The organism is Pedobacter sp., from assembly GCF_039594775.1.
In the GTDB taxonomy this organism is placed as follows: Bacteria; Bacteroidota; Bacteroidia; order Sphingobacteriales; family Sphingobacteriaceae; genus Pedobacter.
On the sequence record NZ_JBCNMT010000002.1, the window covers coordinates 1 to 461373 of the forward strand.

Below are 461373 nucleotides of genomic sequence, written 5' to 3' on the forward strand. Positions count from 1 at the left end.
CGCTAGATGCCTTTAGTGAAGTGTCAGAAAAGCTGAAACGTGGTTATTATCAAGAGAATAGGTTCTCTTCGCCAGAATAAAATAGAAACTCAAAAAGCCTCAGGAAAACCGAGGCTTTTTTTATGAAGCTTTGATTTACAGTGAATTGCTGTTCATAAGTGTCGGTTTTGTGGAAAAAAAACGCACAAACCCTCATTTTTTCTTTTGACAAAAGTTTTTTTATTAAAATAAACCTCTTACATTAGTAATAGAGTATTAATCAAAACCTTAAAAACTAATAGGAGTATTTTAAAAATGAAAAAATTTGCTGAAGTAAAGGCACTAGTAGCAGCTTTAGAAGCTGATGTGGACAAATTTTACAACAAGTCAAACAGCGCAGCTGGAACACGTGTACGTAAAGGTATGCAGGATTTGAAAAACTTAGCTCAAAGCATCCGCTTAGAAGTGCAAGAAACTAAAAACAAAGCTTAATTTTAAACGCATTGTTAAAGAAAAAGCGCCCCTGACCAAGGCGCTTTTTTCTTTTCTAGCTATTTTATATCGGTGTTGCCGTCATTTCGAATGTTAGTACAAGCCTCGTAGGTTTCAAAAACTAATGAGGCTTAATTATATGCAGTTAACCATCATTTCCAACGCAAGTGAGAAATCTCGCGGGATGCTGCTGCGAAATTAAATCTGGCCGTAACATTATTTCCCAAGTCGCTAGATTTCTCCTATCGTCGAAATGACGAGAGGGCAAAGAAAAAGCCCCAATTGCAAATCAATCAGGGCTTTTCTATTTGGTGATGGCTTAATTTCTAGGCCAACTGTTTCAATTGTTCAGCAATGGCAGCATTTAAGCTCGCGGTAGCTTTAACCAATGGTAAACGAACATCGTCACCACAAATGCCAAGTTGTTTCAAAGCAGATTTTACACCTACTGGATTACCCTCTGCAAAGCACAATCTTGTAAATTCAAGCAGGCTTAAGTGTGCTGGTGTCGCTTTTGCGAATTCGCCATTTAAGCACAATCTGATCATATCAGAGAATTGCTTAGGCAAAGCGTTACCAATTACCGAAATTACACCAACGGCGCCAATAGACATCATTGGTAGCGCTACAGGGTCATCGCCAGAGATCAACATAAAATCTGAAGGTTTATCTCTCATAATTTGGTTAAATTGGTCAAATGAACCTGCCGCGTCTTTAATACCGATAAGGTTTTTAAAGTCGTGTGCTAATCTGCAGGTTGTTTCTGGCAACATGTTAGAACCGGTTCTGCCTGGTACATTATAAAGCAAGATTGGTAATGTACTTGTTTCGCTTAGGTATTTGTAATGTTGGTAAATACCTTCCTGATTAGGTTTATTGTAATAAGGACTTACAGATAGGATTGCACTATAGCCATTGCTTTCAAAAGTCCTAATTTCTTCGGCAACGCCCAAAGTGTCATTGCCACCAATACCAGCTACTAAAGGCAAGCGGCCATTGTTAATTTCAGCGGTAAACTCCCACACCTTCTTCTTCTCGTCCTTGCTTAATGTGGCAGTTTCGCCAGTTGTACCTAAAGACACGAGATAATCTGTACCTCCATTAACCAAGTGATTGATCAGGCGCTCTAAGCCCTGATAATCTACCGAGCCATCGGTGTTGAACGGTGTGATCATTGCTACACCTGTTCCGTGAAATTTGTTCATTATATATTATTAATTATTGAATTATTGAATGATAGAATTTTGAATGGGCTATACTCATTATTAATTATTTACTCATTCAAAACTCACTCATTCAAAATTAAGTTTCTCAACCAATCATTTCTTCCAGTTCATCCTCGCTAATCATCTTAATGTTCAGCTTGGTGGCTTTCTCCAATTTAGATGGTCCCATATTATCACCGGCCACTAAAAAGTCGAGTTTTGCGGAGATACTGCTTAAAATTTTACCTCCATTTTCTTCGATCAAATTCTTCAGTTCGTCTCTGCTGTATTTCTCGAAAACACCCGAAATTACAAATGTTTTTCCATTTAATTTGTCGCTTTGGGGCTTATTTGAACTTTCTTTGACTTCAAAGCATAAACCCGCATCTTTCAATTCGTTTATCTGCGCAACGTTGCTGTTTTTTGCGAAATATTCGTTAATGCTATCCGCAATACGTACACCAATTTCATCTATAGCGGTAAGTTCTTCTAGAGATGCGGCTGCTAGGTTGTCGATATTCTTTACGCCCTTGGCTAGTTTTTTAGCAACCGTTTCACCAACGTATCTGATGCCCAAACCAAACAGCACTTTTTCAAAAGGCATTTGCTTTGATTGTTCGATGCCTTTCAGCATGTTTTCTATGGATTTTTCTCCGAAACGTTCGATGGCTTTCAGCTCGTCAGCCTTTTCGCTTAGCTTGTATAGATCGCTAATGTGTCTAACCAATCCACGTTTGTAAAAGGTTTCGATGGTTTCATCACCTAAGCCGTCAATATTCATCGCTTTGCGACCAATAAAATGCTGTATTTTCCCAACAATCTGTGGGCCGCAGCCATCTTCGTTAGTGCAATAATAAGCGGCTTCACCTTCTTTTCTAATAAGTGGCGTACCGCATTCAGGGCAATTTTCAATAAAATGGATAGCTTTTGTGCCTGGCTTGCGTAAATCGAGGTTTACCTTAATGATTTTCGGAATGATTTCGCCTCCTTTTTCAACCAAAACGGTATCGCCTTCATGCAGATCTAAACGTGTAATTTCATCAGCATTGTGGAGCGTTGCTCTTTTTACCGTAGTACCTGCCAACACAACTGGTTTTAGATTGGCTACCGGGGTAACGGCGCCAGTTCGTCCTACCTGATAAGTTACTTTTTCCAACACTGTTTGTACTTCGGCAGCTTTGTACTTATACGAAATCGCCCAACGAGGTGATTTGGCCGTGAAGCCTAATTCCTGTTGTTGGCCATAGTTATTCACTTTAATTACAATCCCGTCAATATCATAGCTTAACTTAAAGCGTGCTTCGTCCCAATGATGGATAAAATCTAAAACCTCTTCGATATTCCCAGCTAATTTGGTGTGCTCGCATACATGAAAGCCCCATTGTTTTACTGCCTCTAAGCTTTCCCAGTGGGTTTTAAAAATTTGTTTATCCGTATAAAGTCCATAAAGAAAACAATCTAGCGGACGTTTTTTTACTTCTTTGGAGTCCTGCATTTTCACAGTTCCTGCGGCAAAGTTGCGTGGGTTGGCGTAGGGAACTTCACCCAGTTCTTCGCGTTCCTTGTTCAAACGTTCAAAAGCTGCTCGGTGCATAAATACTTCGCCTCTGATCTCAAAGGTTTCGGGAATGTTTTCACCCTTAACTTTGTGGGGGATAGAATGGATGGTTTTAATGTTGGCCGTCACTTCATCGCCCTGTGTGCCATCTCCTCTGGTTACGGCACGTACCAATACTCCATGCTCGTAGGTAAGGCTCATGGAAAGACCATCAAATTTGAGCTCGCACACATACTCAAAATCATCACCAATGGCTTTGCGTACGCGTTCGTCAAAATCTCTCAGGTCTTGCTCGTTATAGGTATTGCCCAATGATAACATGGGCCATTTGTGCCTTACCGTGTTGAAGGTTTTGGTAATATCGCCCCCCACTTTTTGCGTAGGTGAGTTGGGATCTGCATACTCTGGATACTCTTGCTCCAATTTGGCCAGTTCTTCCAATTTCTTGTCAAACTCGTAATCGGCTATGGTTGGCATGGCCAAAACATAATAGTTGTAGGTATGTTGGTTGAGCTCATTGACCAGCGCATCCATTTTATCTTTTATCGCAAACATTGACATAGCACGAAGATAAGAAAAAGGGGTTTAGGGTTGAAAGAAGATTTATGCTTGTGATCTATTTCTCCTGAAATGAATTGTACAGATTTTGGCATAAAATGTACAACGTACTTGAAGGTGCTTAAGTTATTTTTGTGTTCAAAATAGATAAACGATGGACGGTATATCACGCAAAAATTTTATCAAGAATTCTGCTTTTGCAGTAGCTGGTTTAGTATTGGCTCCTGAAATAGCTGGTGCTCACGACCAACAGCAAAGAGTAACGACTTCTGTAGATGGAAAGCTGACGCTTAAGAATGTTCGTTTGGAAACCGGTTTTGCATACGATGAACAGGGAGAGGTAGCTGCTACTAAAACAGATTTGTTTTGCATAGAGATTGATAAAGGTAAAATTGTGAAGGTCGGTACTAACCAGCCCAATTTAAAAAATGCCATTGATGCCAAGGGGTATTTGATGCTGCCCTCTTTTAAGGATATGCACATTCATTTGGATAAAACTTTTTATGGTGACCATTGGCAGGCCGTTAAAAGAAGAACGGGCGGTGTAAAGGGCATGATTGCGCTGGAGCAGCAAATGCTGCCCGAAATGTTGAAAAATTCTACCCATAAGGCCGAAAAGTTGATAGAACTATTGCAATCTAAAGGTACTTCATTTGCCCGTAGCCATGTCAATATTGAACCAACTTCTAAGTTGGAATCCTTGAAAAACCTTCAAATTGCCTTAGAACATAAAAAGAAAGAGTTCGGAGCCGAATTGGTAGCATTTCCACAACATGGCGTATTTTATACCGATTCTGTCCCTTATTTAAAAGAAGCAGCTAAAACAGCTATTGATTTCATTGGTGGGCTTGATCCATTTAATGTGGATGGGGCTATTGAAAAAACCATGGACTTTACGGTACAATTGGCTTTGGACCATCAAAAGGGTATTGATATCCATTTGCATGAGACTGGCGATTCGGGCGTGCAAACCATCGAATATTTGATCAAGAAAGTGAACGAAAATCCTGCTTTAAAGGGAAAGACTTATTTAAGCCATTGCTTTGCTTTAGGGAGGGTGAATAAAACTAAGCAGGAGGAACTTGCTGAGAAGCTTGCTGAAGCGAAGATAGGAGTGGTTTCAACCATTCCATTTGGAAGTTTGGTAATGCCTATTCCAACTTTAATGAAATATAAGGTAGAGGTGTTGACGGGCAACGACAGTATTGTAGACCATTGGAATACCTTTGGGACAGGTAGCGTACTACAAAAGGCAAATTTAGCTGCTCAGTTATATGGCTATTCTACCGAGTTTCAATTATCGAGAATGTTGGGATTGGCCACCGCCAACGTATTGCCGCTAACGGATAAGGGCGAGCAGCAATGGCCAAAGGTAGGGGACAAGGCAAATTTGGCCTTTCTTGATGCGAGCTGTTCAGCGGAAGCTGTTTCAAGGATTTCGGACGTAAAGTCCCTGATTTACGAAGGAAATAAGGTGTTTTAAAAATAAGCACGATGAAAATGATGTTAATCCTGTTGTCGTACAGTTTGCTTGGTCCATGTCAGCAAACCAATCACTTGAATCTTAAAAAAGAGATAATGAAGCAAGATATCATTGAGTTAGTGGAGCGTAACGATTTAGCGGGGGTAAAGAATGCTTTGCAAAAAGGAGCTAAGGTGAATGCGCAGGATAATAATAAACGAAGTTTGTTATTGATCGCTACGGTAAATCAGCAATTGGAGATGGCCCAACTATTGGTTGCTCATGGTGCCGATGTGAATATGCAAGCAGATAATTTGGATAGCCCTTTTTTATATGCAGGTGCCAGTGGACAAACTGCTTTGGTTAAATTATACCTGGCAAGCGGTGCTCGTTTTGACGTTTTTAATCGATACCATGGTTCCGCACTTATTCCGGCCTGCGAGCGTGGGCATGTAGACATTGTAAAGATTTTGGTAGATACGAAAGATTTTCCTGTAGACCATATTAACCGTTTAGGATGGACCGGGTTATTAGAAGCTGTGATTTTAGGCGATGGCAGTAAAAAGTATCAACAAATTGTACAAATCTTAAAAGAGGGTGGCGCTAATTTGCGCATAGCGGATAAAGATGGCATTACGCCTCTGCAACATGCCAAAAACCGTGGGTATCAGGAAATCGTTCGACTGCTGGAGTAAGTAAGGAATATATTAGATTGGTTTTCGGTTTTTGTTATATTTAGCAAAAAACCGAACACTCATGGGGCAGAAATCTGATCACTTTCCTTTGCTGAATATCCAAGAATTCAGTACGCATTCCGATCAAACTCGTGACCTGTTGTTTCATGAGTTGCGGGGAAAGAACTACATCGCTAAACCACATAAACACGATTTCTTTATCATCATTTTGTTTGAGACGGGAAAGGGCGAGCACGCTATTGATTTTAAGAGTTATGAAATTAAGGACCAGCAAGTACATTTGGTTTTCCCAAATCAAGTGCATCAATGGGATATTAAGGAGGGTACTATAGGCTATCAGTTGATGATCAGTAGAAAGTGGTTTGAAATATTTTGGTCGTCCTTACAATATTCTACGTCATACTACCAAAGTCATCCGGTGCTTGAGGTTCCCGAAACTATTTTTGAAGCACTTTTGCTTGAGTTTAAATCTATCCAGGCTGAACTGAAGGAAACGAACAACGTTTTTTGGGAGCTTGTTCAGGCAAGGAGCAAGGTCATTGGCCTGTTGGTTAGCAAAGTGATTGATGCTAATTATAGGGATGTAGAAAAATTTCACTCCAATGCCGTTATCGCTAATTTCTTGAAATTGGTAGAAGAACATTTTAAGCAACAACGCTCCGTTTCTTTTTATGCTGATCAACTTCATATTTCGGCAAATTATTTGAATGTGGTTTGCCAAAAAAGCTTGAATACTACAGCTTCCTCTTTAATTAAGGATAGGATTTTATTGGAGGCAAAGCGATTGCTCAAAGTTTCGGAAATGTCGGTAAAAGATATTGTTTACGACCTAAATTTTTATGATCACGCCAGTTTTACCAAGTTTTTTAAGGCGCTAACTGAAATGACACCTTCTGAATTTAGGGAGGATCACTAGTTGGAAATTGGTGCTTTCATGATACCGCTTTTTCGTCTCATTATCCTTTCCTAAGTAGCTGCAGCAAGGTTTTTTATGCAGTTGTTTAAAACTTATCTCTTTTAAATGGGCATCAAATCTTATATTTACGCATCCCAAAAACTTTTTTAGCACATGAGTGAAGAACTGGACGACCTAAATGAGACCAATTTGCCCGAAGAGCAGGAACATAAACATGCCGTGATTCCTATCAATGGTTTATATGAAAATTGGTTTCTGGACTATGCCTCGTATGTAATTTTGGATAGGGCGGTACCGCACATCAATGATGGCTTTAAGCCTGTACAGCGCCGCATCATGCACTCGCTAAAGGAGATGGACGATGGGCGTTTTAACAAAGCGGCCAACGTAATTGGTAATACCATGAAGTACCACCCGCATGGGGATGCCTCTATTGGGGATGCGATGGTGCAGATTGGCCAGAAGGATTTGCTGATTGATTGCCAAGGTAACTGGGGCGATCCTATTACTGGCGATAGTGCTGCTGCGCCTCGTTACATTGAGGCTCGCTTATCGAAATTTGCCAACGATGTGGTTTTTAATCCTGATACTACGGTTTGGCAATTAAGTTATGATGGCCGTAACAATGAGCCGCTTACCTTACCTGTAAAATTCCCCTTGTTATTGGCGCAAGGTGCCGAGGGGATTGCGGTAGGTTTGGCTACCAAAATCATGCCTCACAACTTCAATGAGCTATTGGATGCGTCGATAGAGATTTTGAGGGGCAATAGAAGTAACATCCTGCCCGATTTCTTTACTGGTGGTATGGCCGATTTTTCTAATTACAACGAAGGTCAGCGTGGAGGCAAAATTAGGGTACGTGCTAAAATTACCGAACGTGATAAAAAGACCTTGGTGATTACCGAAATTCCTTATAGCACCACCACTGGATCGTTAATCGATAGCGTACTAGCGGCCAACGATAAGGGTAAGATCAAGATCAAGAAAATTGAGGACAACACGGCGGCCAATGTAGAGATTGTAGTGCATTTGGCTCCAGGGATTTCGCCTGATGTGACCATTGATGCGCTATATGCTTTCACTAATTGTGAGGTTTCCATATCGCCAAATACCTGTGTAATCAAGGATGATAAGCCCCATTTTTTAAGCGTTAATGATATCCTAGAGCAGAATACGAAGTTCACCAAAGCTTTGTTGAAACAGGAGTTGGAAATTCGTTTGCACGAGCTACAAGAACGTGTATTTTTCAGCTCTTTACTGAAAATCTTTATCCAAGAGGGGATGTACAAAAATCCAGATTACGAAAATTCTGGAGATTTTGATACAGTAGTGGAGGTTTTGCATCGTTTGTTTGAGCCATTTAAGGCTTCTCTATATCGCGAAATTCAACCTGAGGACTTTAAAAAGCTGATCGATAAGCCGATGAGCAGCATTACCCGTTTTGATGTGAAGAAGGCGGATGAAATGATGAAGGCTTTAGAAGATGAGATGAAGGTGGTGCGTGGCCATTTACGTCATTTAACTGATTATACCATTGCTTGGTTTGAGAAGATCAAAGCTAAATATGGCAAAGGTCGTGAACGTAAAACCGAAATTAGACTGTTTGACAGAGTAGAGGCGGCGAAGGTTGCTTTGGCCAATGTGAAACTTTACATGAACCGCGAAGACGGTTTTATTGGTACCGGTCTGAGAAAGGACGAATATATTGGCGATTGTTCGGATATTGATGAAATCATTGTATTCCGTGAAGATGGTCGCTTTATAGTCACCAAGGTAGCTGATAAAACTTTTGTAGGTAAGCATATTATCCATGCCCAAGTGTTTAAAAAGGGGGATGAGCGCACGGTTTACAATATGATCTATAAGGATGGCGGAAGCGGTATTAGTTATATCAAGCGTTTCTCTGTAGTTGGTGTAACCCGCGATAAGGAATATGATCTAACTAAAGGTACCAAAGGCTCAAAAGTGCTATACTTTACGGCCAATCCTAATGGTGAGGCCGAAATTGTGAGCGTACAATTAAAACCGCACTCTAAGTTAAAAAAACTAGCCATTGATATTGATTTTGCTAATATTGCCATTAAGGGACGTGGGTCAATGGGTAATATTGTAGTGAAATTCCCTATCAAAAAAGTATTGTTAAAATCTAAGGGAGTTTCTACACTGTCGGGCATTAAAATATGGTATGATGATATCTTGAAACGTTTGAACGTTGATGGCAGAGGGAGGTACCTGGGTGAGTTTGATGGAGATGATAAGATTTTACAGGTATACAGTAATGGGACTTATGAGCTGAGCACCTTTGAACTGAATAATCACTTTGACGAAGGCATTGTGCTGATGCAGAAATTTAATGCCGAACATGTTTATGGTGTAGTACATTATGATGGCAAGGCCAAAAATTATTTCGTAAAACGATTTGTTTTTGATGTGCAGCCCATAGGTAAGGTGGTAAGCTTTATCAGTGAGGAAAATGGTTCGAAAATGGTTTTCATTACCGGTAAAACTGATGCCAGGCTAACTGTTGATGTGGAAAAGGGTAAAACCAAAACGCCAGAAACGCTTGAACTTGAATTGGCCGGCTTAATTGACGTTAAAGGCTGGAAAGCTAATGGAAATAGGCTAACACCACATACGGTTAAGAATATTACTTTGGTTGATGCAGAATTGGAAATAGGGATAGACCATTTGGAAGATTCGCATTTTGAAGTGGTTGAAGTGCATACTGATCCAAACAAAGAAGGTGAGGAAACTGAAGAAGGTACTGAAGGAACAGTTAATGAAATTCAGGTAGAAGAAGTAAGCCCTGAGCCTAATGAAGACAACCCTACTTTTGAATCCAAAGAACAGCAGTCTAATGAGGAACCCAAAAAACCAAAGCCAACGTTTAAATCGGCGGCTAAACCTTTGGTTGTAGATGAACCTGCAAAGGAACCGAAACCAGAAGCCGCAGCTGCTGAAGGAACAGAGCCTCCGGTACAGAAAAAGAAAATATCATTTGAGATTACCAATCCAGGTGATATTAAAATAGATGATAAAGGACAGGGTTCTTTGTTTTAGATTACTTATTGGACAGACTTACGAAGTTTCTAAAACTTCGTAAGTCACCTATTTCTTAGTTTGTCAGTCTGAGCTTGTCGAAGAGTATTTTGATAAACGTGATTAATTGAAAGTACTTTTGATAGAAATGAAAAAAATAGTTTTTGTAGTGTTGTTTTCCCTGATTAGTTTCAGCTTGTATGCTCAAAATGAGAAAGTGGACAGCGTCTTAAGAAAATGGGTAGCTTGTTTCAATAAACAAGATTATCAAAAAGCATATGATTTGTATGCACCATTCTATAGGGATAAAGTTCGTTTAGATATTTTTACAAAAAATATGAAAATGGTTTATGGCATGATGATGGGGGAAATTAGAGAGATTAAATTCATATCCTTTAATGGTCAATACTATAAATTCATACTGTTCGCCAAATCTAATCAAATAGAGGCTGACGTTACATTAGTTGTTGATAGTGAATATAAATTTAGATATTTTAATTTCGATGGTATTGGAGGACGTGGAAATCCCCCTCCTGTTGCAGGAAATTTAAGAACTACAGGTAGTTAGAGCTTTATTCCTAGATAGACTTACGAAGTTTTTAAAACTTCGTAAGTCTCCTGACCAAATTCCAGTTCAATTTTGGCTAATCAGCCTGATCCAGTCGAATACATTTAAATGCATTTAATAAGTTTAGCGAATATCTTTCGAAACTTCATAAGTCTCCAATAGCATATTTTTATATCTTTGCCTTACTCAAAGGGGTGCTTGCTCATTAACTCAATAATAGCAGGCTGAGATTATACCCAGTTTTTGAAGTCAGAGTTGAGCATTTAAAGGCAGCACTGCTGTAATGTTAACTTTTAACTTCAAAAACGCACCTGATGCGGGTAATGCCGACGTAGGGAAAGGAAAAGAGGTTAAGCCGTTTACTGTTTCGCCCTGAAAACAGTTTTCAATGATTTTTTAATTGCCTCTGGCAAAATGTATTGAGAATGGAAATTCAGGAAATGCTCCGTTTGTTTGTGGAGCAAGTAAAGGCAACTACCTATCTGGAATGGTTTGCCGTTGGTTTTGGGGTTACAGAAGTATTACTGGCCAAGCGAAATAACATTTGGTTATATCCCGCCGGCATTATCGGTATACTATTATCACTTTATTTGAAGCTAAATGCCAGATTGTATGCCGAAAGCTTGTTGAGCATGTACTATTTGGTGATGAGCATTTACGGCTGGGTCATTTGGTCGAAACGTTTGGCCAAAAAGGAAGCAGTAACTGTAAGTTGGACTACTAAACAGGAATTGCAGATTGCTTTTGCTATTGCTATAGGAGGATATTTTGTACTGTATTTTGCTTTGGTTAATTTCACCAATTCTGATGTCCCTATTTTAGATGCCTTTGTTTCCTCAACTGCTTGGGCGGGCATGTGGCTCTTGGCCCGTCGTAAAATAGAAAACTGGATTTTTTTGAATGTGTCGAACATAGTAGCCATTCCACTGATGTGGCATAAAAACTTTGTGATGTTTGCACTACTCACGTTATTCCTATTCATCGTTGCCATATTTGGCTATTTCGATTGGAAGAAAATCTACAAAAAGCAATTATTAAGTAAAAAGTAAAAAGTAAAAAGTAAAAAGTAAAAAGTAACGCTCGTATACGCTTATCCCAAAACAACTAAAAAACAAATCACCTAAACAACAGCAAATGGAACAATTCACACAGACTTGGCAGGAAGCCATTTTAGCATTAGCTCCGCAATCGGAAGCACTTGGAGAACTGCATCCAGATATTTTGGAGATTGCTTATGAGCAGGAGTGGTTTAAGCTTTACGTACCCCAAGCATATGGAGGACCAGGTAAAAAACTTCCAGAAATTTTAAGAATAGAAGAGGATTTGGCCTATGTGGATGGGAGTACGGCATGGACCGTAACCTTATGTAGTGGTGCTGCTTGGTTTGCCGGTTTTTTAGACCCCACTTTGGCTGCAGAGATTTTTACCAATCGAAAGGTTTGTTTTGCGGGTAGTGGAGCAGTGGGAGGCACCGCACAAAAAGCAAATGGAGGTTACCGCATCAATGGGCATTGGAAATATGCAAGCGGGGCTTTACATGCCACTATTTTTACGGCTAATTGCCTATTGCAGGATGAGCAGGGGAACGATTTGTTTGATGAAGACGAAAATCCGATCATTAAGTCGTTTATTTTGAAAAGAGATGAAGTAGAGATTTTGTCAGGTTGGTCTTATTTTGGTTTGGTAGCCACAGGAAGCCATGCTTTCGATGTCCATGATATAGAGGTTCCCGCCAATCGTTCGTTTAAGATCAATACCGAAATAAAAGTGGCCGATGAAGGTTTCAATTACCCTTTCCTGCAACTGGCTGAAACTACATTGGCAGTGAACAGTTTGGGGATGGCCCGTAGGTTTGTTGACTTGGTGGGGGATAGCTTCTTCAATCGTTCAGGCTTTAAGCGGTACAGTCCGGAGCAGGTCACTTATTTTGAACAGGAATTAGCAAAAGGGAAACATACATTATCTACCATTAGAGAGCATTTTTATGAAGCGTTTGACGTTTCGTGGCATCAATTGCTTAACGAAGGTAAGATAGCCGAAGAGGTGTTAAAAGAAGTAAGTAGGTTAAGTAGAGAGCTTGCCCATCAATCGAGAATTGTGGTAGATGCCCTTTATCCGTATGCTGGTTTAGAGGCGGCCAAAAGAGAAACAGAATTGAATAGGGTTTGGCGAGATTTGCATACCGCAAGCCAACACGCTTTGTTGACTTTTTAATTTTTATCATGCTTCTCATCTCGGACGCAATGGGCATAATGTTCCTAACGTCATTCCCGCGTAGGCGGGAATCTTAAATGGGATTAGGTATTTGTCTTAAATGAACCACATAGGCACATCGTGAACTAAACAACATTAGCAAAAGGGGATTCTTCTTTAAAAGTTATCCACTATAACTGGTGAAATATGTCTATGTGTCTATCTGGTTATATTTTTAATCAAATGAACGAGATAGGCTAGAATCTTAAAGTAAATTCAGGTATTAAGGAGATTTCTCATTCGTTTTACTTCATTCGAAATGACAGTAAGGGGAAAAAAAGAAAGGGTGTCCAAAAAGAAGTTCCATTACACCATTAACCAAATGGCGACAAACTCCTTTTCGACACCCTAACCCAATAGGCCATCCGTCCTACTGATATTGTATGTAGATTGGTCGCGGTTTTAATTTCACAAGTTCTTCTGGAGTCATCAACCTGTGAGGAGCCTTTTTCAAGTCGTTTTTATAGAATAATTTGAAGCCTGTAAACTGTACGGGTTCACTGTAAATAAAATGACGGTAAGTACCTAGTTTTAGATCAGGCTCACCCCATCCGTCCATGTGCATTACCACTTGTACTTCTGGACGTAGCTTGATGTTCTGTGAGTTAGTCACCATTTTTTTGGTAAAGCGGTGTACTATAAAAACCTTAGGAGGCAAGTTGTGTTTCTTTACCAAGTCAGCTAAATAGCCGGAAGCGTAATTGATTTCACTGGCATCATAGGTGCCGATTTTTCTACCTGGTAAAACACCTCCTTTCATTGAGAATTCAGGGTCAATTCCCAAATGCACGTTAGGCATCATCAAGTATTTTTCCAATAATGGCAATTCAGTCTGAATAGTGCTTAGTGCCACTTGAATATCCAAGAATACAATCATGTTTTTACGCATCTTAGCAATAGCCAATACCGAGTCGATATGCTTAAATGGCATACGGTTTCTGTATTTGCCATCTTTACCTGGATCACCAGCAGCAACTACCGCTATGTAGTGTAAAGCAGGCTGTACAGGTGTGCTAGGATCAGCTTTTTCCCATTTTGCCACTTCTTTATCTAGCATGCTCAACATGGTTTTAGGTTCGTATTCCCCTAAAGCCCCCATTTTTTTAGAATAAAGGTTGCCATAATAAGCTACGATACGTTTAAACGGTAAAATAGCACCATCCAATGGAATGGGGTGGTTTTTCACCGGCCATTTACCAGTAGTATCACCATTGGCATTGGTTTTTACCAGTTCATTATATTTAGCAGTATCTACAGGAGTACGTAAATTTGTTTCCTCTTCCACGGCTACGCCAGCAGAGTCGGTTTTTTTAGCCGTTTGTTTCCCGTTTTTATCCTTCGCGTCAGAAGTACAGTAGGCAAATGTACAGATGGTAGCCCCTGCTACCAAGATCAAGCTTGCGATCTTCGTGATTCTCATCCTTAATAATTTTTTCAATTTGGTAACGCTATTATGTTGTTAAACTGTCCTTCTAGAAGGTTTATCTTCTTAGCAATGTCGCAAACATAATGGTCATACAATTCTGTTAGATTTTTCCAATATGCCAAAAGTACATCATTTATTACAAGTAGTTGGTCTAACTTATCAACATGTGTACTAATTAAATAATCTCCCTAAAATAGATGTTTTTCAGTGAATTAAAATAGGCAGTTCAAAAAACTTTTATAATTATTTGTATTTAGTCTAAATAAATAATTAATATTGCGCAGTTATTTATAATTATTCTAAATAGTCGGTGAAAAATACTCTACTTCTAGTCGTTACTTTCGTTTTAAGTCTAAACTTTGCTTTTGCGCAAGAGCAAACAGTAAAATTGCGTGGCAAAATTTTAACAGCTGATGGGCAGCCCGCTTGGGGATTGGGGTTGTTTATAAAAAACACAAAAAACATTGCTTATACTAATAGAGAAGGTGATTTTAGCATTTGGGTTCCCGCAGGCAGCGTGGTGCTGGTAATCAAATCAGGTGTTTCTCATCAAGAGCAAGAGTTTACTATAGAAGCAACTTCCGATAAAGTTTTAGCCCCTATCACAATCAAGGAAAAATCTTATGAGCTAAGTGAAGTAATTGTTACTGGTCAGTATGAGCCGCAGTCGATGAAAAATGCGGTTTATAAAGTGCGGACAATTAGCGAAGAGAAAATCAAGCTCCGTGCGGCCACCAATATCCAACAGCTTTTAAATACAGAATTTGGTTTCCGTTTTAGCAATGACCTCACCTTGGGTGTTTCTAATGTGGAAATGATGGGGATGTCGGGCCGTAATGTGAAAATATTATTGGATGGTGTGCCTTTGGTTGATCGTTCGGATTTAAAAGAATCACTTAATCAAATTGATATTAATACGGTAGAGCGAATTGAAATTGTAGAAGGTCCAATGTCTGTGGTATATGGTACCGATGCATTAGCAGGGGTAATCAATATCATCACTAAAGGAAAGAACGGGGCCAGATTTGGAGTGTCTGCTCGTATACAAGAAGAAACTGCTGGCGATGAATATGAAGCGTTAAATGGAAAAGGTAGCCACAACAAAAACATCGGTGTCAACTGGCGAAATAATGGTTGGAGTGCCATGGCTGGTTTCTCTAATAACACCTTCGGGGGATGGAATGTGCCCGCTAAAACGTCAACCCGTGATGAGGTGAATGCCACACAATTCTGGAAACCTAAAGATCAATATTTGGCAAATGCTCGTGTAGGTTATGCTGATGCCAAATTTAACATTTGGTACCGTGCCGATTTTGTAAATGAAGACATCACTTCGAGAGGAGGGATTAATCCCAACTATACCGTAGTGACCCAAACCTATGCCACCGATAGGCTTAACAATCAGTTACATGCCAATTGGAATTTTAATGAGAAGCTGAGTTTAACCATGGTTGGAGGTTATACCAACTTACAGCGCAAGACCAAAACCACTCAATACAATTTTGCTACGGGTGCCGAAAGCTTAACTACTGGTGCCGGCGAACAGGACGTGGCCAAATTCAATGCTACTTTGTTTAGGTCCACCCTGCAATACCGACTTTCAGGCTTCATTGCCCTACAACCAGGAATAGAGATCAATAGAGAAGGTGCATCGGGACAACGAATTAAAGGCGATCCTGTAATTAACGACTACGCTTTCTTTGCTTCGGCAGAAATTAAACCTTTGAGGATATTGAAACTTCGCCCAGCGGTAAGGTTGATTAAAAACTCGGTATACGATGCTCCAGCGGCAGTTCCATCTTTAAATGCCATGCTAAATTTAACCCAGCAACTTGATTTGAGGCTTGGATATGGACGTGGTTTCAGAGCGCCTGCTTTGCGAGAACTGTATTTCGACTTTTTTGATGCCAGCCACTCTATAATGGGTAATGAAAACTTAAAGGCTGAAAAATCAAACAGCTTTGATGCTTCACTAACTTGGAACGCACTTCGCAATAATCGCTTGCAGCTGATCACAACATTAGCAGGTTTTTACAACCACTTTTATGATAGAATAGAATACGGACAATATGAAAATGACCCTACGGTAACTACCTTGATCAACATCAGTAAATATAAAACCACTGGCTTTTCTATCGACAACACCTTTAAATATGAAGACCTCCAGTTAAACTTTGGCCTCTCTTATATTGGCAGGTATAATGAATTAACCCAAGGAAGTTTTAAAAGTGAAGTCCCCCAATTTTCATGGACACCTGAATTTTTCAGTAACGTCATCTACACACTACCTAAAATTAAGGGAGCTGTTAGTTTAGCCTTTAAGCATACAGGTAGCCGCCCAAGCTATCAAATTAACAGCGCTAACCCTAACGAGGTGAGGTTAGCCAAGGTGGGCAGTTTCACTTGGACAGATCTAATGATCAATAAAACCATTAATAAGTATTTAATGCTGAATGCCGGGGTTAAAAACCTATTTGATATCACTACGCTAACCAATACTGCTACAGCAAGTGGCGGAGCACACAGTTCGGGTGGTGGAGTTGTACCTTATAGTTATGGCCGCTCCTATGTGTTGGGCTTAGCTTTTAACTGGAACAAATATTAACGTGTAAATAACTAATAACTAAATAAATTATCACAGTAATGAATAAGATTAATTTAATGATGGCCGTAGCTCTTTTAGCATTCACCTTTACGGCTTGTAAGAAAGATGATAAAGAACCGGAGATTGCTGTCCCTGTTTCTGATGGAAGTACGATGACTTTAAATGGTTTGATCTCGAATGAAACCGGAAGCGCAGCTGGAAATAGTGTTTACATAGATTTCAGCGCTGACAAACAAACCTCTGCTTCTAGGGCTTCTTGGACTTTAGGATTTAACGGGGGAACGGATTTTAAAGTAGTTTTAAACGCTCATAATGGCGTTTCGGCGAAAGTCATCAACAAAACCGATTTAAATACCGTTACTTCTGCTGATTTAGTTCAGGCTGATTTGGTGGTAGGTTTGGGAAATGCAGCAGAAGCTGAATTTTTAAAAGTAGATGATCCAAGACAAAATAATGCACTGGTTAAAACAGTAATAAGCACTATTTCGGCTACTGATAGCGAGAATAAGGTGTATTTAATTAACCCAGCAGGCGGAAGCCACACAGCAGTATTCAGCCCTGATAATGTTTATAAAGTTAGAATCCTTAGAAAAGGGACTGGTTATACACTTCAGTATGCGAAGTTAAGCGCTACTACTTTCAGTTCTTTAGATATTGCGAAGGATTCTAAATTTAACTACTCTTTTGTATCTCTGGCAGACAACAAAGCAGTAAGTGTTGAGCCAGAAAAAGCAAATTGGGATATCGTTTGGACTTGGTCGTTATACTATGGTGGTACTGCTCCAAGTCAATATTTGTACGGCTTCTCTGATCTAGTTTTCACGAATACTTTAGGAGGCGCTACATCGGCAGAAGTATCAGTTGCTACAAAATCTTACGCTGATTTCTCCGCATCTGATTTAACTAATGTGACTTTCTCTTCAAAAAGTAATTTGATTGGCGAAAATTGGAGGGTGACTACTGGGACAGGTATTAAAACAGCTGTGTTTTATTTAGTTAAAGATGCCGTAGGGAACGTTTACAAATTGAAGTTTGTAAGCATGGGAGTTGGCTCTGATGGCGGTACTCGTGGTAAACCGGTTATCGAGTATAAGCTAGTTAAAAAAGCTTAAGGTTAGTATCAATTATTAATAGTTTGTTTTGTTTAGGGAAGGCCTCCATGGATGTGGAGGCTTCTCTTGTTCTAAGTGTTTTTATAAAATGCCGTAATTTTCGCTTCAAAGGAAGAAGCTAGCACTACTCATATCCACCTTTGGAGGGGGAAGGGGGAGGTTAGGTTGACTACTAATAACCAAATAACTCCTATATTATCTAGAGATTCCTCCTATCGTCGGAATGACAAATATGTTTGTTTAGTGCACGCTGTTTTCAATTCAAATAGAAAGGTTGGCACTATTTATATCCCGTTAGGGGGGCAGGGGGGTAATTAACCAGTTAAACAAATAACCAATTAACCTCTATGTTATGAATCAGTCCTAAACTTTCCAAATACACCCAAAGGCAATTTAATACCAGAAGTAGCTTGTAAAAACAGCTCTCCGCATTCTAAGTTCTTTACTTGTGGGAATGAAGTTTTAATCAAGTTCTCTACAATTACCGAAGAAAAACCTAACGAATAGGTGTTCAAGATCAAGAAATGCTCCTGTGGATCTAAAAGCTGTACCACATCTTGCATCATTTCTTGGATATGGTCTTCTAGTTTCCATTTTTCGCCATTTGGCCCATGACCATAAGCGGGAGGATCTAAAATGATACCGTTGTATTTTTTACCACGCTTAAGTTCGCGTTTTACAAATTTCAAAGCATCTTCTACTACCCAACGTACATCTTTAAGTTTAGAAAGTTCTTGGTTTTCTGCAGCCCATGTTACTACTTGTCTAATCGAATCCACGTGGGTCGTATCGGCACCTGCCGCTTTGGCCACTAAAGATGCCGCACCAGTGTAGGCAAATAGATTAAGTACTTTGGGGCTAGGCGTTTTAAACCTCTTGATAGAAGAAGAAATATAGTCCCAGTTTACCGCTTGCTCAGGAAAAACGCCCACATGCTTAAAAGATGTTAGTCCTAAGCGCAGATTAATACTGATTTCATCGTTCTGATAATTCACGTTCCAGCGGTCGGGAGCACTTTTTTGATGTTTCACCCAATCTCCACTCGTGGCAGAGCGGCCTCTAAAGGTGATATGTGCTCTTTTTTTCCATTCCTCTGGGGATAATACTTTTTTCCAAACTGCTTGAGGTTCAGGTCTTGAAAGTACAAGATTGCCAAAGCGTTCTAATTTCTCGAAATCGCCACAGTCAATCAGTTCATAATCTTTCCAGTGGGTAGGGTTAAGCAGTTGTATCATGTAATGGAATGGTTTTAAAGAAGTAATTATTACCCCATAAATATGCCGTTAGCTAGTCTCCAATTTCAGGGATTAGCTTAGTTTTCTATCAGTTCTTATTTACGTTCGAAATGATGACAGCAGGCAAAGATAAGAATTTTAAAATTTGTCTTTAGCGGCCTTCATGAAACGGCTGGCAAATACAAAGTCGTTCAGTTCTGGGATATCGGTTTTGGCAATTTCCTTGTTAGAGCCTTCCCAAAACTTTTTGCCTTGGTGTAGGAACATGATATAATCGCCAATGCCCATTACTGAGTTCATATCGTGGGTAACTACTACAGTTGTGGTGTTATACTCTTCGGTAATCTCCTTGATCAGCTCATCAATTACAATGGAAGTCTTGGGATCTAAACCAGAGTTTGGCTCATCGCAAAAAAGATATTTTGGGTTCATGGCAATCGCACGGGCAATACCCACACGCTTTTTCATTCCTCCCGAAAGCTCGGCTGGGAAAAGTTTGTTCTTGCCTTCCAGGTTAACCCTGTCTAAACAAAAATTAACACGGTCAAGCTTTTCGCTTCTAGATTGATCGGTGAACATGTTCAAAGGAAACATGATGTTTTCCTCTACCGTCATCGAATCAAAAAGAGCAGAACCTTGAAACAGCATTCCAATTTCTTTTCTAATCTCAATGCGCTCTTCGGTATTTAACTGGGTAAAATCCCTACCATCATAAGTAACACTGCCTTGCTCGGGATGGTGCAAACCAATCATACACTTAAGTAGGGTGGTTTTTCCAGAACCGGATCCGCCAATGATCAAGTTGGTGATGCCTGGTTCAAACTTGCCCGAAATACCTTTTAAAACTTCGTTCTCGCCAAACGATTTATGGATGTCTTTAATCTCAATCATAACATTAAACCAGTTACAAGGTAGTCACACGCTAAAATACTGATACAGCTTACCACAACCGCTCTGGTACTGGCTTGTGCTACTTCCAAAGCACCTCCTTTTACGTAAAAACCTTCGTAGGCAGGCACAGAGGTAATGATAAATCCAAAAACAAAAGCTTTAACCAAAGCTACCGCGATGGTAAATGGATTAAAATCAGTAGTAATCCCTTGGATATATTCTGTAGGAGAAACTGCACCAGATAAAGTACCGCCTAAATATCCACCAGTGATACTCAAAACCATAGAAATGATTACCAACATAGGCACCATGGTAATCCCTGCTAAAATTTTAGGAAGGATCAGATATCCAGGAGCATTGATCCCCATAATTTCAAGGGCATCAATTTGTTCAGTTACTCTCATGGTGCCAATTTCCGAAGAAATAGCAGAACCAATTTTGCCCGCCAAAACAATAGCACTAATGGTTGGGCTAAGCTCCAAGATGGTAGAGTCGCGGTTTACAGAACCAATAATGGTTTTGGGAATAAAATCGCTCACCAACTGGAAAGCAATCTGTAAAGTCATTACTGCTCCAATAAAAGTAGAAATGATGGCAATTAGTCCAAGGGAGCCTACGCCAATGAAGTCCATCTGTTGAAAGATGGCTTTCATGTATATTTTCCATTTTTCAGGTCTCTTAAAAGCGGCTTTCAGCAGTAGTATATATCGGCCAAAATTGGTAAAATTCATCTAATAAACAATTTGCTTAAGTTAACTCAATATTATACAAAGAAACAACAAAAATGTTCTGGCAGGACTTATTTATTGAAAAAATATTCTCGATTGAAATATTATTGCCTTTTTTGCAAGTATTAAAATAGAATGAGATGAAAGCAATTGTAACTGGCGCAACCAAAGGGATAGGCAAAGCTATTGCTCTTGAATTGGCACAAAGTGGCTACGATATTATTACCTGTGCTCGTAACAGCGAAGATTTGCAAGAGCTATCAAATGAATTGAACAAATTTGGCGTTGAGGTGTTGGCCATCAAGACTGATATGGCCAAAAAGGAAGAAGTATTTCATTTTATAGAAAAGGCTCTGATTTTTGCGCCTCAGGTACATGTTTTGGTGAACAATGTTGGCATATTTAAGCCAGGAAATTTATTAGACGAAGCCGATGAAATTTTTGAACTGCAGCAAAATGTTAATTTGAATGCAGCTTACTATTTAGGTAAATATATTGGTGTACAGATGCGTAGCCAAAAATTTGGACACATTTTCAATATCTGCTCGGTAGCCAGCAAAATGCCTGTAGAAAATGCAGGTAGCTACAGTGTAACAAAAGCAGCGATGCTCAGTCTTAATCATGTATTGCGAAGCGAATTAGCACCGCATCACGTAAAAGTAACGGCAATAGTGCCAGGCTCAACCTACACGGCATCGTGGGAAGGAACAACGCTAGACCAAAGCAAATTTGTGCAGCCCGAGGATGTAGCCAAAGCCATTGCTGCCATTTTAAAATTGAGTGATGGTGCAAACGTAGATGAACTGGTGCTAAAACCTTTGAATTTTTAGAAAGGAGAACAAAAAATGGAAAAGAAACTATATAGAAACGAACATGATAAAGCGGTCGCTGGTGTCGCATCTGGATTGGCAGATTACTTGCAGATAGACGTAACCATTGTAAGGTTGTTGTTTGTACTCACCACCATATTTTTGGCGGGCAGTGGTATATTGGCCTATATTGTTTTGTGGATTGTGGCGCCGGTAAATAACGATCCCGCAGTTAAATTTAAACAGTTTAAGGATTTTTATAAGTATAATCCACAAGGCGGTTCAGTGTTTAGTTCGCCGGAAGCTTTTGCGGATACCCAACAAGAAGCTGCGCAAACCAAATGGAATACCCAAAATGCTGATGCCTTCACTAAATTTGATACACCACAAAAAATGAAAGGTAATGATACTGGCAAAACAGTGGTAGGTCTAATTTTATTAGTCCTGGGTGTTTACTTTTTATTGAGGCAGTTTGGCCTGATGCCGCACTGGTTCAATATCTTCCATATTTATAAGCTTTGGCCTTTGGCAATTGTAGCACTGGGGATCAGTCTTATCTTTAGAAACCAACGTAAAAACGAATGGGAAAACTTTAAGAAAAGTACCGAAGAAGCTCAGCGTAAAAATGAGCAACAACCAGCTGTAACACCACAAACTGATACTACAGAAGAAAATAATCCAACCAATACCCAAGAATAACTGTTTGGGTAATTACCTTAAAACCAACTGAAATGAAATACGAAAGAATAATATGGGGAGTGATACTGCTTTTTGTAGGTGGTGTGCTGCTACTGGAAAACCTAAATGTAATTGAATTTTACTGGAGAAATGTATGGGGCTTTTGGCCAATATTCCTGATCATAGGAGGTGTTAATATGCTTTTGAACAGGAATGGTTCTCAAACAGGTAGCATTGTTTCTTTAGCAATCCTCATTATAACTTTGGCCTTCTTGTTTGTTAGAGGACAGGAAAGACCTCATGGGCGTACTTGGTTAAACTTGTGGAAAGACAAAGATGTAGAGGCCAACATAGATTGGGATGATAACGATACAAGTGAGACTAATTACGAAGGGATGAAATTCTCCGAGTTTTTTAATCCGGCAGATTCTAGCAAAAAAACAGTATTGAACCTATCTGGAGGGGGCACTTCATTTAAATTAGATGAAGCTACCGATAGCTTGTTCGAAGCTAGCGTAAACAAAAAAAGAGGTAATTTCTCGTTAACCAAAACCACTACCGATAGCACCAATACCTTGACGTTTAAAATGAACGATAAGCGAAGAGGTAGAGATAGAAATAACTGGTCATTCAATACTGGTGGTAACGAAGTGAATGTGCGCCTAAATACGCAGCCAACTTGGACCATGAACCTGTCAATGGGTGCAGGAGAAATAGATTTTGATCTAACCAAGTACAAAGTAAGAGCCGTGAATTTTGATGGTGGCGCAGCCGATGTAAAAATCAAAATAGGCGATTTGGTTCCTATTGCCGATGTGCATGTGAAAACTGGTGTAGCCAATGTTGAAATTAAAGTGCCACATGGCTCGGGATGCAGAATAAAGGCCCATACCGGTTTGGCATCAAAAGATTTTAAAGGTTTTATTAAAAAAGACGACGGATCCTACGAGACACCTAATTATCAAACTTCCAAAAATAAAGTGTTCATCTTTCTTGATGGCGGTTTGAGCAACTTTGAAGTAGATACTTATTAAGTTAAAAGTTAAAATTGAAAAGTAAAAATGCCTGCAATGATGATTATCGTTGCAGGCATTTTAATTTGTTGATTGTCTTTTCTGAAATTGATTTTTTAAGATAGAGATATCACACTTTGCTGTTTTTAATTTTTAATTTTGAATTAAACTTATCCCTTCACATTGTACACCATTGTTGTAAACGGTAAACCACAAGGCCCATATACCTTGGAAGAATTAAAGCAGTTAAAGCTGTCACCAAGTACTTTTATAAGGAAACCAGGAATGGACGACTATAAAGAAGCCCATGAACTGTTGGAACTTCGAGAGCTATTTGGTTTTGCTGTGCCAAAATTTATGCCGCAGTATTTCGCTTCTTTCGATCAACGTCTCATGGCATGGGCTATCGATTATTTTCTAATCACCCTTATCTATGCCGTTTTGGTGTTCGCTGGTTTTCTCCTGATGAAAGATCAACAAGATCGAATAATACTTTTAATCATTGGTGTAGTACTCATCCCGCTTACTAAATTTGTATACAACGTATTTGCTGATGCCTCCAAAGCTCAGGGCACAATAGGCAAAAAGTTAATGGACATTAAAGTGACAGATAACTATGCTGCTAGAATTAGCGTTGGCGTTTCGTTGCTTCGTAATGCAGCTAAAATCTTATCAACCCTTACCCTAGGCTTTGGTTACATTTATTCCTTTGTTGATAAAAAACGCCGTTGTTTCCATGACATCGTAGCCGAAACGCTGGTCATCAAAGATAGATTGGTTTAGTGATAGAATTTTGAATGAGTGAATGGCAATAGCCCAATTGATAACTTTCCAACGCTTGTCGTTTTTTGGTAGGTTGTTTTGAGTTTTAACTTACAACCCATAACTTTTAACAATCCAACAATATAGCAATCCAACATTTCACCTATCTTTGTAGGCCATGCAAAAAGAAGCGATTATGTTAGCCGGTGGTTACTGCAATAGATTAACCCAATATTCGAGATTTATTACTCGCGAAGTACAAATAGGGGATACGCCAATGGGTGCCCATCATCCTATTCGCATTCAGTCCATGACCACTACCGACACCATGGATACTTTGGGTACGGTGGAGCAAACCATCAGAATGGTGGAAAGCGGTTGTGAGTATGTACGTATCACTGCCCCTAGCATTAAGGAAGCCGAAAACTTGGCCAATATCAAGAAGGAACTGCGTTTGCGTGGTTACAATGTTCCTTTGGTGGCCGATATACATTTTACACCTAACGCTGCCGAGCTTGCCGCACGTATTGTAGAAAAAGTACGGGTAAACCCAGGCAATTATGCTGATAAAAAGAAATTCGAAAATATAGAATATACCGATGCTGCCTATCAGGCAGAGCTAAGCCGTATTTACGATAAGTTTTCGCCACTGGTGAAAATTTGCAAAGAATATGGAACGGCCATGCGAATTGGTACCAATCATGGTTCCCTTTCAGACAGAATCATGAGCCGTTACGGTGATACGCCACATGGAATGGTCGAATCGGCAATGGAATTTATCCGCATTTGCGAAGATTTGAACTATTACAATTTGGTCATTTCTATGAAATCGAGCAATACACAGGTAATGGTACAGGCTTACCGTTTATTGGTGCAAACCATGGTTGCTGAAGGAATGAACTATCCGTTACACTTGGGGGTTACTGAGGCTGGTGACGGCGAAGATGGTCGAATCAAATCGGCAGTGGGCATTGGTACTTTACTGGCCGATGGTTTGGGAGATACCATCAGGGTTTCCTTGACAGAAGACCCTGAATTTGAAGCGCCAGTGGCTAGAGCATTAGCGAATAGATACCTCCCCCGCCTCCTGAAGGAGGAGCTTCCTGCTAATTCCCCCTTGAGGGGGCTAGGGGGCTACAGCCCTTTCCAACATAAGCGTAGATTGACCGATGAAGTAGAAAACCTTGGAGGACATCAAGTGCCTAGGGTAGTCATCAATCTAGAAAATGAAAATCTTAAAGATCCTGCCATTCTTAATGCCGTAGGATTCAATTATTCGGCCTTGCTGGATAAATATAACCTGACTGACCAAGCTTGCGACATGGTTTATCTAGGTAATCAATTGCCTTCGTTCTCTTTTCCCGGAGGTTTAAAACAACTGTACAACTATTCTACTTGGTTACAGCTTGCAGATAAGCAAAATTGTCATCCTTTGTTTAGCTTAACAGAATATCTTGATGCCGAGCAAAAAGATGTCAAATTGAATTTTGTTGAAGTTTTGGCAGAAGAATTGGTAGTAGAGCAATTAAAAGGCTTACAGCAAGTAGTGTTAGTTTTAACTACCAAAGCCGATAATGCAATGCAAACCATTCGCCAAGCTTTCGTACAATTACTAGCGGCTAATTTAAAACTTCCGGTAATTATCGAAAGGAATTTTGATGGGCTAAACCTAGAAGATTTTCAATTGTACAGTGCTACAGATTTAGGTGGTTTACTGATTGATGGATTTGGCGATGGTATTTGGATTAACGCCAAGGATATTCCCTTGTCCGTCATTAATTCAACTTCATTTGGGATTTTACAAGCTACTCGTACCCGTATCTCTAAAACAGAATACATCTCGTGTCCAAGCTGCGGCAGAACTTTGTTTGATTTGCAAGAAACTACACAGGCCATAAGAGCCAGAACATCGCACCTTAAAGGCGTAAAAATTGGAATTATGGGCTGTATTGTAAATGGACCAGGTGAAATGGCCGATGCCGATTATGGTTACGTAGGTGCTGGGGCAGATAGAATTACGCTTTACCGTGGACAAGAAGTAGTAAAGAAAAATGTGAAAACTGCTGATGCCATCGATGAACTGATTGGGATTATTCGTGAGGACGGTAATTGGATAGAGAAAGAATAAAAAGAGGATGCTACCATTAAGTGTTGATTTGGTATTTTTAACGCTTAGCTAAACCATATTATTCCCAGTCGAAGAGTTTAGGTGGTTGGTTCAAAGCATCCCCTCTTATATCATTACGTTGTTTATAGGCTCAACGCTACCAAGTTATATTGATTAATTTTGGTGTTTTTATCTGCCAGTTGAACTAATATTTCGTTTAATTTCTTTTTGGTCCTTTCTCTGCGTACGTTTAATCTCTTGCCTTCCACTACTTCTTCGTAAATCAACTCCTGTTTGGCGTTGTAAAACTTAACCGTAGATTTTTTAGGGGTTTTCACATTGCTTTCAATAACCCAGCTGGCAAAATCGACCTTCTGCGCAGGGGATAAATTCTGTGCATATGCTGCAGTGGCAAACAGCCAGAACAACATACTAAATGTTAAAAATTTCATGTGTATTTCTGTTTATAACCACCAAATTAATAGCCTTTGCATTACGAATGGATAATGGCAGCTATAAAGAGTGTATAGTGCTATCAATAACCATAACATCAAGGCTAAGACTACTTGTCGCCAGTACTTTATAGGTGGGCTGGGGGTAAGATGTCGTTCGTCAGTAGAACCCGGTTGTTTGTCCTTTTTACAGTTAAAAACAGCATAGGAAATGTATTTTTGATGATGCAAATTATACAAGCTTATCAGGAACACAACAGCAAAGGAGCAAGACTCCTATTGCATATCTGTTTTTGGTGCATGATATGGGGCATTACCGCCTTTGTGTATGGATATGAGAAGCAGAGTGTCTACATGGCCATGCTTAACAACCTGATGCTTTTGCCCGTACATATGATTTATTTCTATACGGTGGCCTATATCATTATTCCCAAATATTTGCTAAAGCGGAGATATTTTGAGTTTGTATTCGTACTTCTTGTGTTTGTATTTATTATGCCAGGCGTTACCAGAGCCTTTGATATCTTTTTGGTAGAGCCACAACTTGATGCCTATTTAAAAAGCCAAGGATATCACAACTGGGAAAAGGTTAAAGGAACTAAATGGGAACGTTTTACCAATGTGGTCTATTACCTCAATGCATTTAAAGGTGCAAATCTGGTCGTGTGGCTTGCTGTGGCCATCAAGTTTTTCTTGTTTTGGTATCGTAGGCATCGTGCCGCGCTACAGGCTGAGCTACATTTGCTAAAAGCGCAAATTCATCCGCATTTTCTTTTCAATACCCTCAATAACCTTTATGCCCTTACGCTAAATAATTCCCCAAAATCTCCCGAAATAGTAATGGGTTTATCGGAAATATTGAGGTACATGCTGTATGATTGCAATGTAGACTGTGTGCCCTTAAAGAAAGATGTAGAAATGCTGGATAGCTTTATCACTTTGGAGCGTATCCGTTATGAGGACCGTTTAGATTTCCATTTTATTAAAGAGGGAAATCTGGAAGATTATCAGATTGCTCCGTTGCTATTATTACCCTTGGTGGAAAATGCCTTTAAGCATGGTGCCGGAGAAAAGGTTGGCCAAGCTTGGATCAATATCGAATTGGTGGTACAACGAGGGATGTTGAAATTTAAGATCAATAACAGCAAAGCTGATGTAGCCATAGAAAAAAAGCAGGGGAATATAGGTTTGGAGAATGTGAAAAAGCGCTTGGAAATGATTTATCCCAATGCCTATGAATTGAAAATATTTAATGAGGAAGATGTTTTTGCTGTAATTCTGAAAATCGATTTGAGTCAAAGAATAAGTTTATAAAGGCGATGAAAATAAAAACCATTATAGTTGACGACGAGCCACACGCTATTGAAGTGATTGTTAAATATCTGGAGAACTTTCCCGAGATAGATGTGGTGACCACTTGTAGCGATGGAATTAGCGCATTTCATACCTTACAACAAAAAAATATCGACTTGATGTTTCTTGATGTGCAAATGCCCGGTATTACAGGGGTAGAACTATTGAAGAGTCTCAAAAACCCACCAAAAGTGATTTTTACTACCGCCCATAGTGAATATGCAGTGGAAGGTTTTGAGTTGGATGCCATTGATTATTTGTTAAAACCCGTGTCCTTTTACCGGTTTTTGAAGGCAATGGATAAAATTTTTGTTAAACTGGGAGATAATAAGCTAAAGACTGTGATATCTGAGACCAGTTCATCAACGGAACTGAACAAATTCCTTTATCTTAAAGTGGAAAGAAAAACAGTGAAAGTGAATGTGAAGGATATTTACTGGATTGAGAGCATTAAAGATTATGTGAAGGTTATATTGGCGGATAAAGTACTGGTGAGCAAACAAAAAATATCACTTTTAGAAGAGTTGCTGCCCGAAGAGCAATTTTGTAGAATACATAAATCTTTTATCATTAGTACGCAGAAAGTTGAAAGCTACTATACTTATGCTGTGGAGATTTTAGGAAAAGAACTACCCATTGGCAGAAACTATAAACAGCAAGCACTTAAGTGTTTGCAGGCCGTTTAAATGCCCCAAGCGCTGATCACCACATTCCTACTACCGCCATGATTGCGGTGCTCGCAAAGGTAAATGCCCTGCCACGTTCCCAAGTTTAAATATCCGTTGGTAATGGGGATTAAAACCGACGCACCCATTAGCGAAGATTTGATGTGAGCAGGCATGTCATCGTCCCCTTCATAATCATGTAGATAATCGGGGTCGCCCTCAGGAACGGTTTTGTTCATCCAGGTTTCAAAATCAGCCCTCACTGTTGGATCGGCATTTTCGTTAATGGTTAGGGAAGCCGAAGTATGTTGTATGAATACCTGTAGCATGCCAGTCTTAATATTTCTTAATTCGGGAATAGCTTGTAATACTTCGTCTGTTACCAAATGAAAACCTCTACTACGAGCCCTTAATCGTATCGATTTCTGTAAAAAATGCATAAGTTAAATTTAGTGCATACAGCCAATGTATAATTTAGAATGAAGTTTGAAGGCCTTGGGTGCTACCTGTTTAACAGCAGCGAGGGCACTGTCAGCTTCTAAATCGGTGGCATAAATACCAGCAATGATTCCGATAGTTTTAGGTTTTGAAGCAGACTGATATTGGTTCATGTATTCTAAACTCAATGTTTGCGACAATTCTCTTCTTGGAAAATAAGCACCGGCGTACACTTCATCCTCATCATTTTCAGGAAGCACAATGAGGTCTTTTTTCGCATTGTAGTACCTGCCCATAGAGTCTATTGCCATCCTCAATTTGTCTTTCAGCGAGAACATTTTTTGATTTAATAGATTGTAGCTGTTATTCGTATCAATAACGATCACCTGATAATTCGCATATGATTCTTCCTCATTAAAATTTAAGGAAGTATCGGCAATGGCTTTTTTAGCGGAAGTGTCAGTAGCCAAAGTAGTAACAGTGGTGCTGTCTTTTATTCCCTGTTGACCATCAGATCGCCCGCAGGAAGAGCAAAAAATGCCTAGCAAGAGGGCGATGAAATAGTATTTTCTCATTTGAAAATTATAATGATAGGCTATTTAAAAACTTCAAGCTCTTTTCACAAACTTCGAATAATTGCGGTGGTAGGGTTTCTCCTGGATAGGGGTGCAAAGCCCCATAAACGTGGTTGGCGCCTTCAATTTTCGCTAGCCTACTCGCAAGATTGGCGTTGGCCAATTTCTCTGCGGTAGCAAAAGGAACATTAACGTCATCATCACCCTGTACAATGAGCCATGGGACATTGATTTGTTTGGCAGCAGCTAAAATGTCCAGTTTATCCTTATTGTCTTCAAAATCTTCTAATAAAGTGACGTTTAAAGGCATTTTTTCTTTGGTGCGTGCATTTACCACTTCTATCTTGCCTTCTGCCTTCCATTCTTTTTCCTGCTCCTTTTTCCATAGACTGCTAAAATCGGCAATAGCACTCCAGGTAATTAGCCCCTTTACATAAGGGTTGGTAGCAGCTTGTAGTATGCTCAATCCGCCACCACGACTATGTCCAATCAAATATACCTCGTTAACCCCTAAATATTTCACCGCATGGTTGATCACAATATCCACATCTAATAGTTCCTTGCTGAAAGTATTGGATGCAAAAGCATCCAAATCAGTTACGTCATTTGGCTTTTCTGCGGTAACACCACTATGGGAAAGATTAAATTTGAGGTAGCGATAGCCATTTTGTACAAAGAAACGTGCTGTTAAATGATGCGCACCCCAATCCTTAAACCCCTTAAAGCCATGTATAAAAATAATAAGCGGAGTATTGGTGTTGTTCTCGTCGTAGGTTAAGTCTCCAAATATAGGTTTGTCATTAGCTCCTATGAGCGAAAAAAGTTCATTACGCATAGTGTAAGGTTTTAATGCATTCCAAATATTGAGTTTCTATCTTATAATAACAAAATAAATGGCGGTTTAGATTGTTTTTGTCTTGTTTTTTCACTCTTTTTAGGTGTGTGATTTTGGATTTAATTAATTTAAAACCGTTCTAAATTAGCCTAAATTACAGCATAATGACAGATAAGCCCAATTGCGTTGCTACTTTTGTTGCGCTAAAATAACTAGGGCTAACCATTTTGGAGTATTTAAAGATCATTGCATTTACACATAAGCAAATTGACCTAAAGTCATTAGGGAAATTAGTTATCTGTGAGCAAACGTTGGACGATAGGTTGAGGAATATCCAGTCTGAGCTGAATATCAAGGAGATATTTTATGTAGGTACCTGTAATCGTGTAGAGTTTGTTTTTACCGCCGCCGCCGAGTTAGACACATCTTTTATCTCTAAATTTTTGCATGTATTGGATATGGGGCTTCCTGAAGAATACATGGAAAACTTCATCAATAATGTTTCTACTTACGAAAAGGAAGAAGCATTTAACCATTTACTTCGCACTTCATGTTCTTTAGAAAGTTTAGTAGTTGGTGAAAAAGAAATTTTAGCACAAGTACGCAAAGCCTATGAAGCTTGTCAAAAAGCAGGTTTTACCGGCGATTATATGCGCATGATTATGAACCGTGTAGTGAAAACTGCCAAAGAGGTTTATACACATACCAACATTTCAAGAAATCCAGTTTCAGTAGTCTCTCTAGCTTATAGAAAACTTCGTGAACTTAACATGTGCGGTAACTCTCGCTTGCTGATCATTGGAGCAGGTGAGACCAACAACAATATTGCCCAATATTTAAAAAAGCATAAATATTCCAATTTCTCTGTTTTCAACAGAACTTTAGAGAAAGCAGAAGCGTTGGCTAATGAATTAAACGGTAAAGCTTATCCTATTAGTGAACTGTCGAATTATAAAGAAGGTTTTGATGTGATCATTACCTGCACAGGTGCAACAGAGCCAATACTTACTACCGAGATTTATAGCAGTTTGCTGAACGGCGAAACAGGGAAAAAGGTAATTGTAGACTTAGCCATTCCAAATGATACGGCTTTAGACGTACGCGAGAACTTTCCAATCCACTATATTGAAGTGGAGTCCCTTAAAGAAGTTGCTCGTAAAAACATCCAAGAACGTTACGACGAGTTGGTAAATGCCGAGCATATTATTGAAGAGAATATTAGGGAATTTGAAGCAGTGCTACGTCAACGCCGTGTTGAATTGGCAATGAGCGAAGTTCCAAAGAAAATCAAAGAAATCAAAGAAAAAGCTGTAAACACGGTGTTTGCAGATGAAATTAATTCTCTTGACGACGAAGCGAAAGCCATTTTAGAGCAGGTGATTAGCTACATGGAGAAGAAATATATTAGCGTACCAATGGTAATGGCTAAAGAAATTCTGGTTAAGAATAGTTAAGTTTTAAGTAATAGGTATTAAGTTATAAGTATTAGCTAGTGCTAAACCTTAACGATGATACGGCGTGACATTTGAACTTTACAACATTTCAACCCTCCAACAATACAATCAATTTTCTTATTTTAGCGCAAAATCTTAATACAAAGTGAAGAAAGTAATTATCGGAACACGCGGTAGTGATTTGGCTCTTTGGCAAGCCAACTATACCAAAGACAGATTAGCCAGTATTGGCATTGAGGCAGAACTGAAAATTATTAAAACGCAGGGCGATAAAATCCTCAATCTAAGGCTAGACAAGTTAGAAGGTAAAGGCTTTTTCACCAAGGAGTTGGAAGAAGAGTTGATGAATGGCACTATTGATATTGCCGTGCACTCTCATAAAGATCTGCCAACCACCAACCCTCCAGGATTAATTATTGCCGCTGTACCTGAAAGAGAAGATCCAGCGGAGTTGCTTTTGATCTTGAAAGACTGTGTGGATGTAAGCCATAAACTTTCGTTGAAGAAAGGCGCAATGGTGGGTACTTCATCCAATCGTCGTAAAGCACAACTTTTAGCTTTAAGGCCCGATTTGAACATCGAAGATTTGCGAGGTAATGTTCCAACCCGTATCCAAAAATTGCGTGACGAAGATTACGATGCCATTGTGTTGGCAAGAGCTGGTGTGAGCCGTTTACAGTTAGATTTGAGCGAATTTCATGTAGAAGTAATCGATCCTACTGAGATTGTTCCGGCTCCAGCGCAAGGTGCATTAGCAATCCAAATTAGAGAAAATGATACGGAGCTTTTCAACGAGCTTCAAAAAATAAACGATGCCGCAACGGTAGAAGAGATTGCTGTTGAGCGCAAAGTGTTGAACCTTTTCGAAGGTGGTTGCCACATGCCTTTGGGCTGTTTCTGCAGAAAGGAAGATGGCGAGTTTGAGGTGTGGACCTCAAAAGCGGAGACCGATGAAGACTTTCCAGATCGGTTGTTTCTGAGGGCTGCTTCCACTGAAGGTTTAGCGGAGCAAATTGTAGCAAAATATGCTAAGGATAGAAAGATGCCTGCAAAAGTTTTCATCTCCAGGGAAGTTGGCGAGAATAGTTATTTTCGTAAGGCATTAGAAAAACAAAACATCGAAATAGACGGTCGTTCATTGATCCGTACTTTCCCAATTGTAAATGTATTAGACGATTTCTTCCTTAAAAATGCCGATTGGGTATTTTTTAGCAGCAGAAATGGTGTAGAATATTTCTTTAAATTAAATCCAGTATTACCTAAAAAAGTAAAATTTGGGGTAGTAGGCCGTGGTTCAGAAGATTCGTTGCGTAAATTTGGCCATTTGGCTGATTTTGTAGGTGAAGGAGGAGAGATTGAGGAAGTTGCGCAAGATTTTGCTAGGGTAGCGGATGGACAAACAGTGGTTTTTCCTCGTGCGCAAGATTCACTGTTAACCATGCAAAAGTTTTTAACGCCTGAAACCAAGGTGATAGACCTCCCTATTTACGAAACGGTGATGGAAGAAAATGTGGATGGCTCATCGGCAGAAGTGCTGATTTTTACCAGCCCAAGTAATGTGGATGCTTATTTCGTTGAAAACCTTTTGGAACCAGAGCAAAAAGTAATTGCCATTGGAAACTCTACTGGTAAAAAATTCGAGGAGATGGGCGTAAAATATGCATTGCCTTATTCGCCAGACGAAATTGGTTTAGCTGAAGCCGTTTTTGGTATCGAGGTGAAATAATCTTTCTTCTTGTCATCCTGAGCTTGTCGAAGGATCTTTTAAGCAAGAAACTGAAATGTTAAACTAACGTAAAGACTTTACATATGACAGAAACATAAGAATATAATGTTTCTGTCTTTGCATTTTTGTACTATCAAAATCTAAAGACCTCGTAGGTTTTCAAAACCTGCGAGGTCTGCGAAAAAATACTAATATCTCTAATATGCATAGACCACGTAGGCTAAGGAAAAATCCCATTGTAAGAGAAATGGTGGCCGAAACTAAGCTGTCGAAAGACATGTTTGTTTATCCTTATTTCGTAGTTCCAGGAAATAACGTAACCCACGCCATTGATGCCATGCCGGGCATCAGCCATTTTTCTACCGATACTTTATTGAAGGACGTAGAGAAAGGACTGAAGCTAGGTGTTAACAAAATCATGTTGTTTGGTGTTGGCGATGAAAAAAGCGAAGATGCAAAATCGGCTTACGACGCCAATTCTTTAGTGCCAGTAACGGTAAGGGAACTTAAAAAACAGTTTGGTGACGATTTGTATGTGGTTACTGATGTTTGTGTATGTTCGTACACCAATCATGGCCACTGTGGCATTATGCATAACGATTATGTGCAAAATGATGCTACTGTAGAGTTAATTGCTAAAATGGCCTTAAATCACTCGGAAGCTGGTGCAGACATGCTTGCACCATCAGATATGATGGATGGTAGGGTGGCAGCCATTCGTGAAAAATTAGATGGTGCCGGTTTTGAGAACGTAGCGGTAATGAGCCATGCCACCAAGTTTGCTTCAGCTTATTATGGCCCATTTAGAGAAGCGGCTGATTGTGCGCCAAACAAAGGTGACAGAAAAGCCTACCAAATGGATTTCCGCAACCCAGTTGAAGCACTAAGAGAAGCTTTGTTAGACGAAGCTGAAGGTGCCGATGTGCTGATGGTGAAACCAGGTTTGGCTTATTTGGATGTGATTGCCAAGCTTAAACAAAATACCAAATTGCCTATTGCGGTGTATAACGTTTCAGGTGAATACTCGATGATTAAAGCCGCTGCGGAAAAAGGCTGGATAGATGAACAAAGAATAGTGATGGAAACGATGTATGCCTTTGCCAGAGCAGGAGCAAGCATCATTACCACTTACCACATTAGAGATATTGTAGAGAATAAATGGCTTTAGAGTGTAAGGTAATAGGCTTAAGGCGTAAGGTTTTGCGCTAAAAACCCTAATCCCCATACCCTAATCCCTAACCCCTAATAACAAAAATGCAAGATATATCAAGAGCCAAATCGGCAGAACTATACGAGAAATCGAAAACTTATTTTCCAGGTGGGGTAAACTCGCCAGTAAGGGCTTTCAAATCAGTTTATGGTACACCATTGTTTATCCAAAAAGGTGACGGTCCTTACATTTGGGATGCAGATGGCAATCAATTTATTGATTTTTGTGCAAGCTGGGGGCCTTTGATTTTGGGTCACAACAACGCCAAGATTAGAGAGAAAGTAACTGAGGTAATGCAGAATGGGGTGAGCTTCGGGGCACCAACTGCTTTGGAAAACGAGTTGGCTGAATTAATCATCAAGAATAATCGTTTTGTAGAGAAAATCCGTTTTACAAGTTCTGGAACAGAAGCAGTAATGTCGGCCATTCGTTTGGCTAGAGGTTATACCGGCAGAAACAAAATTATCAAATTTGAAGGTTGCTACCATGGCCACAGCGATTCGCTTTTGGTGAAAGCAGGCTCAGGTTTGGTAACTTTTGGAGAAACGTCTTCGGCTGGGGTACCAAAGGCATTTGCTGATGAAACCATTGTGATTGGTTTGAATGATAAGCAAGCAGTAACCGAAGCTTTTGCTCAGTTTAAAGATGATGTGGCTGCGGTAATTATTGAAGGTATTCCGGCAAATAATGGCTTGTTGCTTCAAGATAAAGATTACGTTCAGTTCTTAAGTGAAACTTGTACAGCTAATGGCGCTTTATTGATTTTTGATGAGGTAATTACTGGTTTTAGGGTTGGTTTTGAAGGTGCTGCGGCTTATTACGGCATTAAGCCTGATATTGTAACTTATGGAAAAATCATCGGTGGTGGTTTACCAGTGGGCATGTACGGTGCTTCGAACGAAATTATGGCACACATTTCTCCTGACGGTGGTGTTTACCAAGCAGGTACATTGTCTGGAAATCCGGTAGCAATGGCGGCGGGTATTGCAGCATTAAGCATATTAAGCCAGCCTAGTTTTTATGAAGAGCTGAACGCCAAAGCACAAGCTTTTGTGAATGATTTAAAAGCTCACATTGCTGAAAAAGGTTACGAATTGAAAATTTTCACTGTCGGCTCAATTTTCTGGTTCGCTTTTACGGACAAAGACATTAAAACTGCGGATGATATTGACCCAACAAGTATGGAAAAATTCAAAATCATGCACCGCGAGTTATTGAACCGTGGCATATACTTTGGCCCATCAGGTTATGAAGTTGGCTTTGTAAGTGCAGCACACACGCAAGTTGAGTTAGAAAAAGCGAAGCAAGCGATTTTTGAAGCTTTGGAAGTTGTTTTTGCAAAATAGGATTAAGGATAGAGGAGCAAGGAGTAAAGAACCTTTTACCCGCCAGTTCGTCATTCCCGTGAAGGCGGGAATCATAAAGCGATCGTTCTTTTTATGTGTTGTAGGATTGCTTCGCAAAGCTCGCAATGACGTTCATCGCAGGATGTCCCCCTTTGTAGGGGGGTGGGGGAGGGTTTAAGTTATTGCACTGGCAAATGTTAACCAAACCCGATAGAAGTGTAAATACTTTTTGTAGGCGCCATCCTTTAATAGTGTGTCACCGTGAGTTTATCGAGGTGTTGCGTAATATAAAACAGATCCTTCGACAAGCTCAGGATGACAGTGAGGCAAAAAGATGGTAACGAAAAGCGGGACTATTGGAACCGAAGAATTACAAAAACCTGCTTTTCAAATAATAATAATTAAATTTAAGACCTAAGTTACGGGTTATTGGTATGAAAAAATCCATTATCATATTTTACATTTTGTTGTTCTACGCATTGGGGCAACTCATCAGTTGGGGCATGTTGGTGGTTAAAATTGACCCTAGCCGTATGCCGATGATTATGGGCGAGGGAGCTGTTTTCCTGTTTTTGCTGGGGATTGGTGCTTATTTTATCCATGCTTCCATCAAAAAGGAAGACAAGCTGCATGAGAATCAACAGAACTTTCTACTTTCAGTTACCCACGAACTTAAATCGCCACTAGCAGCAATTAAACTTTCACTACAAACCATTGTACGCAGAGAACTGGATAAAGAACAGCGTACGGTGTTGATCAAAAACTCGCTGAAGGATGTAGAGCGTTTGGATGATTTGGTGGAGAACATGTTGTTGGCTACTAAAATTGAAAGCAAGACCTATTCTTTCCCTAAAGAAAAGTTTGACTTTTCCGATTTGGTGACAAGAATTACGGATAGACTGCAAGTGCATTCCTGTGGTTGTGAACAAATTATTTCTACGGATATACAAGAGGGAGTAGAGATTGAAGGCGATCAATTTGCCCTGTCGTCGGTAGTGAACAACTTGGTAGAAAACGCCGTAAAATATTCAGGGCCTTGTGCCGAAATTACAGTTAAATTGTGCCAAAATGACGGAAAGCCGAAATTAGTGGTTTCAGATAAGGGATTGGGCATTCCAGACAGCGAAAAGATGCATATTTTTGATAAATTTTACCGTGTGGGCGACGAAAATGTGCGTAAAAGTAAGGGGACAGGACTTGGCTTATTTATTGTTAAGGAAGTATTACAAAACCACGACGCTGATATCAGCGTTAAAGATAACGTACCTCACGGTGCAATTTTTGAAGTAACATTTAACTAATATGTCACAAAAATTAAGAGTATTACTGGTTGAAGACGAAGATCACTTGTTGGATGCCATCAAATTAAACCTCGAACTTGAAGGTTATAAAGTTCACGCTGTAAAAGACGGCAAAACTGCATTAAAAGTATTTAAAGAAGAACGCTTTAACTTGGTTGTTCTGGACGTGATGCTTCCTGAAATGGACGGTTTCCAGGTTTGTGAAACCATACGTTTAGAAAATACTGAAGTGCCAATTCTTTTCTTAACCGCTAAAAATACTAGCGAAGATAGGGTAATGGGCCTTAAAAAAGGAGCTGATGATTATTTGGTGAAACCCTTTAATTTGGAGGAGCTGATTTTACGTGTAGGAATTTTAGTGAAGCGCAGCTTGAAATCAGATGATCTAAAAGAGCTCAACTCTTATAAAATTGGTGATAAAACCATTTACTTTAACTCTTTCGAATTAAAGCAAGACGATGGAACAATTGTTCCCTTAACCAAAAAGGAAACCATGTTGTTGAAGCTTTTGATTGAGCGTAAAAATGAGGCGGTTTCTCGTGAACAGATTTTGGAAACGGTATGGAATTATGATGTTTACCCTTCAACAAGGACTATTGATAACTTCATTCTTACCTTCCGTAAGTATTTTGAACCAGATCAAAAAAATCCAATGTATTTCCATTCGATCAGAGGGGTGGGATATAAGTTTACCGATACGCACTAATGTATAATAAACTAGGTAGGTATGTGCTGATGGGCATTTTCGTGCTCTCGGCATTAGTAAGTATCAATTATCATCAGTATCAGCTGGCCGCAATTTCGGGCCTGCTTTTCTGTTTTATACTTTGGAGTCATTTTAAGCATAGTTCCGTACTTTTGGCTTCTAAACATTTCAAAAATTCGGATTATGATCGAGCTGAGAAAATTTTGGATGAAGTAGGAAATCCTGATCGCTTGGCTAAAAACAGGAGAGGATTTTATGAATTTATGCGTGCCAACATTGCACTGAAACGTGAGGATTTTGAAAAGGCGGAATTTCACTTCCAGGTAGCAAGCCGTTTTCCTTTGGGAGGTAAAAATGATAAGGCTTACGTTTTAATTCATTTGGCTAACTTAGCGCTCCGAAAAAAGGATGGAGAGAGGGCTTTAGCTTACGTTGAAAAGGCGAAAGAGTTGGCTATTTCTTCAAGAGCTATAGAGATTATTACAAATATTGAGAAAGAGGCCAAGAAACTGGCAAATTAAAAAACATGGAGAACAATTTATTTTTAGACGCAGCATTTTCGAAACAAACAGAACGACCACCCGTTTGGATGATGAGACAGGCCGGCCGTTTTATGCCACAATACTGGGAAATCAAAAACAAATACTCTTTTCTGGAGATGTGTAAAACCCCAGAAATTGCAGCAGATGTAACCATGTTACCAGTTGATTTGTTGGGAATTGATGCAGCCATTTTGTTCTCAGATATTTTGGTAACAGGCGAAGCCATGGGCGGCGATTTGAGTTTTACCCAAGGTGTTGGTCCCAAGTTTGCCAATCCGGTACGTAATGAGGCAGATATTGATGCCTTGGCTACTGATTGCTTGGATAAATTGCAATATGTTGCTGATGCAATCAAAGTAATACAGCAACGTTTAAATGGCAGCATTCCTTTAATTGGTTTTGCTGGTGCTCCTTTTACGGTAATGAGTTATTTGGTAGAAGGTGGTTCTTCTAAAGATTTTAAGTTAACCAAATTGTTGATTCATAACCGTCCTGATCTAGCACATAAGCTTTTAGCTAAAATTGCAAAGGTAACTATCGATTATTTGAACTTGCAGATTGAGGCTGGTGTAAATGCCCTTCAATTGTTTGATAGTTGGGCTTTGGCATTGTCGTGGAATGATTATCAAGAGTTTTCTCACCAATATAACGCACAAATTATTGCGGGCTTAAACAGAACTAACATCCCGGTAATTTCTTTCTGTAAGGGAAGTTCGGTATTTGCGCCGATTATGGCCGAGGCTAAACCTGATGTGGTTTCTATTGACTGGAATGCCGATTTGCTGAACATTAAAAAAGCATTGCCTGCTGGTATTGCCGTTCAGGGTAATTTAGATCCTCATATTTTATATGCGGATCAACCAGTAATTAAAGCGCAAATACATAAATTGTTTGAGCGTATGCGTGGCGAGAATGGTTTCATTTTTAATCTGGGTCATGGCATTATGCCCGATATTCCTTTCGATAATGTAAAATACGCTATCGAAGTAGTGAAAGAGTTTAAGTATTAATAACTTTAATCCCCGAATGGGGATTTTTTATGGCAGAGTATTATCAATATTTCAAAGCAGTTCACATCGTATTCGTCATTAGTTGGATGGCCGGACTGTTCTATCTACTAAGTTTATTTATTTATCATACGGAAGCGAACGCTAAGGTTGAACCTGAAAAAACCGTACTGAAAAAGCAGTTTACAAAGATGGAAGCCACACTTTGGAAGATCATTTGTCAACCTGCGATGCTGATTGCCTTAATAGCCGGCTTATGCATGCTCCATATCAACAGTGGCTTATTGCAAATGGACTGGATGTGGGTAAAACTAGCCTTTGTAGTTGGTCTACTCATTTATCATTTTATTTGCGGTAGAATCATCGTTGGTTTAAGAAATGACCATTATCGTTGGACGAGTTTCCAATTGCGTTTGTGGCGTGAATTGGCTACTATTTTTATGATTGCCATTGTATTTGTGGTAATCTTGAAAAGTGCGTTGGATTGGGTTTACGGCTTAGTTGGAATCATGGGTATTGCGCTCATCATCATGATTGCCGTGAAGCTATATAAAAGATACAGAGAGAAAAAAGGAGAAACAGAATAAATTAGTTTATCCTTTTTTCAGTTAGACTAGCTTCTTATTGCGTAGCTGATAATGTTTAAGATAATCCCAACGCCAAAACCAATTAAAGCTAAATTACATGCTGATTTAGCCGCAACTGGTTCATTTTCTTTTTTTGTGAAGTAAATAATGGCTCCAGCCAAGGGAATACAAAATGAAAGTATTTTTAAACCAGTACTTAAATCTTCATCTGATTGGTTTGGAAATTGGTTTGGGAACTGTTTGTCGTCCCATTGATTGAATTCTGACATGTTCTCGTTTTTAGATGGTTAAGAAAAATGATTACTATAATGAGTGATAAATGAATTTGCTAAATTCGACAATGTAATAAGCAATAAAGTCACTGATACCGGCTAAGCCGAGTCCTGCTAAAATACCCGTAAAAAACCTAAGCGGGTTGTTGCTTTCTCTTTTACAATATGCTTGGGTTAATCCATCAATAGTTGTAGGTGCAATTGCCAATAGTGAATACCAAATGTTTAATTTGAAAAAAAAGATAATGGGTATGAAAATAGCGTACCCAAGGTAAATACCAGTACATCTTGCGCATAAAGGAAACTGCTTTCCTTTGAAAAAAAAAGACCTTTCGGGCAGTCGATGGCAGTCTACAAATTGTATCTTTGTCATAATTATTACTATCAATAATAAGTAAAAAAAATAAATTATCGTTTAATTTTCAGTTGTTTATTGATGAAAATCGGTTAAAAGCTTTTGAAATTTAGAGTATACGGATTTGTTTTTAAACGATGATTTTTAAATTGAAAATAAATGAAATTTGCTTTTAAGAAAGTAAGCATCTGTTTTGTATTTGCTGCAGTTCTTTTATTGGCTTTAGTGCATTCGGCTCAGGCCCAATTAAATAACAATTACCTTTATAACCGTATTCGTCCAACCGATAGTTTAACTAACGAGCTGCACCTTAATTTCTATAACTTCAACTATGTTAGAAATTACGAATATTCGAATAAATTTCATGATGGTTATACGCTTTATGGCACGCAGCTAGAGCCCCAATTGGTGTACTATGCAAATCCTAATTTGGCCATTACTGCCGGAGCTTATTTAAGAAAGGATTTTGGAAACGAAAGAGGGTTGGTTGATGCAAAACCGTTGTTCAGTGTAAAGTATAGCAAAAAAGATTTAACCTTGATTTTTGGTAGTCTTGAAGGAAATATCCAACATAACTACATTGAGCCGTTATATAACTTTGAGCGCAAAATTACCAAGCCGATCGAATATGGAACACAGTTATTGGTAGACAAGGAGAAGTTTAGCTTAGATGCTTGGATTGCTTGGCAGAAGATGATTTACCCGGGCGATGCAGCTAAGGAGGAAATTGTTGGGGGCTTTACTACCGAAATTGCCTTGATCAAAAGCGAGGATTGGAAGCTGACTATTCCAGCACAGTCGCTGTTTTACCATGCTGGCGGACAAATAGACGTTTTAAAAGAAATTCCCATCACTACTTTATTTAATGGTGCTACTGGATTTACGTTGAGCAAAAATATAGGTTACCATGTAAAGCAAATATATACGCAAAACTATTTAGCCGCTTATAAAGATTTTTCACCTACCAAAGTGAGGGCTTATCAAGGTGGTTTTGGTTTGTGGTTAAATGCAGGAATTGATACGCGTTGGGGTAATTTGGTGGCATCTTACTGGAAAGGAAATAAGTTCATCAGCATTAAAGGAATGCCTTTATATCAATCCGTATCTGAAACGATGAATGATATGGGTTATACGCAAAACCACCGAAATATTTTGATGTTGAGGTATATCTATCAAAAAGAACTGCTTCCAAACCTATACCTTGATGTGCGTTTCGAGCCTCATTTTGATTTAGACCGAGCTGATAAAAAGCTACAATTTAACCATTCGTTTTTCCTGACCTATAAAGAGAGCTTCAAGTTATTCAAAGTGAAGAAATAGTGTTAAAAAGAGTGTTCTGCTAATAACTTATCAGTAATTAGTTTTATTGAAAACTGATGCTGAACTAAATTCAGCATGACGGAGTGTTGATTTAGCGTCACCCTGAATTTATTTCAGGGTCAGCCATATAATAATCTAGCTCAGCTTTAAAGCTTTTCTACGCCAATTTTTTCTGCTAAGCTATTCAAGTCGTTCACCACTACATCAATTAATGGGATGCCCGCAATTTTGCGCTCGTTCTCAAACTGATATTCTGGCTCGCCAGGTATAATCACTTTTTTGTTTTCATCAATGGTTTTAGCGCCCTTAAATCGTTCGATCCAATTGTCTAAATGATTCTTGAAGTCTTGAGCAGGTCGGAAGCCATCTACACGCATAGCGCCTAAGAAATGTCCAATTCCTTCGCCTACGGGGTTTGGATCAGGTTCTAAGAAAGCCACAAACGGTGGAACCCAAGGACCATAATTAGCCCCAGAAAGCACTGCCGAAAGAATATCTACGGTAGCGCCCAAGCCGTAACCTTTATGGCTGCCATGGTCTTTATCGCTACCTAGCGGAAGTAATGAGCCACCTGCTTTTAATTCATTTGGATTGACGGATTGATGCCCATCTTTATCCTGTACCCATCCATCTGGAATATTGGTGTTGGCACGTTGGGCAATTTCTAATTTTCCGTTAGCAGCAGCAGCGGTAGCCATATCTACCACTACCGCGGGATATTTACCTGCCGGAAAAGCATAACACATGGGATTGGTGCCCAGCAAACGTTCATTGGCATAAGTAGGAGCAACCAAAGGACTGGCGTTGGTCATGCTTATGCCAATCATATCTTTTTCTACTGCCATTAATGCATGATAGCCAGCAATGCCAAAGTGATTGGAGTTTTTTACCGAAACCCATCCACTACCATACTTTTCCGCTTTTTCAATCGCTACCTTCATCGCAAATGGCGCAACTACTAAGCCTAAACCTGCATCGCCATCTACCGTGGCGGTAGTTGGTGTTTCGTGCACAACCTTGATATTTGGTGTAGCGTTAATTCTATTCTTCTCCCAAAGGCGATAATAGCCACTTAAACGAGCTACACCGTGCGAATCGATTCCCCTTAGATCAGAACGAACTAAAACATCGGTTGCTAAATTGGCGTGTTCATCAGAACAGCCCATTTTTTTAAATACGGCAAAAGTGAAGGTTCGTAATTTTTCTTCGGTGAAAGTGAGGAAATTCATATTTGTAGTGAACAGATATTAGGAGTTAGGAACTAGTTATCGTGATAAATTGACTCATTCAGTCATTCAAAATTCACTCATTTCTATGGAAGGATCAACGTGAAATCTCCACCTAATGGGTCAAAATTTTCAATTAAGGTTGCAATAAAATCGTCTCCGTAATTTACATACATGGGAGCAAGGTTGAGTACTCTTTCTTGCAAGGTGCCATTGGGAAACAATCGTTTTTTAAGGTTGTCTATCTGTGTGATGGACACTTCGTGATTTCTTTTTTCGGCCTTGAAAAATTTCTTTTCTAGCTTATCTAGAAGCTTTTCTGTTTTAGTAAGTACAGCATCTGCGGATACTTCTAAAGTCTTGTCAATTTTGAATGCGTTTAGCTTAATTTTGTCAAATACCGCTATGATATTAGCCTTTTCATCGCTTAGGCTCATGTTGGCATTGCTATTAGTCTTGATCCATTTTTCCTGCAGTACCTGGGTAGACAAGAAAAGGTCTTCAAACTTAAAACCAAGCTTATTGAGATTATCAAAACTTCTTTGATCTATTACCAAGGCTGAGTTCCTTAATAAAAGCACAGGGAAATTAACCTTGTAAAAATCGAAATTAGCCTTTAATTGCATCCAATAGGAAACTTCGGCACCACCACCAATATAGGCAATGTTGGGCAGTATGACCTCTTGGTAGAGCGGCCTCATAATTACATTTGGACTAAACCTTTCTGGATGTTGGCTAACCTCTTCAATAAGTTCTTCTTCTGTAAACTTAATATCGGTGTGGTTAACAATATAGGTTTCATCTTCTTTAATAATACGTTCCCTAAGGTTATCCTTTAGGTAAAAGAAGTTGATGTCTCGGCCATTAACTTGGGTTTTATAGCCTTGTTCTTCCAGCAATCGACTAGTTTCCTCGGTCAGCCTGGCACTGTTTTGCTGGGTGATGTCCCGTTGAATGATATTTGCGAATTGTGCTTTCAGTTGCGCATCATCTGCATTTATGATCACCAACCCATATTGCTCAAACAGGCTATTGACCAACACCCTGGTTGCATCTGCCAAGCTATCATTTTCCAGATAAGCTCGCTCCACCAGTTTGGCCAGTTTTTTCCCATTTTTACTAATACCCAAATAACCTTTGTAGGCTTGCACAGCGGCGGCCACGGTTTTGGTACTTAATCTTCCGGTAGCTCCATTAGTTTGTTGTATCCAGCTAATATTTTTCTCGTCTACACTTACATGGTTAATTTCTTCGAAATCATGGTCTTCGGTAGCCATCCAATAAATGGGTACAAAGTTTTTCTCTGGGTAGGCAATTTTAAGTTCTAGCGCCAGATTGATGGTGGTCACAATTTTATAAATGAAATAAAGCGGACCAGTGAAAAGGTTAAGCTGATGACCAGTAGTTACCGTATAAGTATCTTGATTTAATAAGAGCTGGATATTGTGGCTAACTGCTTTATTAACCTTAATATGTTGATACTGTTGTTGTAGTACTTCAACTAAAACTTTTCTATCTCCAGTAAACTGATGGTTGGCAATGGCCTTTTTCAGTCCATCAATGTCTGGTCTGTAGCTATAGAAAGATTTTAGGAACTCCACATCATTAACATAGTCTAAAACTAGGTTTGAAAAGGAGTGTGTATCTTGATAAGAAATATATTTAGCCTTCACATTTCGAAATTAAATTAAATTTTGAAACAAGTGTAGCTGATGGGATTATTTTACACGGGATTAATAAATATAAAGACCTCGTAGGTTTTTAAAACCTACGAGGTCTGCTAATAAATTTTATATAGCTTTTTAGATCTCTTCATTTCGTTACTCTTCAGTCGAAATGACCAAGAACCTGAGTACTATTTTACAATCTGCCCGTATAAGTCGAAATCTTCAGCTCTATCTACTTTTACATTTACAAAGCTGCCAATAGCAGCATATCCTGAATTGGCATCAATCAACACTTCGTTATCCACTTCTGGAGAGTCAAATTCAGTTCGGCCAATAAAGAAATCGCCTTCTTTCCTATCTACCAAAACTTTGTAGGTGTTGCCTACTTTTTCTTGGTTAATTTCATATGAAATCCCCTGTTGTAATTCCATAATAGCATCTACTCGTTCTTGTTTAACTTCCTCAGGAACATCGTCTACCAAATCATAAGCATGGGTTTTTTCCTCATGCGAATAGGTGAAACAGCCTAAACGGTCGAAACGAGTTTCTTCAACCCACTGATACATTTCTTCGAAATCACGTTCAGTTTCACCTGGGTAACCACAAATTAAGGTGGTTCGCATAGCGATGTTCGGCACTTTAGCTCTGATTTCGTTCACAATGTCGATGGTTTTTTGCTTCGTGATTCCGCGGCGCATCGATTTAAGCATATTATCGGTAATATGCTGTAGTGGCATATCCAAGTACTTGCAAATATTCTCACGTTCGTTCATGGCATCCAAAATTTCCATTGGAAAACCGGAAGGATAAGCATATTGTAGCCTGATCCACTCAATGCCATTTACATCTGATAATCGACGTAAAAGTTCATCTAAGTTTCTCTTGCCATAAAGATCTAAACCATAGTAGGTGAGGTCTTGCGCAATAAGGATCAATTCTTTGGTGCCGTTAGCCGCAAGTATTTTTGCTTCGTTTACCAGTTCACTCATATCCCTAGAAACGTGTTTGCCACGCATTAATGGAATAGCGCAAAAAGAGCAAGGACGATTACAACCTTCCGCAATTTTGAAATAGGCAAAATGTGACGGAGTTGTTAGTAGACGTTCACCAATCAATTCATGTTTATAATTAGCACCTAAAGTATGTAATATATTCTGAAGGTCATTGGTGCCAAAATAGGCATCAACATTAGTAATTTCGGCTTCTAAATCTGGTTTGTAGCGTTCAGAAAGGCAACCAGTAACAATTACTTTGCCTACTTTGCCTTCATCTTTAAGTTGGCTATATTGTAAAATGGTATCGATAGATTCCTGCTTGGCATTATCAATGAAACCACAGGTATTAATAACTACAATATCATCTTTTCCTAATTTGCTCGCTTCATGCTCAACATTCAAATTGTTGCCTTTCAATTGTCCCATTAACACTTCGCTATCGTAAGTATTTTTAGAACAACCTAAGGTAATCACGTTGATTTTTGGTTGAGCCGTTTTTGTAGTTGTTTTGTTTTTTGTAATCATTTTTCTTTGAAGTGATTTCGCTGATTTTCTTCCTTCGGTATGATAACACAGATGATGTGATTACACCGGTTTTACTTTTTAGTTATACTGATAGGCGTTTGATTTCGCAGCTAGTATTTCCAAAGTTAATCAATAATCCAGTTTTAATTTTGCTGGCTCTTAGGTAGGAGATTAGTTGGTTTTGAAATAACTTAGGTTGATAGCCTGTTACAGATTTTAGTTCGACAATTACTTTGTTTTCTACTAATAAATCACACCTGAATTTACCAATAATGATATTTTCAAATTTGACTATGAACTCTTTCTCTGTCTCAAATAGTATTCCTTTTTGTTGTAATTTTATTTTTAGTGCATTAACGTAGATTTTTTCAAGAAATCCAGGGCCAAGTGTATTATGAACTTCAAAACAGCAACCTATTATTTTTCGAGTAAGCTCGTCATAGGTTGTTAAATCTTCAGTTTCCATTATTACATCTTTGTAATCCTAAAATCTGTGTAATCAACCACTTTAGTGCATCTTTATATTTATTTAAACAACGAGTTCACAAATTCTTTCTTGTCGAACAACTGTAAATCGTCCATCTTTTCACCTACGCCAATATATTTAACCGGAATCTTAAACTGATCTGAAATGCCAATAACTACACCGCCTTTGGCAGTGCCGTCAAGTTTGGTAATGGCCAAAGCATTTACATCAGTAGCTTCGGTAAATTGTTTGCACTGTTCAAAGGCATTTTGTCCAGTAGATCCATCCAGTACCAGTAAAATCTCATGTGGCGCATTTGGAATAACTTTTTGCATCACATTTTTGATTTTGCCCAACTCGTTCATCAAGCCTACCTTGTTATGTAAACGACCTGCGGTATCAATAATAACTACATCTTCTTTATTGGCAACTGCCGATTGTAATGTGTCAAAAGCAACCGAAGCAGGGTCAGAGCCCATGGCTTGTGCCACTACACGTACACCTACACGTTCGCCCCAAAGTTTAATTTGGTCAACTGCGGCAGCACGGAAAGTATCGGCAGCACCAAGTACTACATTTAGGTTTTCTTTTTTCAGCTTATGAGCAAGTTTGCCAATGGTAGTGGTTTTGCCTACACCATTTACACCAACCACCATAATTACATAAGGCTTGTGGTCGCCATATTCAAAATTCCTAAAGTCGTTACTGTTATTTTCGGCTAATAATAATTGAATTTCATCTCTCAGCAAACCGTTTAGTTCAGCGGTAGATAGGTACTTATCTTTAGCAACGCGAGCTTGAATTCTATCGATGATTTTTAGCGTAGTACTAACACCAACGTCAGAAGTTACCAAAACTTCCTCTAGGTTGTCTAGCACGTCATCGTCAACGGTAGACTTTCCGGCAACGGCCTTGGTAAGCTTACTAAAAAAACCTTCCTTAGTTTTTTCCAGTCCTTTATCTAACGCTTCCTGAGCTTCAGGTGCGGTCTCTTTCTTTTTGAAAAAATCGAATAAACCCATAATTGATAAAATAAAAAAGCCATTCCGTTGGTACGGAACGGCTCTTAAGCTATTCTTAAAATATTGTTATTTGCTGTTACCAGCAATAGCATCTTTAACGTGATCATTGTGAACAATTGCTTCTTTGAATGAATAAGCACCAGTTTTTGGAGACTTAACCATTGTGATCACTTTTGAATATTCTTTACCTGTACCTGTTTTAAGGGTTGCAACTACTTTCTTTGCCATGTTTTTAAAATTTAATGATTGAGTGAGTGAATTACGAATGACTGAATTTGATTCTGTAATTCAATCATTTACTCCTTCAAAATTATTTAATCTCCTTGTGTACGGTTACTTTCTTTAAAACCGGGTTGTATTTTTTCAACTCTAAACGCTCAGTAGTGTTTTTACGGTTTTTAGTAGAGATATATCTAGACATACCAGGCATACCACTTGTTTTATGCTCTGTGCACTCTAAAATAACTTGAACTCTGTTACCTTTTTTTGCCATTTCTTTATCTATTTATACCGAAATCGGTAAATGTTATTACAAATATCCTTTTTTCATGAAACGATTAATCGCCTCAGAAACACCAATTTTATTGATGGTTTTAATAGCTGAAGTAGATACTTTTAGTGTTATCCAACGATCTTCTTCAGGGATATAAAATTTCTGAAGTTGTAGGTTAGGATAAAACTTGCGCTTAGTTTTAACGTTTGAGTGAGAAACGTTATGTCCTTTCATCGCGGTTTTTCCTGTTAAATCACAAACTCTTGACATGACTTTATTTTGTTATTTGTTATTCGTCGCTTAATTCTTTTTAAGAGCCTGCAAATATCAGAATAATTTTTCTAACCATCAAGTATGCTGTGAAAATATTTTAAAGATATTTTCTGTGTGCTAAGCAAATGCTAAACTGCTAAAGGTTAATGCACATCAAGAAGGAATTGAAAATTTTCCTAAAAGCCTATTTTATTTGAAAAATACTCAGGTCTGGGTATTTCAAACTGTGGTTAGCTAAAGTAGATTTGTGGTTGGTTTGGCCAGAAGCACTTATCAAAGAAATAAAACTAAGTTACTAGCTCTAACTTTAGCCTTTGCCATTTTCCTTAGCAAAGGCTTTTTATTTTGCTCCATTAGCAATTGGGAAAATTTTAATAAATCCCGTAATTTGTTAATATGCTGTTTGTAAAATTGAGACGATTTTGATGTTTTTATAGTATATAATTACTTATTTTAGCATCCAAACAATCCACAACCTATTATAAATATACTATGCAGATCAAATCTTTGGAGCAGTATGAAGAAAGCTACAAAAAAAGTGTTGAAAACCCGGAGCAGTTTTGGGGAGAAGTAGCACAAAATTTCCAATGGCGAAAACCTTGGTACAAAGTTCTTTCATGGAATTTTGAAGAACCAAATATCAAATGGTTCGAAGGCGCCAAACTTAATATCACTGAAAATTGTTTAGACAGGCATTTGGAACATAATGCAGATAAGCCTGCAATTATATGGGAGCCTAATGATCCTGAACAAGATAGTGTAACCTTAACTTATAAGATGTTGCACGAAGCCGTTTGTCGTTTTGCGAATGTGTTGAAAAGAAATGGTGCGCAAAAAGGCGATCGTATTTGTATATACATGCCAATGGTACCTGAATTGGCTATTGCGGTATTGGCTTGTGCCCGTATTGGAGCTGTACATTCTGTAGTATTTGGTGGTTTTTCGGCCAAATCAATTGCAGATAGAATTAATGATGCGAAATGTAAATTGGTAATTACGGCAGATGGTGTTTATCGTGGAGCGAAACCTATTCCATTAAAAGATGTAATCGACGATGCCTTAATTGGCTGTCCTACGGTAGAAAAAGTAATTGTACTTACCCACGTTAGAACGCCTGTAAGTATGTTGAAAGGTAGAGACGTATGGTGGGAAGATGAGGTGAAGCACGTAAATGCCGTTTGCGAAGCTGAGGAAATGGATGCGGAAGATTTGCTATTCATTTTATATACTTCAGGTTCTACAGGTAAACCTAAGGGTGTGGTACATACCTGCGGTGGTTATATGGTTTATGCGGGTTATACCTTTAGTAATGTATTCAATTACCAACCTGATGAAGTTTATTTCTGTACGGCAGATATTGGTTGGATTACTGGGCACTCGTATATTGTTTATGGGCCGCTTTCGCAGGGAGCCACTTCACTGATTTTTGAAGGCGTACCAACCTATCCAACTCCTTCTCGTTTCTGGGATATTGTGGAGAAGCACAAAGTAAATATTCTTTACACCGCGCCAACTGCAATCAGATCATTGATGAGCTTTGGAGATGAGCCGTTAAAAGGAAAAGATTTAAGTACCTTGAGAGTGTTAGGGTCGGTAGGTGAGCCTATTAATGAAGAGGCTTGGCATTGGTTTGATGAAAAAATTGGCCATGGTAAAGCCCCAATTGTGGATACTTGGTGGCAAACCGAAACTGGAGGGATTATGATTTCGCCAATTGCCAATGTTACCAAAACCAAACCTAGCTACGCAACCTTACCTTTGCCGGGTATACAACCTATATTGGTTGACGAAAATGGTACCGAAATAGAAGGAAACGATGTAAGTGGTAACCTATGTATTAAGTTCCCATGGCCGGGTATGTTACGTACCACCTATGGTGATCATGAGCGTTGTCGCCAAACTTATTTCTCTACTTATCCAGGTTTGTATTTTACTGGTGATGGCTGTTTGAGAGATGAGGATGGCTACTATAGAATTACAGGTAGAGTTGATGATGTGTTGAACGTATCTGGTCACAGAATTGGCACTGCCGAAGTGGAAAATGCAATTAACATGCACGCAGGCGTAGTTGAAAGTGCTGTAGTGGGTTATCCTCACGATGTGAAAGGACAGGGGATTTATGCATTTATCATTTATCCAAACCACCATCAAGATGCCGAATTGACCAAAAAGGATATTCTGCAAACAGTTACAAGGGTAATCGGTGCAATTGCCAAACCAGATAAGATCTTATTTGTATCTGGCTTGCCTAAAACCAGATCTGGTAAAATTATGCGTAGGATTTTGAGAAAGATTGCTGAAGGTGAAACTTCAAATTTGGGAGATACTTCGACCTTGTTAGATCCAGCGGTGGTTGATGAAATTATAGCAGCTTCTAAAAAGTAAGAAATTACTAATTATACGAAAGGAAGGACAGGTTTAATTAGCCTGTCCTTTATTTTTTACCTCAAATTTCTTTTCCGAGTAAACTACATCGCCATCCGTTATTCCTTGTACAATAATCTTGAACATGCCAGTAATATCACTGGTGTAAAAGCTTAGTTCCGTTTCCTTGTCGTTTTTTAAAATAGTACCGTAATTCCAATAAATAGTAGAAAAAAATGCAGGCTCTAAAGGATCTTTATAGTCATCTAAATAGAATTCTTTGTAATAACTGATACCTGAAAACTGCATATAAGATTTGTCCTTCTTGTCATAAGTTATACAGCCTTTGTATGGAAATCTCGTGGAGCCACCGTAAATTCTGCCTGGTATGGGCTGGGTGTTTTCTATATCATTTACGTGATTTTTACAATTTAAGATATTGTATTTGCAGACATAATCTCCACATTCATTGGCTCCGAAGCTACCTTTTGAATAGTTAAAGTCATTATCTTTTCTACTGGTAATGGTTACTTCCTTTAGCCTGATTGCTTTTTCATTACTTTTAAGCGTCATATCGGCATTGTTGGTTAGCACTAATGGAAGGACATCTTCATAAGACATTTCGGTTTTGGCTAGCTCTCTACTGGTTTTTTCAAACGAATCCTTAATGTTGAGATTAAAACTATCTTTATTTGAGGCATTAACGAACAGATACATTTTTTTGCCATATTCGGAAATAAACTCCGGATGGTGTAGATTGAAATCACCTTGGGGTGAAGTATCAAACGTTCTGACTTGGCTATCACCAAAAATGGCCAAGGTTATTGGTTTGGTAATTTGCTTAGTGCCCTTTTTGATCTCTCCCACAATTAACAGGCTATCCGCTCTTTTTATAGTGTCGATAGTGTTGATCTCTAACATTTGCTGCCAAGTATATCTTCTCCACCCTTTTACTAATAAAATTTGTTCGAGGTAATTTTTGTCTTTATAGCCACTACCGGTAGTGCTAGCGGGTGCATTTGCAAGTTCATTTTTGATATAGGAATAAGTTTCAATGTCGTTGCTGTTTTTTAATGAAACCCTATTCTCTTGCACTACGGCTACTGATACCACCGCATTAGATTTTAACTGGTTAGGGGTTAGCTTCAGGGTTACTTTTTCTCGTTGAAGATAGACAGGGTTATCGGTTTCAACTTTGATGGTCTCTTTGTTGTCGTAATGTGCAAAGAAAATTTGTTCGGCTAATGGTCTGTCTAAACTGTCGGTGATGGTAACCGTTTGTATTCCTTTTGGAATATCGTTTAATGGGATTTTTACACGTCTTATTGGACCTTCCATATCTAATGGATAGTCAACAAAGCATTGGTTGAAATTATGTACTCGGATGAATACTTTATGATTGCCGGTATTTCTTAAGAACAATTGCAAAGTATCTTTAGGTAGTACATTAGCGATATTTAGCACCAAGCCCTTTTTAAGCGCCTTGGGTAAACTATAGATGCTATCGATAATATCCTCATGTGCTAGTTTCACGGTATAAACTGCATTTTCCTCAGGAGATAATTGGAACTTTCCAATGCCATAGCTGCTGGTTTCAATAGTGTCAATAACCTCGTCGTTTTTATACAGGAAGGCTTTTATGGCAATCGGTTTTTTTTGTGGATTGGTTACTTCCCAGCCTATGTTGGAAGCAAGGTTGTTAACAAGGTGGCCACCCATAGGAAAGAATTTCACTATTGCCTTTGTTTTATTGGGTGGTAAATTCAAGCTTAAAAAGCTGCTGTCTTTTAAATACTTCAATTTAACATAAATATTAGGGTCAATACTGCTTTCTTGTTTAGGAATAGAAAGTAGTAATTGACCTGAAGCATCAGTTTTTACTGTTTTTTGCTCCTTGCCGTACCTGTAGCTTATGGTAGTAGGTTTGGGTAAAAACTTATTGTCATTTGAAGTAACTGAGATTAATAATTTATGGTCTTTAGCGGTGTTGTTTGGTTTTTCAAGAAAAGCGATGCTCCCTTTAAAAGGGAGATCGATATTGGTTTTGATAGTGATGTGTTGTTTAAAAGTGAGTTCAGGCTTTCCGTTAATAAGCTTGTCGGTATATGCCAAAAAATGGTAATTGCCCGTTACGATAGAATCGGGCAGCGTCATGTTTCCAAAAGCAAGCCCATTTTCTATTAAAAACTTGTCTAGCTTTACTAACGAGGTATCCATATCTCTAATGAGTGCAACGGCTAAAATTTTATGAGCCTTTCGGTTAAACTTTCCGGTTTTTAATAAATATGCGGTAAAATAGGCAGTTTCATTATTGGAATAGATATTCTTGTCAAAATGAACGAAAAGAGCCGTAGTTGGATTTGCCATTCTGTTAAGTGCTAATTTTTGGGATATATCTTTTTGACTATAACTATTGGTCGAAAAGAATAGCAATATGTTAAGAATGAGAAAAATGCGCATTTATAAATTTAGGCAATGCAATTGAAATTGTAATGAGTCCCTCCAAATTAATTAACCATAGGAAGACCTAGTTTTATCAAACATAGTTGACGTTTACTTGTTATTTCTTTAATTGAATGAGTATTTAACTTAAAATTTTAAATTATGGACAAGTTGGAATTAAAAGGGAAATGGAACGAACTTAAAGGGAAAATTAAGCAAGCATATGGAGACTTAACTGACGATGATTTGAAATACGAAGAAGGAAAAGACGACGAAATGTTAGGTAAATTACAACAGAAAACAGGAAAAGGCAGAGACGAATTAGTGAAATGGATCAAGTCCTTATAGTAATCATATCTCATAAAAAAAGCCCCAAATTTTGGGGCTTTTTTTATGAGATATTTTGATTAGTAACCGAAAATCTCTTCTAGGGTTAAAGTTTTAACACTGCCAAATTTAGCCATGTCCTCTTGTTTAACTCTTTTGTCGGAAGCAACAATTAAATAGCTATAAGGCTTGTTCGCTATTTTTTGTTGATGAAATGCATTGATGGTTTCAAAAGTGATCGGTTTGATCTCTTTGTATCTATCAATTCTCGAATCGTAGCTATAACCTAATTTTTTGTCGGCAAAGTAACGACCAAAAATCGCATCCTTCAAGATCCTGTCCGATTCGTAGGTGCTCAACAAGTTCGCTTTAGCGCCATCAAATGTTTTTTCGCTTTTCGGCAATACATTCAATAGTTCGTTCATTCCTGCTACAGCATCATTCATTTTATCAGCTTGGCTACCTACGTAGGCAATCATGCTGTATTCTTTATCCGCTCTGTCAGGAGAAATATAGCTTGCATAAGTTGAATAGGCCAAAGCTTTAGATTCTCTAATGGTTTGGAAAACTACTGAACCCATACCGCCACCAAAATAGTTGTTGAATACCTCGATGGTTGCACCATCAGCTTTGTTATATAAGCCGGTATTTCTTAACCAACGAATTTCAGATTGAACCATGTCATAGTTGGCAAAATAAACCTTGTTCGAATCTTGAACGGTATAAGTATAAACTTTAGCAGGAGCTGCAGGAGTGAATTCTTTTGGCAACGCATGCGCTTTTTGAATATCAGCAGTAAACGCCGCTAGATCTTTAGGACCATAATAGGTGACCACATGCTCATAGTTGTTCAAATTTTTCAGCAAATAAATCAAATCATCAGCTTTGATGTTTTTCACTTCGTCATTGGTTAAAACATTGTTGAAAGGATTTAACTTGCCATATTGTGCATACGAAGTAAGACCATTCATGATGGCTCCTTTGTTCAACTTAGCGTTTTCTCTTGATTTAAGAATGCTGTTTTTCAGTTCTCCCAAAGCTTTATCATTAGCTTTTACATTGGCAAAAATGTGCTCAACCAACGCAACGGCCTTGCCGAAGTTCTCTTGTAGGCCAGTAACGCTGATGGTAGTGGTTTCGGCACCTACGTTTAAGCTGTAAGAACAAGCAATGTTGTAAAACTCCTTGCTCAATTCTTCTGCGCTGTATTTATCTGTGCCAAGGTAAGGCAAGTAAGTAGCAGCATATTGCAATAATTTGTAGTTGTTGCTTCCCAGGTTAAAGCGATAGGTCATTCTAAAAATAGAATTCTCGGTGTTTTTAATGGTCATTACTTCAGCGATGCCCGATTTTCCAAAAGTGATGTCTTTTTGGTAATCTAAAAATTTAGGGGCAATAGGTTTTGACGGGCTAGCCAATAAATCCTTAACAAATGGAGAAGTTAAACCAGCATTCGCATTGATAGGTGTAATGGCAGGTTTTTCAACTTTAATGGTGTTTTTGTCTTCGCCTTTGTGTTTGTAGCCAATTACGTAATTATCTTTAAAAAAGGTATTAGCAAAGGCTACTACCTGTGCTTTGGTAATTTTGGAAATATCATTGATTTCGTTTAAATCTCTGTCCCAACCTGTACCTCTATTCATGATAAATACGGTTGAAAGGCTTTCGGCTCTGTTGCCATTGCTATCAAAAGCCTGTAAGAAGCTTAGTTTTCTGTTGGCAACAATCGCTTTTAACAATTCATCCTCAAATTTTCCATCTTTTAGCAATTGGATCTGCTCCAATAATAATTTAGCTACATCATCCAAGCTTTGGCCTTGCTTAGGCTGTGCCGATAAATTGAACACGCCGTAATCTTTCATTTGCTGATAGGTAGCATTGGCTCTTAATACCTTTTGCTGTTTATTCAAGTTAATGTCGAACAAGCCTGCTTTTCCGTTAGTTAAAATACTACGGATCAACGAAAGCATTAAGCTCTCTTTGCTGTTCTCGGCATAACCACGGTAGTAGATTTCCAATGCTTCGGCACTTGGACCATAAACATCAACTTTTTGGATTTTGGTCAATGGTTTTTCTGGCGCTGGATTGTAAAGTGATAATGGTTTAGGCACCATGTAGCTGAAAGCTTTATCTACTTTTTTGATCATTTCATCAGGGTTTAGGTCACCTGCTAAAATAAGGGCCATGTTATTAGGTACATAGTACTTGTTGTAGTAGTTTCTAATTTCTACCAGCGAAGGGTTTTTAAGGTGTTCAATGGTACCGATAGTGGTTTGTTGGCCGTAGTTATGCGTAGGGAACAATTTGTCCATCATGGCCTCGTCAATCTTCCAGCTGTCGTTATCCAAGCCCCTGTTTTTCTCTTCGTAAACAGCTTCCAACTCGGTATGGAAAATACGGAAAATAGGTTTGCGGAAACGTTCAGCTTGGATTGCCAAAAACTTATCTACGGCGTTTGAAGGAAAATCTTCGTTGTAAACAGTTTCCTCGTACCAAGTGTGCGCATTGGTTGAATTACCACCAATTCCCTGCATCATTTTATCATACTCGTTAGCAATAGAGAAGTTGGAAGCTTCGCCAGATACTTTGTCGATTTCCTTGTAAATTTCTTTACGTTGTGCAGGATCTGTTGTTTTGTTGTACTTTTCATAAAGTGCGTCAATTTTGTCTAACAATGGCTTTTCCTTAGCCCAGTTAGCAGTACCAAATTTGTCGGTTCCTTTAAACAAAAGGTGCTCTAAGTAGTGGGCCAAACCCGTAGCGTTTTTTGGGTCGGTGTTACTACCTGCTCTAACGCTCATGCGGTATTCAATCTTAGGCTCCTTGTAGTTTGGAGAAAGAATAACCGTTAAGCCATTTTTTAAGGTGTAAAAGCGAGTTTTAGAAGGGTCATTGGTTACATATTTGTAGGTGTAACCTCCTGCTGTGGCCGTTTTCCACTGATAGGTGGCATTTTGGGCCACTAAGTTTGAACCTGCAAAAAGTAGGCAAACAGCTAGTAGTATTTTTTTCATATTGAAATAAGTTATCATTCAAATATACAAAGACAATTATATTAATGAGATGTTGCACCACAAAAAACAGGAGTACTCTAAATAGTTATATTTTATGGATGGAAGATGTGTAAAGGGCTATTGGTATATTTTCTGTATTTTTGATGCGACAAGCCCCAACATAATAAACACATGAAAGCAAAACCTTCTATATTGGTTGTTAACGACGATGGTATTACCGCTACAGGTATTAAGGCTCTTATTGAAGTCATGAGTGAAATAGGGAATGTTACGGTAGTAGCCCCTGATGGACCTCAGTCGGGAATGGGCCATGCCATTACCATCGGCAAGCCTTTGCGTTTTGATAAGGTAGATCTATATCCTCCTATTGAGATGTACAAATGCTCAGGTACCCCTGTGGATTGTGTAAAACTGGCCGTAAACAAGGTTTTTAAAGGGAAAAAGCCTGATTTGTGTGTTTCTGGGATTAACCATGGACTGAACAATTCCATTAATGTGATTTACTCCGGAACAATGTCGGCAGCAGTAGAAGGCGCTATCGAAAAAATACCTTCTATTGGTTTTTCTTTAGACGATTTTGCGCAGGATGCTGATTTCTCACATTGCAAAAAATACATTAAGCAAATTACCGAACAAGTATTGGCTAATGGTTTGCCAGAAGGTACATTGCTAAATGTAAATTTCCCTAAAGGAGATGCGATTAAAGGCATCAAAATTTGCAGACAGGCCAATGCCAAATGGGCCGAAGATTTTGAGGAACGCCAGGATCCTTACCGCAGACCTTACTACTGGTTAACGGGAGTTTTCGAAAACTACGACAAAGGCGAGGATACCGATGTTTGGGCCTTGGATCATGGCTATGCTTCGGTGGTGCCCGTTCAATTTGATTTAACAGCACACCATGCCATTCAGTTTTTGAACACTTGGGATTTTAATGGTAACGGGGTTAAACCTAAACAGTCGCACAGCGCTGATGGCGTAAACCTGGGTTAAGATGGCTAAAATCTTTTCGTCCATTAAAAATCATGTACTGGTAGGACTGGGCATAGGCCTGCTTAGTCCGGGAATTTTGGCCGGTATAGCTTGGTACCTCATGAACCATACTACTGTATTTAAAAAGGCCGATTTATTGCTCATTGGTTGTGTAGCGGTAAATTTGCTATGGATGAACTTTTTCTTTAAAGTCAATAAAGAAAATGCCGGAAGAGGGGTGGTAAGCGCTACTTTTATATGTGCCTTTGTGTTCTTCTTTTACAAAATAATGCAGGAAGTATAATTAGGTTAATCGTTGAATTGTTTAGATATGGTTAATTGTTAACTAGTCACAAACTCCTAGTCCTTAACCACTAATACCTAGTCCCTAAAAAATGAAATACTACTTAATAGCAGGTGAAGCTTCGGGCGATTTGCATGGAGCAAATTTAATGAAAGCATTAAAGGCCGAAGATTCCCAGGCGGAGTTTAGATATTTTGGTGGTGATAAAATGCAGGCAGAAGGAGGCAATTTGGTGAAACATTATGCTGATATGGCCTTTATGGGTTTCACCGAAGTGCTATTGAACTTGCGCACCATCCTTAAAAACATGAAAGCTTGTAAGGCCGATGTGTTGGCTTACCAGCCTGACGTTTTGGTATTGATTGACTTTCCGGGCTTCAACCTAAAGATCGCGGAGTTTGCGAAACAGCATGGTATTAAGGTTTGCTACTATATTTCGCCAAAGGTTTGGGCCTGGAACCAAAAACGGGTGCTCAAAATCAAACGCATCGTAGATTACATGTTCTGTATCTTACCATTCGAAGTAGATTTTTATAAAGAATGGGGAATGAAGGTAGATTATGTGGGCAATCCTTTGTTGGATGAAATTTCACAGTTTGTACCTAATGATGATTTTAGAGCAGAACACCAACTAGGCGACCAACCTATTGTTGCCCTTTTGCCAGGTAGCCGTAAGCAGGAAATAGAAAGATTGTTGCCCGTTATGCTTAGCGTGGTAGATCAATTTAAGAACTATCAGTTTGTAATTGCCGCTGCGCCTACCTTTAGTGCCGCCTATTACCAACAGTTTATAGGCAATAGCAAAGTAACTTTGGTGTTTAGCCAAACTTACCATTTGCTACATCATGCCCACGCAGCAATAGTAGCCTCGGGTACAGCTACCTTGGAAACCGCTTTATTTAATGTGCCGCAAGTAGTGGTGTATAAAGGGGGAGCTATTTCCATTGCCATTGCAAGGTTGTTGGTTAAAATCCGTTTCATTTCCTTAGTGAATTTAATCGTGGATAGAAAGATTGTGACGGAGCTGATCCAAGAAGAATGCAATCCACAGAAAGTTGCTTCAGAACTTTCGCAGATTGTTGAAGGAAAAGGAAGGGAACAAATGCTGGAAGGCTATGTCCATTTACACCAATTGATGGGCGAGGCAGGAGCATCTGAAAAAGTGGCAAAGTTGATTGTCGGTTATTTAAGATAGTTAAAATACCTACTTCTAGGTATTGCTATACTTAGGTGCTAGCAATACATTTGGGAAAATTTAGGTTAAGTCAATAAGATTTTGCTTGTCTGATCTCCGCTTAACTATGTTATTGTGTTGGGGAGGACTGGATAGTCTTCCCTTTTTTCATTTTATACTTGCATAATAATTTAAAATATTTACTTTTGCCACCGTATCTGGGGGATTAGCTCATTTGGCTAGAGCGCTTGCCTGGCAGGCAAGAGGTGGCCGGTTCGAATCCGGCATTCTCCACATCGGAAAAAGCCTTTAAACGTGTGTTTAGAGGCTTTTCTGCGTTTTGAGGTTTTCTTGTTCTCTTAGAGAAGAGCAGCTTTTAAACCACCTTGTTAGTACACTGTTGGTACAACTTAGCATCACACGGGCACAACTCACAAGTTATGGTTTACTTTAAAGTGTTACTTAATAGCAAAATCTGTCTAACCGCCTTAAGTAAACGATATTGATTAAATCTTGGATGAAGTTTAATGCTTCTTATCTGTATCTTAGCACTTAAAATTAAGTTGGCAAATGAGAATACGCTCTTATAGTATACTATCCTTCAGCTGCTGCTTGCTGATGCTACTTGGATGTGCAAAGAAGCAGGTTGAATTAAAAGGTTGGTGGGTTATAGACAGAATGTATAATGAAAGCGGTGAAGTGTTTGTAAGAAGTCAGACAGCTAAAATTATCATGCAGCCCATTGGTTACGAGGGCAAACATACGGTTGAGTTTGTTTCTAATTATACTATACACGTGCCAGGTATATACTCAAAGGACGTGCCTTTTAAATGGGATGTAATAAAGGATAGCCTAATCTTAACAGCGGACACTAACTTGATTTTGAAAGAATACAGTCTGGATACTCTACCTGTGTTTGATGCTAACAAGAGAAAAATGTTGAGGAAAGCTAATTACTTAAAGCTAAGGGAGGTTGATACTTTGAAGCATCTGTTCAACACTATTGATTTTTATCAAGGCAAATACAGTATCACCTCGTTTGAAGATGGTCTTGACTTGGTTTCAAAGGACAAAGGTATAAAACTACTGAACGTGGATGTACTGACTAGACGTAGGCTTGATGAGATAATGCCTCGATAGCAATCCAAAAATCTGTCTCACCCCCTTAAGTAAACGATATTGATTAAATCTTGGATGAACTATAACAAATCATCTTATGCTTGAAGCTACTGTATTAATAATATTGGTTGCCTTAGGAGCTGTACTTTACTTTGTAGCATGTAAGCAATCCAAGAGTTCAACAACTTTGGTATCACGAGCTGAGCATCAAGATATACATGTTCATGTGACTTATGAAGGCGTTGAACGCATTGACTTGATGTCTGACTGGCAGGATAAGGTCTCTGTTCGCTTAGGAGAAGTATCCTTAATTGAAAAGGGAGCTGATGATAGAGCTGTTAGTGAGGTATGGTTGTCAACTATTCAGTTCGCACGTATCGTAGACTTTTATCTTGATACCTACAAGGAGCTTAATCCAGAAGATTTGATATATAGGTATCACAATAAACACTATATAGGAAGTGACGAGGAATGGGTTGAACACGTTGAGGAAAGAATTGAAAGGGCTATACAGTTCTTGAACCAGTTAGAAAACATTGACAAAGAGTTTAGTGACCTACAAGACGTTAAGAAAGAGTACGAGGTAGTGAAAAATTTCATTAGACATCTACTAGCTAGAGGGAATCAACTGTATTTTAAAGCAGATAGTTACTAATCTATTAATTAATACACTCCTCAAAAATATAAGCTTGTCTCCCCAACACGCTTAAAGAAGTTCCGCCATAAACCCACAACTCCTACGCTCTAGTCCATTTATTGTGTTGCCTCTTTGCTTAGTTGGTTAGAAAGCTTGCTAAGTATATTTTTTCTGTTGCCTAGACTTATTCGTGCGCTGAAACCGTTTAGCTAAAATAATGTGAGGAATCGATACCCTAAAAAATCAGAATTAGCATTGGATCATCAATCATCCTGTTTGCGTGCCTAACTGTTATATCTAAATTGATCTGATAGTTGGCCTCATCGTTCCAAACGCATTTTTGACAATTTGCCGAAAGCAGTTTGTTGTTTATTTCAGCTTCTTGATTTGCTTATTGGTAAATGTAACAACTGCATTCAAATATTTTTGAATGGTGATCAGTTCTGTTGGCGTGAAGTCGTCATATAGATTTTCCAGATCTTCCTGCATGGATTTAAACGAGGGGCCTATGCGTTTGAATGCCTCTTCGCGGTCGAGAACAACTATTACCTTCCTTCTGTCGTCGGCACTACGCTCGCGTTTAACTAACTTGCTTTTTTCCAGTCTGTCGATCATCGCCGTAACTGCCCCCGTAGTGATTCCGCTCAGATCGGCCAGTTGTCCTGCGGTCATAGCGCCATGCTGTAAAAGCAGGTCAATGTATTTATGGTCTGTACCGGTAAGGCCTGCCTTTTCTGCAATTGCTTGATGCATAAGTACTGTACCTGTCGAGAATTCCCTTGTCAACAAGTTTATATCTGCTAGAAGTATACTTTTTTCAGACTTTTCTTTGGTGTTCATAAAAAAACAATTTATCTTTATGATAAAGATACTTAATGATAAAAATAATTTACTTTACGGTAAAGATATTAAGAATACCTTGCTTAAAAAGCTAAAACCATAAAATGAATAAGATGACTGATAAAACTTTACGAGCAGATCGATGGCTGTATATGGCAACTGCACTGTATTTTGTGATGAACGGTGCACAACTGTGGGAGACTTCGATCATGGTTCCTGCATGGACGGCCGGGCCGCCTGCTTCTTTATTCTTTTTCAAAACTGCTTATGGACTTGATTTCAAGCTTTTCTGGATCGTTGTCCATTCCGTACACGAAGTTTTCCTATTGCTCGCTCTTCTTTTTAACTGGCATATTAGGCAAAGGCGCAACATCATGATAGGGCTGCTTGTTATACACGTTGCACTAAGGATATGGACCTTGCAGTATTTTGCTCCCACATTGATGCAGTTTATGGCAATGGATGTCAAGCCTGTTGTTGACCCCAGCCTACTAGAGCGGGCCACTATATGGAAACACCTCAATTATCTGCGGGTAGGGCTTTATATCCTGGTCAATTTAGGCTATGTGTTCATCTTTAGGCTTAAAAGAAACCATATCATTCAAAACTAATATGATGAACAACAGAAAAATATTGGTTGTAGGCAGCGGGATTGCCGGACCTGCTCTTGCTATAAAACTGATTGAACAGGGCGCTGATGTTAAGATGATAGAGGCCCGTAGCGAGGCGGAAATGAACGAAGGCTTATTCTTCGGTGTATCGCCCAATGGACTGAATATCCTTTCGGACCTTATTGATATTTCCCGACTTTATGAAGAGTATGTTCCGGGAACATTACGTTTTTATAATGCAAAAGGGCATCGCATTGCCGAACTTGATGCAGGTTACCAAAAGCAGATTTATGGTAGCAGCAGCATCCAGATCAAGAGATCGGCAATTACCAATCTGCTGCGGGAAAAGTTAACCAGTTTAGGATGCCAGATAGAGTACGATTGTAAATTGCAGTCTATTGAATATTTAGGAACGGGAATAGATGTACACACCAGTAAAGGTAAATTGGCCGATTATGATTTATTGATAGGAGCCGATGGTATCCATTCAAGGTGCAGGAGATTGATATTTCCTGACGCACCAAAGCCCATCTATACAAAAATGCTTTCCACAGGAGCCGTTATAGAGATTCCGGGCTGGGAAGAACCTTCGGAGGCTGTGGAAATGACCTTTGGCGCACAGGCATTCTTTGGCTATTCTACTACAAATACCGGGAAGGTGTGGTGGTTCAACAATTATGACTGGGAGCAGGAACCAAACGGTACCCAGCTTAAATTGTTGCAACAAAATATAAAAAAGGAACTGCTGGAACTCCATCAAAACGACCACCACAAAATCAATAGGATTATTGCCGCTAGTAATGATTTGTTTGCCTATCCAATTTATGATATGCCTGCGCTGAAAAAATGGTATACAGCAAAAGTGTGTCTGATTGGTGATGCTGCGCATGCAATATCGCCACATACTGGGCAGGGGGCTTCGCTGGCGCTGGAAGACAGCGCAGTCTTGGCAAAATGTCTGGTCAAATACGCCGATCCCGAGTTTGCTTTTTCCCGTTTCCAACAGTTAAGGTCTGCTCGGGTAACCAAGGTTATTGCACAGGCTAGAAAAATAGGCAAGGCCAAATCGAGGCCAAATCCTATAGCTCACTTTTTTAGGGATATGTTGTTGAAATATTTTATCAACATGGAAAAGAAAAAAATGGATTGGGTATATGGATATGATGTAGATGAGTTAGAAATATGACTTATTCAATTTAAACTTAAATATGTTGGCGGCAAGCTTACAATGAAACATAACCAGTCTTGCATATCCTATACGGGTGAATTGTTTTTTTGCTACTTTGTTATTTGAGTTTTCGTAGTTTATTTTTTCTGGTATTTGTTAGATGGTTCTGCATTAATAGGGGCAATTTTGAAAGATTTTTCAACAAAATGTCCGAAGTTCGTCAGTTGCCACCAACCAAACAATCCTATGGCAATTCCAAGGTATAGTACAGTGCATCTTCGGTGTTGCCGTCGAGCCAATTGACGGTTTCACGGTGTGTATAGCGGAAGCCATATCGCTGATTGGCCGCTTTGGAAATGCTGTTACTTTCGCGGTGGCTTATAGATAATTGCTTTACCTGCTGCTGATATGCCCAGTCCATCCTTATTTTATAAAGAAGCGCGGATAGGCCCAGCCCCCTATAGTCCTTTTTGATGTACGATTGCCCCAGGTAGGCTTCCTCCTCGTTGATGAGCAGGATACTTGTCATCCCTATAGGTTTGTCATGTTCGAAAAGACAAAAAATGGCCCTGGGAAACTTTATCCGCTCCTGCCATTGCTCATCTGTGAGATCGGCTTCTGCAGGGACGCTGCATCGGAACATTGCCGGTTCTTCATTTATTGCTTCCAAACGCATCGATTTATAAATCTGGGCTTCGCTTTCACTGAGCTGACGGATTTTGTACTTGTCTTTTTCAATCTGATGGTGTAGGTTATTCATGTTTCATATATTCTTGGACCTCGGGATGCTGCAATTGTAAAGGTTTGATTTAGAGATAACAACCCTCGTTGCGAAATTGCCGGACTGGGGCATGGAAAGCGCCAGAAAAGTTGCCTGCTTGCATCCTGGCAATAGTTAATTAGATTGGGGAAGATCGCAGTATATTCTGCTAATCATAGCAAATCACTGAATTTAATTCAAAAACCATACACAACGAATGTCCCATTGCCTCATTAGTTGGCTTTTCTTTGAGCACACACTATGCTATTCAATTCCATATTTTAGTTTTATTTCTTTCCTTTTCGCTTCATCCGCCATCTTAAAACTAAAATCGCTGCTTTGGGAACCAAAAATCTGATAACCATATTTCAGTCCATAATACCGATCAATCAGCATCTTGAATGGTGCTGCGCTAAGTTCTTTCTCTTTCACGGCAATTTGAACAATAGGTAAATATTGCTCCATCATTTCAACATTTGAATGCTGAATAACTGCCCACATTACACTTTCAAATTTTTCGCCAACCAAACTTTTACCTATATATGTTTTGTACTTTTCATGCAACATATTTATAACTTTTTGATTCTGGATGTCCAGTTCTTTTTGTTTGGTCTGAAAGTCTTTGGTATCTCTATATTTTCGGTCATCAATATCAACTTGGTAGATTTGTTGAACTAAGTTATAGTCCAGATTATTTGCGAGGGAATATTCTTTAGCATCAAATTTCTTTTCTGTTGAAATTGATTTGCATTCTTCCAGCTTTTTATCATACTCTGCTCTGACAACATCAAACTTAGGGTTCTTTTTTAAAGAATTTTCAAATGCAATACAATACTCGCAACTGCCATTGGCATTTTTGAACTTTTCGAATGCAATTTTTATATTTTCATTGCTTTCTTGTAGTTTGAGGAAAGCGGATAACACATTGAAATAATCTGCAAGATTAAAATTTTCAGGACGATTCTTGGTTGCTGTTTTTGTTTCACTTAAAATCATCATTCCGTAATCAAAATCTTTTTTGGAAGCATTTGAGTTCTGTTCAGGTTTATAAGCGAGCACCTGACTTTCAAAATTATTGTAGTCGAACCTAACTGAATTTTGAGCCTTACAATAGAGCGTACATACTGTTAATAGAAGAAATATGTTATTTTTCATTTCAATTGTTCCAAATCGTATTCGATTACCTTATTACTTTTAATTTTGTTCGTTATAGCATAATAAAAAATGCTTTTTTGACATGTTGCAATAACAGAAATACAATATACTAAAAAGTATATGTATCATCGTTAAGTGGAAGAAATTTATACATCAATTGATCATTGATTAAATTACAAATGTGTTGTGCTTTGAATTTCGCCAGTGATTACAGAGCAGTTTTTTTAGCGGGAGTTAGTATTTATTCCAACATCGTCCGTAAAACCCACCCGCACCAGCTCAAGTCAATTCCCAAATGAAACGTAACAGTGTAAATCTTAGGACTTGAAGGTTGTTTTTGGACTGTCCATTTCAATTTTGAAAGATTTCCGGTAAAACTAATCAAATATGGAATTCTTATTGAATACTTTCCAAAAGCTTGCTCTTAGCCTAATGTATAAAACCCAATGTCAATTTCCTTTATAAAAATGCCAATCTGCATAATACTTGATGCCGTATCTTTAACTTATGGAAAGTCTTGGTCAGATAAATAGGGCAAGGAAAATGAATAAAGCATTAAGTCTTCTATTCCTATTCATGCAGCTTGTGGTTTGCCCAGTTTTGGCTAAGCCCATAAGCTCAAATACTTCTATTACCTTTGGATTTCACAGCCCACATATTGTACAGATTGGCACCAGCCAATTGATTCTGGTGAGCGGGAGCACCTATCGGTTTACCGTAGACACACCTGAAGACAAAGGCTTGGTGAGCACCCAGCCCACGGTGGATGAAATCATCACAGAAATTACATCTGCCGACGGTTCTGCACAGCAATATCAAATTAAGGACAGTAGCGGTGCATTGAAAAGCTCGGGAACCCTTACCGAAGGAGATTGGCTATTGGTTACCGCACAAGATGGAAAAACAGTTAGGAAATACACCATTGCCTTCAAAAAAATGGCGCTTGGTGGCAAGCTGAGCTTGCTTCAAAACCAACTCACTAAAAACACCAATACCACTCTCATCCTAAGCTATATCGCCGGACAAAGAAGCCCCAATGCAAGTGTGCAATTGTTTTTGCCTTTGGGCGTCGAGCCTACGCTGAGTAACACCAGCGTCAATATCATTGGAAGAGGCTTTGTGAAACTGAGCGATTTAGGTGCGCAGTCCATGGGTAGGGTGGGCGCTAACTATTCTTACACTAAGGTTGGTAACGTCGCTATCGCCAAATCGGCCAACGGAACCAGTGTCATTGTCTTTAAAAACTTGGATTTTAGACCAGCCAATGGAGCAGATTTGGTGCTTAAAATCAGTGGTGTTCGTTTAAAAAACATTGGAAACCATATCTTCAAGGCCATTTGCACCAGCTCATCACCAGAGGTATTAAGTAGTGCCGGTACCGGAAATGAAACCACCGCGTTAAAAGTAACCCAAACCATCTCCGATTTCGAACGTGTGGTTAGCCGTAGCCTCTCCCATGAAGAACCCCCCTATACATCGGTCAGCTTTAAATGGCCTATGCTTAGCAAGGTTAAAGCTGTTCAATTGGAACAATCGCTAGACAAAGGCAAAACCTGGTCAGTTGTTCTTGCTGCAATTGACGTGAAGAATGGCATGGCCAAAATCTCTAACCTTAAACCTAATCTGTTACATAGCTTTAGGCTTTGGGTAAAAGACGGCGAGCAAAAAGGCTATTCCAATCAGGTTCAGTTTTACAGCGGCAAAATGGACATCAAGAAGTTCGGTGTAAATGCAGATGACCAAATAGACGATACTCCAAAAATTAATGAAGCCATTGCCTACCTGAACAAAATTGGTGGTGGTACCCTATATTTTGGAAAGGGAACCTACTTGGTTAAAACGGTACAGCTGCAAAGCAATGTTTATTTATACGTGGATAAGGAAGCGACTATTAAGGCCATTAAAGGAGCCGATGCGCCCGAGCAAACTTGGTTTAGCGATAAGCAATACCGTTCGGGACTATCGCCCACGGCCATTGGTCCTTATGCCGATCCTGAAAATTACCTCACCAAACAAGACGTAGGCCATCACTATTTTAGAAATACCATGTTTTTTGGCGAACGTTTAGACAATATCAAAATTATTGGAAACGGTAGGATTACCGGTGATGGCAATTTGGTAACCAGCGACAATGTGATGAACAATGCGGTAGATAATAGGGCAGATAAAATGTTTACGCTAAAACTTTGTACCAATATCGAAATCGGAGGCATTGCCAATGCTGGCGACTTGTGGTATGATCCTGCAAAAGATGAACCTTACTACATGGACAAAAATGGCAGCAAAGATTTCGATACCGAAAATATGCTCAACATAGATAGGGCCGGACATTTTGTGCTATTGGCTACAGGCAGCGATTCGATCAATGTGCATAACACCTATTTTGGCAAAAATAGCACGACTAACGTACGCGATATTTACGACTTTATGGCTTGCAATGAGGTAAGGGTAGCCAATATTTATTGCAAAGTAAGTTCAGACGACATTGTAAAGATTGGTTCCGATTGTTCCTTAGGTTTTACCAGACCTGCACGCAACTACAAAGTACGCAACATCATAGGCGATACCAATTGCAACCTGTTTCAAATTGGTTCAGAAACTGCGGATGATGTGATGGATGTCTGTGTAGATAACATCTATGTATTGGGCGCCAACAAAGCTGGCTTTTCTATCTCTACCAATGATGGGGGACATATCAAAAATATCCATCTCAATTGCGGAGAAACAGGCAGTTTACATTCAAGATCTAAAATGTTGCGCAGCACCACGCCATTCTTTATCTCTATTTCCAACAGGGGCAGGATATTGGGTGCAGCTGTGGGCAAATATAATTTTACCGATAACGGTGAAAAACATAGTGAACTATTGGTTAAAAATATCAATATTGGCGTGGTCGAAAATATTATCATCAATGGCGTAGATATTACCGAAGTTTACGGAGGTAGTTCTTATGTCGATGCCAGCAAGCGCTGGAAAGGCTATAACGGAACACAGCGCAGAGCAAGTCCAATCATTGCAGGGTATCAACTTCCTGATAATGAAAATGTAGAAGGTGGATTAGATTTTAAATTGCCTAATGGTCAACATACGGGCTACATCAAAAACGTATCTTTTACCGATGTACATGTATTGGTAAAAGGAGGCCATGCTTTAGCCGATACGGCGCAGATTCCACCAGAGCTAGGGGTAGGACAGTATAACGTTTCTAACCTCAAAGTGCAGCCCGCTTATGGTTTATGGGCCCGTCATGTAAAAAATTTAACCGTTAAGCGAAGTTCTTTCAATTACGAAAAAAGAGATAGCCGCTATGTTATCTATTTAGATGATGTAATTGGTGCGAAATTTTCGGAGCTCAAAATGGTAAAACCTATAGATAACCCCGCCGTAATCGGCAAAAAAAGAACATCGCAAATTACCATCGACCATATAATTTACGACGACGATGTACAGGGGAGAAATCCCAAACCATTGTTAAAACTCAATTAAAATCCATTAATTAATCAAGTATTAAAGCCTAAATGAAACCTATTTTTCGCTATCCATCCGCTTTATCACTCGCTCTCTTATTTGCTGTGTCTGTAGGCCACGCCCAAAACAATAAAATCTATCATAAAGGTTGGATAGATTTTAACAAAAATGGAAAGATGGATGTATTTGAAGATCCGTCAAAACCGATAGAAAGTAGGGTTAATGACCTGCTGAGCCAAATGAATTTGGATGAGAAAACCTGCCAAACCGCTACGCTTTATGGTTATGGTAGGGTATTGAAAGACGAAATGCCAACAGCCGAATGGAAAACAAAAATCTGGAAAGACGGCATTGCCAATATAGACGAACAACTGAACAGCCTGCCTTACAATAAAAAGGCGGCCACCCAATACTCCTTTCCTTTTAGCAAGCATGCCAATGCCATTAATACCGTACAAAAATGGTTTATAGAAGAAACCCGACTAGGTATTCCGGTCGATTTTAGCAACGAGGGCATTCACGGACTTTGCCATGATAGGGCTACACCTTTTCCAGCGCCTATTAACATTGGCAGTACTTGGAACAAAGACCTGGTATTTAGAGCCGGAAGTACTGTAGGTAGGGAAGCAAAAGCTTTGGGCTATACCAATGTGTATGCACCAATTCTGGATGTGGCCAGAGATCAGCGCTGGGGAAGGGTGGTCGAATGTTATGGAGAAGATCCTTATCTAATTGCCGAATTAGGCAAGCAAATGACCTTGGGAATCCAAGATCAAGGTGTAGCCGCTACGCTAAAACATTATGCCGTGTACAGCGTGCCCAAAGGTGGTCGCGATGGCAATGCCCGTACCGATCCACATGTGGCACCTAGAGAATTGCACGAAATGTTCCTTTATCCTTTCAAAAGGGTAATACAAGAAGCCAAGCCGATGGGTATCATGAGCAGTTATAACGATTGGGATGGCGAGCCCGTAACCGGAAGCTATTATTTCTTAACCGAACTCTTGCGTAAGCAATATGGTTTTGATGGTTATGTGGTTTCAGATAGCGAAGCTGTAGAGTTTATTTCGAGCAAGCACCATGTGGCCGATGATTATAAAGGAGCCGTAAAACAGGCTATTGAAGCAGGATTAAACGTACGTACCCATTTTACCATGCCCGAGGTTTTCATTTTACCTTTACGCGAATTGGTCAAAGAAGGCTCGGTGTCAATGAAAACACTTGACGAGCGGGTAGCTGATGTATTGCGGGTGAAATTTAGACTAGGTTTATTCGATAGCCCTTATGTAAAAGAACCGAATGTTGCCGATCAAAAGGTGCATACCAAGGTAGATGAAGAATTAGCTTTGCAGCTCAATCGCGAGTCGGTGGTATTATTGAAAAATGAAAAGAACTTGTTGCCACTTAACGTAAACCAATACAAAAACATACTGGTTACAGGTCCTTTGGCAATCGAAACAAAATATACCACAAGCAGATACGGCCCTTCTAACAATCCAATTGTTTCTATTTTGGATGGAATCAAGGCTTTCGCAAGTAAATCCTCAACCGTAAGCTATAGCAAAGGCTGTGAAGTAACCGATGCCAAATGGCCCGAAAGCGAAATTATGCCAGTAACCCTAACGGCTCAAGAACAGGCACAAATTAACGAAGCGGTTGCTGCGGCCAGTAAAGCCGATGTGATCATTGCCGTAGTGGGAGAAACCGATGATTTGGTGGGCGAAAGTAAAACTAGAACAGGCTTAAACTTACCAGGACTGCAGTCGCAACTGTTACAGGCCCTATATGCTACCGGAAAATCTGTAGTGATGGTGATGGTAAACGGACGTCCGCTCACCATCAATTGGGAAAACAAGTATCTCCCAGCAATTCTTCAAGCCGGATTTCTCGGACCTTCAGCAGGTAAAGTAGTGGCCGAAACGCTTTTTGGAGAAAATAATCCAGGAGGTAAGCTTACCATGACCTATCCAAAGTCCATTGGTCAAATTGAGTATAATTTTCCTTTTAAACCTGCATCGCAAGCCGGACAAAGTAAAAACGAAGATCCAAACGGCTATGGCAAAACCATGGTGTTGGGTTCGCTTTACCCTTTTGGCTTTGGATTGAGCTATACTACTTTCGAGTTCAGCAATCTTAAATTAAGTGCGCAGGAAATTCGATCGCAAGGAGAAATAGAAGTAACGGTAGACCTTAAAAATACCGGAAGCCGCAAAGGTGACGAAGTAGTACAACTTTATTTAAAAGATGTGGTCAGTAGTGTAACTACTTACGAAACTGTTTTGAGAGGTTTTGAAAGGGTAAGTTTAGCTCCTGGTGAAACCAAGACCGTTAAATTTACACTTACACCCGATGATTTGATGCTACTGGACAAAAATATGAAATGGACGGTAGAACCGGGCAAGTTCCAGGTGTTGATTGGCAACTCTTCCGAATCAATTAAACTTAAACAGGAATTCACGGTGACCAATTAAATAACCGCATGAAAAAATTAAGTGTCTTATTGTTTTGTCTCGTTGTCTTCTATGGGGCAAAAGCAGCAGATTTTGAGGTTACCCAATACGGTGCAGTGGGCGATGGCCTTACCTTGAATTCGAAGGCCATTCAAAAAGCCATTGATGCCTGTCACCAAAGTGGAGGCGGTAGGGTAATGATTCCTGCAGGTAAATTTTTATCTGGCACTATTGCTCTCAAAGACAATGTAACCCTCTATTTGCAGAAGAATGCCATTTTATTGGGGAGCATTGATCTAAAAGACTATCAAAACCTTGATCCCTTTACCGAAGGCTTGGGCATTGATGTAGGTTGGGCATTGTTAGTGGCTGTTGATGCCAAAAATATAGGCATTGAGGGAGAAGGAACCATAGATGGGCAAGGTTCGGCCATTAAGGCAAAACATATTTTAACAGATAACCGTCCTGAAGGAGAACGTTGGGGTTTGCGGCCTTTTTTGGTGCGTATTGTGCGTTGCACGGGAGTAAGCGTTCGCGGGGTAAGCCTTAAGTATGCGGGTGCTTGGACTTCACACTATTTTCAGAGCAGACAAATTTTGATCGAAAATGTAAAAATCAATAGTATAGGAGTAGCCCATAACGATGGAATTGGTATTGATGGCTGTCAGCAAGTGCGCATTAAAGATTGCGATGTGATCAGTGGCGACGATGCCCTGGTGTTTAAAACTACTTCGAGACTGATGGCCTGTAAGGATATAGAGGTAAGTGGACTAAGGCTAAAAAGCAATCAGGCAGGTATTAAAATAGGCACGGAGTCCATCGCCGACTTTGAAAACATCAAAATTACCAACTGCCATATTTACGACACCAAAAATGGGGGTATCAAATTGTTAACCGTTGATGGAGCCCACATTAAAAATGTGACCATTACCGATATTACCATGGATGAAGTAAGAACCCCCATGTTGTTTAGGTTGGGTTCGAGGCTAAATGTATTCCGCAAAAAAACAGAAACCAAAAAAACAACAGGAACATTTGAAAATGTGACAATTAGAAATGTAAAAGCCAAGGCAGCTGATAACGCACAATTGACACCGCCTTCGGGTATTCTCATTACAGGTGTCCCTGGCCACGACATTACCAATTTAACTTTAGAAAATATAGAGATTAGCCTGGCTGGAGGTGGTACCGTCGAAGATGCTCGTAAAGTGGTGCCAGAGGCGATAGATCAATATCCAGAAGTAAAAACCTTTGGCCCAAAAATTCCAGCTTACGGAATTTGGGCTCGCCACGTAAAAGGCCTTAAGCTCATCAACGTAAAGTTTAACTTGGCTAATAATGATGTACGTCCGGCATTGCTTTGCGAAGATGGCAAAGCGCTAACGGTAAGCAATTGGAATTTGCCCGCAACCACAACAGCCGAAGCCATTATCCGCTTAGAAAATGTGCTTGGTGCAAACATTAGTAAAGTAAGTGTAAAAGGAGAGGCGCAGGCACTGGTAAGGATAGAAGGAGCAAACAGCAAAGGCATTAAGGTAGCTAACAATCATGCACCATCCATTAAAAAGCAGGTGGAGTTTGCTGCCAATGCCCAACAGAACTACTGAACACTTATTTTTTGGTCACCCTTACTGCTTTAACCTGAGCTGGTGTAATTACAGTGGCCTTGTTTCCGAAACTATTTCGTACAAAGCTTAGTACGTCCGCTACCTCTTGGTCGCTAAGATGCCCCAGTGCGGGCATGGGATTGGCATAAGTATCGCCGTCAATCTCTATCTCCTCATTTAGTCCTTTTAAAAGGATGTTGATCAATCTTTTCGGGTCGCCCAACACATAATCGGTTTTAATAAGGGGCGGGTTCAGCCCCATCACACCACCACCATCTGCCTGATGGCAAACCAAACAGTGTTTTTTATACAGCAATTTACCATTCGCCAATGAAGGTTCAGTTTTAGCGGTGGCCTTGATTGGTGCTATTTTTTTGGTCTGTGCATTTAAATTGGTCAACAAGCCAATCGTTAAAAAAGCAATGCAAGCTATTTTTTGTTTCATGGAAGCTTATTTTTTTGAAGAATATCCAATTCTATAAACGGTACCTTTTACATCATCGGTTACAAATAAAGAACCATCGGGAGCCTGTGCCAAACCGCAAGGTCTGTGTTGGGCTTCTCGAGGAACCATTACCGCATCTAAGCCAGAAAAGCCATCGGCAAATACTTCCCACTTGCCACTTGGTTTTCCATTAGCAAAAGGAACAAAAACCACAAAATAGCCAGCCTGTTTTTCGGGTGCCCTGTTCCACGAGCCATGAAAGGCAATAAAGGCCCCGTTTTTATATCTGGCTGGAAACATGTTGCCCGTATAAAACAACAGGGCATTTGGCGCCATGTGGGCAGGGAAGTCGGCAATAGGGTCGATATATGCTGAACTGCCTTCTTTTTTGCCATCGCCGCCATACTCTGGGGCCAATATTTTTTTCTTTAGCGCCGAATCATAATAGATATAAGGCCAGCCCGCATTGTCGCCCTTTTTAACCATATACATTACTTCGGCAGGTGTTTCGGCCGATTGTTTTTCGTTAAAAAGCTTTGGCCATGATGAATTTAGGTTGTCCCTTCCGTGCTGCATCACATAAAGCGTGTTGTTTTGGGTATTCCAATCCAAGCCCATCACGTTTCTGATTCCTGTGGCATACCTCGTTCCGTTGTGGTATGACTGGTTGAGTTGGTCGGCCTTAAACTGCCATATGCCCCCAGCCGAATCTAAAATTGGACAGCCCGCTTTGCCTTTCGACTCTAGTCCACGGTCGTTTTCTTGACACGAATTAGTAGGTGCGCCAATATTTACATAAATGTTGTTTTCATTGTCCAGCACAATAGATTTGGTTTGGTGCTGTTTACCAGCCAATAATCCGGTAATAATTTTTTCGGGATTAGCCGGGTCGATCACCTGCTCTTGGTCATTTAGTTGATAGCGAAACACCTCTTTATCAGAAGAAGCGTACAGATAGCCATTTTTAATGGTAATGCCAGTTCCGCCGTAATTGCCAAAAGAAGTCTGCACCTCGTATTTACCATCCTTATCCTTGTCTTGCAAAAACAAAATGCCCTTTCCATTTACCACTCTCATTAGCTTGATGTAAACGCTGCCATCTTTGGTAAGCACAATATGTCTGGCCTTGCCTATGTTATCAATGACCTTGCTGGCTCCAAAACCAGCGGGAAGTTTGAGCCCGGCATGATCAGCATCCCCTTTAAAAGGAGTGATTTCGGCATTGTGCTTGTATATAAAAGCACATAAAGAGCCCACTAGTAAAAAACAGGTAACGGATAACGGAATGATTATTTTCTTCCTCATTTGATTAATTTAATAGCTATTTATTATACCTCCATTTTGCTTCAGCATTTGATGGAAATAAAGTGTATTTCAAAGCTAGCCGATGAAGGAAAACATCATTAACGGTTTTTGGCATTTTATACAATAATATTGGCATCTCAATAATCAAAAGCTAATGATCAATGTTTAATTATCAATAAACAATGTTCAATGAACAATAACTCGACAATTAAACTATTGAGCAATTAAACAATCCCTAATGAACCAATGAACCAATGAACCAATGAACCAATGAACCAATGAACCAATGAACCAATGAACCAATGAACCAATTTTTATTTTTTCTTCCGAGCTTGTAGCTGTGCCAGATATAAAGAATTAGGGTTGATACCTGCTTGGTTATGGTTTTCCCAAACGCCATCAGGTCTGCCCTTAAATCTACCTTCATATTTTACACCTTGAGTGCCAAAACTATAATTCTGACCGTTTGCCCAAGGGCTTTGCACTGATGCCCGCTTTACCTTGCAATTCCATAAAACCTGAGTTACGCCAGCCCAACCATGTCCGCTGCCCCAGTTGCCCCTGTCTTGTACATTGATCTCGCCATCAGTTTGAATATTATCGTATAAAGTACCTACTGCCCAGCGGTGGTGCGGACCAATATCGGCGTGTGTCCTTAAAGCCTTGCACTGATAAAAAACATTGGGCCCCAAGGTTCTTGCCCCTGTCACATAATCATGTCTTGCATCGGTCGATTCTAAATTCATAAACAAATTCAGTTGTCCATCATTGTTAAACGAATATCTCCTGCCTCCTGTAATCACTGATTTGGCATCCAAGCACTTCGAATCTTTAACGGTAATTTGTTTGGAGCTTGGCTTAATGCTAACGGCAGCATATCCAAAATACTTGGTGGTAATATTTCTGGCCCAGCCATTTTCAACCTTGTTAAATTCTACGGCAATCCAGCCATGATCTTCATCGGTATCGTTAGCATATTCAGATTCGAGGTACATATTTTCTATACCTACCTCGTTTATCCGTCCATCAAAGGAAGCTTTGTAAACTTCGGCACCGCCATATTTTTGCTCCATTTCTATCACCATCGGGTTGTCGAGGGTAATTTTGTTGCCCTCAATCTTTACAACCCGTCTTTCAAATTCTAAGTTATATTCTTTGGCCTGCCATTGTTTGGTGCCCTCCCGAGCTTCAATTTGATCCATTTTAAGGTCTTTGATCCATTGGTCGGTACCTGGCCTATAAACCACAATGTTATCGCCTGCTTTAAAGTTGCTGGCGTTGGTTAAGGTAAGCGAAAAAGTGCCTACGGGTACAAATTGATCCTTCACTTGTGTTCTGGTACCTTTGATTTCTTTCAAAGCACCTTCACCACTAAAAACAATGAGCGATCGTTGTCCCTTGCCAGTGGCAACCAGTTTGGTGGCATTTTCACCTTCGCCCCTTAATACAATACCGCTTTTATTGATGTGCAGTGTGCCGGCTATTTTATAAATTCCTTTTTTTAAGAGAATGGCACCCCTAAAGCCATCCTTGTTTACGGGTAATTGCGCTACTTCGTTGATGGCGTTTTGTAAAAGCTCCTGACTATCTGCACCTTCATTGGCATTGACGGTTTTAACCACCGCAACAGTTGGAATGGCCTGATTGCCCTGATGATAGCCCACATGGCTAAAATCGGGTATGGTATTTCCCTTATCATCAGGCATATACTTTATAGTACCATCGGGGTTAACCTTGATATATTTAGACACTTCCAGTGTTTTGATGATCGTTTTGAACGATACCAGAAAAAAAAGAGCTGTGCTCAATAATAATATTCTCTTTGTCATAACCTCATTAACTAAAATTAAATATAGCTGGAATGTGGTTATGAATGTTTGCCATAGATTGGCAATAATGTAAGCGATTTTGTCATTTATTGTCTAAAAATTACTTCGCTCTAGTTGATGCAACGAAAGTGGAGACTATCTAAGCTCCTTCAACCCTCAAAGCTCCTTATGCTTTTGGCCCCATTTTTCAAGCAGTTTAATGACAGGGCCTAGGTCGTAGCCAATTTCGGTAAGTTCGTATTCTACACGGGGAGGCACTTCCGCATACACGGTACGTTTAAGAATCTTGTTTTCTTCCAACTTGCGCAGCTGTAAGGTAAGCATGCGTTCGGTAATGGTAGGTATTAACTTTTTCAGCTCGCCAAATCTAAGCTTGCCGTTTAGTAGCCATGAGCAGATGACCAATCCCCACTGCCCGCCAATAATGTTAGCGGCATAAACCTCGGAACATTCCTCCATTAAGGCCTGTTTATTGGCAAAATTGGTAGAGCTTTCTTTGATTTTAGACATTACTTACATTTTTTATAGTACCCTACATTGGGATGCTAAGCTACCAAAATAACCCTGAGCTCTTTAGTTTTGTCCTGTAAAACAATGGTAAAGAAAAGATGAAAACATTAGTGATCGTAACCCATCCTGATATTGACACTTCGGTAGTAAACAAAAGATGGATAGAAGAACTGAACAAATACCCCGATTTATATACGGTACACCAGCTGCATAAAGCGTATCCCGATGAAGTGATAGACGTGCAGGCCGAGCAAAAATTGATAGAGCAACACGATCGTGTAGTATTTCAGTTCCCTTTTTATTGGTTCAGTTGCCCTGGGTTATTAAAGAAATGGTTGGATGTCGTGGTGCTCCATGGCTGGGCCTATGGAAGCAAAAGTGGCTACAAAATGGCCAACAAGAGAATTGCTTTAGCGCTTTCTGTTGGGGTAGATGAACAAGACTACCAGCCTGGACAGCGATATAAATATACCATGGAGGAACTGCTAAGACCTTTTGAGCTGAGCTTTGAATACGTTAAGGCAGATTACAGACCTTTCTTTGCCTATTACGGAATGGAGTTTAACACTTCCGCAGAATGGGTAGAAAAAAGTGTGCCTTTATATATGGACTTTTTAAAGTCGCTCTAAAACTTTCGCAAACAGCTCAATTACTGGGCTGTTTGTTCAACCGGTTGGAGCAGTTCAGGCTTCATTTTACTCGGTAAGTAATGCTGGATATAGAACTGTTTCTTGAAATCCTTATACTGTTTCACCGCACCCAAAGTATGCATGATTTTGATGTAATACCAAGCCAAATCAATTTGATGGGGTTTAAAGCCGCTCCTTGCGCTTTTAGGATATAAATGATGATTGTTGTGCCACTCGCCCGCCACAATGCCTGGCCATAGCTGGTTAATGGAATTGTCTTTCAGGTTATAATCTGTACCAACTCTCTTTTTATCGTCGCCCTTTCCGTGTCCTTCATAATTGAAAGTACGTACGCCAATGCCCCAAAAACCTGCGGCACCAAATAGGGTGCAGGCCAGTGCATGTCCGCCAATGAGATAAAAAGCCGTGTACCAAAATGCCCAGTTTAAGATCCATGAAAGAATGGCCGATTTAGGGTTAACATAAGACCCCCATTTAAGGTATTGCTTATAAGTATTTGAAGTAACGCCAGTATGCTCCATCAGTTGTTGAACGCGGGTAAATTCGGCTTCACTAAGGTCTTTGGCAATAGGCTGGTGATTAACATCAGCCAAGAAGCAATATAAAAAGCCCGCTTGCGCATTGTAAGGATCTCCTGGTTTATCTGAAAGAGAGTGGTGAACGTGATGGGAAATCACATAAATCTCCTCTGGAATAACGTTGATGGTTAAGTTTTGGGTAAAAAACCGCCAGTATTTGTTACGGAAAGTATAAGCGCCATGGGTACAATAACGATGATGCCAAATGGTGCCATGTGTACCCATAATGATCATGCTGTAAATAAAGGCCGCTAAAATGGTCCACCATTCTAAAAAGTAAATGATAAAGATAAAGAAGAAAGGAATTAAGCATAAGATTTTAACCCAGCTTAAAAGAGGCAACCAATTTTTCTTGTCCTTAAAGATGTTTAATCTGCTAAAAAACTCCTTGAAAATTTGTTTAGTGCTAGGGGTGATCAAATGACCATTATGATCCTTCCAGCCGTACGCTGGCGGCTGTAGAATTCTTTCAAAGAAATGCATGAGCTGAATAGTTGTTTTAGTTTACAAATTCCTTCAAAGAATTTGGGCGTAAGGTATCATAATTTTTTAAGGAATAATGAATTTATTTCCAGTGCTTTAAAAATAATGTTTGTTAAGCTGGTTTTGATATGGGGAGATGAAGAAATACCAATGAACAAATCATCAATTAAACAATTACTGAGCTCAGACAATTGTTCGCCGCCGAAGTGTTGGTACAGGTTACGGTCAAGATGACGGACTTAGGAAAGAGATAAACCAATTAAGTAATGGGCCAAGCATTGGGTGATTATCAAAGGAATAAATATCTTTACAACAGCTAACCACTTCCTGTTGATATCTAGATTTACCATATTTGCCCTTTTTGGATGGCTGTTTTGTGTCTTTACCAATGTAAATGCACAACAGGAACCCATTAAATTTAACCACCTGTCGTTTAAAGAAGGTTTGGCACAAAGCCCTATTGCTACTATAGTAAAAGATAGCAAAGGTTTCATTTGGCTGGGCAGTTGGAAAGGTCTCACCCGATATGATGGCTACACTTTCCGTACATTTAAGCATGATAACCATCAACCCAAAAGCATTAGTAACAATAGGGTCAACGCCATTGTAGAAAATAAAGATGGCCAACTTTGGATCGCTACCTCTAATGGATTGAACATTTACAACCCTGCTACCGAAGTATTTAAGCGAGTAGATATTAGGGATGTAAAAGGCGGTAGGAATTACATTTCTTCCGTTTTAATTGATAGTTACCATAATGCTTGGGTGGCTACTTTTGATGGTGTTAAACAGGTAGATACCCAAAAATGGGTGTTGAAGGAGCAGGTTGGACTTAAAGACACCACTGCTACCAGTTTGTACAGTGCCGTTACCTTTATCCTTTTTCAAGATAAGGCCAAAAGAATTTGGGTAGGCTCTAAAAATGGCGTAAAGGTTTTTGATCCTAGCACAAGAAGATTACTTGCCTTGCCTAAGGGCATTGCCAATTCCAAGGAGTTAATGGCCGCTAAGATCATTGTCATTAAGCAGGATTTATCGGGCAACCTATGGTTTGGTTCTGAAACAGCAGGTTTATTTAAATACGAGCCTAAAACAGATCAATTGCGTATTTTTAAGCATGAGGAAAGTGATAGTAAAAGCATTCTTTCCAATTGGATCAGGGACATTTATGTGTATGATCAGCAAGAAATTTGGATAGGTACCCGCAATGGATTGAGCATTTTCCATACCCAAACACAAAAATTCAGCAATCATACGCATAGTGCGTTGAACCCAAATAGTTTGAGCGATAATACCATTTGGAGTTTTATGCACGACAATGCCTCAGGCATTTGGATTGGCACCTTTGCAGGCGGCTTAAACGTATATTATCCTTCCAATTCCAATTTTGATAATATTGGCGAACGTATTGGGGAAAGAATGGGCCTATCGCACTTGGTGGTGAACGCCATCTCTGAAGACAAAAATGGCGGCTTATGGGTTGGCACCTATGGTGGCGGAATTAATTACCTCAACAGAAATACCGGAGCCTATCGTTACTATGATATTAGAAACGACCAAAAGCAAACCCGTAATGGCGTAAAATCATTGGCAGAAGATGCCGATGGAAACTTATGGGTAGGTACTTTGGATGGTTTGTGCCATTTTAATAAGGAAACCAAAAAGATCCGTTTCTTTAAATTTGCAGTTACTCAAGGGAAGTTTAGCGAGAACCTGATCAACTCCATTATTCCAGAGCAAGAAGGCGTTTGGGTAGGTACCAACGGTGGCGGTTTACGTTATTTACGTCCTGATGGTTCATACCGTACTTTTGTACACTCACCAAAAGATAAGGCAAGCATTAGCGATAACTTTGTGGTGGCTTTAATTAACGATAACCAGAACAATCTTTACATTGGTACACAAAACGGGCTTAACTATTACGACAGGAAAACGAATAGCTTTAAGCGTTTTGTGAAGCGTAACCAGCCCAACACGCTAAGCAATAACAGCATCATTACCTTATTTAAGGATTCGAAGAATAGGATATGGATAGGCACCGATGGCGGAGGACTGAATTACTATAACCCTGCTACCCAAAAGTTTTATGCACTTAATGAGCAGGAAAGCCTTACCGATGAGGTGGTACATGCCATTGTAGAAGATCAGCAAGGAAATATTTGGGTAAGTACCGATAATGGCTTGTACCAGCTTCGTTTTAAAAACTTTCAACTTCCATTTAATGCCAAAAATGTTGAGGTTACACATTACAATGCCGATGATGGCTTGGCAAGCAACCAATTTCAAACCAATGCAGGTTTAAGATTAAGGAGCGGCGAAATACTTTTTGGTGGAATCAATGGATTGACTTCTTTTTTCCCAAATAGGCTGATTAAAAACAAGATCAAACCTCAGGTAGCTTTTACAGATTTTTTGGTGAGGAATAAACCCGTGTTAATTGACTCGGCAGATTCTCCTTTGGAAAAATCGATTACCTTTTCTGATCATATTGAACTAAAATATGACGAAGGGTATATCACCATCAAATTCGCGGCTTTAAATTTTATCAATCCCGAAAAAAACCAATATGCTTACAAAATGGAAGGCATAAGGGGTGATGATTGGCATTACTCAGGCACACAGCGTGAGGCTAATTATACTAATTTGAGCCCTGGCAAATACACTTTCAAAGTAATGGCCGCTAATAATGATGGTTTGTGGAATACTGAACCGATTACGTTGGCCATTACCGTTTTACCGCCTTGGTGGCAAACCTGGTGGGCATTTTTGATTTACGGTGGTATCCTTTATTATATTGTCGCCACCATTTATCAATTCCAAAAAAACCGTGCGAAGCTTAAAAGAGAGTTGTATTTAGAGCATTTGGAAAAAGAGCGACAAGAGGAACTGCACCAAATGAAGATTGATTTCTTTACCAATATTTCGCACGAAATTAGAACGCCTTTGACCTTGATATTAGGCCCATTGGAAAAAATGCTGAGGGGTTCAACACTAAATGCGACCTTACACAAGCAACTGACACAGGTGCAGCATAACGCCAGCAGGTTAATGCGATTGGTTACCGAATTAATGGATTTTAGAAAGGCGGAAAGTGGCCACATGAAATTGTCGTTTTCGGCCTGCAATATCGTACAGTTTGTAGAGGAAATTTATCTTTCGTTCCAAAGTTTAGCGCAGGATAAGCAGATTGACTATCAATTTGAAAGCAACGTAGAAAAGTTAGAGGTGTTTTTTGATAAGGATCATTTGGAAAAGGTGGTATTTAACTTGCTTTCTAATGCCTTTAAGTTTACACCGGAAAAAGGAAAAATTGTAGTCGCTATTGAACAACTTGGAGAAAAGGCAGTGTTAAAGGTAACAGATAATGGCAAGGGGATTTCTGGAAAGAACATCGATCAACTATTCACAAAATTCTTTCAGGTGTATAATGAAGAGGTTTCTAACAGTGGTTATGGTATTGGACTGGCCCTCTCTAAAAATATTGTGGAACTGCACCAAGGGACCATTGAAGTGAGCAGCGATATCACTAATGAGGCCAATCGAAAAACAACTTTTACGGTAACCTTACCCCTGGGAAATGCTCATCTGGATCAGCAGGCCATTATTCCAGAGTATATGAACAGTGACAATCCTGTTCACTACTATTTGCAATCGGCAGCCAACGAAGTGATTGCTCCACCACCATTGGAGATAGGAGAGCAAGCTTATACCTTATTGATCATTGAAGATAACTTAGAGCTGCGGAACTTTATAAAAGAATCGTTTCAACAACAATATCGCATATTAGAAGCCACTAATGGGGTGGAAGGATTGGAAATAGCTATAGCGCAACTCCCTGATTTGGTCATTAGTGATGTGATGATGCCAGAGATGGACGGACTGGAACTTTGCCGTCATATTAAAACCGATGAAAGGATTAACCATATACCCGTAATTTTGCTCACTGCTCGTGCCGCTTACATCCATCAAATTAATGGCTACGAAAAAGGTGCCGATGCGTACATCACCAAGCCGTTTAGCATTCAAATTTTAGCACTGAATGTAAAGAACATCTTAGCTACAAAAGAGGCTACCCGTCAAAAGTTTGTAAGGGATATTTTGCTAAACCCAGCACCTGTTCAGATTGAAACTGCCGACGATAAGTTTTTAGTGAAGCTGATGAAGATCATCGAAGACAATCTGGATAATACCGACTTTGATGTAACGGCCTTAACCCAAGCAATTGGCATGAGCAAAACGGTACTTTACAAAAAGGTACAGGCCATTACTAATTTATCCGTAGCAGATTTAATAAAAACCGTGCGTTTAAAACAAGCAGCTTATTTGTTGGAGAAAAATCAGATGAGCATTTCGGATATTGCTTTTGCGGTAGGTTTTAATGATCGTAAGTATTTTAGCAAGGAGTTTAAAAAGCAGTATGAAATGTCTCCTTCGGAGTATATAGTAGCTAAGCAGATCTTTAATTAGTGGCTAGTAATTAGTTACTAGTGGTTAGTGGCAAGTGGTTAGGAATAATTTTTTGTTCATTGGTTCAATCGTTCATTAGTTCAATCGTTAAACTTCTGTCGTATCGAATCTCTTAATCATCCAAGAGTGTAAGCGAAGGATCTATGAGCTTATCCATACTCTTTAAATTATCTAACTAGCACATCATCGCATTGTTTTGTCCTACATTATCACATTTCATTAACCATTAACAATCCATCATTAACCATTATTAAAACCAATTTTACCCCTAAATAAGGAAGATTTTACCCTCTATAATTCCATTTGTTCAAACATCTTTGCTATAACCAAATATTGTATGATGATACCACTACTGAACCAAATGCGGGGTAAACTACCTAACCCTATCCTATATTCGCCAGCGAATCATTTATCATTGCCCTCTTCAGGTCCATTTATCAACTACTGCAAGTTATTTGCGGCGGTTACTATATTATAATAATCAACCAATATTAACCCAATTGAATGATACTACTTTACCAGAGTTTTAGTTTTTATTCGAAACGTTCCCTTAGTCAAATAGCTAGCTATGCTAAAAAAGCATTGTTGTTATTTCTATTGTTAACGTTTAGCTGCTTGCTTTATGCCCAAAGCCGAACCATTACTGGAGTTGTTAAAGATAACCAGGGCTTGCCTATTCCTGGTGCTTCCATTAAACTTAAAATAGGTGGTACCACTGCCGTGAGTGATGCCGATGGTAAATATGCCATCTCGATACCTTCAACATCTGTGATTTTGGTTTATAGCTTTATTGGCTTTGTAACACAGGAAATTACGGTGCCATCGGGCAGCAACGTACAAAATGTATCTTTAAAAGAAGACAATACCAATTTGAACGAGGTGGTGGTAGTGGGCTATGGCACACAAAAGAAATCGACCTTAACTGGGGCCATCAGTACCATTAGTAGCAAAGAAATTCTGCAATCGCCAACTTCCAATGTTACCAATAGTTTAATAGGCAGAACGCCAGGTTTAGGTGCCGTGCAGCGTAGCGGTCAGCCTGGATCGAACAGTTCGGTCATCAATATCAGGGGCTTGGCCACCTACAACGGTTCGGGTGCAATTGTAGTAGTCGATGGCATAGAACGACCAGACTTTGGCGATATTGATCCAAACGAAATAGAAACCATCAACGTACTTAAAGACGCTTCATCTACCGCAACTTTTGGGATCAGAGGCGCTAATGGAGTAATCATTGTAACTACCAAATCAGGGAAAGAAGGTAAACCAAAAATTAGCTATAGTGGTAATGCCAGTATTCAAAGCTATACAGGTATTCCAAAAGCATTGGATGCCTATACCAACGCCTACTTAATTAACGAAGCCAACAGGAATGATGGTTTTGAAAGCGTGACCTGGAGCGATGCCGCATTGCAAAAGTTCAAAGACGGTTCAGACCCAATTGGCTATCCAAACATCAACTGGTTTGATTATGTTACCCGAAAATCTTATCCGCAAACCCAACACAACGTGAACGTAAGTGGGGGTACCAAGATCATCAAATATTTTGCTTCGGTAGGCTATCTTTTTGAAGATGGTATTTTCAAGGAATTCGATTCTCCGTACCAAATCAATTCGGTACCCAATTACAATCGTTACAACTTCAGATCCAACTTGGATATTAAACTTACCCAAAATTTAGAGGTGGGCATTAAGTTAGGTGGTCGTTTGCAAAAACGCTACCAACCTAGTGGTTTACGTTCTGGATCAGGCTCTTTTTCTTACGATAACGTAGAAGCCATGATTTCCCGCATTTTGCAGGTGCCAGCTTTCGCGTACCCGGTAACCCTGCCCGATGGACGCTTGGCGCAAAACCCAAGTGTAGGAACCAATATTTGGAATCCGCTTGGGGTGCTAACCCGCTGGGGAACTCGTTACGACGACTTCAATAACGTACAAAGTACCTTTAATCTTAATTATAATTTGGGCAAATTCGTAAAGGGACTATCCTTTAAAGCTAACTTGGGCTACGATTCCTATTTCGAAAACACCACCCGTCGTAATGCCAGTTGGGCAGCTTATGTCATTGATAGAGACACTAAGGAAGTGACCATTGCTGGGGATCGGCCACGTGACGAACCTTTAAGTGGCCTCATTAGCGACAATGGTGGTACCATTCATACCAATTTACAAGCGGGTTTTAACTATAACAGAAGTTTTGCCAAACATAACTTCACGGGTTTGATTTTAGGTACTCGCCAATTGATCAATGTGCAAGGGTCTACTGCTACCACCGCACCGCCTAGGGCTTCGCAAGGTGTGGTTACCCGCATTACCTACAATTATTCAGATAAATACTACGCAGAGTTTAACGCCGCTTACAATGGTTCAGAGAACTTTCCGGTAGGTTTAAAATATGGTTTCTTCCCTGCAGTTTCAGCTGGTTGGACCGCCAGTAATGAAGCGTTCTTAAAAGACGTGAAGTGGCTTAATTATTTGAAAGTCAGAGGAAGCTATGGTTTAGTAGGTAGTGATGAAATTGGACAACGTTTTCTTTACATCACCAGTTATTTGCGCAACGCTGCAGGTTTTACCGCTTCAACACCTGCTTATAGCCGTCCGGGAATGCCTGTACATTTTGGCGATCCAACCAGTGTGGTCACCTATCCGGTGGTTTATTTGCCTAACAGTAGCATCGGTAACCCAGAAATTACCTGGGAAACAGGTTTAAAAAGAAACATTGGGGTAGAAAGTAAGTTCTTCAAAAACTCCCTGTCGGTAAATATCGACTTGTTTGATGAAACCCGTAAGGATATTTTAACGTCAAGAAACTCTGGATTGACCAGTTTAGGACAAGGTTATCCAGCACTTAACGTAGGTGAAGTGTACAATAAAGGTTACGAGGTAGAGGTAGATTTTAACAAACAAAAAGGCGATTTAATTTACGGCGTGAATGCACAAGTTTCCTTTGCCCGTAATAAAATCAACAGTAGGGACGAACCTATCGGTGCCCCATCTTATCAAAAACAGGAAGGTAAAAGAGTAGGACAGTTCTTTGGTTACGTAACCAATGGTTTTTATACTTCGCAACAAGATATTGACAGTTACGTACCCAATGAGTTGGGAAAACCAATCCCAGGTGATTTAAAATATGTCGATATCAATGGCGATGGCCGTATCAATAGCGACGACAGAACCGCCATTGGTTATTCGAGGGTACCTGAATATATTTTCAGTATCTCTCCACGAGTTTCTTATAAAGGGTTCTCCATCTCCTTAATGTTCCAAGGCGTTACCAATGTAAGCTCCGATGTAATTTTAACGGAGCAGAACAATGGGCAGCAGATGTACGAGTTCATGTTGAATCGTTGGACACCACAAACAGCCGCAACCGCTACTTGGCCAGCACTGCACTCCAGGGGCAACACTTTTATCAGCTATCAACTGAACGATTTCATTTTGCAGGATGCTTCCTACATCAAACTACGTAATGCCGAAATTTCTTACACTTTACCAGCTAAATGGTTGCAGCCACTCAAAATACAATCGTTGCGAATCTTTTTAACAGGACAAAACTTGGCGACTTGGACCCGCTTCAAAATGTACTTAGACCCTGAAAATATCAATACCAGCAATGCTGATTTTTCAAAGCAATCTATCTATCCCACTTCAAGGATCTACAACCTAGGTGTAAACATTCAATTATGACATGAACATGAGAAACATATATACCATTATTTTCCTTTTTGTTGCTCTTGTAATTAGCTCATGTAAAAAGGATTTCCTAGATCGCACGCCTTCGGCAGATTTAGATGAAGAAAAAGTATTTAAAGATCCAGCATTGGCCATTGCCTACGCAGATAACGCCTATAACCATTTAATAGATGACTATGCTAGGTTTAATGCCCACCGTGGAACTACTGCTCAAGCTTCTGATGAGGCTGTTTCGGGCAATACCGATGTTTCGGTACGTACCTTAAACCAAGGTTTGTTCCACGATCATTATGAACGTGGCGGAGCACAGCTGAATGATATTGGCGACATTTGGGACCGATCGTATGCAGGTATTAGGATTGCTAACGTGACGCTTTCGAAAATGAGTACTATCCCTTGGACAGATTCTCAAATACAAGCTAAAACCCCGCAGAGAATTACAGGAGAAATGTATTTCATCAGAGCGTTTTTGTATTTCGAACTCATCAAACGTTTTGGTGGTGTACCCATCTACGACAAACCAGCCAGCATTTTTGATAACATCGATATCCCGAGAAACAGCTACCAAGAATGCGTAGACTTGATCATGTCTGATCTTGACAAAGCTGTACAGGTAGATGCTTTGCCAGATGATTACAATGCTTCTAATTATGGCAGAGCGACCAGAGGTGCAGCCATGGCTTTAAGAGCAAGGGTATTGTTGTACGCGGCTAGTCCATTAAATAACCCAACCAACGATTTAACTAAATGGGCCAATGCCGCTGCGGCAGCAAAAGCCGTCATTGATATGAACAAATATTCGTTGCAGGCCACCTATAACGATATCATGAATATGTCGACCTCACCAGAATATATCATGATCAAAATACGTCCACCACGTGTGATAGATGGTTTCTTATTAGATTTTGTGATGTCACCTGGATCAGGTGGTGCCCAAGGTTCTATGAATCCTACCCAAAACCACGTGGATATGTATGAAGCCGTTAAAACAGATGGTACTGGCGCTATTGTGAGTAGTGCGCCAATTACCACTTCGGGCTCAGGATATGATGCACAAAAACCTTACGAAAATCGTGATCCACGTTTTTATGCAAATATTTTATACAACAATGTATCATGGCAAGGCCGTAACATGGGGATGTGGTCGCAATATAACGCGGCTAGTAATACCTATACCTATGGCGCCGATTTTCGCCCTAACAATATCATTTACTCGGCAACCCGTTACTACTGCCGTAAAATGTGGCCTGAGGTGTACGTAAGAAATGCCACTCAAAGAGCACTGTTCAATTTCGTGTTCTTTAGATATGCAGAGGTGTTGCTTAATTATGCCGAAGCCGTTAACGAAAGTGGCGACAATGCGGCTAACAAAGAAGAAGCTCGCAAATACGTAAACGAAGTACGTAGTAGGGTAGGCATGCCAAATTTGGCCCTTACTTTAACCCAAGCGCAATTAAGAGAGGCTATTGTGAGGGAAAGAGCGGTAGAGTTGGCCTTTGAAGATTTCAGGTGGTACGATTTGATCCGTTGGAAAAAAGCCAAGGAGGTATTGAACCAACCGATGAAGGGCATTGACGTAGTACGTAACGCTAACGGAAGCTTTACCTACAATATAATTACGCTACCCAACATTTACCAAAAGAAATTTGACGACCATATGTATTTATACCCAATTCCAAGAAGAGAAGTATTTAAAAGCAATGGAATTTTAAAGCAAAATCAGGGATGGTAATGCAGAGAATTGAAAAATATAATCCGTTTACGACAGAAAATATGATAAAATTTTTAACCAAATATCTTTTACTTTCCCTGTTGAGCATTGCCGCCATGCCTTACGCTTGGGCCCAAACTGAACAGATTGCCGTAAAAGGTAAGGTAGTAGACCAAACTGGTGCGCCTATAGCGGGGGTGGTCATTATAGTACAAGAAAAAACAAGCGGAGTAACCAGTGATGCCGAAGGTAAATTTTCGATAGAAGCCAGTTCTAACGACCGTATCGTTTTTAAAATGGACGGTTACAACACGGCTTTCATACCTGCTTATGAAGTATCAGAAACCAAACCTATTAAACTCCAAAAATCTCAAATAGAAGCTGGCGATGACGATAACGTATACATCCCTTTTGGGGTAAGAAAAAAACGCGAAGTAACGGCAACTATTACTACCGTGAACAATCAGGAACTGCCGCAAATACCACTTTCAACCTTGAACAACGTATTAACAGGTCGTTTATCAGGCTTACACATTCAGCAAACAGGTAACCGTCCAGGTACCGATGATGCTAGTTTCCTGATCAGGGGTAGGTCGTCTTATAACAGTGGACAATCGCCATTGGTATTGGTAGATGGGGTAGCGCGTGATTTTGTAGACATGGATTTGAACGAGATTGAGAGCATTAGTGTATTGAAAGATGCTGCTTCCCTTTCATGGTATGGCATGTATGGTGCAAATGGCGTGATTTACGTCACCACCAAAAGAGGTAGTGCAAGTTCAACCAAAGTTACCTTTGATGCGCAGGGAGGTGTACAAACGCCAACTTACCTCATCAATCCGCTAAATGCCTATGCTTATGCTTATTTGTATAATGAAGCCCGTCAAAATGATGGACAAGCACCGCAATACAATCAACAGAGTTTAATTGGGTATTATACCAAATCGGACAAATATCTATATCCCGATGTGGATTATCCCTCGGAGTTTCTGAAAAAAGCTTCGCCAGTGCAACGCTACGTAGCAACGGTAAGTGGTGGTAATGCCTTTGCAAGGTATTTCACTTCGGTAAGTTTTTACGATCAGGATGGTTTGTACAAGGGTGGAGAAACCCCTAATTTTAATTCGAATACCAATTTCAGAAGATATAATTTCCGCACCAATCTAGATTTACACCTGAATAAAAACCTAGATGTGACTTTAGATGTTGGTGGTCGTGTTTCTAACTTACGTTACCCACGTGATGGCAATTCGGCTTTTTTAACTGCGATATTCAATACCCCTGCCAATGCGTTTCCATTGCTTAACCCAAATGGTTCTTATGGTGGTAGCTCTTTATTCCGTACCAATCCTTTGGGTATGTTGCAGGCCAGAGGTAACATTACCGACGTTTACCGTACTTTATTGGCAACCATGACCGCACGTCAAAAGTTAGATGCGATATTACCGGGCTTATCATTTAATGTGGCATATACCTACGATATGACAGGTTTATATACCTATGGCTTTACCCAAAACCACATTGTTTACGAGTGGCAAGGCGGAAACAGCTATCAAGGATATGGCACAGAAAGCCCGTTGAATTATGCCTCGAGTACCTTTAGCGCCAATTTGCGTAACAACGAATTTTGGGGCGGTTTTGATTACGATAACAGTTTTGGTAACCACAGCTTTAAGTTTTCTACTCGTTTTCAAAGAGCCGTTTCGGCTTCGGCTACCCGTTTGGATGATAAAAAGGAAGGAATTTCCAACCGTTTATCTTATGGCTATAAACAACGATACTTTGCAGATGCCATCGCCACTTATTCGGGCTCACAGAACTTTATGCCCGGCAAACGTTTTGGTTGGTTCCCAGCCATTGCCGCAGGTTGGATCGTTTCAGAGGAAAACTTCCTGAAAGGCAATAAAATTGTAGATTATCTGAAGTTACGTGGCTCATACGGTATTGTAGGTAACGAGGCCATTGGTGCTTCGCGACGTTTCGCTTTTAACGACTACTTTACCAGAGGTGGTTCACAATATTTCTTTGGAACAGGTTACAGCGCCGTAGCCAATACCGACCAGTTAGATTTGGCTAACCCAAACCTTACTTGGGAAAAAGCCATTAAATCAAGCGTAGGTTTTGATGCACAGTTCCTAAAGCAAGCGCTAGGCTTAAGCGTGGATCTATTTAAGGAGCATCGCAAAAATCTATTGACGGCTGATTTAGCCCCATCTATTATTGGGCAGCCATTGGTAAACATTAATGCCGGCGAAGCGCAATACAAAGGAGTTGAAGCCAATTTGAATTACAACAAAACCATTAACCAATTTACATTTGGTGTACATGGAAATTACACTTATGCCAAGAGCAAAATTTTAAAATTAAACGAGGAAGCGGGTATTCCTGCCTATCAGCGACAAGTAGGTTATCCTATTGGCGGTGTGGTAAATGGCACAGGTACCGTCAGAAGATTTTTGATTTCGCAAGGCTTGTTCCAATCAGAAGAAGAAATTGCGGCAGCACCAGTACAACGTTTTTCAGGAAATGTGAAGCCTGGAGATATCCGTTACAAGGATATTAATGGAGATGGTGTGATTGATAATTTAGATTTTGTAAGTACCAATTACTCCGATATTCCAACCTCATATTTTGGTTTCGGTGGATCAGTGAAGTACAAAAACTTCGATGTGAACTTTTTATTCCATGGGGTAGCTGGCAGAACCATCCAGATCAATACTTTGGTGAATGCGGGCACGTCAAATACAGGCTACATTAATCAGTTTAGTGCCTACCGATGGACGCAGGCTACTGCACAAGAAGCGCTTTACCCACGTTTAACCATTAATGATCGTGTAAACAATACCCAAAACTCTGATTTTTGGTTGCGCAGCGGCGATTTCATTCGATTAAAGCATGTAGAATTAGGCTATTCACTATCTGCCAATGCGCTAAAAAAACTGAAAATTTCGCAATGCAGATTTTATGTGACTGGGTTTAACCTGCTCACATTCGATAAGCTCAACGGATTCCCAATAGATCCAGAAATGCCTGATGCAGGTTACAATTCATCTTACCCAGCCTTGGCAACTTTTGCTCTAGGTTTAAACCTAAAATTTTAAGCACATGGCCATAAACTATACACATATCCTTAAAAAATACAAAAGCTTATCTTCAAAAGCTTTGATGATTGCTGTGCTAGCCATGAGTTTCTCCGCCTGTAAAAAAGATTATTTACAAGATGGAAGCATTACCGACGGCTCAATTACAGGTGAGCAAGTGTGGGGCAACGATGCCTATGCTAGAGGTGTGCTCAACAGTGCTTATTTCAACATCCCCGAAGGATTTAGTATTGATGGCAACGGCGGAATGTTGGCCTCAGGTACTGATGAAGCAGTTAACTCTGGCGTAAATGCGAACTTGAGCATCTTTAACAACGGCACTTGGGGGCCATTACGTACCGTTGACGATGAATACAGCAACCTTTATGAAGGTTTAAGAAAGGTAAATCTATTTTTAGAAAACTTGCCTAAAAGCGAAATCATTCCAACGGACGGTTTGAGTGTGCAAGACGACAAAAGCAGGTTAGAAGGCCAAGCCTATTTCCTGAGAGCGTTATTTCATTTTGAGTTGATGAAGCGTTATGGTGCCATTACTTTAGCCACCAGAGTGTTTAGCAGAGAAGAAAACTTGAATTTGCCCAAAAACACTTACAAACAATGTTTAGATCAAATTATTTCCGATTGCGATAAAGCCATTACCACCAAACTGCCTTTGTTTACCAGAGAAACGGCAACTACCGCTAACCCTTATCCTTGGCGTACGGGCGATTACGGACGTGCCACTAAGACAGCGGCCATGGGTTTAAAATCAAGGCTATTGCTATATGCGGCTAGCCCATTGTTTGCTACGCAAAGTGGCGTGACTTGGCAACAAGCGGCCGATGCGGCAAAAGCCATTATCGATTTGAATGTACATAGCTTACGCACCAACTACACCAACGTGTTCAATTTTGGTGCAGACCCTTATAACAATGAAGTGCTATTTGCTACCCGAGCGCAAAACCGTAACGATATTGAGCAACAACAGGCACCTATTAGTTATGATGGCGCCACAGGTCGAACCAATCCCACACAAGAAATGATCGATGCCTTTGAAACCACCAATGGCAAGTTGGTAACCGATCCTACCAATACTTTGTATAGTGCAAATAATCCTTATGCAAACAGAGATCCTCGATTGGCTTTAACCGTTAACTATAACGGTAGGGTCTTTAAAGGTAAAGCTGTCCAAGCTTATGTAGGCGGTGCCGATGGTTTGAACCGAAACATTAACGCTACCAAAACAGGTTATTACATGCGCAAATTTCTAAGTGAGTCTGCTACTTGGAACCAACAGTCGAACACTTTGGCTCGTAGACCTTGGGTAGTGATGCGTTATGCCGAGATCCTGTTAAATTATGCAGAAGCCCTTAATGAAGCACAAGGGATAACCGCTGTGACCGAAGTGTTAAAGCATGTAAATTCAGTACGGGCCCGTACAGGTGTAGCCATGCCTGCTTTGCAAACCACCAATCCAACAGGTAACGGCTATGTGGCTCCAACTAAGGAAGCCATTCGTGAGCGTATCCAAAACGAAAGACGTGTTGAACTTTGTTTTGAAGGCCATCGTTTTTACGATGTAAGAAGATGGAAGCTTGGTGAAACCTTTTTAAATAAACCCATTACCGGCATGCGTATCACCATTGATGGTTCAGGTACCACCACCTACACTCGTTTCGAAGTAGAAAAGCGTTACTTCCAAGAAAAAAACTATTTATACCCGTTTTCACAAAATACCATTAACCGTCAACCAGCACTGATCCAAAACACTGGCTATTAAAATTTAATTATGATTAAGCGTACACCATACTTATTATTCCTATTACTTTCCGTTACATTTTTATCGGCCAATGCCCAGTTGGTGCAAAATATTTTTGGCCGCAAACATTTGAGCTTAAATGGCAGATGGAACTATATCATCGACCCTTATGAAATGGGTTATTACGATTACAGACACGAGCCATTTGACCAATCAAAATCTGGAAAAGGCGGTTTTTATGATGATCGGAAACAGGTTAACAAATCCGAACTGATCGAATATAATTTTGATTTATCGCCAACCTTAAAGGTACCTGGCGATTGGAATTCGCAAGTAGAAAAACTGGAGCTTTATGAAGGAACCATTTGGTTAAGGAACAAGTTCCTAGCTAATCCACAGGCAGGGAAAAAATACATCCTTTACTTTGGTGCGGTAAATTACGAAGCCCACGTTTACCTAAACGGCAAAAAGCTAGGCACGCATAAAGGCGGTTTTACCCCATTTCAGTTTGAAGTAAGTGATAAACTGAAACAAGGCGAAAACTTTGTGGTAGTAAAAGTGGATAACACCCGCAAGCAGGACGAAATTCCAACCGTAAATACCGATTGGTGGAACTACGGTGGCATTACCCGTGATGTGCTTTTGGCAGAATTACCTGGCAATTACATCCAAGATTATAAAATTCAACTGGCCCGTTCAAATGCCAAGCAAATTGAAGGTTTTGTAAAATTGAGCGAAGCCTCGGCAGGACAATCGGTAGAAGTAAGCATTCCAGAAGCTGGCTTGAAAACTACGGTAAAGACTGATGCCAGCGGCGTAGCCAAAGTAAGTATCCCAGTAAAAAAATTAAACCTGTGGAGTCCCGAAAATCCAAAACTATATGAAGTGCTGATCAGTTCAGCGACCGATAAAGTAGCCGAAAAAATTGGCTTCAGAACCATCGAAACCCGTGGACAAGATATTTTGTTGAATGGCAAATCAATTTTCTTACGTGGAATATCTATGCACGATGAAAATCCATTGGCACAAGGAAGGTTGCGCGGACAGGGTGATATGCGAATGATGTTGCAATGGGCAAAGGAGCTTAACTGTAACTATGTGAGGTTGGCACATTATCCGCATAACGAAGAAATGAACCGTTTGGCCGACGAAATGGGACTATTGGTTTGGGCTGAGGTACCTGTGTATTGGACCATCTCTTGGGAAAATCAGGACACTTATAACAATGCACAACAACAATTAACCGATTTAATTGAACGCGACAAAAACAGAGCTGCGGTAATTATTTGGTCGATAGGTAACGAAACACCATTGAGCGAACCACGCTTTAAGTTCATGAGCAAACTGGCCGATAAAGTACGTGAATTGGACAACACACGTTTGGTAGGCGCAGCATTGGAAGTACACCGCAAAGGTTACGACGTGATTGTAGACGATCCATTGGGAGAAAAATTAGACTTGGTGAGTTTCAATCAATATGGCGGTTGGTACTGGGAGTTACCAAAAGAATTACCAAAGTATAAGTTCAAAATCAAGTACAACAAACCCGTAATCATTACCGAAGTAGGAGGAGACGCCTTGGCAGGATACCATGGTGATGAAGATACCCGTTGGACCGAAGAGTTTCAGGAATCATTGTACAAATATCAAATTCCTTTTATGAATACCATGAGTGGTTTACGCGGCATGACCCCTTGGATTTTAACCGATTTCCGTTCCCCTCGCAGACAACATCCTTTCTTCCAGGATTTCTGGAATAGAAAAGGTTTGATTTCTGAAACTGGAAAGAAAAAGAAAGCATTTTGGGTACTGAAAGAATTTTATGATCAAACGGAAGCAAAATATAAATAAAGCAATTACAGAGACTAAGATCAGATGTTGACAGTCATCATCTAAGTCTTAATCCTAAACACTAAAAAAAGATGAAAATGCATAGCATATTATTATTGGCACTCGGAATCATTTTCGGAGGTTGCTTAAAAGGACAGGACGACCCTGTATTTCCATCGCCAGAATTGACCATCCCTATTGATGAAAGCGTGACCCTACAAAAAGCATTGCCTTTTAAGTTTGGTGCAGCAGTAAACAATAGTTTGCTACGATCAAAAGCAGCCTACCGCGACGTAGTGATCAAGGAATTTAATAGCCTTACGGCAGAAAATGCCATGAAGTTTGCCCAACTACATCCTTCAGAAAATACCTACACCTGGACAGAGGCAGACTATTTGGTTGATTTTGCACAACAAAACGGTAAGCGAGTTCATGGTCATACGCTGATCTGGTACAAAAACCCACCAAATTGGGTGTTGAATTATCAAGGTGATGCTGCGGCTTGGGATAAATTATTGAAGGACCATATCCAAACCGTAGTAACACGTTATAAAGGCAAGGTAACTTCATGGGATGTAGTCAATGAAGCTGTAGCGGAAAATGGTACGTTGAGAGATTGCATTTGGTTGCAAAAATTAGGCCCTGAATATATTGATAAAAGCTTTATCTACGCCCACCAAGCTGATCCAGATGCCTTGTTGTTCTATAACGATTATGGTCATGAATTTGGACCAACCAAACGTACGGCGATCTTAAATCTTGTGGCTGGCTTGCAACAAAAAGGAGTGCCCATTCACGGGATTGGTATGCAAATGCACACCCGTTATACGCAATCAAATGCCAACATTGCTGCAGCTATTAATACCGCCGCCGCTACAGGTTTAAAAGTGCATATCGCGGAGTTGGATATTGCCATGAATCCCGATAACATTCAAGATTTAACTTATAGCGCAGGTTTGGCCGAGCAGCAAAAAGCGAAATACGAATACATTGTACGTACCTACAATGCCATCCCTAAAAACCAACAATTTGGTATTACCACGTGGAATGTTGGTGATGCTGATACCTGGATAAGGGGGGAGTACAACCGACCTGATTGGCCACTGCCTTTTGATGATAATTACAAAAGAAAAGCAGCTTATCAGGGAATTTTGGATGGCGTAAAGTAAAAACAAATATGAAGAAAACCATACTCTTAATCATAGGTGCTTTGGCCATCATCAGTACAGCCTTTGCACAATTTACTTCCGATAACATTGTGGTTTATCGTTTTGGTGATGGTAGCCCCTTGGTAAACGGTGGTAAGGTTCCGGTATTTATTGATGAATATAACCCGTCAACAGGAGAAAAAGTGCGTACCATTGTGGTTCCAAGAACGGCTAACGGAAGCAATTATGGCTTAGAAGGTTTGGGCTTGACCGCTGGAGGAGCTTATGAAACAGAAGGTTTTCCAACCTTATCTCGCGATGGTGAAATCCTATCTATCATTGGTCGCCATCCTAGCATAGCCAATAACTTTGTTATAGCTACTATTAACGGTGCGGGCACCATCAATGCCAATACCCTTGTTGTAGATGATATTGGCGCACCACGTTCGGCAGTAGCCGAAGGCACAGCTATTTACTATAATGGTTATCAAAATGGGGTGTGGTATAAAACCCTGGGTACTACCAATGCTGGGGTAAGAGTTTCGGCAGGGCAGGCTGCGCCTAGAGTACTGTCTATCGGTGAAACCATTTTTGGAACCAATGATGGGCTACGCCTATTTGCACCCATAGGTGGTAGTTCACAACCAGTGTTAGCTAATGTCTCACCGTTGCCTACAAGTTCGGTCAATTTTGCCACTACGCCCAATTTTCCTTCTACCGCTAGACCATTCAATGTACATCATGCCGTGGCCATTAAAGCTTACGGACGTACCATCGTCTATCTTATTGATGATGGAAATGCCACAAGTACAGCGCCCGTTATCAGAAAATACCGTACCAATGCAGGTGGTACCGATTGGCTATCCTTAGGAAGTGTAAATGTGCCAGCCAATACCAAAAACTTAGCGGCAAAATTTGACGCCAACGGGGTGAAGCTTTATTTTACCACCTTGGGAACGCCAGGTACGCAAAATTCGCAATTGTACTTGCTTAATGATGATTTTAACGACAATAATGACGATACCAAACAATTAACGGGAACACCAACACTTATTGCTACAGCGCCAGCGAATACTTCTTTTAGGGGAGTAACCTTGGTGCCAGGTTATCGCAAAGCACCATCAGCATTAGAAGCCAATGTGATTTCTTTAACAGAAGTAAGGTTAAAGTGGGTTGACAATTCTACCACCGAAAGTGGTTATGAAATTGAGCGTTCAACCGATGGGACTAATTTCAGTTTGTTAACTACCACTGCGGCAAATGCCATTCAATATGTCGATAATACCATTACGGCAGGCTCAACTTATTATTATCGAGTTCGAGGCGTTGAAGGAAGTACCCGTACCATTTATACCAATCCTGCCAAGGCCGAACTTGGCGCAGGAATGATTACTGATCTTAACTTGAATAGTGCTACGGTGTATGAAAATCAAGACCCAGGAACATTGGTGGGAACCCTTTCGGTACTGCCAGCCAATACTACAAATGTGGTTTACACCTTGGTGGCTGGAAACGGAGATGCTGATAATGCTAAATTCATGATTGCGGGAGATAAGCTGCAAAACAGTGTTAAACTGGATTATGAGACACAGTCAACTTATCAAGTTAGGGTAAGGGCAACTTCGCCTTCAAATTTTATTTATGAAGAAACTTTCACCGTTACCGTTAATGATGTAAATGAAGCACCAACGATGGCTGCCATTGGCGATAAGTTTATTTGTGTCAGCGCTGATGAACATGTGATTTCATTAACAGGAATTACTCCAGGTCCGGAGACGGCTCAAACCTTAACAGCGGCTATAAGTTCAAACCAAGCAGCATTTTTTCAAAGCTTACAAATTAACCTATTGGCTGGAGGAAATGCAGAAATTCGCTATCGTTTAAATGCTAATGCTATTGGAGAACCTCAAATTACTGTGACCTTGAAAGATAACGGTGGTACCGCTAATGGAGGGGTTGATACTTATACCGAGACCTTTAAATTGAAGATTTACGAATATCCAACGGCGGCCATCAGCTCAGATAAAGGCGCTAGTGTGGATAAAGGGACTACCGTTAGACTTACCGCAACAGGTGGCAGCATTTATCAATGGGAAAGTAATGGTAGCATTATTGGCGTAACCAATACGGCAAGCATTACGGTAAGACCGCAAGTGAACACCATTTACAAAGTAACCGTACAAAATGAAGGTGCTTGTGCCAGCGTAGCTGAATTTACTTTAAATGTGAATGACAATTACAACATCGTTACCGCGGCTAATCTGGTTTCGCCAAATGGCGATGGGGTAAACGATTTCTGGCTCATCAAAAACATTGACATGTATCCAGAAAGTGTGGTGAAAGTATTTGATAAAACAGGCCGAGTAATCTTCACCAAAAAGGGCTACCAAAATGATTGGGACGGCAAGGTGGCAGGATCATCCTTAAAGGAAGATACCTATTACTATATCATTGATTTTGGTGCTGGATTGCCTAAAAAGAAAGGTGCGCTAACCATGATGAACAATTAATCCCAATAAGTAAAAAGGTAAAAGTCAGAAAGAAAAAAAGCTAAGCCCATTGATTAGAAAGGGAGGATTTAGCAAAAATTAAAATTACTCGAATGAAAGTAAAAATGAATATCAAATACCTGTTTGTACTCTTCGGGCTGGTCAATCTCAATACTGCCTTCGCTCAACTCAGTCCAATGGGAAATATGTATTTCTACAACCAGTACTTGGGCAATCCAGCCATGGCGGGAGCTGCCGAGAAAGTGAACCTCAACCTTTTGTTCCGTAAGCAATTTAACGAAGTGCCCAATGCACCAATCTATCAAATGTTTACGGGCGAATTTGCTTATACAGATCGAGCTGCGGTGGGTTTAAATGTCGATCTTTCCAAAAGTGGTTTGATCAATTATACCCGCATCATGGGAACCTACGCTTACCATTTGCCTGTAAGTGAGGCAGGAAAGTTGCACTTCGGATTGTCCATTGGCGTAGCCAGAGAATCAATCAATAGGAACGATATCACTGCAGAAAATTATGATCCCGTAGTGAACCGTTTCAATGACAGAGGTTACAGGCTGGATGGTGATTTTGGAGTTGCCTTTACAGATGAAAAACTGAATGTGCAAGCAACGTGGCTTAATTTACATAACCAACTAAATACCGATCCCAACTTTGTGGCAGGCATTAACTACGCTACCTTTTTCACCGCAGTTTCCTATAAAATTCCAGCGGGTAAAGATTTTACAGTAGAACCTAAAATGGTTTATCGTGGAATTAAGGGCATGGATAATATTGTAGAAGGTGGACTGGGTTTGTCTTACCAACAGAAGTTCAATCTCTTTGGGTTGTATCACAGTACTAATAATGCTACCGTAGGCTTAGGTTTCAAATATGATCAATTTAATATCAGCGGGATATACAGCATCGGCCCATCGGCCATCCGCTCGTTCACGGGCGGCGATTTTGAAATAGGCCTCGGTTGGACATTAAAAACGAAAACTAAATAATGGCTAATAGCAAAACCAACTAACCCCTAGCTACTAATACCTAGTTCCTAATTAGCCAATGAGATAATTAACAAACAGCACTAACCAACACATTATCAAATCATCGAATTAACCAATTAAATCAACTAACTCCTAACTACTAACCCCTAGTTCCTAATTAAAAAACCAACGAATAGCGTATGAAAAGAAAACTACTTACTATTATTTTCGCAGCCTTTAGCACTTTAAGTGCTTGGGCCCAATTTGCGGCAGGCAATTTAGCGGTTTACCGCTATGGCGACGGAACTGCCATGGCCAGTGGTAATCGTGCAGCCGTTTTCGTGGATGAGTACACTCCTTCTGGCACTTTTGTGAGGACCTATACCATTCCAAGAACTGCGGCGGGAGGTAACTACGGCTTTGAAGGCTTGGGATTAACAGCGTCCAATTCATTTGAAAACGAAGGTTATCCCGTACTTTCCAAAGATGGTACCACCATGTCAATCATAGGTTACAACCCGGCGCAAACAGGTGAGTTTGTGATCGGTACATTGAATGCTGCAGGAACTTGGACTGCAAATACCTTAGTGATAGACGCTATTGGTACGCCACGTTCGGCAGTGGTAGAAGGAACCGCCGTTTATTTTAATGGCTTTCAAAACGGTGTGAGGTATAAAACATTGGGTACCACAGGAGCTTCTACCCGAGTATCTACAGGTTTAGATGCGCCGCGTGTATTGACCATTGCCGATACTTATTTTTCAGCCTCCAACAATGGCCTTAAGCTATTTGCCCCAAATGCATTAACCAGTATTCCCAATTCACCGCTGCCTACCACTTCGGTAACTTTTGCCACTACGCCGAATATTCCCGGAGCCGCACCATTGACAAAAGCGCATCAAGTAGCGGCCATCAAAACGGCCAATAACAGAACCCTTGTTTATGTAATTGATGACGCCGACGGCGCACCTACTTTAAAGAAATATAGGTCTAATGCTGCCGGCACAGATTGGGTGTCGTTCGGAAGCATTGCCGTTCCTGCCAATACCAGAAGCATTACTGCGGTTTACAGCAGCACCACAGGCGTGAAATTATACCTAACCAGTTATGGAACCGTAGGTGGAAATAATTCGAAGTTATATACCTATAGCGATAATTTCACATTAGCCACCGAAGGTAGTGTAGCTGCAATTTCAGGAAGTTTAACAGAACTGGCTACGGCACCAGCCAACACTACTTTTCGTGGTGTAACCATGGCTCCAGGAACTAATGTGCTTCCAGTAATATTAACCGCATTTAATGCTAACGAAAAAAATGGTTACATCCGTTTAAACTGGACGACCACTAGCGAAATCAATGCATCGCATTACAATATTTTGCGCTCATCAACTGCAAATAACTTTCAAAAAATAGATCAAGTAGGAGCAAAAGGAGCATCTAATTATAGTTTTGTTGATGAAAAGCCACTACCAGGTATTAACTATTATCAGTTAGAGCAAGTTGATTTTAATGGTGACAAAGTACATTTTGGACCAGTAAGTGCGGCCATCCCCGTGCCTAAAACAAATTTTGATATCTCGAAATATGGAGACAACATCGAATTACATATCTATGCTGTTAAAGCACAAAATGGTAAAATAGAACTGGCCGATGTGAATGGTAAAATTGCTTACAGCCAATCCACATCTTTAGAAAAAGGCTACAATAAAATTGTAGTTCCCGCGGGCAAATTGTCCAAAGGTTTAGCCATCATTAGTTTAAATACAACAGAAGGTAAATTGGCTAAAAAGACTGTTTTGTAATTTCTTTGACTGCCATTAACACTTTTTACACGCTACGTTCCAGACGCTCTCAACACGCTCTATGCGCTCTTAAGTTTTCGGAAGGCTATCCAATAAGTTGGAAATTATTTTTTGGATAGCCTTCTATTTACTTAGTCAACCTTAACCAAATATAAATCATGAACAAAGTAACTATCACCGTACTGGTGCTGGGCAGCATGCTTAGTGCCTGTAAAAAACAAGAGAAAGCATTGGAAACAGTCAATCTATCTCCCGAAAAAACAATGGCAATAAGTGCTGCTACGGTAAGTACCATATTGCAGGAGGTAAATCCCGACATTATCGTTGGAGCGGCTGTAAACTCTAATAAGTTTGGCGTGACGGCCTATAAAGATTTGGCGAAAGAGCAATACAATAGTATTACTGCGGAGAATGATATGAAGATGAATAGCCTAAACCCTTCAAAATTTGTATGGGATTTTGGCATACAAGGAAATGGCATAGAAGAGAAGAACGAAAAGATACCCAACTTGGCAAAAGACCACGGCGAAAAGCGGATACATGGCCATGCTTTGGTTTGGCATAGGGCATTGCCACAATGGGTAACCAATGTAGAGAGCAACACACCCGTAGCGGCAAGGGCTGATACCCTTAATGCCATTATGAAACGACATATAGATAAAACAGTAGGTTTTTACAGTCAATATTATAAAGGTGGAAGCCCATTGCTGCCCCTGTTGAAATCATGGGATGTAGTGAATGAAGCTTATTATGATGATGGAACCCTGAGAGGGAACTTAAATTTAGATAGCCAAGGCAATGATATTGGCAGTATTTGGAAAAGATATATGGGCGAAATTTATATCGAGAAAGCATTTAGATATGCCAGATTAGCGGCAAGAGCCAATCAAAACTGGAAATTGAAATTGTTTTACAATGATTACGGCCATGAGTATTCCACTGCCAAGCTAAACGCGATTTACAATAAAGTGATGGAGTTAAAGCCTATGACCGAGGGGGGCGACCCCATCATTAATGGAGTAGGCTTGCAAATGCACATCAGATATAATACCCCTTTAACGAGTATAAGAGCTGCCATACAGAAAATGAAAGAAACAGGCTTGTTGGTACATATCGCTGAACTTGATATTTCCCTTTTGGGGCCTAACGAAACTTCAGTGCCGGCAGCAGATTTGACCAATCGCAGAAACCTACAAAAATCATTGTATTATAATGTGGCCAAAGCCTATCAGGAAATTGTACCTGTAAACCAAAGATGGGGCATTACCCTATGGAACATTGGCGATGCCGATTCAGCCTGGGGATTGAATGCCGAAGCCACTTTATTTGACACTACTTACCAAAAGAAACAAAATTTTTGGAACTTTAGAGACGGACTTAATTTGCAGTTAACACCATAAAACTTAAAACAACAAATGAACAAATTTTTAAGCCTTACCCTTTTATTGAGTGCAACAGTAGCCACTCAAACATTTGCACAGCGAAAAACCATCGAGCAAAGGGTCGACTCGGTCATGAAATTGATGACCCTCACCGAAAAAATCGGACAATTGAACCAATACTCAGGAAGAGAAGTAACTGGGCCAGCCAGCGATAGGAAAAATTATTTGCTGAACGATATCAAAAGCGGCATGGTAGGGTCCATGTTAAATGTAAAGGGAGTAAAGGACACGAAGGAGATACAAGCGATCGCCTTACAATCTCGCTTAAAAATTCCTTTGTTATTCAGTTTAGACGTGATACATGGCTATAAAACCGTATTTCCAATTCCATTGGCTGAGTCTGCTTCGTGGGACTTGAGTATTATCAGAAGATCAGCAGAAGTAGCCGCAGAAGAGTCGGCTGCTTCGGGTATTCATTGGACCTTTGCGCCAATGGTGGATATTGCTCGTGATCCGCGTTGGGGAAGGGTAATGGAAGGTGCTGGTGAAGATCCTTATTTAGGTTCGCAGATTGCCAAAGCAAGGGTGCTTGGTTTTCAGGGCGAGAAATTAGGAGCATTAGATAGAATTATGGCCTGTGCCAAACATTTCGCTGCTTATGGTGCTTCAATGGCTGGAAGAGATTATAATCCGGTGGACTTAAGCAAGCAACAATTGCACGAAATCTATTTACCTCCATTTAAAGCAGCGGCTGACGCTGGAGTAGCTACTTTTATGAACTCTTTCAATACGTTAAATGGAATTCCAGCCACCGGAAATGCTTATTTACAACGCGACATCCTTAAAGGAAGCTGGAATTACAAAGGATTTGTCGTAAGCGATTGGGGTTCTATTGGCGAGATGATTCCTTGGGGTTTTGCTAAAAACTTAAACGAAGCGTCTGAAAAAGCTATTGTAGCGGGTAGCGATATGGATATGGAAAGCGAAGCCTACAAAAAAGAATTGGAGAAGCTGGTGAAAAGTGGTAAAGTAGCGGAGAAATACATTGACGATGCGGTAAAAAGAATTTTATACAAAAAGTTTGAATTAGGTTTGTTTGACAATCCTTATCGTTTCTCTGATGAAAAGAGAGAGCAAAAGGTAATGAATGATCCTAAATACAAAGCCGTTGCATTGGCCGCAGCACAAAAGTCAATTGTATTGTTAAAGAACAATAATAACACCTTGCCACTGAGCAAATCCATTAAGAACTTAGCCCTAATTGGTCCTTTGGTAAATGCTAAAAGAGATCAGGCTGGAAACTGGACGGTATATATTGATACGGCAAATATCGTGAGTGTTCACGAAGGCGTTCAACAGAAAATAAAAAGTGCGAAGCTTACCTACGCACAAGGCACAACAGTTAAAGATACTTTAACCAATGGGTTTGCGGAGGCCGTAAACACTGCCAAAAATGCGGATGCCGTAGTGATGGTTCTTGGTGAAACTTGGGATTTTAGTGGAGAAGCAAAATCTCGTAGTGATATTTCTTTGCCAGGTAAGCAAGAGGAATTGTTTAAAGCCGTTAAAGCTACTGGAAAGCCTGTAATTGTGGTGTTAATGGCGGGCCGTCCCTTAGTATTTAATACCATTGCAGCACAAGCCGATGCAGTGGTATACGCTTGGCTTTTGGGAGATCAGGGAGGTAATGCCATTGCCGATGTATTGTTTGGAGACTACAATCCTTCAGGTAAATTGCCGATCAGCTTTCCAAGAAATGTAGGACAGATTCCTATTTTCTATAACCATTACAATACCGGTCGTCCAGTAACCAAATCGGGTGATATTCGTTATAAATCTGCTTATATTGATGTATCAAATGATCCCCAATTTGCCTTTGGTCATGGGTTGAGCTACACTACATTTAGTTATAGCAATTTGAAATTATCTAGTATCACCATTAACCAAAAGGAAAGCGTAAAAGTTAGTTTCACCTTAACCAATACAGGTAAGGTAGAAGGGGAGGAAGTAGCGCAACTTTATATCCAAGATACCTTTGCTTCAGTAGTGAGACCCGTGAAAGAATTGAGGGATTTTGCAAAAGTGAAGCTAAAACCAGGAGAAAGCAAAGAAATCAGTTTTGAACTGAGTCCAGAGAAATTAGCTTTTTATCAGGAAGAAAAAGGCTGGATCACCGAACCTGGAGAATTTAAGGTGATGGTAGGTGCAGCCTCAAATGATATCAAGCTGAAATCTTCTTTTGAACTGAAATAAGCTTTTTCGCTTTAGACTTACGAAGTTTCGAAAACTTCGTAAGTCTTATTAACCGTATACAGTTCGTTCTTTTTAGCGTCATCTCAACAACAGCATAGCTAGGAGAGATCTAACGACTAGTAACATAAAATCAACGACCGATGACTGACATTCCACCTAAATGTTTTTCGTAATTTGGTGCCAACTAAATCATGGTTATGAACAAAACAAACATCCCCAAATTTAGGTTGATCGGTATCAGTTTAGGCCGCAAAACCTACAACGCCAACGGTCAGTCAGGTATTGATTGTGGCCAACTATGGCAAACCTTTGAACAAGAAAAAATCTTCAATCAAATCAATGACAAAATAGCCGACGATTGTTATGCGGTTTACTATGATTATGACGGCGACCATACTCAACCTTTCGCTTATTTTATTGGCTGTAAAGTAAGTGCTGATGCCGTAGTTCCAGAAGGTTTGGAGGCATTACAAATCCCTGAACAGGAATATGTGCATTATGTAGCCAAAGGTAAAATGCCCGATTGCGTAGCCAATGTTTGGCGGGAAATTTGGCAAACCGATTACCCAAGAAACTACCAATACGATTTTGAGATCTACAGTGCTAAAAGTTTCGATTGGAATAATGCCGAAGTAGATGTATTCATAGGAGCTTAGTTCATATTTTTAAGCAAAACAAAAAGGGATGAAGTTTTGGCTCCATCCCTTTTTTATTTACGTTTTACAGAACTAGTATCTGTAAGCTTCAGGTTTGTAAGGACCTTCTACCGAAACGCCAATATATTCTGCTTGGTGTTGATCAAGAACATCTAATTCAACGCCAATTTTTTCTAAGTGTAAACGAGCCACTTTCTCATCCAAATGCTTAGGCAATACATAAACTTTGTTTTCATACTGACCTGAGTTAGTCCAAAGTTCCAATTGAGCCAAAGTTTGGTTAGTGAATGAATTACTCATTACAAAGCTTGGGTGACCAGTAGCACAACCTAAGTTTACCAAACGACCTTCAGCCAATACAATTACATCTTTACCATCAATAGTATATTTATCTACCTGAGGTTTGATTTCTACTTTAGTGTGGCCATAGTTTTTGTTTAACCAAGCCATATCAATTTCGTTATCGAAGTGACCGATGTTACAAACAATCGCTTTATCTTTTAATGATTTGAAGTGCTCGCCACGAACGATATCGCAGTTACCAGTAGTGGTTACTACAATGTCTGCTTCTTTAACTGCGTTAGCGAATTTTTTCACTTCGTAACCTTCCATTGCTGCTTGTAAAGCACAAATTGGGTCAATTTCAGTTACAATTACACGTACGCCTTGTGAACTTAATGAAGCGGCCGAACCTTTACCTACGTCGCCATAACCAGCAACTACAGCAACTTTACCAGCCATCATGACGTCAGTAGCACGACGGATTGCATCTACTAATGATTCACGACATCCGTATTTGTTATCGAATTTAGATTTGGTAACTGAATCGTTAACGTTAATTGCAGGTAAGTGCAAAGTACCGTTTTTCATACGCTCGTATAAACGGTGAACGCCGGTAGTCGTTTCTTCCGATAAACCTTTAATGCCAGCAATTAACTCTGGATATTTGTCAAATACCATGTTGGTCAAATCGCCACCGTCGTCTAAAATCATATTTAACGGTTGACGCTCTGGACCAAAGTGTAAGGTTTGCTCAATACACCAGTCAAATTCTTCTTCGTTTAAGCCTTTCCAAGCATATACCTGAATACCAGCAGCAGCAATAGCAGCAGCAGCGTGATCTTGTGTTGAGAAGATGTTACATGAAGACCAAGTAACCTCAGCGCCAAGTTCCACTAAAGTTTCAATTAAAACTGCAGTTTGGATGGTCATGTGTAAACATCCTGCAATTCTAGCGCCTTTTAGGGGTTTTGTCGGACCAAATTCTTTTCTTAATGACATTAAGCCTGGCATTTCAGCCTCTGCCAATTCAATCTCTTTGCGGCCCCATTCCGCCAGTGAAATGTCCTTAACTTTATAAGGTACATAAGTTGTCTCTACTGATGACATGTTTATTGTTTTTTAATTGTTTGAAAATTAATTTTTTAAGTGGATTTTGAAAGTTGTTTGCCCACTATTTGCCCGAAATCATATTCTTGTAGCCGTTTCGGAGATGCAAAATTACGTAATAGTTTGACCAATATCAAAAGCTTAGTATTTAAGAGTTTCATTACTTCTTAACACTATGCCCTTAGCCACTACTTATAAAAATATTTATATGAGGTATTTCTTATTTCTTCAAAAGAAGTTATAGTCTTAATGATATCGTTATCTATTTCATCATAATCCTCATTAGATGGCTCGTATTCTATAAAAAAAACAAATAATTAGGTTTTATATATAGCTCTTCATAAGCCTTTAATAAGCGATTCCCATCGATAATGAAGTAGTAGTTGTGGTGAAAATAAACTCCACGACCATTCCTGATAAATTAGTATACCTGCGATATAATTGATAATTTACACCGTTTCCTTTTTACTAATTGTTATGGTTTCTATCCTTATTCGTTCATTTATCATTTTGTTTTGCTGTTTATACAGTATGACGCTTAAAGCGCAAGATAAAGCCGCAAAAAGACCACTTCAGTTAGATTCTTTTGCCAACCATAAAGCAAAACAGCTTATTTATCTGCAGTTAAGTAAAGGTGTATTTGAAACTGGGGAAGATTTATGGTTCAAAGCCTACCATATGGATTCTAGGTCCTTCGAGCCCTCAATTTTGGATACCACCATGTACCTGCAGCTCCGCCAAGAGCACACCCGTAAGCTGATTGCTCAAGAAAAATTTTTGATTAAAAATGGTTTTTCCGACGGGCATCTACAGCTCCCAGATACAATTCCACCTGGTAACTATATCCTTATGGCCTTTTCCCGTAGCGCCATTTTAAATGATAGTACGGAGTACAAAAGTTTGCGGAGACTCAAAATCATGAAGCGTATTCAAAGCCAACTTCAGGTAGAGGTTTCTAATCAGATCACAGGTATAGCTCCATCAGAAGAGGTTATTGTTAATGTGAGGGCAATGATGCAAAAAGTGCCTGTAAAAAATGCTAAAGTAGCCATCAGTAAATTTGTGGCTGGCACATTAACAACTCAGCTTACCGCTAGCACAAATGCGAACGGCCAGGCTACCTTAAAATTTAAATTGCAAGAGGCTGATGAAAACGTGTGGTTTGATATTCAGACCAGTTATCAGCAGGAAGTTGTCAATAATCAGTTGCGCCTTCCAATTGGCAAAGCTGAAACGATATCCCTTAACTTTTTTCCGGAAGGTGGGCATTTGGTAGCTGGAGAACATAATGAAGTTGCTTTTATGGCTAGACAAGACGGGAAGCCCAGGGAAGTTGTTGCTCAGTTATTGGAAAATGGAAAGCCAGTGGCAACGCTGAAAAGTGTACATGATGGGATGGGAAAATTCAGTATAATACCTAAAAAAGGTGCACAATATATTGTGAAGATAAACGGTCAGGATAATTCATATAAGCTTCCGCTAATTGAGCAAAGTGGCACTGTATTGAGAATGATCAGACAAACAGATAGGAATATTTCTTTTCTGCTTACTCGAAATAATACTGACTCGAATAAACAAGTGTTTATATCCACCCAGGTGAGAGGAATGACATTCGCCGTTTATAAAGCGCAACTTTTAAAAGATTCACTCTCTTTTAATCTGCCAAAAGAAAAGCTGCCGCAGGGCATTATCGAACTTACGGTGTACAACGCCGACACTATACCAATTGTAGAACGGCTGATTTATCTGGATCGTGGTGAAAAAATTTCGATTAATGCTAATTTTTCTCAGCCAGAGTATAAAAAGAAAGACAAAGTTGTTTTGAGCCTTGTTGCTAAAAATGAAAAAGGAGAGCCCGTAATTGGGCATTTCGGAATAAGTGTATATGATGCGCTCTACCAAAACAATCTTGATCATTCGAATATCGCCGCTCACGCACAGCTCACTAGCCAGATTAGAGGATCGGTCACAAATCCCGAATATTACTTCGATGAGTCCAACAAAGAAAGAGCATTTTTTTTAGATTTATTGTTGATGACGCAGGGCTGGAGAAAATACCAATGGGGCGGTGATGAGCTGCTTAATTCCAAGGCTGGTGAAAATTTTATAGACAATCATGTTCGGGGAAAAATAACAAGCAGAACTAGCATTCCAGAAGCTCTGCTCGCATTCACGCCTGATAGATATGGTTTAAATCCAATTGAAGTTGCCAAAAATGGTAGCTTCAGTATATCAAAGGAACAAATGGCGTTGTCATCTCAGGGCTATATTTATGTGAAGCCGCTTGGAACAGAAGAGGTTATCAAAAATGCCACAATTTCGATTTCAGATGCTTTTGATAAGATCAATGAGTCCCTGAACCGCAAAAAAATCATTTCCGCGACTTTTGTAGACTCCGAAAAAAAAGATACCCTAACGTCACTTCCGAAATTGCCTGGTGTGGTTTCGCTGGAGCAAGTGAATATTACGGCAAAAGCAATACAAACTAGGATTTATAGAGACAAGTACATGGCAAAGCTAGATAGCAACGCCAGATTTTCTGGTAATTTTGATTATGTTGGGAAATGTGGTTGGCTAAACTGCGGCTCATGTGGTTCTGGAACTAAGCCTGTTGAGGGTGTTTCGTACAGCCGCTACAAAGACGGAAGGGTTCCCACGCATGGTAGTTTCAGTTATAATGATGTATTGAAAACACCCTATGAATATCCGAACTATACCGATGAACAGTTGCTGAAATTATTCAATATACATCGGGTTCAGTCTTTTGCAAAGAACAAAGTGTTTTACGCACCTGATTATGAGCAACACCCAGAAGAAAAAAACCTAGCTGATTACCGGAATACCCTGATTTGGAATCCATCGGTCATTACAAATGAGAAAGGAGAAGCTAGTATTTCCTTCTATTGTTCAGACATCACCGGAAAGTTTATCGCAAACCTTGAAGGAATCGATTCTGCAGGAAGGCTGGGGCAGGCAAAACTTCTTTTTTTTGTAAAAGAAGATAAATAAAAACAAAAAAGCGTAGCCCCGATTATCCGCTACGCTTTTAAGGAGATTTTTACAACTCCCTTATCCAAATATTTCTAAAGCTAATAGGTTCACTTGGATCCCCATGGTCTTGTAACTTGATAGGACAGGCACCATGTGCCTTTTTATAGGAGGGTGCGCCAATGTATTGTGTAGGGCCTGTAAGCGTGATGTTGTTTTGCACTAACACGCCATTAAAAAATACCGTTACTCTTGCTGGTGTGTTTAATGAGCCATTGGCATTGAAAGTAGGAGCGGTCCAAATCACATCATAAGTTTGCCATTCACCTGGTTTTTTATTGGCATTAGCCAAAGGCACAAACTGTTTGTAAATACTGCCCGCTTGTCCGTTTACGTAGGTATCATTATTGTAGTTGTCCAAAATTTGTAATTCGTAACCATCATCGCCGCCGCCGGTAGAAGCTAAAAATAAACCACTATTGCCTCTTCCTTGACCTTTGCCTGTAATGTTGGCAGGAATCTTCCATTCCAAGTGCAATTGGTAGTTTAAAAACGACTTTTTGGTTTGGATATTACCAGTGCCTTTTTTGACGGTAAATGCACCATCGGCAACGGTCCATTGTGCAGGCTTACTATTATCTTTTACAGAAACCCATTGATCTAAGTTTTTGCCATCAAAAAGGATGAGGGCATCAGAAGGGGCATCAGCAAAATGGGCCCCTGTGCTTACCTTTGGGGGTACGGGTTTATAAACTTCGGTATCTTCTGGTTTTTGAGCATTGGCATTAAACGCTAAAAAAGATAATGCTAGTAAGATTAAACGTTTCATTATTTCAAATATTTAATAGAAAAACAATCCAATAATTAATAAACAGCATAGGTATAATTAGAAGGCAATTTAATATTTTAGCAGTTAAATGAAAGGAGCATCAGTCGTATTTTTTTTATTGCTTATTAGCGAGGGTAGCGGCTTGGTCCATTGGCTTGAAAAGCATTTATTATCCTGCCCCTTTAAAACATGGACTGGAATAGATTGCCCTGGCTGCGGTCTTCAAAGGTCGTTGGTAGCCTTGCTAAAAGGTGATTTTTTGGCATCTTTTAAGTTTTATCCTGCTACCCTGCCCATTTTGGGACTATTCATTTTAACCATTCTTCATCTTAAATTTGATTTTAAAAACGGTGCATTCCTCATCAAACTGATGTATATCTTTGCTGCCGTAATTATTGTAATGAATTATATATATAAGATTTATCACCAACAATTATTCTAAAACTATGTCAGAGGAACAAGAGGGGCAAGTGCCAAACAACCAAGAAAATACACCAAATCCACAGTGGCAGCCAAACTCTGGTGGCTACAAAAACATTAATCAACCCAATCCGAATGATTCTTTTCCTCCATATGGTGGAGGTTTTGGCGGTATGCAAATGGCCCTGCCAAATGCAACGCTTGTTTTGGTGCTAGGAATCTTATCTATTGTAACCTGTTGCTGTTTTTATGGTTTAATAGGGTTGGCACTTGGTATAGTTGCCTTGATTTTGAGCAGAAAGGATAGGACAAATTATTTCGCCAATATGAACTATTACACGGTAAGTTCCTATAAGAACTTAAGTGCAGGTCGTGTTTGTGCTATTATCGGTTTAATTTTAAGTGCTATTACGGTGTTCGTATGTATTGTATTTGCCATTTTCTATGGTTTTAATACCCTTACCGATCAAGAAGCATTGAAAGAGGTATTGAGAGAATTACAATAGAGATTGGCGATGAAAAATGATGGTTATGCAGAATGGTATAACATCATCTGAATGTTAAACTTAAATGCCAAGTAGCCAAAGTCATATAATGATAGACAAAATCACTATTTTTGTAGCCATATTTAAAAAATAGTTATGTATCCAGAATATTTAGTAGAACCAATGCGTGCCGAATTAACGAACGTTGGTTTTGATGAGTTGAAAACTCCTGAAGAGGTTGATGCTGCAATTAAGAGCGAAGGAACTGTGTTTGTAGTGGTGAACTCTGTTTGTGGCTGTGCAGCTGCCAATGCTCGTCCTGCGGCTAAATTAGCTGCTGCCAATGCAAAACATCCAAACAAATTGGTAACTGTTTTTGCAGGTATGGAAAAAGATGCGGTAGACAGAGCAAGATCATATATGATGCCTTTCCCTCCATCTTCGCCATCAATGGCTTTGTTTAAAGATGGCAAATTGGTGCACATTATTGAGCGTCATCAAATTGAAGGCAGACCAGCACAAATGATCGCCGAAAACTTAATTGGTGCATTTGAGCAATACTGTTAGTTCATAGATAAAAAATAAGGGAGCAAAAATTAGAGGTCACTCTTTAATCTTTGCTCCTTTTTATTTGCTTGCATTTTTAGTTTTAAGCTTTATGCTCGTAACTCTTTCGCTCTTAGTCCTTATTCTTTGCTCCTTATTCTTTGCTCCTTACTCCTAATTCCTGGCTCTTAAAAATCTTTATTAAGTAGTTTTTCCAATTCGCCGAAGGAAACATTCATACGTACACGACCCTGTTTCGCATAGGCAATTTCTCCAGTTTCTTCTGATATGATGACGGCAACAGCATCAGTAGATTCGGAAACGCCAATCCCAGCCCTGTGTCTCAATCCAAATTGCGCTGGAAGTTTGTTGTTATCTGTAAGTGGTAATATGCAACTGGCACTTTTGATTTTGTTTTCAGAGATTACTACAGCACCATCATGCAAAGGGCTGTGCTTTTGAAAGATGCTTTCCAACAAGCGCTTAGATATTTTACTGTCGATGATTTCGCAACTATTGGTAAAAAATTCGTCATCATAATATTTCACAAATACGATCAGGGCTCCTGTGCGGGATTTCTTCATGCTTTTGCAGGCGTCAATAATAGGTTTTATCCTTAACAGGTTATTTTGTTCGATATTTTTACTGCCAAATAAATACCCCCACCAAGCTTTGTTTTTTTGCAGAAAGGTAGTTTTGCCAATATGTAGTAAAAACCGCCTGATCTCGGGCTGGAAAATAATCACCAGTGCCAAAATACCAACACTCATAAACTTGTTGATAATGGCTTCCAGCAACTCCATGTGTAAGCCTTTTACAATATAGTACACCAGCACGATGATGATCATGCCCAATACCAGGTTTACGGCTAAGGTGTTTCGGATAAGGCTGTAGATATAGTAGATCAAAACTGCTACCAATATCACATCGATAGCGTCAATCCAGGTAATTTTAAGGAAATCAAAGTCGAGGTTTTTCATTATTGTACAAGATAAGTATTTTTTAGGTGTTAGGCACCAGTGGCTAGGTACTAGTTGAAAAAGCTAGTGAATAATGAACCAGTGAACTAATAAACCGATGAACTAATTCTACTAACCAACTCCACACATTCCACAGCTTCTTTTACATCATGCACCCTTAAAATATTAGCGCCTTTAAGCAAAGCTGTGGTGTTGAGCACTGTAGTGCCATTTAAGGCCTCTTCTGTTTTAATGCCAAGTGCTTTGGTGATCATCGACTTTCTAGAAAAACCCACCAACAAGGGCAATTCGAAGAAATTGAGCAGTTCCATTTCTTTCAACAGTTGGTAGTTGTGGTCTAAAGTTTTAGCAAAACCAAATCCTGGGTCAAGAATAATGTCTTTCACGCCAAGGTTTTGCAATGTTTTGATCTTCTCGTTGAAATAGACGAAAACTTCCTTGGTTATATTTTCGTAAGTAGGGCTATCCTGCATGTTTTGCGGAGTGCCTTTCATGTGCATCATGATGTAGGGCACTTGCAGTTTGGCTACGGTTTCGAACATTTTTTCGTCGAGGTTGCCAGCGGCAATATCATTGACCAAGTGGGCGCCAGCATGAATACTTTCTTCCGCTACTTTTGCCCTAAAAGTATCCACAGACAAAAGCACTTCTGGAAACGATTCGTTAATGGCTTTGATGGTTGGTACCATGCGTTGCAATTCTTCCTCTTCGCTTACTTCTGCTGCGCCTGGTCGTGAAGAATAAGCCCCTAGATCTATGAACTTTGCACCAGCTTTTACAAAATGTTCAACCCTGCCCAATGCATCGTCAATACTCTTTGCACGACTGTTCTGGTAAAACGAATCGGGAGTGAGGTTAAGGATTGCCATGACCGAAGGCTGGCTGATGTCAACAACTTTGCCTTTGCAGTTTAGCGTTTGTTTTCGGTTTAAAAATGTATCTTTAGCCATCAGTTAACAAAAAACAAAAATAGCCGTTTTATTGGCTAAACTTTAAATATTTTAATTGTTTTGGCATCAAATACTTCTTTAGAATTCGATCAGGTGATTGCGGTTTGCAGATCGTTATTTATTAAAAAAACCAAAGATTATGGTACTGCTTGGCGTATTCTGCGTCCTGCTTCTATTACCGATCAGATATTTATCAAGGCGCAAAGGATCAGAACGCTAGAAGAAAAAAAGGTTTCTAAAGTAGGAGAGGATATTTCTTCGGAATATATTGGAATCATCAATTATTGCGTCATGGCCATCTTACAATTGGAACTTGGAGAAAACGAACCCAATGAGTTAGGCGTAGAGGTTGTGGAAGCTTATTATGACGAACGTGTAAAAGAAACAAAGGATTTGATGTTTGATAAAAACCACGATTACGGCGAAGCTTGGCGTGATATGCGCATCAGCTCATTAACAGATCTGATTTTGATGAAAATCTTAAGAGTGAAGCAAATTGAGGATAACGATGGGCAAACACTGGCTTCTGAAGGAATCAAAGCCAACTATCAGGATATGTTGAACTATGCTGTATTTGCATTGATTAAATTGGGGGTGGCTTAGAAAGTTGAAAGTAAAAAGTTAAAAGTTGAAAGACGAGCGTTCAAATTCTTCAGTAAAAAAGGCAAATGTTTTGCTAAAGCAAGAGATTGATGAATTTGGATTTTCAATGGTGAATAACATCTATACCGAGGAAGAAATCAAACAAATCCTGACTGTAATTGAGGCCGCCAATAGCGATAAGGCTACTTTTAGAAAATCAGAAGATTTATTTGCCATTAGACAGTTTTTGAGAGAGCTTCCAGAAATTAGGGCTATTATTTTTAACGATAAATTAAAACAAATTCTTAACGGCGTTTTTGGAGATAGATACTTCGTCGTAAAAAGCATTTATTTTGATAAGCCCGAAAAGTCTAATTGGTATGTAGCCTATCACCAAGATTTGACGATTTCGGTAGACCAAAAAGTTACGCTTGAAGGTTTTGGCCCATGGACAGTGAAACAAAACCAGTTTGCAGTACAGCCCCCAATTGATATTTTAGAAAGAAATTTTACCCTTAGAGTTCATTTAGATGATACCAATGGTGGTAATGGAGCCTTAAAAGTTATTCCTATATCTCATTTGAAAGGAATTTATAGACCCGAAACCATCAATTGGGAAAGGGAACAAGAGGTTGTTTGTGAAGTGGGTAAAGGAGGAGTGATGTTCATGAAGCCCTTGTTGTTGCACAGTTCAAGTCGTACAACTAATGGCCAAAAAAGAAGGGTTATACATATAGAGTTTTCTGATGTTGAACTGCCAAACAGTTTACAATGGTCGGAGAGGTTAAATTAACGATTTAGATATGAAAAAAGCACTTTTCAATTTTTCGAAATGGTTTGTGGGGATCTTGTTTATTTTTTCGGGATTAATAAAAGCCAATGACCCTATTGGCTTTGGTTATAAACTACAAGAGTATTTTTCTGTTTTCCATATGAGTTTTCTCGACGGTTGGGCAACAGGCATTGCTATCTTGTTGTGTGTATTGGAAATCGTGTTTGGTGCATTGTTGTTGTTGGGAATTTTCAGAAATTTTGTGGTAAAAGGTTTGTTGGGCACCATTATATTTTTCACTTTCCTCACTTTTGTTTCAGCTGCTTTTAAAGTGGTTACTTCTTGTGGTTGTTTTGGTGATGCCATTCCGCTAACCCCTTGGCAATCGTTCAGTAAAGATATAGTTCTATTGTTGCTGATCATTTACTTGTACATCAAAAAAGATTGGATTAAACCCGTTACAGAAAAACCAGGTTTGCAAAGTGCGCTGTTTGCTGCGGTTTTTACTGCTTCACTGTTATTCGGAACTTTTACCTATAACTATCTGCCAATCATTGATTTTCTTCCTTATAAAGTAGGTTCAAATATTCCGGAGAATATGAAAATCCCTGAGGGCGCACCTGTGGATGAGTACTTGATCATGTACGATCTAAAAAACAAAAAAACTGGTGAAACCAAGACCATGAGCGACAAGGAGTACATGGGCAAAGAGGTTTGGAAAGATGACAATTGGGAGGTAACAGGCTCTCCATCGCGTAAGCTGATTAAAAAGGGCTACGACGTGAAAATTAAAGACCTGCTCATTACCGATGCTTCGGGAACCGATTATACCAAAGAAATTGTAGAAAATCCGTATTACAGTTTGGTAGTAGTGGCCTATAACTTGAATGAAACTAGTGAAAATGCTATCGCTAACATTAACGCTTTGGCTTTAAATGCTGCCGAGCAGTTTAATATCAGGACTGTATTACTTACTTCTAGCTCGGCACGTGATGCAGAGAAGTTTAGTAAGCGTATGAAATTATTTATGGAGGCCTTTTATGCAGATGGTGTGCCGTTGAAAAGTATGGTGAGGGCAAACCCTGGAGTATTGTTGCTTAAAAATGGAACCATTGTCAACAAATGGCATTATCATTCGTTACCTTCGTTTGATCAGTTAACCGAAAAATATTTCAGTAAATAATGGGCATTTACGCAATTAGAAAGCTATTATACGGATTGGCAGTTATGGCCGGTGTAGTTGCCGTGGTGTTTGTATTATTCAATATACTGCCTGGTGATCCTGCTCGTATGACCATGGGACAACGTTCGGACGTGCAATCACTGGAAGCAGTGCGTAAAGAGTTTGGCTTAGATAAATCAAAACCTGAACAGTTTTTTCTGTATGTAAATGATTTGTCGCCTATCAGCATTCATCCTTACAATGCAGAGAGCCAAGAGAAATATCATTACCTCAAGTTATTTAAAATAGGGGATAATGCCTTGGTACTAAAGAAGCCGTATTTGCGCAGGTCTTACCAAACTAAAAGAGATGTGACGACCATTCTGTCGGAAACGGTACCCAATACTTTTGTATTGGCGCTAACGGCCATGATATTTGCGACCGTTATTGGCGTATTTTTAGGCGTGCTGTCGGCGGTATATAAAGGTACTTGGATAGATAAGGCAGCTAATATGTTCGCTATTTTGGGTATTTCGGCGCCAGCTTTCTTTGCGGGAATTATTATTGCTTGGTTGTTTGGTTTTGTATTGTCAGACTATACAGGACTAAACATGAGCGGTAGTTTATATAGCTATGATCCTTTTAAAGGTGAGGTAATTACATTGAGGAACCTATGGTTGCCCATGATTACCTTAGGCCTTAGGCCTTTGGCCATTATTGTGCAGCTTACCCGTAGCGCCATGTTGGATGTACTTTCGCAAGATTATATCCGCACGGCTAGGGCAAAAGGGCTTTCTCGTAAAACGATTATCTATAAACATGCTTTAAAAAATGCTTTAAACCCGGTAATTACTGCTATTTCAGGTTGGTTTGCTTCACTGTTAGCAGGATCGTTTTTTGTAGAATATATTTTTGGTTATAACGGTTTGGGTCGTACCACGGTGTATGCCTTGGAAATGTCCGATTTTCCTGTAGTTATGGGGTCTATCTTATTTATTGCCTTTGTTTTTGTGGTGGTCAATATTTTGGTTGATTTGTTGTATGCCTGGATTGATCCGAGAGTGAAATTAGCCTAACCAATGGATATTAAGGAGTTTATTAAGTATACCAAAAAGGCCGACGAAATCATGATTGAGGCTTTGGCCAATACAGGTTTTTCTATTCCTGAAGCGAATACTTTGCTGAGTCATGTATTGAGTGCACAGCACATTTGGGTAAAACGAATGTTGAATGAGCAGCCTGAATACGCGGTTTGGGAAGTATTGCCTCCCGAGAAATTTGAATCTATTTATGTTTACAATTTAGCTTTGCTTGAAAATATTGCTGAAACAAAATCTCTGGATGAAGTGATTAACTATTCCAATTCGGCGGGTAACGTGTTTAGCAGCACGGTTGGTGAAATTTTAATGCATGTTTGTAATCATGGCACTTACCATCGAGGGCAATTGGCCAAAATGTTAAAGCAGGCAGGTTTTGCCGTACCACTTACGGATTATATTATGTTAAAGCGGCAGGGATTGATATAAATAGACTGGTTAATCGATGAAAAGGTTAATTGTTTAATCGTTGATTTTTAAATTGCATAGGTATAGCTTGTCTTCTTGTAAACCACTAACCAATTAACCAAATTATATGCATGTCTACTCTTTTGAAAAATTAGAAACTTGGCAAAAAGCCAGAATATTTAGAAAGGAAATTTATCTTTTAACCAAGAAATTTCCTAAAGAAGAACTATTTGGTTTAATTAGCCAGATAAAACGCTCGGCGAGCAGTATAGGAGATTGTCTTGCTGAAGGTTCAGCGAGAATTACTTCTAAAGACAAAGCTCATTTTGTAACGATGTCTTATGCAAGTGCAATTGAAACGGTCAATCATCTCGTAGGTGCATTCGATTTAGAATTCATTACTGAAGAAGAGTACGAATATTTCAGAGTAAAGCTGGATGAAATAGCAAACAAGTTGAATGCTTTAAGAAATTCAATACTCAAAAATAAATAGACAATTCGAGAGAGTTTAGTTAACGGTTGAATTCTTAAATTGCACCTGTTAACTTACGGTTATTTTAATGGACGGTAAAGCTAACAGTTAACCGGTTATACAATTAACCAATTAAACTATTTAACCTTAAAATGAAAATATTTTTAGTGGGATTTATGGGCTGCGGTAAAAGTACCAAAGCAAAACAGTTAGCTAATTTATTGGATTGCCCTGTAATTGATATTGATGCCGTAATTGTGGAGCAAAAACAAATGAGTATTGCCGACTATTTTGCGGTCAATGGCGAAGCTGCTTTTCGTCAGTTGGAGAATGAAATGCTCAAATCTTTCGATTATCCTGATACTTGTGTGGTGGCTACAGGTGGAGGCTTGCCTTGTTATTTTGATAACATGGAATGGATGAACCAAAATGGCATTACTGTTTATTTGGAGATGACACCTCCGCAACTGGTGTCGCGTTTACACAATAGAGAAAAGCGTCCTTTGTTGAAAGGAATGGACGATGAGCAATTACTAACTTTCATAATCGGTAAACTGGAGGAAAGAAATGTTTTTTATCGTCAAGCCAAGCTTATCATTAATGCTTTTGATTTAGACCCTAAGGAATTATTAGAAGAAATCAAAGCGCTTAGTTAGCCACTATAGTATTTGCCGTATATATCCTTCGACTACTTGACCCAATTATTCGGGAAGCTTAGGAAAGTATGCGAATAGCGTTTGTAGGATTACAGACCATCAGGCTTTAAATCCTTTTTAGAAATGCCGTTAAAACCTACTACCGAATCAGGAAGTAATGAAAGTCCAATTTGCTTCCCTGTGCTTGGGACATAGGTTTTGTAATTAAATGTTTTCGGGTCATTTACCGGAACTTCAATAATAGTGTAAGCTCTTGTAGCCGGACGATCATGGTCCAATAATGGCCTAGGGCCTTCGCCAATGCAACCAGCATTAAGTAAGCGTAATTGTTGCTGGCTGGCAGGATAGTAAGCATGTTGGTGACCACTGATATATAAATCGATACCGTTTTTCTTAAAGAAACTGGCCGTATTTTCGTTATCAGCTAATACTTCACCTGCTTTATTTTTACTGGCTACAATAGCATACAAAGGCAAATGACCCAGTAGCACCCGTAGCTTTGCTTTCTTTGCTACTTTTGATTGTAATTGCTTTTCCATCCAATCAAATACTTCTTGGTCTACTTTAGCCGCTGCGGCATCCCAACTGATAAAGAAAATGCCATTCTGCTGATAACTAAAATAAAAAGGGAAGTGGCTATCGTCTACATATTTTAGCCCTAAATCGATACGTTTGGTGTTCCAAAATTCCTGAGCTGCTTGCCTATCCTGCTGGAAGCTGGGAGAAGCATCGTGATTACCTACGGTAAAGCCAAAAGGGACTTTTAATTGTTGGATTGGCTTAAGCACATTGCTGTCAAAACTACTCCACATGTTTTGAAGTTGTGTTTGGCTGAGTGAAGCTTTTTGGCCCGCAACCATATCGCCACCGCATAAAATGATATCAGGCTTGATGCTGTCGAGCGCTTTTAAGGTAGCAGCCACATCCGGATGATACACCGTAGAACCATAGCCAGAGTTTAAATCGCTGATTACCGCTATCTTAATGGTTTTTGGCTTTGGTTCTATTTGCCATGATGAACAGGTTAAACCAAATAGTAAAAGGGTAAGGATATAGCGATATTTCATTTAGCTAAGATAGAAAAAGGAGTTTATAGCTGGCCTTAAAATCATAAACCCAATGGCAATGCCTGCGGTAGCAGGGAAATACTTTTTGTTGTTACTTCCTTCGCTTTTAGGTGTCACGCTGAGTTTATCGAAGCGTTTTGCGGTGGAATAAATCCTTCGACAAGCTCAGGATGACAAGGTTAAACAAAGAGATGGTAGTGGAAAGTGAGGCTTAAGCAAGCGATAGTGTTGGGAGTAGCTTTTCCCTTTATTAAGGCGAGGAATCCCTCGTAACCTCGGAATGACAAGGTTTGAAAAAAAAGGCCAGCATAAAGCCAGCCTTTTCTAGGTTATTGTGTGTGGAGTATTAATGTGCATCTACAGGCATGCTTACGTTCTTTTTAAATTTCTGTAAGAATAAAAGCGGTATTGAACATAACATTACGCCGCCAGCTACCCAATATGCATCGCTATAGGTAAGCAGTAGGGTTTGTTTAGTGACAGCGCCTTCTATGGCTTTCATTGCCATCAGTTTGGCATCTAAAAATGCCGCACCTTTTGCCATGAAATTGTGGATAAGGCCATTTAAACGCTCGGTAAATGCTGGATTGTTTTCGTTGATATTTACTAAAAGATTGTTTCGGTGGAAACCTTGTCTTACGTGGATCAATGTAGTAAGAGCGGCGATACCAAAGGAACCTCCCAATTGTCGCATCATGTTGTTCAAACCAGAACCTTGGCCTATTTCTGCACCTTTAAGGTCTTGGATGGCCAAAGTAGTTAATGGAACAAACAATAAAGCCATTCCAAATCCCCTGATTACCAATGGCCAGAAAAACTGCTCGGTTCCTGACGAAAGAGTTGATTTGCTGAGCATGTGACAGAAGATGAAAAATAAGATCATCCCTCCAGTAGCCATAAATTGGGCGGGTACGCCTTTTTTAAGCATAATCCCGATAAAAGGCATCATGGCAATGGTACAAAGACCACCCGCAATAAATAGTTCACCTGTTTGCAGCGGCGAGAAGCCCAACAGATTTTGACAAAAAATTGGGAATACGAACACGGAACCATATAATCCAAAGCCTAGCACAAAGGAAGTAATCATCCCAATGGAGAAGCTTCGGTGCCTCATGATTTTGAAATTCACAATAGGGTGGTCGGTGCTTAGTTCACGCCAAATGAAGAAGAGAATACCAAAAACGGAAGTAATGGCAAGTGCTGTGATGTAAGGGGTAGCAAACCAGTCTTCACTTTCCCCTTTTTCTAATACGGTTTGTAAACTGCCAATGGCCACGGCCAACAGCACAATTCCCCACCAATCGATAGGTGCTCCCTTACCGTCCTTGGGTGTTTCTCGGACAAACATATACGCACAATAGGCCGCCAAAATACCTACGGGAATGTTCACGTAAAATATCCAAGGCCATGTAGTAATTTCTAAGATGTAACCACCAATGGTTGGTCCTACGGTTGGTCCTACTACGGCTCCCAAGCCAAATAGGGCGGTAGCAATACCCACGTCTTCACGTGGCCAGGTTTCAATAAGGATGGCTTGGGCAGTTGAAATTAAGCCCCCACCAGCTAGCCCCTGTAAAATACGGAAGCCCACCAATTCCCATAAATTATCGGCATTACCGCATAAAAAAGAGGCAATGGTAAAAAGGATGATGGAAAAAAGAAAGTAATTTTTTCGGCCAAACCTGCTGCCTAACCAGCCAGACATGGGTAGTACAATTACGTTGGCTACGGCGTAGCCGGTAGATAACCAGGCCACGTCTTCGAGCGTGGCGCCAAGGTTACCTTGTATTTGGGGCAATGCCACGTTTACGATGGTGGTATCTATCAGCTCTAATAGCGCAGCTGTGATTACCGTAAACGTGATGATCCATTTTTTTAAACCTACTTCGGCCATTATTTAGTACTTAGATATGAGTATTTAGATTTAAGATTAGGTTCTAACTGCGTGATTAAACAGTTTGTTAGAATTACTAGTCTAGACCTGTAACTTAAAACTTATAACCTACAACTCGTTATATAGCAACAGATACTTTTACGCTCATGCCCGGGCGTAATTTTTCTAAAATTGCCTTGTCTTTGTTAGTGATTTTGATTTTTACCGGGACACGCTGCACTACTTTCACAAAGTTTCCCGTTGCATTATCTGGAGGCAACAATGAGCCTTTAGCACCTGTGATAGGAGAGAAGTTGTAAACCTCACCTTCAATTTCTTGGTCAGGGTAAGCATCAACATCAATCTTCACTTTTTGGCCCGAGTGGATTTTTTCCAATTGAGTTTCTTTAAAATTGGCAGTTATGTAAATGCTGTTCTCGTTAACTATAGAAAATAGGGATTGACCTGCTTGTACCAATTGGCCCTTCTGTACATTTTTCTTTGAAACGATGCCTGTTGCAGGAGCTTTAATTTGAGTGTATGAAAGTTGAAGTTTAGCAAAATCAACATCTGCTTGACGTTGGGTAACTCCCGAATTGCTTACACTTAATTGTGATTGTGTAGTACCTACTTGTTTAACTGCGGCATTGTATTGATCAACAGCAGCATCGTAGGTAGCTTGTGCAGTTTCTTTTTGTGCTTTGGCCTGGTCAAATGCTTGCTTGGTAATAGAACCGTCTTTCACTAAGTTTTCGTATCTATCATAATCTTTCTTGGCAAGCTCTAGTTTTACTTTTGCGGCTTCTATGTTAGCTTTTGCAGTGCTAGTGTTGGCAGCTGTGGCTGCAATTTGTGCCTGTGAAACACCTACATTAGCATTTGCACCTACTTGTCCAGCTTGTGCTTGTTCCAACTTAATTTTATAGTCGCTGTCATCAAGGGTTACCAACACTTGGTCTTGCTTTACCTGAGTGTTTTCTTCAAAGTTGATGTCTTTTACGTAACCGCTTACTCTTGCGATTACGGGGCTAATGTCGCCGTCAATTTGGGCATCGTCGGTATCAACGTGTTTGCTGTAGTAGCTGTATTGGGTAAAGCCAAATACGGCACCAACGATAATCAGTACGCCAAGTATAATGGGAATTACTTTATTTTTCTTTTTTGCTGGCTTTGTCATGGTCATGCTTAGTTATATTGTGATATTCTTCCTGTGGATTTTAATAAGGTGTAATAAGCTAATTTGGCATCGGCTTTTGCCAATTCCAAGTTGATTTTAGCTTGATAAAGCAATGTTTCTGCATCAATTCTATCAATGGCAGAAGCAATGTTGTTTTGATATTTTGATTCTAACAACCTGTCGTTTTCATTAGCTTGGGCAATAGAAGTTTCCAGAACAGCAATTTTTTGTACCGCTAACTGATAGTTTTGGTAATTTCTGTTCAATTCTGTTTTAACGTTGTCGGTCAAAATATCCTTTTGGGTGTCTATTTCCAATTGCTGTACTTTAGCTTCGGCCACTTTGTTTTTATTGGTCCATATCGAAGCAATGTTCCAGCTAATATTGGCACCTAATGTAATAGGCATCAAATATTGTTGGCTGCTTGGGAAGAAATTGCCGCTAGGATTAACATAATAAAGATTAGCACCCAAACCTACGGTTGGCAACATGTTGGCTTTAATAGATTTGATATTGTAATCGGCTACTTTGTGCTGCAAACCTAATTGTTGCAATTCCTGTCTGTTGGCCATAGCTGCACTAAGGTAATTAGAAAGTGAGTTCAATTGAGGTAGAGTATCGTCAGCGCCCTTAATTTCAATGTCGGTGTTTTCAGGTAGGCCCAACAAAATGTCGAGGTTATAGTTCACGATTTTTCTGTTGTTCTCAATCTCCATTTCCGTTAACGAAATATTTGCTTGCTGTAGCTGGAATCTTAATACATCATTTTTGGTGACCAAACCCTGATCATAAAAGCGCTGTGCTTGTTTCAATTGTTTGGCTATAGCTGTAAGATTTTGTGCCACTACTTTTTTGCTTTGTAGCAATTTATAAAGCGAAAAGTACCCGTTAACTACGGCATAGCTTACTTCTTCTTTGTTCTTATCTGCATCAAGCACCGCCAATTCTTTTAAAAGCTTGGTCGATTCTTGAGCGTATTTTAATTTGCCTCCGCCGTACACTAATTCCTGCACAGCCGCGGTACCTACAAAAGCGTCAGCTCTGTTAGGTAAATGGATAGGATTGCCCTCGCCAATTTTTAAGGTATTGGTTGGGATTTCGGCGTGGTTGTACATGAAGCTGACCGTTGCGGTTGGTAAAGCGTTGTCTTTTACCGTAGCCAATTTAGCTACTGCTTCGTCTATTTTTTGTTGTGATAGTTTCAGGTTTTTACTGTTGGCAATACCTAAATCCACCGCTTCCTGTAAACTTAATTGCTTGGTAGTTTGGGCCTGAAGGATGAAGGGCATTGATAAACCTATCAAAAGCAATTTGACTTTTGTTGATATCATTTTTTGGGTGTTAAGTGCGTAAGGATCATTTCTTGTAGGTGATCAATCAGTCTGGTTTTGATGATTTCCCTATCTTTTTCGTTTTCTAGGTCGTAGTTACTGTCGGGAGCGATTTTGTTTGGAGAGGTAGTGACCATTGATATGGTTCCCATGACGCTTACAATGGTCATTCTGATGTCTACAGGTCTGAAATCTCCAGCATCAATACCTTCTTTGATGATATCTTCAATCACAAGAAGATTTTGCCCCATGGCGGCCTTAATTTGGTCGAATACTTCGGGACGCAATGAAAGTGAAAGCTCACGATGCATCATTTTATGGAAGTTGGCATTGTTCAATATGCGACTGGCATATTTGTCAATTACCTTCAACAATTTTTCTTTTGCAGGAATATTTTCTTCTTTGATTTGATTGAGCTGAGATTTGAAACTCATCACTCTATCTTCCATAATTTCCTGAAAAACTCCCATTTTGCTTCCAAAATAATAGTTGATCATGGCCATATTTGCACCTGATTCGGCAGCGATTTGACGGGTAGAAGTTCCTTCGAAACCGTACTCACAAAAAAGCTTTTCAGCAGCTACAAGAATATCAGTCTTTTTATCGGTCTTTTCCATCTTTATTTTTTTGACGACACAAAATTAATCAAACGATTGATTAAATCAATAGTAGAAATAATTTGTTTGACAAAAAGATGATAAAGGTTTATATAATTTCTGGCTTGCTTAGGTCGCTCGACATGGTATATAAATGGAAAATATAACCACATAACCACATAGAGGTATTGTTTTTTAGCGATTTATGTAGTGCGAAGCCTTTTGTTCTGTTAAGAGGAGAGTATAAGTTACGACATCTTTTAGCACTATATGGATTTACTATGTGCCTATGTGTTTGATTTGAGAAACTCTCTAAAGACGCTAGAAGTGGTTACATTACTCCCAAACGCCGTTTTTTTCAGTAAGGATAACAGGTTTCCCATCAGTAACCATAATGGTATGCTCATGTTGAGCCATATAACCACCTTTATTACCTACCATTGTCCAGCCGTCGCCCAAGGTTTCAGCGTAGGTTGAATCTGTGGAAATGAAAGTTTCGATAGCGACCACGGAATTCTTTTTAAACCTGGTTTGGTTAAATCTATCTCTATAATTGGCTACTTCGTGTGGTTCTTCGTGCAAGCTGCGACCAACGCCATGTCCAGTAAGATTTTTAATCACCTTGTATCCACGTTTTTTAGCTTCTGTTTCTATCAAATGTCCGATGTCAGAAATTTTAACGCCGCCTTTGATATTGGCAATGGCTTTTTGAAGGATTTCTTTGGAAGCTGAAACCAATTTATGGTGGCCATGGATGTCGTTGCCTAGCACAAAAGAACAACCATTGTCCGACCAAAAGCCATCTAGTTCAGCAGATACGTCGATATTGATTAAATCTCCTTCCTGCAATATCCTTTGTTCAGAAGGAATGCCGTGGCAAAACTCATTATTAACGCTAATGCAGGTAAAACCTGGGAAACCGTAAGTAAGGTAAGGAGCAGATTTTGCGCCAAGTTCAGATAAAAGTTGAGCGCCAAAGTTATCCAGTTCCTTTGTGCTCATGCCTACTTTTGCATGATCTTTCATGGCTTTTAGCGTAAGCGCTACCGCTTCGCTGGCTTTCTGTATTCCTTGTAATTCGGTTTCGTTGGTAATCGACATCGGCTTTTATGGATTAGATTTCGGTGGCGAAGTTACGAAAAAGGAGACCGTTTTTAAGAGCGCATCGTTTTACTTGACACTGAAATGTCTGTTATCTTGTTTAAGATGAATTGCTTGTCTATTGGTGAATGGGCACAACCTAAGGCTTCACGATAACAGTTTTCTGCTGCCGAATATCGGTGTAGTAGGCTGTTTAAATGAGCTTTGGCTAGGTAAAAGAAAAGCTGATGCTCAGGATTCGAGGTTTTGCCCAAGGTATGGAGTTGTTCCAATAAATCCTTAGAAGGAGAAAGGTAGCTCAAGGCGATGATTTTATTTAACGATAGGATGGTAGATGGACCTTCCAATATTTCGATTTGCTCATATAGATAAATGATTTTTTGCCAATCAGTAGCTTTAAAATTAGCGGCGCAGCAATGTATGGAGGCGATGATGGCTTCTAAATGATATTTACTTAGCTGTTGACTGTTTTTGGAAAGATGGAGATGATACATCCCTTCTCTAATTAAAGCAGGGTCCCATAGCGAACGGTCTTGCTGTTCCAGCGATATCCAAAAATTTTCAGTGGAAATACGGGCCGAAAATCTGGCGGCATTAAAAAACATCAAAGCCAGCAATGCATTGATAGTGGTATCATTTGGTCGTAATTGCAAAAGGAGCTTAGCCAGTCGCATGGCTTCATAGCACAAGTCTATGTTTAAACCCTCCTTTGCCCTAGTGGTTTTGTAGCCCTCGTTAAACATCAGGTATAAAACAAGGTGCAATTGGTTCAGGTTCGTGTTCAGGTACTTTTCTGGAAGTTCATCAAAATTAAACTTAGTACTTTGCAGCAATTGTTTGGTTCTGAAAATATGCTTTTTCGCTGCCTCGTTAGTCATCAATAAAGCATTGCCAATTTCGGGTACACCAAAACCTGATAAAGTATAAAGTGTGAAAATGATTTGGCTCTTTAACGGTAGTTTTAATTCGCAAATCCTTAATAGTAATTGCAATTGACTATCAACGATTTGTTTTTCATCGGGGGAAAAGTCATAACCCTCGTGAATGGGAATGTTGAGGTTGTTGGCTATATTTTCACGCTTGATAAGATTAATCAATTTGTTTTTGGTGGTCTTAAGCAACCAAGCTTCGGGCGCATCTGGTAGGCCTTTGTAACGCCAATGTTTTAGGGCAGCCTCAAAGCTCTCCTGAACGGCATCCATGATGTTTTCCAACTGACCTACACCATAATACCTAGTTAAAATAGCAACCATCTTTCCCGAATAGGCTCGGAAAAGATGCGCTGTTTTTTGGAAAATTTCGTTATTCGCCTGATTGTTCATCCTGAGCCATTACTTCACGCAATTCTATCATGGCTCCAAGCTCAAGCGAAGGACAGCCTTTTGCAATTGAGGTTGCTTCTTCTAAGGAATTAGCCAACAGAAAATAGTAGCCGCTAATACATTCTTTGCTTTCGATGTAAGGACCGTCGGTAATAATTTTATCTTTTCCTTTAATATGTACGCCATTGGCTTCAAGTGGGTTGCCATCTTTGAAATGACCTTTAGCAATGAGCGTTTCTACCCAAGCCATGTGCTTTTCAATGTCGGCTTGCATTTCTTCTATCGAAAGTTGTCCGTAATTGGCATCTTCTCTGATTAATAATAGGAATTCTTTCATGATGTTGTTTTTGTTAAGTTATTAAAATGCTTTTATCAAAGACAACCCAGGCCAATAAAAAGGGACAAATCTTAAAAAGAAAATTTCAGTTTAAGGATGTAGCCTAGCATATAGCCATTCCCCAAAAGCATATCCATTTTGATAAATAGCAATAATAATAATCACAATAATGATGGGAAAAGCAATTTTGAACCACTTAGATTTTAATAATTCTTCCTTGTTCATGGTTTAGTTTTTTGGTTTTTAGTTAGAACGATTTCTTGTATGAAATGTTACATTTCACTTACCAATTAGAGTGATTTTAATGTATAAATAACACTAAGCTGTTATATAATTCGCTGGTTTATTTTATCTTTAGGCGATTTTATCAAACCAGTCCTTTTTTGGACATTTTTATTTCAAAACTTTCTTAAAAAATAAAAACACATGTCAAACTCATCAAAAATTATCTATACCAAAACAGACGAGGCTCCATTGTTAGCTACTTACTCCTTATTGCCCATTGTACAAGCTTTTACAGCTTCGGCGGGTATCGAAGTAGAAACAAGGGACATCTCTTTGGCGGGAAGGATTTTAGCAAACTTTCCAGAGTTTTTAAAGGATGACCAAAAAATTGGAGATGCATTGACAGAACTAGGCCAGTTAGCGAACACGCCAGAGGCCAATATCATCAAGCTACCTAATATTTCCGCTTCTATTCCTCAGTTAAAAGCCGCTATAGCTGAATTGCAATCTCAAGGTTTTGCATTGCCTAACTATCCAGAAGACGCACAAACCGAAGAAGAAAAAGCCATCAAAGCGAAATATGCAAAAGTACTTGGTTCGGCGGTAAATCCAGTGTTACGTGAAGGAAACTCTGACCGTAGAGCACCAAAAGCGGTGAAGAATTATGCGAAGGCAAATCCTCATTCAATGGGAGCTTGGTCTGCAGATTCTAAAACTAGCGTAGCAAGCATGAGCGAGGGTGATTTTTATGGCTCGGAAAAATCGACAACTGTAGAGAACGATACACAATTTAAAATTGAATTTGTTGGTACTGATGGTGCTGTTACCGAGCTTAAAGGATTGGCTAATTTAAAAGCAGGTGAGGTGATTGATAGTTCCGTTTTAAACCTTGCTAAATTAAAGGCATTTGTCGCCGAAGCGATTAAAGAAGCAAAAGCGACTGGCGTTTTACTTTCGGCACACTTAAAAGCAACCATGATGAAGGTTTCAGACCCTATCATTTTTGGTGCGATTGTAGAAGTTTATTTTGCTGATGTTTTTGAGAAATATGCAGAATTGTTTAAAACCCTAGGAGTTGATACTCGTAATGGTTTAGGCGATGTTTATGCGAAAATTGCCGGCCAACCACAAGAAGCTGAAGTAAAGGCTGCAATTGATGCGGCAATTGCCAACGGACCAGCTTTAGCGATGGTAAATTCTGATAAGGGAATTACCAACTTGCACGTTCCTTCTGATGTGATCGTAGATGCTTCAATGCCTGCAATGATCCGTACTTCGGGTCAAATGTGGAACAAAGATGGCAAACCCCAAGATACCTTGGCCTTAATTCCAGATAGAAACTACGCCGGTGTTTATACCGCTACTATTGAAGACTGTAAGCAACATGGTGCTTTCGATCCTACAACAATGGGTTCGGTACCAAACGTAGGCTTAATGGCGCAAAAAGCAGAGGAGTATGGCTCACACGATAAAACTTTCCAAGCTTCGGCAAATGGTACTATCCGTGTAACTGATGCTTCTGGAAACGTATTCTTTGAACAGCCCGTAGAAAAAGGAGATATTTTCCGTATGTGCCAAACCAAAGATGCACCTATCCAAGATTGGGTTAAATTAGCGGTTAACAGAGCTCGTTTATCAAACACACCAGCAGTTTTCTGGTTAGATGAAAACAGAGCGCACGATAGAGAAATCATCAAAAAAGTAAACAAATATTTGCCAAATTTTGATACCAATGGATTAGATCTTCGTATTCTTTCTCCAATTGAAGCCACTAAATTTACTTTAGCGCGTATCCGTAAAGGCGAAGACACAATTTCGGTAACTGGTAACGTACTACGTGATTATTTAACGGATTTATTTCCGATTTTAGAGCTAGGTACTTCCGCAAAAATGTTGTCGATTGTGCCTTTAATGAACGGCGGTGGTTTATTTGAAACTGGTGCTGGTGGTTCTGCTCCTAAACACGTTGAGCAATTCGTAACCGAAGGTTATTTACGTTGGGATTCATTAGGCGAGTTCTTGGCTTTACAAGCTTCTTTAGAGCACTTAGCCCAAACGCAAAACAACGCTAAGGCACAAGTATTGGCTGATGCTTTAGATGAAGCTAATGCTAAATTCTTAGCTACTGATAAATCTCCAGGTAGAAAATTAGGAACTATTGATAACCGTGGATCTCATTTCTATTTAGCACTATATTGGGCTGAGGCTTTGGCCGCGCAAACTAAAGATGCTGAATTGAAGGCTAAGTTTGAACCATTGGCAAAAGCTTTGGCAGAAAACGAAGCTAAGATTTCTGAGGAGCTAATTGCAGCACAGGGAACAGCACAGAATATTGGCGGCTACTACAACCCTAACGATGAGTTGGCTGGAAAGGCAATGCGCCCAAGTGCTACTTTGAACAACGCTTTGGCTAGTTTATAGTTAGTATTTAGAGATATTAATATTTAAAATCCCTCGGTAATTTACCGAGGGATTTTTTTATTCCAGAGCTCGTGTATTTTGTACGAATTATTTCGTATATTGTAGGGTGAAAATAATGTAAATGAAAAAACTATTGATTTTTTGGCTGTTCCTATCTGCCAGTTTAAATTCTTTTGGACAAAGAAGCGATCATTTAATGAACAGCAAGCTTGACTCTGCAGTGGATAAGCTGATGGAAAAATATATGAAGAGCGGTAAACGAGTAGCGGTATCTGTTGGTATAAGTTATAACGGAAGAAAGGCAATTTATAATTATGGCGAAATTTATCCCGGTGCAGCAATACTTCCAACTGAAAAATCTAATTATGAAATAGGGTCCATTACAAAGACGTTTACAGGCTTATTGGTAGCTCACGCTATCAATGAGGGGAAAATTAGCCTTAACGATGATGTTAGAAAATTTCTGCCCGCAAACCTCAATAGTTTACAATATCCAAATGGTCAATCGGTGAAAATTGCCTATCTATTGGCACATACGGCACGTTTTCCTAATAGTTTCAATCATACTTTAACAGGCGGCACTCAAAAGGAGAACTTCCTAAAATTCTTAAAAGAAACTAAGCTAGATTCCTTGAAGTCTTTTAAATATGAATATTCTAATGTTGGATATCAGTTGTTGGGGCTCATTTTGGAACGGGTGTATCAAAAATCTTATGATGAATTAATTGAAAAGTATATTACTGGACCCCTTGGAATGAAGCATACAAAAACGATTTACAATGCCAACGAAAAGCCCTTACTATTACAGGGATATGATAAGGAGGGAAAGGAGGCTAATCCCACAGTTGCTGATTTGCCAGCTGCAGGAGGTTTGCGATCAACGGTACAAGATATGTTGAAGTATTTGGACTATCAAAGTAAGGAAAGTGATGCTGCGGTGAAATTAACTCATCGCATTATTGTTGGAGATGTAGATAAAGAAGCATACGGTTTTCAGTGGGCTATTGGTAAAACCTGGAACTGGAACCTGTATTTAAGAATCGATGGAGGTACAAATGGCTTCAGAAGCTTTTGTGTAATGTATCCGATGGACCAGATTAACATTGTGTTGCTTTCCAACCAAAAGGATGAAACTGCTGGACTTGAGCTTTATAAGGTAGCTACGGGTATTTATACTGCGATAAAGCCTTTATCGAAGCGACGGTAGTATTTGGCACCACGCTTTCTCCGTCATCTCGACGACCGAAGGAGGAGAGATCTAACGATGGCAACATGGGATTTGCCTGATCTGCTTTTTATGATGATAGATTTCTCTTCGTCGTGCCTCCTTATCGAAATGACGACATGGGCAATGTTTTTAGTACTCCCCGTCATTTCGACGACTGCAGGAGGAGAAATATAGCGCTAAGTTTTACTCAGTTGTAGCATAATGCTAGATTTAACTTCGTTGATTTTCAATTCTCCTATCATCGAGATGACGGGAGGTATTTAACTCTCCGCTAATTCCTTAACCTTTTCCAAAGCCTTGGGCCACATCTCTTCAAAGTCAGACTTATATTCATCAGCGATATCCATCTCAATACTCAATAGTGACTTCCCATCTTCCTTGGTGCTTATTTTATAGTTTTCAAAAGCATTGCCCCATTTTTTTACCTCTTCGCTATCATAATCTTCTACACCATCTTTATAAAATCCCAAATGCTGAATAGAAATAAATTCATTGGGAATGTGGTCGGCTATCTTCGAGACCATTCCTTCATCTTTTGCACCTAAGAACAGCGCTTTGCTTCCTTTTTTCCAATCGGTCACTACTCTAGAGCCTTCAGCAAAAACAGCTGTCCAAAGCGGGTAGGTAGTTTCTCCCAAAAGAATTTTCCATACTTTTTCCTTAGGAGCATCAATTTCAATTTTAAAATAAATTCGTTCCATCGCTTTTTGATTTTTATTGAGAGAATTTACTGAAATCCATGAACAATACATTCCATTTGTGACCATCAAGGTCGGTAAAACCGCCACCATACATCCAACCATCTCTTTCTCCACCTGTCGCAAACACATTTCCGCCAGCCTCTTCTGCCTTTTTGAGAATATTATCTACATCTTCCTTATTCTCGGCATCGATAGAAATCAAACATTCGGTAGCGTTGGTTAAATCTGCAATTTGAAAAGGAGTAAAGCTATTGAAAACAGCTTCGGTAAAGAAATTAACAATAAAATCCTTTTGGCCTATCTTAAATGAAGCCATCGAATCGCTTTTAGGAGCATGTTCGTTTAGTTTAAAACCAATTTTGGTGAAAAATGAAGTGGTTTGCGGAATGTCCTTAACAGGTAAGTTAAGCCAAATTTCTTTTGTCATGGTCTGATTATTTAAGTGATAACCAAATTTCGCCAAAATTGTTGGTTTGCAAGGGGTTAAATATGACAACAAAAGGGCTCATTAAAGACAATATCCAAAATAAGCAGAATAATGTTCATAAAATTTGTTGATTATAAATGTTAAAAGTAAAGTAAGTCTTGTTTCGTACGAAAGTTATCCTACCTTTGTGTTATGGAAGAGAAGAAACCTATTAATTCAATCCCAGAACCTACCAGAGCTGAATTGGAAATATTGCAGGTGTTGTGGGAGTTTGGCCCTAGTACGGTACGTTTTGTAAACGATGAACTGAACAAACAGAGAGAAGTAAACTATACTTCTACTTTAAAGCAAATGCAAATTATGGCCGAAAAAGGCATACTTAATCGCGACGCTAGCCAAATGAAACATGTTTACATGCCAGTGCAAGCCGAATTAAAAACAAAAGGACAGTTGTTAGATAGATTTGTAGATACGCTTTATAGAGGCTCTGCTGCTAACTTAGTAATGCAGTTGCTGGATAATAAAAAAACATCGAAAGAAGAGTTGGAGGAAATTAAACGGTTGCTAGATGAACTTGAGAAATAGATAAAACCAATAAAAAAAGAACCACAGCTATGAAACTTAAATGGGTTAACTTTCTGCCACCTGACTTGATGGAAGCATTGTTCGGTACATTGCTCAATTCTTTATGGATAGGCTTAGTAACAGCTTTGTTTGCCGCATTATTTATTGTAGGGACTAAAAATAGTCGGCCAGTTTTGAGGTACAATTTGCTGGTAGCTTTACTAAGCGTGTTTTCTTTAAGCATGATTTTGGTTTTTGTACAAACCTTAAATAAGGTAAATATCATAACCAGTCTTTTCGGTTTTAATCAGTCGCAGCAGAACGCAATTTTTAAGTTCCAGCTGGATATTTTTGCTGCCTTTGATCAGTTTTTTGAAATTTTGAAGCATTATGCAGGTCCAATGATTTTGATTTGGCTCCTCATCATACTTTTTAAATCGATACAGTTGTTGGTTGGATTGCATGGTGTAAGCTATCTAAAAAGGACTAAAAACTATACGGCAGGCAATTATTGGGAGCAAAAAGTTGCTACGCTTGCCCGCCAGCTGAATATTAACCAAAGCATCGCTATCTTTCAATCAGGCTTGGCTAAAATTCCGATGGTGATTGGCCATTTCAAACCTGTGATTCTAATGCCTATCGGTTTGTTAAACCATTTAAGCTTAAACGAAGTAGAGGCCATTTTAAGTCATGAACTGGCACATATTAAACGCAGAGATTATCTGGTGAACATCCTTCAAAATATTATAGAAGTATTGTTTTTCTTTAATCCTGCAGTTTTATGGTTGTCCAAAATTATTAGAGAAGAGCGTGAAAACTGTTGTGATGATTTGGCTATTGCTTGTACAAATGATAAAAATGGTTATCTAAAAGCATTGGTTTCTTGTCAGGAATTCAGTCTGAACTCAACAGGTTTTGCCATGTCGATGGCTAATGAAAAAGGTCAATTGATTGCTCGCATTAGAAGAATTGCTTTTAATAACAGAACTACATTATCTGGTTTCGAGAAAGCTACTCTGTCCATTTCCTTATGCTTTTTTGTTGCACTAGGTGCAGCTTTTAAAATGGGCCAATCGTCGATTCAACATTCTTCATTGCAAAAAGAAATGAGCTACATTAATGGGTTAAACCATCAATTTAGAGAAGCAAAGCCAATCAATCAGCCAGTGCGTCATGAAAACTGCGACCCAGTTGGACCTTCTGCAATAAACTTAGGAGAAGCGGAAGCAGATGATGTTCCAGAATTAGCCGCCATAGTAGAAGTTGAACCCATTGCAGATTTGCCGCAAGATAAACCAGAAGAGCCTGTTATTCCAGTGAAGCCAGTTGCGCCAGTAAGAAATACGATATCTGTTAATCAGCCTATCTCCAATGTAATAAGTGTACCTGTGGGTGTTACCACCACTACAACGACCACTACCAGCACGGTTAAAGTTGATGGCAAAGTAGTAGTGCATATTGTACACGACGGTAATGATGCCAGTCAGGAGATACAAGACCAAATGATACAGGATAACCTAGTAGTTAAGGGCAAAAAAGTGAACTATACGCTTACTGATAATGAGATGTTGGTGAACGGGATTGCGCAGGATGCCAGTATACATCAAAAATATAGAGATAAATACATTAAGCGACCAGATATAGAGTATCGGATTAGTCGCTAAACACAAATAAACCTAAACCACTTTTAATGAAACTTCAACTTAAGGTTATTTTAACCTATGGGCTACTTATTGCCTCCATTTTTGCCTACGCGCAACAAAATGTGACGACGGTAATTAGCGGAAAAATTACGGATAGCAGTTTAAAACCCGTTGATTTAGCCACCGTAGCCCTATTCTCTCTTAAAGATAAAGACAGCGTACTCGTGAAAACTTCTTTCACGGAAGCAGATGGTAAATTTTCTTTTGATAAAATCCCAACAGGCAACTATCAAATTAGGGTGATGTTGGTAGGGTATGCTAATTTTAGAAGTCAGCCAATTGTGGTTGACGCAAGTCGTAACCTGATTGAACTTGGAGAGCTTAAGTTGGTAGCAGTTACCAAAACTTTAAAAGAGGTGAATGTGGTGGCAAAGAAACCTTTTGTAGAAAAAAAGATTGACAGGACGGTAGTAAATGTTGACGCTTTGATTTCCAATGCGGGAACTTCTGCCCTTGATGTTTTGGAAAAATCGCCAGGAGTAAGTGTTGACCAAAATGGGAGCATTAGCTTGAAAGGGAAACCAGGGGTGGTGATATTTATTGATGACAAGCCTAGTTTTTTATCAGGGGAAGAATTGGAGAGTTACCTGCGTTCCTTGCCATCATCTATGGTAGATCAAATAGAATTGATGACCAATCCACCCGCAAAATACGATGCTGCGGGGAATGCAGGAGTGATTAATATTAAAACTAAAAAGGATAAAGCAGTTGGCTTTAACGGTGCGGTAAATCTAAGTTTAACCCGTGGTAAAAAAACGCGATCAAATGATAGTTTCAACTTTAATTACCGAAAAAATAAGTGGAACGTTTTTGGAAATTTTGGCTACAACCTCAATAACAGTTTTACTGATTTAGATTTGAATAGAAGGTACAAAAAACCTGATGGCAGTACAGATTATTTTTTTAATCAAAATTCCTACTTTCAGCGACATGCCAATACTTTTAATGGACAAACAGGGGTCGACTATTACCAGTCTGAAAACACTACTTGGGGAATTTTATTGAGAGGTAATCTTAGAAATGCAAACAATGTAAACGACAATACCAGCAACCTCTTTAATCCGGCAATGGTAAAAGATTCTAGTATTGTTGCTAAAAACATGGACGATATTTCTTTTAAAAATGGTGGTGTTAATGCCAACTATCGTCATAAATTTGGTAAAACAGGTAAAGAAATCACTGCCGATGCAGATTACATTAATTACAACACCCGAACAGACCAGCACTATTTTAATGATACGTATTTAGGAAACGGCACCTTAAAATCACAAGATTTGTTGGAGGGGCAACTGCCAGCAAGAATAAACATTTACAGTTTCAAATCCGACTATTCGCAACCTTTGATGGGAACTTGGAAAATGGATGCAGGGGTAAAAACCAGTTATATTAAGACCAATAACATCGCTAGCTATTTTTATACTGCAAACAGCGTGACCACTCCTGATTACGATAAGAGCAATCATTTTGTATACAGTGAAAACATTAGCGCAGCTTATTTGAATTTGAGTAAAGAAGGCAGACGTTTTTCTTTGCAGGCAGGTTTAAGGCTCGAAAACACTATCTCTAAAGGTCACCAATTGGGCAACATCATGAAATCTGATTCGAGCTTTAGGAGAAATTATATTAATGCATTCCCAACTTTATATTTCTCTTATAAATTAGACACTACTTCTACCCATGAACTGGGTTTGAATTATGGAAGAAGGATAGATAGACCTGTTTATCAGGATTTGAATCCCTTCTATTCTCCATTGGATAAATTTACTTACTATGTAGGCAATCCATATTTAAGACCATCATTTACCCAATCTATAGAGCTTTCACATACCTATAAAAACAAAATTACTACAGCTTTAAGCTATAGCCACAGCAAAGACCAAGTAAATGAAACCATCGAAATCGTGAATGGAACTTATTTCAGCAGACCAGCAAACATTGGCAAACAGGAGGTGTATAATGCCTCTATCAATGCCAACCTTGATTTGACCAAATGGTTAGGCTTTAATTGGTTTGGACAATACACTTACATCCACTCGCAAAGTAATTTCTATACAGGCTTTTTGAATACCAAAGGCGGCTTTTTTTCGAGTAATGGAAACCTACAATTGAAACTTGATAAAGGCTGGAGTGGGGAGGTAAACTATCGATACCAAACTAAGCTGAGAAATGTACAGTTCGAAATAGGTAAGGTGTATGACATTGGCCTTGCTTTGCAGAAGAAGTTGAGCACAGCTAGTACTTTAAGAGTAAGCGCTACCGATATTTTCCAAACCAGAGCCATTAATGGGATTATCAACAACCTTAACTTAACCGAAGCCAATTGGCGAAACAGAGGTGACTTTACCTCGGTAATGCTTAGCTATAGTTACAGATTTGGAAAAGCAATCAGCAATTTACGTAGACATAATGCAGATGGAGCGCAGAGCGAACAAAATAGGGTTCGTAATTAAAATTGATAGATAGCTAGTAGCTTGTTTTTCTTGTCTTAGCACTTTATTATCAATATCTTCGTTTAAAGTTCGCCCATAGGATGAAGAAGAATTATCTGCTCGTTTTAGTGCTGGTTATCCTGTTTGCTTTTAGGCAGGATAACGGCCAGCTGCCTTTCAATAAATCAAAGTTTAAACTACCTGCGGGAGTTACTGAAAAGGATTACTTGCCCAATACTTTGGTCATTAAATTCAAAGCGGGTGCTAAACGCAATGCTACCACACAAAGTGCCGAAAAGCAGTTAAGTGCTCAAGGTATTTCGTTGACGATGTTTGAACCGATATTCAATGAAAGCTCAAATGTTGAACAACGTTCAGTAAGTAGTGAAACAGATTTTCATGCTGAAAGCTATTTTCGTGCAAAATATACAGGAACCGCTAATATTGAAAGTGTCATCAATACTTTACTGCAAGATGAGAGCATTGCCTATGCAGAGCCTAGTTATATCCACACTACTTGGTATACGCCTAACGATGCTTCTTATGGGACGCAATTTTATTTGCCACAGGTAAAAGCTCCCCAAGCGTGGGATGTATTAAAAAGTGCTTCAAACATAATTATTGGGATTGTAGATTCTGGTTCTGAAGTGACACATTCAGATTTAGCTGGAAATATCTACTTGAATACAGCAGACCCCGTAAATGGAATTGACGATGATGGTGATGGTTACATCGATAACTATTATGGCTGGGATTTGTGCGGCCAATCGGCCAGTACCATGATTCCCGATAATGATCCTAACGTAAAAAGTGCTGCTGCCGATCATGGCGTGCATGTGAGCGGGATTGCTTCAGCTGTATCAGGTAATGGTTTAGGCGTAGCAAGTATTGCTTATAATGCAAAACTTTTAATTGTGAAAGCAGGTGCGGATGATAACCCAACTTCAATTTATAAAGGTTATGACGGTATCAAGTACGCAGCCGATAAAGGAGCACAAATCATCAACTGCTCATGGGGTGGTGTAGGTGGCGGTCAATTTGGACAGGAGATAGTGAATTATGCCATTAGTAAAGGTTGTTTGGTGGTTGCTGCTGCAGGTAACTCAGGTAACGATATCCCCGTTTATCCAGCGGCATTTGAGGGCGTACTTGCAGTAGCCAATCTCGACCAAAATGATGTGAAGGCGGGTACTTCTAATTTTGGAACCTACGTAGATATTTCGGCTCCTGGAACGGGCATCTATAATACCATTTATGGAAATGCCTATGGTTATAAATCGGGAACTTCTATGGCAGCTCCTTTGGTTTCTAGCGCCGCAGCATTGCTCAAAGCAAAATATCCAGCTTATTCGGGCTTACAAATAGGCGAGTTATTGCGTACCACGGCTGATCCAGTAGATAGTAAAAATCCTACTTATGCTAACTTACTGGGCAAAGGACGGCTAAATATCTATCGGGCATTAACTGAGGCAGGCGCATCTGTTCGTTACCAACAGCTAACCATTAGTGACCAAAGCTTGGGAAACAGAGCACCTGGAACAGAAATAACCTTGCAGTTTGCGCTTAAAAACTTTTTAACGCCTGTGAACGGATTGAGCGTAAACGTGACAAGTAGCAGCCCTTTTGTACAAGTGGTAAATTCAACCATTAATGCTGGAAATTTCAATAGTCTAGAGACCAAAACCGGCTTAACTCCAGTTAAAGTAAAAGTATTAGCTACTGCACCAGAAAACCATAAGGTCATTTTTACCCTTAATTATTCGGGAAATGCAGGTGCATATACTGACGTGGAAAGCTTTGAGACCATTGTAGCACTCGATTATTTGAATGTAGCCGTAAATCAAATTAGTACCACGTTTACCTCCAACGGTAGGGTAGGTTATAGCAAAGCCAATGCTACGGCGGGTTTGGGTTTTATTTATAAAGATGAAAATATGCTTTATGAAGCGGCTTTGCTCATCGCCAAATCAGAAACGCAGGTGATGAATAATGCTCGTACAGATAGCTACTATAGTGAAGATTTTAGAAAGCAACAAATAGCAGGTATAGTGGCTAATACAACTGCTCCATTTGAAGGAACCAGTATTTTTACTGATGCTGGAGCAGCTAATCCCATTGGCTTAAAAGTGTTTTCTAGAGCATGGGCATTTAACACCATTACCGATAATAAGTATGTGCTGGTAGAATACGAAATTGTAAATACCAGCAATGGTGATTTGGAGAACATTTACACAGGTTTGTTTACCGACTGGGATTTAGACGAATCATCTGCTAATGCTACAGAATATGATGGACCAAACAAAACCGCTTATGTTTACGCGAAGAAAAATGCCTCTTATCCTTATGCTGGAATACGTTTGTTGAACCATTCGGCAGCACCAGCCTATTATCCACTATCCTATCAATTGCCTAATAGTTTTCTCTCCGATAATGTATTTAATACTTCAGAGAAATATAAAACCTTAACTTCCGGAATACAGGCTGTGGGTTTAGGTTACAATACAGCTAATGGTTATGATGTGATGTTTACCGTGGGAAGTGGACCTTATAAAATTCCTAAAAATCAATCGATAAGACTAGCTTATGCTTTTTTAGCAGGCGATAATAAAAGTGAATTGATGACTGTTGGCGATGCAGCACAAGTTAAATATACAGAAGTGAGCAAGAAGCCAATCAGTGTAGCTCCTACTGAATATGCTTTGGGACAGAACTATCCCAACGAAGGCAAAGCGTTCACTTATATTCCAGTAAACTTACCTGAAAAAACAAAAGTTGATTTGACCATTTATGATGTGATGGGCAGAAAAATAAGAAAAGTGACTGAAGGAACCATCGAAGCAGGCAGTTATCAGTTTTATGTTGATTTGAGCACTTTTGCTAGTGGGGTTTACACGTATAAATTAAACACGCCCAATTATAAGCAAGCCAAAAAAATGATTGTAGCGAAATAGCATGAGTTCGAGATGAGCTTGTGATTTTTCATTATATCCAGCTCTGGCAAAGGCTATTCGTTCTACTAAAACGGAACATGTTTGGTATACACTCTTATGTGCCTATGTGGTGGTATTTTTTTACCAGTAAAAGTTTCCAAAATGAACCACATAGGCGTATAGTAAACTCAATGGTATTAAAAATACCCTAATCGTAGTTAGCCGTGGATTTTTATTTATTTGTTTCTAAGGTTTCAAAGGATTTTCTTAATCCGAGCTCAGCGAGTTAAGGAATAACCCAAAAAGGAGTAATTGTTACCCCAGAGTATTGAAACAAGCTCTACAACGGGGTTCGTAGCTGTCTTTTTCGCCCAAAAGCACTCTTGCTTCGCTGGCTGCCGTACGGTAGGAGTAAACCGCTGGGCTACCACATTGCATGCATACCGCATTTACTTTGGTCACATGTTCTGCAATGGCCATAAGTGCTGGCATAGGACCAAAAGGTTTGCCTAAAAAATCCATATCTAAACCTGCAATTACCACCCTGATGCCTTTTTTAGCAAGAGCATTGCATACTTCTGGAAGCTCTTCATCAAAAAACTGAGCCTCATCAATACCTACTACTTGGGTATTGGCGCCTAGCAATAAAATAGCGGAAGAACTGTCTACAGGAGTAGATTGGATAGAATTCAAATCATGAGATACCACAGCGGTATCATCATATCGAGTATCGGTTTTAGGTTTAAAAATTTCTACGTTTAACTTAGCGATTTGGGCTCTTTTCAATCTTCTGATCAATTCTTCAGTCTTGCCAGAAAACATGGAACCGCAAATTACTTCAATACTCCCACTAAATTCTCCCCGTCTAAAATTTTGCTCGCTAAATAACATTGTAAAGGTATTTTTAGCCAAATATAAAAGATTTTTATAGTATTTTTGGTTATCAGTTATTAACATAAAACGCCAAAACTTTCGTTACAATATTATGATGAAACAAGAAGCTCTTTTCAGGAAACTAGGGAACATACTTAACGAATTGAACGACCAATATCAGTTTTTGTCTCAAAACCCTGAGCAATTGAGCGAACTGGAGCTGGAACTGTTTTTAGCAAACGCAAATTTCTTGGCAGACCATATCCAAATCATCAAAAAATTAAACCTGCCTTTTCAGGCTCCTTTAGCACTTACAACACCCGAAGCACAAGAAGAACCAACCATTGACGAAGAGATTGTTGATGAACTAAAAGATGTACAGCAGGTTGAAGCCATTACTTTTGGCAATGCTGAAGAAAAAGTTGAGCCCTCATTCAAGCAAGAGCCAATAGCGGAGGAGCCATCAAGCATTGTAGAAGAGAATAAAGAAGTGCCGAAGGTAGTGGAGGAAGTAGAGGTACCTCAAGTAATAGAAGAAAAGATTGAAGAAATAGCTCCTTTGGTAGAACATGAAAAAGAACTATTCAGATTAGAAGAAGAGCCTACCAAAACCTTCGAGTTTATATTAAATAGCGAAAGCTACACCGAAGAGGACAAATTTGATTTTGAGGAGAAAGCAGCCAATCAGTTGTTCGATAGGCCTTTGAGCAAAGAGGAAGAATTGATCTTAGAGCAGAAAAAGAAGGTAAAAGAAAATCTGGTTCGTAATCCTGAAGATTTGGAGGAAGATGAGATTGGACCAGAGCCTTTTTTGGTGCATAAAGAAGAAGAGCAACATGAGCTACCGAAGGCTATTGATAAGCCGATAATAGAGGAAGTGCTACCTGTGATAGAAACAATTAGTAAAGTGACTGTTGAAACCACAACCGTAGAAATTGAAACGGAATATAAACCTACGCTGAATGATATTCTAGCTGGGAAGAACAACGGCACAAGGTTAAACGAGACTTCTGGAAATAACATCACCGATTTAAAAGCAGCCATTAATCTTAACGATAAACTATTGTATATCAAAGATCTTTTTAACGGCTATAACTTGGCCTACGCCGAAGCAATAGATATTGCCAACAAAATGCCAAATTTTGATGCTGCGGATAATTTCTTCCAAAAGAACTACGCGGTAAAAAACAACTGGGCCGATAAACAAGCTACCGTAGATAAATTCTACCTGTTGTTAAATAGAAGGTTTAAAGACTAGGGACTTAGGTATTAGGAACTTGGGATTAGGTATTAGTGTGGAATTAGATGTCATTTTAATCCTTATGTACTAGTTTTTAAGTGTTAAATCGCTAGTAAAATACTAACCACTAACCACTAACTACTAGCCACTATCTACTAATCACTAGTTCCTAGCCACTAAATAAATCCCATCCTGTTCGAATCCAGTTTCAGGAAGATAAAAAGTAATATCGTAAAACTCCACAATGAGGAACCACCATAACTAATAAATGGTAACGGAATACCAATTACGGGCATAATTCCAATGGTCATCCCGATATTGATAAAAACGTGGAAAAATAAGATACAGGCGATGCTATAGCCATACACTCGCGAAAAAACAGAGCGCTGCCGTTCGGCCATGTTCACAATGCGTAGCAATAAAAAAGAGTAGAGCCCAATCACTACAAAGCAGCCTATAAAACCCCATTCTTCTCCTATCGTTGAAAAAATAAAATCGGTACTTTGCGCAGGTACGTAGCCATATTTGGTTTGTGTACCCTCTAAATATCCTCTGCCGGTAAGTTGTCCAGCGCCTATTGCAATTTTAGATTGGATTACGTTGTAGCCTGCTCCCCGGTTATCAGTCGTCAATCCTAAAATCAATTCTATACGGGTACGTTGGTGAGGTTTTAATACGTTTTCGAACAAATATTTGGCTACAAATAAATAACAAATTGCAATTAACGTGATGATACCAATGTTAATTACTTTTTGCATTCTTTTTCTTGCATTATAAGCAAATAGTCCTCCAATAATTAAAATAGAAATAATGAGTAAAGAAGGGGACACAAATAAATTAAGGATGAACAGTAATACAGCACCCCAAAAGATAATTAGCAAATTGCCAGGTAAACCCTCCCTGTAAAGTGGAAACATGAAAGAAAGGAATACCAACATAGAACCCGCGTCAGGTTGCAACATGATCAACGTCATGGGAAGTACAATAATAGCAGCGCAAATTAAAATGGGCTTTAACGAGTTTAATTTTACGTTAAAGGAGCTGATATACCTAGCCAATAAAAGAGCTGTCCCAAATTTGGCAAATTCAGATGGCTGTAACCTAAAAGAACCGATAGGAATCCAGGCTTGGTTTCCACCTACATTTCTGCCGACTACTAAAACCGCTAATAGCAATATAATGGTTGCTCCATAAACAATAGGCGCAAACACGCTAAAAAACTTTGACTCGAACAATAAGATGGATAACCCCAAAACCAAAGCAGAAATGATAAAAATCAACTGTTTTCCATATTCAGTAGAAAAACTAAATGCTTCCGCCTTATCAGGGTCATACCTTACTGAAAATATATTGACGAAGCCAATGGTACATAAGGCCATGTAAATCAATATGGTGATCCAATCAACATTAAAGAAAAATCTGCTATTCTGTTGTTGCATTGTTTTTAGGTGCTATGGCTACTTTGTTGAATTGGTGATTTGCTGCGGTCGGTTTTAATGGTGTTGTTTTTTTCGCGGTGTCTATTTTGCTGGTATCTGCTTTAAGTTTCTGTTTAGGTAATTTATCTTTTAAAACAGGAAGCAAATTGGCCGTTTTATATTGGTCAATGGTAGCGCCGTTAATTCTTCTGCCTTTTAAACTATCCGTTAAGTATTTTTCTGTAATGAAACTCGCTATTGGCGCAGCGTAAGCACCACCGTAGCCACCATTTTCTACAATTACCGCGATGGCAATTTTAGGATTGTCACGAGGAGCAAAACCGATAAACACCGAGTGGTTTTTACCATGAACGTTTTGTACGGTTCCTGTTTTACCGCACATCAAAATATTTGGAATACGTGACTCTGTCGCTGTTCCAATGGAACTGTTCACGGCATCCTGCATCCCATCAATCACGGGTTCGAAATGCTTGGCGTCAATGCCTACATAATGCTTCTCTTTATATTTTGGGTCAATGTGTTTATCATTGCCAACTCCTTTTACCAAGTGGGGCTTAACATAATAGCCCCTGTTGGCTATAATGGCCATAATATTGGCCATTTGTAACGGTGTGGTGGTCACCTCTCCCTGACCAATGGCAACCGATAGGATAGTAGTATAACCCCAATATTTACTATAGCGTTTGGTATAATCTTCGGCCCTAAATAATTTATAGGCACTTTCACCAGGGAAATCAATTCCTAACGTGTCTCCAATGCCAAATTTTCGTACTTTTTCTTGCCATTCATCATAAGCCTTATGCTGATTTTTTCCTCCTTTTTTCAGCATCATTTTAGCAAAAATGCTATAGAAATAGGTGTTGCAAGAACGGGCAATGCCTCGGCGAAGTGCAATATTGCCATCCACATGTTCACACTTAAATTTGCGGTTACCTGCCCAATAATAACCAGGGCAGTTAAAAGTAGAATTTTCATCTACTACGCCATCTTGTAGTGCAATAAGAGCATCTAAAGGTTTAAATGCCGAACCAGGAGAATATCTTCCTTTCAGCGGACGAATAAACAAAGGACGGTAGGGGTTCGAAAAAATCTTCATGTAATTGTTCCCGGTTTCACGACCAACCATCAAGTTTGGGTCGTAGCCTGGGCTACTTACGAAGGCTAATATTTCGCCGGTAGAAGGCTCAATGGCAACAATACTTCCTACTTTGGTCGTTAAAAGCTGTTCGCCTAATTTTTGTATTTCAACATCAATGGTAGTGGTGAGCTGCTCGCCAGCAATGGCTAAAGAATCAAATTTTCCATCGGCATAACTTCCCTGTGCTACATTGTAGGCATTATAGAGCATGTTTTTTACACCTTTAGTACCCCTTAGCTCAACCTCGTATTGTTTCTCTAAACCAGATTTTCCAATATAATCGCCAGGTTTATAATAGCCTTGATACTTTTCTATTTCTCTTTGGTTGGCTTCCCTAATATAGCCTAGTAACTGCCCGCCTATGCTATCAGGGTAATAACGAATAGTCCTTTTCTGAACATCAAACCCTTTATAATTTGCCATGCGCTCTTGCAGGGTGGCATAAGTTTGTATAGAAAGTAGCTTTTGAAAAATAGACGCTTGATATTTAGATTGTACAACGGCCTTATGAAACTTCTTTCGGAAATCTTCCATCGTAATCCCAATGATATTGCAGAGAGAAAGCGTATCAAAAGGTTTTACTTCGTTGGGTGTAACCATTAAATCGTAGGTAGGTTGGTTTTGCGCCAATACTTTACCTTTGCGGTCGGTAATAACACCACGGGCAGGATAAATGAATTTTTTACGTAATGCGTTGTTGTTGGCATCTAGAAAATATTTGTCGCTGACTACCTGTATATAAAAGAGCCTACCTAGCAAGATAAGCGCAACCAGTACAAATAAGCCCTGCACAATATATTTCCTATTAAACAATTGGTCCATTAAGCCGATTTTCTATTATGGAAGATAAACTCAACCAGTAACACGGTAAACAGTGTAAATACCACGCTCAATAAAGTTCTTCCTAAAGTATAAGTTAGTGAGGTAAATTTAAAAGCTTCCAGGAAAAACAATACGACATGATGAGCAAAAATACACAATACCGCATACAAAGAAAACCACCTAAAGCCCATATTTCCTAAAGAAGGCTCAGGTTCATCGATAGAATCTCTGTTTAAACTCACAGAAATGAAGAGGATTCTTACAAAGGCCAAAGCAATACAAGCACTTGTATGTACACCTAACGTATCATAAAAAGAATCAAGAGTTAGGCCTGTAAGAAAAGCAATGGTATATAATAAAAGGTTTGGAATGTGAAAAGGCAATACCAAAATGAACAAAACATAAATAAAAGGCGTAGATAGATTATAAAATGCCATGTTACGCAACAGGAAAATCTGTATGAATAACAGCACCACCCATCTAAATATATTAACTAATATAACTCTACCGTTCATTTTTTACCTCTGGTTGTAAAGCTTTTACTTCCTCTGCAAATTTATCCTTAACCACGTAAACAAATTGCAGCGTACTAAAATTATTAAACAATGTAATTTCCAAGGTCATAAAGCTATCGCCCGTGCTCACATTGGTGTTGGTTACTTTCCCAACTTCTATCCCTCTCGGGAAACCACCAGAGCCTGAGGTAATGATTGTATCACCAATTTTTACCTTATAATGGTTGGGAATTTCTTTTACGTAGGCCTTGCGATAATCGAAGTTATTGTCACCCCAAACTAAACTGCCAAAAGCATTATCCTTTTTGAGCACCACACTAATTGCTGTCTCTTGGTTAAGCAACGGACGTATCGTAGCAAAGTTTTCGGATACATTTTGCACGAAACCAACCACACCTTTCCCTGGCGAAATTACAGCCATATCTTTCGCAATCCCATCCTTAGTTCCTTTGTTAATGGTAATGACGTTGTTCGTCAGTGTTACTGAATTTTTAAATACTTTGGCCGCAATAAGCGTATATTGTTGATGGTTAACACTGTCTTTTACTCTAGTGATTTGTGTGCTATCTATATTGGCAATACCAAGCAATTGCGTTTTTAAAGCGGCATTTTCGGCGGCTAAACTATCATTCACTTGTACCAGGTTTAAATAACGCTTAATTACATTAAGCCTCTTATAGGCAGTGCCAACAATTTCATTGGTAGAACTAAAAGTAACGCTGCGCTGATAGGAATTATTCCTAATCGTTAAGATGATCCCAACGGCAAAAAAGATAATAAAGAAGAAAAATGCGTTATATCTGCTAAGAAAAATCCAAAGGTTACGCATTTAGGTATTAGGTTATAAGTAATACGTTGTAAGTTACAAGACTTAAACTTATAACTTACAACCCTTAACTCGATTTATTGCATTAAAAATTTAAAATTACCAATGTTTTTCAGTGCTATGCCAGTACCACGTACTACTGCACGTAACGGGTCTTCAGCAACATGTACAGGCAATTTGGTTTTAGCGGCTACACGTTTATCTAAACCACGTAACAATGCCCCACCACCGGTAAGGTAAATACCCGTTTGGTAAATATCTGCCGAAAGCTCAGGAGGTGTAATCTCCAATGCTTTCAAAATAGCTTCCTCAATTTTCGAGATTGATTTATCTAAACAGTGTGCAATTTCAGTGTACGAAACCGTAATTTGTTTAGGTACACCCGTCATCAAATCACGACCTTGTACTGCAAAATCAGAAGGAGGATCGCTCAATTCAGGTAATGCCGCACCAACCTCAATTTTGATTTTCTCTGCCGTACGGTCGCCAATCATAATGTTATGCTGACGACGAATATAGTTCACAATATCCGAGTCAAAGTTATCACCCGCCACACGGATAGATTGGTCACATACAATACCCGACAAGGCAATTACCGCAATTTCGGTAGTACCACCACCAATATCAATGATCATGTTGCCCATCGGCTCTTCCACGTCAATACCAATACCTACAGCGGCAGCCATCGGTTCATGGATTAAGTAAACTTCTTTAGCGCCAGCAATCTCAGCGCTGTCCCTAACCGCACGTTTCTCTACTTCGGTAATGCCCGATGGAATACAGATCACCATTCTTAATGAAGGAAACATCCATCCTTTACCGCCATTCAGCATACGGATCATACCTTTAATCATGGCTTCAGCAGCGTTAAAATCTGCAATTACACCATCTTTTAAAGGTCTTACGGTTCTAATGTTATCGTGGGTTTTACCTTCCATTTGCATCGCTTGGCGACCAATGGCGATAATTTTATTGGTTTGTCTATCAAAAGCTACAATCGATGGTTCATCAACTACTACTTTATCGTTATGTATAATAAGGGTGTTCGCGGTGCCAAGGTCAATGGCAACTTCCTGCGTAAACCAATTAAATAATCCCATGTATGAGGTATGTTATTGTATTTAAAAACAAATATGTCTAATATCCTAAATGTAAAATTAGACAAAATATTATATTAAGTTTCTTTTTTCTGTCCGAAAATCAAAACCAGTGGTACTTTTCAAAGGTAGTCCCGCTTTGCGCTCTAATATTTTGCCAAACCTCGCAGGTTTTAAAAACCCGCGAGGTTTATGAAGCAAAAGTATTCCGCTTCAATCGGGTTTATTTAACCTCAGTTGTTACTAAAAACTCGCAACCTTTTTAAGTAGCTTAAAGATTGCTTCGTCGTGCCTACTCGCAATGATGAGAAAGGCATGCCTCTTTCTGCCTGTCGCTATCTCAACCCAAAAGAAAGAGAAAAAAAACTTAAAAACTGAAGTTTGTCTTTGCTCTTTATTCCTTGCTCCTTAAGCTTCCCGACTTTCAGTCTATTTTAACTTTCCGACTTTCTAGTGCTTAAAGTGTCTCACTCCAGTAGTTACCATGGCAATGCCTTTTTCATTAGCTTTCGCTACAGAATCCGCATCTTTAATAGACCCTCCAGGTTGCAAAACAGCAGCAATGCCAGCATCGGCAGCAATCTCTACACAATCAGGGAAAGGGAAAAAAGCATCTGAAGCCATCGCAGCACCTTTTACGCTAAAACCAAAAGAATTCGCTTTTTCAATCGCTTGTCTCAAGGCATCAACTCTGCTTGTTTGGCCAACACCGCTTGCAATTAAAACATCATCCTTCACCAAAACAATGGTATTTGATTTAGTATGTTTAACAATCTTGTTGGCAAAGTATAAATCTTTTAATTCTTGAGCAGTCGGTGCTTTTTCAGTTACCGTAGTCATTTGCTCAGGACCTTCAATAATTAGATCTTTGTCCTGCTCAATTACACCATTCAATAAAGTTTTGAATTGTTTTTTGTTCAGCTCCACATAATTGCGTTTCAAGATCACGCGGTTTTTCTTGGCCTTAAACAAATCTACGGCAGCCTGCTCATAGCTAGGAGCAATTAATACCTCAAAAAATAAGTTGTTGATTTCTTCCGCGGTAGCCAAATCAATTTCTCTGTTGGCAATCAAAACACCACCAAAAGCCGAAACTGGGTCGCAAGCTAAAGCATCAACCCAAGCTTGCTTAATGTTGCTTCTCGAAGCTACGCCACAAGCATTAGTGTGTTTCAAAATCGCAAAAGTAGGTTCCTCAAACTCATCAATTAAGCTTACCGCTGCATCAACGTCAACCAAGTTGTTGTAGCTTAGTTCTTTACCATTAAGCTTGGTGAACATTTCATTCAAATCACCATAAAACACACCTGCCTGATGAGGGTTTTCACCATAACGCAAAGTTTGTGCATTCGCAATACTTTGCTTAAATACGTTTAATGGCTCTTCGTTATTGAAATAGTTGAATATGGCGGTATCATAGTGCGAAGAGGTATGGAATGCTTTTTTAGCGAAAGCTTTACGTTGGGCTAAAGTAGTAGCACCATCTTGCTCTTCTAATTGTGTTAATAAAGTCGAGTAATCATCTTTTGAAGCAATAATAACTACATCGTTAAAGTTCTTAGCAGCAGCTCTAATTAATGAAATACCGCCAATATCTATCTTCTCGATGATTTCTTCGTCGGTGCCGCCATTTTTAACAGTTTCCTCAAAAGGATAAAGATCTACGATTACCAAGTCGATTTCTGGAATTTCGTATTGCGCAATTTGCTCTTGATCGCCAGCTAAATTTCTACGGTTTAAAATGCCGCCAAATACTTTTGGATGCAAAGTTTTTACTCGGCCACCTAAAATAGAAGGGTAGCTAGTTAGGTCTTCCACTGCGGTAACAGGCACATTTAAGTCTTTAATAAACTGTTCGGTTCCACCGGTAGAAAATAAGGTTACACCTTGTTTGCCTAGGTACTCAACTAATGGCGCTAAACCATCTTTGTAATAAACTGAAATTAAGGCGTTTTTGATCTTTACTGATTGGCTCATTTTGAGGGTATTGTTTTGAGCCGCAAAGGTATGAAAATGAGACGATTTTTAGAGGAGGTTTTTTAAATAAAATTAGAGTTTATGCAAACTGGTTATTTGGATTTTTGGATGGTTGGTTTTTTGGAAGTTACAAGGGCTGAAAGTTTTGAGCCCACCAGTCGGAAAAGTTGGCACTTAAAAAGGTTAATCGCAACTTAACTATCGAAAACTGTGAACTGAAAACTGCCAACTAGTTACTATTTCTTTATCTTCCTGATCAGGGTTTCTACAATGCGGGGATAGTGAAGGTGTTCTAGTTGCTGCCCTTTAAATTTGATCATTTCAAGGTTGTCATCCTTTTCAATGCGATATTTAGCCTGATAAATAAACTCACCTTCATCATAGTGTTCATTTACATAGTGAATGGTAATGCCACCTTCGGTTTCATTGGCTGCCATTACTGCTTGGTGAACACGGTCGCCATACATTCCTTTTCCGCCAAATTTAGGCAATAGGGCAGGGTGTATGTTAATAATTCTACCAGGGTATTCTTTCAATAGATTTTGAGGGATAAGCCATAAAAAGCCCGCTAGTACAATAAGGTCTATATCCAGATTTTTTAATAAGTCAACCACTTCGTCGGTATGGTAAAACTCATTTCTGTCGAATATATGAGAGGGTATTTCAAAGCTGTCGGCCCGTTGCAGTACATATGATTCTGGGTTGTTGGTCAATATGAGGGCAACTTCTGCCTCTGTACTACGTTTAAAATGCTCCATGATTTTTTGAGCATTTGATCCTGATCCTGAAGCAAAAATGGCGATACGTTTCTTCACTAATTCTATGGTTTTTTTCAAAAATAATACTTTGAGGCTTTTTGCACTAATTTTGTGCCAAAAAACTAAATTTATTCTCAAAATACTGCAAATATGCAAAAGTTTCAAACTCAATGGCTTCTTGTTGAAATTGTGATGTGAAAATATTTTTTCAAAACCATTTTGTATTTAAGAATAATACCTCTATATTTGCAGTCCGAAAATAAAACAGAGAAGAAATAAAAGGCTAAACAATGGCAAATCATAAATCGGCATTAAAAAGAATTAGAGCAAACGCTGCAAAACGTTTACGTAACAGATATCAGGCTAAAACTACACGTACTTTTATCAAAAGATTGCGTGCTGCTGAAGATAAAAAAACAGGATTAGAGTTACTTCCTAAAGTAATCTCAATGTTAGATCGTTTAGCCAAAAAGAACGTAATCCACAAAAATAAAGCTTCTAACAATAAAGCAAAATTAACCAAGTTCGTTAACAACTTGAAATAGTCGCTTTTTTAAACGATATTAGAAACGGTATCATCGAAAGATGATGCCGTTTTTCTGTTTTAAAAAAAATGCGATGAAAAAAATAATGCTCTTTCTGGCTGTTTCTCTGATAAGCAACCTTGTTTTTGCTCAGGCAAAGTTTGAAATATCTGGTAAGTATAAAACACCAGTAAACGGAATGTTGAAGGTGTTTTATGAAGATAAGTTGGTAGATTCTCTTTTTGTGGTAGATGGAAAGTTTAAATACACAGGTAAAGCAGAATTCCCAATGGCTGTTAATCTTTGGGTAGATTTTAAAAACCTATCTAAAGATGTTGTAGTTCCTTCTTTTACAGTGTATGTAGGCGAAAAGCCAACTATTTTAGAGCTGGATACGGTGACAAATAAAAGTTTTCGCACATTTTTGTTGACAAAAGTGAATTTTCTTCAAAGAAATGCTTTTCAAGGAGAGTTTGATAAATTAAAAGACGAAATGAAAGGCTTGGTTTCTTCAAAAGAAGAAGGAAAAAAGAAAGGGCAAGAGATAGTACTTTCTTTTGTGGAAAAAAGTCGTTCTGATATAGAAAAAAGTATCCTGCTCAGCTGGTATAAAAATTTCATAGCTAAAGATAAGTTGAAAGCGTTCTATGAAAATTTTAGCGAAGAAGTAAAAAACACATCTTATGGTATCAGCGTCAAAAATGCGGCACTTACTAAATATAAACTAAAAATCGGCGAATTACTGCCATCATTTTCGCAAAAAGACCCTGACGGTAAGATGCTGAATATTGCTGATTTGAAAGGAAAATATGTATTGGTAGATTTTTGGGCTTCATGGTGCGTTCCTTGCAGAGAAGAAAATCCCAATTTGCTGAAAGCTTATAAGAAATTTAAGGATAAAAACTTCGAAATTTTAGGTGTTTCGTTAGATACTAAGAAAGATGCTTGGCTAGGAGCCATATCCGCAGATGGTTTAACATGGAAGCAGGTTTCAGATTTGAAGGGTTGGGAAAATGAAGTTGCAAGTATGTTTAGTATTCTGTCGGTTCCCGCAAGTGTGCTAATCGATAAAGAAGGAAGGATAATTGCGCTGAACCTCAGGGGCGAAGCGCTAGATAAAAAGCTTACTGAAATCTTACTCTAAATAATTTCTACATCTATGTCCAACTATGAAAACAAACTCGGCATTAAAGCCTGGGCCGAAGCCGACCGTCCGAGAGAAAAACTATTGCAACAAGGTAGGCGACAGCTCACCGATGCAGAACTGATTGCCATTTTAATAGGTTCGGGCAACAAAAACGAAACTGCCGTTGACCTTAGCAAACGCATTTTGGCATCCTGTCAAAATGACCTCGACAAGCTTTCACAATTGGGAGTGAAGGAGCTTTCAAGGTTTAAAGGTATAGGTGAAGCAAAAGCCATTGCTATTGTGGCAGCTTTGGAACTTGGCCGACGAAGAAATGGTGCCAATGCTACCGAAATACAGAAAATCTTGTCATCTGTTGATGCCTTTAATGTCGTTAAAACCGATTTGGCAGATTTGCCTCACGAGGAGTTTTGGTTGTTGCTGTTAAACCGTGCTAATGTAATGGTCGGGAAACATTTTATGAGCAAGGGAGGGCAAGCAGGTACCGTTATAGATCCAAAAATGGTTTTTAAAATTGCGATAGAACAAGGGGCCGCATCAATGGTTTTAGTACATAATCATCCTTCGGGAAATTTAAAGCCAAGTAGTGCCGATATAAATATTACCAAGAAACTTGTGGAATTGGGCACACTCATGGAAATTCGCATTTATGATCATATCATTGTATGCAACAACCGTTTCCTAAGCCTTGCTGACGAAGGATATATTTAAGGAAGAAAATAGGACTTGAACTTTTTAATGTTGGCTTAACTTAATATAGATTTTGAATTTTTACATTTGGAAGTAAATCTGAAACAGAAATGAAACGAATTGTAATTGTTCTATTACTAGCACTGATAAGTGTCCAATTAAATGCACAAAAAAATACTGCCTTAAATGTGATGACCTATAATATTAGGTATAGTACCGAAAAAGATGGTGTTAACGCTTGGAGCAAAAGAAAGGATAATGTGAAAGCATTGGTAAAGTTTCATGAGGTAGATATCCTTTGCGCTCAGGAAGCCCTAGCTGAACAATATGATGCCATTTTAGAAAATTCTAATTTTGAAGTCGTAGGTGCAGGTCGAGATGATGGCCAACGTAAGGGCGAATTTTCACCCATCTTCTATAACAAAAATAGGTTCACCAAAAAAGATGGTGGAGTATTTTGGCTGTCGACCACGCCAAATGTGCCAAGCAAAGGATGGGATGCCATGTTTAACCGCGTATGTACTTGGGTACGTTTGTACGATAAATTCAATAAAAAGGAGTTCTTGGTTTTTAATACCCACTATGATCATGTTGGGGTGCAGGCAAGAATAGAATCGGCTAAATTGATTAAACAAAAAATACAGGAAATAGCCCCAAAGCTACCAGTGGTTTATACCGGAGATTTGAATGTGACACCTGAAACCGATGCCATCACGACAATTAAGTCGTTTTTAAGCGATAGTAAAGAAGTAAGTATAGAGCCGCCTTATGGTCCAGAAGGAACTTTCAACGGTTTCAAATTTGATAGCCCTTTGAAAGATAGAATTGATTATATCTTTATCAATAAAGGATTTAAAGTGCAGAAATATGGCGTCATTACCGATAGTAAAGACCAGCGCTATTTTTCAGATCACTTGCCTGTTTTTGCAAAGTTAGAATTTCAATAATTTGACGTTTCCTGTTCAATTTGAATTTGCTGGCCAGTATTATCACTGGCATTTTTTGTTAGAAACTCTTGCTTTTATAGTAGGGGTGAGATTGTATTATTTTCTGCGTAAAGGAGCCAATGATCCAATTTCTGATGAGAATAGGCTTTGGATAATGCTCGGAGCAATGCTTGGGGCGTTAGTAGGCTCTAGGATTTTTGCTGTTCTAGAGGATGTGGCCAATTTGGACCAGCTTAATTTTTTGATGTTATACGCCAGCAAAACCATTGCGGGTGGTTTATTGGGGGGCTTGTTTGGTGTTGAGCTTGTAAAGAAGATTATTGGCGTGAATGTAGCCTCTGGCGATATTTATGTACTGCCCATTCTGGTGGCTTTAATTATTGGAAGGTTTGGTTGTTTTTTAATGGGAGTGGCTGAACCTACTTTTGGAAAAGCTACTGATTTTATTTTCGGTATGGATTTAGGTGATGGTAAGATGCGACATCCTGTAATGCTTTATGAGATTTTTTTCGCCATTTGCTTGATTGTTTTTTTTCAATCTATACGTCTAAAGAATTTGCCCAATGGGGATAGGTTCAAGCTTTTTATGCTTTTGTATTTTCTTTACCGGTTTTTAATTGAGTTCCTTAAACCTTATCAGTCGCTATTTTTGAACTTAAGTAGTATTCATTGGGCGGCTTTAATTATATTTATTTATTACTATAAGTTTTTGTGGAGGTTGATCTCCTATTTATTTCCATCTGCTGGTAAGGCCAATAGTTTATGAAGACTAGAGATTATATTTATTACGATTATACGAAAAGCTTATGTCCTGAGTGTTTAACGCTTTGCGATGCGAAAATTGTGTTTCAAGATGCTAAAGTTTTCATGTTGAAACGCTGTAATGCGCATGGTGAAAGCAAGGTGATGATTGCTGATGATGTAGAGTATTATAAACAAATCCGGAACTACAATAAGCAGTCGGAGATGCCGCTGAAGTTCAATACAAAAGTTCATTATGGTTGTCCCTATGATTGTGGTTTGTGTACAGATCATGAGCAGCACTCATGTTTAACGGTTGTAGAAGTTACCGACAGATGCAATTTGAGCTGTCCAACATGTTATGCCATGTCTTCGCCAAATTATGGAAGGCATCGTACACTAGAAGAAATAGAGAAAATGTTGGATACCGTTGTGGCAAATGAAGGCGAACCTGATGTAGTTCAGCTATCAGGTGGCGAGCCAACGGTTCATCCTGATTTTTTTGCCATATTGGATTTGGCGAAGAAAAAACCAATTAAGCATTTGATGGTCAATACAAATGGCATCCGTATTGCCAAAGATGTGGCATTTGTGGAAAAGTTGGCGTCGTATATGCCTGATTTTGAAATTTACCTGCAGTTTGACAGTTTCAGTGCCGACGTGCTTGAAAAACTGCGGGGAGAAGACTTGACCGAAATAAGGAAGAAAGCCATTGAAAACTTAAATCGTTTTAATTTATCCACTACTTTGGTGGTTACTTTGCAAAAAGGGTTAAACGATCATGAAATAGGAGATATCATCACATATGCTTTGAAGCAGAAATGTGTAAGAGGAGTAACCTTTCAGCCTACCCAAGTAGCTGGCAGGAATGATAATTATAATGATCAAAGTGGAAGAATAACGCTCACAGAAGTTCGCCGTAAAATTTATGAACAATCTATTTTTACGCCTCAAGATTTAATTCCTGTGCCTTGTAATCCAGATGCGTTGTGTATGGCCTACGCCCTAAAAGTAGATGATGAAGTAATTCCAATGACTAATTTGATCAACCCAGAAGATTTACTGAATAACTCTAAAAACACAATTGTTTTTGAACATGATGAGCGATTGAAACAGCATATGCTTAATTTGTTCAGTACAGGAGTTTCCGTAGATTGCGCTGAAGGTACTTTTGGAGAGTTAATGTGTTGTTTGCCTAGAGTACAGTCTGACGGGTTGAAATATGATAATTTATTTCGGATCATCATTATGAACTTTATGGATCCTTTGGATTTTGACGTGCGTGCTGTTAAAAAATCCTGCGTGCACATTGTGAGCGATAAAATGAAAATGATACCTTTTGAGACCATGAATATTTTCTATCGTGATCATAAAATTGATCAAATAAGGAAAAACATGATGCCGATTAGCTAATTTTAAATATGGAAATAGTTTTTGTATCAATATTATATTGGATTGCCGTTGCCATAATGTTTTTGGTGGGCTTGGGGCAGTTGATTTTTGCGAAAAGAACCGAGCAAAATAAAACTCCTGGCTTAAAGCTATTAATCATTACTGTTATTATGGTGGTAATAGGAGGCGGAGCATGCCTCATGTTATTAAGCGGCTTGAGCATACATTAATTTTTCTTTGTCAAACTCTTTTGCTCACTTTCTGCTTTCGGCATTAAATAATATCTTTGCACTTTAAATCGTATAGCGCATAGATATTGTTGCAATACGCCCTACTCAATACTCAAAATGAAAATATCATATAGCTGGCTTAAACAACTTATTAAAACTGATAAAACCCCTCAGGAAATTTCTTTGATTCTTACCAATATAGGTTTGGAGGTAGAAAGCCTTGAGAAAGTGCAAACCATTCCTGGTGGTTTGGAAGGTTTGGTGATTGGATATGTTGAAGAGCGCATGCAGCACCCTAATGCAGATCGATTAAGTGTAACCAAAGTAAACGTAGGTGGACCAGAACCGCTACAAATTGTTTGTGGTGCACCCAACGTAGCGGCTGGACAAAAAGTGGTGGTGGCTACCGTGGGTACTACCGTACATCCAAACGAGGGCGAACCTTTTAAAATCAATAAGTCAAAAATTAGGGGTGAAGTATCTGAAGGGATGATTTGTGCCGAAGATGAAATTGGTTTGGGTGGTTCACATGCAGGAATCATGGTATTGGCAGAAGATGCACCGGTTGGTCTTGAGGCAAAAAAATACTTTAACGTTGACGACGACTATCTATTTGAAATTGGTTTAACACCAAACCGTGCCGATGCAGCATCTCATTTAGGGGTAGCTAGAGATTTGGCCGCTTATTTACGTACTGGCTACGAGCTGCCAAATGTTGACGCTTTTGCGGTTGAAAATGAAAACCTGATTATTGACGTTAAGGTAGAAGCTACTGATGCCTGCCCACGTTATAGCAGTGTAAGCATTAGCGGAGTAACCGTAAAGCCATCTCCAGATTGGTTAAAAGATAAGTTGAAAGTGATTGGCCTACGTCCAATTAATAATATTGTGGATGCTACCAATTATGTATTGCATGAATTGGGGCAGCCTTTACATGCTTTTGATGCCGACCAGATTGCAGGCAAAAAAATCATCGTAAAAAAATGCGAAGAAGGTACACCATTTGTCACTCTAGATAATGTAGAGCGTAAACTTTCTGCAGAAGACCTCATGATTTGCGATGCCGAAAAACCTTTGTGTATCGCTGGGGTTTTTGGCGGAATCGAATCAGGTGTAACGGAGCAAACCACTAATATCTTTTTAGAAAGTGCTTACTTTAATTCGGTTTCGGTACGTAAAACATCAAAAAGACATGCATTAAAAACAGATGCCTCCTTCCGTTTTGAAAGAGGGACCGATCCAGAAATGACGGTCTTTGCACTTAAACGTGCCGCATTGTTGATCAAAGAAATTGCTGGTGGACAAATTTCGTCGCCTATTTCAGATCTATATCCGGTAAAGGCCAATCCATTTGAAGTAGCGATTCAATACCAAAATGTAATTGATTTAATAGGTCAGGATATCCCAACGGTAGAAATTAAAGAAATTATTACCGCTTTAGGTATCACCATCGCTACCGAAACTGCTGAAGGCTTAGATTTGCGAGTGCCAGCCTATAAGGTAGATGTAACCCGTGAATGCGACATTACCGAGGAGGTACTACGTATTTATGGTTACAATAACATTCATATCCCTGCTAAAGTAAATGCTTCATTGGCTTACACAGCCAAACCTAACAAGGAGAATGTACAAAACTTGGTGGCTGATATGCTTACCGCGAATGGCTTTATCGAAATTTGGTGTAATTCCCTAACTCGTTTAGCCAATTCTAAAAACGAGGCAGAAGCCGTGCAGATCTTAAATCCGTTAAGCTCTGACTTAAATGCCATGCGCCAAAGCCTGTTACAACCTGCTTTGGAAAGCGTAGCCTATAATGTTAATCGCAAAAATGCAGATATTAAGTTTTATGAATTTGGTAAAACCTATCATCTCATTAATGAAAAATATGTAGAGCGTCCACGTTTATTGCTAGTGGTAAGCGGCGCCAAACAAGGTGAGCAATGGAACCAGCAATCAACACCATCTAACTTTTATAACCTAAAAGCGGCGGTAGATGCTATCATAATCCGTTTAGGTTTGGCTAACTATCAAACAGATGAAATTAGCGACGAAAACTTTGCTTATGGCCTTAAATACTTCAGAGGCGATAAAACCTTGGTAAGTTTTGGTGCGGTAACCAATGCCGATAAAAAGAAAGCTGATTTGAGCAAAGATATTTTCTACGCTGATTTTGACTGGGCTTTTGTATTGGATGCCTTGAAGAAAAACAAGATCATCAATAAGGAAGTGCCAAAATATCCTGCAGTTAGAAGAGACTTATCTCTATTGGTAGATCAGGACATTACCTTTGACCAATTGAAAACGATTGCTTTTAAGGCCGAACGTAAATTGGTTAAAAATGTACAGGTATTTGATGTTTACCAAGGAGATAAACTGCCTGAAGGAAAGAAATCATATGCCTTGAATTTCACCCTGCAGGATGAGGAGCAAACTTTAACCGATAAGCAAATCGATGCAATTATGCAAAAGATTATTGCTAACTTAGCCCAAACTGCCAACGCAGAGATAAGATAAAATAGGTTAAAAGTAGAAAGTGAAAAGATTGGATTGATGTTCTTAAAATTATTCATTCATTCAATATTTTTTCATTCAAAAATAAAATTTAAATGGCTGCTGTAGTAGATCAACTCAATAGTGTACTGCAAAAAACAGATAGATTGATTGCACTCTGTCAAGCTTTACAAGAGGAAAATGAACTCTTAAAAGCAGAAAATAAGCAGCAAAAACAAGCACTGGATGTGGCTAAAAACACGCATTTGGAGCTTGATGAAAAGATAAGAGTGCTCAAATTAGCGAAGAGTATTGAAGGAACAAGTGAAAAGACACTTGATATAAAGCAAAAAATTAACGAATTTGTGCGTGAAATTGATAAGTGTGTGGTATTGCTTAAGAAATAAGCATACAGATTAATTGAAACAAAGCTAAAAATGGGAGAAATCTCGATTAAAATAACTATCGCCGACCGTATTTACCCGCTAAAGGTAAGCATGGAAGAAGAGGAAATTGTGAGACGAGCGGCAAAGATTATCAATGAACGTATAAAAGACTATCAGGAAAATTATGCGGTTAGAGATAAACAAGACTTGTTATCAATGGCAGTTTTGCACTATGCCACGGCAGTTCTAAAAGCCGAGCATAAAGTTCAAAGTCAGGATACGAGCGTAGCCGATAAGGTGGAAGAGTTAGATAGTTTATTGAACGGATTTTTCGCTAAATAAAAAGTTCTTTATAAACCTCTGGGCGTTGTTCTGGGGTTCACTATAGCTATAATTTGGCCGTGGCTAAATTTTTATGTTTCATTAATTTGCACCAACAATGGACGAATGAACATAATAATTTAGCTGCGGCTTTTTTTTTTACGAAGAATATCGGTGGTATTAAAGCCATCACCAACAAACAACAAACGTGGGAATTGTTTTGAAGACAGTTCCTTAAAAACAACAAGGGAACAATGGAACCATCAGTTATGATAGCTCCATTCCCATTAAAAACATCAAAATAACAATGGAAATATTAGGAATAGTAGGATGCATACTGGCCAGCTTAATTGTAGGAGTGGTCATTGGCAGATACCTGCTGCGTAACCTCTTAAAGCAGCAGGAAGTAGCGGCTCAATCAAAGGCAAAGAAAATATTGAAAGATGCCGAGAACAATGCCGAGATTTTAAAGAAGAACAAGTTATTAGAAGCGAAGGAGAAATTTCTACAGTTAAAAAGCGAACACGAACAACAAGTACAAAGCCGTAATAGCGAAGTAGCACAGCGTGAAAATTCTATAAAACAAAAAGAACAATCGCTTAATCAGCGAATGGAAAATGTAAACAGAAAAGAACAAGAGCTAGATAAACAAAAAGACAACTTCGAAAAACAAACTGCTCTTGCCATTAAAAAGCAAGAGGAGGTTGATGTACTGAAAAACCAACATGTGCAACAATTGGAAACCATAGCAGGTTTGAGTGCTGAAGAAGCTAAAAACCAATTGGTAGAAAACATGAAGTCGGAAGCTCGTTCACAAGCCCTAATGCAGGTGAAGGATATTGTCGACGAAGCAAAGCTTACCGCAAGTAAAGAAGCTAAAAAAGTAGTTATTCAAACTATACAACGTACCGCCGCCGAAGCTGCGATTGAAAACTCCGTATCTATTTTTCATATTGATAACGATGAAATCAAAGGTCGTGTAATTGGTAGAGAAGGACGTAACATCCGTGCTTTAGAGGCTGCAACGGGTATCGAAATCATTGTTGATGATACCCCTGAGGCTATCATCCTTTCGGGTTTTGATCCAGTAAGAAGAGAGATTGCCCGTTTGGCTTTGCACCGTTTGGTAACAGATGGTCGTATTCACCCAGCCCGTATCGAAGAAATTGTTGCGAAAACCAAAAAACAAATTGAAGACGAAATCATCGAGATTGGTGAACGTACTGTAATTGATTTGGGAATCCACGGTTTACACCCTGAACTGATCAGAATGGTGGGCCGTATGCGCTACCGTTCGTCATACGGACAAAACCTTTTACAGCACTCTCGTGAGGTAGCTAATTTCTGTGCTACCATGGCCGCCGAACTGGGCTTAAACGCTAAGTTGGCAAAACGTGCTGGACTTTTACACGATATTGGTAAAGTGCCTGATGATAATCCAGAATTGCCACACGCAATCTTGGGGATGCAATTGGCAGAAAAATATAAAGAGCATCCAGAAGTGTGTAACGCTATTGGCGCCCATCACGACGAAATTGAGATGACTTCAATGATTTCTCCAATCATCCAAGCTTGTGACTCTATTTCAGGTGCCCGTCCAGGTGCCCGTCGTGAAGTTGTAGAAAGCTATATTAAACGTTTAAAGGAATTGGAAGAATTGGCTATGTCTTATCCAGGTGTAGAAAAAACTTTCGCTATTCAAGCAGGTAGGGAACTACGTGTAGTGGTAGAAAGTGAAAGAGTAAGCGACCAACAAGCTGAATTACTAGCGGCAGATATTTCTAACCGTATCCAAACCGAAATGACCTACCCAGGTCAAATTAAGGTAACGGTAATTAGAGAAACCCGTTCGGTAGCCTTTGCGAAGTAAGTTAATGATTGCGCCGATTTCAGGATTACACTGATTTAGGGATTGCATAAATAGCACCGTCATTTCGACAGCCGGCTCCGATTATTCGGAGACAAAGGAGGGGAAATCCAACAAATTGTTAGATTTCTCACATACGTTCGAAATGACGGTTTCTTTTTTTTCTTATTTTTATCATTCTAAAATAACCGGATATGAATAAAGCCGCACAAGCCCCAGCAAAAAAGCCAGTAGACATTTTATTTGATAAATATGCCGAAAGCCACCAAAATGGAACCAACAAACTCATTCATTGGATTTGTGTGCCCCTAATTGTATTTAGCTTACTGGGCTTGGTTTGGTTAATTCCATTTCCGCAATTATCTTTTTTGGGTCAATACCAAACCTTCTTTAACTGGGCATCGTTTTTAATTGCCTTTGCCATGTACTATTATTTTACACTGTCGCCAACCTTGTTCTTTATGATGATTTGGATCATTGCAGGCATGAGCTATGGAATTGTACAGATAGAAATGTGGGAGAAATACCATAATGGCCCAGCGGCTTGGATCATCTTTTTGGCCATTTTTGTGCTGGCTTGGGTAGGACAGTTCATTGGTCATAAAATAGAAGGCAAAAAGCCTTCATTTTTAGAAGATGTTAAGTTTTTGTTAATTGGCCCAATTTGGTTATTGCACTTTATATGCAAAAAAATCGGCTTAAAATATTAATACAAAAGCGATACTGAGGCGCTTTAACAATTTGTTAACCCAGTGGTAAACAAATGGTAATTTCAAGCTAACACGAAGCTAACATTGTGGTAATAGTTTTGCCCTAATTAAAAATAAGGCAAATTGAAATCACAATTAACTCTAAAGAAAGCACTACTAACCATCATGTTTGCGTTAGCTAGTGTGTTTGTTTTCGCTCAGGGAACAGGAAAAATTTCAGGAACTGTAACAGATAAAAAAACTGGAGAAACGCTGATTGGTGTTTCTGTTAAGCTTGCAGGTACAACTAGAGGGGTAGGCACTGATGTAGATGGTAAGTACCTATTAGGTGGTCTTGCAGAAGGAAAATATACCATCGAAGTTTCTTATGTAAGCTATGCCACTAAAAAAATTACTGATGTAGAAGTAAAAGCGGGTGCGGTTACTACATTAAATGTCGTAATGGAAGAGGCTTCTTCACAAACTTTGAAACAGGTAGTAATTACCGGCAATTATAAAAAGGAGTCGATCAATGCACTATATGCTCAGCAAAAGAATAGCGCATTGATTTCTGATGGTATCTCTTCTGATATGATCAAGAGAAGCCCAGATAGAAGCACAGGAGATGTTTTAAAGAGAGTTAGTGGAACAACAATTCAAGATAACAAATTTGTGGTTGTTCGTGGTTTGGCTGATCGTTATAACAATGCGAGTTTGGATAACACTAGTTTGCCAAGTACAGAACCTAATAAAAAGGCATTTTCTTTCGATATCGTTCCATCTAGCTTAGTAGATAACATTGTTGTTAATAAAACGGCAACTCCAGATTTAGCTGCGGATTTCGCTGGTGGTTCTATCAAAATTATCACAAAAGATATTCCTGATCAAAATTTCATGGAAATAAGCCTTGGAACAGGTTATAATAGTTTATCTACCTTTAAGGATTTTTTTAATGGTCCGCGTTACACCGAAAATTATTTTGGTTTCGACACTAAAAGAGATTTACCTTCGTCATCTACTTTTCCTAGAAACACTGCAGCTACGGAAGCCCTTAGAGGTAATCAACAAGCGATGATTGCGGCAGTAAATCAGATGCCAAAGGTTTGGAAGATTGGACAACATGATGCTCCATTAACCCAGAATCATCAGTTTACATTAGGTAGGGTAAAGAACTTCAAAGATCAGTCAAAATTTGGTGCGATAATATCTTTAACTTATCGCAACGCTGAGCAAACTAGACCAGTTGTTGATAGAGAATATTATACATATGACTATGCAGATAGAGTAAATACTTTCTCTTCAAACATAGGCGCTATGGCGAACTTTGCTTATGTGAAAGGTAATAACAAAATCAGTTTCAAAAATCTTTATAATAGGATTTTGGATGATAGGTTTGTTTATCGTGAAGGAACCGACGTAGGTAGATCTAGTGATATTAAGTATTATGCGTTTGATATCGTTCAAAAAGGTGTATTGAAATCTTCATTAGATGGAGATCATAAAATATCGGCAAATAACAAATTGAACTGGAATTTATCTTATGCCAATATCATCAATAGTCAACCTGATCAACGTAAAATAGGTTACTTAAGAAATGTGGGCTTAAGAAATACCAACAGTCCATTTTTAGCAGTGAACACTGCTCTTACCAAGGAAAATAATCGCTTGTTCTCTGATATGGACGAAACACTTATTGGTGGTACGGTAAATGATCAACAAACTGTGAAATTATTTGGCAAGAATGCTAATCTGAAATTTGGAGTAGGTTCTAACTACCGTCAACGTAATTTTGCTGCTCGTTTAATGGGTTTAACGCTTAAACAAGCAGATCAAGATATTCAATCTCGACCAATAGAGACGCTATATTCAACGAGCTTAATCAACCAAGGTTTGTATGAACTTTCGGAAATAACAGCAAATTCAGATAAGTACGATGCTAACTCGTTAACTAACTTCGGTTATGTGATGTTAGATCAACCTATTACGGATAAATTGAGAGCCGTTTACGGAGTAAGGGCCGAGAAATTCAATTTAAATTTGAATTCTCGTGGTAATGATGGGTCGCCAGTTAAGGTTAAAAAAGATTATCTAGATTTTCTTCCTTCAGTAAACTTAACTTATGCCTTAACAGAAAAAGCAAACTTAAGAGCATCATATTATCGCACACTGGCCAGACCTGAATTTAGGGAATTGGCGCCGTTTGATTATTATGATTATGAGTTATTAGGTAATGTTTCTGGTAACCCATCTTTAGAGAGAACATTAATAGATAATGCAGACATTAGATATGAAATTTATCCTGGTGCAGGAGAGATATTTTCAGTTTCTGCATTCTACAAGAAATTTGAAAATGCCATTGAGCCAAATATCTACGATCAAAACTCTACTCCGGCATTCTCTTTCTTTAATGTGCCAAAAGCTACAAACTATGGTGTGGAAATTGAATTCCGTCATTCGTTGAGAATTTTGGGAGAGAGTGATTTCCTTAAAAACTTAATGTTTTATGCGAATGGTACACTTGTAAAATCGAAAATCACCAATCCAACAGATCAAAATTTCATCACCAAAGAAAGACCGATGGTTGGACAAGCACCTTATTCAGTAAATGCAGGTTTGCAGTACAATGCTTTGGATAACAACTTAAATCTAAGCTTGCTTTACAATAGAATTGGCAGAAGAATAGCGAATGCTGGAGGTCAACGTTTTGACAATGTTTGGGAGGCACCTAGAAATGTAGTGGATTTCCAAGCTAACTATAGTTTCTATAAAAAGAAAGCTCAAATTAAATTGAATGTTAACGACATCATGAATAATCCTGCGGTATTCTATTTTGATAATAATAAAGACAAAAAATATAGCCCAGCAAATGTAATTGTTGATCCGGTAAGTGGTGCAGTTACTAAAGATGAGTTGCTTTCGAGATATAAATTGGGTACAAATGTTTCATTGTCATTGTCTTACAGGTTTTAGGTTAACGATAATTTAATCTTTGGTTTATAATCAGTTAAATACAAAATACTTTTTTTGATAAATAAAATTTTAAAACAAAAATGAAAAAACAAATAACTCTTTTTTGTCTTGCCTTGGCGACGTTTGTGGTAGGATGTTCTAAAAACAATGATGATGTGGTTGAACCACCTCAGTCTGGAACTTCGGTTGAAGTTAAAGGTGATATCAGTACAAACACTACTTGGACTGCTGACAAAATCTACCAATTAAAAGGTTTTGTTTATGTTACCGAAGGAGCAACGCTAACTATTCAACCAGGTACTATCATTAAAGGTGATAAATCTACAAAAGCTACTTTAATTGTTACAAGAGGAGCAAAAATTAATGCTACAGGTACAGCAGATAAGCCAATTGTTTTTACCTCAGGTGTAGCGGCAGGTGGTCGTAGAGAAGGTGATTGGGGTGGTTTGATTATTTTAGGTAAAGCGCCACACAATAAAGGTGTAAATAATACAATTGAAGGTGGTTTAACCCCAACAGTTGCTGGTCAAGAAGCTAAATATATCCAATTTGGTGGTACCGACGCTGCTGACAACTCAGGTGTTTTAAAATACGTTCGTGTAGAATATGCTGGTATTCCTTTTTCAGTGGATAACGAAATCAACGGGATCACATTTGGTGCTGTAGGTTCTGGTACTACTATTGATTATGTTCAAGTTTATCGTTCAGGTGATGATGCTTTTGAATGGTTTGGCGGTACAGTAAATGCAAAACACTTAATTGCAACTGGCACTTGGGATGATGATTTTGATACAGATAATGGTTTCTCTGGTAAAATCCAGTTTGCTTTGGCTCAACGTTATCCTTTGGTAGCTGACCAATCAGGTTCAAATGGTTTCGAATCGGATAATGATCCAGATGGAACTGCTGCAACTCCTCAAACTTCAGCAACTTTCTCTAACGTAACTATTGTTGGTCCTTTAGCAGCAGCTAACACTAAAATCAATGGTTTTTATCAACATGCTGCTCAAATCAGAAGAAATTCATCAATCAGTACTTTTAACTCGATTTTTACAGGTTTCCCTGATGGAATTTACATTGATGATACTAAAGTTTCTGTAGCTAAAGCAACAACTTTGAACTATACAGCTGGAAGATTGTCATTCGAAAACAACTTGGTTTATGGAATTACTGGCCAAGATATTAAGGGAACAAACAAAGCTGATATCGAAACTGGTTTGAGAGCAACAAATACTTTCTTAGCTGGTACTTGGGGTGATGCTTTATTGAATGCTCCATTCAAATATTCTTCAGATATTGCCGCTGGAACATCTGCAGGTACTCCTGATTTTACTTATAAAGCTGGTTCTCCAGCAGCAACAGGTGCATTGTTTACCAATGCAAAAGTAGCTGATGCTTTCTTTGATAAAGTAACTTACAGAGGTGCTTTTGGTACAGAGAACTGGGCAGCTGGTTGGGCTCATTTTGATCCTCAAAATTTACCTTACACCACTCCAGGTGCTGTAAAATAATCATTGATAATAATTTTATAGAGAGCCATCCCTTAATTAGGATGGCTTTTTCTTTTTATGGTGTTTTAATCTTAATAGATTTAACGTAAGCTTAATATACTCCTTTTAGCGAAGTAGTTAGAGTTTCCGCATTGGTTTAAACTAAATTGATGAATATGAAAGTCCAAAAACGATGCTAAAAGCATTAAGCTTAATAACCTGTCTATTATTGTTATTTTCATCTTGTAAAAAGAAAAATGAGCCAAATCCAATAATTGACTCTTTTTTGCCAATGCAGGTAGGTAATTACTGCGGAACCGCTAATCGCCAAGATAACTAAACAGAAATACAAGAAGAGGTACCACACCGTCATCTCGACGTCCGAAGAAGAAGAGATTTAACGAGATATTTTTCTCTTTGATTGGGTGATAAGGCTAATCAAAGGTTTTAGAGCTTGGTATGGAAACACCCCGTCCTTTGGGCACTCCTCTAAAAGAGGGGAATTTCTTAACTGGTGGTAACATACATTAAAATAACAAAGAGTAATTACAACTTAACGAATGCGAGGCTGGTAAGCATACACCACCTCATATTTCTGCTTTTTCAGATTGTCGGCAATTTCGCCAACCTTTAAATTCTTCTTTTGGGGAGTAGGCTCGCACACACTATAGACCTTTCCTTTATAATAAATAGCTTCGCCAACTGGCTTGTCAAAAGCTACGGCCATGGTAATGTGCGTAGGGTAAAGCATAGCAATCATAGGGAGGTTGTAAATCTCTTTTACCAGAAAGAAGAACAATGCCGCACGATCATCGCAGTCACTTTGGTCATTTAAAAGCGTTTGTTCGGGCGAAAATCTTTTTTCCTTACCCAGTAAAGCCTCATCATCCTCATATAAAAAAGCATAGCGGGTAAATTGCATTAAATAGTCAACCCCCTTTTTGGTCGACATTTTCTTCACGTTTTCCTTCAATATAGGAATTAACGATTGATAGGTTTCCCTACTTAGCGGGATATTAAAATAAGTTTCAAAATCAACCACTGGGTAGTTGGCAAAAATACGCGACACCTCGGTGTTAACCTTTACATTAAAATGGTAGGCCTTATGCTTATAATTAAAGGCAATTTGCTTTTCTTGGTAATCTTCAGGTTTAAAATCAGGCATTTTAGTTACCTTATAGCTAAAATCATTTTTGGCTTCGGGAATGTCTATTTTAACAGGGATATAAGTATCAGCTTTTTTAAATAGTTTTTGGTAATCATGATAGTTAAGGCACATGTATTTATTTCCATCTATCATAAAATAAGGAATGTCCGAAATATCCTCGTCGCACTTCACATAAAAAATAATCTGGTTGTCGCCGATTGCAATCCTGGCATCGTAACCAGATTTTACCATCAGGTACCATTTATATAAGGTATAGCTATGGTAGTTTTTGGCTTTTGGGCTTAGCTGCTCGGCAGTCTTTCTGATCAGTTGGTAATACAACCAATCATTGAGTTGGTGTTGCTTACGATAGTTTTGTAGTGCCGCAATCAAATCACTGTTATGCGCACTTTCCAATTGTTGGTAATACTGTTTGATATGGTTGGCCGAAAGTTCGCCCGAGAAGTTGCGTTGAAGTAGAGTATCGACACTAAAATTAAAAGTACCTTCATAAAAATCAAAACTATACAGCTGCCCCTTCACGCTAGTGACGGTACCTATATTGAGCAGCAAAGCTGACAAATAAAGCAGGCTGTATTTTTTGAGATGGTACATTTGTTAACATTGGCTTAACAATAAATTTAAACAATATTAACACGATAATCATAATAGTTTTTGGGAAAAAAGATGGTTTTTACCCGAATTTGATTTTTTCTGTTAAGTCAATATAAAATAACCTAGGTTTTAAAAAGACTTAACATAGCAATCCTCCGTTGGTGACGTTTATTTTATCCTTATCTTATGGTTGGTGTGATCACCAATCGCCTGTTCGAGGCATTACAAAAACGGTTGCATTTCGGTTTCAATTTGCTTGCGCAGATCCATTAACTTAATGGCATATTGTTCCATCTGTTTTTCGTCTTCGGTTGCCGCATTAAATTTAGGCACTTTTACGGGCGCCCCTTCATCATCAACAGCTACAAATACGATGATACAATGCGTTTTCTTTTCAAATTCTTGCCGTTTTATGTTTCTAGAAAATACGTTGATGGCAATATGCATACTGGTTGATCCCGTATAAATAACCTGCGCTTCCACCTTTACAATATGTCCTATCTTAATAGGCGAGTAAAATCTGATGCCGCCTACATATACCGTTACGCAATAATTGGAACTCCAAGAGCTAGCACAGGCATATCCAGCTTGGTCAATCCATTTCATTACACTGCCACCATGTACATTGCCGCCATAATTTACATCGGCAGGCTCAGAAATAAACTGAAAGGTTGTTTTGTGATTCATCATATAAAGATGGCTATTTCATCACACTTATCCTATAATATACGAACTAGTTACTGATGTTTTCCTGTTGTGGTTGGACATGATCAACAAACTTTTCTTTATTAAGTGAATATAAAATAACCTTGTTTTTACAAGGACTTAACATAGCCGCCCTACATTTGTGACGTTAAATATTTGGTTAGTATTTATCATACAGTTTAGGTTAGTTGATCGCAAAAAGCCCCGATGGATGTCGAGGCTTTTGCTATTTATACACAACCCCTAAAAGGGAGTTGTAGGATAATAAGTCCCCTTTTAGGGGATTTAGGGGTTAAAAGTTCTTTCCAATCTTTTCCAGCATTTCTGCAGGGATCTTTTGGGTGTCTACTACAAGGAAACCATCCAAACAATCCGAAAATTTAGGGTCAATATTAAAACAGATGATTTTGGCATTTAAGTTCATGTACTGGCGCAACAGCACCGGAATTTTGATATGACTGCTTTCGATATCACCAATTAAACTGTCCAGATCCTTTAGACTTTCACTTTGTTCAATCAAAAGGTCAGTATTGATAGGAGTAAGGTCAGCTTTGAACTTATTTCTAGGCTTTACATAATGGGCCATTTCGTAATCAAAATGGTTTTTGGTAATGAAATCAACAATCAGCGATTTACTGAACTTAGAAAAATTGTTGCTGATACTTACCGGACCAAACATATATCGGTACTGCGGATTTAAAATCAAATATTTCAGAATGCCTTTCCATAGCAAAAACAAGGGTAGAGGTTTTTGCTGATACTCTTTTCTGATCCACGAACGGCCCAATTCAATACCTTGTCTTAATACAGGGTAAAAAGGTTCCTTGATCTTAAAGAGCTCTGAAATATAGAAACCACGTTTGCCCATGGTGTTCAAAATCTCATCGCCTTTGCCAATACGATAAGCACCTACAATCATTTGCGCTTCTTTGTCCCAAATGAAAAGGTGGTTATAGTAAATATCGTAATTGTCGAGGTCAATTTTCTTGTTGGTGCCTTCGCCCACCTCCCTAAAGGTAATTTCGCGTAAACGGCCAATTTCTCTTAAAATGTTAGGGATACTAGTGGTAGGTACAATATATACCTCGTAGTTTTTTTCTTCCCAAACTCGATATTCGGTTAAGGTTTCCACCTCCTTTACCATTAGGTCTTTCTCGGTTTCCTCTACAATCTCGGCTGGTTTTTTCTTGATCTTAAATAGGTTGATAGGATTGAAAAGCTTTCTTTCCTGTTCAATGCTGGTACCTAGGGCGTAAGTTCTAGCCCTTAAAAAGTCCAATAGCTTATTGGTGTCTCTGTTGTAAGAGATATCTTCGATTTTAATAGGTTTACCAATTCTTACCTGAATTTTAAGACCTTGCTTGTTCAAAAACTCAGAAGGCAATTTGGCGGTTCTTAGAGTAGGGTGAATAAAACTAAGGATGTTGAACAAAATACCATTGTTGCCATGGAAATAAATGGGCACAACAGGTAGTTTCGATTTAGCCACCAGTTTGCCCACTACAGGGTGCCAAAGCCTATCGGTAATTTCCTGTTTCTCCAGGTTAAAGGTCGACACCTCGCCGGCAGGGAAAATACCAATAGGAGTACCGCTCTGTAAAAGATCGAAAGTGCTTTTTAGTCCGCTGATGCTAGAAGAGTGCTGCACATTCTCAAAAGGGTTAACCGCCACAAAAAACTCGCTCAGGTTAGGGATTTTTTTGAGGATGAAGTTCACCATTACCTTGGCCTCGGGCCTAACGGTGCAAAGTAGCTTTACCAAGGCTAGGCCCTCAACGCCACCATAAGGGTGGTTGGCAATGGCTATAAAGCCTCCGGTTTTAGGGATATTTTTGAGGTCATCCTCATCAAAGTCAATAGAAACGCCAATGGTTTCCAATATCTTGTCTACAAATTCTAAGCCTTCAAAATGTTGGTTTTTAGAAAAAACTTTGTTAATGTCGTTAAGTTTCATCACTTCCATTAACAGTGCCGCAAGCCCGGGAACACCTAACTTATCAATCTTTGTTGCTTGCGCAAATTCTTTAGTAGTAATAATCTTCATGTATAGATAATGAGGATAAAGTATAAAGCAATGTCAAAAATAAGATTTATATTTAGCTTAAACACCTAAACTATGAAAACATCTTGATTTTCCTTCATTTCTTTGAGCTCATACGAAATCTGGATGCCTTTCATCAACGTTAAATATAATTAATAAACGATGAAAAAATGGCTGATTAATCACTATGGATTTAGTAAACGAAACCTGAATGGTTTGTTTGTACTATTGCTGCTGATATTGGTGGCAACGCTTGCGCCTTCTATTTATAGGCTTTATTTTTTGAAGCCAGCTAGCATTGATCCAAATGAAGCACTAGCCTTACAGCAATTGGAAATGGTAGACCGCTATGCAAAACGTTATGATAAAAATACTCGTAACGAAATTGAAGACACTTCCGATCAACTTCCGGTATATTATGAAACCTTCGATCCAAATTTGGTTGATGAAAAAAAGTGGCAGCAATTTGGACTTTCCTATAAGCAAGCCATGGCCATCGTTAATTATGTAAAAAAAGGAGGGAGGTTCTATAAACCTGAAGATTTAAAAAAGATGTACACTATTTCTCCTGAGAAATATGAAGCATTGTTACCCTATGTAGTACTTTCGGAAAGTAAGCCTTTTGAAAAGAAAACAATGCCTATTTATACTAAAAAGGAACTTGTGATGGTAGAAATAAATACGGCAGATACTTTAGAGTTGGATAAAATTAGGGGAGTGGGAATAGCCTTTGCCAAAAGAATTATAAGATATAGAGAACGCTTGGGAGGTTTTTATAGCAAAGAGCAACTTTTTGAAGTATTTGGTATTGATACTCCAAAATTCGATGAAATAAAAGATCAAATTAAAATAGATGTAGGAGCTATACGTAAGCTAAACATTAATACCGTGGAATTTGAAGATTTTAAAAGGTATCCCTATCTCAGCTTTAAACAAATGAATGCAATAATACAATATAGAAAGCAGCATGGGCCTTATAAAAGCATTGCTGATTTAAATAAAGTACTCATCTTAAGGCCTGAAACCATAGAAAAAATGGCCCCTTATCTGAGTTTTTAATATTTTAGATAGATGAAAACTTAGTGTCTCTATTTTTTTAATTTTGACCTTTAACCCACAACATAACATTCCACTTTCAAAATGATACAAGACCAAATCAAACAAGTCATTAGAGATGTTCCTGATTTCCCAAAACCGGGAATTATTTTTAAAGACATTACACCTATTCTAAAAAATCCAGCTTTGTGCCATGAAATTACCAAAGCGTTGGCGCAACAACTAGTTAATTTGCAAATAGATGTGGTGGCAGGAATAGAAAGTAGGGGTTTTTTATTTGGTTTGGCATTGGCCCAACAGTTAGGAGTACCCTTTGTACCTATTAGAAAAGCAGGAAAACTGCCTTATAAAACTATCCAGCAATCTTACGACTTAGAATACGGCAGTGCTACGCTCGAAGTTCATGAGGATGCTTTTGGGTTGGACCAAAAAGTACTGATTCATGATGACTTATTGGCTACCGGGGGAACTGTAGTAGCTGCATCGGCATTGGTGCAAAAATTGGGTGCCCAAGTAGCGGGTTATTCTTTTCTCATTAACCTGGATTTTCTGAACGGAAAAGAACGATTGAAAACGTTCAGTGAGCATATTTTCTCCCTAGCAGATTATTAAAATTGTTGGTTAGTTTTTTGGATGATTGGTTTTTTAGTGGGGGAGCTTGCTTAGCCGTTCTGTTATGCATTTTGTCATCCTGAGTGCAACGAAGGATCTCAAGTATATGATAAGATTCCTCCATATGCTAGGAATGACAGCGAGTATCATACAAACAGCTAAAGCGTGGCCAAAACTTAAACACTTTAAAAAAACTCAAAAAAACTTTCCGTCAATAATAATGGCGATTTCTTAAGCCGATGCTATCGCTTGCTAAGTAATTGAACCACATACCAAATCATTCTATCAGAAAGTAGTGGAAAAGACTTTGAAAGTATAATTTAATTTGTTTAACATTGCTCTCAACCAAATATAAATTTAATTAAAACTGTTTAAATGCTCGAAGCTACAGTAGCTGGTGTTTAAACAGTTTTTTGTTTTAAAATCTATCGAATATGGACATAGGAATCAGTTTCAATGAAACCGAAAACAGGGCTATGGTTAAAAGCATGGTGCGTGACTTTGCAGAAAAGAACATTCGCAAACATGTAATGGAATGGGACGAAGCTCAGCATTTTCCCCTTGACCTATTTAAAGAACTTGGTCAAATAGGCTTAATGGGTGTTTTAGTGCCCGAAGAATATGGAGGCTCGGGTTTTGGTTACCAAGAATATGTAGATGCTATTGTAGAGGTAGCCAAAGTATGTGGATCTATCGGTCTATCGGTTGCGGCACATAATTCATTGTGTACAGGGCATATCATGGCATTTGGCAACGAAGAGCAAAAAACAAAGTGGTTGCCTAAACTGGCTACTGCGGAGTGGATAGGTGCTTGGGGGCTAACGGAGGCCAATACAGGTTCTGATGCCCTACGCATGCGCACTACCGCAGTGTTGGATGGCGAGGAATATGTAATCAACGGTTCGAAAAACTGGATTACTCACGGAAAAACTGGGGACATTGCCGTAGTGATGGTGCGTACAGGAGAAACAGGCAGTTCTAAAGGTATTTCGGCCATTGTGGTTGAAAGAGGTACGCCAGGCTTTAGTGCAGGGAAAAAAGAGAATAAATTGGGAATGCGTGCATCGGAAACTACTGAAATGATTTTCGAAAACTGCCGTGTACCTAAAGAAAACTTGCTAGGTATAGAGGGCGAAGGATTTAAGCAGGCCATGAAAGTATTGGATGGTGGACGTATTTCCATTGCAGCCCTAAGTTTAGGGATTGCCAAGGGAGCTTACGAAGCCGCTTTAGCTTATTCAAAAGAAAGACAACAATTTGGTCAAAGCATATCGAGCTTTCAAGCCATTAGCTTTAAGTTAGCAGATATGGCTACCGAAATTGATGCTGCAGAATTGCTGATTCGCCAAGCCGCAGATTTAAAAAACCGTCATTTGCCAATGACAAAAGAATCAGCCATGGCCAAATACTTTGCCTCAGAAGTAGCTGTAAAATGTGCTACCGAAGCCGTACAGATTTTTGGCGGCTACGGCTACACGAAAGATTTCCCCGTAGAGAAATTCTATCGGGATAGTAAGCTTTGCACCATTGGTGAAGGAACTTCAGAAATACAGAAAATAGTTATCGCTAGAGAAATCTTGAAATAAGAATTAATCATCTACCTACAAAGTAAAAATTAACAAAACCGTAGCCAAAAGCTGCGGTTTTTTGTTTTATCCACAGATGCACAGATCTTTATTGGGCGTTTAGATAAAAACAATACCTGTTCATTTGTGGCTAATTTTTAAACCGATAAATATTTTTTCAAAAACATAGGTAACAAAAAATAAAGCTAGTTGATATGCTTATGAAAGGCGGCAGCAGAAAAGCCATAAACAGAGTAAGCATTATATTAAAACTAGCATCATGAAAAATTTAACCTTAATCACTTTAGTATTCGTAAGCATTCTTTTTGGCTGCAAAAAAGACAAAACAAATGACGACACCACGCTTACCCTTGCTGAATTTAATAGCAAGTTTACCGTGCCTACCCAAAAGTTCAACGGAACAGGCGGCGCAGCATTTAGCATTACAGGGGCAAAAGGAATGAAATTTGATTTCCCCACCAATGCCTTTATAGATAATAACGGAAACCCAGTAGCTGGAAACGTAGTGGTAAGCTTAAAAGAAGTGCTAAGCAAAAAAGATATTGTCCTATCGGGAAAAGCAACCCAGTCAAATGGACAATTATTGATCACAGGAGGGGAGTTCCAAATATTGGCCAGTCAAAACGGACAGGCGTTGAGGCTAAACCCAGCGGTTGCCGTAAATGTAAAAGTACCTACCAAGTTGAACACCGATCCAATGGATTTATTTGTATGGGCACCAGTAGGAGTTTCGGATAGTACTTGGGTACTAGATCAAAAAGCTAGGGTAGTTTCTAGTACAGATTTTTACCAATTTAATTTGCCAAATTTTGGCTGGGTTAACTGCGATTATTTTTATACCAACCCTAACCCAAAAACAACCATTACCGCAAGCCCGGTATACGCGGGTGCAGTACCTAGCATTAAAGATCAAAGAGCGTACATGGTTTTCGATGATTTAAAAACTGTAGCAGGTTTGCCGTTTGTATTGTCTATCAATAAACACCGCTCTTACGAAAATTCTATGCCTATTGGTCTGAAAGGTAAACTTATTATCCTTTCTACCGACGTAAATAATGTCGTTTATTTTGGCCATGCCAATTTTACGGTAAGTGCAAATCTAAATCTTGATGTAGCTGTTGCGCCAGCAACAGCAGCACAGATAGACGCGGTATTAAACACCCTCAATTAAGATAAAGCAAATACCTGTTTTTTTTGGAGGGTTCAAAAGGATGCTTTTAGAAGCATCCTTTTTATCTTTTTTAAATTAAAAGATAAAAAACTTTCTCATATCCAATAAAATATCTACATTTGCGTCCCCAAGTAAAAAGACTGGGATTAAAAAAACGAGAGGAGGTATTTTCAACGTTATGATTATTATAAACATTAAAGATGGTGAGTCGTTAGATAAAGCGTTAAAACGTTTTAAGAAGAAATTTGAAAAAACTGGTGTGTTGAGAGAGCTACGTAGCCGTCAAGCATACGAGAAAAAATCTGTAACTCGCCGTACTGAAATCAAAAAAGCAAGATATATCCAAGGCTTGAATCAAGAAGGAACATTATAGTTCTAGTCTGGAATACAGATATATAAATGCCTCCAAGTTTTTGGGGGCATTTTTTTTGTCAAAAAAACTTGTTTGATGTTGTTTTTTTCCTAAATTCACTCGTCAACCAATCTGCAAATGTAATATGTCAATCAACGATTTTCTAACCTATTTACAGTATGAAAAGCGTTATTCGCCACACACCTTACAGTCCTATCGTACGGATTTGTTGCAATATGAAGATTTTCTAAAAGAAGAATCGATTGGCCAATTGACAAAAGCCAATAGTTTAAATATTAAGAATTTCATGGTGGCTCAACTTGAAAAAGGATTGGCCGAAAGTGCTGTCAATAGAAAACTGTCGTCTCTAAAAAGTTTTTATAAGTTTTTACATAGGGAAGGAGTGATCAATGATAATCCTACCCGATTGGTGAAGACCTTAAAGACACCTAAAAAACTTCCTGTTTTTATTGAAGATGTGAAAATGGATGAGGTATTAGATCGTGAAGAGAGCTTCGATGATTCCTTTTCCGGAAAGCGAAACAAGGTGGTGGTAGAAATTCTGTTTGGCACTGGGATGCGTTTGGGAGAACTGATTAATCTTAAGGATGAGGACGTAAATACCTACGAATCGAGCATTAAAGTGTTGGGTAAAAGAAGTAAGGAAAGAATCATTCCTTTGCATCGACCACTGATGAAAGAGGTGGCAGATTTTATCACCTTAAAAGCATTGCAAAATTTTGACAACAAAAGCCCCTATCTAATCGTTACCAATAGTGGTGGCCAAGCTTACCCACAGCTTATCTATCGTATTGTGAATAGTTGTTTGAAATTAGTATCAACACAAGATAAAAAAAGCCCTCACGTATTGAGGCATTCATTTGCAAGCAGTCTGTTAAATCGTGGCGCCGACTTAAATGCAATTAAGGAATTGCTTGGGCACGCCAGCTTAGCTGCAACGCAGGTGTATACACACAATTCAGTTGAAAGATTAAAGTCCATTTATAAACAGGCCCATCCTAGGGCGTAAAAAAGGAGGAAAAATGAAAATCAGAGTGCAGTCTATCCATTTTAATGCAGACAAGAAGCTATTGGAGTTTATTCAGAAAAAAGTAGATAAATTGGATCAATTTTTTGATCAGATCATAAGTGGTGAAGTATATCTAAAATTAGAGAATGTGGAAGACGAGGCCAATAAAATAAGCGAAATAAAACTTATTGTGCCTGGGGGGACAATGTTTGCTAAAGAACAATGCAAAACATTTGAAGAAGCAACGGATCTCGCAATCGAATCATTAAAAAAACAGATTACTAAGCATAAAGACAAAACCCGAGCAAAATTAAGTGAACATAAAACAATTTTGGCTAACGGAGAAGTGGCTGATTATTAGAACTATATTTTGCAATAATATAATTGTAGGAAATTGGCGGGCATTCCCCGCCAATTTTTTTTGAAAAAATATTTGCAGCTAACAATAATGCGTGTATATTTGCATTCCATTTCGGAAACGGGGTAGCAGCCTCAGGAGAAATGTTAGTTCTGTGAGAGATTAAAAAAAAATAAAAAAATGTGAATGCATTTAGGTAAGAATACAAATTTTTATATATTTGCGCCACATTAAAAAAAAAAGATAAAAGCCTCCTTAGCTCAGCTGGTAGAGCAACTGACTTGTAATCAGTAGGTCATTGGTTCGATTCCGATAGGAGGCTCTTTTTTATTTCAGGATGTCAATTTTGGAGTAAAAGGGGGGAGATACCAGAGTGGCCAAATGGGACAGACTGTAACTCTGTTGTCGCAAGACTTCGAAGGTTCGAATCCTTCTCTCCCCACCAATTGATTTTAGATTGAAAGATTGACGATTTTAGATTAAATCGTAACTCGTAAATTTTTCAATTGTAAATCAGAAAGCGGAAGTAGCTCAGTTGGTAGAGCGATAGCCTTCCAAGCTATAGGTCGCGAGTTCGAACCTCGTCTTCCGCTCTTGGGAGTTCATTAGTATAAACATGGCCAATGAACTAATGAGCTGAAAGTTAAAAAGCCGAAGTAGCTCAGCGGTAGAGCACTTCCTTGGTAAGGAAGAGGTCGTGGGTTCAAGTCCCATCTTTGGCTCAAAAACAACTAAATAACTTTGTTTAGTCTGTTGAAAATACAGAAGGAACAGGGTTTTTTGTATTGAAATTGTATCAAAGCAATAATTAAATAAAAAATTTTAACCTACTAATAAGTATAAAAAAATGGCAAAAGAAAAGTTTGACCGCAGTAAGCCGCACTTAAACATCGGTACAATCGGTCACGTTGACCACGGTAAAACAACTTTGACAGCAGCAATCACTAAAGTGTTAGCTGATGCAGGTTTATCTGAGGCACGTTCATTCGATTCAATTGACTCTGCTCCAGAGGAAAAAGAAAGAGGTATCACTATCAACACTGCACACGTTGAGTATTCAACAGCTAACCGTCACTATGCACACGTTGACTGTCCAGGTCACGCGGATTACGTGAAAAACATGGTTACTGGTGCTGCTCAAATGGACGGTGCTATCATCGTAGTAGCTGCAACTGATGGTCCTATGCCTCAAACTCGTGAGCACATTCTTTTGGCTCGTCAAGTAGGTGTACCTGCGCTTGTAGTATTCATGAACAAAGTTGACATGGTTGACGACCCTGAGTTGTTAGAGCTTGTTGAAATGGAAGTTCGCGAATTATTATCATTCTATGAGTTCCCAGGTGATGACATTCCAGTTATCCAAGGTTCTGCTCTAGGTGGTTTGAACGGCGATCCTAAATGGGTAGCTAAAATCATGGAGTTAATGGAAGCTGTAGATAACTACATCCCAATTCCTCCACGTTTGACGGACCTTCCTTTCTTGATGCCTGTTGAAGACGTATTCTCAATCACTGGTCGTGGTACTGTTGCTACTGGTCGTATTGAGCGTGGTGTAATCAACTCTGGTGATCCAGTTGAGATCCTAGGTATGGGTGCTGAGAACTTGAAATCAACCGTAACTGGTGTTGAGATGTTCCGTAAAATCTTAGATTATGGTGAAGCTGGTGATAACGTAGGTTTGTTGTTACGTGGTATTGAGAAAACTGATATCCGTCGTGGTATGGTAATCTGTAAACCAGGTTCAGTAACTCCTCACACTGATTTCAAAGCAGAGGTTTACGTATTGTCAAAAGCAGAAGGTGGTCGTCACACTCCATTCTTCAACAAATACCGTCCTCAGTTCTATTTCCGTACTACAGACGTAACTGGTGAAATTTCATTAGCTGAAGGTACTGAAATGGTTATGCCAGGTGATAACGTTACCATCACTGTTAAGTTGATCAACGCTATCGCAATGGAAAAAGGTCTACGTTTCGCTATCCGTGAAGGTGGTAGAACAGTAGGTGCTGGTCAGGTAACTGAAATCTTAGCTTAATTATTAAGCACAATATAGAAAAGAGCTAGTTTAGGCTAGCTCTTTTCCATCCACGGGAATAGTTCAATGGTAGAATAGAGGTCTCCAAAACCTTTGATCAGGGTTCGAATCCTTGTTCCCGTGCTAAATAATGATTGAGAATTTGAATGAGTGAATGATTGAATTTGGAAGAAAACTTTCAGATATTATCATTCACTCATTTAGTCATTCACACCTTCAACAAAATTAAAATATGGCTAAGTTAGTTCAGTTTATAAAAGAATCGTACGAAGAAATGACCCAAAAGGTAACTTGGCCTACTTGGGGTGATTTGCAAAATTCGGCAGTGTTGGTGCTTGTAGCATCTGCAATTATTTCCCTAGTGATTTTAGCTATGGATAAAGGAGCTAATTTTGTTCTTGAAACTTTTTACAATTCACTTTAAAATTAGATTATTAGATGAACGATCAGCTAAAATGGTACGTTGTTAGGGCGGTAAGTGGTAAAGAGAAGAAAGTAAAACAGTATATCGATTCTGAGATTAGCCGTTTAGGAGTTTCTCATCTAGTTCCGCAAGTACTTATCCCTACGGAAAAGTACTATCAAATGAAAGATGGTAAAAAGATTGCCAAAGAGCGTAACTATTACCCAGGCTATGTTTTGATGGAAGCGGCTTTGGACGGTGAGTTGGAACATATCATTAAAGGAATCAATAGTGTAATTGGATTTTTAGGTGATAAAGCTGGTAATCCAATTCCAATGAGACAGGCAGAAGTTAACCGTATTTTAGGTAAGGTTGATGAGATGAGTCAACAAAGCGAAACTATGAATGTTGCTTACTACGTTGGTGAAAATGTAAAAGTAATGGATGGTCCTTTTAATGGATTTACAGGTGTGATAGAGGAAGTAAATGAAGAGAAGAAAAAACTAAAAGTAATGGTTAAAATCTTCGGACGTAAAACACCTCTTGAACTTAACTACATGCAAGTAGAAAAAGAATAATAAAAAATTTTATAAAAGTATTGTAGGACTGCAAGATAATTTATATCTTTGCAGTCCTTTTTGCGTTATAATACATTCAAAGGGGTCTTAAATGTTACATTGCTTCCAAAATTTAACATTGAGTTTTAATTAAACAAAAACAAAAAATGGCAAAAGAAGTCAGTGCGATGATCAAATTACAGATCAAGGGCGGAGCTGCAAACCCATCGCCACCGGTAGGACCTGCATTAGGTGCTAAAGGTGTGAACATCATGGAGTTTTGTAAACAATTCAATGCTCGTACCCAAGATAAGCCAGGTAAAGTTTTACCAGTTGTAATTACTGTATATGCTGACAAGTCTTTCGATTTCATCATCAAAACCCCTCCGGTTGCTATCCAATTATTGGATGCTACTAAATTACAGAGTGGTTCTGCTGAGCCTAACCGTAAAAAAGTTGGATCGGTGACTTGGGATCAAGTTAAGGCAATTGCTGAAGATAAAATGCCTGATTTAAACGCATTTACTATCGAATCAGCAATGAGTATGGTTGCTGGTACAGCACGTAGTATGGGTATCACTGTTTCAGGTGATGCGCCTTTTAACTAATTATTTAACATTAACAGTTTACACTAGTGGCTAAGTTAACAAAAAATCAAAAAATAGCACACGCTAAACTAGAAGCCGGTAAGTCTTATTCCTTAAAAGAAGCATCTGCTTTGGTTAAAGAGATTACTACTACTAAGTTCGATGCATCGGTTGATATCGATGTAGCGTTAGGAGTAGATCCTCGTAAAGCCAATCAAATGGTTCGTGGTATAGCTACTTTACCTCACGGTACCGGTAAAACTGTTCGCGTTTTAGCTTTGGTAACTCCTGATAAGGAAGAAGAAGCTAAGGCAGCAGGAGCAGATTTCGTAGGTTTAGACGAATATGTTGCTAAAATTGAAGGTGGTTGGACAGATGTAGACATTATTATCACTACGCCTGCGTGTATGGCAAAAGTTGGTAAGTTGGGCCGTGTTTTAGGTCCACGTAACTTAATGCCAAACCCGAAATCAGGTACAGTAACTAACGAAGTTGGTAAAGCTGTAACTGATGTAAAAGGTGGTAAGATCGATTTTAAAGTTGACAAAACTGGTATCATTCACGCTTCAATCGGTAAAGTATCATTCTCTCCGGAGAAACTATACGAGAACGCGTTAGAAGTACTTCAAACGATCTCAAAATTAAAACCTTCTGCAGCAAAAGGAACTTATTTCAAAAGCATTCACGTGTCTTCTACAATGAGTCCTGGAATTTCAGTGGAAACTAAATCAGTAGCGGGGATCTAATTATGAACAGAGAAGAAAAACAAGAAGTAGTTTTAGCACTACAGGAGAAAATGCAAGAGTATGGTAATTTCTACATTGCCGATACTTCTAGCCTATCTGTTGAAAAAGTAAATAGCATCCGTCGCAAGTGTTTTGAGAGTGGTATCGAAATGAAGGTTGCTAAAAATACCTTGATTAAAAAAGCAATCGAGGGACTAGAAGGCGATTCATCAGATATCTTCCCAGCATTAAAAGGCCAATCGGCTTTATTGTTTTCTAAAGTAGGTAATGCTCCAGCTAAGCTGATCAAAGCCCTAAGAAAAAATAAAGAAGAGAAACCAGTGCTGAAAGCAGCGTATGTAGACACAGCAATCTTCGTTGGCGATAACCAATTAGATGCACTAGTAAGCCTTAAATCAAGAGAAGAGCTTATTGGCGAAATCATTGGTCTATTACAATCACCAGCTAAAAATGTTGTTTCTGCTCTACAATCAGGCGGAGGTAAAATTGCAGGTATTGTTAAAACATTACAAGAAAGAGGTTAACGAACACCTTATAAGTTCGTATTTAAACAAACAACAATTTTGTAAAATTTTTTAAAATCTTAATAAAATGGCAGATTTAAAAGCGTTTGCTGAGCAATTAGTAAACTTAACAGTTAAAGAAGTTAATGAGTTAGCTCAAATCTTAAAAGACGAGTATGGTATCGAGCCTGCTGCTGCTGCAGTAGCTGTTGCTGCTCCTGCTGCTGGTGGCGATGCTCCTGCAGCTGAAGAGAAAACATCTTTTGATGTAATCTTGAAAGATGCTGGTGGTCAAAAATTAGCAGTTGTAAAATTAGTTAAAGACTTAACTGGTTTAGGTTTGAAAGAAGCTAAAGATCTAGTTGACGGTGCACCTAAAGAATTAAAAGCTGGTGTTGCTAAAGACGAAGCAGAAGCTCTTAAAAAACAATTAGAAGAAGCTGGAGCTGTAGTTGAGATTAAGTAATCACTTAATTTTAACAAAACTCAAAAGAAAAGACTCCGACTGTAAAGTTGGAGTCTATTCCCGTTTATAAACATTTCATTTTGTTTGGTTTATGAAATGTTCTCTTTTTAAAACCAAAAAATAGTTTATTCTTAAACTAAATTAAATTTAGTCCCTTGGCAAATAAAGTCGACCAAAGAGTAAATTTTGCACGTAGTAAGCACATTATCGATTATCCAGATTTTCTGGATGTGCAGTTGCAATCATTTAGAGAATTTTTTCAGATCGAAACTACATCAGACAACCGTCATACTGAAGGTTTGTTTAAAGTGTTTGCTGAAAACTTCCCAATCACAGATTCTAGAAACATCTTTGTTTTAGAATTTCTAGATTATTTTATTGACCCACCTCGTTATGACATCGCTGAATGTATTGACCGTGGGCTAACTTACAGCGTTCCATTGAAAGCTAAATTGAAGCTTTCTTGTAACGATGCTGAGCACGAAGATTTTGAAACCATTATACAAGACGTATACCTTGGAACCATTCCTTATATGACTCCAAAAGGTACGTTTGTAATTAACGGTGCAGAGCGTGTAATTGTATCACAGTTACACAGGTCTCCAGGTGTGTTCTTTGGCCAAAGCCGCCACACTAATGGTACCAAGTTATATTCTGCCCGTGTAATTCCGTTTAAAGGTTCTTGGATCGAGTTTGCTACAGACGTTAATAACGTGATGTATGCTTACATCGATCGTAAAAAGAAATTCCCTGTAACTACGTTGTTGCGTGCTATTGGTTACGATTCTGATAAAGATATCTTAGAGCTTTTCGATTTAGCTGATGAAGTAAAAGTTAGCAAATCAGGTTTAAAGAAATATATCGGACGTAAACTTGCTGCAAGGGTACTTAGAAAATGGGTAGAGGATTTTGTGGATGAGGATACCGGTGAGGTAGTTTCTATTGACCGTAATGAGGTTATCTTAGACAGGGATACCATTTTAGAAGACGAGCATATTGATTTAATCATCGATGCTGGTGTTAAAACTATCATCTTGTCTAAAGATGACGGGGCATCACAAGCTGATTATACCATTATATATAATACTTTACAAAAAGATACTTCAAACTCTGAAAAAGAGGCTGTGGAGAACATCTATCGTGCTTTGCGTAACGCAGAACCACCTGATGAGGAGACAGCAAGAGGTATCATTGAGCGTTTGTTCTTCTCGGATAAACGTTACGACTTAGGTGATGTAGGTAGATACCGTATCAACCGTAAGTTGAAAATGGATACTCCTGATGATGTGAAGGTATTAACGAAAGCGGATATTATCGCGATTGTTAAATACTTGATCAAATTGATCAACTCAAAAGAAGAGGTGGATGATATCGATCACTTGTCAAACCGTCGTGTACGTACGGTAGGCGAGCAGTTGTACGCACAATTTGGTGTAGGTTTAGCTCGTATGGCTAGAACTATCCGTGAGCGTATGAATATCCGCGATAACGAGGTGTTTACCCCAACAGATTTGATCAATGCTCGTACATTGTCATCTGTAATCAACTCTTTCTTTGGTACCAACCAGCTATCACAGTTCATGGACCAAACCAACCCATTGGCGGAAATTACGCACAAGCGTCGTCTTTCGGCTTTAGGTCCAGGTGGTTTATCTCGTGAGCGTGCAGGTTTCGAGGTTCGTGACGTTCACTATACGCACTACGGTCGTTTGTGTACTATCGAAACTCCAGAGGGTCCAAACATCGGTTTGATTTCATCACTTTGTGTTCACGCAAAAATCAACAGCCTAGGCTTTATCGAAACTCCTTACAAAAAGGTAGTAGATGGTAAAGTTTCTGTGAATGAAGATGTAATCTACTTATCGGCAGAAGATGAGGATGGTAAAACTATCGCTCAAGCTAATGCTCAGTATGATGATAAAGGTAATTTCGCTACACCACGTGTTAAAGCACGTTACGAAGGTGACTTCCCGATTATCGAGCCTGAGAAATTAGACTTGATGGATATTGCACCTAACCAAATTACGTCTATCGCGGCTTCATTAATTCCTTTCTTGGAGCATGATGATGCGAACAGGGCGTTGATGGGATCGAACATGCAACGTCAGGCCGTACCATTGTTACGTCCTGAAGCCCCAATTGTAGGTACTGGTTTGGAAGGTCGCGTTGCTCGTGACTCAAGAACTTTGATCAATGCAGAAGGTGCTGGTGTGGTTGAGTATGTTGATGCTAACGAAATTGTGATCAAATATGAAAGAAACGATGACGATCGTTTAGTTTCTTTCGAAGGAGATAGCAAAACCTATAAATTAACCAAGTTTAAGAAAACCAACCAAAATACTTGTATCAACTTGAAACCAATCGTTAAGAAAGGTCAAAAAGTAACTAAAGGACAAGTACTTTGCGAAGGTTATGCAACTCAAGATGGTGAGTTGGCATTAGGAAGAAACTTAAAAGTAGCTTTCATGCCTTGGCAAGGATATAACTTTGAGGATGCTATCGTAATCAACGAGCGTATTGTTAGAGAAGATATCTTTACTTCGTTACACATCGAAGAGTTTGAACTTGAGGTACGTGATACTAAACGTGGTGAAGAGGAGTTAACTCCAGATATCCCGAACGTTTCCGAAGAGGCTACTAAAGACCTTGATGAAAACGGTATCATCCGTATTGGAGCTGAAGTTAAAGAAGGTGATATCCTTATTGGTAAAATTACACCAAAAGGAGAGTCGGATCCTTCACCAGAAGAGAAATTATTACGTGCCATCTTTGGTGACAAAGCTGGTGATGTTAAGGATGCTTCGTTAAAAACTCCTCCATCAATCAAAGGTGTAGTTATTGATACTAAACTATTCTCAAGAGCTAAGAAAACTTCTAAAGCAGAAGAGAAATCAGCAATCGAGAAATTAGACAAGAGATACAACCTTGCTATGGAGAACTTGAAAAACGAATTGGTTGACAAGTTATTCCAAATTGTGAATGGTAAAACTTCACAAGGCGTATTTAACGTATACAGAGAGCTTTTGATTGCTAAAGGCGCTAAGTTTACGCAAAAAATGTTGATGGACTTAGAATATGCTCATATCAATCCATACAAATGGACTACTGACGATGATAAAAACGAGCAAATTAAAATGTTGTTGCACAACTATGGTATCCGTGTAAACGAAGAACTAGGTGCTTACAAACGTGATAAATTTGCAATCAGCGTTGGTGATGAGCTTCCATCAGGAATTGTTCAGATGGCTAAGGTTTATGTAGCTAAAAAACGTAAACTAAAAGTAGGTGATAAGATGGCGGGTCGTCACGGTAACAAAGGTATTGTAGCACGTATTGTACGTGATGAAGATATGCCTTTCTTAAATGACGGAACTCCAGTTGATATCGTGTTGAACCCTCTAGGTGTACCTTCACGTATGAACTTGGGTCAGATCTATGAAACCGTATTGGCTTGGGCTGGTAAAGAATTGGGTGTTAAATTTGCTACTCCAATTTTTGACGGTGCTAAGAGCGATGAGGTGGAAGATTGGATTGCTAAAGCAGGTTTGCCAGCTTCTGGTAGAACTTACTTAAACAATGGTTTAACAGGTGAGAAATTTGACCAACCAACTACAGTAGGTATTATCTACATGCTGAAATTAGGTCACATGGTTGATGATAAGATGCACGCCCGTTCAATTGGACCATACTCATTAATTACACAACAACCATTGGGTGGTAAAGCTCAGTTTGGTGGTCAACGTTTTGGTGAGATGGAGGTTTGGGCATTAGAGGCATTCGGTGCTGCTAATATCCTTCAAGAGATCTTAACCGTTAAGTCGGATGATGTTATTGGAAGAGCTAAAACCTACGAAGCCATTGTTAAAGGCGAAAACCTACCAACTCCAGGCGTACCAGAATCGTTCAATGTATTGGTACACGAGCTACGCGGCTTAGGTTTAGATATTACGTTAGACTAATAGAATGAAAGAATGAGTGAATGAGTGAATGGCGTCTGTTATTTACTCATTCAATCACTCAATCCTTCAATCATTAAAGAAAGAAATATGTCTTACAAAAAGGATAATAAATTAAAAAGTAACTTCACTTCCATTACCATTAGCTTGGCTTCTCCGGAGAATATCTTGGAGCGTTCAAGTGGTGAAGTTTTAAAGCCAGAAACCATTAACTATCGTACTTACAAACCAGAACGTGATGGTTTGTTCTGCGAGCGTATTTTTGGCCCGGTAAAAGATTACGAATGTCATTGCGGTAAATACAAACGTATCCGTTACAAAGGGATTGTTTGCGACCGTTGTGGTGTTGAGGTAACTGAAAAGAAAGTGCGTAGAGAGCGTATGGGACACATTAATTTGGTAGTTCCTGTAGCGCATATCTGGTATTTCCGTTCTTTGCCTAACAAAATCGGTTATCTTTTAGGTTTGCCAACCAAAAAATTAGACTTGATCATTTACTACGAGCGTTATGTAGTAATCCAAGCAGGTTTAATGGCTGAGCAAGGTATCCAATTCATGGATTTCTTAACTGAAGAAGAGTACCTTGATATTTTAGATAAATTACCTAAAGAGAACCAATATTTAGACGATAAAGATCCTAATAAATTTGTAGCCAAAATGGGTGCAGAAGCGTTAGAAGATTTATTGAAACGTATTGATTTAGATAGCTTATCTTATAACTTACGTCACCAAGCAGCTAACGAAACTTCTCAACAACGTAAAAACGAAGCGTTAAAACGTCTTCAAGTAGTTGAGGCTTTCCGTAGCTCAAGAGAGAATATCGAGAATAACCCAGAGTGGATGATCATCAAAATCGTTCCAGTTATTCCACCAGAGTTACGTCCATTAGTTCCATTGGAAGGTGGTCGTTTCGCAACTTCAGATTTGAACGATTTATATCGTCGTGTGATTATCCGTAACAACCGTTTAAAACGTTTGATCGAGATCAAAGCACCAGAGGTTATTTTACGTAACGAAAAACGTATGTTGCAGGAAGCTGTTGACTCGTTGTTCGATAACTCACGTAAAGTAAACGCTGTTAAAACTGAAGGTAACCGTGCCTTGAAATCACTTTCAGATATCTTGAAAGGTAAACAAGGTCGTTTCCGTCAAAACTTATTAGGTAAACGTGTGGATTATTCTGCTCGTTCGGTAATTGTTGTAGGTCCAAACCTTAAATTACATGAATGCGGTTTACCAAAAGATATGGCTGCCGAGCTTTACAAACCGTTCATTATTCGTAAGATGATTGAAAGAGGTGTTGTTAAGACCGTAAAATCAGCTAAGAAAATTGTTGATAGAAAAGACCCTCTAGTTTGGGATATCCTTGAAAACGTGTTGAAAGGACATCCAGTGTTGCTAAACCGTGCACCTACACTTCACCGTTTAGGTATCCAGGCTTTCCAACCTAAATTAGTAGAAGGTAAAGCTATCCAATTACACCCATTAGTGTGTACCGCGTTCAACGCCGACTTTGACGGTGACCAGATGGCAGTTCACTTACCATTAGGTAATGCTGCAATTTTGGAAGCCCAAGTATTGATGTTGGCAGCGCACAATATCCTTAACCCTGCTAACGGTACACCTATTACAGTACCTTCTCAAGACATGGTTTTGGGTCTTTATTATATTACTAAAGGCCGTAGAACCGATGATAAGAGAGTAGTAAAAGGTCAGGATATGAATTTCTACTCTGCGGAGGAGGTAATTATTGCCTATAACGAAAAGAGAGTAGATCTACACGCTTGGATCAAAGTTAAAGCTAACGTTAAAGAAGCAGATGGTTCTATTGTAAACAAGTTAATTGAAACTACAGTAGGTCGTGTGTTATTTAACCAAATGGTACCGGAAGAAGTTGGTTACATCAACGAACTATTGACCAAAAAATCTTTAAGAGATATTATTGGTGAAGTAGTGAAAATGACCGGTATGGCTCGTTCGGCTAAATTCTTGGATGATATCAAAGAATTAGGTTTCCAAAGTGCATTCCGTGGTGGTTTATCGTTCAACTTACAAGATGTAAATATTCCGGTAGAGAAACACACTTTATTGGAACAAGCTGCCAACGAGGTTGAGGAGGTAAGAAACAACTATAACATGGGTTTCATTACCAACAACGAACGTTACAACCAAATCATCGATATCTGGACTCGTATCAACAACCGTTTAACTACGTTTGTAATGAATCAGTTATCATCAGATAATCAAGGTTTCAACTCTGTTTACATGATGCTTGACTCAGGAGCCCGTGGTTCTAAAGAGCAGATTCGTCAGTTGGCGGGTATGAGGGGCTTGATGGCTAAACCTCAAAAATCAGGTTCTGGTGGTGAGATTATCGAAAACCCAATTTTATCGAACTTTAAAGAAGGTTTATCTGTATTAGAGTACTTTATCTCTACTCACGGTGCCCGTAAAGGTTTGGCGGATACGGCGTTAAAAACAGCAGATGCGGGTTACTTAACTCGTCGTTTGCATGACGTAGCGCAAGATATGATTGTTAATGATGTAGACTGTGGTACTTTAAGAGGTATGTACACTACAGCATTGAAAGATAACGAAGACATTGTTGAGCCTTTATATGAGCGTATTTTGGGACGTACTTCATTACATGATGTGTACAACCCATTAAACGGTGAATTATTGGTAGGTGCAGGTCAAGATATTGACGAAGATGTTGCTAAGGCAATCGAAGAATCTCCGTTAGAAGGTATCGAGATCCGTTCTGTATTAACTTGTGAAAACAAACGTGGTGTTTGTGCATTGTGTTACGGACGTAACTTAGCGTCAGGTAAACGTGTTCAAAGAGGCGAGGCTGTAGGTGTAATTGCCGCACAATCAATCGGTGAGCCGGGTACACAGTTGACACTTCGTACTTTCCACGTGGGTGGTACGGCATCTAACATTGCCAACGAATCTCAAATCAACGCTAAGTTTGATGGTATAATTGAATTCGAAAACTTACGTACGGTACAAACTACTACTGAAGATGGTGTAATTGATATCGTTTTAGGTCGTTCAGGTGAATTCAGAATTATTGAGCCAGGAACTAACAAGGTAATCGTAAACAACAATATTCCTTATGGTGCATTCTTGTATGTAAAAGAAGGTGATAAAGTTGCTAAAGGTGATAAGATTGTTTCTTGGGATCCATATAACGCGGTTATCATTTCAGAATTTGCGGGTAAAATCGAATTCGACGCTATTGTTGAAGGTGTAACTTTCCGTGAAGAATCTGATGAGCAAACTGGTCACCGTGAAAAAGTAATTATCGATACCCGTGATAAAACCAAAAACCCTTCTATCAAGGTGTTGGACAAAAAGGGCGAGTTGATCAGAACTTACAACATTCCGGTAGGAGCACACATTGCGGTTGATGAAGGTGATGCTGTACAAAGTGGTCAGGTATTGGTTAAGATTCCTCGTGCTACAGGTAAAACCCGAGATATTACGGGTGGTTTACCTCGTGTAACTGAGTTATTCGAGGCTCGTAACCCTTCAAATCCGGCAGTTGTTACTGAAATTGATGGTGTGGTAACTTTAGGTGGTATCAAACGTGGTAACCGTGAGATGACTATCGAGTCTAGAGATGGTGAGGTTAAGAAATACCTAGTGCCATTATCTAAACACATCTTGGTACAGGATAATGACTTCGTGAAAGCAGGTATGCCATTGTCAGATGGTTCTATCTCTCCAGCGGATATCTTGGCAATCAAAGGCCCAGCAGCTGTACAGGAATACTTAGTAAATGGTATCCAAGAGGTTTACCGTTTACAAGGGGTGAAAATCAACGATAAGCACTTTGAAGTAATTGTACACCAAATGATGCAGAAGGTACATATCGAAGATCCTGGAGATACCCGTTTCCTTGAAAATGACTCTGTTGACCGTTGGGACTTTATGGATGAGAATGACGAAATCTTCGATAAAAAAGTTGTTGTTGAAGCAGGTGATTCGACTACTGTAAAACCTGGTCAGATTATTTCTTTACGTAAATTAAGAGATGAGAATTCTCAATTGAAACGTCAAGATTTGGCTCAAATTGAAGTAAGGGATGCTAAGCCAGCTACTGCTAGTTCAGTACTACAAGGTATCACTCGTGCTTCATTAGGTACTAAGTCGTTCATTTCTGCGGCATCATTCCAGGAAACTACAAAAGTGTTGAACGAAGCTGCTATTGCAGGTAAGAAAGACAAAATGTTAGGCTTGAAAGAAAACGTAATTGTTGGTCACTTGATTCCTTCAGGTACTGGCGTACGTGGCTACGAGCGTATCATTGTAGGTTCTCAAGAAGAGTACGACAAGCTATTGGCTTCAAAACAAGAAGAAGTAGAGGCTTAATAGAAGCAATTCTAAAAAGCAATACCGATATAAATCCCTAGCGTTTTCGCTAGGGATTTTTTTATGGAGGTAAATATTCATTTGTAAATGCTGCATGAACTTAAAGGGTTTACTTGTTGAGATACTTCCGAAGTCTCTATGTTAGCCCGTACTTTGCTATATACATTGTTTAGTTGACCAAACTTAATGCTAATAAGAGATGTAAATGACAGAAACATTTTTGAAGAAGCTTAGCACTTTTAAATTAAAGTATTAGCTTTGTTTATATGGAACAGCAGAACGAAAATCAATTAAATATAGAATTGTCCGAAGAGATAGCCGAGGGTATTTTTTCAAATTTGGCCATTATTACGCATTCGAACACCGAGTTTGTACTAGATTTTATAAGGGTAATGCCAGGGATTCCGAAAGCAAAGGTAAAATCGAGGATAATTTTAACGCCAGAGCATGCCAAGCGCTTAATGCATGCCATGCAAGACAATATTGAAAAGTTTGAAGCGGCACACGGGCGTATTAAAACGCAAGACGAAACTCCATTCCCAATGGGATTTGGAGGGCCAACTGCCCAAGCTTAAAAAGAATAGCCGCTTGCACTAGTAAGTGGCTTTTTTATGGAATATGATGAAGCAAAAAGAGAAAGTATATTTAGGCTTGCTAATGGTAACCGCTTGGTTTACCCTTATCTTTCAATTTTATTTGCATATTAATAGTGGAGTGGCTGCTAGCAGCGAATTACTGGTCAGGTTTTTTAGCTACTTTACCATTGACAGTAATTTGTTGGTGGCTTTATGTTCAACAGCAATACTGCTAATGCCCCAAACTGCTTTCGGTAGGTTCTTTAAAAAGCCAAGTGTGGTCACAGCTATTACAATTTATATTACCGTAGTTGCATTGGTTTACAACACTGTTTTAAGGTTTTTATGGATGTTAAGTGGTTGGGCAATTGTACTAAACGAGTTGCTTCATGTAATTGTTCCCATTCTATTTCTGATCTATTGGATTTATTTTGTGCCCAAACATCAATTGAAATGGGCAAACGTTTGGGGATGGTTGGTTTTTCCCTTGATCTATATTTCTTTTGTGCTTATTAGAGGTTCTTACGTCAATTTTTATCCTTACCCATTTTTAAACGTTACGGAACTAGGATTACAACAGGTTATTTTGAACTGTATATTCATTACGTTGTTATTCGTCATCCTATTTCTTGCCTTTATAGCCATTGGTAAACGTCAGGCCAAAAAGCTTCCTCTTTAGAGCTAATTTTAGGTTATTTGTCAAAACTACTTGATATTATGCTTGTTTTAGTTTTTAACTGTTATTTTTGAACTTTATGGATACTCAAAAGCGAGATATTTTTGATAGCGTAGCACAACGCTTAAAACTTGAGGGTTTTAACATTGCAAATGTAGACGATACCAGACCTTGGGGCGGTTTTTTTGTAATAGATGAGGCACAGGCACAGCAGTTTGCCGATACTTATTTTGATGGACTAGATGTAGACACGTTAAAGATAGGTGGAAAGTTAAGCCCAAAAATTTTAATTGTGGCTCCAAATTCGAGATTGTCGTGGCAATACCATCATCGCAGGGCCGAAATTTGGCAAGTGGTTACTGGTACTGTTGGCATTAAAACCAGCGAAACCGATGAAGAGGGTGAGTTAAAGGCCTATTCGCCCAACCAGCAAATTAAATTGCACCAAGGTGAGCGTCATCGTTTGATTGGCTTAGATGATTGGGGTGTGGTGGCCGAAATATGGCAACACACTGATGTTAGCAACCCTTCGGACGAAGATGATATTGTACGTGTCCAGGACGATTTCGGGAGATAATCCTGTCCATTATTAATTAAATTAAATTTTATGGCAAGCTGTACCATTCTTGCCCCTTTGTATGATTATTTTATATTTCTTTCTGGCTCATTGGTTCTTATCATTGTTTAGCCAAACCTTTTTTCTACACCGCTATTCATCGCATAAAATGTTTAAGATGAATAAATATTGGGAACGTTTTTTTTACCTACTGTTGCTTATTTCACAAGGTTCTTCTTTCTTAAATCCTAGAGCTTATGCCATTTTGCACCGTATGCATCATGCTTATAGCGATACGGAGAAAGATCCGCATTCGCCACATTTTTTTAAGGACGTTTTTGGAATGATGGTCGCTACTAAAAATATGTATTTAGCTTACCTATTGCATAAAATAGAACCTGAGCCAGCTTTTAGGGGTAATTATCCGGAATGGCCTATTATTGATAGGATAGGAGATTCATGGTTGTGGCGTATTGTCTGCGGCTTATTCTACATTTGGTTTTATGTAACTTTTGCTACCTCATGGTGGATGTTCTTACTATTGCCTATCCATTTTTTAATGGGACCAATTCACGGCGCTATTGTAAATTGGTGCGGACATAAATATGGTTATTCTAACCATGATAATGATGACCATAGCAAAAATTCTTTGCCTTGGGATTTTCTATTGATGGGAGAGTTGTTTCAGAACAATCATCACAAAAGGCCAAATTCGCCGAATTTTGCTACCCGTTGGTGGGAATTTGATCCAACCTACCCTATGATGAAAGTTATGCACTGGTTGCGTATCATTAAATTAAGAAAAGTTTAGCACCTAATTTTGATTGTCGTGATAAGATTGATATTACCAATCGCCATCCTATTATTTTCAATGGCTAATGTTAATGCTCAAGATACCTTAAAGAATTTTTTTGATGGCCCTTATCTGCTTTATAAAGGTGACGAGCTTTTGGTGAAGGAGGTTGTTCATGCTCAACATAAAGTATCGGCGACTGAAAAATCCTATAAACTATCGGAAAAACAAAAACTGGTTCTAAAGGTGAAGTTTTCTAATGCTATGGAAAAAGATTTTGAGGTAAAGTTAAAATCTTCTATAGTGCAGGAGCCGAGTGTATGGGCACAGCCTGATAAGCTATTGTTCTTGTCGGATATTGAGGGTGAGTTTGATGCTTTAAGAAACCTGTTATTGGCCAACAAAGTTATCAATAAAAAATATGAATGGATTTTTGGTAAAGGGCATTTGGTCATTTGTGGTGACTTATTCGATAGGGGAAAGGATGTGCCTGCTACTTTATGGTTACTGTATAAATTGGAGGAGGCAGCTAAAGTAAAAGGGGGCTATGTACACACCATATTAGGGAATCATGATATTATGAACTTAGCAGGTAACCTTAAATATTTAGACAAAAAGTATTTGGCTGCTGCCGAAGCTATGGGCCAGTCATACATGAATCTTTACGATGAAAATACGGAATTGGGTAGATGGTTAAGAAGTAAGAACCTGATCGAAAAAATTGGTGATAACTTATGTTTACATGGTGGTGTTTCCCCAGAAATTAACGATTTAAAGTTAACGGTAGAACAAATCAATGCTATCTCAAAACCTTATATTGGTTGGAAAGACTTGAAGAATACGGTTAAGGATGATAAAATCCTTAAGATTTTTAGCAGTACGGAAGGCTTGTTTTGGTTTAGAGGTTATTTTAAAAAACCAGCGCTTGAAGAAGCTGTTGTAGATCAAACATTGACCCAATATCAGGTAAAACAAATTATTGTTGGCCATACCATCATCGAATCAAACGTAGGGTTTTATTACGGGGGCAAGGTACTGGGTGTTGATGTTAACCAGCACGAAGGTCATCATGAAGGTGCTTTGTTTGAAAAAGGAAACTGGCACAAAATAGACTTAACGGGTAATAAAAAGCCTATTAAAGTTAATTAATAGGCTTTTTTAAATTATCTTCTGCTCTTGTGGAACTTTTTCTTCTTGTTATGAGCACCCTCTTTATTCCCTTTAGAATCTTTTTGAGGTTTTCGCTGTACTTCCTTACCTGCTAACATGCTTTTCCAGCTTAGAGGATAAGGATGATTTTCTACAATGGGAATTACCTTTTTAATCAGTTTATGGATGGAAATCAGGTATTCATTTTCTTCTGCATCAACAAACGAAATGGCATTTCCATTGGCACCGGCTCTACCTGTACGACCAATTCGGTGGACGTAGGTTTCGGGTACGTTAGGTAGGTCATAGTTGAAAACGTATGTTAAATCATCAATATCAATTCCTCTGGCGGCGATATCCGTGGCTACCAATACTCTTAAAGTTCTGTCTTTAAACTCCGTTAAGGCACGCTGTCTGGCCCCTTGAGATTTGTCTCCGTGAATGGCGGCCGCTTTAATACCGTCTTTGATCAAGTCTCTCGCAATTCTGTCTGCTCCGTGCTTGGTACGCGTAAAAATCAAGGTATGGTTTATTTTAAGCTCATCGAGCAAGTGTTTTAAAAGTTTCCTTTTATCAGGCTTGTCTACAAAATAAACCGATTGGTTAATGGTATCAGCCGTAGAAGAAACAGGGGTAACCTCTACCGTTACGGGGTCTTTTAAAATGGTGTTGGCCAACTTCTCGATTTCGGGTGGCATCGTAGCGGAGAAAAATAGGGTTTGTCTTTTTTGCGGCAATTTGCTTACTATCTTTTTAACATCGTTAATAAAGCCCATGTCCAACATACGGTCGGCTTCATCCAATACAAAAATCTCTAGTTCACTTAGGTTGACATGGCCCTGTGCCATTAAATCCAATAGTCTTCCAGGGGTAGCTACCAAAACATCCACACCTTTTCTTAGTGCATCTACTTGTGGTTGCTGCCCTACACCTCCAAAAATCACGGCGTTTTTAACGGGAAGGTTCTTGCCATAAACGCTAAAACTCTCCTGTATTTGAATAGCTAATTCTCTGGTGGGTGTTAAAACCAAAGCCTTAATGGCTTTTTTGTTGGTCTTCAAGTGCCTCATGTGCAAAATCTGCAACATGGGAATGGCAAAGGCGGCCGTTTTTCCGGTACCTGTTTGTGCACAGCCTAGTAAATCCTTTAGTTTTAAGATACTAGGAATAGCTTTTTGCTGTATGGGGGTCGGGTTTTGATATCCCTCGGACTCAACAGCTTTTAATATAGGCTCAATAAGCCTTAATTGTGAAAACAACATCTTTTTTATAGTAAAAATTTTAATAGTAAAAAGTAAAACGACCTTAAGAAAGTTCGTCTACTTATCGAAGAAGCTAGAACAATCATTTGTTGAAGGACTAACTTTCGAGTTGCTTTAAATGATTAAAGAAATTCAGCTTCGAGCGGCAAAGATAGCGAAATTTTTGGTTGTAGTTGTTTTTTAGGTTTTTTGGAAAGGTTTGGCAATGTTTTCTGGCATTTGTAACCCCACTTTTTGTTTTAACTTTTGTGCTGTCATTCCGAGGAATGAGGAATCTATCTCTCCAATGCTATGTCATAAGAGATTCTTCGCTACGCTCAGGATGACAGACAAACTTAAAAAGTAATTCCCTGCCTATCGCAGGCAGGGAATTCAATCGGGTTTAATTAACAAAAGCATTTAGGTTTTGTATAACGCTAAACTTTCTCAAAAGCCTGTTCGAAATCGTTAATCAAATACTCAGGTTCTTCCAAGCCTACATAAATCCTAATTAAGATGTGCCTTGGATTATTAACATCGAAGTTGGATTTACTAATACCAGCACAAGCAGGAATGATCAAGCTTTCGTAACCACCCCATGATACTGCCATTAAGATGTGTTTTAGGCTATTGCAAAAGATTTCTATCTTTTCTAAACTAGGGTTTTTAAGGGTAATGCTAAACAGACCACCGCAGGCTTTCATTTGCTTTTTGGCCAAATCAAGCTGTTTGCTGTTTTTACTGAATGGGTGTAGCACGCTTTCAACTTTGGGATTTTGTTCCAAGTACTCAATGACCTTATTGGCGTTTGCCGTAATTTTTTCTAGACGGATAGGCAAGGTGCGTAAACTGCGTAATAATAACCAAGCATTTTGAGGCGCTAAAGAAGCCCCAATATTCATATATTCTTTCTCGAAAATTCGTTTGATCAATTCCTGTTTGCCCGTAACCACACCAGCCATCACATCGCTATGGCCGGCCAAGTATTTAGTAGCTGATTGTGCTACCAAGTCAATTCCGTAGGCAATAGGTTGTTGGTAAAGTGGTGAGCAGTAGCTGTTGTCTATCATGGTGATAATTCCCTTGGCTTTTGCTAAGCTAGCAATAGCTTCCAAATCTTGTACATCAAAACTGAAAGTATTGGGCGATTCTAGATAAATCAGTTTGGTATGTGGCGTGATGGCCGCTTCAATTGCTGAGGTATCGCTTCCATCAACAAAAGTGGTTTTTACTCCAAATTTTGGGAGAAAGTCGTTGAATAATTTAATAGTCCAACTATAAGGATTTTCTACACATATTACTTCATCGCCGCTACTTAGCAGAGCCAAAACAGGAACGGTTACTGCAGCAATGCCACTGCCAAAAACTAAGGCATCTTCTGCACCGTCTAACGCGGCAAGTTTCTTTCTTAAAATATCAATGGTTGGATTAAAGCCTCTTGAGTAAAGATTACCTTGATACTCATCTGCCAGAGCATTCCTAAAGTCATCAACGGTGTTGAACTTGAAATTGCTGGTTTGGATAATGGGCGGTGCAATGGCATTGAAATAATCCCCTCTTTCCTCGCCAAGCTCATTTAAAATGTACGAAATATCCACCTTGCTAAGTTAAAAGTTGAAAGTAAAAAGTGAAAACAGCGTTACGCAGGTTTACTTTTATTAATTAATTTATTGATGAAATAAATGGCTACAAATCCCAAGAAAATGTAAATACCATTTAATGCGGCTTCCGAGTCGTCATTGTAAATGCTGATGGCTACAAACAAATATGCCGCGATAAAAATGATAGGCATTAAGGGATAAAACTTCATGGTGTAAATCGTGTTCTTATCCAGATGCGCTGTTTTTTTACGTAGATAGAAAATTGTGGCGGCCGAGAATATCATGCCTGCACCATCCATGAAGATGGTATAATTTAAAATTTTGTCGAAAGTTTTAGCGTAAAATAGGGTAATGATGGATAGGATGGTAAACACGGTAAGGCTAACCACCATGACATCATTTTTCTTGGTTTTTTTAGTGAAAATTTGAGGCAATGCTTTTTCTTCACCCATGGCATACATGGCTCTTGGGTTGCTCAATAGGTTAACGTTTACATAGCCCAATACGGAAAGAAATATCAGTACCGAAAGAATGGTAAAACCTGTTGGACCAAAAATCTGTCCTGCAAGAATTGCTGCAATACTTTGTGCCGATTTTAACTGCTCGAAACCAATTACTTTTACATAGGCATAATTAATAGCCATGTAGAGGGTAATGATAATGCCCAAACCAACCAAGATAGAACGCGGAATTACCTTTTTGGCTTCTTTCGCTTCGCCACCAAAGTTGATGGTTTGCTGATAGCCTCCAAAACTAAAGGATACGGCAATTAAACAAATCCCCAGTGCTTTCCCATAATCGCTCCAAGTTGCCGGCAATCCATCTGCAGTATTAAAAACGGAAGGTAGTTGCTGGGTTTGTCCACCGAAGAAAATGGCACAAATTAAAGTAATTACCATCACCAATTTAATCATGGTGAGTACATTCTGTGTTCTGGAGCTGGTTCTTAATCCCAATAGATTGATGGTGTAAAAGATGATGATGCTCACTAATCCAATAAGAATGCGATGATCATTGGTTTGCATCTCCACGGGGAAAAGTGCCTTATTCAAATATTCTGCACCAATTAGGGAAACTCCAGCAACCGAGGCCGCATTGCTCACTACAATAATACAGTTGATGGCAAAGGCTATAGAAGGGTGGTAGCATACGGAAAAAATCTTATAATAACCTCCGGTAACCGGGTAACGGGAACCAATTTCGGCATAGGTTAATGCGCCGCAAAGGGCTACAAAACCGCCTATGATCCAAGCTAGAAAAAAGAGTTCTGGGATTTGGGCTTTGGCGGCAACATTTACGGGAGTTCTAAAAATACCCATCCCTATCACTAGGCTTACCACAATCATGGAAAGGTCGAAAAGCGAAAGTTGTTTTTTCTCTGGGTTCATTGAAATAGTTTAGTTTGTTGGTTTAGTTTGTAGTGCTAGGCCTTCGTTGTTTCGTCATCCCGAACTCGTTTCAGGATCTGTTTTAGCTGACGTTGAAATAAATTTGCTTCACAGCTACTTCGTGGTCAGTATGACGGGTTTATAGGCAAGCTATTTACGAAGCACAATTTAACAATAAAATACCGCTCAGCAATTCCGTCATCAAAAAAATACCAAATGGTCAGTGGATTGTTCAAATGTGGAAATCTAGCCGATAAAAACGGCTGAAATTGATTAAATTTGTATGGCTTATTTTATTTTCGAAGCAATCCACACGTAAAACACAGTATTATGGCAGAACCTATCTATAACGAAGACAGTATTAAGTCCTTAGATTGGCAAGAGCACATCCGCAGACGTCCAGGTATGTATATTGGTAAGCTGGGCGATGGTTCCGCACAGGATGATGGTATTTATGTTTTGTTAAAGGAAATCATTGATAATTCTATTGATGAATTTATGATGGGGGCCGGAAAAACCATTGACATTAGTTTGCATGAGCACAAGGTAATCATCAGGGATTACGGCCGAGGTATTCCTTTGGGTAAAGTAATTGACTGTGTTTCTAAAATGAATACCGGGGGTAAGTATGATAGCAGTGCTTTCCAAAAATCGGTAGGGATGAACGGGGTAGGGACCAAAGCGGTAAACGCACTTTCTACTATTTTTGTGGTGCAAAGTTACCGTGATGGTAAAACTAAACGTGTGGAGTTTAGTAAAGGCTTGGTGACACTTGAGCATCCAGAAGTTGAAACTACACAACGTAATGGTACTTCCATTACTTTTCACCCTGATGAAACTATTTTTAGAAACTACCGTTATATTCCCGATTTTGTAGAAACCATGATTTGGAACTACGTTTTCCTGAATACGGGGTTGACCATTAATTTCAATAACCAAAAATATTTCTCGGAAAGAGGTCTATACGATTTGCTTTCGAGGGAAAACAAGCCGGAAGAAATTCGTTATCCAATTATCCATCTGAAAGGACATGATATTGAGGTAGCGATGACTCACGGTCAGCAATATGGCGAAGACTACCATTCGTTTGTAAACGGACAGTACACCACTCAAGGTGGTACGCACCAAGCGGCATTTAGAGAGGCGGTAGTAAAAACCATAAGGGAGTATTACAACAAAGATTATGATGCTTCAGATATTAGAGCGTCTATTATTGCTGCCATAGCGATTAGAGTTCAGGAACCTGTTTTCGAATCACAAACTAAAACCAAACTAGGTTCTGAAAGAATAGCACCTGAGGGGCAAACGGTACGTACTTTTATTAACGATTTCCTGAAAAAGGAATTGGATGATTACCTGCACAAACATAAAGATGTAGCAGATGCCATAGAAACCCGAATTAAACAATCGGAGCGCGAGCGTAAGGATATTGCAGGCATAAAAAAATTGGCGAATGATAGGGCAAAAAAGGCTTCTCTACACAATAAAAAGCTAAGGGATTGTAAGGCGCATTTTAATAGTAACCACGAGCGTAGGTATGAAACTACCTTATTCATTACAGAGGGCGATTCGGCTTCAGGTTCTATCACCAAATCAAGAGATGTAGAAACGCAGGCTGTTTTTAGTTTGAAAGGTAAGCCTTTAAACTGCTATGAATTGACCAAAAAGGTGGTTTATGAAAACGAAGAGTTTAACCTGTTGCAGCATGCTTTGAATATTGAAGATGGCTTGGAAGGTTTGCACTATAACAACATTGTAATTGCTACAGACGCCGATGTAGATGGAATGCACATTCGTTTGTTGATGATGACTTTCTTCCTGCAGTTTTTCCCTGATTTGGTAAAGGCTGGGCACGTTTATATTCTACAAACACCACTTTTTAGGGTAAGAAATAAAAAGGAAACTATTTATTGTTATAGTGATGAAGAGCGTAAAAATGCCATCGCAAAATTAGGTGGTAAACCGGAAATTACACGCTTTAAAGGTTTAGGAGAAATTTCTCCTGACGAATTTGGCCTGTTTATTGGAAAAGATATTCGTTTAGATCCTGTAATTCTGAAAGAACAGACCATTAAGAGCTTATTGGAATATTATATGGGGAAAAATACTCCCGATAGGCAACAACATATCATTAAAAATCTACGTATTGAAAAAGATGAGGTAGACGCCGAAGAAAAAGAGATAGAAGATTTAGAGGTTGCATAATGGCGTAATCTCATTATTTATAGTGAATTATGGCTTTGTTTGGAGTTGCTAAGATGTCCTGCTTTAAAATATATAAAGCAGAAATCTTAAGGGCATGATATTTGACCCTATGTTGCACTTTAGACGATCCGCATTAACGCAACGTATGACCATTAACACCAAAAAAAGTGCTTCTCGATATGGGCTAATTGTAATTCTACTACTAGCACTTTTTATCTCGGCAATTTTCTTTTATACGCGCAATAATCGTATTAATTTACTTTCCGAAAATGTAAACCAGCTTAATAGTATCGAAAGTGATTATTCTCAATTAGATACCTGTGTTTTACTTTTGTATAAGGCTGATAACAATTGTAGGTTGTTTGAAGCCACGGGTAATAGTGTCTACATGAAGCAGTTTTCAAATGAAATTGGTCGTGTTTCCAAAATTTTAGATACCCTTCAACTTCGCGAAAATACTAAAGCCTATTCCAGAAATGTAAAGGGCTTGGTTGAACAGAAAAAGGCGAAAGTACAGATCTATTTAAAACTTAAGCAGCTTACTGATAGTTTGTTCATGATCAATGCCAATATTGATACGCTGAAACAACGAACCTTTACGAAAGGGATGGAAATTAAGCAGGGAAGGTTTAAAACGATGGTGATTATTGATACCATAAAACCTAAAGTGGAGGTAAAGGAAAAAGGTTTGTTTGGTAGAATTGCGGATGCTTTTTCGAGAAAAAAAGGGAAGGTGGATACCAGCGCAGTTTTGGTGAAAAAGGAAATCACTTTAGATACTTCTTTGTCGAGTAGGAACTACAACAAAATGCAGATCAAGAATATCAATACCTATTTCAGAAATCTGTATGCGGCAAATAGAATATTGAAAGATAATGAAATAGGCATTTTACGTATCAATTCCCGCATCATTAACGAGATAGTCTTCCTCCTACAAAATTTTAAGACCTCGGAAATTGCCTATACTTCACAAACCAAAAAGAGTATCCAATATGATTTGGATAACACTTTTAAGAGCATTGATAACATTTATTTTGTAATATTTGGATTGTTGTTAACGCTGGTAGCAATCATTTTGTTCAACCTATGGAAGATTTACCGTAATGAAGGGCAATTGATTGATTACGGGCATAGGGTTTCGCAATATGCACAATCTAAAAGCAGGTTTTTGGCCAACATGAGCCATGAGATTCGTACGCCACTTAATTCAGTGATTGGTTTTTCTGAGCAATTGAGTCAAGACAATCTTTCTTCACAGCAAAAAGAACAGGTAGAAGCCATTAAAACATCTTCGGAGCTGTTGCTAGATCTGGTAAACGATATTTTGGATTTTTCTAAATACGAGGTAGGTAAGATTAATTTTGATAAGGTAGCATTTGCTCCTGCTGATGCTATTAATGAGGTATTCAATAGTATTGCCATACAAGCTTCCAGAAAAGGACTTAAGCTAGAGAAGCAGATTTCTTTTAATGAGGGATTAACCATTACAGGTGATTCTCTGCGGCTGAAGCAAGTAATCATGAACTTGTTGAGCAATGCTATTAAATTTACTGATAAAGGCTCTGTAACGCTTAAGGCAGATATGGTAGCGGTATCTAAAAAGGTGGGAACTTTGAAAATACAGGTCATTGATACCGGTGTGGGAATTGAAGATAAGGATGCCGCCGTTATTTTCGATGAATTTTCACAGGTGAACTATTCCACCACAAAAAATACCCAAAAGGGTACAGGGTTAGGCTTGGCCATTTGTAAGCGCATTGTGGAGTTGCAGAAGGGTAAAATAGGCTTGATCAGCGTGATGGGTAAAGGCTCGAACTTTACATTTGAAATTCCATATGAGCTTTGTGACGATGTTGCCAATAAACAGAAGAGTTTGGCTATTACTGATGTTGGACATTTAGTGGGAAAGAGAATTTTGTTGGTTGATGATAATAAAATGAACGTATTGTTAGCGCAAACGGTAATTAAAAAATACAGTGTAATTACGGATACTGCTTATGATGGTTCGGAGGCACATCAACTTTTTATCAAAAATAAATACGATTTAGTACTTACGGATGTACAGATGCCAATTATGGGCGGGGTGGAGCTTACTCGTATGATTAGGGCAGATAAGGATAAAGCAAAGGCTAAAGTCCCAGTACTTGGGGTTACGGCCAATGTGTTGGAGGAGGACAGGGATAGATACCTTGCTGCGGGCATGAATGATTTGGTACTGAAACCTTATTCGGAAAAAGAGCTGATTGGCAAAATAGCCAGTTATATTACAACGTAGTTTAATGCGGGTATAAAATACCCGGCCAGTCGTATGCCCCATCTAAAAAAGGGAAGGTTGGGGATGATTTATACTTACTCTTCTTGATTAGCTTTTACGGTATCTTCCGGGTGCTGTGGAGGTAACTTGTCTACTTCTTTTTCTACCACAATGGTTTTTAAATGCACGGCATATTTAGAAGGAGTAATTTTGGTGTCAAACTTCTCTGCATAGGCTTGGGTAAACTCTGCACCAAAATATAAGATAATGGCCGTGTAGTAAATCCAAACTAAGATTACAATAATGGAACTGGCTGCACCAAAGGCTGAACCTGGGTTTCCTTTCTCGATGTAAATACCAATAATGTATTTACCTAAACTGAAAAGTAGGGCTGTAAATAATGCACCAACCAACGCTGGTCTCCATTTTAAATTTACATCGGGTAATACCTTGAAAATAATGGCAAAAATGGTAGTTACCACAGCTAGGGTTAAGGCATTGGTTACAATAAGCATTAACCATCCAGATACTTCTTCGATGCCAATTTTGGCCGCGTAACTATCAAGCTTTCCTCCAATACCTACTACCACACTATTTACCACTAATGATACCAGCAATAAAAAACCCAATGAGGCAATTAAAGAGAAAGACAACAAACGGTTGGTGATTAACTTTTTCCAGCCTTTTTTAGGAACAGCTTTTACTTTCCAAATTAAGTTAATGCTATCTTGTATTTCAATGAAAATGGCAGTAGAGCCAATAATTAAGGTGGTAATACCAATGACCAAGCCTATGGTGCTTCGTCCGGATAGGTTGGCATTGTTTACAAAAGTTCTTAGCTGATTGGCTGCACTATTGCCAATCAGTTCGCTAATTTCTCCAAATAACTTAGTGTTGGGGTCCATGTTGTCTCCCAAAAAGATAGATGCAGAAGAAATTACAATAATGATCAAAGGGGTGAGCGAAAAGATGGTATAGTAAGCCAAGGCGGCACTAAGCTTCATCACGCGGTCTTCCATAAAACCTTTACCTGCCGCAATAAATAAATGGTAGGTATTTACAAATAATGATTTTATCTTTCTAGGAATTCTTTTCATGTTATTAAAACGGATATCCGATGCCAATGTTTAAAACTAGATTATCTCTTCTCCAGCCTTTGCTGCCAAAATCTATTTCGTCTATTACCCAACGTTGTCCTTTAGGTAAAAATGGTTTGCGAATAGGGAAGGCACCATCTAGGCGGATGACAAATATAGTAGCATCAATTCTTAAACCTACACCTGTGCCTACCGCGAGTTCATCAAACGAATTTTTGAGTTTGAAAGCGGAACCTGGCCTATTTGGATCGCCTTTGCGTAACCAAATATTTCCTGCATCCACAAAAGCAGCGCCATGAAGAATACTGACTATTTTAAATCTTAATTCCGAATTGAGCATCATTTTTACATCACCGCCTTGATCGGCAAAGCCCGTATTGTTGTTTTGTACTTGAAAGGTTCCAGGGCCTAGTGATCTGGCTCTAAATGCTCTAATGTCGTTAGTACCACCTGCAAAAAACTGACGGACGAATGGCAGTGAACTGCTACCGCCGTAGGCATAACCATAGCCAAAGTTTAATCGGTTGGCCCAAATCACCCCTGGGTTGATCTTATAATAACTCCTTAAATCGGTTTCTACCCTTACAAACTGGGATAATGTAGTATTGAAGACCCTACGGTCACCATTTGGACCTTTACCTGCAAAAAGCCCCCAAACATTTCCGCTGGTTTCCAAGCCTCCAAAGAAATATAAGTTATGGCGACGTTTTTCCTGCATTTGGTTGGTGTAGGTAAAGTTATAATTACTACCAATGATGAACTGGTTTTCTAAAGTATACTGCAAGCCTGGGTTTTGCTTAATAAGGGTTTTATAAGCTTCGGAAGTGGTATCCTTATTTGAAGTCACTAGGTTAACCGAGGCTGGGAAAAAATTATGCTCTTTAAACTGGTTTTCTTTCCAATTGTAACCATACTGTGCTTTAAAAGAGTTCAATTTGTAAACGGTATCTCTACTTAATAACTGATAGCCAAGTGATACAATGGTTTTTGGCGTAAATGCATTAGTGCTTCTTGGTTTATAGAAAGGAACAATAAAACGAGGAAGTGTAAGTTTAACCTCACCTGTAAGCGAGTAGGAGTTAATGCCCTTAGCTTGTCCGCTGTACTGGGTTTCGAAGCCACCGCTGGCACTTACATCCAATTGTTCGGCTCCCCTAAAGATATTACGAGTAGTTTGGGTGATTTTCAGCTCTGAGCCAATAAAGTTGTTGGATTTTTGAGTACCTGTGACCGAAAGGGTCAGCGAGTTTTTCCGTAATGGTGTTAGATAGATATTTAGATCCAGTTGGTTGTTCTTAAAACTGTCAATAGGTAAAAATTCCGCTCTTACGTCTTGAAAAGCACCTAAGTTCACCATTCTATTTAAGGATTGGTTATGGTCTTTACGGTTATATCTTTCTCCTTTTTTAAAGAAGACCAACCTATCAAAAACTCTAGGCCTGTAAGTGTTTCGATTGTCGTAGATATTGAAATCATTGTACTTTAACGGTTCCAGCCTCCTTAAAACGCTATCTCTTCGTAAACTATAACTGGGGTAAATGTTAATATTTCTCACGGTGTAGGGCTTCAACGCCGCATCTGGAGCGATGGTTTTAATGCGTACATTCACATTTACCAAATGGTTGCCGATGGTACTGTCCACTTGTAAGATCAAATGTTCGGGGCTGAAATAAAAATAACCACTTTCCTTAAGGTCGTTATCAATTCGCATCCGTTCATTTTTATAGGTTTCCAAATCATAAAAATCGCCACGTTTCAATAGGGTTTTATCCTTGTTTTTGTTAATGATATGGGTCAAATCGCCAGTATCGGGAGGGAAAGTAATTTCATTGATTTTGTAACGAGTGCCTGTTAAAGCGGTGTAAATGGCTTTCCCACGTCTTCTTTTGATAACAGTGTCGCCAGTAACTTCGGCCTGCAGGTAACCTTGGCTAATAAGAAAGCTCTTCAATACATCACTGTTGTATTTTAGCTTTACCTCACTCATTAATACTGGCGGTTCGCCTACTTTGGTACGTAGCCAATTTCTAAAACCTTTTGGTTTTTTAGGTTCTCCGGCAAGATTGTAGATGTATAGTTTAGGCTTTAATCCTAAAATAGATTTGTTTGGACGTGGGCGTGTTTTATCTTCGAGGGTATTTTTTACCTGTTTTTCATTGGCTATTTTGGAGGATGAATCGGGATTGATTTTTACTTCGGCCCCGGTATAGAGGTTTTGTCCAGGTTTTAGAAATCTGGTATTGCTGCAATTGGCTAGCAGAAAACAAGCCAATATGAAAGCACTTATTTTAATTAGCCTTTTCATTTTTTGGTTTTTGTTCTGCTTCATTTCTACTTCTGTTTCTACGTTTTTGGAATATTTCTCTAAATCTGTTATAATCTACCACTAGTGTAAAGCCTAAGCCAGTTTCTACAATTTGTCCTTCAATTACACTTTCGGTTTGGTTGCGTCGATAAGCTCTTAAACGGTAACGACCGTCTCTAGATAGGGCATATTCTACATTTACATTTCCGGCAATATTGGCTGCGCTTTGATTGGCGTTTTGTGGGCCTTCTAGCGCAAATGAACTTCCTACGGTAACCGTTAATCTATCGTTCAATAATTTCTTAGATAGTCCTATTTCTAAATCGGTTCTTTGTTCCATGCTACCGGTTGAATAATCCTCAGAAGAATTGATCCCAAAATTTACATCGACCCCCTGTATTAAATCTGAAGCAAGGTTGTTCAATTGTTCTGTCAATAACTTACTTACGCTGGAGCGGGCTAGGGTAGATATGCCACCACCGCCACCTGCCAAGCTTTGAAAAGGGTTATTGGCAATAAATCTTTCTAAGGCCAATAAGGCGAAAACTTGTTTGTTCAGTTCGTTCTCATCACGGTTTACACTTTGCAATTTGGTATAGGCCAAGCTTCCAATTTCGGTACCACGTTCGTTTTCTGGTAAATCAATTTTAAAGGAAATAATTGGCTTTAAGAGCTCACCCTTCATATATAAATAAACCTGAAATGGCAGCTTGGTTTTAGCCTGTACCAACTCAGGCTGATTAAGCAGGTCGATAGGTGCTGCATTTACCTCGTAAAGTGCTGTTAAGTTGATATTGGCTTCGGTAGGCTCGCCTGTCCAAATCATGGTACTGCCTTTAACCAATTTGAAAGGTTTTTTGCCTAATGGTCCTACCGAAAGACTATAGGAGCCGTCTACAATTTCATAGCGCCCCGTCATACTAATTTTGCCGCTAGGATCCATGGTCGCATTCAGGTCGGCATTTCCTCTAACGGTTAGCATGTCGCCATTGGCTGGATCCACTACTACATTTAATTCGGCTTCGGGGTTAATGTTAATGTCGGCCACTAAATTGATTCCCTTAATTGGCGACTTGCTAACGCTGTCGGCTTTTAAGTCTTTTTGTCCATTAAAAGGAGGGGCATCGGCATCAATAAATTGTACAATGCCTTCCTGATCAATTACTGAAGGGTCGTTAACGGGCATGGCATAATAGAACTTGGTGCCTTTTTCAACGGTAATGTTCATGTTCACATTAGGTTGGTTCATATCGCCACGTACACGGATATTACTGCTCAAGAATACCGTTCCGTAAATCATATCATTATCCTGAGCGGTTGAGCTAATTGCTCTAAAGTTATCTGTTTTGATATCTAAGCCAAAGCGTACATTGCTGAAATCGCTGGTGTACACCATTCCGTTAACGGTAGCTTTTTTGCCTAAAGAATCAATCAGGGTGAAATTATTGAAACGGACGCCCTCGTTGTTGAAAGCAACTTCTTGATTTGGCATGGTGAAATAGGCGTTAATGTAAGCCACTCTAAAGCCAGCATCATTAAATTTTAATGAACCTAAAATTTGTGGTTTACTTAATTCACCTTTTATGGCAAACTGACCAGTAATGGTTCCTTTACCTTGCTTAATTTGCCCAAGGCTTACGCTTTCTATTTGTCGCAAATCAATTTTGCCGATGTCGATATTCAGATCTAAATTACTTTGGGGAGCGGTGTAATAAAATCCTTTGGCCGAAAGTTCATGTACTCCTTTTAAACTCACGTCAACCTCAAAAGCATTTTCAGTATTGTTGTTAACGATGGCTTTTAAATCGCCCAATTCATCTTTTTGGTAACGTAGTTTCGAAATGGTTAAATTGGCTTCGAACTTAGGGTTTGAAACCAAGTCTTTCACATCTACCGTTCCATTGATGGCTCCACCAACCAAAGTAGTATCGGTTTCGGCGAATTTGGTAAGGGTTTCAATTTGGAAGTCTTTAAATTCTACCTTTAATGGCGAATTGGGAGTGTCGGAGGTACTGTTGATGCTCAACAATTGCGAACCCTGACTGATATTGAACTGATGTGCCAAAATTCCTGATTCGCCAAATTGGATATAGTTTTCTGGTGCTACCGTCCATTTTTCGTAGTCCAATAATAACTTATTAGGGTCTAAATTGAAACGGAAATCTTTGTTGATGGATTGGAAAATACCAGCAATTACATATTTATCCTTACGCTGCCTGTCTCGTAAAAAGACATTTAAATCCAATTTATTATCTGCTGCGGAACCAGAGACTTCGGTATTGAATAAAGCAATAGATGGATTGGTAATGCTGTTGACAAATAAGCGGTAGTTAAGCTTTTCACCATCATTTCCTATATTCAACTTAATGCTATCTAAGTTGATTTTGTTGTAGGTGATTTTCGGGAATACCGCATTCATTAACAAACTATCTTTTTCGGTATCAATTAAACCATTGATTTTGGAAGGGGCAAAGGTGGTGAGCGATGGTACGAAATCTTGTAGAAATTTAGGATTATAGATGTTTGCCGTAAAACGAATGCGCTGCGGCGGAACCTTAGTAACTTCTCCAAACTCATAATATTTGTTAATTTGGTTGATGATCGCACTCCCTACCTTACTCAGCTGATATTTTCCATCGATGGTTGCACTGATCAGCTCTGATTTCAGCACCAATTTATTTTCTGTGGCGGTTGAAACGGCATTTAACTGAACGGTATCTACATTAAACTTTTTACCTTCTTTTACCAACTGCAGACCGGTAGCAAACACGTTGCCGTTCAAGTAGTCCACATCTGCGGTTTTAATATCGGCTTTAATGTTTCCCGCAAATCTAAATTCGGTTTTACTAAAATTTAGTTTTTGTAAATCAACTTGTTTTATAGCCACATTTGCTTTAACTGCGGGATATTTGCCTGCTAAATTGGCATTAGCGCTTAATTCCACATTTACGTTGCTATCGGGCATGTTACCTTTAATAGCTACATTTTGATTGGCATAATTGCCTGACAGTTTCAAATTGCGATAGTTGTACTTGTTGTAATAGGCACTTAGTACGGTGGCATTAAATTGGGCATTGATCTTTTTAGGGTCTAAGCCAGTGCCTACTACAGCGGCTTTAGCTGAAACCCTGCCCAAGGTAGGTTCTTGCTTCAACAATCGGCCTACGTTGAAGTTGTTCAAACTTACATCGGCCTTGTATTTTTCTTTGCCTTTTGGCCCCTTCATGGTTGCGGCTAAAATGGCCCCGCCCATATCTGATCTTACATTCAGATTGGTTTTAAAGTCAGTCATGGAGCCGTTAAATTTGCCGTTGGCATCAATTACGTTGGGAAGTTGAATGCTTGGTGGCAAAGATTTTTTAGGCACAATGGCTAAAATATCGCCTTTGCTGATATGCACTTTTTTAATGTTCAAGTCAAGATAGGCCTTATTAATATCGGTTACATTGTCGGCCTTTCCGTTCACTTCTATTTGGGTATTACTTAAACCGCTAATCTGTAGCTGTGGAATATTCAGTTTGTTTAAATATCCATTCACTTTAGCATTTACCTTAATTTTCTGATTGGTATATTGTTGTGGTAGGGCGTCGCTAAAAAAGGTCGCATCCTTTAATCCAATGGTGGTATTTTTGATGTCGATTTTTAGCTTTACACGTTCGGGATTTTTGGTCAGATCATCCAAAGAAGTAAAACTAAGGTCTGTCGCATTTTCGATACTGGTATTTGGTGTTTTCAGTACAAAATTATCCAGCTTGATTTGCTTATCGTTATATATGGCATCACCTCTTAAAGCACTTAGTACAAAGCCACTTTTATCATTTAACGAGCCATTTTTGACCTTAGCAGTAATCCCCTTGCTGCTATAATTCACCTCTTCAGCACCTAAGTTGAGACCTTTAATGTTCAGATGATTAAAGTCAATACCTTTCTTAAGCGGTTTGGCTCCTAAATTATCGAACTGCAATTGGTTATTGATGAGGTTGATTTTTTTGATAGCCAGTGCCAAAGTAGATTCTTCGGCCACAACCGTATCTTTAACTTTACTTAAATCGTTACTGGGAGCTGGTTTAAACGCAAATTTAACGAAGGAATTAGCGAGCTCGGCATTGTCGGCAAGGTAATGGCCATTGTTTAAATCGACCTTTAAATTATCAAAAGCAAGTTTGTTGACATTTGCCACGGCATTGGTGGTGGTCAACTGGTCATCGTAATTAACTTTTACATTGTTGAATTCGAACTTTTGAACTTCAATGGTTGGCAACTTGCCTTGTTCTTTTTGGGCACTATCAACACTGTTGGTGATATGCTGTACCAACTGGGTTAAAGGTTTTTGCTGTAGGTAAACCAAAGAAGTATTGTCTACCGTGAAATTTTTGATAATGTATTTTTGATTGGCTAAATCAAAATCCTTGATTTTCGTTTCAAGTTTACCGAGATAGAATTTTACGTTGTTGCCTGCTACATCGTCTCTGTAGGTAAGCCCAATATCTTCGAAACGAATTTTATCTACTGAAAATTTTAACGTAGAAGTGGTGTCTTTTTCTACTTTTTCGTCTGGCTTTTTCTGATCACTCATAAAAGCATCAACTAGGAAAGAAAAGTTGAAAGTGGTATCGGGATGAACTCTTTTTACATTTGCCCTGATATTTTTTAGCTCAAGATAGTTGACTTCTACCGTGTTTTTTAAAAGCTTAAAGAGACTAATGTCTACCTGTAATTTTTCGGCGTATAGGAGCGTGTCTTTGTTAAGGTCTTCGATATAAAACTTGTTAAAAACCACATCTTTTGGAAGTGCAATTTTAATGCTTTCTAACCTTACTTCTGTTTTTGTCTTGTTTTTGAGGTAGCTGATGGCCTTGTCCTTTACAAAGTTTTGTACAGCTGGAATGTTTAAGGAAAGCGCAACAAGTACTACCAATAAGATGACACTGGCAATAATCCATAAAATGATTTTAAGACCTTTTCTAAAATACTTGTTCAAGCGTAGCTGTTTTTTTGATGGTTCAATATAATCTATTTATTCTAAAATGGCTTTTAACCACTTAAAGCAAACAAAACTTGCTCCATAAAGTTTTGGTCTCACAACATTCAATTATTAATTTCTAATTTGTATGTTTAGTTTATGAATGTACATAATTTCAATATTAGCTACCAAACTTACGAACATATTAATGAGCTTTCTGAAGAAGACAAGTTGTTGTGCATAATGGCGGAAGAGGCATTAAAAACATCATATTCGCCCTACTCTAAGTTTAAGGTAGGCACAGCCATACAATTGGCAGATGGAGAAATCGTTTTGGGAAGTAACCAAGAGAATGTGGCCTATCCTTCTGGTTTATGTGCCGAAAGGGTGGCTCTTTTCGCCATTGGTTCTTCAAAGCCAAATGCAATAGTTAAGAGTATGGCCATTACGGCTTTTACCGAAAGTTTTGATATCAAAAATCCTGTCACTTCCTGCGGTGCCTGTTTACAGGTGATGGCGGAATTTGAGCAACGTCAAAAATCGCCTATTACAGTAATTTTCTATTGCCTAAACGGACAGATTATGAAAGTAGAGGGAATCAGAAGCTTACTGCCCTTTGTTTTTGTAGAGGATAGATTGGCGGGAATTACCTAACATTTAGTGCTTGCTTAGCATAAATGTTATCGGTTTGGATAAAATCTGGGTTCATTGCAAAGGCTTTTCTCAGTTCATCTCGGTAATAGGGAGTCCACAACTGTACTTTTAAGCCCGCTTTGTGCGCAGCTGCAACCGTTTCCTGAGTTACCGAAGGGTCGGTGTAATTGCAGCTTAGTGCATCATAGCCTAACCTAACCGCATTATTTATTTTTTCGGGCATGGGTTCATACCTCATAAAACAAGTTGTAATTCCTTTGGTAGCATTGTTTGATTTTAATTTGGTACAGAATAATTGACTATCTACTTCCACCAAGGTCCGGTCAATAAATTTATAACTTTCGAATACTTTTGCTAAACTAGCCGCCAGTTGGGTCAAATAGCCATTTCTATCTCCATACAAACTGAAAGTACTTGTGTTAAATGATATTTTAATATCTAGAGAGATGTATAAGCCAGTACCCGTGTTGTTGTTCCAATCGACAATTTCAGATAGCCTATAAATGCGGTCTGATTTATTTTTATGGCAAATGTTAATCTTTTCAATGTCCGTATCCCTCATTTCTGGAATAATCCCTTGAAAAGTGCTATTGCACACAAAACCGCTTAAATCACTGTTATGCCAAACCCAAGGTGTACCATCAAGGCTCATTTGGATATCCAATTCTACTCCATCTAACCTTTTAGCCGCATTTTGCACCGAAGGAAGAGTATTCTCAATCAACAAGTCGTTGTAGTTGTTGTTGCCGCTGCCTTTATGTCCCATAAAATTGGTGGCCGTTTCCATGGGAGCTGGTCTACCACAGGAATTTAAGAAGAATGAAAATCCCACTATGTAGCTGGTAAACAATACGATACGTCTATTAAGGAAGGGCATTGTTAAGAAATGGGATGTTGATTGAAATACAAAGTTATATAATTTAAAACAAGTTTTTACAACTTGAATGTTTAGTTTTTCATAGGCAGAAAAGAGTGCTGATAATTATGATTTGTTCAACTAAGTAGACGAGGGTCAGCGCATAGGCAGATGAAAGTCTATGACTAGATTACTCCTTTTATCTCTAAAAATATGCCGTATTCAGAAAGTGCGTTTAAGCGGATTAAAGCAGGTTTTTGCAAATTTGGTTAAAGGCCTATGAGGCCTTTTTTCCCCGATGATTGGAAAAAATGGGGCTGCTTATCTTAAACTTTCCTATCTTTAAAATGAAAACCAAAATTATCTTGCATGAGAAAACTCACCACTTTAATATTTGCAGTCATCGCTTTGTTTTTGGTGTCCTGTAAAAATCAAAAGGCCGACTTGGTCGTTTATAATGCCCGTATTTATACCGTAAATGAAGGATTTGAAGTGGTAGAGGCCATGGCCATTAAGGATGGTAAGATCCTAGCCTTGGGAAAATCGGAAGACATTAAGGCCCAATATCCTGCTAAAGAAATGTTGGATGGCCAAGGAAAAGCGATTTATCCGGGCTTTATTGATGCACATGCACACTTTTTTGGCTATGCGCAAAGTTTGAACAATGCTAATCTGACCGAAGCAAAATCATGGGAAGAGGTATTGACCAGATTGCAGGAATTTGCAAGCACGCATCCCGAAGGTTGGCTAACTGGTAGGGGCTGGGACCAAAATGATTGGCCTGAAAAGCAGTTCCCTACTAAAGATAAATTAGATGAACTTTTTCCTGACCGACCTGTTCTGCTCACTCGAATTGATGGGCACGCTGCTATTGCCAACCAAAAAGCACTTGAAGCCGCCGGAATTACAAAGGCCTATGAACTTACAGGAGGAGAAATTATTGAAAAAGATGGTAAACTTACCGGAGTTTTGATTGATAATGCTGTTGATTTGGTGAATAGCAAAGTCCCTTCGCTTACCGAAGCGCAAATGAAAACATTGCTATTACAGGCACAAGAAAATTGTTTTGCAGTAGGCTTGACCACTATTGATGATTGTGGTTTGGATTATGATGCTGTAGAAGGTATTGAACAATTGCAAAAGAATGGCGATTTGAAAATGCGTTTCTACGTCATGCTTTCTGATAAGGAAAAAAACTATGATTATTTATTTAAGCGAGGCGCTATTAAAACAGACCGATTAAATGTAAGGTCGTTTAAAGTATATGGAGATGGTGCCTTGGGTTCAAGGGGAGCCTGTTTGCTACATCCTTATAGCGATATGCCCAATAAAAAAGGATTTTTGTTGAGCGATTTGGGCCACTTCGAAAAAGTAGCGAAGAAAATTAATGAACATAATTTCCAGATGTGTACACATGCCATCGGCGATTCAGCCAATCGGGCTATCCTTAAGATATATAATAAAATTTTGGGGCCTAATAATGATAAACGTTGGCGCATAGAGCACGCTCAAGTAGTAGCTCCAGAGGATTTTGAACTGTTTGGAAAGGCAAAGATAGTGCCATCAGTACAGCCTACACATGCTACTTCTGATATGTATTGGGCGCAAGATCGGTTGGGAAAGGATAGGATAAAAGGTGCTTACGCTTACAAACAATTGTTGCAGCAAAACGGTTGGCTTCCATTGGGAACCGATTTCCCGGTAGAGCAGATCAACCCGATGCTTACTTTTTACGCCGCAACAATCAGAAAAGATGCTGCGGGTTGGCCGGCTACGGGATTTCAGGTGGAAAATGCCTTAACACCAGAAGAAACATTGAGGGGAATGACCATTTGGGCTGCCAAATCAAACTTTGAGGAAAAGGAAAAAGGTAGTTTGGAAGTGGGTAAATTCGCCGACTTTGTACTGATGGAAAATGACTTATTGAAAGCAAACGCGAAACAAATTTTAGAAAATAAAGTAATTAGAACATATATTAATGGAGAAAAAGTTTATGAGAAAAAATAATCTGCTGGGCGTAACTGCCATTTGTTTAACTGCTGTTGTTTCCTTTACTGCCTGCGCCCAAGATCATAAACAAAACCAAAATCGTTTAAACAAAATGAACGATGTGGTGAAGCATACGGTATTGCTTAATAACTATCAAAATTTCATTCCAATAGTAGGACTTGCCGAGAAAAAAATAGTATCCATCGGTTTGGGCTATTCCTATCAAATCGGCTTTGATAGCCTTTTAAATAAATATGCTCCTGTGAGTAGTCTGAATGCAAATAAATACGCAGACTCCACCACTTTAAATGACTTGGAAGACGACGTGAAGTTCTACAATACTGTTATTGTGGCGTTAAATAGCGATATGGCCAAGAATGCAAAGTATATTAGTTTTATTGGCAATTTGGCTAAAAGCAAGAAAGTAGTCGTGGCTTTATTTGGTAATGGCACTGCCTTGAGCTCTTTTGACCAGTTGAATGCACCCTTGGTTTGGAGTTCAGAAGATAATGAGGAAGCTGCTTTGGTAGCTCCGCAATTTATATTTGGTGGCATTGGGGCTACACAGATGTTAGATAAAAGCTATTCTGCTAAATATGTGCAGGGAACGGGTTATCTTACCCAAGCCACACGTTTGAAATATACGGTACCCGAAGATGCAAACGTGAACAGTAACGATTTAAGAGAAATAGATGATATTGTAAACGATGGGATTGCTAAAAAAGCTTCTCCTGGAATGGTGGTGTTGGTGGCAAAAGACGGAAAAGTAATTTACAACAAGGCTTTTGGTTACCATACCTATGACAATCAAATTGCTGATAAGGTAACGGATATTTTCGATTTGGCTTCGGTAACGAAAACAACTGCTACTACGCCAAGTGTAATGCGTTTGGTGGAACAAAAGAAGCTAAAACTCGATACCAATGTAGGCTATTATATTGCAAAGGCCCGTAACACACCTATGAATGGAATTAATGTAAGAGAAGTGATGTTGCACCAGGCAGGATTTATTCCCTACATTCCATTTCATAACTTTGTAAAAGAGGGCGATTACAGCAGGGATTCTTCAGCAGCTTACCCAACTAAAGTAGCGGATAACTACTATATCAAAAAGGGCTTCTTTAATGATTTCATGTGGCCAAAAATGTTAAACTCTCCCATTAAAACCAGAGGTAGTTACGTATATAGTGATATCAGTATGTACGTGATGCAGGATATTGTGGAACATATTTCTGAAATGCCAGAAGACCAATATGTACAGCAGAATTTTTATATCCCTTTGGGAATGCAGACTGCGGGATACTTGCCTAGAAACAGATTTCCTAAAGATAGAATCGTACCTACAGAGGATGACAAAGTATTTCGAAAAACCCTGCTGGAAGGTTATGTGCATGATCAGGGAGCAGCCCTAAAGGGAGGCGTCGCTGGACATGCTGGGTTATTTGGCACTGCTAACGATTTAGCCATTTATAACCAAATGTTATTGAACAAGGGAACTTATGGTGGTGAGCAATATTTTACACCGCAAACGGTTGAGATGTTTACCAGCAAGCAATCTGATGTAAGTAGGAGAGGTTTAGGTTTTGATAGATGGGACCCAGATCTGAGTAAAAAGTATCCATCTGAATTGGCTTCTCCACAAACTTTTGGACATACGGGTTACACAGGAATTGGGGTTTGGGTAGATCCATCTCGTAACATGGTTTACATTATTTTAACTAACCGTGTAAACCCTACAGTAAGTGAAATGTTGGGCAAGTTGAACATCCGCCCGCGTATTCAAGATGTGGTTAACCGAGCAATTGATAAAAGTAAAAAGTAATCTCTCTGTAGCAGATAGACTTACGAAGTTTTCAAAACTTCGTAAGTCTCTAAAAATTCAGCTCTCCGACCAATACAATAAAGGATGAGTAAAACCCCGAAAGGGTGGTATATCATTAACCTAGCCGTCTTCTCGTAGAAAATCTATCAGCTTTTGCATGGCCAAAGCCCTATGGCTTATTTTATTTTTTTCAGACATTTCCATTTCCGCAAAAGTAATGTCATAACCATCAGGTTGGAAAATAGGGTCATAACCAAAGCCTTTAGATCCTGTTGGTTCCATTCTGATGGTTCCCTCGATAATTCCTTCAAATAAATAGTTTTCACCATTTTTAAGTAAAGAGATGACCGTTTTGAACCTTGCTTTTCGGTTGCTTTTGCCTTCCAAGTTTTTCAATAGAAGTTGCAAATTGGTGGTATCATCTTTTACACCGCTATATCTTGCGGAGAAAATTCCTGGTTCATTATTTAGGGCTTCTACTTCCAGTCCGCTATCATCTGCAAAACAATCCAAATGATAGTGTTGATAAACGTAGGTGCTTTTCAATGTGGCATTTTCAGCAAAAGTGTCGCCGGTCTCTGGAATATCTACCAGGCAGTTAATATCTTTTAAATTCAGTACTTGATATTCAGGTGCTAGGATATTGGCAACTTCTTCTGTTTTATGAGCGTTGTTGGTAGCAAAAACCAATTTTTTGGTCATATGTTCAAATTTTTTAACGTTCCCCAAAGTGTTTTCTTTGATGCCATATCCGCATCTAATGAATGAAGGTTGTGGGTGAAAATCATGTTGATGTTTTGGAGTACATGTAATTGGTGTAATTGATGTTCTGCAAGGCCCAATGCAATTGGCGATACTCCAAAAGAAAGGAGAAACTTACAGGAGAAAAATGCACTCAGGTGTTCAAACTTGGCAGTAGTATAGGCCGAGTAATTGACTAAAGCAAAATCGGCATTTTTGAGGTTAATAGAAAGCACTAGTTTTCTAAGTAGTTCTGTCCCTTGTGGTGTACTTACCGGATTCTCGGTGTCATTTACAAGGATGAGAATCTTTTTTTCGTTTTTGCCCAAATATTTGAAATCAAAAACTTCACCATAGCTTGGTGCTGGCTCTTCCAATTTGGGTAGTTCAGCAATGGGCTGTTCATAGGCCTGAGCCTCTTTAGGAGTATCTACAGGCTGATTTTCCATCATGGTCATATCACCAGCCAAGTAAACATCATCGGTGAAAAATAAACGTAAAGCTTCTGCGTTAGTAATAAGTTGGCTGCTATTCATTTTTTATGGAAAAATTTCTGTTAAAATTAGTTAAATATCTTATTATAGCACCTTAAATTGTTACTTTTATCCAATAATTAAAAAACGCATCTTTTGTGAAAAAAGCCTGTTTAGCTCTAATTTTTACTGTTGCCGGAAATCTTTTGTACGCCCAAAATGTGGCTTCAATTAACGGAAATCCCATTAACAGCAAAGAATTTTTATGGGTTTATAAGAAAAATCATGCTGGCGAGACCAATCTAGATTATAAAGATTTGGCCGCCTATTTAGAGCTATATGTCAACTTTAAATTAAAAGTAGCAGAAGCCAAAGCATTGGGATTAGATGCGGATGAAGCTTATAAGCAGGAAATCGCTGGTTATGAAGAAGCTTTGAGGTCGCAAAATAAAATTCCTGTAAATTCGCCAGAATATGCTTACATCATGAACGAATATAGAGAGGGTGTTTTGATGTTTAATGTGTGCGAGCAAAAAATATGGTCGAAGGCACAAGATGATGACGAACAGATTAAAGCTTATTTCGATACCAATGCCAAAAAATATGAAGGCAAACCGTTTAGTGAGGTAAGAGGACAAGTGATCGGAGATTACCAGCAACAACTGGAAAATGATTGGATTGCCAGCTTGAGGTCTAAATACAAGATCAAGGTGAACCAATCGGAGCTTAAAAAATTGACCAAGCAATAATGGCTTTGTTAACAGACTACGCTCAATAATTTTAACTTTGTAAATTATACAACAGAATTTAACATACTAATGAAGAGATTTTTATCAATAGCAGGCCTTTTAATGTGCTTGTTTTTGAATGTTAAGGCACAAAATACAAATCCCAATTTGGATAAAGTGGTAGCGGTAGTAGGTAACAACATCATCTTACTTTCCGATCTTAACCAGCAATATGCAATTTATTTAAATCAAGGTAACCCTGCCGACTCAAGGGCCAAATGCTATTTCTTGCAACAGATGTTGATCCAGAAACTTTTAAAGCAACAGGCTGAAATTGATTCGATTGTGGTGGAAGAAAGCCAAGTTGACGATGAGCTGGATAAAAAAATGCGTTATCAGGTTAACCGTATGGGGGGGCAAGAGCGTTTAGAGCAGTTCTTGCAAAAATCTTTGTTGCAATATAAAGACGAGATGAGACCAGACGTAAAAGAAGGTTTGATTGCGCAAAAGATGCAGGCAAAAATTACAGAGAATACTTCGGTAACCCCTTTGGAGGTGAAAAAATATTTTGAAAGTTATCCAAAAGATAGTTTGCCTGATATTGGTGCAGAAGTAGAGGTGGGTGAAATTGTATTGCAGCCTAAGCTTACCAAAGCTGAAAAGCAGAAATATTATGATAAATTGGAAGCCCTTCGTTTACGTGTTAAAAGTGGTGAAGATTTCGGTTTCTTAGCTAAATCTTATTCGGAAGATCCAGGCTCGGCATCGGAAGGTGGTGATTATGGTTTCATTGATAGACAAACCATGGTAAAGGAGTTTACCGCTTGGGCCTTTAAACTTAAAGCAGGTGAAATGTCGCCCGTTTTTGAAACAGAATACGGTTATCATATTGTACAAGTTATTGAACGTAGGGGTGAGCAGGCGCATGTGAGGCATATTTTGATCCGTCCGCAGAACACACTGCAAAGTTTGGATCGTACCAAGCTAAAAGCTGATAGTATTTATCAGGATATTATTGGTAAAAAAATACCATTCGCAGCTGCAGCATCTCTTTACTCAGACAATAAAGAAACCCAATACAATGGTGGTATGATGCTTTATGCAGATAACCAAACTGCCAGAACAACTTTTGTTCCTGTAGAAAAATTAGATCCAGCAGTATTCGTTGTTATTGATACCATGAAAGTTGGAGGGATTTCGCAACCAGTGAAATTTAGCGATCCGCAAAGCGGTAAAGAAGGCTATAAAATCTTCTTCCTTAAATCTAAAATACCGCCACATAAAGCGAGTTTAGAGCAGGACTATCCTAAATTTAAGGAACAGGCCGAAGCAGAGAAAAAAAGTAAGATCATTAGCGAGTGGTTTGAAAAAAGAAGAGAAACTACTTATATTAAGGTTGATAATGAGTTTGCCACTTGTGACGAGCTAAAAATTTGGTTGAAGAAAGATAAAGACAGTAAATAGCCAATGCAGTTTAAAAACGAGGTAGAAGCTGTTGATGCCCTGCATCAATCGTTTAAAAATATACAAGCCGAAATTGGTAAGGTTGTCATTGGACAAGATGAAATTGTAAAATCAGTGCTCATTGCTATTTTTAGTAATGGGCATTGTTTGTTAGTAGGCGTACCGGGATTGGCCAAAACGCTTTTGGTGCAAACAGTAGCCAATGTATTGGACCTTGATTTTAATCGTATTCAATTTACGCCAGATTTGATGCCCAGCGACATTATTGGAGCAGAGATTTTAGGAGAAGATAGACATTTCAAGTTTATTAAGGGACCTATTTTCTCAAACATCATTTTGGCTGATGAGATTAACCGTACACCGCCCAAAACACAGGCGGCATTGTTAGAAGCGATGCAAGAAAAGGCTGTAACTGCTGCGGGTGTTACCCATGGTTTGCCACAACCGTTTTTTGTATTGGCTACTCAAAACCCAATTGAGCAAGAGGGTACTTATCCTTTGCCTGAAGCGCAGTTAGACCGTTTTATGTTCAATATCGCACTGGACTATCCTGCATTTGCAGATGAGTTGACAATAGTAAAAAATACAACGAGCAATAAAACTGTAGAGTTACAGAAAATAGTTAATGCTGCTGAAATACAATATTTCCAAAAGTTGATTCGCAATATACCAGTTACTGATAATGTATTGGAATATGCTGTAAAACTAGTTGCTAAAACTCGTCCTAATAGCGAATTTGCTACCGCAGAAATCAATAACTATATTTCATGGGGAGCTGGCCCAAGAGCCTCTCAGTTTTTGGTGCTTGGTGCTAAATGTCATGCTGCCATTTCTGGAAAGTATGCTCCGGATATAGAAGATGTGCAAGCTGTTGCAGAAGCTATTTTGCGCCATAGAATTGTTCGAAACTATAGAGCAGAGGCCGAAGGCTTAACTACTGAACAAATTATTAAAAACTTGTTTTAGATTTCCTATTGGCTGTTAATATTGGCTTTAACAAGTTGATGGCCAATATTTCGTATATTTGTATCAGCTTTTTATAAAATGAAGATTACAAGGAATACCATAGCGAAAACAGAAATCAAAAAGCTGATTAGCAATTCTGAGGTGGCTTTGTCGCATGCAGAAATACAGCACGAGCTAAACGATTTATGCGACCGTGTAACTATTTATCGGGTGCTGGACCGTTTGGTTGATGAGGGTGCTGTTCATAGAATTGTTAATGTAGATGGGGTAATTAAATACGCTGAGTGTCACGATTGTGAAACACAGCACCACCATAACCATCTACATTTTAGCTGTGAAAAATGTAAATCAGTTACTTGTTTGGAAGATGTAATCCCTTCATTTAAGCTACCGAAACAATACGAAGTAAAAGAAGTCAATTTTACCCTTTCGGGTTTATGCCCTAAGTGTTCAGGAGCATAAATTTATTTATATAATTTCCTCTATAATTGATTGCCCTTTAGAATAATCACCGGAAGTCCATTCCCAAGTTTCGTGCAATTTAATTCTTCCATCAGGCAATATCTCTGGTGTTGATTGGCATCTGCCGGTCATCAGTTCCCCTCTATTATTCACTTGATGATAGCGCATATTGATGTTGCCCTGTTCGTCAACCAAGCCTATTAAATGTCCGCTAACAATTTTACCTCCACTATAAGTAGAAGTAAGAATGTTGCCAACTTGCGTGTAAACGAAAATAGTTTCATTAGAAGTTTCCCCATTTTCGGTGTTATTGATGGGTCTGAAGATTTTCTGGTCGTAATTAATCATCATTTAGTATTTAATGGCTAATTTGCCAATGGTAGTTCCGGACTCTAGTTGTTGATGTGCTTGTTTTAAGCTTTCGGCCGAAAGCCCATTGAGCGTTTTGGTAAGCGTAGGTATAAGGGTTCCTTCGTCCAGTAAATCAGCAACTTTATTTAAAATGTGATGTTGTTCAACCATATCCTCAGTTTGGAAGCTGGATCTGGTGTACATGAACTCCCAAGAGAAACTAGCACTTTTTGTTTTTAGTTTATTAAGCGCTATTGGAGTTGCGCTACCGGTAATGGAAGCAATATGGCCTTGTGGCTTGATCAGTTCGGCCATGGTATCCCAATAGCCATTGGTATCTACAAAATCTACAATAAAGTCCACAAACTGAAATCCAGCGGTTCTAATCTCCTCCACCAAGTTTTTGTGATTTACAACCATATCAGCACCCATTTGCTTACACCATTCAATTGTTTCTGACCTTGATGCGGTGGCTATTACTTTAAGGTTGGCAATTTTTTTAGCTAATTGTATGGCAATAGAACCTACACCTCCAGCGCCTCCAATAATGAGTAAGGTTTTACCTTTATCTTTTTCAGCACTGATACGAATCCTGTCAAACAAAATTTCCCAGGCGGTAAGTACGGTGAGCGGCATTGCGGCGGCGGCTTCGTCACTTAAGGCTTTAGGTTTTTTACCTACAATACGCTCGTCAATCACCTGAAACTCTGCATTGCAGCCTGGTTTGGTAATATCGCCTGCATAATATACTTCATCACCAACCTTAAATAGGCTAACGTTTTCGCCTATGGCTTCTACTACTCCAGAAGCATCCCAACCAATAATCTTTGGTTGTTCCAATACGGTGTCTTTTGCAGAATTTTGTCTGATTTTAAAATCGACTGGATTAACAGCAATTGCTTTGATTTTAACAAGTAGCTCGTGTCCTGTTGGACTAGGTTTTTCGGTTTCAAATTCAATGAAACTATTGGGCTCCGATACGGGAAGAGAAGTTTTAAATCCTACTGCTTTCATGATTAAATGTTTTGAACAAATTTAAAAGAGAAGGCCAACTAGGTTGTCATTGGAAAGTTTTTTTATTTACAAGGGAAGGAGAAGTTTAGTTTGTTGGTGCTTTGTGTTCTTTGCGACTTCTTAGAACCTTTGCGGTTTAATCTTTAATGCAAAGAAAATAGAGAGTTTCGCAAAGAACGCAAAGATTACATATAAGCCTTGGTTAAATAGACCCGATTGTGTGGAAATACTTTTTGTCATCACTAGCTTTTGTATGCTGTCACGCTGAGTTAATCGAAGCGTTTGGCGGAGAAGAAAGAGATCCTTCGATAGGCTCAGGATGACAAGAGTTGGAGCAAAAAGATTGAAACAAAAGCGGAGCTTGCTTAAATAGCGGCGATGATATTGCTTCGAAAAAAAGAAATTATTTTTTTTCGAAATCTAGCCTAATGGAAAACACATTGCTATAAAGCGCATCGGAGCTATTGCCCACGTTGGTTAGCGCATAGTCTAAAGAAAAGTTCTTGATTTTGATGCCAACACCCATATTAGGTTGATAGGTATAGATTTGCTTTCCGGTAAAGTCGGTTGATTTTTGAATGTTGCCCAATCCTCCACGGAGGAAGATGGTTTTTCTGAAATCGACAGAAAGACCAATAGTCGGGTCGGCACTTACGGGGTCAGCACTTACTAGAACGTTTCTCTTCCCATCAGTAGTCAAATTCACATTGGTTTCGGCCATAATATTGAATTTTTCGCTCAATGGGGTCGCATAGGCAACACCTAATACTATACGGGGGTTGGTAGTTTCGGTGGAACTTTTTGGGATATCGTTTCCGGTGGTAGCATACACGGTAGACAGTTTGTCGGCATTGTAGCTCCATGAGTTAAAGGTAGAGGTGATATCTTTTCCCACGGCAGCAAAAATCCATTTTCCTTTTTTGTACTGCACTCCAGCATCTAGCCCAAAACCCCATGATTTGCCATATTCGCCTACCAGTCGATGGATAATTTTTACATTGGCGCCATAGCTTAAACCATCTTCATTTCCAATGCCATTTTTACCTTTTTTTCTGGCATAAGAAAAGATAAAAGCATAGTCGGCAGCGGAAAATTTCTTTACCCTATCATAGTTGATGTTGCCATCGGCATCAATGAGTTCGGAAGTGTCGGGAATATCGTCAACCCCAAAACGTAAAATGGAGGCCCCAACTACTGCGGTATTGTCTTGAACTGAGGTTGCAAAAGAGCCATAGTCATATTTGGCAATGCCTGCAAAATATTCGGAGTGCATAAAGCTCACTTGGCGCGGGGTTTCCATACGTGCAAGGCCCGCCGGGTTCCAATACCCTGCTGTAACATCGTTTACACTAGCCACTACAGAACCTGATAGGCCAAATGCTGTAGAACCTACACCAATGTTAAGAAATTCATTGCTGTATTTCCTTTGGGCTTTAACAGAGATGGTAAAAAAAGCTAAAATAATGAGTAGCGGGTACTTGCGCATGGTTATGTTAACCGATTTTCTATTTCTTCAAATATAATCATAAAATCAACTTCCAATTGGTTTTTGTAAAATTCTAATACAGAGGTAAGTTGATAGGTGGTTTTTTCTGTGAAAGGACGCTCCCATAAACGCATACAGATCCGTTGTAGGGCATAACTAATGTTATCTAATTTTTGATAGCTTAGGAGGTACCTACTTGATTTGAAACTGTCGAAAAACTTAAAAAATAAATCAGTGTCGTTTATTTTGCATTGTTTGATGAACCTTGCTAAATGTTCGGGGTCAACGGCATTTAATTGGTCATAAAACGAATAGATCGCTATTTTTTGATGTTCGATGAGCAGGTGATCTAGAAGAAGTTCCACCCCAATATGTGCTAAAAAAGATGGCCTTACTGGTGTATCTTTTAATATGGGAATGAGCAGATGCTTAAGTTCCTGTGTTTTCGTATGGAAAAAATCCGATGAATGAAATATGAGGTCTACCTGCAAATGTCTTTTCCAACCAGTAAGTATGTTTTGTGAATCAGCTTGTTGGAATAATTCAGGCTGTTTTTCTGGGTGAGCATTCCAATTTTTGTTCGCATTTTTAAGAAGGTCGGGCAATATTGTCCCAATTACCACATTGGCATTAGGGGTATCCCGATCAAAATAAAAATGTGAAAGGAAGTTCATTTTGTAAATATAGCTATATAGATGGTTAGTTGATGGTTGTTTCGTTGTTTGGTCTTAGCATTTAGGGGCCAAAAAACTAAAAAACTGAAAAACCAAAAAACTAAAAAGTTATCTTTGTGCCCTAAAATCGTTAAAAAGATGATAAATTTTGTAGAAGAATTACGTTGGAGGGGCATGCTGCACGACATTATGCCTGACACTGAGCAGAAACTAAATGAAGGCATGCGTGCTGGTTATATTGGTTTTGATCCAACTGCTGATTCTTTGCATGTAGGACACCTGACCCAAATCATGACCTTAATCCATTTTCAAAGAGCTGGCCATAAGCCTGTTGCTTTGGTTGGTGGCGCAACGGGTATGGTGGGCGATCCGTCTGGAAAATCGGATGAACGTAATCTGCAAACGGAGGAAATGGTTGCGCATAACCTTGAAGGAATGAAAAGGCAACTGGCTAAGTTCTTGAAATTTGAAGATGCGGGAAATGGTGCGGTAATGGTTAACAATGCGGATTGGTTCAAGAATTTTAATTTTCTTGATTTCATTCGTGAGGTAGGTAAGCACATTACGGTGAACTACATGATGGCGAAGGACAGCGTGAAAAAGCGTTTGGAAGGAGATAATGGAATGTCATTTACCGAGTTCAGCTATCAGTTGGTACAAGGCTACGATTTTTATTATTTGTGGAAACATCATAACTGCATATTGCAAATGGGAGGTTCTGATCAATGGGGCAATATTGTTACCGGAACAGAATTGATCAGAAGAAAAGATCAAGGTACTGCTTATGCCTTAACTACCCAATTGATTAAAAAAGCCGACGGAACCAAATTTGGCAAAACCGAAAGTGGCGCTATTTGGTTAGATCCTGCTAAAACTTCACCATATAAATATTATCAGTTTTGGTTAAATGCCTCGGATAGTGATGTAAAGGCTTGGATAAGAATCTTTACTTTAAAAGGTAAAGAAGAAATTGAAGCTTTAGAAAAACAACACGATGAGGCTCCGCATTTGCGCATTTTGCAAAAAGCATTAGCGGAAGATATTACTGTGAGAACGCACTCGGACGAAGCTCTGGAAACTGCCATTAAAACTTCGGAGTTTTTGTTCGGAAATGGTTCCCTAGAATTTTTGAAAGGATTATCTTCTGTAGAGGTACTTGATATTTTTGAAGGTATTCCTCAATTTAACATTGCAAAAGCTGACTTAACAGACGGTATTGATACCCCATCTTTATTGGCTGAAAAAACAACTGTTTTTCCTTCTAAAGGAGAGGTAAAGAAAACGGTACAAGGAGGTGGCTTAAGCATTAATAAAAATAAAGTAGCAGATCTAAATACTACCTTTTCAAGTTCTGATTTAATTAATGATGAATTTTTAGTAGTGCAAAAAGGAAAGAAAAACTACTTTTTGATTATTGCTAAGTAATTAAAAAGTAGCCTTGAATAGAAAATGCCACATTTTAGAGTGTGGCATTTTTTATTTCAGACAAAATGCGTATATTGGGGATAATTGTCTGATATGAAGAAGAAAACTGAAGAATTATCAAAATTAGAAGATCCAGCCGTTGCTTATGGATTGGCTAACGTACAAGGTCCTCTTGCAGTTATTATGGGCGGTAAAACCATTCATCCATCAGATTATGATTTAGTAAACATTGCACGGGAGGGTATTGCAAAAAATAAGCTACTTGCATTGGCTAAAAAACTCTCTTTAACCATTGAGGAGCTAGCTGATATATTGCACATTAGCGAGCGTACTTTACAACGTTACGAGCCTAGTACCTTAATCAAAACTGAACATGCTGATAGAGCCATTGAACTGGCAAAGCTCTATGAACGCGGTGCAGAAGTTTTAGGTAGTCATGAAGCCTTTAATAAATGGTTGCGTCATCCTAACCTCGCATTGCGTCATCAAATTCCGTTAACATTATTAGATACTTCCATTGGTTTTACAATGGTGTTAAATATTTTGGGGAGGATTGCTCACGGAGTATTCAGCTAATGTTGGTTTATCGTATTGCTTTACCTGAATATATAGAAGACCTTAGTGGAACTGGGGCCAAGCTTTATGGTGGACGCTGGAACGAGCAAGGTACTGCTGTTGTATATTTTGCGTCATCAAGAGCCATGGCCATTATGGAACTTTTGGTTCACTTAAATGGCGATGATTTGGATAGAGATTTCTCTTTGGCTGCTTTTGAAGTGCCCGATGACAAAATTGAACAGGTAGCCATTAAAGATCTGCCAGAAAATTGGAAAGAATATGAAGCCGAGTCCTTTTTGAAAGCTATTGGACATCAGTTTATCGCTAAGGGTAATCAATTGGTTTTAAAAGTGCCTTCTGTTTTAGTAGAAGAAGAAAACAATATTTTAATGAACCCTAACCATACGGATGCAAATAAGGTTAAGTTAATTTCTAAGCGAGTTTTTAGATTTGATAGGAGGCTAAAAGACTAAATTATTGCACTAATAGATTGCAACCTCTAATATCTGCATTGTCGAATCTGCCCATAATTTCAAAACTATTTTCTCCATGTATTTTGCCTAAGTCTTGGGTAGCGATAAACGAGCAGGAGTTTACATTGGCTAAATCAATCACATTGACTCCACCCGTGGTATTTGATTGGGAAAGGATACTCAAGGGGTCAGAAGTATCTCTCAATAATATTTTCATCCAAGGTGGACATTCAAAAATACCGTTTCCTTTGGAGTAAGCCTGAGACAATAATTCGGTCATGCCATATTCGCTGTGGATGTGTTTAACGCCAAAAGCATCACAAAGTAAATGGTGAAGCTCGGCCCTTACCATTTCCTTTCGCTTGCCTTTCATGCCGCCCGTTTCCATAACAATCAATTCGGGGAAATCAATTTGGTGCTGCTCCGTAAAATCCAGTAGTGCATAGGTAACACCAATCAAAAGTGTCTTTTGTCCATCTGCTTTGAGCTTATTTAAAGTTTCGAATAACTCTTGGTGGTTATGTAAAAAGTAGCCGCTTAAAGGGTGAATGCTTTGCTTAAGCAAGTCGTCTACCATGTAAATTAAAGAAGAACCGTCTCTTTCAAGGTAAGAGGGTAAAAGTGCTAAAATGCAATATTCGCTAGGTTTGCCATAAAAAAGTTCGAACGCTTTGTTATAGCTTTCTTCGTAAATGGATACATCTTGTACCAAGTGTTTACTAGTCATTTGGCCAGTAGTGCCCGAACTGCTAAAGGTAATTTCCGTTGGTGCCGAAGAAGAAATGACAGCATGTGATTTGAAAAAACTAATGGGCAGAAAGGGAATATCTTGGTAATGCCTAACATCATTATGATTAATTCCAAGGTGTGAGATATACTGACGATAAATTTCACATTTGATCGCTTGATGCCTAAATACAGCTAAGGCCGATTCATTGAAATCTTGCTCATTGCTGATAGAAAAAAAATGCCCAGGACTTAAATTCACTGGGCAAAAATACAAAGTTTTAATCGATTACGATTTTGCTTTTGATGTAATCGTTGATTTTCTGAAGTAATATCCGCATAAACCACTAATTCCAGCGGTCAGCCCACCAATAATGGCTGTAACGGCTAGTATTGCAGGCCATATTTTTAATCCAAACATTTCGGCTACTCGCGAGGCCAACAAATGGTGATTGGGCATACTTTTATATAGTGCCATAGCTGTCCATAACACAAGGATCGCTAAAAATGGTTGCCAAAACGAGATTTTTGCGGTTTTTCCAATAATGCCACAAGTAGCAAATGATACGACAATGATTACCCACCAAGGGAAAAACGATTGTAAGGCAAATGATATAATGAGAATAACGATGAAGACCATTTTATTTTTTTGAAATTTTATAACGTGAGATAATTTTTCCCGATTTGTCATCAGGGGATTGCATAAAGAATAAATCGTATAATTTTCCTTCAGCCCAAGTGTCAATCATGTTGTCGTAAAAAGGGCTTCCAGGATTACCAGATTGTCCACCAGGATAAACACCATGCCCCTTAGGTGCTTTGCCTAATTCTATCACCATTCTCCATGAAGGTCCGTTGCTTTCGCTCAAAGCATTCACTGTACTTTTTGAGCCTCCTATGAGTAGTTTCTTAGAACCAAATCCGGGTATTTTTGCCAGGTGGGGTACATTGGTGTTTTTTACGTTTGCCCATTGCCAATGCTCGCCTATCGGGCCGTATTTTCTTTCTAAGCTATCACAAGCATACTTGAATGAGCTATTCACCAAATCCGATAAGGTTTCTTTTTGGGAGGTGTTCACATTGTCGAACCATTTGGCATTGGGGTCTTTTTGGATCAGTTCAATGGTTCTATCTCTCGAAGGGTAGCGCATTGGGTTTTGCTTGTCATTAAACTCATCATCCCAAATTTCGATAGACAGTCTTTTAGTCCATAAATCAAATACACTGGCAGCAACGGATTTGGAATCAAAATATCTATTCCATTTTGAAGTGAGATTGTAAGCTTCTTTTTGAGTGGCGTTTAGCTTGGCTGCATTTACCAATGGAAGCAGGTAAGGTATCAGGTTTTCGGCCATAATACTGTAGGAATCCATTTGCAGATTGCGCATACTGTCGGCGGTGATTTTTTCCATCGCTTTTAGCCTGTCGTTAATCCGCTTTCCTCTTTCATAGGGCGAGAATTCCCAATTGATATAATATGGGTAGCTTGGGTCGGTTGAGGATTGATTAGCAGAGCTTACGAAATTTCGTGGTGGATTTTTAACGGTTGGGTTTTGAGATGCAGGAATCCAGCCTTGCCAATCATTGCTAGGGTCGGTACCATCAAGAATGAATTTTCCTTGATTTTTCCATTTTAACGGAAATTTGCCGTTAGGTGTAATGGCAATATCATTGTCGACACTTGCAAAAATAAAGTTCTGTGCTGGTGCAGTAAAATAAGGTAGGGCTTTGCGATAATCGTTATAGTTTTTGCCTCTATTCAATAAGTAAAAAGCCTTTAATTCGTTTGATTTATCATGAGCGATCCAGCGCAAAGCATGGCCTGTAGGAACGTTGGCAGCTCTACCGTAACTGGGCTTTTGGAAATAAACCACAGGCCCGTGGTGGGTATAAAGTACAGTATCTACAATGTCGGCTGCGCCTTTTATTTTAATTTTTTCGTAACGAGGCTTTGTATTTTGCCATTTGTTATTGTACCAATAGCTTTGATGTTTATCATCCTTAAATTTTATTTGATAAAAGTCAAGCACGTCGGCCGCTACATTGGTTACGCCCCAAGCGATATTTTGGTTAAAGCCGATAATAATTCCTGGCGCACCAGGAAGAGAAACACCATACGCATTTACACCAGGAGCATGTAACTGAATTTGATACCAAATAGAAGGTAAAGTTAAATCTAAATGGGGGTCATTCGCTAAGATTGGGAAACCTGAAGCTGTTTTTGCGCCTGACACTGCCCAGTTGTTACTTCCAATGCCTTCTTCTTTTTGCTTGGTGGCAATGTTAGTGCTCATCATGTCGGTGAAAGATTTGGGAGTGGCCGGAATAGGCAGGGGCGTAAAATCCCATTTAGTGCCCACCGGAATAATAGGGTCTTCTTTAAAAGGATAATCAGGGAACAGGTCTTTAGTAATTGCTGGACCATATTTTTTAAGAATGTTGGTCATGTAAAACTCGTCGGATCCCATGGCCAATACCGCCGACATTTGCTTGAGTAGTAAAGCACATTTGATGGGAGTCCACTGTTCAGGCTTAAAGTCTAACAATTTATATTCTACTGGTAAATTGCTACGATTTAATGATTTGATATAGTCGTTAATACCTTGGGTATAGGCCAAAAGCATTTCTTTGGCGTGGGGATCGGCCATCATGCCTTCCAAGGAGTTTTCTGCACCATACACCATGCCCATTCGTCTTTGATACTTATCAACCTCGATTGCTTTTGCACCCACTACTTCCGAGATTCTTCCGGCGGCAAAGCGGGTTTGGAAATCCATTTGCCAAAGTCTGTGCATGGCCGTTACGTAGCCTTGGGCGTAATATAGGTCGTAGTCGTTTTGGGCAAACACATGGGGAATCATGCGGTCATCAAAAGCAATTTCTATTTTGTCCTTGGCGTTTTTTAATACTATTTTTTTGTTTTTGGCTGGTGACATTCCTTCGGCATTTTGCCAAAATCCCGTAAAAGGATTTAGGAATTTTAAAATTGGAGGTAGGTCACCAAATTTTGTATTTAAGGAATATCCTAATAGGATAGGAATGATAATGCATATCAGCGCTTTAGCTTTGTTCATCGGTGTCGGTTATTGTTTTGGTTTGCTTTTAGGCCGAAGCCAATTTAATTATAAAAATGAAATGAAAGACAATCTAATTTTAATTATTACTCAAGTAATGGCAGAATAAAAATTTGTAAGTATCAAAAATTGTATTAAGTTTATGTTAAAATAAACAATATAAACTACAGAAGTATGAACAAAACAACTACTAAAGTATTTCTTATGCTTTGTGTTTTGCTGTGGACAGGGTTCGCGGCCATTGCGCAGAGTATTGTAGTTAGCGGTACTGTGACCGATAAACTAACTAAAGAGCCGATTCCGGGGGTAAGTGTAACAGTGAAGGGAAAAACGATAGGTTCTTCTACTGACCAAAATGGTAAATTCTCTTTCACAACTACAGAAAAACCTCCGTTTACACTTTCAGTAACGTTTGTTGGTTTCAATCCTGTAGAAAGAGAAATTACAGGTACTTCTACCAATTTGAGCTTTGAACTAGAATCCGGAGCAATTTTAGGCCAAGAGGTGGTAGTTTCGGCTTCAAGAACGCCAGAGCGTATTTTAGAATCACCGGTGACTATTGAGCGTATGGGAGCTGCCCAAATCAAGGAAATTGCAGCGCCATCATTCTACGATGCGATTCAAAACATCAAAGGTGTGGAGATGAGTACTCAAAGTTTAACTTTTAGGTCATACAATACCCGAGGTTTCAATGCCAACGGTAATACCCGATTCAATCAGTTAATTGATGGAATGGACAACCAGGCACCAGGTTTGAACTTCTCTGTAGGTAATATTGTAGGTATCACAGAACTTGATGTAGACAATGTGGAGTTATTGCCAGGTGCTTCATCTGCTTTGTATGGTGCAGGTGGTATTAGTGGTACTTTGTTAATGACCTCAAAAGATCCCTTTAAATATCCAGGTGTTAGTTTTCAATATAAAACAGGTGTTAACCACGTAAATGATAACAATACTTCGGTAAAGCCATTTAATCAGTTAGATGTGAGAATGGCAAAAAGTTGGAATAATAAGTTCGGTGCTAAATTCGCTTTCTCATTTTTGCAAGCTAGAGATTGGTTTGGCACTAACTACTCAAACTTTGATAGGGCTAGCAATATGCCTAAAGCAGGTACTCGCGCTTCTGATCCCGGATATGATGGTGTTAACGTTTATGGTGATGAAGTTAACCAAAGTATAATGGGGGTTTCTAAATCGGTAGTTGGGCAATTTGCAGCTGCATCTCCAACAACCTACAATAATATTCTTACGGCAATAGGCGGTGGTGCCACATTTGCTCAACTTATGGCTGGTTATGGCCCAACTCCAGCAGGGCAGTACATTCCTTTTATATATAGCTTGGCAACAGGCCGTACCTCAAACCAAATAGTATCAAGAACTGGTTATAACGAAATGGATTTGGTAGACTATAATACAAAATCGCTTAAAATGTCGGGAGGATTGTATTATAATTTAACACCTACTATTCAATTGGTAGGGCAGGCAAATTGGGGTACCGGTACATCGGTTTATACAGGGTCAGACCGTTATTCATTACGCAATTTCAATATTGGTTTGTATAAGTTAGAACTTAAAGGGGAAGATTTTTACGTAAGAGGCTATACTACTCAAGAGCGTTCGGGAGATTCTTATATTTCTTCTATTTTGGGAAGTTATATGAATGAAGTTAGTAAACCATCAGGTGGTGCTACAGGTTGGTTTGTGAATTATGCTGGCGTATATAGTGCTGCAAAATCACAAGGTGCAAGCGAAGAGGCAGCTCATGCGACCGCTAGGGCACAGGCAGACGCCACTCGTATTCAGCCAGGTACTACAGCTTTTGCTAATACAGCGTACCGTATAAAAAATACTTACATCAGCCAAACAAATATGGCTCAAGGCATTTACGGTGCGAAGTTTAACGACAAGTCTAATTTATACCATTATGAAGGTATGTATAACTTTTCTAGATTGTTTGATAATGTAGTAGAGTTTCAGGTGGGCGCTTCTGCTCGTAGATTTGATTTAAATTCAGGGGGAACTATTTTTGACGATTTAAATAGAGAGATTGACATTGATGAATATGCTGCTTTTGGACAATTAGGTAAAAAATTTGGCGAAGTGTTTAAATTAACTGTTGCTGGTCGTTTTGATAAGAGTCAAAATTTTGAAGGCCGCTTTACACCACGTGTGACTGGAGTATGGACTGTCGCTAAAAACTCAAACATTAGGGCTTCCTTCCAAACAGGTTTCCGTAATCCAACAACGCAAAATCAATACATTGATTTGTCTGTAGGGGGTGGTAGCCAACGTTTAATTGGAGGTATCCCAGAATTTTTGAATAAATACAATTTAAATGGAAACAAAGGTTATACAGAAGCTAGCCACAGAGCATATATGGCATCTAAAATAGCCTCGCCAACGGGTACTGGTAACCGTAGTTTGTTAGTGCCTTATACTTTTGATCCAAGAGGCGTGCGTCCAGAAAGTGTAACTGCTTATGAATTGGGTTATAAAGGTTTGTTAGGTTCTAACTTTTTAGTAGATGTTTATGGTTTCTACAACGAGTATAAAGATTTCATTACCGCAGTTAACCTTCAACAAGAGACTGCAGCAAATAGCGATACTTTTGTTAAGTTCGGTGTCCCTGTAAATGCTACTGGTAAAGTTAAAACTTGGGGTGGTGCTTTTGGTTTAGATTACGTGACTGGTAAATATACTTTCTCGGGTAACGTTTCATACAATAAGATTGGCAATTTGCCGGCACAATATAATAACGATTTCAATACGCCAGAATTCCGTTATAATATTGGCTTAAGTAATCGCGAAGTGTTTAAAAACTTTGGTTTCAACGTGAACTATCGTTGGCAAGATAAATTCATCTGGTTCTCTTCATTTGCAGGAGGCGAAGTGCCAGCATTTGGTACTGTAGATGCTCAGGTGAATTTAAAAGTTCCTTCGGTAAACTCAGTAATTAAAATTGGTGGTTCAAACATCTTGAACAAATACTATATCACTTCTTATGGTAACCCAGAGGTTGGTGCAATGTACTATGTTTCATTGGCGTTTAATCCATAACATATTGACAACCAAGCAAACGAAAAAGCCCCGCATTTGCGGGGCTTTTTTATGCGTTCTCGTCATTTCGATACGTAGTGAGAAATCTAGCTTATTATAAGCATCATATTAGATTGCTCCTCATTCTTCGTCGAAATGACGATAAGAAGTATTACTTATACATTTCTTCCCTCAACTTTGCTACATCGGCATTGTTAATGTACTCATCGTAAGTCATTAATTTATCAATAACTCCCTTAGGGGTAATCTCAATAATACGGTTAGCAACTGACTCGGTTAAGGCGTGATCTCGTGAAGTAAATAACATTGTGCCCTTAAAATCTTTCATGCCATTGTTTAACGCGGTGATTGATTCTAAATCCAAGTGGTTGGTAGGTTCATCAAACATTAAGAAGTTAGCTTGCTGCAACATCATCCTGGAGAACATACAGCGCATTTTCTCGCCACCAGAAAGCACTTTCACGTTTTTCATTACTTCTTCACCTGAGAATAACATACGGCCTAGGAAGCTGCGTACAAATTGCTCGTCAGCGTCTGTGCCCGAATACTCACGCAACCAGTCCACCAAATTTTCATCTTTGTTCGCGAAAAACTCGGTATTGTCATTAGGAATGTCAGCGATGCTAATGGTTACACCAAATTTAAACTCGCCAGTGTAATCTTTATCGTTACCGTTTAACACCTCGTAAAAAGCTGCGGTAGCCAAACTATTTTGAGAAAGAATCGCAATTTTGTCGCCTTTGTTTACCATGAAGCTAATGTCTTTGAACATAACTTCACCGTTGATGGTTTTGCTTAATTTTTCTAACTGTAAAATTTGATCTCCAGCTTCACGGGCACCATTGTTGTTGAACATGATTGCAGGGTATTTACGGCTAGAGGCTTTGATCTCAGAAATATCAATCTTATCCAAAGCTTTTTTACGTGAGGTTGCCTGCTTAGATTTAGAAGCGTTTGCGCTAAACCTGCGGATAAATTCCTGTAATTCTTTTACCTTATCTTCTAACTTCTTGTTTTGGTCAGAACGTTGTTTCAAAGCTAATTGACTACTTTCATACCAGAAGCTGTAGTTACCAGTATAGATACTCATTTTGCTAAAGTCGATATCTACAATATGCGTACAAACCGCATCTAAAAAGTGTCTGTCGTGACTTACTACCAATACAATGTTCTGATAATCGGCTAGGAAATTTTCCAACCAAGCAATGGTATCAATGTCCAAATCGTTGGTAGGCTCATCCAGTAATAAAATATCAGGGTTGCCAAATAATGCCTGTGCCAATAACACACGTACTTTTTGGTTCCCATCTAATTCTTTCAATAACTTGTGGTGAAATTCTTCCTTGATGCCAAGGTTGCTCAACATGGTTGCAGCATTGCTTTCCATGTTCCATCCATCCATCTCAGCAAAAAGATTTTCTAATTCTCCAGCACGTTCTCCATCTTTTTCGGTAAAATCTTCCTTCATATAGATGGCGTCTTTTTCCTTCATGATATCGTACAACTGTTTGTGGCCCATCATTACCGTTTCAATGACTGGAAATTCGTCAAATTCGTAGTGGTTTTGCTTAAGCACGGCCATACGTTCACCAGGGGTAAAAGCTACTGAACCACTAGTTTGCTGTACATCGCCAGATAAAATCTTCATAAAGGTAGATTTACCTGCGCCATTTGCGCCAATTACGCCATAGCAATTGCCATGGGTGAATTTTAGGTTAACGTCCTCAAATAGTGTACGTTTTCCATAACGTAACGATAGGTTTGAAACTGAAATCATGTTGCTGAAAAATAAGCCGCAAAGGTACGTTTTTAAGTTAAGACTTGAAAGCTAAAGGTTTTAATGTTGCACAACTCTCACTAAACCTTATCACGTTAGCTAATTATCTCATTGCTCAATTTTCTCATCCGATAACTCATCATTGCCGTTTTTCCAAGTTTTTTTATCAGTTGGTAATTAGCCACGGCACCTACTGCTGCGCCCACCACTGGAAGCATTTGAGCTAATTTGGCAAGGTCAATGTAATCGCGATACTGCTGTTGGAAAGTTTGCCAATCAAATTGGTCTCCATTTTCGGGTAGTAAGAAAAGTTTGTCATTCCAGTTTTCCATTTGAGTTAACACTTTCTGGCTTCCTGTTTTGCTGGAGAAAGCCAGTTGGAAAATATGTAAAATATATAATCGTTCTCTGAAATCACTTGCGTCATAGCCATAAAGTGCAGCAATTTCATATAGCATTTTGATTTTTATGGCGATCAATATGGGGAAATCGGCTAGGCTCATTAAAAAGCCGCCTGCTCCGGTAACACCACCTTCAGCTGCTCCTGTTTTACAATAAGTGTCTATTTTTGCCTTTACCAATGCTTCTTTGTGGAGCATGCTCATTTCTTCGGGAGATAAATTAGAACTGGTAATTTCCGACCCAAATAATACCGCCTTTACCATTTGTTTAATGGTTGCGGTGATGGCATCATGTACTTTTTGCGGAATATAGCTGTTTATTTTGCCCTGAACCTTAGTGGCAATATTTCCCATTAATGATGGTTTTCTCATCACTTCCAACTTCCAAAATTGAAGCTCTAAGGCTATTTGCTGTTGATAATTATCCATATTCGGGCTTTGTTACAACAGCTTAGAAGTTTAAAAGTTGGATAATGTTACAGCGATAAGCATGATTTTCCAACTCGTTATTGCGAAACATGAAGCAATCTTAAAGTTTAATTGATAGTTGTAAGATTGCTTAGCAAAGCTCGCAATAACGAGCGGATTAAATTTTTAAGGCATAAAAAAAAGTCCCGCAATTGCAGGACTTTTCAATATCTTATTAAGAAAGTTATTTCTTCTCTTTATTGTAAGCTTCGTTTAAGCCTTTGATCACTTCTCTGGTTACATCTAAGCTTTCGTCAGCAAAAAGAATATCTCCCATGCCTTTTTGATATTTCAATACCATTTTGTAGCCTTTATCTTTTGCGTAGGTTTTAAGGAAATCTGCTACTTTGTTGTAAAGCGCTTCTTGCTCCTTTGCTTGTTCATTTTGGAAAGCAGCACCAGCATTTTGTTGGTAAGCTTGTAGTTCTTGTTGTTTGCGGCCTAATCTTTCTTCCGTTGCAGCTCTTTGCTCAGCAGTCATGCTGCTGGCTTGCGACTGGTATTGCTGCATGTCGCGTTGGAAAGCTTGTCCTTTTGCTTTAAGGTCTGCATCAGCAGCTTTCCCTTTTGCTTCCATTTTGGTTTTCAATACTTTAAAGTACTCGTATTGGTTCAACAGAGAATCTGAATCTACAAATACAATTTTATCCTTGTTGGCATCAACGCTTACTGTGGTTTTAGCAGCAGTGCTTTCGGTTTTTGTCTCTTTGTTTCCACAAGCGCTCATCACAGAAACGATGGCAATTGCAGTAGCTAATCCGCTAAATTTTACTGTGTTTAGTTTCATTCTGTCCTTCTAAATTTTAGCAAATATAAAAATCAAATCCGAACATCCTAAAAGTAGTCGCCTATTAAACGTTTTAGTTCTTTAAAATGCTATTTTCTGAAAGAGGAAAAATACTTTTTTAAGTCGATGAAATTGTGACACTTTTTAGATGATTTTAACACTCGAATAGTTATCCACAATACCCAAAAATCAATAAAAAATGGTTATTTTTGAATCTTTAATTTTTACATAAATTATGAGCGAAGAAAAAGATCCAAAGTCAAACTATTCCGCCGATAATATACAGGTTTTAGAAGGTTTAGAAGCCGTTCGTAAGCGCCCTTCAATGTATATTGGTGATACAGGGGTTAAAGGTTTGCACCATTTGGTTTATGAAGTCGTAGATAACTCTATTGATGAGGCTTTGGCCGGTCATGCTGATACCATCTACGTAAATATTTTAGAAGGTAACTCTATTAGGGTTGAAGATAACGGTCGTGGTATTCCAACCGGTATCAATACAAAAGAAAATAAATCGGCATTAGAAATTGTAATGACCGTTTTGCACGCTGGTGGTAAATTTGATAAAGATACTTACAAAGTTTCTGGTGGTTTGCACGGTGTGGGGGTAAGTTGCGTTAATGCATTATCTACGCATTTAAAAGCAGAAGTGCATCGTGAAGGTAAGATCTGGATGCAGGAATATGAAATAGGTGTTCCACAGTATGATGTAAAAGAGGTTGGTACTACAGATAAAAGAGGAACAATTGTAACTTTTAGTCCAGATCCGACCATTTTTACGCAAACTACCGAGTACCGTTATGATACCTTGGCAGGTCGTTTACGCGAACTTGCTTTCTTGAATAAGGGAATTACCTTAACCTTAACAGACGAGCGTGAGAAATTGGAAGATGGAAGCTATTTCCAAGAGGTGTTCCATTCTGATGGCGGTTTGAAGGAATTTGTTGCCTTTTTAGATGGTACTCGTGCTTCGTTCTTGCCAGAACCAATTTATATTGAAGGGATTAAAAATGGAATTCCAGTAGAATTGGCTTTCCAGTACAACGATAGCTATTCTGAAAATGTACACTCGTATGTGAACAACATTAACACTCACGAAGGAGGTACGCACATTGCAGGTTTCCGTCGTGGTTTAACACGTACCTTAAAAGCATATGCCGATAAATCGGGTTTGTTAAAGAACCTTAAGATGGAAATTACTGGTGATGACTTTAGGGAAGGCTTAACCGCGGTAGTTTCTGTTAAAGTTCAAGAACCGCAATTTGAGGGGCAAACCAAAACGAAATTGGGTAACTCTGAGGTAATGGGAGCGGTTGATGTAGCTGTAGGCGAAGCTTTGGGTAACTATCTAGAGGAAAATCCGAAAGAAGCCAAAATGATCATCAATAAGGTGATTTTAGCGGCTACCGCAAGAGCAGCAGCTCGTAAGGCTCGTGAAATGGTTCAACGTAAGAGTGTCATGGGTGGTTCTGGTTTACCAGGTAAACTAGCCGATTGCTCAGATAGTGATCCAGAAAAATGCGAAATCTTCCTAGTTGAGGGTGACTCGGCGGGTGGTACCGCTAAGCAAGGTCGTGATCGTAACTACCAAGCTATTCTGCCGTTAAAAGGTAAGATTTTGAACGTGGAGAAAGCAATGGAGCACAAGATTTATGAGAACGATGAGATCAAGAATATGTTTACGGCTTTAGGTGTAAGTATAGGTACTGAAGATGATGATAAAGCCTTGAACCTTGCCAAGCTACGTTACCATAAAATCGTGATCATGACGGATGCTGATATCGACGGTTCGCACATCACAACCTTGATCTTGACTTTCTTCTTCCGTTATATGAAGCCGTTAATTGAAGCTGGTTATGTTTATATTGCTGCACCACCTCTTTATCAAGTTAAAAAAGGAAAAGACTTTGAATACGCTTGGAATGATGCGCAACGTGATGCTGCTATCCAACGTTTAAAGGGAGCAGGTAAAGAAGATAGTGTACATGTACAACGTTATAAAGGTTTGGGAGAGATGAATGCAGAGCAGTTATGGGAAACCACTTTGGATCCTGCCCGTCGTACCTTAATGCAGGCTACAATTGAAAACGCTGCGGAATGTGACCATACTTTCTCTATGTTAATGGGTGATGAGGTTGCTCCACGTAGGGAGTTCATTGAGCGTAATGCAAAATATGCGAAGATAGACGCGTAAAAACTAAAACCAAATATAAAAATTAAGCCCTCCAGCATTACGCTTCGGAGGGCTTTCTGATTTGATAAAAAACAAACATTAAGAAATTTTCTATAAGATATAGTAGGAACCTACCGGAGCCATATCTACATGAGCCTTGTCTTCGAAAAGCTTATGGTCATCTAACATTTGACATAGGTCTTTTTCTATAGTTCTACAGATGGTGGTGGTAGGTGTATCTGTCGGCTTGTTTTCAAATGGATCTTGTAGGTGTACTGCCATTTTTTCTACCAGTAAAAAGAATACTGATATAGAAATAACTACTGGGATTTCCATAAACCCGAAATATTCAATCAAGCCAAAAGGTAACATCATAATGAACAGAAAGATCGACATGTGGATATACTTGCTATAAGTTACCGGGAAAATCGTTTTCTTGATACGTTCACATCCGCCCATGTGGTTACAAAGCGCATTAAGCGTTTTATCTATTTCAATTTGTTGGTATTTGTTGATCCAACCTTCCTGTAAGGCTTTTTTCAAGTCCATGGCATGTAGTTCTAATAAAGCCATGGTGACATTGTTCTGTCTCTTGATATAAGCGAATTCTTCAGGGTTTAAATATCGATCTAAACCTTTAGAGGAACTGTAACCTCGTAGAGATTGGCTTAAGGCATAGCACCAAGCAATTTGTCGTTTAATAAACCTATCTTTAAAAGCATCTACTTCTTCCGAAGCGTAGGGACTGTCCACGAAAGACATGATTTGTCTAGCTAATGACCTTGAATCATTTACAATGGCGCCCCAAAGTATTCGGGCCTCCCACCATCTGTCATAAGCCTGATTAGATCTAAATGCTAATAGTAATGAGATGATCGTACCTAATAAGGCAGGTACTGCAATGGGAATAGATATACGGGTGAAATGGAAGTTGTGATAAAGTACAACTACGGCCACCGAGTATAATACAACGAAAATTAGCTCTTGTTTAATTTTCCCAAATATGTAGGTAATTGGTATGTTTTTTCGTAACAGCATGATATTGGGTTTTTAAATGTTAAATAATATGAGCCTAAGCGCTAATCGTTTTGGCAACTTTCTCTGGTTGCATTTTAGTTTCGAAAAGCTCTTGCTCTTTTGCAATCACATCAGTATCAAGTTCAAGTACTTCGCAACCACAACGGGCAGTTAAATACTTCGGGTCGATACTGTATTTGTTAATTGGAGCGAAATTGTAGCGTTGAGGATACACCACAAGGTCTATTTGCAAGCCCTCAATTAGGTTTCTAAAGGCTGCTGCGGTACTTCCGTAAAAGAATTCTACACCAATGCCTTTAATCTTGTTTTGATATTTTGCAGTATAAGAATCTATCTTTTGACTGAATTCGTCGTTGATATGTTCATAGTCGCGGCTCCTTCTGCTTAACATCAACATGTCTGTAATGGAGTCTGATAATTTGAAAGCGTGTAAAAAGATAACGGTTATTTCTTCTAATCCTTGGTGTAATGCAATGGCGTCAATTATTTTAGTGCTTTCTACATTGAAATCTGTTGGAACTAATACTCTTTTCATAACCCTTATTGTTAAATGAATAAATAAATATTTAATACAATATTAGGGTAGGGAAATTATAGCCGCTTAAGAGCGAGATTAGAATGAGATTAGAATTTTAATTTACAGGAAGCATCACTTTAATTTCTGTTCCCAAGCCTTCCTGTGTTTTAATGCCAATGCTACCGCGGTGTAACCTTATGATATTTAATGATAAGGGTAAACCTACACCATAACCTTTAAAGTTACTGGTATTAGAAGCTCTGAAGAAAGGTTCAAAAATATGTTGGATGTCATCTTGAGGAATACCGATGCCTTGATCGACAACGGCTATAGATAGTAAATTGTTATTGCTTTCTAGTTTTACACTTACAGATTTAAAATCCGAATATTTACAGGCGTTGCTTACAATATTGGTGATGGCTAGTTTCAGAAGGTTTTTATTGGCTTTTAAGGTTACCGCCGACTCGTCTTCGGGAAGTTTACTTAAATCCAGCTCTATTTTGCTTTCGGGATGTACTTGGTAAACAGCGTCCTTAATCTCCCAAAGTAGTTCGTCGATCCTCACTTCTTCGCGGGGCTGTACCTTTCCGTTAAAGCCAGATTGTGCCAATCCCAATAAGCTGGTTAAAATATGTTCTAACCTGTCAGCTTCGCTTTTGATTTTATTTAGGGCATGTAGATGTTCTTTCGAACCCATTTCCGCATCCATGGCCAATTCTACCTCACCACTAATGATGGTTAGAGGTGTCCTTAACTCATGTGAAGCGTTACTGATGAAATTGTTCTGTGTCTCAAAAGCGGTCTCTAACCTGTTAAGCATATTGTTGAAGGTCTGAGCCAATTCTGACATTTCATCGCCGCCATAGCTCTTTACATCTAACCTTAAGTGAAGGTTCTCTGCTTTGATTCTCTTCATACTCTTGATGATATTCCTAAGCGGACCAAGTGTATAGTTAGAAAATTTCCAGCCTACAACGAATGATAACACTACCGAAAGAAAGAAACCCGCAATTAAAATCTTTTGCAGGTCTTTCAGTTCCCTAAAACCAAAAGGGTCATTAGCGGCAATAATTACAATATAGCCCTGCTGATTGATTTCAAAATATTTACCTGCATAAAAATGATTTTCTTTGCGGTAACGGGCCATTTTCCCTTCTTTAATACGTTCGTAAAAGCTTTTAGGAATTATATCATCAGTATTAATATTTATATTGGGGTGGGTATTCGTGTCAGCCTTTATCACATATTCTTTTTCCGAGGGTAAACGCTCCAAATATTGGCTGCGCATTTTGGAATAGGCTTCATTATTTTCATCTTTCACCAATTTAATTTGGGCAGCAATATTTACCCTTGCTTCCAAACGTTTGTAAAAGTCTTCAAAAGCAAACTCATTTGAGAAATACCAAACAAAGCCGCTTAACAACGAAATGATAATGGCAGAAAGAATGGCAAATAGTAAAGTAATTTTCTTGGTTAAATGCATTAGGATTCTTTTAATACATAACCTAGCCCAACGGCTGTATGTATTAGTTTTTGGTCGCTATTTTTATCTATTTTCTTGCGGAGATAGTTTACATAAACATCAACCACGTTGGTGCCTAGGTTAAAATCTATGTCCCAAACATTTTCTAAAATATCAATCCTGGAAAGGATCTTTGATTTGTTCCTGGCCAAAAACTCAAGTAACCTGTACTCTGTGGCGGTAAGCGTGATTTCGTTGTTCCCACGTTTTACGTTTTTAGCAGTAAGGTTAATTTGTAGATCGCTGATGTTGATGATTTGGTCAGGATTTGTCGAACCATTGTATCTGCGGAGCAGCATTCTGATACGTGCGAAAAGTTCCGCAAACTTAAAAGGTTTAATTAAATAATCATCGGCACCATTGTCTAGACCCGTAACTATGTTTTCTGTGCTGCCCAATGCGGTAAGCATAATAATAGGTACATTAGGTTTTTCTTTTTTGATGATTTTGCAAAGCTCAAGCCCGTTAATGCCTGGGAGCATAATGTCGAGGATAATGAGGTCAAAATGATTGGTCAAAGCCATTTTTTCGCCAGTATGTCCATCAGGAGCTACACTCACGTTAAATCCTTCAGCAGCTAAACCACGCACCACTACTGATACCACATTGGGTTCATCTTCAACAAGTAATAAATTCATCACAGGCAAATAGTTTAAAAAAAAGCAGATTAAAAAATATTATTTTAAAATCAGTATAAATTTTACCATTCATTAACCAACAGCGTTAAGAGCAAAAAGTTTGACCGTTGCTAATAAAAAAAGCCTCGCGATATCATTGCGAGGCTCTATACTTAATAACTGTTATTTATTTCTGTTCTGATTTTTCTTTTAACGATTTTAAGCCATCTTCAAAATCTTTACCAATCATCGAGTCCATGCTTTTAAAGACACACATCCATTTACTCATGATATTGTGTTCTCCACTCATAGTCCATGTTACTTTTGTACCGTCTCCCTCTTTTGTTAAATCAAATACCACATTTGCTAAGCTCTCGAAAGGCTTAATGAATTTCAAATCCATTTTTATTTGTTCGAAAGGTTTTACTTCGGTGATCTTCATTTCACCTTCACCCATCTTATCACCTGTCCAATGGTATTGATGCCCTACTTGTTCTGGCGTTCCGGTAACATCGTATTTTGTAGCAGTATCCATTTTAGACCAAGCATTCCACTTTAGGAAATTGTTGAAGTCGGCAATGTTTTTGTACACCAAGGTGTCTTTTGCAGCAATGCTGATAGATCTGTTTACGGAATAGGTCTTTGGAAGGAACATGCCCCCAATAAAAAAAATGGCAATCAGTACCACGACTACCACTAAGAAGATTTTTAAAAATTTCATATTCTTGTTTTGCTTGATTAGTTTAAAGTTAAGGAATTTTATAATTAGTTAAGGACTAGTTTTTTACTTGCTAGAAGCCCCCTTTAAACTTAAATCTTTAACGTTAGTTCTAATCTTTTGCATAAAATCTACCCCGGGGTCATTTTTACCTGTTTGATAATTGGGATTGGTTTCCTTCCATAAAGAAGTTCCTTTAAATTTAGTATACTCGTAATGTCCAATCAGGTATTCAATTTTGTACTTTTTGGTGAGGTATCTAATCAAATCTTCATTGGCCTTTAATTGGGCATCTGTCAATGGAAAATCAGCACTGCCCACATTTTCTACCCCAATAGCACAGTAGTTTAAACCAATTACATGGCGGGCGAGGTAATTGTCGGGCATGAGCCGATAAATAGTACCATCCCTATCGATTAAATACTGAGAAGAAGTGTTTAAACTACTCACTTTGGCAATGTCCTTTCTATCTCCATTGGGTAATTTTGCTGGATTAAAAGCATTGAAAGTGGAAGAGAAAGTTTTCGCAGCAGTCCAATGTAATACAATCATTTTGGGTTGTATGGTTGGTGTTTTTTGGATAATACCATGTCTTTCTTTCAAATATTCGAGAGATAGCTTAATCCGAGTAGAATCGTAAGTAATGGGTTTGTCTATGATTTTTATTTCTTGGGAGATTCCTAGTACAGAAATAAAATTGAGCATTAGAAGCAGGATCGTTTTTTGCATAGTCCATCTGTTTTTAACCATTAGGAAATTAAGGTGCATGAATACTGGCTTGTTTTTAATCTTTGTAAAACCTCAATACCTTTTTCTGGTAATCTATTTTACAGTTAAACTGCATTAAAATATCGCCGCCAATAATTCCTGCAATGGGAGGTTGGCCCATTTGTAGGTAAGTGTCTGAAACACTTTGCAAGTCAATAGCTACGGTTTCATAATTGGGCAATTTGAGTTTGCCTATTTGTAATAGGGGAATGTTGCCTACCAAGGTAGTTGTACTGCTAAAAATGGTGGCTGCCTGTTGTTCTTCACTTTCATGCAGATTTTCTACATGTTTCTCTACTAAGCCTTTGTCAAAAACTGAACGTGAAGCTCCAGTATCAACTACGGCAAATTGTTTCTCCCCAAAAACAACAATTTCCACTAAAATGTGGAAACCGTTGTCTTGTAAGTTCACTAAAATTAAAGGAACTGAAATTGTCTTCATTTCTAGGTTAATCGTTTAATTGTTTAGAAGGTTAATTGTATTGGAACGATGAAGCAATTAACCGATTTATCGCTTAAACTAATTTCATTTCTGCCAAAACATTGTTCATGTTGCGTACCGCATCAGCACTTTTATTGAATGCAGCTTGTTCCTTTTCGTTTAATTTATAATCGATAATTTTTTCCCAACCATTTTTGCCAATAATTACGGGAACACCCAGGCAAATGTCTTTTTGGCCGTATTCGCCGTCAAGTGCCACGCAGCAGGTAAACAATTTCTTCTCGTCCCTTACAATGGCTTCTACCAACGCAGCACCAGCGGCACCAGGTGCATACCAGGCCGAAGTACCCAACAAGCCCGTTAAGGTAGCACCGCCAACCATGGTATCCGCTGCTACTTTTTCCAAAGTGGCCTCATCCAATAAATCGGTTACAGGTAAACTTTGATAGGTAGCATATCTCGTTAAAGGAATCATGGTTGTATCACCGTGTCCACCAACTACAAAACCCTGTAAATCGTTAGGGTTGCAATTAAGTGCTTGGCTCAAATAATATTTAAAACGTGAGCTGTCCAAAGTACCGCCCATGCCAATAATTCTATTTTTAGGTAGCCCTAATGATTTGAGCGCTAAATAAGTCATCGTATCCATCGGATTGCTAATCACGATGATAATAGCTTCTGGAGAATATTTTAGAATGTTTTCGGCCACGCCTTTTACAATACCCGCATTAATTCCGATCAGCTCTTCGCGGGTCATTCCAGGTTTACGAGGCAAACCAGAGGTAATTACCGCTACTGCCGAGCCAGCCGTTTGGCTATAGTCATTGGTTACACCTTTAATTTTGGTGTCAAAGCCCAGCAACGTTGCCGTTTGCATCATGTCAATGGCTTTGCCTTCAGCAAAACCCTCTTTAATATCTAATAAAACTAGTTCCTCTGCTAATTCTTTCCTTGCAATGTTATCTGCACAGGTGGCACCAACGGCACCAGCACCTACTACTGTTATTTTCATGCTATATAATTTGGTTTTAATACTAGCGAAGCAATCTGATTTTTAAAATAAATACGACTACTTCATTTAGAGTAATTTATGGGTGTAACACTTAAAGAATTTTTATGAAACTAAGGTATAGATTTGTATCAGCTAAACAAATATTTTTTGCATTTGAGTTCATTGCGCAATACAAATGCTACAAAATCAGTATTTAGCGTTTTATGATTTCTCTTTCCTATTTATGTAATTTTTAGAAAATCAACCAAAGCACTCATGGCAATTGAAGTCTGGCTATTCGCTTTAACTATGTTTCGCTAGCGCTGCGTATCGTATCTGGATAGCTTATTCAAACTTTTGTATAGCATTTGCCAAATAATCAGAATCTTAGCCTGTTTTTATGACAATAGTTAGAACTATTTAACTAGAATTTTGTTTAAATTTAAAGTAATCTTCACATTAAATTTTTTGGGTTATGAATATAAAAGAACTATTGCTCAATGGTAAGGCATTTTTGGCCCTTTTAAATGATTTTGCAATCGAAGCAAAGAATGTCATTATTCAAGATGAAGATTTGCTTTTCTCTGGAGCTAATCAAAATAGTCCTGTGTTAAAAGAAACTGTTTGCATCGAAGGCAAAAATGAAGACGGCATTTTCAATTTTTTTGGAACTCTCCATTTTAATTTGTTGGAAAAGCTTGCTGTTTTTGAAATGCAGGGATATGAAAAGGTTGCACCTAAAGTTTAGCATAATTTACGAGTAAATAACTCAGTACATTGTATATTTGTCTTGCTAGCTGATGGAAGGTCCTTACAGATTGAAAAATAGGAGAACCATTACAAAGGCTAGACTTTAACAATTTAATTAAGATTTATGAAAAGAATTACACTAGCGGCCCTTTTTGTCTGCAGCTCATTTTTTGCGTTTGGTCAAATACTTCCATCATTTCAAATGGGATTAAAAGGTGGTTTAAATCTGTCTAAATTTAGCACAGAAAATACTTTTGGAAGTGACAATAGAGCAGGTTACTATGCTGGGATATGGACTCGTATTGGTGCGGCAGGTATACATTTGCAACCAGAATTGTATATTTCTGGTAAAAACACTACGCTAAAAAATAGCGGGCAAGAAAGCAAAGTGAAATTTACCAGTTTAGATGTGCCTGTTTTGGTAGGAACTAAAATTGGAGCAGCGGGTGTAGGAATCAGATTGAATACCGGACCTGTAGCCTCTTTTATTTTAAGCGATGATCAAAGTTTCAATCAAGCAGCATCGAACATATTCAATGGCGATTTCAAAGGACAAGCCTTTGCGTGGCAATTTGGAGCGGGCTTAGATTTAGGCAAGCTAAATGTTGATTTGAGGTACGAGTTAGGATTGTCTAAATTGAATTCGGCAGGATATCCTGATACCAAGTTAAACTTGTTCACCTTTGGGTTAGGACTTAGGCTATTTTAAACTATAAAAAAAGAACAAATAACAAAAAAGCCCAGCTTCATATGAAGTTGGGCTTTTTTGTTAACTTTTTTCGATGAGTTCGTAAGTATGGGCGCCTTTAAGCGGACGTATCACTTTATGTTGTTTTTCACTGATTACCTTAATGAAGCAAGCTCCGAAATAGAAAATCAGAGAGGAATAGAAAACAAACAACATGACTAGTACAATAGATCCAGATGCGCCATAAATATTCTCGATGTTGCTAAGTGGCAGCATAATTCGCAATACGTATTTACCCAAATTGAATAGTACACCTGTTAAAAGCCCGCCTTGCAAAGCTATTTTCCAACTTGGCCTGGCATTGGTTAAAAACCTGAATAAAATGGTGAACCAAACGGTTACAATAAGGGTAAAAATAGTTTGGTTGAGCACCCAGAGCAACCATTTTCCAAAGGTGGGCGAAGTGCCATTAAGGTAGGTGGTCACTATGGCCTGTATACTATCGGTTACCAAACCTATAAAAAACAAAATGCCAGCCAATAGGATGATCATCATGGAGCGACCGCGGATTTTCAGGGTAAATAGAAAACCCATTTTGGCATCTTGGCCAATGTTCCATATCTGTTCCACAGAGTTTTTGATGACATTGAATAGGGTAGTGGCTACAAAAATGAAAAATACAAAAGTTAAAATAGTAGCCCACCAATTGTGGTCAATTCCACGAATGTTCCTCAAAGTTTCCCTGATTTGTTCGGTACTGCTAGGAATCAAAATTTCCGAAATACGCTCAAACAAACGAGTAGCAAGTATTTTTCTATCTACAAAAAAACCAAAGAGCCTAATAAGGATAAGTAGAATTGGAGGGATAGCAAAATTGGCAAAAAAGGCAGTCGCACCCGCTAAGCGTAAAGGATCGTTTTTTTGGTATAATGCAAATGCTTTTTGTAAATGATAAGCAAAAAGTAAAAGCTTTGATTTCTTAATAGCTGTTGTTTTTCCCATTAGTGAGTTTCAAAAATAACAAAATATGCCTAACGGATGTTTGTTATTGTTGTTTTTAACAGTAAAATATATAGTAACAAGTATTTACGGTCGATAAAAACATTATTGACTGATTTTTGGTTAACTTAATTAGTCAATCAAAATAAGTATGAATAACTTTTTTAGAACAATATTTGCTGGCTGGGGTGCCTGGAAACTAGGTGGTGGTTGTTTATCAACCATTGTTATTTTTGTGGTGTTGTATTATTTATTGGGGCATTGCTAAAATTCATTAGCTTCGTCATTTTGAGCGCAGTCGAGAAATCTTTGAAGGGTATTAGACTCGATTCAAAGATTTCCCCACTACGCTTCATTCGAAATGACGTGTAGACAATTTAAAAGTTTATAAGTTGCCTCTTAGAGCTTGTTCTCTTTCAATACTTTCAAACAAGGCTTTAAAGTTGCCAGCGCCAAAGCTTTGTGCACCTTTGCGCTCAATAATTTCGAAAAACAAAGTAGGACGGTCTTCAACAGGTTTAGTGAAAATCTGTAATAAATAGCCTTCTTCATCACGGTCTACTAAAATGCCAAGTTCCTTTAATGGTGTAATTTCTTCATCAATTTCTCCCACACGTTCGCCCATCATATCGTAATAAGCTTGTGGAGGAGCACTCAAAAATTCTACACCACGAGCTTTAAGTGTTCTAACCGTTTTAACAATGTCTTTGGTCGCAACGGCAATGTGTTGTACGCCTTCGCCTTCATAAAATTCTAAGTACTCTTCAATCTGTGATTTCTTTTTACCTTCTGCGGGCTCATTGATTGGAAATTTAGAATAACCGTTGCCATTGCTCATTACCTTACTCATCAAGGCAGAATATTCAGTATTGATTTGTTTATCATCAAAAGTTAAAATGTTCACAAAGCCCATCACTTCTTCATACCATTTTACGGTTTCGTTCATGCGGTTCCAACCTACGTTACCTACACAGTGGTCAATGTAAAGTAAGCCTGCATCTTCGGGGTTGTACTCACTTTCCCATTTACGATAACCTGGCATAAAAACACCATTGTAGTTTTTGCGCTCAATAAACATGTGAACTGTTTCACCGTAAGTGTAAATTCCCGACATGCGTATTTCGCCATGCTCGTCAGTAAGCGTTTGAGGCTCTAGATACGGTTTTCCGCCACGTTTGGTTGTTTCTTCAAAAGCGCTATAAGCATCGTCTACCCAAAGCGCCAATATTTTCACTCCGTCGCCATGTTTTTTTACATGCTCTGAAATAGCGCTATCTGATTTTAGTGCAGTGGTCAAAATCAAACGGATTTTTCCCTGTTGCAATACGTAAGAAGCTCTATCTTTTACCCCTGTTTCTGGCCCAGCGTAAGCCAGCGATTGAAAGCCAAAGGCTGTTTTGTAATAATGTGCGGCCTGTTTGGCATTACCTACATAAAATTCAATATAATCCGTTCCGTTAATGGGAAGGAAATCTTGTGCTTTCGCTATTTTCTCTGCAAATGTTTGTGTGCTCATTTTGTTTTTATAAAGTCCGAAAGTCCGAATGACGGAGTCGGTTGTTGTAATAAGTTTTTTAATAGGTGTAAGTGATAGCTCTCCGACTATTACTCCACGTTTATCTGCCAGCTTTTATGATAACTTTCGTCTTCAATGGCCAAGGCATCTTCAGTTAGCATTAAAGGTCTAAAAGGGTCTATCATCACGGCAAGTTCTTCCGTTTTTTCTTTTCCTATTGATTTTTCAACTGTACCGGGGTGTGGTCCGTGAGGGATACCACCTGGATGTAAGGTAATTTGGCCTTTCACAACGCTCTTACGACTCATGAAATCGCCATCTACATAATATAGAACCTCATCACTATCCACATTGCTATGGTTGTAAGGCGCAGGAATGGCTAATGGATGGTAGTCGTATTTACGGGGTACAAAGGAACAGATTACGAAGTTATGTCCTTCAAAAGTTTGATGCACTGGAGGAGGTTGATGTAAACGGCCCGTAATGGGTTCAAAGTTGTGTATCGAAAATGCCCATGGGTAATGGAAACCGTCCCAGCCTACAAAATCAAATGGATGAGTGCCATAAGTATAAGGATACATGATGCCTTGCTTCTTGATCAGCACCTTAAACTCGCCAAATTCATCAAAGGTCTGCAGGTTTTGTGGTCGTTTAATGTCCCTTTCGCAAAATGGTGAGTGCTCTTCCAATTGACCAAAGGCATTGCGATACCTTTTTGGTGTACGAATTGGGCTAAAGCTTTCTACAATAAACAAACGGTTGTTTTCTTCGTTAAATTCCATTTGGTAAATGGTGCCGCGTGGAATAATAAGGTAGTCGCCGTATTCAAATGCAATTTCACCAAAACCCGTTTTTAATTTCCCGGTGCCTTCATGGATAAAGATCACCTCATCAGCCTGACTGTTTTTATAAAAATAATCACTCATTGATTTTTTAGGGGCCGCCAGTGAAATGTGCAGGTCGCTGTTCACTAAAACAGGCTTACGACTTTTTAAATAGTCATCTTCTGGCTTAACATTAAAGCCAATTAAGCTGGTATGGCGTAAATGTTTTTCCCGAGCAATTTTAGGCTCAACATTGTATGGCTCTCCAATGGATTTTACAATCGTAGGAGGATGGCAATGGTAAACCAAAGAATACAAGCTCGAAAAACCTTCGGTAGAAACCAATTCTTCAGCGTACAAATCGCCATTTGGCTTACGGAAAACAGTATGTCTTTTAGGAGGAATACTCCCTAAAGTGTGATAAATAGGCATATTATAAGGTTAATTTGGTTAGAATTAATATAATGAATAATTGTGGAAAGCGTTTAGATGACGTTTAAAAAACGTAACAAAAGAAGCCTACAAAGAGTATTGGGCAAAAATAAGTTTAGATAGCATTGCGTGTAGATACAATGAAATCCTATCTTTAATAATAAAACTATTTAATTGCTGTAAAGTCATCTGTTTTAAACGAATGCAAGATAGCAGTTTTAATTGAAATTTCAGCAATATTAACGCTACTAAAATGAAAACAAATCTTATTCTAATCTTGTTTGTTTTGCTGGCTGGTAATTGTTTTGCGCAACAAAAAAAAGCCTATCAAATTAAAATCAAAACCTTAAAAAATGAAACGCTAAAAGGTAACTTTCATCAAGTTAATGACAGCGGTTTTGTGGTTATCTCTAATAAAGATACCTCTTTTGTAAGGAACACAGAAGTGAAAAAATTGAAAGTATATGAAAAGGGGATTTTAATTCCTTCACTGTTAACCGGTGGGGGAACCGTTGGTTTACTTTCTTTAGTTGTGGGGCCAATGGCGGGCGCATTCCTTATTGTGGGGGTGCCAGTTGGTTTAACGGTAGGATACGTTGTTTCTAATACGGTTGCTACTAAAAAACGCTATCGAGATTTTCAAAGTTTAGATAAGTCGTTAGTGCGTCTTGAATTGCAATCGTATGCTCAAATTAATCGGTAATTAATTTTAGAGCTAAACCATTTTTCATAGCTTTGACCACAAATCCAATATAAACCATCTCCAATTTGCATTGTTGTTCCATTGGATGTGGAAACTACACCACTAACAAAAAATATTTATATCAATGAAACTCGTATCCTACAAAACTGAAGACAAGGAGCATTTAGGAATTTATGCCAACGGACATATTTATAACCTTAACTCTTGCGATAAGCTAATTCCCGACCACATGAATGCCTTTTTAGAGGGTGGTGAGCCATTAATGGAAAGAGCGAAAAAAATCAATAAGGATATTTTAGATGGAAAACTGTCGCCAAAGGAGGAAGTGTTTTACGAGCTGTTGGCACCGGTACCGCACCCAACTTCTTGCAGAGATGGCTATGCATTTAGGCAACACGTAGCGGCAGCACGTAGAAACCGCAAGGTTGATATGATTGCCGAGTTTGACCAATATCCGATTTTTTATTTTACCAATCATAATGCTATTCAAGGTCCAGGTGAAATTGAATGTATGCCAGATCATTTCCAAAAACTTGATTTTGAATTGGAAGTGGCAGCAGTGATTGGAAAAAAAGGTCGCAACATTAAAGCTGCCGAAGCGGATGAGTACATCGCCGGTTATACCATTATGAATGATATGAGTGCCCGTACTTTGCAAATGGAAGAGATGTTGTTGAATCTAGGTCCAGCAAAGGGAAAGGATTTTTCTACCGTTATTGGTCCTTGGTTAGTTACGCCAGATGAGTTGGAGCAATTTAAAGTAGCTGCTAAGGAGAATCATGTAGGCAACAATTACAATCTGAAAATGACCTGTAAGGTAAATGGTATAGAGGTTTCTAGTGGAAATATGGCGGACATGGATTGGACTTTTGCCGAAATTATTGAGCGCTGCGCTTATGGCGTTGATATTTTGCCTGGTGATGTCATTGGTTCTGGAACCGTAGGTACAGGATGTTTCCTGGAACTTAACGGTACAGGTTTATTAAATGACCCTAATTATAAAGTGCAGTGGTTACAAGCAGGCGACCATGTGGAAATGGAGATCACAGGTTTGGGTGCTTTGAGCAATACCATTACAAAAGTAGATACAGATTTTTCTATTCTGGCTTTAAAGAAATAATAAAAAAGGGAAAGCAGGGCTAAATGTTTATCGGACACGAAAGCCCTGCATCCGCTTTATCCCAATATCCTTCGACATGAGATTGGGATGCCCGCTACTGTCAGGTTTAGTTTACTTAGGCAAACCTTTCTATGATAAACCCAACAGCAGTGGAAATACTTTTTGTTTTCTGTCATTCAGAGCGTAGCGAAGAATCTTTAAACAGGATACAGTAAAAGTAGATTCCTCCTAACGTCGGAATGACAACAATGGAGTTAAGAAAAAAACAACTTTCCAATCTTATACCTTACAACAAATATGCTGACACTTAAATGCGATGATTTAACTCCTGTGCAATTGCAAAACTATTTGCAGTATGCCATAGCGCCACGACCAATTTGCCTAGCTTCAACGATAGATGCCAAAGGGAACATTAATCTTAGTCCTTTTAGTTTCTTTAATATGTTTAGCACTAATCCGCCTATTTGCATTTTTTCGCCGGCTAGAAGAGTGCGGGATAATACCACAAAGCACACTTTGGAGAACGTAAGGGAAGTAAGAGAATGTGTGATCAACATTGTGAATTATGCGATGGTGCAGCAAACTAGTTTATCGAGCACCGAATACGGGAAAGAGGTTAATGAATTCGAAAAAGCTGGATTTACGATGGAAACATCACATTTGGTGAAGCCGCCAAGGGTTGCTGAAGCGCCCGTACAATTAGAATGTGTGGTTAATCAAATTATTCCTTTGGGGGATCAGCACGGTGCAGGAAATTTGATTTTAGCGGAGATTAAACTCATTCACATCAAAGAGGAAATTTTAGATTCAGAGGGTAAGATTGATCAGCATAAAATTGATTTGGTAGCCCGTTTGGGAGGAAATTGGTACAGTCGAATAACTCCTGAAAGTTTATTTACCGTTCCTAAACCACTCACTACATTAGGAATAGGCATAAGTGCTTTACCTATTTCAGTACGTCAATCAAAAGTACTTACGGGTAACGATTTAGGTTTGCTAGGTAACGAAGAGCAATTGCCCAATGATGATGAAATTTCGGAAATGCAATGGAATACCAACGTGAAGGACATTATGGACGCCACCATTGGTGATGCTGCCAATAGGGAAAGAGAGCTGCACGAATTTGCTAAAGAGTTAATTGCTTACGGAAAAGTATCGGATGCCTTGAAGGTATTATTGCTTTAACAGTTGGCGTCTGCAATAATCTGCTTTATAATATCCAAAGATTCCTCTGTAAAGTCGAGATGACGAACCTGGGAGTCTTGTGGGTGTAATAAAGGACTTCGGCTATTTGTTCATTACTTCTGCCATTCCTATCCCGTCATTTGGACCGAAGCGGAGAAATCTAGCAACTTATTATTGATAGCAAATCAATTAATTTTAACCGTTGGCGTCGGTAATAATCTGCTTCAATATCTCTAAATCAACATCTTTTAATGTCTTGATGTACAAGCAGGCTTTACTGGTTTTATGTTTGCCCAATTTGTTTAATAACGGATGAGTAGAGCCTCCTTCTAGATATAAAGTAAGGTTTTGCTTTCGGGGAGAGAAGGCCATTACCATCCAGTCAATGCGTCTGCCATCTGGATATACAAGGTCTTTGTCGCCGAAACCTATGATGGCATCACCCCACATTTTAGGTTTGGCTTGGCAAATTTCTTCCATGATTTCACAAAGCACAAAACTATCATGACGCTTTTTTTCGTCAGTTAAGGCGTTAATAAATTCGGAAACACTGTTGTTATTGGCCCTAGTTTTAAGCTCTGCCATAAGCGTAGATTTTTATTCCATTACGGTAACCGCTTTTAGGAAGCGATTCTTATAGTAACCTTCCAAATCGGTGATGGTTACACCTTTTGCTTTTCCAGAAGAAGAATGGATAAACTTGATATTGCCTTCTTCGTCTTTCGAATAAACAATACCTACATGACCTGGCCTACGTACCCTTGCGTTGGAACCTGTAAATACCAGAATGTCGCCTACTTTTGCATCAGCCAGTTTAATTGCTTTACCTTTTTTGGCAAAATCAGCAGAAGAACGGGCGCCATTAAATCCAAATTGTTTATATACGTAGCTTACAAAACCAGAACAGTCGAAACCAATTTCTGGGTTGCTAGATGCATAACGATATCTGGTACCTAAAAGAGACTTGGCAAAGTCCATGATTTTGTTTGACGTGTTATTAGCAACCTCTGGAATGCGGCTGATTACCTTCTCCATCATTCGCTGATATTGCATCGTTAACGACACATTATCTTGAGCTTTGCTGTTGAATGCAAAAGCGCTAAGCAGTAAAATGGTGACAAGGATTTTCTTCATGTTTGTTTCCAAACATAATTAAAAAAGAAAAAGCTTGTATAAAATGTTGAAAACTTGTTTGTTGTAAAATAAAAAAATAAAGCCTATTAATGTAATTAACAGGCTTTATCATATCATCTGGTTTGAAGCAGGTAAGCTATCAAATATTGTACATTAAATAGAGGCAAACATAGTTTGTGCTTTCTCGCCAATAATAGGCATTGGTTTTTTCTGTCCATTAATGGCTCCAATAAGACCAATTAACCAAACAATAAAAATTGCTAGTTGCACAAGATAAGAAATGTAAATAAGGGATAGCATTCCTGTTGTTGCAATTAAAATTCCAAGAACGAAACCTATGCCCCAACCTAAAACAATAGCTATAATATTTAAAAGTAGCGTTTGTCTTAATTGGTAGCTGCCTAATTCGGTTCTGTTATCTTTATGCATAGCAAAATATGCAATTAACCATCCAATAATGGTAAAATAACTAATAATTGAGGCAGTTTTGCCATTGTCTGTAGTAATCATGTTGTTTTCCATGCTAATTAAGTTTAGTTTTAATTGCTTGGTCCACAACAATTTTATTGCCAAAATAATTTTGGATATATTGCTATTGTTTTTGTCTTTATGGAGTAGTTACCGCTACAGGCAATACTTTTCCGTTAAAAAACTTATGACCAGTTCTGGCGAAATCGGCAACATACTTGCCCATTTCAAATGCCATTACTGGGCTTTCGTAACCAGGAAATGCAGCTTCCAACATTTCGGTTTGTGCTGAACCAAGCGCCAAGCAGTTGATTTTAATGCCAGTTTGAACCAACTCTTGTGCCATACATTCTGTTAGGGTATGCAATGCCGCTTTGCTTGCAGAGTAGGCCGCTAGTCCGGGAAATTTAACGCTGCCTTGAAAGCCACCCATGCTGCCAATATTTACAATATGGCCACCATTTTCCATAAACTGGAGCATGTAGCGAGTCATTTTAAAGTGGCTGATTACATTATGTTCCAACATGGCTGCTAAGTCATTTTCTGTAGTTTCCAACAATGGTTTGTTGATCAGTGAACCCGCATTGTTGATGAGGATATCTACCGTTCCCAATCTTTCTTTAATGAAAGGAATCAAGGCATTGTAATCGTCATTCACCAAATCAAAAGCTACGGGAAGCAAGGTGCAATCAGGGGTGATACTTTTGGCAATTTCATGTAACTTACGTAGTTTATCTGCTGAACGAGCAATACATACTACCTTATTTTTCGTGTCTAAACTAAGTTCTAATGCTGCTTCGAAGCCGATACCGCTACTGGCTCCCGTAATAATGATATTCATGGATATTGGATTTTACAATTGTGGCAAAGATAGGAATTTGGGAAGTTTAAGTTCTTAAAATGTGATGATGGACATAAAACCATTCCTATTTGATTAATTGCTTACCTTTGCGGCATAATTGAAAAACGATGTTAGAGAAACTTAAAGAACGTAGCGAAGGCTTGTGCGAACTATGTAATAAAACTGAAGCGGTTAATGCTTATACGGTTAGTCCTAAAAAAGATGATGCCATTGAAAATCAAGTGGGTTTATGTAGCGACTGTTTGGAAAGAATTGATGCTGCCGATCAGAGTTTTTACTGGCGTGTGGTAGAAGGAAGCATTTGGAATCCAGAACCTAGTGTGCAGGCATTGAGTTACCGTATTTTGCAACGTTATAAAGATGAAGATTGGGCAAGTGGTGTGCTTAGTATGGTTGATTTGGATGAAGATATTGTACAATGGGCCTTAAGTGGTTTGGAAGTCGCTGCTGTTCATCAAGATGCTTTTGGCAACGTGCTTGAAAATGGAGATACGGTAGTACTAACACAAGCCTTGGATGTAAAAGGAACAAACTTTAGCGCGCCCAAGGGAACGGTAGTAAAGCGAATCAGGTTGGTGCATGATAACCACGAGCAGATTGAAGGAAAAATCAACGAGCAAATGATTGTGATTTTAACGAAATACGTTAAGAAAAATAACTAGAAATGACAACCTTTATAGAAAACTTACGAAGTCTTTAAAACTTCGTAAGTTTACCAAATCTATTTTAATCCTCAACAGTAATCAACTGTGTTACCGGATTGGCGATAACATGAAAGCCATCGTTGATCAGCTTTGTAAATTCTTTCTCATTGGCTGCTTTCATCTCCAAATAAATTCTTACTTCGCTTTCTAGAGCCGGATTACTGCTTTTGTGATGTAATATCTCTAAAATCTGTAAAGTACAAAGCCAATCGTGACGATACGAGGTTTTAAGTTCGTTAAAGATAGCTGCTAATTTTTCTAAACCTTCACCAGTCTCTCTAATGTCTCTTACTTGTTGATAAAGGTGGTGTAGGTGTTTGGTAGCATCATCATAAGTTAATTTATAAGTAAGCTGTTCACTTACGTGGGTCAATTCTTCGTATGCATCTTTGTCTGCTGCACCATTAAACACAGAAACAATTTTCTCGCCAACGGCCATGTCGTAAGTTCCCCATTCAGGTTGGAATAAGATATTGCCATTGCCTTCTCTAACAGTACACTCTTCAAAAGCGATCAAAATGGTTTTGCCACCCTTGTTAATGATTTCCTTAATCTTTCCGTTTACTTCAATGTCACTTTCAAAGGTTAAACGTACTAATTGGCCAACCTTAATCCCCAACTGCGATAATTCTTCTAAACTGTGGTCTTCTAAAGGTTTTGTTGTATCTTTTAGCTTGCCAACAGGTGATGAAAAGCCATCTTTATGATAATCTTTGCCGTGTCCCGGTAGTTCTTTGCCACCATAAGCTAAAGCAGATTGTCCAGTAGTTTTCACAAAGGTAAGCTCGTCATTGGCACTAATGCCCACATCGGTAAATACGCCAGTTACCTGTAAGCCTGAGCTATAAACTGCTGTACTTGGGTTTTTGCATTCAATGGCTTTTAAAATACTTTCTGCACCACCACGTCTAAAGGCCATGGTATCCGCAAAAGCCTCTAATACATCAATCAGGTTTTGGAACGTGGGTGTTACAAAAAGCTGTGGCTGTTCTTGGGTAATGTCGTATGAATAGTTTACGGTGTCAATGTTGTACCAAAGCTTCTTGATTTTCGGATCCATGCAAGTAGCGCTTTCACCAATAGAAGATAGTAAGCCGGCACCGTAAATTTTCGGATTTTCCAAGGTCCCAATCAAGCCATATTCAACGGTCCACCAGTGTAAACGACCCAATAGTGCCATTTCCGACGGTTCACCCATATTCTCGGAAATGTACTTCAATTCCTTTTCTGCCTTGGCAATTTCAGCTTCATCCACATTTTTGGCTTCCTTTAAAATAGAAAGCTTACGGATAGCCTCGTAAAGTTCAAAGTCTTTGCTCGAAAACATTGCTTTCGCGCCAATAGAACCAAAATAGCTGAGGTAATTATTGTAATCGGTATCGGCAATAATTGGGGCATGGCCAGCACTTTCGTGGATAATATCCGGTGCTGGAGTATATTCAATATTATCAATCTGGCGAATGTCGGCCGCAATAACCAATACCCTATAGGCTTGGTATTCCATAAAAGCCGCTGGCGGAATAAAACCATCAACTGTTACTGCTCCCCAACCAATTTTGCCCAAATTGTCGTTCATGGTTTGTAAGTTGGGTATCTGCTCAATGCTCAAGCCCGCCCTTTGCAAACCTTTAATGTATGGATAATAAGCTACGTGCTTTAAATAACTGTAGTTTTGGCGCATTACGTAACGCCAAACCGCTTGGTCAATTGGCGTGTATTTCTCGTAATTTTGCTCCACAATGAATTGCCTTAAATGCCTAGGCAATTTGGCAACTTGTTCGTTATTAAAGTCGTTAAAATCGCTCATTTTTTTACAAATTCTTAATTGGGCTAAAATACCTGATTTAAGCTAGGAATGCAAGAAAAGGAGGAGCTTTGATAGAAGAGACTTGTCAGTCTTTGGTCTTTTTTACCTTAAAAGAGAAGTGCTTTTGGGAGAAATAACTGAATATAGCCAACAAGATGGTGATGAAAGCTTTAGATATGGATGGATAGAATTGAAAGCCTTCCACTAAAATCTTCATCAGGGCGTAGTTGAGCAAAATATTGGTGCAAACAATGGTGCCGTATCTAAAAAGCTGTATGCGGCCTTTTAAATTTGACTGGGTAAACACCAAGTACTTGTTTAGCATGAAGCCCACCAAAAAAGTAAATACCGATTCCAATGCCAATGCAGCAATAGGAGCTGTAATTAAATAACCAGCAACGTGTACATCTTGCTGATGTAAAATGTAGTTATAGATGATAAAATAAGCCACAATGCCCGAAGATGCCGTGATGCCACCGCTGGCCAGATAGCGAAAAGTACCAATTGAGAACCATCTTTTAAAAGGAGGATAAAAAAAGTCGATAATTTGGAGTGCTAATTTCCTCATTCCTTTTTGTAGGTTAATTGGTTATTGATCATTCTGTTATTGTATTGCTGTATAAATGCTTTCAGCTTTTGTTCCATTTCGGCTTTTACTTCTGGCATTTCGTTTATCAGATTTTGAGTAGTGCCCCTATCTTTTTTTAAGTTAAACAAAGCGATTGATTTTGTGCCATCATTAGTTAATAGATAATCGCCTTCGTAAAAGTTAAAATTCCCATCGTTGTTGTTAACCGCAAAATTGGTAGTTTTATTGTCTAAGGCGTCAAAACCAAATGCAAAATAAGGTTTTTTATAGTGCATATAATTCAGTACCGTAGGCATAATATCAATTTGCTGGATAATTTTATTAGTCTTTCCTTTAAGATTGCCACCCGGATAGTAAAACAAAATAGGAATGGAGAAAAAGCCTGGGACATTTTGGTAATCGGGTAGGTACGACATGGTAGCGTGGTCTGCACAAAGCACAAATAAAGTGTTTTTGTACCAAGGCATTTTCTTGGCCGTATCAAAAAACTTGCGAATGGCCATATCTGTATAACCTAAAGGCTCATGAATCTGTAAAGTGCCTTTTGGAAATTTTCCCTGATATTTTTGAGGAACTTTATAGGGATGGTGCGAAGAAACAGAAAAGAAGGCCGAGAAAAAAGGCTGTTTGAAAGTGTTAATGGTTTTAGCCATGTATTGCATAAACGGCTCATCCCAAATACCCCAAATGTTATCAAAGTCTGCATCGTTATTATACTCGTTTTTCCCGTAATAGTGTCTGATGCCCGCTAAATTGGTATAGGCCGAAAAACCCATTGAGCCATTGGGAGCGCCATGGAAAAAAGCGGTATAGTAACCCTCATCCCCCAAAATTTTGGCAATACTGGTGGTGTTATTGCTCGAATATGGAGAAAGTACAAAAGGCTCTCTGATAGATGGAATGCCCGAAATTACGGAAGGTAGGGCATCAATAGACTTACGACCATTTGCATAAGTAACATTCGAAGTGAAACTTTGCTCAACCAAGCTATCAATGAAAGGTGTATATCCTTTGTAAGTGCCATTCAATTGATCTTTGTTAAGGGCACCAATATGCTCTTTGCCCAAGCTTTCTATAATTAAAAAGACAACGTTTAGCTTTTTAAAAGAAGCGGTGTCGTTACTAGGCTGATGAATAGGATTGTAGAGCTTGGTTAAGGTTTGCTCATCAAAGTATTCTACCTTTTTAAGCTTAGGAGATTTTAAGGTTTTCATGATGCTGAAAGGCGTGTTCAGTACCAAGCTCATATCGGCAGGCGATTTTACATAATCACCTGCATTGCTTAACGTAATAGGGCGAGTGCTGTGTCGCCAACCGCCCCTAACACCGCCTACAAATAAAAAGGCAATAAGCAACAGCGCTAGTGTTTGCGCAATATAAGTTTTCCAATTAAAACGAACTTTTTTCGGGGCTGCGAATATTTGGCTAAGTTTAGCGAAGGCTGCAATAAACAAAATCAAAATAATGAGCAAGTGCCAATATTCCAAAAGGAAATCAACGGTAAGCTTAAGCTTATTTTTCTCATGGCTAAATTGCGAGAAGACACTGCCCGTAGTTCGTTTAAGTGTAAATTTATAGTAGGCGAAATCAATAAAGTTGGCTAAAAAACCAATGCTGTTGGTAGTAATGAAGAGCCATTTAGTAAAGCGCTGATATCCACTTCGATATTTAAAAGGAAATGGCAATGCTTGTAGAATAACATATAAGGAATTGATGTACAGTAGCGCGACTACATCAAACTTAATTCCGCCCCAAAAGGTATAGGCAATTTCGCCAGTACCAAGATGCTTAAATAGAGATTTATTAACTAAAAAGAAACCTAGCCTGCATAACGCGTAAAGTGCGAGCAATAATGCGAACTGATAAATCAGTACAAAATATACAGATTGACGATTGTATTTTAGGTTCATTGATGCGTTTTACTCCTACACATTCATCGCTACGGTGCGATAATGGTAAACAAGTAAGCGGCAAAAATAGTTAATAAAACAACGCCCTGCAATACGTTGGTACGTCCAGAACCTAGCGACAGCATGATGGTAAACTGCGAGAGTAAAAGCAGTACCATCGATTTGGTGTCTATCCCCAAAGTAATGGTCATTCCGGTGATGATAGAAACTATTGCCACTGCGGGAATAGTTAATCCAATACTAGCCAAGGCTGAACCTAGGGCTAGGTTTAAGCTGGTTTGCAGACGGTTTTTTCTAGCTGCACGATAAGCTGCCAATCCTTCTGGCAATAAAACCACTCCGGCAATAATTACACCTACCAATGATTTTGGAGCTCCAGCATTAACTACTGCATTTTCGATATCGGGAGCTAGAGCTTTGGCTAATAAAACCACTATTCCCAAACACACTAATAACAAAAGCCCGCTGCTAAGAGCCACAGACTTTGTGGGAGGGGCGGCATGTACTTCCTCATTTCCGTCATCACCTGGAGGTAAAAAGAAATCTCTATGTCTTACCGCCTGTATCAATACAAAAGCTCCATATAAAATTAAGGAAATGATGGCCACAAATATTAGTTGTGCAGTGGTATAAGAAGGACCGACCATACTAGTGGTATAATTAGGTAAAATTAAGGACAGTACTAAAATAGCGGTTAACGCTACTAGGGCAGCTTTTACACCGTCCAAGCTGAATTCTTGTTGCTTAAATTTTACACCGCCTACCAACAGGCAAATGCCAATCATCCCGGTAAGGATAATCATTACCGCTGCAAAAACGGTATCGCGAGCAAGTTCTTCCGTGCCAGGGCCTCCAGTTAGCATTAATGATACAATGAGTGCTACCTCAATAGTTGTAACCGCTAAAGCTAGCAATAGCGTGCCAAAAGGCTCTCCAACTTTGTGGGCAACAACCTCTGCATGGTGAACTGCAGCAAGTACACTGCCAATTAAAAACATGACCAATAGCGCGGTGCCAAAACCACCAATGCTTTGTAGCGGTAAAAAATAAGCAACCCATGCTAAAATGGGCAAGGCGATTGTCCAAAGAGGAAGAGGTAATTTTTTAAGCATGTTGTTCAATTAATTGATGTACGATTTGGATGTTTTTAAATATATGTAAAAATTTTTTAGTGGCAAGAAAGCTCTAATTTTAAACCCGAAATGGGCTAAATTGTTCGGCGGTAAAGTCAGGTAAAAGTCTTAGGTGGTAAAAAATCAAACATTAAGAAGTTAAGATAATTAAGCGTATTCTGATAAAACTTAATGCGTCTTAATTCTTTAATGGCTCAAAAAACTAAAATGTTAAGGTGATAAAAAGTCAACCATCTAACACACCTTAGCACACCTAAGTTTGATTATACGCGACTAAAATGTTCTTAAATGTTTAAGGTGATTAAAAACAAAACCTAACCAACTATTTACCAAATAAACAGTGTTCCATGCGTGATATATTGTAACTTCGTTATATACAAACCCATATCATTAACAGATAAAAATGAAGAGATGTTTTTTCTTTTTGGCCATCAGTCTTTTTAATTTTTCGGCTTTTGCGCAAATAGATACAATAGCCTACCGTGCCATTGCCAATTCCATACAAAAAAAATATGCGCCAGATAAAAGATCGGTTTATTTCAATGTACGTTTCAAGGCCGATTCGGTTTTAGTAGAAAGCACTTCCGAGCTAGCAGTGAAAGCCTTTGAAAAATCATTTCCCGAAAATGTTAAGGCAAAACTTTCTGCTGCAGTACTTCCTGGCAAGCAGTTAAACGATATGTTTTATGGCGTAACTACCATTTCGGTAGCAAATAATAGGAGTCAGCCTTTCCATGGTGCCGAACTCATGACCCAAACGCTGTTGGGTACGCCTATGCAGATTTTAAAAAAGCAAGGCGGGTTTTATTTGGTGAAATCGCCCGATGGTTATTTAGCTTGGACCGATGGAGGCTCTATTGCTCCAATGAACCAAACCAGTTTTAAACTTTGGCAAGAAGCAAAAAAAGTTGTCTACATCAATGACTACGGGCATGCTTTTGCGAAGCCTGATGCTAATGTAGCACGAGTTTCCGATTTGGTAGCTGGTAACATTTTAAAGTTCCTTTCTCTGGAAAATGGATTTGTAAAAGTAGCATTCCCTGATGGACGAGAAGCTTATATTCCAGCTAATCAAACGGCAGATTATACAACATGGTTAAAACGACCATTGCCTACTGCCGATGCCATTTTAAAAACAGCACAGACCTTAATTGGGGTGCCATATTTATGGGGCGGAACTTCGATCAAAGGCGTAGACTGTAGCGGCTTTACCAAAACAGCTTATTTTTTAAACGGTGTGGTCATCCCTCGTGATGCCTCGCAACAAGCTTTAGTAGGAGAGAAGCTCGATGTGTTGGAAAATGATTCGATAAGTGTAGAAAAATGTCTAAAAAACTTAAAACCCGGAGACCTGATGTTTTTCTCTGCCGCAAAACGGAGAGGTGTTAACAATGGTAGGGTAAGCCATACCGCTATCTACATGGGCAATGGCGAATTTATCCAATCGGCAGGAATGGTAAAAATTAGCAGTGTTTTACCTACGGCGGCAAATTACGATGAATACCAAACCAAAACCTTGGTAGGGGCACGTAGGATTTTAACACAAATTGGGCAGCCAGAAATCACAAAACTCGAAAAACACGATTGGTACTTAAGTAAAAAGTAATGAGCATTAAAATATATCATAACAGCCGATGTAGCAAAAGCAATGCTGCGCTAAGAGCATTAGAAAGTCAAAATAAAGATTTTACAATTATTAACTATCTGGAAAATCCGCCCAGTGTTAGCGAAATAAAAGATATCTTAAAGCTTTTGGGTATGGCTCCATTGGAACTAATGAGAACTGGAGAAACCGTTTTTAAAGAAAAGATAAAGGGTAAGAACCTGTCTGATGAAGAACTGGTTGCCTTAATGCACGAAAACCCAATTTTAATACAAAGACCAATCATCATTCAGGATGGCAATGCATTCATTGCCCGAAGTGAAGAAGCGCTTAACTTTATTCATAAATAAAAAAGCCCCGAAATTTCGGGGCTTTTTTATTTATGAATGGCTCAACAAGCTTCTCCAGCTTACTTTGCTCTCAATGGTCCAGTGCAGGTCCTTAATTTCAATACGTTGTTGCTCCATAGTGTCGCGGTGACGAATGGTAACTGTATTGTCTTCTAAAGTTTGGTGATCAACCGTAATACAGAAAGGCGTACCAATGGCATCTTGTCTACGGTAGCGTTTACCAATAGCATCTTTCTCTTCGTATATACAGTTAAAATCAAATTTCAGGTGGTCCATAATTTCGCGGGCCTTCTCAGGTAAACCGTCTTTCTTGGTTAAAGGGAAAATAGCCGCTTTAATAGGAGCCAATGCCGGATGTAAACGTAACAAAGTTCTGCTGTCCTGTTTTTCAGGAGTGCTTAAATCTTCCTCTTCCAAAGCATTGATCATAGTCAACAAGAACATTCTGTCCAAACCAATCGAAGTTTCAATCACATAAGGAACGTAGTTGCCATAAGGCTTTCCGTTTTCATCCAGTTCAGCATCAAAATACTGCATTTTTTTACCGCTATACTCTTGGTGCTGCGATAAGTCAAAATCAGTTCTACTATGGATACCCTCAACCTCTTTAAAACCAAATGGGAATTCAAACTCAATATCAGTTGCTGCGTTGGCATAGTGTGCCAACTTTACATGGTCATGGTAACGATATTTTTCTGGAGCTGTGCCAATAGCCTTATGCCATTTCAAACGAGCCTCTTTCCAATATTCAAACCACTTCTTGTCCTCACCTGGGCGAACAAAAAACTGCATCTCCATCTGTTCAAACTCACGCATGCGCATAATGAACTGACGGGCAATTACTTCGTTTCTAAAAGCCTTACCAATTTGGGCAATACCAAAAGGAATTTTCATCCTTCCCGTTTTTTGCACATTTAAAAAGTTTACAAAAATACCTTGGGCCGTTTCCGGACGCAGATAAACCACATCACTGCCTTCGGCCATGGCGCCAAACTGTGTACTAAACATCAAGTTAAACTGGCGCACGTCCGTCCAATTTCTAGTGCCGCTTACAGGACAGGCAATTTCATGCTCTTCGATCAAAACTTTCAAACGCGGTAAGTCTTCAGCCTTTAAAGCATCATCCATATCAGCTTGTAGCTTCGCAGCTTTGTCCGTTTTGCCGTCTTTTTCGTATTTGGCAATCTTGTCTTCTAGTAATTGGTCAGCACGATAGCGTTTTTTGCTATCCTTGTTATCAATCATTGGGTCGTTAAAACCATCAACGTGACCACTCGCTTTCCAAACTTTCGGATGCATAAAAATGGCGGCATCAATACCCACAATGTTCTCGTGCATTTGCACCATTGCTTTCCACCAATAAGTTTTCAGGTTATTTTTAAGCTCGGCACCCAACTGTCCATAGTCGTAAACCGCACTTAAACCATCATATATTTCGCTGCTTTGGAACACAAAACCATATTCCTTGGCATGAGAGATTACATTCTTAAAAATTTCGTCGTTATTTTTCTGAGCCATAGTGAGCCAAAGTTAAAAGTTAAAAGTTAAATTTATAAGATAAGCGCTTTAAAAATGTTCTGAAAAGCAATTCCATCACTCTTTGGTCACCAAAGCCCTGCACTACGCTACAAGTCCTCGGTCGCTAACGCTCCCTGTGGGCTTTCCGCTGCGTTCAGGTTTATCATACCAATTGAATTGCATCAAACATCATTTGATTATCGTCAATAATACAAAACCTACATAAAATGTATATTTTTTCGCTATTTACCCCTCATTCTTTGGTTGGCCGGTATTGTCATCAAGCATTAAAGTCATAATGCGAATCTAACATAACTGCAGATTTTTCGCTATTTTCGACAATCTACAACCAGAATAAATGATGAAAAGGATACTTTCAATAGATGGCGGGGGAATTCGCGGAATTATTCCGGGAATGATTTTGGTAGCGTTGGAAGAAAAAATTCAACGGGCAACAAATAACCCAAATGCACATTTAACTGATTATTTCGATTTTTTTGCAGGCACAAGTACCGGAGGTATTTTACTGTCTATTTTGTTGTGCCCCGACGACGAGGAGCCTACTAAACAAAAATATACCGCTAAACAAGCATTGGATATTTATCTTGACCATGGTGTAGAGATTTTTACCGCAAACAAGTGGCGACGTTTTTTAAGTAAGTTCGGATTACTTAGCGAGCTTTATGACGATACTGTTCTAGAAAAAGTTTTGAAAAGCTACTTTGGCAATCGGAAGCTAAGCGAGTTAATAAGACCATGTATCATCACTGCTTATAATATAGAGTTACGGAAAAACCATTTATTTAGACAGCAAAAGGCGATTTCTCACGGCGAATCACGAGATTTTTATATTAAGGATGTATGCCGTGCCACTTCTGCCGCACCCACTTATTTTTCCGTTGCCGAAATCTTTTCGCTTGCCAAAACACGCTACCCTTTAGTTGATGGGGGAGTATTTGCGCACAATCCAGCCTTATCGGCTATGTTGGAGGTAATCAAGAGCTATAATACCTATAAGATAGATGATATTTGGACACTATCATTAGGAACTGGTTTGTCTAAAATATCTTACAATTACGAAGACTTTAAGAAAAAGAAGGCCATTTCCATAGGCCCCGCACTTGTCGATATTATGAGCAGTAGCTCGGCAGAAAGTACCGATTATTTTTTAAGACAGCTATTCCGTTCGGTAAAAAAATCAAATAATTATATCAGGATAGAGCCGAGCAATCTTTCATCCATAGATCCAGCCATGGATGCAGCTTCTGTTTCCAATATTCAAAAAATTGTGTCGTTGGGAGATAAGCTTGTGAGCGAGAATGAAGACTTGTTAGATCAAATTGTGAAAGAACTTCTTGAAGACAAAAAAAAGAATAAAGAAGGCGATTCAGTATGGAATTTCTTAAAAAAGTAAATTTTAAGCCAAACAATCACGTGACTTAAATTGGCGTAAAAAACTAACTTTGTAAAACCAAAAAATAATCAGGTGAAAAAAATACAAATGTTATTTCTGGCCGTTGCCTTGTTGAGCTTTGCTTGTGTCGCTCCAAACCAGCATCACTACATCTCCTTCAAAACCGCTCAAGAATTTCAAAACTTCCTAAATCGAAAAACAACAACATATCCTTTGTTAAGCGCTCATCGTGGAGGCCCTATGCCTGGTTTTCCAGAAAATGCTATAGAAACTTTCGAGAACGCCACGACCTATCAACCGATTATTGTTGAGTTTGACGTAGCCCTAAGTAAAGACTCGGCTTTGGTGATCATGCATGATGACCGTTTGGATAGAACCACCAATGGGAAAGGTTTAGTGGGCGATCAAACTTACGCCGAATTAAGAAAACTTAAACTTAAGGACGATGAAGGTCAGTTGACCAATTTCAAAATCCCTACATTAGAAGAAGTGCTTCGTTGGGGCAAAAATAAAGTGCTTTTCACCATCGATATCAAACGAGGAGTTCCTTATAAAGAAATTATTGCTGCGGTTAGAAAAACCAAATCGGAAACCAATTCCATCATCATTACCTATAATGCAAACCAAGCGGCAGAAGTACATCAATTGGCACCTGATTTAATGATTTCTGCTACGGTAAAAAGCCCTGAAGATTTAGAACGTTTAAATAAAATGGGTGTGCCCAATAACAAGATTATTGCCTTTGTGGGTGTTTCAGAACCAAGCCATAGCCTCTATCAATACCTGCATGACAAAGGCATAAGCACTATTTTGGGCACCATGGGCAACTTGGATAGAAGCGCAAAAGCCAATAAGGGAAAACCAGTATTCGGCAATCTGGTAGCTAACGGAGCAGATGTACTTTCAACCGATGAACTGAAATTAGCAGGTGAGCAGCTAGATAACTATCGAAATGAAAAGCAGTTGAAACTTAAGAATATAAATATCAAGTAAATTGAGCGTAGTTGTAAAGGAATTGGCCAAGCACTATGGCCCACAAAAAGCGGTAAACCAAATTAGTTTCGAAGCAAAGCCCGGACGCATATTAGGTTTTTTGGGTCCCAACGGGGCTGGTAAGTCTACCACCATGAAAATGCTCACAGGTTACTTGCAGCCAACCTCTGGGAAAGCTGAAATTGCAGGTAAGGATATACAAGTTGAACCTTTGGAAGTTAAAAAACTAATCGGTTACCTGCCAGAGAATACGCCATTGTATATGGATATGTATGTGCGGGAGTTCTTGAGTTTCGTTGCTCAAACCTACAGCTTGAATGATATAGCAAAAAGGGTAGAAGGAGTGATACAACAAGTAGGTCTAACCCAAGAACAGCACAAAAAAATTGGAATGCTATCCAAAGGTTACAAACAAAGAGTAGGCTTGGCTCAGGCTATTATCCATCAACCGCAGGTGCTTATTTTAGACGAGCCCACTTCCGGTTTAGATCCCAATCAGCTTTCAGACATCAGAACTTTGATTAAGAATTTAGGAAAAGATAGAACGGTGATCATCTCTACCCACATCATGCAAGAAGTGGAAGCCCTGTGCGACGATGTGATTATCATTAACAAAGGTGTTTTAGTTGCCAATTCGAGTATTGATGAATTAAAAAAAGCACACCAGAATAAATCTTTGGAGCAAATATTTAAACAGCTAACCCTATAACAATCATGATTAAGAAAATCTTTGCATTTGCATTTTTGATAATTCTTTCGTTAACATTTAAGGCACAATCTCAACAAGTCACTTTAGGTTTATCTCCCGAAATCAATTTTCCAACGGGTAATGCCTCAAACATGAGCGGTATAGGCTTTGGCGGTTCACTAAAAGCCGAATTTGGAATTAGCGATAAACATGCCATTACCGCAAACGGTGGCTACAACCTTTTCATTGGTAAAAGATATTTTGGCAGTAGGACACAAAATATTGAATCTATTCCCGCCAAGCTTGGTTTTAAATATTACCCAAGCCCTGATTTTTACGTAGAAGCACAGGCGGGAGCGGCCTTTCATATGGGTGGCTTCTCTAAAACTTCATTTATTTGGTCCCCAGGATTTGGTACTCGTTTTAAAACTGGAAGCGCAAACAATAAAATAGAATTCGGTTTAAGATATGAAGCCTGGACCAATACCAGTTATAATAGCACTGCTAACCTAAAAACTACAAGTTTCGGGTTTATTGGATTAAAGTTAGGTTACGTGTTTGGTTTGTAATTGCCGAATTGTTAAAAATAATGGGCTGTTTTACAATTGTTTGTAATTTTTTTGATAAAATATTGTAACTATTGGCGTAGTTGTTGTGTCTATTGGAGCAATTATTAATTAATACACAAATTTAAATTACGTTAAAAGGTATGAAAAAACTATTATTATCATTAGCGCTAGTTGCAGGCCTAGGATTGGCTGCCAATGCACAAACAGAAGGTGCAGTTAAAAAATTAAGCATAGGTGCTGAATTTGGTTTCCCTACAGGAGATAACTCTAAAGACAATATGATTGTTGGTGGTTCGTTGCAATATGAGCACCCAGTTGCACAATCATTCAACATCACACTTTCTGGTGGTTATTCGTCTAGAATGATTACTGGCGATACTAAAAAAGCTTTAGAGGCATTTGGTGCAAAAACTAGCTATGGTTATGTACCAGTAAAAGCAGGCGGTAAATACTATTTTGGTGGTAACTTCTATGGTGCTGCTGAGTTAGGTGCTACTTTTGCTACAACATCAGGTGGCGGTACTGCTTTCACTTATGCTCCAGGCTTAGGTGCTTCATTTTCAATTGCTGATAAATCTAGCTTAGATTTCGGCGTTCGTTACGAAAGCTGGTCTAAAAATGGTACTTCGTCATTTATCGGACTACGTGCAGCTTACGCATTTGGCCTATAATTGAAAAAGAAAGCCCAAAAAGTATAACCTGTAGTTTGTTTTGTATTGAAACTGACTACAGTTAACAAAAAAGTTATAAAAACCCTGACATTGTTAGGGTTTTTTTATTGACTAAATCATTAGTTTTACAAAAACTAATTAGCAATCAAATAATTAAAAAACAAAATGAAAAAAATCCTTCTATTATTAACGCTAGCAGCAGGCCTAAATGTTGCAGTAAACGCTCAAGATAAGCCAGTTTCTTTTGGGGTTAAAGCTGGTTTAGCTTTGCCAAGTATAACAGCTTCTGGAATGGGTATTTCCATAACTACCTCTTCTAAAACGTCATTTTATGTAGGTGCAGTAGCTGACGTCAATATCTCTCCTATTTTCTCCTTCCAACCAGGGTTAACCTATGTGGGTAAGGGCGGAAAATTTGATATTGGCGAAATGGCAGAGGCAATGGGAGCTGACCCATCAGATTTTGAGGGTGTTGACAAAATCACCTTTAATTATTCTTACCTAGAGCTTCCTTTGAATTTGTTAGCAAACTTTAATGCTGGTACAGGAAAGGTCTTTGTTGGCGCTGGTCCTTATGCAGCTTATGCTTTATCTGCCAATATGAAAGCTGGAAATACAAGTGTTGATGCTGAATTTGGTTCTGCGGAAGGACAATTAAAAAGAATGGAGTTTGGTGTAAACTTCTTAGGCGGATATAAATTGAGTAACGGACTAAACTTACATGCAGGTTATGGCATAGGTTTAACCAGCACAGAAAATAGTAGTGACGGTAAAACTAAAAACAAAGTATTTTCTGTTGGTTTAGGCTTTATGTTCTAATAGGAATTATTATAAAACGAAGAGCCCTGGCAATTTTGCTGGGGCTTTTTTGTTTTAACAGATATTGCATAACTTCGGCATCACAATCCAAGGGCATGCTAGCAGTATTCAAAAGAGAGTTATTCAGTTTCCTCAATTCCTTAATGGCCTATATTACCATCGGCATATTTTTATTGGCCTGTGGTTTAATGTTCTGGTTTTTTCCAGATACCTCCATCTTAGAATATGGTTATGCCGAAATGGATGGTTTTTTTGGCTTGGTTCCTTATCTGTTCATGTTTTTGATTTCGGCTATTACCATGCGCTCTTTTGCCGAGGAAAGAAAAGAAGGGACCTATGTGTTATTGGCCACTCGCCCTTTAACTAATTTGCAGATCATCAGCGCAAAATATCTAGCCTGTTTGGTTTTGGTGTTGTTTGCCTTGCTGCCTACCTTAATTTACTGTTACAGCATATCACAATTAGGTTTGCCCAAAGGGAACTTGGATACAGGTGCAATCATTGGTTCGTACATTGGTCTGTTTTTATTGGGAAGTGCTTTCACGGCTATTGGCGTGTTCGCCTCCTCTTTCACGAAAAATCAGGTCATTGCATTTGCCATTTCTGTCTTTTTGTGCTTTTTTGCTTATAGCGGCTTCGACTCCATCAGTAAAATTTCGGCATTTCAAAGTTTCGAAAGCCAGTTGGCCAACTTGGGCATTGCCGAACATTATCAATCCATCAGTAGAGGAGTTTTAGATACTCGAGATGTCGTTTATTTCATTTCCTTTGTCGCCTTATTTTTTGGTTTAACTCATTTAGTGATTGGAGGTAGAAAATGGTAGGGCAAGGAGTAAAGAACAAAGAACAAAGAACAAAGAGGAAGCAAATCGTGAGGTCAATATTGTTTCTCTTGGCATTGATATTAATTAATGTAGCAGCGCAATTCGTCTATACCCGGATAGATTTTACGAAGGAAAAACGCTTCACCTTAACCACCAAAACCAAAGAAATTTTACAGCAGAATAAACATGAGGTCGTAGTAACCATTTATTTGGATGGAGATATGCCTGCAGCATTTAAGCGTTTGCGAAATGCTACCAAAGACATGCTGGCCGATTATAAAGCTTATGCAAAGGCAAACTTCAAAGTAATTTTTGTGGACCCACTTTCGGGGCTTTCCGCATCAGAACAAGATACCGTAATCCAACAACTGTTTGAAGTAGGCATTAAACCTACCAACATCAATATTAAAACAGACGTAGGTTTTTCTGAAAAATTGGTATACCCAATGGCCATGATCGAAAGCAACGGCAAGCGTATGCCAGTAAAGTTATTGCAAAATTTGGGAGGAGAAGCTTCCAATTATGATCAGAGCATTAATAATTCGATTAAAAACTTGGAGTATGTATTCACCTCTTCATTAAAGAAAGTGATTACGGGCTATAATCCGAGAGTTGGTTTTACTGAAGGGAATGGAGAACCAGATAATCGCTATTTGTACGATGCCATCAACACGCTTTCCGATAGTTATGTGGTGGGCCGTGTAAATTTAGATTCTATCACCAAACAAGGCTTAGATAGTTTGAAAATGTTGGTGATTGCCAAGCCGTTAAATGCCTTTACCGAAGCCCAGAAATATAAAATCAATTACTTTGTAATGAAGGGAGGGCAGGTGTTGTGGTCAATAGACCAAGTGAGGATGGCTTTAGACAGTTTGCGTAGCGGCAGGTCATTTATGGCGGGCAATAACATGCTCAACTTAGACGATATGTTGTTCGAATACGGTGCAAGAGTGAATTATAATATCATTGCCGATGTGAACTGTGCTGAAATCCCCGTGGCCATGTCAGGAGGCCCACGTGGCGATATTCAACTGGCCCCTTGGCTTTATTATCCTATTTTATTGCCAGATACGAGCAATAGCGTAGTGAAAAATCTAGATAACGTCAAAGCCGAATTTGCCAGTACAGTAGATACCATTGGCAGTAAAAATGTAAGTAAACACGTCATCTTATCAACTTCGCCCTACAATAAGGTTTACACTTCGCCGAAACTATTTAATCTGCAAATGGTAGAGCAAGAGCCTACCCAGAAGGAGTTCACAAGTATGCCAAAAAGTGTAGGGGTATTGTTGGAGGGAAGTTTTAAATCGGTTTTTTTAAATCGTCCCGTGCCAAAGGGCATTACCGAACATTATGATGTTCCAACGCAGAGCAAGCCAACAAAAATGATTGTGATAGGAGACGGTGATGTTTTCATGAACCAGGTTTCCGCCGATGGTTCGCCTTTCCCTTTGGGTTTTGACAGGTATACGCAACAAAATTTTGGAAACAAGTCATTACTGTTGAATATTGTAGATTATTTTACCAATGAAGATAATCTGATTGCACTTCGAAACAAGGAAATCGCTGTAAGACCATTGGATAAGACGCTTTTACGTACCGAAAAAACAAAATGGCAACTGGTGAATACCGTAGTGCCAATTTTAGTGTTGATATGTTTCGCAATTTTTCAACATTATTATCGTAAACACAAGTATGCAAAGTAAAATTTCATACTTTTGAATCTATATATAACAAACTATGAGATTTATAGTATCTACGTCGACATTATTAAAACATTTACAAACGGTTAATGGTGCTTCGAGCAGCAGCACAGTATTGCCTATCCTAGAAAATTTCCTGTTTGAAATTAAAGAAGGAAATTTGACCATTTCTGCTACCGACTTGCAAACCAGTATGACTACTGCTTTGCCTGTTGAATCAAAAGAAGAAGGAAAAGTTGCCGTGCCATCAAGAATTTTGCTAGACACGTTGAAGACTTTGCCTGATCAGCCAATTACCTTCCATGTAGATGATAATACTTTCGCCATCGAAATCAGTGCCGGTGATGGAAAATATAAATTAAGTGGTGAAAACGGTGACGATTTCCCTAAAATTCCAGTGGTTGACAATGCCTTTTCGGTAAACTTGCCAGCATCGGTATTAAGTGAAGCCATTACCAAAACCATTTTTGCAGTAAGCAACGATGAGCTTCGTCCTGCAATGACAGGCGTTTTTTGTCAATTATCTCCTCAAAATATCACTTTTGTAGCTACCGATGCACATAAATTAGTTCGCTACAGAAGAAACGATACCAAAGCTGATAAAGCTTCATCTTTTATTTTGCCAAAGAAAGCTTTGACTTTGTTGAAAGCAGCCTTGCCAAATAGCGATGTAAATGTTTCAGTAGATTATAACGCTACAAGCGCTTTCTTTAAGTTTGAGAACATCAACTTGATTTGTCGCTTAATTGATGAGCGTTACCCTGATTACGAAGCAGTAATTCCTGCAAACAACCCTAATAAATTAGTAATTGATAGGGCTTTGTTCTTGAATACATTACGTAGGGTGGTTATTTTCGCAAACAAAACGACACACCAGGTACGTTTGAAAATCAACGGAAGTGAGTTGAATATCTCTTCAGAAGATTTAGACTTTGCTAACGAAGCTCATGAGCGTTTGAGCTGCCAATATGATGGCGAAGATTTGGAAATTGGCTTCAATGCCCGTTTCTTAATCGAGATGTTGAATAACCTAAGTGGAGAGGAAGTGACTTTAGAGCTTTCTACACCAAATAGAGCAGGTTTGTTGATTCCTCAAACCAACGATGAGAACGAAGATGTTTTGATGTTGGTAATGCCTGTAATGTTAAACAGCAGCTACTAAACAATTAAAAAATAAACAGCGTTTGCTGGTCATAAAAAAGCTTGAAGTTTATACTTTAAGCTTTTTTTGTTTGTAACTATTTGTAAATAAGTGGTTTGTTGTGGTTCTGTCGAAAATGTCAAAATCGTAAATAGGTGTTTTTTTGCAGGACATATTGCTTATTTTAGCGGAAAATTTAACTACATTGGAAATACTAGATTTATTAATTAAGCTACTTACTGATACTAAAGATACTTTAGTAACGATTATCCAGAATTATAGGACCTGGACCTATCTTATTCTGTTCATCATCATCTTTGCTGAGACAGGATTTGTAGTTACACCTTTTTTACCTGGTGATTCGATGTTGTTTGCCGTTGGAGCGCTTATTGCTGGTGGCGATACAGGTTTGAACATTTGGTTCATGTGCTTTATTTTAACTGCTGCTGCAATTTTGGGAAACTCCCTTAACTATCGTTTAGGAAGATTCTTCGGTGTAAAAGTATTTAAAGAAGAGAATAAAATTTTAAAGTTGAAATACTATCACCAATCGCACGAGTATTTCGAGAAACATGGTTCTAAGGCAATTGTATTTAGTAGATTCTTACCTATTTTCAGAACTGTAGCACCTTTTGTAGCTGGCGCAGCGAAAATGTCTTTTGGGAAATTTACAGTCTATAATATTATTGGCGGCTTTGCATGGATTTTCAGTCTTTCCTTTGCAGGTTATTTATTGGGTAAAATTCCTTTTGTAGAGAAGAATTTCGAGGTAATCATTGTGATTATTGCAGTAGGAACCTTTGCTCCAGTCATTATTGCAGGACTTAAATCCCTTCTTAAAAAGAAAGAGAAAATAGAAGATAGCGAAACGATTTAACAAAAAGGCCCCGAAATGTTCGGGGCCTTTTTGTTGGAGGTAATTTTGTAAATTCAAATATTTTTAAAGCCTAATATGCCTAAACCTCGTAGGTTTTAAAAACCTGCGAGGTTTGTCGCTCTTATTTCTAACTAACTCCGTCATTTCGACGATAGGAGAAATCTAACGGGATGTTTTAAGGCGATTATTTCCTTTTTTAGATTGAAGGTTTCATAGGTTTTCAAAACCTACGAGATTTGTTGCTTAAAAAACTAAAACTCCCTTCCGATTATCTTTCCTTCCTGATATTTTTTATCCGTATTTTCGGCCTGTTGCTTGTCTTCAATAGAAGCCTCAATTCTAATCATGTTTCTTAAGTCTGGCTGTCCGGCATCAACCCAGGCAGAAAACCAGAAAGAACCTACTTTGATAATCGAAGAACGCATTTGGCGCTCCACCATTCCTTTCATCATGTCTTGATAAGCTTTGGTATAGGCTACCGAGTATTGTTTCATCACGTTTTTCCCTCTCATCGAAAAATCGTATTTCTGGTCGGCGGGAAAAGAAGCGTTCAGTTTTGCTTCAAAAGTTAATACGGTATCCACCATGGTGTGCGCTTTTTTAACGATTTTCCAAGCTTCCTTTAAAGGATTTTCGATATAGCTGGCCTTGCCTACCAAAAGGTTATAATCTTTGGCAAATAGTTCAGGAATACGGCTTTCCCAAAAACCATGAATACCGGTTTGGTTGGTGAGCTGTCCGTTGTGATTATTAGTGGTATGCAATGGCACGTGCGCATCAGCTACATAGTGCCCCAAGTCGGCCGAATATCTTAATATCTTTAACGAATCACGTTCTTTAAATGCTCTCACCAAATTGTTGTAAGTACGTTGTATTTGCCATGGAACCATGCCATCGCTGGCAATTTTCTTGGCGCCATATTTGTTTACCGCATCGTTCCATTTTTCGGGGATGCTATCGATGTGCTCTTCATAATTCTCTACATCCAAATAATGTCTGGGTGCTTCAGCGGTATCCGCATATCTTCTTTTGTCAGGGTCAATGGCATGCTCAGTAATGTACTTGTGGTTGTTTTTGTAAAAGCCAACCATACCTTCTGGAAGGGTGAATATCGCCAGTTGGTTAATCCGCTTATGCGCAAAAAAGCCCCAAGAAGCGCATAAAATTACGGTACCGAAGAGCAGCAAAAAAATAGACAGCTTTTTCATTGTGGGGAATATCAGAAGGTGAAATTTATTTTTTAATAAAAATAGCAAAAACACTTACTTATAGTTAAAACCTGACAATTTTTTGTCAACCTTTATAAGCCTTTGCTCTTGCCAAAATACCTATATTTGTCCCAAAATATAAATCTTATGCAAGAAATAAAGAAATATGTAGAAGATAACAAGCAACGTTTTTTAGACGAGCTTTTTGAGTTGTTGCGTTTTCCTTCGGTGAGTGCAGATCCAAAATATAAAGGAGATGTGTTAAAAACCGCTGATTTCGTTGCTCAAAAATTGAAAGATGCTGGTGCTGATAACGTGGAGATTTGTGAAACTGCTGGATATCCAATTGTATACGGAGAGAAGATTGTAGATGCTAGTTTGCCAACCGTTTTAATTTATGGTCACTATGACGTGCAGCCGCCAGATCCATTGGAATTATGGAAGACTCCTCCTTTTGAGCCTACTGTACGCGATGGTAAAATTTATGCCCGTGGTGCCTGTGATGATAAAGGTCAGTTTTATATGCACGTTAAAGCGTTTGAATTAATGATGCGGACCAATACTTTGGCCTGTAACGTTAAATTCATGATAGAAGGAGAAGAAGAAGTTGGTTCTGCTAACTTGGGCATTTTTGTTAAAGCAAATGCAGAGCGTTTGAAAGCTGATGTAGTGTTGATTTCTGATACTTCGATGATCAGCATGGAAAACCCATCTATTGAGACAGGCTTGAGAGGTTTGGCCTACATGGAAGTAGAAGTAGTAGGTCCTAATAGAGATTTACACTCTGGGGTGTATGGTGGCGCGGTAGCAAATCCAGCAACTATTCTTTGCAAAATGATTGCTTCTTTGCACGATGAAAATAACCATATCACCATTCCTGAGTTTTATGATAAAGTAGTAGAGCTAACCGATGCTGAAAAGCAAGCATTAAATTCTGCACCGTTCGATTTGGAAGAGTATAAGAAAGATTTGGATATTGATGCAGAGTGGGGCGAAAAAGGCTATTCTACTTTGGAACGTACAGGCACTAGACCAACTTTGGAAGTAAATGGTATTTGGAGCGGCTACATAGGCGAAGGTGCTAAAACCGTACTGCCAAGCAAAGCAAATGCTAAAATTTCTATGCGTTTGGTACCTAACCAAAATTCAGATGAAATCAGTGAGATTTTTGCTAAGCATTTTGAAAAGATTGCGCCAAAAGGAGTAAAAGTTACAGTTACGCCACATCACGGAGGTGAGCCAGTGGTTACCCCAACGGACAGCGTAGCTTATCGTGCTGCTGAAAAAGCAATTGAAGATAGCTTTGGCAAAAAGCCAATTCCTACACGTGGTGGCGGTAGTATTCCAATTGTGGCTTTGTTTGAAAACGTATTAGGGATTAAATCGGTATTATTTGGCTTTGGATTAGATAGCGACGCGCTACACTCGCCAAATGAGAAATATGATATCTATAATTACTATAAAGGAATTGAAACATTGCCTTTATTCCATAAGTATTATGCAGAACTAAATAAGTAAGACCTATTTTCTGTAATAAAGAAAGCCTTCCTGCTAAGATGCGGGAAGGCTTTTTTTGTTGGTGATGGTGTTTTAGAAGGTAATCTTGATGATTTGTTAATGTTGCCTTTATAACCTAAGGATAAATTCGCCGCCAATCTCATTCTTATTGTGGAGGATATTATCCGATGTAGAAATTAATTTTTTCATCAAGATGCATTTTGTTAACTTTCCAAACAACTTTTAATTTGTTTCAAATGGTTGCTTATTCTGTTTTTTCTTCAGTTGTTTATAAGAAAAGGATATTAATCCTTTATTCTTTTTTATGTCTGTCTTTGCTTGGCTTCGCTGCTAACCACTTTAACTTTTTTCAAACCCATCAAGCTATTGTTGCTGCGCAGGCCGAGGACGATCAATATTTCAATATCGCAGTGTTGGCAGATACGCAATATTACACTGGTGAGCGATATGGTGGAAATATGAATATGTTCTACGATCAGATAGATTGGATTATTGCCAATGCTGAAAAGGAAAGAATAGCTTATGTGGTGCATGTAGGAGATATTACCGATCAAGGCGATAAGTTGCCGGAACAATGGGACAGGGCAAAAGACGCCATGTATCGTTTGGAAAGGCCCTTGCCTGGATTGCCGTATGGCATTCCATATGGGGTGGCAGTGGGTAACCACGATGTAAGGCCCAATGGCGATCCAAATGGAAGTAAGATAGGATATACCAAATATTTTGGGCGTAAGCATTTTGAAGGCAGACCGTATTACGGTGGTGCTTACGATAACTCAGATGCTAACGATAACCACTACGACCTTTTTGAGGCAAATGGCGAAAAATTTATTGTGCTCTATCTGATATTTAATGACCCTAATAAAAAGGAACACTATGATGCGGCTTTAGAAGAAAAGGTACATAACTGGGGAGCAGATGTGTTGGCTAAACATGCGGATAGGAAAGCAATTGTGGTAAGTCATAACATTCTTAGGCCTGATACCACTAGCGGAAGTAATTTTAGAGCCGGGGTAGGTGCTGCGCCTAAGCCTGGTAATTTCACCAAACAGGGAAATCGTATCATCAATAAGTTTAAACATTCGCCAAATGTATTCATGATGCTTTGCGGACATGTGAGTGGCGAAGCCATGAGAGAAGTAAAGTTTGAGGGACGTACCATTAAAGTTTTATTGACGGATTACCAAGGAAGAAGAAATCCGGAATATACCGATAAAGATAGGAACGGTGGTAACGGTATTCTACGTTTGATGAAGTTTAACCAAAGTAAGCAAGTATTGAGCGTGAGGACTTTTATTCCTCAAAAAGATAAAATTTTAGAAGAAACTGACGAGGATAGTAATTTCTCTGTGCCGCTTTACAACTAATTTGTCATGACTAAATGTGAAAATATTGGAAAGGTTTGCGTTCTATTTGCTCTGCTGTTTGTTTCTCCAGCGGTTGCGCAAGTGAAAAAACTGAATACCTTTTCCATTGCTTCAACCAAGGAGTTAAAGGATTTTTTTAAGTATACGCCAGACCGTATTCCTTTAGTCTGTGGCCATCGAGGTGGAGCGCAGGAGCTCTATCCCGAGAATTCAATTGCTGGGTTGGAATATATACTTTCTAAAATTCCAGCATTTTTTGAGGTGGACCCTAGGCTCACTAAGGATAGCGTAGCGGTTATTTTGCATGATGCAACACTCGATAGAACGACCAATGGCAAAGGCAAGCTTTCTAATCATACCTGGGAAGAAATAAAGAAATTGAAGCTTAAGGATAAAGACGGAAAACTAACCAATTACGGTGTTCATACCTTGGATGAAATGCTGCAATGGACAAAGGGTAAAACTATTTTGATGATTGATAAAAAGGACGTGCCTTTAGAGCAGTTATATAAGATCATTAAAAGAAATAAAGCCGAAAGTAGCGTGTTGATTTCTGCCTATGAGCCTGCCGAAGCTGCCTTTTACTACGGAAAAGATAAAAATCTCATGTTCGAGGTTTTTGTGAGCAACGAAGAAAGATTGAAGGCCTATGAAGATATAGGGGTTCCAAACGAAAATATGGTAGCTTACGTTGGCCAGCCGAAAAAGAAATCATTTTATGAACTGATGCACCGTAAAGGGATGATGGTTTTTGTATATACCGCCAAGGTGATGGAGAAAGAAAAAGACGAAGCCATTAGGCTACAATCTTATAAAAACACAATAAAAGGTGGCGCCGATATTCTTTTAAGTGATAGGGCGTTAGAGGCCTATGAGTCCATTAGAGAATTTGCTCCATTGAAAAGCGTAAAAAGTAAATTCATCAGGTCCAATCTTTAAAAGCTTTGTCAATCTGTTTGGTTGCTGAGACTGACAAAGCTTTTTTTGTTATTTCATCGAAGCCGTAAGGTCTTTCGGACGAATCATCGTTTCGCTGTAAATATTCCCAAACCTATCCGTTACCCTAATTTCAATAGGAGTGGTGGCGCTATTGGCTTTTGCTTTAAAAAAATGGGCTGAATTGGTTGTCACAAAATCTTCTGTCGGTTCTGCATTGGCGTTTAATCGGAGCGCTTCGTAAGAGATGATGTGTAATGGATCCAGGGTTCTTACTCTGCTGACACCCAAAGACGTACCGTTTTCAAATATCTCTACTTTCCATTTTTTATCAAATCCCCAAACGTTTACCAGAATTTCATTATTGGTGTTAGGGGTAGCGTAAGTACCTGCGTAAGGTTTTAATTGCTCGTCGGTGCTTTTAGGTGCATATTTGGCAGCAGTAATATGTACTTTATTCAAATCATAAGCTCTGAACTGGTAGTTTTCCTGTTCTCCGATAGATTTGTATAACCATTGATAGTTTTTGTCATTAAATTTCCAGATACCGTAGCCACCAGGTGCACCATCTTTACAAATATGATTGTTGGCGTAGCCACTCCTTCCTGTCCACCACCAAGTAGCGCAAATAGCGCCCGAATTGTGTTCCATTAAATTACTGTTGTTCTCGTAAGCATAGCAAACGTGTGTGTGCCCCGTAATGACATTCACATCTGTAAATTCAGCAAGTGCATTGATGAATTCCGTGGAATTGTTCAGTCGTAAAGAAGCGGTTTCGTTTTGACCGCTCAATGTTGGCGAGTTGTTGAGCTGTATGTGCATGGCAACGACAATAGGAGTCGACTTGTCGGTAATTGTTGCCAGGTCCTTTTTGAGCCAGGCCATTTGATCGGCTACAATCACGCCATTATAATCTCTATCACCTACTACACCTTGAGAGGCTCCTTTGTTCAGGTATTGGATGTTATCGAGAACAATATAGTGTATTTTGCCAATGTTGAAGGAATAATAGGTAGGGCCAAGACTAGTTCTAAAAGCTGTTTCTGCCTGCCAGTCTGCGTTAACGTAGGGGTCGTTATCATGGTTGCCCATGGTGTGGAAAACAGGAACATTAACAGTTTTAATTAAGTTGAGATATTGGCTGAAGCTGTAATTGTTGGAGTACCAATAGGCATCCCAAGTCATATCGCCCAGGGTAAGTGCGTAAACTTTGTAGCCTTCGTTTTTGTATTTAGTGATAGATTTGGCAGCATCGGTTAAAAAGCCATTTTGAAATTGGGAAACGTCATCGTTTCTATTCGCAAGGTGCATATCGCCAAGGGCCAGCATCACATGTTTGTCGTTGTTAACAGCTTTCAATTCAAAATCAACTGTTTCTGCGGTGTTGGCGTCACTAGTGAAGTTTTTGTAAAAAACAGGAAGTACATTATTGACATTGCTTACTTCATATCCGCTTGGTATGGAAACAAACACAAAGTTTTTATTTTTCTTGGAGGCAAGATAGTAAACGCCATTTTGGTCCGTCTTGGTAACTTCTACACCGTCTGATACAATTACATTTGCCAAGCCAATACCTGCGGCATAAACACTTCCTTTTACAGTCATCCCGGCAACGTCGGGAATGTTTTTGAAAGGAACTTCTATAGTGCTCGAGCCCAGCGATAGGCTTTGGTTCCCCCTTGTTATTGAAATTCGATAGCTGTTTGTTGTGAAGTTGGCAGGGATAGTGAAAGTGCAGTTGTTGCTGGTTGTGGCTTTAAGTGGAATGGTAAAGTTTTTGGTAGCGTCCGTTAGTGCAACAAAAATAAGCTGGTCACCCATGGCAAAGCCGCTGCCTTGAAAAGAGAAATCGGTATTGGTCGAAAAAGTTAGCCTGTTTGGGATATTGAGTCCGTTTATTTTGAGGGTGTTATCCTCCGGGATAGGTGTTGGTTTGGTAGGCTCTGGCTCTTTTGATTTTTTGCAGCCAAAAACAGTAAGGCTAATTCCCGCTACGGTAGTGGTAACAATAAAGTCTCTTCTCGATAGATGGCTTTTTCCGCGTTTTTCTTTTTTATTCATGAGTGCTTTTATTTGGTTCTTAGTATAAGCGTGTTGTTAAACTAAAATAACAAATAAAAACTTTTTAAATTAATTTTAGTTATTTTTAGTTTCGATTTAATGATTTTTTAATTTTAAGTTGTTTTAATATATTTATTTTGTGTAATACCGAAACAATTTATTAATATTAAGTAAATCTTAATTGTGTAAACTTGGTCAGCTTGGTTTTGGTGGTTTTTTGCCATTTTAAGGTTTTTGGATAAAATACGTGTTGGATTGAAGTAGAGGTGGCGGGGACTAAAGTTGAAGAAGATAACAGTGGGGTATTAATAATGATTAAATATTGATTTGTTTTATTTTTTATAGGTTAAATTTTATTTTCATTTATTTAATTTTAGTTAAAATGAACAGCCAAACCATCGAACACAACATATAAACTATAAAGTATGATGACGAAATCCTTTTTCAGAAAACAATTTTTGATATTAGCCTTGTCTCCTTTGGCGGTCTTTGCTCAAAAAAGTGAAATCAATGTTTTGAAATTCAAAAATGTGCAAGAACTTAAAGCCTTCTTTAAACATGGGAAAAACAATTTTCCAATCATTAGTGGTCACCGTGGGGGAATGACTAAAGGATTTCCAGAGAACTCCATGGAAACTTTTGCCAATACGCTAAAATACATGCCATCATTTTTCGAAATCGATCCTCGACTGACGAAGGATAGTGTAGCGGTATTAATGCATGATGCAACTTTGGAAAGAACAACTAATGGTACAGGAAAGCTATCGGATTATACTTACGCGGAAATCCAGAAGCTTAGATTAAAAGACCCCGAAGGGAATGTGACCGATTGCAAAATCCCTACATTGAAAGAAGCTATTTTGTGGAGCAAGGGTAGAACAGTGATGAATTTAGATAAAAAGGATGTGCCACTTGAAATGACCGCTCGCATTTTGAAAGAATGCAATAACGAAGCGGTAATGCTGACCGTTCATAATGCTAAGCAAGCTAAATTCTATTTGGATCAAAATCCTAATTGGATGCTTTCCGTGCATATTAAAACTAAAAAAGCATATGATGAATATGTGAAGGCAGGTATTCCGTGGGGAAGCATTATTGCCTATATAGGGCCGGAGTATACTCCAGAGAATAGGGAATTAATGAAGCTTTTGCAGGAAAAAGGCGTAATGGTCATGATTTCATCAGCGCCAACCTTTGATAAATTGCCAACCCCACAAGAAAGAGCCAAGGCTTACTTAGAAGTTTTTAAAGGTGGTGCCGATATTTTAGAATCGGATCTGCCCGTAGAGGTTGCGGAAGCAATTAAAAATACGGTGCCGAAAAATACACCGCAACATAAATACTTAGGAAAAGCTAAGCTTTAAGCTATTGCATTAAAAATGAAGGGAGTGAAGTTTAGGCAATAATCACTTTCACTCCTTTTTCTTCTAGTTGTTGTACCACTAATTCAGGTACTTTATCATCGGTGATGATGTACGATACTTGCTCAAAGGTGCAAACTTTGCCCAAACCTCTTTTGTCAAATTTAGTGCTGTCTGCCAAAATAACAACGGTTTGAGCGGTTTCAATCATTTTTTGATCTAAAGCCGCTTCCGCTAAATTGGTAATAGAAAAGCCAAAATCAAGATCAATGCCATCTACGCCCAAAAAAACAATCCCGCAAGAAATTTCTTCCAATATTTTTTCTGCAAAATTTCCTGCAACGGAGGAAGAATTGGATCGGATCATACCACCTAACTGAAGTACTTCAACATTGTTCCTGTTGCATAATTCCAAGCCCACCTTTAGGGCAGGAGTAATCACAGTAATATGTTCGGTAGGATTTAAAAATCTGGCAACTTCAAAAACGGTAGACCCAGAGCCTATGGTAATGGAATCGGTATTTTTAATGAGCTTTAATGCTGCTTTGGCAATGCGTTGTTTCTCATCAGCATTAATGAGTTCTTTTTCATAAATGCTTCTTTCACTGGCATAAGGGTTTTTGATAGAACCGCCGCCTCTTGTTCTAAAGAGAAGGTTTTTGTCTTCTAACATTTTCAAATCCTTTCTGATGGTTACACCAGAAACTTTCATCAGGTCAATTAGTTCAATAATGCTAACCTTCCCGTCTTCTTTTAGTTTTTTGAGGATATATTCGTGTCTGTCAGTGATGTTCTTCATTCCAAAATGGTTTGGCGCTAATATATCATTTATTGTTGCATAAAAAAAGCGCTGCACCTTGTAGGCACAACGCTCATCTTAATCAATTGCTGAAATTATTTGCTCTTTGCGTAATCAGCTCCGTTTCTTTTTTCTACTTCAGTTTTAGCCGCTTTGAAATTGCTGGTGTTTAAAGTAGCTAATTCGTTGGTAGAGATAGAGTGAAATTGGGTGCTGCCATTTAATTTTAGAGAGCATTCATTACTTAACTTAGTGTAGATGCTTTCTGTTTTAGAACTAATGTCGGCTTTTGCGTCATCTTGTAAGATAATTTGTAGGTGCTGTACATTAAGTGTGTTTTTGGTTTTTACTACTGCATTGCCCGAAACATCAATTCTTGAAATGTCGCCTACATACAAGGTAATTTTTGCAGTCTCAGAATTTTTTTTGGTTGATACTTGGATAGCATCGTCAGTGCTGTAAACTCTGGCTTTAGTAGTGCCCTCGTTCGTGTATAGTTTTTTGCTCTCGTGGTCTTGTACAAGTGTTACTTCTACGTTTCCAGAAATGATCAATTTCTTAGGTGTTTGTTGGTCGTTGTATTTATAGATAGTTGTAGTAGGGTTTTTTACTACTTCTGTAGCGTTAACTGTTGTAGTGCTGATGGCTAAAGCTAAAATCCCGATAGCAAATAGCGAAGTTGTTCTTTGTTTCATAATTGATTTGTGTTTTTTGTAATTAAGACGCAAGTCAGTATAAAACGTTGCATGCAACGTTGCTACTTTCGACAAACTCCCGATTTTTTTCGACGAAACTCCGAAAAGCTTCGTAGATTGTTAAGGATTTGTTAAAATTAGGTTGCCATTTAGCGGGTGTTCAGCAGTTAAATTTAACAAAGCTAGTTGTGTATTTAGCCGCAGATGCACAGATTTTGTCTTTAACTTTTATCGATATTTCATATGTGAATTTGTGACAAGATCTCAATCGATATTTAAATCGTCCAGCTTTCACATTTTTCTAGGAAAAATTCGTCCGCTTCCGCACCAATACCCGGAGCATCTGGTACATCTAGTATAAAGCCTTCGTAGCTGAGTCCACCAACTACTGGATCTACCAAGTGGCCCAATAGGCAAGTATCCAGATCAAAATAAATCACATTAGGACTGGCAAGTGCGAAATGCAAATTAGCAGTTAAGGCCAATCTGCTTTCCAGCATACTGCCTATCATACATTTTACGCCATTTTGTAGGGCAACTTCATGTATTTTTTGAGCTTCTAAAATACCGCCAGACTTTGCAAACTTGATATTTAGAAAGGTGGTAGCTTGTGCATTGATTAGCTTTCTGGCATCATGGTGGTTGTAACAACTCTCATCGGCCATGAGTTTAATAGGCGAGTTTACGTTTAACTCGGGTAAACGATCGTCGTACCAAGTGCGCATAGGTTGCTCACAAAATTCAATGTTGTATTTTTCTAGTTCGGTAAGTGCAAATAGTGCATCATCAAAGCTCCAGCCCTGATTGGCATCCAAACGTAAAGTAATTTCGTCGCCTACCGCTTTTCTAATGGCGGCTACTCTTTCAATATCTTCATGTACCTTTTTGCCTAGTTTTATCTTGATAATTCTGCAACCATTTTTTTTATGCTCAACGGCCTTTGCAGCCATATTTTCGGCCGTGTCAATACCCAAGGTCATATCCGTTTCGATACTACGTTTATGGCCACCCAAAAATTGATAAAGAGGTTGTCCTGCATTTTTTGCGGCAATATCAAACAGCGCCATATCAAATGCGCTCTTAATGGTGGGGTTATGTGCTGAATAACCCAATAGATCATCCATTCTGGCGGGAATATCTAAAGGGTCTTTATCCTTTAAAATTTGGGCAAAATCTTTGGCCATGGCTAAGCAGGTTTCTTGTGTTTCGCCAACAATCATAGGAAAGGCAGAGCATTCGCCGTTGCCATGTATGCCAGTATCTGTAAAAATTCTTACTAATACGTTTTGGGCGAAGTGCATGGTGCCGGTAGCAATCACAAAAGGTTCCATTGGAATGCTAAAGCGGTAGATTTCGGTATGGGTAATTTTCATCTGTATATAATTATTGATTGGTTTTCATTTGTGATGAAGCTATCATGATTTTTTTACTGGTTTTATATGTATTCTAGTATTCAAGAACTTGCAAACTTAGTTTATGATTATTACCTGTGGGTTTTGAAAATCATGATGGTTTCATTTTCGGTTTTTTGGGTCATTGAGCATGCAAAACATGTTCATGTAAATAGACTGATAAATTTACAGCAATTTTTTAAACAAGCCAATCAAAGCCCGTACCTTTATGCAATGCAAGAACCTAACAGTTTAATCCATGCCTCATCGCCCTATTTGTTGCAACATGCGTACAATCCGGTAGAATGGTATGAATGGAATGAGACTTCCCTTAAAAAGGCAAAAGACGAAAATAAGCTCATCATCGTGAGCGTTGGATATTCGGCATGTCATTGGTGTCACGTGATGGAGCGTGAAAGCTTCGAAAACCATGAAGTGGCGGAAGTGATGAATAAACACTTTGTGTGCATTAAGGTAGATAGGGAAGAGCGACCTGATATTGATCAGATTTATATGCTTGCCGTGCAATTGATGAATGGCAATGGCGGTTGGCCTTTAAATGCCATTTGCCTGCCGGATCAGCGACCTATTTATGGGGGTACTTATTTTCGAAAAACAGACTGGATCAACATCTTACTTAATCTTGCCAATTTGTGGCAAACAGAGCCTGCTAAGGCTATCAAATATGCAGAGCGATTAACAGAAGGTTTGCAGCAAGCAGAACTGATTGAAGGCGGAAATGAAACGCTTAGCTTTAAAGAGGAACAGCTGATTGAAATTGTGGAACCTTGGAAAAGAAATTTTGACATTTCGGAAGGTGGTTACAACAGAGCCCCTAAATTTCCATTGCCCAATAATTGGTCGTTTTTATTGCGCTACGCTTTTTTGAGAGATGAGCAATCGGTGATGATGGCGGTGATGCGGACTTTGGATGCCATGGCCTTGGGCGGTATTTACGATCAAATTGGGGGAGGCTTTGCCAGATATTCGGTAGATGGAAACTGGCATGTGCCACATTTCGAGAAAATGCTTTACGATAATGCGCAATTGGTAAGTTTATATGCTGAAGCTTATCAATGTTTGAAATATGAACCTTTTGCCGAAATCGTTAAACATACGATTGAGTGGGTGGATCGGGAAATGACTGCGGAAAATGGTTTGTTCTACTCGGCGCTGGATGCTGATAGCGAAGGTGTAGAAGGTAAGTTTTATGTGTGGAGCAAGGTGGAATTTGACCAACTGGTTGGGGAACATCATCAATTTTTGGCCGAATACTTTAATGTAACCGATATGGGGAATTGGGAAGAAGAGCACACCAATATTTTGAGAAGAAGGGTATTGGATGAAGATTTGATGGCAAAATACAGTCTAAACAAAGCCGATTTTGAAAATATCATTGCACAAGCAAAAGCTAAGTTGTTGGCTGTTAGAAATGAGAGAGTTAAGCCTGGATTGGATGATAAATGTTTGACCGCCTGGAATGCCCAAATGATCAAAGGTTTGGCCGATGCGGCACAAGCACTCAACAATGATCACTATTACGAAAAAGCTAAAAAGACTGCTGGCTTTATCTTAAACTACCTTGTTGCTGAAGACGGTGGCTTGTATCGTAATTACAAAAATGGTAAAGCGACCATTCAAGGATTCTTGGACGATTACGCATTTTTAATAGAAGCCTTAATTGCACTTTATGAGATAGATTTTAATGAAGCTTGGCTAAATGAAGCAAAAGAACTTACCGAGTATGTGTTGGCCAATTTTACCGATGACAGCAATGTGATGTTCTACTATACTTCCAACCAAGGAGAAAGCTTAATAGCCCGTAAGCATGAAGTAATGGACAATGTAATTCCTGCTTCAAACTCGGTAATGGCGCAAAACCTACAAAAATTAGGGCTATTTTTTGACGAAGAAAGTTATTTGGAAAGGGCATCGACAATGTTAAAAGCAGTATTACCTCGTATTAAATCTTATGGTTCTGCCTACTCTAATTGGTGTATACAGTTGCTTAATGAAGTGTACGGAATTAATGAGATTGCCATAGCGGGACCCGATTTCAAAACAGTTAAAGAAGGGTTTAATCTACAGTATATCCCCAATAAAATTACTTTGGCGGGAACAAAAAGTACACTGCCTTTGTTAAAACATAAGCAAAGCGAGCAAACAAAAATCTATATTTGCCGAAACAAAACTTGTCAACTGCCTGTAGGCACTATTGATGAGGCGCTTAAATACATAAAATAAAAAGATGAAGCTGTAAGGCACATCAAATCATAAAACAATTAAATAGAAAGAATGAAAATCACTTCTAACACGGTAGTTTCTCTTACTTATGAGCTACATACCACTACCCCTGAAGGTAACCAAGTTTTTGTAGAGAAAGCTACTGAAGAAAATCCACTTGTATTTTTATATGGTGTGGGTATGATGTTGCCTAAATTCGAAGAGCACTTAACGGGTTTAACCGTTGGTGATGAATATAGTTTTGAGCTTGCACCAGCTGATGGTTACGGAGAGATTGATCCAGGAGCTCATGTTGATTTACCTGTGGCCATGTTTAAAGAAGGTGGTGCCGAATTGCCAAATGTAGGTGATGTAATTCCTTTGCAGGATAACCAAGGTAATCAATTCCGTGCTGGCGTAACTGCAGTAGGCGAGGAAATTGTATCGGTAGATCTAAACCACCCAATGGCTGGTAAAAACTTGATTTTTGCTGGTAAAATTTTAACCGTAAGAGAGGCAACGGCTGATGAGCTAGCTCATGGACATGCTCACGGTGTTGATGGTCACTCAGGTCACTAATCGATAAACTCTTTTGTTGTTCTTCGGAATGACAAAAACAAAAAATCCCTAAGCATTTTGCTTAGGGATTTTTTTTATTCTTGCTGTCATTTCGAACGTAGGTGAGAAATCTCAAGTTAGACGGCTGGAAGCTAGATTTCGATCTCGAAAGTTCGGGATCGAAATGACTTCGTAATTTACTTCACTACCTTTCCGTTGATCAACGAAATAGGAGAGGCGTCCAGTGCATTTGCAGTGCTTAACTTCAAAGTACCTCGTACCTTAATGGTTTGATAGGTAAACTTAATAGGTTCTGTTAATTGTACCTCAACCATAATAGGAACGCCATTTTTACCGCAATAAAAACATTGGTTAATAGGTAGGGTCGACAGCATGAACTTGGTTTGTTTCATTCCATCTTTGATTGGAACAATATAACCTTCCAGTTCAAAAGGTTTGCCAGCTCGTTTTTTAATATCGTTATTGAAAATGGCGTACATCTCGCTATCTTCTTTAGCCATTTTAAATTCTACATCACCAATCACATCCCAGTTGGCCGATACGATTTGGTCGCTAGGATCATGTTGCGCTTTTGCGTTAATGCCAAATCCAATGAATAATAGAAATATAAAAGTTAGTTTTTTCATTTTGTTGTGTTTTCTAGTGTATTTATTGCCGTCATTTCGACCGCAGCCTAGCGAGTGGAGAAATCTTTAAATTTAATCCAAAGATTTCTCGGCTGCGTTGCACTCCGCTCGAAATGACGCGTTTAGTTTTCTGTGTGCTTATGTTTAATTCTTTGCTAAAATTTTCGATATGTTCGAACGGTAGGCCTGTATTGCAGGAATAACTGCCGCTACTATTCCAATAACTAAGCCAGCCGCCAGTAAATAAAATTCTTCTTTTATAAAAATTAGTCCGTTCATCTTTGCCTGACCGCTTTCTTGGTAATTACTGATCAATTGTAAAATGCCATGGCCTAATGCTATGCCAATTATGGTGCCAACCAAAGTCAAAATTAAGCCTTCCAGTATGATTAACGAAAAAAGTTTGCCTTTTGAGGCGCCCAAGGTACGCATAATGGCCAAATCGTAACTTCTTTCCTTTAGTGAGTTGTATAAATTCACAAAAACGCTGATGGCCGCAATGAGCATAATTAATACGGCAAACCATTGTAAAGTATCAACCCCAACACCAATTAACGAGAACAATCTGGTACTTTCTTGTGCCGGACTGGCAGCCTGCATATTGGTGGTTTGATTTACCATTTGTGGGAACATGGCCACTGCCATGGGCGAACGATACTGGATTAATAATGAGGTATACTCCCTGTCTTCATCATGGCCGTGGGCAGCTTCTGCGGAGTGGTCATGACCTTCTACATGGCTCTCTCCTTCATCGCCGTGCATTTTCCAAACACTGCCAATGGCTGTTAAAATCAAATTGTCGGTTACATTTTGCTGCGGTGCCAAAATACCCACTACTTTGTAAGCATGGTCCTTGTGTTCGTCTTTCATTTCGGTTAAACCATGGCCGCCAAAAAAAGTATCGCCCACTTTTAGGTTTTGCTCCTTGGCCACGTTAGCACCAATGGTTGCTTCCAAATCAGCTTTCCAAAACTTGCCACTTTGTGTTTTTAAGTTATAAAGGCTAATGTAATTACTATCGGTACCCACAATGCGTACCCCATTGTAATTGTCGCCCAAGGCCAAAGGAACTGCCCGTTTTACAAAAGGATTGCGCATAAGCTTTTTTGCCTCATTCATTGGAATGTTGCCCGTAGGGAAATCAATGTAGTAAATACTGCTCAAGATCAATTGCAGCGGACTACCTTTTGCGCCAACTACCAAGTCAATGTCTTTCGAATTTTTTGCTAGTTTATCTTCAATTTGGGTGGAGGCCAATAACAGCACCGTTAAAATTCCCGTACCAAAAGCAATGAGCAAGATGTTGAGTGCCGCATTTAATGGTTTCGACCAAATGTTTTTCCAGCTAATTTTAAATGGGCTCATGATAAAGTATAGGTTAGGGTAAACGCATCTTTAACTCTTTTATCGTGTGTGGCCACTACCAAGGTTGCTTGGTTCAGTGCTGATTGCTCTTTCAGCAAGGCCAATACCGCTTCGGCATTTTGGTCATCTAAGCTCGAAGTGGGCTCATCGGCAATCAGTAAGGTAGGTTTGTTAATTACCGCACGAGCGATGGTGACCCTTTGTAATTGTCCTTGGCTGAGTTCCTGTGGATAAGCATTTTTTTTGGCCAACATATTTAAGGAGTCCAATACTTCTTCTACCCGCTTCTTGTTGTTGGGTAAATTTGCAAAACTTTGGGCAAGCAATAGATTTTCGGTAATGTTTAAGCTTTTAATGAGGTGCGGCTTTTGAAATACAATGCCAATTTGCTGTCCTCTAAAGGCATCCAGCTTTTTAGAAGAAAGAGAATAAAGGTCGGTTTCGCCAATTTTTACCTTGCCATTGGAGGGCTTAAGTAAACCCGTTAATATATGTAGTAGGGTGGTTTTGCCACTTCCCGATTGGCCTAAAAGGAGCCATTGCTCACCATTGTTCACCTGCCAGTCTGCAAATCGCAGTTCCTGCCCAGAGGTGTATTGATGAGAAACAGATTGAATGGAAATCATAAGCTTTGCTGTATGTTACAAAAATAAAATAAGTGGTTAAATCATTACCTATCGGTATGTAAAGTAATTGCTACTGCAAAACAGTTGTGGCTTGCAATTTACATTTTTTAAGGCATTGATGGTTTTTTGCATAGGCCTTGCTAACTAAACCCGATGGTAGCGGGAAATACTTTTTGTTTTTTTAGAGATGGCTTAAATAAAACCTCGTAGGTTTCCGAAACCTACGAGGTTTGTGAGTGGGTATGTCCTAAAAATAAAAAGATTGAAGCGTACAGCGGGGCTTCCGGTGGATAACAGCAACCAAATTGCTTTTCAAACAAAATAAAAACTAGTTGTTTTCAACTTTTTCTTTTGTTTAGGGTTAGTTATGCAATAATATAGAGTGTTTTTGTGGTTACTTGGTGTAAACTTAACACACTATTATTTGGCTTAAAGGGTAATTATTATATATTTACAATATCTATCAACACCCTCAAGAAAGCAATTTTTTTAAAGCAAGACATGCTGTTTGAAATGATAGCAAGCGCAACGAGTAAAATAATATGGAAGAAGAATTGAACAAGGACTTTGAAATTTCAGAAATCAACGATAAAGAACAGTTGGAAGAAGAAACTGTACAACACTTAAATAACCCAGTAACCGATTTACAGCCCATCGTTAAACAGTACCTTACCTCGGTAAAAAGTGTTAAAAAGGAAGGTAACAAGTTTTATTTTTCTGATGGAGAAGCGATGGTTGAAGTACGTGTGGTGAGCGACGAGACCATTAGGGTACGTTTAGCGCCACATGGTGTTTTTTTGGCCGATTTTTCTTATGCCGTAGAACAGGTAGATAAAAAAGTAACCACATTTAGGCTGCAGGATACCCCAGATGCCTATCTGATTGAAACCAACACCATTACCTGTAAGGTAAGCAAAGCCGATTTCCTCATCTCGTTTATCGACAACATTACGGGAATTGTAACCAGTAGCGATGCATCGCCAATGCACTGGGAAGAAAACGTAGAGTTTGGTGGTTATTATGTTTTTGCTACTAAACACTGCCATCCAGAAGAGAATTTTTTTGGTTTGGGCGATAAATCGGGTAATCTGAACCTTCGTGGTCGAAAGTTTGTAAACTGGAATACGGATGCCTACTCTTATGGTTGGGACCAAGACCCTCTGTATCGTACCATTCCGTTTTACATGGGCATTAACCAAGGCGAAACCTATGGTGTCTTCTTCGATAATACCTTTAAGTCCTATTTCGATTTTGGGATGGAAGACAATGCCAAAACCAGCTTTTGGGCCGATGGTGGTGAATTACAATACTATTACATCCACGGGCCACACATGATGGACGTGGTAAAACGTTACCAATCGTTAACGGGAACCCACCAAATGCCACCGCAATGGGCTATTGGCTACCATCAATGTCGTTGGAGCTACTATCCAGAAAGTAAGGTGCGTGAAATTGTAGATGGCTTTAGGTCGCAACAAATTCCATGCGATGCCATTTATTTGGACATCGACTATATGGATGGCTATCGCTGTTTTACCTGGAACAAAAAATACTTTCCAGATCCTAAAAAAATGATCAAGGATTTGGCCAATGTGGGAATGAAAACCGTGGTCATGATTGACCCTGGTATTAAAGTAGACGATAATTATTGGGTGTTTAAAGAAGGTAAGGAAAAGAACTATTTCTGCCGTAGAAGTGATGATTACTTTATGGAAGGCCATGTGTGGCCAGGTCGTTGCCAATTCCCCGATTTTACCAATCCAGAAGTAAGAGAATGGTGGGGTGGTTTGTATAAAGAGTTGGTGGATATGGGCGTGGCTGGATTTTGGAACGATATGAACGAACCGGCGGTATTTGGTTCAGGCACTTTTCCAAATGATGTGAGACATAATTACGACGGTTACAGAGGTTCGCATCGTAAGGCGCATAACATTTATGGCATGCAAATGGTGCGTTCTACTTATGAGGGATTGAAGAAATTACAGCGCAATAAGCGCCCTTTTACCATCACTAGGGCAGGATATTCGGGTATGCAACGTTATGCTTCCGTATGGACCGGCGATAACGTGGCTACTTGGGAACACCTTAAAATTGCCAACATCCAATGCCAACGTATGTCTATCTCAGGGGTGCCGTTTTGTGGTACCGATATTGGTGGTTTTAGCGGCGAGCCTGATGGCGAATTGTTTACCCGTTGGATACAATTAGGTGTATTCTCTCCGTTTATGCGTGCCCATTCGGCGGGTGATACCCGTGAGCGAGAACCTTGGAGTTTCGGTGAACCGTACACCAGTGTGAACCGTAAATTTATTGAGCTACGCTATAAACTGATGCCATATATCTATTCGGTATTTTGGGAACATCACCGTTATGGCTTCCCAATATTACGACCTTTGGCCATGTTGGAGCAGGAAATTGTGTCGAACCATTTCCGTCAAGATGAATTTACCTTTGGCGATAAGATTTTGGTTTGTCCAGTATTGGAGCAGGGAGCTACTTCACGTCGCATTTATCTGCCAAAAGGTAAATGGTATAACTATTGGACGCTCGAGCTATTGGAAGGTGGTAGCGAGTATGTGGTAGATACCCCATTGGATACCATGCCTTTGTTTGTAAGGGCAGGAACGGTAATGCCAGAGTACCCTGTGATGCAATACGTGGGCGAAAAAAACATAGATGAAGTTTGGTTGAACGTTTATTATTCAGATTATGAAGTAAACTCGTTTATGTATGAAGACCACGGTGATACTTTTGCTTATGAGCAGGATATTTATTTGGAGAAGAAGTTTAGTGCAAAAGGAAACGATAGTAGTTTTACCATTGAGCAAACCATTGATGGGCTTTACACGCCAAATTACGAACTCTATGATTTTCGCATCATTGCCTTGCCATTTAAGGTAGGTAAGGTTTGGGTTGATGATAGGGAAGTAACCGATTTTGTAGTCAATGAACGTGGAATATTGAGGTTCAAATCAAATAAAAACTTCTCGAAAATCAAGATCATTAAAGGATAATTTAAGGTTGAAACCTATGAGGGTTTAAAAACCTCATAGGTTTTGCTTCATAAAAATTTAATTCATTTGAGATGTATCAAAAGCTGAAAATTCTGTATTTGCATCATTTCAAATTGGTATTTGTATTAAACTTTTGTCTAAGTTTATTTTTCATCCATTTATTTTATTTAAAAGGTTTTGATAAGGTCAATTTATACAATCTTGCCATCGCTTTTAAATTGCTGGGCTATGCTACTACTGTAGGGATAGAGAAACTTTTCTTCGGCAATCGGATTTTCTATTATTATAATCTGAATATGAGCTACAGAAAGGTTTTAGGCTTTTTCTTCTTACTGGATGCTTGCTTATTTACCTCATTGTTGATTTTTTGTTGGCTATGGCAGAACTTTTTGTAGATAGTGTAGCCCATAGTTTTGGAGCTCACGGCGTATTAAATAACGTATACATCAAGTGTAGTGTAGGAGAAATAGTCGGGGTTCTTGGTCGTAATGGATGCGGTAAATCAACTTTATTGAAGATTATTTTTGGGAGCATTAAGGCTCGTTACAAGTTCATTAGAATTGATGGTGAGTTTGTACAAAAAGGTTACTTGACACGTAAAATTGCTTACCTGCCACAAGGTCATTTTTTACCACAGCATCTTAGTCTGGAGCTTTTGGTGGAGCTATATATAAACAAATATCGGAAGCAATTGCTCGCCATCGATTTATTTAAAGAAAACTTGAAAACAAGAATAGGTGATTTATCGGGAGGGAATAGAAGATTAGTAGAAGCATTGCTGATGATTTACAGTGATGCTAAATATATTTTATTGGACGAACCTTTCTCCCAATTAGCTCCTTTAATTTGTGAACAGCTTAAACACCACATTCGGCAACTTTTGCCAGAAAAAGGTTTCATCATAACCGATCATGATTACCAACAGATATTGGAGGTATCATCTAGGATAGTACTTATTCATAACGGATGTAATTATGACATCGGTCATACAGATGACTTGATTTTACATGGTTATTTACCTGCCCATTTCATTTAATCTCACCTTAAATCGATAGCTTTATCATATGCCAAAGAAACAGACCAATCCAAAAACAGAAAGCAAAGCAGTTCAGCCCGCAGAAAATGCTTTCGAAAAGTATCAATCTCCAGTTTGGCAGCACAGCCTTTTAACCGATTTTGATATATCGTTATTTCTTTTGGGCAAGCATTTTAAGCTTTATGAAAAAATGGGTGCGCACGTTTGCACTGTTAATGGCGTTAACGGGGTGTATTTTGCTGTTTGGGCACCAAACGCACAAAAGGTTTGTGTAATGGCCAACTTTAACGGTTGGAATCGCGAAAGTCATTTGCTTTTTAACCGTTGGGACCAATCGGGCATTTGGGAGGGATTTATTCCCCACTTAAAAAAGGGCGAAGTCTATAAGTATTTTGTGAAAGGATTTGATGGCGTTGAAGTAGAAAAAAGCGATCCCTATGCTTTACATGCTGAGCATCCACCACATAAAGCTTCTATTGTTTGGGATACTGATTATGCTTGGAAAGATAAGGCTTGGATGAACAAACGAGAAAAGAAAAATGCGTTAGATCAGCCCATTTCTGTTTACGAAGTACATTTGGGATCGTGGCAACGCGATCCCGCAGACCCAGAAAGAGTATTGAGTTATGGAGAGATTGCTGCGGCGCTGGTGCCTTATGTACTGCAAATGGGATTTACCCATGTGGAGTTTTTGCCCGTTATGGAATATCCCTACTACCCCTCATGGGGCTATCAGGTAACGGGTTATTATGCGGCAAGTTCCCGACATGGATCGCCGCAAGATTTAATGTTCCTGATCGAAGAACTGCATAAAAATAATATTGCCGTTATTTTGGATTGGGTGCCTTCGCATTTTCCTGGCGACAGTAACGGCCTATACCATTTTGATGGCACGCATTTGTACGAACATGCCGACATGCGCAAGGGCTTTCATCCAGATTGGAAATCGTACATCTTTAATTACGATAAAAATGAAGTTCGATCGTTTCTGATCAGCAATGCTATGTTCTGGTTAGATAAGTATCATTTAGATGGCTTAAGAGTAGATGCCGTAGCATCCATGTTATATTTTGATTTTAGTAGGCAAGAAGGGGAATATGGCACTAACGAATACGGTGGTACGGAGAACTTAGGAGCGGTAAGGTTTCTTAAGGATATGAACGAAGCCGTTTACGGGAACTTTAAAGGAGTACAAACCATTGCCGAAGAAAGCAGTACCTACGATGGGGTGACCCGTCCTGTATATGCAGGAGGTTTAGGGTTTGGTATGAAATGGATGATGGGCTGGATGAACGATACCTTGAAGTATTTCAAACTGGATCCACTGAGCAGAAAACATCATCACCATCAGCTGACATTTAGCCTAACCTATGCATTTACCGAGAATTTTATGTTGCCACTTTCGCATGACGAAGTGGTGCACGGTAAATCGCCGATGATCTATAAAATGCCGGGTGATGAATGGCAGAAGTTTGCCAATTTAAGAGCCCTGTATGCTTATATGTTTACGCATCCCGGCACAAAGCTATTGTTTATGGGTGACGAATTTGCCCAAACTTCCGAATGGAACTGCTTTGAATCGTTAAATTGGGATTTGATGAAACATGCCCCGCATCAAGGAATGCAAAGCTTGGTGAAGAAATTAAATGAACTGTACCGTTCAGAACCAGCATTACATCATTTCAATTTTTCGTACGAAGGTTTTGAATGGCAGGAGGCCGATGATGTGAACCAATCGATTTATGTTTACCAACGAAAATCAAACAAAGCAAAAGACACTTTAGTAATTGCCATTAACCTTACGCCAGTTTTTAGGGAGAACTACCGCATGGGTATTCCGGTAAAAGGAAAGTGGAAGGAAATCTTCAATTCAGATGCTGAAGAGTTTTATGGTAGCGGAAAATTAAATACCGAAATAAAAACGACGGAAAATATTGCCCATCAACATCAAAAGCAATCGATAATCGTAAACCTGCCGCCCATGGCAGTAACTATTTTTAAAAGAACAGTTAGATAATTATAAATTGAAATACCCCGGTCTTCGACCACCCTTTGTGAGAGGTAAATGGGGATAGTAAAATTCCCCTCTTCCAGAGGGGGCAACGGGTGGGTTGTTTAGAGGTTAATACAGTTTTTAACTGCCAAAAATCAAATTAATAGTGAAACGCAATCTAAAGTTTTATAAAACAGCCCATGACGAATGGTTTGTAGATATGCCCGAATGGGGAGGTAGCTTGGAAGACCTACAAATGATTCAGGGTGCAGATGATTGGCTTAATTTATTGAACCATGGTAAAAAGGAAGTTCAGCTAAAACTTGCAAATGAACCTTTCCAGCATGCTTCTTTTTTAACCCTGATTCGCTTGGGAGAAGAAAATCTGGGTGGCGGTGCCAACTACTTTCTAGAAACGTACCAGAATGAAAAAGTTGATCTAAAAATATGGTTGTGTGATGTGGTAGGATTTATTTTTGGCGATTATCCTCAGCGGATTTATTTTGAAGTTATTTAAGTACAGAGGCATTTCTTTTACTAAGCCGAAATGCAATGACCCATAAAATTACAGCTAAAAGTCCGCCAATAGTCCACCACATCCACGGACTGAAAAAAGGTTTGTCTAGTTCAAATGTTTGGTTTTTCCCCATATAAACTAAGCTGTCCCAATAGTAGGGGAGTAACAATGCGCCAGAGGTTTGAGAATCTTTGATCCATGCTAATTTAGCCTCCCTAAGTGCTTCGGCACTGGTATTACCTTTCAGTAGCGACTGATAAAAATGATTGGTGATATAAGCTACCGCATGATCATTAACATTCCATAACCCCGCAATGGTAGCAGAAGTGCCAATGGCATTAAAACCACGCGAAAGACTGATAATACCTTCCCCATCAGCTAAAACACCATCAGCAGTGCGGCAGGCACTTAATACCACTAATGAAGGAGCCTGCTTTTTCGCCGAAAGTTCGAACAAGTACATTTTTTCTCGTTCAAAATCAAGTGTGGGCTCTTGGTTGGGCCCGGAAAGATAGGCATGCGTACCAATATGCAAGATATTGCGTTGCTCAAATTGCTGCTCGAAACTCTTGGCATTTACCTTTTCGTTATACAAAAACACACCACTTACATGTCTCTTGATTTCATTGGCCTCTTGCTCAACAGCTAGCAGCGGTGCATTTTTTCCTATGGTATGGGTAATGAATAGCCCGGCAAAACCCTGATTGTTGTTTTTGGGTTTTTCCAACTGAAGGGTTTTTAAAGAAAAAGCATAGCTGGTAAGGTGTTCTTTAATGAAAAAAGGCCAAGCAGATAGGTTTTCTACATATTGCTTCTGGGTAATCAGTCCATCAAAAGAGAGGTAGCCTAAAATACCGTCGGGAATAATGGTGATGTTATCTTGAGATTTTATCGATAAAGGAGCAAGTATCAATTGGTAAACTAGGTTGGAGGCCTCGTAAAATGATTGCGGATCATTCGCCATTTTTGTTGGGCCATGGTGGAAATAAGTTTCTACAAAAGACCTGGTTTGTTCTTTAATCAATGAAGGGTTCCCCAACTTTGTAATACTTTCAATTTTTTGTTGATTGATGTTGATGGCATATATATTTTCATCTCCAAAAAAATACTCTATAAAACGATGTTTGGGTAGGTTGGCTAAATTAATTTCGTTGGTGAAATTGGAATGGTCTTGCTTATATTTTTTAGCAATTTGTTTGTTGATCAAGGCCAGCTGAAATTTAAGGCCCGCAATAGTCTGCTGTAACTTGTTTGTTTTTTGCTCTATTTCCTGTTTTTCGTGATAAACGATGGCCCGTTCCAAAGTTTGTTTTTTGATCAGTAAACTATCTGCTTTTACATCTTTGGCAACGGCATTTCGGTTACGTTCCATCTGGTCCAATAAGGTCCGGGCTTTACTCTGTTCAGCAAGTAGAAGAATTTGGTGTAGGTACTTCTGGTTTCTGCTCTTTTCAAACAACAAATAGTTAATGGCAATGCCCTGCTCGACAATTTGTTTTAGCCCCTTCTGTAGCCGCTCTTTGGTAATGTCTGCCCCAAATTCATTTCTAATTTTATCAGCGGCCAATAAGCTCAAATTAATGTTAGAAAGCGCTTGCTCTGGTTGTCCCAGCATCAACTGAGCCTTTGCCATTTGCATAAAAGCATCCACCACTTTGTAATCGCCAAATATCTTTTTTTCTACAATGACATTGCCCTGCATAATGCCCAGTGTACTTAACGACTGATGGCTATAGGCAATAGCTTCCTTAGGTTGTGTGGTAGCTAAAAAAGTTTTGGCCAGTTGGGTAAAAAGATTTGCCTTTTCACGCAGTCGGCCATAGGGATAGTATTGCTTAATAAGCGCTAAAGCCTTCAGGTAAAATGCTCTGCCTTTGGCGTACTGTTTAAGCTCTAGCTGCACATTTCCCGCCGTGGTATAGGTGCCCATTAACCAATAGGAACTTTCGTGGTCAGTAGCGTTTTGTACTTTGATATTTTGCTGAATGACTGATGCCGCTTTGGCATAATTACCCTCATCATATAAAACATCAGCCAGCACATTGTTGAGCATAACGCGTGTTTTAGCATCAGGTTTTAAATCAAAACCACTTTGAATAGCTCGGTGCGCATCGGTCAAACGAGACATAGAACGATAGGAAATAGCCATGTTGCAATAAATATTAGCCATTTTACTGGGGTCTTCGCTATAGGTCCGTTGAAAATCAATGCTCTGCTTTTGAAGGTATAAGGCACGCTCATAATCACCAAGTCGGGTGTAGTTATTGCTGAGTGGCTTTAAGGTATACTCTACAATATCGTAACTTAATATTTGGTGCTTTTGAAAAAAGCCAAGTGCATTTTCGTAAGTGTTAATGGAGCCTAAAATATTTCCATCGAGCAGTTCATAGTAACCAAGGGTGCTCAGTAAGTTAAGCCAAGCAAATTGCTCATCGGGAGTTTTGGGGCTTCGCCAACGTTCCTTTTGTGCCTTTTGTAAATTGGCAACGGCCTTGCTTGAGTTAGCATTAGCCCCGTCAAGTTGTTCGTAGATCCAATTGCTGAGGTCGTTTTGATTTTTAAAGCCGTTAAGCTTCGAATTCAAATCATCACTTTGCGCAGAAAGCATACTTGTTTGCAATAGCAAGTACACTAGGCACAAATGTTTAATGAATTGACGCATCTAGCTAAAATAGCAAAATGCTCCTAAAAAGCGTTATTTCAATTTTTTCTGACGTATTACTTTTTTTAACCACATAGAAACATATTCCTAGTGAGTTAAACTATGTGCCTATGTGGTTCATATTTTAGAAATCTCATCTATTTTCTATCGTTGAATAAGTATCGTCATCTCGGCTTTATGGATATGCTATAGCAAATACTCCTAAAAAAGCCTCATTTTAATTTAACCACATAGAAACATAGTCTTAGTGAGTTAAACTATGTGCCTATGTGGTTCATATTTTAGAAATCTCATCTATTTCTATCGTTGAATAAGTATCGTCATCTCGACTTTATGGAGAGATCTTTGGATATGCTATAGCAAATACTCCTAAAAAGCATTATTTCAATTTAACCACATAGAAACATAGGCCTAGTAGGTTAACTATGTGTCTAAGTGGTTCATATTAAGAAATCTTTTTTAACTAAAACTTCCAGCTCACATAAGTACTCATCCTGTTGTTGTTGGTTTTCGGATCAAAAATGTATCTAAGGCCCAAAGCAGGGCCAACCCTTACGAGTCCCAGTTGGATATCAGCAAAAAAAGAAACCCTTAAATCAGAGAAGTTCTCACTTACTCGGCCCATATCACGGTTATGATCAAGCTCAATGGCTACACCTTGTGCATTTTGGGTTCTTAAACGGTAACGTAACTCGTCCGAAGTTCTGTGATAAAGATCAAGGGCAACCAAAGCACCAGCGCCGGCACCGAGATATTTATTGATGTTGTATCTCATTTGTAAGGGCACGGCATTAATGGTGCTTACCTTAGTGGTTTGATAATGTTTTTTATCCAAAATTTGATAGGCAATACCATTTATTACGGTATCTTTTCTAATCTCGGTAGCAATAGGAACCTGATAGGTACTTTCCTTAAAGCTGTTGAAATAGAGTTCAACTTGCCAATAGTAACGATGAGAAGCATAGGGCGAGAGACTAGCGCCCAGTACGAAATTTTTACCATTCAGATAATTGGTGTTATCGGTTTCAAAAGGAAAGCCATAACCTACAATAACGCCAGGAGAAAGTCCCATTTTAAAACGACCAACAGCTCGGTTGGTGTAAATAGGCTCATTCTTGTCAAACACAATAGCAGCACCACTTTTAATAGGCAGTTTGGGTGGTTTCTCTTTAAACCTGATTTTATACTCTACAAAACCCTGGGTCGAATCCGCATCCTTTACACCCTTTTGCTGCATGCCCGGCAAATAAATGTTGGTGAATACAAAATGCACACTATCAGCACTAAAAAAGGTTTTCAAACAACTCTGATTAGCATATGCCGAATCGCAGCTAGCAACCTCAGGTTTGGTTTTCACCACTTTCAGCGTAGCAGGATCAAACACTTCGGAGATATTTACACCAACGTCAATCTTTTTCGCTGGCCCCTTTCCAGTGTTCTGAAAACGAACCTTGTAGGTCAACTCTCTATTTTTGCCCGTAAAGCGGTAATTCATCCGACTCTTGCGTAACACCATTTTATTAGGGTCATGAGAGGCTACAATTTGAAGTTCCATGGTGAAAAACTCAGTTTCCACCAAGGGATTATCTGGGATAAATGCACCCGATATGCGTACCACCGCATTGGTGTCCTTGAGCATTTCGGGAGTAGTTTTAAAATGCAGAAACACAAAACGCTCTTCATTTTGTTGCAGATTTTCAAACTTCCAGCTCTGCTGATTTTTAAAAGCCTTGACCTGATCTTTTAACAACACCTTTTCGGCGGGCGATAAATTGAAATGCTTTTCAGTAGAAGCATAATAAACAGGCTCCTGATTTTTACCTTTTAAAAATGCAGTATTCAGCAAAGACTTTAAGTCCGATTTTTTCTCATTGTGGTAAGTCCTTGACTCCGCCAAATCAAAATTATTTTGGTTAAACTCTACATCATTATATAAAATGGCCAACGTACCATTAAGATTATTTTGGCCGTTTTCAAGTTTATTTCGGTAGCCCAGTACCAACATCATATCATCTCCCGGCTTAGGCATGCAATTGGTCTTCATCTCAATATTTCCGCCCATTTTAAAAAGGTTATACCCATCATTAGCCGCAAGCATAGGCTTGGCAACAGCAGGTTTGGGACCAGGAGGCCTGATAATTGGTTTCGGTCGGGTAGGGGGGCGTTTGCCATCATCGTAATTGTTGGTGGCAAACAAGCGCACCATGATCGAATCATAGCGGGTAAAAACATGAGATGGACTTTCTTCAAAACTAAAATTGCCATCGCCAAACTCCCAAAAATAGGTGTAAAATGGTGCTGGTGCACCGGCAATGGCACGTAAGGGTCTTAACTCGCTGCTAAATTTTGTAATACCGTTTTCGGTTTTGTAATGGATAATAGCAGGCACGGTATCTGGAGGTAATACTTGTGCATTTATTGCAGTACAATAAAAATAGAGCAGTAAAAACGTCAATAATTTCTTCATGGTTAACTAAATATAGGGAATAATTTTGATGGATGGATAGCTTGATGATTGAAGATTTATTGTTGCGGTAAAATGCAATTGCCTCGCTACCAGCAATGATGTTGGTAAGCCATCACTGCTGATCTGCGAAGCGGTTTCAAAGTCAATTTATTTGGGTAAAAAACTTTTAATAGTTGTTCAGCGCATTAATCGCCTGTTGTATTGCGGCCTCTGTAGTTTCCGTTAAGGATAAGCTAATATTCTGGTTGGCGGTAATCGTAGTCGTTAGGTCAGCATAGTAATATTTGCCGTTTTTAATAGAGAAAGAGATGTATTTCCCTTCCACACCTATAGGCATCATATTCGTATAACTTTTTACGCCATTAGCCCCATCGGGAGTATATAGCTGCGCCACCACGTTGCTCCCTTTAGCACAGAAGAAAACAAAAGTTTCACCAGTGTAGCCCATAAAAGTGGCAAAGCTACCGGGATTATTGGCAATGGTTACCCTAGTGGTAGTTTTTGGATTAGTATAGGCGTAGAAAACATCACAATTGATCCAGCCTAGATTGCCCATTTGGAAATTATAGAAGCCTGCCACCGGAAGACTCTCGCGTACCCCACCACCAGCACCATTAGGATTTTGAGGTGGTGCTTGCCAAGCCATTTGATTAGCATTGTCTACTTTCTCAACACCCTCCCAAATTTGTGTAGCACGGGTGTTATTGGTAGCTATGGCAATATCAATATTGGCGTTCAAAGCTTTGTCTACATTCGTACCGTTCACCGAAGCATTAAGGTAAATAAAACCGTCCGATTCCAATGGCGCACCACTAATATGATTGGTATTGGTGCCACTAAAAACAATGTCGCTACGTTTTAAAAACTCAGCTGCCGTAATAACTACACTACCAGTTACTGTAGTGCCATTTAATTTAAAGGCATTAGCCGGAATGGTAATTTTTGTACCGCTCCTTAAAACTAACGTGTTGGAAATATTGGTGTTAATTTGCATGCGCTGTGCTTGAGGGCCAAAAATAGCGGTAAACTCAGCTGTACTATAAGCGGCATTTCGTTGGGACTTATCTTTTTTGCATGCTTGGAATAATGCTGTAACCAATAAAGCCAAAGCAATGATGGAAAGCGTATGCTTTAAGTTTAAAGTTTTCATGATTTTTAAATTTAGTGTTGCCTACTCTGTTTTGGCTTTTCAGCAATCGCCGTTTGGTAGTATATCAAGCGTTACTGATAAATGTTACCCATGTATTTTAAAAATGATTGTAGTAGAGGTTGAATTTGCGGCCGCCAATTAAATGAGCTCGAAGTTTTAACTTTCCCCTAATAAATTCTATTTTAGGATAAATCAATGATCAATGACCAAAAAAGTACATGAGGACCAACGTTATGTAACTGCGCTACTGAACAACGAGGTAGCTTTGGTTAACGAAATTTATAAGAAATGTGCAGGTAAAGTAAAGTCATTTATATTATTTAATAATGGCAATGCAGATGATGCTGCTGATATTTTTCAGGAAGCGCTGGTAGATATTTATAATCAGGCTAAGTATAAAAATTTGCAATTGACCTGTCCATTTGAGCCATTTTTACTCTTGGTGTGCAAACGTAAGTGGCTAAATGAATTGAAAAAAAAGTCGATAAGCCCGGTAACAAAAAACGAGGATGATTTATTACATATTGGCGAAGATACATTTGAACAGGCCGAAGCCTTGGCATTACAAAAGGAACAGGCAAATTTATTCTTAAAGGCCTTTGAACAACTCGGCGAACGCTGCAAAGAAATTATCAGATGGAGCATGAAAGGCGAAGCACAGGAAAAAGTAGCGGAAACTTTAGGAGTGACGTACGGTTATTTAAGAAAAAAGAAATCGGAGTGTATGGCAAGCTTGGTTAAATTAATCGATAGAAAAAATGACTGAGGACAAAATTTTATGGACAGCCCAATATGTGGAAGGTGATTTGAGCGAAGAAGAACGCTTAGAATTTGAAAACCTTTTGGTGCACGATGAGGAACTGAAACAATACCTTGCCGATTATTATGATATCCATAGCAGTCTGCAAATGGAACTGGCAGACGATGCAGGTAGGGCAGCTTTGGTAGACACCCTAAAGGTGCTAAATGTGGAGCATTTTGAAGCAGCCCAACCAAAAGTAGTGAAACTGAGCGAGCGTTTGAAGTGGATTTCGGCCGTGGCCGCCGTACTGGTATTGGGCATGTTGGTGTGGGCACCTTGGAAAGGCGATTTATACCAGCAATTTAATGCCATACCGCAAATGAGCGTTGCAGAACGAGGAGCTGAAAAAACCGATTTAGATGAAGCCGCTGCTTTGTTCAACAATAAAAAATATACTGAGGCCAAAGAGCTTTTGGCTAAATTAAATACTGCAGAACCTAAAAACGCTATGCTTGCCTATTATTATGGGCTGAGCTTAATGGAAAGCAGTGAACCGCAAAAAGGAAGATTGCTGTTGGAGGATTTGTTTAAAGGCCAATCGGTTTACAAATATGAAGCAGCCTACGCAGTAGCAATGAGCTATCTTAAAGAAGATAAAAAAATAGAAGCAAAACAATGGTTACAGAAAATACCTAGCACTGCATCACCATATGCCAAAGCACAAGAGCTATTAGAGAAATTATAGCTTTGTAAACCTTTACATTCGCTTAGCTTCTTAACGTGGATTTATTTTTATTTCTATTAATCATTTCTTAATCTTATTTTGGCATAAATGACCAAAGTCAGATTATTTTGACTATAAAAATTTAAGTTTGTCCAATTAACCAAAAATGGCTACCTAAATGACTATTCGCTCCAAGCAGCCCGTAAAAACTAATTGGTTTATTTTAAATCCTAAACTTACCGCGGCGCTTTTTTTTATTTTGCTTATTGCTATCATTTCACTGATAGCCCATCAACGTTATCTTATAGTAAAGGAAAATCGCGAGAAGGAAATCAGCGTGATGCTGGAAAGTGTCGAACTCCGTTTGGAGCAATTATTAAAAAGTAGCCAAAACATCACCCTAACCTTAGCGCTTACCATTAATCAAAATGGCGATCCAGGCAACTTTGAAGAAATTGCTTCCGAAATTATTAAGGGCAATCCTTATATACAAGCAGTGCAGTTGGTGCCCAAGGGTGTTATTAAATATACTTATCCTTTAAAAGGTAACGAGCAGGCTTTAAACCTCGATTTGTTTAAGGTCAACAAGCAAAATGCCATGGCTGCTCGAAAAGCTATCGAACTCCGTAAGATGTACTACCAAGGGCCAATTAATTTGGTGCAGGGCGGAAAAGGAGTGGTTGGGCGGTTGCCGATATATATTGGCAAGAAGTTTTGGGGCTTTTCGGCAATAGTAATCAAGCTTGATGAACTGCTTAAAGCTGCGGGCATTGATAACAGTCACGAGTTTTACAAGTTCCAATTTTCTAAAATTAACCCAATTACCAACGAAGAAGAGTTCTTTTTACCCGGAAATAAAAGCTTTAATAACAATACTTTTAAAGCCAAAATTTTCGAAGAGGGGGATTGGAAGATTTACCTCACGGATATTAGAGCGGTTTATGCAGACTATCAGTTAGGTTCCTTGGTGATATTTGGTATTCTGCTGTCTATTTTATCCAGCTATCTTTTACTTCGATTATTGAATAAACAAGGACAGTTGTACGGCACGCTCGATGAACAAAACGACCTATTGACTGCTGCGGAAAGCAAATACAAAACCATCTTTGACAACGCAGCTATTGGTATTGGTAGGGTAAATTCCATCACCGGGGAATTTTTAGAGGCAAATGCTTTCCTGTGCGATTTAATAGGCTATTCCAGCAAGGAACTTACCCATAAAAAAATAAAAACATTAATTCATGGAGATGATTTAGCCGCTGATGCCAGAGATTTTAAGCGGTTGTTAAAAAACGAGATTCGTGAATTTTCATCTGTTCGTAGGTACGTTAACAAAAATAATGAAGTGATTTGGGCCAATGCCATTGTAAGTCCATTATGGGACGAAGGAGAGAAGCCTAGCAACCATATCATTATTGTGGATGATATTACCAAGCAGGTAGCTTACGAAGAACAAATCATTGCTTCGCAAAAACATATCGAAGAACTCATCAACTCCATAGAAGGGATTGTTTGGGAAGCCTCTATCAAAGATAACTTTGCCAATACTTTTGTAAGCAGCAAGGTATACGATATATTGGGCTACACCCAAGAAGAATGGGCTGCAGAATTGGGATTCTTTCTTAAAAAGATATATCATGAAGATATTGGAAGGGTAAGAGAATATCTCGATCATGAGCTGTGGTTAAGAAAACATCATGAATATGAATATAGAATAGAGGCTAAAGATGGCTCGATTATATGGATAAGGGATAGTTTTACCATTGAGCCTAGCTTAGAAAATCCAGAAAAATTAAGGGGCATTATGATGGACATTACTGCTATTAAAGAAGCAGAGGAAACTCTTCATCAATCATACGAACTGGTCAATGAACAAAATAAGCGGCTACTTAATTTCTCTTATATCGTATCACATAACCTACGCTCACACGCCAGCAATATTGACGGTATCAGTGCGCTGATCAGTAATGCGGAAACTGAAGAGGAACGTAAGGAGATGATCAACCTTTTGCGTAAGGTAGTGGTGAATCTAAATGATACGCTATACAATCTCAATAACATTGTGAACATACACACCACAATTAATATGGTTAAAGAACCACTTAACTTATTGGAGTATGTGAGCAATGCCATTCAAACCCAAGAAGCTCAAATTGTAAGCAAGCAAGCAGAGATTGTTAACGAAGTGCCCCAAGATGTTTATGTTTATTTTAACAGAGCTTATCTCGAAAGTGTACTGCTTAATCTTATTTCAAATGCCTTGCGCTATAGTCATGCACTGCGTAAGCCCGTGATAAAAATTACCTGTATACCTAATGGAAGTGGTTATGTGTTAAGTATTAGCGATAATGGAGTAGGGATTGATTTGGCTAAAAATGGGGAAAAACTTTTTGGACTGAACCAAACTTTTCATGGAAATAGTGATGCCCGTGGCTTTGGGCTTTTCATTACCAAAAATCAGATAGAAGCTATGGGGGATAAAATAGAAGTAGAGAGCACGCTGGGAGTGGGCACTACCTTTAAGATTCTATTTATATAAAGCTAATTTCTGGTTCCGAACAATTGCCGAAACCAGAAATTAATCAATTATAAAGCGTTGATATAATCTTGTGTTTGCTTTTCTACCGCTAAAGTGGCTACTTTAATGGCCGAACCCACACGAGTAGTTTTAGGGTCTACCGCCATTTTGCCAATGGTGGCTAAAGCATCGGTGTACCATTTACTCCAAATCTCAATAATATGCTTTTCGTCTTTTGCCGATTTGCCACCAGCAATAGCTGCTTTGCTCAAATCAAATTCTGTTTTTAAACGAACCAAAGCATCCTCCTTAATTTGAGCTACCGTAGCTGTTGCAGTGTTTTCATCAGCACTAATTAGAGTATAAGCAGCAGTTAATGCGCTAATACCAACGTTTTTCATCGTTGTTGCAGATACCTTGTCTATTCTATCATTATCCGTATGATAAAATACATCAGTAAAGTGCCACATTAAAAGTCCAGGTATTTTGTTTTGTAAAAATGGTGTATGGTCACTTCCCCCTTCAAATGGATTGAAGTTTACCACCCATATTGCATGTTTGCCCTGCTCTTTGCAAATGTCAAATACAAAGTCGTTAAAATAATGTGGGAAAAGGTCTTTTTCCTTTACGTCGCCAGCACCCCATTCAGAATGTTTATCATTTCCACGAGTCCAAATGGCTGATGGATCTGGCATTTTCTCTAGCAGAAAAGTTCCGCCAGTCTTTTCGGTATCTTCGCCAACCATATCCAAGCTCATGCCCCATAAAATACCTTTGGCACGAGTGCTATCTTCCACAATATATCTTCTGGTCGAAGTAATTTCATCGCCCCAAAGAAAGGTTAGCGTACGTTGAGGTTTTAATTTTCCACTTTTTACCAATTGGGCAGTTAAGCGGGCCATTTCCCCCAAGGTGCCTACACCGGAAGCATTATCGTTTGCACCTGGCTCCTGCACGTGTGCACTATACACAAAACGCTCGTTAGGTTTTAAGTTGCCCCTTACATTAGCCACAATGGTTAATTCCTCTGCAGCATAGGTTTTGGTAGTAATATTTACCTTTAATTCGACTTTGCCTTTGGCACAGGCTTCTTTTAATCTTTCCTTAGATGCGTAAGATAGAAACAACGCCCAGATACCGGCATTAGGTTGCATACCACTAAATTGAATAGAAGTAGTGTGTTTGGTAGGTTGGGTATAGTCGGGCAGTGAAAAACCAATGGCCCCAATAGCCCCCGCTTTGGCCGCCAAACCTATTAAGCGTTGTGTAGAAATATCACCGAAAACAATTTTTCCTTTCAAGTCTTTGTCCTGTAAATCTTCCTTGGTTGCCTTATTTACATATACCACTTCGGCCGTAACGCCACCGTCAGCTGTAGAAGGGCAATAAATAGGAATCATGTTCCTATTGGTTTTAAAAGCTTGTAAGGATGTATTTTCGCCTACAATGGTAATGTTAGCATCTACGGGTTCCCAAGCATCGCGTTTCATAGCTCTTTTTTCGATGCGATAGGTAAGGGGTGCCTCAAATTCGTTTTGGTCCTGTTTAACGTAACCTGCTTTTTTAAGGATTTCCTCTATTTTGTAGATGCTTTCATCGAAACCTTTATTGCCAGGTAGACGGAAAAACTGCTCTACAAAAGCAGTAGTAGCGTAAGCATTTTTTTCGTTAAAACCAGCTCTGGTAAGTTTAAAATACTCGGCCTTTTGGTTTTGGGCGTTGGCATGGAGAGATAATACAGCCAACAACATAATAAGTAGTCTTTGCATGTTGATTTTCTAAATGCCTAAATTAGTAAAAATAAATGTGAGGTATTAGTGATCTGGGAGCAGATGTCAAAATCAACTAGCGTATTGGTTCTCTTAAAATGGTTTTTAATTTGTTAGGTGCCGTTTTGTTAAAATCTGATAGATAAATTTCATGGTGGTGACCATTTTTGGAGAAACCCCTTTCCATCATAAATTTTGCCATAACGGCCAAAGTTTCGGGTTCATTGGCAAAGGGACCAAGGTGTAGCATCTGTACTGATTTTCCTTCTTTCATTTGGAAAAGCTCGACCTGTTTAATCAGTGACCAGCCTTTTTTATTAAAAGCAGTTTCCTTGGCTTTGGTTACCTCTTGGTTGGTCACATATTCAGGCATCCTGATCAGCAAACGATATTCCCACTCGCTTCTGTCAATTTCTTGAGGGGCATCCTCCATGGATATACCTGTAAACTTATTTTCGTCAAACCACCATAAAGCCTCCAGTTTTGAAACGACAAAATCTTTTTCTAATGATTTGTAAGTGAATTTAAGCGTATAGGCAGTGGCATATAAAGCTTGTATGTTTTCAAGGAAAGCTTGTTCTGATGGGTCGCCTTTTCCAATTAAGGATAAAAATTGTGCTGGCTCAATTTCTACTATTTGAGGAGTGTTTTGAGCTGTGAAATAGGTTTTGTACTTTTTACTTAAGTCTAATTTTTCCATGTTGTGATTATTTCCAACAAAGTAGAAGTACTAGAGTGACAGCCTTATGGCAGTGTGTTTTTACAAATCAAAGTTATTGAAGATTACCTGCTGCTCTTTCTTTCCTCAGCAAGCTATCAAGGTCAACATTAGGCTGACTTAGCAAAATAATTTGGGTGCCGTTCTCTCTGGCAAAGGGATTGTTAATCTTATCAAGCACTGTAACGTTCTTGAAAAGGCGATGATCCCTTTCAAAGTCGGTATTCGAAGCATTTTTAATTCTGATGACCGTTTCAATATCCCTATCTAAATTTAACCATTTAATATAATCTGGAATAAAGGCATCCGCTTTTAGTTCCTTATTTTTTGTGTAGTAGTTAATGGCTCCGGCTTGCCCGTAATTATCGCATAAAATAAAGACACTGTTTTTGTTGGGTAACTTTTCATAAATGGAATCCACTTTCGACGCCAGTTCTCTCCAACCTAACATGTCGGCAAAATCCTGTGAAATGGGATGTTTCTTGCCGTCTTCCCAAGTATGTTGGCTAAAAGGAAGTTTTTGCTCGGCAGCCTCCACATATTTTTCGGGAGTGAAAATTGGAAGGGAAATCTCCAACATTGCATAGAAGAAAAATAGCATGATTGCAAACAACAGATATCGAAGGTAAAATTTCCAGCCACTTTGCAGCAATTGCGATAGGTAAATGGCGCCAAAGGCAAAAAAGATAGGGTATAAACCAATGGCGTAATAAGCTTTCGCTTTTAAAAAGATAAAAATAGCTATGGTAAATACAAAGGCCCAAAAGAATAATCGATAGGGTTTAAAAGCTGGAAAAGTAAATAATGAAATAAAAGCTGTAATTAAAATTGGAAGTGAGCCTATAAAAAAGAAGAATTGTTCTTTAACAAAGCTCATCCTTTCTACGTGTACCAATTGCGTCTCGGCCAGTTCTTTCATATGCGAAAAAACAGGAAAATCATTTTGATACTGCCAAATCAGATTAGGGCTAATCAATATCAAAGCTGTTATACCCGCATAGTACAAATGTGGATTGGTAAACAAACGTCGTTGACTGGTTAAAGGTAATGCCAGTAATAAGCCAAATAAACAAAAGGCGATGTTGTATTTATTTAAAAAGCCCAAAGCAAAGCTGACAGCCATCCAATACAGCCATTTTTTATGGTCGGTTTGGATAAATCGAATAAGGGTAAAATAAATTAATGTCCAAGAGAGGATGTCTAGAGAATTAGGTTGATATAAGATGTTGATGCGTAATAATACCGATAGTAAAAGGCCCGTAGCAGCTAAAATGCAGGCAAACAAACTACCTTTAAGGCTTTCTATCGTTTTCCATACCACCACCATGGTTAAGGCCCCAAAAAGTGCAGGAAAAAACTTCACCCAAAAAACGCCATTTCCAAATTGTAGAATTATCCACGAAATTAAAGAGGTAACGGGGGGAACAGAATGGAAACCCCAAGCCAAATGTTGCGCTTGGTCTAAGTGAAGATACTCGTCCCTTTGCAGTTCATATACCGGATTAACTACCAAGTATTGCAGGACTACTTTAACAACAACAAATAGGAATAAGATAAGATTGCCGTTCTGCTTGGTTGTTAATTTGTTCATGAGTGTTTGGTTGGGTAGTTAGTGGTTAGAAACGACAGGTTTTACATTGTTACATACAAAGGGGCATTTACTATTTAAAAACAAAGGCACAAAGAAATGAATCTTTGTGCCTTGCTTGTTTATTTTTTGATTGGCGCTCGTTTATTGAGCTCGTCTATTGGCATATTCATCATGCGGCCAATAGGCTTTTTACCACGATAGGTAATTACCCTTAACATGTTTGCATCCATCGGAACAACCAAGGGTTCGGTATATTTTGGGTAAAAATGATCGGGGAAAGAATTATCGAAACTATAGTAGATATCCAAATCTTCCACTTCAGTACTTAAAGTAACTAGCAATTTGCCATCGGAAGTGCGCTTTACGTTAAAGATAGGATCATAAACACTAGGCGCATATTTGGTTTCGGCAATATCCAAACGTCCGAAATGTTGCTCGGTACGGCTAAAGAAATTTTTCCAGTTTTTCTTTTCTTTTGGGCTCCACACACTTTCTGCTAAGGCAAAACCACGTGGCCAGGTCATGTATTCAGCCTGACGGATATTGTAAACCTGTTCGGTCCATAAATTGCCTTGTCCGCCTTTGATATATTTCGGGTCAACACCTTCAGGAACAGGGTCAAATTCGTAGGATCTACTTAATCTTAAACCTTTGTAAACTTTGGGTTCGGTAATTTCATCAGCCTGCATGTAATCTAAATAAGCGTATTGCGTAGGGCTCATTACCACTTCGTGCTTGTTCTTAGCGGCTTCTACACCGTATTTCATATCTCTCCAGCTCATTACGGCAGTACTTTGCGACACGCCTCCTTCTAATACTTCGTCCCAAGCCATAAAGCGTTTGCCATGTTTGGCCACTATTTTCTCTAACCTGCGTTCAAAGTAACCTTGAACTTGCGCCATGGTTTTAAGGTTTTCGCGTTTCATCAATTCAGCAATCTGTGGGTTTTTCTCCCAGTAATTGTGAGGAGCTTCATCACCACCCATGTGCATGTATTCGAACGGGAAAATTTTGGATACTTGAGCCACTACTGTATCTAAAAACTCATAGACTTTTTCGTTTGCAGGGCAAAGGGTATTATCAACCATGGCCAATGGCGGAGCACCACGACTCCAATCCATAATGCGTTCGCCACTGCGTACTTTGTAGTTCACGGCTTCAGGTGTACAGGAAAGCTCTGGATAGGAAGCAATGGCTGCTAAGCTGTGTCCAGGAACATCAACCTCTGGTAAAATATTTACAAATCTGTCTTTAGCATAAGCCACCAGTTCTTTAAGATCTTCCTGTGTGTAGAAACCGCCATAGTTACGGGGTTCATCAGGTTTTGGCGGGATAAAGTTGCCAAAGGAACCTACACGCTTTACATTCCAGGCACCTACCTCGGTAAGTTTTGGATAGCCTTTAATTTCTATTCTCCAGCCTTCGTCATCTGTTAAGTGGAGGTGCAAAATATTGTATTTATAACGTACCATGGCATCAATGTACTGCTTCACTTCTTCTTTGGTGAAAAAGTGTCTGGCCACGTCAAACATTAGTCCTCTCCAGCCCAAACGGGGATAATCGGTAATGTTAACACAAGGAATTTGCCACTTAATGTCTTTTATTTCTTCTTTACTTTCTATCTCTTTTGGCAATAGCTGAATTAAGGTCTGTACGCCATAGAAAATACCAGCAGGTTTGTTAGCGGTAACCGTAATTTGTTGAGGGGTAACTTGTAGGTGATAACCTTCTGTACCAATCACAGCATCATTTTTATCCGTTAGTACTAATTTGATGTTGGCAGATGAACTGGCCGCTGCGGTTGAACTCACAAAATATCCGGTAGGGATACCTAATCTTTCTTGTAAAAAAGTGATGGACTGTTTAAGTTCTGTAGGTTTGGTAGCCTGTATAAGAATACTTTGAGGTAAAATAAAATGACCTTCTTGTTTGGTAACAGTTACGGGCTCTGGAATAATGGCAATTTCGCTATGGGCATGGTTGGCCGTTTGGTTAAGTGCTATGCCATCGGTAGCCACTATAGTGCTTTGCGCTAAAGCGCCGAGGGATAAGGAAATTAAAAAGGACGAAAGGAATAATCTCATTTTATATTTTGGTTTGTGTGAAATGGCAATTTATTAAAAAAAATTAAAAACTATTGCAAAACCAACTAAGACATTCAAGAACAATTTAGCTTTTAACCATTAAGGTGTTAGGGATATTAAGCTTTAAGGCATTTGAGAATATTTTAACCAGATGGACTAGGATGCCTAAGGGGTTATGATATTTTAATTGGTTTTTCACCTAAGACATCCTAAGAACATTTTAGCTTATTATAAACTAAGATGAACTAAGGTGTCTAAGGTGGTGTTAATATTATCCTGATTTTTTACCATCTAAGACATTTAAGAGCGTTTAATTCGCATACCACGCTTACATGAACTAACGTGTCCAAGGTGGTTATATCTAATTCTAAAAATTTACTTCAACGCGTCCAGCACCTGAAACAATTTTCTGCTAATGCCGGAGCCACTGTAGTTATTGATATTGATTACCGCAATGTACTTGTTGCCATTTTTGGCGGTATAGTATCCTGCATAAGCGGTTACATCGTTAATATTGCCGCTTTTAATGGTCATGCCATTGTACTCAGGAAAGGAATTAAGATAATCGTTAAACCATGGTTCTTTTTGAGCTTGAAATAAAATAGAGGCCATAGCCATGGTGGTAATTCTGTTACCTGGAGAAAGACCGCTACCATCAATCATATTCAAGGCATTTTTGTCTATTCCTCTGCTTGCCCAAAAATCAATCACTGCTTTAGTTCCATTTCTGGTGCTGGCTTCTTTTCCCTGTTTAAAAGCCATGGTTTTCAGTAGTTGCTCACCATAAAGGTTAATGCTTTTTTTCTGGAACCAATAGACGATCTGGCTTAAGGTAGGAGAGAAGATGTTCAGCAAAGGTTTTTGTTCACTGGCAATCGTTTTATTTTCCAGTGCTAACAAACGAGCAGAACTAGCTTGACTGTTGCAGGGAATATTTAAGCGTTTCAAGGTGTCTTGCAGGCGATAGGCAGCATCAAAGGCCGGGTCGGGCAGTGATAGTGAAATTCCAGCTTTTTTAATGCCCATTCCCCACGTGCCACGTACATAGCCAATATTGGTGTATGGAGCTAAAAAGCCATATGCATTATCCCCAGTGCCGCTAGCGCCAGTTTTAAGCTCGTTTACCAATTGAATGTATGGAGTCTGTGGAACCGTTTTTAAGATTTCTACATTGCTTCCAATGTTAGCGCCAGGTTTGAGGTGTATGTCGAACTGATTTTCACGCCAGCAAATTGCGGCCCCACCGGCACCGTAATAATTGCCAATATCTTGCCAGATCCAACCCGTTGGAATGGTTGATGTGCCGAAAGCGCTATCGTCACTAATGATACTTCCTTCAATTTTTTTTATTCCTGCTGCTTTGATAGCAGTTACCCATTGGTTAAGGATGTTGTTTTCTTTGGTCTGCTCGTATCGCCATGAACCTAAGGTTGGGTCTCCAGAGCCCGTGATGATGATATTACCCTGAAGTGTGCCATCAGCATTGATGGTTCCCGTGTAGGAAAGTTTGGTTTCGTAGCGAAAATCTTTCCCTAAAGTGTAAAAAGCGGTAGCTGAGGTAATGGTCTTTAAGGTAGAAGCCGTTGCCAGACCTACATTCTCTTTATCTGCAAAAATGACCTTTCCCGTGCTGGCATCCAATACACAAAGCGATGTCGTAGCATATTTTGCTTGTTCATCATTCACTAAAATTTGATAAGCTTTTTCTAATTTTTGGGCAGTAATTTGGGCAAAGCTGATGCTATAAGCGCTAAATAGTAAGAAAGAACATGCTTTTAAAAATCTCATCTGGCTAGTATTGTGTTGAGGCTAAAATAATAAAAAAATCGTCATTGCGAGGCATGAAGCAGCCCTAGGCAAAGTATTATAAGTTGTAAAATTGCTTTGTGACTTGCCATGACTGTAAAATATATGCACAAAAAAAGTGATGCTGTTCACACCACTTTTCTTATTATCTTTTAGTTGAATTATACAATCTTGTTGTCAACCAAATACTCTGCAATTTGTACGGCATTGGTAGCAGCACCTTTACGCAGGTTGTCAGCAACAATCCACATGTTTAATGCTTTTGGATGCGATTCATCTCTACGTAAACGGCCTACAAAAACCTCATCTTTTTCGTGCGCATCTTTCGGCATCGGATACTTTAAGTTAGCTACATCATCAACTACAACTAAGCCTGGAGCTTCTTCTAATATGCGGCGTACATCAGCTAAATCAAAATCATTTTCAAATTCTACGTTTACCGATTCAGAGTGGCCGCCCATTACCGGAATACGAACCGTAGTTGCGGTAACTCTGATGTTATCATCACCCATGATTTTATTGGTTTCTTTCACCATTTTCATTTCTTCTTTGGTGTAACCATTATCGGTGAAAACATCGATATGAGGCAATACGTTCAAATCAATTTCGTATGGGTAAGCTTTTGGCCCATCAATACCTTTACGCTCATTCATCAGTTGATCAACCGCTTTAACACCAGTTCCTGTTACGGATTGGTAAGTAGAAACGATGACACGTTTAATGTTGTATTTTTCGTGCAAAGGTTGCAAAGCCACCACCATTTGAATGGTAGAGCAGTTAGGGTTGGCAATAATTTTATCTTCTTTGGTTAAAACCTTGGCATTTACCTCAGGTACTACCAATTTTTTGCTTGGGTCCATTCTCCATGCCGAAGAATTGTCGATTACAGTAGTTCCAACTTCTGCAAAACGAGGAGCGTCGGCTAATGAAGTGCTTCCGCCGGCAGAAAACAAAGCGATATCTGGACGTAGGCTAATCGCAGTGTCCATGCTAACAATTGGATATTCCTTACCCTTAAACTTAATTAACTTACCAACGCTCTTCTCAGATGCTACTGGGATTAATTCTGTCAACGGGAAATTTCTCTCTTCCAATACTTTTAACATAACAGTACCTACCAATCCGGTGGCACCTACAACTGCAACTTTCATTTTTTTCTTGATTATTTGTATTATATTTAAAATTAAAAATGTTCAATTCCCAAATATGAGAAAAACTTTACTCTTTTTACTGTTATTATGCACTAAACTTACTTTTGCTCAGTTAAATGACAATTTTACTGATGGAGACTTTTCGAATAACCCTGTTTGGGGAGGGAGTACAAGTTTATTTTCGATTAATGCTAGTAAGCAATTACAAACCGTAACCAGTGCTACAGCGCAAACGGTTTATCTTTCTACAGCCAACCAATATGCATTGAATACAGTTTGGGAATTTTATGTTCAAATGAATTTCGATCCCTCATCTTCTAATGCTACACGGATTTATTTGACTTCAAATAGACAGGACTTAAAAGCGGCTGATCTTAGCGGCTATTATATTCAGATAGGGGAAAGTGGAAGTACAGATAGTTATGACTTATTTAGAGTGACCAATGGTGGAACTGCCGTTAAAATAATTGACGGCCCAGCAAAAACTCGAGCAAATGCCAATGTGCTGATGGCAAAAGTAAGAGTGACTAGGGATAGTAACGGGAAATGGGAGCTTTATACAGATATTACCGGTGGAACAAATTATACTTTGGAGGGAACAGTAACTGATGTTACACATACCACTACTTCTTGGTTTGGGGTATGGTGTGATTATACGGCGACAAGGTCTAATGGTTTTATCTTTGATGATTTTAACATTACTGAATTGGTTGCCGATGTGACGCCGCCAAAGGTAACGGCTATAAAATCAATAGATACCAAGACTTTAGAGGTCACTTTTGACGAGCCATTAAACACAGCTTCAGCGCAGAATATTGCCAACTATTCACTTTCCAATGGCGCGGGCAGCCCACTTACTGCAGTGATGGGAAGTACAAGTAACGTGGTGAACCTTACTTATGCTAATAATTTTGTCTCTGGAAATTATATCCTAACGGTAAGTAACGTTGCTGATGTCAAAGGGAATGCTGTGGTTACACCAATAGCTACATCGTTTATTTATGTAGAACCTTATACTGCTAAACGAGGTGATGTTGTGATTAACGAAATTATGGCTGCGCCGATTTCTACCGCTACGGCATTGAATAAAGAATATATAGAACTTTATAATACCACCGATAAATACATCATCATTACAGGATGGAAGTATAAGGACGCTACTACATCTATAACCACATTGGGTGCAGATACTTTAGCCCCTAAGTCATACCGTATTTTAAGTGCGGTGGCAGATGTTGATGCTTTTAAAGTTTATGGAAAGACATTGGGGGTTTCCCCATGGCCATCTTTAAATAATGATAAGGATGATTTAAGCCTGATGTTAGCAGACAATACTATCATCGACGCCGTTTCTTATGCAGATACTTGGTATAGAGATAACACAAAAAAGACAGGTTATGCGTTGGAACTGATTAATCCTACGGGAACTTGCGGTGGTGCATTTAATTGGACCGCTAGTACTGGTGTCAATAATGGAACTCCAGGGGCTCAAAATTCTGTTTATAACCCACAGCATACCGATAATGTGGCCCCAAAGTTATTGAGCGCCGCTATTTTATCTACTACACAAATCCAAGTAGATTTTGATAAGGCCATTGCCAGTACAATGCTTACTGATGTTAATAATTATTCGATTAACAATGGTATTGGAAAGCCTACGCTTGCGGAGTTAAATGGTACCAATAATACGAGTGTGAAGCTTACTTTGGCTAATGCAATAGCACCTAATACCGAAAATTTATTAACCGTTAGTAATTTGTCCAATTGTGCTGGAATACCTATTGATCCAGCCGCTAATACGGCAATTATTTTACTTCCAGATCAAATTAATGCGGGCGATATCCTGATCAGTGAAATTTTATTTAATCCGAAAACCGGAGGATTTGACTTTGTAGAGCTTTATAATCCAACAAACAAAGTTTTCGATTTAAAAGAGCTTACAATTTCCAATCCAACAGGTACGGGAACTACTGGGCCAACTAAGAGGACAATTTCAAATACTTCGGTATTTATAAAGCCAAAAACTTATTGGGTACTTACAGCCAACCCATTAGTAGTGCAGCAACAATATCAGGTTAAATACCCTAGTCAAATGGTACAAATCGCGAGTATGCCTTCTTACAATAATGACAAAGGAACAGTAGCCATTTGGAAAGGGGAGACAGCGGTAGACCAATTTGATTATACTGAAAAAATGCACCACGCTTTGTTAAAGGATGTAAAAGGTGTTTCATTAGAACGAGTTTCATTTACCATAAGCGGCAATGAACCGGGTAACCTACAATCAGCGGCTTCATCTGTTGGTTTTGCAACACCTACGGATAAAAATTCTCAGAGCGAGGATACTAGTGTTAAAAATTCGGTAGTGGTTGCCAATAAAACTTTCTCCCCAGACAATGATGGTTTTGAGGATTTGTTGCAGATTGATTATCGTTTTAAGGAAAATGGAAATCTCGCGACCATTAACATATACACAGATAAAGGTGTTTTGGTTCGCCGTTTGGCAAGGAATATTACTTTTTCCACGCAAGGAACCATCACTTGGGATGGATTGGATGACAGTGGCCAACTATGTAAAGTAGGCTTGTATGTAATCAAGGCAGATATATTTACAATAAGGGGCAGTGCCGACAGCTTTAAACAAACCTGTGTACTTGCTTCAAAACTGAACTAGAAAATGGCATTCTTCTTATCTAAATTTTTACTGTTCCTCATTCGTCCGTTGGTATGGGTGATTACTATGATGATTTATGCCCTATTCTCACAAAATAAGCGGCGTAAAAGGAAAAGCTTGATTTTCGCTATTGTCTTATTATATTTTTTCTCTAATAAGTTTATTCTTGGACAAGTGGCGTATTGGTATGAAGCGAAACAACCAGTTTCAGCACATTATGATATTGGATTGCTGTTAGGTGGGTTTTCTGGTTACAACACTGAAACTAATTCTTTAAAGGCTCAGTTTACCGGTGATCGGTTAGCACAAACTATAAGATTGTATCATGAAGGAAAAATAGACCGTATTTTAATGAGCGGTGGTAGTGGTAGTTTTTTAGAAAAAGGTCCACCAGAAGCAGTATATACCGCTGAATATTTGAAAGCGCTAAAAATTCCCGATAGTGTGGTGATTATTGAGAAAGAAAGCAGAAATACTAAAGAAAATTTTAAATATGCTGCTGAAATACTGAAAGGGCTTCATAAAACTGATCCAAAGATATTGGTGATCACGAGCGCTTGGCATATTCCAAGAACAAAATTGTTAGCTGAAAAACAAGGTTTTAAGAATATAGATTTTTATCCGACCAATTCATTAAAGGATAATTATTCTTTTGAAGACTATTTATTGCCGCAGGCCAGCGCCATTAACGGTTGGGAGCTGTTATTGAAAGAGTGGGTGGGGTATATCATGACTTGGATAGGGTTAACTTAACCGTTTTATTGGAAAACCTCGCAGGTTTTCAAAACCTACGAGGTTTGTAATCAATTAGATTCCTCGCTAAGCTCGGAACGACAAGTAGGTTGAATTTACTTTAACAAAGTACCTTTAATATAATCAATACTTGTAGTAATAGAACCAATATGGTCGGGCTTGTAATTGGTTTCCTGCTCTAAATAGATATGTTTAACCCCAGAAAGTGAAGCTTTGGCAAATATCGATTTAAAATCGATGCTACCTTTTCCAATTTCCGTATTCCAGTTTTTCTTCTCTTTATCCATATCCTTCACGTGCCACATTTTAAACCTACGAGGATACTTTTTAAACAGCTCTAATGGATCATGACCTGCAAAAACAACCCAGTAAAGATCTAATTCAAAGTCAACCAAATTAGGGTCAGTACCGGTCAATAAAATATCTAAGCCAGTTTTGTCTCCAAACTTGTCAAATTCAAAACCGTGGTTATGGTAACCCATATTAAGGCCCGACTTGATGCAAAGTTCACCAGCTACATTTAAACGCTCGGCAGTTCTCTTATAGTCATCTGCAGTTTTGCGTAAATTTTCTCCAAGCCAAGGAGCTACTACGTATTTAGCACCTAAAATATTCGAAGCTTCTATGTAAGCTTTGATATCGTCTAAATTGCCTGTAGAAATATAGTTTTCAACGCTAAAATGCCCGCTAGGTGATTTTAGCCCATTGGCATCTAACAAAGCTTTAAATTCTTTAGGATTTAGGCCCCAAAAACTTCCTTTAGGTGCATAGCCATAGGTTTCAACTTCTTTAAAGCCAGCTTTGGCTACTTTTTCAATGACACCTTTTACATCTTTGCTTATAATTTCTCGTAAACTATATAATTGTATGCCCACAGGATGTTGGGCCGGAACAAGGGCGTGGCTTAATGCTGGTGCCAACGCAAAACTTGCAGCTAGTAATCCAGTTTCTTTGATAAAATTTCTTCTAGTAGTCATCTTAATATTTTATGTTATTCAGCAGCAGCTGATTTATTGTCGTCTCTAAAGAATAATAGGAAAAGTAAAGCCACAACAGCAGAAATTGCCGCTGGTATGATCCAAATGTTATACCAATTATGGCCGCCATCAACCACATATTTATCAACTACTACTCCTGATATGATAGAGCCAAAAAGCATTCCTACTCCATAGGTGGCTAAAGTAATGAAACCTTGAGCGGCACTTTTGAATTTTTCTCCAGCTAATCTGTCTGTATAGATTTGTCCGGTAACGAAAAAGAAATCGTAGCAGATACCATGTAGAACAATACCGCCAATTAGCATCCAATAATTTGCATCGGCATTTCCAAAGGCAAAAAATAAATAGCGAACTACCCAAGCAATCATCCCGATAGCTAGCATTTTTTTAACGCCCAATCTTACAAAAAACAAAGGCATTAACAACATAAAGAGGGTTTCTGATACTTGCCCTAATGATTGTTTGCCTGCTGCGGCCTTCATTCCAACTTCGTTAAGAAAAGGATTGGTAAAGTTGTAATAAAAGGCTAACGGTATACATATGGCTACTGAAGCAATAAAGAACAGTAAGTACGATTTGTTTTTTAAGAGGCCAATCGCATCTAAGCCAATAATATCTCCAAATGAAGTTTTTTCTCCCTTTTTAGCAGGTGGTGTATGAGGAAGTGCAAAACTGAACAACCCTAATAGGATAGAGGCTGCAGAAGCCATTTTGAAAGTTAATATGAGGTTTCCATCTTGTTCCCAATTTAACCAGCCAATTACTAAACCAGCAATGATCCATCCAATGGTGCCAAATACCCTGATTGAAGGGAACTCTTTTCCTGGATCTTTCATTTGCTTAAAGGAAATAGAGTTTACCAATGCCAAGGTTGGCATGTAGGCAATCATATATCCTAAAATGAAAGGGAAAAAGCTATCAAAATTTAAGGTAGTGGAGGCGTACCAAAGTAGGATACCACCTACAATATGCAAAAAGCCTAATATCTTTTGAGCTGCAAAAAATCTGTCGGCAATTAAGCCAATAATGAAAGGCGCAATGATAGCACCTAATGATTGTGTACTATAGGCAGAACCTATTTGAACACCATCAGCAGAAAGGTTTTTAGTAAGGTAAGTACCCATGGTTACAAACCATCCACCCCAAATGAAAAATTCGAGGAACATCATAAAGGATAGCTTGAAGCGAGTTGTTGAGTTCATATTTAGTTTATGGTTTTTGAGTTGATGGTTGGTTAGTTTTTTGGTGCTAATACCTAGTCACTAGTTCATAATTCCTGTTATAGTTCTTTAATTTCAATGTTGCGGAACCAAACTTCATCACCATGATCTTGAAGGGCAATTTTACCAGTTTTGTAGGTTCCAAAGCCTTCCCATTTGGCAAATTTGCTGCCTGCAATCAGGTTTTTCCAGTTTTCATCCCACATGGTAGTTTCCACTACTTTTTTCCCATTTAACTTAAGGGTAAGCTTGCCATTATTACTGATGATTTCGGCCAAATTCCATTCGCCAACTGGTTTAACGGGCTCGCTTTTGCTTTGGATCATATCGTATAAATCGCCAGCACGGTGTTTGGTTATTTTTCCATCTGGATGGCCATCGTTATCTAACACTTGCATTTCAGGTCCTGTTAAATAAGTCTGTTTGTATTTTGCAGGATCTTCGTGTACAAAAAAGATGATTCCGCTATTGGATTTTGGAGCTACTTTCCACTCTATTTTTAAATGGAAATTACCATATTCTTTATCGGTTACTAAATCACCACCATCTTTGTTCTTCAACTTAGGGTCAAAGTGCAATACGCCATCTTCGGCATTCCAAGCTTTGCCTACAAAATCTTTTCCGTAAGTATGCCATCCTTTGGTGGTTTTACCATCAAAAAGAGGGGTGAAACCTTTATTTTTCTGTGCGCTTGCACTTATTGTAGCTACCATAAAGGCTGCTATTAGTATTTTTTTCATTGAATTGACAATTGTGTTATTAATGCGCTTTCGTCATTTCGAACTCAAGTGAGAAATCTAACGAGCAGTTATGGCATGTTGGAATTCTCCTCGTTCCTCGTCGAAATGACGGGCGTATTTTTATATTTTATTTTTCTCCTAATTTCCAACCTTCGCGGTAATCTCTCTTCACAAATTGATTCACTTCATCAAAGTTGGTTACTTTCATTTGGTCGTTATCCCACAATAGCTTTCTGTACCTGCCAGGGTAAATTACCTTGTTTTTATCGTTTATCTTTTGAACGTCAGCAGCTCTGATAGCCAAGTTAGCCATCAATAAACACTCCGTTAATGGACCTGCAATTTCGAAAGGAGAACTTAATTCTTTTTTACCATAGCCAGCAATACAGCCTTCAACCCATTGGCCGTAATGGCCATTAGCTTGTTTCTCTACGCGTGCAAATTTTTGGGCAACGTTTAAGTTTTCATTTCTAGAAAGTGGCAATAACCTCGCTTTGTCCCCGTAGGTGTTGGCCATCATTTTACCTTTGGTACCAATAAATAAAGTACCGTTGCCGCCATCGCCAAACATTTCGTCGGCACCTAATTCTTCCGGGCGGGTTGGTTGAATACCTCCATCCATCCAATGTACGGTAACATCGCCTTGTGTTTTATCTGTTTTAGGGAATTTTAAAGTTACATGGCTCGAAGGAGGGCAACTTTCTGGATAATAACCACGTTTAAATGAGTCATAATAAACTGAACCTACGCTTGCCTCTACTTCTGTAGCATATTTCAAATTCAACACGCTAAAAGGTGCCTCTAACAAGTGACAACCCATATCGCCAAGTGCGCCAGTACCATAATCCCACCAGCCACGCCAGTTGAATGGTACTAACTTTTCTACATAATCTTTAGAAGGGGCAGTTCCTAACCACAAATCCCAATCCAATTCCTTAGGCACATCTGCCTTGTTTTTAGACCATGGAATGCCTTGAGGCCAAACCGGTCTATCCGTCCAAGCATAAATGGTGTGCACGTCGCCAATTAAACCAGCATCATACCATTCGCGCAATAGGCGAGGACCGTCATTGCTGGCACCTTGGTTGCCCATTTGCGTAACCACTTTGTATTTTTTTGCAGCAGCAGTCAATATACGAGCCTCGTAAATATCGTGCGTTAGCGGCTTTTGCACATATACGTGTTTGCGTAATTGCATGGCCGCTAAGGTTTGTATGGCATGGTTGTGATCTGGTGTTGATACGGTAACAGCATCAAAGTTTTTGTGTTCCTTATCGAACATCTCCCGCCAGTCTTTATAGAATTTTGCTTTGGGAAAACGCTTAACACTGTTTGCTGCCTGACGGGTATCTACATCGCATAAATAAGCAATTTCAGCTTTGCCACTTTCGTGGATTAGCCTCAAATCACTTTCTCCTTTGCCGCCTACACCTATGCCTGCTACAATTAATCTATCGCTTGGCGCTAGAAAACCTTTGCCTCCGAGTACATGCCGGGGCACAATGGTAAATGCAGCAGTAGCTACAGCTCCCATTTTAAGGAAGTTACGCCTGCTTTGGTTGTTGTCTTGGTTCATATTTTGGTTAGGGTTGGTTCTTACTTACTTCTTTAAAGATAAGATGTATTTAGCCATCAGCTTAGCATCGCTTTGTGAAATTTTAGGGTGAGGAGTCATTGGGATTTTGCCCCAAACACCTGAACCACCTTTAATGATTTTATCAGCTAAATAAGTTACGTTTTTATCGCTGTTAGGATATTTCTTCGCTATATCTGTGTAAGATGGGCCAATGAGCTTGTTGATTTTGTGGTGACAGCCAATACAGTCTGATTTGTTGATCAATAGTTCACCACCACTCATTTGCATTGTAGCAATTTTTGGGGCGATGTTGGTATTAATGTTTACTGATGGTTCGTTCTCTTTTGGAGCGCTTGTAAATGAAGCCATGAAAATTAGAGTAACTCCAAGAATTAAAAAGGTTCGTTTCATTTTGTGTTTTGTATTAGGGGGTATTAAGTTAAAAGTCAAAATTTAAAAGTGAAAATAGAAGTTATATGCCTAGTATTTTTTTGTTAAATGCGGCATCACTTCCAGAGGCAGCAAAATCGTCAAATGCTTTTTGGGTTACGTTAATGATATTTTTCTTAATGAATTCGGCACCTTCGCGTGCACCATCTTCTTGGTTCTTGATACAGCATTCCCATTCCATAACGGCCCAGCCTTTAAAATCGTATTGGGCTAACTTGCTGAAAATAGTTCTGAAATCTACCTGGCCATCACCTGGGGAACGGTAACGTCCCGCTCTGTTGGCCCAACTTTGGTAACCACCAAAGGTACCTTGTCTTCCCGTTGGGTTAAACTCTGCATCTTTTACATGGAAAGCTTTTATTCTTTCATGATATAGGTCGATGTATTGTATATAATCTAATTGCTGTAGTACAAAGTGCGATGGGTCATATAGCAAACAAGCTCTAGGATGTTGGTTCACTTTGTCTAAAAACATTTCATATGTAATGCCATCAAACAGGTCTTCTCCTGGATGAATTTCGTAACAAACATCTACGCCACAGTTGTCAAACTCGTTTAAGATTGGTAGCCAACGCTTGGCCAATTCGGTAAAAGCCTCGTCAACCAAACCTTCTGGGCGTTGCGGCCACGGGTGGAAAAATTGCCATAATAGTGAACCGCTAAAAGTGGCATGGGCATTTAACCCCAAATTTTGCGATGCTTTTGCAGCATATTTCAACTGCTGTATAGCCCACTCGGTACGTGCTTTAGGATTATTCTTAACTTCAGGGGCTGCAAAGGCGTCAAACAACTCGTTATAAGCGGGGTGAACCGCTACCAATTGTCCTTGCAGGTGCGTAGAAAGTTCAGTGATTTTCAATCCGTGGGCAGCTACTTTTCCAGTCAATTCATCTGCATAGGTTTTACTTTCGGCAGCTAGTTTTAAATCGATGAATCGAGGGTCGAGTGTAGGCATTTGAATACCTTTGAAACCCAAATCTGTTGCCCATTTACAGATGGAATCAAGCGAGTTGAAAGGTGCTTCATCGCTAATAAATTGTGCTAAAAATACTGCAGGTCCTTGTATCGTCGTCATGGTGTATTAAACTATAAAATCATGCCATTTTTGCGATGAAGCACTTGAAGCTACAGCATTTTCGATTAATGCCATACCTCTTACGCCATCATTAACGTTAGGGAAATCTAACATTTGAGGGGTAGGTTCTTCATTGTTCAATTTAGCATCTAAGGTTAAAGCAAAATTTCTGTAGATGTTAGCAAAAGCTTCCAATAAACCTTCTGGGTGGCCTCCTGGAGTTCTGGTGTTGTGTTTAGCGAAATCGCCCAAATAGCCGCTTCCAGCCCTATAAATCTCGGTAGGTTTGTTTAACCATTTTACCAATAGGGTGTTTGGCTCGTGTTGAAACCATTCAAGGCCACCTTTTTCACCATAAATTCTAATTTTCAGTGCATTTTCTTCGCCCGCTGCGATTTGTGAAGCGATTAAAACACCGTTTGCACCATTATCAAATTTCAATAGGATGTTTCCATCATCATCAATAGCTCTGCCTTCGACAACGATATTCAAATCAGCACATATTTGAGTGATTTTTAGGCCAGAAATATATTCAGCTAAGTGTGCAGCGTGCGTACCTATGTCGCCAATACAACCGCTTTTTCCAGATTTTTTCGGGTCGGTGCGCCATGCGGCCTGTGCATTTCCTTCTCTTTCGCTCAAAGTACTTAGCCAGCCCTGTGGGTATTCTACAATGATTTTTCTAATTTTTCCCAAAACTCCGTCCTTCACCATTTCTTTGGCCTGTTTTACCATTGGATAGCCAGAATAGGTGTGGGTAAGGCATAGGGTAAGCCCAGTTTCTTCCACTTTTTGTTGTAGTTGTTTAGCTTCTTCTAAAGTCAAAGTCATTGGTTTTTCAATCACTACGTTAAAACCATGTTCTAAGGCCATCATTGCAGGTGCAAAGTGCGCAAAGTTTGGAGTTACAATAGTTACAAAGTGAATTCTTTCATTTTCTGGGAGTTCACTTTCTTTTTTGATCATTTCTTCATAGTTCAGGTAGGTTCTGTTTTCTGGAAGAAACAACATTTTCCCTGATTCTAGGGCAGTTTCAGGATTGGTGCTTAATGCTCCGCAGCAAAGTTCAATCAATCCATCCATATTAGCGGCAATGCGGTGAACAGCTCCTATAAATGCATCTTTGCCGCCGCCGATCATACCCATTCGTATTTTTTGTCTCATAACTCGAAGGTTGTAGATGATAAGTAATAAGTTTTACGTTGCATTTGGCATCGTAAAACTTAAAACCTATAACTTACTACTTAAAACTTATTAAAGGTTTCCTTTTTTCAATTCGTTAACGGCATGATCAGCTGCACGGGCAGTTAGGGCCATAAAAGTAAGTGAAGGGTTTTGGCAACCAATAGATGGCATTGAAGCTCCATCGGTAACAAAAACATTTTTCACTTCATGCACTTGGTTCCACTCGTTTAATACCGAAGTTTTAGGATCTTTACCCATTCTGGCGGTACCCATTTCGTGGATCGCCATGCCTGGATAGCAACCATTATCGTAAGTTTTGATGTTTTTAGCACCTGCTGCTTCTAGCATTTCGGCGGCATCGTTCATCATATCCTCACGCATTTTCTTTTCATTTTCTTTGTATTCGCAATCGATGGCCAGAACAGGTTGTCCCCATTTGTCTTTTTTCGAATGATCGATATACACGCGGTTTTCGTAATAAGGCAGCATTTCTCCGAAACCTCCAAAGCCCATTCTCCACTTGCCTGGTCTGGTCATTTTATCTTTAAAGTCTGCTCCAAATGATAACTCGGCAATATCACTTTGCCAGTTTTGTCTTGAGGCGCTACCCTGATAGCCGAAACCACGCAGGTAATCACGTTTATCTTTTCCTACGTTTCTGAAACGAGGAACATAGAAACCATTGGCACGTCGGCCATAGGTGTAAAACTTATCGAAACCATCAAAATCGCCATTGGCACCGCAACGGAAATGGTGGTCCATTAGGTTATGTCCTAACTGCCCGCTAGCATTTCCTAATCCATTTGGATGGGCATCGGAAGTGGAATTTAATAGAATAAAGGTAGTGCCTAAAGTTGAACCGTTAACAAACACAATTTTCGAATAAAATTCCATCGATTTGTTGGTAAGGGCATCAATCACCATTACGCCTTTGGCCTTTTTGGTATCTTTATCGTAAATGATATGGTTAACAATGGAATATGGTCTTAAGGTAAGATTCCCGGTTTCCATGGCCGCTGGTAGGGTAGAGGATTGGGTGCTGAAATAAGCACCAAATGGACAACCACGACTACATAGATTGCGATATTGGCAATTGCCGCGGCCATTGTGAGGAACAGTTAAGTTAGCTACACGACCAATAGTTAATAAGCGTTCATTGCCCCATTTTTGTCTGATACTTTCTTTTACAGATTTTTCCACAATGTTTAAATCCATTGGAGGAAGGAAATGTCCGTCAGGTAATACTTGTTGTAAACCTTCATTTTGGCCACTAATACCAGCAAATTTCTCGGTATAATCATACCAAGGAGCTAACTCTTTATAACGGATAGGCCAGTCGTTCCCGAAGCCATCTTTAGCATTTTCTTCAAAATTCAAGTCGCCGAAACGGTAGCTTTGACGGCCCCACATCAATGATTTTCCACCTACGTGGAAACCTCTGTACCAATCAAATCTCTTTACTTCGGTATAAGGACATTCCAAGTCGTTTACCCACCATTTTTCGGTGACTTCGTTGTAAGGATAATCTCTTTTTTGTACAGGGTGGGTTCTCTTCATTTCTTCCGTTAACCTACCTGCGTGCTTAACGTCCCAAGGATTTTTCATTGCGCCATCATAATCTTTAATGTGCTCAATGTTCATCCCTCTTTCAAGCAATAATACTTTTAGGCCTTTTTCGGTTAGTTCCTTAGCGGCCCAACCACCACTAATACCCGAGCCAACTACAATGGCATCGTAAGTGTTTTCGGCTTTTAGATTTATATTTAAGTTCATTCTGTTTTGTTTTGTTTAGGGAAAAGAGATTTTTAGGTTGCCCAAGATTTTTGGCCTGGTTTAAGTGGATAAGCACCGTCATAACTGCCAGGTATTTGAACATACTCGCGGGCTTTGGTGCAGCCAATTTCCGATGAGAAATATCCTAAGGAAGTAAGGTCTCTCACGGTGGTAAAGAAATAGGCAATATCAACTTTCTCAGGAAGTTTATTTGTTTTTTGGTCTAGGGTTTCCTGTCTCAAAACGGTCAGCATTTTTTTGCGTTCTGCTAATGGAATTAATGCAAAGCTTTTGCCGTACTCTTTTTTAGCACGGGCTTCAAATGCCGTTAATCCATTGTAGAAAGATTGTTGCTGTTTTGCAGGATAGCAGTCGTTCACCATCATTGGGATAAATTTACCCACGCCAGCCGCTTTTGCTCCAGCAGATGATTTGGTGGTCGGGATAATGACATCAGCAATTTCGGTAAGCGTTTTGATCTGCTCTGCGCTAAAAGTAACAGCATTTTTTTCGCTTTCTGGTAAGGTATAGCTACTGAACAAGACGTCTGTTGTTCCAGCAGAAATGGCTGTACCTAGCAAAATAGCTACGTTTCTGAGTGCTTCTCTTCTGTCCATATTAACTGGTATATATTGGTTGTAAGTGTGTTTTTTACACTATATAAATTTGAGTAATATTAATAATTAAAAATCAGGAAGTCAATATCTGTTATGAATTTGGTACAATGTTGGTCGCAAATCATCTTATTTAATTTGGTATTTAGAAAGAATGCTTGTGATCTGGGGTGCCAATTGTTCTGCCATGCGATAAAAACCAAGGTCGCTAGGGTGGGTGCCGTCTGTAGTGGCATCGTGGTCATCACCTAATAACTTTTCAGAAGTGATGAGGTAAATATCCTTCATTCCGGCATCTTTTAGGCGGTTAAATGCGGCAGTAGCTTCTTCATTTTGCCTTTTAACATTGTTTTGCACGCTCAAGTCAAAGTACCCGTGTTCTCTAATGATCGTTTGAACTAAGATGATTGGCGCCTTGGGGTGTTTTTCCCTAATTGTTTTAATAAAATACTCTGTTCTTTCTTTAATTTGCTCAGGAGAAGGATTAGGGATGCAATCCAGTACAAAGGCATCAGCTTGTATATCGCTCACCATTCTAGCAGCAGCCTTTTCCATTTTTGCATTGCCGCTAATGCCCAAATTGATAAAGTATAGACCCGTTTTTCGGGAAAGCATGTTTGGGTAGGTCATACCCGATCTGCTGGCAGATGCGCCATGTACGATACTAGAACCATAAATCACAATCTTTTTTCTGAAAGGATTTTCAAGACTAGTCATTTTGCTGCCTTCGTTGGTGCCAATTTCCAAACTTTTCAATTCATCATAAATAGGAAGAAAAAGCATACATTCCTTCTCGCTGTTGTCCATGTTTTTGGCTATGGTAAATTCATTACAGGTAGCGGAAGGTTTACCCACTCCGGCATACTGCCATTTTCCATCTTTTTTGATGTAAAGGTCTAATCCTTTTTGTGCAATGAGCGTCATGTTGTTTGCTGGCTTCTTGTCGGTTACACACCATTTGGCGGCAATACTAGTACTGTTGGTTTTAAAGCAAATGGCTAGCCCAGTGGAGTTGGTAAGCAACTGTTTTACCACTGGAGGAAGATCATTGTATTTAGCGGTGTCAACGCGATGGTAAGGGGTAGGGGTGTTTGCTGCTTTTCCATATAGGTAAAAGTTGCTTGCATCCTGAAAAACCATTTTTTGAGCAGATACATGTTGAAATAAGACGATTGATAGGGCAAGGGCTAAGTAGATTCCTGCTTTTGATTTCTTTTTGTTCATTAGTTGGTTTAGGGAATTTGATTTCAATTATAATGGTTTTTAGGTTTAAACGAAACAAATCGTAAATAATTTAATCATAAAGATAATAAAAATTAACATTAAGATAATATATCGAAATTTTTAAAGTTAAAAGGCATAAGAATTTCTTATGCCTTTTAAAATGCTTTATTAAGAGTATTATTTTAGCTCTCTTACACCCATATTAAATAAGGTGAACGAAAGAATATCTGCAGCCTCTTCTATAGTTTTAGAAACAGGTTTGCCCGCTCCGTGGCCGGCATTGGTTTCAATACGGATAAGTACTGGGTTATTACCTTTCTGTTTGGCTTGTAACTCTGCCGCAAACTTAAAGCTATGTGCAGGAACCACTCGGTCATCATGGTCGCCAGTAGTAATTAAAGTAGCCGGATAGCTTGTGCCTTCCTTCACATTGTGCACGGGCGAGTATTTTTTAAGGTACTCAAACATTTCCTTAGTGTCTTGAGCGGTACCATAATCATATGCCCATCCCGCACCAGCAGTAAAGGTGTGGTAACGTAACATGTCCAAAACGCCTACCGCTGGAAGCGCTACTTTCATGAGCTCTGGTCTTTGGGTCATGGTAGCACCTACCAAAAGACCTCCGTTAGAACCTCCACGAATAGCCAAATATTCTGATGAAGTATATTTCTGTGCAATGAGGTATTCAGCGGCCGCGATAAAATCATCAAATACATTCTGTTTTTTCATCTGGGTACCGTCATCATGCCATTTCTTCCCATACTCACCACCCCCACGAAGATTAGGTACGGCGTAAATACCTCCTTGTTCTAACCATACTGCATTAGAAATACTGAAAGTGGGAGTGAGGCTTACGTTAAAACCTCCATATCCGTACAGAATGGTAGGGTTGTTACCATCTAACTTTATTCCCTTTTTATAGGTAATGATCATGGGTACTTTTGTACCATCTTTTGAAGTATAGAAAATCTGTTTGCTTTCATAATCAGCACCGTTGAAATCTACTTTTGGTTTCTGGTATTCTGCAGATTTTCCCTCTTTTGCTTCAAAAGAATAGATAGTGCCTGGAGTAATGTAATTGGTGAAAGAATAATATAATTCCTTGTCTTCTCTTTTTCCACCAAAACCCCCAGCGGTGCCAAGTCCTGGTAATTTAATTTCGCGGAGCATTTTACCATTGTAGTCATACTGTTTTACTTGCGAAACAGCATCTTTCATGTAATTGGCAAAAATATAACCCGAACCTGTAGATACTGAAAGCACATTTTCTGTTTCAGGAATAAAGTCTTTCCAATTGGCCGATTTTGGATTGGCTGCATCAACAGTTACCAGCTTTTGGTTTGGTGCTTTTAGGTTGGTAACAATATATAGTTTAGTACCTACATTGTCTAAGATATAGCTATCGCTGTCAAAATTATCGAGGATGTTAACAATTTTGCTGTCCGGAACGCTAAGGTCTTTAAAATATAATTCGTTTCCGGAAGTAGAGTTTGAAGCAGAAATTACCAAATATCTATCATCTTCGGTTACACTTGCGCCTACGTATCTACGTTTTTCATTTTGTCCAAAAATAACTTTGTCATCTTTTTGCGAAGTGCCTAGCTGATGGAAATACAGTTTATGCTGATCGGTTTTAGCAGAAAGTTGGCTGCCTTTTGGTTTGTCGTAGCTCGAATAGTAAAAGCCTTTGTTGCCAATCCAAGCAATGCCGCTAAACTTGACATCAACTAACTCGGCTTCTAGCTTTTTCTTGTTCGCCGCGTCCATAATGATGATTTTATTCCAATCGCTGCCTGCTTCTGAAATTGAATAGGCTACTAAAGAACCATCTTTAGAAAACTCGACAGTCGATAGGGAAGTCGTTCCATCTTTCGAGAAAGTGTTTGGATCAAGAAAAACTTCCTCTTTTCCGTCCTTGTCTTTTCTATACATTACGGACTGGTTCTGCAAACCATTGTTCTTAAAGTAATAGGTGTAGTTTCCTTCTTGTGAAGGGGCCGAAATCTTTTCATAATTCCATAGCTTTTCCAGGCGGTCCTTCATCTCTTTTCGAAAAGGAATTTTTTCCAGATAACCGAAAGTTACTTCATTTTCGGCTTTTACCCAAGCGGCAGTTTCGGCAGATTTATCATCTTCCAACCAACGGTAAGGGTCTTTTACTTCGGTTCCAAAGTAGGTGTCAACAGTGTCGACTTTTTTTGTTTCGGGATATTTTAACACGATGGGTTCTTCTTTTACTTTTTCTTTACACGACAGCAGTACTGATGCCGTAATTACAGTTAACAGTAATTTATTCATAAGGATTATATTTTGGTTATTGCTAAGTTAGTAAATCGATGGTAATTTATAGTGTCTAAGCACATGCGAACAACTCTGCTCATTTTTTTGATTTGCTTTTGAGCCATTTTTTTACCTTTGTCAAACTTCAGTTTATTCATGAAAGATAAGATATTAGTTTTAGGCTCAAATGGGCAGATAGGTACCGAGTTAGTGACGGCATTGCGTGCGGGCTACGGTAGTGATAATGTGATTGCTTGCGATATCCGTCGTCCAGATTATGAAATCAAAAATGCTGGACCGTTCGAGTTTGTGAACGTACTAGATAAGGATATTTTAAAGGCGATCTTTGAAAAATATAAACCTACACAGGTTTATCTGTTGGCGGCTTTGCTTTCGGCAACGGGCGAACAAAACCCAAAGCTGGCTTGGGACTTGAACATGAATGGTTTGTTGAATGTGTTGGATTTCGCTTTGGCGTACAAAACTTCAAAGGTTTATTGGCCAAGCTCCATTGCCGTTTTTGGCCCTAATTCTCCAAAACAGCAAACACCGCAATATTGTACCATGGACCCTAACACCATTTACGGTATCAGTAAATTGGCAGGTGAACGTTGGTGCGAGTATTATCACCAAAAATATGGTCTAGATGTAAGGAGTATTCGTTATCCAGGATTGATCAGCTGGAAAGCAGCGCCAGGCGGGGGTACTACAGATTACGCAGTGCATATTTTCCATGAAGCCCTGAAAAAAGGAAGCTACGCTTCGTTCCTGTCGGCAGAAACGGAATTGCCAATGATGTATATGGATGATGCCATAAGAGGTACTATTGAATTAATGGATGCTCCAGCGGAGCAATTAAGCATTCGTTCTAGCTATAACTTTGCTGGAATTAGTTTCACACCAGAAGTTTTAGCAGCTGAAATTAGAAAGTATATCCCTGATTTTAAGCTTACTTATGCAGAGAATGATCCTCGACAACAAATTGCAGATAGCTGGCCAAAATCAATTGACGATAGCTATGCAAAAAAAGAGTGGAGCTGGAAGCCTGAATTTGATTTGGCTAAAATGACCGCAGATATGTTAACGAACTTAAAAAAATAGAAAAGTGTTTGGCGTATAGCGTTGGGTGTTTAATCCACTTTCCGCTTATCGCTTGACTCAAAAAATAAAAAGATAAATTAAGGTATAGAGAGGTAAGGTATAATGTTAGGGTGTAAGACATAAAGCATAAGGCTTTGTTTAACTACTAGTCCCTAAAAACTAACTACTAACCACTAGCCACTAATTACTATAACCATGGGAAGAGCATTCGAATTTAGAAAAGAAAGAAAATTTAAGCGTTGGGCCAAAATGGCAGTACAGTTTACCCGTATTGGTAAGGATATTGTAATTGCCGTTAAAGAAGGTGGACCACATCCGGAAACAAACTCTCGTTTACGTACAGCGATACAAAATGCTAAGGCAGTAAATATGCCTAAAGATAGGGTAGATGCTGCAATTAAACGTGCTTCTGATAAGTCAATGGCTAACTATGAGGAGATTGTGTATGAAGGATACGCCCCGCATGGTGTGGCTGTATTGATTGAAACTGCAACTGATAATACCAACCGTACGGTAGCTAATGTGCGTAGCTATTTCAATAAAACCAATGGTTCTTTGGGAAAAACAGGTTCTTTGGATTTCGTTTTCAACAGAAAATCTATTTTCAGATTTGCACCTACTGAAGAATTGGATTTGGAAGAATTGGAGTTTGAATTGATTGACGCTGGTTTAGAGGAGCTTTACGTAGAGGCTGACGAAGAAGGAAACGATATTGTAGTGGCTCAAGGTGCGTTTGAGAATTTTGGTTCTCTGCAAAAAGCATTGGAGGAGAAAGGCATTGAGCTGAAGAGCTCTAAATTGGAGCGTATTGCTTTGTCTCATCATGAAGTAACCGAAGAACAAGCTGCGGACGTATTAAAGCTAATTGATAAGCTTGAAGAGGACGACGATGTTCAGGCGGTTTATCATAACATGGCTGAGTAGATTAGGATATAAAATTTATTTAGGCATCTTTTAATTGATCAAACCTCGTAGGTTTTTAAAACCTACGAGGTTTTTTATTAGAAGCCTTATACCCCAAACTGCTTAAGGTGGTGGTCAAGATGTTTGTAAAACATGTTGTTCCATTCGTTATCACTAAGAGGGCCAAATGAATGAGACATTTTACCGTCGAAAATATAAGCACCTAATACCTGAGTTTCTCTGATATAGTTTACCAAGCGTTTCTTTTCTGTTTCAAAATCCCTCTCATCGCTGATCAAAAAGGCTGGGGCGGTTTTGGAGCTCTTAGGATAGGGCTTATCGGTCACTACTGCTTTCTTCACGAAAGATTTCAAGATGAACCGCATGAAGAAGCCAGGTTTCGGATGTTTATCAGTATACACCATTTCGTAGGCTACACAGCAATGTGCCAGCATTTGCGCGACGTTCATTTTGCCCCATAGCGGTTGCGAACTAGGTGTTAGCTTATTAATTCTTTCAATAACACCTTCGACTACTTCTTTGGTAAAAAGATTAGGTAAGTCCATTGTTTATATTTTTTACGAAGCTAATTTATTTTTTGTGTGAAAGCAACCAAGGTAATAAACCTGGTTCGGCAAAAGCACTATCCCAGCTGTTATGATTAGCTTTTAGATAAACCGTAAACTTTGGCATGTTGCCTAACTTTCTGAGTTCGCGATAAACGCCATAAGAAAATTGTGGGGTAACTACATCATCTAGGCCACCGTGGAAAATCCATAAAGGTACATGCTTATACTTTTTGGCATTTTGCACATTGTCACCACCGCAAATGGCAAATGCAGCGGCAAAGGTATTGGGTTTTCTTCGTAATATTTCAAAAGTTCCCATGCCGCCCATTGATAAACCGCCTACATAAATTTTGGTAGGATCTACAAAGCTATTTTTAAAGTAGCTGTTAGTAAATTGAAGCACTAAGTTCATGGCTTTGGTAGGTTTGCCACCTTTCACGAAAGTGAAGAAACGCTTGGTGTTTACAGTGTCGATTTCTACATTGGCCCAATAACTGTTGGAAGCACATTGTGGAAATATGGTAATTACTTCATTATTATTCCTGAAATTTTCATCTAAAAATAGTTTGCCTCCATTTGTCAGTTGTTTTTCATTGTCGTTGCCACTTTCGCCACGTCCATGTAAGAAAAGGATTACAGGGTATTTTTTCTGACTATCGAAGTTTTTGGGATAAAGTATGCGATATTTCAAGGTATCGCCATTAGTAATAAAAGCTTCTTTTTTGTATAAGGAAAGGTCTTGTGCAAATGCAGCGTTGCAAAGGAAAAATAATAGGAGAAATATACTTGTTCTTTTCATATTGAGTCCAATTTAGTCATTTCAATAGTCTGCTTCGTCATTTCGACGGTAGGAGACTAGCATTATGCTGTAAAGTCGCTGGATTTCTCCTCATTCTTCGTCGAAATGACGAGAGTGCTAAGACTTACGAAATTTTCGAAACTTTGTAAGTCTTTAAAACTTTCAAATTACTTTAATAACTTAAAATCAACTTCTTTAACATCTCTAGAATTTGTCCCCACAAATGCTTTAAAATCCCCAACTTCGGAAATAAATTTAAGTTCGCTGTTGTAGAATCTCAACATTTCTTCTGAGATGGTGAAGCTCACGTTTTTGGTTTCGCCGGGTTGAAGGTTAATTTTCTGGAAGCCTTTCAGTTCTTTTACGGGTCTAGTGCTCGTGCCTACTAAATCGCGAATATATAGCTGAACAACTTCTTCGCCTGCTCGTTTGCCGCTATTGGTTACGGTAGTGCTTACCGTTATTTTTTGTCCAGGTTTAAAGCTGTTATTGCTGATTTTGATATCGCCATAGGTAAAAGAGGTGTAACTTAAACCATAGCCAAATGGATATAATGGCTCATTGCTTACATCTAAATAGTTAGAAAGGAAACGAGTAAACCATTTATTGTTGCCCAGTGGACGACCGGTCATTTTATGTGCATAGTACAACGGTATTTGACCCACATTTTGTGGAAACGTCATCGTGATTTTACCAGACGGATTTACATCGCCAAACAATACATCGCCAATGGCATGTGCCGCTTCAACACCACCAAACCAAACGTTTAAAATAGCGGGTACATTTTGTTGTTCCCAGGTTAAGGTCATTGGTCGGCCCGCAAATAAAACCAATACTACAGGTTTGCCCGTTTGTAATAAAGCAGCCAATAATCTTCTCTGAGTATCAGGAATGCCAATATCGGTGCGACTTGAACTTTCGCCACTCATTTCAGAGGCTTCACCCAATGCTGCAACTACTACATCTGCTTTTTCTGCAACCTTTACCGCTTCTGCAATAATTTCACTTTCCGGACGGTTATCTCTCGGAATATCACGGCCGTGGGCAGTACCCCAAATTTGCTGGTTAGGGTCGCCAATTAGGTTGGAACCTAAAGCGTGTAATATTTTTACGTCTTTGCCAGCTACGGTGGTTAAGCCTTCCAATAAGGTCGGAATACGGGCAAAGTCGGCATTTACGCTCCAGGTACCCGGCATGTTTGATCTGGTGTTAGCCAAAGGACCTACTAAGGCAATGGTACCTTTTTTCTGCAAAGGAAGGGTTTGATTTTCATTTTTTAACAATACAAAAGTCTTGGTAGCCGTTTCACGGGCAAACTTTAAGTTGTCTGCAGTTAAAATTTCTTTGGCAGCTCTTTCTTCGCTGCAATATTTAAATGGGTCATCAAACAGACCTAACTTATACTTTGCTTCCAAAATTAAACGGCAGGCGTTGTTGATTTGGGCAATGGTTACTTTACCTTCTTTTAATGATTGATTAAGAGTGGTTAAAAAGCCTTCGCTTACCATATCCATATCTGTTCCTGCTTTTAAGGCCAAGCCTGATACTGCTTTTAAATCGCCTAAACCGTGGGCTACCAGTTCGCTAACACCGGTATAATCGGAAGCTACAAAACCTGTAAAGCCCCATTGTTTTCTCAAAAGATCGGTTAATAGCCATTTATTGGCCGTAGCAGGTACACCGTTAATGTCGTTAAAAGAAACCATTACACTTCCTGCTCCGGCATCTATTGCCGCTTTGTATGGTGGAAGGTACTCATTGTACATCCTATCTAAGCTCATATCGGTAGTGTTGTAGTCTCTACCACCTTCAGAAGCACCGTATAAAGCCAAGTGCTTTACACAGGCCATCATAGTATTTACGGCTTTCAAATCGTTACCTTGATAACCTTTAACCATGGCTTTGGCAATGGCAGAACTTAAGAATGGGTCTTCTCCATTTCCTTCGGCTACACGGCCCCAACGTGGATCGCGAGCCAAATCAACCATTGGTGAAAAGGTCCAGTTTAAACCATCTGCAGTGGCTTCAGTGGCCGCTACTCTTGCTGTTTTTTCAATTAAAGGCATATCCCAGCTGGCTGCTAAGGCCAATGGAATAGGAAAGGTGGTTTTATAACCGTGGATTACATCTTGTCCAAAAATCAGAGGAATTTTTAATCGGCTACGCATAGCAATTTCTTGTGCCTTGCGGATTTTTTGAGGCGTCGTTAAACTGAAAATCCCGCCAACATTTCCTTTGGCAATTTTAGCTTCTACACCGGTGCTTACTGCTGCCCCCGTGGTTGCTTCGCCGCCAGTAACCAAGTTCAATTGCCCAATTTTTTCATCGATTGTCATTTTGGCCATGAGGTTTTTGACAAAAGCATCCATTTTCTGTTTCTCGGTAGAAACTGTTTTTGCTTTTTGTGCAAAAGCAGGTAAAGTTAGGGCTGCGGCAAATGCTATAATGATTTTCTTCATGCTATAATCTCTATTTTGAATAGGTAAAACCTAGTTTAGTTAATCCTGTTTGTATCTCTGGTGCGCTCATGAAAAGTTTCCACAACAATCCTGTTCGGCCATTTTCTATCATCACTACAATAGGACCTTGGTCAATACCGATGTATCTTTTGGGGTACCAGTTAGCAGTTTCGCTGTAAGCATCGTAAAATCCGAATTCGCCCCAAACTTTGTCTTTCATGTCTTCATACAAATGTCTCATCACTTGCATACTTTCCTTTGGTGCATAAGGATAGGAGGAGAGTGCTGCCGTTGGACTGATTACACCAAAATCTTCATTGGGCATGTGCGCCGCATAACCTTTTACCGAATAGCTGGCTGTTAAGCCCCATGAATTTTTACCATAACCTTTGTAGCCCTTTGGATTGGCAATGGCGTAATCGTAGTTAATTAAGGTATGGCTTTTGTTTTCTTCCCAATAATCAGCGTACTTATCTTTTAAACCTTTTGGATTTAAGCCGAGATAGGAGTAGTGTGCCCAAAAAAGTGGTCCAACGCTTTCACCTACTACATTGTGTTTTAACTTAACAGGATGACCATATAGATTAATGTTGGTATTGATGGCACCACTTTTAGCCCAACCTTGGTGATAAACCTCTGGAGGGACACCATGCGTAGGAGAACATGCGGCCATAATGTAAGTGATCAAGCATTCGTTATAACCGGTAATAGCAAAGTTCATTTTCCAGCCAGAATTTGGCGACCAATGCCAGTATAATACGTTTTCATTATTTTTTCTATAGAAATTCCAATCAATACCTTTCCATAGTTCATCAGCTTTTTGGGCCAAAGCTTTTTCTTGGTCATTTCCTTTGGCATAGTACTGGCGTACGCAAACTAATGCTTGAGCCAAAAAAGAAGTTTCTACCAGATCGCCGGCATCATCGTTTTTACCAAAAGCTTTTGCTTTACCACTTGGTAATATCCAGTGAGGCCAAACCCCATGAAATCTATCGGCTTTTGCCAAAAAATCAATGCCTTTTTTAAGATGGGTATAACCTTGTTCACGAGTAATGAACTTACGTTCTATCGCTACTATGGTTCCCATGATCCCAAAGCCGCTGGCCCCAGTGGCAATTACGTCTTTGTCGTTTTGTGGATAGATATTGTCGCTATGGTAGCGTTCTCTAGAAAGACCTGAAATGGGTTCTGCACCTTCGTAAAAATATTTGTAGGTTTGTTTTTGTACCAGCGTTAATAACTCATCATCTGAGAGTTTTTGACTTTGATTGCTGGTTTTACTTACCGAGCAGCTTCCTAAAAGGGCAATGATGGGAATAAAGTACTTTAATTTCATTTGTGTGTATATTATAGGTTCGGGCTCGAAAATCCGAGTGTTTTCATTCCTGTTTTAATTTCTGGAGCACTCATGAAGAGGTTCCATAATAATTTGCTTCGATGGTTTTCAATCATTATGATGATTGGACCTTGATCAATGGCTAAAAATGAGTTGGCAAACCAAGGGTCATTGAGGTTAAAAGCGTCAATAAATCCATATTCCTTCCAAAGCTTATCTCCCAATTTATAATAAAAGAATTTAAGGGCAGCCATAGATTGTGTTGGGGTATAAGGAAATGAAGCTAAAGCAGCAGTAGGGGCAATAACACCACGGTCGTTGGTGGGTGAACTGGCGGTGTATCCGCCAGGAATGTCACTAGCTGTTAGGCCCCAACAATTTGCACTATAGCCATTATTGTTGGCTGGATTGGCTACACAATAATTATAGTTAATCATGGCATGTGCCTTGTTCTGTATTTCGTAATTGGCATAGGCATCGCTTAATCCGTTAGGGTTAATGCCAAGGAACGAATATTGAGAAAGGAACAAAGGTCCTCCATTTGCATTGCCTAGCGGAAGTTGTACGCCATAATACGTGCTGCCATTTTTCATGGCTCCGTTTCTGGCCCAGCCTTCGTCGTAAACAATTTTTGGAATGCTGTGGGTGGGAGAAGATGCAGCAAGTACATAGGTAATAAGCGATTCGTTCCAACCTTGTATTTTAAGGTTCATGTCCCAATTGTAGGTAGGGCTCCAGTGCCAAAACAGTGAGTTGGTTCCATTACGGTACCAATCCCATTCTACTTGGTTGTATAGGGTGGTAATGTCGTTTCTTAAATTGATTTCAGCAGTAGTAGAGCCATCGAAATATTGACGGGCGGTTAAAAGTCCAGCCATTAGCAAGGATGTTTCTACCAGATCGCCACCATTATCTTTGGTGCTAAAAGCAATGGCTTTTCCTGTGTTGCCATCTATCCAATGTGAATAAACACCGTGAAAACGCTCAGCCGTTTTTAGGAAATTCACGATTTGTTGGGTTCTGGCCAGCCCATCGGCTCTGCTGATAAAATTACGGTGAATACCGGCGATGAGGGCCATCACGCCGAAACCAGATCCTCCTGAAGTGACAGTGTTTCCGGAGGTATTTCTTTCCCTAGCCATGCCGCTAACGGGATGGGCAAAATCCCAGAAGTATTTAAAGGTTTGTTTTTGAACAAGGGTAAGCAGCTCATCGTCACTTATCCTTGGAAATTTATCAGTATCATCTAAGCCTGAGATGAGGGTAATATTCACGGGATTGATCAATCGGCCTCCGCCAGCTGATTTGAGTTGGTCGTTCACAGAAAGTTCATAATTGCTAAACGAGGAAAAGTTGTCTTGAGGAATTATATTTACAATTTTATTGCCGTTTTCATAGGTAACGGTTATGGGTAAATTTGTTCCAAAAGGACTTTTTAATAAAATACCGTTGCTTATTGTAGCAGTATTAATAGCTTCTGTAAAGGTAAATTTAATGACTGGTTTAAGTGGAAGATTGGTGTATTTTAAACTGCCATTACTTATTCCATTAACCGTAAAGTGTAAGGATGTATCTGTATTGGAAGGTTTATTAGTGTTGCTTTTTTTACAGGAAAGAAGTATCGTTATGCTCAGACATAGACAGATAAAAGGAAGGATAAGGGATAACGTTCTAAATTGAATCACAACAAAAAATATAAAGGGTTTTCAATAAAAAAGGCACAGCAAAATACTGTGCCTTTTTTTAAATCATTATTTGCCTGCTTTACCCAAGTTGTAAAGGGCTTTAATATGAGCATCTGGTAATACTCGATTAAAAATCCTAAATTCATCAACAGTACCTGTCATAGCAGCATAACTCACATCAGTGTTAACAGGTTTGCCAATGGCATTGTAGTTTCCGCCGATAATAAACTCAGTAGGTTCATACGCTTTGAACAAGTTGTTTCCTGTGCCCCTGTTGTTATAAGAACCAACATCTACACCATTAGCCCACATTTTGAAGATACCTGTAGTACCATCATAAGTTAATACGATGTGAGTCCATACATTGGCACCAAATGTTGGCGATAATGAAGCGTTAAGGTTATCTTGTGAGCCAACTACCGCAGAAAATCTTGGTCCAATTCCTAAGAATGTGGTAGAAGTACTTTGTGTATTTAGCCTGAAGTCAAAGTTCCCATCGAAAATTCCTGGACGGGCCAATTGCAGTAACATGGTTCTTTTTGAACCATTGTTTGCAATTTGAACCCAAGTGCTAATGGTAAAACTTTTCAGCTTATCGGTTTTAAATGCATCGAATTGTTTTGCATAATAAAGATAACCAGCCGTTAATTTAATGGCTTTTCCTCTCAACCCAGCAACGAAAGTGTCACCAGCAGTTTGAGTAGGAGCAGAGCTAGATTTTAACTCATTCTTAGTGTCATCAAAAGACCAATAGGCCACCAGATTTTGCGGGAAAATTTGGTCAGAGCTCTCATAGCCATCTATTTTACCTGCGTAGTCATTAGGATTTACATCTGGCAGGTCGTTGGGGTTGTCACTTTTCTTACACGCAGTAATCGATACTGCAATTACTGCCAAAGTGAGAAACCTTTTGATATGATTATTGAATAATTTCATGGATTGATCTATTTAAAATTAATTATAGAACGGATTTTGTGTAAGCTTATAAGGCTCTTTACTCAAATCTATTTGGGTTTGAGGAATTGGCAAAATGTTGTCGCGAGCTGCATTGAAATTAGGTCTGCCAGCTGCTGGCAATACCGTTCCTGAGATTCCCCATCTCACTAAGTCAAAGAAACGGTCATGCTCCATGGCCAATTCAATTCTTCTTTCATGACGAATTGCTTCTCTAAGTTGATTTTGATCTACAAATGTAATGTCAGGAAGTGTACCAGTTGGCGCACCTTGTCTCGCTCTTGCTCTGATACTATTTAAAGCATTTGTTGCCGCTGTAAAGTTAGCAGTTCCGCCTACTTCGTTCGCCGCTTCAGCATACATTAAAACTACATCTGCGTAACGTAGGATGCGAATGTTCATCCATCTGCCTGCTCTGTTGTTATACAATGCTCTAAATGCAGGATTAGTGTAAACTTTATGGTTATAGATTGGATTGACCCAGGTAGTAGGTGTAACTTCATCGTAAACGGTTCTATATGTAGTGGTAGCAGTACTTCTATAGAGGAAAGTTCTCGCTTTACGAGGATCATTTGGTTCATAAGCCGCTTCAAGATTAGCATTTGGAACATTAAAACCATAGCCTAAGTTCCATACGCCACCATCTCTAACCCCTTGCCATTGGGTAAATTCTGCTCCGTTAGCAGTAGGAACTGTTGCAGATGCTGTTGCTTGTACTTCAAAAACAGACTCTTTACTGTTTTCTCCACTTTCTCCGAAAATTTTAGTGTAAGGAGTAGATAAGTCATACTGACCAGAGGTCATTACCAAGTTAGCAGCGGCCATTGCAGCGCCCCATTTCTGCTGAGTTAGATATACTTTAGCTAACAAACCATTTGCCGCACCTCTAGTTAAACGACCTGCAAATTTTGCATCCCAATTAGGAGGAAGGTTAACCGCTGCGTATTGTAGATCGGCTTCGATGAATGGATAAATTTGAGCAGGCGTTACTTGTGCCGCACCAGGTTGACTAGGAGTAAGTACCTTATCTACCAAGGGAATTCGTCCAAAAAATCTAACCATATTGAAATATGCATAGGCTCGAAGAAATCTGGCTTCTCCGCGGGCAACATTTTTCTGTGCATCGGTAGCAACTACTGTGGTATTGGTTTCGATTTCATTTAGAGCGGTGTTACATTTCGCTATCATCGAATAATAGCCTGTCCACATCCCATTAAGAATACCATTGTTCGAAGCTGCAGGGAAAAAATCCATCGAATTAGCATTATCCCCTCCATCGGTTGCAGTACTTCCTTTGTCTGCGTCATCACTTCTTACACTTGTAGCTAAGAAGAAGCCCGTACAGTGTACATCGTATGATCTTAAATCATTATATGCTCCAAATAAATACTGATCATAAGGGCCTGACCCTCCAGGGAAAGGATAATTGTCTACCGTATATTCACCCTGTTTATTCGTATCTAGGAATTTTTTACAACCTGAATTATAAAATGCACAACTGATTAAAAATAGAAGTGCTACAGTTTGTTTTATATTGTGAGTTTTCATTTCTTCTGTTTAAAAGGTTTTTACTAGAATGTTAGGTTTAAGCCAAAAGAATAGATTGCAGGGATTGGGTAAACGCCATTATCTGCTCCGGCAGCCAACACACTGCTAACTGGAACCTCAGGGGTATATCCGCTTACTTTGCTCCAAGTTCTAATGTTTTGTCCACTTAGGTAAACTCTTAATTTTTGGATACCAACTTTAGCTAATATTGTTTTAGGAATAGTATAGCCAATTTGAACGTTACGTAACCTAAAATAATCACCGTCTTCTAAGAAATAAGTGCTAAAAAGTAGGTTATTGCTTCTAGAAACAATTATAGGTTCAACATTGCTAGTACCAACTCCAGTCCAAGCATTTAATCGGTTGGCTTCATAGTTCAGTGGAGCAAAGTTGGCAGTACGTCTCTGTAGCCAAATTTTATTGCCAGCAACACCTTGTCCATCTATGCTAGCATCAAATCCTTTGTAGCTTACTGAAATGCTCATACCGTAGGTATATGGAGGAAATGGAGTGCCTAAATAAGTTCTATCAGCAGGGGTAATTACACCATCACCGTTAATATCGGCATAGGCAATATCGCCAGGCAATGAAGTAGAAAACGCAGGCATTCTGTCTAAATCAGCAGTAGTTTGATAAATACCAACTTGTCTGTATCCAAAGAAAGAAGCAATAGGTTTACCTGTTTCGGTAACATTTACGCCGCCATTCCCTAGCCTTTGATAGTTTACATTGTTACCGATAGATTCTACTCTGTTTTTTACATAAGAGAAGTTACCACTAATGCTATAGCTAAAGTCATCTCCAATTTTATCGCTCCATCCTATATTCACTTCAGTTCCTTTGTTTGAAACGGTACCAAGGTTAGTTAAATAATCAATATTCTGACCTTGTAATATAACAGGAACAAATAAGTTCTTGGTGTCTTTGTCGTAGTAATTTACTTCTAAGCTAAGTCTGTTTTTTAAAGCTCTAACATCTAAACCAAAGTCTAGTCCTTGGATTATTTCCCAACGTAAATTAGGGTCTGGGATATAAGCTGGTTTAATTGATGGGTAAACATAATCACCAAATACGGCACCATCTCCGGTTGATAAACCAGTTTGAAATGCGTTGCTAGCGAAAGTATTACTGTTGCCTAATCTACCCCATGCGGCACGTAGTTTTAAGAAATCAACGCTTTTAATATTGCTAAAGAAATCTTCTTCACTCACTACCCAACCTAAACCAACACTGCCAAAAGTGCCCCATCTGTTTTGAGGTGCTACTTTAGAGCTAGCGTCTCTTCTGACGGTGGCATTAAGTAGGTATTTGTCCTTATAAGAATAGCTCAAACGTCCGAATACACCTACTTGAGTTTCAAGTTCACCACCGCCACCGTTCGACAAGATATTGTTTAATGCAATGCTGTTTAGATACCAAAAGTCTGGATCATTAGGGACTACTAAGGTCGAATCGGTTCTTGATCCAGATAGTGAAGTATTAGACAGATTCCACGTCGTGAAACCGGCCATTGCGGTAACTTTGTGCACCTCTTTAAAAGTTTTATTGAATGTTAAAGTGTGATCTTGTTGGAACATTCTTCTTTCAAAAGAGCTTTGGTTTACGGTGGTTCGTGCAGTAGGGTCTTGGAATACTGTAGTTGGATTGAGGCCCTCGCCAATATACACAACAGGGTAAGGAAGTGGGGTATAGCTTCTAACACTATTGAAGCGCAAATCTGTATACACGGTAGATTTCCAAGTGAAGTCTTTTAGAAATTTGATTTCTGCGAATAGACTACCTGTAGCTCTATAGCCACGGTTAATAGTTTTGTCTCGCATTCTTTCCATGGCATACACCGGGTTACCTACTTGAGCTCTTTGAAAAGAAGGCATGGCATTGTATAAGCCATTTTCATTCATTACTGGGACAATAGGTGCAGCCCAAGTGCCAGAGTTTAAGTTAACCGTCGATGGTGAATTTCTGAAGTGATAACCTGTAATATCACCTCCAATTTTAATGTTTTTATTAATGTTGTTTTCTTGTGATAACCTAGCAATGTATTTTTTAAAATTACTATACTTTACCACACCGTCTTGGTCGTTATAGCCTACGTTGATAAGGGTAGAACTTTTTTCAGATGAATTAGATACCGTTAGCGAATTGGTATTGATATAGGCGTTTCTTAATATTTCTTTTTGCCAATTTGTATTACCCGTGTAGTTTTTAAAGTCAAATGCTGTAGAGTTTGGAGTACCCGCTAAGGCAGCTGTGTAGAGATTTGTAAAGCCTTTAGCATCAGCTACCTCAATTAACTTGTCTACATGCTGTACACCAACAGTGCTTTGGAAAGTTACGGTTGTCTTTCCCTTAGCTGCTCTTTTAGTGGTAATCGCAATTACTCCATTTGCACCTCTTAAACCAAAAATTGCTGTTGATGAAGCATCTTTTAAAAGGTCAATTGTTTCGATGTCGGCAGGATTAAGATAATCGATATTCTCCTGTAAGATACCATCAACAACGTAAAGTGGGTCCGCACCGTTAGGGCTGGCAATACCTCTAATTCTGATTGTTGGTGAACCTCCAGGTGTACCAGAATTGATTACCGTTAAACCTGGAACTTTACCTTGTAATGCACTAACGGGGTTTGTAACCGTCATTTTTTCGATTTCTTCACCTTTTACACTTGTAATAGAACCGGTTAGGTCTCTTTTTCTTTGGGTTCCGTAACCAACCACTACCACTTGTTGTAAATCATTAGTTGCAGGTGATAAGGTTACGTTAATTGTTGTCCTGTTGTTCACAGGGATTTCTTGATTGGCAAAGCCAATGAAGGAAAACACCAATGTTGCGCTTGCTGGTGCACTAATGGTGTAGCTTCCACTTGCATCTGTTTGTACGCCATTTGTTGTGCCTTTGATCATGATGCTTACCGATGGGATCGGAAGATTTTGGTCATCTTTTACCACTCCCTTAACTGTAACGTTTTGGGCAAAGGCAACGTCTGATAATAAAAGCAAACAAAAACAAGCTAAAACAGAGAGTTCTGTAAAGATTTTTTTCATACCGTTGGTTTAATATTTGATTATTTGAACACTCAGTCAATGGAGACATTTTGAGGTGCGACTCCAGTTTTGACTACACGAATGTTGAACTTTTGTTTGGTATGAACAACAAAAAATACTTGCACATTACTACATCAAGTCTGGTGATGGAGTTATCTCAAGCTTAGCTTTTACCGCTGTTTTTATTGATTGAACAGCGGTTTTTGTTTGTTTGATTGGGAAAACAGCACTACTACAAGAAAAGGCCGTTGACGAATTTCTGTGCCACACAGAAACGTTGTATGAGAGGTAATGATGTAGTATTAAAGTTCGATGAGAAACTCGGTGAGGTTCTTATCATGGGGTACCGCCAGTTTTTTACGCAAACGATACCGGCGTATTTCTACGCCTCTAACAGAGATATTTAATAAGGATGCCATCTCTTTACTGCTCATGTTCATGCGCAGGTAGGCGCATAGTTTAAGGTCGTTCGGAACAAGGTCTGGATGGTTGGCCTTTAGCTTTTTGAAGAAGCTTTCATGAGCCTCATTAAAGCTGTTTTCAAATAAATTCCAATCACGTTCGTCGTTCATGCCATCATCAATAATTTTTTGAATTTTGCGTAGTTGGTCCTCTTGTGGCTTTTGGTCTTTATTGTCCTTAAGCTTGTAAAGCTCTTGACTAATTTTCTGCAACAGCTCATTTTTGTATACCAAGCTCATGGCCGAATTGGCCAATTCGCGGCTTTTGCCCGCTAATTCAGCTTGCAACTTATCAGTCTGTAATTTGGCTATTTGTTTTTCCGTCGCTTCCGCTTCTTTTTTAAGATATTCTTCCTTCTCTCGCTGAAGTTTATCGGCAATTTTTTGCTGGTCTTTTTTAAGTTTCGCTTCGTATACTTTTTTGCCTACAATTAAACCAATGATAATGCAGATGAAATAGAAAGCCCATGCCCAATTGCTGGCGTACCAAGGTGCGAGGATGACAATTTTTACAGAGCTGATTTCGCTAACGGCATGTTCATCTATTTTTGCACGTACTTTAAAAACGTAGGTGCCATTGCCCAAGTTGGTGAAATCTTTTTGGGTGGCGGGACTCCATTCAGACCATTGTTTAGAAAAACCTTCTAGATAGTACTGAAATTTGATTTTTGAGAGCCGATAGTAGGGCAGGGCAAAAGAAATTCGGATGCTGTTTCTAGAAAATGGTATCTCAATTTCCTCTTCACTATTTACACTTTCGGCAATGATGCTGTATTTATCGGTAATATCATCAATCTTGCCAATTAATACCTGCGGTAATTTTGTTGATGCTTTGATAGATGCAGCCAATGCATCATTATAGATTGCAAAACCATCATCAACACTTATTAAATAAATATTATTGCTGATTTGACTGATGTTTTCATAGTATTGAACCATGCGCCCATCTAGAATATTGAAACGATTTGAATCGATCACGATTTTTCCAGGTTCATTAAAGTTGGCCAAGCTCATACGGCCATGGTTAATGAACCAATACTTGCCATTGCTTGCTTTAATGATTTTATTGGAAGTACTAAAGTTGCCTAACTTGTTATTTAATGCATGGTATTTGCTGAAACGGTCGTTGATATCATCATATATATAGAAACCAGAATCAGAGGAGAAAACTACCCTGTTCTCTAAATTAAAGGCATTGATGTTGAAACTACTAGGTAAACCGTTTTTTTCGTCGTAGTATTTTATTTTTATCGCTTTTTTAAGATCGTCACTCACATTGATGCGATAAAGTCCCTGATAGGCGTGGCTTACCCAAATATTTCCTTTATGGTCTTGCTCTACGTAACGAGAAGGTTCGCCAAAACCTTCTATGCGATGACTAAAAGTCCAATGGTTACTGGCATTTTTAGTATAAATGCTCAAGCCGTTATAGGTCCCTTGAATTAAGTAATTTGGATTACTGTTGAGTTTCTTAAGTGTCCAACCTCCGTTAATGCTGGATATTTTTTCAATTCTATCGCCAACGATGGAAAAAGTACCATTATTGTGCCCACAAATGAGTTGGTTATCTATACGGCTTAAGTCCCAAACCTGCCCCTGTGAATTTGGAATCAGTTTGAAGTCGAAATTACCTGCGGCATTATTGCTCCAATTTCCATAAAATAAACCTTGGTTAGTACCAAGATAGATTTTGTTTCCAAAGATTAAGCTAGAATAAACGGTTCCAAATTTTCCGGTCTTATCAAAATAGAAAGAAAGGGGCGAGTTTAGCTCAATGCGGTCAATGCCATTATCTAAACCAGCCCAAAGATTGTTCTCATTATCATTGTAAATACTAAGTACTGTGTTATTTTGCAATCCACTGGTTTTGTTAATGGTTTGCACAACATTGCCATTGGTGTCAATAATGATGATCCCATTTAGAATGGTACCAAAAGCATAATAATTGTTCAATACCTTGGCACCATTATTTAATTGGTAGGTTTTTAAAAACTGATTGGCTTGATTGGCAAAGGGACTAAATGTTTTTCCATCAAATAGAAAGAGTCCATTTTTGCTGGTACCAATTAGAAATTGATTATTTTTAAAGGGGAGTATAGATAAAACACCAGTATTGCCCAATATTTCACTGCCTTCTAATTTTATGAGTTGTTTGTCCTTAAGTTCAAAGAGGCCCTTTTCAATAACTTCAGCAAATAGTCTGTTATTTACTTTGTGTAGAAAGAGTAAGTTATTAGCAGGTTTAATTACCGTTATTTGCTTGTTATCATAAACAAAGATGTGCGAAAAGGTTTGAAAGTATATTTTTTTGCCCAAAGTATATATTTTCCATACTTCGCCAGTGAGTTTTGCAGTTTTGGGTAATAATTTAGTTAGGGATTTATAACTGAGTTTCTTGTCTTTATAGTCCCAATATCCAAATTCGCCAAAGCCACCTGTATAAATAAGACCATCGTTACTTACTGCTACCGATCTCACAATTTGTTTATTTGGTAGTTCATGTTTTTCCCAATACTTGCCATTGTAGCTTAGCAAACCACTCGAATTTCCAAAATACATTACTCCCTTCTGGTTCTTGGCGATAGACCAATTTTGGTTCCCAGCGGCGTATAATGACTTATGAAAATTTTGTACATAAGGCACCCCAATTTTAGGAATGTTATTAGCGGCTATATGCTTAAGACCAAAAAAATAAAGGATGAGAAGAAAGGAAATTTTCGATAAGCTAAGCTTCATGCGGGAAGGATTGAATTACTGCAATAAATACAAAATAAGAAAAATAAAAGCAAACATTGTGGTGTGGATGGTTTAATCTGCTTTTGGAGAAAGTTATTTCTATAATTAAACCTCGTAGGTTTTGAAAACCTGCGAGGTTTGTAGAGTATCGTAAAAAAAAGCCGTCCTAATGGACAGCTTTTGTATATCTTAATCTTTTATCGCTACAGGCTGTGGAACTTTTACATAATAACCTGTACCATCGTAAGGGCGTTTACGTGGGTGCTCGCTACAAACAACTGAGCAGCACCCTTGCAGGGTTTCGCCACAAGCATCGCATTGAGTAAAATGCTCATTACATTCAGGATTAGCGCAGTTGATCATTTTTGAAGTAGTAGTGCCGCAATTAAAGCATTTACTTACCACGGTAGGGTTCACTGAATTCACATCAACGGCTATGCGATTGTCAAATACATAGCATTTGCCCTCAAAGTCCTTGCCGCCAGCTTCCTTGCCATATTTAATGATACCGCCATGCAGTTGGTAAACGTCATTAAAGCCATGGTGTAACAACAGGGCCGAGGCCTTTTCACATTTGATACCGCCCGTGCAATAAGTGAGTACTTTCTTGTCTTTATATTGAGCTAACGCTTCAATTTGCTCAGGGAAATCCCTGAAATTATCGATATCTAGAGTAACAGCATTTTTAAATTTACCTAGGTTATGCTCGTAGTTTGATCTTACATCTAGTACAATCACATCCTCATCGTGCATCATTTCGCTAAATTCCTTTGGCTCTAAGTGCTTTCCAGTTTGTTTATTAGGGTCAATAATACTTGCATCACGTAAGCCAGAGTGTACAATTTCGGCTTTGTAACGACAGTGCATTTTGATGAATGAAGGTTGGTCGACCTCATCAATTTTAAACTCGGTTTTAGCGAAACGTTCATCAGCGTGAACATGTTCCATATAAGCTTTGCATGCTTCTTCGGTACCTGATACCGTTCCATTTAAACCTTCATCAGCCACGATAATACGGCCAACTAAACCTAGTGATTTGCAAAATTGAAGATGATCGGCAGCAAATTGTTCTGCCTCTGCTATTGGAGAATAGCAATAGTAAAGTAGGGTGTTATATTTCATATTTCCATTGATACCGCTGCAAACGGCGTTTAAGGCACTGCAAAGATAAGGCTAATTTATTTTTTGGCAAAGATGATTTTCGTCATAAAATGATGGTTAGCCACAGATATGGATGAGGATGACTTTATGTTTCTAAGCGGTTAATCTAACGCAAAGCTATACCATTCCACTAGCCAATAAATCTGCGCATTTGTGGCTAGCCCTACAAATTGAACCCGTACGAAAACTTAAATCCTTTTTCAATCAGCACATTTCTATCATAGGCGTAGCCATAGTGGATCCTGAAATTCAGTCGTTTTACACCGAAATAAAATTCACTATAGTTCCTTTTTTCTGGAGAGGATAGATAGGCACCTCCGATAATTTCCTCTAGTTTCAGTTTTTTTAATAAAGGGATTTTGCTCAGGAAAAACGAGCCGAAATTATGCTGAAAGTGCGCTTCGAAATATTGTTTGGTAGTATTGAAGAGGTAGAAATCCAAGAATTGGAAATTCCGTTCGTCAGGGTCAAATACCATGGACTGATTGGCCCTAAAATGTTTCCAATCCGGATAGTTTAAGTTTTTTGTGATTAAAAATTTCCCAGCTCCCAGTAGAATGGATGATTTGCCCAACATACCGAAATGTAATTTTTTCTGGTAGACCTCAAGAGAGATGAAATCATAGTCGACGCTGGAACCAAATACGCCTCTAATCCCTCGTTTATAATTGAATTCAATTCGAGGGAAATTGCTTTCCATATAAAAACGACCATCGGGACGGGTAATATATTTTTGTGCTACAGTGTAGGCTAACGTGCCACTAACTACTAGCGCTTTATGCTCGGGGAAAAGCAAAATATTCTCATCATTCGGGGTAAATGGATTGTTGGACGTAAAGTTTGTATTACTTCGTAAACTTCTGAAGTTGCTGTTTGAAAGTGCTATTCGTTTGGCATAATCCACACCGATTTTTAGCTCAAAGCTCGGAGCAAACTCTCTAGATGCCTCTACATTGAAAAATCGCCTCTCGTAAAACTTGGCTACGTTTTTACCAAAAAATAAGGCATTGATGGTATTCCGCAGTAGATTGGTTTGCTCTAATGAATTTAAATTGGCCACTTCTGAACCAAAGCCTAAGGAAATTGTGGCGTTCCTAATGGGGTCATATAGGTACTTGGCTTTAATATTGGCATTGAAACGTTCGTTCGCAAAGCCATATCGAGCTTCGGGCTTGATGGAATAGAAACGGCCATCATCAAATCCTTGTCGCCAATTTACAGCATATTTTAAAGCCAGACCTTCAATAGTGTTATAAAAAACGCTGGTAGCCAAAGGGTCGTAAGTAACACTTTTTTTGTTGTAGCTACGATAATAGACGTAAGGTGTCACCAATATTTGCGCTATATTGAATCGGTTTTTAATGCGGTCAACCGAATCGAGATATTTTTGAGAAGCTTTTAATGCACTAATACTATCTTTCCTTAAGTAGTTATTTTGTTCTTCTAGAGTGAGGGGGACTGAGCGATGTTTTTCCCAATAAAATGGTTCTTTTTGATTGGAAGTTCTTTCTACCTTTAAAATCTCTTTGGTGAAAAAGTTTTTGTTAAATTGGGGTTGGATGTTGTAGTTCTTGAAAACCCCCATCACATAACCAGTAAACTTAAAGCCTAATATTTTTCCTTTAATGCTGAATTGTATAGACTGCGGCGCATAAACGTTACCAATTTCTATCAATTGCTGGTTTACGGTAAGCGTGTCTATGAGCTCGATGCCATTATCCTTGGTTACAAATAAATTGACTGCATTTATGCGCCAGCTATCATTTACGATATAAATGACACCCGAAAACGTGGGTGAGCTACCTCGTTTTGGTATTACTTCTATTTTGCTAATCGTTTTTCCATCTTCTTCGCTATTGCCTAAAAATTTGTATTTGTAATAGGAAAAGGCATTGTCTGCCACGGGCGACACAAATCCTCTGACGGAAAGCTTGTCTTCGAACAATACATTATTATAAAAGTTGACCATAAGGTCAGAAGCTTTGTTAAAGCTGAACCCATTATTATCCCCAGCAATTTTAGAGGAAACCATCACTTCTTTTACTTTATCCCTCTGTTTAAAGTCTAATTTCGATTCGGTTTCAGAAAGATAGATGATGCCTTGTCGGTTACTGTCTAAGTCTAAAATGGTGGCCACGTCCCTTCCAAAGAATCGTTTTGGAGCGTTCACCAATTTTTGCATGGCCTTGGTGTAAACCTCCGCAGAAAAAGCGTCGATTTCATTGAGGTAGATTTTTCGTTTGGCAATTACTTTCTTGATCATCTCATTTGCCAAATCTTCTGTCTTAGATTTGATGATGACATCATTCAACATGAAGATTTTTGGAGCAAGTACAATATCCAAAATGGTATTTTCTTTCAATACCACCGTTACCTTACGATCTTCATAGCCTACAGCCGTAAATAGCAATTCTACTTTGCCCGCTGGCAGAGTTAGTTTGTATTGTCCGTCTATATTGGAGGAAGTGCCTTGCGTAGTGTTGCCCACATATACCGAAACGAAAGGGACATTGGAACCTTTAATTTCGGTTACTTTGCCAGTAAGTACAAAATGCTGACCCCATGCCGCCAATACCCCGAAACTGAGCAAACATAAAATACAATACCGCAGGTAGCCTATCATTTAAAAACTCTCTTTTGAGATTAGATTGATAACGTCAAGTTAACAAAAAGCTTTTGTTAACTTGACGTTTTGATTTGAAAAATACAATCTGATCTAGAAATTGTAGGAAAACCTGAAACCTTGATCAACTCTTTTGCCGTTATCGAAAGCAAAACCATAGCTAATACCGAATACTAAACGTTGTATACCGAAATAATATTCGGTGTAATTTTTCTTTTTGGGTTGGGTAAGATAATTGATGCCCACTACCTCCTCTAGCTTTAACTTCCTCAACAATGGAATTTTGTTGAGAATGAAACCTGAGAAATTATGTTCTAAATGTGCCTCGAAATAGTGTTGGTCGGTGCTGTATTGGTAAAAATCTAAGAACCTGAATTTTCTAAGGTTAGGAGGGAAGAACATGGCATTGTTACCCCTGAAATGCTTAAATTCTGGATAAAACAGTTTGTTGCTATTTAAAAACTTTCCAGCACCTACTACAAATGAAGTGTAGCCAAATAACCCTAAGCCAATGCGTTCCTGATAAGCTTCAAAGGTAATTAGGTCGTAATCAGTTTCCCCACCAAAAACACCATTAATGCCTTTTTTATAACGCAAACTTAATCGAGGGTATTTCGATTCGGTATAGATTTTTGCATCAGGACGTGTAATGTATTTTTGACCTATGGTGTAAGTCAAATTGGCGGTAATAGAAGTTGATTTATAATTTGGGAAAAATGGCGAATCATCACCAGGGTTTAACGGATTGTTCGAAGTGAATTCTCTATCTTTATAATCTCTAAACTTATATAATGTACTATTGCTAAGTGCTTGGTTATTTGAATATTCTATAGCAACCGAAGCTTGTAGACCGGTAGCTAACTCTCTTTGCGTACCTATCGTTACAAAATCTCTTTTATAAAGCTTAGGGTAATTTCTTTCAAAAAGCAAGCTGTTAAGTGTATTAGATAATGGCGACATGGTACCATAATTATTCAAATCAGTCACTTCGTTGCCAAAGCCTAAAGTGATACCTGCACGTTTGGTAGGGTCGTAATAGTAAAAAGCATTTACATTAGCTGTAAAACGTTTATTGGCAAACCCGTATCTAACCTGAGGTCTAATGAACAGGTATTTGTTGTTTTCATACTGTTTTCGGTAGGTGACACCGTATTTGATTGCAAAGCCCTCTACGGTATTATAAAAAACAGATTGTATTAGCGGATCAAAAGTGTAGTAACGTTTATTGTACCTATCATTATGCTGGTAACTGGTGATCAGTATTTTGCCTAAAGTGAAATTATTGTTGGCCTTTTCCACTGAATCAAGGTAAGCTTTGCTTTGCATTCGCAGAGCGATGCTATCTTTTTTGATATAATCTTTGCGTTCTTCTTCAGTAAGTGGAATAGGTCGGTTATTGGCCCAATAGGCCGAATCTTTTTTGTTCACTGCTTTAGTGATTTTTAAGATTTCGGCAGTGAAATAACCTTTTTCAAATTTAGGATTGATGTTGTAATTGCTATAAAAACTGATAAAATAGCCTTGAAACTTGAACCCAAAAACATTGCCATTGAATTGGAATTTTAAATTGCCTGGCATATAGTATTTATCAATTTTAATAAAATGCTGTGCAATATTCAGTGTATCTATCAGGTTAACTCCAGCGTCTTTGGTCAAATTAAGATCTGTGCCCATTAAACGCCAATTGTCGTCGGCAATGTAAATAACGCCCCTAAAAACTGGGTCGTTTTTACGACGAGGGCTCACCTCAATCTTATTGATGGTTAATCCATTTTCCTCGGTTTTACCTAACAATTTATATTTATAGTAGAACAGGGCATTGTCGGCTATTGGCGAGACAAAACTTCTAGAGCTTAAGCCTGTATTTTCAAGCAGCAGATTTTCGTAAAAATTAATCCTCATATCTGACGCTTTATTAAAACTAAAAGCGTTATTCCTGCCCGAAATTTTCGAGGAAATCATTTCTTCCTTGATCCTATCAGGTTTCATGTAAGAAAACTTTGATTGGGATTCCGAAAGATATAGAATGCCGTTTCTGTTGGTGTCTAGGTTTAGTGTTTTTTGAATATCTCTTCCAAAAAACTTTTTTGGAGCACCTACCAATTTTTGCATTCCTTTAATGTAAACGTCGTTACTATAAGCAAAAACTTCTTCCAAATAAGTTTTTCTGTTCTTTATGGCATTTCTTACGATGCGATAGGCAGGATCTTCACCATTAGCCTTAATCACTACACTATTTAAAGTATATTGTTCCGTTTGTAAGGTTTGGTTTACGGTGATATTATTGAAAACATCAATGCTTTGTGTGGCGGTTTTAAAACCTACCACTGTATAGGTTAGGGTAACCAAACCTCTATCTACGTTGATACTATAGATACCTTCTGCATTTGCAGAAACGCCTTTGGTAGTTCCTTTAATAAAAACAGAAACAAAAGGGATGGGTTGTCCATCACTATCGATTATTTTTCCTTTGATTTCAAATTGTTGAGCTAAAGCTCCTAGAGATAAAGTAACTAAGCTAAATAGAAATAGAAGTTTTTTGTTTAGGTTCATGTAGTTATAGTTTAAATCAAAGACGATGTAATGTTTCTTAAGGTTGCACAACAACCAAAATACTATATTTGTGTTAAATCTATTAAAATAAGACCATGTATAAAACCTTACAACCCGTTTTACAAAAAGAACTTGCCGAAATTGAGCAAGCAGGGCTATATAAAAAAGAGAGAATTATCATTACCCCACAAGGTGCAGATATTAAAGTAAGCACTGGTGATGAGGTAATTAATTTTTGTGCAAATAATTACTTGGGCTTATCATCGCATCCAAAAGTGATTGATGCTGCCAAAGAGGCAATTGATAAATATGGTTATGGGATGTCATCCGTTAGGTTTATCTGTGGTACGCAAGATATTCATAAAGAACTAGAGAAAAAGATTTCGGAGTTTTTAGGTACGGAAGATACTATTCTTTATGCAGCTGCTTTTGATGCTAATGGTGGTGTTTTTGAGCCTTTGTTAGGCCCAGAAGATGCCATTATTTCCGACGAATTGAACCATGCTTCTATTATTGATGGCGTGCGTTTGTGCAAAGCGCAACGTTTCCGCTATAAAAACTGCGACATGGAAGATTTGGAAAAGCAATTGATTGCTGCGAAAGATTGTCGTCACCGAATGATTGTTACCGATGGCGCTTTTTCTATGGATGGTTCGGTTGCTCCTTTGGATAAAATTTGTGACTTGGCAGATAAATACGAGGCTTTGGTGATGATTGACGAATCGCACTGTTCTGGATTTATTGGTAAAACAGGTAGAGGTACTCACGAGCATTTTAATGTAATGGGTCGTATCGATATCATTACAGGTACTTTAGGAAAAGCCTTAGGTGGTGCTTCTGGTGGATTTACTTCTGGGCGTAAGGAAATTGTAGATATGTTGCGCCAACGTTCACGTCCATACCTGTTTTCAAATACTTTGGCACCTTCTATTGCTGGGGCATCGGTAGCGGTACTAGATATGTTAAGTGAAACAACCACTTTACGTGATAAATTAGAATATAACACTAAATATTTTAGAGAGAAAATGACCGAAGCAGGCTTCGATATTAAGCCAGGTTTCCATCCCATTGTTCCGGTAATGCTATATGATGCTAAAGTTGCTCAAGAGTTTGCTGCTAAAATGTTAGAGGAAGGCATTTATGTGATTGGCTTCTTTTATCCAGTAGTGCCGCAAGGTAAGGCTCGCATTAGGGTACAGCTTTCAGCGGCGCATGATCAACATCATTTAGACAAAGCTATCGCTGCCTTTACCAAAGTAGGTAGAGAATTGGGCGTAATTAAAAACTAGTTTTTAAAGCCATTAAAACTCACATTGTTGGAGCTGCTGATTTTAACATCTTCAACAATGTGATTAAAAATGATTTAGCGCATGAAAATTTCTTTGCAAAGCTTTTGCTTCATCGTTCTATCCATATTTATTACTTCTTGTAAAAAATCAAGCAGTCAATCGCTAAAAGCCGAAACAAAGCTGAACGTGAGTTATGGCAGTAGCGCTTTGCAAAATATGGATGTTTATTTGCCCGCGAACAGAAATTCAGAAACCAAAGTGGTAGTATTTGTACACGGGGGTAGCTTTATTGGTGGCGATAAAAGCGAATATAGTTCGATAGTAGAAGAATTGGTTCGGAGAAATTTTGCGGTAGTCAACATTAACTATCGTTTGGTAGATGCCAGCGGTTTGCAAACTAATCCTGTAACCCACAAGCAGAGTGCCATATTGATTCAACATCAGGTAGACGATGTAAGCTCCGCTGTCGATTATACCATTGCCCATGCAGATGAATGGCAGGTGAGTAAAAGCAGAATTGCCGTTGCTGGACATAGTGCTGGGGCAACCTTAGGTTTGCTTTATAGCTACGGAAACAAAAATACCAATAAAGTAAAGGTGGTAGCAAATTTGGCTGGGGCCTTGGACCAAACCTTCACCGATATTCCTTCTTATCATTTGCTGCCATCTTATATTTTAGAGATGGGTTATCGATATACGGGCTTTGAAGTAAGTGTGGCTAATGAACAACATTATAAGGCTATTAGCCCTTTGTATGTCGCTAATCCAAACCAAAAAATCCCAACCTTAACTATCTTCCCAGAAAATAATGTAGTGGGCGATTTTCCAAAACAGGGCAGAGTAACTTTTGATGCTTTCACAGTCAAATTAAATCAACTAGGTGTACCTAACAAATTTGTACAAATTGCTGGGGCAGATCACAGTTTTACCAAAGTAGGAAATATTCAACTGGTGTTTGTGGAGCTCTTAGCTTACCTAAACGCTAATTTGTAATAGATATGTTATAGGTTTGGGTTCATTTTATGGCTGTAATAGCCATTTAACTTTGTTTTTGAACTCGCCTTGACAAATATATAGGAGAAAATCCTGTATATTTGGCGCATGTTACAAGACCAAATAACGCAATACACTAACGAAATCAATGCGTTTTCTACCGCTAATGCAGCAGAGCTAGAACAGTTCAGAATACGTTTTCTGGGAACCAAAGGTATTATCAAAGATTTGTTTGATGAATTTAAGGCCGTTTCACCAGAGGAGAAAAGAACCTTGGGGAAGGTGTTGAATGAGTTTAAGCAACTGGCAGAAGCTAAATTTCAAACTTTAAACGAAACGATTTCGGCATTACAAGACACTTCGGAAAGCAATCAACTTGATTTGACCTTGCCAGGAGAAGGTTTTGAGATAGGTACGCGTCATCCATTGGCCATTGTACGTAGAGAAATCATCGAAATCTTTAATAAATTAGGCTTCAGCGTTGCCGAAGGTCCAGAAATTGAAGATGATTGGCATAACTTCTCGGCCCTTAATTTCCCAGAAGAGCACCCTGCAAGGGATATGCAAGATACCTTCTTCATCAAAAAAGGAGGTGAGAATGGCGATATTGCCCTTCGTACCCACACTTCATCGGTACAGGTGAGAATGATGGAAGCAGGTCAGCCTCCATTCAGAGCCTTAATGCCAGGTCGTGTTTATCGTAACGAAGCGATTTCAGCCAGAGCACATTGCTTTTTCCATCAAGTAGAAGGCTTGTATGTAGATGAGAAGGTATCATTTGCAGATTTGAAGCAAACACTTTTCTACTTTGTGCAAGAACTTTATGGCGAAGGTACCAAAGTGCGTTTCCGTCCATCTTATTTCCCGTTTACAGAACCATCTGCCGAAATGGATATTTCTTGTAGTATTTGTAAAGGCGCAGGTTGTAACATGTGTAAAGGAAGTGGTTGGGTAGAAATTTTAGGCTGTGGTATGGTTGACCCAAATGTTTTGGAAAATTGCGGTATCGATAGCAAAAAATACAGCGGTTTTGCTTTTGGTATGGGGATAGAACGTATTGCCAACCTTAAATTCGAAATCAAAGATTTGCGTTTGTTCTCAGAAAACGATGTTCGTTTCTTGAAACAATACCAATCGGCCATTATATAAAAATGAAGAAATTAGCGGCTATAGCAATTGTTTTTTTATTGTTCTTCGCATCATGCGGAAAAGAAGAAAACTATATTCCAGATTATCCTGTAAATTATAGTATTACGGTTGCAGAATTTAGTATTAGAGCCACTAATGGTATTTTATTGGTACCCAATCAGGGCGTAGCAGGCTTAATTATCGTGAGAATATCTACCAATGAATACGTCGCTTTTGATCGATGTAGCACCGTTAACCCTGAAAAGGCTTGTGCGGTTACACCAGAAGATGGTATATTCCTTGCCCTAGACCCATGTTCTGGCGGTAAGTTTTCATTGCTCGATGGTAGTCCGCAAAAAGCACCCGCAAAAAGAGCTTTAAAAAGATATGCTTTGAATATCGCGGGGCAACAAATATTAGTAAGAAATTAATGGAGCCAGAGAAAATAAAAGAAAGTATACTTAGGGCCGCAAAGGAGCTATTTAGAAAATACGGCTATCACAAAACCAGTGTCAACGAAATTGCTAAAAAGGCTCGCATTGCCAAGGCTACCATCTATAAGTATTTCGAAAGCAAGGAGCAAATCCTCGATTTTATTTTGATGGACTACCTCGATGTTAACCTGCATGGTATTTTATCTAATAAAGCACAATTTGCTAGTGAAGAGGAACATTTAAAGGCATTGGTAATGAAAACCTGCCGACTTTCTTTCACGGCTTGTAATGAGTTTATCGGTTGGGATTTTGTTCGTGAAAATGCTAACTCACAAGAATTCTTAAAGCATCTTTCTGATCAGTTGGAAGCGCTGTTGTTATCAGCCTACTTGGAACTCGACCATTTTAAAAACAATCCCGCTCGTCGTGGTGGACTGGCATTTTTATTGAAAGCCAGCAAAAGCATTGTGTTCTCGTTTGCCTTTACCTCGGTAAGCGATTCTGATGTCCGCAAGAACTTCGTAACCTTCCAAAAAGAAATATTGCCGTATTTGGTAAAAGCGGCATTATAACCCTTCATGCTGTCATTCCGAGGAACGAGGAATCTCTCTCTGTATATTCTTTGACCTTGAAATATACTTTGTAGTTGCTTCGAGGCCCTTTCTACAGAAGAATCGCTACGGGTTAAGCTTAGAATAACAAAAAATACATTCAGAATAAACCTCGCAGGTTTTCAAAACCTATAAGGTTTATATTATACTAAGAAACCGCTAAAGAACTGAGCACAGCAAACAGCCCCAGCCAATAATCATCAGTAAACCACCTAGCGGTGTAATTGGTCCTAAAAATTTGAAACTCTTTTTTAGGTATTCCGATAGCGACAAAAGATAAATGCTAAAAGAAAAAAGGATGGTACCAATCGTTACCAAATAGAAAGCCCATTTGATAGGGCTTAGCTCTAAATTGGCGTTATAACCGAGCACCAACAGAAACAGCGCACTATAGGTTTGATACCTTACGCCAACTTCAAAAGAGGCCAACTTCTCGGCAGATAAAACTTTCTTTAAAGCATGAGCACCGAAAGCACCAAGAATAATTGCTAAAATTCCAAAGGCTGCTCCGACAGCAATAACTAAGTGGTTATTCATATAGCAGTAAAGGTAGTGAAATAAGACCTAAAGATAAGTTAACGGATTGTCTAAAAATAGAGTCGTCATTTCGAGCGAAACGTAGTGTAGCCGAGAGATTTTTAAAGATAATTGCTTAATTTAAAGATTTCTCGGCTATGTGTCTATGTGGTTGATATTTTTTAACCCCTCGTCAAAAAGGAGAGCGAAAGTGGTTGATTACTTTCCTAAAGCTTTTCTCACTTGTGGTGCGATTTTGTCCCCAAAAATCTCAATTGATTTCATCATGTGTTCATGTGAAGGTGCACCTACATCCATATGCGCCGAAAAGCGGGTTAATCCAAATAGCTCTTGCATTTGCAATATTTTCTCTGCCGCTTCATTGGCATCTCCAATAATTAAAGCACCATGTTTTGAGCGTCCAAAATCAAATTGTCCACGTTGGAATGGTGGCCATCCTCTCGACTTGCCTATTCTGTCCATTTGTGCAGAATAAACAGGGTAATAATAGTCGGCAGTGGCTTGGCTTTCCTCTCCAAAAAACGAATGCATATGTACGCCCACTTTAAATTGGCTCATGTCGTGGCCACTATCTTCGTAAGCTTGTTTATAGTACTCAAACAAAGGCTGGAATTGTTCTGGATTGCCACCAATAATAGCAAACATTACGGGTAAGCCTAGTTTCCCTGCACGTACTACTGAATTTGGAGTGCCACCAACAGCTACCCAAATATTTAAATGGTTATTTACCGCACGAGGTAATACCTGTTGTTCTTTTAGTTCTGGTCTAAATTTCCCTTTCCATGAAATGGTATCCTGTTGGTTGATTTTCACCAAAAGGTTCAATTTCTCTTCAAAAAGTTCATCATAATCGGCAAGGTTATAGCCAAATAATGGGAACGATTCGATAAAACTACCACGGCCAGCCATTAACTCAGCCCTACCGTTTGAAATTAAATCAACCGTAGCAAAGCTTTGATAAAGTTTTACAGGATCTGAGGAACTCAGTACCGAAACAGCACTTCCTAACTTGATGTTTTTAGTTACTGTGGCTGCTGCAGCAAGAATAATTTCTGGAGTGGATACCGCATAATCTGGTCGGTGATGCTCCCCAATGCCATAAAAGTCCAGACCTACCTGGTCCATGAGTTTAATTTCCTCAATAATTTCTTGTAAACGTTGTTGTGCTGGTTGTGCTTGACCGTTGGCGTTAATTTGTAAATCGCCAAACATTCCAATACCTAATTCCATAAATTTCCTTTCTTTGTTACAAAGATAACTTCAATATAGGATTAAAGTTTTTGATGTATGTTAAGAAATGTAATTGTTAAATCCTTTACTTAATACCCTATTGCTAAAATTCCCTTTAGTGGTAATTTTAATCTATTGCTAGCATACAAAGTCTCGAAAAATGAAACCATTTTTTCAAAATCTTTGCTTTCTCGATAGTTATTTCTAACTGCAATTACTAAGTAATCTATGTCATGCATAACACAAGCTTGAAACAAGTCTTTGAGGAATTGATAGTTCGATACAGCCCGTCCTGCCTCAACTTCGATTACCGTTTTGGTGACTTCATTATGAGCATCTGCATCGAATGATTTTTCAAGTTTACCATTCCTGCCAAATAGGACAGGAACTTTTATTTTTCCGTCCTTTTTTTTGGAAGTTTCTACCTTATAATTTAGTGCTGTCAAATCTGATTTTATTGCCTGAAGGGCCTCATCGCTATTCAAGTCATAATTAGTTGAGCTTATCAATTGAATTTTCTGCTCAAATACATCAATAATTTGCTTTAGATGCAAAGGGATTAAATCTGATTTGGGGAAATATTGCCAATTAATATTCATAGTAGTAGCTATTAATTTAAAGCTAATATATTCTCTTTAATTTAATTTCTCTTTTATTGGCGAATTATTTAGATATACTATTATATCACTTAATTGATTTGGTTCAAACCAAGTTGTATCCTCATCTTTCCTAAACCAAGTTAATTGTCTTTTAGCAAATCGACGAGTGTTTTGCTTAATCTTATCAATGGCAGTAGCTAAGTCAATTTTTCCATCTAAGTAATCGAAAATTTCAGAATAGCCAACTGTCTTTAGTGCATTCAATTCTTTATAAGCCTCCAAAGATTTTACTTCTTCCAGCAAGCCTTCTTGCATCATCAAATCTACCCGATGGTTAATTTGATTGTAAAGCTTTTCTCGGTCGGTATTCAAACCTATTTTCACAATATTGAATGGACGCTCTTTTTTGTTGGAAGTGAGAAACGAACTTAATTTTTTCCCTGTTGATAATATCACTTCCAAACCGCGGATCATACGCTGCGGATTGCTTTGGTCTACCTTTGCGAAATATTCAGGGTCAAGCGTAGCCAATTGCTTTCTAATGGCTTCAATGCCTTCATCGGCAAACTGTTGGTTAAGCTTTTCACGAATATCGAGGTCAATTTCGGGCATATCATCCAAACCATTGCATACAGCATTAATGTATAAGCCAGAACCGCCAACCATTACCAATACATCATGCTTGGCAAATAATCTTTCCATTAAAGCTAAGGCTTGTACTTCAAAATCGCCAGTACTAAAAAGTTGGGTAATGCTATGTGAATTAATGAAATGATGGGGGGCAGCCGCCAACTCCTCTTCAGAAGGTTTGGCAGTACCAATGCTCATTTCCTTGAAAAACTGTCTAGAGTCGGCAGAAATAATTTCAGTTTGATAGTGTTTGGCCAATTCAATAGCCAATGAAGTTTTACCAATTGCCGTTGGCCCAACAATAACGATTAATGTTTTTTGTTTCATTTGGCTTACGGGTTATAGGTTGAAAGCTGCTCGATTTTAACAATAGAATTCTGACTTTCGGTCTTTAAACTTTCCGGCTAATAGTCGTCTTTATCGTTGCCGTAGTCGTCGTTACCGTAATCATCTTCGCCATCGCCATATTCATCTTCCTGTTCTTCCTCTTCCTCATCATGCTCTTCTTCTTGAGCATTGATTCCTCTACCTCCCATGGCTTCAAGTTCATCGGTATCCTCAGGCACAAAATCCATTTCGTTCAGAAAATCAAAATCATTATCGGCAGCTGAGCTGCTTGCTACAATACTGTCAATATTGCTTTTGTCGATAATTTTTGGAGCTTCGCCAACGCTTTTTACCAGGTACGGATATTCAATTTTAGGGTCGTTGTCCAATATGATTTTGATCAGTTCCACATGGAAATCGTATGGCCTTTCAAAATTGTAGATATAATAGAATTTCTGATGCGGGTCTTCGATAAAGTTGCTCAGTTTTGATTTCTCCATCAAAGTTACGCCATTATCGATTTTACGTTGCGTAGGGTGTATAGCAATTTCTTCGCCTTTAATCCAGTTATCGGTACTTACGTAAAACGACGAAGATTTATCGGCATTGTATCCAGTGCTGCGGTGTATAGCTCTATGTAAATCTTCGAAAGTTTGATTGCTTTTGATGTCAATCTCACGTGTGATATCATCGTAATCTTCGAAAGAAACTCTAAATCTATAAATGGCCATGTCCTATAATACTGCTTTATTGTGGGGTAAAAATATAAAAAAACTTCGAAGTCCGGAAGTCCGAAAGTTGGTTCTCCGATGTATAACAGTTATCGTTAAATCGTGTTTTTATAAATTAGAAATTGTGAATCAAACACGGTTTAACCCTAACTCTTTGGCTTTTTGGAGCATATAATCAAAAGCTTCCTTGTAACTGTTGGGGATATCGCCTTCTAAAATTGCCTCGCGAATAGCATTTTTTAAAATACCTACTTCCTTGCCCGCAGAAAGTCCAAAAGTTTCCATAATGTCATTTCCTGAAATTGGGGGTTGCCAGTTGCGAAGTTGGTCCCGTTCTTCTACGTCTTTGAGCTTTTGTTTGACCAATTCAAAGTTGTTGCGGTATTTTTTGATTTTGTATTCGTTTTTCGTGGTGATGTCTGCATTACAAAGTAACATCAAGCTGTCAATGTCTTCACCCGCTTCAAATAACAAACGTCTTACGGCCGAATCAGTTACGATATCCTGTGCCAAAACAATAGGGCGTAAATGTAACAGTACCAATTTTTGTACAAACTTCATTTTTTCGTTCAAAGGAAGTTTGAGTTGTGCAAAAATTTGGGGAACCATGCGGGCACCCCTGTCTTCATGTCCGTGGAAAGTCCAGCCGTGGCCTTCTTCAAAACGTTTGGTAGCAGGTTTGGCAATGTCATGAAGAATAGCGGCCCAGCGTAGCCAAAGGTCATCGGTGGTTTCACAAATATTATCCAAAACTTCTAAAGTATGATAGAAGTTGTCTTTATGTGCACGGCCTTTGATCACATCAACCCCATAAAGCTTGGCCATTTGCGGAAATATTAATTCCAATAAACCAGTATCAAATAGGTAATTGAAGCCAATTGATGGTTTTTTAGAAAGAATAATCTTGTTCAGCTCATCGCTGATGCGCTCTTTTGAAACAATTTTTATACGTTCTTTTTGTGATTTGATGGCATCAACAGCCATTTGGTCAATTTTGAAATGAAGTTGGCTAGCAAAGCGGATGGCACGCATCATTCGCAATGGGTCGTCAGAAAAGGTAACTACAGGGTCCAATGGCGTACGGATGAGTTTGTCTTCCAAATCCTCCAAGCCATTAAAAGGGTCAACCACCTTGCCAAAACTCGATGGGTTTAAGGAAATTGCCAAGGCGTTAATGGTAAAGTCCCTACGCAATTGGTCATCCTCTAAAGTGCCATCTTCCACAATTGGTTTACGGGAATTTGCTCTGTAACTTTCTTTACGTGCACCTACAAACTCCACTTCCAAATCTGAATGCTTCAACATGGCCGTGCCAAAATTTTTGAAAACGGATACGTTGGTTTTGAGTTTTTGACCTACCTTTTCAGCAAATGCAATTCCATTGCCGAGCACCACTACATCAATATCTTTGGAAGGACGGTCTAGGTAAAGGTCACGTACAAATCCGCCAATAACGTAGATTTCTGTGTTGGTTTTTTCGGCAGTTTCGGCTAATACTTTAAAAATGGGAGCTTCCATCTTACTTAATGGAAAGTTGGTATCGCCAGTCTGTTGATTGATTTGCATATTGATTGCAAAAGTAAGAAAAACCTTTAAATACTACGGATAAAGCAATCTTAAAGCGAAAGGTCGCCATCTGAAAATGGTTGAGATTGCTTCACACCTCGCAATGGCGAAAACACTATTTCCTGATAAACTCAAATTGTCCGCTAGGACCTAATTTAACAATAGTAGAAGGTTGTTTGGGTGTTCTGTTTTCTTGTTCCAAATCAACGATATAATCAACGGCCTCTTTAACTTCTTCGCTTATTTCATCAAAAAACCTAGGCGTAGGTTGACCACTAATATTTGAGGAGGTAGATACGATAGGTTTGCGAAAACGTTGTATCAACTGTTGGCAGAAATCATGTTTAGGTATTCTAATTCCTACGCTGCCGTCTGCATTGATAACATTAGGGGCTAGATTTTTTGCATTTGAAAATACTACGGTCAATGGTTTTTCAGCATACTCGATTAAATCGTAGGCTACTTCTGGTACTTCATTGACATAACTTTGCAGTTTATTGTCGGTGTCCAGCAATATGATTAAACTTTTTTCAGCAGGTCTACCTTTGATTTCGTTAACCTTTGCAACAGCTTCTTCGTTGGTAGCATCGCAGCCTAGTCCCCAAACAGTATCTGTAGGGTAAAGGATTACTCCGCCATTTTTAAGTACCTCTAATGCTTTGTTGATTTCTTCTCTCATTACCATTTGGCAAAGTTAAACATTACATGCTAAGCTTATCTACCTAATTTATTACATTTTTTACACTAACATTTGACTTACAGATGTGTTAGGCTTATATAAAACACAAAAAGTTATCGTTAAATTTATATTGATAAATGAATGTATAACGAAACACACAAATGTTATGAACTCATTAAAAAAATTAGGTGGTTTTTTGGTAGTTGCTGTACTGCTGTCCGCCTGTACTAGTTTACGTGTCGCATCAGATTTTGATAAAGAAGCAGATTTTAAAAGCTACAAAACCTACAATTTTTATGAGAAGGGGCTGGAAAAACTTGAGGTAAATGGCTTGGATAAAAAACGAATGATGGCGGCCGTTGATGCTGAAATGCAAGCTAAGGGCTTTACAAAGGCAGCCAATCCAGATCTATTTGTCAACTTGGTGGTGATGAAACGTGAGCGTACCGATGTGTACGACAATGGTTTTTATAGCCCATGGGGATGGCGAGGAGGCTGGGGTTGGGGCTGGGGGCCATTTTGGGGAGGTGGAATGCGTAGTGTTGACCGTTACCAAGAAGGCTTATTCATCATCGATTTTTTAGACCCAAAAACAAAAATGCATGTTTGGCACGGCCGTGGCGATGGATTTAACTTGGATAGCTTTAAAAATAGAGAAGAGAGAATTAACGAAGGGGTGAAAGAAATTTTAGCGCAATATCCACCGTATTCTAAGTAGTGGTAAAATACAAAAGGTTATGAATTACGGGGATTAACCTCATAGTTCATAACCTTTAATTTGAAGCTGAAATTAGACAGCTACATTGTTTTCTCTCAATGCATCGTTAAGAGAAGTTTTCTTATCTGTAGATTCTTTACGTTTCCCAATGATCAAGGCACATGGCACTTGATATTCGCCAGAAGGGAATTTTTTAGTGTAAGAACCTGGAATAACTACTGAACGAGCAGGAACAATGCCTTTGTATTCTACAGGTTCTGGACCAGTTACATCGATAATTTTAGTAGAAGCTGTTAATACTACGTTAGCACCTAGTACCGCTTCTTTCTCCACACGTACACCTTCCACAACAATAGCTCTTGAACCTAGGAAACAGTCATCCTCAATAATTACTGGAGCAGCTTGTACGGGCTCTAAAACACCACCAATACCTACACCACCACTTAAGTGAACACGTTTTCCAATTTGGGCACATGAACCTACGGTTGCCCAAGTATCTACCATGGTGCCTTCGTCAACATAAGCACCAATATTTACATAAGAAGGCATCATAATTACACCTGGAGCCAAGAAAGCTCCATAACGAGCACTAGCCATAGGTACTACACGCACACCTTTTTCTTTATAATCGGTTTTTAGATCCATTTTATCGTGGAAAACAAAAGGACCAGCTTTGGTTTCTCCCATTTGTTTGATTGGGAAATAAAGAATTACCGCTTTTTTAACCCATTCGTTAATGCCCCAGCCATTTAAAACTGGTTCTGCCACTCTAATTTCGCCGCAATTAAGTTGTTGGATAACGGTTTCAATCGCTTCAGAGTATTCTTTGTATTGTAATAAGCTTCTGTCTTCCCAAGCTTCTTCTATTTGTTTTTTTAGTTCAGCAATCATCTTGTCTTAAAAATTTATGCAAAATAAGGCTTTATAAGTTAAAAGTTAAAGATTTAAGTACTAAAATTGCTTTGGGGTATAATAAGAAGTATAGAATATCTAATTACCAAATACTAATGGCTAAATACTCAATATTGCTTAATTTTGAACTATGGGAGAAACAGAGAAACTACGTGTAGATAAATATCTTTGGGCCATTCGTGTTTTTAAAACTAGGAGTTTGGCTACCGATGCATGTAAAGCTGGACGTGTAAAGCTCAATGGGCAGAACATCAAACCATCGGCCATTGTGAAAATTGGCGATGTATATCAGATTAGCAAAGGTGTTGAGCGAAAGGTACTTGAGGTGGTTGATTTTTCTTATAATCGCACCGATGCTAAAATTGCGGTAACTAAGTATAAGGATTTAACACCTGTAGAAGAAACCCATGCCTTTAAATCGGTGTTTCATGCGCCGACTCTAAGAAGAGATAGAGGAACTGGACGACCAACGAAAAAAGACCGCCGCGAAACGGATGATTTGTTGGATACTTTCTTTGAAGAGGACTAGTTTAAACCATTTTAGGTCATCTGGTTAAGGTGTTACTTAGGTGTTCTTAGGTGGTTAAAAAATAATTAAACCATTTAAGACAAGTTCATTCAAGCTGCGCAGTGCTAAGGTGTTCCTAGGTGTCTAAGGTGGTTAATAAAAAAATAACAACCTACTTCTTCTTCACTTTCGCTAAATTCTCAATCACACAGAAGTCCACTAATTCTTTGATCAAGGCCATGGGTAACGGTTGCTCTATTGGAAATTGTACCGTTCCTTTTGAGGTATGGTAACCTTTCAATTTATCTGCGAAAACTTCAATAGCCTTACTGCCCGGATAAAGTCCGATGTGATTTTTATAACCAGCAAAGTGAACAAGGTTTCCGTTTAGGGTAAAAGTTGGGATGCCATAGCCTATTTTTTGTTTAGCTTCTGGCACCATTCGTTGTATATCTTCCCTTAATTGCTGTAATGTCTTTTGAGTTTCTGCAGGAAAAGAGGAGATGTATTCGTCAACAGTGGTGTATTTTTCCATACTTGATTATTTAGGAAATATTAATTAAATTAACACCTTAGGCACCTTAGCCCATCTAAGTTTGTTTATGTGCAACTAAAATGTTCTTAAATGTCTTAGGTGGTAAATAAATAAAACATCCTATAGTTTCTTCGCCTCATTCCAATACACATCCATTTCAGCCAAGGTCATATCCTGTAAAGCCTTTCCATTTGCTTTTGCTTTTTCTTCTAGATATTGGAAACGTTTAATGAACTTCTTGTTCGTCTTCTCTAAGGCATTTTCTGGGTTAATATCAATAAATCGAGCGTAGTTGACCAAAGAGAAAAGTAAATCGCCAAATTCTCCTTCAGCTTTTTCTATGTTTATTTCTTTGCCATCGGCAATGTTGAACTCATCTTTAAACTCTTGTAGTTCTTCTTCTACTTTTTCCCAAACCTGTTGCTTTTCTTCCCAATCGAAACCAACACCTCTAGCCTTTTCCTGTATGCGACTGGCTTTCACAAGGGCCGGTAGGGAAGTAGGTACTCCCGCTAATACTGATTTATTACCTTCTTTCAGCTTTAGTTTTTCCCAGTTTCGTTTTACTTGTTCCTCCGTGTCAGCCTCTACATCTCCGTAAATATGTGGGTGTCTGCTAATCAACTTGTCGCAAACACCATTAAGCACATCAGTAATATTAAATTCACTTTGTTCATCGGCAATTCTGGCATAGAAAACCAAGTGCATCATCACATCGCCCAGTTCCTTCTTGATTTCCTGCATGTCGCCTTCTAAAATGGCGTCAGAAAGTTCGTAGGTTTCCTCGATAGTTAAATGCCTCAAGGTTTCCATGGTTTGCTTTTTGTCCCATGGACATTGTGTGCGTAAAGTGTCCAATACGTTTAACAATCTTAAAAAAGCACCATCGGGAGTTGAAGAACTTAAAGGAGGAATGTTGGCAGGCATAGCTTATATGATTTATATGATGTTGAATGTGATTAAAATAGTAGTGAGCGAGAGGGTAATCAGCCCGCAAAGAAATAAAACATCGGCCAGTTTTTCCAATTTAATTGAACGTAATTCAATTTTATTTCTGATGGCCAAAAATGATAACAAACAACTACTCATAAAACACATAACGGCCAAAGCGGCTCCTTCGTCAATAAAACTAGCCTGGTCAAGCTTATTGATTTTGGTTGAAGTAAGTACTACAAAGCAGAAACCCAATAGGTTGGCGGAAGTGCTAAGGATGTGGGTGGACTTTGAAGATTGACCATTGGCTTTATTCATCTGCTTCGATTTTTTTCTTTTTCGCAAAAAGTGGCGTTCGCTTTTTCTTAACCACTAATTTCTGTTCTTCCCCCAATAATATTGCCCAAGCTTGTAAATTATCTACTTTTTGGAAAATGATTTTGAGCATGGCCAAATAAGGCATACAAAGGAACATGCCCGATATTCCCCATAACATTTCACCAATCACAATGCCAATAAAGGCAATTAATGCATTAATTTTAACTTTTGAGCCTACAATTAACGGCATTAAAATATTGCCATCAATAGCGTGTACGCCAGCATAAGCAAGCAGTACAAAAAAAGCTTTAGTTGCACCAGCGGTGGCGAAAGTTATCAGCACGCTAATAATTAGCGCAATAGAAATTCCCAAGTATGGAATGATGTTAAAAATTCCGGCAACCAAACCTAATAAGATAGCATATTTTACATCTAAAATGGAAAGGGTAAGTACCATGAGTATGCTCACGATAATCATTTGGATGAAGAGCCCGGTGATGTATTTTTTGATGATGTACTGTATTTCATTAACCGTTTCACTTACTTTGGTTCTATGGTCTTCTACAAAAACCGAGGTGAGGAATTTATACAACAGACGTCGGTAATTGAGTAGGAAGAAAGTGAATAATAAAGTGAAAGCTACAAACAATAAACTCGACGACAGCGTGATGAGTGTGGTGCCAATTACCGTAGCGCTGGTAGCTAGTGCTTTTTCGGCGCTATCTGCTAAATAAGTTTCCTGTTTACTAATATTTACATGGAATGTTTTGGAGATCCAATGCTGTAGCTCGTGAAACGAATTGGTTACTTGTTTCTCCAATAAAGGCCAATCGCTCCATAGCTCGCTCAGTTGTATGGCAAAAAAATGGCCAATGCCGTATAATACGCCTAGCATAATGATTACCGTGAGTATGGTGGCTATGCTTCGCTTTAAACGCAGTTTGGTTTCTAAAAAGTTTGCCAAAGGCAGCATTAAAAAAGCCAACAACAATGCAAATAAAAGCGGCGAAAGTAAGCTTTTTCCAAGAATGGCCAAGTACCCCAACATCAAAATGGAAAAGAGGGCGAGGGTAAGCCTTACAATAAATGGTAGTTGTATTTGCATAGGGTTTATTTAACAGGAATAAATTACGAAAAAATCTACACTTTAGACAGTTATTTGCCTAAATGGTTTTAAAGGCCCTTAACATTTCTCTTTTTCCGGGTGCCCCAGGAAGTTTTTCAATCTCAAAACCGCAGCTTTTAACAGCTCTTTTGAGATTGCCCGTAATGGCGTAGGTTACAAAAATACCTCCGGTTTTCAGAAAGCTACAAGTATGGGCTATGATTTCATTGGTCCATAATTCAGGCTGGTGCCTCACCGAAAATGCATCATAATAAATTACATCAAACTGTTTATTGGTGGTGAAATTTTGTAACGTGGTGTGGCTAATTTCCAAGCTGCAATTTTCAGAAACCTTAACCTCATGGTTCAAGGAATCATCATATTTAGTGATGAACGAGCCCCAAATATTTTGCGGCACATATTGTTGGTATGCCGTAGAGGCAATGACTTCTTGAGATAACGGAAAAGCCTCAATAGAATGATATTTAAGCTTTTTATTTAGGCTTTCGCAATGTGCATAGCTCAATAAAAAATTCAATCCAGTGCCAAAACCCACCTCTAAAATACTGATTTCATTGGCGCCTGATTTTTCTAATCCGTGTTTTAAGCCAGCCTCAATAAAAACGTGTTTGCTTTCTTGCAATGCTCCATGTGCCGAATGGTAATGCTCGCCAACTTCTTCGTTAAACAAAGTATTAGAGCCGTCGGCGGTTTGGGTAAGGATGTTCATGAGGCAAAATTAAACTTAAATTGCCGTATTGCTACATTGTTTATGATTGGATTTTTGGAAAGGTGCTTTGATGTTTTTGGCTCTTTTGGCCCCGCTTTACGCTATATCTTTCCGCTTCGCTCCAAGGATACCGCTGCAATCGGGTTTAAATTACTTAAACCTGTGCAATACACTTGCTTTATAAACCCGATTGCAGCGCCTGCCTACGGTAGGCAGGGAAATACTTTTTGTGGCGTGGGGGGCTAGAAACCTCGTAGGTTTTCGAAACCTACGAGGTTTGGATGATAGGGTTGACAAAAAGATTGTAGCAAAAAGCGGGTGTGGCCATGAATAGTAATACTATCAATGCTTTTCTAATAATTAGCAAACTAAAATCTTTGTTCTCTTATCTTTTATCTTTGTTCTTTAATCTTATTATGATGGATATTGAAAGTTTTAGAGAGTACTGCCTTGGGTTACCGGGAACCACCGAAGGCATGAAATGGGAACACCTTTGTTTTATGATTGAGGAGAAAATATTTGTGTTGGTGGATTTGGATACCCACGGATTTTGCATGAAATGTACTCCCGAGGAATTTGAAGAACTGGCGGCAAGAGACGGAATAAAACAGGCGCCACATTTTGCCAGAAAGCAATGGGTTTTTGTGGATGGGTTAGATGTTTTTGGTGTTCAGGAATTGAAGCAACGGATTGAGCGTTCTAGAGAGCTAGTGTTGAGCAAGCTGCCTAAGAAAATACAGGCGAAATATAATTGATAGTGAATTGGCCGATCAACCAATGGTGTTAAAAAAAATGACCATTAGCTAATTCTATCATTTTTGAATTAGCTAATGGTCAAATCATCGAATTAACCGATTACCAAAGTTTAATTCTGTCCTCTGGTTTTTTGTAAAGTTTGTCGCCAGGCTGTACATCAAACGCTTTGTACCAAGCATCCATGTTTACTGGAGCTCCAATAGTTCTGTAAGGACCAGGTGAGTGCGTATCCGTTTTGATTAACTGTGCTGCGGTTTCAGGTAAAACATTGCCTCTCCAAACTTGTGCCCAAGCCAAAAAGAAACGTTGGTCAGGCGTAAACCCATCAATTTTTTCGTTGCTTTGGCCTTGCTTAGTCATTTTGAAAGCAGTATAAGCAGCATTTAATCCACCTAAGTCGCCAATGTTTTCGCCCATGGTGAATTTACCATTTACGTGTATCGTATCTAAAACAGTGTATTTGTCAAATTGCTCGCCTAATAATTTTGTTTTGGCATTAAATTTAGCTCTGTCTTCGTCAGTCCACCAGTTTTTCAAGTTACCATCTTTGTCGTACTGGCTACCAGTATCGTCAAAACCATGGCTCATTTCGTGACCAATAACTGCACCAATACCGCCGTAGTTAATCGCATCATCAGCATCTGGGTGGAAGAAAGGAAATTGTAAAATGCCAGCTGGGAATACAATTTCATTCAACGTTGGGCTGTAGTAAGCATTCACCGTTGGAGGAGTCATGCCAAAACGCTCTCTGTCTACAGGTTTGCCTAACTGACCAATGTTCTCAGCGTAAGCCCATTTACTAGCATTACGTAAGTTTTGGAAATAAGTAGTTCTGCTAATCACTAAACCATCGTAGTTTCTCCATTTGGTGGTGTAACCAACTTTTGGTCTAAAAGCATGAAGTTTAGCCAAAGCTTTTTGCTTGGTTTCATCGCTCATCCATTCTAGTCCTTTAATACGGATTTCGAAAGCCTTGCGTAGATTAGCAATCATTTCGTCCATACGAGCTTTTGCTGCTGGTTTGAAATATTTAGCTACATATAATTGGCCTAATAAATCACCCAGTACGCCATCGGTTAACGATGACATGCGTTGCCAACGTGGAGTTTGAACCTTTTGTCCAGTTTGCGCTTGCGTAAAGGCAAAGTTTGCTTTTACAAAAGGAGAACTTAAACTACCAGCAGAACCTTTTAAAATGTTCCACTCTAAATAAGTTTTCCAATCAGCAACTGAAGTAGCAGTTAATAAGTTGTTTAACGATTTGAAGAATGCAGGTGAGTTCACCAAAACAGTATCTTGACCGGCAACCTTTAATTGAGTTAAAGTATTAGTCCAATTAATGTTAGGAATTACCTTATTGAAATCTGCAACCGTTAGTTTGTTATAGGTTTTATAAGGGTCACGCATTTCTAGGCGACTCATTTGTGCCTCGGCTAATGCTTTTTCAATGGTGAAAACTGTTTTTGCTTTTTGTTGAGCAACAGCATCAGTGTAACCAATTAGCTTGAAAAGTGTAGTCATATACGTATCATACGCCTCCCTGATCTTTACGCTACGGCTATCATCCTTCAAATAATAGTCTCTATCGCCAAGGGTAGTTCCACCTTGCGAAATGTTAACCATGTATTTGTTTACATTTTTTCTGTCCTGGCCAACACCAAAGCCATAAAGAGCACCGCCAAGTCCGTTAGTGCGCATGTAGGTAGTGAAGTTCAATACATCCTGAAGTGAGTTGATTTGCTTCACTTTTTCTAAATCGGCTTTAATTGGAGTATAGCCTAATTTTTCGATGGTTACACTATCCATCGCAGCAGCGTAAAAATCGCCTACACGTTTTGTCACTGAACCTGCGGGAGCAGATTTGTCGGCAGCGGCAGCTTCTACTAGGCTTCTTACTGCGTTTACGTTAAAGTCACGTAGTTCGTTAAAAGAGCCCCAGCGTGTTTCTTTGGCAGGAACAGGATTGTTTTTTACCCAGGTACCGCTAGCATACTGATAAAAGTCATCTCCAGGTTTCACATTTAAATCCATGTTCGCCGGGTCAATAAACTTTTTGATAGGAGTTTGGGCATTTGCAACGCCTACGGTAACAACACCAAGGGCCGCAAAAAAAGTTTTAAACTGATTGATATTCATTTTTTTGTGATAAGTTAGTCATAAATGCCATCGCCAATTTCGGAAAGAAATGGCGTAAAAAGGTATGGCCTTCATTAATATTTAAATTTAAAGGATGAAAATTAACGAAAATGAAAATGTGATTGGAAATATTAATAGAAATATTACTTATTAAACCAGTAATAAAGTTTGGCTAGCCCTATTTTGCGTAACAGCTCATTGGCAATGTAAGATAATTTGAAATACTTCATACTGGAAACTTATCTAATACATTTAACATAGTTTAACACTTTTTATTGTGTGTAGTAGAAAAATAATGTGACATAAATAAGATTGATTAGTCAGTAAAAAGTGTAGTTTTGAATAATTCTAAATAATAAATATGGCACCACATCAAAATCATAACGAGGATGGTTGCTGCGGACATCAGCGCCCCGAAAAACATCAATCAGATAATGACCACGACCACGATCATAACCACGGCGATTCGTCTTCTTTTAAGACCTACCTGCCTGTCATTGTTTCTTTGGCATTGTTACTTACTGCTATTGCATTCGATCAGTTATCATTTTCTTTTTTTACAAGCTACTTAAGGTTAGCATGGTATTTAGTAGCTTATTTTTTAGTGGCATGGCCCGTAATTAAAGAGGCTTTTGCTACTATTGTTAAAGGAGATGTTTTTACGGAGTTTCTTTTAATGACATTGGCTACCATAGGAGCATTGGCTTTAGGCGAATATCCGGAAGCGGTAGCGGTAATGTTATTTTACAGTATTGGCGAACTTTTTCAGAATGCAGCTGTAAACAGGGCTAAAAATAATATTAAATCTTTGTTGGATGTACGCCCAGATACTGCAATGGTTTATAGAAATGGAGAATACCAAACGGTAAAGCCCCAAGATGTAGAAATTGGAGATACTTTGCAATTAAAGGCGGGGGAGAAATCGGCTTTAGATGGAGAACTATTAAGCGATAGCGCAAGCTTTAACACCGCAGCATTAACTGGAGAAAGCAAACCCAGTACTATCAGAAAAGGGGAAACAGTACTGGCGGGAATGCTCAATTTAGATGGCGTTGTAAGCTTAAAAGTAACCAAACGTTTTGAAGACAGTGCGCTTTCCAGAATTCTGGATTTGGTGCAAAATGCTAGCGCCAAAAAAGCGAAAACCGAATTGTTGATTCGCCGCTTTGCCAAAATCTACACCCCAATTGTGTTCTTCTTGGCTGTAGCATTGGTATTTGTACCCTATTTTTTTGTCGCCAACTATCAATTTAATGATTGGTTGTATAGAGCCTTGGTTTTCTTGGTAATTTCTTGTCCTTGCGCACTAGTGATTTCTATTCCATTAGGCTATTTTGGTGGTATTGGAGCTGCTTCGGCCAATGGGATTTTGTTTAAGGGATCTAACTATTTGGATTTGATTACCAAAGTGAATACCGTGGTGCTGGACAAAACGGGAACTTTAACACAGGGGGTGTTTAAGGTGAATGAAATACAGACTGAAATACCAGAGCAGCAATTTTTAACTTATTTGGCCAGTCTTGAGAATCAATCTACGCACCCTATTGCAAAAGCGGTAGTGGCCTATGCCAATCTCAAGGAGTTATTACCTGTGGATGAGGTAAAGGAAATTGCGGGTCATGGACTAAAAGCTATGGTAAATGGCGCTACGGTAATGGCGGGTAATGGTAAATTGCTAAAGCAGTTTGAAATATCTTATCCAGAGGCTTTAGATCAAAAAGTTGAAACCACCGTTTTAATGGCAGTAAATGGGAAATATGCGGGATTTGTAAGTATAGCTGATGAAATTAAACCCGATGCTAAACAAGCGATTACGGCCTTACACACTGCAGGTGTTGACCAAATAGTAATGCTTAGTGGTGATAAAACAGCTATTACCCAAAAAGTGGCAGATGAATTGGGGGTAGATCAAGCACACGGTGATTTATTGCCAGAAGGTAAAGTAGAAAAATTAGAGTCTATTAAAAAAGATGTTACTAGAGTAGTAGCTTTTGTGGGCGACGGGATTAACGATGCACCAGTGTTGGCACTAAGCGATGTTGGGATGGCTATGGGTGCCTTGGGAAGCGACGTAGCTATTGAAACTGCTGATGTGGTGATTCAAAATGATATGCCTAGTAAAATTGCTACTGCTATCCAAATTGGTCGCGCTACTAAGAAGATTGTATACCAGAATATAAGCTTAGCTTTTGGTGTAAAAGCCATTGTACTTATTTTAGGTGCTGGTGGTTTGGCAACTATGTGGGAAGCCGTTTTTGCTGATGTTGGCGTTGCTTTCTTGGCTATTTTAAATGCGGTTCGTATCCAACGGATGAAATTTTAGTTACTCTGGCTAATTTCTTATATTTGGGTATGCCCAATGTAAAAACATATCCAAAACCTGATGATAAGGTTTATTCGCTTAACGAGTTAGACGAATCGTTAACCTATAGCTATGCGCATTATCTTAATTGGCTTTTTGATGATCGATTGGAATTGATTAAAGGGAAAATCCATAAGATGAGCCCTGCGCCTTCGAGGTTCCATCAAAAAATTTTAACTAATCTATTTAGGCCAATTGCTAATTTTTTGAATGGGAAGCCTTGTGACATTTATACGGCACCTTTTGACGTACGTTTTCCGAAGAAAAGTAAAGCTGACAAAGATATTTATACGGTTTTACAGCCTGATTTATGTGTCATCTGTGATAAGAACAAGCTTGATGATCGAGGCTGTTTGGGGGCACCAGATTTGGTGGTAGAAATTTTATCTCCAGGAAATAATCAAAAAGAGCTTTTGTATAAATATAAGATATATGAGGAGTTCGGGGTGAAAGAATATTGGGTAATAAGCCCAAGTGAGCAAACTGTACTAATATACACTTTGGGTGAAATGGATAGGTATTATCCCTCAAAACTGTTTACCTTGAGCGAAGAAGTGAGCTCCTCGGTCTTGCCTGGTTTTGTTTTAAAGCTTGATGATGTTTTTGAAGATTAGGTTTTGCAAGTTATGCATTCATTTAACTGCTATGCGTTGAGAGTCTAACCGCAAAGAAAAAGTAGAAGTTCCGCTAAGAACGCAAAGAGATACAAGTTTTATCTAATTTTTAGAAGGTTAGGTTTTTAGAGAATATTATCATTTGTGGAGGTCTTTTGGATTCTTGTAGCCTTAGCGTTCCTTTGCGAATTCTTTTTTAACCTTTGCGTTAATTTAATTTCTGAGTGAAGAAAATTTAAATGCGAAGAAAAGTAGAAGTCCACTAAGAATGCGAAGCTGATACAGGTTTTGATATCCTAAACCCGATAGTATGGAAAGCCCACAGCGAAATGTAATGAGCGAGGACTTGGAAGGATAGCGGGGCTTGCTACGATAGTATTTCAAATATTGCTTTACCAATAAATAATTAACTGCCAAAAATTCTACTTGTCAACTAGATTTTGTAACTTTTGTCAGTAAATAACGCTGTTTAAAAGCTTACACAAAACCGACAATTGCCTCGTTTTCGTATATGTTATTGTAAAAATCTTATTTAAATGAGGTAACAAAGGTGCCAATTAAAACATATTTATGGTAAAAGGTTGTTATGAAATAAAGAGATAAGGTGGCTTAATTCACCAATATGGCTTAATTGTTGATAAAATATAAAAATCGAGACGCCGTATTTATAAAACAAATTTATAGTTTAGTGTCGTCCCCGATAACATACAGATTATGGAAGCTAAATTTTCACCACAGGTTAAAGATGTGATTTCTTTCAGCAGGGAGGAAGCCCTGAGGTTAGGACACGATTATATAGGCGCAGAGCATTTGTTGTTGGGCCTCATTCGCGAAGGAGACGGTATGGCCATAAAGATCTTAAAATCTTTGGGAGTGGATACTTTAAAACTTCGCCGATCTATTGAAGAAGCCGTTAGAGGAACTTCGAGCGTTACGGTTAATTTGGGTAATATTCCTTTAACCAAACAAGCTGAAAAGGTTTTGAAGATTACCTATTTAGAGGCTAAAATATTTAAAAGTGATTTAATTGGAACTGAGCACTTGCTGTTGTCTATTTTAAGAGATGACGACAATATCGCTTCGCAGATTTTATTGCAATACGGTATTAACTACGAAACCTTTAAGCAGGAAGTAGAAGTTAATAAAAACGGATTTAAGGATGAAGCGCAAGGTGGTGGTACTGCTGGAGGTGATGATGACTATCAAGAAGAAGAAAGCTTCACTGCTCCTAAAAAGGTTTCGGATATTAAATCGAAAACTCCAGTACTAGATAATTTCGGAAGAGATTTGACTCGTGCTGCGGAAGAAGGCAGATTAGACCCAATTGTTGGTCGTGAGAAAGAGATTGAGCGTGTTTCGCAAATTTTATCGCGTAGAAAGAAAAACAATCCAATTTTAATTGGTGAACCTGGTGTGGGTAAAAGTGCCATTGCCGAAGGTTTGGCTTTGCGTATTGTACAACGTAAGGTTTCGAGAGTATTGTTTGGCAAACGTGTAGTGACATTGGATTTGGCTTCGTTGGTTGCAGGTACAAAATACCGTGGCCAGTTCGAAGAACGCATGAAAGCGGTAATGAACGAACTGGAGAAATCTACTGATGTGATTTTATTCATCGATGAGATCCATACCATTGTAGGTGCCGGTGGTGCTTCTGGCTCTTTAGATGCTTCGAACATGTTCAAACCTGCATTGGCAAGGGGCGAAATACAATGCATTGGCGCAACTACTTTAGATGAATATCGTCAGTACATTGAGAAAGATGGTGCTTTAGACCGCCGTTTCCAAAAAGTAATGATTGAGCCTGCTTCTCCAGACGAAACGATAGAAATTTTAAATCGTATCAAAGAGAAATATGAAGAACACCACGGTGTAACTTATACCGATGAAGCGATTAACGCCTGTGTTTCTTTAACCTCAAGATATATTACCGATAGATTTTTACCAGATAAAGCAATTGATGCTTTAGATGAAGCTGGTTCACGTGTTCACTTAACCAATATTCATGTTCCTGACAATATCATTGCTATTGAAAGTAAAATAGAGGATATCAAATTAGAGAAAAATCGTGTAGTGAAAAGCCAAAAGTATGAAGAGGCTGCTAAGCTACGAGATACAGAAAAGAATTTGCTAGAGGAGCTTGATAAAGCTAAGGCAGAGTGGGAAGCGGAGACTAAAACCAAACGTTATGAAGTTTCTGAAGACAACGTGGCTGAAGTAGTTTCGATGATGACCGGTATTCCATTGCAACGCGTTGGACAAACGGATAGCAATAAGCTGTTAAATATGTACGATACTATTGCTGATAAAATTATTGGTCAGGATGATGCGATTAAAAAATTAACAAAAGCTATTCAACGTACCAGAGCGGGACTGAAAGATCCTAAAAAACCAATTGGTTCGTTCATTTTCTTAGGCCCAACGGGTGTAGGTAAAACGGAGCTGGCTAAAGAATTGGCTCGTTTCATGTTCGATGCAGAGGATTCGCTAATTCAAATAGACATGAGCGAATACATGGAGAAATTCGCGGTATCTCGTTTAGTAGGTGCGCCTCCAGGATATGTTGGTTACGAAGAAGGTGGTCAATTGACTGAAAAAGTCCGTCGTAAACCTTATGCCGTAGTGTTGTTAGATGAGATTGAAAAAGCACACCCAGATGTATTTAATATCTTATTGCAGGTATTAGACGAAGGTCAGTTAACTGATAGTTTAGGAAGAAAAGTAGATTTCAGAAACACCATCATTATCATGACCTCGAATATTGGTGCACGACAATTGAAAGATTTTGGTGCAGGTGTTGGTTTCTCTACCTCCGCTAAAATTAACCAAAGTGATGCACACAGCCGTGGCGTAATTGAAAATGCACTTAAACGTGCCTTTGCACCGGAGTTTTTGAATAGGATTGATGATGTAGTAGTATTCAACTCGCTTGGTAAAGAAGAAATCTTTAAAATTATTGATATTGAGCTAAGAGCTTTATTTGGAAGAGTAGAAACTTTAGGCTATAAAATTAAGCTTACTGATGAAGCCAAAGATTTTATTGCTGACAAAGGCTTTGACAGTAACTTTGGAGCTCGTCCATTGAAACGTGCAATCCAAAAATACTTGGAAGACCCAATTGCTGAGGAAATCCTAAAAGGAGAAGTTCACGAAGGTGATACCTTGGAGGTAAACTACAATAAAGAAAAAGAAGAAATTGTAGTGGCACCAAAAGGCCCAAGTAAAAAGAAAAAGAAAGAAGAGGGAAGTGTAGAGTAGTAGGATAGGAAAAGCCCCACAGAAAATGTGGGGCTTTTTTATTTTCCATTAAAACAGGCTCATCTGTGCCTTTGGTACTTTAAATTGTGAGCTGTCGAGCTCAATTCTTGTGAGGTTAAGCTTGTTGATTTTACAATGTAGCTTAAAGGTATTGCTCATGAGTTGAGCAAAATTTCCTTCTCCACGCATTCTGGTGCCAAAACGACTATCATTTACATTCCCATGATGGCAATCTTGGATTTGGTGCCAAACCTTTTCAAACCTATCGGGGAAATTTTTGGAAAGCCAATCCTCAAATATCTTGCTGATTGAGCCATTTAACCTTACCACGGTATAGCCGGCAGATATTGCGCCCGCATTGGCACTTTCTTTTAAGATAGCTGGTATTTCATGATTGTTTAATCCCGGGATCATTGGAGCTGCCATTACGCCCATAGGTAAATTGGCTAAACTTAACTGCTCAATTACTTTTAAGCGTTGTTTAGCGGTAGTGGTTCTGGGTTCTAGCTTTTGTCGTAGGTTTTCGTCTAAGCTGGTAATGGAAACAAAAACACTCACCAATTTGTACTTGGCAAGTTCCTGTAGAATATCCAAATCACGTAAAATAAGCGCATTTTTGGTAATCATGAAAATAGGCTGTTTATACTCTAACGCAATTTGAAGTAATTGTCTAGTTAACTTATATTTTCGCTCACAAGGTTGATAGCAATCTGTATTTCCCGAAATGGTGATAGGAGAAGCTAGCCAACCTTTCTTTTCCAAAAATTTTTTAAAAAGCTCAGGAGCATCTTGTTTGACAATGATTTTTCGTTCAAAGTCCAATCCTGCACTAAAACCCCAGTATTCATGGGAATTTCTGGCATAGCAATAAATACAACCGTGTTCACAGCCTTGGTATGGATTGAGGGAATACAGCATGTTCACGTCCGGGCTTTCTACCTTATTGACAATACTTTTCGAGCTTCCTATAATAAACGAGGTCTTTTCGTTGGTAATTTCCCAATCATCAATTCCCTCTATGTGTTCTTTAGTGATGCTGTTTTTGAGATACTTATTGTCCGTATTTAATTGTGCACCCCTTCCGTTCAGGTAGTCATTTGTATTTTCTGACGTAGCTTTCATGATATAAAATTACTAAAATTTTTAGCAATTTTATATCAAGCGAAAATAGTTTGCTGATTATTTTATTTCAACTGGTTTAAATTCAATAGGTACAGCATCGGCCATTTTTTCGTAGGCCCAAAAACCTTTGTATAAGAAACTTCTTGGATTGGCAATGCTTCCGTTTTTATAAAAGAAAATTGGCGGTTCCATTAAATTGATGAGTGATACTTGATAGTTTCCCATATCAGGTGATCTGCTGACTTGAAATCCTAAATGACTAAATTCTTCTGTTTCCTTTTCCTTAGTGTACATTACAAAAAGCTCATCCGTAAAATTGATGTATTTAACATCTTGGTTATATGTTTTAACCAAAGTGTCTGTAAGTATTTGCGCTTTGTTTAACACCGCCATTGATTTGGGTTTGCTACGCTCTTTTAACCAGAAATTTAATGAATCATCTTTATTGAAGGTCAGTAAGTTAATGGCCCTTGAACCAGTAGAAAGTCTTTTGATATTGGCATTGATAACACTATCAGGCAGTCTGTTTTTATTGCCAATAGTCGCTAATTTATGTAATACAAAACCTTCGCTCCCTGATTTGCCTTCGTATAAAGATTGGAAGAAATGTTGTGAAGAGCCATAATAAGCCGTATTACGTTTTTTGTTCCATCTCTTGATTTTAGATTTTGAACCTTGCATTTCTTCGAAGAAAGGAAATCCCGCAAAATAAACGATATGAGTTCTGTAGCTATATTCAAAAGCTTGAAGCATATACTTGATTTTGTAGCCCAATGCTTTGTTTTCGATAATGAGAAACTCGTTACTTTTCACAGAAAGTAATCTTTGTTGTTTATCATAATCGATGATCAATACTTCGCTATTAAGGATCTTGCAATCTTTGGCATTTGGGGTTCTGCCAATAAAAAACTCCTTGAACAAGTTAAGGTAAGCTAGTCTATTTGGATCGGGTTTAATTACGACTTCATTTAGCATTACTGGATTGGAAGTCAATAGCACGTCCATATGCACCGATTTGTCAGAAATGATGATGCTTTTTGAATAGGGCATATAGCCAACAACTTGCACCAATACATCATAACTACCTGCAGAAAGTTTGGAAATCGTAAATTTTCCTTCGGCATTTGTAATGGTAGATATTTTTGTGCCACTTAGGTAAATGGCCGCACCTGGAATGGTTTCCTTTTCGTCTCGTACAGTTCCGCTGATGCTGAAATTGTCTTGGGCAACTGCCGAAAAATGGATAGCTATTAATAAAATGATTAAGTAAGGTTTCAAGCTCATACCACTAAGTTAACTAAAAGGTTAGTTATTTGAATGGTTTTTTACGAAAAATTCGTAGATTTTTTTAGGCTTGCCATGAAAACTAGCTCTAGCCGAGTAGTTCTTTGGCATTTTGTAGCGCTGAAGCCCCTGGATTTTTACCACTTAACATCTCTGCAATGGCATTCACTCTCTCGTCGCTGCCAAGTTTTTTGATACCGGTGGTAGTTTTGTCAGCTTTCTCATGCTTATGAACAAAATAATGCGAATTGCCTTTTGAAGCTATTTGCGGAAGGTGGGTAATGGCCAGTATCTGCATGTTTTGTGCCAAGGCATCAATCACCTCGCCAACACGTAGGGCAGTCTCGCCGGAAATTCCGGTATCAATTTCGTCAAAAATAAGCGTAGGTAGGGCCGTATGTTTGGCCAATAAAGCTTTAATGGCGAGCATTAGTCTCGAAAGCTCACCACCTGATGCTACTTTTCCAACAGGGGCTGCTTGTTGTCCAGCATTGGCAGTAAATAATAATTGTACCTCATTAATACCATTATTGTTTAGCTGTGCCTGCTCCATCAAATTAAAACTGATCGAAGCATTAGGCATATTCATTTGCTTTAATGCGGCGCCAACTTCTTTTTCGGCTCCGGTTATGGCTTTTCTTCTGTTGCTATCTAATTCCTTTGCTTGTTGATACAAATGTTTATTTAGCGCATCAATTTCTTGCTGAAGTTTTTCTAATTGCTCATCGCTGTTAAGTAAAGCATTTAAGTTTTGTGAAAGCTGTTCCTGTATAGCCAATAGTTCCGTATTACTAGTAACGCGGTGCTTTTGTTGTAGAGTATAGAATAGGTCTAAGCGTTCTTGAATAGTGTCCATTCGGGCAGCATTGTGTTCTGTACTTTCCTCAATACCACTAATTTCACTTGCAATATCTTTTAATTCAATTAATGAAGATTTTAGCCTTTCATTGAGTTCGGCAATTGCCGGGTCAAATTTTTCGACGCTATTTAACTGTAAACTGGCTTCTTTCACTAGATTAATTACCGCCGTTTCGTTCTCGCTGATCAAACTTGCACTTGCAATTAAAGAACGTTTGATACTTTCTGCGTGAGTTAGTTTCTCCAGTTCCTGTTCCAAATGTTCTTGCTCGTCTTCCTTTAAAGCTGCTTCTTCCAGCTCATTGAATAAAAACTGTTCGTAATCTTGCTTCTTTTTAGCTTCGTCAGTTTGTTCAGTTAATAAAGCAAGCTGTTTTTCCGTTTGCTTTAGTTGTTTAAAGCCTTCTCTGTAATTTTTAAGTAGAGGCTGATGGTTGGCCAATACATCCAAAATCAATAATTGAAAATCGGCATTGCTAATTTCTAACGTGGCATGTTGAGAGTGAATGGCAATCAAATTTTCCCCAATCAGTTTTAAAGTGGCTAAATTTACGGGGGTATCATTCACAAAAGTTCTGGATTTGCCGTCAATGGCAATCTCTCTACGTAAGGTCGTTTCCTGCTGAAAGTCTACATCATTATTCTCAAATAATAGCTTTAATTGCTCATCAGTCAGAAAAAAACTTCCTTCAATTACACACTTTTTATCCTGATTAAAAAAGTATTTGCTTTCAGCCCTTTGTCCTAAAATCAGCGATAAAGCCCCCAAAATGATAGATTTACCAGCACCGGTTTCACCCGTAATAATGTTTAATCCTCGGTCGAAATCAATTTCTAGGGTATCAATTAAGGCGTAATTGCGTATAGAAAGTTTTTGTAGCATATCTCCCGCTAAATTAAGAAAACAACAGGCTTAAAAAAATTAATGCCAACAGATAATTTATCACATTGAATTTTAATGAGTTTCGGTTTTTCTTTTGAAAATGGTGCAACGTTATAAAATGTTCTGCGTCTGTTGGGGTAAATGATGCAATTTTTTTCCCGACCAAACAAATACACACAATGAGCAGATCCTTTTTATTTTTATGTAGTTTGATGCTTTGCATCTTCTTTACAGCCACCAACCTAAAAGCACAAGAAAAAGCAGTGCAAGTAAAAGGTGTGGTGATCGACAGCCTTACCCAAAAGCCTGGAGAATATTTTACTATTGCACTTAAAAAAGATTCGGTAGTAATTAAAAGCGTTATTTCTGATGAGCAGGGAAAGTTTTCCTTTGGAGCGGTAAACCCAGGTCCATATACATTAATTGTAGGTTCGTTAGGATATAAGTCTAAACAGATTGCCGTAAAAGTTGCTGATGAAACCGACTTGGGCAAAATTCTGATGAAACCACAGGGAAACGATTTAAATGAAGTTTCTATTGTAGGTAGCAAGCCCATTATTAAACAAGAACCAGATAGAATTGTATACGACACCCAAGCGGATCCAGAAAGTAAGGTGCTTACCGTGTTGGATATGATGCGTAAAGTACCCTTGTTATCTGTAGATGCCGATGACAATGTGAAATTAAAAGGAACCGGTAACTACCGTATTTTGAACAATGGTAAGCCATCGGGGATATTAACCAGAGATCCAAAGGAATATTTAAGAAGCATGCCAGCAAATGGCGTACAAAAAATTGAGGTGATCACTACGCCTCCTTCCAAATATGAAAGTGAAGGTTTAGCAGGTTTAATCAATATCATCACCTCCAAAAAAACAGATAATGGTTACAATGGGAATGTAAACGTACGTAACCAATTCCCTGGTGGACCTAGCGGTAACTTAAACTTTACCCTAAAACAAGGAAACTTTGGTTTAAACGCCTACGGAGGTACAGGAGTGTGGCAAGTTGAAGGCATTAGAAATATTGATCGTAGAAACAGCAGGGGTACAGCTTCAGCTTCAAGTTTGTACTCTGAAGGCCTTCAAAAAATAGATAACTTTTGGGCTTGGGGAGGTGGTGAATTGAGTTACGAAATAGATTCGTTAAATTTAATTACTGCAGAAGTTAACCCTTACGGGGGTTACAATCAACAAGATTTAAATCAACAGTTCGAGGTTTTTGACACTAAAGCACGGTCCTATAATATGGACAGCAGAACTAGGTATGAGTGGGGTGGTACCGATTATACTTTCAACTATCAACGTGGTTTCAAGGATAAAAAAGAACACCTATTAACCTTTTCATACAAGCTTTTCGATAGTTCAGAACCACAACTTAACGATGTGCGTTTCTCAAAAGGAGTTGATTTTGAGGGAATTGATTATAAGCAGGACAACACCAGCAAGTCGATGGAGCAAACCGCACAGTTAGATTATATTAACCCATTTAAAGTAGTGACAGTAGAAGCAGGGGTGAAAGCAATTTTGAGAAACGGCAAAAGTAATTTCCAATTTTTAAATTTCAACGCTGCCCAAAATGGATATGTAATTGACCCAGACCAAACGAATAAATACGACAACGATCAAGACATTTACGGTGTTTATAATACCTATACCTTGAAGGTGAAAGACTGGACATTTAAAGCTGGTGCTCGTTTAGAAGGGACTTATGTAACGGGTAATTTCGAGAGCAAAGGTTCAAAAGTAAAAACAGATTATTTTAACCTTATTCCATCTGTTTCCTTTAACAAGAGTTTAAAAAATAGCCAGAGTTTTAGTATTGGTTATACCCAACGTATCCAACGCCCAGGTATTTGGGATCTTACTCCTTTCGTAGACAAATCAAGACCTGGTTTTGAGTATTTTGGTAATCCAGATTTAAAGGCCGTATTAAGCAATAACTTCGAGGTAACCTATAGCAATTTCAAAAAAGGGTCACTCAATGTAAGCTTAACCTATAATTTTGCCAACAACACACAGCAAAGGGTATTTGAGTTTGTGCCGGCAGAAAATATCACTAGGGTAACCTCAAAAAATATTGGTAAAGACAGGTTGTTGGGAACCAATATTAACTTCAATTATCCTATCACAGCTAAATGGAATTTGAATTTAAGCGGTAACTTGAATTATATACAGTTAGAAGGAATTGTTAACGAAAAATTGACGAAAAACGACGGTATAACAGGTTACATAAATTTCAGCACCAACTATAAATTTGAAAATACTTGGAAAGCCAGTGTATCTGTTAACTATGGTGCCCCAAATGTAATGCTACAGGGTAAATCAAATGATTACTACTACATAGGTTTTAGTGGAAGCAAGGATATTATCAAGGATAAACTGACACTTTCTGCCATGGTCGCAAATCCTTTTCAACAATATAGAGCATATAGAAACTATACCGAAGGAGATAACTTTACCCAGGAACGTATTCGAGAAAATCCTTTCAGAAGAGTGAGTGTTGGTTTAAACTGGAAATTCGGAAAGTTTGAAGGATCAATCAAAAAGAGCGAGCGTAGTATCAATAATGATGATACTAAGAAATCGAGTAACTAATTTGTTTTGAGGAATGCTGAGGCTGGGTGTCATATAAGATGCCCGGCTTTTTTATGCATAAAGCAGTTTCAGTGCTAAAATTAATTTTCGTGGGGCTATCCGCTACAACCTTTTATTTGTATGCCTGTCATTCCGAGGAACGAGGAATCTACTTGTTATGTGCAATAATTTACAGATTTACTCCCGTAGCTGCTTCGCGGTCTTCACTAGCGATCAGAATGACAAGAAAGCAAAAGGATTTCCGCTGCTATCCCGTTTAGATAACGAAACGTCTGCATTTAACATGTTTGGTTAGTTGTTACTTCTGTTCTTACTTCGTCATCTCGACCATAATGGAGAGATTTTTAGGTGTAATTTTGTCATTCAGAGCGCAGCGAAGAATCTCTAAAGGACTGTGGAAATATCAATTAGTTTTGCTTTACAGAGATTCCTCCTATCATCGGAATGACAAAAGAGGGGGAGTCTTACTCCACCTCTGCACTATCCTTCGCATACATTTCAGCTATGGCTGGAGCATATTTCTTTTCAACCACACGGCGCTTAACTTTTAGCGTAGGGGTAATTTCGCCCTCATCAATACTAAACGGATTACGCTTAATCTTGAAATGCTTGATACGTTCGAATTTCGCCAGCTCGTTACTGATCTTTTTGATGTCTTTTTCCATCCAATCGTTGATATCTTGCTCATCAATAAAATCACCCTCACGTTGGAAAAACTCCTCTTTCAGGTTAAACGTTTCCTGTAAAGTTTCCTTATTGGGGATAATAATAGCAGTAATGTATTCTCGTTTATCACCAATCAAAAACAACTGATCAATTTTAGGACTTTTTAAATAAATATTCTCTACCGGAGTAGGGTACACATTTTTACCGTAAGCGTTTACAATCATGTTTTTAAGCCTATCGGTAATTTGTAGGTTGCCTTTATAAAAACGACCAATGTCGCCCGTATGGAACCAATTATCCTTATCAATAGCCTCCGCTGTTTCCGCAGGCTTGTTGAAATAGCCTTTCATTACACAATGTCCACGAACAATAATTTCACCCTCTTCACATTCAAAATCCTCGTTAAACGTATCATGAGTTTGAATATTGATGATTTGCTTGGTGTCTACATTTTGTATGCCTATTTCAATTCCGGGAATTACACGACCTACCGTACCATAAACTTGACGGTGATACTCCGTAACAGCCATTACCGGCGATGTTTCCGTCAAACCAAAACCTTCTAGAATTTTAATTCCCAAGTTTCCGAAGAACTCACCTACATTTTTAGGCAAAGCAGCTCCACCAGAAATCATGAATTTTAAGCGACCACCAGTTTTCTCTTTAATCTTACTGAAAACTAACTTTTCAGCAAGCGCTTTCTTACCGCTCAATACCAAACCTGGGTTTTTGCCTGCTTCCTTTTTTTCTCTGTAGGCACTTCCTGTTTCTAAGGCCCAAGTAAATATTTTAGCTTTTAAACCTCCGGCAGCAGTACCTGATTTAATAGCTTTATCATGAATACGCTCCAATAAACGAGGTACACAGTTCATTACTGTTGGTCTTACTTCGCCCATATTTTTGGCCAGTAGCTCTAAACTTTGAGCAAAGGCAATTTTACAGCCCTGTGCACAGCAAACGTGATAGGTAGCTGTACGCTCAAACACATGCGACAAAGGTAAAAATGAAAGGAAAGTCTCCGTTTCATCAATTACAGGAATTTGCTCCAGGCATACTTTCACATTCTCTACAAAATTGTAGTGGGTAAGCATTACACCTTTCGGTGTACCTGTAGTGCCCGATGTATAAATCAAGGAAGAAACGTCCATTGGTTTAACCTCGCCGCGCATTTGGTCGATAGTTGTTTTTTCTGTTTCGCTAACGGGTCTGTTTAAAATATCTTGATAATCAATGATCTCAAGGTTTAAACCTTCAGGAATTGCAATTTTTCCAAAATCTGCAAAAGCAGGGATAATGTATTTCAGTTCTTTGCAGTTCTCGGCAACCTTTAGTATTTTTCTAAATAAAAATGGATTACCTACTAAAATGGCTTTAATGCCCGAATCGTTAATGATATAGGCAACTTCTTGCTCAGAGAGTGTAGGATAAATAGAAACATTGATCACACCAATCTGCTGTATACCTTGGTCATAAAAAACGTATTCAGGCGAATTTTCTATCATCAATCCGAGCCTATCGCCTTTCACTATGCCCTTATCCAGAAAAAAAGCAGCTACGGCATCGGCCTTTGCTAGTGTTTCTTTAAAAGAAATTTCTTCCCATTCAGCTCCTTTTTTATGGATTAAAAAGGTGGTTTCTGGCGTATGTATATGTTGTACAACATTGCGTAGGAGTGAGGGTACGGTAGAAAATTCGTTGAATGTTACCATGTTACATTTACTGTTTGGTGTGTTTTAACCGACAATGATAAACTATTGTAACTAATAATACAAAATGAATTTAAGATTGTTGGTAAAAATAGAATTCAGCTTAGATGTTCCGGTTCGATGAAGCCTTAAAGGAGCATCTCAATAGAAAAACCTTAAATAACAAAAGGCACCGATGAACAGTGCCTTTAATAATATTTTATGATTTGAACTTATACAGAGAAACTTTCTCCACAACCGCAGGTTCTGCTGGCATTGGGATTGATAAAGTTGAAGCCTTTGCCATTTAAGCCATCAGAGAAATCGAGTTCTGTACCAGCAAGGTATAAAAATGACTTCATGTCCAAGGCTATTCTAATTCCACGGTCCTCGAAAAACTGGTCACCCGTTTTCTCTTCGTTATCAAAATCAAGATTGTATGATAAACCAGAGCAGCCTCCGCCTTTTACCGAAACACGTAAAAAGTAATCAGAGCCCAATTGCGAATCTTGCATTAGGTGATCTATCTTATTTTTTGCCTTATCTGTTATAGTAATCATAATTGTAGTAGTTAGTATTTAGTATAGAGTATTTAGACAAGCTACATATGCAGTTATTGCCATTATCTTTACCTTTTTTAGCAGTCGGTACTTAACGATGATATCTAAATACTAACTACTAAATACTTTTTAGTGGTGCGATTTTGGTAATTCCAACGCTTCCAAACCATTTTTAACGCGGTAATCGTTAATAGCAGATTTGATTGCATCTTCAGCCAATACCGAACAGTGGATTTTTACGGGAGGTAAAGCTAATTCTTCTACCAAATCCATATTGTCGATAGCTAGAGCCTCGTCAATCGTTTTTCCTTTTAACCACTCTGTTGCTAATGAAGACGAAGCAATAGCTGAACCACATCCAAAAGTTTTGAATTTAGCATCGGTAATTACGTTTTCGTCGTTAACCTCAATTTGTAGGCGCATTACGTCGCCACACTCAGGAGCACCAACTAAGCCAGTACCCACATTTTTATTGTCTTTATTTAAAGTGCCAACGTTTCTAGGGTTGGTATAGTGATCAATTACTTTCTCTGAATATGCCATGATATTTTAGATTTTAGATTTACGATTTTAGAATTTCTACCACCGTAAATATGATATTCTTTAATTTATTTAATGATTGTCTATTTCAAATCGTAATTCGTAAATCTACAATCGTAACTCTCCTTAGTGTTCTGCCCACTCAATTTTGCTCAAGTCAATACCTTCTTTAAACATTTCCCAAAGTGGAGAAAGATCTCTCAAGTGGTTTACTGCTTTTTTGGTATTTTCTATTGCATAATCAACTTCTTCCTCAGTCGTAAATCTACCTAAACCAAAACGTATCGAAGAGTGTGCCAAATCATCAGAAAGGCCTAATGCTTTTAATACATATGATGGTTCCAATGAAGCAGAAGTACAAGCCGAGCCTGAAGAAACAGCTAAATCTTTCATCGCCATCATTAAACCTTCACCTTCTACATATTTAAAAGAAATGTTGGCAACATGTGGCAAACGGTGATTTACGTTTCCGTTTACATAGCTTTCTTCAAGTTGAGTTAACGCACTTTCTAGTTTATCACGTAAAGCAGATAAACGCTTAGCTTCTTCGTCCATTTCTAAACGGCAAAGTTCACAAGCTTTACCTAAGCCAACAATACCTGGTACGTTTAAGGTTCCTGAACGCATGCCACGCTCATGACCACCACCGTCCATTTGAGCGGTAACTTTAACTCTTGGTCCTTTTCTGCGTACATATAGAGCTCCAATACCTTTTGGTCCGTACATTTTGTGTGCACTGAAAGCCATCAGGTCAATGCCATCTGCATTTACATCAACTGGGATTTTACCTACAGCTTGTGTCGCATCAGTCATGAACAAAGCGCCATGTTTGTGTGCAATGGCAGAAATTTCTTTCACTGGTTGTACTACACCAATCTCGTTGTTACCATACATGATAGATACCAAAATGGTTTCAGGAGTCATTGCTGCTTCAAGCTCTTGAAGGTCAATTAAGCCATCTTCCTTTACATTTAGGTAAGTGATTTTTGCACCCAGTTTTTCCAAATGCTTGCAGGTATCCAATACAGCTTTATGTTCTGTAGTAGCGGTAATGATGTGATTACCTTTATCGGCATACATTTCAAAAACACCTTTAATGGCCAAGTTGTCTGCTTCAGTAGCACCAGAAGTAAAGATGATTTCTTTTTCTGTACAGCCAATTAATTTAGCAACTTGCTCACGGGCGTAATCTACTGCCTCTTCAGCCACCCAACCAAAAGCATGGTTACGGCTAGCTGCATTACCAAACTTAGAAGTAAAGTAAGGTAACATAGCTTCTAAAACCCTTGGGTCTAAAGGGGTAGTAGCGTTATTATCTAAGTAAATAGGAAGTTCCATTATCTAATTCTTGTCTTAATTAATATACAAAGATACGAAAAAACTTTCCGAACAATTATAAATAATAGCTATGAAGGTATAGTTAAAACCTGCATTTTTACATTCTGATAACCTTAAATCTATGAACAAGATAGAACACATTGGTATTGCCGTTAACGATTTGAAGCAGGCTTCTGCATTATATGAAAAGCTTTTGGGTACAAATTGCTATAAAATGGAGACTGTTGAAAGTGAAAATGTAAATACGGCCTTCTTTAAAGTCGGGGAAAATAAGATTGAACTTTTGGCGGCAACTGCCGAGGAAAGTGCTATTGCCAAATTTATAAGCAAAAAAGGGGAAGGGATACACCATATTGCCTTTGATGTAGACGATATTTATGCGGAAATGGAAAGGTTGAAAAGAGAAGGTTTTGTATTGCTTAACGAGCAACCGAAAAAAGGAGCAGATAACAAATTGATTTGTTTTGTGCATCCTAAAGCAACAAATGGTGTTTTAATAGAACTTTGCCAGGAAATCAGATGAGTGAAATGTCCTTAGCTAAAATGGTAGGCAAAGATTTTGAGCTACCTGAAGAAATATCCGAAACCCAATTGCGTGAAGCTCTAGTAAGGGCTTTTGAATATTTGGTGGAAGATGATTTTCCAAAATTGGTGCAAATTCTTTATCGTGCCGATGTGGATCAGGATAAGCTTAAAAAGCTGCTGGAAAGTGCCGAAAATGCCAGTTCAGGAGAAGTAATTGCTGATGCCTATATTACAAGACAGAAAGCTAAACTAGAGATTTGGAATAAGTACAGCAAACCCGCTAACGGTTAATAATGGCTATGGCTTCATTGGCTATCTTTTTCAGATTTCCAGCATCTGTATTGCAAAAAATAATCACCTTGTATTGAGCGCTTGGTAGCTGTAAATAGGTATGATTAAAGCCTCCAATATTGCCGTTACGCTCAATAATGTTGATTTTTTTGCCTGCTATAGTTTCTTCACCCACATAACCTCCCGGAGAAACATAATAATTTCTGCTTTCGACTAAACCAATTTCTTTTAAAGGTTGGTAAAGTTCAGTCAATGATTGCTTATTAATGATTTGTAGTTGTTCCAAAGCTAGGCTAAACTGTAGTAGCTCACGTGGAGTGCTGAATATTGCGCCGGCACCTGCATAATTTTCAATATACAATGGGTAATTGTTCTGTAATGGGTCTTTTACTTTTTCGTTGCCAAAAGAATAGTTATAGTAACCATATGCCAAGTTGCGGATGACTGAATCTCTATTGGTTATTCCAGTGTTTTCAAGTTTCAAGGGCTTCGAAATCAACTCATCTAGTAATGTTGCCCAAGGTTTTGCATACACTTGCTCCAAAATGGCGGTTAGCAGAATAAAGTTGACGTTGTTATACCTGTATTTGCTTCCTGGCTCAAATAATAAGGTGTCTTTAATTCTTTTGGAGATGAATTCTTTAGGCGACAGCTTCACCATGTAGTCGGGTATTTTTTCATTGAGTAAACCCGAAGTATGATGAATAAGGTCCTTGATTTTGATTTTTGTGTTGTGCTTAGGCAATAAGGTTGGTACATAAACATCGATAGTATTGTTGAAGTCTAATTTCCCTTGTTCCTTTAATTTAAGAGCCATTACCGAAGCATACAGTTTGGTAATGGAAGCAATGGAGAAGCGGGTTTCTTTGTCTATTTGGACACTAAATTGCCTGTTAGCAAGCCCATATTGTTTTTCGAAAATGATTTTATCGCCCTTGGTAATCAATATGGAGCCATCAAATCTTCCCTTCCTAAGATTTGATGTAAATAAGCTATCGAGCTGTTTTTGTTGAGCGCTAACATTAAAAACATAAAGTAGCAGAATCATAATTCCTTTAATTTTCATCTTTTAGTTTTTCGACATAAGACAATGAAACTTAAAGGACGTTGCATCTAAAGATGGATATTTAATCTTCCTTTTTAAATTGTAGACTTGCGAAGTGTAGACTTACGAAGTTTTTAAAACTTCGTAAGTCTTAAACTGTCTTAAGCTGTATTCAGCTGTGCATCTTTGGCTAAAATTAATCTTCCTCTTTCGAAAGTGCTTTTGTGGCCACTTTGCCAACACTAAGCCCCTGCACAATGATGGAGAATACCACAATAAAATAGGTGATGGCCAAAATCACCGGTTTGTGTGGACCTTCGTCGATAGATAGGGCTAGGGCAATAGAAACACCACCTCTTAAGCCTCCCCAAACCAATACTTTTATGGTTCCCTTGCTAAATTTGTTCCTAAAAGGAATAACTTTAACAGGGATGTAGATAGAAATAAATCTGGCGAAAAGTACCACAATAATACTAATCCCACCCATTACCCAGTAATTAGTGATGTTAGGAATGATTAAGAGTTCAAAGCCGATAAATAGAAATAGAATGGCGTTTAAAATTTCATCTATCAATTCCCAGAACTTGTTCAGATAATCTTTGGTAGTGGCCGACATTGCCGTTCTTTTTCCGTAATTACCAATCACAATACCAGCGGCAACCATGGTGAGAGGGCCAGAAATATGCATTGCTCTAGCAATTAGATAGCCGCCCATTACTACGGATAAAGTAATTAGGACAGAAACTTTATAGTCGTCAATTTTACGCATGGCGTTTGAGGCACCTAAACCTAGCAGTGCTCCTACAATAAATCCGCCAGCTGCTTCTTTAACCAAAAGCCATGAAATATTACTAAAAGAAATGTCAATGTCACTGCTTTGAGTAAGTTGTAAAATCACGGCAAACACTACAACGGCAACACCATCATTAAAGAGGGATTCGCCTGCTACCTTGGTTTCGAGCGATTTTTTTACTTTGGCTTCCTTTAAAACGCCCATTACAGCAATGGGGTCTGTAGGTGAAATTAAAGCCCCAAATAGCAAACAGTATAAAAACGGAATGTTAAGGTTGAATAATGGTGCGATGTAGAATGTCAGTCCGCCGACCACGAAAGTAGAAATGACCACACTTACCGTAGAGAAAATAACGATTGGACCTCTTTGTTCCTTTAGATCCTTTAGGTTAATATGGATAGCTCCCGCAAATAAGAGGAAATTTAACATGGCTCCCATCAGCACTTCAGTGAAATCTACATCTCGTAAAAGATTAGAAAAATGGGTAAACGTATCAGGAAATAGATGACCCGTAATAACCAAAACTATTGACGATAGCATCGCGATGATCATGATGCCGATAGTAGAGGGAAGCTTTAGGTAGCGCAAATTTAGATAGGAAAAAAATGAGGCTAGGACGATGAGGACAGAAAACGAATAGTATAACTCCATGAATAAAAATTAAAGATTTTCGAAATAGGTAAGTTCGCAAGATATCTAAAAAAGGCCTTTTTTGCAAGAATGGACGGGCTTTGATGGTCGTAAGTCAGTTCATTCAGTTTAAATCATTTATATTTGAAAAAATATCTCTTTTGTAATATTGTTTATATGGAAAATAATCTAGATATTTGCACCTCTAAAAATAAAGATTAAGATCAGAGGCGCCCATCCGTATCGTTTGCCAGCAAATTGCAAAAGTAACGTTGGGGTTTCAAAATAAAGTTTAAATAGATTATGAAAAAAGATTTGCATCCATCAAGCTACAGATTTGTTGTATTTAAAGACATGTCTAACGACTATTCTTTCTTAACAAAATCTTGTGTTGAGACTAAAGAAACTGTTAAATGGGAAGATGGTAATGAGTATCCTCTTTACAAATTAGAGATTTCTCACACTTCTCACCCTTTCTATACTGGTAAAATGAAATTGGTTGATACAGCAGGTCGTATCGATAAATTCAAAAACCGTTACGCTAAAAAATAATTTAGCTAAAGAGATATTTTTTGAAAGTCCCGAGCGTAAGCCCGGGACTTTTTTTATTTTTGTTGCTTATGGCAATCAATCTTTTTGATGACAAATCTTGGCTAACACTTAGGCCGCTAACATTTACACGACCTGTAGCCGATTTAAGGGTCGGTATTTTGACCATTGCGCAGAAATGGGCAAAATATCTTGACGTAGCATTTGGCTACCAAACAGAAGGCTATCTAAGTAGGAAATATTCATTGTTGGAGGCAGAACTATTCATTAATGGTTCAATTTGCCCTGACGGTGAGTTGTTAGATGCGATAACAAACTTAAAAGATGGACAGGTGCTACATGCAGCTGATGTGGTGATTGCTTATAAATCATCTGGCATTCTTCATCATACAGCAATGAGCAGCTTGGAAAGAGTCGCTTATCTAGATGGATTTGTGAAAATTGACTATCCAGAACAAATTTTCGGATATAATGATGTTGAATTGCAAAAGGACTTTGCGTTATTGACCAAAGGAAGAACTTCTGCTAAGTTAAGCAGTACTAATACCATTTTGGGGGATAACATTTTTGTAGATGAGGGAGCAACAGCAGAATGTTCAACCTTTAATACTTTGCAAGGTCCAATTTATCTGGGGAAAAATAGTCAGATTTGGGAAGGCTGCCATATCCGTGGTTCATTTGCATTATGTCACGATTCTCAAGTTAAAATGGGTGCCAAAATTTATGGCAAAACAACTATTGGTCCATTTAGCAGAGTGGGAGGTGAGATTAATAATGCCGTGATTTGGGGATATTCGTCAAAAGGTCATGAGGGCTATTTGGGGAATTCTGTATTAGGCCAGTGGTGTAACATTGGTGCCGATAGCAACAATTCCAACTTGAAGAATAACTATGCGGAAGTTCGCTTATGGGATTATGATAAGGAAACTTTCCGAAAAACGGGATTGCAGTTTTGCGGCTTGATTATGGCCGATCATGCAAAATGTGCCATCAATACCATGTTCAATACCGGTACGGTAGCTGGCGTAAGTGCTAACGTTTTTGGAGCAGGATTCCCTCGTAATTTCATCCCAGATTTTTCATGGGGTGGTTCTCATGGCTTTGATGTATATGCTTTAGATAAGATGTTGGAGACCACTGAGAAAGTTTATGAGCGTAGAGATACGGTTTTAGACGAAATAGAAAGAGGAATCATCACACACATCTTTGAAATGACAAAACAATATAGACACTTTTAATTACAATTTTAGATTTACGAATGACGATTTTAAAGTTTGCGATACACGTATAACTTGGAACGTACAACTTAAAACCCAATATAGATATGAGAAAAAAAATAGTTGCTGGAAACTGGAAAATGAATAACGACTACAATGAAGGAGTTTCATTGTTCTCTGAAATTGTAAACATGGTAAGAGACGAGAAAAAGGGCGACCAAATTGCGGTAATCTGTTCTCCATTTATTCATTTGAATAGCCTAGCACAACTATCGTCGGGTGTGGTTAAAATTGGTGCGCAAAACTGCCATCAAAATGAAAACGGTGCCTATACAGGAGAAACTTCTGCAAAAATGATCAAATCTACAGGTGCAGAGTACGTGATTATTGGCCACTCAGAGCGTAGACAATATTTCGCGGAAAGCAATCAGCTATTGGCAGAAAAAACCGTTATTGCATTGAAAAATAACTTAGTACCTATTTTCTGTATTGGCGAAACTTTGGATGAAAGAAATAACGGAAGTTATTTTAACGTGATCGAAAGCCAACTTGAAGAAGGTGTTTTTGGTTTAAGTGCGGATGATTTCGGCAAAGTGGTATTAGCTTATGAGCCAGTTTGGGCTATTGGAACCGGCTTAACCGCTACGCCCGACCAAGCACAAGATATCCATGCTTTTATCCGTTCTAAAGTTGAAGCAAAATATGGAATGAACGTTGCCGATGATACAACGATTTTATATGGTGGAAGCTGTAATGCCAAAAATGCTCCTGAACTTTTTGCTCAAGCCGATATTGACGGTGGTTTAATTGGCGGCGCTTCATTAAAATCACGTGATTTTACAGACATTGTTAAAGCATTAAATTCTTAATGGATTATATACAGGTAAGTTTTAGTTTCGAGCAGATCGAAGAATACCAGCAAGATCTTTTAGTTGGCCAACTGGCCGAAATAGGCTTCGATTCCTTTGTAGATTCTATAGAAGGTTTCGATGCCTTCATTATTGCTGATCAATTTGAAGAGACTAAGCTAAAGGAAGTAGTGGAAGAACTGGATTTTGCAGTTAGTTATAAAGTGCAGGAAATTGCACCTCAAAATTGGAACGAAGAGTGGGAGAAGAATTTTAGCCCACTGATCATTAGTGATAATTGCTATGTAAGGGCAACTTTCCATGAACCTCAGCCACAGTATCAATATGAAATAGTGATTGATCCAAAAATGGCTTTTGGTACTGGACATCACCAAACCACTACCATGATGATGCAATATGTACTTGAAACTGATGTAGCCGATGCTTCGGTATTGGACATGGGCGCTGGTACCGCTATTTTGGGAATTTTAGCTGCAAAAAGAGGAGCGAAGGATATTGTGGCGATAGACTATGATGAGGTTTGCTATTTAAGCGCCATCGAAAATGCAAAGCTAAACCATATCGAAAATTTGGTTTCTCTACATGGTAGTAAAGAAGTAATTCCTCAAACTACTTTCGATATCATTTTAGCAAATATTAACAGAAACATCCTTTTAGACCAGATAGAAAGCTACGCTGCTGTACTCAAGCATGATGGATTGATTTTATTCAGTGGTTTTTACGAAACCCCAGATTTGGACATCATTAAATCACATGCCGAACAATATGGCCTATTGTACCAAAACCATAAAAAAATGGGCGACTGGGTAGCGGCAAAGTTTGTAAAGAAATAACTCCCAACCCCTAAAGGGGGGTATTAGGTTTATAAGATTTGAAAATAATTTCCTCCCTTTAGGGAGATTAGGAGGGTTTATGAAGATACATTTAATAGCTATTGGTGGTGCTGCAATGCACAATTTAGCGATAGCACTACATAAAAAAGGTTTTAAAGTAAGTGGCTCAGATGATGTGGTTTACGAGCCTTCTAAAAGCCGCCTGGATAAATATGGTTTGCTGCCAGCCAAAATGGGTTGGGATGAAAGTCGTATTACGCCAGATATTGATGCCATCATTTTGGGGATGCACGCTCGCGTAGATAATCCTGAATTACTGAAAGCGCAAGAGTTGGGATTAAAAATCTATTCTTACCCAGCGTATATCTATGAGCAATCAAAAGATAAAGTTAGAGTAGTGATAGGAGGAAGTCATGGTAAAACGACCATTACTTCTATGATTTTGCATGTGCTTAATTATCATCAAAAGGATTTCGATTATTTAGTTGGTGCTCAGTTGGCTGGTTTTGATACCATGGTGAAAATTACTGATGCAGCCCCTATTATGGTGATTGAAGGCGACGAGTATTTGGCTTCACCGATTGATAGAAGACCAAAGTTCCATCTATATCACGCCAATATTGCGGTAATTAGTGGTATTGCTTGGGACCATATCAATGTATTTCCAACCTTTGCCGACTATGTAGAGCAGTTTGCCAAATTTATAGAAACGATTACACCAAAAGGTACTTTGATTTATTGTGAAGTAGATGAGGGGTTAAATCAAACAGTATTAAAATCGACGGCCGATGTGGAAAAGATTCCTTATGGTGTTCCGCTTCATGAAGTAAGAAATGGGGTGACCTATTTGTTGCCTCAACAAACGCCGTTAAATGTGTTTGGAGATCATAATTTAATGAACTTAAATGCAGCAAAGCAAGTTTGTACTAAACTAGGTATTACAGAGGAAGGATTCAATGCAGCCATCGCTTCTTTTGCTGGTGCAGCTAAAAGATTGGAACTGGTGAGTGCTGTAAACCAAACCAATGTTTATAAGGATTTTGCCCATTCGCCGTCTAAGCTAAAAGCGACGATTCATGCCGTTAAGGTACAGTTTACGGATAGAAAATTGGTAGCACTGATGGAATTACATACTTTTAGTAGTTTGAACAAGCAGTTTTTAAAGGAGTATAGCGGAGCAATGAAAGATGCTGATTTGGCGATTGTTTACATCGATGCAAAGACTTTTGAGCAGAAAAAAATGCAGCCGTTAACCGAAGCGGATATTAAGGAAGCCTTTGAAGATGATAAACTGTTATTTTTTGACGACTCGGCTAAGCTAGAAGCTTATTTGAAAAGTCTTAATTATCATCAAACTAACTTGCTGTTAATGAGCTCGGGTACTTACGCAGGACTTGATTTGCCTAAATTGGCGAGTGAATTAAAAACAAACTAGTTTATATTTTGGACAGTCAGCACTTAATTACGGAGGTAGGAAGCAACATTAGGCAGCTGCGACTGGAGAAGGGAAAGGGGCAAACTGAAGTGGCCAAGGCATTGGGTATTTCAGTAGCCGCGCTTTCAAAAATTGAAAATGGACAAACAGATATTAATTTATCTCGTTTAATTCAAATGGCAAAGTATTTCGGAGTTTCTGTGGCTTCTGTTCTTTCAAAGGACATTCCTGCTACCTTTCAATCATCACAGAATACGGCCGAGATTTCCTTGTTGAAAAAACTACTCGCTGATAAGGATGCGGAAATAATGAAGTTGCAAAAAAAGGTCATTGACCTTTACGATAAGTTAGGTCTATAATACTATTTCGATAGTTTTACAGAATGGTTTACCGTGCCCTTAGTCGGCCTTAAAAATTCTTTCTTAAGGTCAAATGCTTCTTGCCAAACCTGGCTCCAGTTGCCTGATGAATGGCCAACATTTTTTCATTAAAATCTCCAACCCAAGAAAGCTCTAGTTCTTCGTAATTTTTCTTGTTTGGCAACACATACTCCTTCAATTTGATAAATAGAGAAGATTCCAGGCCATGTTTTTGGTAGGTTTGCTTGGTGCCCATTACGATGGCACGCATTCTATTTACACCCGCCCAACGCCTATAGGCAAATTGCAATTTTTGCCATAAGCCCAGTTTTCCATTAAAACCTCTGATCATTTGGTTAGCGTCAGGGATAATTACCACAAATGATGCGGGCTCCCCATTTGAATAGGCAAACCAGATTAATTTTTCGTCCATAATCACCTCCATCTGCTTGAAGCTTTCCTGCAGTATTTCCTTTTTGATGGGAACAAAATTTTCGAAATCCTTCCAACCATCATTGTATATTTCCATTAAATCGTCAATGTACTTGTCGGCGTTTTTTTTGTCGAAATGCTCAAAGGAATAAGCCGGTTTACTTGCTACCCAATTTGCAATTTTTGTAAAGCGTTCTGGAAAGGGCTTCTTTACGTCTACAATGTTGGTAAGCTGTTCATAGGCAGTCTCAAACCCATAATTGTTAAATAACTTTAGGTAGTAGGGTAAATGGTAGTTCATGCCATAGGAAGCAGGGGAGAAGCCTTCTATAAGCAATCCCCAAAAGGTATCGTTTTCGCCAAAGTTGATTGGCCCTTCCATGGCTTTCATGCCGCGTTCGGCTAGCCAATTTTTAGCAGTATCAAAAAGTAGATCAGCGGCATTTTGATCATCTATACATTCAAAAAAACCCATGCCGCCAGTAGGAACTTCATAGCCATAGGCCTTCTTTTCGTTAATAAAAGCAGCAACTCTTCCAATTACTTTATCCTTGTTGTCTAACAGCACCCATCTGGTGCATTGCCCATGTTTAAAAAATGGATTTTGATTGGGGTTAAATGTCTTTTCAATATCTTGGTCCAAAGGTCTGATGTAGGCTTTGTCATTATGGTAGAGATGATTTACCACATCAAGAAATTGTTTTTTTGTTTGATTGTTATTAACTGCTAAGACTTTCATGCGGGGGCTAAAATAACAAAAAGCATCTGTTTAGGATGCTTTTTGTGATAATGTTTATAAACTGTTTTTAATAATCTTCGTCATCATCGTCGTCATAACTATCGAAATTGTCGAAGTCGTCCAGAGGCATGTCAAAGTCATCTTCGTCCTCATCTACATTTTTCTCATCTTGGACGTCATCTAGTTCTTCATCCATCTCTTCTTTCTTAGAATTTGGCTTGCCTGTCGGCTTGTCTTGAATAGGTTTTTTTGGCGTTTTCATTACACAAAAAATTGTTAATAGTTCGAAAGTTAAATGCGCTAATTAAAGTTACAAAAATCTTTTTTAAAATGGAAAACAGCGTTGTTTGTTTCGTTTTTTCGCAGGCTCAAAAATAGAATAAAAACCATTTTTGGAAAACTTTTTTTGAATTTTTTACGAGACTTTTTTGAAGGCAGAAAAACTAAGAATGGCATAAAACAAAAAAGCGTCCTAATTAAAAAATCGGGACGCTTTTAACACACAAATGAAACCTGAATTGAGATATACTTTTAGGTTAGGTTAAAAAATATCTTTGTCAATCCTATATGAACGTTCTCAGAACAAACAATTAATGTTTGCTTAATTTCTTAAAACAAGTTTAATACAAAAAAGCCTAAGATGCACGCTTATTTAGTGAGTGGTAGTAATATTTGAGTAAACGGTATTTTAAGAGTTGAATGGGATAGAGATGGATACGATAGTGCCTGTTTTTCCGTGCTGTTTAATGTCCAGTTGTATGGATTTTGCTTCAATTTTGTTTAATAGATTGATTCGTTCTTTTGTTAAATCCATGCCCTTGCTCTGATGTCCCTCTTTTTTGGCTGCTAATGAATTGTCTATGCCTATGCCATCGTCAATAATCCTGATCAGCAAAGTCTCGTCGTTTTGTTCGCTGATGTTAATGGTCACCGTTCCTCCTTCCTCTTTAGGCATAATGCCATGCCAAATTGCATTTTCGATGTATGGCTGTAGCAACATCGAAGGAATTTGCGTTTCTTCCTTATCTATTTGTGGATCCACATGGATTTCGAAATGGAATTTCTCTCCAAAGCGATTTTTTTCCAAGGTGAGATATAGATTAAGGTAGTTGATTTCTTCTTCCAAAGAAATATAACTCTGTGTACAGATTTCTAGATTTTTTCTAATTAAACGAGCAAAGCCCGTAAGCACTTTATTGGCCGAAGAAGTATTTTTGGTATTGATGAAATGCTGGATAGAATTCATCACGTTGAATACAAAATGTGGGTTCATCATAGCCTGTAAAGCCTGTTGCTCCAACATCAATATTTTATTTTTCAGTAATAATTGCTCCTGTTCCTTGTTTTTTTGTCTCCTGGTGATGGTTACGCTGATTACATAAATGAGATAACCGCCAAGTACTAACAAAATTCCAATGAACCACCAGGTTTGATAAAATTTCTTTTGCAGAACCAGTTTAATTTTAGCGGGCTCGCTCCAATGACTATTCTGGTTTTTTGCACTTACCTCAAAAATATATTCGCCCGGTTCAAGCGACGAAAGTTCCAGTCTGCGATTTTTGGTCTCAATCCAGTTCCCTTCGTTTTTTAGCCTATACCTGTAACTAATATTCTTACTGTTAAAATCGATAGCGCTATAGTTGATGATTAAACTCTGTTCGATAGGTTTTAGCTTAAAACTACTATTTAGGTCAAGCGACTTTTTATCATTGATTACAGAGGTAATGTAAACTTTTGGTGCTTGGGAAGCTTGCAGCAAATGATTGTAGGCAAAATAAACCAATCCGTTATTAGTAGCAAAATAGGCGGTGTCTTTGTCAATATACAGGTCATTCAAATTGTCGGATAAGATACCATTCACATCATCAAAGGCACTAACGGTAGCTTTACCTTTGTTAAAGGATATTCTGTTGATTCCTGTATTGCTAATTGCCCAAAGATTGTTGTCCCGTACAAATAGCTTGTTAATGATGTTATTGCTCAGCCCTCTTTTATAATCAATAAGTTGCGTAATTTTCCCGTTTTTAAAGATAATAATCCCATAGCCATCTGTAGCCATAGCGATGCTGCCATCAGATAATTGGCGCATGTCGTTAATTCTTTTGGTTAACAGCGGATATTTTTCATAATGTTTGTTCAATTTGTTGTGGTTAAACTCCGACAGCCCACTAATGTTGGAGAACCATAAGTTTTGTCCCTTGTCATAGAACACCCTATAAGAACGGTCCCTGAAAAAATCTTGCTGCTCTTTGTATTTCAAAACGGAAAATTCCAGTTTGTTTCTGTCGTTGATGATCACCACACCCGAAGACATGGACAGCGTAAGTTTGGATGTGGTATCGATGGCGAAATTTTTGACCACAAACATGTTGTTATTTGTCTCTCGTAAAAATCTGAAATCTTTGCTTGTAGGATAATTGCTATTTACAGATCCTAAACCATAATCTGAAGCGAAAAAAACTTTATCATTTTTTTTGTCGAGCACCAATTGCTTAATAACGTTGTACTGTTCTGGATTAGGTAAATTAATCTGAACACTAGTTTTTGTTTTTAGATTTAGGATGTTGATGGTCCCATTGTTGGTCCCCAGCCATAATCGATTGTACTTGTCCTTTACAATACTTTTGATCATGCTGTTATTTAGTCCATTTTCTCGGTTGAAAGTATATAGTTGGTCTTTGAGCTGAGGAAGTTTATAGATGCCATTTTTAGTAGTAAACCAAAGGTTGTCCTGTCTGTCTTCAATCACTTGGTTTACATTAACCCCCTGTAAAAAGCTGATGCTTCTACCATCATATCTCATTCCCTTAACACCTGTTTCGTTACAAATCCAAAGCTCGCTATCATTTATATACATATAACCTAAATTAGATGCCAGTAACTTTTGGTCAATGTCCAATATTTTATGAATGCTAGTGTTGCTTAAATGATTCAAGCCTTCCTTATCCAAAAAATAAATGTCTTTTTTGCGTTGATAGATCGTCTTATAAGATAAGGGATAGTGCTGTTGGTGAGTTCGTATAAAATTTCCATTTTTATAGAGAAATGCGGCATTATTGGTGAATGCCTTGATATTGTTGCTTTGGTCTTCATAGAGGTAGGCATTTTGATATTTAAAATGAGCATCCTTGGATTCCATTTTACTGGTTTTTACACCGTCCCAAATGCCAATAACGTTGTTGTTGGTGCCAAACCATAATCTTCCTTTACTATCTTCCAAAAAAGATACAACTACACCATTAAAGCTCAAATCCTTTAAGTTGGGATTATTTTTTTCATTATGAATCTTACCATTCAGAAAAAAACTTAATTGGCCATTAAGTGCCATGAACCAAATACGGCCTTTACTGTCTTCCCTTAATTGTAGAATTTGATTGTCTGGCAAACCGTCATCTACTGAAAAGTTTTCGAAAACAGCACCATCAAATCTACTCACCCCAGCATCGGTGGCAATCCATATAAAGCCTTTGTGGTCCTGTAGCATATAAAAACAATTATTGCTAGGCAAACCATCTTTGGTACTATAGTGAGGAAGGTAAACCGTTTGAGCAAAGGTGTTTAAGCTATTTACGACAATCAATAAAAAGCCGATTAGCCATATTTTAGATTTATTTTTCACTTTGCAGTAGTGCATAGGTTTTTATTTTTTCAAAGAAATCACTAGCCCGTCTTCTTGATACCACGAGAGATTCTCCATTTTCTAGCAGCAATACCAAGCCATTTTTATTGTTGTATTCTTTTACGTATTTAAGGTTCACGATACTTGACTTATGGATTCTGAAAAATCGCTCTTCAGGAAGTATCTCTTCATAATCCTTTAATACTTTAGAAACGGTTATTTTCTCTTTGTTTTTGAGGTGGAAGATGGAGTAGTTGCTGTCCGCTTCAATATGGATGATATCGTCAACATCTACTAAACGATAACCTTGACCGCTAGGTAAGGTTAATCTATTGATGCCCTTTTGTTCTTTTAGCTCTGTTTCCAGATTTTTAAGACCAGTATTTTGGAGCAATGCTTGGTTAAGCTGTTGATATTTGGTGGCTTTTTCTACGGCCGCAATCAATTCTTCAATATCAATGGGTTTTAAAAGGTAGTCAATAGCGTTTGCTTTAATGGCTTTTAGCGCATATTGGTCATAAGCCGTAGTAAAAATAACTGTAGCGTTTGCCTCTTGTACTTGTGGAATCAATGAAAAACCGTTTTCGCCAGGCATAGCGATGTCTAAAAAAATAAGGTCCACATCATAACTCTGCAATAGGGCTCTTGCTTCGTTTACCGACTTTGCAATCCCACAGATATTCACTCCCGGGCAGTTTTCCTGCAATAAGAAGTACAATGATGAACGTGCAAATTCCTCATCGTCAACAATAATTGTGTTTAGTGCGGCCATGGTTTAGTTTGGCTCAATTTATCAAAAAATGAAGGTAATTGAAAATATTTCTGCTTTTGCGAAATCCAGATTTTGATGAATCTCGTATGTGTAGTAAATAACCTTTTAACTAAAACCCTAAAAAACCTTGTTATGGAAAATTTAAAAGAGAACCACGAAACATCTCCGAAAGAAACAGATATTTTAGATGCAAGGCTCCAACGACGAGCTTTTTTGCAGTATGCTGGTGCTGGTGCCGCGGTGGTAGCGTTAGTTGCAGCAGGATGTAAAAAGGATAGGTCACCAAGTATGTCTTTTGGTACTACACTGGATTTTAAAGATGATTTTGGCGTACTTAACTATGCCTATGCCTTGGAGCAATTGGAGGCAGCATTTTATATCAAAGTAGCCTCAAATCCGCCTTCGAGTTTTACTACTGCTCAAAAAAACTATTTTCAAGACGTTCAGTTCCATGAAATTGCACATCGCGAATTTTTAAAAAAAGTATTGGGTACTGCTGCCATTGGAAGTTTGGACGTAGATTTTTCTTCTATCAATTTTAGTGATGCTACAAGTGTACTTGCTGCTGCAAAAGCATTTGAAGATTTAGGGGTTGCAGCCTATAATGGAGCAGGGGTAAGGTTAAAAACAGATGCCTATTTGGTTGCCGCTGGACAGATTGTTTCGGTAGAGGCCAGGCATGCAGCATGGGTGAGGGATCAGATCAGTAATGGAAGTTTTGCCGACCTAACAAGTTTGAGCTCATTGGGGGCCAATGTAGCTGGAGGTTTAGATGGGGCATTAACGCCAGATAAAGTACTTGCAGTGGCTGGTACATACATCAAAACCAAAATTAACGTAATTAACCTTTAACCTTAAAACCTAGAAATTATGAATATTTTAAGCATATTAGATGAGATTGAAAAAGTTGATGGTGAGATTTATGAAAGAATAAATCCTCGAAGAAAAGCAATGCAGGACTTTTTCCAAATCGGGAAAAAAATATCCTTGGCTGCAATGCCTTTGGCCTTAGGCTCATTGTTCACCAAGGCTTATGGTCAAACTACCCCAACGGCAGTTAACGAGGTGTTGAATTTTGCCCTTACTTTAGAATATTTGGAGTATCATTTTTACAATCATGCTTTGGTGGCTACACCAACGCTAGTTCCTGCTGGTGCACCAAATGGTGCAATTACAACCATACGGAACCACGAAAAGGCACATGTAGATTTACTTAAAGGTGCATTGGGAAGTGCCGCAAGAGCGGAATTGATCTACGATAATTTTGATTTTACCGCAGGTGGTACTTTTGGAACGGTTTATTCAGATTATGTAACCTTTTTAAAAGTGGCTACTGCCTTTGAAGACACAGGTGTGAGAGCCTACAAGGGCCAAGCTCCTGTTTTGAAAGGAAATGCCGTTTTGACCACTGCTTTACAAATTCACTCGGTAGAAGCGAGGCATGCCTCACACCTACGACAAATGTTGGCTGCAAATGGTGCCACAGGATTAAAGCCTTGGATTAGCTTAGGTGCGGGAGGTATTTCTAACGATACTGGAATTGCTGCGGTAGATCCTGTTTACGCCAGGGAAAATACCACTTTGCAGGCGGGGGTTGAAATTACGGCGATTAATGGTACCGCGGTAACTAAAGCCGCAGCCGCAGAATCTTTTGATGAGTTTTTAACCAAGGCCGAAGTGGTGACCATTGCTAATTTGTTTCTTAAACCAGGGTTTAGATTGTAGTTGATTAAAAGATAAACTGTGAAGGCTTTCGAGAAGTTTTTTATGTCGTTGCTTAGCAATGAAGAAGAAAACTTTTTGAAAGCTTTTTTATTTGGTAACCTGAAAGCCGTTTAAGAAAGTATCTTTGTTGTCAAGTTTTTCGCCGTCTGGAATGATGCATGAAAGGCTGTAGTACACACCATTTACAAAAACAATATTCATAAAAATTGTTTTCTTGTCTGTTTCGTTTCTGCCAGAAGTGAGGTAGTTGACGTAGTTTTTGTGTTGTTTAAGCTGTAGTTTTTCTAGACTGTATTGAGGGAGTGTAGCTTGTAGTGTACTTAAAAATTCACTGGCAAATTCGTTAGTGGCGGCTAGTTTTTCAAATACCTTTTCTTCTACCTTTAAGTTTTGGGCGATAAAGCTATAAGTGGCGGTGTAAATTACGTGTGTACTGTCTTTAAGCGCATAAGTAGTACTGGCCGTTTGGCTCGGAGCAGATGGAAAACTTGCCGTAAAACGACTCGTTAACTTTTGCTTTACCCAATTTTTTTGAGCAAAAGCAGATACACTCCATAATGCAAAAACACAAGCCAAGGCAATTCTTTTCATCTGAAAGGTTTTAAAAAGCCGTTAGTAATTAATTACCTGTTCTTCCAAGTGTTCAGGTAGATCACGGTAGTTATATTTTTGTCCACGCAATTGCGGTTCAAATCCAGCCTCTCTAATAGCCGTTTGTATGCCTTTTGCCGTAAAACGGTGTGGCGCTCCTGCGGCTGAAACTACATTTTCTTCAATCATGATGGAACCAAAATCATTGGCCCCTGCATGTAAACAAAGTTGCGCTACTGATTTACCAACCGTTAGCCAGCTAGCTTGTATATTTTTAATGTTAGGCAACATGATACGGCTTAAAGCAATCATTCGAACATATTCGTCGCCAGTTACATTATTGCTGATGCCTCTTAAACGTTTCAATAAAGTACCATCATCTTGGAAAGGCCAAGGAATAAAGGCCAAAAAGCCATTTGCATTGGCAGGTTTTTCGCTTTGTACCTCACGTATCCAAACCAGATGCTCAAAACGCTCTTCGATGGTTTCCACATGGCCGAACATCATAGTGGCCGAAGTCGTAATATCTAATTGATGACAGGCACGCATCACATCAAGCCATTCCTGTCCGCCACATTTTCCCTTCGAAATAAGTCTTCTCACCCTGTCATTCAAAATCTCGGCTCCGGCTCCGGGCAACGAGTCTAATCCTGCTTCCTTTAGTGCTCTTAACACTTCGGTGTGTGAAAGGCTTTCCAGTTTAGCCACATGTGCAATTTCTGGCGGACCCAAAGCATGCAGTTTTAGATCTGGATAAAGCTCTTTAAGTTGCTTAAACAACGTCGTGTAAAAATCAAGGCCTAAATCAGGATGGTGGCCACCTTGTAGCAACAATTGGTCGCCGCCCAAACGAAAAGTCTCTTCAATCTTTACCTTGTAGGTTTCAATATCGGTAATGTAGCTTTCATCATGTCCTGGCCTGCGAAAAAAATTACAGAATTTGCAATTGGCAATACAAACATTGGTGGTGTTTACATTGCGGTCAATTTGCCAAGTCACCTTACCACTGGGCACCTGTATTTTTCTAAGCTCATTTGCTACGTAAGCCAATTCGGCGGTACTGGCATTATGATATAAAAACACACCTTCCTCTTTGCTTAAAAAATCAAAATGAAGTGCCCTTTGCAGTAATTCTCCTGTATTCATATCACAAAGGTAAGTATTATCAGGATTAACAGATGATGAGATTGCTCAGATTAACGAATTTTAACGTATAAATTACCATGCAATTCATCTTTACACTCTGGCAACAATTGAACAATTTGGCAATTCAACAATTCGATTATCTTTGTTGCCTATGGTAAATTTTAATCGTTTTACGCTGTCCAATGGTTTAAAGGTTTTGGTGCACGAGGATGCAACCACGCCAATGGCAGTTTTAAATATACTTTATGATGTTGGTGCTAGGGACGAAGAGGAGGGAAAAACGGGTTTTGCACATTTGTTTGAACATTTAATGTTTGGCGGTTCTGTAAACATTCCTAGCTATGATGAACCTTTGCAACGGGTAGGAGGCGAAAATAATGCCTTTACCAGCAACGATATTACCAATTACTACATTACCCTTCCTGCGGCCAATATTGAAACGGCTTTTTGGTTGGAGAGCGATAGGATGTTGAGCTTGGCCTTTTCGGAAAAGAGTTTGGAGACACAACGTAATGTAGTTTGCGAGGAGTTTAAGCAACGTTACCTCAATCAGCCTTATGGCGATGTTTGGCTTAAATTACGCCCGTTGGCTTACCAAAAACATCCTTATCGTTGGGCAACCATTGGGCAGGACTTGGAACAGATTGAAAATGCGAAAATGGAAGATGTGAAGGCGTTTTTCAAAAAGCATTATAATCCGCAGAATGCTATTTTGGTAGTAGGCGGAAACGTAAAAACCGAGGAAGTAAAGCAATTGGCCGAAAAATGGTTTGGACCAATTCCAGCGGGAGATAAATATGAGAGAAACCTCCCCCAGGAGCCAGAGCAAGTAGCGGAAAGAAGCTTGACGGTAAAAGCGGATGTGCCTTTGAATGCTATTTATAAGGTATTTAAAATGTCGGGCAGAACAGATGCTAACTACCAAGTTTTCGATTTGCTGTCGGATATTTTATCGCAGGGACAATCGTCGAGGTTGTACAATAGTTTGTTAAAAGAACAAAAGTTGTTTAGCGAAATCAATGCGTATATCACTAGCAGTTTAGACGAAGGTTTATTTGTGGTAGAAGGGAAATTGGTAGAAGGAATAAGTATGGAAGTAGCTGAAAATGCGATTTGGAAAGAACTTGAACGCATTAGCACAGAGTTGGTGAGTGATGACGAATTGACCAAAGTGAAAAATAAATCGGAATCGATCATGGTATTTGCCGAAATGAGTTTGTTGGATAAAGCGATGAATTTGGCTTATTACGAACTTTTGGGCGATGCAGCTTTGTTGAACGTAGAAATCAATAAATACTTGGGTATTACAGCCGAGCAGATCAAGACGGTGGCGAACGCCACATTTAAGAAAGAAAAATCATCAACCTTATATTATTTAGCCAATGCTTAACAGAACAATAGCTCCTGAGTTTAATCAGGTAGGTGATATTAATTTTATCCAACCCAGCTCAAAACAACTGGCCAATGGGCTGCCGGTTTATATTTTAAATGCTGGTGAACAGGAATTGGTACGTATTGAGTTTATTTTTGAGAATGGAAACTGGAACGAGCAAAAGCCCCTGCTAGCAGTAGCGGTAAATGGCTTGATCAATAGCGGAACTTCAAAATTAACCGCAAAACAAATTGCAGATGGCGTTGATTACTACGGTGCTTTTTTGCAAACAGAGTATAGTGCCGATTTTACTACCATTACGTTGTACACGCTGACCAAGCATTTGGCTTCGGTACTGCCTATTTTATATTCGGTGTTGAACGAGAGCATTTTTCCGCAGCACGAACTGGAAATATACCAACAAAACCAAAAGCAAAAATTGCAGGTGAGTTTGCAAAAGAATGATTATTTGGCCCGTAAAATTTTTGCCCATGCTATTTTTGGGAATACGGCTTACGGCTCGGATATTAATCCTTCGGATTATGACCAATTGCAGCAAATAGATTTGCTTGCTTATTTCAAAGCAGCCTTTCAATCACAAAATTGTACCATCATCATTGCTGGAAAGTTTTTGGATAAGGACTTTGATATCTTGAATAAGATTTTTGGCGGTGCTTGGGAAAATAGTCAAAGCTTTGCCCGAAATCATTTGAGCTTTTCGGCTAAAAGTGGTCAAGATATCTATATTGAAAAACCGGATGCTTTACAGTCTGCAATTAGAATGGGTAATTTAAGCATTAACCGTACCCATGTAGATTTTCCTGCTTTGCAAGTATTGAACTGCGTATTAGGGGGATATTTTGGTTCTCGTTTAATGGCTAACATACGTGAGGATAAGGGCTATACTTATGGCATTGGCTCGGGCATTGCTTCTTTAAAACATGCAGGTTATTTCTTTTTAGCCACTGAAGTTGGCGCCGATGTATGTGCCGATGCCTTAAAAGAAATTGAAAAGGAAATTACGCTTTTAAAGCAAGATCTTGTTGCTGATGAAGAACTAGACCTGGTTAAAAATTATATGTTGGGCTCTATGTTGGGCAGTTTGGAAAATGCTTTTTCTCATGCCGATAAGTTCAAGAACATCCACTTTTTTGGATTGGACTACGGTTACTATAGCAATTATGTAGCAACCGTTAGGAATATTACTGCACAAAATCTGAAAGAGATGGCTAACCGATATTTAGATTGGAATGCGATGGCGAGAGTGGTAGTAGGGAAGAAATAAAGGCTAAGAAAGTTTAATTAAAAAGCCCCGAGACCTTTGTCCGGGGCTTTTTAATGCTATTTGCTTAGTACTGCTTTTGACTTATCGGCCTGATAGATCTTTTTATAAAAATCTACATACTCGTTATACTTCGAAGCAGGGTATTTCTTCGAATTCATAGTTTGAGTGCGTTTATAGGTAATGGTATTTCCACTGGTTGTAAACGACGCGCTATATTCACCAAACTCAGAAGTTAGTTTAACGTCTTTTGGTAAAAATTCTACTTTTACGCCTGCGGGCAATGTATAGGTAATTTCATCTTCATCATTATAATCAAATGGAATGGCAAAGGATGTTTTTCTATTGGTGATTTTTTCTGGCACACTTTCTTTACGATTGACCTGATTAACCACTAGAAACATTTTGTCTCCACCCTTAGTTAACAACTGCTTGGTTTTGTAATTAACTTCTCCATTAACTACGGGAAATTTTTTATCAGCTTGTTCAAATTTTACCTGCTGTAGTTCTGCGTCTGCAAATTCTAGGCTCTGTAAAGTGCGCTTACGCACTTCGGTTGGTTCAGACAAAAGATGTGAGATGTAGTCTTCGTACTGAGCATTACCGTAACTTGATTTAATGGAAACACTTGCAGTACCGTCTTCGGCAAGTGAAATGGCTGTTTTGCTAAACTGATAGTTGTCTTTACTTTGATATTTTGGAGTTCTGATAAGTTTTCCTCCATTTTCCGTCACCATTAATACGTTTCTATCCGAATTACTGTAGCCGATATAGCCCATTGGATAATTTTGGCTGGTGCATTCTAAAAATGTGGTGTCCTTAGCTAATGGTACAGCCAAAATCATATGGTTGGCCTGTCCAATGCTCGAGTACATTTTATTTAGCTCTGGCATACCATTTCCAATTACAATTAGATTAGACTGGATACCGGCTTCTTTAAGCAATGCTTTCATGTAATTGGATAATGCCTTGCAATCTCCATAATTTACTTGCGCTACTTTTTCGGCTAAAATAGGTTTAAAACCACCAATGCCCAGCTGAACGCTCACGTAGCGAGTGTTTTGTTGTAAATGATTATAAAGAATCTGTATTTTTTCACGGTCCGTTTTGGCATCCTTGATTAAACCCTGTACAATGGATTTTGTTGCGGGAGGTAAATTGTCACCGCTTTCATTAAGTTTCGAAATCCAAGCACCTAAGCTATTCCAGGTACTCAAATCGCCTTTTGAGCTGTCAAATTCAAATTGATTTGGTGCAATTTTAACCCAAGCCGATAATTGATCTAAGCCTGTACTTAAAGGCTCATGAATAGTAGCGGGAATATTGCTGGCCGCCCAAGAATAGGTAGTTTTATTATTTGCTGTAGTAGAGTCGGTTTTCAGGCCTTCGCTCATTAAAAAGCGTACATTTAATCCATTGTTTTTTTGGAAGATGTAACTTGATTTTTCTGTAGCAATATGATAACCTTTCAGAGACCTCCAAGAAGGAAGCGTTAAAATGCCACTGTAATCTTTTGAATAGCTGTATTCTATCGTATAGGGATAAGTAGTGCTGGAAGCATTCAACTGCTTGATGCGGTCGTCTTCAAAAATAGAATAACTAGAAACCAAACTTTGGTCGCGAAAATCAGACGATTTATAATCTTTCACTTTTTTGCCAGTGGCATCATAAAGTGTTCCCTTTACGCTGTAAATATTGGAAAAACGATCATAAACTTCTGCAAATTCAGCATAATCGTCTCCTGCTTTGCTAAGAATGGTAATAGCAATTTTGTGTTTAAGTGTGCCCGAACCTATGGTTTTATATTCATAAACCTGTTCTTCATTTCTTACTACTGCTACGGCATCTTGTTTTAAATTGTCTGGAATTTTGCTCGCATCATAGTTGTTCTGCGATTGTGCAACCAATGAAATTGAACCCATGAATAACGTTAATAGATATTTTTGCATGTTAAGATTTCTTTTTAAATACAATTTGTTCGGCTTGCTTTTCAACAATCACTTTAAATAGTTCCTTGATATCAAAATATTCCTCAGGTGAGAAAATGGTTTTGTTGATTTCAATTATACTTCTAACCATTACGGTTTTGTCCTGACTTATAAAACTTATACTAAAAGAACCTTTGTTCTCTGGTAATTTAAATACCCCTCCTTTAGGTAGTTTTTCGATGTCGTATTCTGCTGGGAAATTAATAGTAGCTCTGATACTTTCTTTCACCGGGTAGGCAAAATCAACTGGGAAACTTCTAGTTTCATGCTTAAAGAGGTTTTCTTTGGTCCTTTCATATAACAGTGGATTTAAATAAACCAAATTTCCAGCTTCTTCCACATTTTCTTCGATGGTCACATTTAACTCTTCGCTTAAAATTTCGTCAAAGTTGTCGAGATTATTTAGCTTGTAGCTATCTATCTCTAAGCCTTGTTTATCTTTTTTGATATTCTTTATAAATTCAGTCTCACTTGCGTTAGAACGATATCTATTTCTTCTTGACAGTGCGCTATAACCTTTATAGTATTGCGTCATATTTCCCTTTAACTTGTTTTCTTTATCAAGTGTTAAGGTGTAATTGTATACTTTTTCGTCTCCAAATGTTGGTTCCATGCCAATCCAAGAACCGGTTTCGGTTTTAATGTCTACAGAAAAACCTTGGTGGTTTAGATTTTCATAAGCAATCATTCCCAGAAAATGGTCTTTATCGGTAGCATCTAAAATCAAATCCTTTCCTCCCAATCCTTTAACATGTACCAATACACTGTTAAACTTACTGATTTGTGGAAATCCTGGGTGCATTCCATTACTTCTTGTACTCACTAAAAGCGCATTTGCATCAATCTTTGCTTCTCTAAGGAAATTCAATAACAAGAGATTTATATCAGCCGAGTTCCCTGTTTTTTTATCTAACAAGGTTTTTGGATTTAGTTCGCTAGTATAAATACTGTAGTTATCATTCCATTTTACGTTGTTTTTAATGTGGTTGTAAATTAAGGTAATCACCTTTAAAGTGTCGGTCTCTGTTTTAATAATACTTGGAAGCAATGATTTGGCGGCCGAGTTTCTTTTTACGAATGAACCAAAATTCTCGTCATTAGCTAAAGCTTTGATAATTTTAGGCCAATTACCAGTAAGGTCCCTATAAATATCATTAGGATAATGGGTGCCCATCAATTCGAAATCGATAGAGGTCAAATAATCGTCCATGGTAGTTATGAAAGGCTCTTTTTTCATTGCTGGAATATTTTCCAGTACGTATTGCGTGTATTTCGCACTTGAAGTAAGGCCAGTAACATAATGGGCAGTTATGCTTTCGTTTTTAGTTTGGTTAATTTTGTAATAGCCTTGGTATGAGGGTTTATAGGTGAAATATTCAGGTATTTTTACATTATATTCTGAATAAAGGGTTGGGTAGCTTGACTGAAATGTCCAGCCCCTTAAATTGAATGTAAAAGGAGAACTGATTGAATATTTATATTCTATGACTGATCCTTCTTTAACATTACCTAGTGTATATTTTTTAATTTGATAGTTCTTGTTGAATTCCTCGGTAAACTTAGAATCTTTACCAAGTTTGGTTACCACCATTTTACCGTCTTCCATATTATAAGTGGCAGCCTCCATTCTAGATAGATTTTCTCTAGCACTATTGCTGCTCCTATATAATGGGATTTGGAAATCAGCTAGGTCGTAAGCATTCTTGTTGATGATTTTATAACGAACGTGTCTTTCGAATACAAATTCGAAGCCATTGGTTTGGTTAAATTGGAAATAGCACTCTCCAACATCAAAAAGTTTAATGGCTGCGGCTGCAGAATCCTGTCCGCTGGGTTTGATACTAAAATCTTCTGGATTAATTTTGCCGAACTTGAATTCTTTTTTTTGAGCGTAGGCGGTTACCGATAGGCATAAAATGCCCATTAGGTAGATAAGGCGGTTAATTCTCATGGTTTGTTTGTCTTTAAAGCACAATGATAATAAAGAAAAACAATATAAGTGAAATTTGAAATTAAGATTTTAGTTTGTTTGTATTAATGTTACCTTTCCATCCATTGTGCTAACCAACAAGGTTTTATCATCAACCACCTTAAAAGTGTTTGCCATTGAGTTATCTATTTTATATGCCCATAACGTTTTCTTCTCTTTTGGCGAGATGCAATAGATTGTACCATTTTTAGTCCCAAAAAAAAGTTTGCCGTTTTGTTCAATCAGGTCCGAAGGTGTATGTTCGTAGCCGTAACCAACGTTAAATTGCCAGGCCAGCCCTTCGTCTGTTCGTGTGGTTTCATAGGCAACAATCTCATCTTGCATAGTTTTGCCATAAATTAATGTACTATCTGCTGATATGCCAATAGATTCACGGACTTTAGCTTGGGCGTTTCGCCATAAGGTTGTACCAGTATTGGCATCAATGGCCGTAAGTACGCGATCTGGAGCTGCAATATAAATAGTGCTATTTGTTGCCACAGGTGTAGCCATTGCTGGAGAAAACATTCTGTTGGCGCTTCCGTTATTCCATTTCCATACTAAACTGCCATTATTGATGTTTAAAGCATATAGATGCCTGCCCCAAGAACCAAAAATGATCTTGCCCTGGTAAATGAGTGGTTTGCCTACAATGGTACCTTCCACTTCTTTGAACTCCCATTTAATTTGCCCTGATTTAATATCAAATGCTCTAAAGGTATGGTCACTTGCGCCAATAAACAACGTTTGCCCATCAATTATTGGTGATCCCAAAACAGATTTGCTAGCTATTGATTTCCATTTCAACTTGCCTGATGCTAGGTTTAAAGCATAGATATTCCCATCGCCAGAACCTAGAATTACCAATCCATTAGCTATTATTGGAGAAGAATAAATAGCCCCCTTTGTTTGGTAAGTCCAGACCCGTTTCCCGGTTTTTTGGCTTAACGCTTCAACTAAACCCAAGCTATTCCCAAAAATTACTAAACCATTACTGTAAGCCGGTGTATTTACTACATTGGCATTAGAATGATAAGTCCAAAGTGCTTTTACGTTGGGATATTTTTTGTTGATAGAAAAATCGGGCCTTTCATAGTTTTTTCCATCGCTGACAAATGTTTTAAGCGCAATTTTTCGCCAAGCAGGGAGTAATTGCTCGGTAGGTTTTTTAGTGGAAAAATATACGGTGTCTTTGGTCATGTTCACAATATTGTAGCCACCAATACTATCTTTTGCTCGCAGATTTGATCGTCCCATTGTGGCTGCTATCCCCTCAAAATTATAAGCTTTGTTCTGGTGCCCATGTCCACAAATAGCGTACTGAATGTTTTTTGTTTTTAAACGGTCGGTCACTTCATACCAGTTGTCTAAGCTATTGTCAATAGGGTAGTGGTTCACAAAAACGATAGGCATTGATTTAGGTGTTTTTTTCAGCAAGCTGTCAAGCCAAACGGTAGCGTCACGAGGGATATGTCCATCGCTCATGCGTACATATGGGCCCGAGGCGCATGCGATAAAACGGAAACCTTTATGGTCAAAAGTAAATTTGTCGTACCCAAAGGTGGTGATAAAGGAAACTCCACCCGATTCAGACCATCCCGTATCGTGGTTACCTGGGATAACATAATAAGGTTTATTGAGATTAGCGAGAATTTCTTTTGCCAATTTAAGTTCTTCATTGGTTCCCATTTCGGTAATGTCGCCGGTTACCAGTACAAAATCAATATCGTTTTGTTTGTTGATGTCGGTAACGGTTCTTCGTAAATCTTCTTCACCAGTTGCGGTGCCAATATGAGTATCGGTTACAAACGCATATTTGAAGTTTTGTGCATAACTGAAACTGGCAATAAATAACAAAATTGCCGCAAATAAATTCTTCATCTAAATATATCCCTAATAGTTGTAGTGAAATTAGGATAAATATCTGTCGAAGAAGAATTGAAATGAAACTTTAAGGTATAAAAATAAATTTTCCATTTTCGTTAAGATTTAATTTTTTATAAAAATGGGGTTATTGACCTAATCTAAATAGATTAATCGCAGGTTGTCCCCATATGTTATCTTTAACCATATAAATTGTTTTGCAATTTGTTACCTGACCACATATGGGATCAGGTTTTGACCCCCAAGCGTAATTACAATTGCCTATGAGGTTGCCATTTTTATCAAAAATACTTCCTCCAGTATCGTATGCATTGATTGCGGCCGTATAAACTGTTTGCCCGTTATATTGACAGATGCTAATGCTTCCATCTTTAAACATTTCGTAAAGTTTGTTTAAAGTTTTTTTGTTTTCTGCATTTTCTTTTTTGCAGCTTAAGAAACTGAAAAATAAGAAAGCTGTAATCAGTTTTATGAATAGAGGACGCTTCATACGAATTGATTTAGTTTCCTGTTAATATTCAACAACCAATTTTCCATTTTGGCAGGTTACCGATTTTGGAGGTCTTGCCATAGAACAGTCGGATGTGATGTTCCATTTTTTATTGTATGTTTTTTCTAGTTCCGTATGCTTGGCCGCTAAATTTTTAAGTAAACTCACATCAATACTAGCAGTATAAGGGATATATGTTTTTGGTCCGCCACAAGCTTTGTGTCCGACAGGAACAGTTAAAACCTCCACATTGTCGCCGCATTTGCTGGTTTCGGCTAAGGTTTTAATTTGCGACATGAGCTGTTGAAGCTCTTTTTCATCTTCAACTTTACTTTGCTTCTTCTCTTTTTTACAACCGATGGTCAAAAAAAGTCCAAATAGTAATAAATAAATAAAGTATAGGTTTAGTTTGTTCATATAGTTAGGTTTTTAGTCCAATACGCAGTATCTTTCATGAACGCTACAAACCAAAGAAAATAGATATTCTTTTCGTGCATACTGTACGGTAATTATTCATGCTGGACTTGCCGAAGCCTTCTGCCGTAAGATTCCTTCAACAGGCTCAGAATGACAATAGGAAAAAAATCAGCTACTGCAGGAATGAAATTACAAAAGAAACAACATTAGCTTTACCAAAATATAACAATTGTGATTTCATTTTAACGAGAAATATTGTATCTTTGCCCGGCAAATAATAATTCGTAATTTATTTGCTATGCAACTCGATCCCCAAAAATTTATTGCTTTAGGTTTAACTTATGATGACGTACTTTTAGTACCATCGTATTCAGAAATATTGCCTAGAGATGTTAACACTAGCACTTTCTTAACCAAAAAAATCCAGTTGAACGTTCCTTTGGTTTCGGCAGCCATGGATACTGTTACCGAAGCGGAACTGGCTATTGCCATTGCGCAAAATGGAGGATTGGGAATGCTTCATAAAAATATGAGCATTGACAGACAGGCTGAAGAGGTACGCAAGGTGAAACGGTCGGAAAGTGGGATGATCCAAGATCCAGTGACTTTGTTGGAGACCTCGGTGGTTGCAGATGCCTTTAAGATCATGAAGGAACATAAAATCGGCGGTATTCCGGTGGTTACTTCTGATAATAAATTGGTGGGTATTATTACCAATAGGGACTTGCGTTTCCAAAAGGATATGAGCAAACCTATTGCGCAGGTGATGACCAAAGAAAATTTGATTACCGCTCCCGAGGGTACTACCTTAAAAGAAGCAGAAGAGATTTTGCAAAACCATAAGATCGAGAAACTACCTGTGGTAAATGAGCAAGGCTTTTTAAGCGGCTTGATCACTTTTAAGGACATCCAAAAAGTTAAAAACTATCCAGTTGCGTGTAAAGATGAAAAAGGTCGTTTACGTGTAGGTGCGGCCGTTGGTGTAACTGCTGATACCATGCAACGTGTAGATGCTTTGGTGAAAGCTGGTGTTGATGTAATTGCCATTGATACGGCTCATGGTCACTCAAAAGGAGTTATTGATAAGCTAAAAGAAGTAAAAGCTAAATATCCAGAACTACAAGTAATTGCAGGTAACATTGCTACAGGTGCGGCTGCAAAGGCTTTGGCTGAGGCGGGTGCCGATGCAGTTAAAGTCGGAATTGGTCCAGGTTCAATTTGTACTACTAGAATTATTGCCGGGGTAGGTGTACCGCAGTTATATGCTGTTTTTGAGTGTGCCAAAGCTTTAAGAGGTACAGGTGTTCCGGTAATTGCCGACGGTGGAATTAAACATACTGGAGATATTGCCAAAGCAATTGCGGCAGGTGCCAGTACGGTTATGGCAGGTTCGTTATTCGCAGGAGTAGAGGAAAGCCCAGGCGAAACCATTATTTACGAAGGACGTAAGTTCAAATCGTATCGTGGTATGGGTTCTATCGAGGCCATGGAGCAAGGTTCAAAAGATCGTTATTTCCAAGATGTGGAAGATGATATTAAAAAACTAGTGCCAGAAGGTATTGTAGGCCGCGTGCCATATAAGGGTACTTTGGCAGAGGTAATGTATCAATATATTGGCGGTTTGCGTGCCAGTATGGGCTATGTTGGTGCAGCTAGTATAGATAAGTTACAAGAAGCACAATTTGTACAAATTACAGCTGCTGGTATGCGTGAAAGTCATCCACATGATATCACGATTACTAAAGAGGCACCAAATTATACCAGTAAATAGTAAACAATTGTTTTTATAAAATAGAAAAACTATAAATTTTATATTATTTAATTGCCGTATAATAAAGAACCCCTCTTCGAATATTCGAAGAGGGGTTCTTTATTTATGAACTTACATGTTTATAAATCGTTTTGCTTGCAAAGCGGATTACGTTGGATTTCTAAATCTGGGATAACCCATTGCCATTCTTTAGCTCCGGCAGGGAAAAACCTACTGGCTTCGCCCACTGCTTTTTCTTCATACATATTGAAATTAGAAGCTAAGGGATCTAAGTTGGTTGGATTGGCATTGTGTTTCCAGTTATTTGCCGCACCACCTTGGTTATAACCAGGCCTAGGTGCTGGGCCGCGATCCAAAGCCATGTTCAAACGTTTCAGGTCTAGAAAGCGGAAACCTTCGCCCCATAATTCAACACGTCTTTGAAACATCACTTCTTCCGCTAAATCATCGCCACTTTTTGTGCTTAAAACATAAGCGGGGTCACGGTCTTTTGCGACCACAAATAGTGCATTACGAGCTTTTACATCTTCTTGTCCGCTTCTTGCATACCCTTCGGCCATGATCAAATACATTTCTGGTAGACGCATGAAAGCTAAATCTGCCGTAATGATTGCGCCATTATAAGAAGCTGATTTGCTATCCGGAAAATCTACAATAAACTTTTGGCTCATCCATTTAAATGCATTTCCTCCTGGAGGAATCACCAGTCCAGGGTAGTTCACCACATTATTCACCCAAAGCTGCTTTCTAACATCCGTATTTGAAATTTTCTCATAAAGCAAGTTATAGATAGCTCGTGGAGTATTCTTATTATAAGAAATATTGGTGTTGGAAATGTAGCTGTAGAAATTAAACAATGTAGCGGTTTCAAGAGGCGGTTGTGCTATTTTTGCCCAAATCCATTCGTTATTTCTGGCATCTGTACAACGACCTTGTTTGTAGTCGTAACAGCTTTTATCCATTCTCGCTCCAGAATTATCTACGACCAATTTTGCCATTTCAGCGGCTTCTAACCATTTGCCTTGCGTAAGCAAAACGCGAGCTTTGATTGCCCTGGCCACATGTACATTCACGTGCATTTTGGTAGAACGTTGAAACTTAACATTGGAAAGCAGGCGTATAGCCTCATCTAAATCACTATTAATAGCGGCGTAACTTTCTTCTACCGTAGATCTGGCTTTGGCTTCAGTTGAAGATTCCATTCTTAACACAATACCTAACTGTGTGTTGTTTCCTGCACGATCATATCTTTTGCCATATAGCTGTACAGCGCAGAAATGAGAAAAGGCTCTGTAGAATATCGCTTGTCCCTTGATATAATCTCTTTCTTCTTGAGGGCCTGTTGCGCCATCAATATTTTCAATGACCATATTGGCATTGGCAATTATTTTGTAGATATATTCATAAATGTGACGTGGATATTGGTTGGTAGGCTGTCTGTGACGAGTCCAATCAGCCTCTGTACGAAACTGTGCGTTAGATTTGGTGTACACCATGTCTTCACCTAGGAAATCCATATACAACATATAATATTGATATCCCATTTTAGGTGCAAAATCACCTTTTTCGTACATGATACGATGAATACCATTAATGGCCATTAAGGCTGTTTTGGTATCCTTAAACATGGTAGACTGATCAACAGCACTGGTAGATTCTGTCTCCAAGAATTCTTTGCTACATGACATTGCTATCATTACAACAAATGCCCATATTATTAAAAAAATCTTCTTCATGCTTAATACATTAAAAAGTTAAAGATAAACCAAAGGATATGATGGTAGAAGGAGGATAAACATCATCATTTGAGATGTATCCGGAATGGAAATTCCTTCTAGGGTAAACGCCTTTTCTGGAGGCCAATAACCAAGCGTTATTTGCAGAAAAATAAATTACCGCATCTGAAATGTTTTTACTTTTCAGAAAACTTTTAGGTACGTTGTAAGATAAATTTACATTGGTTAATTCTAGCATATTAGAGGATACCAGCCAGCGCGTAGAGTTTGCAGCTTCGATATTTACAGAGTTGGTACCTGCAGTTACAATAGCCACGTCAGTAATATCGCCAGGTTTACGCCATCTGTTAAGCAGATCCTTGTGTTGGCTAGCATAAGAAAGAGAGCCTGTCATGAAAGATCTGTAGCCACCATCATAGAATTTACTGCCAGTTTGGTAATAGAAATTAACTTTTAAATTGAAGTTTTTCCATCCAATATCGGCACCAAAACCTCCAGTTAGGGTAGGCATTGCGCTACCTGCATAGCCGTACAAGCTTTTTTCTACATTTTCGGTATACTTAACGCCATTAATTTCCTTAAGTTCATTAGGCCCGAAGGTAAAACGATCAAGATCTGCACGGAAAAGGTTGAAACCAGTTTCTGGATTTACACCATACCAATCTCTCAGCCAAAAGTCATATCTAGAATGTCCAGCTTCAATTTTATAAATAGAAGAGGTGTATGGGTCTATTGGTAGCGATGTGATTTTATTTTTTAGCCAAGTTGTATTTGCATTAAGATTGATGTTCCAATCTTTTGATTTGAATACTTGGCCAGTCAAATTAACCTCAATACCTCTGTTATACATTGACCCTGCGTTTTTATCAATGGATGGTATTCCGGAAGATATTGGTTGAGGAACACTAAAAAGCAGGTCGCTAGAAACACGGTTAAAATATTCCACGGATCCATTTAGGCGATTGCCTAGTACAGCAAACTCTGCTGCAACATCAAAGCTCTTAGAAGTTTCCCAAGTTAAATCTGGATTTCCCAAGCTAGCTTGCACATATCCCGGTTCGCCGTTATCATTAGGAGTATATACTGCTCTCCAAGGATAGTAACTAGAAAGATCGTCATTGCCTACCACACCATAGGAAGCTCTTAATTTCAATTGGTTAACAAACTTGATGTTGTCCATAAAGTTTTCCTTGTCCACAGACCAACCTGCGCCTACAGACCAAAAATCGCCCCAGCGAACATTTTTGCTAAAGCGGGAAGAACCATCTCTTCTGTAAGATGCGGACGCAAAATATTTTTCGCCAAAATCATAATTTAATCTCGAGAGATAACCTTCTACTCTATAATTATGTGTGTAAGAATTAGGCAATGCATTGATTTCTGTAAAGTTTGCATATTCGAAGTTATCACCAGCAATGGTTTGGGTCCTCATTGAAGTAGAAAGATACCAGTATTGGAATTGATAGCTTTCGTGTCCGGCAAGTATTTCGAAATGATGTTTGCCCCAGTTTTTGTTATAGTTTAAAAGTTGTTGGAAAGTCCAAGTAGTGGTGTTCGACGAATTTTGTGCCGAAGAACCAGCATTGCCTTTTTGTTCATATTTGAATCCTCCGGCCCAGCTACGGAACATGTTTGAGCCCAAGCCTCCATTGGCAGTAAATTTTAAGCCTTTTAATAGGGAAACGTCTGCATACCCTTTTAAATTGATGGTTTGACGAAGAAGCCCGGTGAAATTGTTATGCACCTCAAATGGGTGGTTGCTGCCCGCAAAAGCATCTCTGTTTGAAATTACAATGGAACCATCTGCAGAAGTCCACCCACTACCAAAGTCTGGTATTTTATTTCCGTCAGAATCTAATATGTATTCGCCAGTAGCTGGATTGTGAAGGTGGATTGGAAAGATATTGCCTAAATATCGGGTAGCTCTAAATGGATTGGAAATAGCACCACTGGTTTCTGATTGTTCCCCTTCTGATTTAGAATGGGCAATATTTAAATTAGTTCCCATTTTAAGCCATTTGGTGATTTGCGAATTCACATTTGCCTTGCCAGAAATTCGACTAAAGGCCGATCCAATCACAAAACCCTCTTCTTTAACATAACCTAAAGAGGTATAATAGTCCGTTTTTTCGGTTCCTCCGCTAATGGATAAATTGCCGTCATGTCTTTTGCCGGTTTGCGTAATCCCTCCGTACCAGTCTGTATCTTCTGCCCAGTGGTTTATGGCATTCGGGTTTAATTTTCCATTGGCATCAAACAATTCTGAGGCATTCATTAAATAAGGGTTGTAGCCCAAACCTGCCAATAAAGCTGGACCCGCCTGCGCGTTCGCATCTTGTAAGGTACTGCCATTTAATAACAATGAATTACGATGAGATTCCCAATAAAGCTCCATAAACTCTCTGTCATTTAAGCGCTCGTAATCTGCGCTTTGTCTGGAAGTTAAACCAAAATTATACTTCGCATTAATGTTTGGCTTGCCGGATTTCCCTTTTTTGGTAGTGATCAATAACACCCCATTGGCGCCCCTAGCACCATATAAAGCCGCAGATGAAGCATCTTTTAAAATCGTAACGCTTTCTATGTCATTCGGATTAATGCTACTGATGGAGTTATCGTAAGGTATACCGTCTAAAATAATTAATGGACTATTGTTCGCGTTGAAAGAACCAAGTCCTCTAATACGTAGAGTAGGCTCTGAACCAGGTTGTCCGTTAGATGTCCCTACCTGCAAGCCAGGAGTGGTGCCTGTTAAAGCTTGAGTTACTTCTGTAGTAGGTCTGTTTTTGAAAACATCTTCATTAATGACAGCCGCCGAACCTGTAAAGGTGCTTTTCTTCGCTGTACCAAATGCAACAACCATTACTTGGTTTAATGTTTCCATTTGTAGAGACATTTTTACGTCAATTCTAGTGCGCCCGTTTACCGCGATTTCTAGATTTTGGTAACCAACAGAAGAAAATAATAAAATGTCGTTTGCTTTTACGCCATCTAGGCGGAAATTTCCTTCAATATCTGTAGAAACGCCTTTCGTAGTACCTTTGATGGTTATACTGGTAAAAGGTATTGGTTTCCCATCGTCTGCAGATACCACGTTTCCGGTAACCTGTAATTGTTGCGCTTGTTTTGTTTCTGTGTTACCTAGTTTTGCAACTGTTTTGTTTTCGCTTGCTTGTTTTTTATATAAAACAATCGTTTTGTCTTCTACTGAGGCTCTTAATGGCTGATTTAAAAGAATCTTGTCCAGGAACTCTAATAGCGGCATGTTTTCAGCAGCTATAGATACGGGCTTGGTATCTTTCAAATGCTCTACATTGGCGTAAACGGCATAGCCAGTTTGTTGGCGAATGTTGTCCAGTACGATTGTGAAAGGCAACTTATTTGCCTTTAAAGTTATGGTTTGCGAATAACCAGCGGCGCTTACATGAATGAAACCCGCCGTGAGAAAAATAATAATCAGTCTCAATACTCTAAATAAGTAATGGTTCATTAAATCGTTTGAGGTTAGGATAAATATAATGTTTGGTTAGGCTTTTTGAGGAAGAGTTGATGTTCCTTGTTTTTAAGACGCAAGCACCACGTCTGTTTGTTTTGTTAATTGGTAATGATTCACCTCCGGTTTGCTGTGTTATTAATAATGACTTTATAAGTATCGTTGTCGTCCGATTTTACTCGATATTGAATACTGCTGCTTTCCAAAAAGCGTAAAACAGTGCCGAGTTTGTCGGTTTTAAATGCATTTCCAGTAAATCGGTCGGTGGGGATGCCGCCTTCATATGCTACCTTAATGTTGTACCAACGGGCCATCTCTCTCATAATTTGATCAAATGATTTGTCATCGAAAGAAAATTGTCCATATTTCCAGGCAATGGATTTGAAAACATCTACTTTGTTGATTTTGGTGTCTGTGCCTTCTAAAATTGCCTGTTGGCCCGGAACCATTTTGTTGATATTTTTAGAAGAATGATTTTCAATTTCTATGGCTCCATTTACCAAGGTGGTTTTCATTTGAGGTTCTTCGGCATAGGCCGAAATATTGAAAGCTGTACCCAATACATTTACGGTTTGTCCGTTGCTTACCACTTTAAAAGGGATTTTTCTGCCTGATAGGTGCTGGTGTTGTACTTCAAAATAGGCTTCACCTTCCAATTGAACAATTCGCTCTGTTGCAGCAAATCGAGAAGGGTAGGTTAATTTACTATCTGCATTCAACCAAACCTGCGATCCATCGGGTAATACCACTTTATAATTGCCGCCAATTGGTGTTTTTAGTACAAGCTTTTCTGAAGCTTCGGCTTTGTTGTCAACAATGGAAGAACCATCTAAATAGGTAATGTCTTTGCCTACAATAATTCCAGATTGCTGAGAATTCAAATCTATACTGCGTCCATTTTCTAGCGTTAAGGTAGCTTTGTTTCCACCTGGTAAGATATCTTTGGCTGTGATGAGTGTTTCAGTATCAGCTATTTTTTTAGGTTGGAGAGTTAAGTATAGGATGGAAGCCAAAACCAATATCGATGCCGCTGCATAAGGTACCCATTTGTGTATACGTTTGTATAAAGGGCTTGGCAGGATTGTGGTCTTTTGTGCCACTCTATCAAAAATTCGTTGCTCGCGTTCTGTAGCCTCCGCATCATTCCATAGATCCCAATAAAGGCGGATATCTTCAATCAATAGTTCATTTTGCTCAAGCCTGTTGATCAAATTTTGATTCTCAGGTTTGGCATCTATCCATGTTTGTAACGCTTCTGTTTCTTGCCTATTAAGGCTACCATTAAGGTGTTTCCCTAATAGCTTAATGATTTGATCTGTTTGGAGCACTTGTTTCGTTTTTTATATAGAAACGAAATCGAAAAATAAATCTGTCCAAAAAAATGAAAAAGATAAATCTATGGTTATACTTCATCGATGAACAATAGCTTCGAAAGGAGTATGTAAGCAAATAAATCTTTCCTTGAAAATACATCTCTAATAGCAGCTATAGCTTTTTTCTTTGCTAAAAACACTGCATTTGGTGTTACATTTAAGCGAATGCAAATCTCATCGGTAGTAAGACCTTCTAAATAAAACATTCGGAAAACATCGCCTTGCCGCTGCGGAAGTTGATTGATTTCCTCCACTAATAATTTAATTAGTTCAGCGTGGATCAAATGGGTTAAAGGATCAGTATCTCGTAAAATTAAATCTTCATTTAACTCTACAGAAAGTTTGTTGTTTTGCTGTTTGGCCGATTTAATATGGTCAAAGCATGCATTACGCGTAGTAATGTATAGGAAAGATTTAATATTGATTTCACTTTCAAAATGGTCTTTGCGCTGCCATAGTTTTGAAAACGTGTCTGCAACAATTTCTTCCGCCACTTCTTTGCTTCGACAGATTTTATAGGCATGAAAAGTAAGCGCATGTATATGCTGTTTCATAAAGTGCTTAAAAGCTATTTCACTTCCAGCACGGAAATCATACATCAAATCATCTGACTTTTTCATGGATAAGCGAATATAATGACTTTTTGTTTTGTACTATGATTGAATGGAAGCAGATCAACCATCCATTCAAATTTATTCTCAGAAACTTTAGCTTATCGAAAAAGATATTGATCATCTTTTTTCAAAATAAAATTCTCAAATGTAAAAACTTTAATATATTTGTCTACTAAATCTATAGATATTATATAATTTAAAAAATGAAAACATGAAAAGATCACTTAATCCCATGTGTTGCTGTATGATGAAAAACGCTTTCAATTATCTCAAAATACCCATACAGCAAATATTATAACTCTTTATACAAAAAATGAAAATCAAACTTTACTCACTAAGAAATAACATTTACCTTTCTATATTATCTCTTTTTTTTATAACGTTCTTTGCAAATGTAGCTTTTGCCCAAACCTCGCTTACGGGAATAATCAAAAGGGGCGACGGTTCTCCTGTCCCCCATGCCACTGTAAAAGTTAGAGGCACTAATATTTCTACCAGCGCTAATGAAAAAGGTGAATTCAGATTAACTCAAATTCCAGAAGTGCCTTTTTATATTCAGGTAAGTTCAGTAGGATTTAAACCACAAGACTTTCAGGTCTTAACCGTTTCCGCTACGCCTTTAGAGCTTGTATTGTTGGAAGCGTCACAATTAGATCAAATAGTGGTAACTTCTAGACGTCGCTCAGAAGTATTACAGGAGGTACCTATTCCCATTACGGTAATTGGCGGGCAAGCTGCCGAAAACGCTGGTGCTTTTAACGTTAACCGATTGAAAGAATTGGTTCCTTCAGTACAGTTGTACGCTTCTAATGCAAGGAATACCACTCTAAATATTAGAGGTTTGGGTTCTACTTTTGGCTTAACTAATGATGGGATAGATCCAGGAGTAGGTTTTTATGTGGATGGTGTTTATCATGCTCGCCCGGCCGCAACTTCAACCGATTTTATCGATATTGATCAAATTGAGGTCATTAGGGGGCCTCAAGGAACTTTGTTTGGAAAAAACACCACGGCTGGAGCATTTAACATTACTACTAAAAAACCAAGTTTTATCCCTAATGCGAAGGTGGAATTGAGTTACGGCAACTATAATTTTATACAAGCGAAAACAACGGTAACCGGACCATTGGCCAAAAATCTTGCGGCAAAAATCTCCATATCAGGCACGCAACGCGACGGTACCATTTGGAATGTTCCAGAAGAACGCAAATATAGTGGACAAAACAATTTAGGTGCAAAAGCGCAATTCCTATATACGCCTAACGATAAGTTAGAGTTGTTATTAAGCGGTGATGTAAGTATACAACACCCTGCTGGATATCCCTTGGTAGTTGCGGGAGTTACCACTACGGAAAGAAGTGCTTATCGTCAATATGCTAAAATTGTGTCTGATCTAGGTTACCAACAACCGAAAATTGATCCTTTTTCAAGAGAAATATATACAAACACACCTTGGAGGCATAATCAATCCATCGGAGGAATTTCCCTAAATGCTGATTATAAAATAGGGAAGGGCAAACTGACTTCTACCACTGCGTGGAGATTTTGGAACTGGGATCCAACCAACGACAGGGATTTTACAGAGTTCTCCGCACTAACTAAGTCGCAGGGAAATACCCGTCATGATCAATATTCGCAAGAAGTGAGATATGCAGGTGACATTACCGATAAATTGAGCGGGGTAGTAGGCGTGTTTATTCTCGGTCAAAATTTACAAGGCTTAGGTCAAACCGAAGAAGTAGGTAAAGATCAATGGCGTTTTGTACAAACCAGCAATACAGGTCAACAGGCATTATACTCAACCCCAGGCTTGTTAGATGGTTTTGGAATTAGAACCAATTCAACCATTAAATCTTTAAGTGCAGCGGCTTTTGCCCAGGTTGACTGGGAAGTGATTGATAAACTCCATGTATTGCCAGGTATCAGGTTCACTTATGATAAGAAGGACGTAGATTACGATAGGAAAACATATGGCGGTTTACAAACCACGGATGCTAATTTGCTAGCACTAAAAGCTGCGGTTTATGCTAATCAGCAGTTTAATATCAGTACAGAAAACAATAATCTTTCAGGTAATTTGACCCTGTCGTACAGACCAAGCGATAAATTAAACACCTTTGCAACTTATTCTACAGGCTACAAACCCGTAGGTGTTAACGTGGGTGGTTTACCTACTACTTCGTCTGGTGCAGCAGATATCTCAGTAGCAAGAGTAAAGCCCGAATATGTACAACATTATGAATTGGGGCTAAAAACAAAGCCAACGGCTGGAGCTCTGTTGAATATTACTGCGTTTAATACCGATATCAAAGATTATCAAACTAACGTACAGTCGCCGCAATTAGGGGTGAACAGAGGATACTTGGCGAATGCTGAAAAAGTAAGGGTAAGGGGCTTGGAAGTTGATGGTAGTTATCAAGCAGGTAGATTTTTAACTTTAAATGCCACCGTAGCTTATTTGGATGGTAAATATGTGAAATTTACGAATGCGCCTTTGCCGTTGGAAGAAACTGGCCACACCGAGGTGATCAATGGTGTTTCCACTCAGGTAGCTTTTAAAGATGCTTCGGGAGGTCGTTTGCCTGGTATTTCCAAATGGAATATATCTGGTGGTGCTGAACTGAGTACTGCAGGAAATTTGATTGAGAAAGAGGGTAGGTATTTTATCGCTGGCGATGTGAGCTATCGTTCGGAATATTCTTCAAATCCAACGCCATCAAAAGTCTTGGTCATAGACGGTTATGCACTGCTAAATGCAAGAATAGGATTTAGGTCAGAAAAATTTTCATTGTTCGTATGGGGACGTAACTTGGCAAATACTAACTATTTTGAACAGCTACAGGCAGCTGCGGGAAACTCTGGTTTGTACGCTGGGGTATTGGGCGATCCAAGAACTTACGGTGCTACAGTGAGGTATAGTTTTTAACGTTGCTATAGACTTACGAAGTTTCGAAAACTTCGTAAGTCTTACAGTTAACTAATAATGAAGAAGAATGGTCGGTACTTGTGCCGGCCATTTTTTTTAGTTATTGATGATAAAAAACTACCGTCATTTCGATGAGGAACGAAGAGAAATCTTTGAAATTGAAAATAACATCTAACATAGAAAAAAATAAGAAAGCTTATCTTCGTCGAACATTTTTTACGACATGGAAAATATTAAATCACTATGCGTTTACTGTGGCGCAAATTTCAATGGAGATGAAACCCTTAAGCAAGCTATTGTTGATTTAGCAAAAACAATGGTAGCTCAAGAAATTGACCTTGTTTACGGTGGCGGTAGCGTAGGCGTAATGGGCGTAATTGCCAACGAAGTATTGAAATTGAATGGTACAGTAACCGGAGTAATTCCGCAATTTTTGATGGATAAAGAGGTAGGGCACAAAGATATTACGCAAATGATTATTACCGAGAATATGCACCAACGCAAGCAAAAAATGGCTGATTTGTCTGATGGCTTTGTGATATTGCCAGGGGGATTCGGAACTTTAGAGGAGTTTTTTGAAGTACTTACTTGGTTGCAATTGGGATTGCACGCTAAACCCATTGGTGTATTGAATGTTGGCGGCTTTTATGACCCACTTTTTGCTCAAATGGATATGATGGTTCAACATCGATTTTTAAAACAAGCCAATAGGGATTTGGTATTTAATGAAGCTGATCCAGCCGTTTTAGTTAACAAAATGCAAGGTTTCTCTGCCAAGCCAGATGAGGTTTGGTTCAGAGATAGAAATCTAACATAGCCCTGTAGCTATCCCATCTGATGCTTTGACACTTCAAATATAGGTGCTAGATTATATCATTTTGTAATTCTGATAATGGTATACAACTTGTTCTTGTAAAAATATTCATCTGTTAATCAGATAATTATACAATTATTTTAATAAATACTACTAAATAGATAGAAATTATATACATTTGTATTGTTGATTAAAAAAAGAAGCAAAGATGATTTTAGAAAAAGTAGAAAGAAATTCAGTAGAGCCTAAGATAACTTTGGTAGGTGCAGGCCCCGGTGATCCGGATTTGTTAACCTTAAAAGGTGTAAAAGCGTTGGCAACTGCCGATGTAATTTTATACGATGCATTGGTAAATGAAGCGCTGTTAAATTACGCCCCAGAAAATGCAATTAAAGTTTATGTAGGGAAGCAGTCGGATGATGAATCTTTCTCTCAAAAATTAGTCAACAAATTGATGATAGATTACGCTTTAAACTATGGTCACGTAGTGAGGTTAAAAAGCGGCGATCCTTTTGTATTTGCTAGAGGCTACGAAGAAGTTCATGTGGCAGAATCTTATAGCATTCCAACGGAGATTGTACCTGGAGTTTCTAGTGCACTTGGTGTACCGGGACTGCAAAAAATCCCAATGGTTTATGGCAACATGAGCGAAAGCTTCTGGGTAGTTACGGGAACCAATGCTCAAGGGCAAATTTCACCTGATTTGTATGTGGCTGCAAAATCCAACGCTACGATTGTGGTGTTAATGGGTATCGAAAAAATCAAGGAAATTGCAGGAATTTTTAAAGCCGAAGGCAAAGCTAATTTGCCTGTTGCAGTAATCGAAAACGGCTCGTCGAAAGAAGAAAATGTGGTGGTAGGCATTGTAGATACCATCGAGGAGCTTATAGAAGAAAAGAAACTCAGCTCGCCAGCGTTATTGGTATTTGGAAATGTAGTGTCGTTACATCCACAGTTCAATTCCATTCACCAGTTTTATGCAATTATGGCGCAGGAAGAATATTAAAAGCTTATTACTTAAAGTAATATTTTTGTTTGGTTGTGATTAGCTGGGCCCTAAGCCCAGCTTTTTCTATTCTGCCACAGATGCCACAAATAATTATCAAATCATTAATCTAGGCCCAAGATATTTATCTATGCATCTGTGGCAAATCTACTCTCCCGCAATTTTAGAAATTTATTTAGCGTAAAAGTTTGCAATACTCAATCATTTACCTAATTTAAAACAATTTCTATCCGAATATCATTTATGGAGATCATACATCTAAGTGCCGAGTGTTATCCTGTTGCTAAAGTAGGTGGTTTGGGCGATGTTGTGGGTGCCCTACCCAAATATCAGAACAAGCTTGGACATGTTGCCAAGGTCGTTATGCCTGCCTACAATTCTAAATTTCTATATGAAAACGAATTTGAAACCGTTTATGACGGCTGGGTAAAAGTAGGAACAACCAATTACCAGGTTCGGATATTAAAAGAATTGACCAACAAATTAGGTTTCGATATGTACCTGGTCCATATCGCAGGTTTGTTCGATAGAGAGGGCGTGTATGGCTATGGTGATGATACCGAACGTTTTCTGGCCTTTCAAATTGCTGCTTTGGATTGGATGGCGCAATGGGAGCATCAGCCAGATGTGGTACATGTTCATGATCATCATGCAGGTTTAATCCCTTTTATGATGAGTAATTGCTATCAATTTAGCCGTCTTAATCAGGTGCCAAGTGTGCTTACCATTCACAATGCTCAATATCAGGGGCAATTTGGTTGGGATAAATTACATTATCTGCCGCCTTTTGATTTGATTAATACCAGTAAGTTAGATTGGAGCAGTGCCATTAACCCTCTGGCTGCTGCCATTAAATGCGCTTGGAGAGTTACCACGGTATCACCTAGTTATTTGGACGAAATCAGCCATGCTGCAAATGGGCTGGAGAATTTATTGGCACAAGAGCGTGGCAAATCTATAGGAGTGCTTAACGGCATCGATACAGAAGTTTGGAATCCGCAAAAAGATCCCATGATTGTAAAGGCCTATCAGGCCAGAACTTTAGAAAATGGGAAAAAAGCAAACAAAGAAGAACTTTGTCGTGTTTTTAACCTCGATTCAACCAAGCCGCTTTTTACCTTTATTGGTCGTTTGGTAGGAGAAAAAGGAGCTGATTTATTACCTGATATTTTTTATAATGCTTTGGCGCAAAGCGATGGCGAAATCAATATTCTGGTGCTAGGTTCGGGAGATCCTCAAGTTGAAGATAGATTGAACGAGATCACCCACCAATATCCTGGTAGATACAATGCCTATATTGGTTATAACGAAGCTTTGTCGCATCAAATTTATGCTGGGGCAGATTTCCTATTGATGCCTTCCCGGGTGGAGCCTTGCGGCCTTAATCAAATGTACGCCTTGAGGTATGGTACTATTCCCATCGTAAGGCGTATTGGTGGCTTAAAGGATACGGTGGTAGACATTGGAGATGGCGGTTTTGGTATTTGTCATGATCAAACCAGTGTTTGGGACGTTGGACATGCGATTGGTAGAGCGTATGAACTTTATCTCGATCAAAAGAAAGTAAAAGAAATTAGAAAATATATGATGTCGATAGACCACTCATGGGATAGTTCGGCACAACAATACATAGATATATACCAAATGTAAAACAAAAGCTATGACGGAAAAAGTATTAGGAGTGATCCTTGGAGGCGGTCAAGGTTCCAGATTGTCACCATTAACGTTAACCAGGTCAAAACCAGCCGTGCCAATTGCCGGTAAATATCGATTGGTCGATATTCCGATTTCCAATTGCTTGAATTCTGGCATACACCGCATGTTTGTGCTAACGCAGTTCAATTCTGCCTCACTAAACAAGCATATCAAAAATACCTATCATTTTAGTCATTTTTCTAAGGCTTTTGTGGATATTTTGGCTGCTGAACAAACCCCTGATAATCCCGCTTGGTTTCAGGGCACTGCCGATGCCGTACGCCAATGTATGCACCATATTGTTAATCATGAATTTGACTATATCTTAATTCTTTCCGGTGACCAGTTGTATCAGATGGACTTTAAGGATATGTTGAAGGCCCATATTGATGCCGAGGCCGAAATATCTATTGCTACTATTCCAGTTACAGCTAAAGACGCTACAGATTTTGGGATCATGAAAACAGATGAACGAAGCATGATCACTTCGTTCATCGAAAAGCCTAAATCAGACTTATTGCCCGATTGGACTTCCGATACGGGAGAGGAAATGGGACGTGAGGGCAAACATTTTTTGGCGTCAATGGGAATTTATATTTTCAATCGTGATGTATTGATCAAAATGTTGAACGAGAATCCAGAGGAAAAAGATTTTGGTAAAGAAATCATTCCAAGGGCTTTAGAAAACAATAAGGTGTTAAGCTACCAGTATGAAGGTTATTGGACAGATATTGGTAATATCTCTTCATTTTTTGAAGCCAATTTGGGCCTAACGGATGATTTGCCACAGTTCAATATGTTTGATACAGCACATACCATTTTTACAAGGTCGAGAATGTTGCCACCGTCGAAAATTTCTGGTACTACTTTGGAAAAAACCATTATTGCCGAGGGGTGTATTGTTCAGGCCAGTAGGGTAGAACATGCAGTATTGGGAATTAGGGCACGTATTGGGAGAGGAACGACCATTGCCAATTGTTATGTAATGGGCAGTGACCGTTATCAAACGCTAGATGAAATTAATGAAGCTAACCGAGCAGGTATTCCTTTGCTTGGAATAGGCGATCGTTGTTATATCAATAATGCCATCATCGATAAAAACTCGAAAATTGGGAATGATGTGCGTATTAACGGTGGTGCGCATTTGGCGGAGGGTGACTATGGATTTTACGTAGTGAAAGATGGAATTGTGGTAGTTAAAAAAGGAGCTATAGTGCCTAATGGTACAGTGATATAGTCTAATCAACACCACTTCAGTTGTTATACGATAAATGAAAGCAGGTATCATTACCTGCTTTTTTATGCGATTTTAGTCTTTTCTAAACCATCTAATACTTTTGCTGTTGTAATCATAAACATCCTTTTTTATTTTATGACAGCTACACATTTATATCAAACCGGCATTATCGGAAACTGCTCTTACATCGCTCACATCCATAAAAACTCAAATATCAGTTGGCTATGTTGGCCCAAATTCGATAGCTCATTTGTTTTTGGTAGTATGCTCGACGAAGAAAAAGGTGGTAAATGTACCATTCTGCCTGCTTCAGATTATAGTTCACATCAATATTATATAGAAAATACCAACGTATTACGGACAGAAATTACTGCTGCGGATGGTAGATATCGGATTACTGATTTTGCTCCTCGTTTTCATTTGCACGAGCGTTATTTCAAGCCGTTGATGCTCATTAGAAAGATAGAGCCTTTGGAAGGCAGCCCTAGGATAAAAATAGCTTGTGAACCGGTTTGCGATTATGGTAAAAGTAAGATGAGGACGGCCATAGGCAGCAATCATATCGATTACATGGGGTGCGACGAAGACTTGCGATTAACTACCAATGTATCCTTAAACTATATTTTAAAAGAGCAAGACTTTGTGCTCAATGATGTGAAATATCTCATTTTTACCTATGGCTATACTTTGGATGCGCCTATTGTGGCTACTGCTGAGCAGTTTTTGAGGGAAACCACGGCTTATTGGCGGGTTTGGATCAAGCACTCATCTATTGCAGGTTTTTACCAGCCTTATGTAATTCGTTCGGCTTTGGTGCTCAAAATACATCAATATGAAGATACTGGTGCCATTATAGCGGCAAGCACTACTAGTTTGCCCGAATCGCCTGGAAGTACCCGAAATTGGGACTATCGTTACTGTTGGCTCCGCGATTCCTATTATACGCTGACTTCCTTAAACCATATTGGCCACTTTGAGGAAATGGAAAAGTACTTCAACTACATTTCTGATATTACTTTTGATACAGATAAGCGTTACCAACCTTTATACGGTATTACAGGCAAGCGACATATTGTGGAGGAAACCTTGGGGCATTTGAAAGGTTATTTGGGTGAGCAGCCTATTCGAGTAGGTAATCAGGCTTATGAGCATATCCAAAATGACATTAATGGCCAGGTACTTATTTCTATGTTGCCTTTATATACCGATCATCGCTTTGTTTTTTCCGAAAGGGGTGATTCCGTTCGCTGGATAGAGGGCGTGCTCAGAAAAATTGAAATGACCATTGATGAAAAAGATGCAGGTATTTGGGAGTTTAGGAATATTGCAAATATGCATTGTTACAGTAATCTGTTTCAATGGGCGGGGGCTAATGCAGCACTAAAAATGGCTAAAACCATAGGGAACCAAGCGCTGGAAGATAGGGCAAAGATATTGATTGATAAAGCTGCGGCCCATATTGAAGCTTGTTATGATGAAGAGCGCAAGGTGTATACTAATGCGGTAGGAAGTAAACATTTGGATGCAAGCACGCTTCAGTTAATCATGATGAATTATTTGGACCCATCGTCACAACGTGCAAAAGACCATTTAGCTGGCTTGGAAAAGGAACTAAAAACCGAAGATGGTTTGTTTTATCGTTATCTGCATGCCGATGATTTCGGAAAACCGAAGACAACTTTTCTTATCTGTGCCTTTTGGTATGTGGAAGCGTTGGCTTGCGTAGGCAGACTTGACGAAGCGATACAGGCTTTTGAAAATATCATTTCCTTTTGCAACCATTTGTTGTTGTTCAGCGAAGATGTGGATGCAAAAACAGGTAGTCAGTGGGGTAATTTCCCGCAAGCTTATAGTCATGTGGGCTTGATGAATGCCGCGTATCGTATTGCGAAAAAATTGGATAGACCAGTGTTTTTGTAGTCGATTGTGTAAAAAAGCCAGCTTTGACTTTTGTTTTAAATGCTGATTGTGCGTTACTTCATTTCGAGCGTAGTCAAGAAATGTAGGAGGTTAAAAGATTTCTCCGCTCGCTGCGCTGCGGTCGAAATGACGGGGTTCTATTACCTTACCGCAAAGGAGAATAAGAGTTACGCTAAGAACGCAAAGGTTTTGGTTTATTGGTTATTGGTATGGCGTGCATCTTCGTCATTTCGAGCGTGTCGAGAAATCTTTTAAGGTTGTGTTTTTTGGTCAGTCATCTCCAAAGATTTCTCCGCTCGCTATGCTGCGGTCGAAATGACGGCGGGTGTTTATGCTGATACATTTTTAAGGGTAGTTTCCGTCAATATGGATTGAAGTAAATCCCTCACTTCGTTGTGGTCGTTTAAATAGAATTTAGCCTCCGAAACTTCACTGCCTACCTTGATCGTTATGGCATTGTTGGGCATCGCTTTAAAAATATCTTCATCGGTATGGTCGTCGCCCATGGCTAAAATAAAATCATGTTCCTCTTCATGTAGCCAGTTTAGCGCCGCCTTGCCTTTATTTACCTCCATATTTCTAAACTCAATCACTTTGTTGCCGGGCATAATTTGCAAACCCTTATCAGCGGCAAGTACCCTTAAGTTGTTGATGATTTCATTAGCTCTCAATTCTCCCAAACCTTGCTCTGTTTTACGGTAATGCCATACTAAAGAAAAACTTTTTTCTTCAATAAAAGCACCCGGTGTCCTGTCGGTATAGGTCTCCAAAATGCTCCTGATTTCCGTTTTCCATTGGTCATTTAATAAGGGTAGTGCTTGCCAATGTGCATTTTGCTTTTTTTGCCAAGCGCCATGTTCAGCAATGATGCTGATATTCAAGCTTCCAAACCATTGTTCAAGTGTCTTGTGGTTGCGTCCGCTGATGACAACTACTGTATTAGCAGGGTCTTTGGCGAAGTTTTCCAATAAAGTTAATAACTCTTCGTCGGGACTAGCTTCATCAATATTCGCTTTGAAACCTACCAAAGTACCATCATAATCTAAAAAGATAATGCGTTTTTGGGTAGCTGCATACCTACTAATGATTCCTTGGCTTACTTTGTTGATGGCATGTTTGGTGCGTAGTGAATGTTCAAGAAATTTAGCATCATCCATTCGATTTAAAAAATTGTTGACCCAACGGTTCACGTTAAATTTCTTCACTAAGGCCCGCATACTCTGCATACGTCTTTTTTGCTCTTCTATGGGCATCTGTAGTGCCGTAACAATCGCGTTCATGATGTCGCCAATGTTGTTAGGGTTTACAATAAGTGCATCGTTTAGCTCTTTTGAAGCGCCAGCCATTTCACTCAAAATCAATACGCCTGTTTCGTCTCTTCGGCTGGCTACATATTCCTTGCTTACCAGGTTCATGCCGTCTCGCATGGGCGTCACCAGGCAAATATCAGCAGCGCTATAAAGTGCAGATAGGCTCTGAATAGAAAAGGAACGATAAAAATAACTGATAGGCACCCAGTCGAGGGTACGGTATTTTGCATTGATATTGCCCACCAATTGGTCGATTTTTTCTTTGAGTTCTTTGTATTGAGTAACAGTATCTCTAGAAGGAACCACAATCATGAACAGAGAGATTTCACCTATAAATTTTGGATGAAGTTGTAAGAGCAGTTCAAATGCCCTAATGCGTTCTAAAATGCCTTTGCTGTAATCTAAGCGGTCGATAGATAATACCATCCTGCCTTGTTTCTCAGTTTGGAGATTATCTATTTCGGCAAGCACTTGTCGTTGTAAAGGCAATTTCTCAAACTTATCGAAATCGATGCCCATCGGGAATGGTTCTACAATTATTTGTCTGTTATTTAAAGAAATGATATTTGAAGAGAAGTGAACAGGCGTTAAACGAGAAGCGGCACTCAAAAAATGCCTTACGTCGTCGTAGGTGTGAAAGCCAATTAAATCGGCCCCCAACATGCCCTCAATCAATTTATCCCGCCATGGAATAAGTCTGAAAATTTCAAAAGAAGGGAAGGGGATGTGTTGAAAAAATCCTATCGTGGTATCGGTAAGTCGGCTTCTCAACATGGATGGTAGGCACAACAGCTGATAATCCTGTATCCATATTTTATTACCTTCTGTAAATACACTTTGTGTAGCTTCTGCAAATTTTTCATTCACCGATACATAACTATCCCAATATGCTTGTTCAAAACGCGCATAAGTAACCAAGTAATGAAAAACTGGCCATAACACTTCGTTTGAAAATCCTTCGTAGAAGAGGTTGATTTCTTCTTGGGTGAGAAATACAGGGACCAAATTCATTTTGGCCAGTCGTTCTTTGATTTGTGGTTGGTCCTCAGGCGGAACATCAATGCCAGGCCAGCCTATCCAAAGCATATTGCCATTTTTATAGGCGTCGCCCAGTCCAGTGGCTAGGCCGCCTTCGCTGCTTTGTAGGCTGTATTTTCCATTGTTCTTGGTGATTTTTACGGGTAGTCTGTTCGAAATAATAATTGTTTTGCTCATGCTAGTTTCTAAAGTATCCTACTATAAAAAGGGATGAAAGTGTTTTTTGTTTGCTTAGATATCAAAAAGTAGGGTCTTTTGAGATTGTTATTGCATTTTTGAAGAAGCTTTGTTCAATAAGCCTGATAGTAGAGGAAACCAATTTTTAATTGGTTGTAGCGGATAGCGGGGCTGGCTATTGATAGGTGCATTGGCATTCACTTTCAAATCTTTTTGAGAATCGCCTATCTTTGTTAGATGCAGAAAACTTTTACAGATCAGTTGGGCAACGAGATGACCATCAACTGGCCGCCTAAGCGAATTGTTTCGGTGGTGCCCTCGCAAACGGAGCTATTGTTTGAGTTGGGCTTGAGCGAGCAAATTGTGGGGTTGACGAAGTTTTGCATACATCCTATAGAGATGTTTGCTGCTAAACAGAAGGTTGGCGGCACCAAAAAGTTGAGGATTGATGTAATTAGGGAACTGCAGCCAGATTTGATTATTGGCAACAAGGAAGAAAACAGCAAGGCTGATATTGAGCTGCTGCAACAGGAGTTTCCGGTGTGGATGAGCGATATCTATCATTTGGAAGATGCGATGCGGGCCATCACCGATATTGGAGATTTGGTTGATAGACAGCCCGAAGCAGCTTATTTGAACCATTTGATCAATGCAGGCTTTAATGATTTGCAGACTTTGGCATTAAGCAAAGGGATTGACCAAACGGTAGCGTATGTGATTTGGAAGGACCCTTACATGTTTGCAGGAAGAAATACTTTTATTGATAATATTTTAAGGAAAATTGGCTTGCGCAATGTGGTAAGTCAAGCGAGATACCCAGAAATTGAGGTGGCCGAGCTGATTGCGCTTAACCCTCAATTTGTTTTCCTGTCTTCGGAACCTTATCCATTTAAAGAGAAACATATTGAAGAGCTTCAACGGGTTTTGCCACAAACTAAAGTGATTTTGGTTGACGGAGAGATGTTTTCGTGGTATGGCAGTCGTTTGGTGAAGGCGGTGCAGTATTTCTTTGATTTTCAAAATCAATTACTTAGCGAATAACTGTTAGAATCTATTTTTAAAATAATTTAAAAATTATAATTTAGTTTTTAAATTTTTGAATTATGCGTATTTTAAATATTGGATTTTCTTTGTTGGGCATGAGCTTGCTGGCTTGTGGCGTAAGTAAAACGGCCAAACTAAATGAAGCGGTTGATATTAGTATTGCCAATGAAATATTGCCGATAGCACAAAAGCCTTGTTTTGAGGGTGCTTATTATCGTAAGCTGGTTTCGAGCCATGATTATTGGCGTGGTATTGAAGGGACTGTGGTCCTTCCCCGTATTGAGTTTGACCAACAGCGAATACATACTAAAAAGCCGGGTCAGTATTTAGATAATCCTTCTATTTATTTAGGTGGCAGTATGGGCAACCAAGAAACAGATATAGGAATGGCTTGGGAAGTGATTAAAGAAGATAATGGCCAGGTTTCTAAGGAACGTAAGGCTTTTAGACCATTTTTAAGACGTACCGGACATGAGAGTGGACAACTAGCGGTTTTTGAAAACGCTCCCGCACAGAAAGCTTACTATTGGTATCCTGGAGAGGAGATCAAAATGTCGCTGGTTTTAGTTGCTGATAAAAAGGTGCGATTTGTAGTAGAGGGTGCGGGCAAGAAATTTGAAAGGGAATTTGACTGCGATGGTTATTTGTTAAAAGATGTGGGGGAGTTTAAACGTGTAAACGCCATTGACCAAGTAGGTAATGAGGGCAAGCCAGTGCAAATTACCAAAACTAAAGTGTTGAATGCCGAGTGGAAAGCAACCAATCTTTACAGAATGATTGAGGGAAAACTTACCGCTGTGCCTTTTAAGAAAACACGCTATACAGAAATGATGTGCCCGGCGGTTAAATATTTTGAGGTGAATGCTTCGAAAATGCAGGCAGCAGCTGGTGCGGAAAGCTTAACCATTAGCGGTGCCGGATTTTAGTGAATTTAATTGACTTGAATATGAATGGCTTAGGATATATCGGGGAATAAAATGGAATTTTTTTTCATAATTGTTATGGAATAATCAATGTAATTTCTATTTTTGCAGTCCTAAATAAATCCTAACTGCGGAAGTGGCGTAATTGGTAGCCGCACCAGACTTAGGATCTGGCGCTTCACGGCGTGGGGGTTCGAGTCCCTTCTTCCGCACTAACGATTGACCGTTCCAATGCAAATTGGGACGGTTTTATTTTAAAAGGGAATTTTAATAAATAAAATACTTGAGAAGGGTTTGTGGTTAGAAATCTCACACTCATTGCTCAGTACTCACACTCAATCATAAAAAATGAATATCGTACAGGAAAAAATTGACGATTTAAATGCTTTAGTTAAAATTACTTTAGCCCCTGAGGATTATACTCCAAACGTAGAAAAAGCGATTAAGGAGCAAGCTAAAAAGGCTAATTTACCTGGTTTCCGTAAAGGAATGGTGCCTGCTGCACATATTAAAAGAATGTACGGCAAAAGCATCTTGGTAGAGGAAATCAACAATATGTTGAACGATAACATTTCAAAATACCTAACTGATAACAGTGTTGAGATTTTAGGTCAACCACTTCCTGTACAAGAAGACGAAAACCAATACAACTGGGATTATAACGATACTTTCAACTTTGCTTATGAGCTAGGTTTAGCGCCTAAAGTTGATATCGAGGTTTCATCAAAAGATAAATTTACGCAGTATAATGTTAAAGCTGACGAAGAGACTTTAAACGAGCGTATCAAAAATATCCGTAAGAGCTACGGTAAAATGACCAATCCAGAAGTTTCTGCTGAAGGCGATATCCTTTACGCTGAATTGAAGCAGTTAGCCAATGATGGTTCTGAGTTTGAAGGTGGTATTTCAGCTACTGGTTCTATTCGTACCGACGCCGTTACCGACAAGAAAATTTTGAAAACCTTAGTAGGAGTTAAAAAAGACGATACTTTTGAACTTGATGTAAACAAAGCCTTTGGTGGCGATGCTGCTGCAATTGCAAAATTGTTGAACATCAGTGAAGAAGATGCTGCAGAGTTGAAATCTAAATTCCAAGTGACCGTTAAAAACGTAAACCGTTTAGAGGAAGCTGATCTAAACCAAGAGTTTTTTGATAAAATTTTTGGTGCTGATGCCGTAAAAGATGAAGCTGGTTTCACTGCTAAGATCACTGAAGAAATTGAGTCGATGTTTAAGCAAGATGCTGATCGTAAATTGCAAAATGATATCTATACTCAATTTACTGAGCAAACTAAAATGCAATTGCCAGATGAATTTTTACGTAAGTGGTTAAAAGCTACCAACGAAAAATTAACTGACGAAGAGTTGGCTCAAGGTTATGATGATTTCGCTAAAAACTTGAAATGGACTTTGATTGAAAATAAAATCATCAAAGACAACGATATCAAAATTGACTATAAAGACGTTTTTGAAGCTGCTAAACAACGTTTAGATGCACAATTCAGAATGTATAGCCCAACCCCTCTTCCTGAAGATCAATTGGCACAATATGCGGCTAACTTCTTGCAAGAAAAAGAAAATGCTAACCGTATTTTCGAAGAAGTGAAGGCTTTGAAAGTTTTCGATTATATTAAATCGGTTGCTACTTTAAATGAGAAAGAAATTACTTACAACAAATTTACTGAGTTGAAGTAACCTCGCAATGACTATAAATAGTTGAACTGACCGTTTGTCAGTCATGAAATAAACAAGAGTCCCGATATAAAATTGGGACTCTTGTTATATAAAAGCCTTTCATTTTATATTTTTAAAGTGTTTGGATAGGTTTTTTGAAGAGTAAAGAGACGATGGATAAGATTTCGTTAACAAATAAAGTATTTCATATTGTCGTATAATCTGCTATTTTAGCGGAGTGCGGAAATTGGCACGAAAATTAACGAATTTTAGAAGAAACTTATTAAAGATATAGTTTGGTGCGTAGGGTAAAATGCTAAACGCCAAACTCAAAACCTGATCGCAAGATGAAAATAGATAAAGACGAATTTAGAAAATATGCCGTTAAACACCATCGCATTAACGGATTGAACGTAGATAGATTTATTGGTGCTACCAACAATTCACCAAAATCAATGACTCCATATATCATTGAGGAACGTCAGTTGAACGTTGCACAGATGGACGTTTTCTCTCGTTTGATGATGGATCGTATCATCTTTTTAGGTGACGCTGTTTACGACCAAAATGCTAATATCATCCAGGCACAACTACTATTTTTACAATCGGTAGATGCCCATAGAGATATTCAAATTTACATCAACTCACCAGGGGGATCTGTTTATGCAGGTTTAGGTATTTACGATACCATGCAATACATTTCGCCAGATGTAGCAACTATCTGTACTGGTATGGCCGCGTCTATGGGAGCAGTTTTATTGGTGGCGGGCGCTAAAGGCAAACGTGCAGCGTTAAAACATTCTAGAGTGATGATTCACCAGCCATCGGGAGGTGCACAAGGAGTAGCATCAGATATGGAAATCAATTTGAGAGAGATGCTTAAATTGAAAAAGGAATTATATGACATCATTTCATCACATTCAGGCCAAACCTACGAATGGGTAGAGAAGGCTTCGGACCGTGATTACTGGATGACTTCAGACGAAGCAAAAAGTTTTGGAATGATTGATGAGGTGTTAGGATCGAATAAATAAATCAGTTGACAGTTTACAGTGGGCAATAACCATCCAAACTGAAAACTGTAAATTGAAAATTGAAATGGAAAACTAAAAATGGCTAGACAAGGAAAAGATTCACATTGCTCATTTTGTGGCACTCCAAAAAATGAAACCTTAATGTTAATTGAGGGATTGGATGCTTATATCTGCGACAAATGTGTTAATCAGGCCAACGTACTACTAGCGCAAGAGCTAGGCAATAAAAAAGGCAAAGCTTTTGATGAAACATTCAAGCTTTTAAAGCCAGCCGAAATTAAAGCACACTTGGACCAATATGTGATCGGCCAGTATGATGCTAAAAAAGTACTTTCGGTAGCGGTTTATAACCACTACAAGCGCTTGAGCCAAAAGATTGATAAAGATGAGGTAGAGATTGAAAAATCTAACATCATGTTGGTGGGCGAAACTGGTACAGGAAAGACACTTTTGGCCAAAACCATCGCTAAAATATTGCATGTGCCATTTTGTATTGTAGATGCAACAGTACTTACTGAAGCTGGTTATGTGGGCGAAGATGTTGAAAGTATTTTAACTCGCTTATTGCAAGCTGCAGATTATGATGTGGCTTCAGCAGAACGTGGCATTGTTTACATTGATGAAGTAGATAAGGTGGCCCGCAAAAGCGACAACCCTTCAATTACCAGAGATGTAAGCGGAGAAGGTGTACAACAGGCTTTGTTGAAGATTTTGGAAGGCACTATTGTAAATGTTCCGCCACAGGGAGGTAGAAAGCATCCGGATCAAAAAATGATTGCGGTAAACACCAATAACATTTTGTTTATCTGTGGAGGTGCGTTTGATGGTATCGAAAGAAAAATTGCCAACCGTTTGCGTACGCAGGCCGTAGGTTATAAAGTGAAGAAAGATGAGGTTGATTTAGACCTTAAAAACCTTTACAAATACATCACGCCACAGGATTTGAAATCATTTGGTTTAATTCCTGAATTAATTGGACGTGTACCAGTTTTAACACATCTGGATCCATTGGATAAGGAAGCTTTGAGAAATATCCTTACAGAACCTAAGAACTCGTTGATTAAGCAATATGTGAAGTTGTTCAATTATGAGAACGTAAACTTGAAGTTTGACGATGATGTTTTAGAGTTTATTGTGGACAAGGCCATGGAGTATAAGCTCGGTGCAAGGGGACTAAGGTCTATTTGTGAATCCATCATGTTGGATGCCATGTTTGAAACGCCATCTGATAATGAGGTAAAAGAGTTGGAGATTACACTCGACTATGCGAAAGAAAAGTTTGAGAAATCAGATTTCAAAAAACTTAAAGCAGCATAAAAAATACTAATCCCGACTTGTTCGGGATTTTTTTTAACCTATTCTTTTGGAAAAAGAAGATCGGTTTGATGTTAATGATAACGCTAAGGAATTAAGAAACATTAAGTGAAATTTCTCTTTAAAAACTTAATATTCTTAATGGTTTATCTTATGAAAAATGTTAATTAAAATTTTATAAATTTAAAGAAAGGAGAAAACTTATGAATGAAGAAAAAGATGTAAAGAAAGATGAAGCAGCAGTAAACAAGGCGAAAAAGGTTAAAGAGGTTGAAACTCCAGTTAGAAAAGGTTTAAAAAGTAAAGAAGATATCGTTAAAAACTGGTTGCCTCGTTATACAGGTCGTCCGCTAGAGGAATTTGGACAGTACATCTTATTGACCAATTTTAGCAAGTATGTGACTTTGTTCTCTGAATGGAATGACAATGCACCTATTTACGGCTTAGATAAACCTATGCAAAGTGTTACAGCTAATGGCATTACTATTATCAATTTTGGTATGGGAAGCCCGCTAGCAGCAACCATGATGGATCTATTGACTGCCATTCAGCCAAAAGCAGTATTGTTCTTGGGTAAATGTGGTGGTCTGAAAAAGAAAAACCAAATTGGTGATTTAATTCTTCCAATTGCAGCCATTAGGGGAGAAGGTACCTCAAACGATTACTTGCCTGCCGAAGTACCTGCACTACCTGCCTTCGCTTTGCAAAAGGCTATTTCAACAACCATTAGAGAGCATTCTCGCGATTATTGGACTGGAACCTGCTACACCACTAACCGTAGGGTTTGGGAGCACGACAAAGAATTTAAGAAATACTTGAAAAGCTTACGCGCTATGGCAGTGGATATGGAAACAGCAACTATTTTTACCACTGGTTTTGCTAATAAAATCCCAACGGGAGCTTTGTTATTAGTTTCAGATCAACCGATGATTCCTGAAGGGGTAAAAACTAGTGAGAGCGATAGTTCTGTGACTGCTAACTACGTGGAAACACATCTTAAAATCGGTATCGATTCATTAAAACAATTGATCAATGGAGGCTTAACGGTGAAACACCTTAAGTTCTAAATTCAAAATTTGACAGCTGTCATACTGGGCCGGAGAAGCATTTTTTAATTCTTCACTGCGTTCAGAATGACACCCGTGTCAATCCAGCCCACTTTTAGGGTAATCAAACAATACCAGACTTCCTGTACCCCCACTGATGAGTTTCCAGTCATCAAAAGGAAATTCAATAATCGCTACACTGCATGTGGGCATATTGCTGATGTATTCGCCCGTAAGATAATTTAGCAGATCCGTTAAGCCTGGATTATGGCCAAACAATGCTATTTTGTTTAATTGAGGGTCAAAGTCATTCACCGCCTTTAACAGGGTTTTTACACTTGCTTCGTAGATATTGGCATTAGTGTCGAGTTGTTCTGAAGGTAATTGCCAGCCTGCAGCAAAATATTTGGCCGTAGTTAGTGCTCTAAGGGCAGGGCTGCTCACAATGGCGTCTGGCTTAATGGATTTTTCCACTAATCGATTGACCATTTCGGGAGCGTTTTTATGGCCACGATGGTTCAACGGCCTATCAAAGTCTCTCAGGTTAATGTCTCCCCAATCAGACTTCGCATGTCTAACAATAAAAAGCTGCTTCATTAAGTTTAAAATATCGGCGGTGTGTTTTTGTCTGCGCAAATTACTAAATAATATGAGTGCGCTTAATTTTATCTACATAAATTTCCTCCCTATGCCCGCTAAAAAACGAGGTATACAGCTTGGTGTCCTTTCGTTGAGGAGTTAAAATACTTTATTAAGTTTTCCATGTTGTCTATATGGTTCATTTGGAAAATGCAAATAACTAAAAAATGTAACCACATAGACACATAGGGTTATATCTGTATACTCCTTCGAAGAGAAAGATATGCAGCTTTGTGTCCCCCTCTTTGAGGGGATAAGGGGGAGGATAAAAAACAAATGTATTTGTGAAAATCAATCTGTGTATCTGTGGCTTACTCAAGTTTCAAGGCTTAGTGGTACAGATTTTTCCCAAAACATGAAGTAAACCTTATCTTTAGCCCTCGATGGCCCAACAAGACGATTTTACCGTTAGCGTAATTATTCCCTGTTACAATCAAGCTCTATTGATTGAAGAAACACTTCATTCGGTATTAGCTTCCACTTATTTGCCCATTGAAATCATTATTGTAGACGATGGTTCTACGGATGAAAGTGCACGTGTAGTTGAAGAATTGGCTAAACAACATCCTCTCATCAAATTTTACAAGCAAGCAAATAGTGGCCCTTCGGTAGCTCGCAACCATGCTATTAGTAAGGCCAGTGGTACTTTCATTTTACCTTTGGATGGTGATGACCTTATTTCTCCAGATTATATTGCCGAAGCTATCCATACTTTTAAGCAAGATTCCACTGTGAAAGTGGTGTATTGTCAAGCCGAAAAGTTTGGTGCCAAAACGGGAAAATGGAATTTAAAGCCTTTCAGCTTGGAGAACTTGGCGAAGGATAATATGATTTTTGTAAGTGCGCTTTATAGGAAAAGTGATTGGGAAGCTTGTGGAGGTTATCCAGAGGATTTACGTTGGGTGAGCGAAGACTGGGTGTTTTGGATTGCCATGCTCAAAAATGGTGGAAAGGTGGTACAATTGCCTATCATTGGATTTTATTATCGCATTAGCCCTAATTCACGTAGAAAGGGGATGGATAAGCAAAAAAAACAGCGACTGATTGACTATATCAATACGCACCATCGTGATTTCGTATATCGTTATTTAGATGGTCCCTTGCGCTTCCAACGCCGTCAGTCAAAGAGATATAATAAGTTGTTGAGATTTTTTGGTTTGCTGAAGTAGTGAGCTTAAACGTTCAAAACTGATGCTGACCTGCCTGCCTGCGGTAGGCAGGTAGCGAAAGCGGAAAGCTATGCAATAAACCGAGCCTTGGCGAGTTCACCGAAGGTAATTTATTTCAGGGTCTGTTTAACAAAAAAATAATCATACGAAACTATCGATGATAAACCCCAGCGTTTTTCACGCTGTTAACAGGCAAATTGGTACTTACGTGTACCTTGTATTTAAGGTTTAGGGGATGAAATAGATTTCCAAAAACTGTCCAAGGTAGGGGGTAGTTGCTTTGTCGGCCAGTAAATAAATTCTTTATTCTTTCTATATTCCTGCTGACAATGTTAGTGCCTTTTAATACTCGCTCTCTAGGATGTTTGGCTGGATATTTTTTTAACTGTTCAAAGTTTTCATCCAATAACAAATGTAGATTGTTCATCAGCTCTTGGGAAAGTGGTGTACCGCTTCTGCCAATCCATGCGGTTACCGAAATGAGGTCTTTGTAAAAATCGGGCATCCAATTTCCATTTTGGTCATGTACTCTTGCGGCACCGTTTTTACTTTCCTTTCGGCCAATCATGTACACCTCTGGGTCTTGAAACTGTTCCCAACAAGCAGCAAAACTTACTTCACTAGCTTTAACGTCGTGCCAAGCGCCGCCGTAGTGATGTAGTAGGTAAATCCTAAGGTAATCAGATTGATGTACTACACTGAGAAAAGGAAACGCTGCATGAAATGGATGTTCGGGCAATTCTAATAAATGCCAGTTTTGTGGACTCACCAAAAAAATAGGCACACCAATGTTCTGCTGTAAAATTTCGAAACTTAACAGACGGTTGCCTTCCATAGCATTTCCCGCCCAAAAAGTCCAAACCACAAATGGTACGTGGTGTTGGTATTCAATACTTTTTACATCGGTAAGCAGCATTAGATTTTATCTCTTCCTTTGGTGAATTTTTGCCAATAATATTTCCATGGGTTAGTGTATTTCAACTGTTTCCACGGGCGACTACCATGTGCCTTATGATGTACGGGGGCGTTAAATAAAATGTAATTTTTAAAACCTAAGGCAATTGATTTTTTGGAGATGATGGTGTCGTACCAATCTTTATTACGATCTAACTCGCTGAAACTATAGCTGGATAGAAATGGTATGGTCATTAATGTACAGCAAAAGCTGAGACTCCTATTGGTAAGGGTATAAGCTTCTTTTCTACCTTTAAATTTTAGATAAGGAAAGTTAATTTCGCCTCTTTCGTCAACTGTTACTGCGCCAATCATTCCCGAGTCAGTTTGTTTTTCGTTAAAACCGAGTAATTTGCTAAAGGTATCTGGTTTCACCTCTACATCAGACTCAACGACAATTAATGGCAGATTTTTAGCGATAGCACGTTTTTGTGCATCTTCCAATACCAAATTGTAGTTGGGTGATGGCGTGTTGGTAATGTCTTCTAAATTGAGCAATTCAAAACCCAATTCAGCAGCACTTTTGGCGAGGGCCTCTTTGGTTTCTGCATTACTAAAATCGTTATAAACAATATACTCCAGTGCGATATCGCTTTGCTTAATGGTGGCAATGGTCTGGAGCGTATTTTCTATCGCGTTTTTAACGGGGGTAATTACAATTGCTTTAATCATTCAAGAATTTTTATGAAACGTGGTAACGACCATTTTTCAATATGGTATTCAATTTTGCGCCGAGCGAAAAAAGAGATAGGTTTGTTCCTGTGTCTTCGGCATGTTGATTGAACCTTGACTTAGAGCTGGCTATCTTTTCTTTGTAAGCACCCAACGCACTATAGCTTTTCCATACCCAAAATTGTCCCATGAGCACTTTGGGTAAGACCTCAAAGATAAAAGTTTGTACCTTAAACCAAGTATACTGCGCTTTGTTTAAGTGTATGCCGTGTAAAATATAACGGTTCCTATAGTAGATTGCTTTTACGCTTTTTTTGAGGTTGTTGGCATTGATGGTAGATGATCCGATGTGGTAACAAGTTGAAGCAAAAGCATAATAACATTGCCAACCCAAACGCCAAGCACGCAAGCTCAAATCAACATCTTCGAAATAGAAAGGCGAAAAAATCTCATCGAAACCAAGAAGCTGCTTGATTTTTTTTGAACAAACCAAAGCATTGGCACCTGATAGGAAAATAGTTGGGGCAGGTTGATTTTGGTTTGTTGTTTCATATATCCTGCCTTGTTTGAACTTAAAGCCAAACCTTTGTGGTAGCCTTGGTCCGTCATGCGTATTGGAGCCAGTATCAATTATACGGCCCATAACACCAAAGGTATTTTCATCTTCAAAGCATTGCCATTGGTTATCAAAATAATTTGGACTCAGTTGGATATCCGAATTTAAAATGAGCATCAGTTCTTTGGTGGCCTGCATAATGCCTTTGTTGCAGGTGGCCGAAAAACCTTGGTTGGCCTCGCTTTTGAGCAAAATAATTTCAGGATAATGTTCTTCTAAGAAAGCAACTGAATCGTCTTTAGAAGCATCGTCAATCACAATGATTTCATAATCAACATCTGCATTTTTAATGGCCTGTACCGTGAAAGGAAGAAATTCTTCCAGTAAATGGCGGCCATTGTAATTGGGAATGACTATCGAAACACTTTTTTTATTCATTTATCGCTTACTGGTAAAGAAATCGCTGATTTGCTGCAATGAAAAAGCATTTAAGCATTTTTCGGCAGTTAATCCTCCCTTGCGGCCTATCAATACACCGTAGCGCATGTCTAAAAAGCCTTCTTTGCGGTGAGCATCTGGGTTAATGGACAGTAACACGCCCTTTTCTAACGCATAGCGATGCCAGCGCCAATCTAAATCCAAACGTAATGGATTGGCATTGATTTCTATCACTACATTGTTGGCCGCACAAGCATCAATTACTTTTTTGAAGTCAACATCGTAACCTTTTCTGCTCAATAATAAACGCCCAGTTGGGTGCCCCAAAATAGTAGTGTAGGGGTTTTCTATCGCAGTAATCAATCTTTCGGTAGCTTTCTCCTCTGTCATTTTTAATTGACTATGTACAGAGGCCACTACGAAATCAAATGTTTTTAAAATGTCGTCGCTATAATCAAGTGAACCGTCATATAAAATATCACTCTCTATACCTTTGAAGATTTTGAAAGGGGCTAGTTTTTGGTTCAGTTCATTAATTTGCTGATGTTGTGCATAAACCCGCTGTTCATTTAGGCCACTGGCATAAAATGCGGACTTAGAGTGGTCGCAGATCCCTAAATACTCCAGTTTCAAAACATCACGGCAATACAGGGCCATTTCTTCCAAGGTGTGTACACCGTCGCTCCAGTCAGAGTGGTTATGTAAACTACCTTTTAAATCTTTGTCGGTAATGAGCAAAGGCAATTGATGTTTTTTGGCTAACTCTATTTCATCGAATCCTTCACGTAATTCAGGCGCTACAAAATCAAGTCCTGCTTTCTCGTAAATATCTTCTTCGGCATAAAAAACGTGGTTACCTGCTAAGGCAAGCACATGGTTAACGTGTGCTTCATTTCCGGTAAGTTTAAAATATTCGAGATAGAAATGGTCTGTAGGTACTACAAATAGCTTTACATTTAATCCATCAGCAGTTTGTGCGGTAAAAATGTTGTTGCTAGTTTCTTCAAATCCAAGCTGAAAAGTAGACAGCTGCGAAATCAAAAGATCAGGACTTTCAGTGCCAATGATCAATACGGCTTCATCAATAATCTCACAAGCTCTTCGATAATCACCTGCGATGCCCAATAAGGCCAGCATATCTGCTTGGCGTAACCAAACAGCCAATTTTTCGTATAGTTCGTTAATGATAGGCTCGGCCTGTGCATACAAGAACTTGCCATTGGCAGCCATTCTGAATTCTAGCACTTTCTTGATCTCTTCTTGAGTTTTAAGCCCAAAACCCTTGGCTTCTATTAATCTGTTTTCGTTACAGGCATAATAAAGTTCCCCAACGCTCTCTATTTGTAGATCATGCCAAATAATGCCTATTTTTTTAGGACCTATACCTTTAATGGCCAGCATTTCAATAATACCGGAAGGTGTTTGGCTAATCAGTGTTTCTAATTCTTGGATGGTTCCCGTTTCTAGCAGCTCAATAATTTTCGCGGCAATGCTCTTACCGATGCCATCTACTTTGTCAATTTCGGCAGTAGGTTTGCTAGCAAGGGCAAAAGGCAATTTATCTACTTTAAATGCGGCGTTGGCTACTGATTTAACCTTGAATGGATTTTCATTGTGAAGCTCCATGAGTTGCGACAATAGCCTGAGCGTACGTGCTATGGGTTTGTTTTCCATCTTACAGTATGGCGTAGTGCGTTTGGCGTAATTGTGATAACCATATTAAACTAAACGCTTGACTCAAATCTCTTTACTTAATTATAATTTCGTGGTCTAACCTGGCTTGTATGCCCGTTTGGTTAAGGGCTTTTTTCATTTGCTGATAAAGTACGTAGTTCTCTCCGAACTCTTTTTTAGCATAATAAGCACTCACGTTATCCTTTGCAGCTCCCAAAAACTCTTTAAGTGGGTCTATTTTTTCCGGATATTCAACTACTTTGTAGTCTTTTAATTTTGCTTTTTTAGCAGCTGAGATAATTGCATCGTTAAAACTACCAATTCGATCGGCTAAGCCGTTTGCTACAGCATCATTACCCGTCCATACACGGCCACCGCCTAAACTGTCTACTTGTGCTTTGGTTTTCTTTCTGCCATTAGCAACCTTGGTAATAAAAGTATCGTAAATATCGTTAACGCCTTTTTGCAAAATCATTCTTTCTGCAGGAGTCATTGGTCTGTTGGCGCTCATAATATCAGCATATTGTCCGGTTTTTACACCATCAAAGGTAATTCCCAGCTTGTTGTTCATCAGGTTTTGCATGTTGAAAAACATTCCAAAAACACCAATGGAGCCAGTAATGGTATTAGGCTGTACAAAAATACTATCAGCAGCACAGCCAATATAATAACCGCCAGAAGCGGCTACATCGCCAAAAGAAGCAATCACCGGTTTGATTTTTTTGCTCAATTCAATTTCTCTCCAAATCACATCAGATGCAAGTGCGCTACCACCACCGGAATTTACACGCAATACAATGGCTTTTATATCTTCATCCAATCTCGCTTTTCTAATGGCACGTGAAATTCTCTCTGAACCAATTTGTTCATCAGAACCTTCACCGCCAATAATTTCTCCATTGGCATAAATCACCGCTACTTTATTTTTAGAGGAAATGTCTCCCTGTGAAGGCAAATCCTTGATGTAGTCGTTAATTGTTATGCTATTGATATCGGCTTTTTTGCCCTTTCCAGTAATTTCTCTTAACTCGTCTAAAACTTCATCTTTATATTTCAGACCATCAACCATTTTGTAGGCCAAGGCATCTTTCGGTGTTTGAACCTTCAACTGGTCGGCAATCTGGAACAGACTGTCTGTGTTTAATTTGCGTGTGTTGGCAATGCCAGCTAAAAATATTTGATATAGACCATTCACATAAACACTAACCTGTTGGCGGTTATAATCGCTCATTTTGGTGTTGATAAAAGGCTCAACAGCACTTTTATAGTTGCCCACACGGATAATTTGTGGCTCAACACCTAATTTGTCCAACGCTCCCTTAAAAAACATAAGATTCGCACTAAAACCTTTAAACTCTAATGTCCCTTCAGGGTT

General features: G+C 38.8%; 373 protein-coding genes and 7 tRNA genes (1 of these 380 only partly in view). 200 read left to right on the forward strand and 180 right to left on the reverse strand.

From position 1 onward, the window contains the following. The first annotated feature begins 294 nt into the window (after positions 1-294). Positions 295-471, forward strand: coding sequence for a histone H1 (locus tag ABDV71_RS06185; RefSeq protein WP_113637836.1), 177 nt, complete (start codon positions 295-297; stop codon positions 469-471). 326 nt (positions 472-797) lie between these two features. On the opposite strand, the gene dapA is transcribed toward ABDV71_RS06185, so the two are convergent. Together dapA and ligA are read right to left on the reverse strand one after the other, a co-directional pair. After that, entirely contained in the window at positions 798-1676 is an 879-nt protein-coding gene (gene dapA, locus ABDV71_RS06190; protein WP_343531566.1) for a 4-hydroxy-tetrahydrodipicolinate synthase, read from the reverse strand. Positions 1677-1782: 106 nt separating this feature from the next. Beyond that, complete coding sequence (gene ligA / locus ABDV71_RS06195) at positions 1783-3795, reverse strand: NAD-dependent DNA ligase LigA (protein WP_343531568.1); 2013 nt, start codon at positions 3793-3795, stop codon at positions 1783-1785. Between the two features lie 151 nt (positions 3796-3946). On the opposite strand from ligA, the gene ABDV71_RS06200 reads away from it, so the two are divergent. The 7 genes from ABDV71_RS06200 (at position 3947) to ABDV71_RS06230 (ending at position 12686) form a co-directional block, all read left to right on the forward strand. Beyond that, the gene (locus ABDV71_RS06200; protein WP_343531569.1) at positions 3947-5275 is read left to right on the forward strand and encodes an amidohydrolase; all 1329 of its coding nucleotides are present in this window, start codon (positions 3947-3949) and stop codon (positions 5273-5275) included. A gap of 95 nt (positions 5276-5370) precedes the next feature. Beyond that, a complete protein-coding gene (locus ABDV71_RS06205; RefSeq protein ID WP_343531570.1) occupies positions 5371-5949 on the forward strand; it encodes an ankyrin repeat domain-containing protein in 579 nt (192 codons plus the stop codon). A 61-nt stretch (positions 5950-6010) separates the two neighbouring features. After that, entirely contained in the window at positions 6011-6865 is an 855-nt protein-coding gene (locus ABDV71_RS06210) for a helix-turn-helix transcriptional regulator (protein WP_343531572.1), read from the forward strand. A 153-nt stretch (positions 6866-7018) separates the two neighbouring features. After that, positions 7019-9925: a DNA gyrase/topoisomerase IV subunit A gene (locus ABDV71_RS06215; protein ID WP_343531573.1), complete on the forward strand. Its 2907-nt coding sequence runs from the start codon at positions 7019-7021 to the stop codon at positions 9923-9925. Positions 9926-10031: 106 nt separating this feature from the next. Further along, on the forward strand, positions 10032-10472 hold the full coding sequence (locus ABDV71_RS06220; RefSeq protein WP_343531574.1) for a hypothetical protein: 441 nt from the start codon (positions 10032-10034) through the stop codon (positions 10470-10472). Positions 10473-10897: 425 nt separating this feature from the next. Beyond that, positions 10898-11521 carry a nicotinamide riboside transporter PnuC gene (gene pnuC, locus ABDV71_RS06225; RefSeq protein ID WP_343531575.1) on the forward strand — a complete coding sequence of 208 codons (624 nt, stop codon included), beginning with the start codon at positions 10898-10900 and terminating at the stop codon, positions 11519-11521. Between the two features lie 85 nt (positions 11522-11606). Next, the gene (locus ABDV71_RS06230) at positions 11607-12686 is read left to right on the forward strand and encodes an acyl-CoA dehydrogenase family protein (RefSeq protein ID WP_343531576.1); all 1080 of its coding nucleotides are present in this window, start codon (positions 11607-11609) and stop codon (positions 12684-12686) included. 409 nt (positions 12687-13095) lie between these two features. Here the strand turns inward: ABDV71_RS06230 and ABDV71_RS06235 are convergent, their stop codons facing one another. Continuing rightward, positions 13096-14145 carry a hypothetical protein gene (locus ABDV71_RS06235; RefSeq protein ID WP_343531577.1) on the reverse strand — a complete coding sequence of 350 codons (1050 nt, stop codon included), beginning with the start codon at positions 14143-14145 and terminating at the stop codon, positions 13096-13098. Between the two features lie 316 nt (positions 14146-14461). Here ABDV71_RS06235 and ABDV71_RS06240 point away from each other — a divergent pair, with 316 nt between their 5' ends. After that, positions 14462-16756, forward strand: coding sequence for a TonB-dependent receptor (locus tag ABDV71_RS06240; protein ID WP_343531579.1), 2295 nt, complete (start codon positions 14462-14464; stop codon positions 16754-16756). 38 nt (positions 16757-16794) lie between these two features. Beyond that, positions 16795-17868: an HmuY family protein gene (locus ABDV71_RS06245; protein ID WP_343531580.1), complete on the forward strand. Its 1074-nt coding sequence runs from the start codon at positions 16795-16797 to the stop codon at positions 17866-17868. A gap of 350 nt (positions 17869-18218) precedes the next feature. Here the strand turns inward: ABDV71_RS06245 and ABDV71_RS06250 are convergent, their stop codons facing one another. From ABDV71_RS06250 to ABDV71_RS06260, 3 genes are all read right to left on the reverse strand, one after another. Further along, entirely contained in the window at positions 18219-19103 is an 885-nt protein-coding gene (locus ABDV71_RS06250; protein ID WP_343531581.1) for a class I SAM-dependent methyltransferase, read from the reverse strand. A gap of 138 nt (positions 19104-19241) precedes the next feature. Next, positions 19242-19994, reverse strand: coding sequence for an ABC transporter ATP-binding protein (locus tag ABDV71_RS06255; protein ID WP_343531582.1), 753 nt, complete (start codon positions 19992-19994; stop codon positions 19242-19244). Next, on the reverse strand, positions 19991-20725 hold the full coding sequence (locus tag ABDV71_RS06260; RefSeq protein ID WP_343531583.1) for an ABC transporter permease: 735 nt from the start codon (positions 20723-20725) through the stop codon (positions 19991-19993). Before ABDV71_RS06260 ends, ABDV71_RS06255 begins: the two co-directional genes overlap by 4 nt. 137 nt (positions 20726-20862) lie before the next feature. On the opposite strand from ABDV71_RS06260, the gene ABDV71_RS06265 reads away from it, so the two are divergent. From ABDV71_RS06265 to ispG, 5 genes are all read left to right on the forward strand, one after another. Beyond that, a complete protein-coding gene (locus ABDV71_RS06265; protein WP_343531584.1) occupies positions 20863-21552 on the forward strand; it encodes an SDR family oxidoreductase in 690 nt (229 codons plus the stop codon). A 15-nt stretch (positions 21553-21567) separates the two neighbouring features. Then, positions 21568-22230, forward strand: coding sequence for a PspC domain-containing protein (locus tag ABDV71_RS06270; protein WP_343531585.1), 663 nt, complete (start codon positions 21568-21570; stop codon positions 22228-22230). Positions 22231-22262: 32 nt separating this feature from the next. Then, positions 22263-23243 (forward strand): DUF5668 domain-containing protein, encoded by a 981-nt coding sequence (locus ABDV71_RS06275; protein WP_343531586.1) that lies wholly within the window; start codon positions 22263-22265, stop codon positions 23241-23243. 162 nt (positions 23244-23405) lie between these two features. After that, positions 23406-24005, forward strand: a complete 600-nt coding sequence (locus ABDV71_RS06280) for an RDD family protein (RefSeq protein WP_343531587.1) — start codon at positions 23406-23408, stop codon at positions 24003-24005. 157 nt (positions 24006-24162) lie between these two features. Continuing rightward, positions 24163-26112 (forward strand): (E)-4-hydroxy-3-methylbut-2-enyl-diphosphate synthase, encoded by a 1950-nt coding sequence (gene ispG / locus ABDV71_RS06285; RefSeq protein ID WP_343531588.1) that lies wholly within the window; start codon positions 24163-24165, stop codon positions 26110-26112. Positions 26113-26234: 122 nt separating this feature from the next. Here ispG and ABDV71_RS06290 read toward each other — a convergent pair whose 3' ends face one another. Further along, a complete protein-coding gene (locus tag ABDV71_RS06290) occupies positions 26235-26543 on the reverse strand; it encodes a hypothetical protein (protein ID WP_343531589.1) in 309 nt (102 codons plus the stop codon). A 222-nt stretch (positions 26544-26765) separates the two neighbouring features. On the opposite strand from ABDV71_RS06290, the gene ABDV71_RS06295 reads away from it, so the two are divergent. Together ABDV71_RS06295 and ABDV71_RS06300 are read left to right on the forward strand one after the other, a co-directional pair. Next, positions 26766-27857 carry a histidine kinase gene (locus tag ABDV71_RS06295; protein WP_343531590.1) on the forward strand — a complete coding sequence of 364 codons (1092 nt, stop codon included), beginning with the start codon at positions 26766-26768 and terminating at the stop codon, positions 27855-27857. A 5-nt stretch (positions 27858-27862) separates the two neighbouring features. After that, the gene (locus tag ABDV71_RS06300; protein ID WP_343531591.1) at positions 27863-28582 is read left to right on the forward strand and encodes a response regulator transcription factor; all 720 of its coding nucleotides are present in this window, start codon (positions 27863-27865) and stop codon (positions 28580-28582) included. Here ABDV71_RS06300 and ABDV71_RS06305 read toward each other — a convergent pair. From ABDV71_RS06305 to ABDV71_RS06315, 3 genes are read right to left on the reverse strand one after another with little or no spacing between them, the layout of a single operon-like run. Then, positions 28579-29001 carry a secondary thiamine-phosphate synthase enzyme YjbQ gene (locus ABDV71_RS06305; RefSeq protein WP_343531592.1) on the reverse strand — a complete coding sequence of 141 codons (423 nt, stop codon included), beginning with the start codon at positions 28999-29001 and terminating at the stop codon, positions 28579-28581. The two genes, ABDV71_RS06300 and ABDV71_RS06305, sit on opposite strands and share 4 nt — an antisense overlap. A 9-nt stretch (positions 29002-29010) precedes the next feature. Beyond that, complete coding sequence (locus ABDV71_RS06310) at positions 29011-29574, reverse strand: hypothetical protein (protein ID WP_343531593.1); 564 nt, start codon at positions 29572-29574, stop codon at positions 29011-29013. Between the two features lie 7 nt (positions 29575-29581). Beyond that, the gene (locus ABDV71_RS06315) at positions 29582-30409 is read right to left on the reverse strand and encodes an alpha/beta hydrolase (protein WP_343531594.1); all 828 of its coding nucleotides are present in this window, start codon (positions 30407-30409) and stop codon (positions 29582-29584) included. Between the two features lie 227 nt (positions 30410-30636). Here ABDV71_RS06315 and hemA point away from each other — a divergent pair, with 227 nt between their 5' ends. The 9 genes from hemA to ABDV71_RS06360 all read left to right on the forward strand — a co-directional run bounded on the left by hemA (position 30637) and on the right by ABDV71_RS06360 (position 40288). Next, positions 30637-31863, forward strand: a complete 1227-nt coding sequence (gene hemA / locus ABDV71_RS06320; protein ID WP_343531595.1) for a glutamyl-tRNA reductase — start codon at positions 30637-30639, stop codon at positions 31861-31863. Positions 31864-32008: 145 nt separating this feature from the next. Then, positions 32009-33589, forward strand: a complete 1581-nt coding sequence (hemC, locus tag ABDV71_RS06325; RefSeq protein ID WP_343531596.1) for a hydroxymethylbilane synthase — start codon at positions 32009-32011, stop codon at positions 33587-33589. A gap of 202 nt (positions 33590-33791) precedes the next feature. Further along, on the forward strand, positions 33792-34757 hold the full coding sequence (hemB, locus tag ABDV71_RS06330) for a porphobilinogen synthase (protein WP_343531598.1): 966 nt from the start codon (positions 33792-33794) through the stop codon (positions 34755-34757). 86 nt (positions 34758-34843) lie between these two features. Continuing rightward, positions 34844-36145 carry a glutamate-1-semialdehyde 2,1-aminomutase gene (hemL, locus tag ABDV71_RS06335; protein ID WP_343531599.1) on the forward strand — a complete coding sequence of 434 codons (1302 nt, stop codon included), beginning with the start codon at positions 34844-34846 and terminating at the stop codon, positions 36143-36145. A gap of 434 nt (positions 36146-36579) precedes the next feature. Then, positions 36580-37446 carry a HAMP domain-containing sensor histidine kinase gene (locus tag ABDV71_RS06340; RefSeq protein WP_343531600.1) on the forward strand — a complete coding sequence of 289 codons (867 nt, stop codon included), beginning with the start codon at positions 36580-36582 and terminating at the stop codon, positions 37444-37446. 1 nt (position 37447) lies between these two features. Beyond that, positions 37448-38152 (forward strand): response regulator transcription factor, encoded by a 705-nt coding sequence (locus ABDV71_RS06345; protein WP_343531602.1) that lies wholly within the window; start codon positions 37448-37450, stop codon positions 38150-38152. Next, on the forward strand, positions 38152-38673 hold the full coding sequence (locus ABDV71_RS06350) for a hypothetical protein (RefSeq protein ID WP_343531604.1): 522 nt from the start codon (positions 38152-38154) through the stop codon (positions 38671-38673). Before ABDV71_RS06345 ends, ABDV71_RS06350 begins: the two co-directional genes overlap by 1 nt. Positions 38674-38678: 5 nt before the next feature. After that, positions 38679-39704: a uroporphyrinogen decarboxylase gene (hemE, locus tag ABDV71_RS06355; RefSeq protein WP_343531605.1), complete on the forward strand. Its 1026-nt coding sequence runs from the start codon at positions 38679-38681 to the stop codon at positions 39702-39704. A gap of 29 nt (positions 39705-39733) precedes the next feature. Continuing rightward, complete coding sequence (locus ABDV71_RS06360) at positions 39734-40288, forward strand: CopD family protein (protein ID WP_343531606.1); 555 nt, start codon at positions 39734-39736, stop codon at positions 40286-40288. A gap of 26 nt (positions 40289-40314) precedes the next feature. Here ABDV71_RS06360 and ABDV71_RS06365 read toward each other — a convergent pair whose 3' ends face one another. Further along, complete coding sequence (locus ABDV71_RS06365) at positions 40315-40557, reverse strand: hypothetical protein (protein ID WP_343531607.1); 243 nt, start codon at positions 40555-40557, stop codon at positions 40315-40317. Between the two features lie 34 nt (positions 40558-40591). Continuing rightward, positions 40592-40933, reverse strand: coding sequence for a DUF2085 domain-containing protein (locus ABDV71_RS06370; RefSeq protein WP_343531608.1), 342 nt, complete (start codon positions 40931-40933; stop codon positions 40592-40594). A 141-nt stretch (positions 40934-41074) separates the two neighbouring features. Between ABDV71_RS06370 and ABDV71_RS06375 the strand changes: the two genes are divergently transcribed. Continuing rightward, complete coding sequence (locus ABDV71_RS06375) at positions 41075-42235, forward strand: hypothetical protein (RefSeq protein WP_343531609.1); 1161 nt, start codon at positions 41075-41077, stop codon at positions 42233-42235. A gap of 146 nt (positions 42236-42381) precedes the next feature. On the opposite strand, the gene ABDV71_RS06380 is transcribed toward ABDV71_RS06375, so the two are convergent. The 8 genes from ABDV71_RS06380 to rpmB all read right to left on the reverse strand — a co-directional run bounded on the left by ABDV71_RS06380 (position 42382) and on the right by rpmB (position 48899). Next, the gene (locus ABDV71_RS06380; RefSeq protein WP_343531610.1) at positions 42382-43464 is read right to left on the reverse strand and encodes an Ldh family oxidoreductase; all 1083 of its coding nucleotides are present in this window, start codon (positions 43462-43464) and stop codon (positions 42382-42384) included. Between the two features lie 83 nt (positions 43465-43547). Beyond that, complete coding sequence (bshC, locus tag ABDV71_RS06385; RefSeq protein ID WP_343531611.1) at positions 43548-45134, reverse strand: bacillithiol biosynthesis cysteine-adding enzyme BshC; 1587 nt, start codon at positions 45132-45134, stop codon at positions 43548-43550. A gap of 182 nt (positions 45135-45316) precedes the next feature. Continuing rightward, the gene (gene rimO / locus ABDV71_RS06390; protein ID WP_343531612.1) at positions 45317-46648 is read right to left on the reverse strand and encodes a 30S ribosomal protein S12 methylthiotransferase RimO; all 1332 of its coding nucleotides are present in this window, start codon (positions 46646-46648) and stop codon (positions 45317-45319) included. An 82-nt stretch (positions 46649-46730) separates the two neighbouring features. Then, positions 46731-47114, reverse strand: coding sequence for a GxxExxY protein (locus ABDV71_RS06395; protein WP_343531614.1), 384 nt, complete (start codon positions 47112-47114; stop codon positions 46731-46733). A 59-nt stretch (positions 47115-47173) separates the two neighbouring features. Further along, positions 47174-48136: a signal recognition particle-docking protein FtsY gene (ftsY, locus tag ABDV71_RS06400; protein ID WP_343531615.1), complete on the reverse strand. Its 963-nt coding sequence runs from the start codon at positions 48134-48136 to the stop codon at positions 47174-47176. Positions 48137-48202: 66 nt separating this feature from the next. Further along, complete coding sequence (locus tag ABDV71_RS06405; protein WP_199133388.1) at positions 48203-48364, reverse strand: DUF4295 domain-containing protein; 162 nt, start codon at positions 48362-48364, stop codon at positions 48203-48205. 82 nt (positions 48365-48446) lie between these two features. Then, positions 48447-48629 (reverse strand): 50S ribosomal protein L33, encoded by a 183-nt coding sequence (gene rpmG, locus ABDV71_RS06410; RefSeq protein WP_107216618.1) that lies wholly within the window; start codon positions 48627-48629, stop codon positions 48447-48449. A 36-nt stretch (positions 48630-48665) separates the two neighbouring features. Further along, the gene (gene rpmB / locus ABDV71_RS06415) at positions 48666-48899 is read right to left on the reverse strand and encodes a 50S ribosomal protein L28 (RefSeq protein ID WP_097132999.1); all 234 of its coding nucleotides are present in this window, start codon (positions 48897-48899) and stop codon (positions 48666-48668) included. 495 nt (positions 48900-49394) lie between these two features. Here rpmB and acs point away from each other — a divergent pair, with 495 nt between their 5' ends. Then, on the forward strand, positions 49395-51287 hold the full coding sequence (gene acs, locus ABDV71_RS06420) for an acetate--CoA ligase (RefSeq protein ID WP_343531616.1): 1893 nt from the start codon (positions 49395-49397) through the stop codon (positions 51285-51287). A 33-nt stretch (positions 51288-51320) separates the two neighbouring features. Here the strand turns inward: acs and ABDV71_RS06425 are convergent, their stop codons facing one another. Next, a complete protein-coding gene (locus tag ABDV71_RS06425) occupies positions 51321-53726 on the reverse strand; it encodes a hypothetical protein (protein WP_343531617.1) in 2406 nt (801 codons plus the stop codon). Between the two features lie 144 nt (positions 53727-53870). On the opposite strand from ABDV71_RS06425, the gene ABDV71_RS06430 reads away from it, so the two are divergent. After that, entirely contained in the window at positions 53871-54056 is a 186-nt protein-coding gene (locus tag ABDV71_RS06430; protein WP_343531618.1) for a CsbD family protein, read from the forward strand. A 59-nt stretch (positions 54057-54115) separates the two neighbouring features. Here the strand turns inward: ABDV71_RS06430 and ABDV71_RS06435 are convergent, their stop codons facing one another. Beyond that, positions 54116-57049: an insulinase family protein gene (locus tag ABDV71_RS06435; RefSeq protein ID WP_343531619.1), complete on the reverse strand. Its 2934-nt coding sequence runs from the start codon at positions 57047-57049 to the stop codon at positions 54116-54118. 171 nt (positions 57050-57220) lie between these two features. Between ABDV71_RS06435 and surE the strand changes: the two genes are divergently transcribed. From surE to ABDV71_RS06465, 6 genes are all read left to right on the forward strand, one after another. Beyond that, positions 57221-58042, forward strand: a complete 822-nt coding sequence (gene surE / locus ABDV71_RS06440; RefSeq protein WP_343531620.1) for a 5'/3'-nucleotidase SurE — start codon at positions 57221-57223, stop codon at positions 58040-58042. A 1-nt stretch (position 58043) separates the two neighbouring features. Beyond that, positions 58044-58325 carry a stationary phase survival protein SurE gene (locus ABDV71_RS06445; protein ID WP_343531621.1) on the forward strand — a complete coding sequence of 94 codons (282 nt, stop codon included), beginning with the start codon at positions 58044-58046 and terminating at the stop codon, positions 58323-58325. 91 nt (positions 58326-58416) lie between these two features. Beyond that, positions 58417-59520, forward strand: a complete 1104-nt coding sequence (lpxB, locus tag ABDV71_RS06450; RefSeq protein ID WP_343531622.1) for a lipid-A-disaccharide synthase — start codon at positions 58417-58419, stop codon at positions 59518-59520. A 199-nt stretch (positions 59521-59719) separates the two neighbouring features. After that, positions 59720-59793, forward strand: a tRNA-Ala gene (locus ABDV71_RS06455). Positions 59794-60069: 276 nt separating this feature from the next. Beyond that, the gene (locus ABDV71_RS06460) at positions 60070-60639 is read left to right on the forward strand and encodes a hypothetical protein (protein WP_343531623.1); all 570 of its coding nucleotides are present in this window, start codon (positions 60070-60072) and stop codon (positions 60637-60639) included. A gap of 166 nt (positions 60640-60805) precedes the next feature. Further along, a complete protein-coding gene (locus ABDV71_RS06465) occupies positions 60806-61273 on the forward strand; it encodes a hypothetical protein (RefSeq protein WP_343531624.1) in 468 nt (155 codons plus the stop codon). Between the two features lie 351 nt (positions 61274-61624). On the opposite strand, the gene ABDV71_RS06470 is transcribed toward ABDV71_RS06465, so the two are convergent. Continuing rightward, positions 61625-62095, reverse strand: a complete 471-nt coding sequence (locus ABDV71_RS06470; RefSeq protein ID WP_343531625.1) for a MarR family transcriptional regulator — start codon at positions 62093-62095, stop codon at positions 61625-61627. A gap of 104 nt (positions 62096-62199) precedes the next feature. On the opposite strand from ABDV71_RS06470, the gene ABDV71_RS06475 reads away from it, so the two are divergent. Both ABDV71_RS06475 and ABDV71_RS06480 read left to right on the forward strand, forming a co-directional pair. Further along, a complete protein-coding gene (locus ABDV71_RS06475; RefSeq protein ID WP_343531626.1) occupies positions 62200-62706 on the forward strand; it encodes a transposase in 507 nt (168 codons plus the stop codon). A gap of 4 nt (positions 62707-62710) precedes the next feature. Beyond that, positions 62711-63892 (forward strand): NAD(P)/FAD-dependent oxidoreductase, encoded by a 1182-nt coding sequence (locus ABDV71_RS06480; protein ID WP_343531627.1) that lies wholly within the window; start codon positions 62711-62713, stop codon positions 63890-63892. A 226-nt stretch (positions 63893-64118) separates the two neighbouring features. Here the strand turns inward: ABDV71_RS06480 and ABDV71_RS06485 are convergent, their stop codons facing one another. Both ABDV71_RS06485 and ABDV71_RS06490 read right to left on the reverse strand, forming a co-directional pair. Beyond that, positions 64119-64634 (reverse strand): GNAT family N-acetyltransferase, encoded by a 516-nt coding sequence (locus tag ABDV71_RS06485; RefSeq protein ID WP_343531628.1) that lies wholly within the window; start codon positions 64632-64634, stop codon positions 64119-64121. Between the two features lie 264 nt (positions 64635-64898). Next, positions 64899-65789 (reverse strand): hypothetical protein, encoded by an 891-nt coding sequence (locus ABDV71_RS06490; protein ID WP_343531629.1) that lies wholly within the window; start codon positions 65787-65789, stop codon positions 64899-64901. A gap of 543 nt (positions 65790-66332) precedes the next feature. On the opposite strand from ABDV71_RS06490, the gene ABDV71_RS06495 reads away from it, so the two are divergent. From ABDV71_RS06495 to ABDV71_RS06505, 3 genes are read left to right on the forward strand one after another with little or no spacing between them, the layout of a single operon-like run. Then, positions 66333-69275, forward strand: coding sequence for a glycosyl hydrolase family 28-related protein (locus tag ABDV71_RS06495; RefSeq protein WP_343531630.1), 2943 nt, complete (start codon positions 66333-66335; stop codon positions 69273-69275). Positions 69276-69307: 32 nt separating this feature from the next. Next, positions 69308-71728, forward strand: coding sequence for a glycoside hydrolase family 3 N-terminal domain-containing protein (locus tag ABDV71_RS06500; RefSeq protein ID WP_343531631.1), 2421 nt, complete (start codon positions 69308-69310; stop codon positions 71726-71728). Between the two features lie 8 nt (positions 71729-71736). After that, positions 71737-73314 (forward strand): glycosyl hydrolase family 28 protein, encoded by a 1578-nt coding sequence (locus tag ABDV71_RS06505; protein WP_343531632.1) that lies wholly within the window; start codon positions 71737-71739, stop codon positions 73312-73314. 4 nt (positions 73315-73318) lie between these two features. Here the strand turns inward: ABDV71_RS06505 and ABDV71_RS06510 are convergent, their stop codons facing one another. The 4 genes from ABDV71_RS06510 to ABDV71_RS06525 form a co-directional block, all read right to left on the reverse strand. Next, positions 73319-73759: a cytochrome c gene (locus tag ABDV71_RS06510; RefSeq protein ID WP_343531633.1), complete on the reverse strand. Its 441-nt coding sequence runs from the start codon at positions 73757-73759 to the stop codon at positions 73319-73321. A gap of 6 nt (positions 73760-73765) precedes the next feature. After that, positions 73766-75064: a PQQ-dependent sugar dehydrogenase gene (locus ABDV71_RS06515; RefSeq protein ID WP_343531634.1), complete on the reverse strand. Its 1299-nt coding sequence runs from the start codon at positions 75062-75064 to the stop codon at positions 73766-73768. A 314-nt stretch (positions 75065-75378) separates the two neighbouring features. Continuing rightward, positions 75379-76893, reverse strand: a complete 1515-nt coding sequence (locus ABDV71_RS06520; protein WP_343531635.1) for a hypothetical protein — start codon at positions 76891-76893, stop codon at positions 75379-75381. Between the two features lie 156 nt (positions 76894-77049). Next, on the reverse strand, positions 77050-77403 hold the full coding sequence (locus tag ABDV71_RS06525) for a helix-turn-helix domain-containing protein (protein WP_343531636.1): 354 nt from the start codon (positions 77401-77403) through the stop codon (positions 77050-77052). 98 nt (positions 77404-77501) lie between these two features. Between ABDV71_RS06525 and ABDV71_RS06530 the strand changes: the two genes are divergently transcribed. Continuing rightward, entirely contained in the window at positions 77502-78032 is a 531-nt protein-coding gene (locus ABDV71_RS06530) for an NAD(P)H-dependent oxidoreductase (protein ID WP_343531637.1), read from the forward strand. Between the two features lie 20 nt (positions 78033-78052). On the opposite strand, the gene ABDV71_RS06535 is transcribed toward ABDV71_RS06530, so the two are convergent. Beyond that, positions 78053-79114: a fatty acid desaturase gene (locus ABDV71_RS06535; protein WP_343531638.1), complete on the reverse strand. Its 1062-nt coding sequence runs from the start codon at positions 79112-79114 to the stop codon at positions 78053-78055. 330 nt (positions 79115-79444) lie between these two features. Between ABDV71_RS06535 and ABDV71_RS06540 the strand changes: the two genes are divergently transcribed. The 13 genes from ABDV71_RS06540 to ABDV71_RS06600 all read left to right on the forward strand — a co-directional run bounded on the left by ABDV71_RS06540 (position 79445) and on the right by ABDV71_RS06600 (position 106370). Next, positions 79445-83581 (forward strand): two-component regulator propeller domain-containing protein, encoded by a 4137-nt coding sequence (locus ABDV71_RS06540; RefSeq protein WP_343531639.1) that lies wholly within the window; start codon positions 79445-79447, stop codon positions 83579-83581. Between the two features lie 504 nt (positions 83582-84085). Beyond that, on the forward strand, positions 84086-87268 hold the full coding sequence (locus ABDV71_RS06545; protein WP_343531640.1) for a TonB-dependent receptor: 3183 nt from the start codon (positions 84086-84088) through the stop codon (positions 87266-87268). Between the two features lie 7 nt (positions 87269-87275). Beyond that, complete coding sequence (locus tag ABDV71_RS06550; protein ID WP_343531641.1) at positions 87276-89006, forward strand: RagB/SusD family nutrient uptake outer membrane protein; 1731 nt, start codon at positions 87276-87278, stop codon at positions 89004-89006. Beyond that, on the forward strand, positions 89006-92086 hold the full coding sequence (locus ABDV71_RS06555; protein ID WP_343531642.1) for a TonB-dependent receptor: 3081 nt from the start codon (positions 89006-89008) through the stop codon (positions 92084-92086). The genes ABDV71_RS06550 and ABDV71_RS06555 overlap by 1 nt, the downstream gene beginning before the upstream one ends. 4 nt (positions 92087-92090) lie before the next feature. Next, positions 92091-93845, forward strand: coding sequence for a RagB/SusD family nutrient uptake outer membrane protein (locus tag ABDV71_RS06560; protein ID WP_343531643.1), 1755 nt, complete (start codon positions 92091-92093; stop codon positions 93843-93845). Positions 93846-93854: 9 nt separating this feature from the next. Beyond that, complete coding sequence (locus ABDV71_RS06565) at positions 93855-95675, forward strand: glycoside hydrolase family 2 TIM barrel-domain containing protein (protein WP_343531644.1); 1821 nt, start codon at positions 93855-93857, stop codon at positions 95673-95675. A gap of 77 nt (positions 95676-95752) precedes the next feature. Continuing rightward, a complete protein-coding gene (locus ABDV71_RS06570; RefSeq protein ID WP_343531645.1) occupies positions 95753-96823 on the forward strand; it encodes an endo-1,4-beta-xylanase in 1071 nt (356 codons plus the stop codon). An 8-nt stretch (positions 96824-96831) separates the two neighbouring features. After that, positions 96832-99312, forward strand: a complete 2481-nt coding sequence (locus tag ABDV71_RS06575; protein ID WP_343531646.1) for a gliding motility-associated C-terminal domain-containing protein — start codon at positions 96832-96834, stop codon at positions 99310-99312. A gap of 92 nt (positions 99313-99404) precedes the next feature. Beyond that, the gene (locus ABDV71_RS06580) at positions 99405-100298 is read left to right on the forward strand and encodes a PorP/SprF family type IX secretion system membrane protein (protein WP_343531647.1); all 894 of its coding nucleotides are present in this window, start codon (positions 99405-99407) and stop codon (positions 100296-100298) included. Between the two features lie 179 nt (positions 100299-100477). After that, complete coding sequence (locus tag ABDV71_RS06585) at positions 100478-102079, forward strand: hypothetical protein (RefSeq protein WP_343531648.1); 1602 nt, start codon at positions 100478-100480, stop codon at positions 102077-102079. Between the two features lie 158 nt (positions 102080-102237). After that, on the forward strand, positions 102238-103479 hold the full coding sequence (locus tag ABDV71_RS06590) for an endo-1,4-beta-xylanase (protein WP_343531649.1): 1242 nt from the start codon (positions 102238-102240) through the stop codon (positions 103477-103479). 15 nt (positions 103480-103494) lie between these two features. Further along, positions 103495-105714 (forward strand): beta-glucosidase BglX, encoded by a 2220-nt coding sequence (gene bglX, locus ABDV71_RS06595; protein WP_343531650.1) that lies wholly within the window; start codon positions 103495-103497, stop codon positions 105712-105714. 197 nt (positions 105715-105911) lie between these two features. Next, a complete protein-coding gene (locus ABDV71_RS06600) occupies positions 105912-106370 on the forward strand; it encodes an effector binding domain-containing protein (RefSeq protein WP_343531651.1) in 459 nt (152 codons plus the stop codon). Between the two features lie 72 nt (positions 106371-106442). Here the strand turns inward: ABDV71_RS06600 and ahcY are convergent, their stop codons facing one another. Next, positions 106443-107759, reverse strand: a complete 1317-nt coding sequence (ahcY, locus tag ABDV71_RS06605; protein ID WP_343531653.1) for an adenosylhomocysteinase — start codon at positions 107757-107759, stop codon at positions 106443-106445. Between the two features lie 531 nt (positions 107760-108290). Between ahcY and ABDV71_RS06610 the strand changes: the two genes are divergently transcribed. After that, positions 108291-110768, forward strand: coding sequence for a hypothetical protein (locus ABDV71_RS06610; RefSeq protein WP_343531654.1), 2478 nt, complete (start codon positions 108291-108293; stop codon positions 110766-110768). A gap of 49 nt (positions 110769-110817) precedes the next feature. On the opposite strand, the gene ABDV71_RS06615 is transcribed toward ABDV71_RS06610, so the two are convergent. After that, positions 110818-111576, reverse strand: coding sequence for a DUF1080 domain-containing protein (locus tag ABDV71_RS06615; RefSeq protein ID WP_343531655.1), 759 nt, complete (start codon positions 111574-111576; stop codon positions 110818-110820). Positions 111577-111664: 88 nt separating this feature from the next. Here ABDV71_RS06615 and ABDV71_RS06620 point away from each other — a divergent pair, with 88 nt between their 5' ends. From ABDV71_RS06620 to ABDV71_RS06630, 3 genes are all read left to right on the forward strand, one after another. Further along, complete coding sequence (locus ABDV71_RS06620) at positions 111665-112018, forward strand: DUF2752 domain-containing protein (protein ID WP_343531656.1); 354 nt, start codon at positions 111665-111667, stop codon at positions 112016-112018. 4 nt (positions 112019-112022) lie between these two features. Then, on the forward strand, positions 112023-112502 hold the full coding sequence (locus ABDV71_RS06625) for a CCC motif membrane protein (protein WP_343531657.1): 480 nt from the start codon (positions 112023-112025) through the stop codon (positions 112500-112502). Positions 112503-112637: 135 nt separating this feature from the next. After that, entirely contained in the window at positions 112638-113048 is a 411-nt protein-coding gene (locus tag ABDV71_RS06630; RefSeq protein ID WP_343531658.1) for a BrxA/BrxB family bacilliredoxin, read from the forward strand. 167 nt (positions 113049-113215) lie between these two features. On the opposite strand, the gene cdaA is transcribed toward ABDV71_RS06630, so the two are convergent. Both cdaA and folP read right to left on the reverse strand, forming a co-directional pair. Beyond that, on the reverse strand, positions 113216-114007 hold the full coding sequence (cdaA, locus tag ABDV71_RS06635) for a diadenylate cyclase CdaA (RefSeq protein WP_343531659.1): 792 nt from the start codon (positions 114005-114007) through the stop codon (positions 113216-113218). Between the two features lie 86 nt (positions 114008-114093). Then, positions 114094-114957: a dihydropteroate synthase gene (gene folP / locus ABDV71_RS06640; RefSeq protein WP_343531660.1), complete on the reverse strand. Its 864-nt coding sequence runs from the start codon at positions 114955-114957 to the stop codon at positions 114094-114096. Positions 114958-115017: 60 nt separating this feature from the next. Here folP and ABDV71_RS06645 point away from each other — a divergent pair, with 60 nt between their 5' ends. From ABDV71_RS06645 to ABDV71_RS06675, 7 genes are all read left to right on the forward strand, one after another. Beyond that, positions 115018-115560, forward strand: coding sequence for a DUF1599 domain-containing protein (locus ABDV71_RS06645; RefSeq protein WP_343531662.1), 543 nt, complete (start codon positions 115018-115020; stop codon positions 115558-115560). Positions 115561-115585: 25 nt separating this feature from the next. Then, the gene (locus tag ABDV71_RS06650; RefSeq protein WP_343531663.1) at positions 115586-116332 is read left to right on the forward strand and encodes a phytanoyl-CoA dioxygenase family protein; all 747 of its coding nucleotides are present in this window, start codon (positions 115586-115588) and stop codon (positions 116330-116332) included. Between the two features lie 10 nt (positions 116333-116342). Further along, positions 116343-117494 (forward strand): BT_3928 family protein, encoded by a 1152-nt coding sequence (locus tag ABDV71_RS06655; RefSeq protein WP_343531665.1) that lies wholly within the window; start codon positions 116343-116345, stop codon positions 117492-117494. Further along, positions 117494-118549 carry an ABC transporter permease gene (locus ABDV71_RS06660; protein WP_343531666.1) on the forward strand — a complete coding sequence of 352 codons (1056 nt, stop codon included), beginning with the start codon at positions 117494-117496 and terminating at the stop codon, positions 118547-118549. The genes ABDV71_RS06655 and ABDV71_RS06660 overlap by 1 nt, the downstream gene beginning before the upstream one ends. 3 nt (positions 118550-118552) lie before the next feature. Continuing rightward, positions 118553-118999, forward strand: coding sequence for a DinB family protein (locus tag ABDV71_RS06665; RefSeq protein WP_343531667.1), 447 nt, complete (start codon positions 118553-118555; stop codon positions 118997-118999). Positions 119000-119105: 106 nt separating this feature from the next. Continuing rightward, complete coding sequence (locus tag ABDV71_RS06670; RefSeq protein ID WP_343531668.1) at positions 119106-119471, forward strand: four helix bundle protein; 366 nt, start codon at positions 119106-119108, stop codon at positions 119469-119471. 131 nt (positions 119472-119602) lie between these two features. Beyond that, positions 119603-120106 (forward strand): shikimate kinase, encoded by a 504-nt coding sequence (locus tag ABDV71_RS06675; RefSeq protein WP_343531669.1) that lies wholly within the window; start codon positions 119603-119605, stop codon positions 120104-120106. Between the two features lie 89 nt (positions 120107-120195). Here the strand turns inward: ABDV71_RS06675 and ABDV71_RS06680 are convergent, their stop codons facing one another. From ABDV71_RS06680 to ABDV71_RS06720, 9 genes are all read right to left on the reverse strand, one after another. Next, entirely contained in the window at positions 120196-121173 is a 978-nt protein-coding gene (locus tag ABDV71_RS06680; RefSeq protein WP_343531670.1) for a metallophosphoesterase, read from the reverse strand. Positions 121174-121519: 346 nt separating this feature from the next. Next, positions 121520-123067, reverse strand: a complete 1548-nt coding sequence (locus ABDV71_RS06685; RefSeq protein WP_343531671.1) for a DHA2 family efflux MFS transporter permease subunit — start codon at positions 123065-123067, stop codon at positions 121520-121522. 118 nt (positions 123068-123185) lie between these two features. Next, on the reverse strand, positions 123186-124223 hold the full coding sequence (locus ABDV71_RS06690; protein ID WP_343531673.1) for an HlyD family secretion protein: 1038 nt from the start codon (positions 124221-124223) through the stop codon (positions 123186-123188). 8 nt (positions 124224-124231) lie between these two features. Then, entirely contained in the window at positions 124232-125554 is a 1323-nt protein-coding gene (locus ABDV71_RS06695) for a TolC family protein (protein WP_343531674.1), read from the reverse strand. Further along, positions 125551-126171 (reverse strand): TetR family transcriptional regulator, encoded by a 621-nt coding sequence (locus tag ABDV71_RS06700; protein WP_343531676.1) that lies wholly within the window; start codon positions 126169-126171, stop codon positions 125551-125553. The genes ABDV71_RS06695 and ABDV71_RS06700 overlap by 4 nt, the downstream gene beginning before the upstream one ends. 315 nt (positions 126172-126486) lie before the next feature. Continuing rightward, a complete protein-coding gene (gene map / locus ABDV71_RS06705) occupies positions 126487-127251 on the reverse strand; it encodes a type I methionyl aminopeptidase (protein ID WP_343531678.1) in 765 nt (254 codons plus the stop codon). Between the two features lie 53 nt (positions 127252-127304). Further along, entirely contained in the window at positions 127305-128573 is a 1269-nt protein-coding gene (locus tag ABDV71_RS06710) for a sigma-70 family RNA polymerase sigma factor (protein WP_343531679.1), read from the reverse strand. Then, on the reverse strand, positions 128554-128910 hold the full coding sequence (locus ABDV71_RS06715) for a YciI family protein (protein WP_343531680.1): 357 nt from the start codon (positions 128908-128910) through the stop codon (positions 128554-128556). Before ABDV71_RS06715 ends, ABDV71_RS06710 begins: the two co-directional genes overlap by 20 nt. A 90-nt stretch (positions 128911-129000) precedes the next feature. Beyond that, the gene (locus ABDV71_RS06720; protein WP_343531681.1) at positions 129001-129135 is read right to left on the reverse strand and encodes a hypothetical protein; all 135 of its coding nucleotides are present in this window, start codon (positions 129133-129135) and stop codon (positions 129001-129003) included. Between the two features lie 201 nt (positions 129136-129336). Between ABDV71_RS06720 and ABDV71_RS06725 the strand changes: the two genes are divergently transcribed. Further along, complete coding sequence (locus ABDV71_RS06725) at positions 129337-131556, forward strand: NADP-dependent isocitrate dehydrogenase (RefSeq protein WP_343531682.1); 2220 nt, start codon at positions 129337-129339, stop codon at positions 131554-131556. A gap of 121 nt (positions 131557-131677) precedes the next feature. After that, the gene (locus ABDV71_RS06730) at positions 131678-132763 is read left to right on the forward strand and encodes a serine hydrolase domain-containing protein (protein WP_343531683.1); all 1086 of its coding nucleotides are present in this window, start codon (positions 131678-131680) and stop codon (positions 132761-132763) included. 281 nt (positions 132764-133044) lie between these two features. Here ABDV71_RS06730 and ABDV71_RS06735 read toward each other — a convergent pair whose 3' ends face one another. Together ABDV71_RS06735 and ABDV71_RS06740 are read right to left on the reverse strand one after the other, a co-directional pair. After that, the gene (locus ABDV71_RS06735; RefSeq protein ID WP_343531684.1) at positions 133045-133485 is read right to left on the reverse strand and encodes an SRPBCC domain-containing protein; all 441 of its coding nucleotides are present in this window, start codon (positions 133483-133485) and stop codon (positions 133045-133047) included. Positions 133486-133498: 13 nt separating this feature from the next. Continuing rightward, positions 133499-133912: a VOC family protein gene (locus ABDV71_RS06740; protein ID WP_343531685.1), complete on the reverse strand. Its 414-nt coding sequence runs from the start codon at positions 133910-133912 to the stop codon at positions 133499-133501. Positions 133913-134104: 192 nt separating this feature from the next. Here ABDV71_RS06740 and ABDV71_RS06745 point away from each other — a divergent pair, with 192 nt between their 5' ends. The 4 genes from ABDV71_RS06745 (at position 134105) to ABDV71_RS06760 (ending at position 141559) form a co-directional block, all read left to right on the forward strand. Next, positions 134105-134497 (forward strand): BlaI/MecI/CopY family transcriptional regulator, encoded by a 393-nt coding sequence (locus tag ABDV71_RS06745; protein ID WP_343531687.1) that lies wholly within the window; start codon positions 134105-134107, stop codon positions 134495-134497. Positions 134498-134526: 29 nt separating this feature from the next. Continuing rightward, on the forward strand, positions 134527-136140 hold the full coding sequence (locus tag ABDV71_RS06750) for a M56 family metallopeptidase (RefSeq protein ID WP_343531689.1): 1614 nt from the start codon (positions 134527-134529) through the stop codon (positions 136138-136140). Positions 136141-136166: 26 nt separating this feature from the next. Then, a complete protein-coding gene (locus ABDV71_RS06755; protein WP_343531690.1) occupies positions 136167-138629 on the forward strand; it encodes an outer membrane beta-barrel protein in 2463 nt (820 codons plus the stop codon). Between the two features lie 80 nt (positions 138630-138709). After that, positions 138710-141559 (forward strand): S8/S53 family peptidase, encoded by a 2850-nt coding sequence (locus ABDV71_RS06760; protein WP_343531691.1) that lies wholly within the window; start codon positions 138710-138712, stop codon positions 141557-141559. A gap of 294 nt (positions 141560-141853) precedes the next feature. On the opposite strand, the gene ABDV71_RS06765 is transcribed toward ABDV71_RS06760, so the two are convergent. Continuing rightward, positions 141854-142429 carry a thymidine kinase gene (locus tag ABDV71_RS06765; RefSeq protein ID WP_113647218.1) on the reverse strand — a complete coding sequence of 192 codons (576 nt, stop codon included), beginning with the start codon at positions 142427-142429 and terminating at the stop codon, positions 141854-141856. Positions 142430-142523: 94 nt separating this feature from the next. Here ABDV71_RS06765 and ABDV71_RS06770 point away from each other — a divergent pair, with 94 nt between their 5' ends. Beyond that, entirely contained in the window at positions 142524-143669 is a 1146-nt protein-coding gene (locus tag ABDV71_RS06770; RefSeq protein ID WP_343531692.1) for a hypothetical protein, read from the forward strand. A gap of 158 nt (positions 143670-143827) precedes the next feature. On the opposite strand, the gene rodA is transcribed toward ABDV71_RS06770, so the two are convergent. From rodA to purN, 7 genes are all read right to left on the reverse strand, one after another. Then, positions 143828-145090 carry a rod shape-determining protein RodA gene (gene rodA / locus ABDV71_RS06775; RefSeq protein ID WP_343531693.1) on the reverse strand — a complete coding sequence of 421 codons (1263 nt, stop codon included), beginning with the start codon at positions 145088-145090 and terminating at the stop codon, positions 143828-143830. Further along, entirely contained in the window at positions 145074-147050 is a 1977-nt protein-coding gene (gene mrdA, locus ABDV71_RS06780) for a penicillin-binding protein 2 (RefSeq protein ID WP_343531695.1), read from the reverse strand. Before mrdA ends, rodA begins: the two co-directional genes overlap by 17 nt. Beyond that, positions 147050-147565, reverse strand: a complete 516-nt coding sequence (locus ABDV71_RS06785) for a rod shape-determining protein MreD (RefSeq protein WP_343531696.1) — start codon at positions 147563-147565, stop codon at positions 147050-147052. Before ABDV71_RS06785 ends, mrdA begins: the two co-directional genes overlap by 1 nt. After that, complete coding sequence (mreC, locus tag ABDV71_RS06790) at positions 147555-148394, reverse strand: rod shape-determining protein MreC (RefSeq protein ID WP_343531697.1); 840 nt, start codon at positions 148392-148394, stop codon at positions 147555-147557. Before mreC ends, ABDV71_RS06785 begins: the two co-directional genes overlap by 11 nt. A 74-nt stretch (positions 148395-148468) precedes the next feature. Beyond that, entirely contained in the window at positions 148469-149491 is a 1023-nt protein-coding gene (locus ABDV71_RS06795) for a rod shape-determining protein (RefSeq protein ID WP_343531698.1), read from the reverse strand. A gap of 447 nt (positions 149492-149938) precedes the next feature. Further along, on the reverse strand, positions 149939-151465 hold the full coding sequence (gene purH / locus ABDV71_RS06800) for a bifunctional phosphoribosylaminoimidazolecarboxamide formyltransferase/IMP cyclohydrolase (protein WP_343531699.1): 1527 nt from the start codon (positions 151463-151465) through the stop codon (positions 149939-149941). Between the two features lie 236 nt (positions 151466-151701). Next, positions 151702-152280: a phosphoribosylglycinamide formyltransferase gene (gene purN, locus ABDV71_RS06805; protein ID WP_343532205.1), complete on the reverse strand. Its 579-nt coding sequence runs from the start codon at positions 152278-152280 to the stop codon at positions 151702-151704. Positions 152281-152513: 233 nt separating this feature from the next. Between purN and rpsT the strand changes: the two genes are divergently transcribed. The 14 genes from rpsT to ABDV71_RS06875 all read left to right on the forward strand — a co-directional run bounded on the left by rpsT (position 152514) and on the right by ABDV71_RS06875 (position 168128). Continuing rightward, on the forward strand, positions 152514-152768 hold the full coding sequence (rpsT, locus tag ABDV71_RS06810) for a 30S ribosomal protein S20 (protein WP_113638735.1): 255 nt from the start codon (positions 152514-152516) through the stop codon (positions 152766-152768). Positions 152769-152841: 73 nt separating this feature from the next. Then, complete coding sequence (locus ABDV71_RS06815; RefSeq protein ID WP_343531701.1) at positions 152842-153891, forward strand: TlpA disulfide reductase family protein; 1050 nt, start codon at positions 152842-152844, stop codon at positions 153889-153891. Positions 153892-153906: 15 nt separating this feature from the next. Continuing rightward, a complete protein-coding gene (gene radC / locus ABDV71_RS06820) occupies positions 153907-154605 on the forward strand; it encodes a DNA repair protein RadC (RefSeq protein WP_343531702.1) in 699 nt (232 codons plus the stop codon). A gap of 89 nt (positions 154606-154694) precedes the next feature. Next, positions 154695-155531, forward strand: a complete 837-nt coding sequence (locus ABDV71_RS06825; RefSeq protein WP_343531703.1) for an endonuclease/exonuclease/phosphatase family protein — start codon at positions 154695-154697, stop codon at positions 155529-155531. A 1-nt stretch (position 155532) separates the two neighbouring features. Beyond that, positions 155533-156297 (forward strand): prolipoprotein diacylglyceryl transferase family protein, encoded by a 765-nt coding sequence (locus ABDV71_RS06830; protein WP_343531705.1) that lies wholly within the window; start codon positions 155533-155535, stop codon positions 156295-156297. Next, complete coding sequence (locus ABDV71_RS06835; RefSeq protein WP_343531706.1) at positions 156294-157685, forward strand: radical SAM protein; 1392 nt, start codon at positions 156294-156296, stop codon at positions 157683-157685. The genes ABDV71_RS06830 and ABDV71_RS06835 overlap by 4 nt, the downstream gene beginning before the upstream one ends. A gap of 8 nt (positions 157686-157693) precedes the next feature. Further along, complete coding sequence (locus tag ABDV71_RS06840) at positions 157694-157894, forward strand: hypothetical protein (RefSeq protein WP_343531707.1); 201 nt, start codon at positions 157694-157696, stop codon at positions 157892-157894. 117 nt (positions 157895-158011) lie between these two features. Next, positions 158012-160408 carry a phenylalanine--tRNA ligase subunit beta gene (gene pheT, locus ABDV71_RS06845; protein ID WP_343531708.1) on the forward strand — a complete coding sequence of 799 codons (2397 nt, stop codon included), beginning with the start codon at positions 158012-158014 and terminating at the stop codon, positions 160406-160408. 92 nt (positions 160409-160500) lie between these two features. Then, entirely contained in the window at positions 160501-160791 is a 291-nt protein-coding gene (locus tag ABDV71_RS06850; RefSeq protein ID WP_343531709.1) for a hypothetical protein, read from the forward strand. Between the two features lie 30 nt (positions 160792-160821). After that, on the forward strand, positions 160822-161112 hold the full coding sequence (locus ABDV71_RS06855) for a cell division protein ZapA (RefSeq protein WP_113646980.1): 291 nt from the start codon (positions 160822-160824) through the stop codon (positions 161110-161112). Positions 161113-161398: 286 nt separating this feature from the next. Then, positions 161399-162961 (forward strand): ribonuclease Y, encoded by a 1563-nt coding sequence (rny, locus tag ABDV71_RS06860; protein ID WP_343531711.1) that lies wholly within the window; start codon positions 161399-161401, stop codon positions 162959-162961. Positions 162962-163152: 191 nt separating this feature from the next. Continuing rightward, positions 163153-163668: an Mpo1-like protein gene (locus ABDV71_RS06865; protein ID WP_343531712.1), complete on the forward strand. Its 516-nt coding sequence runs from the start codon at positions 163153-163155 to the stop codon at positions 163666-163668. Between the two features lie 123 nt (positions 163669-163791). Further along, complete coding sequence (locus ABDV71_RS06870; RefSeq protein ID WP_343531713.1) at positions 163792-166617, forward strand: TonB-dependent receptor; 2826 nt, start codon at positions 163792-163794, stop codon at positions 166615-166617. A gap of 80 nt (positions 166618-166697) precedes the next feature. Then, positions 166698-168128: a hypothetical protein gene (locus tag ABDV71_RS06875; RefSeq protein ID WP_343531714.1), complete on the forward strand. Its 1431-nt coding sequence runs from the start codon at positions 166698-166700 to the stop codon at positions 168126-168128. 532 nt (positions 168129-168660) lie between these two features. Here ABDV71_RS06875 and ABDV71_RS06880 read toward each other — a convergent pair. The 3 genes from ABDV71_RS06880 to ABDV71_RS06890 form a co-directional block, all read right to left on the reverse strand. Continuing rightward, a complete protein-coding gene (locus ABDV71_RS06880; RefSeq protein ID WP_343531715.1) occupies positions 168661-169869 on the reverse strand; it encodes a hypothetical protein in 1209 nt (402 codons plus the stop codon). A gap of 222 nt (positions 169870-170091) precedes the next feature. Then, positions 170092-170559 (reverse strand): acyl-CoA thioesterase, encoded by a 468-nt coding sequence (locus tag ABDV71_RS06885; RefSeq protein WP_343531717.1) that lies wholly within the window; start codon positions 170557-170559, stop codon positions 170092-170094. A gap of 307 nt (positions 170560-170866) precedes the next feature. After that, the gene (locus tag ABDV71_RS06890) at positions 170867-172618 is read right to left on the reverse strand and encodes a GNAT family N-acyltransferase (RefSeq protein ID WP_343531718.1); all 1752 of its coding nucleotides are present in this window, start codon (positions 172616-172618) and stop codon (positions 170867-170869) included. A 159-nt stretch (positions 172619-172777) separates the two neighbouring features. Here ABDV71_RS06890 and ABDV71_RS06895 point away from each other — a divergent pair, with 159 nt between their 5' ends. From ABDV71_RS06895 to ABDV71_RS07020, 26 genes are all read left to right on the forward strand, one after another. After that, positions 172778-173674: a helix-hairpin-helix domain-containing protein gene (locus ABDV71_RS06895; RefSeq protein WP_343531719.1), complete on the forward strand. Its 897-nt coding sequence runs from the start codon at positions 172778-172780 to the stop codon at positions 173672-173674. 81 nt (positions 173675-173755) lie between these two features. Then, positions 173756-174283 (forward strand): adenine phosphoribosyltransferase, encoded by a 528-nt coding sequence (locus ABDV71_RS06900; RefSeq protein ID WP_343531720.1) that lies wholly within the window; start codon positions 173756-173758, stop codon positions 174281-174283. 434 nt (positions 174284-174717) lie between these two features. Beyond that, complete coding sequence (locus ABDV71_RS06905) at positions 174718-175869, forward strand: acyl-CoA dehydrogenase family protein (protein WP_343531721.1); 1152 nt, start codon at positions 174718-174720, stop codon at positions 175867-175869. Positions 175870-176128: 259 nt separating this feature from the next. After that, complete coding sequence (locus tag ABDV71_RS06910; RefSeq protein WP_343531722.1) at positions 176129-177040, forward strand: hypothetical protein; 912 nt, start codon at positions 176129-176131, stop codon at positions 177038-177040. 178 nt (positions 177041-177218) lie between these two features. Further along, positions 177219-177413 carry a 30S ribosomal protein S21 gene (rpsU, locus tag ABDV71_RS06915; RefSeq protein WP_113646965.1) on the forward strand — a complete coding sequence of 65 codons (195 nt, stop codon included), beginning with the start codon at positions 177219-177221 and terminating at the stop codon, positions 177411-177413. Positions 177414-177537: 124 nt separating this feature from the next. Further along, positions 177538-178422 carry a tyrosine-type recombinase/integrase gene (locus ABDV71_RS06920; protein ID WP_343531724.1) on the forward strand — a complete coding sequence of 295 codons (885 nt, stop codon included), beginning with the start codon at positions 177538-177540 and terminating at the stop codon, positions 178420-178422. 13 nt (positions 178423-178435) lie between these two features. Then, positions 178436-178783: a ribosome-associated translation inhibitor RaiA gene (raiA, locus tag ABDV71_RS06925; RefSeq protein WP_113661698.1), complete on the forward strand. Its 348-nt coding sequence runs from the start codon at positions 178436-178438 to the stop codon at positions 178781-178783. 246 nt (positions 178784-179029) lie between these two features. Beyond that, positions 179030-179102, forward strand: a tRNA-Thr gene (locus ABDV71_RS06930). Positions 179103-179139: 37 nt separating this feature from the next. After that, a tRNA-Tyr gene (locus tag ABDV71_RS06935) sits at positions 179140-179225 on the forward strand. A gap of 75 nt (positions 179226-179300) precedes the next feature. After that, positions 179301-179373: transfer RNA gene (locus ABDV71_RS06940), tRNA-Gly, on the forward strand. Between the two features lie 57 nt (positions 179374-179430). After that, positions 179431-179502, forward strand: a tRNA-Thr gene (locus tag ABDV71_RS06945). 125 nt (positions 179503-179627) lie between these two features. Further along, on the forward strand, positions 179628-180815 hold the full coding sequence (gene tuf / locus ABDV71_RS06950) for an elongation factor Tu (protein WP_113646962.1): 1188 nt from the start codon (positions 179628-179630) through the stop codon (positions 180813-180815). 52 nt (positions 180816-180867) lie between these two features. Then, positions 180868-180938, forward strand: a tRNA-Trp gene (locus ABDV71_RS06955). 109 nt (positions 180939-181047) lie between these two features. Beyond that, complete coding sequence (secE, locus tag ABDV71_RS06960) at positions 181048-181239, forward strand: preprotein translocase subunit SecE (protein ID WP_113646961.1); 192 nt, start codon at positions 181048-181050, stop codon at positions 181237-181239. Between the two features lie 14 nt (positions 181240-181253). Next, positions 181254-181796: a transcription termination/antitermination protein NusG gene (gene nusG / locus ABDV71_RS06965; RefSeq protein WP_343531725.1), complete on the forward strand. Its 543-nt coding sequence runs from the start codon at positions 181254-181256 to the stop codon at positions 181794-181796. 146 nt (positions 181797-181942) lie between these two features. Next, on the forward strand, positions 181943-182383 hold the full coding sequence (gene rplK, locus ABDV71_RS06970; RefSeq protein WP_097131876.1) for a 50S ribosomal protein L11: 441 nt from the start codon (positions 181943-181945) through the stop codon (positions 182381-182383). Between the two features lie 26 nt (positions 182384-182409). After that, positions 182410-183108 carry a 50S ribosomal protein L1 gene (rplA, locus tag ABDV71_RS06975; RefSeq protein ID WP_113646959.1) on the forward strand — a complete coding sequence of 233 codons (699 nt, stop codon included), beginning with the start codon at positions 182410-182412 and terminating at the stop codon, positions 183106-183108. 2 nt (positions 183109-183110) lie between these two features. Continuing rightward, positions 183111-183632 carry a 50S ribosomal protein L10 gene (rplJ, locus tag ABDV71_RS06980; protein WP_113661688.1) on the forward strand — a complete coding sequence of 174 codons (522 nt, stop codon included), beginning with the start codon at positions 183111-183113 and terminating at the stop codon, positions 183630-183632. A 67-nt stretch (positions 183633-183699) separates the two neighbouring features. Beyond that, positions 183700-184077: a 50S ribosomal protein L7/L12 gene (rplL, locus tag ABDV71_RS06985; RefSeq protein ID WP_113638764.1), complete on the forward strand. Its 378-nt coding sequence runs from the start codon at positions 183700-183702 to the stop codon at positions 184075-184077. 155 nt (positions 184078-184232) lie between these two features. Continuing rightward, a complete protein-coding gene (gene rpoB / locus ABDV71_RS06990) occupies positions 184233-188036 on the forward strand; it encodes a DNA-directed RNA polymerase subunit beta (protein ID WP_343531726.1) in 3804 nt (1267 codons plus the stop codon). An 87-nt stretch (positions 188037-188123) separates the two neighbouring features. Next, positions 188124-192410, forward strand: a complete 4287-nt coding sequence (gene rpoC, locus ABDV71_RS06995) for a DNA-directed RNA polymerase subunit beta' (RefSeq protein WP_343531727.1) — start codon at positions 188124-188126, stop codon at positions 192408-192410. A 266-nt stretch (positions 192411-192676) separates the two neighbouring features. Beyond that, complete coding sequence (locus ABDV71_RS07000) at positions 192677-192985, forward strand: DUF3467 domain-containing protein (RefSeq protein WP_343531728.1); 309 nt, start codon at positions 192677-192679, stop codon at positions 192983-192985. 43 nt (positions 192986-193028) lie between these two features. Next, the gene (locus ABDV71_RS07005; protein ID WP_343531729.1) at positions 193029-193664 is read left to right on the forward strand and encodes a Pr6Pr family membrane protein; all 636 of its coding nucleotides are present in this window, start codon (positions 193029-193031) and stop codon (positions 193662-193664) included. Positions 193665-193740: 76 nt separating this feature from the next. Next, a complete protein-coding gene (locus ABDV71_RS07010) occupies positions 193741-194238 on the forward strand; it encodes a phosphoheptose isomerase (protein ID WP_343531730.1) in 498 nt (165 codons plus the stop codon). Positions 194239-194299: 61 nt separating this feature from the next. Then, on the forward strand, positions 194300-195028 hold the full coding sequence (locus ABDV71_RS07015; RefSeq protein WP_343531731.1) for an acyl-CoA desaturase: 729 nt from the start codon (positions 194300-194302) through the stop codon (positions 195026-195028). Between the two features lie 18 nt (positions 195029-195046). Then, entirely contained in the window at positions 195047-196159 is a 1113-nt protein-coding gene (locus ABDV71_RS07020; protein WP_343531732.1) for a metallophosphoesterase, read from the forward strand. A gap of 14 nt (positions 196160-196173) precedes the next feature. On the opposite strand, the gene ABDV71_RS07025 is transcribed toward ABDV71_RS07020, so the two are convergent. The 3 genes from ABDV71_RS07025 to ABDV71_RS07035 all read right to left on the reverse strand — a co-directional run bounded on the left by ABDV71_RS07025 (position 196174) and on the right by ABDV71_RS07035 (position 200389). Further along, the gene (locus tag ABDV71_RS07025; protein ID WP_343531733.1) at positions 196174-197421 is read right to left on the reverse strand and encodes a DEAD/DEAH box helicase; all 1248 of its coding nucleotides are present in this window, start codon (positions 197419-197421) and stop codon (positions 196174-196176) included. 416 nt (positions 197422-197837) lie between these two features. After that, positions 197838-198998 (reverse strand): aminotransferase class I/II-fold pyridoxal phosphate-dependent enzyme, encoded by a 1161-nt coding sequence (locus ABDV71_RS07030; RefSeq protein ID WP_343531734.1) that lies wholly within the window; start codon positions 198996-198998, stop codon positions 197838-197840. 41 nt (positions 198999-199039) lie between these two features. Beyond that, the gene (locus tag ABDV71_RS07035) at positions 199040-200389 is read right to left on the reverse strand and encodes an APC family permease (protein WP_343531735.1); all 1350 of its coding nucleotides are present in this window, start codon (positions 200387-200389) and stop codon (positions 199040-199042) included. Between the two features lie 330 nt (positions 200390-200719). On the opposite strand from ABDV71_RS07035, the gene ABDV71_RS07040 reads away from it, so the two are divergent. Both ABDV71_RS07040 and ABDV71_RS07045 read left to right on the forward strand, forming a co-directional pair. Next, positions 200720-202594 carry a DNA topoisomerase IV subunit B gene (locus ABDV71_RS07040; RefSeq protein ID WP_343531736.1) on the forward strand — a complete coding sequence of 625 codons (1875 nt, stop codon included), beginning with the start codon at positions 200720-200722 and terminating at the stop codon, positions 202592-202594. Positions 202595-202739: 145 nt separating this feature from the next. Next, positions 202740-204869, forward strand: coding sequence for an ATP-binding protein (locus ABDV71_RS07045; RefSeq protein WP_343531737.1), 2130 nt, complete (start codon positions 202740-202742; stop codon positions 204867-204869). 74 nt (positions 204870-204943) lie between these two features. On the opposite strand, the gene ABDV71_RS07050 is transcribed toward ABDV71_RS07045, so the two are convergent. Genes ABDV71_RS07050 through ABDV71_RS07060 form a run of 3 tightly spaced genes read right to left on the reverse strand, consistent with a single transcriptional unit; the run spans position 204944 to position 213231 of the window. Continuing rightward, positions 204944-205945, reverse strand: coding sequence for a YihY/virulence factor BrkB family protein (locus tag ABDV71_RS07050; protein WP_343531739.1), 1002 nt, complete (start codon positions 205943-205945; stop codon positions 204944-204946). Positions 205946-205949: 4 nt separating this feature from the next. After that, positions 205950-208250 carry a BamA/TamA family outer membrane protein gene (locus tag ABDV71_RS07055; RefSeq protein WP_343531740.1) on the reverse strand — a complete coding sequence of 767 codons (2301 nt, stop codon included), beginning with the start codon at positions 208248-208250 and terminating at the stop codon, positions 205950-205952. Then, complete coding sequence (locus tag ABDV71_RS07060) at positions 208234-213231, reverse strand: translocation/assembly module TamB domain-containing protein (protein ID WP_343531741.1); 4998 nt, start codon at positions 213229-213231, stop codon at positions 208234-208236. The genes ABDV71_RS07055 and ABDV71_RS07060 overlap by 17 nt, the downstream gene beginning before the upstream one ends. Positions 213232-213372: 141 nt before the next feature. Between ABDV71_RS07060 and ABDV71_RS07065 the strand changes: the two genes are divergently transcribed. Continuing rightward, a complete protein-coding gene (locus ABDV71_RS07065; RefSeq protein ID WP_343531742.1) occupies positions 213373-213867 on the forward strand; it encodes a cytidine deaminase in 495 nt (164 codons plus the stop codon). Here the strand turns inward: ABDV71_RS07065 and ABDV71_RS07070 are convergent. Next, positions 213860-214744: a glycerophosphodiester phosphodiesterase gene (locus ABDV71_RS07070; protein WP_343531743.1), complete on the reverse strand. Its 885-nt coding sequence runs from the start codon at positions 214742-214744 to the stop codon at positions 213860-213862. The two genes, ABDV71_RS07065 and ABDV71_RS07070, sit on opposite strands and share 8 nt — an antisense overlap. Positions 214745-215092: 348 nt before the next feature. On the opposite strand from ABDV71_RS07070, the gene ABDV71_RS07075 reads away from it, so the two are divergent. Together ABDV71_RS07075 and ABDV71_RS07080 are read left to right on the forward strand one after the other, a co-directional pair. Then, the gene (locus tag ABDV71_RS07075; protein WP_343531744.1) at positions 215093-216730 is read left to right on the forward strand and encodes an amidohydrolase; all 1638 of its coding nucleotides are present in this window, start codon (positions 215093-215095) and stop codon (positions 216728-216730) included. Continuing rightward, positions 216717-218534: a serine hydrolase gene (locus ABDV71_RS07080; protein ID WP_343531745.1), complete on the forward strand. Its 1818-nt coding sequence runs from the start codon at positions 216717-216719 to the stop codon at positions 218532-218534. The genes ABDV71_RS07075 and ABDV71_RS07080 overlap by 14 nt, the downstream gene beginning before the upstream one ends. A gap of 120 nt (positions 218535-218654) precedes the next feature. Here the strand turns inward: ABDV71_RS07080 and ABDV71_RS07085 are convergent, their stop codons facing one another. Both ABDV71_RS07085 and ABDV71_RS07090 read right to left on the reverse strand, forming a co-directional pair. Next, the gene (locus tag ABDV71_RS07085) at positions 218655-219236 is read right to left on the reverse strand and encodes a non-canonical purine NTP diphosphatase (protein WP_343531746.1); all 582 of its coding nucleotides are present in this window, start codon (positions 219234-219236) and stop codon (positions 218655-218657) included. Beyond that, a complete protein-coding gene (locus ABDV71_RS07090) occupies positions 219233-219811 on the reverse strand; it encodes a hypothetical protein (RefSeq protein ID WP_343531747.1) in 579 nt (192 codons plus the stop codon). Before ABDV71_RS07090 ends, ABDV71_RS07085 begins: the two co-directional genes overlap by 4 nt. A 95-nt stretch (positions 219812-219906) precedes the next feature. On the opposite strand from ABDV71_RS07090, the gene ABDV71_RS07095 reads away from it, so the two are divergent. From ABDV71_RS07095 to ABDV71_RS07110, 4 genes are all read left to right on the forward strand, one after another. Further along, on the forward strand, positions 219907-220497 hold the full coding sequence (locus ABDV71_RS07095; RefSeq protein ID WP_343531748.1) for a hypothetical protein: 591 nt from the start codon (positions 219907-219909) through the stop codon (positions 220495-220497). A gap of 69 nt (positions 220498-220566) precedes the next feature. Then, positions 220567-221940, forward strand: coding sequence for a peptidylprolyl isomerase (locus ABDV71_RS07100; protein ID WP_343531749.1), 1374 nt, complete (start codon positions 220567-220569; stop codon positions 221938-221940). A gap of 3 nt (positions 221941-221943) precedes the next feature. Next, positions 221944-222906, forward strand: a complete 963-nt coding sequence (locus tag ABDV71_RS07105; protein WP_343531750.1) for an AAA family ATPase — start codon at positions 221944-221946, stop codon at positions 222904-222906. Between the two features lie 78 nt (positions 222907-222984). Further along, complete coding sequence (locus ABDV71_RS07110) at positions 222985-223368, forward strand: transcriptional repressor (RefSeq protein WP_343531752.1); 384 nt, start codon at positions 222985-222987, stop codon at positions 223366-223368. A gap of 6 nt (positions 223369-223374) precedes the next feature. On the opposite strand, the gene ABDV71_RS07115 is transcribed toward ABDV71_RS07110, so the two are convergent. The 4 genes from ABDV71_RS07115 to ABDV71_RS07130 all read right to left on the reverse strand — a co-directional run bounded on the left by ABDV71_RS07115 (position 223375) and on the right by ABDV71_RS07130 (position 226893). Next, a complete protein-coding gene (locus ABDV71_RS07115; protein ID WP_343531753.1) occupies positions 223375-223719 on the reverse strand; it encodes a n-acetylglutamate synthase in 345 nt (114 codons plus the stop codon). Beyond that, entirely contained in the window at positions 223720-224733 is a 1014-nt protein-coding gene (locus ABDV71_RS07120; RefSeq protein WP_343531755.1) for a zinc-binding alcohol dehydrogenase family protein, read from the reverse strand. It lies immediately after the preceding gene. A 403-nt stretch (positions 224734-225136) separates the two neighbouring features. Next, positions 225137-226219 carry a hypothetical protein gene (locus tag ABDV71_RS07125; RefSeq protein WP_343531756.1) on the reverse strand — a complete coding sequence of 361 codons (1083 nt, stop codon included), beginning with the start codon at positions 226217-226219 and terminating at the stop codon, positions 225137-225139. A gap of 2 nt (positions 226220-226221) precedes the next feature. After that, positions 226222-226893, reverse strand: a complete 672-nt coding sequence (locus ABDV71_RS07130; protein WP_343531757.1) for a hypothetical protein — start codon at positions 226891-226893, stop codon at positions 226222-226224. Between the two features lie 141 nt (positions 226894-227034). Here ABDV71_RS07130 and tyrS point away from each other — a divergent pair, with 141 nt between their 5' ends. The 3 genes from tyrS to ABDV71_RS07145 all read left to right on the forward strand — a co-directional run bounded on the left by tyrS (position 227035) and on the right by ABDV71_RS07145 (position 229349). Further along, positions 227035-228318 (forward strand): tyrosine--tRNA ligase, encoded by a 1284-nt coding sequence (gene tyrS, locus ABDV71_RS07135; RefSeq protein ID WP_343532206.1) that lies wholly within the window; start codon positions 227035-227037, stop codon positions 228316-228318. Positions 228319-228411: 93 nt separating this feature from the next. Further along, positions 228412-228894 carry an antitoxin Xre/MbcA/ParS toxin-binding domain-containing protein gene (locus ABDV71_RS07140; protein ID WP_343531758.1) on the forward strand — a complete coding sequence of 161 codons (483 nt, stop codon included), beginning with the start codon at positions 228412-228414 and terminating at the stop codon, positions 228892-228894. Then, the gene (locus tag ABDV71_RS07145; RefSeq protein WP_343531759.1) at positions 228894-229349 is read left to right on the forward strand and encodes an RES family NAD+ phosphorylase; all 456 of its coding nucleotides are present in this window, start codon (positions 228894-228896) and stop codon (positions 229347-229349) included. The genes ABDV71_RS07140 and ABDV71_RS07145 overlap by 1 nt, the downstream gene beginning before the upstream one ends. A gap of 1 nt (position 229350) precedes the next feature. Here ABDV71_RS07145 and ABDV71_RS07150 read toward each other — a convergent pair whose 3' ends face one another. The 3 genes from ABDV71_RS07150 to ABDV71_RS07160 are packed head-to-tail and all read right to left on the reverse strand — an operon-like array spanning position 229351 to position 233149. Continuing rightward, positions 229351-230337: an acyl transferase gene (locus tag ABDV71_RS07150; RefSeq protein ID WP_343531760.1), complete on the reverse strand. Its 987-nt coding sequence runs from the start codon at positions 230335-230337 to the stop codon at positions 229351-229353. Between the two features lie 27 nt (positions 230338-230364). Then, entirely contained in the window at positions 230365-230715 is a 351-nt protein-coding gene (locus ABDV71_RS07155; protein ID WP_343531761.1) for a hypothetical protein, read from the reverse strand. 1 nt (position 230716) lies between these two features. Next, positions 230717-233149 carry a penicillin acylase family protein gene (locus ABDV71_RS07160; protein ID WP_343531762.1) on the reverse strand — a complete coding sequence of 811 codons (2433 nt, stop codon included), beginning with the start codon at positions 233147-233149 and terminating at the stop codon, positions 230717-230719. Positions 233150-233323: 174 nt separating this feature from the next. On the opposite strand from ABDV71_RS07160, the gene ABDV71_RS07165 reads away from it, so the two are divergent. After that, complete coding sequence (locus tag ABDV71_RS07165; protein ID WP_343531763.1) at positions 233324-236206, forward strand: TonB-dependent receptor; 2883 nt, start codon at positions 233324-233326, stop codon at positions 236204-236206. Between the two features lie 151 nt (positions 236207-236357). On the opposite strand, the gene ABDV71_RS07170 is transcribed toward ABDV71_RS07165, so the two are convergent. From ABDV71_RS07170 to ABDV71_RS07180, 3 genes are all read right to left on the reverse strand, one after another. Continuing rightward, on the reverse strand, positions 236358-237983 hold the full coding sequence (locus tag ABDV71_RS07170) for an ATP-binding cassette domain-containing protein (protein ID WP_343531764.1): 1626 nt from the start codon (positions 237981-237983) through the stop codon (positions 236358-236360). 95 nt (positions 237984-238078) lie between these two features. After that, positions 238079-238813: an EcsC family protein gene (locus tag ABDV71_RS07175; protein WP_343531765.1), complete on the reverse strand. Its 735-nt coding sequence runs from the start codon at positions 238811-238813 to the stop codon at positions 238079-238081. Between the two features lie 223 nt (positions 238814-239036). Continuing rightward, the gene (locus ABDV71_RS07180) at positions 239037-239639 is read right to left on the reverse strand and encodes an OmpH family outer membrane protein (RefSeq protein WP_343531766.1); all 603 of its coding nucleotides are present in this window, start codon (positions 239637-239639) and stop codon (positions 239037-239039) included. 235 nt (positions 239640-239874) lie between these two features. Between ABDV71_RS07180 and gyrB the strand changes: the two genes are divergently transcribed. Then, positions 239875-241833 (forward strand): DNA topoisomerase (ATP-hydrolyzing) subunit B, encoded by a 1959-nt coding sequence (gyrB, locus tag ABDV71_RS07185; RefSeq protein ID WP_343531767.1) that lies wholly within the window; start codon positions 239875-239877, stop codon positions 241831-241833. A 90-nt stretch (positions 241834-241923) separates the two neighbouring features. On the opposite strand, the gene ABDV71_RS07190 is transcribed toward gyrB, so the two are convergent. The 8 genes from ABDV71_RS07190 to mdh all read right to left on the reverse strand — a co-directional run bounded on the left by ABDV71_RS07190 (position 241924) and on the right by mdh (position 248446). Continuing rightward, positions 241924-242850 (reverse strand): bestrophin family ion channel, encoded by a 927-nt coding sequence (locus tag ABDV71_RS07190; protein ID WP_343531768.1) that lies wholly within the window; start codon positions 242848-242850, stop codon positions 241924-241926. A gap of 34 nt (positions 242851-242884) precedes the next feature. Continuing rightward, the gene (locus ABDV71_RS07195; RefSeq protein WP_343531769.1) at positions 242885-243385 is read right to left on the reverse strand and encodes a hypothetical protein; all 501 of its coding nucleotides are present in this window, start codon (positions 243383-243385) and stop codon (positions 242885-242887) included. Between the two features lie 97 nt (positions 243386-243482). Then, the gene (locus ABDV71_RS07200; RefSeq protein WP_343531770.1) at positions 243483-244850 is read right to left on the reverse strand and encodes a HAMP domain-containing sensor histidine kinase; all 1368 of its coding nucleotides are present in this window, start codon (positions 244848-244850) and stop codon (positions 243483-243485) included. Then, positions 244850-245527 carry a response regulator transcription factor gene (locus tag ABDV71_RS07205; RefSeq protein WP_343531771.1) on the reverse strand — a complete coding sequence of 226 codons (678 nt, stop codon included), beginning with the start codon at positions 245525-245527 and terminating at the stop codon, positions 244850-244852. Before ABDV71_RS07205 ends, ABDV71_RS07200 begins: the two co-directional genes overlap by 1 nt. 166 nt (positions 245528-245693) lie before the next feature. Next, positions 245694-246227, reverse strand: a complete 534-nt coding sequence (locus ABDV71_RS07210; protein WP_343531772.1) for an SRPBCC family protein — start codon at positions 246225-246227, stop codon at positions 245694-245696. Between the two features lie 63 nt (positions 246228-246290). Further along, the gene (locus tag ABDV71_RS07215) at positions 246291-246953 is read right to left on the reverse strand and encodes a peptidoglycan recognition family protein (protein WP_343531773.1); all 663 of its coding nucleotides are present in this window, start codon (positions 246951-246953) and stop codon (positions 246291-246293) included. Positions 246954-247008: 55 nt separating this feature from the next. After that, positions 247009-247434, reverse strand: a complete 426-nt coding sequence (locus tag ABDV71_RS07220) for an aspartyl protease family protein (RefSeq protein WP_343531774.1) — start codon at positions 247432-247434, stop codon at positions 247009-247011. A gap of 73 nt (positions 247435-247507) precedes the next feature. Next, positions 247508-248446, reverse strand: a complete 939-nt coding sequence (gene mdh, locus ABDV71_RS07225; RefSeq protein ID WP_343531775.1) for a malate dehydrogenase — start codon at positions 248444-248446, stop codon at positions 247508-247510. Positions 248447-248900: 454 nt separating this feature from the next. Here mdh and ABDV71_RS07230 point away from each other — a divergent pair, with 454 nt between their 5' ends. Next, the gene (locus ABDV71_RS07230) at positions 248901-249173 is read left to right on the forward strand and encodes a hypothetical protein (RefSeq protein ID WP_343531776.1); all 273 of its coding nucleotides are present in this window, start codon (positions 248901-248903) and stop codon (positions 249171-249173) included. A gap of 126 nt (positions 249174-249299) precedes the next feature. After that, positions 249300-249884: a porin family protein gene (locus ABDV71_RS07235; protein WP_343531777.1), complete on the forward strand. Its 585-nt coding sequence runs from the start codon at positions 249300-249302 to the stop codon at positions 249882-249884. A gap of 60 nt (positions 249885-249944) precedes the next feature. Here ABDV71_RS07235 and ABDV71_RS07240 read toward each other — a convergent pair whose 3' ends face one another. The 3 genes from ABDV71_RS07240 to ABDV71_RS07250 form a co-directional block, all read right to left on the reverse strand. Continuing rightward, positions 249945-250865, reverse strand: a complete 921-nt coding sequence (locus ABDV71_RS07240) for a YihY/virulence factor BrkB family protein (RefSeq protein WP_343531778.1) — start codon at positions 250863-250865, stop codon at positions 249945-249947. A gap of 382 nt (positions 250866-251247) precedes the next feature. Further along, complete coding sequence (hppD, locus tag ABDV71_RS07245; RefSeq protein WP_343531779.1) at positions 251248-252378, reverse strand: 4-hydroxyphenylpyruvate dioxygenase; 1131 nt, start codon at positions 252376-252378, stop codon at positions 251248-251250. Between the two features lie 89 nt (positions 252379-252467). Continuing rightward, a complete protein-coding gene (locus tag ABDV71_RS07250; RefSeq protein ID WP_343531780.1) occupies positions 252468-253634 on the reverse strand; it encodes a homogentisate 1,2-dioxygenase in 1167 nt (388 codons plus the stop codon). Between the two features lie 253 nt (positions 253635-253887). On the opposite strand from ABDV71_RS07250, the gene ABDV71_RS07255 reads away from it, so the two are divergent. The 3 genes from ABDV71_RS07255 to ABDV71_RS07265 all read left to right on the forward strand — a co-directional run bounded on the left by ABDV71_RS07255 (position 253888) and on the right by ABDV71_RS07265 (position 256642). Further along, positions 253888-254337 (forward strand): hypothetical protein, encoded by a 450-nt coding sequence (locus ABDV71_RS07255; protein ID WP_343531781.1) that lies wholly within the window; start codon positions 253888-253890, stop codon positions 254335-254337. Between the two features lie 124 nt (positions 254338-254461). Then, entirely contained in the window at positions 254462-255457 is a 996-nt protein-coding gene (locus ABDV71_RS07260; RefSeq protein ID WP_343531782.1) for a fumarylacetoacetate hydrolase family protein, read from the forward strand. A 297-nt stretch (positions 255458-255754) separates the two neighbouring features. Next, on the forward strand, positions 255755-256642 hold the full coding sequence (locus tag ABDV71_RS07265) for a flavin reductase family protein (RefSeq protein ID WP_343531783.1): 888 nt from the start codon (positions 255755-255757) through the stop codon (positions 256640-256642). 195 nt (positions 256643-256837) lie between these two features. Here the strand turns inward: ABDV71_RS07265 and ABDV71_RS07270 are convergent, their stop codons facing one another. The 4 genes from ABDV71_RS07270 to ABDV71_RS07285 all read right to left on the reverse strand — a co-directional run bounded on the left by ABDV71_RS07270 (position 256838) and on the right by ABDV71_RS07285 (position 259085). Continuing rightward, positions 256838-257227, reverse strand: coding sequence for a DUF1801 domain-containing protein (locus ABDV71_RS07270; protein ID WP_343531784.1), 390 nt, complete (start codon positions 257225-257227; stop codon positions 256838-256840). Between the two features lie 12 nt (positions 257228-257239). Further along, positions 257240-257776 (reverse strand): C40 family peptidase, encoded by a 537-nt coding sequence (locus ABDV71_RS07275; protein ID WP_343531785.1) that lies wholly within the window; start codon positions 257774-257776, stop codon positions 257240-257242. Between the two features lie 153 nt (positions 257777-257929). Further along, the gene (locus ABDV71_RS07280) at positions 257930-258298 is read right to left on the reverse strand and encodes a DUF4870 domain-containing protein (protein WP_343531786.1); all 369 of its coding nucleotides are present in this window, start codon (positions 258296-258298) and stop codon (positions 257930-257932) included. 85 nt (positions 258299-258383) lie between these two features. Further along, a complete protein-coding gene (locus tag ABDV71_RS07285; protein WP_343531787.1) occupies positions 258384-259085 on the reverse strand; it encodes an SDR family oxidoreductase in 702 nt (233 codons plus the stop codon). A gap of 128 nt (positions 259086-259213) precedes the next feature. Here ABDV71_RS07285 and ABDV71_RS07290 point away from each other — a divergent pair, with 128 nt between their 5' ends. Next, positions 259214-259768 (forward strand): PhnA domain-containing protein, encoded by a 555-nt coding sequence (locus ABDV71_RS07290; protein ID WP_343531788.1) that lies wholly within the window; start codon positions 259214-259216, stop codon positions 259766-259768. 64 nt (positions 259769-259832) lie between these two features. Here the strand turns inward: ABDV71_RS07290 and ABDV71_RS07295 are convergent, their stop codons facing one another. The 4 genes from ABDV71_RS07295 to ABDV71_RS07310 all read right to left on the reverse strand — a co-directional run bounded on the left by ABDV71_RS07295 (position 259833) and on the right by ABDV71_RS07310 (position 265228). Next, a complete protein-coding gene (locus ABDV71_RS07295) occupies positions 259833-261617 on the reverse strand; it encodes an aromatic amino acid hydroxylase (protein ID WP_343531789.1) in 1785 nt (594 codons plus the stop codon). An 85-nt stretch (positions 261618-261702) separates the two neighbouring features. After that, a complete protein-coding gene (locus ABDV71_RS07300) occupies positions 261703-262185 on the reverse strand; it encodes a GtrA family protein (RefSeq protein ID WP_343531790.1) in 483 nt (160 codons plus the stop codon). Further along, positions 262182-264116 carry a sulfatase-like hydrolase/transferase gene (locus ABDV71_RS07305; protein ID WP_343531791.1) on the reverse strand — a complete coding sequence of 645 codons (1935 nt, stop codon included), beginning with the start codon at positions 264114-264116 and terminating at the stop codon, positions 262182-262184. The genes ABDV71_RS07300 and ABDV71_RS07305 overlap by 4 nt, the downstream gene beginning before the upstream one ends. A 29-nt stretch (positions 264117-264145) precedes the next feature. Further along, the gene (locus tag ABDV71_RS07310) at positions 264146-265228 is read right to left on the reverse strand and encodes an ionic transporter y4hA (RefSeq protein WP_343531792.1); all 1083 of its coding nucleotides are present in this window, start codon (positions 265226-265228) and stop codon (positions 264146-264148) included. A gap of 424 nt (positions 265229-265652) precedes the next feature. Between ABDV71_RS07310 and ABDV71_RS07315 the strand changes: the two genes are divergently transcribed. Beyond that, the gene (locus ABDV71_RS07315; protein ID WP_343531793.1) at positions 265653-266855 is read left to right on the forward strand and encodes an SH3 domain-containing C40 family peptidase; all 1203 of its coding nucleotides are present in this window, start codon (positions 265653-265655) and stop codon (positions 266853-266855) included. Continuing rightward, entirely contained in the window at positions 266855-267202 is a 348-nt protein-coding gene (locus ABDV71_RS07320; RefSeq protein WP_343531794.1) for an arsenate reductase family protein, read from the forward strand. Before ABDV71_RS07315 ends, ABDV71_RS07320 begins: the two co-directional genes overlap by 1 nt. 30 nt (positions 267203-267232) lie before the next feature. Here ABDV71_RS07320 and ABDV71_RS07325 read toward each other — a convergent pair whose 3' ends face one another. Next, the gene (locus ABDV71_RS07325) at positions 267233-268720 is read right to left on the reverse strand and encodes a glycine--tRNA ligase (RefSeq protein WP_343531795.1); all 1488 of its coding nucleotides are present in this window, start codon (positions 268718-268720) and stop codon (positions 267233-267235) included. A gap of 358 nt (positions 268721-269078) precedes the next feature. On the opposite strand from ABDV71_RS07325, the gene ABDV71_RS07330 reads away from it, so the two are divergent. The 10 genes from ABDV71_RS07330 to ABDV71_RS07375 all read left to right on the forward strand — a co-directional run bounded on the left by ABDV71_RS07330 (position 269079) and on the right by ABDV71_RS07375 (position 278419). Then, a complete protein-coding gene (locus ABDV71_RS07330; protein WP_343531796.1) occupies positions 269079-270134 on the forward strand; it encodes a patatin-like phospholipase family protein in 1056 nt (351 codons plus the stop codon). 72 nt (positions 270135-270206) lie between these two features. Then, on the forward strand, positions 270207-271127 hold the full coding sequence (locus ABDV71_RS07335; RefSeq protein ID WP_343531797.1) for a glycerophosphodiester phosphodiesterase family protein: 921 nt from the start codon (positions 270207-270209) through the stop codon (positions 271125-271127). A gap of 1 nt (position 271128) precedes the next feature. Next, entirely contained in the window at positions 271129-271836 is a 708-nt protein-coding gene (locus ABDV71_RS07340; protein WP_343531798.1) for an ATP-binding cassette domain-containing protein, read from the forward strand. Between the two features lie 5 nt (positions 271837-271841). Continuing rightward, on the forward strand, positions 271842-272384 hold the full coding sequence (locus tag ABDV71_RS07345; RefSeq protein WP_343531799.1) for a hypothetical protein: 543 nt from the start codon (positions 271842-271844) through the stop codon (positions 272382-272384). A gap of 140 nt (positions 272385-272524) precedes the next feature. Then, entirely contained in the window at positions 272525-273055 is a 531-nt protein-coding gene (locus ABDV71_RS07350; RefSeq protein ID WP_343531800.1) for a hypothetical protein, read from the forward strand. A 165-nt stretch (positions 273056-273220) separates the two neighbouring features. Beyond that, positions 273221-273874, forward strand: coding sequence for a porin family protein (locus ABDV71_RS07355; RefSeq protein WP_343531801.1), 654 nt, complete (start codon positions 273221-273223; stop codon positions 273872-273874). Between the two features lie 95 nt (positions 273875-273969). Continuing rightward, a complete protein-coding gene (gene gldF / locus ABDV71_RS07360; RefSeq protein ID WP_343531802.1) occupies positions 273970-274698 on the forward strand; it encodes a gliding motility-associated ABC transporter permease subunit GldF in 729 nt (242 codons plus the stop codon). Continuing rightward, positions 274692-276404, forward strand: a complete 1713-nt coding sequence (gene gldG, locus ABDV71_RS07365) for a gliding motility-associated ABC transporter substrate-binding protein GldG (RefSeq protein ID WP_343531803.1) — start codon at positions 274692-274694, stop codon at positions 276402-276404. The genes gldF and gldG overlap by 7 nt, the downstream gene beginning before the upstream one ends. Before the next feature lie 34 nt (positions 276405-276438). Next, positions 276439-277563, forward strand: a complete 1125-nt coding sequence (gene dnaN, locus ABDV71_RS07370; protein WP_343531804.1) for a DNA polymerase III subunit beta — start codon at positions 276439-276441, stop codon at positions 277561-277563. A 190-nt stretch (positions 277564-277753) separates the two neighbouring features. Then, positions 277754-278419, forward strand: coding sequence for a VTT domain-containing protein (locus tag ABDV71_RS07375; RefSeq protein WP_343532207.1), 666 nt, complete (start codon positions 277754-277756; stop codon positions 278417-278419). Positions 278420-278670: 251 nt separating this feature from the next. Here ABDV71_RS07375 and ABDV71_RS07380 read toward each other — a convergent pair whose 3' ends face one another. Further along, entirely contained in the window at positions 278671-279627 is a 957-nt protein-coding gene (locus tag ABDV71_RS07380; protein WP_343531805.1) for a zinc dependent phospholipase C family protein, read from the reverse strand. A 147-nt stretch (positions 279628-279774) separates the two neighbouring features. Between ABDV71_RS07380 and ABDV71_RS07385 the strand changes: the two genes are divergently transcribed. The 3 genes from ABDV71_RS07385 to ABDV71_RS07395 all read left to right on the forward strand — a co-directional run bounded on the left by ABDV71_RS07385 (position 279775) and on the right by ABDV71_RS07395 (position 283451). Beyond that, positions 279775-281145 carry a dipeptidase gene (locus ABDV71_RS07385; protein ID WP_343531806.1) on the forward strand — a complete coding sequence of 457 codons (1371 nt, stop codon included), beginning with the start codon at positions 279775-279777 and terminating at the stop codon, positions 281143-281145. A gap of 314 nt (positions 281146-281459) precedes the next feature. Continuing rightward, positions 281460-282512, forward strand: a complete 1053-nt coding sequence (locus tag ABDV71_RS07390) for a metallophosphoesterase (RefSeq protein ID WP_343531807.1) — start codon at positions 281460-281462, stop codon at positions 282510-282512. 6 nt (positions 282513-282518) lie between these two features. Then, positions 282519-283451, forward strand: a complete 933-nt coding sequence (locus ABDV71_RS07395; protein WP_343531808.1) for a glycerophosphodiester phosphodiesterase family protein — start codon at positions 282519-282521, stop codon at positions 283449-283451. Between the two features lie 48 nt (positions 283452-283499). Here ABDV71_RS07395 and ABDV71_RS07400 read toward each other — a convergent pair whose 3' ends face one another. After that, entirely contained in the window at positions 283500-285509 is a 2010-nt protein-coding gene (locus ABDV71_RS07400) for a calcineurin-like phosphoesterase family protein (protein ID WP_343531809.1), read from the reverse strand. 425 nt (positions 285510-285934) lie between these two features. Here ABDV71_RS07400 and ABDV71_RS07405 point away from each other — a divergent pair, with 425 nt between their 5' ends. Continuing rightward, a complete protein-coding gene (locus ABDV71_RS07405; RefSeq protein ID WP_343531810.1) occupies positions 285935-286873 on the forward strand; it encodes a glycerophosphodiester phosphodiesterase family protein in 939 nt (312 codons plus the stop codon). 31 nt (positions 286874-286904) lie between these two features. Here the strand turns inward: ABDV71_RS07405 and ABDV71_RS07410 are convergent, their stop codons facing one another. The 3 genes from ABDV71_RS07410 to ABDV71_RS07420 all read right to left on the reverse strand — a co-directional run bounded on the left by ABDV71_RS07410 (position 286905) and on the right by ABDV71_RS07420 (position 289737). Next, the gene (locus tag ABDV71_RS07410; RefSeq protein ID WP_343531811.1) at positions 286905-287669 is read right to left on the reverse strand and encodes a DeoR/GlpR family DNA-binding transcription regulator; all 765 of its coding nucleotides are present in this window, start codon (positions 287667-287669) and stop codon (positions 286905-286907) included. 95 nt (positions 287670-287764) lie between these two features. Further along, complete coding sequence (locus ABDV71_RS07415) at positions 287765-288364, reverse strand: DUF2807 domain-containing protein (RefSeq protein ID WP_343531812.1); 600 nt, start codon at positions 288362-288364, stop codon at positions 287765-287767. Between the two features lie 275 nt (positions 288365-288639). Next, a complete protein-coding gene (locus tag ABDV71_RS07420; protein ID WP_343531813.1) occupies positions 288640-289737 on the reverse strand; it encodes a dipeptide epimerase in 1098 nt (365 codons plus the stop codon). 252 nt (positions 289738-289989) lie between these two features. Here ABDV71_RS07420 and ABDV71_RS07425 point away from each other — a divergent pair, with 252 nt between their 5' ends. Further along, entirely contained in the window at positions 289990-291999 is a 2010-nt protein-coding gene (locus ABDV71_RS07425; RefSeq protein ID WP_343531814.1) for a thioredoxin domain-containing protein, read from the forward strand. A gap of 51 nt (positions 292000-292050) precedes the next feature. Beyond that, positions 292051-292557 (forward strand): peptidylprolyl isomerase, encoded by a 507-nt coding sequence (locus ABDV71_RS07430; protein WP_343531815.1) that lies wholly within the window; start codon positions 292051-292053, stop codon positions 292555-292557. Between the two features lie 176 nt (positions 292558-292733). On the opposite strand, the gene ABDV71_RS07435 is transcribed toward ABDV71_RS07430, so the two are convergent. From ABDV71_RS07435 to ABDV71_RS07445, 3 genes are all read right to left on the reverse strand, one after another. Beyond that, on the reverse strand, positions 292734-293183 hold the full coding sequence (locus ABDV71_RS07435; protein WP_343531816.1) for a hypothetical protein: 450 nt from the start codon (positions 293181-293183) through the stop codon (positions 292734-292736). 144 nt (positions 293184-293327) lie between these two features. Continuing rightward, a complete protein-coding gene (locus ABDV71_RS07440) occupies positions 293328-294548 on the reverse strand; it encodes an FtsX-like permease family protein (RefSeq protein ID WP_343531817.1) in 1221 nt (406 codons plus the stop codon). Next, a complete protein-coding gene (locus ABDV71_RS07445; protein WP_343531818.1) occupies positions 294545-295174 on the reverse strand; it encodes an ABC transporter ATP-binding protein in 630 nt (209 codons plus the stop codon). The genes ABDV71_RS07440 and ABDV71_RS07445 overlap by 4 nt, the downstream gene beginning before the upstream one ends. A gap of 542 nt (positions 295175-295716) precedes the next feature. On the opposite strand from ABDV71_RS07445, the gene ABDV71_RS07450 reads away from it, so the two are divergent. The 4 genes from ABDV71_RS07450 to ABDV71_RS07465 all read left to right on the forward strand — a co-directional run bounded on the left by ABDV71_RS07450 (position 295717) and on the right by ABDV71_RS07465 (position 301734). Further along, the gene (locus tag ABDV71_RS07450) at positions 295717-298188 is read left to right on the forward strand and encodes a glycoside hydrolase family 31 protein (RefSeq protein ID WP_343531819.1); all 2472 of its coding nucleotides are present in this window, start codon (positions 295717-295719) and stop codon (positions 298186-298188) included. A 376-nt stretch (positions 298189-298564) separates the two neighbouring features. Continuing rightward, a complete protein-coding gene (locus ABDV71_RS07455) occupies positions 298565-299224 on the forward strand; it encodes an ATP-binding cassette domain-containing protein (RefSeq protein ID WP_343531820.1) in 660 nt (219 codons plus the stop codon). A gap of 28 nt (positions 299225-299252) precedes the next feature. Further along, the gene (gene glgB, locus ABDV71_RS07460) at positions 299253-301241 is read left to right on the forward strand and encodes a 1,4-alpha-glucan branching protein GlgB (protein WP_343531821.1); all 1989 of its coding nucleotides are present in this window, start codon (positions 299253-299255) and stop codon (positions 301239-301241) included. Positions 301242-301383: 142 nt separating this feature from the next. Next, positions 301384-301734: a DUF6717 family protein gene (locus ABDV71_RS07465; RefSeq protein ID WP_343531822.1), complete on the forward strand. Its 351-nt coding sequence runs from the start codon at positions 301384-301386 to the stop codon at positions 301732-301734. Here the strand turns inward: ABDV71_RS07465 and ABDV71_RS07470 are convergent. The 3 genes from ABDV71_RS07470 to ABDV71_RS07480 all read right to left on the reverse strand — a co-directional run bounded on the left by ABDV71_RS07470 (position 301727) and on the right by ABDV71_RS07480 (position 308013). Next, a complete protein-coding gene (locus ABDV71_RS07470) occupies positions 301727-304366 on the reverse strand; it encodes a CHAT domain-containing tetratricopeptide repeat protein (RefSeq protein WP_343531823.1) in 2640 nt (879 codons plus the stop codon). The genes ABDV71_RS07465 and ABDV71_RS07470 overlap by 8 nt on opposite strands. Positions 304367-304859: 493 nt before the next feature. Next, positions 304860-306863 (reverse strand): hypothetical protein, encoded by a 2004-nt coding sequence (locus ABDV71_RS07475; RefSeq protein WP_343531824.1) that lies wholly within the window; start codon positions 306861-306863, stop codon positions 304860-304862. A 166-nt stretch (positions 306864-307029) separates the two neighbouring features. Continuing rightward, the gene (locus ABDV71_RS07480) at positions 307030-308013 is read right to left on the reverse strand and encodes a hypothetical protein (protein WP_343531825.1); all 984 of its coding nucleotides are present in this window, start codon (positions 308011-308013) and stop codon (positions 307030-307032) included. A 202-nt stretch (positions 308014-308215) separates the two neighbouring features. Here ABDV71_RS07480 and ABDV71_RS07485 point away from each other — a divergent pair, with 202 nt between their 5' ends. The 3 genes from ABDV71_RS07485 (at position 308216) to ABDV71_RS07495 (ending at position 312018) form a co-directional block, all read left to right on the forward strand. Next, on the forward strand, positions 308216-308779 hold the full coding sequence (locus ABDV71_RS07485; protein WP_343531826.1) for a sigma-70 family RNA polymerase sigma factor: 564 nt from the start codon (positions 308216-308218) through the stop codon (positions 308777-308779). Continuing rightward, on the forward strand, positions 308772-309500 hold the full coding sequence (locus tag ABDV71_RS07490) for a hypothetical protein (RefSeq protein WP_343531827.1): 729 nt from the start codon (positions 308772-308774) through the stop codon (positions 309498-309500). The genes ABDV71_RS07485 and ABDV71_RS07490 overlap by 8 nt, the downstream gene beginning before the upstream one ends. Before the next feature lie 157 nt (positions 309501-309657). Next, positions 309658-312018, forward strand: a complete 2361-nt coding sequence (locus tag ABDV71_RS07495) for a PAS domain S-box protein (protein ID WP_343531828.1) — start codon at positions 309658-309660, stop codon at positions 312016-312018. A gap of 47 nt (positions 312019-312065) precedes the next feature. Here ABDV71_RS07495 and ABDV71_RS07500 read toward each other — a convergent pair whose 3' ends face one another. The 6 genes from ABDV71_RS07500 to ABDV71_RS07525 form a co-directional block, all read right to left on the reverse strand. Further along, positions 312066-313766: a M28 family peptidase gene (locus ABDV71_RS07500; RefSeq protein ID WP_343531829.1), complete on the reverse strand. Its 1701-nt coding sequence runs from the start codon at positions 313764-313766 to the stop codon at positions 312066-312068. A 76-nt stretch (positions 313767-313842) separates the two neighbouring features. After that, entirely contained in the window at positions 313843-314466 is a 624-nt protein-coding gene (locus tag ABDV71_RS07505) for a GyrI-like domain-containing protein (RefSeq protein WP_343531830.1), read from the reverse strand. 73 nt (positions 314467-314539) lie between these two features. After that, on the reverse strand, positions 314540-316075 hold the full coding sequence (locus ABDV71_RS07510; RefSeq protein ID WP_343531831.1) for a glycosyltransferase family 39 protein: 1536 nt from the start codon (positions 316073-316075) through the stop codon (positions 314540-314542). 119 nt (positions 316076-316194) lie between these two features. Further along, complete coding sequence (locus ABDV71_RS07515) at positions 316195-318159, reverse strand: family 20 glycosylhydrolase (RefSeq protein WP_343531832.1); 1965 nt, start codon at positions 318157-318159, stop codon at positions 316195-316197. A 375-nt stretch (positions 318160-318534) separates the two neighbouring features. Next, on the reverse strand, positions 318535-319947 hold the full coding sequence (dacB, locus tag ABDV71_RS07520) for a D-alanyl-D-alanine carboxypeptidase/D-alanyl-D-alanine-endopeptidase (RefSeq protein WP_343531833.1): 1413 nt from the start codon (positions 319945-319947) through the stop codon (positions 318535-318537). 179 nt (positions 319948-320126) lie between these two features. Beyond that, complete coding sequence (locus ABDV71_RS07525) at positions 320127-321116, reverse strand: aspartate-semialdehyde dehydrogenase (RefSeq protein ID WP_343531834.1); 990 nt, start codon at positions 321114-321116, stop codon at positions 320127-320129. A gap of 55 nt (positions 321117-321171) precedes the next feature. Between ABDV71_RS07525 and ABDV71_RS07530 the strand changes: the two genes are divergently transcribed. Then, positions 321172-323790, forward strand: coding sequence for a lamin tail domain-containing protein (locus ABDV71_RS07530; protein WP_343531835.1), 2619 nt, complete (start codon positions 321172-321174; stop codon positions 323788-323790). Between the two features lie 3 nt (positions 323791-323793). Further along, positions 323794-324543, forward strand: a complete 750-nt coding sequence (locus ABDV71_RS07535) for a YdcF family protein (RefSeq protein ID WP_343531836.1) — start codon at positions 323794-323796, stop codon at positions 324541-324543. Between the two features lie 95 nt (positions 324544-324638). On the opposite strand, the gene ABDV71_RS07540 is transcribed toward ABDV71_RS07535, so the two are convergent. The 11 genes from ABDV71_RS07540 to ABDV71_RS07590 form a co-directional block, all read right to left on the reverse strand. Next, positions 324639-325520, reverse strand: coding sequence for a sugar phosphate isomerase/epimerase (locus ABDV71_RS07540; RefSeq protein ID WP_343531837.1), 882 nt, complete (start codon positions 325518-325520; stop codon positions 324639-324641). Between the two features lie 14 nt (positions 325521-325534). After that, positions 325535-326743, reverse strand: coding sequence for a nucleoside permease (locus ABDV71_RS07545; protein ID WP_343531838.1), 1209 nt, complete (start codon positions 326741-326743; stop codon positions 325535-325537). A 77-nt stretch (positions 326744-326820) separates the two neighbouring features. Then, complete coding sequence (locus ABDV71_RS07550) at positions 326821-327501, reverse strand: DUF1080 domain-containing protein (protein WP_343531839.1); 681 nt, start codon at positions 327499-327501, stop codon at positions 326821-326823. Between the two features lie 127 nt (positions 327502-327628). Continuing rightward, positions 327629-329077, reverse strand: a complete 1449-nt coding sequence (locus tag ABDV71_RS07555) for a Gfo/Idh/MocA family oxidoreductase (RefSeq protein WP_343531840.1) — start codon at positions 329075-329077, stop codon at positions 327629-327631. A 24-nt stretch (positions 329078-329101) separates the two neighbouring features. Further along, a complete protein-coding gene (locus ABDV71_RS07560) occupies positions 329102-329446 on the reverse strand; it encodes a c-type cytochrome (protein ID WP_343531841.1) in 345 nt (114 codons plus the stop codon). Positions 329447-329549: 103 nt separating this feature from the next. Further along, on the reverse strand, positions 329550-330602 hold the full coding sequence (locus ABDV71_RS07565; RefSeq protein WP_343531842.1) for a sugar phosphate isomerase/epimerase: 1053 nt from the start codon (positions 330600-330602) through the stop codon (positions 329550-329552). Between the two features lie 6 nt (positions 330603-330608). Next, positions 330609-331766, reverse strand: coding sequence for a Gfo/Idh/MocA family oxidoreductase (locus tag ABDV71_RS07570; RefSeq protein WP_343531843.1), 1158 nt, complete (start codon positions 331764-331766; stop codon positions 330609-330611). 90 nt (positions 331767-331856) lie between these two features. After that, a complete protein-coding gene (locus tag ABDV71_RS07575) occupies positions 331857-333560 on the reverse strand; it encodes a GMC family oxidoreductase (RefSeq protein ID WP_343531844.1) in 1704 nt (567 codons plus the stop codon). A gap of 32 nt (positions 333561-333592) precedes the next feature. Then, complete coding sequence (locus tag ABDV71_RS07580; protein ID WP_343531845.1) at positions 333593-334177, reverse strand: gluconate 2-dehydrogenase subunit 3 family protein; 585 nt, start codon at positions 334175-334177, stop codon at positions 333593-333595. A gap of 126 nt (positions 334178-334303) precedes the next feature. Continuing rightward, a complete protein-coding gene (locus ABDV71_RS07585; protein WP_343531846.1) occupies positions 334304-335398 on the reverse strand; it encodes an SGNH/GDSL hydrolase family protein in 1095 nt (364 codons plus the stop codon). Between the two features lie 177 nt (positions 335399-335575). After that, on the reverse strand, positions 335576-337696 hold the full coding sequence (locus tag ABDV71_RS07590; protein ID WP_343531847.1) for a prolyl oligopeptidase family serine peptidase: 2121 nt from the start codon (positions 337694-337696) through the stop codon (positions 335576-335578). A gap of 138 nt (positions 337697-337834) precedes the next feature. On the opposite strand from ABDV71_RS07590, the gene ABDV71_RS07595 reads away from it, so the two are divergent. Next, entirely contained in the window at positions 337835-338779 is a 945-nt protein-coding gene (locus tag ABDV71_RS07595; RefSeq protein WP_343531848.1) for an NAD-dependent epimerase/dehydratase family protein, read from the forward strand. A gap of 195 nt (positions 338780-338974) precedes the next feature. Further along, a complete protein-coding gene (locus tag ABDV71_RS07600) occupies positions 338975-339703 on the forward strand; it encodes a YebC/PmpR family DNA-binding transcriptional regulator (protein WP_343531849.1) in 729 nt (242 codons plus the stop codon). 86 nt (positions 339704-339789) lie between these two features. Here ABDV71_RS07600 and ABDV71_RS07605 read toward each other — a convergent pair whose 3' ends face one another. The 12 genes from ABDV71_RS07605 to ABDV71_RS07660 form a co-directional block, all read right to left on the reverse strand. After that, positions 339790-340248 (reverse strand): DUF1569 domain-containing protein, encoded by a 459-nt coding sequence (locus ABDV71_RS07605; RefSeq protein ID WP_343531850.1) that lies wholly within the window; start codon positions 340246-340248, stop codon positions 339790-339792. Positions 340249-340273: 25 nt separating this feature from the next. Beyond that, positions 340274-341050, reverse strand: a complete 777-nt coding sequence (locus tag ABDV71_RS07610; protein WP_343531851.1) for a phospholipase — start codon at positions 341048-341050, stop codon at positions 340274-340276. A 167-nt stretch (positions 341051-341217) separates the two neighbouring features. Further along, entirely contained in the window at positions 341218-343509 is a 2292-nt protein-coding gene (bglX, locus tag ABDV71_RS07615; protein WP_343531852.1) for a beta-glucosidase BglX, read from the reverse strand. 10 nt (positions 343510-343519) lie between these two features. After that, positions 343520-344845, reverse strand: a complete 1326-nt coding sequence (locus ABDV71_RS07620) for a glucoamylase family protein (protein ID WP_343531853.1) — start codon at positions 344843-344845, stop codon at positions 343520-343522. An 11-nt stretch (positions 344846-344856) separates the two neighbouring features. After that, complete coding sequence (locus tag ABDV71_RS07625; protein ID WP_343531854.1) at positions 344857-346530, reverse strand: glucoamylase family protein; 1674 nt, start codon at positions 346528-346530, stop codon at positions 344857-344859. A gap of 66 nt (positions 346531-346596) precedes the next feature. Next, positions 346597-347466, reverse strand: a complete 870-nt coding sequence (locus ABDV71_RS07630; RefSeq protein WP_343531855.1) for a LamG domain-containing protein — start codon at positions 347464-347466, stop codon at positions 346597-346599. Between the two features lie 18 nt (positions 347467-347484). Next, positions 347485-349032 (reverse strand): RagB/SusD family nutrient uptake outer membrane protein, encoded by a 1548-nt coding sequence (locus tag ABDV71_RS07635; RefSeq protein WP_343531856.1) that lies wholly within the window; start codon positions 349030-349032, stop codon positions 347485-347487. A 23-nt stretch (positions 349033-349055) separates the two neighbouring features. Beyond that, positions 349056-352076: a TonB-dependent receptor gene (locus ABDV71_RS07640; RefSeq protein WP_343531857.1), complete on the reverse strand. Its 3021-nt coding sequence runs from the start codon at positions 352074-352076 to the stop codon at positions 349056-349058. A 302-nt stretch (positions 352077-352378) separates the two neighbouring features. Further along, entirely contained in the window at positions 352379-355273 is a 2895-nt protein-coding gene (locus tag ABDV71_RS07645) for a triple tyrosine motif-containing protein (protein ID WP_343531858.1), read from the reverse strand. Positions 355274-355462: 189 nt separating this feature from the next. Further along, complete coding sequence (locus tag ABDV71_RS07650) at positions 355463-356395, reverse strand: rhodanese-related sulfurtransferase (RefSeq protein ID WP_343531859.1); 933 nt, start codon at positions 356393-356395, stop codon at positions 355463-355465. A gap of 202 nt (positions 356396-356597) precedes the next feature. Beyond that, positions 356598-359057, reverse strand: coding sequence for a DUF5686 and carboxypeptidase regulatory-like domain-containing protein (locus ABDV71_RS07655; RefSeq protein WP_343531860.1), 2460 nt, complete (start codon positions 359055-359057; stop codon positions 356598-356600). Between the two features lie 93 nt (positions 359058-359150). Continuing rightward, entirely contained in the window at positions 359151-361610 is a 2460-nt protein-coding gene (locus tag ABDV71_RS07660; RefSeq protein WP_343531861.1) for a DUF5686 and carboxypeptidase regulatory-like domain-containing protein, read from the reverse strand. A 95-nt stretch (positions 361611-361705) separates the two neighbouring features. Between ABDV71_RS07660 and kbl the strand changes: the two genes are divergently transcribed. From kbl to ABDV71_RS07685, 5 genes are all read left to right on the forward strand, one after another. Next, a complete protein-coding gene (gene kbl, locus ABDV71_RS07665; protein WP_343531862.1) occupies positions 361706-362899 on the forward strand; it encodes a glycine C-acetyltransferase in 1194 nt (397 codons plus the stop codon). Positions 362900-362980: 81 nt separating this feature from the next. Continuing rightward, positions 362981-363892 carry an alpha/beta hydrolase gene (locus tag ABDV71_RS07670; RefSeq protein ID WP_343531863.1) on the forward strand — a complete coding sequence of 304 codons (912 nt, stop codon included), beginning with the start codon at positions 362981-362983 and terminating at the stop codon, positions 363890-363892. 108 nt (positions 363893-364000) lie between these two features. Further along, a complete protein-coding gene (gene pheS, locus ABDV71_RS07675; RefSeq protein ID WP_343531864.1) occupies positions 364001-365041 on the forward strand; it encodes a phenylalanine--tRNA ligase subunit alpha in 1041 nt (346 codons plus the stop codon). A gap of 2 nt (positions 365042-365043) precedes the next feature. Further along, positions 365044-365451: a hypothetical protein gene (locus ABDV71_RS07680; protein ID WP_343531865.1), complete on the forward strand. Its 408-nt coding sequence runs from the start codon at positions 365044-365046 to the stop codon at positions 365449-365451. Next, positions 365451-366026: a TetR/AcrR family transcriptional regulator gene (locus ABDV71_RS07685; protein ID WP_113646812.1), complete on the forward strand. Its 576-nt coding sequence runs from the start codon at positions 365451-365453 to the stop codon at positions 366024-366026. Before ABDV71_RS07680 ends, ABDV71_RS07685 begins: the two co-directional genes overlap by 1 nt. A 198-nt stretch (positions 366027-366224) precedes the next feature. Here the strand turns inward: ABDV71_RS07685 and ABDV71_RS07690 are convergent, their stop codons facing one another. The 7 genes from ABDV71_RS07690 to ABDV71_RS07720 form a co-directional block, all read right to left on the reverse strand. Next, the gene (locus tag ABDV71_RS07690) at positions 366225-366602 is read right to left on the reverse strand and encodes a DUF423 domain-containing protein (protein ID WP_343531866.1); all 378 of its coding nucleotides are present in this window, start codon (positions 366600-366602) and stop codon (positions 366225-366227) included. Positions 366603-366800: 198 nt separating this feature from the next. After that, on the reverse strand, positions 366801-367832 hold the full coding sequence (locus ABDV71_RS07695; RefSeq protein WP_343531867.1) for an LLM class flavin-dependent oxidoreductase: 1032 nt from the start codon (positions 367830-367832) through the stop codon (positions 366801-366803). 89 nt (positions 367833-367921) lie between these two features. Beyond that, on the reverse strand, positions 367922-368431 hold the full coding sequence (locus tag ABDV71_RS07700; protein WP_343531868.1) for a hypothetical protein: 510 nt from the start codon (positions 368429-368431) through the stop codon (positions 367922-367924). A 36-nt stretch (positions 368432-368467) separates the two neighbouring features. Beyond that, a complete protein-coding gene (miaA, locus tag ABDV71_RS07705) occupies positions 368468-369388 on the reverse strand; it encodes a tRNA (adenosine(37)-N6)-dimethylallyltransferase MiaA (protein ID WP_343531869.1) in 921 nt (306 codons plus the stop codon). A gap of 77 nt (positions 369389-369465) precedes the next feature. After that, positions 369466-370119, reverse strand: coding sequence for a hypothetical protein (locus ABDV71_RS07710; protein ID WP_343531870.1), 654 nt, complete (start codon positions 370117-370119; stop codon positions 369466-369468). Between the two features lie 129 nt (positions 370120-370248). Continuing rightward, the gene (locus tag ABDV71_RS07715; RefSeq protein ID WP_343531871.1) at positions 370249-371685 is read right to left on the reverse strand and encodes an HD domain-containing protein; all 1437 of its coding nucleotides are present in this window, start codon (positions 371683-371685) and stop codon (positions 370249-370251) included. A gap of 115 nt (positions 371686-371800) precedes the next feature. Next, complete coding sequence (locus tag ABDV71_RS07720) at positions 371801-372364, reverse strand: L-threonylcarbamoyladenylate synthase (protein WP_343531872.1); 564 nt, start codon at positions 372362-372364, stop codon at positions 371801-371803. Between the two features lie 166 nt (positions 372365-372530). On the opposite strand from ABDV71_RS07720, the gene ABDV71_RS07725 reads away from it, so the two are divergent. Continuing rightward, a complete protein-coding gene (locus ABDV71_RS07725) occupies positions 372531-373082 on the forward strand; it encodes a DUF4136 domain-containing protein (RefSeq protein WP_343531873.1) in 552 nt (183 codons plus the stop codon). 72 nt (positions 373083-373154) lie between these two features. Here ABDV71_RS07725 and ABDV71_RS07730 read toward each other — a convergent pair whose 3' ends face one another. Then, complete coding sequence (locus ABDV71_RS07730) at positions 373155-373973, reverse strand: 2,3,4,5-tetrahydropyridine-2,6-dicarboxylate N-succinyltransferase (protein ID WP_343531874.1); 819 nt, start codon at positions 373971-373973, stop codon at positions 373155-373157. Positions 373974-374124: 151 nt separating this feature from the next. On the opposite strand from ABDV71_RS07730, the gene ABDV71_RS07735 reads away from it, so the two are divergent. Continuing rightward, positions 374125-374523 carry an RNA-binding S4 domain-containing protein gene (locus tag ABDV71_RS07735; RefSeq protein WP_343531875.1) on the forward strand — a complete coding sequence of 133 codons (399 nt, stop codon included), beginning with the start codon at positions 374125-374127 and terminating at the stop codon, positions 374521-374523. 151 nt (positions 374524-374674) lie between these two features. On the opposite strand, the gene ABDV71_RS07740 is transcribed toward ABDV71_RS07735, so the two are convergent. The 5 genes from ABDV71_RS07740 to mnmD all read right to left on the reverse strand — a co-directional run bounded on the left by ABDV71_RS07740 (position 374675) and on the right by mnmD (position 378123). After that, positions 374675-375037, reverse strand: coding sequence for a DUF1801 domain-containing protein (locus tag ABDV71_RS07740; protein WP_343531876.1), 363 nt, complete (start codon positions 375035-375037; stop codon positions 374675-374677). A gap of 120 nt (positions 375038-375157) precedes the next feature. Beyond that, entirely contained in the window at positions 375158-375964 is an 807-nt protein-coding gene (gene mazG, locus ABDV71_RS07745; protein ID WP_343531877.1) for a nucleoside triphosphate pyrophosphohydrolase, read from the reverse strand. 12 nt (positions 375965-375976) lie between these two features. Beyond that, positions 375977-376288 (reverse strand): hypothetical protein, encoded by a 312-nt coding sequence (locus ABDV71_RS07750; protein ID WP_343531878.1) that lies wholly within the window; start codon positions 376286-376288, stop codon positions 375977-375979. After that, positions 376281-377393 (reverse strand): AI-2E family transporter, encoded by a 1113-nt coding sequence (locus ABDV71_RS07755; RefSeq protein ID WP_343531879.1) that lies wholly within the window; start codon positions 377391-377393, stop codon positions 376281-376283. The genes ABDV71_RS07750 and ABDV71_RS07755 overlap by 8 nt, the downstream gene beginning before the upstream one ends. A 58-nt stretch (positions 377394-377451) precedes the next feature. Continuing rightward, positions 377452-378123: a tRNA (5-methylaminomethyl-2-thiouridine)(34)-methyltransferase MnmD gene (mnmD, locus tag ABDV71_RS07760; RefSeq protein WP_343531880.1), complete on the reverse strand. Its 672-nt coding sequence runs from the start codon at positions 378121-378123 to the stop codon at positions 377452-377454. 326 nt (positions 378124-378449) lie between these two features. On the opposite strand from mnmD, the gene ABDV71_RS07765 reads away from it, so the two are divergent. Beyond that, positions 378450-378878 (forward strand): MmcQ/YjbR family DNA-binding protein, encoded by a 429-nt coding sequence (locus tag ABDV71_RS07765; RefSeq protein ID WP_343531881.1) that lies wholly within the window; start codon positions 378450-378452, stop codon positions 378876-378878. Between the two features lie 100 nt (positions 378879-378978). Here ABDV71_RS07765 and ABDV71_RS07770 read toward each other — a convergent pair whose 3' ends face one another. Further along, a complete protein-coding gene (locus ABDV71_RS07770; protein WP_343531882.1) occupies positions 378979-381015 on the reverse strand; it encodes a M13 family metallopeptidase in 2037 nt (678 codons plus the stop codon). Positions 381016-381376: 361 nt separating this feature from the next. On the opposite strand from ABDV71_RS07770, the gene ABDV71_RS07775 reads away from it, so the two are divergent. From ABDV71_RS07775 to ABDV71_RS07785, 3 genes are all read left to right on the forward strand, one after another. Further along, entirely contained in the window at positions 381377-383338 is a 1962-nt protein-coding gene (locus ABDV71_RS07775; protein ID WP_343531883.1) for a heavy metal translocating P-type ATPase, read from the forward strand. Between the two features lie 29 nt (positions 383339-383367). After that, positions 383368-383991 (forward strand): Uma2 family endonuclease, encoded by a 624-nt coding sequence (locus tag ABDV71_RS07780; protein WP_343531884.1) that lies wholly within the window; start codon positions 383368-383370, stop codon positions 383989-383991. A 714-nt stretch (positions 383992-384705) separates the two neighbouring features. Further along, positions 384706-387246 (forward strand): ATP-dependent Clp protease ATP-binding subunit, encoded by a 2541-nt coding sequence (locus tag ABDV71_RS07785; RefSeq protein WP_343531885.1) that lies wholly within the window; start codon positions 384706-384708, stop codon positions 387244-387246. A 48-nt stretch (positions 387247-387294) separates the two neighbouring features. Here the strand turns inward: ABDV71_RS07785 and ABDV71_RS07790 are convergent, their stop codons facing one another. From ABDV71_RS07790 to recN, 3 genes are all read right to left on the reverse strand, one after another. After that, positions 387295-388368, reverse strand: coding sequence for a PA0069 family radical SAM protein (locus ABDV71_RS07790; protein ID WP_343531886.1), 1074 nt, complete (start codon positions 388366-388368; stop codon positions 387295-387297). 57 nt (positions 388369-388425) lie between these two features. After that, a complete protein-coding gene (locus ABDV71_RS07795; protein ID WP_343531887.1) occupies positions 388426-389652 on the reverse strand; it encodes a carboxypeptidase-like regulatory domain-containing protein in 1227 nt (408 codons plus the stop codon). Positions 389653-389740: 88 nt separating this feature from the next. After that, complete coding sequence (gene recN / locus ABDV71_RS07800) at positions 389741-391393, reverse strand: DNA repair protein RecN (RefSeq protein WP_343531888.1); 1653 nt, start codon at positions 391391-391393, stop codon at positions 389741-389743. Between the two features lie 179 nt (positions 391394-391572). Here recN and ABDV71_RS07805 point away from each other — a divergent pair, with 179 nt between their 5' ends. After that, the gene (locus ABDV71_RS07805; RefSeq protein ID WP_343531889.1) at positions 391573-393990 is read left to right on the forward strand and encodes an outer membrane beta-barrel protein; all 2418 of its coding nucleotides are present in this window, start codon (positions 391573-391575) and stop codon (positions 393988-393990) included. Between the two features lie 464 nt (positions 393991-394454). On the opposite strand, the gene ABDV71_RS07810 is transcribed toward ABDV71_RS07805, so the two are convergent. From ABDV71_RS07810 to ABDV71_RS07825, 4 genes are all read right to left on the reverse strand, one after another. Next, positions 394455-396365, reverse strand: coding sequence for a long-chain fatty acid--CoA ligase (locus tag ABDV71_RS07810; protein WP_343531890.1), 1911 nt, complete (start codon positions 396363-396365; stop codon positions 394455-394457). 209 nt (positions 396366-396574) lie between these two features. After that, positions 396575-396901 carry an iron-sulfur cluster assembly accessory protein gene (locus tag ABDV71_RS07815; protein ID WP_343531891.1) on the reverse strand — a complete coding sequence of 109 codons (327 nt, stop codon included), beginning with the start codon at positions 396899-396901 and terminating at the stop codon, positions 396575-396577. A 129-nt stretch (positions 396902-397030) separates the two neighbouring features. Further along, positions 397031-397444 (reverse strand): Fe-S cluster assembly scaffold IscU, encoded by a 414-nt coding sequence (gene iscU, locus ABDV71_RS07820; protein ID WP_343531892.1) that lies wholly within the window; start codon positions 397442-397444, stop codon positions 397031-397033. A gap of 123 nt (positions 397445-397567) precedes the next feature. After that, complete coding sequence (locus ABDV71_RS07825) at positions 397568-398779, reverse strand: IscS subfamily cysteine desulfurase (protein WP_343531893.1); 1212 nt, start codon at positions 398777-398779, stop codon at positions 397568-397570. 121 nt (positions 398780-398900) lie between these two features. Here ABDV71_RS07825 and mce point away from each other — a divergent pair, with 121 nt between their 5' ends. Both mce and ABDV71_RS07835 read left to right on the forward strand, forming a co-directional pair. After that, positions 398901-399302, forward strand: a complete 402-nt coding sequence (gene mce, locus ABDV71_RS07830) for a methylmalonyl-CoA epimerase (protein WP_343531894.1) — start codon at positions 398901-398903, stop codon at positions 399300-399302. Between the two features lie 5 nt (positions 399303-399307). Further along, positions 399308-399595 (forward strand): hypothetical protein, encoded by a 288-nt coding sequence (locus tag ABDV71_RS07835; RefSeq protein ID WP_343531895.1) that lies wholly within the window; start codon positions 399308-399310, stop codon positions 399593-399595. On the opposite strand, the gene ABDV71_RS07840 is transcribed toward ABDV71_RS07835, so the two are convergent. Then, positions 399585-400661: a serine hydrolase domain-containing protein gene (locus tag ABDV71_RS07840; RefSeq protein ID WP_343531896.1), complete on the reverse strand. Its 1077-nt coding sequence runs from the start codon at positions 400659-400661 to the stop codon at positions 399585-399587. The genes ABDV71_RS07835 and ABDV71_RS07840 overlap by 11 nt on opposite strands. A gap of 175 nt (positions 400662-400836) precedes the next feature. Then, positions 400837-402084 (reverse strand): sodium:proton antiporter, encoded by a 1248-nt coding sequence (locus tag ABDV71_RS07845; protein WP_343531897.1) that lies wholly within the window; start codon positions 402082-402084, stop codon positions 400837-400839. A 282-nt stretch (positions 402085-402366) separates the two neighbouring features. Here ABDV71_RS07845 and ABDV71_RS07850 point away from each other — a divergent pair, with 282 nt between their 5' ends. The 6 genes from ABDV71_RS07850 (at position 402367) to ABDV71_RS07875 (ending at position 407325) form a co-directional block, all read left to right on the forward strand. After that, entirely contained in the window at positions 402367-402615 is a 249-nt protein-coding gene (locus ABDV71_RS07850; RefSeq protein ID WP_113646771.1) for a type B 50S ribosomal protein L31, read from the forward strand. Positions 402616-402683: 68 nt separating this feature from the next. Further along, positions 402684-403850, forward strand: coding sequence for a putative sugar nucleotidyl transferase (locus ABDV71_RS07855; protein ID WP_343531898.1), 1167 nt, complete (start codon positions 402684-402686; stop codon positions 403848-403850). Between the two features lie 86 nt (positions 403851-403936). After that, positions 403937-404698: a triose-phosphate isomerase gene (tpiA, locus tag ABDV71_RS07860; protein WP_343531899.1), complete on the forward strand. Its 762-nt coding sequence runs from the start codon at positions 403937-403939 to the stop codon at positions 404696-404698. Next, positions 404698-405531 (forward strand): 50S ribosomal protein L11 methyltransferase, encoded by an 834-nt coding sequence (prmA, locus tag ABDV71_RS07865; protein ID WP_343531900.1) that lies wholly within the window; start codon positions 404698-404700, stop codon positions 405529-405531. Before tpiA ends, prmA begins: the two co-directional genes overlap by 1 nt. A 79-nt stretch (positions 405532-405610) precedes the next feature. Beyond that, a complete protein-coding gene (locus tag ABDV71_RS07870) occupies positions 405611-406966 on the forward strand; it encodes a Mur ligase family protein (protein ID WP_343531901.1) in 1356 nt (451 codons plus the stop codon). A gap of 8 nt (positions 406967-406974) precedes the next feature. Beyond that, positions 406975-407325 carry a helix-turn-helix transcriptional regulator gene (locus tag ABDV71_RS07875; protein ID WP_343531902.1) on the forward strand — a complete coding sequence of 117 codons (351 nt, stop codon included), beginning with the start codon at positions 406975-406977 and terminating at the stop codon, positions 407323-407325. Positions 407326-407374: 49 nt separating this feature from the next. Here ABDV71_RS07875 and ABDV71_RS07880 read toward each other — a convergent pair whose 3' ends face one another. The 4 genes from ABDV71_RS07880 to ABDV71_RS07895 all read right to left on the reverse strand — a co-directional run bounded on the left by ABDV71_RS07880 (position 407375) and on the right by ABDV71_RS07895 (position 412887). Then, positions 407375-408496: a GNAT family N-acetyltransferase gene (locus ABDV71_RS07880; RefSeq protein ID WP_343531903.1), complete on the reverse strand. Its 1122-nt coding sequence runs from the start codon at positions 408494-408496 to the stop codon at positions 407375-407377. Between the two features lie 67 nt (positions 408497-408563). Beyond that, positions 408564-408758: a hypothetical protein gene (locus ABDV71_RS07885; RefSeq protein WP_343531904.1), complete on the reverse strand. Its 195-nt coding sequence runs from the start codon at positions 408756-408758 to the stop codon at positions 408564-408566. 426 nt (positions 408759-409184) lie between these two features. Next, positions 409185-412130: a two-component regulator propeller domain-containing protein gene (locus ABDV71_RS07890; protein ID WP_343531905.1), complete on the reverse strand. Its 2946-nt coding sequence runs from the start codon at positions 412128-412130 to the stop codon at positions 409185-409187. Further along, on the reverse strand, positions 412105-412887 hold the full coding sequence (locus ABDV71_RS07895; RefSeq protein WP_343531906.1) for a LytTR family DNA-binding domain-containing protein: 783 nt from the start codon (positions 412885-412887) through the stop codon (positions 412105-412107). Before ABDV71_RS07895 ends, ABDV71_RS07890 begins: the two co-directional genes overlap by 26 nt. A gap of 132 nt (positions 412888-413019) precedes the next feature. Here ABDV71_RS07895 and ABDV71_RS07900 point away from each other — a divergent pair, with 132 nt between their 5' ends. Together ABDV71_RS07900 and ABDV71_RS07905 are read left to right on the forward strand one after the other, a co-directional pair. After that, complete coding sequence (locus ABDV71_RS07900; protein ID WP_343531907.1) at positions 413020-413739, forward strand: ferritin-like domain-containing protein; 720 nt, start codon at positions 413020-413022, stop codon at positions 413737-413739. Between the two features lie 18 nt (positions 413740-413757). Beyond that, on the forward strand, positions 413758-414612 hold the full coding sequence (locus tag ABDV71_RS07905) for a ferritin-like domain-containing protein (RefSeq protein ID WP_343531908.1): 855 nt from the start codon (positions 413758-413760) through the stop codon (positions 414610-414612). An 87-nt stretch (positions 414613-414699) separates the two neighbouring features. Here the strand turns inward: ABDV71_RS07905 and ABDV71_RS07910 are convergent, their stop codons facing one another. Both ABDV71_RS07910 and mqnC read right to left on the reverse strand, forming a co-directional pair. Further along, a complete protein-coding gene (locus ABDV71_RS07910; protein ID WP_343531909.1) occupies positions 414700-415203 on the reverse strand; it encodes a hypothetical protein in 504 nt (167 codons plus the stop codon). 21 nt (positions 415204-415224) lie between these two features. Further along, positions 415225-416349, reverse strand: coding sequence for a cyclic dehypoxanthinyl futalosine synthase (gene mqnC, locus ABDV71_RS07915; RefSeq protein ID WP_343531910.1), 1125 nt, complete (start codon positions 416347-416349; stop codon positions 415225-415227). Between the two features lie 151 nt (positions 416350-416500). Here mqnC and ABDV71_RS07920 point away from each other — a divergent pair, with 151 nt between their 5' ends. Both ABDV71_RS07920 and ABDV71_RS07925 read left to right on the forward strand, forming a co-directional pair. Then, positions 416501-417739 (forward strand): pitrilysin family protein, encoded by a 1239-nt coding sequence (locus ABDV71_RS07920; protein WP_343531911.1) that lies wholly within the window; start codon positions 416501-416503, stop codon positions 417737-417739. Further along, positions 417732-419006 carry a pitrilysin family protein gene (locus ABDV71_RS07925; RefSeq protein WP_343531912.1) on the forward strand — a complete coding sequence of 425 codons (1275 nt, stop codon included), beginning with the start codon at positions 417732-417734 and terminating at the stop codon, positions 419004-419006. The genes ABDV71_RS07920 and ABDV71_RS07925 overlap by 8 nt, the downstream gene beginning before the upstream one ends. A gap of 56 nt (positions 419007-419062) precedes the next feature. Here ABDV71_RS07925 and ABDV71_RS07930 read toward each other — a convergent pair whose 3' ends face one another. The 5 genes from ABDV71_RS07930 to ABDV71_RS07950 form a co-directional block, all read right to left on the reverse strand. Next, a complete protein-coding gene (locus ABDV71_RS07930) occupies positions 419063-420952 on the reverse strand; it encodes a DUF3857 domain-containing protein (protein WP_343531913.1) in 1890 nt (629 codons plus the stop codon). A 1-nt stretch (position 420953) separates the two neighbouring features. Continuing rightward, positions 420954-422942 (reverse strand): DUF3857 domain-containing protein, encoded by a 1989-nt coding sequence (locus ABDV71_RS07935; protein ID WP_343531914.1) that lies wholly within the window; start codon positions 422940-422942, stop codon positions 420954-420956. A 69-nt stretch (positions 422943-423011) separates the two neighbouring features. Continuing rightward, a complete protein-coding gene (locus ABDV71_RS07940) occupies positions 423012-424841 on the reverse strand; it encodes a PQQ-binding-like beta-propeller repeat protein (protein WP_343531915.1) in 1830 nt (609 codons plus the stop codon). 130 nt (positions 424842-424971) lie between these two features. Continuing rightward, positions 424972-425334, reverse strand: a complete 363-nt coding sequence (locus ABDV71_RS07945) for a hypothetical protein (RefSeq protein WP_343531916.1) — start codon at positions 425332-425334, stop codon at positions 424972-424974. Between the two features lie 21 nt (positions 425335-425355). Continuing rightward, positions 425356-425751 carry a hypothetical protein gene (locus ABDV71_RS07950; protein ID WP_343531917.1) on the reverse strand — a complete coding sequence of 132 codons (396 nt, stop codon included), beginning with the start codon at positions 425749-425751 and terminating at the stop codon, positions 425356-425358. Positions 425752-426049: 298 nt separating this feature from the next. On the opposite strand from ABDV71_RS07950, the gene guaB reads away from it, so the two are divergent. Continuing rightward, entirely contained in the window at positions 426050-427522 is a 1473-nt protein-coding gene (gene guaB / locus ABDV71_RS07955) for an IMP dehydrogenase (protein ID WP_343531918.1), read from the forward strand. Between the two features lie 119 nt (positions 427523-427641). Here guaB and ABDV71_RS07960 read toward each other — a convergent pair whose 3' ends face one another. The 4 genes from ABDV71_RS07960 to ABDV71_RS07975 form a co-directional block, all read right to left on the reverse strand. Beyond that, a complete protein-coding gene (locus tag ABDV71_RS07960) occupies positions 427642-429258 on the reverse strand; it encodes a RagB/SusD family nutrient uptake outer membrane protein (RefSeq protein ID WP_343531919.1) in 1617 nt (538 codons plus the stop codon). A gap of 10 nt (positions 429259-429268) precedes the next feature. Further along, positions 429269-432748: a TonB-dependent receptor gene (locus ABDV71_RS07965; RefSeq protein WP_343531920.1), complete on the reverse strand. Its 3480-nt coding sequence runs from the start codon at positions 432746-432748 to the stop codon at positions 429269-429271. A gap of 119 nt (positions 432749-432867) precedes the next feature. After that, positions 432868-434079 carry a FecR domain-containing protein gene (locus ABDV71_RS07970; protein ID WP_343531921.1) on the reverse strand — a complete coding sequence of 404 codons (1212 nt, stop codon included), beginning with the start codon at positions 434077-434079 and terminating at the stop codon, positions 432868-432870. A gap of 74 nt (positions 434080-434153) precedes the next feature. Next, complete coding sequence (locus ABDV71_RS07975; protein WP_343531922.1) at positions 434154-434744, reverse strand: sigma-70 family RNA polymerase sigma factor; 591 nt, start codon at positions 434742-434744, stop codon at positions 434154-434156. A 307-nt stretch (positions 434745-435051) separates the two neighbouring features. Between ABDV71_RS07975 and ABDV71_RS07980 the strand changes: the two genes are divergently transcribed. The 6 genes from ABDV71_RS07980 (at position 435052) to ABDV71_RS08005 (ending at position 444336) form a co-directional block, all read left to right on the forward strand. Next, positions 435052-437664 carry a TonB-dependent receptor gene (locus ABDV71_RS07980; RefSeq protein WP_343531923.1) on the forward strand — a complete coding sequence of 871 codons (2613 nt, stop codon included), beginning with the start codon at positions 435052-435054 and terminating at the stop codon, positions 437662-437664. A gap of 223 nt (positions 437665-437887) precedes the next feature. After that, positions 437888-438481 carry a TIGR00730 family Rossman fold protein gene (locus tag ABDV71_RS07985; RefSeq protein WP_343531924.1) on the forward strand — a complete coding sequence of 198 codons (594 nt, stop codon included), beginning with the start codon at positions 437888-437890 and terminating at the stop codon, positions 438479-438481. A gap of 205 nt (positions 438482-438686) precedes the next feature. Continuing rightward, positions 438687-439484 (forward strand): uroporphyrinogen-III C-methyltransferase, encoded by a 798-nt coding sequence (gene cobA, locus ABDV71_RS07990; RefSeq protein ID WP_343531925.1) that lies wholly within the window; start codon positions 438687-438689, stop codon positions 439482-439484. Between the two features lie 243 nt (positions 439485-439727). Beyond that, on the forward strand, positions 439728-441134 hold the full coding sequence (locus tag ABDV71_RS07995; protein ID WP_343531926.1) for a glycogen synthase: 1407 nt from the start codon (positions 439728-439730) through the stop codon (positions 441132-441134). A gap of 10 nt (positions 441135-441144) precedes the next feature. Then, positions 441145-442416, forward strand: a complete 1272-nt coding sequence (locus ABDV71_RS08000) for a glucose-1-phosphate adenylyltransferase (protein ID WP_343531927.1) — start codon at positions 441145-441147, stop codon at positions 442414-442416. Positions 442417-442551: 135 nt separating this feature from the next. Further along, the gene (locus ABDV71_RS08005) at positions 442552-444336 is read left to right on the forward strand and encodes a glycoside hydrolase family 15 protein (RefSeq protein ID WP_343531928.1); all 1785 of its coding nucleotides are present in this window, start codon (positions 442552-442554) and stop codon (positions 444334-444336) included. Positions 444337-444665: 329 nt separating this feature from the next. Here ABDV71_RS08005 and ABDV71_RS08010 read toward each other — a convergent pair whose 3' ends face one another. After that, positions 444666-446861: a bifunctional alpha,alpha-trehalose-phosphate synthase (UDP-forming)/trehalose-phosphatase gene (locus ABDV71_RS08010; RefSeq protein ID WP_343531929.1), complete on the reverse strand. Its 2196-nt coding sequence runs from the start codon at positions 446859-446861 to the stop codon at positions 444666-444668. 237 nt (positions 446862-447098) lie between these two features. Between ABDV71_RS08010 and ABDV71_RS08015 the strand changes: the two genes are divergently transcribed. The 7 genes from ABDV71_RS08015 to ABDV71_RS08045 all read left to right on the forward strand — a co-directional run bounded on the left by ABDV71_RS08015 (position 447099) and on the right by ABDV71_RS08045 (position 453917). Beyond that, positions 447099-447902, forward strand: coding sequence for a helical backbone metal receptor (locus ABDV71_RS08015; RefSeq protein ID WP_343531930.1), 804 nt, complete (start codon positions 447099-447101; stop codon positions 447900-447902). A gap of 62 nt (positions 447903-447964) precedes the next feature. Further along, entirely contained in the window at positions 447965-448831 is an 867-nt protein-coding gene (locus ABDV71_RS08020) for a hypothetical protein (protein WP_343531931.1), read from the forward strand. Positions 448832-448958: 127 nt separating this feature from the next. After that, positions 448959-449040: transfer RNA gene (locus ABDV71_RS08025), tRNA-Leu, on the forward strand. 136 nt (positions 449041-449176) lie between these two features. Continuing rightward, the gene (gene tig, locus ABDV71_RS08030) at positions 449177-450523 is read left to right on the forward strand and encodes a trigger factor (protein WP_343531932.1); all 1347 of its coding nucleotides are present in this window, start codon (positions 449177-449179) and stop codon (positions 450521-450523) included. 326 nt (positions 450524-450849) lie between these two features. Next, entirely contained in the window at positions 450850-451536 is a 687-nt protein-coding gene (gene clpP / locus ABDV71_RS08035; RefSeq protein ID WP_343531933.1) for an ATP-dependent Clp endopeptidase proteolytic subunit ClpP, read from the forward strand. A gap of 78 nt (positions 451537-451614) precedes the next feature. Next, positions 451615-452853, forward strand: coding sequence for an ATP-dependent Clp protease ATP-binding subunit ClpX (gene clpX / locus ABDV71_RS08040; protein ID WP_343531934.1), 1239 nt, complete (start codon positions 451615-451617; stop codon positions 452851-452853). A 200-nt stretch (positions 452854-453053) separates the two neighbouring features. Further along, the gene (locus tag ABDV71_RS08045) at positions 453054-453917 is read left to right on the forward strand and encodes an AMP nucleosidase (RefSeq protein WP_343531935.1); all 864 of its coding nucleotides are present in this window, start codon (positions 453054-453056) and stop codon (positions 453915-453917) included. Positions 453918-453995: 78 nt separating this feature from the next. Here ABDV71_RS08045 and ABDV71_RS08050 read toward each other — a convergent pair whose 3' ends face one another. Beyond that, positions 453996-454493: a histidine phosphatase family protein gene (locus ABDV71_RS08050; protein WP_343531936.1), complete on the reverse strand. Its 498-nt coding sequence runs from the start codon at positions 454491-454493 to the stop codon at positions 453996-453998. A 425-nt stretch (positions 454494-454918) separates the two neighbouring features. On the opposite strand from ABDV71_RS08050, the gene ABDV71_RS08055 reads away from it, so the two are divergent. Next, a complete protein-coding gene (locus tag ABDV71_RS08055) occupies positions 454919-455704 on the forward strand; it encodes a glycosyltransferase family A protein (RefSeq protein WP_343531937.1) in 786 nt (261 codons plus the stop codon). Between the two features lie 151 nt (positions 455705-455855). On the opposite strand, the gene ABDV71_RS08060 is transcribed toward ABDV71_RS08055, so the two are convergent. From ABDV71_RS08060 to sppA, 5 genes are all read right to left on the reverse strand, one after another. Beyond that, on the reverse strand, positions 455856-456620 hold the full coding sequence (locus ABDV71_RS08060) for a capsular polysaccharide synthesis protein (protein WP_343531938.1): 765 nt from the start codon (positions 456618-456620) through the stop codon (positions 455856-455858). Next, positions 456620-457330, reverse strand: coding sequence for a glycosyltransferase (locus tag ABDV71_RS08065; RefSeq protein ID WP_343531939.1), 711 nt, complete (start codon positions 457328-457330; stop codon positions 456620-456622). Before ABDV71_RS08065 ends, ABDV71_RS08060 begins: the two co-directional genes overlap by 1 nt. A gap of 10 nt (positions 457331-457340) precedes the next feature. Continuing rightward, positions 457341-458324: a glycosyltransferase family 2 protein gene (locus tag ABDV71_RS08070; protein WP_343531940.1), complete on the reverse strand. Its 984-nt coding sequence runs from the start codon at positions 458322-458324 to the stop codon at positions 457341-457343. After that, positions 458325-459998: a helix-hairpin-helix domain-containing protein gene (locus ABDV71_RS08075; RefSeq protein WP_343531941.1), complete on the reverse strand. Its 1674-nt coding sequence runs from the start codon at positions 459996-459998 to the stop codon at positions 458325-458327. It abuts the gene before it with no gap. 73 nt (positions 459999-460071) lie between these two features. Beyond that, positions 460072-461373: the 3' portion of a signal peptide peptidase SppA gene (gene sppA, locus ABDV71_RS08080; protein WP_343531942.1), read on the reverse strand. It continues 462 nt past the right edge of the window; the window shows 1302 of its 1764 coding nt (coding positions 463-1764); its start codon lies off the right edge, out of view; it ends in the stop codon at positions 460072-460074.

Excerpts from the sequence above, each read along its gene's own strand:
- surE (WP_343531620.1), top strand. The coding sequence starts at position 57,221 with ATGAAAGCAAAACCTTCTATATTGGTTGTTAACGACGATGGTATTACC.
- ABDV71_RS06580 (WP_343531647.1), top strand. The coding sequence starts at position 99,405 with ATGAAAGTAAAAATGAATATCAAATACCTGTTTGTACTCTTCGGGCTG.
- pheT (WP_343531708.1), top strand. The coding sequence starts at position 158,012 with ATGAAAATATCATATAGCTGGCTTAAACAACTTATTAAAACTGATAAA.
- ABDV71_RS06625 (WP_343531657.1), top strand. The coding sequence starts at position 112,023 with ATGTCAGAGGAACAAGAGGGGCAAGTGCCAAACAACCAAGAAAATACA.
- cobA (WP_343531925.1), top strand. The coding sequence starts at position 438,687 with ATGATTTTAGAAAAAGTAGAAAGAAATTCAGTAGAGCCTAAGATAACT.
- ABDV71_RS07210 (WP_343531772.1), bottom strand. The coding sequence starts at position 246,227 with ATGAAATTTTTAAAAATCTTCTTAGTGGTAGTCGTGGTACTGATTGCC.
- ABDV71_RS07555 (WP_343531840.1), bottom strand. The coding sequence starts at position 329,077 with ATGAACCAAGACAACAACCAAAGCAGGCGTAACTTCCTTAAAATGGGA.
- ABDV71_RS08050 (WP_343531936.1), bottom strand. The coding sequence starts at position 454,493 with ATGAAGCAGCTTTTTATTGTTAGACATGCGAAGTCTGATTGGGGAGAC.
- ABDV71_RS07620 (WP_343531853.1), bottom strand. The coding sequence starts at position 344,845 with ATGAAATTAAAGTACTTTATTCCCATCATTGCCCTTTTAGGAAGCTGC.
- ABDV71_RS07040 (WP_343531736.1), top strand. The coding sequence starts at position 200,720 with ATGGCAGAACCTATCTATAACGAAGACAGTATTAAGTCCTTAGATTGG.
- ABDV71_RS07995 (WP_343531926.1), top strand. The coding sequence starts at position 439,728 with ATGGAGATCATACATCTAAGTGCCGAGTGTTATCCTGTTGCTAAAGTA.
- rpmB (WP_097132999.1), bottom strand. The coding sequence starts at position 48,899 with ATGTCAAGAGTTTGTGATTTAACAGGAAAAACCGCGATGAAAGGACAT.
- ABDV71_RS07305 (WP_343531791.1), bottom strand. The coding sequence starts at position 264,116 with ATGAACCTAAAATACAATCGTCAATCTGTATATTTTGTACTGATTTAT.
- ABDV71_RS07950 (WP_343531917.1), bottom strand. The coding sequence starts at position 425,751 with ATGAACAAACTAAACCTATACTTTATTTATTTATTACTATTTGGACTT.
- ABDV71_RS07810 (WP_343531890.1), bottom strand. The coding sequence starts at position 396,365 with ATGGTAACATTCAACGAATTTTCTACCGTACCCTCACTCCTACGCAAT.
- ABDV71_RS07880 (WP_343531903.1), bottom strand. The coding sequence starts at position 408,496 with ATGAAAGTCTTAGCAGTTAATAACAATCAAACAAAAAAACAATTTCTT.
- ABDV71_RS07140 (WP_343531758.1), top strand. The coding sequence starts at position 228,412 with ATGAAGAAGAAAACTGAAGAATTATCAAAATTAGAAGATCCAGCCGTT.
- ABDV71_RS06485 (WP_343531628.1), bottom strand. The coding sequence starts at position 64,634 with ATGAATAACCTACACCATCAGATTGAAAAAGACAAGTACAAAATCCGT.
- ABDV71_RS06865 (WP_343531712.1), top strand. The coding sequence starts at position 163,153 with ATGAATAAAGCCGCACAAGCCCCAGCAAAAAAGCCAGTAGACATTTTA.
- ABDV71_RS07645 (WP_343531858.1), bottom strand. The coding sequence starts at position 355,273 with ATGAAGCTTAGCTTATCGAAAATTTCCTTTCTTCTCATCCTTTATTTT.
- ABDV71_RS07220 (WP_343531774.1), bottom strand. The coding sequence starts at position 247,434 with ATGAAGACAATTTCAGTTCCTTTAATTTTAGTGAACTTACAAGACAAC.
- ABDV71_RS07575 (WP_343531844.1), bottom strand. The coding sequence starts at position 333,560 with ATGAACTTAAATATAAATCTAAAAGCCGAAAACACTTACGATGCCATT.
- recN (WP_343531888.1), bottom strand. The coding sequence starts at position 391,393 with ATGCTACAAAAACTTTCTATACGCAATTACGCCTTAATTGATACCCTA.
- ABDV71_RS06665 (WP_343531667.1), top strand. The coding sequence starts at position 118,553 with ATGGATATTAAGGAGTTTATTAAGTATACCAAAAAGGCCGACGAAATC.
- ABDV71_RS07605 (WP_343531850.1), bottom strand. The coding sequence starts at position 340,248 with ATGGACTTACCTAATCTTTTTACCAAAGAAGTAGTCGAAGGTGTTATT.
- ABDV71_RS06825 (WP_343531703.1), top strand. The coding sequence starts at position 154,695 with ATGAAACGAATTGTAATTGTTCTATTACTAGCACTGATAAGTGTCCAA.
- ABDV71_RS07130 (WP_343531757.1), bottom strand. The coding sequence starts at position 226,893 with ATGAACTTCCTTTCACATTTTTATTTTGATCGGGATACCCCTAATGCC.
- ABDV71_RS06235 (WP_343531577.1), bottom strand. The coding sequence starts at position 14,145 with ATGAGAATCACGAAGATCGCAAGCTTGATCTTGGTAGCAGGGGCTACC.
- ABDV71_RS06900 (WP_343531720.1), top strand. The coding sequence starts at position 173,756 with ATGATACAAGACCAAATCAAACAAGTCATTAGAGATGTTCCTGATTTC.
- ABDV71_RS07350 (WP_343531800.1), top strand. The coding sequence starts at position 272,525 with ATGAAAAAACTATTATTATCATTAGCGCTAGTTGCAGGCCTAGGATTG.
- ABDV71_RS06510 (WP_343531633.1), bottom strand. The coding sequence starts at position 73,759 with ATGAAACAAAAAATAGCTTGCATTGCTTTTTTAACGATTGGCTTGTTG.
- ABDV71_RS06700 (WP_343531676.1), bottom strand. The coding sequence starts at position 126,171 with ATGGAAAAGACCGATAAAAAGACTGATATTCTTGTAGCTGCTGAAAAG.
- ABDV71_RS06370 (WP_343531608.1), bottom strand. The coding sequence starts at position 40,933 with ATGACAAAGATACAATTTGTAGACTGCCATCGACTGCCCGAAAGGTCT.
- ABDV71_RS07010 (WP_343531730.1), top strand. The coding sequence starts at position 193,741 with ATGGATACTCAAAAGCGAGATATTTTTGATAGCGTAGCACAACGCTTA.
- ABDV71_RS07485 (WP_343531826.1), top strand. The coding sequence starts at position 308,216 with ATGACCAAAAAAGTACATGAGGACCAACGTTATGTAACTGCGCTACTG.
- ABDV71_RS06255 (WP_343531582.1), bottom strand. The coding sequence starts at position 19,994 with ATGATTGAGATTAAAGACATCCATAAATCGTTTGGCGAGAACGAAGTT.
- ABDV71_RS06505 (WP_343531632.1), top strand. The coding sequence starts at position 71,737 with ATGAAAAAATTAAGTGTCTTATTGTTTTGTCTCGTTGTCTTCTATGGG.
- ABDV71_RS06290 (WP_343531589.1), bottom strand. The coding sequence starts at position 26,543 with ATGAAATTTTTAACATTTAGTATGTTGTTCTGGCTGTTTGCCACTGCA.
- ABDV71_RS07495 (WP_343531828.1), top strand. The coding sequence starts at position 309,658 with ATGACTATTCGCTCCAAGCAGCCCGTAAAAACTAATTGGTTTATTTTA.
- ABDV71_RS07910 (WP_343531909.1), bottom strand. The coding sequence starts at position 415,203 with ATGAAAAGAATTGCCTTGGCTTGTGTTTTTGCATTATGGAGTGTATCT.
- rny (WP_343531711.1), top strand. The coding sequence starts at position 161,399 with ATGGAAATATTAGGAATAGTAGGATGCATACTGGCCAGCTTAATTGTA.
- ABDV71_RS06315 (WP_343531594.1), bottom strand. The coding sequence starts at position 30,409 with ATGCGTAATGAACTTTTTTCGCTCATAGGAGCTAATGACAAACCTATA.
- ABDV71_RS07590 (WP_343531847.1), bottom strand. The coding sequence starts at position 337,696 with ATGAATAAATTACTGTTAACTGTAATTACGGCATCAGTACTGCTGTCG.
- ABDV71_RS07325 (WP_343531795.1), bottom strand. The coding sequence starts at position 268,720 with ATGGCTCAGAAAAATAACGACGAAATTTTTAAGAATGTAATCTCTCAT.
- dapA (WP_343531566.1), bottom strand. The coding sequence starts at position 1,676 with ATGAACAAATTTCACGGAACAGGTGTAGCAATGATCACACCGTTCAAC.
- raiA (WP_113661698.1), top strand. The coding sequence starts at position 178,436 with ATGAAAATCAGAGTGCAGTCTATCCATTTTAATGCAGACAAGAAGCTA.
- ABDV71_RS06890 (WP_343531718.1), bottom strand. The coding sequence starts at position 172,618 with ATGAAGATTATTACTACTAAAGAATTTGCGCAAGCAACAAAGATTGAT.
- ABDV71_RS07440 (WP_343531817.1), bottom strand. The coding sequence starts at position 294,548 with ATGAGCCCATTTAAAATTAGCTGGAAAAACATTTGGTCGAAACCATTA.
- ABDV71_RS06185 (WP_113637836.1), top strand. The coding sequence starts at position 295 with ATGAAAAAATTTGCTGAAGTAAAGGCACTAGTAGCAGCTTTAGAAGCT.
- ABDV71_RS07050 (WP_343531739.1), bottom strand. The coding sequence starts at position 205,945 with ATGAAAAGAATTCCTAGAAAGATAAAATCATTATTTGTAAATACCTAC.
- ABDV71_RS07170 (WP_343531764.1), bottom strand. The coding sequence starts at position 237,983 with ATGATTTCAGTTTCAAACCTATCGTTACGTTATGGAAAACGTACACTA.
- ABDV71_RS06245 (WP_343531580.1), top strand. The coding sequence starts at position 16,795 with ATGAATAAGATTAATTTAATGATGGCCGTAGCTCTTTTAGCATTCACC.
- ABDV71_RS07640 (WP_343531857.1), bottom strand. The coding sequence starts at position 352,076 with ATGAAAAAAATCTTTACAGAACTCTCTGTTTTAGCTTGTTTTTGTTTG.
- ABDV71_RS06475 (WP_343531626.1), top strand. The coding sequence starts at position 62,200 with ATGAATAAGATGACTGATAAAACTTTACGAGCAGATCGATGGCTGTAT.
- ABDV71_RS06835 (WP_343531706.1), top strand. The coding sequence starts at position 156,294 with ATGAAGACTAGAGATTATATTTATTACGATTATACGAAAAGCTTATGT.
- ABDV71_RS07695 (WP_343531867.1), bottom strand. The coding sequence starts at position 367,832 with ATGGAATTAGGTATTGGAATGTTTGGCGATTTACAAATTAACGCCAAC.
- ABDV71_RS07055 (WP_343531740.1), bottom strand. The coding sequence starts at position 208,250 with ATGAAAAGGCTAATTAAAATAAGTGCTTTCATATTGGCTTGTTTTCTG.
- rplK (WP_097131876.1), top strand. The coding sequence starts at position 181,943 with ATGGCAAAAGAAGTCAGTGCGATGATCAAATTACAGATCAAGGGCGGA.
- ABDV71_RS06680 (WP_343531670.1), bottom strand. The coding sequence starts at position 121,173 with ATGAAATATCGCTATATCCTTACCCTTTTACTATTTGGTTTAACCTGT.
- ABDV71_RS07410 (WP_343531811.1), bottom strand. The coding sequence starts at position 287,669 with ATGAAGAACATCACTGACAGACACGAATATATCCTCAAAAAACTAAAA.
- ABDV71_RS06395 (WP_343531614.1), bottom strand. The coding sequence starts at position 47,114 with ATGGAAACTGAAGATTTAACAACCTATGACGAGCTTACTCGAAAAATA.
- ABDV71_RS07710 (WP_343531870.1), bottom strand. The coding sequence starts at position 370,119 with ATGGCCATTTATAGATTTAGAGTTTCTTTCGAAGATTACGATGATATC.
- ABDV71_RS07280 (WP_343531786.1), bottom strand. The coding sequence starts at position 258,298 with ATGGAAAACAACATGATTACTACAGACAATGGCAAAACTGCCTCAATT.
- ABDV71_RS06470 (WP_343531625.1), bottom strand. The coding sequence starts at position 62,095 with ATGAACACCAAAGAAAAGTCTGAAAAAAGTATACTTCTAGCAGATATA.
- ABDV71_RS06305 (WP_343531592.1), bottom strand. The coding sequence starts at position 29,001 with ATGCATTTTTTACAGAAATCGATACGATTAAGGGCTCGTAGTAGAGGT.
- ABDV71_RS07265 (WP_343531783.1), top strand. The coding sequence starts at position 255,755 with ATGCTGACACTTAAATGCGATGATTTAACTCCTGTGCAATTGCAAAAC.
- ABDV71_RS08055 (WP_343531937.1), top strand. The coding sequence starts at position 454,919 with ATGGCCCAACAAGACGATTTTACCGTTAGCGTAATTATTCCCTGTTAC.
- tpiA (WP_343531899.1), top strand. The coding sequence starts at position 403,937 with ATGAGAAAAAAAATAGTTGCTGGAAACTGGAAAATGAATAACGACTAC.
- ABDV71_RS07585 (WP_343531846.1), bottom strand. The coding sequence starts at position 335,398 with ATGAACAAAAAGAAATCAAAAGCAGGAATCTACTTAGCCCTTGCCCTA.
- mrdA (WP_343531695.1), bottom strand. The coding sequence starts at position 147,050 with ATGGACCAATTGTTTAATAGGAAATATATTGTGCAGGGCTTATTTGTA.
- ABDV71_RS06785 (WP_343531696.1), bottom strand. The coding sequence starts at position 147,565 with ATGAACGGTAGAGTTATATTAGTTAATATATTTAGATGGGTGGTGCTG.
- ABDV71_RS07885 (WP_343531904.1), bottom strand. The coding sequence starts at position 408,758 with ATGAAAACGCCAAAAAAACCTATTCAAGACAAGCCGACAGGCAAGCCA.
- ABDV71_RS07090 (WP_343531747.1), bottom strand. The coding sequence starts at position 219,811 with ATGAATAGCAGCCAACTTATTACTAACGCAGAAGCTTTACGTTTATTT.
- glgB (WP_343531821.1), top strand. The coding sequence starts at position 299,253 with ATGCCAAAGAAACAGACCAATCCAAAAACAGAAAGCAAAGCAGTTCAG.
- ABDV71_RS07425 (WP_343531814.1), top strand. The coding sequence starts at position 289,990 with ATGCAAGAACCTAACAGTTTAATCCATGCCTCATCGCCCTATTTGTTG.
- hemB (WP_343531598.1), top strand. The coding sequence starts at position 33,792 with ATGCATAGACCACGTAGGCTAAGGAAAAATCCCATTGTAAGAGAAATG.
- ABDV71_RS07825 (WP_343531893.1), bottom strand. The coding sequence starts at position 398,779 with ATGGAACTTCCTATTTACTTAGATAATAACGCTACTACCCCTTTAGAC.
- ABDV71_RS07795 (WP_343531887.1), bottom strand. The coding sequence starts at position 389,652 with ATGAGCTTGAAACCTTACTTAATCATTTTATTAATAGCTATCCATTTT.
- ABDV71_RS07515 (WP_343531832.1), bottom strand. The coding sequence starts at position 318,159 with ATGAGATTATTCCTTTCGTCCTTTTTAATTTCCTTATCCCTCGGCGCT.
- ABDV71_RS06670 (WP_343531668.1), top strand. The coding sequence starts at position 119,106 with ATGCATGTCTACTCTTTTGAAAAATTAGAAACTTGGCAAAAAGCCAGA.
- ABDV71_RS07270 (WP_343531784.1), bottom strand. The coding sequence starts at position 257,227 with ATGGCAGAGCTTAAAACTAGGGCCAATAACAACAGTGTTTCCGAATTT.
- ABDV71_RS07015 (WP_343531731.1), top strand. The coding sequence starts at position 194,300 with ATGATTATTTTATATTTCTTTCTGGCTCATTGGTTCTTATCATTGTTT.
- hppD (WP_343531779.1), bottom strand. The coding sequence starts at position 252,378 with ATGAGCACACAAACATTTGCAGAGAAAATAGCGAAAGCACAAGATTTC.
- ABDV71_RS06660 (WP_343531666.1), top strand. The coding sequence starts at position 117,494 with ATGGGCATTTACGCAATTAGAAAGCTATTATACGGATTGGCAGTTATG.
- ABDV71_RS06565 (WP_343531644.1), top strand. The coding sequence starts at position 93,855 with ATGATTAAGCGTACACCATACTTATTATTCCTATTACTTTCCGTTACA.
- ABDV71_RS07145 (WP_343531759.1), top strand. The coding sequence starts at position 228,894 with ATGTTGGTTTATCGTATTGCTTTACCTGAATATATAGAAGACCTTAGT.
- ABDV71_RS07125 (WP_343531756.1), bottom strand. The coding sequence starts at position 226,219 with ATGCGCAAGTACCCGCTACTCATTATTTTAGCTTTTTTTACCATCTCT.
- ABDV71_RS07315 (WP_343531793.1), top strand. The coding sequence starts at position 265,653 with ATGAAGAGATGTTTTTTCTTTTTGGCCATCAGTCTTTTTAATTTTTCG.
- ABDV71_RS06425 (WP_343531617.1), bottom strand. The coding sequence starts at position 53,726 with ATGCGCATTTTTCTCATTCTTAACATATTGCTATTCTTTTCGACCAAT.
- ABDV71_RS07420 (WP_343531813.1), bottom strand. The coding sequence starts at position 289,737 with ATGAAAATTACCCATACCGAAATCTACCGCTTTAGCATTCCAATGGAA.
- ABDV71_RS07080 (WP_343531745.1), top strand. The coding sequence starts at position 216,717 with ATGAGAAAAAATAATCTGCTGGGCGTAACTGCCATTTGTTTAACTGCT.
- ABDV71_RS06715 (WP_343531680.1), bottom strand. The coding sequence starts at position 128,910 with ATGAAAGAATTCCTATTATTAATCAGAGAAGATGCCAATTACGGACAA.
- map (WP_343531678.1), bottom strand. The coding sequence starts at position 127,251 with ATGTCGATTACCAACGAAACCGAATTACAAGGAATACAGAAAGCCAGC.
- ABDV71_RS07600 (WP_343531849.1), top strand. The coding sequence starts at position 338,975 with ATGGGAAGAGCATTCGAATTTAGAAAAGAAAGAAAATTTAAGCGTTGG.
- ABDV71_RS07250 (WP_343531780.1), bottom strand. The coding sequence starts at position 253,634 with ATGCCTATTTATCACACTTTAGGGAGTATTCCTCCTAAAAGACATACT.
- ABDV71_RS07725 (WP_343531873.1), top strand. The coding sequence starts at position 372,531 with ATGAACTCATTAAAAAAATTAGGTGGTTTTTTGGTAGTTGCTGTACTG.
- ABDV71_RS06445 (WP_343531621.1), top strand. The coding sequence starts at position 58,044 with ATGGCTAAAATCTTTTCGTCCATTAAAAATCATGTACTGGTAGGACTG.
- ABDV71_RS06360 (WP_343531606.1), top strand. The coding sequence starts at position 39,734 with ATGGCAGAGTATTATCAATATTTCAAAGCAGTTCACATCGTATTCGTC.
- ABDV71_RS07320 (WP_343531794.1), top strand. The coding sequence starts at position 266,855 with ATGAGCATTAAAATATATCATAACAGCCGATGTAGCAAAAGCAATGCT.
- tig (WP_343531932.1), top strand. The coding sequence starts at position 449,177 with ATGAATATCGTACAGGAAAAAATTGACGATTTAAATGCTTTAGTTAAA.
- ligA (WP_343531568.1), bottom strand. The coding sequence starts at position 3,795 with ATGTCAATGTTTGCGATAAAAGATAAAATGGATGCGCTGGTCAATGAG.
- ABDV71_RS07780 (WP_343531884.1), top strand. The coding sequence starts at position 383,368 with ATGCCCAATGTAAAAACATATCCAAAACCTGATGATAAGGTTTATTCG.
- ABDV71_RS06895 (WP_343531719.1), top strand. The coding sequence starts at position 172,778 with ATGAAAAAATGGCTGATTAATCACTATGGATTTAGTAAACGAAACCTG.
- ABDV71_RS07895 (WP_343531906.1), bottom strand. The coding sequence starts at position 412,887 with ATGGCCGCACTAAACACAATTATTGTTGACGATGAGGAATTTGCACGT.
- ABDV71_RS06260 (WP_343531583.1), bottom strand. The coding sequence starts at position 20,725 with ATGAATTTTACCAATTTTGGCCGATATATACTACTGCTGAAAGCCGCT.
- ABDV71_RS07945 (WP_343531916.1), bottom strand. The coding sequence starts at position 425,334 with ATGAAGCGTCCTCTATTCATAAAACTGATTACAGCTTTCTTATTTTTC.
- ABDV71_RS07205 (WP_343531771.1), bottom strand. The coding sequence starts at position 245,527 with ATGAATTTATTACTTGTTGAAGATGAACCCAATGTGGTATCAGTAGTG.
- ABDV71_RS06850 (WP_343531709.1), top strand. The coding sequence starts at position 160,501 with ATGGCTGCTGTAGTAGATCAACTCAATAGTGTACTGCAAAAAACAGAT.
- ABDV71_RS08075 (WP_343531941.1), bottom strand. The coding sequence starts at position 459,998 with ATGGAAAACAAACCCATAGCACGTACGCTCAGGCTATTGTCGCAACTC.
- ABDV71_RS07180 (WP_343531766.1), bottom strand. The coding sequence starts at position 239,639 with ATGAAACTAAACACAGTAAAATTTAGCGGATTAGCTACTGCAATTGCC.
- ABDV71_RS07195 (WP_343531769.1), bottom strand. The coding sequence starts at position 243,385 with ATGAAAAGAGTATTAGTTCCAACAGATTTCAATGTAGAAAGCACTAAA.
- ABDV71_RS07115 (WP_343531753.1), bottom strand. The coding sequence starts at position 223,719 with ATGATGATTAATTACGACCAGAAAATCTTCAGACCCATCAATAACACC.
- ABDV71_RS06570 (WP_343531645.1), top strand. The coding sequence starts at position 95,753 with ATGCATAGCATATTATTATTGGCACTCGGAATCATTTTCGGAGGTTGC.
- ABDV71_RS07595 (WP_343531848.1), top strand. The coding sequence starts at position 337,835 with ATGAAAGATAAGATATTAGTTTTAGGCTCAAATGGGCAGATAGGTACC.
- ABDV71_RS06905 (WP_343531721.1), top strand. The coding sequence starts at position 174,718 with ATGGACATAGGAATCAGTTTCAATGAAACCGAAAACAGGGCTATGGTT.
- ABDV71_RS07310 (WP_343531792.1), bottom strand. The coding sequence starts at position 265,228 with ATGCTTAAAAAATTACCTCTTCCTCTTTGGACAATCGCCTTGCCCATT.
- ABDV71_RS06345 (WP_343531602.1), top strand. The coding sequence starts at position 37,448 with ATGTCACAAAAATTAAGAGTATTACTGGTTGAAGACGAAGATCACTTG.
- ABDV71_RS07455 (WP_343531820.1), top strand. The coding sequence starts at position 298,565 with ATGGCAGAACTTTTTGTAGATAGTGTAGCCCATAGTTTTGGAGCTCAC.
- ABDV71_RS07240 (WP_343531778.1), bottom strand. The coding sequence starts at position 250,865 with ATGGGAAAAACAACAGCTATTAAGAAATCAAAGCTTTTACTTTTTGCT.
- ABDV71_RS07610 (WP_343531851.1), bottom strand. The coding sequence starts at position 341,050 with ATGAAAAGAACAAGTATATTTCTCCTATTATTTTTCCTTTGCAACGCT.
- ABDV71_RS06530 (WP_343531637.1), top strand. The coding sequence starts at position 77,502 with ATGAAAACATTAGTGATCGTAACCCATCCTGATATTGACACTTCGGTA.
- ABDV71_RS07900 (WP_343531907.1), top strand. The coding sequence starts at position 413,020 with ATGGAAAATTTAAAAGAGAACCACGAAACATCTCCGAAAGAAACAGAT.
- ABDV71_RS06910 (WP_343531722.1), top strand. The coding sequence starts at position 176,129 with ATGAAAAATTTAACCTTAATCACTTTAGTATTCGTAAGCATTCTTTTT.
- mazG (WP_343531877.1), bottom strand. The coding sequence starts at position 375,964 with ATGCCTGCCAACATTCCTCCTTTAAGTTCTTCAACTCCCGATGGTGCT.
- ABDV71_RS07805 (WP_343531889.1), top strand. The coding sequence starts at position 391,573 with ATGAGCAGATCCTTTTTATTTTTATGTAGTTTGATGCTTTGCATCTTC.
- ftsY (WP_343531615.1), bottom strand. The coding sequence starts at position 48,136 with ATGGGTTTATTCGATTTTTTCAAAAAGAAAGAGACCGCACCTGAAGCT.
- ABDV71_RS07035 (WP_343531735.1), bottom strand. The coding sequence starts at position 200,389 with ATGAACCCAGAGAAAAAACAACTTTCGCTTTTCGACCTTTCCATGATT.
- ABDV71_RS07500 (WP_343531829.1), bottom strand. The coding sequence starts at position 313,766 with ATGCAAAGACTACTTATTATGTTGTTGGCTGTATTATCTCTCCATGCC.
- ABDV71_RS07155 (WP_343531761.1), bottom strand. The coding sequence starts at position 230,715 with ATGGTCTTCATCGTTATTCTCATTATATCATTTGCCTTACAATCGTTT.
- ABDV71_RS07690 (WP_343531866.1), bottom strand. The coding sequence starts at position 366,602 with ATGAATAACCACTTAGTTATTGCTGTCGGAGCAGCCTTTGGAATTTTA.
- ABDV71_RS06310 (WP_343531593.1), bottom strand. The coding sequence starts at position 29,574 with ATGAGAAAATACTATTTCATCGCCCTCTTGCTAGGCATTTTTTGCTCT.
- ABDV71_RS07415 (WP_343531812.1), bottom strand. The coding sequence starts at position 288,364 with ATGAAACAAAGAACAACTTCGCTATTTGCTATCGGGATTTTAGCTTTA.
- rpoC (WP_343531727.1), top strand. The coding sequence starts at position 188,124 with ATGTCTTACAAAAAGGATAATAAATTAAAAAGTAACTTCACTTCCATT.
- ABDV71_RS06200 (WP_343531569.1), top strand. The coding sequence starts at position 3,947 with ATGGACGGTATATCACGCAAAAATTTTATCAAGAATTCTGCTTTTGCA.
- ABDV71_RS06710 (WP_343531679.1), bottom strand. The coding sequence starts at position 128,573 with ATGAACAATCAGGCGAATAACGAAATTTTCCAAAAAACAGCGCATCTT.
- ABDV71_RS07100 (WP_343531749.1), top strand. The coding sequence starts at position 220,567 with ATGAAGAGATTTTTATCAATAGCAGGCCTTTTAATGTGCTTGTTTTTG.
- ABDV71_RS06230 (WP_343531576.1), top strand. The coding sequence starts at position 11,607 with ATGGAACAATTCACACAGACTTGGCAGGAAGCCATTTTAGCATTAGCT.
- ABDV71_RS07505 (WP_343531830.1), bottom strand. The coding sequence starts at position 314,466 with ATGGAAAAATTAGACTTAAGTAAAAAGTACAAAACCTATTTCACAGCT.
- ABDV71_RS07000 (WP_343531728.1), top strand. The coding sequence starts at position 192,677 with ATGGAACAGCAGAACGAAAATCAATTAAATATAGAATTGTCCGAAGAG.
- ABDV71_RS07790 (WP_343531886.1), bottom strand. The coding sequence starts at position 388,368 with ATGAAAGCTACGTCAGAAAATACAAATGACTACCTGAACGGAAGGGGT.
- ABDV71_RS07890 (WP_343531905.1), bottom strand. The coding sequence starts at position 412,130 with ATGCACTACTGCAAAGTGAAAAATAAATCTAAAATATGGCTAATCGGC.
- ABDV71_RS07935 (WP_343531914.1), bottom strand. The coding sequence starts at position 422,942 with ATGAGAATTAACCGCCTTATCTACCTAATGGGCATTTTATGCCTATCG.
- dnaN (WP_343531804.1), top strand. The coding sequence starts at position 276,439 with ATGAGATTTATAGTATCTACGTCGACATTATTAAAACATTTACAAACG.
- ABDV71_RS07855 (WP_343531898.1), top strand. The coding sequence starts at position 402,684 with ATGGCAATCAATCTTTTTGATGACAAATCTTGGCTAACACTTAGGCCG.
- nusG (WP_343531725.1), top strand. The coding sequence starts at position 181,254 with ATGAACGATCAGCTAAAATGGTACGTTGTTAGGGCGGTAAGTGGTAAA.
- ABDV71_RS07120 (WP_343531755.1), bottom strand. The coding sequence starts at position 224,733 with ATGAAAGCAGTAGGATTTAAAACTTCTCTTCCCGTATCGGAGCCCAAT.
- ABDV71_RS07815 (WP_343531891.1), bottom strand. The coding sequence starts at position 396,901 with ATGATTACTATAACAGATAAGGCAAAAAATAAGATAGATCACCTAATG.
- ABDV71_RS07740 (WP_343531876.1), bottom strand. The coding sequence starts at position 375,037 with ATGGAAAAATACACCACTGTTGACGAATACATCTCCTCTTTTCCTGCA.
- ABDV71_RS07635 (WP_343531856.1), bottom strand. The coding sequence starts at position 349,032 with ATGAAAACTCACAATATAAAACAAACTGTAGCACTTCTATTTTTAATC.
- ABDV71_RS06535 (WP_343531638.1), bottom strand. The coding sequence starts at position 79,114 with ATGCATTTCTTTGAAAGAATTCTACAGCCGCCAGCGTACGGCTGGAAG.
- ABDV71_RS07960 (WP_343531919.1), bottom strand. The coding sequence starts at position 429,258 with ATGAAGAAGATTTTTTTAATAATATGGGCATTTGTTGTAATGATAGCA.
- ABDV71_RS06600 (WP_343531651.1), top strand. The coding sequence starts at position 105,912 with ATGAACAAAACAAACATCCCCAAATTTAGGTTGATCGGTATCAGTTTA.
- ABDV71_RS06550 (WP_343531641.1), top strand. The coding sequence starts at position 87,276 with ATGAGAAACATATATACCATTATTTTCCTTTTTGTTGCTCTTGTAATT.
- folP (WP_343531660.1), bottom strand. The coding sequence starts at position 114,957 with ATGGCTAAAGATACATTTTTAAACCGAAAACAAACGCTAAACTGCAAA.
- ABDV71_RS07445 (WP_343531818.1), bottom strand. The coding sequence starts at position 295,174 with ATGATTTCCATTCAATCTGTTTCTCATCAATACACCTCTGGGCAGGAA.
- ABDV71_RS08000 (WP_343531927.1), top strand. The coding sequence starts at position 441,145 with ATGACGGAAAAAGTATTAGGAGTGATCCTTGGAGGCGGTCAAGGTTCC.
- rimO (WP_343531612.1), bottom strand. The coding sequence starts at position 46,648 with ATGATTACAAAAAACAAAACAACTACAAAAACGGCTCAACCAAAAATC.
- ABDV71_RS06515 (WP_343531634.1), bottom strand. The coding sequence starts at position 75,064 with ATGAGGAAGAAAATAATCATTCCGTTATCCGTTACCTGTTTTTTACTA.
- ABDV71_RS06585 (WP_343531648.1), top strand. The coding sequence starts at position 100,478 with ATGAAAAGAAAACTACTTACTATTATTTTCGCAGCCTTTAGCACTTTA.
- ispG (WP_343531588.1), top strand. The coding sequence starts at position 24,163 with ATGCAAAAAGAAGCGATTATGTTAGCCGGTGGTTACTGCAATAGATTA.
- ABDV71_RS07435 (WP_343531816.1), bottom strand. The coding sequence starts at position 293,183 with ATGAAAAAACTAACTTTTATATTTCTATTATTCATTGGATTTGGCATT.
- ABDV71_RS06855 (WP_113646980.1), top strand. The coding sequence starts at position 160,822 with ATGGGAGAAATCTCGATTAAAATAACTATCGCCGACCGTATTTACCCG.
- ABDV71_RS08015 (WP_343531930.1), top strand. The coding sequence starts at position 447,099 with ATGCAGAAAACTTTTACAGATCAGTTGGGCAACGAGATGACCATCAAC.
- ABDV71_RS06730 (WP_343531683.1), top strand. The coding sequence starts at position 131,678 with ATGAAAAAACTATTGATTTTTTGGCTGTTCCTATCTGCCAGTTTAAAT.
- ABDV71_RS07165 (WP_343531763.1), top strand. The coding sequence starts at position 233,324 with ATGAACAAAACAACTACTAAAGTATTTCTTATGCTTTGTGTTTTGCTG.
- ABDV71_RS08005 (WP_343531928.1), top strand. The coding sequence starts at position 442,552 with ATGACAGCTACACATTTATATCAAACCGGCATTATCGGAAACTGCTCT.
- kbl (WP_343531862.1), top strand. The coding sequence starts at position 361,706 with ATGTATAAAACCTTACAACCCGTTTTACAAAAAGAACTTGCCGAAATT.
- ABDV71_RS07530 (WP_343531835.1), top strand. The coding sequence starts at position 321,172 with ATGAGAAAAACTTTACTCTTTTTACTGTTATTATGCACTAAACTTACT.
- ABDV71_RS07735 (WP_343531875.1), top strand. The coding sequence starts at position 374,125 with ATGGGAGAAACAGAGAAACTACGTGTAGATAAATATCTTTGGGCCATT.
- ABDV71_RS06380 (WP_343531610.1), bottom strand. The coding sequence starts at position 43,464 with ATGAATTTCCTCACTTTCACCGAAGAAAAATTACGAACCTTCACTTTT.
- ABDV71_RS06760 (WP_343531691.1), top strand. The coding sequence starts at position 138,710 with ATGAAGAAGAATTATCTGCTCGTTTTAGTGCTGGTTATCCTGTTTGCT.
- ABDV71_RS07005 (WP_343531729.1), top strand. The coding sequence starts at position 193,029 with ATGATGAAGCAAAAAGAGAAAGTATATTTAGGCTTGCTAATGGTAACC.
- ABDV71_RS07475 (WP_343531824.1), bottom strand. The coding sequence starts at position 306,863 with ATGAAGAAATTATTGACGTTTTTACTGCTCTATTTTTATTGTACTGCA.
- ABDV71_RS07260 (WP_343531782.1), top strand. The coding sequence starts at position 254,462 with ATGAAACTCGTATCCTACAAAACTGAAGACAAGGAGCATTTAGGAATT.
- ABDV71_RS07430 (WP_343531815.1), top strand. The coding sequence starts at position 292,051 with ATGAAAATCACTTCTAACACGGTAGTTTCTCTTACTTATGAGCTACAT.
- ABDV71_RS06690 (WP_343531673.1), bottom strand. The coding sequence starts at position 124,223 with ATGACAAAGCCAGCAAAAAAGAAAAATAAAGTAATTCCCATTATACTT.
- ABDV71_RS07255 (WP_343531781.1), top strand. The coding sequence starts at position 253,888 with ATGAAAACAAATCTTATTCTAATCTTGTTTGTTTTGCTGGCTGGTAAT.
- rodA (WP_343531693.1), bottom strand. The coding sequence starts at position 145,090 with ATGCAACAACAGAATAGCAGATTTTTCTTTAATGTTGATTGGATCACC.
- ABDV71_RS07905 (WP_343531908.1), top strand. The coding sequence starts at position 413,758 with ATGAATATTTTAAGCATATTAGATGAGATTGAAAAAGTTGATGGTGAG.
- ABDV71_RS06520 (WP_343531635.1), bottom strand. The coding sequence starts at position 76,893 with ATGACAAAGAGAATATTATTATTGAGCACAGCTCTTTTTTTTCTGGTA.
- ABDV71_RS07330 (WP_343531796.1), top strand. The coding sequence starts at position 269,079 with ATGATGAAAAGGATACTTTCAATAGATGGCGGGGGAATTCGCGGAATT.
- ABDV71_RS06210 (WP_343531572.1), top strand. The coding sequence starts at position 6,011 with ATGGGGCAGAAATCTGATCACTTTCCTTTGCTGAATATCCAAGAATTC.
- ABDV71_RS06765 (WP_113647218.1), bottom strand. The coding sequence starts at position 142,429 with ATGTTATTTAGCGAGCAAAATTTTAGACGGGGAGAATTTAGTGGGAGT.
- ABDV71_RS06740 (WP_343531685.1), bottom strand. The coding sequence starts at position 133,912 with ATGACAAAAGAAATTTGGCTTAACTTACCTGTTAAGGACATTCCGCAA.
- ABDV71_RS07490 (WP_343531827.1), top strand. The coding sequence starts at position 308,772 with ATGACTGAGGACAAAATTTTATGGACAGCCCAATATGTGGAAGGTGAT.
- ABDV71_RS06725 (WP_343531682.1), top strand. The coding sequence starts at position 129,337 with ATGTCAAACTCATCAAAAATTATCTATACCAAAACAGACGAGGCTCCA.
- ABDV71_RS07570 (WP_343531843.1), bottom strand. The coding sequence starts at position 331,766 with ATGAGACAAAAAATACGAATGGGTATGATCGGCGGCGGCAAAGATGCA.
- ABDV71_RS07230 (WP_343531776.1), top strand. The coding sequence starts at position 248,901 with ATGAATATAAAAGAACTATTGCTCAATGGTAAGGCATTTTTGGCCCTT.
- ABDV71_RS08045 (WP_343531935.1), top strand. The coding sequence starts at position 453,054 with ATGAATGAAGAAAAAGATGTAAAGAAAGATGAAGCAGCAGTAAACAAG.
- ABDV71_RS07535 (WP_343531836.1), top strand. The coding sequence starts at position 323,794 with ATGGCATTCTTCTTATCTAAATTTTTACTGTTCCTCATTCGTCCGTTG.
- ABDV71_RS06365 (WP_343531607.1), bottom strand. The coding sequence starts at position 40,557 with ATGTCAGAATTCAATCAATGGGACGACAAACAGTTCCCAAACCAATTT.
- hemL (WP_343531599.1), top strand. The coding sequence starts at position 34,844 with ATGCAAGATATATCAAGAGCCAAATCGGCAGAACTATACGAGAAATCG.
- ABDV71_RS07655 (WP_343531860.1), bottom strand. The coding sequence starts at position 359,057 with ATGATAGGCTACCTGCGGTATTGTATTTTATGTTTGCTCAGTTTCGGG.
- ABDV71_RS07650 (WP_343531859.1), bottom strand. The coding sequence starts at position 356,395 with ATGAAATATAACACCCTACTTTACTATTGCTATTCTCCAATAGCAGAG.
- ABDV71_RS07660 (WP_343531861.1), bottom strand. The coding sequence starts at position 361,610 with ATGAACCTAAACAAAAAACTTCTATTTCTATTTAGCTTAGTTACTTTA.
- ABDV71_RS07835 (WP_343531895.1), top strand. The coding sequence starts at position 399,308 with ATGTCCTTAGCTAAAATGGTAGGCAAAGATTTTGAGCTACCTGAAGAA.
- ABDV71_RS08070 (WP_343531940.1), bottom strand. The coding sequence starts at position 458,324 with ATGAATAAAAAAAGTGTTTCGATAGTCATTCCCAATTACAATGGCCGC.
- ABDV71_RS06300 (WP_343531591.1), top strand. The coding sequence starts at position 27,863 with ATGAAAATAAAAACCATTATAGTTGACGACGAGCCACACGCTATTGAA.
- ABDV71_RS07840 (WP_343531896.1), bottom strand. The coding sequence starts at position 400,661 with ATGAAAATTAAAGGAATTATGATTCTGCTACTTTATGTTTTTAATGTT.
- ABDV71_RS06490 (WP_343531629.1), bottom strand. The coding sequence starts at position 65,789 with ATGAAAAATAACATATTTCTTCTATTAACAGTATGTACGCTCTATTGT.
- mdh (WP_343531775.1), bottom strand. The coding sequence starts at position 248,446 with ATGAAAATAACAGTAGTAGGTGCTGGTGCCGTTGGTGCCACCTGTGCA.
- ABDV71_RS07775 (WP_343531883.1), top strand. The coding sequence starts at position 381,377 with ATGGCACCACATCAAAATCATAACGAGGATGGTTGCTGCGGACATCAG.
- gyrB (WP_343531767.1), top strand. The coding sequence starts at position 239,875 with ATGAGCGAAGAAAAAGATCCAAAGTCAAACTATTCCGCCGATAATATA.
- mreC (WP_343531697.1), bottom strand. The coding sequence starts at position 148,394 with ATGCGTAACCTTTGGATTTTTCTTAGCAGATATAACGCATTTTTCTTC.
- mnmD (WP_343531880.1), bottom strand. The coding sequence starts at position 378,123 with ATGAACATCCTTACCCAAACCGCCGACGGCTCTAATACTTTGTTTAAC.
- ABDV71_RS08010 (WP_343531929.1), bottom strand. The coding sequence starts at position 446,861 with ATGAGCAAAACAATTATTATTTCGAACAGACTACCCGTAAAAATCACC.
- ABDV71_RS07065 (WP_343531742.1), top strand. The coding sequence starts at position 213,373 with ATGAATGTACATAATTTCAATATTAGCTACCAAACTTACGAACATATT.
- ABDV71_RS07980 (WP_343531923.1), top strand. The coding sequence starts at position 435,052 with ATGAAAATCAAACTTTACTCACTAAGAAATAACATTTACCTTTCTATA.
- ABDV71_RS07630 (WP_343531855.1), bottom strand. The coding sequence starts at position 347,466 with ATGAAATTATTCAATAATCATATCAAAAGGTTTCTCACTTTGGCAGTA.
- secE (WP_113646961.1), top strand. The coding sequence starts at position 181,048 with ATGGCTAAGTTAGTTCAGTTTATAAAAGAATCGTACGAAGAAATGACC.
- ABDV71_RS07085 (WP_343531746.1), bottom strand. The coding sequence starts at position 219,236 with ATGACCAAAAAATTGGTTTTTGCTACCAACAACGCTCATAAAACAGAA.
- ABDV71_RS06685 (WP_343531671.1), bottom strand. The coding sequence starts at position 123,067 with ATGGCCGAAGTAGGTTTAAAAAAATGGATCATCACGTTTACGGTAATC.
- ABDV71_RS06735 (WP_343531684.1), bottom strand. The coding sequence starts at position 133,485 with ATGGAACGAATTTATTTTAAAATTGAAATTGATGCTCCTAAGGAAAAA.
- ABDV71_RS07190 (WP_343531768.1), bottom strand. The coding sequence starts at position 242,850 with ATGCTGTTACGAAAAAACATACCAATTACCTACATATTTGGGAAAATT.
- ABDV71_RS07580 (WP_343531845.1), bottom strand. The coding sequence starts at position 334,177 with ATGGACAGAAGAGAAGCACTCAGAAACGTAGCTATTTTGCTAGGTACA.
- ABDV71_RS06555 (WP_343531642.1), top strand. The coding sequence starts at position 89,006 with ATGCAGAGAATTGAAAAATATAATCCGTTTACGACAGAAAATATGATA.
- ABDV71_RS07540 (WP_343531837.1), bottom strand. The coding sequence starts at position 325,520 with ATGACTACTAGAAGAAATTTTATCAAAGAAACTGGATTACTAGCTGCA.
- ABDV71_RS06770 (WP_343531692.1), top strand. The coding sequence starts at position 142,524 with ATGATGAAACAAGAAGCTCTTTTCAGGAAACTAGGGAACATACTTAAC.
- ABDV71_RS07925 (WP_343531912.1), top strand. The coding sequence starts at position 417,732 with ATGCTTAACAGAACAATAGCTCCTGAGTTTAATCAGGTAGGTGATATT.
- ABDV71_RS06655 (WP_343531665.1), top strand. The coding sequence starts at position 116,343 with ATGAAAAAAGCACTTTTCAATTTTTCGAAATGGTTTGTGGGGATCTTG.
- ABDV71_RS07750 (WP_343531878.1), bottom strand. The coding sequence starts at position 376,288 with ATGAATAAAGCCAATGGTCAATCTTCAAAGTCCACCCACATCCTTAGC.
- ABDV71_RS07175 (WP_343531765.1), bottom strand. The coding sequence starts at position 238,813 with ATGGATAATTATCAACAGCAAATAGCCTTAGAGCTTCAATTTTGGAAG.
- gldF (WP_343531802.1), top strand. The coding sequence starts at position 273,970 with ATGCTAGCAGTATTCAAAAGAGAGTTATTCAGTTTCCTCAATTCCTTA.
- ABDV71_RS06460 (WP_343531623.1), top strand. The coding sequence starts at position 60,070 with ATGAGAATACGCTCTTATAGTATACTATCCTTCAGCTGCTGCTTGCTG.
- ABDV71_RS06575 (WP_343531646.1), top strand. The coding sequence starts at position 96,832 with ATGAAGAAAACCATACTCTTAATCATAGGTGCTTTGGCCATCATCAGT.
- ABDV71_RS07870 (WP_343531901.1), top strand. The coding sequence starts at position 405,611 with ATGAAGATACATTTAATAGCTATTGGTGGTGCTGCAATGCACAATTTA.
- ABDV71_RS06350 (WP_343531604.1), top strand. The coding sequence starts at position 38,152 with ATGTATAATAAACTAGGTAGGTATGTGCTGATGGGCATTTTCGTGCTC.
- lpxB (WP_343531622.1), top strand. The coding sequence starts at position 58,417 with ATGAAATACTACTTAATAGCAGGTGAAGCTTCGGGCGATTTGCATGGA.
- ABDV71_RS06620 (WP_343531656.1), top strand. The coding sequence starts at position 111,665 with ATGAAAGGAGCATCAGTCGTATTTTTTTTATTGCTTATTAGCGAGGGT.
- ABDV71_RS06880 (WP_343531715.1), bottom strand. The coding sequence starts at position 169,869 with ATGTACCATCTCAAAAAATACAGCCTGCTTTATTTGTCAGCTTTGCTG.
- mce (WP_343531894.1), top strand. The coding sequence starts at position 398,901 with ATGAACAAGATAGAACACATTGGTATTGCCGTTAACGATTTGAAGCAG.
- ABDV71_RS06405 (WP_199133388.1), bottom strand. The coding sequence starts at position 48,364 with ATGGCAAAGAAAGTAGTTGCAACCCTTAAAACAGGTACAGGTAAAGAA.
- ABDV71_RS07200 (WP_343531770.1), bottom strand. The coding sequence starts at position 244,850 with ATGCATTTAACCAAGAAAATTACTTTACTATTTGCCATTCTTTCTGCC.
- radC (WP_343531702.1), top strand. The coding sequence starts at position 153,907 with ATGTCCAACTATGAAAACAAACTCGGCATTAAAGCCTGGGCCGAAGCC.
- ABDV71_RS07670 (WP_343531863.1), top strand. The coding sequence starts at position 362,981 with ATGAAAATTTCTTTGCAAAGCTTTTGCTTCATCGTTCTATCCATATTT.
- pheS (WP_343531864.1), top strand. The coding sequence starts at position 364,001 with ATGTTACAAGACCAAATAACGCAATACACTAACGAAATCAATGCGTTT.
- miaA (WP_343531869.1), bottom strand. The coding sequence starts at position 369,388 with ATGAAACAAAAAACATTAATCGTTATTGTTGGGCCAACGGCAATTGGT.
- ABDV71_RS07450 (WP_343531819.1), top strand. The coding sequence starts at position 295,717 with ATGGAAGAAGAATTGAACAAGGACTTTGAAATTTCAGAAATCAACGAT.
- ABDV71_RS07700 (WP_343531868.1), bottom strand. The coding sequence starts at position 368,431 with ATGAATATTAATTGGCAATATTTCCCCAAATCAGATTTAATCCCTTTG.
- ABDV71_RS07105 (WP_343531750.1), top strand. The coding sequence starts at position 221,944 with ATGCAGTTTAAAAACGAGGTAGAAGCTGTTGATGCCCTGCATCAATCG.
- tuf (WP_113646962.1), top strand. The coding sequence starts at position 179,628 with ATGGCAAAAGAAAAGTTTGACCGCAGTAAGCCGCACTTAAACATCGGT.
- ABDV71_RS06495 (WP_343531630.1), top strand. The coding sequence starts at position 66,333 with ATGAATAAAGCATTAAGTCTTCTATTCCTATTCATGCAGCTTGTGGTT.
- hemE (WP_343531605.1), top strand. The coding sequence starts at position 38,679 with ATGGAGAACAATTTATTTTTAGACGCAGCATTTTCGAAACAAACAGAA.
- ABDV71_RS07380 (WP_343531805.1), bottom strand. The coding sequence starts at position 279,627 with ATGAAAAAGCTGTCTATTTTTTTGCTGCTCTTCGGTACCGTAATTTTA.
- ABDV71_RS07560 (WP_343531841.1), bottom strand. The coding sequence starts at position 329,446 with ATGGCTTCATTTACAAGCGCTCCAAAAGAGAACGAACCATCAGTAAAC.
- ABDV71_RS07940 (WP_343531915.1), bottom strand. The coding sequence starts at position 424,841 with ATGAAGAATTTATTTGCGGCAATTTTGTTATTTATTGCCAGTTTCAGT.
- ABDV71_RS06525 (WP_343531636.1), bottom strand. The coding sequence starts at position 77,403 with ATGTCTAAAATCAAAGAAAGCTCTACCAATTTTGCCAATAAACAGGCC.
- cdaA (WP_343531659.1), bottom strand. The coding sequence starts at position 114,007 with ATGAAAAACCTCGACTTTGATTTCCTTAAAATTACCTGGATTGACGCT.
- ABDV71_RS06750 (WP_343531689.1), top strand. The coding sequence starts at position 134,527 with ATGAAACTTAAATGGGTTAACTTTCTGCCACCTGACTTGATGGAAGCA.
- ABDV71_RS06560 (WP_343531643.1), top strand. The coding sequence starts at position 92,091 with ATGGCCATAAACTATACACATATCCTTAAAAAATACAAAAGCTTATCT.
- ABDV71_RS06840 (WP_343531707.1), top strand. The coding sequence starts at position 157,694 with ATGGAAATAGTTTTTGTATCAATATTATATTGGATTGCCGTTGCCATA.
- bglX (WP_343531650.1), top strand. The coding sequence starts at position 103,495 with ATGAACAAATTTTTAAGCCTTACCCTTTTATTGAGTGCAACAGTAGCC.
- ABDV71_RS06205 (WP_343531570.1), top strand. The coding sequence starts at position 5,371 with ATGAAGCAAGATATCATTGAGTTAGTGGAGCGTAACGATTTAGCGGGG.
- ABDV71_RS06480 (WP_343531627.1), top strand. The coding sequence starts at position 62,711 with ATGAACAACAGAAAAATATTGGTTGTAGGCAGCGGGATTGCCGGACCT.
- ABDV71_RS07045 (WP_343531737.1), top strand. The coding sequence starts at position 202,740 with ATGACCATTAACACCAAAAAAAGTGCTTCTCGATATGGGCTAATTGTA.
- mqnC (WP_343531910.1), bottom strand. The coding sequence starts at position 416,349 with ATGAATACAGGAGAATTACTGCAAAGGGCACTTCATTTTGATTTTTTA.
- ABDV71_RS06545 (WP_343531640.1), top strand. The coding sequence starts at position 84,086 with ATGATACTACTTTACCAGAGTTTTAGTTTTTATTCGAAACGTTCCCTT.
- ABDV71_RS06590 (WP_343531649.1), top strand. The coding sequence starts at position 102,238 with ATGAACAAAGTAACTATCACCGTACTGGTGCTGGGCAGCATGCTTAGT.
- ABDV71_RS07920 (WP_343531911.1), top strand. The coding sequence starts at position 416,501 with ATGGTAAATTTTAATCGTTTTACGCTGTCCAATGGTTTAAAGGTTTTG.
- ABDV71_RS06795 (WP_343531698.1), bottom strand. The coding sequence starts at position 149,491 with ATGGGATTATTTAATTGGTTTACGCAGGAAGTTGCCATTGACCTTGGC.
- ABDV71_RS07845 (WP_343531897.1), bottom strand. The coding sequence starts at position 402,084 with ATGGAGTTATACTATTCGTTTTCTGTCCTCATCGTCCTAGCCTCATTT.
- ABDV71_RS06920 (WP_343531724.1), top strand. The coding sequence starts at position 177,538 with ATGTCAATCAACGATTTTCTAACCTATTTACAGTATGAAAAGCGTTAT.
- ABDV71_RS07070 (WP_343531743.1), bottom strand. The coding sequence starts at position 214,744 with ATGCCCTTCCTTAATAGACGTATCGTATTGTTTACCAGCTACATAGTG.
- ABDV71_RS07755 (WP_343531879.1), bottom strand. The coding sequence starts at position 377,393 with ATGCAAATACAACTACCATTTATTGTAAGGCTTACCCTCGCCCTCTTT.
- ABDV71_RS07395 (WP_343531808.1), top strand. The coding sequence starts at position 282,519 with ATGACTAAATGTGAAAATATTGGAAAGGTTTGCGTTCTATTTGCTCTG.
- ABDV71_RS06615 (WP_343531655.1), bottom strand. The coding sequence starts at position 111,576 with ATGAAACGTTTAATCTTACTAGCATTATCTTTTTTAGCGTTTAATGCC.
- ABDV71_RS07345 (WP_343531799.1), top strand. The coding sequence starts at position 271,842 with ATGATTAAGAAAATCTTTGCATTTGCATTTTTGATAATTCTTTCGTTA.
- ABDV71_RS07110 (WP_343531752.1), top strand. The coding sequence starts at position 222,985 with ATGAAGATTACAAGGAATACCATAGCGAAAACAGAAATCAAAAAGCTG.
- ABDV71_RS07385 (WP_343531806.1), top strand. The coding sequence starts at position 279,775 with ATGCAAGAAATAAAGAAATATGTAGAAGATAACAAGCAACGTTTTTTA.
- ABDV71_RS07405 (WP_343531810.1), top strand. The coding sequence starts at position 285,935 with ATGATGACGAAATCCTTTTTCAGAAAACAATTTTTGATATTAGCCTTG.
- ABDV71_RS07715 (WP_343531871.1), bottom strand. The coding sequence starts at position 371,685 with ATGCAAATCAATCAACAGACTGGCGATACCAACTTTCCATTAAGTAAG.
- ABDV71_RS06815 (WP_343531701.1), top strand. The coding sequence starts at position 152,842 with ATGAAAAAAATAATGCTCTTTCTGGCTGTTTCTCTGATAAGCAACCTT.
- ABDV71_RS06250 (WP_343531581.1), bottom strand. The coding sequence starts at position 19,103 with ATGATACAACTGCTTAACCCTACCCACTGGAAAGATTATGAACTGATT.
- ABDV71_RS06675 (WP_343531669.1), top strand. The coding sequence starts at position 119,603 with ATGAAAATATTTTTAGTGGGATTTATGGGCTGCGGTAAAAGTACCAAA.
- ABDV71_RS07720 (WP_343531872.1), bottom strand. The coding sequence starts at position 372,364 with ATGAGAGAAGAAATCAACAAAGCATTAGAGGTACTTAAAAATGGCGGA.
- ABDV71_RS07275 (WP_343531785.1), bottom strand. The coding sequence starts at position 257,776 with ATGAAGAAAATCCTTGTCACCATTTTACTGCTTAGCGCTTTTGCATTC.
- ABDV71_RS06885 (WP_343531717.1), bottom strand. The coding sequence starts at position 170,559 with ATGATGAATCACAAAACAACCTTTCAGTTTATTTCTGAGCCTGCCGAT.
- gldG (WP_343531803.1), top strand. The coding sequence starts at position 274,692 with ATGGTAGGGCAAGGAGTAAAGAACAAAGAACAAAGAACAAAGAGGAAG.
- ABDV71_RS07930 (WP_343531913.1), bottom strand. The coding sequence starts at position 420,952 with ATGCAAAAATATCTATTAACGTTATTCATGGGTTCAATTTCATTGGTT.
- rplJ (WP_113661688.1), top strand. The coding sequence starts at position 183,111 with ATGAACAGAGAAGAAAAACAAGAAGTAGTTTTAGCACTACAGGAGAAA.
- ABDV71_RS07685 (WP_113646812.1), top strand. The coding sequence starts at position 365,451 with ATGGAGCCAGAGAAAATAAAAGAAAGTATACTTAGGGCCGCAAAGGAG.
- ABDV71_RS07785 (WP_343531885.1), top strand. The coding sequence starts at position 384,706 with ATGGAAGCTAAATTTTCACCACAGGTTAAAGATGTGATTTCTTTCAGC.
- ABDV71_RS07075 (WP_343531744.1), top strand. The coding sequence starts at position 215,093 with ATGAGAAAACTCACCACTTTAATATTTGCAGTCATCGCTTTGTTTTTG.
- bglX (WP_343531852.1), bottom strand. The coding sequence starts at position 343,509 with ATGAAGAAAATCATTATAGCATTTGCCGCAGCCCTAACTTTACCTGCT.
- rpmG (WP_107216618.1), bottom strand. The coding sequence starts at position 48,629 with ATGGCAAAAAAAGGTAACAGAGTTCAAGTTATTTTAGAGTGCACAGAG.
- ABDV71_RS07965 (WP_343531920.1), bottom strand. The coding sequence starts at position 432,748 with ATGAACCATTACTTATTTAGAGTATTGAGACTGATTATTATTTTTCTC.
- ahcY (WP_343531653.1), bottom strand. The coding sequence starts at position 107,759 with ATGTCATCAGTAGAGACAACTTATGTACCTTATAAAGTTAAGGACATT.
- ABDV71_RS07850 (WP_113646771.1), top strand. The coding sequence starts at position 402,367 with ATGAAAAAAGATTTGCATCCATCAAGCTACAGATTTGTTGTATTTAAA.
- ABDV71_RS07355 (WP_343531801.1), top strand. The coding sequence starts at position 273,221 with ATGAAAAAAATCCTTCTATTATTAACGCTAGCAGCAGGCCTAAATGTT.
- acs (WP_343531616.1), top strand. The coding sequence starts at position 49,395 with ATGCAGATCAAATCTTTGGAGCAGTATGAAGAAAGCTACAAAAAAAGT.
- ABDV71_RS06720 (WP_343531681.1), bottom strand. The coding sequence starts at position 129,135 with ATGAACAAGGAAGAATTATTAAAATCTAAGTGGTTCAAAATTGCTTTT.
- ABDV71_RS08020 (WP_343531931.1), top strand. The coding sequence starts at position 447,965 with ATGCGTATTTTAAATATTGGATTTTCTTTGTTGGGCATGAGCTTGCTG.
- ABDV71_RS07160 (WP_343531762.1), bottom strand. The coding sequence starts at position 233,149 with ATGAACAAAGCTAAAGCGCTGATATGCATTATCATTCCTATCCTATTA.
- ABDV71_RS06745 (WP_343531687.1), top strand. The coding sequence starts at position 134,105 with ATGGAAGAGAAGAAACCTATTAATTCAATCCCAGAACCTACCAGAGCT.
- ABDV71_RS06695 (WP_343531674.1), bottom strand. The coding sequence starts at position 125,554 with ATGATATCAACAAAAGTCAAATTGCTTTTGATAGGTTTATCAATGCCC.
- ABDV71_RS07975 (WP_343531922.1), bottom strand. The coding sequence starts at position 434,744 with ATGAAAAAGTCAGATGATTTGATGTATGATTTCCGTGCTGGAAGTGAA.
- ABDV71_RS06755 (WP_343531690.1), top strand. The coding sequence starts at position 136,167 with ATGAAACTTCAACTTAAGGTTATTTTAACCTATGGGCTACTTATTGCC.
- ABDV71_RS07545 (WP_343531838.1), bottom strand. The coding sequence starts at position 326,743 with ATGAACTCAACAACTCGCTTCAAGCTATCCTTTATGATGTTCCTCGAA.
- ABDV71_RS07215 (WP_343531773.1), bottom strand. The coding sequence starts at position 246,953 with ATGCAAAAAACGATCCTGCTTCTAATGCTCAATTTTATTTCTGTACTA.
- ABDV71_RS07765 (WP_343531881.1), top strand. The coding sequence starts at position 378,450 with ATGAATAGTAATACTATCAATGCTTTTCTAATAATTAGCAAACTAAAA.
- ABDV71_RS06430 (WP_343531618.1), top strand. The coding sequence starts at position 53,871 with ATGGACAAGTTGGAATTAAAAGGGAAATGGAACGAACTTAAAGGGAAA.
- ABDV71_RS07565 (WP_343531842.1), bottom strand. The coding sequence starts at position 330,602 with ATGACGACGATACAAGGACCTGCAGTATTTTTAGCACAATTTATTAGC.
- ABDV71_RS07985 (WP_343531924.1), top strand. The coding sequence starts at position 437,888 with ATGGAAAATATTAAATCACTATGCGTTTACTGTGGCGCAAATTTCAAT.
- prmA (WP_343531900.1), top strand. The coding sequence starts at position 404,698 with ATGGATTATATACAGGTAAGTTTTAGTTTCGAGCAGATCGAAGAATAC.
- ABDV71_RS07550 (WP_343531839.1), bottom strand. The coding sequence starts at position 327,501 with ATGAAAAAAATACTAATAGCAGCCTTTATGGTAGCTACAATAAGTGCA.
- iscU (WP_343531892.1), bottom strand. The coding sequence starts at position 397,444 with ATGGCATATTCAGAGAAAGTAATTGATCACTATACCAACCCTAGAAAC.
- ABDV71_RS07285 (WP_343531787.1), bottom strand. The coding sequence starts at position 259,085 with ATGAATATCATTATTACGGGAGCCAGTAGCGGTATCGGCTTCGAAGCA.
- ABDV71_RS06630 (WP_343531658.1), top strand. The coding sequence starts at position 112,638 with ATGTATCCAGAATATTTAGTAGAACCAATGCGTGCCGAATTAACGAAC.
- ABDV71_RS07480 (WP_343531825.1), bottom strand. The coding sequence starts at position 308,013 with ATGAAAACTTTAAACTTAAAGCATACGCTTTCCATCATTGCTTTGGCT.
- ABDV71_RS07770 (WP_343531882.1), bottom strand. The coding sequence starts at position 381,015 with ATGAATATCAATCAGTTTAAAACTTTTTTTGCGGCCCTTGGTGTTGTT.
- ABDV71_RS06295 (WP_343531590.1), top strand. The coding sequence starts at position 26,766 with ATGATGCAAATTATACAAGCTTATCAGGAACACAACAGCAAAGGAGCA.
- ABDV71_RS06375 (WP_343531609.1), top strand. The coding sequence starts at position 41,075 with ATGAAATTTGCTTTTAAGAAAGTAAGCATCTGTTTTGTATTTGCTGCA.
- rplL (WP_113638764.1), top strand. The coding sequence starts at position 183,700 with ATGGCAGATTTAAAAGCGTTTGCTGAGCAATTAGTAAACTTAACAGTT.
- dacB (WP_343531833.1), bottom strand. The coding sequence starts at position 319,947 with ATGAGATTTTTAAAAGCATGTTCTTTCTTACTATTTAGCGCTTATAGC.
- ABDV71_RS06215 (WP_343531573.1), top strand. The coding sequence starts at position 7,019 with ATGAGTGAAGAACTGGACGACCTAAATGAGACCAATTTGCCCGAAGAG.
- ABDV71_RS07525 (WP_343531834.1), bottom strand. The coding sequence starts at position 321,116 with ATGAAAGTTGCAGTTGTAGGTGCCACCGGATTGGTAGGTACTGTTATG.
- ABDV71_RS06270 (WP_343531585.1), top strand. The coding sequence starts at position 21,568 with ATGGAAAAGAAACTATATAGAAACGAACATGATAAAGCGGTCGCTGGT.
- ABDV71_RS06875 (WP_343531714.1), top strand. The coding sequence starts at position 166,698 with ATGAAAAAACAAATAACTCTTTTTTGTCTTGCCTTGGCGACGTTTGTG.
- ABDV71_RS07400 (WP_343531809.1), bottom strand. The coding sequence starts at position 285,509 with ATGAATAAAAAAGAAAAACGCGGAAAAAGCCATCTATCGAGAAGAGAC.
- ABDV71_RS07025 (WP_343531733.1), bottom strand. The coding sequence starts at position 197,421 with ATGTTGTTTTCACAATTAAGGCTTATTGAGCCTATATTAAAAGCTGTT.
- guaB (WP_343531918.1), top strand. The coding sequence starts at position 426,050 with ATGCAACTCGATCCCCAAAAATTTATTGCTTTAGGTTTAACTTATGAT.
- ABDV71_RS06275 (WP_343531586.1), top strand. The coding sequence starts at position 22,263 with ATGAAATACGAAAGAATAATATGGGGAGTGATACTGCTTTTTGTAGGT.
- rpsU (WP_113646965.1), top strand. The coding sequence starts at position 177,219 with ATGATTATTATAAACATTAAAGATGGTGAGTCGTTAGATAAAGCGTTA.
- ABDV71_RS06610 (WP_343531654.1), top strand. The coding sequence starts at position 108,291 with ATGACGCTTAAAGCGCAAGATAAAGCCGCAAAAAGACCACTTCAGTTA.
- purH (WP_343531699.1), bottom strand. The coding sequence starts at position 151,465 with ATGAGCCAATCAGTAAAGATCAAAAACGCCTTAATTTCAGTTTATTAC.
- ABDV71_RS07510 (WP_343531831.1), bottom strand. The coding sequence starts at position 316,075 with ATGAACAAATTAACAACCAAGCAGAACGGCAATCTTATCTTATTCCTA.
- clpX (WP_343531934.1), top strand. The coding sequence starts at position 451,615 with ATGGCTAGACAAGGAAAAGATTCACATTGCTCATTTTGTGGCACTCCA.
- ABDV71_RS07235 (WP_343531777.1), top strand. The coding sequence starts at position 249,300 with ATGAAAAGAATTACACTAGCGGCCCTTTTTGTCTGCAGCTCATTTTTT.
- ABDV71_RS08065 (WP_343531939.1), bottom strand. The coding sequence starts at position 457,330 with ATGATTAAAGCAATTGTAATTACCCCCGTTAAAAACGCGATAGAAAAT.
- clpP (WP_343531933.1), top strand. The coding sequence starts at position 450,850 with ATGAAAATAGATAAAGACGAATTTAGAAAATATGCCGTTAAACACCAT.
- ABDV71_RS06340 (WP_343531600.1), top strand. The coding sequence starts at position 36,580 with ATGAAAAAATCCATTATCATATTTTACATTTTGTTGTTCTACGCATTG.
- ABDV71_RS07680 (WP_343531865.1), top strand. The coding sequence starts at position 365,044 with ATGAAGAAATTAGCGGCTATAGCAATTGTTTTTTTATTGTTCTTCGCA.
- ABDV71_RS07300 (WP_343531790.1), bottom strand. The coding sequence starts at position 262,185 with ATGAGGAAATTAGCACTCCAAATTATCGACTTTTTTTATCCTCCTTTT.
- pnuC (WP_343531575.1), top strand. The coding sequence starts at position 10,898 with ATGGAAATTCAGGAAATGCTCCGTTTGTTTGTGGAGCAAGTAAAGGCA.
- ABDV71_RS06500 (WP_343531631.1), top strand. The coding sequence starts at position 69,308 with ATGAAACCTATTTTTCGCTATCCATCCGCTTTATCACTCGCTCTCTTA.
- rpsT (WP_113638735.1), top strand. The coding sequence starts at position 152,514 with ATGGCAAATCATAAATCGGCATTAAAAAGAATTAGAGCAAACGCTGCA.
- ABDV71_RS07295 (WP_343531789.1), bottom strand. The coding sequence starts at position 261,617 with ATGAGCGATTTTAACGACTTTAATAACGAACAAGTTGCCAAATTGCCT.
- ABDV71_RS07290 (WP_343531788.1), top strand. The coding sequence starts at position 259,214 with ATGTTAGAGAAACTTAAAGAACGTAGCGAAGGCTTGTGCGAACTATGT.
- ABDV71_RS08060 (WP_343531938.1), bottom strand. The coding sequence starts at position 456,620 with ATGCTGCTTACCGATGTAAAAAGTATTGAATACCAACACCACGTACCA.
- ABDV71_RS07730 (WP_343531874.1), bottom strand. The coding sequence starts at position 373,973 with ATGATTGCTGAACTAAAAAAACAAATAGAAGAAGCTTGGGAAGACAGA.
- ABDV71_RS06435 (WP_343531619.1), bottom strand. The coding sequence starts at position 57,049 with ATGAAAAAAATACTACTAGCTGTTTGCCTACTTTTTGCAGGTTCAAAC.
- ABDV71_RS06265 (WP_343531584.1), top strand. The coding sequence starts at position 20,863 with ATGAAAGCAATTGTAACTGGCGCAACCAAAGGGATAGGCAAAGCTATT.